The 451,959-nt window shown below is 66.5% G+C and carries 418 protein-coding genes, 8 tRNA genes, 1 pseudogene and 2 riboswitches (1 of these 429 only partly in view); of the genes and pseudogenes, 212 read left to right on the forward strand and 215 right to left on the reverse strand.

Going from position 1 to position 451,959, the window contains the following annotated elements:
• Together IB258_RS08860 and rsmA are read left to right on the forward strand one after the other, a co-directional pair.
• Positions 1–535 (forward strand): peptidylprolyl isomerase (locus IB258_RS08860; protein WP_192352484.1); only part of this gene is annotated, 535 nt, incomplete at its 5' end.
• An 18-nt stretch (positions 536–553) separates the two neighbouring features.
• Positions 554–1,345, forward strand: a complete 792-nt coding sequence (gene rsmA / locus IB258_RS08865) for a 16S rRNA (adenine(1518)-N(6)/adenine(1519)-N(6))-dimethyltransferase RsmA (RefSeq protein WP_119451439.1) — start codon at positions 554–556, stop codon at positions 1,343–1,345.
• 55 nt (positions 1,346–1,400) lie between these two features.
• Here rsmA and IB258_RS08870 read toward each other — a convergent pair whose 3' ends face one another.
• On the reverse strand, positions 1,401–2,543 hold the full coding sequence (locus IB258_RS08870; RefSeq protein WP_192352485.1) for a glycerate kinase: 1,143 nt from the start codon (positions 2,541–2,543) through the stop codon (positions 1,401–1,403).
• 106 nt (positions 2,544–2,649) lie between these two features.
• Here IB258_RS08870 and pyk point away from each other — a divergent pair, with 106 nt between their 5' ends.
• Positions 2,650–4,092: a pyruvate kinase gene (gene pyk, locus IB258_RS08875; RefSeq protein WP_192352486.1), complete on the forward strand. Its 1,443-nt coding sequence runs from the start codon at positions 2,650–2,652 to the stop codon at positions 4,090–4,092.
• Between the two features lie 53 nt (positions 4,093–4,145).
• On the opposite strand, the gene IB258_RS08880 is transcribed toward pyk, so the two are convergent.
• On the reverse strand, positions 4,146–5,375 hold the full coding sequence (locus tag IB258_RS08880) for a nucleoside recognition domain-containing protein (RefSeq protein WP_192352487.1): 1,230 nt from the start codon (positions 5,373–5,375) through the stop codon (positions 4,146–4,148).
• 153 nt (positions 5,376–5,528) lie between these two features.
• On the opposite strand from IB258_RS08880, the gene IB258_RS08885 reads away from it, so the two are divergent.
• Positions 5,529–7,775: an acyl-CoA dehydrogenase gene (locus tag IB258_RS08885; protein ID WP_119451441.1), complete on the forward strand. Its 2,247-nt coding sequence runs from the start codon at positions 5,529–5,531 to the stop codon at positions 7,773–7,775.
• 38 nt (positions 7,776–7,813) lie between these two features.
• Here the strand turns inward: IB258_RS08885 and def are convergent, their stop codons facing one another.
• From def to glyQ, 8 genes are read right to left on the reverse strand one after another with little or no spacing between them, the layout of a single operon-like run.
• On the reverse strand, positions 7,814–8,347 hold the full coding sequence (gene def / locus IB258_RS08890) for a peptide deformylase (RefSeq protein WP_054457527.1): 534 nt from the start codon (positions 8,345–8,347) through the stop codon (positions 7,814–7,816).
• A 33-nt stretch (positions 8,348–8,380) separates the two neighbouring features.
• Positions 8,381–8,776: a lactoylglutathione lyase gene (gloA, locus tag IB258_RS08895; protein ID WP_054457526.1), complete on the reverse strand. Its 396-nt coding sequence runs from the start codon at positions 8,774–8,776 to the stop codon at positions 8,381–8,383.
• A gap of 12 nt (positions 8,777–8,788) precedes the next feature.
• Positions 8,789–9,931: a 2-aminoethylphosphonate--pyruvate transaminase gene (locus IB258_RS08900; RefSeq protein ID WP_192352488.1), complete on the reverse strand. Its 1,143-nt coding sequence runs from the start codon at positions 9,929–9,931 to the stop codon at positions 8,789–8,791.
• Between the two features lie 20 nt (positions 9,932–9,951).
• Positions 9,952–10,947 (reverse strand): M48 family metallopeptidase, encoded by a 996-nt coding sequence (locus IB258_RS08905; RefSeq protein WP_175213809.1) that lies wholly within the window; start codon positions 10,945–10,947, stop codon positions 9,952–9,954.
• Positions 10,934–11,662: a 1-acyl-sn-glycerol-3-phosphate acyltransferase gene (locus tag IB258_RS08910; RefSeq protein ID WP_054457522.1), complete on the reverse strand. Its 729-nt coding sequence runs from the start codon at positions 11,660–11,662 to the stop codon at positions 10,934–10,936. The genes IB258_RS08905 and IB258_RS08910 overlap by 14 nt, the downstream gene beginning before the upstream one ends.
• 4 nt (positions 11,663–11,666) lie before the next feature.
• Positions 11,667–12,206 carry a D-glycero-beta-D-manno-heptose 1,7-bisphosphate 7-phosphatase gene (gmhB, locus tag IB258_RS08915; RefSeq protein WP_054457520.1) on the reverse strand — a complete coding sequence of 180 codons (540 nt, stop codon included), beginning with the start codon at positions 12,204–12,206 and terminating at the stop codon, positions 11,667–11,669.
• The gene (gene glyS, locus IB258_RS08920; protein ID WP_054457518.1) at positions 12,203–14,341 is read right to left on the reverse strand and encodes a glycine--tRNA ligase subunit beta; all 2,139 of its coding nucleotides are present in this window, start codon (positions 14,339–14,341) and stop codon (positions 12,203–12,205) included. Before glyS ends, gmhB begins: the two co-directional genes overlap by 4 nt.
• Positions 14,342–15,253 (reverse strand): glycine--tRNA ligase subunit alpha, encoded by a 912-nt coding sequence (gene glyQ / locus IB258_RS08925; protein ID WP_025136700.1) that lies wholly within the window; start codon positions 15,251–15,253, stop codon positions 14,342–14,344.
• Positions 15,254–15,529: 276 nt separating this feature from the next.
• Between glyQ and IB258_RS08930 the strand changes: the two genes are divergently transcribed.
• Both IB258_RS08930 and IB258_RS08935 read left to right on the forward strand, forming a co-directional pair.
• Complete coding sequence (locus IB258_RS08930) at positions 15,530–16,297, forward strand: crotonase/enoyl-CoA hydratase family protein (RefSeq protein ID WP_054457517.1); 768 nt, start codon at positions 15,530–15,532, stop codon at positions 16,295–16,297.
• Between the two features lie 159 nt (positions 16,298–16,456).
• Entirely contained in the window at positions 16,457–17,980 is a 1,524-nt protein-coding gene (locus IB258_RS08935) for a fumarate hydratase (RefSeq protein ID WP_054457515.1), read from the forward strand.
• 452 nt (positions 17,981–18,432) lie between these two features.
• On the opposite strand, the gene IB258_RS08940 is transcribed toward IB258_RS08935, so the two are convergent.
• From IB258_RS08940 to IB258_RS08950, 3 genes are read right to left on the reverse strand one after another with little or no spacing between them, the layout of a single operon-like run.
• On the reverse strand, positions 18,433–19,668 hold the full coding sequence (locus IB258_RS08940; RefSeq protein ID WP_192352489.1) for a CaiB/BaiF CoA-transferase family protein: 1,236 nt from the start codon (positions 19,666–19,668) through the stop codon (positions 18,433–18,435).
• Entirely contained in the window at positions 19,665–20,525 is an 861-nt protein-coding gene (locus IB258_RS08945; protein WP_192352490.1) for a MaoC family dehydratase, read from the reverse strand. The genes IB258_RS08940 and IB258_RS08945 overlap by 4 nt, the downstream gene beginning before the upstream one ends.
• A gap of 7 nt (positions 20,526–20,532) precedes the next feature.
• Positions 20,533–21,447 (reverse strand): SDR family NAD(P)-dependent oxidoreductase, encoded by a 915-nt coding sequence (locus IB258_RS08950; RefSeq protein ID WP_192352491.1) that lies wholly within the window; start codon positions 21,445–21,447, stop codon positions 20,533–20,535.
• Between the two features lie 149 nt (positions 21,448–21,596).
• Here IB258_RS08950 and IB258_RS08955 point away from each other — a divergent pair, with 149 nt between their 5' ends.
• Positions 21,597–22,496 (forward strand): LysR family transcriptional regulator, encoded by a 900-nt coding sequence (locus IB258_RS08955; protein ID WP_054457503.1) that lies wholly within the window; start codon positions 21,597–21,599, stop codon positions 22,494–22,496.
• Positions 22,497–22,624: 128 nt separating this feature from the next.
• Positions 22,625–23,620 carry a tripartite tricarboxylate transporter substrate binding protein gene (locus IB258_RS08960; protein ID WP_054457501.1) on the forward strand — a complete coding sequence of 332 codons (996 nt, stop codon included), beginning with the start codon at positions 22,625–22,627 and terminating at the stop codon, positions 23,618–23,620.
• On the opposite strand, the gene IB258_RS08965 is transcribed toward IB258_RS08960, so the two are convergent.
• Genes IB258_RS08965 through IB258_RS08985 form a run of 5 tightly spaced genes read right to left on the reverse strand, consistent with a single transcriptional unit; the run spans position 23,617 to position 28,735 of the window.
• The gene (locus tag IB258_RS08965) at positions 23,617–24,579 is read right to left on the reverse strand and encodes a nitronate monooxygenase family protein (protein ID WP_125473202.1); all 963 of its coding nucleotides are present in this window, start codon (positions 24,577–24,579) and stop codon (positions 23,617–23,619) included. The two genes, IB258_RS08960 and IB258_RS08965, sit on opposite strands and share 4 nt — an antisense overlap.
• 19 nt (positions 24,580–24,598) lie before the next feature.
• Complete coding sequence (locus IB258_RS08970; RefSeq protein ID WP_175181103.1) at positions 24,599–25,573, reverse strand: tripartite tricarboxylate transporter substrate binding protein; 975 nt, start codon at positions 25,571–25,573, stop codon at positions 24,599–24,601.
• 56 nt (positions 25,574–25,629) lie between these two features.
• Positions 25,630–27,150 carry a class I adenylate-forming enzyme family protein gene (locus tag IB258_RS08975; protein WP_119451448.1) on the reverse strand — a complete coding sequence of 507 codons (1,521 nt, stop codon included), beginning with the start codon at positions 27,148–27,150 and terminating at the stop codon, positions 25,630–25,632.
• 11 nt (positions 27,151–27,161) lie between these two features.
• Positions 27,162–28,334: a thiolase gene (locus IB258_RS08980; RefSeq protein ID WP_054457495.1), complete on the reverse strand. Its 1,173-nt coding sequence runs from the start codon at positions 28,332–28,334 to the stop codon at positions 27,162–27,164.
• Positions 28,331–28,735, reverse strand: coding sequence for a Zn-ribbon domain-containing OB-fold protein (locus tag IB258_RS08985; RefSeq protein WP_054457618.1), 405 nt, complete (start codon positions 28,733–28,735; stop codon positions 28,331–28,333). Before IB258_RS08985 ends, IB258_RS08980 begins: the two co-directional genes overlap by 4 nt.
• A 196-nt stretch (positions 28,736–28,931) precedes the next feature.
• Between IB258_RS08985 and IB258_RS08990 the strand changes: the two genes are divergently transcribed.
• From IB258_RS08990 to paaG, 3 genes are read left to right on the forward strand one after another with little or no spacing between them, the layout of a single operon-like run.
• Positions 28,932–30,122, forward strand: a complete 1,191-nt coding sequence (locus IB258_RS08990; protein WP_125473198.1) for an acyl-CoA dehydrogenase family protein — start codon at positions 28,932–28,934, stop codon at positions 30,120–30,122.
• Between the two features lie 35 nt (positions 30,123–30,157).
• A complete protein-coding gene (locus IB258_RS08995; protein WP_192352492.1) occupies positions 30,158–31,270 on the forward strand; it encodes an acyl-CoA dehydrogenase family protein in 1,113 nt (370 codons plus the stop codon).
• Entirely contained in the window at positions 31,267–32,088 is an 822-nt protein-coding gene (gene paaG, locus IB258_RS09000; RefSeq protein WP_054457488.1) for a 2-(1,2-epoxy-1,2-dihydrophenyl)acetyl-CoA isomerase PaaG, read from the forward strand. Before IB258_RS08995 ends, paaG begins: the two co-directional genes overlap by 4 nt.
• 16 nt (positions 32,089–32,104) lie before the next feature.
• Here the strand turns inward: paaG and IB258_RS09005 are convergent, their stop codons facing one another.
• The gene (locus IB258_RS09005) at positions 32,105–32,998 is read right to left on the reverse strand and encodes a LysR family transcriptional regulator (protein WP_054457486.1); all 894 of its coding nucleotides are present in this window, start codon (positions 32,996–32,998) and stop codon (positions 32,105–32,107) included.
• Between the two features lie 150 nt (positions 32,999–33,148).
• Between IB258_RS09005 and IB258_RS09010 the strand changes: the two genes are divergently transcribed.
• The 4 genes from IB258_RS09010 to IB258_RS09025 are packed head-to-tail and all read left to right on the forward strand — an operon-like array spanning position 33,149 to position 36,928.
• Complete coding sequence (locus IB258_RS09010; protein ID WP_054457484.1) at positions 33,149–33,979, forward strand: MaoC family dehydratase N-terminal domain-containing protein; 831 nt, start codon at positions 33,149–33,151, stop codon at positions 33,977–33,979.
• Positions 33,976–35,169 (forward strand): CaiB/BaiF CoA-transferase family protein, encoded by a 1,194-nt coding sequence (locus IB258_RS09015; RefSeq protein ID WP_054457482.1) that lies wholly within the window; start codon positions 33,976–33,978, stop codon positions 35,167–35,169. Before IB258_RS09010 ends, IB258_RS09015 begins: the two co-directional genes overlap by 4 nt.
• The gene (locus IB258_RS09020; protein ID WP_192352493.1) at positions 35,166–35,999 is read left to right on the forward strand and encodes a CoA ester lyase; all 834 of its coding nucleotides are present in this window, start codon (positions 35,166–35,168) and stop codon (positions 35,997–35,999) included. The genes IB258_RS09015 and IB258_RS09020 overlap by 4 nt, the downstream gene beginning before the upstream one ends.
• A gap of 32 nt (positions 36,000–36,031) precedes the next feature.
• Positions 36,032–36,928, forward strand: a complete 897-nt coding sequence (locus IB258_RS09025; RefSeq protein ID WP_054457478.1) for a sugar kinase — start codon at positions 36,032–36,034, stop codon at positions 36,926–36,928.
• Between the two features lie 23 nt (positions 36,929–36,951).
• Here the strand turns inward: IB258_RS09025 and IB258_RS09030 are convergent, their stop codons facing one another.
• From IB258_RS09030 to hda, 4 genes are read right to left on the reverse strand one after another with little or no spacing between them, the layout of a single operon-like run.
• Entirely contained in the window at positions 36,952–37,437 is a 486-nt protein-coding gene (locus tag IB258_RS09030; protein WP_054457477.1) for a 2-amino-4-hydroxy-6-hydroxymethyldihydropteridine diphosphokinase, read from the reverse strand.
• Between the two features lie 3 nt (positions 37,438–37,440).
• Positions 37,441–38,805: a polynucleotide adenylyltransferase PcnB gene (gene pcnB, locus IB258_RS09035; RefSeq protein WP_054457475.1), complete on the reverse strand. Its 1,365-nt coding sequence runs from the start codon at positions 38,803–38,805 to the stop codon at positions 37,441–37,443.
• Positions 38,806–39,504, reverse strand: coding sequence for an HAD family phosphatase (locus IB258_RS09040; protein ID WP_013391641.1), 699 nt, complete (start codon positions 39,502–39,504; stop codon positions 38,806–38,808).
• Positions 39,501–40,202 (reverse strand): DnaA regulatory inactivator Hda, encoded by a 702-nt coding sequence (hda, locus tag IB258_RS09045; RefSeq protein WP_054457473.1) that lies wholly within the window; start codon positions 40,200–40,202, stop codon positions 39,501–39,503. The genes IB258_RS09040 and hda overlap by 4 nt, the downstream gene beginning before the upstream one ends.
• A 368-nt stretch (positions 40,203–40,570) precedes the next feature.
• Here hda and purM point away from each other — a divergent pair, with 368 nt between their 5' ends.
• A complete protein-coding gene (gene purM, locus IB258_RS09050) occupies positions 40,571–41,620 on the forward strand; it encodes a phosphoribosylformylglycinamidine cyclo-ligase (RefSeq protein ID WP_054457472.1) in 1,050 nt (349 codons plus the stop codon).
• A 61-nt stretch (positions 41,621–41,681) separates the two neighbouring features.
• Here the strand turns inward: purM and miaA are convergent, their stop codons facing one another.
• Positions 41,682–42,650 carry a tRNA (adenosine(37)-N6)-dimethylallyltransferase MiaA gene (gene miaA / locus IB258_RS09055; RefSeq protein ID WP_192352494.1) on the reverse strand — a complete coding sequence of 323 codons (969 nt, stop codon included), beginning with the start codon at positions 42,648–42,650 and terminating at the stop codon, positions 41,682–41,684.
• Between the two features lie 2 nt (positions 42,651–42,652).
• Complete coding sequence (gene mutL, locus IB258_RS09060; RefSeq protein ID WP_175213818.1) at positions 42,653–44,617, reverse strand: DNA mismatch repair endonuclease MutL; 1,965 nt, start codon at positions 44,615–44,617, stop codon at positions 42,653–42,655.
• Between the two features lie 102 nt (positions 44,618–44,719).
• Between mutL and IB258_RS09065 the strand changes: the two genes are divergently transcribed.
• Positions 44,720–45,358: a VTT domain-containing protein gene (locus IB258_RS09065; protein ID WP_175163801.1), complete on the forward strand. Its 639-nt coding sequence runs from the start codon at positions 44,720–44,722 to the stop codon at positions 45,356–45,358.
• 99 nt (positions 45,359–45,457) lie between these two features.
• Here the strand turns inward: IB258_RS09065 and IB258_RS09070 are convergent, their stop codons facing one another.
• Both IB258_RS09070 and tsaE read right to left on the reverse strand, forming a co-directional pair.
• Positions 45,458–46,843 (reverse strand): N-acetylmuramoyl-L-alanine amidase, encoded by a 1,386-nt coding sequence (locus IB258_RS09070; RefSeq protein ID WP_054457465.1) that lies wholly within the window; start codon positions 46,841–46,843, stop codon positions 45,458–45,460.
• Complete coding sequence (tsaE, locus tag IB258_RS09075) at positions 46,771–47,310, reverse strand: tRNA (adenosine(37)-N6)-threonylcarbamoyltransferase complex ATPase subunit type 1 TsaE (RefSeq protein WP_054457463.1); 540 nt, start codon at positions 47,308–47,310, stop codon at positions 46,771–46,773. The genes IB258_RS09070 and tsaE overlap by 73 nt, the downstream gene beginning before the upstream one ends.
• 163 nt (positions 47,311–47,473) lie before the next feature.
• On the opposite strand from tsaE, the gene fumC reads away from it, so the two are divergent.
• Positions 47,474–48,868 (forward strand): class II fumarate hydratase, encoded by a 1,395-nt coding sequence (gene fumC / locus IB258_RS09080; RefSeq protein ID WP_192352495.1) that lies wholly within the window; start codon positions 47,474–47,476, stop codon positions 48,866–48,868.
• Between the two features lie 69 nt (positions 48,869–48,937).
• Here fumC and IB258_RS09085 read toward each other — a convergent pair whose 3' ends face one another.
• Positions 48,938–49,837, reverse strand: a complete 900-nt coding sequence (locus IB258_RS09085; protein ID WP_054457459.1) for an AEC family transporter — start codon at positions 49,835–49,837, stop codon at positions 48,938–48,940.
• Positions 49,838–50,078: 241 nt separating this feature from the next.
• On the opposite strand from IB258_RS09085, the gene IB258_RS09090 reads away from it, so the two are divergent.
• Positions 50,079–51,071, forward strand: coding sequence for a tripartite tricarboxylate transporter substrate binding protein BugE (locus IB258_RS09090; protein ID WP_054457457.1), 993 nt, complete (start codon positions 50,079–50,081; stop codon positions 51,069–51,071).
• Positions 51,072–51,158: 87 nt separating this feature from the next.
• Here IB258_RS09090 and IB258_RS09095 read toward each other — a convergent pair whose 3' ends face one another.
• Entirely contained in the window at positions 51,159–52,064 is a 906-nt protein-coding gene (locus tag IB258_RS09095) for a LysR family transcriptional regulator (protein ID WP_054457455.1), read from the reverse strand.
• 125 nt (positions 52,065–52,189) lie between these two features.
• Here IB258_RS09095 and ggt point away from each other — a divergent pair, with 125 nt between their 5' ends.
• Positions 52,190–53,947 carry a gamma-glutamyltransferase gene (gene ggt / locus IB258_RS09100; RefSeq protein ID WP_119452125.1) on the forward strand — a complete coding sequence of 586 codons (1,758 nt, stop codon included), beginning with the start codon at positions 52,190–52,192 and terminating at the stop codon, positions 53,945–53,947.
• A gap of 12 nt (positions 53,948–53,959) precedes the next feature.
• On the opposite strand, the gene IB258_RS09105 is transcribed toward ggt, so the two are convergent.
• Genes IB258_RS09105 through IB258_RS09115 form a run of 3 tightly spaced genes read right to left on the reverse strand, consistent with a single transcriptional unit; the run spans position 53,960 to position 57,830 of the window.
• On the reverse strand, positions 53,960–55,087 hold the full coding sequence (locus IB258_RS09105; protein WP_192352496.1) for a CaiB/BaiF CoA-transferase family protein: 1,128 nt from the start codon (positions 55,085–55,087) through the stop codon (positions 53,960–53,962).
• An 11-nt stretch (positions 55,088–55,098) separates the two neighbouring features.
• The gene (locus IB258_RS09110) at positions 55,099–56,082 is read right to left on the reverse strand and encodes a tripartite tricarboxylate transporter substrate binding protein (protein ID WP_192352497.1); all 984 of its coding nucleotides are present in this window, start codon (positions 56,080–56,082) and stop codon (positions 55,099–55,101) included.
• A gap of 47 nt (positions 56,083–56,129) precedes the next feature.
• Positions 56,130–57,830, reverse strand: coding sequence for an acyl-CoA dehydrogenase family protein (locus IB258_RS09115; RefSeq protein ID WP_192352498.1), 1,701 nt, complete (start codon positions 57,828–57,830; stop codon positions 56,130–56,132).
• 125 nt (positions 57,831–57,955) lie between these two features.
• Between IB258_RS09115 and IB258_RS09120 the strand changes: the two genes are divergently transcribed.
• Positions 57,956–58,903, forward strand: coding sequence for a LysR family transcriptional regulator (locus tag IB258_RS09120; protein WP_054457446.1), 948 nt, complete (start codon positions 57,956–57,958; stop codon positions 58,901–58,903).
• 3 nt (positions 58,904–58,906) lie between these two features.
• On the opposite strand, the gene purU is transcribed toward IB258_RS09120, so the two are convergent.
• The 6 genes from purU to IB258_RS09150 form a co-directional block, all read right to left on the reverse strand.
• Entirely contained in the window at positions 58,907–59,761 is an 855-nt protein-coding gene (purU, locus tag IB258_RS09125; RefSeq protein WP_119452128.1) for a formyltetrahydrofolate deformylase, read from the reverse strand.
• Positions 59,762–59,840: 79 nt separating this feature from the next.
• Positions 59,841–60,950 carry an NAD(P)/FAD-dependent oxidoreductase gene (locus tag IB258_RS09130; RefSeq protein ID WP_054457440.1) on the reverse strand — a complete coding sequence of 370 codons (1,110 nt, stop codon included), beginning with the start codon at positions 60,948–60,950 and terminating at the stop codon, positions 59,841–59,843.
• A complete protein-coding gene (locus tag IB258_RS09135; RefSeq protein ID WP_059371570.1) occupies positions 60,947–61,471 on the reverse strand; it encodes a flavin reductase family protein in 525 nt (174 codons plus the stop codon). The genes IB258_RS09130 and IB258_RS09135 overlap by 4 nt, the downstream gene beginning before the upstream one ends.
• A gap of 38 nt (positions 61,472–61,509) precedes the next feature.
• A complete protein-coding gene (gene pdxH / locus IB258_RS09140) occupies positions 61,510–62,139 on the reverse strand; it encodes a pyridoxamine 5'-phosphate oxidase (RefSeq protein ID WP_054457438.1) in 630 nt (209 codons plus the stop codon).
• A gap of 105 nt (positions 62,140–62,244) precedes the next feature.
• On the reverse strand, positions 62,245–62,907 hold the full coding sequence (locus IB258_RS09145) for a gamma-glutamylcyclotransferase (protein ID WP_054457436.1): 663 nt from the start codon (positions 62,905–62,907) through the stop codon (positions 62,245–62,247).
• A gap of 2 nt (positions 62,908–62,909) precedes the next feature.
• Complete coding sequence (locus tag IB258_RS09150; RefSeq protein ID WP_119452129.1) at positions 62,910–64,118, reverse strand: MFS transporter; 1,209 nt, start codon at positions 64,116–64,118, stop codon at positions 62,910–62,912.
• A gap of 411 nt (positions 64,119–64,529) precedes the next feature.
• Here IB258_RS09150 and IB258_RS09155 point away from each other — a divergent pair, with 411 nt between their 5' ends.
• From IB258_RS09155 to IB258_RS09170, 4 genes are all read left to right on the forward strand, one after another.
• Positions 64,530–65,717, forward strand: a complete 1,188-nt coding sequence (locus tag IB258_RS09155) for an efflux RND transporter periplasmic adaptor subunit (protein WP_054457433.1) — start codon at positions 64,530–64,532, stop codon at positions 65,715–65,717.
• Position 65,718: 1 nt separating this feature from the next.
• Complete coding sequence (locus tag IB258_RS09160) at positions 65,719–67,677, forward strand: MacB family efflux pump subunit (protein WP_192352499.1); 1,959 nt, start codon at positions 65,719–65,721, stop codon at positions 67,675–67,677.
• Between the two features lie 5 nt (positions 67,678–67,682).
• On the forward strand, positions 67,683–69,122 hold the full coding sequence (locus IB258_RS09165; RefSeq protein ID WP_175159402.1) for an efflux transporter outer membrane subunit: 1,440 nt from the start codon (positions 67,683–67,685) through the stop codon (positions 69,120–69,122).
• A 798-nt stretch (positions 69,123–69,920) separates the two neighbouring features.
• Positions 69,921–70,751, forward strand: a complete 831-nt coding sequence (locus IB258_RS09170; RefSeq protein WP_054457429.1) for a ThiF family adenylyltransferase — start codon at positions 69,921–69,923, stop codon at positions 70,749–70,751.
• Between the two features lie 8 nt (positions 70,752–70,759).
• On the opposite strand, the gene IB258_RS09175 is transcribed toward IB258_RS09170, so the two are convergent.
• Genes IB258_RS09175 through IB258_RS09185 form a run of 3 tightly spaced genes read right to left on the reverse strand, consistent with a single transcriptional unit; the run spans position 70,760 to position 72,824 of the window.
• The gene (locus IB258_RS09175; RefSeq protein WP_054457428.1) at positions 70,760–71,071 is read right to left on the reverse strand and encodes a non-heme iron oxygenase ferredoxin subunit; all 312 of its coding nucleotides are present in this window, start codon (positions 71,069–71,071) and stop codon (positions 70,760–70,762) included.
• Between the two features lie 17 nt (positions 71,072–71,088).
• Complete coding sequence (locus IB258_RS09180) at positions 71,089–71,562, reverse strand: nuclear transport factor 2 family protein (protein WP_054457426.1); 474 nt, start codon at positions 71,560–71,562, stop codon at positions 71,089–71,091.
• 2 nt (positions 71,563–71,564) lie between these two features.
• Positions 71,565–72,824 (reverse strand): aromatic ring-hydroxylating dioxygenase subunit alpha, encoded by a 1,260-nt coding sequence (locus IB258_RS09185; protein ID WP_054457613.1) that lies wholly within the window; start codon positions 72,822–72,824, stop codon positions 71,565–71,567.
• Between the two features lie 210 nt (positions 72,825–73,034).
• On the opposite strand from IB258_RS09185, the gene IB258_RS09190 reads away from it, so the two are divergent.
• Positions 73,035–73,937, forward strand: a complete 903-nt coding sequence (locus IB258_RS09190) for a LysR family transcriptional regulator (protein WP_054457424.1) — start codon at positions 73,035–73,037, stop codon at positions 73,935–73,937.
• Here IB258_RS09190 and IB258_RS09195 read toward each other — a convergent pair.
• The 3 genes from IB258_RS09195 to uvrA form a co-directional block, all read right to left on the reverse strand.
• Positions 73,934–74,566 carry an aminotransferase class IV family protein gene (locus IB258_RS09195; protein ID WP_054457422.1) on the reverse strand — a complete coding sequence of 211 codons (633 nt, stop codon included), beginning with the start codon at positions 74,564–74,566 and terminating at the stop codon, positions 73,934–73,936. The genes IB258_RS09190 and IB258_RS09195 overlap by 4 nt on opposite strands.
• 96 nt (positions 74,567–74,662) lie before the next feature.
• Positions 74,663–75,799, reverse strand: coding sequence for an aminodeoxychorismate synthase component I (locus tag IB258_RS09200; RefSeq protein WP_192352500.1), 1,137 nt, complete (start codon positions 75,797–75,799; stop codon positions 74,663–74,665).
• 5 nt (positions 75,800–75,804) lie between these two features.
• Positions 75,805–81,567: an excinuclease ABC subunit UvrA gene (gene uvrA / locus IB258_RS09205; RefSeq protein ID WP_192352501.1), complete on the reverse strand. Its 5,763-nt coding sequence runs from the start codon at positions 81,565–81,567 to the stop codon at positions 75,805–75,807.
• Positions 81,568–81,809: 242 nt separating this feature from the next.
• Between uvrA and IB258_RS09210 the strand changes: the two genes are divergently transcribed.
• The 4 genes from IB258_RS09210 to IB258_RS30495 all read left to right on the forward strand — a co-directional run bounded on the left by IB258_RS09210 (position 81,810) and on the right by IB258_RS30495 (position 84,551).
• Complete coding sequence (locus IB258_RS09210; RefSeq protein ID WP_054457416.1) at positions 81,810–82,595, forward strand: IclR family transcriptional regulator; 786 nt, start codon at positions 81,810–81,812, stop codon at positions 82,593–82,595.
• A 22-nt stretch (positions 82,596–82,617) separates the two neighbouring features.
• Positions 82,618–83,268, forward strand: coding sequence for a bifunctional 4-hydroxy-2-oxoglutarate aldolase/2-dehydro-3-deoxy-phosphogluconate aldolase (locus tag IB258_RS09215; protein ID WP_054457415.1), 651 nt, complete (start codon positions 82,618–82,620; stop codon positions 83,266–83,268).
• Positions 83,261–84,193 (forward strand): sugar kinase, encoded by a 933-nt coding sequence (locus IB258_RS09220; protein ID WP_175181117.1) that lies wholly within the window; start codon positions 83,261–83,263, stop codon positions 84,191–84,193. Before IB258_RS09215 ends, IB258_RS09220 begins: the two co-directional genes overlap by 8 nt.
• Positions 84,194–84,422: 229 nt before the next feature.
• Complete coding sequence (locus IB258_RS30495; RefSeq protein ID WP_255423380.1) at positions 84,423–84,551, forward strand: hypothetical protein; 129 nt, start codon at positions 84,423–84,425, stop codon at positions 84,549–84,551.
• A gap of 91 nt (positions 84,552–84,642) precedes the next feature.
• Here IB258_RS30495 and IB258_RS09225 read toward each other — a convergent pair whose 3' ends face one another.
• The gene (locus tag IB258_RS09225) at positions 84,643–85,611 is read right to left on the reverse strand and encodes a LysR family transcriptional regulator (RefSeq protein WP_054457411.1); all 969 of its coding nucleotides are present in this window, start codon (positions 85,609–85,611) and stop codon (positions 84,643–84,645) included.
• A gap of 224 nt (positions 85,612–85,835) precedes the next feature.
• On the opposite strand from IB258_RS09225, the gene IB258_RS09230 reads away from it, so the two are divergent.
• A complete protein-coding gene (locus tag IB258_RS09230; protein WP_054457409.1) occupies positions 85,836–86,771 on the forward strand; it encodes a glycosyltransferase family A protein in 936 nt (311 codons plus the stop codon).
• Positions 86,772–86,815: 44 nt separating this feature from the next.
• On the opposite strand, the gene IB258_RS09235 is transcribed toward IB258_RS09230, so the two are convergent.
• From IB258_RS09235 to IB258_RS09300, 14 genes are all read right to left on the reverse strand, one after another.
• The gene (locus IB258_RS09235) at positions 86,816–87,565 is read right to left on the reverse strand and encodes an ABC transporter ATP-binding protein (RefSeq protein WP_054457408.1); all 750 of its coding nucleotides are present in this window, start codon (positions 87,563–87,565) and stop codon (positions 86,816–86,818) included.
• Positions 87,565–89,358, reverse strand: coding sequence for an ATP-binding cassette domain-containing protein (locus IB258_RS09240; protein ID WP_175159411.1), 1,794 nt, complete (start codon positions 89,356–89,358; stop codon positions 87,565–87,567). The genes IB258_RS09235 and IB258_RS09240 overlap by 1 nt, the downstream gene beginning before the upstream one ends.
• Positions 89,355–90,395, reverse strand: coding sequence for a branched-chain amino acid ABC transporter permease (locus IB258_RS09245; protein WP_119449705.1), 1,041 nt, complete (start codon positions 90,393–90,395; stop codon positions 89,355–89,357). Before IB258_RS09245 ends, IB258_RS09240 begins: the two co-directional genes overlap by 4 nt.
• Before the next feature lie 235 nt (positions 90,396–90,630).
• Complete coding sequence (locus IB258_RS09250; protein ID WP_054457402.1) at positions 90,631–91,782, reverse strand: ABC transporter substrate-binding protein; 1,152 nt, start codon at positions 91,780–91,782, stop codon at positions 90,631–90,633.
• A 190-nt stretch (positions 91,783–91,972) separates the two neighbouring features.
• Entirely contained in the window at positions 91,973–92,701 is a 729-nt protein-coding gene (locus tag IB258_RS09255) for an SDR family NAD(P)-dependent oxidoreductase (protein ID WP_059371593.1), read from the reverse strand.
• Between the two features lie 50 nt (positions 92,702–92,751).
• A complete protein-coding gene (locus IB258_RS09260; RefSeq protein ID WP_054457398.1) occupies positions 92,752–93,537 on the reverse strand; it encodes a cyclase family protein in 786 nt (261 codons plus the stop codon).
• Positions 93,538–93,580: 43 nt separating this feature from the next.
• Positions 93,581–94,822, reverse strand: coding sequence for an SDR family NAD(P)-dependent oxidoreductase (locus IB258_RS09265; protein ID WP_192352502.1), 1,242 nt, complete (start codon positions 94,820–94,822; stop codon positions 93,581–93,583).
• Positions 94,819–95,985, reverse strand: a complete 1,167-nt coding sequence (locus tag IB258_RS09270; protein WP_192352503.1) for a thiolase family protein — start codon at positions 95,983–95,985, stop codon at positions 94,819–94,821. The genes IB258_RS09265 and IB258_RS09270 overlap by 4 nt, the downstream gene beginning before the upstream one ends.
• The gene (locus IB258_RS09275) at positions 95,982–97,616 is read right to left on the reverse strand and encodes an AMP-binding protein (protein ID WP_192352504.1); all 1,635 of its coding nucleotides are present in this window, start codon (positions 97,614–97,616) and stop codon (positions 95,982–95,984) included. Before IB258_RS09275 ends, IB258_RS09270 begins: the two co-directional genes overlap by 4 nt.
• A gap of 9 nt (positions 97,617–97,625) precedes the next feature.
• Complete coding sequence (locus IB258_RS09280; protein WP_054457391.1) at positions 97,626–98,117, reverse strand: aromatic-ring-hydroxylating dioxygenase subunit beta; 492 nt, start codon at positions 98,115–98,117, stop codon at positions 97,626–97,628.
• Positions 98,114–99,433, reverse strand: a complete 1,320-nt coding sequence (locus IB258_RS09285) for an aromatic ring-hydroxylating dioxygenase subunit alpha (protein ID WP_192352505.1) — start codon at positions 99,431–99,433, stop codon at positions 98,114–98,116. Before IB258_RS09285 ends, IB258_RS09280 begins: the two co-directional genes overlap by 4 nt.
• A gap of 23 nt (positions 99,434–99,456) precedes the next feature.
• Positions 99,457–100,434, reverse strand: a complete 978-nt coding sequence (locus IB258_RS09290) for a PDR/VanB family oxidoreductase (protein WP_054457387.1) — start codon at positions 100,432–100,434, stop codon at positions 99,457–99,459.
• Between the two features lie 26 nt (positions 100,435–100,460).
• Complete coding sequence (locus IB258_RS09295) at positions 100,461–102,005, reverse strand: indolepyruvate oxidoreductase subunit beta family protein (protein WP_192352506.1); 1,545 nt, start codon at positions 102,003–102,005, stop codon at positions 100,461–100,463.
• A gap of 13 nt (positions 102,006–102,018) precedes the next feature.
• Positions 102,019–104,241, reverse strand: a complete 2,223-nt coding sequence (locus IB258_RS09300) for an indolepyruvate ferredoxin oxidoreductase subunit alpha (protein ID WP_192352507.1) — start codon at positions 104,239–104,241, stop codon at positions 102,019–102,021.
• Here IB258_RS09300 and IB258_RS09305 point away from each other — a divergent pair.
• The 7 genes from IB258_RS09305 (at position 104,222) to IB258_RS09335 (ending at position 110,844) form a co-directional block, all read left to right on the forward strand.
• Positions 104,222–104,410, forward strand: a complete 189-nt coding sequence (locus tag IB258_RS09305) for a hypothetical protein (RefSeq protein WP_125472485.1) — start codon at positions 104,222–104,224, stop codon at positions 104,408–104,410. The genes IB258_RS09300 and IB258_RS09305 overlap by 20 nt on opposite strands.
• A gap of 201 nt (positions 104,411–104,611) precedes the next feature.
• Positions 104,612–105,109, forward strand: a complete 498-nt coding sequence (locus tag IB258_RS09310) for a MarR family winged helix-turn-helix transcriptional regulator (RefSeq protein ID WP_054457381.1) — start codon at positions 104,612–104,614, stop codon at positions 105,107–105,109.
• A 195-nt stretch (positions 105,110–105,304) separates the two neighbouring features.
• Positions 105,305–106,876, forward strand: a complete 1,572-nt coding sequence (locus IB258_RS09315) for an ABC transporter substrate-binding protein (RefSeq protein ID WP_054457379.1) — start codon at positions 105,305–105,307, stop codon at positions 106,874–106,876.
• 84 nt (positions 106,877–106,960) lie between these two features.
• Positions 106,961–107,950 (forward strand): ABC transporter permease, encoded by a 990-nt coding sequence (locus IB258_RS09320; protein WP_054457377.1) that lies wholly within the window; start codon positions 106,961–106,963, stop codon positions 107,948–107,950.
• Positions 107,950–108,864, forward strand: coding sequence for an ABC transporter permease (locus IB258_RS09325; RefSeq protein ID WP_054457374.1), 915 nt, complete (start codon positions 107,950–107,952; stop codon positions 108,862–108,864). The genes IB258_RS09320 and IB258_RS09325 overlap by 1 nt, the downstream gene beginning before the upstream one ends.
• Positions 108,865–108,871: 7 nt before the next feature.
• On the forward strand, positions 108,872–109,852 hold the full coding sequence (locus tag IB258_RS09330) for an ABC transporter ATP-binding protein (protein WP_054457372.1): 981 nt from the start codon (positions 108,872–108,874) through the stop codon (positions 109,850–109,852).
• Complete coding sequence (locus IB258_RS09335) at positions 109,849–110,844, forward strand: ABC transporter ATP-binding protein (RefSeq protein WP_054457369.1); 996 nt, start codon at positions 109,849–109,851, stop codon at positions 110,842–110,844. The genes IB258_RS09330 and IB258_RS09335 overlap by 4 nt, the downstream gene beginning before the upstream one ends.
• 58 nt (positions 110,845–110,902) lie before the next feature.
• On the opposite strand, the gene IB258_RS09340 is transcribed toward IB258_RS09335, so the two are convergent.
• Both IB258_RS09340 and IB258_RS09345 read right to left on the reverse strand, forming a co-directional pair.
• The gene (locus IB258_RS09340) at positions 110,903–111,436 is read right to left on the reverse strand and encodes a hypothetical protein (RefSeq protein ID WP_192352508.1); all 534 of its coding nucleotides are present in this window, start codon (positions 111,434–111,436) and stop codon (positions 110,903–110,905) included.
• A gap of 137 nt (positions 111,437–111,573) precedes the next feature.
• A complete protein-coding gene (locus tag IB258_RS09345) occupies positions 111,574–112,371 on the reverse strand; it encodes a helix-turn-helix transcriptional regulator (protein ID WP_192352509.1) in 798 nt (265 codons plus the stop codon).
• 100 nt (positions 112,372–112,471) lie between these two features.
• Between IB258_RS09345 and IB258_RS09350 the strand changes: the two genes are divergently transcribed.
• The 4 genes from IB258_RS09350 to IB258_RS09365 all read left to right on the forward strand — a co-directional run bounded on the left by IB258_RS09350 (position 112,472) and on the right by IB258_RS09365 (position 116,246).
• A complete protein-coding gene (locus IB258_RS09350) occupies positions 112,472–113,392 on the forward strand; it encodes a DMT family transporter (protein ID WP_192352510.1) in 921 nt (306 codons plus the stop codon).
• A gap of 106 nt (positions 113,393–113,498) precedes the next feature.
• The gene (gene ettA / locus IB258_RS09355) at positions 113,499–115,172 is read left to right on the forward strand and encodes an energy-dependent translational throttle protein EttA (protein ID WP_054457363.1); all 1,674 of its coding nucleotides are present in this window, start codon (positions 113,499–113,501) and stop codon (positions 115,170–115,172) included.
• A gap of 124 nt (positions 115,173–115,296) precedes the next feature.
• On the forward strand, positions 115,297–115,830 hold the full coding sequence (locus tag IB258_RS09360) for an isochorismatase family protein (RefSeq protein ID WP_119449698.1): 534 nt from the start codon (positions 115,297–115,299) through the stop codon (positions 115,828–115,830).
• Positions 115,831–116,021: 191 nt separating this feature from the next.
• Positions 116,022–116,246, forward strand: a complete 225-nt coding sequence (locus tag IB258_RS09365; RefSeq protein WP_042796532.1) for a glycine zipper 2TM domain-containing protein — start codon at positions 116,022–116,024, stop codon at positions 116,244–116,246.
• Between the two features lie 85 nt (positions 116,247–116,331).
• On the opposite strand, the gene minE is transcribed toward IB258_RS09365, so the two are convergent.
• The 4 genes from minE to IB258_RS09385 all read right to left on the reverse strand — a co-directional run bounded on the left by minE (position 116,332) and on the right by IB258_RS09385 (position 120,343).
• Complete coding sequence (gene minE / locus IB258_RS09370; RefSeq protein WP_006217654.1) at positions 116,332–116,589, reverse strand: cell division topological specificity factor MinE; 258 nt, start codon at positions 116,587–116,589, stop codon at positions 116,332–116,334.
• Positions 116,590–116,592: 3 nt separating this feature from the next.
• Positions 116,593–117,408 carry a septum site-determining protein MinD gene (gene minD / locus IB258_RS09375; protein WP_041652327.1) on the reverse strand — a complete coding sequence of 272 codons (816 nt, stop codon included), beginning with the start codon at positions 117,406–117,408 and terminating at the stop codon, positions 116,593–116,595.
• Positions 117,409–117,549: 141 nt separating this feature from the next.
• Positions 117,550–118,416, reverse strand: coding sequence for a septum site-determining protein MinC (gene minC / locus IB258_RS09380; protein WP_054457360.1), 867 nt, complete (start codon positions 118,414–118,416; stop codon positions 117,550–117,552).
• Positions 118,417–118,576: 160 nt separating this feature from the next.
• Positions 118,577–120,343, reverse strand: a complete 1,767-nt coding sequence (locus tag IB258_RS09385) for a glutamine--tRNA ligase/YqeY domain fusion protein (RefSeq protein WP_175159429.1) — start codon at positions 120,341–120,343, stop codon at positions 118,577–118,579.
• Positions 120,344–120,479: 136 nt separating this feature from the next.
• Here IB258_RS09385 and IB258_RS09390 point away from each other — a divergent pair, with 136 nt between their 5' ends.
• Together IB258_RS09390 and IB258_RS09395 are read left to right on the forward strand one after the other, a co-directional pair.
• The gene (locus IB258_RS09390; protein ID WP_192352511.1) at positions 120,480–121,823 is read left to right on the forward strand and encodes a cytochrome ubiquinol oxidase subunit I; all 1,344 of its coding nucleotides are present in this window, start codon (positions 120,480–120,482) and stop codon (positions 121,821–121,823) included.
• Positions 121,820–122,872 (forward strand): cytochrome d ubiquinol oxidase subunit II, encoded by a 1,053-nt coding sequence (locus IB258_RS09395; RefSeq protein WP_054457351.1) that lies wholly within the window; start codon positions 121,820–121,822, stop codon positions 122,870–122,872. The genes IB258_RS09390 and IB258_RS09395 overlap by 4 nt, the downstream gene beginning before the upstream one ends.
• 30 nt (positions 122,873–122,902) lie before the next feature.
• On the opposite strand, the gene recQ is transcribed toward IB258_RS09395, so the two are convergent.
• Entirely contained in the window at positions 122,903–124,732 is a 1,830-nt protein-coding gene (recQ, locus tag IB258_RS09400; protein WP_054457350.1) for a DNA helicase RecQ, read from the reverse strand.
• Positions 124,733–124,826: 94 nt separating this feature from the next.
• Positions 124,827–126,095, reverse strand: coding sequence for a fimbrial protein (locus IB258_RS09405; RefSeq protein ID WP_370126358.1), 1,269 nt, complete (start codon positions 126,093–126,095; stop codon positions 124,827–124,829).
• A 253-nt stretch (positions 126,096–126,348) separates the two neighbouring features.
• Here IB258_RS09405 and IB258_RS09410 point away from each other — a divergent pair, with 253 nt between their 5' ends.
• From IB258_RS09410 to IB258_RS09430, 5 genes are all read left to right on the forward strand, one after another.
• Positions 126,349–127,050 carry a response regulator gene (locus IB258_RS09410; protein ID WP_054457345.1) on the forward strand — a complete coding sequence of 234 codons (702 nt, stop codon included), beginning with the start codon at positions 126,349–126,351 and terminating at the stop codon, positions 127,048–127,050.
• Complete coding sequence (locus IB258_RS09415) at positions 127,050–128,612, forward strand: ATP-binding protein (protein ID WP_054457343.1); 1,563 nt, start codon at positions 127,050–127,052, stop codon at positions 128,610–128,612. The genes IB258_RS09410 and IB258_RS09415 overlap by 1 nt, the downstream gene beginning before the upstream one ends.
• Before the next feature lie 88 nt (positions 128,613–128,700).
• Positions 128,701–129,774, forward strand: a complete 1,074-nt coding sequence (ruvB, locus tag IB258_RS09420) for a Holliday junction branch migration DNA helicase RuvB (RefSeq protein WP_054457342.1) — start codon at positions 128,701–128,703, stop codon at positions 129,772–129,774.
• A gap of 109 nt (positions 129,775–129,883) precedes the next feature.
• Positions 129,884–130,849, forward strand: coding sequence for a threo-3-hydroxy-L-aspartate ammonia-lyase (locus IB258_RS09425; protein ID WP_054457340.1), 966 nt, complete (start codon positions 129,884–129,886; stop codon positions 130,847–130,849).
• Between the two features lie 102 nt (positions 130,850–130,951).
• The gene (locus IB258_RS09430) at positions 130,952–131,860 is read left to right on the forward strand and encodes a complex I NDUFA9 subunit family protein (protein WP_175181127.1); all 909 of its coding nucleotides are present in this window, start codon (positions 130,952–130,954) and stop codon (positions 131,858–131,860) included.
• A gap of 7 nt (positions 131,861–131,867) precedes the next feature.
• Here the strand turns inward: IB258_RS09430 and ruvA are convergent, their stop codons facing one another.
• The 6 genes from ruvA to IB258_RS09460 all read right to left on the reverse strand — a co-directional run bounded on the left by ruvA (position 131,868) and on the right by IB258_RS09460 (position 137,389).
• Positions 131,868–132,440 carry a Holliday junction branch migration protein RuvA gene (gene ruvA, locus IB258_RS09435; RefSeq protein WP_013391723.1) on the reverse strand — a complete coding sequence of 191 codons (573 nt, stop codon included), beginning with the start codon at positions 132,438–132,440 and terminating at the stop codon, positions 131,868–131,870.
• Positions 132,441–132,565: 125 nt separating this feature from the next.
• Positions 132,566–133,114: a crossover junction endodeoxyribonuclease RuvC gene (ruvC, locus tag IB258_RS09440; protein ID WP_054457336.1), complete on the reverse strand. Its 549-nt coding sequence runs from the start codon at positions 133,112–133,114 to the stop codon at positions 132,566–132,568.
• The gene (gene purH, locus IB258_RS09445) at positions 133,114–134,703 is read right to left on the reverse strand and encodes a bifunctional phosphoribosylaminoimidazolecarboxamide formyltransferase/IMP cyclohydrolase (RefSeq protein ID WP_054457334.1); all 1,590 of its coding nucleotides are present in this window, start codon (positions 134,701–134,703) and stop codon (positions 133,114–133,116) included. Before purH ends, ruvC begins: the two co-directional genes overlap by 1 nt.
• Positions 134,704–134,804: 101 nt before the next feature.
• Positions 134,805–135,044, reverse strand: a complete 240-nt coding sequence (locus IB258_RS09450) for a helix-turn-helix domain-containing protein (RefSeq protein ID WP_006217670.1) — start codon at positions 135,042–135,044, stop codon at positions 134,805–134,807.
• Between the two features lie 36 nt (positions 135,045–135,080).
• Entirely contained in the window at positions 135,081–136,106 is a 1,026-nt protein-coding gene (gene dusB / locus IB258_RS09455; protein WP_054457331.1) for a tRNA dihydrouridine synthase DusB, read from the reverse strand.
• Positions 136,107–136,219: 113 nt separating this feature from the next.
• Entirely contained in the window at positions 136,220–137,389 is a 1,170-nt protein-coding gene (locus tag IB258_RS09460) for a UbiH/UbiF/VisC/COQ6 family ubiquinone biosynthesis hydroxylase (RefSeq protein WP_054457329.1), read from the reverse strand.
• A 79-nt stretch (positions 137,390–137,468) separates the two neighbouring features.
• Between IB258_RS09460 and IB258_RS09465 the strand changes: the two genes are divergently transcribed.
• Entirely contained in the window at positions 137,469–137,933 is a 465-nt protein-coding gene (locus tag IB258_RS09465) for a hypothetical protein (RefSeq protein WP_054457327.1), read from the forward strand.
• 23 nt (positions 137,934–137,956) lie between these two features.
• On the opposite strand, the gene IB258_RS09470 is transcribed toward IB258_RS09465, so the two are convergent.
• Positions 137,957–139,300, reverse strand: coding sequence for an aminopeptidase P N-terminal domain-containing protein (locus IB258_RS09470; RefSeq protein ID WP_119449696.1), 1,344 nt, complete (start codon positions 139,298–139,300; stop codon positions 137,957–137,959).
• Positions 139,301–139,429: 129 nt separating this feature from the next.
• Positions 139,430–139,662, forward strand: a riboswitch (yybP-ykoY riboswitch).
• Positions 139,663–139,669: 7 nt separating this feature from the next.
• On the opposite strand from IB258_RS09470, the gene IB258_RS09475 reads away from it, so the two are divergent.
• From IB258_RS09475 to IB258_RS09500, 6 genes are all read left to right on the forward strand, one after another.
• Complete coding sequence (locus tag IB258_RS09475; RefSeq protein WP_119449695.1) at positions 139,670–140,674, forward strand: sodium:calcium antiporter; 1,005 nt, start codon at positions 139,670–139,672, stop codon at positions 140,672–140,674.
• Between the two features lie 433 nt (positions 140,675–141,107).
• The gene (locus IB258_RS09480) at positions 141,108–141,461 is read left to right on the forward strand and encodes a hypothetical protein (protein ID WP_054449923.1); all 354 of its coding nucleotides are present in this window, start codon (positions 141,108–141,110) and stop codon (positions 141,459–141,461) included.
• 421 nt (positions 141,462–141,882) lie between these two features.
• On the forward strand, positions 141,883–144,681 hold the full coding sequence (mgtA, locus tag IB258_RS09485; protein ID WP_175159432.1) for a magnesium-translocating P-type ATPase: 2,799 nt from the start codon (positions 141,883–141,885) through the stop codon (positions 144,679–144,681).
• 52 nt (positions 144,682–144,733) lie between these two features.
• Entirely contained in the window at positions 144,734–145,837 is a 1,104-nt protein-coding gene (locus IB258_RS09490) for a porin (protein ID WP_054449927.1), read from the forward strand.
• An 87-nt stretch (positions 145,838–145,924) separates the two neighbouring features.
• Positions 145,925–146,800 carry a cytochrome c oxidase assembly protein gene (locus IB258_RS09495; protein ID WP_156337297.1) on the forward strand — a complete coding sequence of 292 codons (876 nt, stop codon included), beginning with the start codon at positions 145,925–145,927 and terminating at the stop codon, positions 146,798–146,800.
• 65 nt (positions 146,801–146,865) lie between these two features.
• Positions 146,866–147,063 carry a hypothetical protein gene (locus IB258_RS09500; RefSeq protein ID WP_054449932.1) on the forward strand — a complete coding sequence of 66 codons (198 nt, stop codon included), beginning with the start codon at positions 146,866–146,868 and terminating at the stop codon, positions 147,061–147,063.
• Positions 147,064–147,091: 28 nt separating this feature from the next.
• Here IB258_RS09500 and galU read toward each other — a convergent pair whose 3' ends face one another.
• Complete coding sequence (galU, locus tag IB258_RS09505; RefSeq protein WP_054449934.1) at positions 147,092–147,943, reverse strand: UTP--glucose-1-phosphate uridylyltransferase GalU; 852 nt, start codon at positions 147,941–147,943, stop codon at positions 147,092–147,094.
• A 57-nt stretch (positions 147,944–148,000) separates the two neighbouring features.
• Here galU and IB258_RS09510 point away from each other — a divergent pair, with 57 nt between their 5' ends.
• Positions 148,001–149,527, forward strand: a complete 1,527-nt coding sequence (locus IB258_RS09510) for a M48 family metalloprotease (protein WP_054449936.1) — start codon at positions 148,001–148,003, stop codon at positions 149,525–149,527.
• Positions 149,528–149,563: 36 nt separating this feature from the next.
• On the opposite strand, the gene IB258_RS09515 is transcribed toward IB258_RS09510, so the two are convergent.
• The 4 genes from IB258_RS09515 to IB258_RS09530 form a co-directional block, all read right to left on the reverse strand.
• The gene (locus IB258_RS09515) at positions 149,564–150,664 is read right to left on the reverse strand and encodes a YheT family hydrolase (RefSeq protein ID WP_054449938.1); all 1,101 of its coding nucleotides are present in this window, start codon (positions 150,662–150,664) and stop codon (positions 149,564–149,566) included.
• Positions 150,665–150,681: 17 nt separating this feature from the next.
• Positions 150,682–151,104 carry a nuclear transport factor 2 family protein gene (locus IB258_RS09520; RefSeq protein ID WP_054449940.1) on the reverse strand — a complete coding sequence of 141 codons (423 nt, stop codon included), beginning with the start codon at positions 151,102–151,104 and terminating at the stop codon, positions 150,682–150,684.
• A 37-nt stretch (positions 151,105–151,141) separates the two neighbouring features.
• Complete coding sequence (locus IB258_RS09525) at positions 151,142–151,363, reverse strand: zinc-finger domain-containing protein (RefSeq protein WP_059371641.1); 222 nt, start codon at positions 151,361–151,363, stop codon at positions 151,142–151,144.
• A gap of 77 nt (positions 151,364–151,440) precedes the next feature.
• A complete protein-coding gene (locus IB258_RS09530; RefSeq protein WP_054449943.1) occupies positions 151,441–152,361 on the reverse strand; it encodes a branched-chain amino acid transaminase in 921 nt (306 codons plus the stop codon).
• Between the two features lie 196 nt (positions 152,362–152,557).
• Here IB258_RS09530 and IB258_RS09535 point away from each other — a divergent pair, with 196 nt between their 5' ends.
• The 3 genes from IB258_RS09535 to IB258_RS09545 all read left to right on the forward strand — a co-directional run bounded on the left by IB258_RS09535 (position 152,558) and on the right by IB258_RS09545 (position 155,438).
• Complete coding sequence (locus IB258_RS09535) at positions 152,558–153,307, forward strand: AzlC family ABC transporter permease (protein WP_175181131.1); 750 nt, start codon at positions 152,558–152,560, stop codon at positions 153,305–153,307.
• Positions 153,304–153,639 (forward strand): AzlD domain-containing protein, encoded by a 336-nt coding sequence (locus IB258_RS09540; RefSeq protein WP_054449947.1) that lies wholly within the window; start codon positions 153,304–153,306, stop codon positions 153,637–153,639. The genes IB258_RS09535 and IB258_RS09540 overlap by 4 nt, the downstream gene beginning before the upstream one ends.
• 323 nt (positions 153,640–153,962) lie before the next feature.
• Positions 153,963–155,438 (forward strand): DEAD/DEAH box helicase, encoded by a 1,476-nt coding sequence (locus IB258_RS09545; RefSeq protein ID WP_156337298.1) that lies wholly within the window; start codon positions 153,963–153,965, stop codon positions 155,436–155,438.
• 81 nt (positions 155,439–155,519) lie between these two features.
• Here the strand turns inward: IB258_RS09545 and IB258_RS09550 are convergent, their stop codons facing one another.
• On the reverse strand, positions 155,520–155,903 hold the full coding sequence (locus IB258_RS09550; RefSeq protein ID WP_054449951.1) for a thioredoxin family protein: 384 nt from the start codon (positions 155,901–155,903) through the stop codon (positions 155,520–155,522).
• Positions 155,904–155,966: 63 nt separating this feature from the next.
• On the opposite strand from IB258_RS09550, the gene IB258_RS09555 reads away from it, so the two are divergent.
• The 3 genes from IB258_RS09555 to IB258_RS09565 all read left to right on the forward strand — a co-directional run bounded on the left by IB258_RS09555 (position 155,967) and on the right by IB258_RS09565 (position 158,658).
• On the forward strand, positions 155,967–156,776 hold the full coding sequence (locus tag IB258_RS09555) for an EI24 domain-containing protein (RefSeq protein ID WP_054449954.1): 810 nt from the start codon (positions 155,967–155,969) through the stop codon (positions 156,774–156,776).
• A gap of 34 nt (positions 156,777–156,810) precedes the next feature.
• A complete protein-coding gene (locus IB258_RS09560; RefSeq protein ID WP_192352512.1) occupies positions 156,811–157,626 on the forward strand; it encodes a molybdopterin-binding protein in 816 nt (271 codons plus the stop codon).
• A 168-nt stretch (positions 157,627–157,794) separates the two neighbouring features.
• Positions 157,795–158,658, forward strand: a complete 864-nt coding sequence (locus IB258_RS09565; RefSeq protein WP_119449688.1) for an IclR family transcriptional regulator — start codon at positions 157,795–157,797, stop codon at positions 158,656–158,658.
• Between the two features lie 81 nt (positions 158,659–158,739).
• Here IB258_RS09565 and IB258_RS09570 read toward each other — a convergent pair whose 3' ends face one another.
• The gene (locus IB258_RS09570) at positions 158,740–159,717 is read right to left on the reverse strand and encodes a tripartite tricarboxylate transporter substrate binding protein BugD (RefSeq protein ID WP_054449960.1); all 978 of its coding nucleotides are present in this window, start codon (positions 159,715–159,717) and stop codon (positions 158,740–158,742) included.
• A 376-nt stretch (positions 159,718–160,093) separates the two neighbouring features.
• Here IB258_RS09570 and phaP point away from each other — a divergent pair, with 376 nt between their 5' ends.
• Positions 160,094–160,672, forward strand: coding sequence for a TIGR01841 family phasin (phaP, locus tag IB258_RS09575; RefSeq protein ID WP_054449962.1), 579 nt, complete (start codon positions 160,094–160,096; stop codon positions 160,670–160,672).
• Positions 160,673–160,821: 149 nt separating this feature from the next.
• Here phaP and IB258_RS09580 read toward each other — a convergent pair whose 3' ends face one another.
• From IB258_RS09580 to IB258_RS09600, 5 genes are all read right to left on the reverse strand, one after another.
• Positions 160,822–161,862 carry a quinone-dependent dihydroorotate dehydrogenase gene (locus IB258_RS09580; protein WP_175181134.1) on the reverse strand — a complete coding sequence of 347 codons (1,041 nt, stop codon included), beginning with the start codon at positions 161,860–161,862 and terminating at the stop codon, positions 160,822–160,824.
• Between the two features lie 67 nt (positions 161,863–161,929).
• On the reverse strand, positions 161,930–162,667 hold the full coding sequence (locus tag IB258_RS09585; protein WP_192352513.1) for an arginyltransferase: 738 nt from the start codon (positions 162,665–162,667) through the stop codon (positions 161,930–161,932).
• 42 nt (positions 162,668–162,709) lie between these two features.
• Positions 162,710–163,483, reverse strand: coding sequence for a leucyl/phenylalanyl-tRNA--protein transferase (gene aat / locus IB258_RS09590; protein ID WP_192352514.1), 774 nt, complete (start codon positions 163,481–163,483; stop codon positions 162,710–162,712).
• The gene (locus IB258_RS09595) at positions 163,480–164,061 is read right to left on the reverse strand and encodes an NUDIX hydrolase (RefSeq protein WP_054449970.1); all 582 of its coding nucleotides are present in this window, start codon (positions 164,059–164,061) and stop codon (positions 163,480–163,482) included. Before IB258_RS09595 ends, aat begins: the two co-directional genes overlap by 4 nt.
• A gap of 10 nt (positions 164,062–164,071) precedes the next feature.
• Entirely contained in the window at positions 164,072–165,004 is a 933-nt protein-coding gene (locus IB258_RS09600) for a LysR family transcriptional regulator (RefSeq protein ID WP_175213841.1), read from the reverse strand.
• A gap of 130 nt (positions 165,005–165,134) precedes the next feature.
• On the opposite strand from IB258_RS09600, the gene IB258_RS09605 reads away from it, so the two are divergent.
• On the forward strand, positions 165,135–165,536 hold the full coding sequence (locus IB258_RS09605; protein WP_125471643.1) for a DoxX family protein: 402 nt from the start codon (positions 165,135–165,137) through the stop codon (positions 165,534–165,536).
• A 97-nt stretch (positions 165,537–165,633) separates the two neighbouring features.
• Entirely contained in the window at positions 165,634–166,098 is a 465-nt protein-coding gene (locus tag IB258_RS09610; RefSeq protein WP_192352515.1) for a nuclear transport factor 2 family protein, read from the forward strand.
• A 9-nt stretch (positions 166,099–166,107) separates the two neighbouring features.
• Here the strand turns inward: IB258_RS09610 and IB258_RS09615 are convergent, their stop codons facing one another.
• The 3 genes from IB258_RS09615 to IB258_RS09625 form a co-directional block, all read right to left on the reverse strand.
• Complete coding sequence (locus IB258_RS09615) at positions 166,108–166,698, reverse strand: DUF2946 family protein (RefSeq protein WP_054449975.1); 591 nt, start codon at positions 166,696–166,698, stop codon at positions 166,108–166,110.
• Between the two features lie 2 nt (positions 166,699–166,700).
• On the reverse strand, positions 166,701–167,024 hold the full coding sequence (locus IB258_RS09620; protein WP_054451291.1) for a hypothetical protein: 324 nt from the start codon (positions 167,022–167,024) through the stop codon (positions 166,701–166,703).
• Positions 167,025–167,137: 113 nt separating this feature from the next.
• Complete coding sequence (locus IB258_RS09625; protein WP_054449977.1) at positions 167,138–168,049, reverse strand: LysR family transcriptional regulator; 912 nt, start codon at positions 168,047–168,049, stop codon at positions 167,138–167,140.
• A gap of 98 nt (positions 168,050–168,147) precedes the next feature.
• Between IB258_RS09625 and IB258_RS09630 the strand changes: the two genes are divergently transcribed.
• Together IB258_RS09630 and IB258_RS09635 are read left to right on the forward strand one after the other, a co-directional pair.
• Complete coding sequence (locus IB258_RS09630) at positions 168,148–169,122, forward strand: D-2-hydroxyacid dehydrogenase family protein (RefSeq protein WP_192352516.1); 975 nt, start codon at positions 168,148–168,150, stop codon at positions 169,120–169,122.
• A complete protein-coding gene (locus IB258_RS09635) occupies positions 169,119–169,577 on the forward strand; it encodes a hypothetical protein (RefSeq protein ID WP_054449981.1) in 459 nt (152 codons plus the stop codon). Before IB258_RS09630 ends, IB258_RS09635 begins: the two co-directional genes overlap by 4 nt.
• A 100-nt stretch (positions 169,578–169,677) precedes the next feature.
• On the opposite strand, the gene IB258_RS09640 is transcribed toward IB258_RS09635, so the two are convergent.
• From IB258_RS09640 to IB258_RS09650, 3 genes are all read right to left on the reverse strand, one after another.
• Positions 169,678–169,751: transfer RNA gene (locus IB258_RS09640), tRNA-Cys, on the reverse strand.
• A 55-nt stretch (positions 169,752–169,806) separates the two neighbouring features.
• Positions 169,807–169,882: transfer RNA gene (locus IB258_RS09645), tRNA-Gly, on the reverse strand.
• A gap of 150 nt (positions 169,883–170,032) precedes the next feature.
• The gene (locus IB258_RS09650) at positions 170,033–170,671 is read right to left on the reverse strand and encodes a ProQ/FINO family protein (protein WP_192352517.1); all 639 of its coding nucleotides are present in this window, start codon (positions 170,669–170,671) and stop codon (positions 170,033–170,035) included.
• A 55-nt stretch (positions 170,672–170,726) separates the two neighbouring features.
• Between IB258_RS09650 and IB258_RS09655 the strand changes: the two genes are divergently transcribed.
• The gene (locus IB258_RS09655; protein ID WP_192329780.1) at positions 170,727–171,110 is read left to right on the forward strand and encodes a hypothetical protein; all 384 of its coding nucleotides are present in this window, start codon (positions 170,727–170,729) and stop codon (positions 171,108–171,110) included.
• Here the strand turns inward: IB258_RS09655 and IB258_RS09660 are convergent.
• On the reverse strand, positions 171,099–171,734 hold the full coding sequence (locus tag IB258_RS09660; protein WP_192352518.1) for a hypothetical protein: 636 nt from the start codon (positions 171,732–171,734) through the stop codon (positions 171,099–171,101). The genes IB258_RS09655 and IB258_RS09660 overlap by 12 nt on opposite strands.
• Before the next feature lie 459 nt (positions 171,735–172,193).
• On the opposite strand from IB258_RS09660, the gene IB258_RS09665 reads away from it, so the two are divergent.
• Positions 172,194–175,127 carry an autotransporter outer membrane beta-barrel domain-containing protein gene (locus tag IB258_RS09665; RefSeq protein WP_192352519.1) on the forward strand — a complete coding sequence of 978 codons (2,934 nt, stop codon included), beginning with the start codon at positions 172,194–172,196 and terminating at the stop codon, positions 175,125–175,127.
• Positions 175,128–175,299: 172 nt separating this feature from the next.
• Here the strand turns inward: IB258_RS09665 and IB258_RS09670 are convergent, their stop codons facing one another.
• Positions 175,300–175,914: a hypothetical protein gene (locus tag IB258_RS09670; protein WP_192352520.1), complete on the reverse strand. Its 615-nt coding sequence runs from the start codon at positions 175,912–175,914 to the stop codon at positions 175,300–175,302.
• Between the two features lie 111 nt (positions 175,915–176,025).
• Positions 176,026–176,101 (reverse strand) — tRNA-Gly (locus tag IB258_RS09675).
• Positions 176,102–176,422: 321 nt separating this feature from the next.
• On the opposite strand from IB258_RS09675, the gene IB258_RS09680 reads away from it, so the two are divergent.
• The 10 genes from IB258_RS09680 to IB258_RS09725 all read left to right on the forward strand — a co-directional run bounded on the left by IB258_RS09680 (position 176,423) and on the right by IB258_RS09725 (position 184,940).
• Positions 176,423–177,157, forward strand: a complete 735-nt coding sequence (locus tag IB258_RS09680; RefSeq protein WP_054449990.1) for a succinate dehydrogenase/fumarate reductase iron-sulfur subunit — start codon at positions 176,423–176,425, stop codon at positions 177,155–177,157.
• 1 nt (position 177,158) lies between these two features.
• Positions 177,159–177,494, forward strand: a complete 336-nt coding sequence (locus IB258_RS09685) for a succinate dehydrogenase (protein ID WP_054449992.1) — start codon at positions 177,159–177,161, stop codon at positions 177,492–177,494.
• Positions 177,491–177,835 carry a succinate dehydrogenase gene (locus tag IB258_RS09690; RefSeq protein WP_054449994.1) on the forward strand — a complete coding sequence of 115 codons (345 nt, stop codon included), beginning with the start codon at positions 177,491–177,493 and terminating at the stop codon, positions 177,833–177,835. Before IB258_RS09685 ends, IB258_RS09690 begins: the two co-directional genes overlap by 4 nt.
• Position 177,836: 1 nt before the next feature.
• Positions 177,837–179,576 carry an L-aspartate oxidase gene (locus IB258_RS09695; protein WP_175213856.1) on the forward strand — a complete coding sequence of 580 codons (1,740 nt, stop codon included), beginning with the start codon at positions 177,837–177,839 and terminating at the stop codon, positions 179,574–179,576.
• A gap of 12 nt (positions 179,577–179,588) precedes the next feature.
• Positions 179,589–180,524, forward strand: a complete 936-nt coding sequence (locus IB258_RS09700; protein ID WP_054449999.1) for a fumarate hydratase — start codon at positions 179,589–179,591, stop codon at positions 180,522–180,524.
• Entirely contained in the window at positions 180,518–181,198 is a 681-nt protein-coding gene (locus tag IB258_RS09705) for a fumarate hydratase C-terminal domain-containing protein (protein WP_054450001.1), read from the forward strand. Before IB258_RS09700 ends, IB258_RS09705 begins: the two co-directional genes overlap by 7 nt.
• A 49-nt stretch (positions 181,199–181,247) precedes the next feature.
• A complete protein-coding gene (locus IB258_RS09710) occupies positions 181,248–182,081 on the forward strand; it encodes an amidohydrolase family protein (protein WP_192352521.1) in 834 nt (277 codons plus the stop codon).
• A gap of 52 nt (positions 182,082–182,133) precedes the next feature.
• Positions 182,134–183,006: a LysR substrate-binding domain-containing protein gene (locus tag IB258_RS09715; RefSeq protein ID WP_054450007.1), complete on the forward strand. Its 873-nt coding sequence runs from the start codon at positions 182,134–182,136 to the stop codon at positions 183,004–183,006.
• A gap of 170 nt (positions 183,007–183,176) precedes the next feature.
• Positions 183,177–184,178 carry a tripartite tricarboxylate transporter substrate binding protein gene (locus IB258_RS09720; RefSeq protein ID WP_119452067.1) on the forward strand — a complete coding sequence of 334 codons (1,002 nt, stop codon included), beginning with the start codon at positions 183,177–183,179 and terminating at the stop codon, positions 184,176–184,178.
• Positions 184,179–184,184: 6 nt separating this feature from the next.
• On the forward strand, positions 184,185–184,940 hold the full coding sequence (locus IB258_RS09725) for a sulfite exporter TauE/SafE family protein (protein WP_306650015.1): 756 nt from the start codon (positions 184,185–184,187) through the stop codon (positions 184,938–184,940).
• Between the two features lie 12 nt (positions 184,941–184,952).
• Here IB258_RS09725 and IB258_RS09730 read toward each other — a convergent pair whose 3' ends face one another.
• Positions 184,953–186,482: a CoA-acylating methylmalonate-semialdehyde dehydrogenase gene (locus IB258_RS09730; protein WP_119452066.1), complete on the reverse strand. Its 1,530-nt coding sequence runs from the start codon at positions 186,480–186,482 to the stop codon at positions 184,953–184,955.
• Positions 186,483–186,601: 119 nt separating this feature from the next.
• On the opposite strand from IB258_RS09730, the gene IB258_RS09735 reads away from it, so the two are divergent.
• Positions 186,602–187,567 carry a LysR family transcriptional regulator gene (locus IB258_RS09735; protein WP_119452072.1) on the forward strand — a complete coding sequence of 322 codons (966 nt, stop codon included), beginning with the start codon at positions 186,602–186,604 and terminating at the stop codon, positions 187,565–187,567.
• Here IB258_RS09735 and IB258_RS09740 read toward each other — a convergent pair.
• The 6 genes from IB258_RS09740 to IB258_RS09765 form a co-directional block, all read right to left on the reverse strand.
• On the reverse strand, positions 187,564–188,565 hold the full coding sequence (locus IB258_RS09740) for a tripartite tricarboxylate transporter substrate binding protein (RefSeq protein ID WP_054450013.1): 1,002 nt from the start codon (positions 188,563–188,565) through the stop codon (positions 187,564–187,566). The genes IB258_RS09735 and IB258_RS09740 overlap by 4 nt on opposite strands.
• Positions 188,566–188,627: 62 nt before the next feature.
• Complete coding sequence (locus IB258_RS09745) at positions 188,628–190,244, reverse strand: thiamine pyrophosphate-binding protein (RefSeq protein ID WP_225590348.1); 1,617 nt, start codon at positions 190,242–190,244, stop codon at positions 188,628–188,630.
• 128 nt (positions 190,245–190,372) lie between these two features.
• The gene (locus tag IB258_RS09750) at positions 190,373–191,830 is read right to left on the reverse strand and encodes a catalase (RefSeq protein ID WP_054450017.1); all 1,458 of its coding nucleotides are present in this window, start codon (positions 191,828–191,830) and stop codon (positions 190,373–190,375) included.
• An 84-nt stretch (positions 191,831–191,914) separates the two neighbouring features.
• Positions 191,915–192,148 carry a hypothetical protein gene (locus IB258_RS09755; protein ID WP_054450019.1) on the reverse strand — a complete coding sequence of 78 codons (234 nt, stop codon included), beginning with the start codon at positions 192,146–192,148 and terminating at the stop codon, positions 191,915–191,917.
• A gap of 78 nt (positions 192,149–192,226) precedes the next feature.
• Positions 192,227–192,300, reverse strand: a tRNA-Cys gene (locus IB258_RS09760).
• Positions 192,301–192,570: 270 nt separating this feature from the next.
• Positions 192,571–192,646, reverse strand: a tRNA-Gly gene (locus IB258_RS09765).
• A 229-nt stretch (positions 192,647–192,875) separates the two neighbouring features.
• Between IB258_RS09765 and murB the strand changes: the two genes are divergently transcribed.
• Entirely contained in the window at positions 192,876–193,922 is a 1,047-nt protein-coding gene (murB, locus tag IB258_RS09770) for a UDP-N-acetylmuramate dehydrogenase (RefSeq protein ID WP_192352523.1), read from the forward strand.
• Between the two features lie 61 nt (positions 193,923–193,983).
• Here the strand turns inward: murB and dapB are convergent, their stop codons facing one another.
• Together dapB and IB258_RS09780 are read right to left on the reverse strand one after the other, a co-directional pair.
• Positions 193,984–194,775 (reverse strand): 4-hydroxy-tetrahydrodipicolinate reductase, encoded by a 792-nt coding sequence (dapB, locus tag IB258_RS09775; protein ID WP_054450025.1) that lies wholly within the window; start codon positions 194,773–194,775, stop codon positions 193,984–193,986.
• A 15-nt stretch (positions 194,776–194,790) separates the two neighbouring features.
• Positions 194,791–195,327, reverse strand: coding sequence for an outer membrane protein assembly factor BamE (locus tag IB258_RS09780; RefSeq protein WP_054450027.1), 537 nt, complete (start codon positions 195,325–195,327; stop codon positions 194,791–194,793).
• A gap of 152 nt (positions 195,328–195,479) precedes the next feature.
• Between IB258_RS09780 and fur the strand changes: the two genes are divergently transcribed.
• Positions 195,480–195,899, forward strand: a complete 420-nt coding sequence (fur, locus tag IB258_RS09785) for a ferric iron uptake transcriptional regulator (RefSeq protein WP_043543731.1) — start codon at positions 195,480–195,482, stop codon at positions 195,897–195,899.
• A 142-nt stretch (positions 195,900–196,041) separates the two neighbouring features.
• Here the strand turns inward: fur and recN are convergent, their stop codons facing one another.
• Together recN and IB258_RS09795 are read right to left on the reverse strand one after the other, a co-directional pair.
• The gene (gene recN / locus IB258_RS09790; protein ID WP_119450762.1) at positions 196,042–197,697 is read right to left on the reverse strand and encodes a DNA repair protein RecN; all 1,656 of its coding nucleotides are present in this window, start codon (positions 197,695–197,697) and stop codon (positions 196,042–196,044) included.
• A gap of 13 nt (positions 197,698–197,710) precedes the next feature.
• Positions 197,711–198,610, reverse strand: a complete 900-nt coding sequence (locus IB258_RS09795) for an NAD kinase (RefSeq protein ID WP_054450031.1) — start codon at positions 198,608–198,610, stop codon at positions 197,711–197,713.
• A 141-nt stretch (positions 198,611–198,751) separates the two neighbouring features.
• Here IB258_RS09795 and hrcA point away from each other — a divergent pair, with 141 nt between their 5' ends.
• From hrcA to dnaJ, 7 genes are all read left to right on the forward strand, one after another.
• A complete protein-coding gene (gene hrcA, locus IB258_RS09800; RefSeq protein ID WP_054450033.1) occupies positions 198,752–199,756 on the forward strand; it encodes a heat-inducible transcriptional repressor HrcA in 1,005 nt (334 codons plus the stop codon).
• A gap of 45 nt (positions 199,757–199,801) precedes the next feature.
• The gene (gene hemH / locus IB258_RS09805; protein ID WP_054451294.1) at positions 199,802–200,917 is read left to right on the forward strand and encodes a ferrochelatase; all 1,116 of its coding nucleotides are present in this window, start codon (positions 199,802–199,804) and stop codon (positions 200,915–200,917) included.
• Positions 200,907–201,140: a hypothetical protein gene (locus IB258_RS09810; RefSeq protein ID WP_013391860.1), complete on the forward strand. Its 234-nt coding sequence runs from the start codon at positions 200,907–200,909 to the stop codon at positions 201,138–201,140. The genes hemH and IB258_RS09810 overlap by 11 nt, the downstream gene beginning before the upstream one ends.
• 230 nt (positions 201,141–201,370) lie before the next feature.
• Positions 201,371–201,928 (forward strand): nucleotide exchange factor GrpE, encoded by a 558-nt coding sequence (grpE, locus tag IB258_RS09815; protein WP_054450035.1) that lies wholly within the window; start codon positions 201,371–201,373, stop codon positions 201,926–201,928.
• Between the two features lie 14 nt (positions 201,929–201,942).
• Complete coding sequence (locus IB258_RS09820; RefSeq protein WP_054450037.1) at positions 201,943–202,347, forward strand: thioredoxin family protein; 405 nt, start codon at positions 201,943–201,945, stop codon at positions 202,345–202,347.
• Positions 202,348–202,427: 80 nt separating this feature from the next.
• On the forward strand, positions 202,428–204,353 hold the full coding sequence (dnaK, locus tag IB258_RS09825; RefSeq protein ID WP_054450039.1) for a molecular chaperone DnaK: 1,926 nt from the start codon (positions 202,428–202,430) through the stop codon (positions 204,351–204,353).
• A 109-nt stretch (positions 204,354–204,462) separates the two neighbouring features.
• Positions 204,463–205,590 (forward strand): molecular chaperone DnaJ, encoded by a 1,128-nt coding sequence (gene dnaJ / locus IB258_RS09830; protein WP_059373782.1) that lies wholly within the window; start codon positions 204,463–204,465, stop codon positions 205,588–205,590.
• 337 nt (positions 205,591–205,927) lie between these two features.
• Here dnaJ and IB258_RS09835 read toward each other — a convergent pair whose 3' ends face one another.
• Together IB258_RS09835 and IB258_RS09840 are read right to left on the reverse strand one after the other, a co-directional pair.
• On the reverse strand, positions 205,928–206,317 hold the full coding sequence (locus tag IB258_RS09835; RefSeq protein WP_119450764.1) for a DUF4148 domain-containing protein: 390 nt from the start codon (positions 206,315–206,317) through the stop codon (positions 205,928–205,930).
• 283 nt (positions 206,318–206,600) lie between these two features.
• Complete coding sequence (locus IB258_RS09840; RefSeq protein WP_192352642.1) at positions 206,601–209,357, reverse strand: pitrilysin family protein; 2,757 nt, start codon at positions 209,355–209,357, stop codon at positions 206,601–206,603.
• A 121-nt stretch (positions 209,358–209,478) separates the two neighbouring features.
• Here IB258_RS09840 and IB258_RS09845 point away from each other — a divergent pair, with 121 nt between their 5' ends.
• The 3 genes from IB258_RS09845 to IB258_RS09855 all read left to right on the forward strand — a co-directional run bounded on the left by IB258_RS09845 (position 209,479) and on the right by IB258_RS09855 (position 211,380).
• Positions 209,479–210,078 carry a GNAT family N-acetyltransferase gene (locus IB258_RS09845; protein ID WP_175181148.1) on the forward strand — a complete coding sequence of 200 codons (600 nt, stop codon included), beginning with the start codon at positions 209,479–209,481 and terminating at the stop codon, positions 210,076–210,078.
• Positions 210,079–210,329: 251 nt separating this feature from the next.
• Positions 210,330–210,707 carry a hypothetical protein gene (locus IB258_RS09850; RefSeq protein ID WP_054450052.1) on the forward strand — a complete coding sequence of 126 codons (378 nt, stop codon included), beginning with the start codon at positions 210,330–210,332 and terminating at the stop codon, positions 210,705–210,707.
• A 115-nt stretch (positions 210,708–210,822) separates the two neighbouring features.
• Positions 210,823–211,380 carry a GNAT family N-acetyltransferase gene (locus IB258_RS09855; protein WP_119450767.1) on the forward strand — a complete coding sequence of 186 codons (558 nt, stop codon included), beginning with the start codon at positions 210,823–210,825 and terminating at the stop codon, positions 211,378–211,380.
• A gap of 9 nt (positions 211,381–211,389) precedes the next feature.
• On the opposite strand, the gene IB258_RS09860 is transcribed toward IB258_RS09855, so the two are convergent.
• Positions 211,390–212,562 (reverse strand): VWA domain-containing protein, encoded by a 1,173-nt coding sequence (locus IB258_RS09860; RefSeq protein ID WP_054450056.1) that lies wholly within the window; start codon positions 212,560–212,562, stop codon positions 211,390–211,392.
• 42 nt (positions 212,563–212,604) lie between these two features.
• Positions 212,605–213,486 carry a MoxR family ATPase gene (locus IB258_RS09865; protein ID WP_042796600.1) on the reverse strand — a complete coding sequence of 294 codons (882 nt, stop codon included), beginning with the start codon at positions 213,484–213,486 and terminating at the stop codon, positions 212,605–212,607.
• 176 nt (positions 213,487–213,662) lie between these two features.
• On the opposite strand from IB258_RS09865, the gene IB258_RS09870 reads away from it, so the two are divergent.
• Positions 213,663–214,016 carry a cytochrome c gene (locus IB258_RS09870; protein ID WP_013391872.1) on the forward strand — a complete coding sequence of 118 codons (354 nt, stop codon included), beginning with the start codon at positions 213,663–213,665 and terminating at the stop codon, positions 214,014–214,016.
• A 12-nt stretch (positions 214,017–214,028) separates the two neighbouring features.
• Complete coding sequence (locus IB258_RS09875) at positions 214,029–214,391, forward strand: cytochrome c (RefSeq protein ID WP_054450058.1); 363 nt, start codon at positions 214,029–214,031, stop codon at positions 214,389–214,391.
• Positions 214,392–214,676: 285 nt separating this feature from the next.
• Here IB258_RS09875 and IB258_RS09880 read toward each other — a convergent pair whose 3' ends face one another.
• A complete protein-coding gene (locus IB258_RS09880; protein WP_054450061.1) occupies positions 214,677–215,102 on the reverse strand; it encodes a DUF1841 family protein in 426 nt (141 codons plus the stop codon).
• A 203-nt stretch (positions 215,103–215,305) separates the two neighbouring features.
• Here IB258_RS09880 and icd point away from each other — a divergent pair, with 203 nt between their 5' ends.
• Positions 215,306–216,562 (forward strand): NADP-dependent isocitrate dehydrogenase, encoded by a 1,257-nt coding sequence (gene icd / locus IB258_RS09885; protein ID WP_054450062.1) that lies wholly within the window; start codon positions 215,306–215,308, stop codon positions 216,560–216,562.
• Positions 216,563–216,773: 211 nt separating this feature from the next.
• The gene (locus IB258_RS09890) at positions 216,774–218,306 is read left to right on the forward strand and encodes a methyl-accepting chemotaxis protein (RefSeq protein ID WP_192352524.1); all 1,533 of its coding nucleotides are present in this window, start codon (positions 216,774–216,776) and stop codon (positions 218,304–218,306) included.
• Here the strand turns inward: IB258_RS09890 and IB258_RS09895 are convergent.
• The 9 genes from IB258_RS09895 to kdpF form a co-directional block, all read right to left on the reverse strand.
• Positions 218,284–219,183 carry a 4-hydroxy-tetrahydrodipicolinate synthase gene (locus IB258_RS09895; protein ID WP_192352525.1) on the reverse strand — a complete coding sequence of 300 codons (900 nt, stop codon included), beginning with the start codon at positions 219,181–219,183 and terminating at the stop codon, positions 218,284–218,286. The genes IB258_RS09890 and IB258_RS09895 overlap by 23 nt on opposite strands.
• 3 nt (positions 219,184–219,186) lie before the next feature.
• On the reverse strand, positions 219,187–219,477 hold the full coding sequence (locus IB258_RS09900) for a hypothetical protein (RefSeq protein ID WP_054450069.1): 291 nt from the start codon (positions 219,475–219,477) through the stop codon (positions 219,187–219,189).
• A gap of 177 nt (positions 219,478–219,654) precedes the next feature.
• Positions 219,655–220,431, reverse strand: coding sequence for a TorF family putative porin (locus IB258_RS09905; protein ID WP_192352526.1), 777 nt, complete (start codon positions 220,429–220,431; stop codon positions 219,655–219,657).
• Positions 220,432–220,548: 117 nt separating this feature from the next.
• Positions 220,549–221,241 (reverse strand): two-component system response regulator KdpE, encoded by a 693-nt coding sequence (gene kdpE, locus IB258_RS09910; protein WP_054450072.1) that lies wholly within the window; start codon positions 221,239–221,241, stop codon positions 220,549–220,551.
• 12 nt (positions 221,242–221,253) lie between these two features.
• On the reverse strand, positions 221,254–224,040 hold the full coding sequence (locus IB258_RS09915) for a sensor histidine kinase KdpD (RefSeq protein ID WP_192352527.1): 2,787 nt from the start codon (positions 224,038–224,040) through the stop codon (positions 221,254–221,256).
• Between the two features lie 51 nt (positions 224,041–224,091).
• Complete coding sequence (gene kdpC, locus IB258_RS09920; RefSeq protein ID WP_119450772.1) at positions 224,092–224,700, reverse strand: potassium-transporting ATPase subunit KdpC; 609 nt, start codon at positions 224,698–224,700, stop codon at positions 224,092–224,094.
• A gap of 25 nt (positions 224,701–224,725) precedes the next feature.
• On the reverse strand, positions 224,726–226,885 hold the full coding sequence (kdpB, locus tag IB258_RS09925; protein WP_175181154.1) for a potassium-transporting ATPase subunit KdpB: 2,160 nt from the start codon (positions 226,883–226,885) through the stop codon (positions 224,726–224,728).
• Positions 226,886–226,893: 8 nt separating this feature from the next.
• Positions 226,894–228,696, reverse strand: a complete 1,803-nt coding sequence (gene kdpA / locus IB258_RS09930; protein WP_175159456.1) for a potassium-transporting ATPase subunit KdpA — start codon at positions 228,694–228,696, stop codon at positions 226,894–226,896.
• On the reverse strand, positions 228,696–228,785 hold the full coding sequence (gene kdpF / locus IB258_RS09935; protein WP_013391886.1) for a K(+)-transporting ATPase subunit F: 90 nt from the start codon (positions 228,783–228,785) through the stop codon (positions 228,696–228,698). Before kdpF ends, kdpA begins: the two co-directional genes overlap by 1 nt.
• Positions 228,786–229,381: 596 nt before the next feature.
• Here kdpF and IB258_RS09940 point away from each other — a divergent pair.
• Entirely contained in the window at positions 229,382–229,660 is a 279-nt protein-coding gene (locus tag IB258_RS09940; protein WP_054450082.1) for a DUF4212 domain-containing protein, read from the forward strand.
• Entirely contained in the window at positions 229,660–231,750 is a 2,091-nt protein-coding gene (locus IB258_RS09945) for a sodium:solute symporter family protein (RefSeq protein ID WP_175159458.1), read from the forward strand. Before IB258_RS09940 ends, IB258_RS09945 begins: the two co-directional genes overlap by 1 nt.
• Here IB258_RS09945 and IB258_RS09950 read toward each other — a convergent pair.
• The 5 genes from IB258_RS09950 to trxB are packed head-to-tail and all read right to left on the reverse strand — an operon-like array spanning position 231,747 to position 235,460.
• Complete coding sequence (locus tag IB258_RS09950; protein ID WP_225590349.1) at positions 231,747–232,838, reverse strand: hypothetical protein; 1,092 nt, start codon at positions 232,836–232,838, stop codon at positions 231,747–231,749. The genes IB258_RS09945 and IB258_RS09950 overlap by 4 nt on opposite strands.
• 37 nt (positions 232,839–232,875) lie before the next feature.
• Positions 232,876–233,523 carry a hypothetical protein gene (locus tag IB258_RS09955; protein WP_054450088.1) on the reverse strand — a complete coding sequence of 216 codons (648 nt, stop codon included), beginning with the start codon at positions 233,521–233,523 and terminating at the stop codon, positions 232,876–232,878.
• A complete protein-coding gene (locus IB258_RS09960) occupies positions 233,520–233,849 on the reverse strand; it encodes a multidrug efflux SMR transporter (RefSeq protein ID WP_054450090.1) in 330 nt (109 codons plus the stop codon). The genes IB258_RS09955 and IB258_RS09960 overlap by 4 nt, the downstream gene beginning before the upstream one ends.
• Positions 233,846–234,514, reverse strand: coding sequence for a Smr/MutS family protein (locus tag IB258_RS09965; RefSeq protein WP_192352529.1), 669 nt, complete (start codon positions 234,512–234,514; stop codon positions 233,846–233,848). Before IB258_RS09965 ends, IB258_RS09960 begins: the two co-directional genes overlap by 4 nt.
• Positions 234,501–235,460 (reverse strand): thioredoxin-disulfide reductase, encoded by a 960-nt coding sequence (gene trxB, locus IB258_RS09970; RefSeq protein WP_054450094.1) that lies wholly within the window; start codon positions 235,458–235,460, stop codon positions 234,501–234,503. Before trxB ends, IB258_RS09965 begins: the two co-directional genes overlap by 14 nt.
• Before the next feature lie 42 nt (positions 235,461–235,502).
• Between trxB and IB258_RS09975 the strand changes: the two genes are divergently transcribed.
• Positions 235,503–237,887: a DNA translocase FtsK gene (locus IB258_RS09975; protein ID WP_119450774.1), complete on the forward strand. Its 2,385-nt coding sequence runs from the start codon at positions 235,503–235,505 to the stop codon at positions 237,885–237,887.
• The gene (gene lolA, locus IB258_RS09980) at positions 237,887–238,510 is read left to right on the forward strand and encodes an outer membrane lipoprotein chaperone LolA (RefSeq protein ID WP_054450098.1); all 624 of its coding nucleotides are present in this window, start codon (positions 237,887–237,889) and stop codon (positions 238,508–238,510) included. Before IB258_RS09975 ends, lolA begins: the two co-directional genes overlap by 1 nt.
• A gap of 43 nt (positions 238,511–238,553) precedes the next feature.
• Here lolA and IB258_RS09985 read toward each other — a convergent pair whose 3' ends face one another.
• The 9 genes from IB258_RS09985 to IB258_RS10025 form a co-directional block, all read right to left on the reverse strand.
• A complete protein-coding gene (locus IB258_RS09985; protein ID WP_118931699.1) occupies positions 238,554–238,967 on the reverse strand; it encodes a RidA family protein in 414 nt (137 codons plus the stop codon).
• A 53-nt stretch (positions 238,968–239,020) separates the two neighbouring features.
• A complete protein-coding gene (locus IB258_RS09990; RefSeq protein ID WP_054450102.1) occupies positions 239,021–240,475 on the reverse strand; it encodes an amidohydrolase family protein in 1,455 nt (484 codons plus the stop codon).
• Between the two features lie 13 nt (positions 240,476–240,488).
• A complete protein-coding gene (locus IB258_RS09995) occupies positions 240,489–241,361 on the reverse strand; it encodes a MurR/RpiR family transcriptional regulator (protein ID WP_054450103.1) in 873 nt (290 codons plus the stop codon).
• 36 nt (positions 241,362–241,397) lie between these two features.
• Entirely contained in the window at positions 241,398–242,399 is a 1,002-nt protein-coding gene (locus IB258_RS10000; protein ID WP_054450105.1) for an ABC transporter ATP-binding protein, read from the reverse strand.
• Positions 242,396–243,403, reverse strand: a complete 1,008-nt coding sequence (locus tag IB258_RS10005) for an ABC transporter ATP-binding protein (protein WP_054450107.1) — start codon at positions 243,401–243,403, stop codon at positions 242,396–242,398. The genes IB258_RS10000 and IB258_RS10005 overlap by 4 nt, the downstream gene beginning before the upstream one ends.
• A 2-nt stretch (positions 243,404–243,405) precedes the next feature.
• Complete coding sequence (locus tag IB258_RS10010; protein WP_192352530.1) at positions 243,406–244,281, reverse strand: ABC transporter permease; 876 nt, start codon at positions 244,279–244,281, stop codon at positions 243,406–243,408.
• 1 nt (position 244,282) lies between these two features.
• Positions 244,283–245,224 (reverse strand): ABC transporter permease, encoded by a 942-nt coding sequence (locus IB258_RS10015; protein WP_054450111.1) that lies wholly within the window; start codon positions 245,222–245,224, stop codon positions 244,283–244,285.
• A 139-nt stretch (positions 245,225–245,363) separates the two neighbouring features.
• Positions 245,364–246,920 carry an ABC transporter substrate-binding protein gene (locus tag IB258_RS10020; protein WP_054450112.1) on the reverse strand — a complete coding sequence of 519 codons (1,557 nt, stop codon included), beginning with the start codon at positions 246,918–246,920 and terminating at the stop codon, positions 245,364–245,366.
• A 118-nt stretch (positions 246,921–247,038) separates the two neighbouring features.
• Positions 247,039–248,310, reverse strand: a complete 1,272-nt coding sequence (locus IB258_RS10025; protein ID WP_192352531.1) for an amino acid deaminase — start codon at positions 248,308–248,310, stop codon at positions 247,039–247,041.
• A 152-nt stretch (positions 248,311–248,462) separates the two neighbouring features.
• Between IB258_RS10025 and IB258_RS10030 the strand changes: the two genes are divergently transcribed.
• From IB258_RS10030 to IB258_RS10045, 4 genes are all read left to right on the forward strand, one after another.
• On the forward strand, positions 248,463–249,254 hold the full coding sequence (locus IB258_RS10030; protein ID WP_192352532.1) for a deaminated glutathione amidase: 792 nt from the start codon (positions 248,463–248,465) through the stop codon (positions 249,252–249,254).
• A 78-nt stretch (positions 249,255–249,332) separates the two neighbouring features.
• Positions 249,333–250,673: a replication-associated recombination protein A gene (locus IB258_RS10035; RefSeq protein ID WP_054450116.1), complete on the forward strand. Its 1,341-nt coding sequence runs from the start codon at positions 249,333–249,335 to the stop codon at positions 250,671–250,673.
• Between the two features lie 42 nt (positions 250,674–250,715).
• A complete protein-coding gene (gene serS, locus IB258_RS10040) occupies positions 250,716–252,074 on the forward strand; it encodes a serine--tRNA ligase (RefSeq protein WP_175181159.1) in 1,359 nt (452 codons plus the stop codon).
• A gap of 232 nt (positions 252,075–252,306) precedes the next feature.
• Positions 252,307–252,555 (forward strand): hypothetical protein, encoded by a 249-nt coding sequence (locus IB258_RS10045; RefSeq protein ID WP_082400638.1) that lies wholly within the window; start codon positions 252,307–252,309, stop codon positions 252,553–252,555.
• Positions 252,556–252,798: 243 nt separating this feature from the next.
• Here IB258_RS10045 and IB258_RS10050 read toward each other — a convergent pair whose 3' ends face one another.
• Together IB258_RS10050 and IB258_RS10055 are read right to left on the reverse strand one after the other, a co-directional pair.
• Entirely contained in the window at positions 252,799–253,128 is a 330-nt protein-coding gene (locus tag IB258_RS10050) for a virulence factor (protein WP_119450778.1), read from the reverse strand.
• 307 nt (positions 253,129–253,435) lie between these two features.
• Positions 253,436–253,948 (reverse strand): hypothetical protein, encoded by a 513-nt coding sequence (locus IB258_RS10055; RefSeq protein WP_175159468.1) that lies wholly within the window; start codon positions 253,946–253,948, stop codon positions 253,436–253,438.
• Positions 253,949–254,139: 191 nt separating this feature from the next.
• Here IB258_RS10055 and IB258_RS10060 point away from each other — a divergent pair, with 191 nt between their 5' ends.
• Positions 254,140–254,337 (forward strand): hypothetical protein, encoded by a 198-nt coding sequence (locus IB258_RS10060; protein ID WP_013391913.1) that lies wholly within the window; start codon positions 254,140–254,142, stop codon positions 254,335–254,337.
• Positions 254,338–254,404: 67 nt separating this feature from the next.
• The gene (locus IB258_RS10065; protein ID WP_175159471.1) at positions 254,405–255,601 is read left to right on the forward strand and encodes an amidohydrolase family protein; all 1,197 of its coding nucleotides are present in this window, start codon (positions 254,405–254,407) and stop codon (positions 255,599–255,601) included.
• A 10-nt stretch (positions 255,602–255,611) separates the two neighbouring features.
• Here IB258_RS10065 and IB258_RS10070 read toward each other — a convergent pair whose 3' ends face one another.
• Positions 255,612–256,490 carry a LysR family transcriptional regulator gene (locus tag IB258_RS10070; RefSeq protein ID WP_175213873.1) on the reverse strand — a complete coding sequence of 293 codons (879 nt, stop codon included), beginning with the start codon at positions 256,488–256,490 and terminating at the stop codon, positions 255,612–255,614.
• Positions 256,491–256,648: 158 nt separating this feature from the next.
• On the opposite strand from IB258_RS10070, the gene IB258_RS10075 reads away from it, so the two are divergent.
• The 3 genes from IB258_RS10075 to IB258_RS10085 all read left to right on the forward strand — a co-directional run bounded on the left by IB258_RS10075 (position 256,649) and on the right by IB258_RS10085 (position 260,586).
• Positions 256,649–257,776 carry a mandelate racemase/muconate lactonizing enzyme family protein gene (locus tag IB258_RS10075; protein WP_192352533.1) on the forward strand — a complete coding sequence of 376 codons (1,128 nt, stop codon included), beginning with the start codon at positions 256,649–256,651 and terminating at the stop codon, positions 257,774–257,776.
• 144 nt (positions 257,777–257,920) lie between these two features.
• Positions 257,921–258,901, forward strand: coding sequence for a tripartite tricarboxylate transporter substrate binding protein (locus tag IB258_RS10080; RefSeq protein WP_054450130.1), 981 nt, complete (start codon positions 257,921–257,923; stop codon positions 258,899–258,901).
• Between the two features lie 98 nt (positions 258,902–258,999).
• On the forward strand, positions 259,000–260,586 hold the full coding sequence (locus tag IB258_RS10085) for an EAL domain-containing protein (protein ID WP_054450132.1): 1,587 nt from the start codon (positions 259,000–259,002) through the stop codon (positions 260,584–260,586).
• Between the two features lie 15 nt (positions 260,587–260,601).
• On the opposite strand, the gene IB258_RS10090 is transcribed toward IB258_RS10085, so the two are convergent.
• The gene (locus IB258_RS10090; RefSeq protein ID WP_054450135.1) at positions 260,602–261,441 is read right to left on the reverse strand and encodes an IclR family transcriptional regulator; all 840 of its coding nucleotides are present in this window, start codon (positions 261,439–261,441) and stop codon (positions 260,602–260,604) included.
• Positions 261,442–261,612: 171 nt separating this feature from the next.
• Between IB258_RS10090 and IB258_RS10095 the strand changes: the two genes are divergently transcribed.
• From IB258_RS10095 to IB258_RS10105, 3 genes are read left to right on the forward strand one after another with little or no spacing between them, the layout of a single operon-like run.
• Complete coding sequence (locus IB258_RS10095; RefSeq protein WP_054450137.1) at positions 261,613–263,265, forward strand: MFS transporter; 1,653 nt, start codon at positions 261,613–261,615, stop codon at positions 263,263–263,265.
• A gap of 14 nt (positions 263,266–263,279) precedes the next feature.
• Positions 263,280–264,230 (forward strand): carbon-nitrogen hydrolase family protein, encoded by a 951-nt coding sequence (locus IB258_RS10100; RefSeq protein ID WP_192352534.1) that lies wholly within the window; start codon positions 263,280–263,282, stop codon positions 264,228–264,230.
• A 3-nt stretch (positions 264,231–264,233) separates the two neighbouring features.
• On the forward strand, positions 264,234–264,851 hold the full coding sequence (locus IB258_RS10105) for a flavin reductase family protein (protein ID WP_119450782.1): 618 nt from the start codon (positions 264,234–264,236) through the stop codon (positions 264,849–264,851).
• Between the two features lie 78 nt (positions 264,852–264,929).
• Here IB258_RS10105 and IB258_RS10110 read toward each other — a convergent pair whose 3' ends face one another.
• Together IB258_RS10110 and IB258_RS10115 are read right to left on the reverse strand one after the other, a co-directional pair.
• Positions 264,930–265,229 (reverse strand): EAL domain-containing protein, encoded by a 300-nt coding sequence (locus tag IB258_RS10110; protein WP_192329814.1) that lies wholly within the window; start codon positions 265,227–265,229, stop codon positions 264,930–264,932.
• 855 nt (positions 265,230–266,084) lie between these two features.
• A tRNA-Ser gene (locus IB258_RS10115) sits at positions 266,085–266,175 on the reverse strand.
• A 286-nt stretch (positions 266,176–266,461) separates the two neighbouring features.
• On the opposite strand from IB258_RS10115, the gene IB258_RS10120 reads away from it, so the two are divergent.
• The 3 genes from IB258_RS10120 (at position 266,462) to yaaA (ending at position 269,350) form a co-directional block, all read left to right on the forward strand.
• On the forward strand, positions 266,462–267,679 hold the full coding sequence (locus tag IB258_RS10120; protein WP_054450164.1) for a cation:proton antiporter: 1,218 nt from the start codon (positions 266,462–266,464) through the stop codon (positions 267,677–267,679).
• A gap of 102 nt (positions 267,680–267,781) precedes the next feature.
• The gene (locus IB258_RS10125; protein WP_119450785.1) at positions 267,782–268,564 is read left to right on the forward strand and encodes a 3-hydroxybutyrate dehydrogenase; all 783 of its coding nucleotides are present in this window, start codon (positions 267,782–267,784) and stop codon (positions 268,562–268,564) included.
• 15 nt (positions 268,565–268,579) lie between these two features.
• Positions 268,580–269,350 carry a peroxide stress protein YaaA gene (gene yaaA / locus IB258_RS10130; protein ID WP_054450168.1) on the forward strand — a complete coding sequence of 257 codons (771 nt, stop codon included), beginning with the start codon at positions 268,580–268,582 and terminating at the stop codon, positions 269,348–269,350.
• Between the two features lie 58 nt (positions 269,351–269,408).
• Here yaaA and IB258_RS10135 read toward each other — a convergent pair whose 3' ends face one another.
• Positions 269,409–271,631, reverse strand: coding sequence for an FUSC family membrane protein (locus tag IB258_RS10135; RefSeq protein WP_054450170.1), 2,223 nt, complete (start codon positions 271,629–271,631; stop codon positions 269,409–269,411).
• 418 nt (positions 271,632–272,049) lie between these two features.
• Here IB258_RS10135 and IB258_RS10140 point away from each other — a divergent pair, with 418 nt between their 5' ends.
• The 4 genes from IB258_RS10140 to pssA all read left to right on the forward strand — a co-directional run bounded on the left by IB258_RS10140 (position 272,050) and on the right by pssA (position 276,367).
• Entirely contained in the window at positions 272,050–273,819 is a 1,770-nt protein-coding gene (locus IB258_RS10140; RefSeq protein WP_255423500.1) for an acetolactate synthase 3 catalytic subunit, read from the forward strand.
• Between the two features lie 11 nt (positions 273,820–273,830).
• The gene (gene ilvN, locus IB258_RS10145; RefSeq protein ID WP_054450173.1) at positions 273,831–274,322 is read left to right on the forward strand and encodes an acetolactate synthase small subunit; all 492 of its coding nucleotides are present in this window, start codon (positions 273,831–273,833) and stop codon (positions 274,320–274,322) included.
• 76 nt (positions 274,323–274,398) lie between these two features.
• Positions 274,399–275,415: a ketol-acid reductoisomerase gene (gene ilvC, locus IB258_RS10150; RefSeq protein WP_013391929.1), complete on the forward strand. Its 1,017-nt coding sequence runs from the start codon at positions 274,399–274,401 to the stop codon at positions 275,413–275,415.
• Between the two features lie 178 nt (positions 275,416–275,593).
• Positions 275,594–276,367 carry a CDP-diacylglycerol--serine O-phosphatidyltransferase gene (gene pssA, locus IB258_RS10155; protein ID WP_054450175.1) on the forward strand — a complete coding sequence of 258 codons (774 nt, stop codon included), beginning with the start codon at positions 275,594–275,596 and terminating at the stop codon, positions 276,365–276,367.
• Positions 276,368–276,433: 66 nt separating this feature from the next.
• On the opposite strand, the gene IB258_RS10160 is transcribed toward pssA, so the two are convergent.
• A complete protein-coding gene (locus IB258_RS10160) occupies positions 276,434–276,952 on the reverse strand; it encodes a hypothetical protein (RefSeq protein WP_054450177.1) in 519 nt (172 codons plus the stop codon).
• A gap of 312 nt (positions 276,953–277,264) precedes the next feature.
• Between IB258_RS10160 and rpsO the strand changes: the two genes are divergently transcribed.
• The 4 genes from rpsO to IB258_RS10180 all read left to right on the forward strand — a co-directional run bounded on the left by rpsO (position 277,265) and on the right by IB258_RS10180 (position 281,968).
• Positions 277,265–277,534 (forward strand): 30S ribosomal protein S15, encoded by a 270-nt coding sequence (rpsO, locus tag IB258_RS10165; RefSeq protein WP_006223612.1) that lies wholly within the window; start codon positions 277,265–277,267, stop codon positions 277,532–277,534.
• 90 nt (positions 277,535–277,624) lie between these two features.
• Positions 277,625–279,787, forward strand: a complete 2,163-nt coding sequence (pnp, locus tag IB258_RS10170; protein ID WP_054450179.1) for a polyribonucleotide nucleotidyltransferase — start codon at positions 277,625–277,627, stop codon at positions 279,785–279,787.
• 287 nt (positions 279,788–280,074) lie between these two features.
• A complete protein-coding gene (locus tag IB258_RS10175) occupies positions 280,075–280,737 on the forward strand; it encodes a hypothetical protein (RefSeq protein WP_370127071.1) in 663 nt (220 codons plus the stop codon).
• A 13-nt stretch (positions 280,738–280,750) separates the two neighbouring features.
• Positions 280,751–281,968 carry a threonine ammonia-lyase gene (locus IB258_RS10180; protein ID WP_054450181.1) on the forward strand — a complete coding sequence of 406 codons (1,218 nt, stop codon included), beginning with the start codon at positions 280,751–280,753 and terminating at the stop codon, positions 281,966–281,968.
• Positions 281,969–281,983: 15 nt separating this feature from the next.
• On the opposite strand, the gene IB258_RS10185 is transcribed toward IB258_RS10180, so the two are convergent.
• The 3 genes from IB258_RS10185 to IB258_RS10195 form a co-directional block, all read right to left on the reverse strand.
• The gene (locus IB258_RS10185) at positions 281,984–282,628 is read right to left on the reverse strand and encodes a PIN domain-containing protein (protein ID WP_175159655.1); all 645 of its coding nucleotides are present in this window, start codon (positions 282,626–282,628) and stop codon (positions 281,984–281,986) included.
• A gap of 96 nt (positions 282,629–282,724) precedes the next feature.
• Positions 282,725–283,414: a glutathione S-transferase family protein gene (locus IB258_RS10190; RefSeq protein WP_054450186.1), complete on the reverse strand. Its 690-nt coding sequence runs from the start codon at positions 283,412–283,414 to the stop codon at positions 282,725–282,727.
• 523 nt (positions 283,415–283,937) lie between these two features.
• Positions 283,938–284,861: a carbon-nitrogen hydrolase family protein gene (locus tag IB258_RS10195; protein ID WP_192352535.1), complete on the reverse strand. Its 924-nt coding sequence runs from the start codon at positions 284,859–284,861 to the stop codon at positions 283,938–283,940.
• Positions 284,862–284,943: 82 nt separating this feature from the next.
• Here IB258_RS10195 and IB258_RS10200 point away from each other — a divergent pair, with 82 nt between their 5' ends.
• The 5 genes from IB258_RS10200 (at position 284,944) to IB258_RS10220 (ending at position 290,237) form a co-directional block, all read left to right on the forward strand.
• Positions 284,944–285,888: a LysR substrate-binding domain-containing protein gene (locus IB258_RS10200; protein ID WP_175159487.1), complete on the forward strand. Its 945-nt coding sequence runs from the start codon at positions 284,944–284,946 to the stop codon at positions 285,886–285,888.
• 71 nt (positions 285,889–285,959) lie between these two features.
• Entirely contained in the window at positions 285,960–286,880 is a 921-nt protein-coding gene (locus IB258_RS10205) for a LysR family transcriptional regulator (protein WP_192352536.1), read from the forward strand.
• Positions 286,881–287,049: 169 nt separating this feature from the next.
• Entirely contained in the window at positions 287,050–288,258 is a 1,209-nt protein-coding gene (locus IB258_RS10210) for a CaiB/BaiF CoA-transferase family protein (protein WP_082400642.1), read from the forward strand.
• A gap of 70 nt (positions 288,259–288,328) precedes the next feature.
• A complete protein-coding gene (locus IB258_RS10215) occupies positions 288,329–289,288 on the forward strand; it encodes a tripartite tricarboxylate transporter substrate binding protein (protein ID WP_119450837.1) in 960 nt (319 codons plus the stop codon).
• Between the two features lie 22 nt (positions 289,289–289,310).
• Complete coding sequence (locus IB258_RS10220; protein WP_192352537.1) at positions 289,311–290,237, forward strand: hydroxymethylglutaryl-CoA lyase; 927 nt, start codon at positions 289,311–289,313, stop codon at positions 290,235–290,237.
• A gap of 14 nt (positions 290,238–290,251) precedes the next feature.
• On the opposite strand, the gene IB258_RS10225 is transcribed toward IB258_RS10220, so the two are convergent.
• Together IB258_RS10225 and IB258_RS10230 are read right to left on the reverse strand one after the other, a co-directional pair.
• Positions 290,252–290,689, reverse strand: coding sequence for a universal stress protein (locus tag IB258_RS10225; RefSeq protein ID WP_192352538.1), 438 nt, complete (start codon positions 290,687–290,689; stop codon positions 290,252–290,254).
• Between the two features lie 93 nt (positions 290,690–290,782).
• Entirely contained in the window at positions 290,783–292,339 is a 1,557-nt protein-coding gene (locus IB258_RS10230; protein WP_125470928.1) for an AMP-binding protein, read from the reverse strand.
• A gap of 226 nt (positions 292,340–292,565) precedes the next feature.
• Between IB258_RS10230 and IB258_RS10235 the strand changes: the two genes are divergently transcribed.
• Positions 292,566–293,579: a tripartite tricarboxylate transporter substrate binding protein gene (locus IB258_RS10235; RefSeq protein WP_158598566.1), complete on the forward strand. Its 1,014-nt coding sequence runs from the start codon at positions 292,566–292,568 to the stop codon at positions 293,577–293,579.
• Positions 293,580–293,582: 3 nt separating this feature from the next.
• Here the strand turns inward: IB258_RS10235 and IB258_RS10240 are convergent, their stop codons facing one another.
• Complete coding sequence (locus tag IB258_RS10240; protein ID WP_119450841.1) at positions 293,583–294,491, reverse strand: LysR family transcriptional regulator; 909 nt, start codon at positions 294,489–294,491, stop codon at positions 293,583–293,585.
• 87 nt (positions 294,492–294,578) lie between these two features.
• On the opposite strand from IB258_RS10240, the gene IB258_RS10245 reads away from it, so the two are divergent.
• The 10 genes from IB258_RS10245 to IB258_RS10290 all read left to right on the forward strand — a co-directional run bounded on the left by IB258_RS10245 (position 294,579) and on the right by IB258_RS10290 (position 303,056).
• Entirely contained in the window at positions 294,579–295,739 is a 1,161-nt protein-coding gene (locus IB258_RS10245; RefSeq protein WP_175181165.1) for an acyl-CoA dehydrogenase family protein, read from the forward strand.
• Entirely contained in the window at positions 295,736–296,875 is a 1,140-nt protein-coding gene (locus IB258_RS10250) for a CaiB/BaiF CoA-transferase family protein (protein WP_192352539.1), read from the forward strand. The genes IB258_RS10245 and IB258_RS10250 overlap by 4 nt, the downstream gene beginning before the upstream one ends.
• A gap of 117 nt (positions 296,876–296,992) precedes the next feature.
• Entirely contained in the window at positions 296,993–297,784 is a 792-nt protein-coding gene (gene cobA / locus IB258_RS10255; RefSeq protein WP_119450844.1) for a uroporphyrinogen-III C-methyltransferase, read from the forward strand.
• Positions 297,763–298,110: a cytochrome c gene (locus tag IB258_RS10260; protein ID WP_119450845.1), complete on the forward strand. Its 348-nt coding sequence runs from the start codon at positions 297,763–297,765 to the stop codon at positions 298,108–298,110. The genes cobA and IB258_RS10260 overlap by 22 nt, the downstream gene beginning before the upstream one ends.
• A 7-nt stretch (positions 298,111–298,117) precedes the next feature.
• A complete protein-coding gene (locus IB258_RS10265) occupies positions 298,118–299,287 on the forward strand; it encodes a cytochrome D1 domain-containing protein (protein ID WP_192329820.1) in 1,170 nt (389 codons plus the stop codon).
• Positions 299,277–300,275, forward strand: coding sequence for an AsnC family transcriptional regulator (locus IB258_RS10270; protein WP_217481787.1), 999 nt, complete (start codon positions 299,277–299,279; stop codon positions 300,273–300,275). The genes IB258_RS10265 and IB258_RS10270 overlap by 11 nt, the downstream gene beginning before the upstream one ends.
• Positions 300,268–300,753, forward strand: coding sequence for an Lrp/AsnC family transcriptional regulator (locus IB258_RS10275; protein ID WP_175181170.1), 486 nt, complete (start codon positions 300,268–300,270; stop codon positions 300,751–300,753). Before IB258_RS10270 ends, IB258_RS10275 begins: the two co-directional genes overlap by 8 nt.
• Before the next feature lies 1 nt (position 300,754).
• Complete coding sequence (locus IB258_RS10280; RefSeq protein WP_054450220.1) at positions 300,755–301,273, forward strand: Lrp/AsnC family transcriptional regulator; 519 nt, start codon at positions 300,755–300,757, stop codon at positions 301,271–301,273.
• A gap of 13 nt (positions 301,274–301,286) precedes the next feature.
• The gene (gene nirJ / locus IB258_RS10285; protein ID WP_192352540.1) at positions 301,287–302,426 is read left to right on the forward strand and encodes a heme d1 biosynthesis radical SAM protein NirJ; all 1,140 of its coding nucleotides are present in this window, start codon (positions 301,287–301,289) and stop codon (positions 302,424–302,426) included.
• Positions 302,427–303,056, forward strand: a complete 630-nt coding sequence (locus tag IB258_RS10290) for a DUF4202 domain-containing protein (RefSeq protein WP_119450850.1) — start codon at positions 302,427–302,429, stop codon at positions 303,054–303,056.
• Between the two features lie 35 nt (positions 303,057–303,091).
• Here IB258_RS10290 and IB258_RS10295 read toward each other — a convergent pair whose 3' ends face one another.
• The 3 genes from IB258_RS10295 to IB258_RS10305 are packed head-to-tail and all read right to left on the reverse strand — an operon-like array spanning position 303,092 to position 306,022.
• Positions 303,092–304,084 (reverse strand): bifunctional precorrin-2 dehydrogenase/sirohydrochlorin ferrochelatase, encoded by a 993-nt coding sequence (locus IB258_RS10295; RefSeq protein ID WP_225590352.1) that lies wholly within the window; start codon positions 304,082–304,084, stop codon positions 303,092–303,094.
• Positions 304,085–304,098: 14 nt separating this feature from the next.
• On the reverse strand, positions 304,099–304,446 hold the full coding sequence (locus IB258_RS10300; RefSeq protein WP_054450228.1) for a cytochrome c: 348 nt from the start codon (positions 304,444–304,446) through the stop codon (positions 304,099–304,101).
• Between the two features lie 16 nt (positions 304,447–304,462).
• Positions 304,463–306,022 (reverse strand): nitrite reductase, encoded by a 1,560-nt coding sequence (locus IB258_RS10305; protein ID WP_192352541.1) that lies wholly within the window; start codon positions 306,020–306,022, stop codon positions 304,463–304,465.
• Positions 306,023–306,255: 233 nt separating this feature from the next.
• Here IB258_RS10305 and IB258_RS10310 point away from each other — a divergent pair, with 233 nt between their 5' ends.
• Together IB258_RS10310 and ccsB are read left to right on the forward strand one after the other, a co-directional pair.
• On the forward strand, positions 306,256–307,782 hold the full coding sequence (locus IB258_RS10310) for a PLP-dependent aminotransferase family protein (protein ID WP_192329824.1): 1,527 nt from the start codon (positions 306,256–306,258) through the stop codon (positions 307,780–307,782).
• Between the two features lie 167 nt (positions 307,783–307,949).
• A complete protein-coding gene (gene ccsB / locus IB258_RS10315; protein ID WP_192352542.1) occupies positions 307,950–309,311 on the forward strand; it encodes a c-type cytochrome biogenesis protein CcsB in 1,362 nt (453 codons plus the stop codon).
• A 47-nt stretch (positions 309,312–309,358) separates the two neighbouring features.
• Here the strand turns inward: ccsB and IB258_RS10320 are convergent.
• A tRNA-Ser gene (locus tag IB258_RS10320) sits at positions 309,359–309,446 on the reverse strand.
• Positions 309,447–309,561: 115 nt separating this feature from the next.
• Between IB258_RS10320 and IB258_RS10325 the strand changes: the two genes are divergently transcribed.
• The 4 genes from IB258_RS10325 (at position 309,562) to IB258_RS10340 (ending at position 313,007) form a co-directional block, all read left to right on the forward strand.
• On the forward strand, positions 309,562–310,539 hold the full coding sequence (locus IB258_RS10325; RefSeq protein ID WP_054450236.1) for an NAD(P)H-quinone oxidoreductase: 978 nt from the start codon (positions 309,562–309,564) through the stop codon (positions 310,537–310,539).
• 140 nt (positions 310,540–310,679) lie between these two features.
• Positions 310,680–311,426, forward strand: coding sequence for a triose-phosphate isomerase (gene tpiA / locus IB258_RS10330; protein ID WP_054450238.1), 747 nt, complete (start codon positions 310,680–310,682; stop codon positions 311,424–311,426).
• A gap of 21 nt (positions 311,427–311,447) precedes the next feature.
• Positions 311,448–311,939: a preprotein translocase subunit SecG gene (secG, locus tag IB258_RS10335; RefSeq protein ID WP_192352543.1), complete on the forward strand. Its 492-nt coding sequence runs from the start codon at positions 311,448–311,450 to the stop codon at positions 311,937–311,939.
• A gap of 165 nt (positions 311,940–312,104) precedes the next feature.
• Positions 312,105–313,007: a MurR/RpiR family transcriptional regulator gene (locus IB258_RS10340; protein WP_225588996.1), complete on the forward strand. Its 903-nt coding sequence runs from the start codon at positions 312,105–312,107 to the stop codon at positions 313,005–313,007.
• On the opposite strand, the gene IB258_RS10345 is transcribed toward IB258_RS10340, so the two are convergent.
• Entirely contained in the window at positions 313,001–313,840 is an 840-nt protein-coding gene (locus IB258_RS10345) for an HAD-IIA family hydrolase (RefSeq protein WP_192352544.1), read from the reverse strand. The genes IB258_RS10340 and IB258_RS10345 overlap by 7 nt on opposite strands.
• A 232-nt stretch (positions 313,841–314,072) precedes the next feature.
• Here IB258_RS10345 and IB258_RS10350 point away from each other — a divergent pair, with 232 nt between their 5' ends.
• From IB258_RS10350 to IB258_RS10410, 13 genes are all read left to right on the forward strand, one after another.
• Positions 314,073–315,008: a phosphate/phosphite/phosphonate ABC transporter substrate-binding protein gene (locus IB258_RS10350; RefSeq protein WP_054450247.1), complete on the forward strand. Its 936-nt coding sequence runs from the start codon at positions 314,073–314,075 to the stop codon at positions 315,006–315,008.
• 17 nt (positions 315,009–315,025) lie between these two features.
• On the forward strand, positions 315,026–315,865 hold the full coding sequence (locus tag IB258_RS10355; RefSeq protein ID WP_054450248.1) for a phosphonate ABC transporter ATP-binding protein: 840 nt from the start codon (positions 315,026–315,028) through the stop codon (positions 315,863–315,865).
• A complete protein-coding gene (phnE, locus tag IB258_RS10360; RefSeq protein WP_175213882.1) occupies positions 315,862–316,881 on the forward strand; it encodes a phosphonate ABC transporter, permease protein PhnE in 1,020 nt (339 codons plus the stop codon). The genes IB258_RS10355 and phnE overlap by 4 nt, the downstream gene beginning before the upstream one ends.
• Before the next feature lie 86 nt (positions 316,882–316,967).
• On the forward strand, positions 316,968–317,138 hold the full coding sequence (locus IB258_RS10365; protein WP_166738396.1) for a hypothetical protein: 171 nt from the start codon (positions 316,968–316,970) through the stop codon (positions 317,136–317,138).
• Positions 317,139–317,175: 37 nt separating this feature from the next.
• Positions 317,176–319,431, forward strand: a complete 2,256-nt coding sequence (locus IB258_RS10370; RefSeq protein ID WP_175159515.1) for a phosphocholine-specific phospholipase C — start codon at positions 317,176–317,178, stop codon at positions 319,429–319,431.
• A gap of 79 nt (positions 319,432–319,510) precedes the next feature.
• On the forward strand, positions 319,511–320,932 hold the full coding sequence (locus IB258_RS10375) for a YadA-like family protein (protein WP_119450857.1): 1,422 nt from the start codon (positions 319,511–319,513) through the stop codon (positions 320,930–320,932).
• 86 nt (positions 320,933–321,018) lie between these two features.
• Positions 321,019–321,960: a LysR substrate-binding domain-containing protein gene (locus IB258_RS10380; protein ID WP_119450858.1), complete on the forward strand. Its 942-nt coding sequence runs from the start codon at positions 321,019–321,021 to the stop codon at positions 321,958–321,960.
• Between the two features lie 81 nt (positions 321,961–322,041).
• Positions 322,042–323,439, forward strand: coding sequence for a VOC family protein (locus tag IB258_RS10385; protein WP_054451301.1), 1,398 nt, complete (start codon positions 322,042–322,044; stop codon positions 323,437–323,439).
• Positions 323,436–324,611, forward strand: coding sequence for an alpha-hydroxy acid oxidase (locus tag IB258_RS10390; RefSeq protein WP_192352545.1), 1,176 nt, complete (start codon positions 323,436–323,438; stop codon positions 324,609–324,611). Before IB258_RS10385 ends, IB258_RS10390 begins: the two co-directional genes overlap by 4 nt.
• Before the next feature lie 99 nt (positions 324,612–324,710).
• A complete protein-coding gene (locus IB258_RS10395; protein WP_192352546.1) occupies positions 324,711–325,700 on the forward strand; it encodes a tripartite tricarboxylate transporter substrate binding protein in 990 nt (329 codons plus the stop codon).
• A gap of 159 nt (positions 325,701–325,859) precedes the next feature.
• Positions 325,860–325,944, forward strand: a tRNA-Leu gene (locus tag IB258_RS10400).
• Between the two features lie 283 nt (positions 325,945–326,227).
• The gene (locus IB258_RS10405; RefSeq protein WP_119450861.1) at positions 326,228–326,497 is read left to right on the forward strand and encodes a hypothetical protein; all 270 of its coding nucleotides are present in this window, start codon (positions 326,228–326,230) and stop codon (positions 326,495–326,497) included.
• Positions 326,498–326,538: 41 nt separating this feature from the next.
• The gene (locus tag IB258_RS10410) at positions 326,539–327,105 is read left to right on the forward strand and encodes a GrpB family protein (RefSeq protein WP_119450880.1); all 567 of its coding nucleotides are present in this window, start codon (positions 326,539–326,541) and stop codon (positions 327,103–327,105) included.
• Positions 327,106–327,136: 31 nt separating this feature from the next.
• On the opposite strand, the gene IB258_RS10415 is transcribed toward IB258_RS10410, so the two are convergent.
• The 13 genes from IB258_RS10415 to IB258_RS10475 form a co-directional block, all read right to left on the reverse strand.
• Positions 327,137–328,345, reverse strand: a complete 1,209-nt coding sequence (locus IB258_RS10415; protein WP_119450862.1) for an NAD(P)/FAD-dependent oxidoreductase — start codon at positions 328,343–328,345, stop codon at positions 327,137–327,139.
• Positions 328,346–328,479: 134 nt separating this feature from the next.
• On the reverse strand, positions 328,480–328,659 hold the full coding sequence (locus IB258_RS10420; protein ID WP_054450268.1) for a hypothetical protein: 180 nt from the start codon (positions 328,657–328,659) through the stop codon (positions 328,480–328,482).
• 256 nt (positions 328,660–328,915) lie between these two features.
• The gene (locus IB258_RS10425) at positions 328,916–329,548 is read right to left on the reverse strand and encodes a helix-turn-helix domain-containing protein (RefSeq protein WP_125472416.1); all 633 of its coding nucleotides are present in this window, start codon (positions 329,546–329,548) and stop codon (positions 328,916–328,918) included.
• Between the two features lie 83 nt (positions 329,549–329,631).
• Entirely contained in the window at positions 329,632–331,086 is a 1,455-nt protein-coding gene (locus IB258_RS10430; protein ID WP_192352547.1) for an amidohydrolase family protein, read from the reverse strand.
• 12 nt (positions 331,087–331,098) lie between these two features.
• A complete protein-coding gene (locus IB258_RS10435) occupies positions 331,099–332,112 on the reverse strand; it encodes an ABC transporter ATP-binding protein (RefSeq protein WP_054450273.1) in 1,014 nt (337 codons plus the stop codon).
• An 8-nt stretch (positions 332,113–332,120) separates the two neighbouring features.
• Positions 332,121–333,128 (reverse strand): ABC transporter ATP-binding protein, encoded by a 1,008-nt coding sequence (locus tag IB258_RS10440; RefSeq protein WP_054450277.1) that lies wholly within the window; start codon positions 333,126–333,128, stop codon positions 332,121–332,123.
• An 8-nt stretch (positions 333,129–333,136) separates the two neighbouring features.
• Positions 333,137–334,012: an ABC transporter permease gene (locus tag IB258_RS10445; RefSeq protein ID WP_175213894.1), complete on the reverse strand. Its 876-nt coding sequence runs from the start codon at positions 334,010–334,012 to the stop codon at positions 333,137–333,139.
• Between the two features lie 13 nt (positions 334,013–334,025).
• Entirely contained in the window at positions 334,026–334,961 is a 936-nt protein-coding gene (locus IB258_RS10450) for an ABC transporter permease (RefSeq protein WP_054450281.1), read from the reverse strand.
• A gap of 52 nt (positions 334,962–335,013) precedes the next feature.
• Positions 335,014–336,585, reverse strand: a complete 1,572-nt coding sequence (locus tag IB258_RS10455) for an ABC transporter substrate-binding protein (protein WP_119448993.1) — start codon at positions 336,583–336,585, stop codon at positions 335,014–335,016.
• A 52-nt stretch (positions 336,586–336,637) separates the two neighbouring features.
• Positions 336,638–338,083 carry a M81 family metallopeptidase gene (locus IB258_RS10460; RefSeq protein ID WP_192352548.1) on the reverse strand — a complete coding sequence of 482 codons (1,446 nt, stop codon included), beginning with the start codon at positions 338,081–338,083 and terminating at the stop codon, positions 336,638–336,640.
• 127 nt (positions 338,084–338,210) lie between these two features.
• Complete coding sequence (locus IB258_RS10465; RefSeq protein WP_054450287.1) at positions 338,211–338,627, reverse strand: RidA family protein; 417 nt, start codon at positions 338,625–338,627, stop codon at positions 338,211–338,213.
• 29 nt (positions 338,628–338,656) lie between these two features.
• Positions 338,657–339,793: an FAD-binding oxidoreductase gene (locus IB258_RS10470; protein WP_054450289.1), complete on the reverse strand. Its 1,137-nt coding sequence runs from the start codon at positions 339,791–339,793 to the stop codon at positions 338,657–338,659.
• A gap of 113 nt (positions 339,794–339,906) precedes the next feature.
• Positions 339,907–340,278, reverse strand: coding sequence for a tRNA-binding protein (locus IB258_RS10475; RefSeq protein ID WP_119448997.1), 372 nt, complete (start codon positions 340,276–340,278; stop codon positions 339,907–339,909).
• Between the two features lie 181 nt (positions 340,279–340,459).
• On the opposite strand from IB258_RS10475, the gene IB258_RS10480 reads away from it, so the two are divergent.
• Positions 340,460–341,059 carry a nitroreductase family protein gene (locus IB258_RS10480; RefSeq protein WP_054450292.1) on the forward strand — a complete coding sequence of 200 codons (600 nt, stop codon included), beginning with the start codon at positions 340,460–340,462 and terminating at the stop codon, positions 341,057–341,059.
• A gap of 98 nt (positions 341,060–341,157) precedes the next feature.
• Here the strand turns inward: IB258_RS10480 and IB258_RS10485 are convergent, their stop codons facing one another.
• Positions 341,158–341,925, reverse strand: a complete 768-nt coding sequence (locus IB258_RS10485; protein ID WP_192352549.1) for an extracellular solute-binding protein — start codon at positions 341,923–341,925, stop codon at positions 341,158–341,160.
• A 132-nt stretch (positions 341,926–342,057) separates the two neighbouring features.
• Here IB258_RS10485 and IB258_RS10490 point away from each other — a divergent pair, with 132 nt between their 5' ends.
• The 6 genes from IB258_RS10490 (at position 342,058) to IB258_RS10515 (ending at position 348,895) form a co-directional block, all read left to right on the forward strand.
• Complete coding sequence (locus IB258_RS10490) at positions 342,058–343,047, forward strand: lysozyme inhibitor LprI family protein (RefSeq protein ID WP_310530668.1); 990 nt, start codon at positions 342,058–342,060, stop codon at positions 343,045–343,047.
• A 430-nt stretch (positions 343,048–343,477) separates the two neighbouring features.
• A complete protein-coding gene (locus tag IB258_RS10495) occupies positions 343,478–344,200 on the forward strand; it encodes an META and DUF4377 domain-containing protein (RefSeq protein ID WP_054450298.1) in 723 nt (240 codons plus the stop codon).
• A 132-nt stretch (positions 344,201–344,332) separates the two neighbouring features.
• Positions 344,333–344,839: a sigma-70 family RNA polymerase sigma factor gene (locus IB258_RS10500; protein WP_054450300.1), complete on the forward strand. Its 507-nt coding sequence runs from the start codon at positions 344,333–344,335 to the stop codon at positions 344,837–344,839.
• Positions 344,836–345,819, forward strand: a complete 984-nt coding sequence (locus IB258_RS10505) for a FecR domain-containing protein (RefSeq protein ID WP_119449001.1) — start codon at positions 344,836–344,838, stop codon at positions 345,817–345,819. The genes IB258_RS10500 and IB258_RS10505 overlap by 4 nt, the downstream gene beginning before the upstream one ends.
• 66 nt (positions 345,820–345,885) lie before the next feature.
• Positions 345,886–348,324 (forward strand): TonB-dependent receptor, encoded by a 2,439-nt coding sequence (locus tag IB258_RS10510; protein WP_192352550.1) that lies wholly within the window; start codon positions 345,886–345,888, stop codon positions 348,322–348,324.
• Between the two features lie 127 nt (positions 348,325–348,451).
• A complete protein-coding gene (locus IB258_RS10515) occupies positions 348,452–348,895 on the forward strand; it encodes a CopD family copper resistance protein (protein WP_054450306.1) in 444 nt (147 codons plus the stop codon).
• Between the two features lie 40 nt (positions 348,896–348,935).
• On the opposite strand, the gene IB258_RS10520 is transcribed toward IB258_RS10515, so the two are convergent.
• Together IB258_RS10520 and IB258_RS10525 are read right to left on the reverse strand one after the other, a co-directional pair.
• On the reverse strand, positions 348,936–349,385 hold the full coding sequence (locus IB258_RS10520) for a DUF6389 family protein (RefSeq protein ID WP_192329847.1): 450 nt from the start codon (positions 349,383–349,385) through the stop codon (positions 348,936–348,938).
• A gap of 94 nt (positions 349,386–349,479) precedes the next feature.
• A complete protein-coding gene (locus IB258_RS10525; RefSeq protein WP_192352551.1) occupies positions 349,480–350,385 on the reverse strand; it encodes a LysR family transcriptional regulator in 906 nt (301 codons plus the stop codon).
• 133 nt (positions 350,386–350,518) lie between these two features.
• Here IB258_RS10525 and IB258_RS10530 point away from each other — a divergent pair, with 133 nt between their 5' ends.
• The 3 genes from IB258_RS10530 (at position 350,519) to mntP (ending at position 353,914) form a co-directional block, all read left to right on the forward strand.
• A complete protein-coding gene (locus IB258_RS10530) occupies positions 350,519–352,102 on the forward strand; it encodes a sulfatase (RefSeq protein ID WP_192352552.1) in 1,584 nt (527 codons plus the stop codon).
• 51 nt (positions 352,103–352,153) lie between these two features.
• The gene (locus tag IB258_RS10535) at positions 352,154–353,122 is read left to right on the forward strand and encodes a tripartite tricarboxylate transporter substrate binding protein (protein WP_054450312.1); all 969 of its coding nucleotides are present in this window, start codon (positions 352,154–352,156) and stop codon (positions 353,120–353,122) included.
• Positions 353,123–353,159: 37 nt separating this feature from the next.
• Positions 353,160–353,334, forward strand: a riboswitch (yybP-ykoY riboswitch).
• Positions 353,335–353,341: 7 nt separating this feature from the next.
• A complete protein-coding gene (mntP, locus tag IB258_RS10540) occupies positions 353,342–353,914 on the forward strand; it encodes a manganese efflux pump MntP (protein WP_192352553.1) in 573 nt (190 codons plus the stop codon).
• A 43-nt stretch (positions 353,915–353,957) separates the two neighbouring features.
• On the opposite strand, the gene IB258_RS10545 is transcribed toward mntP, so the two are convergent.
• Positions 353,958–354,908 (reverse strand): LysR substrate-binding domain-containing protein, encoded by a 951-nt coding sequence (locus IB258_RS10545; protein WP_192352554.1) that lies wholly within the window; start codon positions 354,906–354,908, stop codon positions 353,958–353,960.
• Positions 354,909–354,999: 91 nt separating this feature from the next.
• On the opposite strand from IB258_RS10545, the gene IB258_RS10550 reads away from it, so the two are divergent.
• From IB258_RS10550 to IB258_RS10560, 3 genes are read left to right on the forward strand one after another with little or no spacing between them, the layout of a single operon-like run.
• Positions 355,000–356,313: a D-serine ammonia-lyase gene (locus IB258_RS10550; protein ID WP_192352555.1), complete on the forward strand. Its 1,314-nt coding sequence runs from the start codon at positions 355,000–355,002 to the stop codon at positions 356,311–356,313.
• Positions 356,314–356,353: 40 nt separating this feature from the next.
• Positions 356,354–357,673 (forward strand): MFS transporter, encoded by a 1,320-nt coding sequence (locus IB258_RS10555; RefSeq protein WP_192352556.1) that lies wholly within the window; start codon positions 356,354–356,356, stop codon positions 357,671–357,673.
• 16 nt (positions 357,674–357,689) lie between these two features.
• Positions 357,690–359,213, forward strand: a complete 1,524-nt coding sequence (locus tag IB258_RS10560; protein ID WP_192352557.1) for a M81 family metallopeptidase — start codon at positions 357,690–357,692, stop codon at positions 359,211–359,213.
• Here the strand turns inward: IB258_RS10560 and IB258_RS10565 are convergent.
• The 6 genes from IB258_RS10565 to IB258_RS10590 all read right to left on the reverse strand — a co-directional run bounded on the left by IB258_RS10565 (position 359,189) and on the right by IB258_RS10590 (position 364,600).
• Entirely contained in the window at positions 359,189–359,740 is a 552-nt protein-coding gene (locus IB258_RS10565; RefSeq protein WP_192352558.1) for a dihydrofolate reductase family protein, read from the reverse strand. The two genes, IB258_RS10560 and IB258_RS10565, sit on opposite strands and share 25 nt — an antisense overlap.
• An 86-nt stretch (positions 359,741–359,826) precedes the next feature.
• Entirely contained in the window at positions 359,827–361,056 is a 1,230-nt protein-coding gene (locus tag IB258_RS10570; RefSeq protein WP_192352559.1) for a hypothetical protein, read from the reverse strand.
• Between the two features lie 94 nt (positions 361,057–361,150).
• Positions 361,151–362,023, reverse strand: a complete 873-nt coding sequence (locus IB258_RS10575; RefSeq protein ID WP_125472434.1) for a nucleotidyl transferase AbiEii/AbiGii toxin family protein — start codon at positions 362,021–362,023, stop codon at positions 361,151–361,153.
• Entirely contained in the window at positions 362,011–363,081 is a 1,071-nt protein-coding gene (locus IB258_RS10580) for a type IV toxin-antitoxin system AbiEi family antitoxin (RefSeq protein WP_125472435.1), read from the reverse strand. The genes IB258_RS10575 and IB258_RS10580 overlap by 13 nt, the downstream gene beginning before the upstream one ends.
• Before the next feature lie 110 nt (positions 363,082–363,191).
• Positions 363,192–363,710, reverse strand: a complete 519-nt coding sequence (locus IB258_RS10585; RefSeq protein WP_225590353.1) for a hypothetical protein — start codon at positions 363,708–363,710, stop codon at positions 363,192–363,194.
• A 14-nt stretch (positions 363,711–363,724) separates the two neighbouring features.
• Positions 363,725–364,600 (reverse strand): leucine-rich repeat domain-containing protein, encoded by an 876-nt coding sequence (locus IB258_RS10590; protein WP_192352561.1) that lies wholly within the window; start codon positions 364,598–364,600, stop codon positions 363,725–363,727.
• 139 nt (positions 364,601–364,739) lie between these two features.
• Here IB258_RS10590 and IB258_RS10595 point away from each other — a divergent pair, with 139 nt between their 5' ends.
• From IB258_RS10595 to IB258_RS10610, 4 genes are all read left to right on the forward strand, one after another.
• Positions 364,740–365,321 carry an ABATE domain-containing protein gene (locus tag IB258_RS10595; protein ID WP_054451302.1) on the forward strand — a complete coding sequence of 194 codons (582 nt, stop codon included), beginning with the start codon at positions 364,740–364,742 and terminating at the stop codon, positions 365,319–365,321.
• A gap of 189 nt (positions 365,322–365,510) precedes the next feature.
• Positions 365,511–366,383: an alpha/beta fold hydrolase gene (locus tag IB258_RS10600; protein ID WP_054451303.1), complete on the forward strand. Its 873-nt coding sequence runs from the start codon at positions 365,511–365,513 to the stop codon at positions 366,381–366,383.
• A gap of 129 nt (positions 366,384–366,512) precedes the next feature.
• The gene (locus tag IB258_RS10605; protein ID WP_125472439.1) at positions 366,513–367,454 is read left to right on the forward strand and encodes a sensor domain-containing diguanylate cyclase; all 942 of its coding nucleotides are present in this window, start codon (positions 366,513–366,515) and stop codon (positions 367,452–367,454) included.
• Between the two features lie 78 nt (positions 367,455–367,532).
• Positions 367,533–367,976, forward strand: coding sequence for a DUF695 domain-containing protein (locus tag IB258_RS10610; RefSeq protein WP_119449014.1), 444 nt, complete (start codon positions 367,533–367,535; stop codon positions 367,974–367,976).
• Positions 367,977–368,007: 31 nt separating this feature from the next.
• Here IB258_RS10610 and IB258_RS10615 read toward each other — a convergent pair whose 3' ends face one another.
• Complete coding sequence (locus IB258_RS10615) at positions 368,008–368,868, reverse strand: DMT family transporter (RefSeq protein WP_119449015.1); 861 nt, start codon at positions 368,866–368,868, stop codon at positions 368,008–368,010.
• Positions 368,869–368,986: 118 nt separating this feature from the next.
• Between IB258_RS10615 and IB258_RS10620 the strand changes: the two genes are divergently transcribed.
• A complete protein-coding gene (locus IB258_RS10620) occupies positions 368,987–370,372 on the forward strand; it encodes a PLP-dependent aminotransferase family protein (protein WP_054450345.1) in 1,386 nt (461 codons plus the stop codon).
• A gap of 143 nt (positions 370,373–370,515) precedes the next feature.
• Here IB258_RS10620 and IB258_RS10625 read toward each other — a convergent pair whose 3' ends face one another.
• Positions 370,516–370,839, reverse strand: coding sequence for a hypothetical protein (locus IB258_RS10625; RefSeq protein WP_054450347.1), 324 nt, complete (start codon positions 370,837–370,839; stop codon positions 370,516–370,518).
• Positions 370,840–371,390: 551 nt separating this feature from the next.
• Between IB258_RS10625 and IB258_RS10630 the strand changes: the two genes are divergently transcribed.
• Both IB258_RS10630 and IB258_RS10635 read left to right on the forward strand, forming a co-directional pair.
• Positions 371,391–372,446, forward strand: coding sequence for a hypothetical protein (locus tag IB258_RS10630; RefSeq protein ID WP_192352562.1), 1,056 nt, complete (start codon positions 371,391–371,393; stop codon positions 372,444–372,446).
• A 67-nt stretch (positions 372,447–372,513) separates the two neighbouring features.
• Positions 372,514–372,942, forward strand: coding sequence for a VOC family protein (locus tag IB258_RS10635; RefSeq protein ID WP_054450349.1), 429 nt, complete (start codon positions 372,514–372,516; stop codon positions 372,940–372,942).
• A gap of 38 nt (positions 372,943–372,980) precedes the next feature.
• Here IB258_RS10635 and IB258_RS10640 read toward each other — a convergent pair whose 3' ends face one another.
• From IB258_RS10640 to IB258_RS10680, 9 genes are all read right to left on the reverse strand, one after another.
• A complete protein-coding gene (locus IB258_RS10640) occupies positions 372,981–373,685 on the reverse strand; it encodes an ABC transporter ATP-binding protein (protein ID WP_192352563.1) in 705 nt (234 codons plus the stop codon).
• Positions 373,685–374,401, reverse strand: a complete 717-nt coding sequence (locus IB258_RS10645; protein WP_175181191.1) for an ABC transporter ATP-binding protein — start codon at positions 374,399–374,401, stop codon at positions 373,685–373,687. The genes IB258_RS10640 and IB258_RS10645 overlap by 1 nt, the downstream gene beginning before the upstream one ends.
• Positions 374,398–375,411 carry a branched-chain amino acid ABC transporter permease gene (locus tag IB258_RS10650; protein ID WP_175181192.1) on the reverse strand — a complete coding sequence of 338 codons (1,014 nt, stop codon included), beginning with the start codon at positions 375,409–375,411 and terminating at the stop codon, positions 374,398–374,400. Before IB258_RS10650 ends, IB258_RS10645 begins: the two co-directional genes overlap by 4 nt.
• Complete coding sequence (locus IB258_RS10655; RefSeq protein WP_054450355.1) at positions 375,411–376,292, reverse strand: branched-chain amino acid ABC transporter permease; 882 nt, start codon at positions 376,290–376,292, stop codon at positions 375,411–375,413. The genes IB258_RS10650 and IB258_RS10655 overlap by 1 nt, the downstream gene beginning before the upstream one ends.
• Before the next feature lie 69 nt (positions 376,293–376,361).
• Positions 376,362–377,621, reverse strand: coding sequence for an ABC transporter substrate-binding protein (locus tag IB258_RS10660; RefSeq protein ID WP_119449019.1), 1,260 nt, complete (start codon positions 377,619–377,621; stop codon positions 376,362–376,364).
• A gap of 49 nt (positions 377,622–377,670) precedes the next feature.
• On the reverse strand, positions 377,671–378,900 hold the full coding sequence (locus IB258_RS10665) for a serine hydrolase (RefSeq protein WP_192352564.1): 1,230 nt from the start codon (positions 378,898–378,900) through the stop codon (positions 377,671–377,673).
• A 2-nt stretch (positions 378,901–378,902) separates the two neighbouring features.
• Complete coding sequence (locus IB258_RS10670) at positions 378,903–379,832, reverse strand: phytanoyl-CoA dioxygenase family protein (protein ID WP_054450358.1); 930 nt, start codon at positions 379,830–379,832, stop codon at positions 378,903–378,905.
• 24 nt (positions 379,833–379,856) lie between these two features.
• The gene (locus IB258_RS10675) at positions 379,857–381,404 is read right to left on the reverse strand and encodes a class I adenylate-forming enzyme family protein (protein ID WP_082400654.1); all 1,548 of its coding nucleotides are present in this window, start codon (positions 381,402–381,404) and stop codon (positions 379,857–379,859) included.
• Complete coding sequence (locus IB258_RS10680) at positions 381,401–382,249, reverse strand: phytanoyl-CoA dioxygenase family protein (protein ID WP_054450362.1); 849 nt, start codon at positions 382,247–382,249, stop codon at positions 381,401–381,403. The genes IB258_RS10675 and IB258_RS10680 overlap by 4 nt, the downstream gene beginning before the upstream one ends.
• A gap of 165 nt (positions 382,250–382,414) precedes the next feature.
• On the opposite strand from IB258_RS10680, the gene IB258_RS10685 reads away from it, so the two are divergent.
• Positions 382,415–383,380 carry a helix-turn-helix domain-containing protein gene (locus IB258_RS10685; protein ID WP_175159583.1) on the forward strand — a complete coding sequence of 322 codons (966 nt, stop codon included), beginning with the start codon at positions 382,415–382,417 and terminating at the stop codon, positions 383,378–383,380.
• Positions 383,381–383,386: 6 nt separating this feature from the next.
• Here the strand turns inward: IB258_RS10685 and IB258_RS10690 are convergent, their stop codons facing one another.
• From IB258_RS10690 to IB258_RS10710, 5 genes are all read right to left on the reverse strand, one after another.
• Entirely contained in the window at positions 383,387–383,707 is a 321-nt protein-coding gene (locus IB258_RS10690; protein WP_054450364.1) for a DUF4148 domain-containing protein, read from the reverse strand.
• A 301-nt stretch (positions 383,708–384,008) separates the two neighbouring features.
• On the reverse strand, positions 384,009–385,094 hold the full coding sequence (locus IB258_RS10695) for a LuxR C-terminal-related transcriptional regulator (protein ID WP_054450367.1): 1,086 nt from the start codon (positions 385,092–385,094) through the stop codon (positions 384,009–384,011).
• Between the two features lie 284 nt (positions 385,095–385,378).
• Positions 385,379–386,464 (reverse strand): ABC transporter substrate-binding protein, encoded by a 1,086-nt coding sequence (locus IB258_RS10700; protein ID WP_054450368.1) that lies wholly within the window; start codon positions 386,462–386,464, stop codon positions 385,379–385,381.
• Positions 386,454–387,923, reverse strand: coding sequence for a sensor histidine kinase (locus tag IB258_RS10705; RefSeq protein ID WP_225588994.1), 1,470 nt, complete (start codon positions 387,921–387,923; stop codon positions 386,454–386,456). The genes IB258_RS10700 and IB258_RS10705 overlap by 11 nt, the downstream gene beginning before the upstream one ends.
• Positions 387,880–388,587 (reverse strand): response regulator transcription factor, encoded by a 708-nt coding sequence (locus IB258_RS10710; protein WP_054450369.1) that lies wholly within the window; start codon positions 388,585–388,587, stop codon positions 387,880–387,882. Before IB258_RS10710 ends, IB258_RS10705 begins: the two co-directional genes overlap by 44 nt.
• 156 nt (positions 388,588–388,743) lie before the next feature.
• Between IB258_RS10710 and IB258_RS10715 the strand changes: the two genes are divergently transcribed.
• Complete coding sequence (locus IB258_RS10715; RefSeq protein WP_054450371.1) at positions 388,744–390,084, forward strand: CitMHS family transporter; 1,341 nt, start codon at positions 388,744–388,746, stop codon at positions 390,082–390,084.
• Positions 390,085–390,122: 38 nt separating this feature from the next.
• Positions 390,123–390,863 (forward strand): SDR family oxidoreductase, encoded by a 741-nt coding sequence (locus IB258_RS10720; protein WP_173143583.1) that lies wholly within the window; start codon positions 390,123–390,125, stop codon positions 390,861–390,863.
• Positions 390,864–390,873: 10 nt separating this feature from the next.
• Here the strand turns inward: IB258_RS10720 and IB258_RS10725 are convergent, their stop codons facing one another.
• Together IB258_RS10725 and IB258_RS10730 are read right to left on the reverse strand one after the other, a co-directional pair.
• Entirely contained in the window at positions 390,874–391,839 is a 966-nt protein-coding gene (locus IB258_RS10725) for a tripartite tricarboxylate transporter substrate binding protein (RefSeq protein ID WP_119449026.1), read from the reverse strand.
• Between the two features lie 41 nt (positions 391,840–391,880).
• The gene (locus IB258_RS10730) at positions 391,881–393,212 is read right to left on the reverse strand and encodes an arylsulfatase (RefSeq protein WP_054450376.1); all 1,332 of its coding nucleotides are present in this window, start codon (positions 393,210–393,212) and stop codon (positions 391,881–391,883) included.
• Between the two features lie 96 nt (positions 393,213–393,308).
• Between IB258_RS10730 and IB258_RS10735 the strand changes: the two genes are divergently transcribed.
• Positions 393,309–394,202, forward strand: coding sequence for a LysR family transcriptional regulator (locus IB258_RS10735; RefSeq protein WP_054450378.1), 894 nt, complete (start codon positions 393,309–393,311; stop codon positions 394,200–394,202).
• Here the strand turns inward: IB258_RS10735 and IB258_RS10740 are convergent.
• From IB258_RS10740 to IB258_RS10760, 5 genes are read right to left on the reverse strand one after another with little or no spacing between them, the layout of a single operon-like run.
• A complete protein-coding gene (locus IB258_RS10740; RefSeq protein WP_192352565.1) occupies positions 394,199–394,993 on the reverse strand; it encodes an SDR family NAD(P)-dependent oxidoreductase in 795 nt (264 codons plus the stop codon). The genes IB258_RS10735 and IB258_RS10740 overlap by 4 nt on opposite strands.
• Positions 394,993–395,787, reverse strand: a complete 795-nt coding sequence (locus IB258_RS10745; RefSeq protein WP_054450381.1) for an ABC transporter permease — start codon at positions 395,785–395,787, stop codon at positions 394,993–394,995. The genes IB258_RS10740 and IB258_RS10745 overlap by 1 nt, the downstream gene beginning before the upstream one ends.
• Positions 395,775–396,584: an ABC transporter permease gene (locus tag IB258_RS10750; RefSeq protein ID WP_054450384.1), complete on the reverse strand. Its 810-nt coding sequence runs from the start codon at positions 396,582–396,584 to the stop codon at positions 395,775–395,777. Before IB258_RS10750 ends, IB258_RS10745 begins: the two co-directional genes overlap by 13 nt.
• A complete protein-coding gene (locus IB258_RS10755) occupies positions 396,577–397,500 on the reverse strand; it encodes an NAD(P)-dependent oxidoreductase (RefSeq protein ID WP_054450385.1) in 924 nt (307 codons plus the stop codon). The genes IB258_RS10750 and IB258_RS10755 overlap by 8 nt, the downstream gene beginning before the upstream one ends.
• Before the next feature lie 19 nt (positions 397,501–397,519).
• A complete protein-coding gene (locus tag IB258_RS10760) occupies positions 397,520–398,572 on the reverse strand; it encodes a substrate-binding domain-containing protein (RefSeq protein ID WP_054450386.1) in 1,053 nt (350 codons plus the stop codon).
• Between the two features lie 221 nt (positions 398,573–398,793).
• Between IB258_RS10760 and IB258_RS10765 the strand changes: the two genes are divergently transcribed.
• The 11 genes from IB258_RS10765 (at position 398,794) to IB258_RS10815 (ending at position 410,840) form a co-directional block, all read left to right on the forward strand.
• Positions 398,794–399,846 (forward strand): ABC transporter substrate-binding protein, encoded by a 1,053-nt coding sequence (locus IB258_RS10765; RefSeq protein ID WP_054450387.1) that lies wholly within the window; start codon positions 398,794–398,796, stop codon positions 399,844–399,846.
• A gap of 30 nt (positions 399,847–399,876) precedes the next feature.
• Positions 399,877–401,190 (forward strand): histidinol dehydrogenase, encoded by a 1,314-nt coding sequence (gene hisD, locus IB258_RS10770; RefSeq protein WP_054450388.1) that lies wholly within the window; start codon positions 399,877–399,879, stop codon positions 401,188–401,190.
• 7 nt (positions 401,191–401,197) lie between these two features.
• Positions 401,198–401,971: an SDR family NAD(P)-dependent oxidoreductase gene (locus IB258_RS10775; protein WP_192352566.1), complete on the forward strand. Its 774-nt coding sequence runs from the start codon at positions 401,198–401,200 to the stop codon at positions 401,969–401,971.
• 24 nt (positions 401,972–401,995) lie between these two features.
• A complete protein-coding gene (locus tag IB258_RS10780) occupies positions 401,996–402,985 on the forward strand; it encodes an alcohol dehydrogenase catalytic domain-containing protein (RefSeq protein WP_054450392.1) in 990 nt (329 codons plus the stop codon).
• 79 nt (positions 402,986–403,064) lie between these two features.
• The gene (locus IB258_RS10785; RefSeq protein WP_054450393.1) at positions 403,065–403,877 is read left to right on the forward strand and encodes an ABC transporter permease; all 813 of its coding nucleotides are present in this window, start codon (positions 403,065–403,067) and stop codon (positions 403,875–403,877) included.
• The gene (locus IB258_RS10790; protein WP_054450394.1) at positions 403,865–404,683 is read left to right on the forward strand and encodes an ABC transporter permease; all 819 of its coding nucleotides are present in this window, start codon (positions 403,865–403,867) and stop codon (positions 404,681–404,683) included. The genes IB258_RS10785 and IB258_RS10790 overlap by 13 nt, the downstream gene beginning before the upstream one ends.
• Positions 404,684–404,753: 70 nt before the next feature.
• On the forward strand, positions 404,754–405,836 hold the full coding sequence (locus IB258_RS10795) for an ABC transporter substrate-binding protein (protein WP_192352567.1): 1,083 nt from the start codon (positions 404,754–404,756) through the stop codon (positions 405,834–405,836).
• Positions 405,837–405,872: 36 nt separating this feature from the next.
• Complete coding sequence (locus IB258_RS10800) at positions 405,873–406,691, forward strand: ABC transporter ATP-binding protein (RefSeq protein ID WP_054450398.1); 819 nt, start codon at positions 405,873–405,875, stop codon at positions 406,689–406,691.
• 12 nt (positions 406,692–406,703) lie between these two features.
• Positions 406,704–408,932: a thiamine pyrophosphate-dependent enzyme gene (locus IB258_RS10805; RefSeq protein ID WP_192352568.1), complete on the forward strand. Its 2,229-nt coding sequence runs from the start codon at positions 406,704–406,706 to the stop codon at positions 408,930–408,932.
• A gap of 23 nt (positions 408,933–408,955) precedes the next feature.
• A complete protein-coding gene (locus tag IB258_RS10810) occupies positions 408,956–409,408 on the forward strand; it encodes a VOC family protein (protein WP_088138916.1) in 453 nt (150 codons plus the stop codon).
• A 61-nt stretch (positions 409,409–409,469) separates the two neighbouring features.
• Entirely contained in the window at positions 409,470–410,840 is a 1,371-nt protein-coding gene (locus IB258_RS10815) for an alpha/beta fold hydrolase (protein WP_192352569.1), read from the forward strand.
• Here the strand turns inward: IB258_RS10815 and gcvA are convergent.
• Positions 410,803–411,714: a transcriptional regulator GcvA gene (gene gcvA / locus IB258_RS10820; RefSeq protein WP_192352570.1), complete on the reverse strand. Its 912-nt coding sequence runs from the start codon at positions 411,712–411,714 to the stop codon at positions 410,803–410,805. The two genes, IB258_RS10815 and gcvA, sit on opposite strands and share 38 nt — an antisense overlap.
• A gap of 156 nt (positions 411,715–411,870) precedes the next feature.
• Between gcvA and IB258_RS10825 the strand changes: the two genes are divergently transcribed.
• The 4 genes and pseudogenes from IB258_RS10825 to IB258_RS10835 all read left to right on the forward strand — a co-directional run bounded on the left by IB258_RS10825 (position 411,871) and on the right by IB258_RS10835 (position 416,302).
• The gene (locus tag IB258_RS10825; protein ID WP_192352571.1) at positions 411,871–413,082 is read left to right on the forward strand and encodes a CaiB/BaiF CoA-transferase family protein; all 1,212 of its coding nucleotides are present in this window, start codon (positions 411,871–411,873) and stop codon (positions 413,080–413,082) included.
• Positions 413,079–414,221, forward strand: a pseudogene (locus tag IB258_RS30355) (acyl-CoA dehydrogenase family protein); the annotation flags it as partial. The gene IB258_RS10825 and the pseudogene IB258_RS30355, both read left to right, overlap by 4 nt.
• Positions 414,222–414,281: 60 nt before the next feature.
• A complete protein-coding gene (locus tag IB258_RS30360; protein WP_370528709.1) occupies positions 414,282–415,289 on the forward strand; it encodes an MDR family oxidoreductase in 1,008 nt (335 codons plus the stop codon).
• Positions 415,290–415,333: 44 nt separating this feature from the next.
• Complete coding sequence (locus IB258_RS10835; protein ID WP_054450406.1) at positions 415,334–416,302, forward strand: tripartite tricarboxylate transporter substrate binding protein; 969 nt, start codon at positions 415,334–415,336, stop codon at positions 416,300–416,302.
• A gap of 51 nt (positions 416,303–416,353) precedes the next feature.
• On the opposite strand, the gene norR is transcribed toward IB258_RS10835, so the two are convergent.
• Entirely contained in the window at positions 416,354–417,877 is a 1,524-nt protein-coding gene (gene norR / locus IB258_RS10840) for a nitric oxide reductase transcriptional regulator NorR (RefSeq protein ID WP_054450408.1), read from the reverse strand.
• Positions 417,878–418,029: 152 nt separating this feature from the next.
• Between norR and ytfE the strand changes: the two genes are divergently transcribed.
• Positions 418,030–418,710: an iron-sulfur cluster repair protein YtfE gene (gene ytfE, locus IB258_RS10845; protein WP_054450410.1), complete on the forward strand. Its 681-nt coding sequence runs from the start codon at positions 418,030–418,032 to the stop codon at positions 418,708–418,710.
• Positions 418,711–418,735: 25 nt separating this feature from the next.
• On the opposite strand, the gene IB258_RS10850 is transcribed toward ytfE, so the two are convergent.
• The gene (locus tag IB258_RS10850) at positions 418,736–419,044 is read right to left on the reverse strand and encodes a DUF1272 domain-containing protein (RefSeq protein WP_119449037.1); all 309 of its coding nucleotides are present in this window, start codon (positions 419,042–419,044) and stop codon (positions 418,736–418,738) included.
• 171 nt (positions 419,045–419,215) lie between these two features.
• On the opposite strand from IB258_RS10850, the gene IB258_RS10855 reads away from it, so the two are divergent.
• From IB258_RS10855 to IB258_RS10885, 7 genes are all read left to right on the forward strand, one after another.
• The gene (locus IB258_RS10855) at positions 419,216–420,133 is read left to right on the forward strand and encodes a DUF808 domain-containing protein (RefSeq protein WP_192352573.1); all 918 of its coding nucleotides are present in this window, start codon (positions 419,216–419,218) and stop codon (positions 420,131–420,133) included.
• Positions 420,134–420,338: 205 nt separating this feature from the next.
• Positions 420,339–421,208, forward strand: coding sequence for a hydrolase (locus tag IB258_RS10860; RefSeq protein ID WP_054450417.1), 870 nt, complete (start codon positions 420,339–420,341; stop codon positions 421,206–421,208).
• 61 nt (positions 421,209–421,269) lie between these two features.
• On the forward strand, positions 421,270–422,214 hold the full coding sequence (locus IB258_RS10865; protein WP_054450419.1) for an ABC transporter permease: 945 nt from the start codon (positions 421,270–421,272) through the stop codon (positions 422,212–422,214).
• The gene (locus tag IB258_RS10870; RefSeq protein ID WP_054450421.1) at positions 422,211–423,029 is read left to right on the forward strand and encodes an ABC transporter permease; all 819 of its coding nucleotides are present in this window, start codon (positions 422,211–422,213) and stop codon (positions 423,027–423,029) included. The genes IB258_RS10865 and IB258_RS10870 overlap by 4 nt, the downstream gene beginning before the upstream one ends.
• Positions 423,029–424,684, forward strand: coding sequence for an ABC transporter ATP-binding protein (locus IB258_RS10875; protein WP_119449040.1), 1,656 nt, complete (start codon positions 423,029–423,031; stop codon positions 424,682–424,684). Before IB258_RS10870 ends, IB258_RS10875 begins: the two co-directional genes overlap by 1 nt.
• Positions 424,685–424,775: 91 nt before the next feature.
• Positions 424,776–425,396: a GntR family transcriptional regulator gene (locus IB258_RS10880; RefSeq protein ID WP_054450425.1), complete on the forward strand. Its 621-nt coding sequence runs from the start codon at positions 424,776–424,778 to the stop codon at positions 425,394–425,396.
• A gap of 186 nt (positions 425,397–425,582) precedes the next feature.
• Positions 425,583–427,142: an ABC transporter substrate-binding protein gene (locus IB258_RS10885; protein WP_082400659.1), complete on the forward strand. Its 1,560-nt coding sequence runs from the start codon at positions 425,583–425,585 to the stop codon at positions 427,140–427,142.
• Positions 427,143–427,187: 45 nt separating this feature from the next.
• On the opposite strand, the gene IB258_RS10890 is transcribed toward IB258_RS10885, so the two are convergent.
• The 9 genes from IB258_RS10890 to IB258_RS10930 all read right to left on the reverse strand — a co-directional run bounded on the left by IB258_RS10890 (position 427,188) and on the right by IB258_RS10930 (position 436,330).
• Complete coding sequence (locus IB258_RS10890) at positions 427,188–428,183, reverse strand: tripartite tricarboxylate transporter substrate binding protein (protein WP_119449042.1); 996 nt, start codon at positions 428,181–428,183, stop codon at positions 427,188–427,190.
• A gap of 43 nt (positions 428,184–428,226) precedes the next feature.
• The gene (locus IB258_RS10895; protein ID WP_192352574.1) at positions 428,227–429,153 is read right to left on the reverse strand and encodes an allantoinase PuuE; all 927 of its coding nucleotides are present in this window, start codon (positions 429,151–429,153) and stop codon (positions 428,227–428,229) included.
• Between the two features lie 24 nt (positions 429,154–429,177).
• Entirely contained in the window at positions 429,178–429,675 is a 498-nt protein-coding gene (locus tag IB258_RS10900; protein ID WP_225588993.1) for an ureidoglycolate lyase, read from the reverse strand.
• 1 nt (position 429,676) lies between these two features.
• Positions 429,677–430,315, reverse strand: a complete 639-nt coding sequence (locus tag IB258_RS10905) for a GntR family transcriptional regulator (RefSeq protein WP_054450430.1) — start codon at positions 430,313–430,315, stop codon at positions 429,677–429,679.
• Between the two features lie 491 nt (positions 430,316–430,806).
• Complete coding sequence (locus IB258_RS10910) at positions 430,807–432,372, reverse strand: ABC transporter substrate-binding protein (protein ID WP_192352575.1); 1,566 nt, start codon at positions 432,370–432,372, stop codon at positions 430,807–430,809.
• A gap of 36 nt (positions 432,373–432,408) precedes the next feature.
• On the reverse strand, positions 432,409–433,545 hold the full coding sequence (locus IB258_RS10915) for a C45 family peptidase (protein ID WP_054451307.1): 1,137 nt from the start codon (positions 433,543–433,545) through the stop codon (positions 432,409–432,411).
• 126 nt (positions 433,546–433,671) lie between these two features.
• Entirely contained in the window at positions 433,672–434,436 is a 765-nt protein-coding gene (locus IB258_RS10920) for a polysaccharide deacetylase family protein (RefSeq protein ID WP_125473042.1), read from the reverse strand.
• Positions 434,433–435,317: a polysaccharide deacetylase family protein gene (locus IB258_RS10925; RefSeq protein ID WP_192352576.1), complete on the reverse strand. Its 885-nt coding sequence runs from the start codon at positions 435,315–435,317 to the stop codon at positions 434,433–434,435. Before IB258_RS10925 ends, IB258_RS10920 begins: the two co-directional genes overlap by 4 nt.
• A complete protein-coding gene (locus IB258_RS10930) occupies positions 435,317–436,330 on the reverse strand; it encodes a tripartite tricarboxylate transporter substrate binding protein (RefSeq protein WP_192352577.1) in 1,014 nt (337 codons plus the stop codon). Before IB258_RS10930 ends, IB258_RS10925 begins: the two co-directional genes overlap by 1 nt.
• 259 nt (positions 436,331–436,589) lie before the next feature.
• Between IB258_RS10930 and IB258_RS10935 the strand changes: the two genes are divergently transcribed.
• Entirely contained in the window at positions 436,590–437,360 is a 771-nt protein-coding gene (locus tag IB258_RS10935; RefSeq protein ID WP_082400661.1) for an IclR family transcriptional regulator, read from the forward strand.
• A 67-nt stretch (positions 437,361–437,427) separates the two neighbouring features.
• Here the strand turns inward: IB258_RS10935 and IB258_RS10940 are convergent, their stop codons facing one another.
• From IB258_RS10940 to IB258_RS10950, 3 genes are read right to left on the reverse strand one after another with little or no spacing between them, the layout of a single operon-like run.
• Positions 437,428–438,873, reverse strand: coding sequence for an efflux transporter outer membrane subunit (locus tag IB258_RS10940; RefSeq protein ID WP_192352578.1), 1,446 nt, complete (start codon positions 438,871–438,873; stop codon positions 437,428–437,430).
• A gap of 2 nt (positions 438,874–438,875) precedes the next feature.
• The gene (locus tag IB258_RS10945) at positions 438,876–442,049 is read right to left on the reverse strand and encodes an efflux RND transporter permease subunit (protein ID WP_192352579.1); all 3,174 of its coding nucleotides are present in this window, start codon (positions 442,047–442,049) and stop codon (positions 438,876–438,878) included.
• The gene (locus tag IB258_RS10950) at positions 442,046–443,140 is read right to left on the reverse strand and encodes an efflux RND transporter periplasmic adaptor subunit (RefSeq protein ID WP_082400744.1); all 1,095 of its coding nucleotides are present in this window, start codon (positions 443,138–443,140) and stop codon (positions 442,046–442,048) included. Before IB258_RS10950 ends, IB258_RS10945 begins: the two co-directional genes overlap by 4 nt.
• Positions 443,141–443,372: 232 nt before the next feature.
• Between IB258_RS10950 and IB258_RS10955 the strand changes: the two genes are divergently transcribed.
• Entirely contained in the window at positions 443,373–443,996 is a 624-nt protein-coding gene (locus IB258_RS10955; protein WP_119449046.1) for a TetR/AcrR family transcriptional regulator, read from the forward strand.
• 18 nt (positions 443,997–444,014) lie between these two features.
• Here IB258_RS10955 and IB258_RS10960 read toward each other — a convergent pair whose 3' ends face one another.
• Entirely contained in the window at positions 444,015–444,395 is a 381-nt protein-coding gene (locus IB258_RS10960; RefSeq protein WP_054450441.1) for a VOC family protein, read from the reverse strand.
• Between the two features lie 147 nt (positions 444,396–444,542).
• On the opposite strand from IB258_RS10960, the gene IB258_RS10965 reads away from it, so the two are divergent.
• The 4 genes from IB258_RS10965 to IB258_RS10980 all read left to right on the forward strand — a co-directional run.
• Positions 444,543–446,513 carry a choline BCCT transporter BetT gene (locus IB258_RS10965; protein ID WP_054450443.1) on the forward strand — a complete coding sequence of 657 codons (1,971 nt, stop codon included), beginning with the start codon at positions 444,543–444,545 and terminating at the stop codon, positions 446,511–446,513.
• A 177-nt stretch (positions 446,514–446,690) separates the two neighbouring features.
• Positions 446,691–447,818 carry an efflux RND transporter periplasmic adaptor subunit gene (locus IB258_RS10970; RefSeq protein WP_192352580.1) on the forward strand — a complete coding sequence of 376 codons (1,128 nt, stop codon included), beginning with the start codon at positions 446,691–446,693 and terminating at the stop codon, positions 447,816–447,818.
• A 16-nt stretch (positions 447,819–447,834) separates the two neighbouring features.
• Positions 447,835–450,939, forward strand: a complete 3,105-nt coding sequence (locus tag IB258_RS10975; protein ID WP_125473049.1) for a MexW/MexI family multidrug efflux RND transporter permease subunit — start codon at positions 447,835–447,837, stop codon at positions 450,937–450,939.
• A gap of 15 nt (positions 450,940–450,954) precedes the next feature.
• A protein-coding gene (locus IB258_RS10980) for an efflux transporter outer membrane subunit (RefSeq protein ID WP_192352581.1) crosses the window boundary here: on the forward strand, positions 450,955–451,959 show its 5' portion. 441 nt of this gene lie beyond the right edge of the window; 1,005 of the gene's 1,446 nt are visible here — the first part of the coding sequence; the start codon lies at positions 450,955–450,957; its stop codon lies off the right edge, out of view.

Below are 451,959 nucleotides of genomic sequence, written 5' to 3' on the forward strand. Positions count from 1 at the left end.
GGCCCAGGCGCCGCAGCCCGCCGCCGCGCTCGCGCAGGCGCCTGCGCACCAAGGCCCTGTGGAAGTGATGCAGACTCGCGCGCGCCACATCCTGATCAAGACCTCCACCGTCATGAGCGACGAAATGGCGCGTCAGCGCCTGGAGCAGGTGCGCCAGCGCCTGGTGAGCGGCGGCGCCAAGTTCGAGGACATGGCGCGCCAGTATTCGCAGGACGCGACCGCCCCGCAAGGCGGCGAACTGGGTTGGTTGAACCCGGGCGAAACCGTGCCGCCGTTCGAGGCCGCCATGAACGCCCTGAAGCCGGGTGAAATCAGCCAACCGGTGCAATCGCCCTTCGGCTGGCACCTGATCGAAGTGGAAGAGCGCCGCCAGCACGACGCCACCGACGATATGGCTCGCATGAAGGCCCGTCAGACCTTGTTCGAACGCCGCGCCCAGCCGGCTTTCGAGGATTGGCTGGAGCAGCTGCGCGCCCAGGCGTACATCGACAATCGTCTGGAAAAGCAGCAGAAGATCCAGCAGAACAACCGCTAAACGCATTACAGGCTTTACATGTCCCAGCACCAGGCGCGCAAGCGCTTTGGCCAGAACTTCCTGACCGACGAGAGCGTGGTCGAGTCCATCGTCCGGGCGGTTTCGCCCGCCCGCGACGATACCGTGGTCGAGATCGGCCCGGGCTTGTCCGCGCTTACCCGGCCGTTGCTCGAACGCCTGGATCACCTGACGGCGGTCGAGATCGACCGCGACCTGGCGGCGCGCCTGCGCAAGCAGTTCGACGCCAGCCGCCTGACCGTGGTCGAGGCCGATGCCTTGACGGTGGATTTTTCCCAGTTCGGGCCTGCGCTGCGCGTGGTGGGGAACCTGCCCTACAACATCTCCAGCCCGTTGCTGTTCCATCTGATGACCTGGGCCGATCACGTCCGCGACCAGCATTTCATGCTTCAGCGGGAAGTGATTGACCGCATGGTCGCGCAGCCCGGTTCAGGCGACTTCAGCCGCCTGTCGGTGATGCTGCAGTCGCGCTACCGCATGCACAAGCTGTTCGACGTGCCGCCGGAAGCCTTTGACCCGCCGCCCAAGGTGGTGTCGGCGATTGTGCGCATGGTGCCCTTGCCGGCGGACCGTCTGCGTCCGGTCAGCGAGCGGGCCTTCGAAACCGTGGTGGCGCGGGCATTCTCACAGCGCCGCAAGATGCTGCGCCGGGTGCTGGCGGACTGGGCGCAGCAAGTGCCCTGGGAAGCGCTGGACATCGCGCCTACGGCGCGCGCCGAGGATATATCGGTGGACCGGTACATCCGTCTGGCGGATGCGCTCGTGGCGGCCGGAGTGCTGCAGGCCGAGTGAAGCTGGATCCGCAAAATGAAGAAGCCCGCGCAAGCGGGCTTCTTCATTCGGGTTTCTACAACATGCGCTTCTGCGCGGTCATCCAGAGCTGCATGATGTCGCGGGCGCGGTCGGCCAGCAGTTTTTCGGCGTCCGTGAGCGCCTGCTGCAGCGTGATGGGGCCGGGCGCCAGGCTGAACGCGGCGCTGATGCCGCAGGCGTGCAACGCTTCGTAGCCTTCGCCCAGCGAGCCGGCCAGCGCCACTACGGGCACGCCCGCGCGCTGCGCGATCTTCGCCACGCCGGCCGGAGTCTTGCCGCGCAGGGTCTGCGCGTCCATGCGGCCTTCGCCCGTGAACACCAGGGTCGCGCCTTCGACCGCCTGGGCCAGGCCGCCCAGTTCGGCCACGATCTCCACGCCGGGCCGGAAACTGGCACCCAGGAACGCCTTGGCGGCGAATCCCAGGCCGCCCGCCGCGCCCGCGCCTGGGTGGTCGCGATGGTCGGAGCCCAGGTGCTTGGCGCACACATCGGCGAAATTCGTCAGCATCTGATCCAGGATCAGCACCTGTTCGGGCGTCGCGCCCTTTTGCGGGCCGAACACATGCGAGGCGCCCTGTGGGCCGCACAAAGGGTTGTCCACGTCCGAGGCAATGTCGATGCGGATCTGGGCCAGGCGCGGATCCAGGCCGTGGGTATCGATGCTGGCCAACTTGCCCAGCGCGCCGCCGCCGGGCGGCAGGCTGCGGCCGTCAGCGTCCAGCAGGCGCACGCCCAGCGCAGTCAGCATGCCGGCGCCCGCGTCGTTGGTGGCCGATCCGCCCAGGCCCAGGATGATGCGCTTGGCGCCTGCGTTCAAGGCTGCCAGCATCAGTTCGCCCACGCCGTGGCTGCTGGCGCGCATCGGATCGCGCTTGGCAGGGGCGATGAGTTCCAGGCCCGCCGCCGCGGCCATCTCGATCACCGCCGTGCCGTCCTCGAGCAAGCCCCAGACGGCGTCGACCTTGTAGCCCAACGCATCGTTCACCGTCTGTTGGCGTTCCTTGCCGCCGGTCGCCGCGAGCACGGCTTCGACCGTGCCTTCGCCGCCGTCGGCCATCGGAATGCATACCGTGTGAGCGCCGGGAACAGCGGCCTTCACGCCGCGTGCAATGGCTGCCGCGGCATCGGGGGCGGACACGCTTTCTTTGAAAGAGTCGGGGGCGATGACGATTTTCACGGGTTCAGTCGAGCTCGTTTTTCGGTTGAGGTGATGCCCATGATACCTGCGCGGGCGCGGCCGGCGTACCATAGCGTTTTTGTTGTTTTAGCGAGAGTGGATCGTCATGCCCGTATTGCGCCGCACCAAAATTGTCGCCACCCTGGGACCTTCGACTTCGACGCCTGAACGCATAGAAGCGCTGATCCGCGCGGGTCTGGACGTGGCCCGCCTGAACTTCTCGCACGGCAGCGCGGACGACCATCGCGAGCGCGCCCGCATGGTGCGCGAGATCGCCGCCAAGCAGGGCCGCTTCGTCGCCATCATGGGCGACCTGCAAGGCCCCAAGATCCGCATTGCACGCTTCAAGGACAAGCTGGTCCAACTGCAGATCGGACAGTCGTTCACGCTGTCGCGCGTGCATCCCAAGGAAGAGGGCACGGCCAGCATCGTCGGCATCGATTACCCCGAACTGGTGCAGGACTGCCGCGTCGGCGACGAGCTGCTGCTGGATGACGGTCGCGTGGTGCTGGTGGTGGACAGCGTCGAAGGCGACGAGGTCCACACCACCGTTACCGTGGGCGGCCCGCTGTCGAACAACAAGGGCATCAACCGCCGCGGCGGCGGCCTGTCCGCGCCCAGCCTGACCGACAAGGACCGCGTCGACATCAAGCTGGCCGCCGAGATGGAACTGGACTACGTGGCCGTGTCATTCCCGCGCTATGGCAGCGATATCGACGAGGCGCGCACGCTGCTGGCGGCCGCCGGCAGCCAGGCGTGGATCATCGCCAAGATCGAACGCGCCGAAGCCGTGGCCGACGACGAGGCGCTGGACGCGCTGATCCGCGCCAGCGACGGCGTGATGGTGGCGCGCGGCGACCTGGGCGTGGAGGTTGGGGATGCCGAACTTGTCGGCATCCAGAAGCGCATCATCCAGCACGCCCGCACGCTGAACAAGGTCGTCATCACCGCGACGCAGATGATGGAGTCGATGATCTCCAGCCCCATGCCCACGCGCGCCGAAGTGTCCGACGTGGCCAACGCGGTGCTGGACTACACCGATGCCGTCATGCTGTCGGCGGAAAGCGCATCGGGCCAGTATCCCGTGGAAACCGTGCAGGCCATGGCCCGCGTCTGCCTGGGCGCGGAAAAGCACCCGACCTCGACCAAGTCGCATCACCGCCTGGGCGAGACCTTCACCCGTTGCGACGAGACCATCGCGCTGGCGGCCATGTACGCGGCCAACCATTTCCCCGGCGTCAAGGCCATCATTTCGCTGACCGAAAGCGGTCACACGCCACTGATCATGTCGCGCATCCGCTCGGGCGTGCCTATCTACTGCTACAGCCCGCACAGCATCACGCAAAACCGCGTGGCCATGTTCCGCGGCGTCTACACGATTCCGTTCGCGCCGTCGGACTACGAGCCTGCCGACCTGAGCAACGCCGCCATCGATGAACTGCGCAAGCGCAACCTGGTGCAGACCGGAGATTGGGTGATCCTGACCAAGGGCGACTTCTACCGCGACAGCGGTGGCACCAACGGCATGAAGATCCTGCTGGTGGATTGATACGGCGGGGCAGGAGCGCCGCCCGGGCGCTCCTTGCCGCCGCGCGGCGGGTTTCAGCCGAAGAACCAGTAGCACACGCCGATGGCCGCCAGCACGCCGGCCAGGTCGGCAATCAGGGCGCAGCCCACCGCGTGGCGCGCCCGCAATATGCCCACCGATCCGAAGTACACCGCCAGCACGTAAAAGGTGGTCTCGGTGCTGCCCTGGACCACCGCGGCCAGCAGCGCGGGGAAGCTGTCCACGCCGAAATGCGTCATGGTTTCCAGCATCATGGCGCGCGCCGCGCTGCCCGAGAATGGTTTGACCAGCGCGGTAGGCAGGGCATCCACGAAGCGCGTGTCCCATCCCGCTTGCACCGCCAGCCAGCGGATGCCGTCCAGCAGGAAATCCAGCGCGCCCGATGCGCGCAGCACGCCCACCGCGCAGAGCATCGCGACCAGATAGGGCAGCAGGCTCTTGGCGATGTCGAAGCCTTCCTTGGCGCCTTCGATGAAGGCCTCGTAGACCGGCACCTTCTTCCAGGCGCCCGCCACCAGGAAGGCGATCAGGATGCCGAACAGGACCAGATTGCCCAGCAGCGACGACAGCGAGGCGATGGCCGCCGCCGACATGCTGGCCAGCAGCGCCATGAATCCGCCCATGAGCAGCGCCGCGCCGCCCAGCCACAGCATCACGACCGGATCGATCAGGCGCAGGCGCTGGCAGGCCGCCACGGCCAGGAAACCTGCCAGGGTCGATGCGCTGGTGGCCAGCAGGATGGGCAGGAACACCAACGTCGGGTCCGGCGCGCCCTGCTGCGCGCGGAACATGAACAGCGTCACCGGCAGCAGGGTCAGCGATGACGCATTCAGCACCAGGAACAGTATCTGCGCGTTGCTGGCGGTTTCGGGCGTGGGGTTGAGCGACTGCAGTTCGCGCATGGCGCGCAGGCCGATGGGCGTGGCGGCGTTGTCCAGGCCCAGTCCGTTGGCGGCGAAGTTCAGCGTGATCAGACCGATGGCCGGGTGGTTGCGCGGCACGCCGGGCATCAGGCGCGCGAACAGCGGTCCCAGCACGCGCGCCAGTTTTTCCACCAGGCCGGCGCCCTCGGCGATGCGCAGAAAGCCCAGCCACAGCGTCAGCGTGCCGAACAGCAGCACCATCACTTCCACCGACACGCGCGCCATGTCGAACAGGCTGGCGACCATCATGCGGAAGACATCGGGGTCGCCGATGACCAGCCAGCGGTACAGAGCCGCCGCGGCCGCGGTAAGGAAAAAGCCCAGCCAGAGTTTGTTCAGCATGCGGAGACTGCCCGGATAGCGATGGATTGCGCGCTGCGCGCCGAGGCCCATTGTCGCAGAGTCGGCAGGCCGCAGCTTGGCCCGACGCCGCCAATTCTGGTACTTTGACCTGATACGCCCTGGGGCCTGGGGCCATAACAGTGAGGAAAACTCATGGACTTCAACGCATGGCGCCGGCGCCGCATCTCGGAACCCGCTTACCGCTGGGCGCGCAACGCACTGCCCGCCATGTCGGCGACGGAGCGCGAAGCCATCGAGGCCGGCGACACCTGGTGGGATGCGGATCTGTTCACCGGCAATCCCGACTGGCGCAAGCTGCTGGACGTGCCGGCGGCCACGCTGACCGCGGACGAGCAGCGCTTCATAGACGGCCCGCTGGCGCGGCTTTGCGCCATGCTGGACGAATGGGACATCACCTGGAACCGGCGCGATCTGCCGCCCGAGGTATGGGACTTCCTGAAGGCCGAACGCTTCTTCGGCATGATCATTCCGCGGCGCTACGGCGGCCTGGGCTTTTCGCCCTATGCGCACTCCGAGGTCGTGCGGCGCATTTCGGCCTACTCCATCACCGCGGGCGTCACCGTCATGGTGCCCAATTCGCTGGGCCCCGGCGAATTGCTGATGCAGTTCGGCACGCCGGCGCAGCGCGACTACTGGCTGCCGCGGCTGGCCGACGGCCGCGAGGTGCCATGCTTCGGCCTGACCAGCCCCGAGGCCGGTTCGGACGCCGCGTCCATGGTGGACACGGGCGTGGTCTGCCGCCAGGTGATCGACGGGCGCGAACTGATCGGCATCCGGCTGAACTGGCACAAGCGCTACATCACGTTGGGGCCGGTGGCGACGGTGCTGGGGCTGGCTTTCAAGCTATCGGACCCCGACGGCATCCTGGGCGGCGCCAAGGACATTGGCATATCGGTCGCGCTGGTGCCGACCGAAGCGCCCGGCGTGGAGATCGGGCGCCGCCACCTGCCCGCCATGCAGGTCTTCCAGAACGGCCCCAACCGCGGGCGCGACGTGTTCGTGCCACTGGACGCGCTGATCGGCGGCGCCGAGCGCGCCGGGCATGGCTGGCAGATGCTGATGAGCGCGCTGGCGGCGGGGCGGGGCATTTCCTTGCCGTCGCTGTCGGCCGCGGCCGCCGTGATGTGCGCGCACACCACGGGCATGTATGCCCGCGTGCGCGAACAGTTCGGCATTCCCGTCGGCAAGTTCGAAGGCGTGCAGGAAGGGCTGGCCCGGCTGGCGGGCAATGCCTATCTGGTCGAAGCCGCCAGGCGCTTGACCTGCGCCGCGCTGAACCAGGGCGTCAAGCCGGCAGTGGTCTCGGGCATCATGAAGTACCACGCCACCGAGCGCATGCGCGGCTCGGTCAACGACGCGATGGACATCCATGCCGGCCGCGCCGTCATCGACGGTCCCAGCAATTACCTGGGCGCGCTGTACCGCGCCGTGCCCATCGCCATCACGGTCGAGGGCGCCAACATCCTGACGCGCAACCTGATCATCTTCGGCCAGGGCGCGATCCGCGCCCATCCCTATCTGATGCCGGAAATCCTGGCGTTGGGCAACCCCGACGAAGACCGCGGCATGGAGGTCTTCCACGACGTGTTCTGGCGGCATCTGCGCCACACAGGCATCAACGCGCTGCGGGCCATCGGCCGCGCCTGGACTGGCGGGGTGCTGGCGCCTGCGCCTTCATCCGGTCCCGTGGCCGGCCACTACCGGCGGCTGGGCCGCTATGCCTCGGGCTTCGCGCTGCTGGCCGATGCCACGCTGGCGCAGCTGGGCGGAGGCCTGAAGCGCCGGGAAATGATTTCCGCCCGCCTGGGCGACATCCTGTCCGAACTGTATCTGCAGTCGGCGGTGCTCAAACGCTGGGAAGACGAGGGCCGCAAGCACGACGATCTGCCGCTGGTGCAGTGGTGCCTGGAGCAGGGCTACGCCAGCATCGAGAAAAGCATGGATCAGGTCCTGCGCAATCTGCCGGGCCGCGTGTTGTCGTGGGGACTGCGCGCGGCCATCCTGCCGCTGCGCCTGGCCAAGGGGCCGAGCGACGCCTTGACCCGGGAATGCGCTGAACTGCTGCTCAAGCCTTCGCCCACGCATGTGCGCCTGGCGGCCGACCTGCATCGCGAGGCCGGCGCTGCCGGCGACGATCCGGTAGGCCTTCTGACCCGCGCCTTCGCGCTGGCGGACGCCGTGCAGCCGCTGCGCGACCGCCTGCGCCAGTCCGGCGTGCGCGATTGGCGCGAAGCCCATCAGCGCGGCGCCATTACCGACGCGCAGGCGGCCTCGCTGGAAGAGGCCGAAGCCCTGGTCTCGCGGGTGTTGCAGGTGGACGATTTCGCGCCCGAGGAGTTGTCGCCGCAGGCCGCCAAGGCGGACTCCGGCGAGGCTTAGGGTAGGGACGCAAGCCCCGGCAAGGCGGGAGCGGGGCCTTAGTCGTCCTGATTCGGATCCATGTCCGGGAACAGGATTTCAGTGAACCCGAATTTGCTGAAGTCCTGGATGCGCGACGGGTAGAGCCGGCCGATCAGGTGATCGCATTCGTGCTGCACCACCCGGGCGTGAAAGCCCTCGGCCTCGCGCTCGATGAGCTGGCCGTAGGGATCTCGCCCGCTGTAGCGGATGCGGCGGTAGCGCGGCACCACGCCGCGCAGGCCCGGCACCGACAGGCAGCCTTCCCAGCCGTCTTCCATCTCGTCCGACAGCGGCGTGATGACGGGATTGCACAGGATGGTCTGCGGCACGGCGGGGGCGTCGGGATAGCGCTCGTTGCGGTCAAAGCCGAAGATCACCAGCTGCAGATCCACGCCGATCTGCGGCGCGGCCAGGCCCACCCCTTGCGCGGCGGCCATGGTTTCGAACATGTCGTCGATCAGCGCATGCAACTCGGGCGTGTCGTAGCGCTCCACGGGCGCGGCCACGCGCAGCAGCCGCGGATCGCCCATTTTCAGGATGGTGTGGATCATGGAAGTGTCTTCCTGGCTTTGGCCGCGCGGGGCTCAGTCCTGGCGGCCCTTTTTCTGGATGAACTCGATCTTGTAGCCATCGGGGTCTTCGACAAAGGCGATGACCGTCTTGCCGTGCTTCATCGGGCCGGCTTCGCGCGTGACCTTGCCGCCTTTTTCCTTGACCTTGTCACAGGCTTCGTAGGCGTTGTCCACTTCCAGGGCGATGTGGCCGTAGCCGGTGCCCAGGTCGTACTTGTCCGTGTCCCAGTTGTGGGTCAGTTCGATGACGGCGCCTTCGGATTCGTCCTGGTAGCCGACGAAGGCCAGCGTGAACTTGCCTTCGGGGTAGTCGTTGCGGCGCAGGACGCGCATGCCGAGCACATTGGTGTAGAAGTCGATGGACTTGTCGAGATTGCCGACTCGCAGCATGGTGTGGAGCATACGCATGGGATGGTTTCCTTAAGCGGTGAGGGGGAACGGGAAGAATCCGCCGTTGCCGGCGGCTTCCCGGGTGATGCCGATGTCGCGCAGCGCGCCGCCCATGGCGTCGACTGCCTGCCGCATCTGGTCTGGCCCGAAGGCGCCGATGCAGCCGACCCGGAACGAAGGTTGTTCGGTGTTGTAGAAGTTGCTGAGCACGTAGCCGCGGCGCTTGAGGGCGTCCACGAACAATTGCAGGTTCCAGGTCGGCGCGTCCGGGGCGCGGACGTTGACGACGATGGGCCCCTGCAGCGCGGGCGGCAGGTAAGGCGCGAGGCCCAGCTCCCTGACGCCATCATATAGCGTGTGCATGTTGGCGGTGTAGCGCGCCAGGCGGGCTTCACGGCCTTCTTCGCGGTGCAGCTCCAGCGCCACGGCCAGCGCGGCCAGCGTGGGCGCGGGCGGCGTGAAACGCGGGCCGGCATTGGGCTGCTGGCTTTGCTGGTAGATGTCGGCCAGGTCCAGCGACCAGCTGCCGGCGATGCCGCGCGCCGCTTCCAGGCTGTCGCGCCGCGCCACCACGAAGGCGGCGCCGGGCATGCCTTCCAGGCACTTGTTGGCCGTCAGCACCACTGCCTCCACGGCGGGCAGGGCGTGCAGCTCCAGGGGCAGCGCGCCGAAGGCGGATACGGCGTCGACGATGACGCGGCGGCCCAGCGCATGCGCGATGCGCGCGAGTTCGGGCACGTCGTGGCAGATGCCGCTGCCGGTTTCGCTGTAGACCAGCGCCAGGTGCGTGAGCGTGGGATCCTGTTCCAGCGCCTGCGCGACCGCTTGCGGATCGATCCGCTCTGTGGGGCCTACGGGCAGCGGCACGGCGACGCGGCCGGCATCGCCGGCCAGCTTCTGCAGGCGGGCGGCGTAGGCGCCGGTGGAGGGCGCCAGCAGGCGGCCGGCGGCGGGGATGAAGCTGCGGATGGCGGCTTCCACCGCGAAGTGGCCGCAGCCCGGCAGCGCCAGCGCGGCGTGCTCGTCGGGCGACGCCTGCGCCGCCCGCAGGACGCCATCGCAGACCTGCCGGTAGGTCTGACGGAAATCGTTGTCCCACGGCGCATAGTCTTGCGCCATGGCGGCCTTCACCCGCGCGTCGGTCGTGACCGGGCCCGGAATCAGCAGCAACATTTTCGTGTCTCCAGAATGCCTCAGAACTGAGGCAAGGATGCGGGGTCGTGACGTCGCAGGATGTTCTTGGCGTCTTCGAAATCGGGCAGGATCTGTCCCACTTCGCGCCAGAAGTCCTGACTGTGGTTCATTTCGCGCAAATGGGCAAGCTCGTGGGCGATGACGTAGTCGATGATGGCGGGCGCGAAATGGATCAGGCGCCAGTTCAGCATGATGTTGCCGTCGCTGGTGCAGGAGCCCCAGCGGGTTGCGGCCGACGACAGGCGCCAGCGCCGGATCTTCAGGCCGCTGACTTGCAGGAAGTGGGCCAGGCGCGCGCCGAACCAGGCGCCGGCGCGCTGCTGCAGCCAGGCTTGGGCCGAATCGCGGATGCGGCCCTGGTCCGCCGAGGACGGCAGCGCCAGCCACAGGGTGTCGCCGTCCTGGGGGGCGTCGGCGTCGCCCGACAAACTGGCCTGGCGGCTGTCGCCGCCCACGCCGATCACGATGCGCTTGCCCAGGTAGGGCAGCTCGCCGCCCGGCTGCCAGCGGGTGTGCGCCATGGCCAGTTGCTGCTTGCGGGCATGCCATTCGCGCAGCTTGGTCAGGATCCAGCGGGCCTTCTCGCGCACGGCGTCGTCCACCTGCGTCAGCGTCACCCAGTTCGGGGCGGTGACGCGCAAGCCGTCGTCAGTGATCACGAAGCCTATGCTGCGGCGGCGCGAGCGCAGCAGCACGAAGCCGATGGACTGCTGCTCGGTCGCGACCTCGCGCCAACGCGCGCCGGGCGGCAGCGGGTCGGGGCAGGGCGTGGGGACGAGCGAGGCCGCGTTGGGCGACAGCGTCAGCAGCGGTTCGCCCGCAGGGGCGGCGGCCGGCGGCAGATCGGGGAAGAGGGGCTTGGGCGGGACCGGCTTGGGCGAGGCCGCCTCAGGCGCGGCCGGAGCCTTCGGCGCGGCGTTCAGCGGCGGCGCGCCCGTGGGCGCGTCGTGCTGCTGTTCGTCGAACAGGAGTTCGAGCTGATCAGTGCTGGCCATACCTTTCTGGATTGAGACGCCGCATTTCCCCTTCGATCCAGTCCTGAACCTTTTTGTTCAGTTCCTCGGGGGAGAGTCCCTTGGATTCTATCGCGGGACCGATGGACACGGTAACCATGCCCGGATACTTCACGAAGGCGTTGCGGCGCCAGCATTCGCCGGCATTATGCGCCACGGGGATGACGACCGCGCCGGTGCGCGAGGCCAGCAGCGCGCCGCCCATCTTGAAGCGGCCGGTCTTGCCGGGCGGCACGCGGGTGCCCTCGGGGAACAGCAGGGGCCAGCGGCCTTCGTCCAGGCGCGTCTGGCCTTGCTTGACCACTTGATCGAAGGCATCGCGACCCTTGGCGCGGTCGATCGGGATCATGCGCAGCAGCGCCAAGCCCCAGCCGAAGAACGGCACCATGTGCAGTTCCTTCTTGTAGACGAAGCAGACTTCGCGCGGCATGTGGGCCGGGAAGAACAGCGTTTCCCAGGCCGACTGGTGCTTGGACAGCAGCACCGCCGGGCCGTCGGGCAGGTTTTCCCAGCCCTTGACCTGCCAGCGGATGCCGCAGAAGAAGCGCGCGCCCCAGATGGCCAGGCGCGGCCAGCCCACGGTCAGCTTGTAGCGCCAGTGCAGAGGCAGCGGCGCCCACAGGATGCAGGCGAAGGCATAGGGAATGACCGTGACGGCCAGGAACAGGAAGTACAGCAGCGAACGTAGGCGGGCCATTGGATCAATGGTCCTGCAGCAGCGCGTCGACCACGGCCGACAGGTCGTCGCAGACGCGGGTGTTGTCAGGCAAGCCGCCCTTGGCCAGCGTTTTCTTGCCGTTGCCGGTCAGCACCAGCCAGGGCGAGCAGCCGACCGACGACGAGGCCTGCAGGTCGCGCAGCGAATCGCCCACCGCCGGCACGCCAGCCAGGTCGACGTCGTAGCGGTGTCCGATCTGTTCGAACATGCCGGGCTTGGGCTTGCGGCAGGAGCAATTGTCATCGGGGCCGTGTGGGCACATGAAGACCGCGTCGATACTGCCGCCAGCGGCGGCCAGTTCGCGACGCATCTTGGTATGGATGGCCGTCAGGGTGTCCATGTCGAACAGGCCGCGCGCCAGGCCCGACTGGTTGGTGGCGACCACCACCTTCCAGCCCGCCTGCGTCAGCCGCGCGATGGCCTGCAGGCTGCCGGGCAGGGCGATCCATTCGTCCGGATTCTTGACGAACGAATCGCTGTCCTGATTGATGACGCCGTCGCGGTCTAGGATGATGAGTTTCACTGTGCCAGCCTGGAGATGTCAGCGACCTGGTTCATCAGGCCATGCAACTGGCCCAGCAGGGCCAGCCGGTTGGCGCGCACGGCCGGGTCTTCGGCCATGACCATGACGTCGGCAAAGAAGGCGTCCACGGCTTCGCGGACCTGGGCCAGCGTGCTCAGGCTGCCGGCGAAGTCGCCCGCGGCCAGTTGCGCCTCGGCCTTCGGGCGCAGCGCGGAAACGGCGGCGGCCAGGGCCTTTTCAGCCGGTTCCACGAGCGCGGCGTCGTTCACCGCGCCGATCTCGCCTTCGGCCTTCTTGAGCAGGTTGCCGATGCGCTTGTTGGCGGCGGCCAGGCTGGCGGCCTCGGGCAACTGCGCAAAGGCGGCGGCCGCGCGCACGCGCTCGGCCACCTGGTGCAACGGCGGGGTCAGCGCGATCACGGCTTCGACGGCATTGCGGTCGAAGTCGTTGATGAGCTGGTTGCGGTAGCGTTCGTAGATGAAGGCGCGGACTTCGGCCAGCGTGTCGGCGGGGATCTTGCCGGCGGGGAAGGTCCCTGCGGCCAGTTCCAGCAGGCCGTCCAGCGACAGGGGGCCGGCCTCGCTGATCTTGAGCCAGCCGCCTGCGGCCAGTTGTTCGAAGGCGCTGATCAGGCCCAGCGCGGCGCGGCGCAGGCCGAAGGGGTCGCGTTCGCCGGTGGGCGCCAGGCCGATGGCCCAGATGCCGACCATGGTTTCCACGCGCTCGGCGATGAACAGGGTGGCCGCGGTCAGCGTGTCGGCGGTGACGGGCGCGTCGTAGCGGTTGCGGTACTGCGTGCGCAGGGCCTGCACCACGCTGTCGGGTTCGCCGTCGCCGGCCGCGTAATAGGCGCCCATGACGCCTTGCAGCTCGGGGAATTCGCCCACCATGTTCGAGCCCAGGTCGGCCTTGGCCAGCATGGCCGCGCGGTCGGCGGCGGAGACGTCGCCGCCCAGTTGCTCGGCCACGCCGCGGGCGATGGCGCGCACGCGCTCCACGCGTTCCAGCTGGGTGCCCAGCTTGTTGTGGTAGACGATCGAGCCCAGTTGTTCGACGCGCGCCGCCAGCGGCGTCTTGCGGTCGGTTTCGAAGAAGAACTGCGCATCGGCCAGGCGCGGGCGCACCACGCGCTGGTTCCCTTCAATGATGTTCACCGGATTGTCGGTGTGCATGTTGCTGACGATCAGGAAGCGGTGCGTCAGGCGGCCGGTAGCCGGATCGAACAGCGGGAAGTATTTCTGGTTCAGCCGCATGGTCAGGATCAGGCATTCCTGCGGCACTTGCAGGAACTGCTCTTCGAACTGGCCCACGTAGACGGTTGGGTGTTCGACCAGGGCCGTGACTTCGTCCAGCAGCGCGGCCACTTCGGGATCGTCGCCCAGGGTGGCGTTCAGGCGGCCGGCATGGTCCAGCAACTGGCGCTGGATCTCGTCGCGGCGACCTTCGAACGAGGCCACCACGCGGCCCTTTTCGGCCAGGGTGGCGGCGTAGGCGTCGGCGTCGGCGAAGGACACGGGGCCCGCGCTCATGAAGCGGTGGCCCAGCGTGTCGCGGCCGGCGGCCAGGCCCAGCGCGGACACCGGCACCACGTCGGCGCCGAACAGCGCGACCAGGCCGTGCGCCGGACGCACGAACTTGACGGTGGTGACGCCGTCGGCCAATTGGTAGCGCATGACCTTGGGAATGGGCAGGCCGTTGATGGCGGCGTCGATGCCTTCCTGCAGGCCGGCGGCCAGCTGGGCGCCGGGAGCGGTGCCGCGCGCGACCAGGTAGTCCTGCTTGCCGTCGGATTCACGTTCCAGGGTCGACAGGTCGATGTTCTCAAGGCCCTTGGCGGCCAGCTTCTTCTGCAGCGCGGGCGTGGCCTGGCCGTCTTCGGTCAGGCCGATCTTCACCGGCATCAGCTTTTCGGCATAGGGCTGGTCGGGCGCCTGAGCCAGCACGGCGGACAGGTGCACGGCCAGTCGGCGCGGCGTGGAATACGCGGTGGCGGCGCAGCCGGCGGCCAGCAGGCCGTGGCGCTCCAGCGTGGCGCGCACGCCTTCGGCAAAGGCCTGGCCCAGCTTCTGCAGGGCCTTGGGCGGGAGTTCTTCGGTCAGCAGTTCGACCAGCAGCGGGCGGATGTTCGTCGTCATTTATGCAGCCTCCCCGGCGGCCTTGTCGCGGCCCAGCATGGGAAAGCCCAGTCGTTCGCGGGAATCGTAGTAGGCCTGCGCGACGGCGCGCGACAGGTTGCGGATGCGGCCGATGTAGGCGGCGCGCTCGGTGACGCTGATCGCGCCGCGCGCGTCCAGCATGTTGAACGTGTGCGCGGCCTTCAGCGCGGCCTCGTAGGCGGGCAGCGCCAGCGGCACGTCCATCAGGCGCTTGGCCTCGGCTTCGTAGTCATTGAAGTGCGAGAACAGCATCTCGGCCGACGAATGCTCGAAGTTGTAGGTGGACTGTTCCACTTCGTTCTGGTGGAACACGTCCCGATACAGCACGCGGTTGCCGTTGGCGCCTTCGGTCCAGACCAGGTCGTACACGCTTTGCACGTCCTGCAGGTACATGGCCAGGCGTTCCAGGCCGTACGTGATTTCGCCGGTGGTCGGCGTGCAGTCCAGGCCGCCCACTTGCTGGAAGTAGGTGAACTGGGTGACTTCCATGCCGTTCAGCCAGACTTCCCAGCCCAGGCCCCAGGCGCCGAGGGTGGGGTTCTCCCAGTCGTCCTCTACGAAGCGGATGTCGTGCTGGGTGGGGTCGATGCCCAACGCCTTGAGCGAACCGATGTACAGGTCCAGGATTTCCGGAGGCGCGGGCTTCAACACGACCTGGTACTGATAATAGTGTTGCAGGCGGTTGGGGTTTTCGCCGTAGCGGCCGTCTTTGGGGCGGCGCGAGGGCTGCACGTAGGCGGCGCGCCAGGGCTCCGGGCCGATCGCGCGCAGGAACGTGGCGGTATGCGAGGTGCCGGCGCCGACTTCCATGTCGTAGGGTTGCAGCAGGGCGCAACCCTGCTTGTCCCAGTATTCCTGGAGCGTAAGGATGATTTGCTGAAAGGTGAGCATAGGATTCTTGGAATTCGGCCGCCGGGCAAGGCTTGCCCTGGGCGTGGGAAACCCGACATTTTAACTGGCCTGGGGCGGTCCGGTTCCCGAATGCCGGGCGGACGGTTACATCTGGGCCTTCGGGGCGGTTCGCAGGGGGACAGTGTGCCGCTGGTGGACGCCCCGCGGGCCTGTCGCTGCGCCTGGAAACCAATGATCGTATGATTCCAGGTTGCGTACCAAGTCTTATATAAAACCCGGAACCTGATTCCGAGAATTCCCGGAAGGAGCAGTCCCATGTCAGACCTGATCAAGGTAGAAGTCACCGACGGCATCCAGATCATCACGATCAACCGTCCCGAGGCCAAGAACGCCATCAACCTGGAGACCGCGCAGGCCATGGCCGCGGCGCTGGACCAGTTGGACAGCCGCGACGACATCCGCATCGGCATCCTGACGGGCGGCGGCGGCACGTTCTCGTCGGGCATGGACCTGAAGGCTTTCGCCAAGTCGGGGCAGCGTCCCTACGTGGAAGGCCGCGGCTTCGCGGGCCTGAACGAGCGGCCGCCCAAGAAGCCGCTGATCGCGGCGGTGGAAGGCTATGCGCTGGCCGGCGGCTGCGAAATGGCGCTGGCTTCCGACCTGATCGTGGCCGCCAGCAACGCCAAGTTCGGCCTGCCTGAAGTCAAGCGCGGCCTGGTGGCGGGCGCCGGCGGCATGCTGCGCCTGCCGCGCCGCCTGCCGTACCACATCGCTATGGAAGTGATCCTGACCGGCGAAATGTTGACGGCCGAGCGCGCCCACTCCTTCGGGCTGGTCAACCGCATCACCGAGCCGGGCGCCGCCCTGGCGGGCGCTCTGGAACTGGCCCGCGCCATCGTCGAGAACGGCCCGCTGGCGGTGCAGACCGCCAAGAGCATCGTGGCGCAGTCGGGCGACTGGGACCAGGCCAGCATGTTCGACCAGCAGCGTCCGCTGATTGCGCACATCTTTTCGTCCGCCGACGCCAAGGAAGGCGCGACCGCCTTCGCCGAGAAGCGCAAACCGGTCTGGCAAGGCAAATAGGAAATGCCCCCACGCCGCGCCCCTGCGGGGCTAGCTGCCCCCCGAGGGGGCGCTGTTTGCCTTGGGACGGCCCGGCGGCAAAAATAGTTCTTTCTCCATCGCGGCGGGCTAGTCACGCCGGCCGCGTTTTCACGTTTTTCATCTAGACCCGATATCGCCATGTCAGTCATCATCAAAGAAGAAGACTTCATCCAGTCGATAGCCGATGGCATCCAGTTCATCAGCTACTACCACCCGGTCGACTACATCCGTCACCTGGCCCGCGCCTACGAGCGCGAGGAAAGCCCCGCCGCGCGCGACGCGATGGCCCAGATCCTGACCAACTCGCGCATGTGCGCCGAGGGCAAGCGTCCGCTGTGCCAGGACACGGGCATCGTCAACGTGTTCCTGAAGGTCGGCATGGGCGTGCGTTTCGAGACCAAGCGCACGCTGCAGGAACTCTGTGACGAAGGCGTGCGCCGCGGCTATCTGAACCCGGACAATCCTTTGCGCGCCTCGGTGCTGGACGATCCGCTGTTTGCGCGCAAGAACACGCGCGACAACACGCCCTGTATCCTGCACGTCGAGCTTGTCCCGGGCGACAAGGTCGACGTGCAAGTCGCTTCGAAGGGCGGCGGTTCGGAAAACAAGTCGAAGTTCGCGATGCTGAATCCGAGCGATTCGCTGGTGGACTGGGTGCTGAAGACGGTGCCGACGATGGGCGCGGGCTGGTGCCCGCCGGGCATGCTGGGCATCGGCGTCGGCGGCACGGCCGAGAAGGCCATGCTGATGGCGAAGCAGTCGTTGATGGAAGACATCGACATGTACGAGCTGCTGGCCCGCGGTCCGCAGAACAAGCTGGAAGAGCTGCGTATCGAGCTGTATGAGAAGGTCAACGCGCTGGGTATCGGCGCGCAGGGCCTGGGCGGTTTGACGACGGTGCTGGACGTCAAGATCAGCACGTTCCCGACGCACGCGGCGTCCAAGCCCGTGGCGATGATCCCGAACTGTGCGGCGACGCGCCACGCGCACTTCGAACTGGACGGCTCGGGCCCCGCTCGCCTGGATCCGCCGTCGCTGTCGGAGTGGCCGGAAGTGCACTGGGCGCCGGACTACAACAAGTCCAAGCAGGTGGACCTGAATACGCTGACCAAGGAAGAAGTGGCCAGCTGGAAGCCGGGCCAGACGCTGCTGCTGTCGGGCAAGATGTTGACGGGCCGCGATGCGGCGCACAAGCGTATCCAGGACATGTTGGCCAAGGGCGAGCCGCTGCCGGTGGATTTCAAGAATCGCGTCATTTACTACGTGGGTCCGGTGGATCCGGTGCGCGACGAAGTGGTCGGCCCGGCGGGTCCCACTACCGCTACGCGCATGGATAAGTTCACGGACATGATGCTGGAGCAGACGGGCCTGATCGCGATGATCGGCAAGTCGGAGCGCGGTCCGGTGGCTATCGAATCCATCAAGAAGCACAACTCGGCTTATCTGATGGCGGTGGGCGGCGCGGCTTACCTGGTGTCGAAGGCTATCCGTGGCGCGAAGGTGCTGGGTTTTGCGGACCTGGGCATGGAAGCCATCTACGAGTTCGACGTGAAGGACATGCCGGTGACTGTGGCGGTTGACGCTCAGGGTACCTCTGTCCATACCACGGGGCCCAAGGAATGGCAGGCCAAGATCGGGAAGATTCCTGTCGCTGTGGCTTGATTCCGTAGGCTGTGAGAAAAACGGCTGCCAGGGGACTGGTGGCCGTTTTTTTTGGCTTTAGTGCCTAGTGCTTCGTAGGCCGCCCGTCGGCGCGGGCGTCTGGGTGGCGAGCGCCCACGATTGCGGTCCGGAGCGTTCGCTCCGGACTGCCCCGTTGTCATCCTCGTCCTCGCCTTCGGCGACTCCTACGGATTCCCTCGGGCGCATCGAGGTTGCTCGCCACCCAGACGCCCGCGCCGACGGGCTACGTTTGTCTTGGCCTGGCGCGCTACTGGAGCCGTGGTCGGGGGAGAGGCTTGATTTGCCCGTCATTATTGGCCGCCCGGGCGGCCAATAATGACATACGTGATTTATTTGATTGCTGTGGTGGCCGCTAGCGCGCATGCGGTGAGTGGCGTGTGGGGCTCATCGTCGTCCTGTGACTGGAGTCTTCGCTGTAGGCGCGGCCCTCGTCAGTTCGTCGTCTTTAATCCCTCGCGAAACACGGCGATCTCTTCTTGCGTCTTCCCCAGCACCTCCCGCAGCACTTCCTCCGTATGTTCCCCCAGCAGCGGCGGCGCGCGACGGTATTCCACCGGCGAGGCCGATAGCCGCAACGGGCTGGCTGTCACCGCCGCCATGCCGCCCGCCGGATGCGGCATATCGCGGCGCAGCTGACGCGCCAGCGCTTGTGGATGTGCCTGGGCCTGGGCGATATCGTTGATCGGCCCGCAGGGCACGCCCACGGCCTCGAGCTTGGCGATCCAGTCGTCGCGCTGGCCCTGGCGCATGATCTCGGTCAGCAGGCCGACCAGCAGCTCGCGGTTGGCCAGGCGCATGCGGTTGGTGGCGAAGCGCGGGTCGTCGCCCAGTTCGGGTGCGCCGATGGCGCGGCAGTATGCGCGGTACTGCGATTCATTGCCTGTGGCCACGATCAGGTGGCCGTCGCTGGCGGCGAACACCTGGTAGGGCACGACGTTCTGGTGGGCGTTGCCGGCGCGCTGGGGCGCCACACCGGAGTTGAAGTAGTTCGAGTTCTGGTTGGCCAGCAGGGCGACGTGGCTGTCCAGCAGGGCGATGTCCAGGTGCTGGCCCAGGCCGCTGTTGTGGCGTTCCTGCAGGGCGGCCAGGATGGCCACGGTGGCGTACATGCCGGTGACGATGTCGGTGACCGCCACGCCGGCTTTTTGCGGACCGCCGCCGGGCAGGTCGTCGCGTTCGCCGGTGATGCTCATCAGGCCGCCCATGCCCTGGATCACGAAGTCGTAGCCGGGGCGTTGCGCGTAGGGGCCGTCCTGGCCGAAGCCTGTGACGGAGCAATAGATCAGGCGCGGGTTGATCTGCTTCAGGCTGTCGTAGTCCAGGCCGTACTTGGCGAGGCCGCCCACCTTGAAGTTCTCGACCAGGATGTCGCTGGCGGCCGCCAGTTCGCGGATCAGCGCGGCGCCTGCGGGCGTGGCCATGTCGGCTTCGACGGAACGCTTGTTGCGGTTGGCGCTGAGGTAGTAGGCGGATTCCTCGGTGTCTTGGCCCGCGCCGTCCTTGAGGAACGGCGGGCCCCAGGCGCGGGTGTCGTCGCCGACGCGCGGGCGTTCGATCTTGATGACGTCGGCGCCCAGGTCGGCGAGGTTCTGCGTGCACCAGGGGCCGGCCAGGATGCGCGACAGGTCCAGTACGCGGATGCCGGTCAATGCGGGCGGGCGGGTCATGGCTTCAGCTCCGCGGTGCCGTGGCTCATGACCACCACGCCGCGTTCCAGCGCGCGGGCCTGGAAGCGGAGCTGGCCGTCGGGCAGGCGCCAGATGTCGCACTGCAGGGTTTCGCCGGGATACACCGGCGCCGAGAAGCGCGTGTTCAGGCTGACCAGGCGCGAGGCGTCGTAGCCGCAGCAGCTTTTGACGATGGCGTGCGCGACTACGCCGTAGGAGCACAGTCCGTGCAGGATGGGTTTGGGGTAGCCGGCCGCGCGTGCGACCTCGGGGTCTGCGTGCAGCGGATTGCGGTCGGCGTTCAGTCGGTACAGCAGGGCGCCGCTGGCGGGGATGCGGATTTCGCAGCTCAGGTCAGGGGCGCCGTCGGGCGCTGCGGGCAGGGCGGCGGGGCTGTCGTCTCCCTGTCCGAAGCCGCCGTCGCCGCGGCAGAAGGTGCTTTGGCGCAGGGTGGCCAGGCAGGCGCCGTCTTCGCCGTGCAGGGTGCGTTCGGTGATGATGATGGCGCCCTTGTCGGCGCCCTTGTCGATCACGTGCGTGTTGCGGCTTCTGCCGGTGACCACGCCCGCCGCCGGCAGGGGCGCATGCATGGTCAGCCGTTGTTCTCCGTGGACCACGCGTACCCAGTCGATGCCGGCGCGCGGATCCTGGACCCAGAAGCCCGGATAGCCCAGCACCACGCTCATGGTGGGGAAGGATTGCAAGCCTTTTTCGTACACGTAGCGCAACTGGCCGGCGTCTTCGGGGTCTTGCCCCAGGCCTATGCCCAGGGCGTACAGCATGGTGTCTTTTTCGTCGTAGCGCTGGCGGACTTCGTCGAAGCGCCAGTTCTTCACGGTTGCGTAGTCCAGGGGCATGGCGGCCTCAGATGGGATCCCAGTCGATGACGTCAGGCGAACGCTCCAACGCGTAGAAGTGCTTGCGCATGGCGGGCACGGCGATCTCGGCGATGCGCTCGGGCGTCCAGCCTTCGCCGTGGTGCACGGTGCGCAGCGGGCGCGGCTGGCTCATCAGCATGATCTCGTTGGCGCGCACCGCGAAGATCTGCGCGGTGACCTCGCTGGCCGCGTCGCTGGCCAGATACACGGCCATGGGCGCGACCTTGCCGGCTTCCATTTTCTTCAGCTTTTCGACGCGGGCTTTTTCTTCGTCGGTTTCGGCGGGAATGGAGCTGGTCATGCGGCTCCATGCGAACGGCGCGATGCAGTTGGAGCGCACGTTGTAGCGCGCCATGTCCAGCGCGATGGATTTCGACAGAGCCACGATGCCCAGCTTGGCCGCCGCGTAGTTGGCCTGGCCAAAGTTTCCGATCAGTCCGGACGTGGAGGTCATGTGCACGAACGCGCCGGACTCCTGTTCGCGAAAGTAGGGCGCCGCCGCGCGACTCATGAAGAAGGAGCCGTTCAGGTGCACGCCCAGCACCTGACTCCATTCCTCTTCGCTCATCTTGTGGAAAACCCGGTCGCGCAGATTGCCGGCATTGTTGACCACGGCATTGATGCGGCCGAAGGCGTCGATTGCCGTCTGCACGCAGCGGCTGGCGCTGTCGTACGCGGCCACGCTGTCGGTGTTGGCGACGGCCTGGCCGCCCGCCGCGACGATCTCCTTGACGACCGCTTGCGCGGGGCCATCCGCGCCGCCTTCGCCGGTGAGCGATACGCCGATGTCGTTCACCACCACCTTGGCGCCGGCCTGCGCCATGGCCAGTGCAATGCTGCGGCCGATGCCGCCGCCCGCGCCAGTCACGATCACCACTTTTCCGGAAACTATGCCGCTCATTGAAGCTGACTCCTGTGCTGCGGCGCGCGCGCCGTGTGGAAAACAGTTCCGCATCGAACGCTCTGGTTCGAGGGGATGCACCATGGTAGATTCGACGAGGCATGCGAAGAATTCAAAATTAGATATGCCCCCCTTCTGCGTGGTGGAACATGAGACACGATCTGACGGACCTGCGTTTGTTTCTGAACGTGGGGGAAACACTCAATCTGACCCGGGCTGCGGAACGCACCTTCCTGTCCCTGCCGGCGGCAAGCGCGCGGGTGAAGAACATGGAAGAGGCCTTCAAAGCCCGGCTACTGGTGCGCATGGCCACGGGCGTGGCGCTGACGCCGGCGGGCGAGGTGCTGCTCAAGCACGCGAACGCCGTGTTCCGGCAGCTGGAATGCCTGAACGCGGACCTGCAGCCCTATGCCAGCGGCCTGAAGGGACGCCTGCGCCTGCTGGCCAACACCACGGCCACCAATTCGTTCCTGGCCGACGCCTTGTCCACGTTTCTTGCGGAAAACCCTGACGTGGACGTGGAGCTGGAGGAAAAAATATCTGGCGATATCGTCATCGCCATACGCGCAGGCCAGGGAGACCTGGGGCTGGTGGCGGGCAATATCGACGTGTCGGGCCTGGACGTCACGCCGCTGTTCCGCGATGAACTCACCGTGGTCACGTCGCTGGACCACCCGCTGGCGGCCACGGAGTCCGCGCATTTCGCCGACTTGGTCGATGCCTACCAGTTCGTCGGCATCCATCCCGACAGCGCCATCCAGACCTTCCTGGAAGATATCGCCAGCGGCCTGGGCAAGCGCATCTGCCAGCGCGTGCACGTGGGTAGCTTCGAGGCCGTGTGCCGCATGGTGGAGGCGGGCGCGGGGATCGCGGTGGTGCCGCGCGCCTGCGCGGCGCGCTACAGCCGTCCGGATGCGCTGCACGTGCTCAAGCTGGATGACCCCTGGGCGTTGCGCGACCGTCTGCTGTGCCGCCAGCGCGGCCGCGACCTGCCCAGTTTCGCGGAATGCTTCATCGAACATGTGCAGCGTGCGGCGCGCGGCCTGTAGCGCGTTCCGAAGAGGGGCTTTTGCAAATATGTAGCGGTGGCTCCGCAGGTTCGGCAAATAATAAAAAAGGCGTCAGGCAGCAGTCCTAGAGCTTGGCCGCCCATAAAACCGAGAACCAGGAGACTGCCGTGACCGATCTACTACGTCGCCGCGCCGTTGCGCGGCTGGGCGCCGCGTGCGCCGCCGCCGCGCTGCCCGCGCTGTTCCCCAAGATGGCCCGCGCCGCCGCCTGGCCGGCGCATGCCGTGAACTTCATCGTGCCGTTTCCTGCGGGCGGCCCCGTGGACACGACCGCGCGCTTCACCACGCAGCCGCTGGGACAGCTGTGGTCGGTGCCCACGGTGGTCGACAACAAGTCGGGCGCTGGCGGCATCGTGGGCGCGCAGTTCGCGGCCAAGTCCGAGCCCGACGGCTACAACTATTTTTTTGCCTCCATCCACCATGCGGTGCTGCCCAGCCTGCGCGGCAATCTGAGCTACGACATTACGCGGGACTTCGTGCCGGTCGGCATGGCGGCGGTGTTTCCCATCGTGCTGGTGGTGAACGCGACGCTGCCCGTGAATTCGGTCAGCGAGCTGATCGCCTATGCCAAGGCCAATCCGGGCAAGCTGTCGTTCAGCTCGTCAGGCACGGGCGGCGGCACGCACCTGGCCGGCGAGTTGTTCAACGCCATGGCCGGCGTGCGCATCCAGCACGTGCCCTACCGCGGCAGCGCGCCCGCCATGCAAGACCTGCTGGGCGGACAGGTGCAGGTGATGTTCGCCGACGGTCCATCCGCCGTGCCGCATCTGAAGGGCGGCAAGGTGCGTGCGCTGGGGGTAGGCAATCCCACGCGTTCCAGCATGCTGCCCGACGTGCCTACCATCGCCGAGTCCGGTCTGCCAGGCTACGAGGCATACTCGTGGAGCGGCGTGATGGCGCCCAAAGGCACCCCGCCCGACATCGTGAAACGCGTGAATGCGGATCTCGTGAAGGTTCTGTCTGACCAGGCCACCGCGCAGGGCATGATCGCCGCAGGCGCCGAGCCCAAGCCCGGCACCCCAGAACAGTTTGGCGAGTTCGTCCGCGATGAAATCGCGAAATGGCGCGACGTCATCAAGACCGCCAACATCAAGCTGGACTAAAGCCGGCGCAGGGCTTCGCGCGCGGCGAGATATTCGGATTCCAGCTGATCCACCAGCATCGCGGCAGGCAGGATTTCCTGCGCCGCGCCCACGCCCTGGCCCGCGCTCCACACATCCTTCCAGGCCTTGGGCCGCGAACTCTTGTCCATGTTCGCGGGCGGGGCTACGCCGTTCCTGGCAAGCTCCAGGGGATCCAGGCCGGCTGCCCGGATGCTGGCCGACAGGTAGTTCGCGGGCACGCCCGAGAAGTAGGGCGTGTAGGTCACGTCTGCCGCCTGCGCCTGCAGCACCATTTCGCGATAGGCGTCGCCGGCCAGCGATTCCTGCGTCGCGATGAAGCGTGTACCCATGTAGGCGAAGTCGCAGCCCAGCACCTGCGCGGCCAGAATGTCCTTGCCGTGGCTGATGCAACCGGACAGCGCCAGCGGGCCGTCGTAGAAGGCGCGGATCTCGTTGACCAGCGCGAATGGGCTGATCTGCCCTGCATGGCCGCCTGCGCCCGCCGCCACCAGGATCAGGCCGTCGACCCCGGCGTCCAGCGCGCGCTTGGCGTGCCGCACATTGGTGACGTCATGGAATACCAGCCCGCCATAGCCGTGCGCGGCGGCCACCACGGCTTCGGGGGCATGCAGCGAGGTGATGATGAGCGGCACGCGGCGCTCGGCGCAGATGGCCAGATCGCCCTGCCAACGCGGATTGCTGGGGTGGACGATCAGGTTGACGCCATAGGGCGCGATTTGCGCGTCGGGTGCGGCCTGGCGCTTCGCGGCCAGGCCGTTCTCGATGCGCGTGAGCCAGTCGTGCAGCTGCTCCTGCGGACGGGCGTTGAGCGACGGAAAGGTGCCGATGATCCCCGCCGCGCATTGCGCCACCACCAGGTCCGGTCCGGAGACCAGGAACATGGGGGCGCCGATGACGGGGAGGCGGGTGTGGGCGTGCAGCGCGAGCGGGGGATTCATCTGGATGCTCCGGTGGTACTCAATTGGCCTGGATGTTGGCGCTTTGGATGACGTCGGACCACAAGGCGTATTCACGGTCGATGCGCGATTGCAGCGCCTTGGAGTCGCCGGTGTTGATGGTGTAGCCGCCATCGGTCATGGCCTGGCGGAAGGCCGGATCGCTGGAGACTTCGTTCAGCGCGCGGGTCAGGCGGGCCGCGACGGCGTCGGGCAGTTTCTTCGGCCCCACCAGCGCGTACCAGCCGACCACTTCGTAGTCCTTCATGCCGGCTTCGACCATGGTGGGCACGTCGGGTAGTTCGGGGTTGCGGGTCTTGGACGTGACCGCCAGGGCGCGCGCTTTGCCGCTCTTGACGAAGGGGATGGCGGTGCTGGTGATGTCGAACATGAAGGTGATCTTGCCGCTGATCACATCGACCATGGCGGGCGAGTTGCCGCGGTAGGGCACGTGCAGCATGGGCGCGCCCGCCTGCTTCTTCAGCAGCTCGGCCGACAGGTGGTTGGACGCGCCGATGCCGGCGGAACCGAACGACACGGCATCCGGATGGGCCCGGGCGTAGGTGACCAATTCGCTGACGTTCTTGGCTGGGATCTGCGGGCCGATCAGCAGAACGTTGGCGTAGTCCACCACCAGCCCGATCAACGAGAAGTCCTTGCGCGGATCGAACAGCGTGCTGCGCTGTACCAGCGGCGACATGGTGAGGGTGGGGCTGGCGGCGAAGCCCAGCATGTAGCCGTCGGGCGCGGCCTTGGCGGTGGCGTCGGAGGCGATCATGCCGCTGGCGCCGGCGCGGTTTTCCACCACCACGGACTGGCCCAGCTTGTCGCCCAGGTACTTGGCGAAGACGCGGGCGGTGGTGTCCACGGGGCCGCCGGGGGCATAGCCCACCAGCAGCCGGATGGGGCGTTCGGGATAGGCGTCGGCCCAGGCGTTTGAGGCCGTGGCCAGCGCCGCCGTGGCGGCGGCCGCGGCGAGCAGGGTCTTGATGTTCACGCTGTAGTCTCCTTGTGGGTAAGTGGCGGGTCGTGCAGCGGAACAGCTAGCCGCGGCTACGCCAGCCTTTCTTTCAGCGGCTGCTTGAGGATCTTGCCGCTGACGGTGGTGGGAATGGTGTCGATGGGGATGATGCGGGCGGGCCGCTTGTACGGCGCCAGCTGCGCGCGCAGATGCAGCATCAGCAGGTTGGTGTCCACGGTGGCGCCGGGCAAGGGCTCGACGAAGGCGATGACTTCTTCGTTCTGGTCGGCGGTGGGGCGCCCGACCACGGCCGACAGGCGCACGCCGGGGAACGCGTTGATGACGGATTCGACTTCCAGCGGATAGACATTGAAGCCGGAGCGGATGATCAAGTCCTTGGAGCGTCCTGCGATGTACAGCGCGCCCTGTTCGTCGACGTAGCCGATGTCGCCGGTGTTGAGCCAGCCGCCGGGCAGCAGCGCCTGCGCGGTTTGTTCGGGATTGCGGTAGTAGCCCAGCATGACGCCCGGGCCGCGGATCAGGATGTCGCCGCGCTCTCCGGGTGCGGGCGCGCCGTTGTCGGGGTTGCCGATCCGCATTTCCACGCCTTCGACCGCATGGCCGGCCGAGCAGTCGCTGCGCGGCGCATCGATGCGGGTGACAAACATGGAGCCCGCGTATTCGGTGATGCCGTAGCCGTGGTGCATGGCGACGCCGAAATAGCGCTCGGCGTCGCGCTTTAGCGTGGGATCCAGCGCGGCGCCGCCCGTGTACAGGTAGCGCAGGGCAGGGGCGCGCAGCTCCGCGCGCGGCGGCGCCACGGCCATCATGCGGCTGAACATGGTGGGCACGCCCTGCAGGATGCTGACGCCGGGATGGGCCAGGGCCTTGAAGGCGTCGGCGGCGTCGAAGCGGCTGCGCAGCACCAGGCTGGCGCCGGCGTGCACCGTGGCCATCAGCACGGTGGCGATGCCGAAGATGTGCGACATGGGCAGTGCGGCGTAGCCGATGTCCTGCGGCGTCAGGCGGCGCGAGGCGGCGGACACGCGGGCGAAATGCAGCAGGCCGCGGTGCGGCACGAGGACGCCCTTGGGCGCGCCCGTGGTGCCGGACGTGTAGATCACCGTGGCCACTTCCGCGGCCGTGTCGCCAGTTTCGGCCTGCGTGGGCGCATCCGCTCTTGCGGTCTGCATGCCTGGGCCCCAGACGTCCGGGTCGGCGTCGGCGGCGCCGGCGTGCTCGGCATGGGCTGCGGCGGCGGGCGAGACGCCGCTGGTGTAGAGCAGCAGTTCGGGCTGCGCGTGAACGCGGATGGCGTCGATCTCGCGCGCGGACAGGCGCGCGTTCACGCCCACCGGCCAGGCGCCCGCCACGCTGCAGGCAAACAACGCGGCGACCATGGCCGCGCAGTTTTCACCGGCGATCAGCACGCGGTGCCCGGGACGTACGCCCTGTTCTTCGAGCCATGCGGCCGCGGCCTGCACGCGCCGCCAGAACTGCGCGTAGCTCAGTTTGCCGCCGCCTTCCTCGTACAGAAAGGTGGCGTCGGGCCGCTGGCCGGCTTGCTGCGCCAGCAATTGATGGATGCGGGTAAGAGGGGCTGCCGGGGACATGGTTGCGTCGCTCAAAGCGTGGCCTGGGTGCCCAGGATGGCGGTGGATTGGCTGGACAGGGTGCCGCCGTTGCCGTGCACCAAGGCCAGATGCGCATCGGCGACCTGGCGCGCGCCGCATTCGCGGCGCAGCTGGCGGACGGCCTCGATCATGATGAAGACGCCGTACATGCCGGGATGCACGCAGCACAGCCCGCCGCCGTTGGTGTTGACCGGCAGCGCGCCGCCAGGGGCGATGGCGCCGCCCGCGATGAAGTCCTTGCTTTCGCCCTTGGCGCAGAAGCCCAGGTCTTCCAGGAACAGCAGGGTGTTGATGGTGAAGGCGTCGTACAGTTCCACCACGTCGATGTCCCGGGGCGCAACGCCTGCCATCTCGAAGGCCCGCTTGCCGGACTCGGCCGCGGCGGTCACGGTCAGGTCTTCCATGGACGAGATCTGGCGGTTCCAGACCGCGGTGGCGTTGCCCAGCACGTAGACCGGCGGACGCGGCAGGTCGCGGGCGCGCTCGGCGCGCACCAGCACGTAGGCGCCGGCGCCGTCGGTGACCAGGCAGCAATCGCGCACGCTCAAGGGATCGGACACCATGCGGGCCGAGAGGATCTGGTCCAGCGTGGCGGGTTCGCGCAATTGCGCTTCGGGATTCAGCTGGGCCCATTGGTTGGCGGCCAGCGCCACCTGCGCCAGGTGCTCGCGACGCGTGCCGTATTGATGCATGTGGCGCGCGGCCGCCAGTGCGTAGGAGGACAGGGGACTCAGCGGCTCGTAGGGCGTTTCGTACGGCTGTGGATCGAACTGCTTGCGGACCCGGCCGATCTCGGCGCGGCTCAAGGTGGAAGTGCGCTGCGTGCTGCCATAGCAGACCAGCACCGCGTTGCACTGACCGGATGCCAGCGCGTGCAGCGCGGGCAGCAGGTGCGCGACGAAACTGGAGCCGCCCAGCATGGTGCTGTCGATGAAGCTGGGGCGGATGCCCAGGTGTTCGATGACCGGCATGGCCCACATGGGCGCGGCCACGCTGGCGGTGCAGATGCCGTCGATGTCGCGCATGGTGAGGCCGGCGTCTGCCACCGCGCGCTGCGCGGCCTGCACCAGGATTTCCATTTCGGTGTAGCCCGCGGCTTGGCCCAGGCCCGCGTGGCCCACGCCGGCCACCGCCACGGCGCCGCGCAGATCGTTCAGCGTCATTGCGCCTCCTGGTTGGGTCGGAAGATCAGGAGGCCGCGGCCGTCCTGCTGCGCCACCTGCGCGCGCACCGCCATGCCGATATGCACGGCGTCCGGCGCCACGCCTTCGACGCGGCTCATCAGCCTGACGCCTTCCTGCAGGTCTATCAGCGCCACGTTGTAGTCGCCGCCCGCCTCGGGCTTGCGGCGCACCACGGTGGTGGAATAGACCTCGCCGCGCCCGTCGGGCTCGGTCCAGGCGAGTTTGTCCGCGCCGCAATGCGGGCAGATCATGCGGGGGTAGAACACGGCGCGGTTGCAGCCCGCGCAATGCTGGATGAGGAAGCGGCCTTGGTCCAGCGCCTGGCGGTATTGCGCCTCGACGCCTTGCGGCGCGACGGCCTGCTGATCGGGAACGGTCATGATGCCTACGGGTTCCAGTGGATGACGCTTGCAAGTGTCGGCACTGGCGGCGGGTTCGGCCATTCTTCATTGCTGAAGCTGGCCTTCTGCCGGCCCGTAGTGGGGCGCCCTATGTCCTGCGCGAAGCCCGTCTTCGGAAGAGGCAGATTGTCCGGCGTGCCCCCGCGTGGCTAGATATCGGAAAAGGAGCCCGACCATGAATCTGACCTGGACGCCGCAGGAGCGGCTATTCCGCGAAGAAGTGCGCGCCTTCGCCACGGACAAGCTGCCGCAGGACATACGCGACAAGGTGCTGCGCCACCAGCGGCTGGAGCGCGAGGACTACGTACGCTGGCATAACATCCTGGCCGACCAGGGCTGGGGCGCGCCGAACTGGCCGGTCGAGCATGGCGGCACCGGCTGGAATGCATTGCAGCGGCTGATCTTCGAGGTCGAATGTTTCAAGGCCGGCGCGCCGCGCCTGTTGCCATTCGGCCTGTCCATGATCGGCCCGGTCCTGATGAAGTACGGCAGCGCCGAGCAGCAGGCGCGCCTCTTGCCTCGCATCATCCGCGTGGAGGACTGGTGGTGCCAGGGCTATTCCGAACCGGGGTCGGGGTCCGATCTGGCCTCGCTCTCGACCCGCGCCGTGCGCGACGGCGACGAATACGTCGTCAACGGCCAGAAGACCTGGACCACCCTGGCTCAGTACGCCGATTGGATGTTCTGCCTGGTCCGCACCGACCCCGAGGCCCGCGCGCAGCGCGGCATCTCCATGCTGCTGCTGGACATGCGTACGCCGGGCGTGACCGTGCGCCCCATCCGCACGCTGGATGGGGGGCACGACGTGAACGAGGTCTGGCTGGAGAACGTGCGCGTGCCCGTGGCCAACCTGGTGGGCGTGGAGAACCAGGGCTGGACCTATGCCAAGTACCTGCTGGGCCACGAGCGCACCGGCATCGCAGGCCTGGGCCATTGCCACCGCGAACTGGGCGTGCTCAAGCACATGGCGGTGCAGGCGCAGTCCCGGGGCAAGCCCCTGTTGGCCGACGGCCGGTTCCGCGACCGCATCTCGCGCATCGAGGTGGACATCATGGCGCTGGAAATGCTGCTGCTGCGCGTGGCCTCCAGCAACGACGGCACGCCGGGGCCGGAAGCGTCGGTGCTGAAGATCCGCGGCTCCGAGATCCAGCAGGACCTGGCCATGCTGCAGATGGAGGTGGCGGGGCCGGACGCCTGGCCCTATGACCCCGATTGGCTGCAGGCAGACCATGGATACAGCGGTCCTGGGCCGGAACTGGCGGCTGCGGCGGGCGCCGGCTATGCCGACATGCGCAAGACCTCGATCTACGGCGGCACCACCGAAGTGCAGAAGGGCATCATCGCCCGCCTGGTGCTGGGCCTGTAGGCCCGGCCTCGCGCAACCCGACAGGAAGACGACGCATGGATTTCATCTATACCGAAGAACAACGCATGCTGGCCGACAGCCTGCGGCGACTGGTGGACCAGGAATGGACGCACGCGCGCCGCCGGGCCCGGCAGGCGGCGGGCAAGCTGGATGCCGACGCCTGGGCCGCGCTGGCTGAACTGGGCGTTCTGGGCCTGACCATCCCGCAGGATTTCGGCGGCTTCGGCGAAGTGCCCGCCAGCCTGCTGCCCGTGCACGTGGAACTGGGACGCGGATTGGTGTCTGAGCCGGTCATTCCCAGCGCGGTCATGGGCGCGGCGCTGATCGAAGCCTGCGGCGGCGAAGCGCGCGGCTTGTGGCTGCCGGCCATCGCCTCGGGCGACGCCGTGGTCAGCGTGGCGTACCAGGAGCCCGGCCGCCGCTACGACACCGATCCGCGCGATTGCCGCGCCAGCAAGACTGCCGATGGCTGGCGGCTGGACGGCGCCAAGCATCTGGTCTGGCACGGCGCGGCAGCCACCGCGTGGTTGGTCAGCGCGCGCGGCGACGGGGGCGAGACCCTGTTGCTGGCGGTGCCGGCGGATACGGCAGGCGTGAGGATCACCGATACACCCACGCTGGACGGCGCGCGCTGCGCCCGGCTGGATCTGAACGCGGTCAATCTGGCGCCCGAGGCCTTGCTGGCGCAAGGGACCGCCGCCGACCAGGCGCTGGCGCAGTCCTTGCAATGGGGCACGGCCGCGCTATGCGCGCACGCCGGGGGCGCAATGGAGCGGCTGCTGGAAATCACCGTCGACTACCTGAAGGCGCGCAAGCAGTTCGGCCAACCGCTGGCCTCGTTCCAGGCCTTGCAGCATCGCCTGGCGGAAATGCTGGTGGCCAAGGAACTGGCTTTGTCCATGGCTTATGTGGCAGTGGCGGCGCTGACCGAAACCGACGCAGCGCAGCGCCGCCGCATGATCGCCTCCGCGAAGTTGGAAGCCGCGCGCGCCGGACGCCTGGTGGCGCAACTGGCGGTGCAGCTGCATGGCGGCATGGGCATGACCGACGAGCTGGACGTGGGCGATTACTTCAAACGGCTGACCGTCGTGGACCAGCTGCTGGGCGATACGGCCGAGCAACTGGCGGTGCTGGAGGAACTGGCATGAGCGCAGCGGCGACGACACAGGTCGAAGGCGGCTACACCCAGATCCGCTTCACGCTGGAGCGGGGCGTGGGCGTCATCACACTGAACCGGCCCGACCGGTTGAACAGTTTCACGGAAGTCATGCATGCCGAGCTGGCGCGGGCGCTGGATGCCATGGAGGCGGACAGCGGCCTGCGCGGACTGATCATCACGGGCGCGGGCCGGGGCTTTTGCGCTGGGCAGGACCTGGGCGAGCGCAAGCCGGCTGAGGACGGAGCACGTCGCGACCTGAGCCTGATTCTTGAGCAGTGCTACCGACCGCTGATCACCCGGCTGCGTAACTTGCCGGTGCCGGTGGTGTGCGTGATGAACGGCGTCGCGGCCGGCGCAGGCGCCAGCCTGGCGCTGGCTTGCGACGTGGTGTTCGCAGTGGAGTCGGCGCGCTTCATTCAGGCCTTCAGCAAGATCGGCCTGCTGCCGGATGCCGGCGGCACCTGGTTCCTGCCGCGTTTGGTGGGCTCTGCGCGGGCCATGGGCGCCGCGCTGTTCGGCGAAGCGCTCAGCGCCAGGCAGGCGGAAGCCTGGGGCCTGATCTGGCGTGTGGTGCCAGACGCCGCGCTGGCGGACACGCTGGCCGAAGTCGCCGATACGCTGGCGGCCGGACCTACGCGCGCCTATGCGGCTACCAAGGCGGCGCTGCACGCGTCCAGCGGCAACACGCTGGCGCAGCAGTTCGATCTGGAATGCCGCTTGCAGCGCGAACTGGGCTACACCGACGACTACCTGGAAGGCATGCGGGCGTTCGCGCAGAAGCGCCCGCCGGCGTTCACCGGCGCCTGAGCTTTGCAGACGGCCGTCAGGGCGTCCGCGCCGCCTGGATCTGTTCTATGAGTTCGCGCGCGCAACCCGGCAGAGCGTCGATGTCGCGCACCAGCAGCTTGCGTTCGCGCACCACCCAGGGCTCGTCCAATTCGACCACGCGTAGCTTCATGTCGGCGCCATAGCGCCGCGCGGCGGAGTCGGGGATGACGCCGATGCCCACGCCCGCCTGCACCATCCGGCAGATGGAATCGAAGCTGTAGAGCTGGATGCGCTGGGGCAGGCGCTGGCCCACCTGTTCCAGCTGGTCGCGCAGGAAGGCGACCAGGGTGGAACCTTCGTGCATGGTGATGAAGGGGTAGCGCACCGCCTCGGCCAGCTTGATCTTTTCCTGATCCTGCAGCGGGTGGCCATTGGGCACCACCAGCACCAGCTTGTCGGTGCTGAAGTGGATGGTCTGCAATTCGGGCGCATCCACCGGGCCGGCCACGATGCCCAGGTCGGTGGTGCCGTCCAGCACGCCGCGCACGATGTCGCGGGTCAGGCGTTCCTGCAGGTCCACGGTGACGCCAGGGTGGCCGGACAGGAATTGCGCCAGGATGTCCGGCATGAATTCCGTGACCGCCGTGGTGTTGGCGAAGATGCGGATGTGGCCGGCGTCGCCGTCGGCCTGCTCCTGGAAGTCATGTTTCAGGTGGTCCACCTGGCGCATGATGACGCGCGCGTGCTGCAGCAGCTTCTGGCCCGCGGGCGTGATCTCCACTCCGCGGCTGTCGCGGTACAGGAGGCGGGTATTGAGCTGGTTCTCCAGCGCCTTGATGCGCACGCTGACGGCTGCCAGGGACAGGTGCGCCCGCTTGGCAGCCTGGGTCAGGCTGGGGGATTCGGCGATGTGGATGAACAGGCGTAGGTCGGCGAGGTCGAAGTGCATGGGCCATATATTACGGCGCGAGGCGTCGGGCCGGGAGGCAGGGGTGCGATTCAGGCAGCGCAAACCCCGCCTTGAGCAAAAACGAATTCACAAGCGGGACGGCTTGCGGGCATGCTTCAGTCTGTAAAAACCCCAGCAGAGGATATCGGCATGACATCTACAGATCCGGCCGCCTGGATCGGCAGCGGCGAACGCAGGGCGGACGCCATGGATCCGGGCCACGCCGCGCGCATTGCGGCAACCCTGGGCGGTCCGGCGCCGGTCCAGGGCGATGCCTTGCCGCCGCTGTGGCAATGGGCGTTCTTCATTTCCACGGTGGACATGGGCGGGCTGGGGACGGATGGCCATCCGGCGCGCGGCGGCTTTTTGCCGCCGGCCCAGGACCGCAACCGCATGTGGGCGGGCGGCCGGGTCGAGTTCCGCCGGCCGCTGTTGGTCGGCGTGCCCGCGGAGCGCGAATCCACGGTGATCGATGTCAAGGAAAAGGCAGGGCGCACTGGCGCACTGCTGTTCGTGACCGTGCGCCACGAGTTCCGCCAGGAAGGCGAGGTCGCCATCCACGAGGAGCAGGACATCGTCTATCGGCAGCCGACGCCGCCCAAGCTCACGGGCAGCGAGCCCGCGCCGCAGGCGCAGTGGCGCGATACCGTTGAGCCGTCGCCGGTGCTGCTGTTCCGCTACTCGGCGGTGACCTTCAACGGCCATCGCATCCACTACGACCATCCCTACGTGACGGGCACCGAGGGCTATCCCGGGCTGGTGGTGCACGGCCCGCTCATCGCCACCGAGATGGTTGCCGCCTTCTCCCGCGCCCATCCGCAGGCGCGCCTGACCCATCTGTCGTATCGCGGCCTGCGTCCGCTGATTGCGCCCGCACCCTTCCAGGTGGCCGGCCGCTTGACCGAGCCGGGCGTGGCCCAGCTCTGGGCTGAGCAGGACGGCACGCTGGCCCACCAAGCTGAACTGAGGTTTACAGAATGAGCATAGAGGCCCCCCGTCCCCTGGACGGCATCACCGTCGTCAGCCTGGAGCACGCGATCGCCGCGCCGTTCTGCACCCGCCAGCTCGCGGACATGGGCGCGCGCGTCATCAAGATCGAACGTCCCGGCGGCGGGGACTTCGCCCGCGGCTACGACGAGCGCGTGCGCGGCCTGTCCTCGCATTTCGTCTGGACCAACCGGTCCAAGGAAAGCCTGACGCTGGACCTCAAGCGCGAGGAGGCGGGTGGCGTCATGGAGCGCCTGCTGGAGACGGCCGACGTGCTGGTGCAGAACCTGGCGCCCGGCGCCGCTGCGCGTCTGGGACTGTCTTTTGACGCCCTGCACAAGAAGTATCCGCGCCTGATCGTCTGCGATATCTCGGGCTATGGCGAAGGCGGGCCCTATCAGGACAAGAAGGCCTACGACCTGCTGATCCAGAGCGAAAGCGGTTTCCTGTCCGTGACGGGTACCAGGGACGATCCGGTCAAGGCCGGTTGCTCCATTGCCGACATCGCGGCCGGCATGTACGCCTATTCCGCGATCCTGAACGCATTGCTGCTGCGGCAGAAAACGGGCCTGGGCAGCCGCCTGGACGTCTCCATGCTGGAGAGCATGGTGGAGTGGATGGGGTTTCCCATGTACTACGCCTTCGACGGCGCCACGCCGCCCGTGCGCGCGGGCGCGGCCCACGCCTCCATCTATCCCTACGGGCCGTTCCCCGTGGGCGACGGCGCCACCATCATGCTGGGCCTGCAGAACGAGCGCGAATGGCGCGTGTTCTGCGCCCAGGTGCTGCGCCAGGCGGAACTCGCGGAAGACCCGCGCTTCATCTCCAATTCGCTGCGCACCGCCAACCGCGACGACCTGCGCGCGCTGATCGTGGCCGCCTTCGCCGACCTGTCCATCGAACAGGTGACGCAGCGGCTGGAGGACGCGCAGATCGCCAATGCGCGCGTCAACGACATGGCCGGCGTCTGGGCCCATCCGCAATTGCAGGCCCGAGGCCGCTGGAGCCAGGTGGACAGCCCCGCCGGCGAGCTGCCCGCGCTGCTGCCTCCGGCCAGCAGCAACGCCTTCGCGCCGCGCATGGCCGCGGTGCCCGCGGTGGGCCAAAACACCGATGCGGTGCTAGCATCATTGGGATACGCGCCCGATCAGGTGGCGCAGTTCCATGCATCGGAGGTCGTGTGACGCATCCCGTTGTCCGTAGCGCGCTGTTCGTGCCGGCGTCGCGCCCCGAGCGCATCCCCAAGGCGCTGGCCGCCGGCGCCGACGCCGTCATCGTCGATCTGGAAGACGCGGTGGAGCATCTGGCCAAGGCGGCCGCCCGGGAAGCGCTGTGCGATTTCCTGGGGACGAATCCGCGCGCCCGGCTGTGGGTGCGGATCAACGACGCCTCCACTTCCTGGCACGACGACGATCTCAAGGCCTGCCGCGGCAAGCCCGGGGTGGCCGGCGTGCTGCTGCCCAAGGCCGAGAGCCTGGCGCAGGTGCGCCATGTGGTCCAGGCGGGCCTGCGGGTGATTCCCATCCTGGAAACCGCCCAGGGCATCCTCAACGTTGCGGAAGTCGCCGCCACGCCCGGCGTGGAGCGCCTGGCCTTCGGCAGTCTGGACTACGGCCTGGACCTGGGACTGACGCCCGATACGCCGGGGGCGAAAACCGTGCTGGACCACGCGCGCGTGCAGGTGCTGCTGCACAGCCGCGCAGCCGGACTGGCGCCCGCGCTGGATGGCGTGTTTCCGGGCATCCAGGACCAGGCCGGGCTGGCGCATGCCGCCGGCCGCGCGCAGCAAATGGGCTTTGGCGGCATGCTGTGCATCCACCCCACGCAAGTGCCGGTGATCCACGCGGCCTTCGTGCCCGCGGCGCAGGAACTGGCCTGGGCGCGCCGCGTCATCGCCACGCATCGCGACACTTCGGCCGGCACCTTCATGCTGGACGGCAAGATGGTCGACGCTCCAGTCATCGCACGCGCGCGACTGGTGCTGGCGCAGGCGGGCGAAACCACCGGCATCTAGGCCGGTTCCGATCACTTCTTTCCGGCAGCTCCATGGGCGAAGCGCTCTTCATCGGACACACTTATATCGACGTCACCGTGCTGGCGGACGAATGGCCTACGGGCGATGAAAAAAGCGTGGCGCGCGACTACGCGGTGTCCTTCGGCGGCAACGCGGTGACGGCCGCGTTCGCCTGCGCGCGGCTGGGCACGCCGCCGGACCTGATCTGCTCGCTGGCATCGGACTGGCTGGGCCACATGTACACGGACATGGCGGCGGCGCACGGGGTGTCGCTGCATGCGCGCAAAGTGAGCCGTTCGTCCCTGTCCTTCATCATGCCCAATCACGGCAAGCGCGCCATCGTGCGTGCGCGCGACGTGGACTACCTGAACGACTTTCCGCGGCTGGACATCGGCGGCTACCGTGCCTTGCACCTGGACGGGCATCAGCCCGACGCCGCCCTGCATTACGCGCAGGCGTGTCGGCAGGCGGGCGTGCTGACCTCGCTCGATGGCGGCGGCGTGCGCGAGAACACCGACGAGCTGCTGCGCCACGTCGACGTGGCGGTCTGCGCGGAGCGCATGTGCGAACAATTGGGGCTTGCGCCGTCAGGCCTGCTGGAACTGCTGAAGGCGCGCGGCTGCCGCATCGGCGCGGTCACCATGGGCGAGCGCGGCATGCTCTGGTACGACGAGACGGGAACGGTGGATGTCCTGCCCGCGCTGGACGTGCCGGCCGCCAGCATTGTCGATACCTCGGGGGCCGGGGACGTGTTCCACGGCGCCTACGTCTGGTCCTATCTGAACCGGCCGGAACTGCCGTGGGCGGAGCACTTCACCTTTGCGCGCGCGGCTTCGGCCCACAAGATCCAGCATCTGGGCAATGAAGCGGGCCTGCCGCAGGTCGAGGACGTGGAGCGCGTGCTGATGGCCTACGCGCCGAAGGAATAGCGGGCGGGCTTGGCCGCCGGCGTTCAGTCCGCGATGCGCGTTATCGGCTGGTCGTGGATCGCGGCGATCCAGTCGCCGATGGGCTTGCCTTGCAGCGCCAGGCCGGGAGCCAGGTCGCGCAGGGGCAGCAGCACGAAGGCGCGCAGGTGCATGCGAGGGTGGGGCAGCGTCAGCCGCTCATGGTCCAGCACGGTGTCGCCGTACAGCAGCAGGTCCAGATCCAGCGTGCGCGGCGCATTCTTGTAGGGGCGCTCGCGGCCGTGCCGGTTTTCCAGCGCCTGCAGCGCATCCAGCAGGGCCAGCGGGGTCAGATGCGTGTCCAGCGCCGCCACGGCGTTGACGAAGTCGGGGCCGGTGGCTTCGACCGGCGCGCTGCGGTAGAACGGCGATGCCGCCACCGCGGCGATGCCGCCGGTTTCCTGCAATTCAGCCAGGACACTGCGCAGCGTGGCTGCGCCGTCGCCCAGATTGGCGCCCAGCGCGACGTAGGCGCGCACAGGAGCGGTCATGACTTAACCCGCTGCGGGCGGCGTGCCGCGCGAGGGCGAACGGCGCGGACGGCGGCGCTTGCGCGGGGCGGAGGGGGCGTCGCCGGCATCGCGCGGTTGGCGGGACACCTCCTCGATCATCTCGCTGCGGGTGACGTCGTCGGCGTTGGCCAGGTCCATCCACCATTGCGCCAGCACGCTGTCGAACTCGCCGGCGGCGGCGCGCAGTTGCAGGAAGTCGCAGGCGGCGCGGAAGCGCGGCTGTTCGATCATGCGGTAGATGGTCTTGCCCATGCGGCGCTCGAAACGTGGCTGCATGAACCAGATCTCGCGCATGTCGGACGAGAAGCGGCGCTGGATGGCGAGCTTTTCGGTCTGTTCGTCCAGCACCGAATCGGCGGCTTGCGACAGGGCGGGGATGGTGTGCTCGCCCTGCGCGCGCAGCTGCTTCCAGCGCGCTTCCACCTGTTGCCACAGCAGCGCGGCGAACAGGAAGCTGGGGCTGATGGTCTTGCCCGAGCGCACGCGCGCGTCGGTGCGTTCCAGCGCAAGCTCCACGAAATGCTCGCCGCCGGGTTGCTCCAGCACCACGTCCAGCAGGGGCAAGAGGCCCTTGTGCAGGCCGTCGGCGCGCAGCTGGCGCAGGCAGTCCATGGCATGGCCGCAGGTCAGCAGCTTGAGCATTTCGTCGAACAGGCGCGAGGCCGGTACGTTCTCGATGAGCTCGGCCATGGTGCTGATGGGCTGGCGCGTGGCCGGGTCGATGGTGCCGTTCAGCTTGGCGGCGAAGCGCACGGCGCGCAGCATGCGGACCGGGTCTTCGCGGTAGCGCTTGGTCGGGTCGCCGATGATGCGGACCTGGCGCTTTTTAAGGTCGGCCACGCCGTTGTGGAAGTCAATGACTTCCTCGTTGTGCGGGTCGTAGTAGAGCGCGTTCATGGTGAAGTCGCGGCGCGCCGCGTCTTCTTCGTGCGAACCGAACACGTTGTCGCGCAGGATGCGGCCGTGTTCGTCGGTCTCCTGGTCTTCCGAGGCGGGGGCGCGGAAGGTGGAGGTTTCGATGATTTCCTGGCCGAAGACCACGTGCACCAGCTGGAAGCGGCGGCCGATGATGCGGGCGCGGCGGAACAGCGGACGGATCTGCTCGGGCGTGGCGTTGGTGGCCACGTCGAAGTCCTTGGGCTCCAGGCCCACGATCAGGTCGCGCACGGCGCCGCCGACGATGTAGGCGTCATAGCCGTGCTGGCGCAGCACCTCGCAGACCTTGATCGCGTGGCGCGAGACGTTGCGGCGGTCGATGCCGTGCTTGTCGCGCGCGATGCGCAACGGCCCCCGGGCTGCCGGCGCGAATAGTCGGCCGACGAATTTTTTTATGGTTTCAGTGATCATTTAGGACTTCGAATCTTCCATGTGGTCGAACAAGTCGATCACCTGCCAGCCGCGCTCCTGGGCGATGCCGCGCAGGGTGGGGCTGGGGTTGGCTGCGATCGGACGGGTCACTTTCTCCAGCAGGGGTACATCGTTGACCGAATCGCTATAGAAAAACGATTCCGAAAAATCCGCAAGCCCCAAACCCATGCCGGCCAGCCAGTCGTTGACGCGCACCACCTTGCCTTCCTTGAAACTGGGCGTGCCCAGGATGCGGCCGGTGTAGCGCCCGCGCAGGTATTCCGCGTCGGTGGCCACGAGGTGGGGCACGCCGAAGGCGCGCGCGATGGGAGCGGTGACGAAGCTGTTGGTGGCCGTGACCACCGCGCACAGGTCGCCGGCTTCCAGGTGCGATTGCACCAGGTCGCGCGCGGCGGGCGTCATGGACGGGCGGATCACTTCTTCCATGAAGGCTTCATGCCAGGCCGCCAGGTCGTAAGGCGTGTGCGCGGCCAGCAGGCCGAGCATGAACTCGGCCGCCTGCTCGGCGGTGAGCTCGCCGCGGTTGTAGCGATCCATCAGATCGTCGTTCTGGCGGCGGGCTTCGGCGGGATCCCCGGCGCGGCCCGTGCGTGCCAGATAGTCGGCCCATTGGTAGTCGCTATCCAGCGGCAACAGGGTGTGATCCAGGTCGAACAGGGCGAGACGTCGGGAGGTCATGTGCGTTGTGAATCAGGATCTGCGAGCATGGCCCGCAGCAGAGGTAGGGTGATGGGACGGCCGGTGGCCAGGGAATAGCGGTCCAGCGCGTCGATCAGCTCCGCCAGCTTGCGGATGTCGCGCTCGTGGTGCGTGAGCATCCAATTGATGATTTCGGGCGCCAGGTGCATGCCGCGGGCAGCCGCCTGGGCCGACAGGGCGGCCAGCTTGTCGGCGTCGGACAGCGGGTCAAGGCGGAAAACCAGGTCCCAGCCCAGGCGCGTGCGCAAGTCCTCGCGCAGCGGCATCGACAGCGGAGCGCGGTCGCCCGCCAGCGCCAGCGCGAAGGCGCGGCCGGTGGCGGCGGATTCGCGCCAGCGGTTGTAGAGCGCGAACAGGGCGGCCTGGCGGCTGTCGTTCATGCGGTGCACGTCGTCGACCGCCACGAACTTGGGCATGGGCGACTTGGAATCGGCTTCGGCCAGGCGGCGCAGCATGTTTTCGCCAGTCTCGGCGTCGATATAGACGGCGTCGGGGCGGGCGGTCAGCGCGCGCAGGAGATGGCTGCGGCCGCAGCCCGCGGCGCCCCAGATGTACAGGGCGCGGCCAGGAAGCAGCGCGCGCACTGCCGCCAGCGCTTCCCCGTTGGGGCCGGCGATATAGTTGTTCAGCGATGGCGCTGGCGCGGGAAGAACGTCAAGCAGCAGCTGGCGGTTCATGGGAGCTTACAGGGTGCCGAAACGAGGCGGGTAGTACGGGTCAATACGGCTACAGGTCAGTACAACGGGTCAAAACGTCGCCGGCCGGGCGCGAAACTCCGGGGTTTGCACCACGGAACCGACAAAATCAATACCGGCCAACCCTACACTTTAAACCACCTGGGGCCAGGGTGTCGCGTCGATGGGCCTGGGCTGGCTTGGGTTTGCGCCGATCCGGCCCCTCTTGCCCGCCCTGGCCGGGCGAGCCGGCGCGGTCGCCGTCCGGACCGCTTTGGCGGCGCCGATCCCTGCTAGTCCCCGCAACATCGTAAAATGCAGGGCGTTCCACCAAAATCCCAGCAATTGTTACATACCCCACGGCATTTCTCATGACGAATCAACCTACCGCCCCTATGACCTACCGCGATGCCGGTGTCGACATCGACGCAGGCGACGCCCTGGTCGACCGTATCAAACCGCTTGCGGCGCGCACCATGCGTCCCGGGGTGCTGGCCGGTATCGGCGGCTTTGGCGGCCTGTTTGAAGTGCCGAAGTCGTACAAGGAACCCGTGCTGGTCTCGGGCACCGACGGCGTGGGCACCAAGCTGCGCCTGGCGTTCGACTGGAACCGCCACGACACCGTGGGTATCGACCTGGTCGCCATGAGCGTCAACGACATCCTGGTGCAGGGCGCGGAGCCGCTGTTCTTCCTGGACTATTTCGGCTGCGGCAAGCTTTCGGTGGATACGGCGGCGGCCGTGGTGGGCGGCATCGCCAAGGGCTGCGAGCTGTCGGGCTGCGCGCTGATCGGCGGTGAAACCGCCGAAATGCCGGGCATGTATCCGGACGGCGAGTACGACCTGGCCGGCTTCGCGGTGGGAGCGGTGGAAAAGTCCGCCATCATCACCGGCCAGTCGATCAAGACCGGCGACGTGGTGCTGGGCCTGGCTTCCAGCGGTGCGCACTCCAACGGCTATTCGCTGCTGCGCAAGATCCTGGAACGCGCCAACGCCAAGCCCGACGACGATTTCCACGGCCAGCCGATGGTCGACGTGGTCATGGCGCCGACGCGCATCTACGTGAAGCAGGTGCTGGCCGCCCTGGCCAAGCACGGCACCAGCATCAAGGGCCTGGCCCACATCACGGGCGGCGGCTTGCTGGACAACGTGCCGCGCATCCTGCAGCCCGGCCTGTCGGCCAAGCTGCACCGTGCCAACTGGGAAATGCCCAAGCTGTTCCAGTGGCTGCAAGAGCAGGGCCAGGTCGAAGACACCGAGATGTACCGCGTTTTCAACTGCGGCATCGGCATGGTGCTGGTGGTGGATCCGGCGCAGGCCGAAGCCATCGCCGCCACGCTGCGCGAGCAGGGCGAGACCGTCAGCACGCTGGGCGAGATCGTCGAGCAGAAGGAAGGCATGGCGCAAACCTTCGTGGTGTAAGCCACGCTATCTGCAACGAAGAACCGCGCCACGGCGCGGTTTTTTTGTGTCTGGCGCCTGGCTAGGCGCGTCCCGCCAGCGCGACGGCCATCGCGTCTATGGTTTGCGCCACGGCATCCGCCGCCAGGCAGTCGACGATGACGCGCTCGGGCTGCGCGCGCAGCCAGGTGATCTGGCGCTTGGCCAGCTGGCGCGTGGCGGCGATGCCCTGTTCGCGGGCGGTGGCGAGGTCGGCCTCGCCGTCCAGGTGCGCCCACATCTGCCGGTAGCCCACGCAACGGACCGAGGGCAGGCCGGTATGCAGGTCGCCCCTGGCGCGCAGGGCGCGGACTTCGTCGAGCAGGCCGCGGTCCAGCATGGCGTCGAAGCGTTGCTCGATGCGGGCATGCAGCGCGGCGCGGTCGGAAGGCTCCAGGCTGATGGTGAGGTACTGGTTGCCCGTCGCGTCGCGCGGACGCTGGCTGCGCAGCAGCAGGGCCGACATGGGCTGGCCGGACAGCATGCAGATCTCCAGCGCGCGCTGGATGCGCTGGCTGTCGTTGGGCGCCAGGCGTGCGGCAGTGACGGGATCCAGCTGCGCCAGTTCGGCGTGCAGCGCGGGCCAGCCCTGGACGGCGGCGCGCGCTTCCAGCTCGGCGCGCAGCGCCGGATCCGCCTGCGGCAGATCGTCCAGGCCGTCGCGCAGCGCCTTGTAGTACATCATGGTGCCGCCCGCCAGCAGCGGGATGCGTCCGCGTGCGCGGATCTCGTCTATCAGGCGCAGCGCATCGGCGACGAAGTCGGCTGCGGAGTACGACTGGATGGGGTCGAGGATGTCCAGCAGATGCTGCGGCACCTGCGCCTGTTCCTCGGGCGAGGGCTTGGCCGTGCCGATGTCCATGCCGCGATAGATCGTGGCGGAATCGACGTTGACGATTTCCAGCGGCCAGCGCTCGGCCAGCGCCAGGGTGGAGGCGCTCTTGCCGGCCGCGGTGGGGCCGGCCAGGCAGATGACCAGCGGCGTCGCGTTGGGGGAGGAGGACGGCGACAAGCTTATTGTCCGCGCAGGAAGAGCTTGTCCAGGTCGGACACCGACCACTGGATCCAGGTGGGGCGGCCGTGGTTGCACTGGTCGGCGCGTTCGGTTGCTTCCATCTGGCGCAGCAGGCCGTTCATTTCTTCGATGGTGAGCTTGCGGTTGGCGCGCACGGAACCATGGCAGGCCATGGTGGACAGCAGCTCGTTGCGCTGTTCCGTCAGCAGGCGCGACACGCCCACGGCGCCCAGGTCGCGCAGCACGGCGCGGGCCAGCGTTTCGATGTCGCCGCGGGCCAGGATGGCCGGCACCGAGCGCACGGCGATCGAGGTGGGGCCGGAGGGGCGCATTTCGAAGCCGAGTTCGTTCAGCTGCTCTTCGTATTCCTCGACCAGCGCCACGTCCTTTTCCTGGGCATGGAACACCACGGGCACCAGCAGATCCTGGCGCGGCAGGCTGCGCGCGTCCAGGGCTTGCTTGAGCTGTTCGTAGACCACCCGCTCGTGCGCGGCATGCATATCCACCAGCACGATGCCGCGGCGGGTCTGCGCCAGGATGTAGATGCCATGCAGCTGCGCCAGCGCCATGCCCAGCGGATGTTCTTCGTCCGCGGGCAGAGCCGCGACAGGCGCGGGTGCGGGTTCGCGCAGCGGCGCGGTTTTGGCGGCCGAGTCGTCATCCAGCGGGCGGTAGAGCGATTGCCAGTCCGCGGCCGGAATGCCGGCGGGTTCGGCGTGCAGGCGGAACGGCACCTGGGTGTGCGGGCGCTGCGGCGCGGGCGATGGGCGCAAGCCGTAAGACGATGATGATGCGTTGCCGCCGGCGTAGGCGGGCCGGGGCGCGTCCGTCATGGGCCGGGGGCTGCTGGCGGGCGCGTAAGGCGAGGCTTGCGGCGCGGCGTCGGTCGCCGCGGCGGTGGCGGGCCGGGCCACGGTTTCGAACCCGGCGTCGTCCGCGTCGTCGTTTTGCGCCGCGGGGGCTGCGGCGGACGCGCCGCCCGTCTGCGCCAGGGTCTGGCCGACCGCATGGGACACGAAGCGATGCACCGCGCCGCTGTCGCGGAAACGGACCTCATGCTTGGCCGGGTGCACGTTCACGTCCACGGCGGCCGGGTCGATGTCCAGGAACAGCACGTAGGCGGGCTGGCGGTCGCCATGCAGTACGTCCGCGTAGGCGGCGCGCAGGGCGTGGCTGACGGTGCGGTCGCGCACGTAGCGGCCGTTCACGTAGAGATACTGGCGGTCCGCGCGGGCGCGGGCTGCGGTGGGACGGGTGATCATGCCCGCCAGGCTGACCGTGCCGACCGAGTGCGACAGCAGCAGGCCGTGTTCGGCGAATTCCGCGCCCAGCACGTCGCGGATGCGCTGCGGCGGTTCGGCGGGCAGCCATTGGCGCTGCGCGCGGTCGTGATGGAACAGGCGGAAGGCGATCTGCGGATGCGCCAGCGCGATGCGCTCCATGGCGTCGACGCAATGGCCGAACTCGGTGGCCTCGGAGCGCAGGAATTTGCGGCGGGCCGGCACGGCGTCGAACAACTGGCGCACGTCCACCGTGGTGCCCGGAGGACCCGAGGCGGGGCTGACCTGCATGCTGCCTGCATCGATCTGCCAGGCGTGCTCGCCATCGCGGGTGCGGGAAATGATGGTGACCTGGGCCACGGACGCGATCGAGGCCAGCGCTTCGCCGCGGAACCCCATGGATGCCACAGATTCCAGTTCGTTCAAGGAGCGGATCTTGCTGGTGGCGTGGCGCGCCAGCGCCAGCGGCAGCTCTTCGGGCGGAATGCCGCCGCCGTCGTCGGTCACGGCAATGCGGCGTATGCCGCCGCCTTCCAGGCGCACTTCAATGGCGCGTCCGCCCGCGTCGATGGCGTTTTCGAGGATTTCCTTGAGCACGGATGCCGGCCGCTCGATCACCTCGCCGGCGGCGATCTGACTGATCAGCAGGTCGGGAAGCGCAAGAATGGAGCGGCGTTCGGTCATGTGGCTGGCGTTCAGGTATGGCTATGTGGACGATTTTAGCGTCATGGGCGGGTGGGCTATAGTCGCGGACTGATATCCCATTCCGCTGGCAGGGTTGCTTCAATGCTCGAATTCTTCAATATGGTGCTCCACATCGACAAGACGCTCGGCGTCTGGGTCGCGCAGTATGGCGTGTGGGTGTACCTGGTGCTGTTCCTGATCGTTTTTGCGGAGACGGGGCTGGTCGTGCTGCCCTTTCTGCCGGGGGATTCGCTGCTGTTCATCGCGGGCGCGTTCGGCGCGACCGGGCACATCGATCCGTTCCTGATGGGCGGGCTGCTGATCATCGCCGCCATCACCGGCAATACGGTGAACTACTTCATCGGACGCTATATCGGGCCGCGCGTGTTTTCGATGAACCTGCGCTTTCTGGACCGCGGCGCGTTGATGCGCACGCACGCGTTCTATGAAAAGCACGGCGGCAAGACCATCGTCATGTCGCGCTTCATCCCGGTCGTGCGCACTTTCGCGCCCTTTGTCGCGGGCGTGGCCGACATGCCGCAGTCGCGCTTCCAGCTGTTCAACATCCTGGGCGCGCTGCTGTGGGTGGTGAGCCTGGTGGCCGCGGGCTACTTCTTCGGCAACATCCCGCTGGTGCGCGAACACTTGAATACCATCGTGCTGCTGGGGCTGGCCGCCGCCATCGTGCCGGTGATCGGGGCGGGCCTGTTCAAGCTGATCAAGGCCAAACGCGGCGCGTGAAGCGCCGCAGAGCATGCTGCGGCACACGCGTCAAACCAGTGAAAGGGCGTTGCGCCGTGAAGCGCAACGCCCTTTTTCATGCGGCGGCAGACGTCGCCGTCAGCTCACATCGCCCAGCCGCGCCAGCGGCGGGTTGGCGGTGAAGTAACGCTGGATGCCCGTCATCATGGCCTGCGCCAGCTTGTCCTGATGCGAGGTGCTGCGCAGCAGGGCTTCTTCCTGCGGGTTGCTGATGAAGGCGGTTTCGACCAGCACCGAAGGAATGTCCGGTGCTTTCAGGACCGCGAAGCCGGCCTGTTCGACGCTGTTTTTGTGCAGGCGGTTGATCTTCTTGATTTCGTCCAGGAAGGCGCTGCCCACCTTCAGCGAATCGTTGATCTGCGCGGTGGTGGACAGGTCCAGCAGTACCTTGGCCACCTGGCGGTCGTGGCTGCCAAGGTTGACGCCGCCGATCAGGTCGGCCGCGTTTTCCTTGTCCGCCATCCAGCGCGCCTGGGCGCTGGTGGCGCCGCGCTGCGACAGCGCGAACACCGACGAGCCATTGGCCGAAGGCTTGATCCAGGCGTCCGCGTGGATCGAGATGAACAGGTCCGCGTGCACGCGGCGCGCCTTCTGCACGCGCACGTGCAGGGGCACGAAGTAGTCGTCGTCGCGCGTGAGATAGGCGCGCATGTAGGGCTGGCTGTCGATCAGCGCCTTCAGGCGCCGGGCGATGCGCAGCACCACGTCTTTCTCACGCAGGCCGCTGCTGCCGATGGCGCCCGGGTCCTCGCCGCCGTGGCCGGGATCCAGCGCGATGGTGACCATGCGCTGCTTGCCGCGGCTGGCGGTGGCGGGCGGAGGCTTGGGCGCGGTGGGCAGCGGGGGCGCCGGTTGCTGGCCGCGCACGCGCGGCGGCTCGGGCGGATCGGCGCGGGTCACCGGGTTGCGCTGGATGTCTTCCAGGATGCGCGCCAGCGGGTCGTCCACGTCGGGGCCGGTCTGCTTGTTCAGGATCGCGACCAGCGGATCCTGGGCGATCTTCGGATACAGGTCCAGCACCAGACGGTACTGGTAGTCGGCCACGGGCTTGAGCGTGAACACCTGGGGCGCCACGGGCTGCTTCAGGTCGAACACCAGGCGCACCACGTTGGGGCGGTTTTGCGCCACCCGCAGGCTCTGGATGTAGGGGTCGTCAGGCCGGACCTTGGAAACCAGGTCGTTCAGGGCCGCGCTGATGGTCAGTCCCTCGATGTCCACCACCAGGCGGTGGGGGTTTTCAAGCGTGAACTGCTCAGCCTTGAGCTCGCTGTCGAGCTCCAGCGTGACGCGGGTGTATTCGTCGGCCGGCCAAGTGCGCACAGCCAGGATGGTCGCCGCCTGCGCCAGGCGCGGCAGGACCGGCAGGACGAGCAGGGTGGCGGCGACGCTGATCAGGCGGCGCCGGGTGGCGCCTGCCGAGGGGAGGGCGCCGACTGGGGCGGGGGGACAATCGCGTTCAACCATGTTTGTCCTCGAGCGGTGTACGCGGTCAGGGTGGCGTCGCGTCCGTCGCCTGCATAGGCTAGGGAAATCAGCAGGTCGGGAGGGGGCAAAAGGCCCCCGGCCCGCTCCGGCCATTCGATCAAAACGACTGCGTCGTCACGCAGTAAATCCCGGAATCCTGCGTCCAACCATTCTCGCGTATCACTAAATCTATAAAAATCAAGGTGATAGAAGTATAAGTTAGAAACTTTATAGGATTCAAGCAGCGCGTAGCTGGGACTTTTGATCCGTCCCGTGATGCCGCTTTCCCGCAACAGGGCCCGTGTGAAGGCCGTTTTCCCCGCGCCCAGGTCCCCCTGGAGGTGGATATGTCCCCCAGCCGGACCGGCCTGGCCGCCGGAAACCAGGGGGGCGAGCTGACGTGCCAGCGATTCCGTGGCGGCTTCGTCGGGCAGGTGCAAGGTCAGGCTGCAAAGAGGGGCGGACATGGCGCGGGGCGAGTGGTAAAAACGGTGGAGGGAGCACGGATGTTTGCGCAATTATAGGAATGCGGGTTTCTGCTAACCTATAACTGATTGTCATTCTCAACATTCTCGCGGCTGGCGCGCTGCCGTCAGCCGTAATCGACGTCGCCACGGAGTAGCACGCGCCATGAAGACCCGCATTGAAAAAGACACGTTTGGTCCCATCGAAGTCCCTGAGGATCACCTCTGGGGCGCCCAGACCCAGCGTTCGCTGCATTTTTTCGCGATTTCCACCGAGAAGATGCCGGTCCCCCTGGTCGAAGCGATGGCGCGGCTCAAGCGCGCGGCGGCCAAGGTCAATGCCGATCTGGGCGAACTGGATCCGAAGATCGCCGATGGCATCGTCCGCGCCGCCGATGAAGTGATCGCCGGTAAATGGCCCAACGAGTTCCCGCTGTCGGTCTGGCAGACCGGCTCGGGCACGCAAAGCAACATGAACATGAACGAGGTGCTGGCCAACCGCGCTTCGGAACTGATGGGCGGCGTGCGCGGCGAAGAACGCAAGGTCCACCCCAACGACCACGTCAACCGCGGGCAGTCGTCCAACGATACCTTCCCGACCGCCATGCACGTGGCGGCGGCGGTGCAGGTCGAGCATCATCTGCTGCCCTCGCTGAAGGCGCTGCGCGCCACGCTGGCGGCCAAGAGCGCCGAGTTCTACGACATCGTCAAGATCGGCCGCACCCACCTGCAGGACGCCACGCCGTTGACGCTGGGTCAGGAGCTGTCGGGCTACGTGGCCCAGCTGGACTTGGCCGAGCAGCAGATCCGCGCCACCCTGCCTGGCCTGCACCAGCTGGCCATCGGCGGCACGGCCGTGGGCACGGGCCTGAACGCGCACCCGCAGTTCAGCGCCAAGGTTTCCGCCGAACTGGCGCATGCCACCGGCACTGCCTTCGTGTCGGCGCCCAACAAGTTCCAGGGCCTGGCTTCGCACGAAGCGCTGCTGTTCGCGCACGGCGCGCTGAAGTCGCTGGCAGCCGGCCTGATGAAGATCGCCAACGACGTGCGCTGGCTGTCCAGCGGTCCGCGTTCGGGCCTGGGTGAAATCAGCATTCCCGAGAACGAGCCGGGCAGCTCGATCATGCCGGGCAAGGTCAACCCGACGCAATGCGAAGCCATCACGATGCTGGCGGCGCAGGTGCTGGGCAACGACGTGGCCATCAATATCGGCGGCGCCAGCGGCAACTTCGAACTCAACGTGTTCAAGCCGCTGGTGATTCACAACTTCCTGCAATCGGTGCGCCTGCTGACCGACGGCATGGCCAGCTTCAACGAGCATTGCGCCGCCGGCCTCGAACCCAATCGCGAGCGCATCGCCGAACTGGTCGACCGTTCGCTGATGCTGGTGACGGCATTGAATCCGCATATCGGCTACGACAAGGCCGCGCAGATCGCCAAGAAGGCGCACAAGGAAGGCCTGTCGCTGAAGGAGTCGGCGTTGGCGCTGGGCTACGTGACCGAAGCGCAGTTCGCCGAATGGGTGGTGCCGGCTTCCATGACCAACGCGCACAAGTCCTAGTAAGCGGGCCTGTGCGTGCATGAAAAAAGACCGCCGCGGCGGTCTTTTTTCGTTGTCGGGCCTTGCCGCTCAACCTGCGCCGGTGAGCATCAGCCACAGCGGAATCGTCAACGCCGAAAGCAGCGTGCCCAGCGATATCAGCACGGCCACCATGCGGCCGTCGCCGCCCATGCGCATGGCCAGCACATAGGCCGCGGACGCGGTGGGCAGGGCCGCGAACAATAGCAGCATCTGCGATTCCAGCGGCGGCAGCGCCAGCAGATGCGCGATCAGCAGGGCCGCCGCGGGCAGCGCCAGCAGCTTGACCCCGAGCATCCAGGCGATCAGCGCGCCATGGCCCTTGCCGCCTTCCCATGAAAGGCTGGCGCCCACGCACATGATGCCCAGCGCGAGCGCGGCAGCGCCCAGGCGTCCCAGCGCCGTGTCCAGCGGGCCGGGCAGATGCACGCCGGCCAGATTGCAGGCCAGGCCGGCCAGCGTGGAAATGACCAGCGGGTTGCGTGCCAGTTCGCGCAGCAGGTTGCCGCCGCTGTGGCGCGCCAGGCCGTAGACCGCCGCCATGTTGGCCATCGGCACGGCGAACCCGACGATCAGCGCCATGACCGTCTGGCCCTGGGCGCCGCCCAGGCTGGCCGATAAGGCCAGGCCGAGATAGGTGTTGAAGCGGTAGCCGCATTGCGCGGACGAGGCCAGGCTGAGCGGCGATGGCCGCAGCGCCCAGCGCGCCAGCCAGGTCAGCGCGACGCCGGTCGCGATGACGGCTGCGCAGGCCTGCAGCAGCATGGCGGCGTTGCCGGCGGTGATGGGGGTGCGCAGGATGGACTGGAACAGCAGTGCGGGGAGCAGGACGAAGTAAACCAGGCGCTCGGTGCCGGCGAAGAATTCGCGCGAGAAATTCAGTTTGTGACGCAGCGCCCAACCCAGCGCGACCAGCATGAAATCAGGGAAAACCAGAAGGGCAACGGACATGTGAGAGCAGGTATTTGATGCGCGTCAGAAGGGGATCCCGGCGCTATGCGTCTGTAAGCATTTGCTGCTATTCTCCGTCATTCTGGCGGGCGCATGTGCCACAAGCAACCTATAAAAGCAGTGCTCTCCCTGCGCACAGAACTTGCGCCCTCCCGCCGTTCATTGCTGACCTGTCTACAGGCAGGCGCATCACACAACGGTCCGTACACACACGGGCTCGCATATTGGAGGAAACACACCTATGAATAAAGTCCGCTCCCTGGCCGTGGCCATTGCCCTGGCCTCCGGCGTTGCCGGCACCTTTGGCGCCTCCGCCGCCTTCGCTGCCGACAAGTACCCGAGCAAGCCTATCCGCGTGATCGTTCCGTTCGCGCCTGGCGGCTCGACCGACATCATCGCGCGCCTGGTGACGCAGCGCATGAGCCAGGAACTGGGCCAGCCCATGGTTGTGGAAAACAAGGGCGGCGCCGGTGGCGCCATCGGCGCATCCGAAGCCGCGCGCGCCGATGCCGACGGCTACACGCTGTCGATCGCCACCGTGTCGACGATGGCCGTGAACCCCGCTTGCCGCCCCAATGACCTGCCCTACGATCCGATCAAGGACTTCCAGCCGGTCACCAACTTCGCCAACACCGCCAACGTGGTGGCCGTGAACCCGAAGTTCCCCGCCAAGGACTTCAAGGGCTTCCTGGAAGAGCTGAAGAAGAACCCGGGCAAGTACTCCTACGGCAGCTCGGGCACTTGCGGCGTGCTGCACCTGATGGGCGAATCGTTCAAGATGGCCACCGGCACGGACATCGTGCACGTGCCGTACAAGGGTTCGGGCCCGGCCGTGGCTGACGCCGTCGGCGGCCAGATCGAAATCCTGTTCGACAACCTGCCGTCGTCGATGCCGCAGATCCAGGCGGGCAAGCTGCGCGCCATGGCCATCGCGTGGCCGACCCGCATCGATTCGATCAAGGACGTGCCGACCTTCAAGGACGCCGGCTTCCCGGTGCTGAACCAGCCGGTCTGGTACGGTCTGCTGGCGCCCAAGGGCACGCCGATGGAAGTCGTGAACAAGCTGCGCGACGCTGCCGTGGTGGCCCTGAAGGACCCCAAGGTCATCAAGGCGCTGGACGACCAGGGTTCGGCGCCGTCGGGCAACACGCCGGAAGAATTCGCCAAGGAAATCAAAGAGCAGTATGACTGGGCGAAGGACGTCGTGAAGAAGCAGAACATCAAGCTGGATTGATGCCGCGCGGGGCGGGCGCTGCCTGCCCTGTCTGCACGCAATGACGGGCGCCTTCGGGCGCCCGTCTTTTTTTGTGCGCCGGCCGCTTCAGGCCGCGGCGTCGAGTCCGGCCTGCAGCGCTTCGCAGGCGGCGCGCAAGCGTTCGATGAAGTCGCGGTGCAGCGCTGACAGCGGATCCTGGTTGCGCACCATGATGCTGATCGGCACGCGCAGCGCGGGGTCCAGCCGGCGCAGGTTCATGCCGGGACGCAGCATCGCCTGCGCGGTGATGGCGTCCACGATGGCGTCGCCGCAGCCTGCGTCCACCAGCGCGCAGGCCACGTAGTGCGTTTGCACCTGGATGGCGACTTGCGGATCCAGGCCCTGCGCGTCCAATGCCATCTGCAGCAGGGCGCCGGAGGCGTCGGCCGCGTCCAGCACGATCAGCGTGTCGCCCGCCATGGCCGTCAGCTCCGCCAGCGGCAGCGGTCCCGTGCCTTCCTTGCGGCTCAGGTGCACCAGCTCCGTGTGGCCCAGCCCCATGCGGGTCAGGCCCGGATAGTCGTTGGTGTCGAAGGTGATGGCCAGGTCCAGTTCGCGCGTCAGCAGCCCCTGTACGAGTTCGGTGCTGTGATGCGTGTGGATGTCGAAGGTGATGCCGGGCTGCGCCTCCCGGCTGTCGCGCACCACGCCGGGCAGCAGCCCCAGGCCCAGCGCTGGCGCGCAGCCCAGTCGCAGGTGGCCGTTGGGATGGTCGCGCAGGCTGGCGGCCAGCCTGCGCACGCTGTTGAGGTCCTGGTTCAGGCGCGCGACTTCGGGCGTGAGGATCTCGGCTTCGCGCGTGGCGACGAGCCGGCCCTTGACGCGCTCGAACAGCTTGAAGCCCAGCTGCGCCTCGGCGTGCGCCAGGAGCTTGCTGGCCGCGGGCTGCGAGATATGCAGCGCGGCGGCGGCCTCGGTCAGGGATCCGGTACGGCGGATCGCTTCGAAAATCTCGATGTGGCGCAAACGCATGGCACGGTGGGGACGGTGGGCGGAAACCGCGATTCTAAGCCGGATGCGGCTGGCGTCGCGACAGCCGCGGGCGCCTTGACTATCATGAACCCCTGCCGGAAAGCCGGCGCACACTGGAGCTTCCCATGCGCGCACCCCGCCACGCCGCCGCCCTCATGCTTGCCGCCGCGCTTGCCGCCATGCCCGCGGCCTGGGCCCGCACGCCGCAGGCCGCCGAGGACCTGAACCCCGAGGCCGCCAGCGGCATACAGACGCGCCAACTGGTGCGTGCGCCGCATTTCATGATGGCATCGGCCAATCCGCTGGCGACGCAGGCGGGCGACGAGATGCTGCGCCGGGGCGGCAGCGCGGTGGACGCCGCCATCGCCGCCCAACTGGTCCTGAACCTGGTGGAGCCGCAATCGTCGGGCATCGGCGGCGGCGCCTTCATGGTGGTGTATTCGGCCAAGAGCGGCCGTATCCAGACCTACGACAGCCGCGAGACCGCGCCCGCCGCGGCCCAGCCGCAACGTTTCCTGGATGCGGACGGCAAGCCGGTGCCTTTCGCCCGCGCGGTGAACAGCGGCTTGGCGGTGGGCGTGCCGGGCTTGCTGCGAGGCTTGGAGCTGGCGCACAAGGAGCAGGGCGCGCTGCCCTGGGCCGACTTGTTCCAGCCCGCGATCCGGCTGGCCGAACAAGGCTTTGCCGTGTCGCCGCGCTTGCATAAGCTTTTGGCCGGCAACAAGGAACTGCGCACGCAAGCCGCGGCCGCAGCCTACTTCTACGCGCCGGACGGCGCTCCCTGGCCGGTGGGCCACGTGCTGAAGAACCCGGAATTTGCGCGCACGCTGCGCGCGGTGGCGGAGCAAGGCGCGGACGCGTTCTACCAGGGCGACATCGCCCGGGATATCGTCGCCGCCGTGCGCGGCCACGCCGTACCCGGCGACCTGACCCTGGCCGACCTGGCGGGCTATCGCGCCAAGACGCGCGATCCCGTCTGCGGCGCCTATCGCGGCTACCAGCTGTGCGGCATGGGGCCGCCCAGCAGCGGCCCGATCGCGGTGCTGCAGATGTTGGGCGAACTGGAGCAGTTCCCCCTCGCCCGCTACAAGCCGGGCAGCCTGGAGGCGGTGCATTACTTTTCGGAAGCTGGCCGGCTGGCGTTCGCCGACCGCGATTTCTACGTGGCCGATCCGGACTTCGTGCGGGTGCCGGTGCGCGCCATGCTGGACCCCGCCTATCTGCGCGCGCGCGGCGCGCTGATCCAGCCGGACCGCAGCATGAAGGTGGCGCTGCCCGGCGATCCGGAAGGCAAGCTGCTGTCGCTGGGCAAGGACGACGCGTGGGCGCTGCCCTCGACCAGCCATCTGGTGGCGGTGGACGCCCAGGGCAATGCCTTGAGCATGACGACCACCATCGAAAACGAGTTCGGCAGCAAGATCTTCGTGCGCGGCTTCCTGCTGAACAACGAGATGACGGATTTTTCCTCGTCCTACAAGGATCCCGAGGGCCGCCTCGTCGCCAACCGCATCGAACCGGGCAAGCGCCCGCGCAGCTCGATGGCGCCGATGATCGTGCTGCGCGATGGCAAGCCCTATCTGCTGGTGGGGTCGCCGGGCGGTAGCGCCATCATCAACTATGTGGCCAAGACCATTGTGGGCGTGCTGGACTGGGGCCTGGACATCCAGGCGGCCATCGACCTGCCGAACATGGGCAGCCGCAACAAGGAGACCGAGCTGGAGAAGGGCACCGCGCTGGAGGCGCTGGCGCCAGAGCTTGAGCGCATGGGGCATCCGGTGCGCATCACCGAATTCCCCAGCGGCATCCACGGCATCGTGATCGATGCTGGCGGCCTGCAGGGCGGCGCCGATCCGCGCCGCGAAGGCGTGGCCCAGGGCGGCTGAGGCCGCGCGGGCCTATTCGCCGGCGTCGGCGGGACGCAGCGTCGGCGGCAGCTTGCGCAACGTGGCTGGCGTGCGCGACAGCTTGATCGGCGAACCCACGCCGCGATAGTCGCCTTGCTCCAGCACCATGCCGCGATGGCGGGTATGCGGATGCGCCAAGGCCTGGTCCACGGTCTGTACGGCGGCGGCGGGGACGCCGCCACGCAGCAGACGGTCGGCCAGCGCAGCGGCGTCGTGGCCCGCCAGCAGCGCGGACAGGTCGTCGCGCAAGGATGAGCGGTTGCGCAGGCGGTCGGCGTTGGTGGCGTAGCGCGCATCGTCCGCCAATCCTGGCGCTTCCAAAGCCTGAGCCAGCTGCGCGAACTGGCGGTTGTTGCCGACCGCGAGAAAGATCGGGCCGCTGGCCGTGGGCAGCGTTTCGTAGGGCGCGATGTTCGGGTGCGCGTTGCCGCTGCGCGCGGGCACCTTGCCGCTGTAGAAGTAATTGGGCGCGTGCGGATGCAGCAGCGACAGGGCGCAGTCGTACAGCGTGATGTCCAGGAACTGTCCCAGGCCGCTGCGGGTACGCTCATTGAGCGCCAGCAGGATGGCCACGGCCGCGTTCAGGCCGGTCACCATGTCCACCACCGGCAGTCCGACCCGGGTGGCTTCGCCGTCCGCATCGCCGTTCACGCTCATCAGGCCGCACATGGCCTGGGCGCAGGCGTCGTAGCCGGGCAGGCCGCCCAGCGGACCGTCCGCGCCGAAGCCGCTGACCCGGCAATGGATCAAAGCGGGGAAGTCGCGGCTCAGCGTGTCGTATCCCAGGCCCCATTTCTCCAGCGTGCCGGGCTTGAAGTTCTCCACCAGCACATCGGCGTTGGCCAGCAGATGGCGCAGCAATTCCTGCCCAGCGGGCTGCGACAGGTCCAGCGTCATGCCGTCCTTGTTGCGGTTCACGCCGATGAAGTAGGACGCCGTATCGCCCAGGAAGGGCGGCCCCCAGCCGCGCGTCTCGTCGCCGCCGGGAGGCTCGATCTTCAGCACGTCGGCGCCGTGGTCGGCCAGGATCTGCGTGCAATAGGGGCCGCCCAGCACGCGCGACAGGTCTATCACTTTGCAGCCGGCGAGCGCGCCGGCGTTGGGCAGGGTTGCAGCCATGTGGGGTCCGTTCAGTCGATGGAAACGTGGGCGCTCTTGATGAGGTCGCGCCATTTGGGCACTTCGGCCGAGATGAAGGTCGCCAGGCCCTGCGGCGTCTGGTCCTGGGCTTCGACGATGCCCTGGCTGCGCAGCGTCTGCGCGACCTCGGAATCGGACAGCGCGGTCTTGAAGGCGCGGTTCAGCGTGTCCACTACGTCAGCCGGCGTGCCCTTGGGCGCGACGATGCCGAAGAAGACGCTGACGTCGTAGCCCTTGAGTCCCTGCTCGGAAAGCGTCGGCAGGTCGGGCAGCGCATCCGAGCGCTGGGCGCTGGCCAGGCCGATGGCGCGCAGCTTGCCCGCCTTGATGTAGGGCAGCGCGGTGAGGATGTCGGTGAACGACATCGACACCTGCCCGCCCAGCAGGTCATTGAGGGCCGGTCCCGTGCCTTTGTAGGGGATGTGCATGATCTGGGTGCCGGCCATATTGTTGAAGAGAATGCCGGCCAGGTGCGACGAGGCGCCGTTGCCCGACGAGGCGTAGCTCAGCTTTTCCGGATTCTTCTTGGCGTAGGCGATCAGTTCCTGCGCATTGTTGGCGGGCACTGACGGGTTCACCACCAGGATGTTGGGCAGGTGGCCGATGCGGATGATGGGCGCGAAGCTGGTCTCGGGGTTGTAGCCCTGCTTCTTGTACAGGCTGACGTTGATCGCCAGCGGCCCCGAGGTGCCGAACAGCAGGGTGTAGCCGTCCGGCTTGGCGGTCGCCACGTACTCGGAGCCGATGTTGCCGCCGGCGCCTGCGCGGTTTTCGACGATGACGTTCTGGTTGAGCGGTTGCCGCAGCTTGTCGGCCAGCCTGCGCGCCAGGGCGTCGGTGGGACCGCCCGGCGGGAAGGGCACGATCAGCGTCACGGGCCGGGCCGAGGGATAGGCGTCCGCGGCCAGCGCGGGTGCGGCGGGGGCGATGGCGGCGGCAGCCGCCAGCAGCAAAGGGGCGAAGGTTCGGTTCATGCTTGTCTCCAGTGGTTGCGCGCCGGCTGTGCCGCCGGCGTCGGTTCTTACAGCGCGTATTGCAGGATGGCGCGGCACGCCGTGCTTTCGTCGGCCGGGATGGCATAAGGATCGCGCGGGCCCAGGCGATGCCGCAGCACCTGGTCGGCCAGCAGCGCGCGGCTTTCCAGGCCGGGTTCGGTGGCTTCCCAGCGCAGGGCAGCCATGGAAACCGCGTGGTACAGCAGCGAAGCCGCCTGGCGCGCCAGCTCGGGGCGGTCGGCCTGCGCGGCGTGTTCGGCCAGGGCATAGGTCTGCTCCAGCGCGCGCGCCTGCATGTCGGCCAGTTCGGGCGGGCAGGGGCGGCCTGCGGCCAGCAGGCCGTCGATATGGCTGCGCAGCGCCGGCAGCGAGTTTTCCCGGGTGATGGCGCGCAGCACGTCCAGCGCCACGATGTTGCTGGTGCCTTCCCAGATGGAGCCCAGGTGGGCGTCGCGCACCAGACGCGGTTCGGTCCATTCCTCGATGTAGCCGCAGCCGCCGCGCACTTCCATGGCGTCGCCGGTCACTTTGCGCGCATCGCGGCAGGCGCGGAACTTGATCAGCGGCGTGAGGATGCGCGCCAGCGCCGGATCGGCCGCGCCCTGGTCCGCGTCGGCCAGCGCACGCGCCGTCTGGAACATCACGCTGCGGGCCTGTTCGGCCCAGACCGTCATCTTGACCAACTGGCGCTGCATCAGCGGCATGTCGATCAGGCGCTTGCCGAAGGCGCGCCGGTGCTGCGAGACATAGACCGCCTCGGTCACGGCGCGGCGCATCAGGCCGGCGGCGCGCATGCCGTTGGACAGGCGCGAATTATTGATCATGTCGGCCATGTGCTTGAAGCCGCGGCCGCGCTCGCCCACCAGCCAGGCCACCGCGCCTTCCAGGCGGATCTCGCCGCTGGCCATCGAGCGCGTGCCCAGCTTGTCCTTCAGGCGCAGGATGCGGTAGTGGTTGTGCGTGCCGTCGGCCAGGTCGCGCGGCAGCAGGAACAGCGATACGCCCTTCAGGCCGGCCTGGGCTTCGCTGCGCGCCAGCACCATGGCGTAGCCTGCGTCCGGATTGGAGCAGAACCATTTGTCGCCGTGGATGAGCCAGGTGCCGTCGTCCTGCGCCGTGGCGGTCACTTCGGTGGCGCTGACGTCGGACCCGGCGCCCTGTTCGGTCATGAACATGGCGCCCTGGCGCAGCGCATCGAAATCCTGCGAGGTCACTTCGGGCAGGACTCGCTCGACCAGTTCCGGGTCGCCGAACTTGCGCAGGGTGCGAGCCAGCGAGTCGGTCATGCTGACCGGGCAGCACAGGCCGAACTCCGCCTGCACGAACAGATGGCTGAGCGCGTACTTGGCGGCCGCGGGCATGGGTTCGGGCCAACCCAGGACGCCGCCGCGGTGCGACAGCGCCGCCAGGCCGAATTCGCTGTAGGCCAGGCGCTCCAGTTCGACGTAGGCCGGATGCTTGTCGATGCGGGACTCGTCGGCGCCGGCGCGGCTGCGCACGGACAGCGTGGGCGGGTGCTTGTCGGCGGTGGCGGCCAGTTCGTCCATGACGCCGCCTGCCAGCGCGCCCAGCCGTTCCAGGTGGGGCAGCAGGTGGGCGTGCAGCGCGGGCGGCAGGTAGCGCCGGCTGAGCGCCTCGGCGTAAGGGTCCGCGCTGAACAGGTTTTGTCCGCGCGAATCCGGAACGGGCGTGGCGGCGGTGGGCGCGGTCTTGACGGGGGTATCCATGGCGGCATCCTGCTGAAGACGGGAACGATGCCTGTGATGGTGCTTGCATGGATTAATCTATACAAATACTGTTTGTGTGTAGAACAATCCAAAAAAAGTATGGATTGCAGTCCCAGGGGAGACAAATGGACCTGGATCCGCGCCTGTTGCGCTATTTCATTGCCGTGGCCGAAGAACGCCACTTCAGCCGCGCGGCCACGCGGCTGCACATTTCCCAGCCGCCGCTCAGCTACGCCATCCGCCAACTGGAGGACAACGTCGGCGCGCGCCTGCTGACCCGCACCAGCCGCCACGTCGAGCTGACCGACGCCGGCCAGGTGCTGTACCGGGAAGCCCTGACGTTGCTGCGCCAGGCGGAAGAGGTGCGCACGCTGGTGCAGCGCGTGGACGCGGGCCTGCGCGGCCGGCTGCGCATCGGCTTCGTCGGTTCCATGCTGTACCGCGGCCTGCCGGCGCTGCTCAACGCCATGCGCGCCGAGCTGCCTGACGTGGAACATGTGCTGACCGAATTGAATTCCCATGACCAGATCGAGGCCGTGCGCCGCGGCGAGCAGGATCTGGGCTTCATCCATGCCAATCCGGTGCCGCCAGGCGTGCTGGCGCGCGACTTGATGGCCGAGCCTTTCGTGGTGTGCCTGCCGCAGGCGCATCCCCTGGCCGGCCGGGAATCCCTGCGGTTGGCGGAATTGGCCGCGGACGACTTCGTGTTCTTCGCCCGGGCCGCTTCGCCCAGTTATTACGAGACGGTGCTGTCCATGTGCGTGTCGGCGGGCTTCATGCCCGTGATCCGGCACGAGGTCAGGCACTGGCTGAGCGTGGCGTCGCTGGTGTCGCAGGGGTTGGGCGTGTCCATCGTGCCGGCCTGCCTGTCGCGCAGCGGGCTGGCGGGGACGCGCTTCATTGCCTTCGAGCACGCGGCCCGCTCGGTCAGCCAGATGATCTGGCCCGAGGCTGCGCGTTCGCCGCTGCAGGAAAAGGCGGTGGAAATGGCGGCGCGCCAGTTCCCGCTGGGGGCAGGCGCGCCCGAGGATCCGCCGCCAGGCGAATCCGCCGGACGGCGATCCGCAAGCTGAGGATCAGCGGAAGACGACGGTCTTGTTGCGGTTGAGCAGGATGCGGTGCTCGACGTGGCTGCGCACGGCGCGCGACAGCACCAGGGATTCGATGTCGCTGCCGACCTGGGTCAGGTCCTGGGCGGTCATCGTGTGGTCCACGCGTTCGATGTCCTGGTCGATGATGGGGCCTTCGTCCAGGTCCGAGGTCACGTAGTGGGCGGTGGCGCCGATGATCTTGACGCCGCGCGCATGCGCCTGGTGGTAGGGGCGGGCGCCCTTGAAGCTGGGCAGGAAGCTGTGGTGGATGTTGATGGCGCGGCCGTTCAGCGCGCGGCACATGTCTTCCGACAGGATCTGCATATAGCGGGCCAGCACCACAAGGTCGATGCCTTCCTGATCGACCAGGGCCAGCACCTGCTTTTCCTGTTCCGCCTTGGTGTCGGCGGTGACCGGCAGGTGGTGGAACGGGATGCCGTAGGACGCCGCCAGGCTGGCGTAGTCGTTGTGGTTCGAGACGATGGCGGCAACTTCGGCGTGCAGATGGCCGCTGTGCACGCGGAACAGCAGGTCGTTCAGGCAGTGGCCCTGCTTGCTGACCATGATCAGCAGGCGTTCCTTGCGGCGGGCGTCATGCAGCTTCAGCTCCATGCCGTATTCCGCCGACATCCCGTCCAGCCGCGCCCGCAGGTCGCTGGCGGCTACGCCCGCCGGGACGTCGAAGTGCACCCGCAGGAAGAAGCGCCCGGTCTCTTCGTCGCCGAACTGCTGCGAATCCAGGATGTTGCAGCCCAATTCGAACAACAGGCCGCTGACGCGGTACACGATGCCCGTGCGGTCGGGGCAGGACAGGGTCAGGATGTAGTCGTTGTGCTGCATGGTTCAGGGAGAGGAGAAAAAGGAGAAGAGGTGACAGTATTTGTTGATGCCGCCACGCGCGGCATGCGCGGCGTGGGGATCATCCGTTCAGACGGGCCAGGGTCTCTTCGGCCAGGGCCAGGCTGGAGGTCAGCCCCGGGGATTCTATGCCGAACAGGTTCACCAGGCCGGGCACGCCATGCGCGGCCGGGCCGGCGATGACGAAATCGGCCGCGGGCTCGTGGGGGCCGGAGATCTTGGGGCGGATGCCGGTGTAGCCGGGCGCTAGCGCGTCATCGGGCAGGGCCGGCCAATAGCTGCGCACGGCCTCGTAGAAGACGTCGGCGCGGGCCGGGTCCAGCGTGTAGTCCTCGGTTTCGACCCATTCGGTGTCGGGGCCGAACTTGGCCTGGCCGCCCAGATCCAGCGTCAGATGCACGCCCAGGCCGGCATGCTGCGGCACAGGGTAGATCAGGCGCGAGAACGGCGCGCGGCCGGACAGCGTGAAATAGCTGCCCTTGCACAGGTAATCCTTGGGGATGTTGGACGCGGGCAGACCGTCGATGCGGCGCGCCAGCGCCGGCGCGTGCAGGCCGGCTGAATTGATCAGCACGTTGCAGCTCAGGGTCATGGCGTCGTCGCCGCCGAATTGCAGCTCGAAGCCGCCTTCGGGGCGGACCCGGCCGGACACCAGCGGCGTGTGGAAGACGCACTGGGCGCCGGCGTTTTCGGCGTCGCCCTGGAACGAGAGCATCAGCGCATGGCTGTCGACGATGCCGGTGGACGGCGAGGACAGCGCCGCGGTGCAGCGCAGCGCGGGCTCCAGGCGCATGGCGTCCTCGCCGGAAATGAACTGCAGGTCGTCCACGCCGTTGGCGCGGGCGCGCTGGGCAATGCCCTCCAGCTGCGCGGCCTGTTCCGTCGTGGTGGCGACGATGAGCTTGCCGAGCCGCTTGTAGGGCACGCCGCGCTCGGCGCAATAGGAGTAAAGCAGGTGCTTGCCGCGCACGCAGAGCCGGGCCTTGAGGCTGCCCGCCGGGTAGTAGATGCCGGCGTGTATGACTTCGGAGTTGCGCGAACTGGTGCCGGTACCGATCGCCTCGGTGGCTTCCGCCACCAGCACCTCGCGTCCGGACTGGGCCAGCGCGCGCGCGATCGCCAGGCCCACCACGCCCGCGCCGATGACGACGCAATCCACATCCACGCTCATGGCGTTTTCCTTTCCGAACGGGCGCCAGCCGGGGTCAGGTCGAAACCGCCGGCATGGAAGACCAGCGGCGGCTCGCCGCTATGGCCGCAGCGCTCCACTTCGCCCACCATGATGACATGGTCGCCCTCGACGTAGCGGCTGCGGTTGTGGCATTCGAACCAGGCGGCGCAGTGGCCGTCCAGCATGGGCGTGCCGCCCGGCGCGTGATGCACCGTGAGGCCTGCGTAGCGGTCCGGCGTCTTGCCGGTGGCGAAGCGGCGCGCCAGCGCGATCTGCTCCGCGCCCAATACGTTGACGACGTAGCGCTCGCACTGCTCGAAGGCGGCCAGCGACGACGAACTGCGCGACAGGCTCCACAGCACCAGTGGCGGGTTCAGCGACACGGAGTTGAAGGAGCTGACCGTCAGGCCGATGGGCGCGCCATCGGGGTCGGCGGTCGTCACGACGGTCACGCCCGTGGCGTAACGGCCCAGCGCGGTGCGGAAAAAGGCGGCGTCAAAATCAGGGGAGGAGGCGGTCATGCAATCGTTAATTGGGGGCGGGCGCGCGGCGCCCGGCATCAAGGCGACAGGCGTTCGATCTTCCAGGCCTGGCCGTCGGCGACATAGCGCAGGCGGTCATGCAGGCGCGAGGGCCGGCCTTGCCAGAATTCGAAGGCGGTGGGCTTCAGGCGGTAGCCGCCCCAGTGCGGCGGGCGCGGCGGCTGTTCGCCGAAGCGCTCGCGGAATTCCCGTTCGCGGGCTTCCAGCTCTTCACGGGTGATGGGCTGGCTCTGGCGCGAGGCCCAGGCGCCGATGCGCGAACCGGCGGGGCGGCTGTGGTAGTAGGCGTCCGACTCGTCGCCGGCCACTTTTTCGACCACGCCTTCGATGCGGACCTGGCGCTCCAGTGGCTGCCAGAAGAACAGCAGGCTGGCGCGCGGCTCGGCCTGCAGGTCCAGGCCCTTGCGGGATTCGTAATTGGTGAAGAACGTGAACCCGCGCTCATCGAAGCCCTTGATCAGGACGATGCGCGCGCTGGGCTGGCCGCTGGCGTCCACCGTGGCCAGGGTCATGGCGTTGGGTTCGGGGACCTTGGCGGCCAGGGCCTCGTCGAACCAGCGGGTGAACTGCTCGAACGGGGAGGCGGCGGCCTGGCCTTCGAGCAGCACGTTCTTGTCGTAGCTTTGACGCAGATCAGAGACGGACATGGGGCTAGTAGTTCAGCGTTGATAACAAGGAGTTTATACCGCCTGGGAGGCGGTACCCTCATTGACCCCGCTCAGGGCGCAGGCAAGATTTCCCGAGGCCGGGCCTCAGGCGCCTTCCGGCAGGGTGTGCCCGTCCAGCTCCAGCCGGCGCGCGATGGCGTCCAGGCGGGCGTCATGGATGCCGGCGGCGCGCAGCGCCTGGGCGGTCTGCACCACGTATTCGGTGCAGGGGCCGTAGCGTCCGGCGGCGCGGCGCACGATGGCCAGCAGCTCGGGTTCGGGCAGGGCGCGGATGTAGGCCGGATTGTCCCGGTTCATGATGAAGACCAGCGCCCGCACGGTGCCGGTATCGGTGGCGCAGTTGATCCAGCGGGGCAGATAGGCGCCAGTGGACATCTCGCGCTCCCAGAGCGCGGGGAAATAGGTCGGCACCTGGTCGCCCGCCAGGCGGTAGACCACCCCGCGGCAGGAGCCTCCCCGGTCCAGGCCGAATACCAGACCCGGGCATTCCGGGGTGCCGCGGTTGACCCGCGACCACAGGCACAGCGCCCGGTGGTGGCCGCGCAGCGTTGCCAGCCGGCGCTCCACGAAGTCGAAGTCGGGCCGCCAGATCAGGGAGCCGTAGCCGTAGACCCACACGTCTTCGCCCGATTGCCAGTGGCGCAGCGCCTCGTCCAGTGATTCCTGCCGCTCTTGCGCAGTCCAAAGACGAAAGGGCAGGCTGGCGCCGGAATTGCCGGCGGCGGGAGGAGAGGACTGCATGTTCACGGCTACGCTTTGCGTTCAGATTCGATCGGGGGATTGCGGTTGGCCCAGCCTCCGGCCATCAGGGCCACGGAGTACGCCCAGAAGAGGGGGGCAACGCCAATTACCGCACCGAGCGCGCCGAAGGTCAACGGCAGGGACACCTGCGAGCCGTTGATCAGGGCCATCCGCAGGCCCACGGCCTCGGCGGCGCGGCCCGGCGGCGAATGCTGGTGCAGCAGGGAAAGCATACTCGGCTGACAGCAGCCCAGGGCCAGACCAAGGATGAAAGACAGCACGATCAGGACGTTAACGTCGGTGAACAGCGGGTAAAGCATGAAATCAATGGCGGCTGTCGCCATCGCTACCCGTACCAGCGTCCAGGACCGCACACGGCGCTGGATGAAGGGCAATATCAGGCGGATAACGAAAGTAGCCGCCGCGAAGGACGCAAGAATGACGCCAATGGTGGTAGCCGACAGGCCGATGGCGACGCCGAAAATGGGCACGACGAACAAATGGGTGTCCCACGCGCCGGACAAAATCGTGTTGACCATCAGGATGCGGCGCAATGCCGGCACTTCCAGCAATTCAGTAACGCGCCGCTTTTCAGCCTCTTTTTTACCTGACAGCTGCGAATCCACCGCCTTCAATTGGTGACGCAAGACATAAAGGCCGCCCGCCGAAAGCAACGGACCCAAGGTCAGCAGGCCGAAGGCCAGACGCGTCCCCAGATGGTCGATCGCCAGCCCGGCGATCAGCGGGCCCGAGAATCCGGACCCCGCCAGCGCCAGCGACATAAAGGAGAAATTGCGCAGCCGTTGAGCCGGTTCCGCGTGGCCCAGCAGGTCTTGCGTGGCGACCTGATGCAACATGAAGCCGATGCCGATGCAACAGGAGGCTATCAGCAGGGCGAACTGGGTCTGTGAGATGAAGGGCAGCGCGGTGCCCGAGGCGACCAGGGCCGTGCCGATGACCAGCGGCCGCACAATGCCGACCCGGTCGACCCAGCGGCCGGCGCGCACAGAGAACAGCATGGGCAGCACCGCGAACACCGCGACCAGCGTGCCCACCTTGAAGGTCGACAGCCCCATCTGCAGCGCGGTGAGGGAAACCGTGATCCGTCCCCCAGTGAGCGCCACGTGATTCATCATGGCCAGCAGGCACAAAAGCACCGCCCCGGAAAATTCTGGGGAACTGGGTGACGAAGAGGGGGATCTATGAGAAGTGGACACGGATACGGCGTAACTGCGTTCATTCTGGCCATATCGTCGCCCTATGTCGAGGCGCTGCTGTTTTGCAGCGCCGCAAACGTATTTTGGCGCCAATCGCATGATGGCGGCTATCTAGGGGCGAAGTCGCATGCTTATGGCGCAAGATGGCGGCACGTTCGCCGCATCTGCGTGCGAGGGCTTGCGTGGGTGATGGACAAAGCGTTGTATCGTTCATGCAACGGAACAATCACGCGAACCTTGACGTTCCGTTCCGCTTTACTGTTTTTCACCGTTTCGCCACAGATCGTCGATGGTTCGGACGCACTAGACGTTTAGGATGTGCAGGCAGCGTGGGCAAGCCTCCCCTTGTCCGGTCCGCAATTCGCAATACCGGCGCTGGCTCGATTTCCAGCGCCACATCCGACAGGTTCAATGAAAAAGTCTCGCAGCAAGTTCAAGCGCTACGCCCTGATCGCCGTTTTTCTGCTTTTAGCCGGGTTCGGCGTGCGCGCCGCATTCTTTTCCGCGCCGCCGCCGCCCACTTTCGCGGTGGCCGAGGTCACCCGGGCCGACCTTGAAGACAGCGTGCTGGCCAGCGGTACCATCGACGCCATCGAACGCGTCAGCGTCGGCGCCCAGGCTACCGGCCAGCTCAAATCCCTGAAGGTGGCGCTGGGCGACCGCGTCAAAAAGGGCCAGTTGGTCGCCGAGATCGACGACATGACCCAGCAGAACGAGCTGCGCAACGCCGAGGCCGCCTTGCAGACCCGGCGCGCCGAGCGGGCCGCCAAGGTCGCCACGCTGAAGCAGGCCGAGCTGGCCTTCCGCCGTCAGCGGCAGATGCTGGCGGCCGACGCCAGTTCGCGCGAGGCCTACGAGAGCGCCGAGGCTACGCTGGGCGTGACCCGCGCCGAAATCGCCTCGCTGGATGCGCAGATCGCGCAGGCCGAGATCCAGGTCGACACCGCCCGGGTCAACCTGGGCTATACGCGCATCGTCTCGCCCATCGATGGCATGGTGGTCGCGGTGGTGACCAAGGAAGGACAGACCGTCAACTCGATCCAGAGCGCGCCCACCATCATCAAGGTGGCCCAGGTGGACACCATGACCATCAAGGCGCAGATCTCGGAAGCCGACGTGACCCGCGTGAAGCCCGGCCTGCCGGTGTACTTCACCATCCTGGGCGAACCCGACGAGCGTTACCGCGCCGCCCTGCGCGCCGTGGAGCCGGCGCCGGATTCGGTGCAGAAGGACGACGCGGCGTCTTCGCTTACCGGATCGACCAGCGGCAGCTCCACCACCGCCGCCGTCTACTACAACGGCCTGTTCGACGTGCCCAATCCGGACGAGAAGCTGCGCATCTCCATGACCGCCCAGGTCTTCATCGTGCTGGGGGAGGCCAAGAACACGGTCGTGGTGCCGGCCTCGGCGCTGGGCAAGCGCGGCGAGGACGGCCGCTACGCCGTGCGCGTGGTCCTGAAGGACAACAAGACCGAAACGCGCCAGGTCAGGATCGGCATGAACAACAACGTCCAGGCGCAGGTGCTGGAAGGGCTGGAGGTGGGCGAGCGCGTCGTGTCGGCGGATGCCGCGCCGGCCGCGGCTGCGCCGGGGGCCTGACATGAGCGGGCCTTTGATATCGCTCACGGGCGTGCGCCGCGAGTTTCCCGCGGGCGAACAGACCATCGCGGTGCTGAAGGACGTCAACCTGGCTATCGAGGCCGGCGAGATGGTGGCGATCGTGGGTGCGTCCGGGTCGGGCAAGTCCACGCTCATGAACATCCTGGGTTGCCTGGATCGCCCCACCCGCGGCGAGTACCGGGTCGACGGGCGCAGCACGGGCGAGCTGGACCCGGACGAACTGGCCGAGCTGCGCCGCGAGCACTTCGGCTTCATCTTCCAGCGCTACCACCTGCTGTCCGATCTGACCGCGCAGGGCAACGTCGAGGTGCCGGCCGTCTACGCCGGCAAGCGGCGCGAGGCGCGCCTGGAACGCGCCGATGAACTGCTCAAGCGGCTGGGATTGGGCGACAGGTCCGGGCACCGGCCCGGCCAACTGTCCGGCGGCCAGCAGCAGCGCGTCAGCATCGCGCGGGCGCTGATGAACGGCGGCGACATCATCCTGGCCGACGAGCCGACCGGCGCGCTGGATACGCACACCGGCCAGGAAGTGCTGCGCATCCTGGAAGAACTGAACGCGGCCGGCCACTCCATCATCATCGTCACGCACGATATGAATGTGGCGCGCCACGCCCAGCGCATCATCGAGATCAGCGACGGCGAGATCGTCGCCGACAAGCGCAATCCCGACGCGCCGCGGCGCGAACGCGTCAAGGAAGATGCGCCGGCGCTGGCCGCGCGGCCTGTGTGGCAGGCCTACCTGGACCGTTGCCGCGAGGCTTTGCGCATGGCGTTGCTGGCGATGAATGCGCACCGGCTGCGCACCTCGCTGACGATGCTGGGCATCATCATCGGCATCGCGGCCGTGGTGTCGGTGGTGGCGCTGGGCGAAGGCTCGCGCCGCAAGATCCTGGACGACATCAGCGAGATCGGCACCAACACGGTGGAGATCTTTCCGGGCAAGGACTTCGGCGACGAGAAGGCCGTCAATATCCGCACCCTGGTGCCGGCCGACGCCGACGCCCTGGCGCGCGAATCCTATGTGGACAGCGTCACCCCGGAAGTCTCCACCAGCAACACGCTGCGCTATCGCAACGTGTCGGTGACCGGCGTGATCCAGGGCGTGGGCGAGCAATATTTCCGCGTGCGCGCCATCAAGCTGGCCCAGGGCAAGTTCTTCGACGAGACCAGCGTGCTGCGGCGTGCGCAGGAAGTGGTGATCGATGACGCCACCCGGCGCAAGCTGTTCGGCTCGCATACCGAGCCCATCGGGCAGGTGGTATTCCTGGGGTCGATGCCGGCGCGCGTGATCGGGGTGACGCAAAAGAAGGAAACCGTCTTCGGCAGCAATGATTCGTTGAACGTGTGGGTCCCCTACACCACGGCGCTGTCGCGCGTGCTGGGCCAGCAGCATCTGAAAAGCATCACGGTGCGCGTCAATGACGCCTCGCCGCCCGCCGCGGCGGAGCAGGCCATCGTGCGCGTGCTGACGCGGCGCCACGTGACCAAGGATTTCTTCGTGTTCAACACGGACGCGATCCGCAAGACCATCGAACGCACCACCGCCACCATGACGCTGCTGGTGTCCATGATTGCCCTGATCTCGCTGATGGTCGGCGGCATCGGCGTCATGAACATCATGCTGGTGTCGGTGACCGAGCGCACCCGCGAGATCGGCGTGCGCATGGCGGTGGGGGCGCGGCGCAGCGACATCATGCAGCAGTTCCTGATCGAAGCGGTGCTGGTGTGCCTGATAGGCGGCGCCATCGGCATCGTGCTGTCCCTGGGGCTGGGCGTGCTGGTGTCCAAGGCCACGGGCGGGTCGTTCCAGATGATCTATTCCACGACATCGATGGTGGCGGCGTTCAGCTGCTCGACGCTGATCGGTGTGCTTTTTGGCTATTTGCCGGCGCGCAATGCCGCGCGCCTGGATCCCGTCGAGGCCCTGGCCCGGGAATGAGGAAGATGAAAGCGGTTTCCCTGATCTGCAAACCTGCCGCCCTGGCGCTGCTGCTGGCCCTGGCCGGCTGCGGCAGCCTGCTGCACACCGACTACGAGCCGCCGCTGACGTCCATTCCAGCCGCCTGGACCCATGCGCCCGCAGGCGACTTCCAGGCCGGGCCGCTGGCCGATGGCGGCCAGTGGTGGCGCAATTTCAACGACCCGACGCTCAACGGTCTGGTCGACGCCGCGCTGGCGCGCAACAACAACCTGGCCGCCGCCGCGATCCGCGTGCGCCGGGCGCAGTACCAGGCTGGAATCACCGAGGACAAGCTGCTGCCGCAACTGGGCGGCAACGCCAATGTGACGCGCAACCGCAATCTGTACGGCGATCGCGCGATCTCTCGGACCAACGCGGCGGAGTTGACTGTCAGCTACGAAGTGGACCTGTGGGGCAAGCTGTCCAGCCAGCGCGACGCGGCGCAGTGGGATGCGCTGGCGACCGAGCAGGACCGCCAGAGTGCCGCGCTGTCCCTGGTGGGCACCACGGCCACGCTGTACTGGCAGACCGCCTTCATCAACCAGCGCATCGCCAGCAGCGCCGAGAGCATCGCGTACGCACGCAGGACGCAGGACCTGGTGCGCGCCCAATACGCGGCGGGCGGCGCGTCGGCGCTGGAAATGGCCGAGGCTGAACAGACCGTGGCCAGCCAGGAAGCCGCTCATACGCTGCTGGTGCAGCAACGGGTGGAATACGCCAACGCCCTGACCATCCTGTTCGACGGCCCGCCGGACCGCATGATGGCCGACCCGGCGCGATTGCCGGGCTATCCCTTGCCGCAAGCGCGCGCCGGCGTGCCGGCCGACCTGCTGGGCCGCCGTCCCGACTTGCGCGCCGCCGAGCTGCGCCTGCGCCAGTCCCTGTCCACCGTCGACGCAACCCGCGCCAGCTTCTACCCGCCGTTGACGCTGACCGGCGCCTTGGGAAGTTCGAGTCCCACGTTGTCCGATGTCCTGAAGAACCCGGTGGGCTCGCTGGGGGCGGCGCTGACGCTGCCGTTCCTGCAATGGAACCAGATGCAGCTCAACATCAAGATCTCCAAGGCCGACTACGAAGAGCGGGTGGTGAATTTCCGGCAGGCGCTGTACCAGGCGATGGCGGACGTGGAAAACGCGCTGTCCAATCGCACGCAACTGCGCTTGCAGGCAGAGCAGCTGGACGCGTCTCTGCGCGCGGCGCGCGAGGCCGAGCGTCTGTACGAAGTGCGCTACCGGGCGGGGGCGGTGCCGTTGAAGGACTGGCTGGACGCGCAGGAGAAGCGGCGGGTGGCTGAGGTTTCTCGGGATGAGAATATGTTGAATCGGTTGGTGAATCAGGTGACGGTTTATCAGGCGCTCGGGGGGGATGATGTTGTTGGCGGTGGTGCTGCTGAGTCTGCTGCTGGCGCAGCGGCGGGTTCTTAATCCGTCTGGCGCGTCGGTGCGCTGGGGCGCGCGGGGCAACGATTGCGGTCCGGAGCGTTCGCTCCGGACTTGCCTCGGCGGCCCCCCCCCTTCGTCATCGTCGTCCAGGCCTTCGGCCTTCCCTTCCGATTCCCTCGGGCTTATCGACGCCCCGCGCATCGCAGGCCCCCGACGCGCCAGGCTCCGCTTTTGAAGCTTGACGTCAGCTGGGGCGATTGGTCTTCGTAGGGTTCTCGCCGACGGTGGAGGTGGGCGATGGTCTTGCGGGGCCCGCCCCAGGCCGGCCGCCCGGGCGGCCTTTTGGGGCTTACGCGGCGTCTTGCGATTGGTGATGCCGCTGTGCGCTGATGATGATCTGCGCTTGAGCAGGAATCGTTGCTGGGCGACGGATTGCATATGAGTGCATGCCTGCACCCGCGCGCAGCGCCATCCGTACAACTGACTGCAACCATATGCCAAAGAAGGCCGCCCGCGCGGCCGTCTTTGGCGTCCCCGCAAGATCTTTCTCTCTTCCTCGTCGGGGAGAAGAACGCCAAGCACACCACCCGTCCCAGCGACCGGCAAGATTCAATCAGCAGAGCCTGGCGCGGCGGCGCCTGGGGTGGCGCGGGGCGTCGATAAGCCCGAGGGAATCCGAAGGAACCGCCGGAGGCGGTGACGAGGATGACGCAGGGGAAGTCCGGAGCGAACGCTCCGGACCGCAATCGTTGCCCCGCGCCACCCCGGGCGCCGCCGTGCCAGGCGTCTCAAGAACCAGCACCCGTCCCCCAACACCCGCCTGCAATAAAATACACCCCCATGAACACCCCAGAACCCCAAGCCGACCTCGACCGCCGCTTCGGCAGTCTTTCCCGCCTCTACGGCCCCGAAGCCCCGACCCGCCTGCGCAACGCCCATGTGGCAATAGCAGGCCTGGGCGGCGTGGGTTCCTGGACCGTCGAAGCCCTGGCGCGCTGCGGGGTCGGCGCGTTGACGCTCATCGACCTGGACCACATCGCCGAATCCAACGTCAATCGGCAGATCCACGCTTTGACCGAGACGCTGGGCCAGTCCAAGGTCGATGCCATGGCCGAGCGCGTGCTGGCGATCAATCCGGAATGCCGGCTGACGCGGGTGGATGACTTCGTTTCGCCCGAGAACGTCGCCCAGGTCCTGCCCGGCCCGTATTCGGTCATCATCGACTGCACCGACCAGGCCGCGGCGAAGATCGCGATGATCCTGCATGCGCGCGAAATCGGCGTGCCCATGCTGTTGTGCGGCGGCGCTGGAGGCAAGACCGATCCGCTGGCCCTGCGCGCCGGCGACCTGTCGGCTGCGGTCAACGATGCACTGTTGTCCAAGCTGCGCAACAAGCTGCGCCGCGAACACGGCTTTCCGCGAGCTTCCGATCAGAACGGCAAAGCACTGAAGCGCGTGCCGAAGATGGGCATCCATGCCCTATGGTTCGACCAGCCCGCCATCCTGCCCGACGCCTGGACTCGCCCCACGGAAGGCGAGGACGACATGGGCGCTTCGGGCCAGACCCTGGCGCCGCAAGGCCTGTCCTGCGCCGGCTATGGCTCGGTCGTGACCGTCACGGCCGCCATGGGCATGGCGGCCGCCAACGAGGCGCTGCGCCTCGCGGTCTGACAAAGACGCTACAACGCCACGAACACCACGCCGTCCTCGATCCTGACCGGATAGGCGGCAATGTTCTCGCGCAGCGGCGAACAGAGCGCGCGCCCGTCGCGCACGTCGAAGCGCCCCTGATGCAGCGGACATTCGATCTCATGCCCCTCTAGAAAGCCGTCGCACAGCCGCGCATTGCCGTGCGTACAGAGATTGGCGGTGGCGTAGACCTCGCCGTCCACGCCATACAGCGCGATCTCGCGGCCGCCGGCCTGCACGGCGATGACGTCGTCTTCAGGCACCTCGTCCCGCGCGATGGCCTTGATCCATTGCGTGCTCATTGCTGTCGTGTCCTTTCTCAGATGGGGTAGATAAGCGAATTCGGCACCAGCTCGCTGTCGAAGATGCAGAGCCGCGATTCGAACTTGAGCCCGTCGGGGCCGCGCCGGACCACGTCCAGATAACGGCCCACGTTGAACACCGTGGTCAGTTGGCTGGGCTTGGTGCGGAACACGGCGTAGTTGGCCTCGGACTCGATGCGGTCGCCCTGTACCGACAGCACTCGCGGCGCGCCCACCACGTGGCGCTGGTAGTAGGGATCGTGGAAGATGGTGTCGGTGGCGCCGTAGATGCGGTCCTTCAGCATGCCGCGGCTTTCGAAGGACATGGTTGCCAGCGGATAGCCGCGCTCGTGGTTCTCGCGCGGCAGCACCTTGTACACGCAGTCTTCCAGGAAAAACTCGGGCCACTTTTCCCATTGTTCCGCGTCCAGCGCGGCGGCGTAGTCGTTGTACAGGCAGGTCAGTTGGTAGTAGAGGGGAAAGTCCAGCATCGTCAGGCCTCCATGACCCGACGCCAATACGCGTACATGCCGCGGATCAGCGTTTCCGTGACCATGTGGTCGGTGTTTTCGGCGGTCTTGCCGCCCAGTTCCGCCACGCTGCGGTGCCAGGGCTTCTGTTCGAAGCCGGATTGCGAGAACTCGATGACCTCGCCGTCGTCCGCCGACACGAAGCCCGCCGGGCCGAACAGGTTGGCCTGGCGCAGCCGGCGGCGCGTCATCTCGGGCGTGTCGTCGGCGAAACCGAAGTGCGTCCAGACGAAGTCGAAGGCGTCGTGGCCCACTGGCTGGATGTGGCGCGTGGACAGCGAGTTCACCTGCTGCTGGATGATGACGCTGGGAAATAGCGTCATCAGCACGGCGGTGGGGCCGTTCCACCAGGGCTCCGGCACGATGTCGAGAAAGCGGTCGTCGTTCAGCGACATCTGCTCCTTGAAGCTGGACACGCCGCTGGTCACGCTGCCCTTGCCGCCCTGGCCGCGCGTCGAGATCATGGCGGCGTGGCGCAAGTGCCGGTCCATCTTCAGCTCGGAGCGGTTGTCGGCCCGCCACAGGCCGAAGGTGACGAACCAGGTGTGCAGCAGGCCCGGATGATACGGATCCTTGATGTTTTCCTGCATCAGCTTCCAGTTGCCGGGGATGCGCTGGCGGCTGTAGCCGTGGATCACCAGTTCGCGGCCGTCGAAGACGCGGTCGAAATAATGCAGGATGTCCGGCCCCAGATAATCCTCCAGCGGCTCGACGTCGTGGTCGAACGAGGCGAACACCACGCCGTTGCGGCAGGCCACGGCCAGCTTGGTCAGGCCGTGCTCTTGCGGGTTGAAGTCGGGCGGCATGCCGCCGTTGACCTTGCCGTCCTGCTTGACGCCGCGGCGGAACGGCACGCCGATCAGATTGCCCTGCAGGTCGTAGTTCCACTGGTGGTACGGACAGACGAATTCGCTGCGGTTGCCCGAACGTTCGCGGCAGAACTGCACGCCGCGGTGGGCGCACACGTTTTCCACCACGCGCACCTGGCCGTCGTTGTCGCGCAGCAAGATGACAGAGCGTTCGCCCACCGCAGTGCGCTTGAAGTCGCCCGGGTTCGGGATCTCGGCTTCCAGGCCCACGTAGCTCCAGTGCGCGCGGTAGAAGAACCGCTCCATTTCGCGCTGATGCAGGGCGGCGTCGGTGTAGACGCCGAAGGGGATGCGGTGGGATCCGTCGTCCTGCCAGCGCGGGGCGAATTGGATGGGCTGCTCGGGGGCGTTCATGATCCGCTCCGGCGACAGGGCGCGGCGGCGGACAGCGTACAGGTACGCATGGCGTGTCTCCTTGGTTCGGCGGACCGCGGGCTCGATCCAGCAGAGCCGGCGCGGCATGGGCGCTGGCGTTTTTTGCATCATCGGGCAGAAGGTGAAATAAATAAATAGAATCTTCTTGATGAGATAAATCACCAGAATCAATATTGGTGGAGACAGCCCATGAACCTGCAAGACGTGGACCTGAACCTGCTGGTCGTCTTCAACGAACTGCGCAAGCACGGCCGGGTGTCGGCCGTGGCCGAGAGCCTGGGCATCTCGCAGCCGGGCGTCAGCAATGCGCTGGGCCGGCTGCGCAAGCTGTTGGGCGACGAGCTGTTCCTGCGGACCTCGCGCGGCATGGTGCCCACGCCTTACGCGCAGGATCTGGCGCAGCCCATCGCCGCCGCGCTGGAGGCGCTGCATAGCACCCTGAACGCGCGCGCCGCGTTCGACCCCGCGCATAGCGGTCGTGCCTTCGTGATCGGCGTGAACGACGTGGGCGAGACCTATTTCCTGCCGCGGCTGATGCGCGCGCTGGACCGCGCCGCGCCCGGCGTCACGGTGCGCACCGTGCGCACCACCTCGATCGACGTGAAGGACGAGATGGAGCGCGGCCGCATCGATCTGGCCATGGGCTTCCTGCCCGATTTGAAGAGCGGCTTCTTCCAGCGGCTGCTGTTCCGCCAGCCCTATGTGTGCATCTTCCGCCGCGACCATCCGCTGGCGCGCACCGGGGTCTCGGCGCGGCAGTTCCGCGCGGCCGAGCACGTGGCCATCGCCTCGGAAGGCACCGGCCACGGCGTGGTCGACCAGGTGATAGGGCAGGCCGGCATCCGGCGGCGCCTGCGCCTGACGGTGCCGCACTTCATTGCGGTGGGGCCGGTGCTGGCCGCCACCGACATGATTGCCGTGGTGCCGCAGCGCTTTGCCGACTGCGCCTGCGGTCCGTTCGGCCTGGCAACCGCGCCCTGTCCGGTGAAGATCCCGGAGTCCGTCATCAATGTGTTCTGGCACGCCCGCAACCACCGCGAGCCCGCCAACCAGTGGCTGCGGCAGGTGGTGGTCGACGAGTTTGCGGATTAAGTGTCGCGCAGCGTTACCGGAAACCAGCCGCGCAGCGCATTGGACAGGCGGATTTCCTCGGCGGCATGCAGGTCGGCCAGGGTCAGGACGCGTTCTTCCACCTTGCCCGTTTCGAGCAGTTCGGCGCGCTGCACGCCGGGCAGGCAGCCGCTGTCCACGGGCGGCGTGTACCAGTCGCCATCCAGGCGCAGATAAACGTTGCTGCGGCTGCCTTCGCAGAGTTCGCCGCGCTCATTCAGGTAGAGCAGATCGAAGATGTGCGGATGCGACGGTAGCCATTCGATGGTCTTGGTGTACCAGGGGCGGTAGGTGGTCTTGTAGCGCAGCAGCGGTTCGGATGAACGCAGCGCTTCGGGCGCCAGCATGGCTTCCTGTGCGGGTTGCAGGGGCGGCAGCGGCGCGGTCTGGATGTTGCGGCTGCCGTCGCGCGCCACCAGCAGGCGCAGCCGGTGCGGCCCCGGCGTGGCCAGGCCCAGCGCGGTGATCATGATGTCGGCTTCGACGGCCCGGCCTCCCCAGCCGTAGCCCAGGGCCTTGCAGGACGCTTCCAGACGCTTGAGGTGGCGCCCCAGCAGTGGCACGCGTCGTTCGGCATCGACCAGGATGGTCTCGATCAGTTCGGGTTGCATGGGACTCTCCTGGCGTAAAGGCGCGCTGCGGCCGCGCTCTATCCTACTACCGATGGCGGCCGGCGCGCAGGGGCGCCGGACATCCGGACTGTGGCCTCAGGCCCGCAAGATCCGGGCCTTCCAATGGCATTCCTGCCATTCCTCGGCCGGGTCGGAATCGTGCACGATGCCGCCGCCCACGCTATAGATGCCGTGGCCGGTGTGGTCCAGCACCAGGGTGCGGATGGCGACGTTCAGCGAGAAGTCGCCGTCCGGCGCCAGCCAGCCGATGCTGCCACAATACAGGCCGCGCGGCGCTGTTTCCATCTGGCGGATGCGGCGCATGGCCGCGACCTTGGGGGCGCCGGTAATGGAGCCGCAGGGAAACAGCGCGCACAGCACCTCTTCCAGCGAGGCGTGCGGCGCCAGCGCCGACACTGTGGACGTCATGGTCCAGACGGTGGGATAGCGCTCCAGCGAGAACAGCGCGTCGACCCGCACCGAGCCTGGCTCGGCCAGCCGGCCCAGATCGTTGCGCAGCAGGTCCACGATCATCAGGTTTTCGGCGCGGTTTTTTTTGCTGGCCAGCAGCGCCTGGCCCAGCCGTTCGTCCTCGGCCGGATCGGGGTCGCGCGGGGCCGTGCCCTTCATCGGGCGCGTGGTCAGGCGCGGGCCGTCGCGGCGCACGAACAGTTCGGGCGAAAACGACAGCACCGTGCGTTCGCCGTCCTGGATGAACGCGCCGTGCGCCACTGGGTTGCGGGCGGCGATGCGCCGGTACAGGGTGGCCGCGTCGCCCTGGAATTGCAGGTCCAGCGGCTGGGTGTAGTTCACCTGATACAGCTCGCCGTCGCCGATCAGGCCGCGGATGGCTTCGATCTGGCGCACGTAGTCGACCTCGGTCATGCGCGGCGTGGGCAGGCTGATGGCGGCTGGCGCGCTGTCTGCATCCGGCGCGTCCCAGGGCGCTTCGTCGTGCTTGCTTTCGAATGCAAGCGCCGTCAGGCGTGGCCTGCCGTCGTCGCGCGGCGGCGTCCAGGGGCCGGCGGGCGGCGCCAATGCGGCTTCGGGCAACAGCCATTCGCCCAGTTCGTAGTCCAGCAACAGGGCGATCCAGCGCCCCTGCCGTCGCTGCGCCTCGATGGCGGCCAGGGCCGGGGCGACCTCGGCGGCGCAGCGCGCCTCGATCCGCGAGCACAAGCCCTCGAATCGCAGCGCGCGGCCGGCCAGCCGGTCTTCAAAGCGACATTCCATGCTTCTTACTGCTGTTGATGTGCCAGGAATTCCTTCAGGACCCGCCCGGTATGGGAATGGTCGCTCAGGGTCATGACGTGTTCGGGCGAGCCTTCGCCCACCAGCTTGCCGCCGCCCGTGCCGCCTTCGGGGCCCAGGTCCAGCAGCCAGTCGGCTTCGGCGATCACGTCCAGGTTGTGCTCGATCACCACCACAGTATTGCCGGCTTCCACCAGCCGGTGCAGCACGTGGATCAGCTTTTCCACATCGGCCATCGACAGGCCGACGGTGGGCTCGTCCAGCACGTACAGCGTATGCGGGATGCGCGAGGCGCGGCCGGTCTTGATCAGACCGTCGGTGAGACGGGCCTTGGACAGCTCGGTCACCAGCTTGATGCGCTGCGCTTCGCCGCCTGACAGCGTGGGCGAGGGCTGCCCCAGCGTCAGGTAGCCCAGACCCACGTCCTGCATCAGCTGCAGGGGACGATGGATCTTGGGATGCGCGGCGAAGTAGCCGATGGCGTCGTCCACTTCCATGGCCAGCAGTTCGCCGGCGTTCTTGCCGCGCATCTGCACGCTGAGGGTGTCGTTGTTGAAGCGCGCGCCGTTGCAGGCGTCGCAAGGCACCTTCACGTCCGGCAGGAAGTTCATCTCGATGGTGCGCATGCCCTGGCCTTCGCAGATCGGGCAGCGGCCGTCGCCGGTGTTGAACGAGAAGCGCGCCGCGGTCCAGCCACGCATGCGCGATTCCCGGGTGTCGGCGAACTGCTTGCGCACGTCGTCCCAGAAACCCACATAGGTGGCCGGGCAGGAGCGCGGCGTTTTGCCGATAGGGGTCTGGTCCACTTCCAGCACGCGGTCGATGGCTTCCCAGCCCTTGATGCTGTCGCAGCCGGCCCAGCCCGGCGCCTTGCCTTGCGACACGGCCTGCATCAGGTTGTCCAGCAGCACTTCGCGCGCCAGCGTGGACTTGCCCGAGCCCGACACGCCGGTCACCACGCTCAGGCGGCCGACCGGGATCTTCGCGTCCACGCTGCGCAGGTTGTGCAGGCGCGCACCCTTGATCTCGATCATGGGCGTGTCGGCCTCGACCGGCCGGCGGCCTTGCAGAGGATGCTGCAAGGGCTTGGCCAGGTAGCGGCCAGTGACCGATTCGGGCGCTTCGATCAGGTCCTGCGCGCTGCCCTGGGCCACCACGCGGCCGCCGCGGATGCCCGCGCCCGGACCGATGTCGATGATGTGCGAGGCGCGGCGGATGGTGTCGTCGTCGTGCTCCACCACCACCAGCGTGTTGCCGTTGCCTTCCAGGCGCGCCAGCGCGTCCAGCAGGATGCGGTTGTCGCGCGGATGCAGGCCGATGGTCGGCTCGTCCAGCACGTAGCAGACGCCCTGCAGGTTGGAGCCCAGCTGCGCGGCCAGGCGGATGCGCTGCGCTTCGCCGCCGGACAGCGTCGGCGCGGCCCGGTCCAGCGCCAGGTAGTTCAGGCCCACTTCCTGCATGAAGTTCAGGCGTCCGCGGATTTCCGTCAGAATGTCGCGGGCGATCTCGCCTTCGCGGCCGCGCGCCACCAGTCCGGTGAAGAAGGTATGCGCGTCCGACACCGGCAGCGAGGCGAGTTCGGCGATGGACTTGTCGCGCCAGCGCACGGCGCGGGCCACGCGATTCAGGCGGTCGCCATCGCACTGGGTGCAGACCTTGGCCTCGCCTTCGTACCACGCGTTCCAGGCGGTTTCCTCGCCGGTCTGCTCTTCATCGAAGCCTTGCAGCTGCAGGCCGGTGCCGTAGCAGCCCGTGCACCAGCCATGCTTGGAGTTGTACGAGAACAGGCGCGGATCCGGTTCGGGGAAGCTGGTGCCGCAGGACGGGCAGGCGCGCTTGACCGAGAAGTGCTGCTGCTGGAGGTCGCTGTCCAGCGCCTCGTGCAGCTTGTTCACAGGCCAGACCACGGACATCACGCCCTGGCCGTTTTCCAGCGCGTTCTTGACCGCCGCGCGCAGCTCGGCCTCGTTGGCCGGATCCACGACCACGTCCGCGATCGGCAGTTCGATGGTGTGTTCCTTGTAGCGGTCCAGGCGCGGCCAGGGCGCGACGGGAATGAACTCGCCGTCCACGCGCAGGTGCGAGTGGCCCTTGGATCCGGCCCATTTGGCCAGGTCCGTGTAGTAACCCTTGCGGGCCGTGACCAGCGGCGCCAGCAGGCCGATGTGCACGCCCTTGTGCTCGCGCAGCAGACGCGCCACGATCTGGTCGGTGTTCTGCGGCTCCACCGCCACGTTGCAATCCGGGCAGTATTGCGTGCCCAGCTTGACGTACAAGAGGCGCAGGAAGTGATGGATTTCAGTCATCGTTGCCACGGTGGACTTGCGTCCGCCGCGGCTGGTGCGCTGCTCGATGGCGACCGTGGGCGGGATGCCGAAGATGGCGTCCACGTCCGGTTTGCCGGCCGGCTGCACGATGGCGCGGGCGTAGGCGTTGAGCGATTCCAGGTAGCGGCGCTGCCCTTCGTTGAACAGGATGTCGAAGGCCAGCGTGGACTTGCCCGAACCGGACACGCCGGTGATGACGGTGAACTTGTCGCGCGGGATTTCCACGCTTACGTTCTTCAGGTTGTGTTCGCGCGCATTGCGGATTTCGATCGCCATATTGGCCTGGCGGCGCTCGCGCATCAGGGACTGCAATGGGCGGCCGACGTCCGCGTTGTAGGTTTCGCCGGGCTCGGCGATGCGGGCCGTCAGGCCGGCCTGCTCGACTTCCTGCGCGTCGGCGTCGGTGCTTACCACCACGTCGGCCGGCAGGATGCTGACTTCGTAGTCGCGCAGGGCGGCGCCCGTATGCGATTTGGGGTTGTCCATCAGGTCCTGTGGCGTGCCGGTGCCGATGACCAGGCCGCCGGCGTCGCCGCCTTCGGGGCCCAGGTCGATCAGCCAGTCCGCCGCGCGGATCACGTCCAGGTTGTGCTCGATCACCAGCAGCGTGTGGCCGGCGGCCAGCAACTTGCGGAACGCGCGCATCAGTCGCGCCACATCGTCGAAGTGCAGGCCGGTGGTGGGCTCGTCGAACAGGAACAGGCTGCCCTTCTTGGCGACCTTGGCGGTGGAGATGCCGCTGCGTGCGGCTTCGGCCAAGTGGCCGGCCAGCTTCAGGCGCTGAGCCTCGCCGCCCGACAGGGTGGGCACGGGCTGGCCCAGCCGCACGTATTCCAGGCCCACGTCGGCCAGCGGCGCCAGGCCCGTCTGCACGTCGCGCAGGCCCTTGAAGAAGTCCAGCGCCTCGCTGACCGTCATCTCCAGCACTTCATCGATGGACGCGCTCTTGCCCAGATGCTCGACGCGCACTTCCAGCACTTCCGGGCGGAAACGCTTGCCGTCGCAGTCCGGGCAGCGCAGGTACACGTCCGACAGGAACTGCATTTCCACGTGTTCGAAGCCGGTGCCGCCGCAGGTGGGGCAGCGGCCGTCGCCGCCGTTGAAGCTGAACGTGCCGGACGTGTAGGCGCGCTCGCGCGCCAGCGGTGCCTGGGCGAACAGCTTGCGGATCGCGTCGAACGCGCCCACATAGCTGGCCGGGTTGGAGCGCGCGGTCTTGCCGATAGGGGTCTGGTCCACCATGACCACATCGGCGATCTGTTCGGCGCCCAGCAGGCGCTCGAAGGCGCCCGGCGCTTCCGATGGCTTGCCCTTCTGTTTGAGCAGGGCGGGGTAGAGCACGTCCTGCACCAGCGTGGACTTACCCGAGCCGGACACGCCGGTCACGCAGACCAGGCGGCCCAGCGGCAGCTCGACGGAAACGTCTTTCAGGTTGTGCGCGCTGACGCCTTCCAGCAGCAGGCGCGGCGTGTTCGCCGCCACCGGCATGGGGCGCGGCGCTTCCACGCGCTGGCGGCCGCCCAGGTAGTCGCCCGTCAGCGTGCGCGCCGAGCGCAGCTGGGCCGGCGTGCCGTCGAAGACGATCTGGCCGCCGCGTTCGCCGGGGCCGGGGCCGATGTCGATGATGCGGTCCGCGGCGACCATGACCTGCGGATCGTGCTCCACCACCACCAGCGTGTTGCCGGCGTTGCGTAGCCGGTGCATGACTTCGACGACGCGGTGCATGTCGCGCGGGTGCAGGCCGATGGAGGGTTCGTCCAGCACGAACAGGGTGTTTACCAGCGAGGTGCCCAGCGCCGTGGTCAGGTTGATGCGCTGCACTTCGCCGCCAGAAAGCGTTCGGCTCTGGCGGTCCAGCGTCAGGTAGCCCAGGCCCACGTCGCACAGGAACTTGAGGCGCGCGCGCACCTCGGTCATGAGCAAGTCGGTGGCGGCGTCCAGCGCGCCTGAGAACGACAGCGTGTCGAAGAAGGTCCGCACCCGTTCGATGGGCAGCAGCATCACGTCATGGATGGACAGGCCGCCCAGGTTGTCGAGCTGCTCGCGGCTCCAGTTGGCGCTCACCGGCATGAAGCGCTTGTAGCGGCCGTCTTCCGGCGGCAGCACGGTGTCGGCTTCTTCCTTGGTGCCCAGGCGCCAGAGCAGCGCGTCGGGCTTGAGGCGCGCGCCATTGCAGGTGGGGCAGGGCGTGTAGCTGCGGTACTTGGACAGCAGCACGCGCACGTGCATCTTGTAGGCCTTGGTTTCCAGCCAGTCGAAGAAGCGCTGCACGCCGTACCACTGGTGCTTCCAGGCGTCGTTGCCGCCCTTCCAGTCGGGAGTGCCATAGAGCACCCAGCGCTTGTGCTCTTCGCTCATTTTTTTCCAGGGCACGCCCAGCGGCACGCCGGCCTTGGGCGCGTATTTCTGAAGTTCGTCCTGGCATTCCTTGTACGACGGCGTGGTCCAGGGCTTGATGGCGCCTTCCAGCAGGGTCTTGTTTTCGTCCGGAATGACCAGGCCGAAATCGATGCCGATCACGCGGCCGAAGCCGCGGCAGGCCTCGCATGCGCCCAGGGGCGAGTTGAACGAGAAGCTGCTGGGCAGGGGATCGGTGTATTCGATGTCGCAGTCGGCGCAATGCAGGCGGTCGCTGTACTTCCAGATGTGGGCGTTGCCGCCCTCGGCGTCCATGACGTACACGGCCAGGTGGCCGGCGCCCATGCGCAGCGCCGTGTCCAGCGCTTCCATGATGCGTTCGCGTTCGGTGCCGGCGAAGCGGAAGCGGTCCTGCACCACGTGCAGGATGCGGCGTGATTCAGTGCTGCCTTTTGCGGCCTTGGCCTTCTTGGAGCCCTTGGCCGGGGCGGCTGTGCGCGGCGCGGCGTTTTCCTCGGCGTGCACGCGGGTGTAGCCCTGCTGCTCCAGGAAGCCGCGCACTTCCTCTTCGGTGAAGTTGGCGGGAACGGCAATGGGAAAAGTCACCACCAGCCGCGGATCGCCGGCGGCGGCGGCGCGTTCGGCCAGCGAGTGGTACACGGAATCCGGCGTGTCGCGCCGCACCACCTTGCCGCACCCGCGGCAATACAGTTTGGCGCCGCGCGCGAACAACAGCTTCAGGTGGTCGTTCAGTTCCGTCATCGTGCCGACCGTGCTGCGCGAGCTGCGCACCGGATTGGTCTGGTCGATGGCGATGGCGGGCAGGATGCCTTCGATGCGGTCCACCTGCGGCTTGTCCATGCGGTCCAGGAACTGGCGCGCATAGGGCGAGAAAGTTTCCACATAACGCCGCTGCCCCTCGGCGTACAGGGTGTCAAAGGCCAGCGAACTTTTGCCGGACCCCGACACGCCGGTCACGACGACGAGTTCGCCGGTGGCGATGGTCAGGTCCAGGTTCTTGAGATTGTTCTGGCGGGCGCCAACGATGCGAATTTGGGAGCTCATGGACGGTATCGTAGCCTGAGGGGAGAGGCCTGCCCGAGCGACAACCCATCGCTGGTTCCGAGCGCGGCGATATGGAATAATTGACTATATTGTGAGTCATGAGTCCAATATATGGACAAAACAAGAACTCACTAGCTGTACAAATAAACAGTATCGCAGATTCGTCTGAAATTCGCGCTGTCGGCGTTGCACGTTCTGCAGATTCACTGCTAAAGGCATATGGCCATTAGCTGGAGACAAACTTGCTGGAAACCAAGGTCCCGGGCGCCGCGGCGTTCGCCAAATTCATGACGGTGCTGCAGGCGGTGGCGGATGCGCCCCAGCCGCCCACGGCCGCGTCGTTGGCGCGCAGCTGCGGCTATCCCCGGCCCACCGTCTACCGCATCGTCGCGGCGCTGGCCGAACAAGGCATGGTGGCCGAAACCGGCGGCGCCTACCGCCTGGGGCCGCGCCTGATGTCGCTGGCCAGCCGGGCCTGGTCGCAGTTCGACCTGCGCGCGGCGCTGGCGCCCGACCTGCAGGCCCTGCGCGATGAAACCGGCGAAACCGTGCACCTGGCCGTGCCTGCCGGACACGAGATGACCTATATCGACAAGCTGGAAAGCCCCGGGCCGGTGCGCATGGCCTCGCGCGTCGGGGCCAGCGTGGCGCTGCATTCCAGCGCGGTCGGCAAGGCTTACCTGGCGGCGCTGGATCCAGCCTCGCGGGAACGCCTCTTGCGCGAATTGCCGCTGACTGCCCGCATGCCCGGCACCGTGACCAGCCTGCCCGAACTGCGCGCCGTGCTGGACGCGGCCGCCGCCCGCGGCTACGCCACGGACGACGAGGAAAACGAAGCTGGCATCGTCTGCTACGGCGTAGCCTTGTGCGACGCGGCCGGACGGCCCGTCGCGGGCGTCAGCGTCAGTACCCTGCTGTTCCGGCGGCGCGAAGACCCGCAAGCCGCCTATATCGAACCCTTGCTGCGGCTGCGCGATGCCGCCGCGGCCAAACTCGCCGTCCTGCCGGTATCGCCCGGCGGCGCCTGACCGTCTGCCCCCAAGGAATGCCATGACCGCAACCGCTGCCCCTCTTGCCTCCAAGCTCTCCACCCTCCTGGCCTCCCGGGTCGTCCCCGTGCTGCGCTACACGGACGCCGCCACCGCCGCCTATGCGGCCGAAGTCGCGGTGGCCGCCGGCTGCACCACGCTGGAACTGACCTGGACCATCCCCGGCGTCACCGACCTGCTGCGGGCGCTGCGCGACAAGCACGGCAGCGCGCTGCTGCTGGGCGTGGGCACGGTGCTGGACGAGCACCAGGCGCGCGAGGCCTTGGTCGCGGGCGCGGACTTCCTCGTGTCGCCGGCGCTGGCCACCGACATCGTCGACCTGGCGCATGCGGCCGACGCGCTCTGCCTGCTGGGCGCCTTTACCCCCACCGAAGTGCTGGCGGCGCGCCGCGCGGGCGTGGACGTGGTGAAGATATTCCCCGCAGACACCGGCGGCCCCAAGCACCTGGCCGCGCTCAAGTCGGTGTATCCGGATACCATTTTCTGCCCCACGGGCGGCGTCACCCAGGACAACATGGGCTCGTACTTCGCCGCCGGCGCCGCCATCGTCGGCATCGGCAGCAACCTCTATGACAAGGCGGCCTTCGCTGCCCGCGACACCGCCGCGCTGGTGGCGCAGATCGTTCGCACCCGGGAGGCCGCCCATGGCTGATTTCGATATCGTCGCGTTGGGCGAGCCGCTGGTCGAACTGAACCAGACGCATCAGGACCAGCGCCAGTATCTGCAGGGCTTTGGCGGCGACACCTCCAACGCCGTCATCGCAGCCGCGCGGCAGGGCGCAAGCTGCGCCTATCTGACGCGTGTCGGCAACGACGCCTTTGGCCAGCAGTTCCTGGACTTGTGGCAGACCGAGGGCGTGGATACCTCCGGCGTGCAGGTGGATGAGCAGGCCCACACCGGCTTGTACTTCGTGCAGCACGGCCCCGACGGCCATGCCTTCAGCTACCTGCGCCGCGGCTCGGCCGCCAGCCTGATGACGCCGGCCAGCCTGGACTCGGGCCTGATCGAACGCGCCCGCTACCTGCACGTGTCGGGCATCAGCCTGGCGATCAGCACCAGCGCCTGCGACACCGTGTTCGCCGCCATCGAGCGCGCGCACGCGGCCGGCGTCCAGGTCAGCCTGGATTCGAACTTGCGGCTGCGCCTGTGGCCGGTGGACCGCGCCCGCGCCGTGCTGCGCGAAACCATGCGCACGGCCGACCTGTTCCTGCCCAGCATGGACGATATGCAGCATCTCACTGGCAACGACGATCCGGAACGCACGCTGGACTGGATCCGCGATGCCGGCGCCACCGGCGTGGTGGTGCTGAAGCTGGGCAAGGACGGCTCCATCATTGACGACGGCCAGCGCCGCGTACCCGTGGCCGCCTTGCGCGTGGATGCGGTGGACGCGACCGGCGCGGGCGACTGCTTCGCCGGCAGCCTGTTGGCGCGCCGTTGCCTGGGAGACTCCTGGGAAGACGCCGTGCGTTACGCCAATGCCGCGGCGGCCTTGTCCACGCTGGGCTATGGCGCGGTGGATCCGCTGCCGCGCAAGGAACAGGTGCTGGAGCGGCTGAAGAGCCTTTCCGGCTGATTGCAGGAGGGGCGTGGACGGGTGCGGGCGCCTATTCAGGCTGACTGGGGCGGCGTTCCGTCCCGCATTTTGATTGCGTCAGGCGCGAACGTGGCGGAAACGCCGCATTTTTCCGTCGCTGGCGCCGTCAGGGCATTTCAGGCTAAAATGCCAAGTTACCTGAATTTTCCGCCAGCCCAGTTTCCGGTTGTGCGGGCAACATTTCCGCAAATTCAACAGGAGAATCAACATGGCTGAACGCAAACGCGTGCGTCGCAACACCCTGGAACGTCGTTGCCTGGGCAAGGCTTTCAAGCGCTTGTTCGTCACGTCGCCCAAGGGCGTTTTCAAGATGCTGGAAAAGATCAAGCGCGTCTAAGTGACGCGTCCGGCCGCAGCCCAGGCTCGGCCAGATCAAAAAAACCGCTCGGTGCGCCGAGCGGTTTTTTTTTTGTCCTGCGGGGGCCAGCCTATTTCTTGTCCTGGGGCGGACCGAGCTTGGGCCGGATGAAGTCCATGAAGGCCCGGGTCTTGGCCGGCTGGATGCTGGACGGATACACCACGTAGATCGAGATCGGATCCACCGACCAGCCTGGCAGCACCCGCTTGAGCGAATTGCGCCTGATGATGGGCTCCAGCGCCAGGCAATGCGGCATGCGCGTGATCGCCAGATCCAGGCCCGCCAGGGTGCCCGCGATGCTCATGTTGTTGGCCGCCAGGTGGCCGCTGACCGGCACGCGTTCGCTGACCGCGCCGCGGCGCAGCGTCCAGTGCGAATGCGCCTCGTCGATGGTGGTGCGCAGGCACTGGTGCTGGGTGAGATCCGCCGGCGTCTTGGGCTCGCCGTAGCGTTCCAGGTAGCGGTCGGAGGCATACAGGTAGTTGTTCAGGGAGACCAGCTCCTGCACGACCGCCCCGCTGTGCATGCCCCGGTTGCCATTCAGATCGGCGGCGCTGGCCGACGCCAGCGGGTAATCCGCGTTGCTGCCAAAGCGCAGCACGATGTCGAACGGCGTGCCTTGCGCGTCGGAGGCCGTCATCATGCTCAGGTCGAACTCGCATTCCACTTCCGGATAGCGGTCGGTGAAATCATTGATGGTTTCTGGCAACAGCCAGATCGCCAGGCTGTAGGGCATGGATACCCGGAGGTTGCCGGACGGGCCGCCGGACAGGGATTGCAGCTGCTCGTGCGCCAACCTGGCTTCGTCGATCAGGCCCTGGCAGCGCCGCATATAGGCCGCGCCGGCTTCGGTGAGGTCGAGGCGGCGCGTGTTGCGGTTGATCAACCGCAGGCCGATGGCGCGCTCCAACTCGTTGATGCGGCGCGATAAAGTCGAGGTCGGCATGTTCAGCGCGCGCGCCGCCAGGCTGAAGCTCTTGCGCTTGGCAACCTCCACGAACAAGGCGATGTCATTGAGCTGGACGGTCGAAGCTTCCATAGGCATTCCGATTTTGGCCGCCCGAGTGTACGCCACTACGGAGTGCGTCCCAAGGCAACTACGGCTTCGCGAAGTCCCGCGAATTGCAGTTTTTGTCAGATTTGATTGCAAATTTGAGGCCGACGGGGCCGGTACGCGCGAGCATATCCCCTAAACTTCAGGCGAAAACACCAAAACCAAGACCGCAGCGCTTGCTCGACGCATCGCAAAGGGGCTCAGTGGGCATGACCGACACACCAACTTTATTCACTGTTTTAACGCCCACCTACAATCGGGCGGGCACGCTGCACCGGGTATATGAATCCCTTTCCCGGCAGACTTTCCGGGATTTCGAATGGGTCGTGGTGGACGACGGTTCCACCGACAACACCCACGAATCGATCCTGGACTGGCAGGCGCGCGCCGATTTTCCCATCCGTTATTTCTGGCAGAACAACCGCCACAAGAAAACCGCCTTCAACCGTGGCGTGCGCGAGGCGCGCGGCGAACTCATCGTCGCGCTGGACAGCGACGACGAAATGCCGCCCGATGCCCTGGCCACATTCAAGGAGGCCTGGGACAGCATTCCGCCGGCGCGGCGCGAATCCTACGTGGCCGTGACGGGCCTGTGTGCGCGTCCCGATGGCAGCATCGTCGGCGACCGCTATCCGCAGGACGTGTTCGACAGCACGGCGGTGGATGTCTATTTCCGCTATCGCATCAAAGGCGAGAAATTCGGCTGTATGCGCACCGACATTCTCAGGAAGTACCCCTTCCCCGAGGATGTCGCGGGCTTTGTGCCCGAAAGCCTGGTGTGGTGGGCGATTGCGCGGGCGGGGTATCTCAGCCGCTTCATCAACCGCGTGGTGCGGACTTACCACGACACGCCCGGCGGCCTGAGCCAGGGCGCGGTTTCCGTGGGCAACAATGCCCAAGGCCTGTACCTGCTGGCCTGGGACGTGTTGCAGCATCACCTGGAATTCTTCCGCTACCGGCCGCGCGAATTCATCATGGCCGCGATCCGCTACACGCGCTTTCGGCTGCATCTGAAGCATTCCGGCGTGCCGACGGCGGTGCAAGCCTACAAGCTGACCAATCCCATGGCGAAGTTCATGGTCGCGGCCCTGTGGCCGCTGGGCTATGCCATGTACCGCCGCGACAGACGCCGCGGCGTGGCCTGAAGCCTGCCAAGCTGGCAGGCCCTTGGCAGGCTTCTGCCGGCGTTTCAGGCGGGCGTTGAGGCAGGGGCTCCGTGCCCCAGTCCCAGATACACCTCGACCACGCGCGGGTCTTCCGCCACCTGGGCGGCCGGGCCTTCCAGCGTGACGGCGCCTGTTTCCAGCACATAGGCATAGTCCGCCACCTGCAGCGCGGCGCGGGCGTTCTGTTCGATCAGCAGGATGGACACGCCCATCTCGCGCAAGCGCGTGACGATGCGGAACACTTCGCGCACGATGCGCGGCGCCAGGCCCAGGCTGGGCTCGTCCAGCATCAGCAGCTTGGGCTTGGCCATCAGCGCGCGGCCCACCGCCAGCATCTGGCGTTCGCCGCCGGATAGCGTGCCGGACAGCTGGGCGCGGCGCTCCTTCAAGCGCGGAAACAGTTCATAGACCTCGGCCAACGTCTGGTCCTGGTCGCGCAGGCCGCTGCGGAAGCGGTGGAACGCGCCCAGCATCAGATTGTCTTCCACCGTCATCTCGGCGAACAGCTCGCGCTTCTCAGGCACCAGGTTCATGCCGGCCGCCACCATTTCCTCGATCTCGGCATGCTCCTGGACCTTGCCGCCAAAGACGATCCGGCCGCTGGACGGCAGCACGCCCATGATGGCAGACAGCAAGGTGGTCTTGCCGGCGCCGTTGGGGCCGATCACGGTCACGATCTGGCCTTCGCCTACTTCCAGGCTGACGCCCGAGACGGCCTCGACCTTGTCGTAGGCCACGCGCAGGTCGCGCACTTCCAGCAGTTTCGCGCTCATCATTCCACTCCGCCCAGATAGGCTTCAAGCACCGCGGGGTTGTTCTGGATCTCGGCGGGGAGGCCTTCGGCGATCTTTTCGCCGAAGTCCATGACCACCACGCGGTCCACCAAGCCCATCACGAAGTCCATGTCGTGCTCCACCAGCAGGATGGCCATGCCTTCGGCGCGCAGCTTCTTCAGCAATTCGGCCAGCTCGCATTTTTCCTGGTAGCGCAGGCCGGCGGCGGGCTCGTCCAGCAGCAGGATGCAGGGGTCGGACGCCAGCGCGCGGGCGATTTCCAGGATGCGCTGCTGTCCCAGGGCCAGCGAGCCGGCCTCGTCGTGCAGATGCTTGCCCAGGCCCACGCGCTCGACCTGGCGGGCGGCTTCGGCCAGCAGGCGCGCTTCCTCGGCGCGGTCCAGCCGCCAGGCGGCAGGCAGCACGCCGCGATGGCCGCGCAGATGCGCGCCGATGGCCACGTTCTCCAGCACGCTCATGCGGCCCAGCAGGCGCACGTGCTGGAAGGTGCGCGACAGGCCCAGCCGCGCGATGCGGCGCGCGCCGACGCCGGCCACGGAATGGCCCAGCAGCGTCACCGTGCCGGAAGTCGGCGTGTCCACGCCCGAGATCTGGTTGAACATGGTGCTCTTGCCCGCGCCGTTGGGCCCGATCAGCGCCAGGATTTCGCCGGCGCGGATTTCCAGGTTCATGGCGTTGTTGGCGACCAGGCCGCCGAACTTGCGGGTCACGTCCACGGCCTTGAGCACCACCTCGCCGCGCGGCGGCATGGGCTTGCGCGGCAGCGGCTCGGCGTTCATGTCCAGCTTGCGCTGTTGCTTCTTCACCGGCACGCAGCGCGTCAGCACCGGCCACAGGCCGCTGCGGGCGCGGTGCAGCAGCAGCACCATGCCGAAGCCGAATACGATCACCTCGAAGTTGCCGGTCTGGCCCAGCAGTTTGGGCATCCAGTCCTGCAGCCATTGCTTGAGCACGGTGAAGACGCCCGCGCCGACCAGCGCGCCCCAGACCTGTCCCGCGCCGCCGATGACGGTCATGAACAGGTACTCGATGCCCATCTGCAGGCCGAAGGGGTTGGGGTTCACGAAGCGCTGCATGTGCGCGTACAGCCAGCCCGAGGCGCAGGCCTGCAGCGCGGCGATGATGAAGATCACCATGCGCGAGCGCGCAGTATCCACGCCCATCGATTCGGCCATCACGCGGCCGCCCTTGAGCGCCCGGATGGCGCGGCCCTCGCGCGAATCCAGCAGGTTCTGCGTGGACCATACGGCCACCAGCAGGAAGGCCCAGATCAGGTAGTAGATGTTGTCGCCCTGGTTCAGCGTCCAGCCGAACAGGTTGATGGCGGGAATGTCCGGGATGCCGGTGTGGCCGCCCAGGCCCTCCACCGAGCCGAAGACGAAGTACAGCGACAGGCCCCAGGCGATGGTGCCCAGTGGCAGGAAATGCCCCGACAGCTTCAGCGTGATCGCGCCCAGCAGGTAAGCGATGACCAGCGTGAGCAACAGCCCCGCCAGCAGGGTCAGCCAGGGCGATGCGCCCAGCCATGCCAGCCAGGACGGCAGCGTGTCCGAGCGGGTGGTCAGCAACGCCGTGGTGTAGGCGCCCACGCCCACGAACGCGGCCTGCCCGAAACTCGTCAGTCCGCCGACGCCGGTCAGCAGCACCAGGCCCAGCGCCACCATGGCGTACAGGCCGATGTAGTTCAGCAAGGTGACGTAGAACGGCGGCAGCGCCAGCGGCGCCAGGGCCAGCAGCGCCAGGAATGCGAAGAGGATGTGGCGCGGGTTCATTCGTCTTCTTCCTCGACGTGATGGCTTTTCAGTGAACGCCAGAGCAGCACGGGGATGATCAGCGTGAACACAATGATTTCTTTGTAGGCGCTGGCCCAGAACGAGGAGAAGGCTTCGATCAGGCCGACCAGGATGGCGCCGGCCGCGGCTAGCGGATAGCTCACCAGGCCGCCGATGATGGCGCCCACGAAGCCCTTCAGGCTGACCATGAAGCCGGAGTCGAAGTACATGGTGGTGATGGGCGCAATCAGGATGCCCGACACCGTGCCGATCAGCGCAGCCAGGAAGAACGTGGCCTTGCCGGCGAAGATCGGCGAAATGCCCATCAGCCGCGCGCCCAGCCGGTTGAAGGCGGCTGCGCGCAGGGCCTTGCCGTACATCGAGCGTTCAAAGAACTGGTAGAGCACGACGATGAGCAAGGCCGACACCGCCACCACCCACAGCGCCTGGCTGTTGACGTTCAACGGCCCCAGCGCCAGGCTGGCGTCGCTGAAGGGCGCCGTGCGCGCGCCTTCCGCGCCGAAGGCCAGCAGCCCCAGGCCCACCAGCGCCAGGTGCACGGCAATGGAGACGATCAGCAGCACCAGCGTCGAGGCCGACGCGATGGGCTGGTAGAACAAGCGGTACAGCTGCGGTCCCATCGGCACCAGCAGCAGCAGCGTCAGCAGCGCCTGCGCCGCCATCGGCAGCTGGGCCAGCGGCAGGTTGTAGAACAGCGCGGCCAGCACCAGCGGATAGGCCACCTTGACCGCCATGCGCCAGACGCCGCGGTTGCGCCCGGGGCGCTTGCGCCGCGCGAGCAGATCGGCGCCGACCTCGGCCAGCGCGAAGGCAAACAGCAGCCACACAAGCAGCACCGGCTTGCCGGCCTGCAACGCGGCCATGGTGAGCGCGCCGAACGCGACGAACTCGCCTTGCGGGATGAACAGCACGCGGGTGACGGTAAAGACCAGCAGGATGGACAAGGCCAGCAGCGCATAGATGGCGCCGTTGGTGATGCCGTCCTGCCCGAGTATCAGGGCAATCTGAGCATTCATGCGAAATTCCGGGTAAGACAGACAAGCAAGCCAGGCACATCACCCCCTATCTGCGCGCCTACGGAAGCAAACTCTGCGCACCCTATCGGGATGCCGCGGAGCCGACTCTGCGCATTCGATCGAGATGCCACGAAGCAGGCTCTGTGCATCCCTAGCGGGATGCCGCGGAGCCGGGCTCTGCCGGTCCGCAGGCATGCCCCCCTGGGGGGGAAGCGCGCAGCGCTTCGGGGGGGGACTATTTCACCAATGTCCAGGCGCCGTCCTTGACGGTGATGAGCTCGCGGCCGCGGTCGTCAAAGCCGCTGTGGTCGGCGGCCGTCATGTTGTAGACGCCTTGCGTGCCAACCAGCTCCTTGGTCTGTTCCAGCGCATCGCGCAGCGCGTTGCGGAACTCCTTGGTGCCCGGCTTGCCGGCCTTTTCCGCCAGCGGCACGGCCTTCTCCAGCAGCAGGCCGGCGTCATAGACGTTGGCGCCGAAGGTGGCGGGCTTGGAGCCGTTGAGTTTTTCGTAGGCGGCGATGTAGTCCGAAGCGACCTTCTTGGACGGGTTGCTGTCCGGCATTTCCGGCAGCACCAGCATCAGGCTGGCGGCCAGCACCGTGCCTTCGACCTTCTTGCCGCCCAGCTTCAGGAAGTCGGGCAGGGCCGCGCCGTGGGTCTGGTAGAACTTGCCCTTGTAGCCCTGGTCGAACAGGGTGGTCTGGGGCAGCACGCTGGCGGCGCCGGGGGCGGCCACCAGCACGGCGTCCGGCTTGGCGGCCAGGATCTTCAGCGCCTGGCCCGTGACCGAGCTGTCAAAGCGCAGGTAGCGTTCGTTGGCGGCGATCTTGATGCCCTTTTCGGCGGCCATGCCCGAGAAGACCTTGTACCAGTTCTCGCCGTAGGGATCGTTCAGGCCGATGAAGCCGACAGTCTTGATGCCGGTCTTGGCCATGTGGTCGACCAGCGCGCGCGCAATGATGTCGTCGTTCTGCGTGGTCTTGAAGACCCACTTCTTCTGGTCGTTCATGGGCAGCACGACGGCGGCGGTGCCCACGGGCGCCAGCATCGGCACGCCGGCTTCCGCCGCGAACTGGATCACGCCCATGGCGTTGGGCGAGCCCGACGGGCCGATCAGCGCGTCCACGTTCTGCTCCGAGATCAGCTTCTTGAAGGCCGTCACCGAGTTGGTGGAATCGCTGGCGTCATCCAGCGAGATGTATTCCACGGTCAGGTCGCCGATTTTCTTCGGCAGCAGCGGCACGGTGTTCTTCTGGGGAATCCCCACCAGGGCCGTCGGGCCGGTGGATGAAGTGACGACGCCGACCTTGACTTGGGCCAGGGCGGGCAGGGCGAACAGCGCGGCTACCGCGGCGGCAGCGGCCAGGGGGAGTTTCTTCGACAGCATGGCAAAACCTCCGGATAGGGAGCAGGGTGGGGGTGCGGCTGGAAAACGGAGAAAACGGGTACTTCTGTGCTTGCTTGGTTTGCTTTAATACTTGTTGCTTAAACTTTCTGTGCGCAGGCTCGCACTGTAGACCTGGTCCGCAGTGCTTACCTATCCGTCAAAACCCGAAGCGGGCTCGCGCGACGCGTGTTCAGATGGTGATGGAGCTGACGCTGGCGCCGCCGCAGACGAACAGCGTCTGGCCGGTGACGAAGCTGTTGGCGGGATCCGAGAAGAACATGACGGCGCGCGCCACGTCGTCGGAACGCCCCAGACGCTTGACCGGTATGCCGGCCGCCAGCTGCTTTTCGCGCTCGCTGCCGGGCTCGATCACCTCGTAGAACATGTCGGTCTGGATCGGACCGGGAGCCACCACGTTGACCGTGATGCCATAAGGCGCCAGCTCCAGCGACCAGGTGCGCGCCATGCCCACCATGCCGGCCTTGGTGGCCGAATAGGCAGTGCGGGTCGGCAGGCCCAGTGCGCCGCGCGAGGACATCATCACGATGCGGCCGAACTTGCGCTCCTGCATGCCGGGCAGGGCGGCCTGCACCAGGCTGATGGCCGCGCCCAGGTGGATCTGGGTCAGGCCGTGCAGTTCTTCCTGCGTGACCTGCGGCAGCAGGTTGGGCCAGATGACGCCGGCGTTGTGAATGACGTGGCTGATGGGAAACCTGGCAGCGGCTTCGGCGCCCGCTTGCGCGGTGGCCTCGGCGTCCAGCAGGTCCACCTGCACGTTGTGCAGGCGCGGGTGGCTGAAGTCGGCGGCACGGCGCGCCATGGAAATCACTTCGTAGCCCGCGTCCAGCATGCTGCGGCAGATTTCGGCGCCGATGCCGGCGCTGCCGCCGGTGACGATGGCGACGTTGGTGTGCGTCATGGGTATCCCCCTGTTGTCGTTGTCGTGAGGCCGGCTCTGGGGCGGCCTGCTCAGGCCTTGGGCGCCAGCGCCAGCACGCGCAGCGGGCTGCCCGAGCCGCTGCGGATCTTGAGCGGCGCCGAGAAGATCACCGCGCCGGTGGGCGGCAGCTGGTCCAGGTTGGTCATGCATTGCAGGCCGTAGCGGTTGTTGCCATGCATGTAGTAGTGGCAAGGATAGGGGGGATCCAGGTGCTGCGCCTGGCCCGCGTCGGTGCCGACCGACTCGGTGCCGAAACCGTGCACGTCGCGTTCCTTGATCAGCCAGGGCACCACTTCAGCGTCCGGGCCGGGCGAGTGCGCCCCGTCTTCCTGCTGGTTCAGGTAATCGGCGGGCTTGGCGCGCTTGGACCAGTCGGTGCGCATCAGCACCCAGGAACGCGCGGGAATGCGGCCATGCTGCTCTTCCCATTTCTTCACGAAGTCGATGGTCAGCAGGAAATCGGGGTTGTCGCGCGACTCGGCCGAGCAGTCGATGACGCAGGCGCTGGCGATGAAGGCTTCCACCGGAATGGTGTCGACGGTGTTGTCCGGCTGGTCCTTGCCCGTGACCCAGTGGGCCGGCGCGTCAAAGTGGGTGCCGGTGTGTTCGGAGCACGAGAAGTTGTTCCAGTACCAGGCGGGGCCGCGCTCGTCGTAGCGCGAGATCTCCTCGATGCGGAACGGCCAGGCCTGGCCGAATTCCGGCGGCAGCACGATGGTCGGGAATTCCGGCGTCAGCGTTTCGGTCAGGTCCACCACGCGGATGCGGCCGGACATCAGTTCGGCCATGAATTGGGCAAGAATGTTTTGGCTCATGTGCTGTTCCTCTAGGTTCGTACGTTGTCGGGGCGGCGGGCCGTCAGGCTCCCAGCTCCCGTTCCAGTCCCTTGGGGTTTTCCGCCAGCCGGGCGCGGAATTCCTGCGCGACATCGCCGACGTAGACGTCCTCGATGCCGTCCTTGAGCGCGCGCACGATGGCGGCCGCGATCGCGGCAGGCGCCACGCGCGGGGGCGGCGTGCGCTGCTCCCATTCGTGATCCACCGGCCCGGGGAACACGTTCACCACCCGCACGCCCGCGCCGCGCATCTCGGCGCGCAGACATTGCGCCAGGGACAGCGCAGCCGCCTTGGACGCCGACCACATGCCGCGCGACGGCAGGTTCATGTGGGCGTAGATGGACAGCACGTTGACCCAGGCCGTGGCGCTGTTCACGCCGTCCGCCGCGCGTCCGCACAGGGCCGGGCCGAAGCTCTGCGCCAGGCGCATCAGCCCCAGCACGTTCACGTCCATGGCGTCGCGCGCCGTGTTCACGTCCTTGCGGTTCAGCAGCCCGCCTTCGCGTTCCAGGTCGGCGGTGTTCACCAGGATCTCGACCTTGCCGCCGATGGAGGCGGCGGCGCGCTCGACTGAATCGGTATCGGTCACGTCCAGCACCACCGCCTGCACCCGCGGGTCTGCCGCCAGGGCCGCGTAGGCGGCGTCGCGCTTCCAGGCTTGCGGGTCGCCCAGGAACACGGTCGGGCAGCCGGCGTCCAGCAGGGCGCGCGCCACGGCCTGGCCCACCGCCGACTTGCCGTCGGTGACGAGCGCGCGGCGGAACTTCGGATCGCAAGAGGTTTCGCGCAGGGTCTTGTCGTCTTCCATGTTGGGCGTATTCCTTTCAGGCAGGGCGATCATCACGGCCTGGCCGCTGCGGTCCAGCTTCAGCGCCAGGCGCACGCGGTCGCCGTCGGCGCAGTCCTGGTGCACATGCGCCACCACGGATGGGCCGGCAGTCATGCGCACCGTGCCCACGCGCCAGGGCAGGCGTTCGCGGAAATACAGGTCGTTGCTGTGATGCAGGGTGGTGCTGACCAGCAGCACGCCGCCGGGATCGGCAGGCCGCCAGGGCAGATGCTCGGACAGGCAATGGCCGCAGACTTCGCGGGGCGGATACTGGACCGCGCCGCAATCGGCGCAGGTCTGCAGGTCGAAGCGGCCCTCGGCTGCGGCGGCGGTCAGCCCAAGCGCGCTGCGGCTGCGCCAGCCCGGCGGCAGCGTCGGCTGGCGGGTGCGGGCGATCGGGTTCTTGCGGGGCGGCTTGGCCAAGGGTTCGGTCATGCGTGGCTCCCCAGGATGGCCGCGGCCGTGCACAGCCCGCGGTCGTAATTGATCATGCCGAAGCCGCTCACCATGCCGAGGCGGGCGTCGGCCACCTGCGTGCCGCCGGCCGTGCCGCTCAACTGGCGCAGCGCTTCGACCATGCCCAGATAGCCGCCGGCGGCGCCGGCCTGGCCCACGGACAATTGGCCGCCGTTGGTGTTGAAGGGAAAGCTGCCGTCCACGGTGAAGCTGTTGTTGCGCACGAAGTCGGGGGCCGCGCCCTTCGGGCAGAAGCCCAGGTCTTCGATCTGCATCAGGTTGATGACGGGATAGTCGTCGTAGGCCTGCAGGAAATCCATGTCGCCGGGCTGGACGCCGGCCTGGCCGTAGAGTTCGTCCAGGTCCACGGTCCAGCCGCCGCGGGTCTGGATCGGGTCCTCGATCCAGGCGTTGTGGCGTTCGATGGTGGAGAGGATGCGGGCGTAGGGCAGGTTCAGCGCCCGCGCCCGGTCTTCGCTCATGACCAGGAAGCCGTCGGCGCCGGCGCAGGGCATCACGCAATCGAACAGGTGTATCGGGTCGGTGATGACGCGGGCGTCCAGGTACTGGGCGAGCGTCAACGGCTTCTTCATCAGCGCGTGCGGATAGCGCAGGGCGTTGTCGCGCTGCGCTACGCAAAGCTTGCCGAAGTCCTCGCGGGTGGCGCCGGTCGCGCGCATGTAGTTGGCGGTCAGCAGCGCGAAGCTGGCGTTGGGGCCGCCTGCGCCATAGGGGTAGACCGCGTCCTGCGCGAAGCGCGAGAACTGGCTGACCGTGTTGCGGAACGAGTCCACGTGGTTGGTGTCCCCTGCGATGCAGGCCACGATGCTGGCGTCGCCGGCCTGCACGGCGCGGGCCGCGCGGCGCAAGGCGGCCACGCCGCTGGCGCCGCCCATGGGGATATGGTCCAGCCAGCGCGGGCTCATGCCCAGGTGCTGCACCAGGCCGACGGCGGTGTCGGGCGCCAGGGTGAAGCTGGACACGCAGAGGCCGTCCACCTCGGTCTTGGCGATACCGGCCTGGCGGATCAGCGCGCCCAGCGCCCGTCCCAGCCACCAGTGGGCCGCATGGGTGGAATAGCGTTCATACGGAATCGTGACGGGCAGGGCCGCCACCACGCCGTCATAGCCCAGGCGGTTCATCGCGCGGGCTCCTGGCGCTTCTTCATGTGGCCGGTGTCCACGCAGCGGGCCGTGCCGGGCAGCGTGGGCGCCAGGGCTTTCATTTCGCCGCGCTGGATCTTGTTGGTGGTGGTCAGCGGCAGGCTGTCGACGAAGGCGACGTAGCCGGGGGCCTTGTAATAGGCCAGCTGCTCCAGGCTCCATTGCACGATGCTGCGGGCGGCCTCGGCCATTGCGACGCCCTCGGCCGGGAGGCTTTCGGGCACCACGCAGGCCAGCACTTCGTCGCCGCGCACGGCGTCGGGCACGGCGGCGACCGCCACGGCCTTCACCAGCGGGTGCTGCAGCAGCACGCTTTCGACTTCCACTGCGGAGATGTTCTCGCCGCTGCGGCGGATGACGTTCTTCTTGCGGTCCACGAAGCGCAGCGCGCCGTCGGCGTCGCGGCGCACGATGTCGCCGGTATGGAACCAGCCGTCCTCCCAGGCCTGGGAGGTCGCGTCCTGGTCCTTGAGGTAGCCGGCGAAGAATCCGTAGCGCGGGTCATCGCCGGCGTGGCGCACCAGCAATTCGCCCGGTTCGCCGGCGGCGGCTTCCAAGCCGGAATCAGCGACGATGCGCACCAGCACGTCTTCTTCCTCGCGGCCGAAGCAGCTGCTGCCGATGTGGCGCGGCTCATGGTTGGCGATGATGACGGCGCCCGCGCCAGTTTCGGTCATGGCCCAGGCTTCCAGCAGCGGAAAGCCGAAGCGTTCTTCAAAGGGCTGGTGCAGCTTGCGGTCCACTCCCGCGCCGAAACCGAAGCGGATGGCGGGCTGCTTATCCCGTGCGGACGGTTCGGCCTTCATCAGGATGGCGGGCATGACGCCCAGGTAGTGCAGCACCGTCGCGCCGGAATCGCGCACGCTGTCCCACCAGGTCTTGGGATGGAAGCGGTCCAGCGGAATCAGGCAGCCGCCGGTCAGGAGCATGGCCATGGCCGAGTACGCCATGGCGTTCATGTGGACCAGGGGCAGCGGCGTCAGCATGCGTTCCTGGCCAGGGCGCAGTTCGCACAAGCCGCCGATGCGCGCGTACCAGCCGCCGGCATGCAGGAAATAGCGGTTGGGCAGGATGCAGCCCTTGGGTCGTCCGGTGGTGCCGGAGGTATAGAGCAGGGCGCATTCGGTCAGGATATCGGGCTCGCTGCCCGCCAGCGGTGCCGCAAAGGGCGCGGCGGGCGGCGTGTCGTCCGGTCCCATCACACACAGTTCGCGGCCGGCGCGTTCTGCCGCGGCCAGCAGGTCGGCGTGGCGTTCGGGCAGGGCAACGGCCAAAGCGATCTCGGAATGCCCCGTCAGGTATTCCAGTTCCGCTGCGCGCAGATCGGGGTTGATGGGCACCACCGACACGCCCAGGGCGTTCAGCGCGAACCAGTGCAGGAAGAACGCGGGGCGGTTCTCCAGCAGCAGGCCGGCGCGGTGGCCGTGGCCGTAGCCGGCGCGCGCATAGGCCGCGCGCAGGGCCTCGATGGACTCGGCGGCCTGGGCGTAGCTTAGTTCGCCTGCGGCGATGCCATAGGCCTGGGCCGTTTCCGGCAGGATGCACAGGAAGGGCTGGGCGCCGTAGCGGGCCGCGGTGTCGCGGAATGCCTGATGGACCGTGGTGCTCACAAGCCGCTCCTACATGAACAATTGGATATTGCCGAAGGCCGCGTCGCAGTTGACGAGGTCCACGCGCTTGAGACGGATGCGCAAGACGCCGTCCTGCTCCACCAGGTGGTGGGTGGTCCAGCCTGCATACAGCGTCTGCGCGTCCTGCCGCGTCTCGACGTAATGGAAGGCGGTGCGTACCACGTGGCGGCCTTCGGCGGGGGCGGCATCGGGATGGCCGTGCTCCACCGTGGGCGCCTGCAGCAAGTGGTGGCAGCGGCTCTTGGGTTGCTGCGAAAACGTGCGCTGGCCGGCCAGCCGCTCCACGCGCACGCGCAGCAGCAGCTTGTCTTCGTACATGAGCGAGGCGTGCAGCTTGGGATCGGTCTGGCCATGGGCCAGCGGCATCCAGTAGTAGCCGTCTTCGGTGTACAGGTTCAGCCAGTCCTCGAAGCGCAGCTCGTCCAGCATGCGCGCCTCGGCGTAGACAAAATCGATCAACTCGCGGTCGCTTGCGCTCATACCGACTCCGGTCCGGTCATGTAGCGGCCCCATGCGCGGTACTGGTTGCGCATCTGCCATTCATTGGTGCCATTGGTGGCGACGTTCTTCTGCCCGACCTCGTCGGGCGAGTACAGCCGGCCCACGTTGACCCAGTCCCGCGCCCGCGATTGCAGGCCGTCCTGGGCGCGCTCGTACATTTCCAGGTCGTCGTGCCCGACCACCGAGGTCGGCGCGTTGATGAGGCGGTTGTACATGAGCGTGCGTTCCAGCAGCAGGTCGGGCGCGCCCACCAGGCGGAAGGTCCAGGATTCCACCAGCGTGCGGTCGGCTGCGATGGGCTTGAAGACGCGCAGCGTCTGGATCGGGCCCTTGACCATGATGTTGGGGAAGTACACGGTGTTGTGGCGCACGTCGCCCAGGATCTGCTTGGCGCGTTCCTCGCCGTAGGCCGCGACCATGGAGTCCCAGTAGCCCGGGATGCCCGAGTACGAGGCATGGATGGAGTCCGACACGCCGGTATGGCCGTGGCCGTTCTCCCATACGCGGATGCCCATGTTCTCGAAGAACTCGTAAGGCGAGATGAAGGGGGCGAACAACTCGACGGCCATGGGCTTGGGCGTGCCTTCCGGCGCCTGTTCCCAGACCTTCACGGCGGTGCCTGCGGAGGACTCATGCGCCACCATCGGGTGGCAGGTGTCGGTCTGGTTGTCGACCAGCATCTTCCAGTTGCAGCGGTGCATGTAGCGCAGCACGCCGCCGGCGACTTCCAGCCGGCCCTCGGGCGCGCGGTCGACCATGTTGTCCAGGGTGGACAGCGATTCGCCGAAGAAATCCTCGAATGACTGGCCCTCGGGGTTCAGGCGGCAGAACACGAAGCCGCGATGGTTCTTCACGTCCTTCACGGCAGCCATGCCCTGGCTGGCTTCGCAGTTTTCCAGGCCGGTGTTCTCGTAGCCCTTTTTCAGCGGGATGGACAGCAGGCTGCCGTCGGTCTTGAAGGTCCAGGCGTGATAGGGGCAACGGAAGAACTTGCCGGTGTTGCCGCAGGCTTCACCCGCCACCATGGTGCCCTTGTGCGGGCAGCGGTTGTGCAGCACCCGCACCGAGCGGTCGCTGTGGCGCACCATCACCACGGGCTGGTTGCCCACTGTGGTGGTGATGTAGTCGCCCGGGTTGGGGACCTGGCTGTCGTGGCCGACGTAGACCCAGGTGTTGGCGTACAGGCGTTCCATCTCCAGCTCGAACAGCTCCTGGTCGATGAACAGATCCTTGTGCACCTCGGTGTCGCGCAGCAGGGCGCGGATGGCGTCGGGGTTGTCGCGGTATTTGGCCATGAGGGCGCTTCCTTGCGTCGGGGCTACAGGTCCAGCACCAGGCGCGCCGATTTCGCGCGCGAGATGCAGATCTGGATGATCTTGCCGCTGGCCTTCTCGGTGTCCGAGAGGTAGTAGTCGCGGTGGTCGGGTTCGCCTTCCAGCACGGTGGCCTGGCAGACGCCGCATTCGCCGCGCTTGCAGTCGTACATCGGGTCGCAGCCTTCCTCTTCCATCACGTCGATGATGGTCTTGTCAGCGGGGATGGTCAGCACCCGGCCCGACTGGCGCAGCTCGACCTCGAAGGGCTGGTCGCCGGCCTGCGGTGCAGCGGTGGCGAAAAGTTCGAAATGGATATGGGCGTCGGGCCAGTGGCGTGCGTGCGCGCCCTGGATGACTGCGTCGATCAGGCCCTTGGGGCCGCAGACATACAGGTGCTGGCGCGGCGAGGATGCGTCCAGCAGCGCCTGCAGGTCGAAGCGGCAGGACGGATCGTCGTCCGCGTGCAGGCTCAGGTCGTCGCCGGCCAGGGCCTGCAGTTCGGGCAGGAAGGCCAGCTGGTCCTTGCTGCGGCCGCAGTAATGCAGATGGAAGGCGCGTCCCGCGGCCTTGAGCGCCGCGGCCATGGATGCCACCGGCGTGATGCCGATGCCGCCCGCGATCAGCACGACGGGTTCGTCGCCGGCAGGCGATTCGTGCAGCGGGAAATCATTCTTCGGGCCTTCGACATCGAGCGTGTCGCCCTCGGCCAGCGCATGCATGTGGCGCGATCCGCCCTGGCTGGTTTCCTCCAGGCGCACGCCGAGCCGGTACTCCGCGGGCTGCGCGAACTTGCCGGCTTCCGGCGCCAACTGCACCAGCGAATAGCAGCGCGGCTCGCGCAGGCCCGGCACCGTCACCTTCAGGTGCGCGCCCGGTCCGAAGGCAGGCAGGGGGCCGGCGTCTTCGCGCGCCAGCCGGAACGAGCGGATCAGCGGCGATTCCTGCCGGACTTCCCGGACGATGAGTTTCAGTGTCTGCACGGCGTTTGTCCCTATCTTTGCTTGTCTCAGGCCGCCAGCTTTTCAGCCAGCTGGCGTTCCATGGGGCCGCATTTCTCGTTGGCCAGCGCGGTCTCTCGCAGCGAGCGCAGCGTTTCGGCGGCGTCGGGCCGGCCGGCCAGTTGCTCTGCCGCCGCGATCAGCTGGCGGTACTTGCCGCCGCCGCGCACGTGGGTGTCGCTATAGCCTTTGACCAGGCGGCGGCAATTGACGGTTTCGACGGCCAGCGCGTAGTCGCGCGGGACCAGCCGGGTGATCAGGTCCAGCCATTGCGCGAGGCCGGCGGCCTCGGCCTGATGGCGCAGCGTGCTGCGGCGGAAGCGTCGCATGCCGGCCAGCGTGTACAGCATCAGGAAACCGCCCAGCGTGCCGCTCTGCATGCGACGGCCGTGGCCCAGGCGGCGTTCGACGAAGCCGCCGAACGACTTGGAGTTTTCGAGCCAGCGGCCCAGCCCGGCGGGCAAGGTGCCGCAGATCTCCTCCAGGCGCGGATGCATGAATTCGGTGGTGTAGACCAGCTGGTCCGGGCGCGCGCCCACTTCCTGGCGCACGCGGTCGAAACGCGTGGCGCGGGTCTTCAGGTCGGCGACACGGATCACGTCGTCGTAGGCCATGGCCGTGGCCACGTAGCGCGCGGCGGCACAGGTCAGCGCCCATTGCCGGGCCTCGCCGCCATGGGCGGCGTCCAGGTCGCGGATGTCCTTCATGTGGCGCAGGTATTCGGTGGCGTAGGCCAGGTCCTGGAACTCGATCTGGCGGCGCGTGCCCGCGGCCAGCATGGGCTGGGCACAGGCGGGAAAGTCGCGTTTGATCGTGTCCAGCAGGGCTTGGGCCTTGGCGCTGGCGGCGCGTTCCGGCACGGCGGGCACCGGCCGGGCCAGGTCGATGGGTGCGGGTTGCGCGGGCGCCTGGTCGGCGGATTCGTAGCCCAGCGCGAAGGCGCGCAGGCTGGCTTCCACGCCCAGGCCGGCGCGCCGCACCGTGGCTTCGAAATCGTCGCGCGAGAACGGCAGGGCGCCGCTGCCGGCTACCGCACCGAACAGGCTGGCGCTGATGACGCTGCCGGCGCGGTCGGCCAGGTCTTGCAGGTCGAAGCAGAGGAAGCGCTTGGCCGCGGCGCGGCCCGCTTCCAGCACCTTGTTGGGATCGGCGATACCGTTGCCGGGCGCGGATTTTTCGCTGACCGCGTAGCTGCGGTGCGACGAAGTGAGCAGCACCGTGCGTTCCGGCGTGACCAGTCCACGCTGGATGGCGCGCCCGCCTTCCATCAATTCGGCGGCGACCACCAGGTCCACGTCGCCCGGGGTGGGCATCAGCGCCAGCGCGGGCTGGCGGCCGGCGCGTTGCACTTCGGCTTCGGGCAGCAGTTCCAGGTAATAGATGGTGGCGCCGGTGCGCTGGGCCACGCCCGGCACCGAGGTGGTCTGGGCCCACCAGCCGGCGTGCTCGGCCATGTCGACGATCCAGTCGGCCAGCACGCCGCCGCCTTGGCCGCCCATGGCCAGGATGGCGATCTTGATCGGATTGGCTTGTTGCATAGCGGCCGGGTTCATGGAACGGGAATCCTCAGAGGGCGTGGTGGGCCAGGCGCGCGGCGCGGCGGCGTTGCAGGAAGCCGATGACGGCGGTGCGCATGCGCGCCATGAAGCGGTCGCGGCCGGTCGGGTTGTGGACGATATCGGCGCGGTAGAAGGACGGGCAGAGCACCGCGGCATGGGCGACTTCGCCGCAGTTGCCGCAGCCTACGCAACTGCTTTCCACGTGCGCCACCGGATCTTCCTTCAAGGGGTCGCCGCTGTCCTTGACCGTCAGCGACGGGCAGCCCGACAGGCGGATGCAGGCATGGTCGCCGGTGCAGACGTCAGGGTCCACGCCGAAGCGTTCCTTGACCACGCGCTTGCCTTCCTTGACTGCCTTGTTGAACAGCGGCTTGATGCGGCGCTGCTTGTTCAGCATGCATTCCGATTGCGCGATGATGACCTTGGGGCCTTTGATGTCGGTGGTCAGCGCCTCTTCGATGGTGGCGCGCACCTTGGCCACGTCATAGGTGCGGTCCAGCGTGCGCACCCACTTCACGCCCACGCCGCGCACGGCCTGGTCGATGGGATTGTTGGTGGAGCGGTCCGGGTTTTCGGCGCGCGAGGACAGGATGTCCTGTCCGCCGGTGGCCGAGGCGTAGAAGTTGTCGACGATGACGATGACGCCGTCGTACTTGTTGAAGACCGCGTTGCCGATGCCCGAGGACAGGCCGTTGTGCCAGAAGCCGCCGTCGCCCATGATGGAGATGGGGCGCTTGGCGGCCGGCACGTTGAAGGCCGCCGCGCTGGAGGCGCCCAGGCCGTAGCCCATGGTGGTGGCGCCCAGGTTGAACGGCGGCAGGATCGAGAACAGGTGGCAGCCGATGTCGCAGGAAATATGGTGCTGGCCCAGCGTTTCCTGCGCCAGGGTCAGGGCCGAGAAGATAGGCCTTTCCGGACAGCCCGTACAGAAGCCGGCGGGCCGCGGCGGCACGACCGCCGCCAGGCCTTCGACGTGCTTGTGGAAGGTGATGGGCTGCTCGGCCGGACGCGTCGGCTTGGGCCGTGCCACCTCGGTGATCTGGAGCTGGCGTTCCGCGGCCTGGGCATCGGCCAGGGCGGCGGGATGCGTCTGCAGCGATTCCGGGCGTTGCCGCTTGAGGAATTCGCGCAGGCCGTCGCGCATGACCTGGGTGGTGTATTCGCCCGCCATCGGCAGGACGTCCTTGCCGGACAGCTTGGTGTCGATGCCGGCGCGGCGCAGCACGGCGTGCAGGTTCTGTTCGATGTAGTCCGGCTGGCCTTCTTCCAGCAGCAGCACGGCGCGCTTGCCGCGGCAGAAATCGATGACCTCGTCCTCGATGACGGGGTAGGTCACGTTCATGACGTACAGCGGGATGCGGCTGTTGCCGAAGTTGTCGGCCAGGCCCAGCAGCTGCAAGGCGCGGATCACGCCGTTGTAGAGGCCGCCTTGCAGGATCAGTCCGATATCGTCCTGGTCGCCGTCAAAGTGTTCGTTGAGCTTGTGTTCCTTGATGTAGCGGATGGCGGCGGGCCAGCGCTCCTTGATCTTTTCCTGTTCGTGCAGGAAGGAGGCAGGCGGCAGCACGATGCGGCTGGTGTCGCGCGCCGGGCTTTCCAGCGCCTGCGCCAGCGAGAAGGCGGGGCGCTTGTTTTCCTTGGCGATGAAGCGGCCGTGCACGTGGCAGCCGCGGATGCGCAGTTGCAGCATCACGGGCGTCTTGCTGGCCTCGGACAGCTCGAAGCCGTCTTCCACCGCCTTGACCATGCTTTCCAGGTTGGGGCGCGGATCCAGCAGCCAGATCTGCGACTTCATGGCGAACGCGTGCGAGCGTTCCTGCATGATGGACGAGCCTTCGCCGTAGTCTTCGCCCACGATGACCAGCGAACCGCCGGTGACGCCGCCGGAAGCCAGGTTGGCCAGCGCGTCGGATGCGACGTTGGTGCCTACGGTGGACTTCCAGGTGACGGCGCCGCGGATGGGGTACATGACCGAGGCGGCCAGCGTGGCCGCCGCGGTGGCTTCGGAGGCGCTGGCCTCGAAATGCACACCCAGTTCCTGGAGGATGTCGTTGGCGTCGGCCAGCACGTCCATCAAATGCGAGATCGGCGAACCCTGGTAGCCCGCGACGTAGCCCACGCCGGACTGCAGCAAGGCCTTGGTGACCGCAAGAATGCCTTCTCCGCGGAACTCTTCGCCCGCGCCGATGCGCAACTGCTGGACTTCTTTTTTGAAAGACCTTTCAGCCATTCTGGCACTCCTTCGCGGCCCGGCCTGCGGGTCTCAATGGTTGCTGCTGCGCAGCATCGTCACGTCAGGAAATTCTCGTCTTAAAAATACTTTAGGAGTCAACGTTTTAGCTGTCAACAAAAAAGATGAAATTTCATGGAAAACAAAAAATATCACGCTAAAACAATGACGTATATACTCGTTGTTCTCTAGGTCGCAGTGCTGTTCCGGCGCTGCGATGGTGCAAAAACGGGTTGCGATTCCGGGTATACCCTGTGCTGCGCAACAGCATTGCGGCACATCATGGCGCGCGTTTGCGCCGGCGTGGTGCAATGCGCATTTCGTCGGGCCGGCGTCGGCCCTGGTTTCCGGTGCGTGGGAGCAAAGCAACATGCGGTTGGACAAGCAGCGGGACACGGACGCGGCGGCGCACAAAGGCCGCTTCGTCGATGGCTATCTGGCCTATCTGCTGGCGCAGGCCAGCCAGCGCATTTCGGCGGAATTCCATCTGCAGGTGAAGGCGGCCGGCCTGTCGGTGACCGAGTGGCGGGTACTGGCCAGCCTGGAGGGCAGTCCCGGTGAAACCATAGGCACGCTGGCGGTGCTGGCGATCACCAAGCAGCCCACCTTGAGCAAGGTGGTGCAGCGCATGGAGGCCGAAGGGCTGGTGGCGCGCACGGGCGTGCGGGCGGACCGGCGGCAGACGCGTGTCTGCATCACCACCAAGGGCACGAATCTGATCGCCGCGCTGTGCGAGCAGGCCTTGCAGCACCAGAAGGCCGTGCTGGCCCCGTTCGGCGAGGAAAAGGCCGCGATGCTGATCGACATGCTGGAGGTGCTGATGACCGAGCACGTGCCGCTGGAATTGTCGGCGCCGGACGAGGAATAGGCGGGGGCGGGGGGCGGGGGCGGGCCGCATACCCAACACTGTTTACTTCGATTATTTTGTTACAAGCTTATGTGTCCCCAATTGGTTCTCCCTCTGTGAAAACCGTCTACGGTACGCATAAACCCTCAATTGACGGAGGTCCTGCGGCTAGGCAATATCGCGCCGGTATTCAGACTACAGTCAGGAGTTGAACCTATGCGCCGCACTTTGATTGCTATCGCGATCGCCGCCGCCGTTGCCGTGCCCACGATCGGGCAGGCCAAGACCTTCCGCTGGGCCGCCCAGGGCGACATCCTCACCTTCGATCCGCACTCGCAGAACGAAGGCATGACGATCGCCGCCAACAGCTACGTCTACGAACCGCTGGTGGACTACGACAAGTCCTTCAAGGTCAACCCGCGCCTGGCGACGGAGTGGGAGCAGGTTTCGCCCACGCTGTACCGCTTCAAGCTGCGCCCCGGCGTGAAGTTCCATGACGGCGCCGCCTTCACCGCCGACGACGTGGTGTTCTCGATCCACCGCGCCATGGCGCCCACCTCGAACTACAAGGCCTACACCACCGGCATCAAGGAAGCCCGCAAGATCGACGACCTGACGGTCGAGATCGAGACCTCGGCGCCTAACCCGGTGCTGCTGCGCCAGCTGACCAACGTGTTCATCATGAACAAGGCCTGGTCGGAAAAGAACAACGTCGCCAAGCCGCAGGACTTCGTCAACAAGGAAGAGACCTACGCCGCGCGCAACACCAACGGCACCGGCCCCTACAAGCTGAAGTCGCGCGAAGTGGACGTGCGCACGGTGTTCGAGGAAAACAAGGACTGGTGGAACAAGGGCGGCAAGGTCGGCAACGTGACCGAAGTCGTGTTCACGCCGATCAAGCAGAACGCCACGCGTACCGCGGCGCTGCTGTCGGGTGAAATCGACTTCGTGCTGGATCCGGCGGCCCAGGACCTGGATCGCCTGCGCCAGTCGGCCAAGGTCGTGGAAGGCAACGAATACCGCACCATCTACCTGGGCCTGGACCAGAAGCGTCCGGAACTCCAGTATTCCAACATCAAGGGCAAGAACCCGTTCCAGGACATCCGCGTGCGCGAGGCGCTGTATCGCGCGATCGACGTGGACGCCATCAAGCGCGCCGTGATGCGCGGCCTGTCCGCGCCCACCGGCACGATGATCGCGCCGCAGGTGCACGGCTGGGCCCAGCAGCTGCAGGCGCGCGTGCCCTATGATCCGGAAAAGTCCCGCGCCCTGCTGAAGGAAGCCGGCTACGACGGCACGCTGAACTTCACGCTGGATTGCCCGAACAACCGCTACATCAACGACGAAGCCATCTGTCAGGCGGTGGTCGGCATGTGGGCCAAGGTCGGCGTCAAGGCCACCATGAACGCCATGCCGCGCTCCACCTATTTCCCCAAGGTGCAGTCGTTCGACACCAGCGCCTACCTGTTCGGCTGGGGCGTGCCCACGTTCGACGCCATGTACACGCTGCAGAACCTGATTCGCACCAAGGGCGAGGGCGCGGACGGCATGTACAACCTGGGCAACTACAGCAACAAGGAACTGGACGTCATCATCGACCGGATCAAGACGGAAACCGATCCGGCCAAGCGTGACGCCGACATCATCACCGTGCTGCAAGGGCACGCCAAGGACTTCGGCCACATCCCGCTGCACGACCAGGTCATTCCCTGGGCCATGCGCAAGAACGTCACGGTCATCCACCGTGCCGACAATCGCCTCGTTGCCGATTGGGTCAAGGTTGACTGATCCAGGCTAATCAAACGGCGGGGCCCGTCAGCCTGTTCATGATGAACAGGCCGACGGGCTTTCGCTGTTTCGCCTTTTCCGCCTATGTTTGCTTTCATACTGCGTCGCCTGTTGCAGGCCGTAGCGGTGATGCTCACCGTCGCGCTACTGGCCTTTGTGCTTTTTCAATATGTCGGCGACCCTGTCACCATCATGCTGGGACAGGACGCCACCGATGCCGAACGCATCGAACTGCGTGAGCGCCTGGGGCTGAACGAGCCCGCCATCGTCCAATTCGGCCATTTCGTGGCCAACGCCGTGCAGGGCAATTTCGGCATCTCCCTGCGCCAGAGCGAACCCGTATCTTCCTTGCTGAAATCCCGCCTGCCGGCCACGCTGGAGCTGTCCATGGTGGCGGCCTTGCTGGCGCTGCTGGTGGGCGTGCCGCTGGGCGTGTACACCGCGCTCAAGCGCAACAGCTTGCTGTCCCAGCTGCTGCTGGCCGGGTCGCTGCTGGGCGTGTCGCTGCCCACCTTCCTGATCGGCATCCTGCTGATCCTGGTGTTTTCCGTGCAACTGGGCTGGCTGCCCAGCTACGGGCGGGGCGACACCGTCAGCGTGGGCTGGTGGTCATCGGGGTTGTTCACCGCCACGGGCTGGAAGCATCTCATCCTGCCGTCCATCACCTTGTCGCTGTTCCAGATGACCCTGGTGCTGCGCCTGGTGCGTTCGGAAATGCTGGAGGTGCTGCGTTCGGACTACATCAAGTTTGCCCGCGCCCGCGGCCTGAAGCGTCGCGCCATCCACTTCGGCCACGCGCTGAAGAACACCATGGTGCCGGTCATCACCATCACCGGCCTGCAACTGGGCGGCATCATCGCCTTCGCCATCGTCACGGAAACCGTGTTCCAGTGGCCGGGCATGGGCCTGTTGTTCATCCAGGCGGTGCAATTCGCCGACGTGCCCGTCATGGCGGCCTACCTGTGCCTGATTGCGCTGGTGTTCGTGGTGATCAACCTGATCGTCGATCTTTTGTATTTTGTCGTGGACCCGCGCCTGCGTTCCGGGCTGACCCGCGGCGGGGGGGCTCACTGATGCGCGCCGTACTCAAACGCTGGTGGGACAGCGACATTGCCTGGGCCTGGCGCCGGGCGCCCGTGGCGATCATCGCCACCGTGATGCTGGCGCTCCTGCTGATCGGCTCCTTCGGGGCCGGTTGGGTGGCGCCGCACAACCCGTTCGACCTGACCAAGGTGGAACTGCTGGACGCCTTGCTGCCGCCCGCCTGGGAGGCCAATGGCCTGCCGACCTACCTGCTGGGCACCGACAGCCAGGGCCGCGACCTGTACTCGGCCATCCTGTACGGCACCCGCGTGTCGCTCTTGATCGGCCTGGCCTCGGTGCTGCTGTCGATGCTGATCGGCATCGTGCTGGGGCTGATCTCGGGCTACGCGGGCGGGCGCATCGATGCGTTCATCATGCGCATCGCCGACGTGCAGCTGTCGTTCCCCGCCATCCTGATCGCGCTGCTGATCGACGGTGTGGCGCGGGCGGCGGTGCCGCGCGAGCTGCATGAGCTGATCGCGTTCCCGGTGCTGATCGGCGCGATCGCGCTGGCGGGCTGGCCGCAGTATGCGCGCACGGTGCGCGGCTCCACCCTGGTGGAGAAGAACCGCGAATACGTGCAGGCGGCGCGCGTGATCGGCGTGGCCTCGCCGGTCATCATGTTCCGCCACGTGCTGCCCAATGTGCTGGGTCCGGTGCTGGTGCTGGCCACGGTGCACCTGGCCACGGCCATCATCACGGAGGCCACGCTGTCGTTCCTGGGCGTAGGCGTACCGCCGACCGCGCCGTCGCTCGGCACGCTGATCCGCATCGGCAACGACTTTCTGTTTTCAGGGGAGTGGTGGATCACCATCTTCCCGGGTGCGGCGCTGGTGCTGCTGGTGCTGTCGGTCAACTTGCTTGGCGACTGGCTGCGCGATGCGCTCAACCCGCGTCTGAATTGAGGTTTACATGAGCGCATTACTAGAAGTCCGCAACCTGCGCGTGGAATTCCCCACGCGCCGCGGCACGCTGCGCGCGCTGGACGACGTGTCCTTTTCCATCCAGGCTGGCGAAGTCCTGGGCGTAGTGGGCGAATCCGGCGCAGGCAAGTCCCTGACCGGCGCATCCATCATTGGCCTCTTGGAACCGCCGGGACGTATCGCCGCGGGCGAGATCCTGCTGGCGGGCCGCCGCATCGACAACCTGCCCGACGAGCAGATGCGCCGCGTGCGCGGCCGCGAGATCGGGGCCGTGTTCCAGGACCCGCTGACCTCGTTGAACCCGCTGTACACGGTGGGCCGGCAATTGGCGGAAACCATCGTGACGCACCTGGACCTGAGCTGGTCCCAGGCGCGCGAACGGGCGGTGGAGCTGCTGGCGTCGACCGGCATTCCGGCCGCGCGCGAGCGCATCGACCACTATCCTCACCAGTTCTCCGGCGGCATGCGCCAGCGCGTGGTGATTGCGCTGGCCCTGGCGGCCGAACCCAAGCTGGTGGTGGCGGACGAGCCCACGACCGCGCTGGACGTGTCGATCCAGGCGCAGATCATCGAACTGCTCAAGCGCCTGTGCCGTGAAAACGGCACGGCGGTGATGCTGATCACGCACGACATGGGTGTGATCGCCGAAACCGCCGACCGCGTTGCGGTGATGTACGCGGGCCGCGTGGCCGAGATCGGCCCGGTGGCCGACGTGATCCACAAGCCCCGCCATCCCTACACGAAGGGACTGATGGGATCGATTCCATCGCTGGAAGGACACTCCGAACGGCTGGTGCAGATCGACGGCAGCATGCCGCGCCTGAACGCCATTCCGCCGGGCTGCGCCTTCAATCCGCGCTGCGGCCAGCGCCTGCCGCGTTGCGGCGTCGAGCGCCCGGAGCTGATGGCGGCCGGGACGTCCCGCGCGGCCTGTTGGCTGCACGACAACAACGATAAGGTGGCCGCATGACGACGCCCTTGGTGGAAGTAAAGGACGCCGCGCGCTGGTTCGATGTGTCACCGCCGTGGCTGGAACGTAAGCTCGCGGGCAAGCCGCGCGTGATGCTGCGCGCCGTGGACGGGGTGTCGTTCGAGATCGCGCGCGGCGAAACGCTGGCGCTGGTGGGCGAATCGGGCTGCGGCAAATCGACCGTGGCGCGCATGCTGGTGGGGTTGTATGGCCTGACCCGCGGCGACATCCGTTTCGACGGCCAGCCGTTGTCGCGCATGTCCGAGCCAGGCGGCCGCGCCTTGCGCAAGCGCCTGCAGATGATCTTCCAGGATCCCTATGCCAGCCTGAATCCGCGCTGGCGCGTGGGCCGCATCATCGCCGAACCCATGCTGACCCACACCACGATGACGCCTGACGAGCGCAGCGCGCGCGTGGGCGAACTGCTCAAGCAGGTGGGCCTGGACCCGGCCGACCAGGGCCGCTATCCACACCAGTTTTCCGGCGGCCAGCGCCAGCGCATTTCGATCGCGCGGGCGTTGGCGGTGAATCCGGAATTCCTGGTGTGCGACGAGCCGACCTCGGCGCTGGATGTGTCGGTGCAGGCGCAGGTGCTGAACCTGATGAAGGATCTGCAGCGCAACCTGGGGCTGACCTATCTGTTCATTTCCCACAACCTGGCGGTGGTGCACCATGTGGCCGACCGGGTGGGGGTGATGTACCTGGGCCGCATGGTGGAGGTGGCGCCGCGCGACGAGCTGTTCGCGCGGCCTCGCCATCCGTACACGCGCATGCTGCTGGAGGCCATTCCCGACATCAACGGCGCGGGCAAGCCGCGCACCGCGGTGGCGGGCGAGGTGCCCAATCCGCTGAATCCGCCGTCGGGCTGCACCTTTCATCCGCGCTGTCCGCATGCGAACGAGCGTTGCAAGTCAGAGGCGCCAGTGGCAATGGCCGCGGGAGTGTCGGTGGTGGCCTGCCACGCGGTGCAGGAAGGGCGGATCTCGGTCTGATCCGCGGACGGCGCGGTTGCGCGGCCATGCCGGCCGCAACCCGCCGCCCGGCCGCGCTTCAGTGGCGGTGGTTGTGGTCGTGAGAATGATCGTGGCCGTGGCCATCCGCATCATCCTCATCGTCCTCATCCGCTTCGTCCTCGTCGTCCTCCGCGTCCGGGTCCTCCGGTACGGGTTCTTCCGTCAGGGCAAACGGCAGCACGTCTTCCAGATTGTCGGACCATGCGGACTCTTCGCCGTCGTGGTCCAGCTTGATGAAGCGCTCGCCTTCGTTCAGCGAGATCTCGATGGCCCAGAGGTAGAGACAGTCGTAGGTGTCGTCGTCGGACTGGGGCAGGCCGCCGCGATTGCCCAGCAGGCGGGCGCCGGCGCCGCCCAGCTGCACGTGGGTCTGGTCTTCGTCGGGCTTGGCGTTTTCGTCCATGGGCACGCCATAGGTCACCCATTCGGTGCCATCATCGCCCAGCACCACTTCGGCCAGCACGGGCTTGCCCAGATAGGCGCTCAAGGCGTCGGCGGTCTTGGCCAGCATGTCCAGCTCGGCGGTGCTGAAATGGGTCAAGGAGGCGGGGGGAGTGGCGGAGGCAGACATGAAGGGGTTCCTGGGCGCGATGAAGCCGCGACGGCACGGCAAGATTCGGGCCCGCTGGCAGGCCCTGGCTACAGCCGTATTGTCTCGCGATCGGCCGCGCCTTGCATCAGGCGCTTGGATGACGCGGTTTTCCGGGGTCAGGGCGCGGGTGCGCCGCCCTGGCTGCGCCTGCGCGCGTTGTCGGGCGATTGACCTGTAAGCCGCTGGAACATGGCGATGAAGGCCGACGGCGTGCTGTAACCAAGCTCGCGCGCCACAGATTGGACCGGCCGGCCCGCGTCCAGCATGCCCAGGGCGCTGACCACGCGCAGCCGCAGGCGCCATTCATTGAACGACATGCCCAGGCGCTGCTGGCAGTGGCGCAGCAGCGTGCGTTCGGTGATGCCGGCCGTGGCGGCCCAGTGCGCGGCGCCGCGCTTATCGCCTGGACTGTCCTGCAGCGCCGACAGGATGGGTGCCAGCAACGGGTCGGAGGTGGAGGGCAGGTAGCTGGCGTAAGCCCGAGCCTGGCGGACCTGGTCGATGACGATCTGCGCCATGCGCCGGTCTTCCGGCGTATCCGGATAGCTGATGCCGCGCTGCTCGAAGTCGCCCAGGATCGCGCGCATGACCGGGCTGATCTCGAGCGTGCACGGTTCCGTGGGCAGGCCGGCGCAGGCCGCGGCGGGGATGTCGATGCAGGCGTAGTGCACTTCGCCTTCGTTCTGGCAGCAATGCTCGACATGCGGCGGTATCCAGATGGCGTACTGCGGCGGCGACAGGTAGGTGACGCCGCGTATGCCGATTTCCATGATGCCGGAGATGGCGAAGTTCAGTTCCGCCCAGGGCGAGCTGTGGCGCTTCATGCCGGAACGCGGCGTGAAATGCAGGATGCGGCAAGCCAGCGGGTAGGGCAGGTGGCTGGCCAGCGCGGGCGCGGAATCGATGGCGGACATGTCGGAACTTCGTCTGGTTTTGTCTGTTTTTCATTATATACATCAGGTCGGACAGATCCTACACTGGCCCTGTCTCATCTACGCCTGTGCATTGCCCCTCATGACCCGCGCTTCCTCTCCGCATATTCCCGCCCGTTATCTGCTTTATCCGTTGCTGGCAGCCTTGATCTGGTCGGTCAACATGATCGTCACCAAGATGGCGGCCAGCGCCATCGCGCCGGCCGCCATCGGCTTCTACCGCTGGGCCCTGGCCGGGGTGGTGCTGACGCCGTTCGTGCTGCCGGGCGTCTGGGCGCAGCGCCGCCAGATCCTGCCCCACCTGCCCAAACTGGCGGTGCTGGGCGGCTTGGGCATGGCCCTGTACCAGGGCCTGGCCTATGTGGCGGCCGCCAGCACCACGGCGACCAATATGGGCATCATCACGGCGATGATTCCGCTGATGACCATCGCGGTGGTGGCGCTGCTGCTGCGCGAACTGCCCTCGGTCATGGCCATGCTGGGCGGGCTGCTGTCGCTGGCGGGCCTGGCGCTGCTGATCGGCGAGGGCGATCCCGCCCGCCTGCTTGAAGTGGGCGCCAACCGCGGCGATCTGCTGATGGGCGTGGGCGCGCTGGCCTATGCGCTATACGGCGTGCTGCTGCGCCGCTGGGCATTGCCGGTGGGACCGTGGCAGTCGCTGTATGTGCAGGTCGCTTTCGGCGTGCTGTTCCAGCTGCCCGCTTTCCTGATGGCGCCGCCTTCACCGCTCAACGGCGACAACCTGCCCCTGGTGCTGTATGCGGCGGTATTCCCGTCGTTGTTCGCGCCCTTCCTGTGGATGCAGGGCGTCAAGCACCTGGGCCCCAACCGCGCCAGCATTTTCCTCAACCTCATGCCGGTGGCCACGGTGGCGATCGCGGCCGTGTTCCTGGACGAAAAGCCCCATCTGTTCCACATCGTCGGCGGGGCGATGGCGCTGGCTGGCGTGATGCTGGCGCAAATGCGCGCCGGCGGCCGGGCGACGCGGCCCAAGGCCGCCTGAAGGGCCGGGTACGCCGCAAGGGCCGGCCATTTGGCGGCGGACATACGCGGGTCAGGGTTCCGGCCTACAATCGACGGTTCATCAGCTATATCTCCTATACGAGCCCATGGCCCAATACGTCTACACCATGAACCGCGTCGGCAAGATCGTGCCGCCCAAGCGGCAGATCCTGCGCGACATTTCGCTTTCGTTTTTTCCTGGCGCCAAGATCGGCGTGCTGGGCCTGAACGGCTCGGGCAAGTCGACGCTGCTGAAGATCATGGCCGGCGTCGATAAGGAAATCGAAGGCGAAGCCATCCCCATGCCGGGCCTGAACATCGGCTACCTGCCGCAGGAACCGCAGCTCAACCCCGAGCACACGGTGCGCCAGTCGGTGGAAGAGGGCCTGGGCGCCGTCGTCTCGGCCAAGAAGCGCCTGGACGAGGTCTATGCCGCCTACGCCGAGCCGGATGCGGATTTCGACGCGCTGGCCGCCGAGCAGGCCGAGCTTGAGGCCATCATCGCCGCCGCCGCCTCCAGCGGCGCCGACGACATCGAACACCAGATGGAAATCGCTGCCGACGCGCTGCGCCTGCCGCCCTGGGACGCCATCGTCGGCAAGCTGTCCGGCGGTGAAAAGCGCCGCGTGGCGCTGTGCCGCCTGTTGCTGTCCAAACCCGACATGTTGCTGCTGGACGAACCCACCAACCACCTTGACGCCGAAAGCGTGGAGTGGCTGGAGCAGTTCCTGCACAAGTTCCCCGGCACCGTGGTGGGCGTGACCCACGATCGCTACTTCCTGGACAACGCGGCCGAATGGATCCTGGAACTGGACCGCGGTTATGGCATTCCCTGGAAGGGCAACTACAGCTCGTGGCTGGAGCAGAAGGAAGATCGCCTGAAGCAGGAAGAGGCGTCGGAGTCCGCCCGCCAGAAGACCATCAAGAAGGAACTGGAGTGGGTGCGCCAGAACCCGAAGGGCCGCCAGGCCAAGGCCAAGGCGCGTCTGGCCCGCTTCGAGGAACTGTCGTCCTACGAATACCAGAAGCGCAATGAAACCCAGGAAATCTTCATTCCCGTGGGCGAGCGCCTGGGCAACGAGGTCATCGAATTCAACAACGTCAGCAAGGCCTATGGCGACCGCCTGCTGATCGACAACCTCAGCTTCAAGGTGCCGCCCGGCGCCATCGTCGGCATCATCGGCGCCAACGGCGCCGGTAAGTCCACGCTGTTCCGCATGATCGCGGGCCGCGAGCAGCCGGATTCGGGCGAGGTCAACATCGGCCAGACCGTCAAGCTGGCCTATGTCGACCAGTCGCGCGATGCGCTGGAAGACAAGAAGACCGTGTTCGACGCGGTGGCCGACGGCGCCGACCTGCTCACGGTGGGCAAGTTCGAAATGTCGTCGCGCGCCTATCTGGGCCGCTTCAACTTCAAGGGCGGCGACCAGAACAAGGTCGTGGGCCAGCTGTCCGGCGGTGAACGCGGCCGCCTGCACATGGCCAAGACCCTGATCGCCGGCGGCAACGTGCTGCTGCTGGACGAACCGTCCAACGACCTCGACGTCGAAACGCTGCGCGCGCTGGAAGACGCATTGCTGGAGTTCCCCGGCAGCGTCATGGTCATCAGCCACGATCGCTGGTTCCTGGACCGGATCGCCACGCACATCCTGGCCTTCGAAGGCGACTCGCAAGTCGTGTTCTTCGATGGCAACTACCAGGAATATGAAGCCGACAAGAAGCGCCGCCTGGGCGAAGAGGGCGCCAAGCCCAAGCGCCTGCGCTACAAGGCCCTGAAGTAATCGGCGCCTGAAAACGATCCCGGCCTCGCGCCGGGATTTTTTTTGCCGGAGGTATGCTAAGGGCTGTTCAAGGCTTCGTTCTGCGTGAGCCGGCCTTGAGGACATCTTCCAGGAGCACCGCGCAATGTTGTTGTCCGCTACCGATTCCACCCTGCTGATCGTCGACATGCAGGGGCGCCTGATGCCCGTCATCCATGACAACGAGGCGGTGCTTCACGCCGCGCACAAGCTCGCGCAGGCTGCGCGACTGCTGGACGTGCCGGTGGTGGCTACCGAGCACCACGCCAAGATGCTGGGGACCACCGTGGAACCGCTGCGCGAGCAAGTCCAGAGCGCCTTCCAGAAAATGCACTTCTCTTCGGCGCTGGAGCCGGGCTTCGAGGCCTGGTTGCCGGCCGCGCGCAAGACCATCCTGGTGGCGGGCTGCGAGGCGCACATCTGCGTGCTGCAAACCGTGATCGGCTTGATTGACCTGGGCTACCACGCGGTGCTGGTGGCGGATGCGGCGGGCTCGCGCAAGCCGGCCGATCATCACGCGGCGTTGCGCCGCGCGCGTGCGCATGGCGCTGAAATCGTCACGTCCGAGATGGCGATATTCGAGTGGATGCGCACTTGTGAACACCCGCGCTTCCGCGAGGTGTTACGTCTGGTCAAATAGCGGCCGCGCGCTGCAACAATGTCCCTGGGGCGCGCAAAGATTAACTCGCCCTTTGACACAATTCATGGGCAAACTTCACAGCCAGGGCAAGAATATTTTGCGATCCTGAAGGTTCCAGGCCCTTATGGGCGCCGCGCGCTCGCATCCAGTTTCATGCGCGGCTCCCGGGTACGAGAATAGGAACCACAAATATGAAAATCGCATCTCTCTCCAAAATCTGTGTCGCGCTGGCGATGACCGCCGCCATGGCTGGGTGCTCTTCGTGGGACGGCATGAGCCATCGCCAGAAGAGCGCCGTCGGCGGCGCTGCGCTGGGCGGCGTGGCAGGCGCTGTGATCACCAACGGCGGCATCCTCGGAACGGTGGGCGGAGCGGCGATCGGCGGCGTCATCGGCGATCAGGTCGGCAAGCGCTAAGCGCCCGTCGCCCCAAAGCAAATGCCCGGCATCGCCGGGCATTTTTTTGATTGTGATGCGCGCCAGGGGCGCGCACACAGCCGCATCAGGTCTCGTTCTGCGGCATTTCGATCTTGACCTCCAGGACCTCCAGGGTGTCCTGGCGTTCCAGGTGCACCTTGATGTCCTCGGGGTTGATCTTCACGTATTTCGAAATGACGGCGATAAGCTCCTGCTGCAACTGCGGCAGGTAATCGGGCGAGTCGCCGCGGCCCCGCTCGTGGGCCAGGATGATCTGCAACCGTTCCTTGGCGACGGATGCGGAGGTCTTCTTTTGACCAAGCAGAAACGACAGGAAGGACATTGCTTACTTGCCTCCGAACAGGCGTTTCAGGAAACCGGGCTTTTCATAGTCGGTAAAGCGCAGGGCCTTGTCTTCGCCAAGGTAACGGGCCACGACGTCCTTGTAGGCTTCGGAAACGTCGGTGTCTCTGAGGTGGATGGCCGGCAGGCCCTGGTTCGACGCTTGCAGCACCGCTTCGGATTCGGGGATCACGCCGATCAGCTTGATGCGCAGGATGTCCTCGATGTCGCCCAGCGACAGCATTTCGCCGTCGACCACGCGCTTGGGGCTGTAGCGCGTCAGTAGCAGGTATTCCTTGACCGGTTCATCGCCTTCCACGGCGCGCTTGGACTTGGCGGCGAGGATGCCCAGGATGCGGTCGGAGTCGCGCACCGACGAGACTTCCGGGTTGGTCACGACCAGCGCGTCGTCGGCGAAATAGGCGGCCATCAGCGCGCCCGTTTCGATGCCGGCGGGCGAGTCGCAGACGATGTAGTCAAAGCCCATGCCCTTGAGGTCATTGATGACCTTTTCCACGCCTTCCTGCGTCAGCGCGTCTTTGTCGCGCGTCTGCGAGGCGGGCAGGATGAACAGGTTTTCGAGCTGCTTGTCCTTGATGAGAGCCTGGTTGAGCGTGGCTTCGCCCTGGATCACGTTGACGAAGTCGTACACGACGCGACGTTCGCAGCCCATGATCAGGTCGAGGTTGCGCAGGCCGACATCGAAGTCGATGACAGCGGTCTTGTGGCCCCGCATCGCGAGTCCCGCAGAAAAACTGGCGCTGGTCGTGGTTTTGCCCACGCCGCCTTTGCCGGAAGTCACCACAACAATGCGTGTCATGACGATCAAACCCTTATGTTCGAATAAATCGCGTTATCGTAAAGCAAAAAGCCCTTGTAAGGCTTCTTACAGGATGTGTTGAAATTTGCGCGGGTGTCTGCGCGTGCGCATTGGCCGCCGCTGGCGGCCAGATTCCGGATATCAAGCCTTGAGGGCTTCGATGCGCAGCGTGTCGCCGTCCAGGCGGACCAGCGCGGGCTGGTTCTGCAGCGTGCGGTCCAGCTTGTCCTCGACCACGCGGTACACGCCGGCCACGGCCAGCAGCTCGGCGTCCAGGTGGGTCGTGAAAATGCGCGCGGAGGTATCGCCGCGTGCGCCGGCCATGGCCTTGCCGCGCAACGGGCCGTAGACGTGGATGTTGCCGTCGGCAATGACTTCGGCGCCCTGGCTCACCATGCCGATCACCACCAGGTCCGTGTGGCGCGCGTAGACGCGCTGGCCGGAACGCAGCGGCTTGGTAATGACCAGCGCGGATGACGAGTGCGGCGCGGCGGGCGTGGGACTGGAGGCCGAGGTGGTGTTGCTGGCTGCGCGCGCGGGCAGCGGTTCGCCCGCGGGTTTGTCGGCGGGCGCTTCCGGTTCGGCGGCTGCTTCGGTGGGGGCTGCCGCGGTTTCGATCGCGGCGGCCGGCACCGAAGGCACCGGCGTGGAGACGTCGTTGGGCGGCGCGGTGTCGATCACTGGCGCGGGCCGGGCCGCGGGCGTGGACAGTTCAACCGGAGTGAGGCCCGCCGCGCGCGCGGATTCCAGATTGGCGCCTTCGGCGACCACGCCGATAGGAGGCAGGTTATGGCCGCGCAATGCCGCCACCAGGGCGGTCCAATCGATTTTTTCCTCGACGCGGCTGGCGTCGACGACCACGGGTTCGTTTTCGAAGAAGCTGCCGGCATCGGCCATGCGCTTGGCCAGGGCGGCGTTCAGGCGTTCGGGGTCGGCGCTGTGCAGGACCACCCGGATGGCATAGAGGGTGGCGCTTTTGAAGTCCAGGGCTAGGGATTCAGTGTTCATCTTGATTGTGGCTGGCGGTCTTGGGGCCGGGAAACGGCGGGCTCGACCGGCTGCGGGGTTCGGGGGATGATAACCCGCCCAGGGGCCGCATGCGCAGGGGGCGGACCCAAAGAAAAAGGCGCCTTTCGGCGCCTATTTCCGGCAATGCGCGCGCGGCGCGTCAGCCTTGCGCCCAGGAGTCGCGCAGGGTCACGATGCGGTTGAGCACCGGCGCTTCGGGGCTGGATTCCTTCAGGTCGGCCGTGAAGTAGCCCAGGCGTTCGAACTGCCAGGTGGCGCCCGGCGTGGCGACGGTGCCCGGCTCCAGCCAGGCCGTGACGGTCAGCTTGGAGTTCGGGTTCAGGCAGGCCAGGAAATCCTTGTCGCCGCCGTCCGGACGCGCGTCGGCGAACAGGCGGTCGTACAGGTGGATCTGGGCGGGCACCGCATGGGCCGCGCTGACCCAGGTGATGTTGCCCTTGACCTTGACGCTGTCGGCGCCCGGCGTGCCGCTCTTGGTTTCCGGCAGGTATTCGGCCTGGACCTCGATGACCTCGCCGGCTTCGTTCTTGGTGAAGCCGGTGCAGCGCACCACGTAGCCGTATTTCAGGCGCACGGTATTGCCCGGGAACAGGCGGAAGTACTTCTTGGGCGCTTCTTCGCGGAAGTCGTCGCGTTCGATCCAGAGTTCGCGCGACAGCGGGAACTCGCGCACGCCGGCTTCGGGATCGTGCGGGTTGCGCGGCGCGGTGCAGATCTCGGTCTGGCCTTCCGGGTAGTTGGTGATGACCAGCTTGAGCGGGTCCAGCACGGCCACCGAGCGCGGGGCGACCGGGTCCAGGTCGTCGCGCACTGCCTGCTCCAGCAGGCTGTAGTCGATGCGCGAGTCGGACTTGGACACGGCGGTGCGGTCGCAGAACAGGCGGATCGAGGAGGGCGTGTAGCCGCGCCGGCGCAGGCCGAAGATGGTCGGCATGCGGGGATCGTCCCAGCCGTCCACGTGGCCTTCGCGCACCAGTTGCAGCAGCTTGCGCTTGCTGGTGACGACGTAGCTCACGTTCAGGCGTGCGAATTCGTACTGGTGGGGCAGCGGCTGCGCCAGCTTGCCGAGTTCGGCCAGGCGCGCCAGGATCCAATCGTAGAACGGACGCTGGTCTTCGAATTCCAGCGTGCAGACGCTGTGCGTGATGCCTTCCAGCGCGTCTTCGACCGGGTGCGCCCAGCTGTACATCGGGTAGATGCACCACTGGTCGCCGGTGCGGTGATGGTGGGCGTGGCGCACGCGGTACATGACCGGGTCGCGCAGGTTGATGTTGGGCGAAGCCATGTTGATCTTCGCGCGCAGCACCAGGCTGCCGTCCGGATGCTTGCCGTCGCGCATTTCGCGCAGCAGCGTCAGCGACTCGGCGGCCGGGCGGTTGCGCCAGGGCGAGTCGGTGCCGGGTTCGGTCAGCGTGCCGCGGTTGGCGCGGATCTCTTCGGGGCTTTGCTCGTCGACGTAGGCGTGGCCGGCCTCGACCAAGGCCTCGGCGAACTCGTACATGTAGCCGAAGTAGTCGCTGGCGAAGTACAGGTTGTCATTGCCGTCGGCCTTCCAGTCGAAGCCCAGCCAGTGCACGGCCTCGATGATGGCGTCGACGTATTCCTGGTCTTCCTTTTCCGGATTGGTGTCGTCAAAGCGCAGATGGCAGACGCCGCCGAAATCGCGGGCCAGCCCGAAGTTCACGCAGATGCTCTTGGCGTGGCCGAGGTGCAGGTAGCCGTTGGGCTCCGGCGGGAAGCGCGTGCGGATGCGGGCCGAATCCAGTCCGCCTTTTTGTTGCAAGGCCGCCGGGCCAGGCTTGCCCGCCCAACGCTTGCCTGCGAAGCGCTGGGCTTCGAGGTCGTCTTGAACGATGTTGAGCAGGAAATTTGATGCGGCAGGGGTCGGCGTCGTGGCGGAGGTCATTCTTGAAAGAATAGGAAAAAGCAGCGACAAAGAGTCAATTTTGCCACGTTCCGCAGGCGGGGCCTTTTTGCTGCCGGTGCAACCGGTTTCAAACTGTCCCCACAGTCATGTAACTGGCTCTACACTACGGGCCATCATGGACATATCCACGTTATCCCTGGCCCGCACGCAGTTCGTGGCCAGCCTGAGCTTTCTGGCGTTTTTCCTGGCCTTCTCCCTGGCGCTCGCCTGGGTACTGCTGTTCTTCAAGATCAGGGCGCGCTGGTCCGGCCAGGGCGGCTGGACCGCCGCGTACCGCTTCTGGGTGCGGATATTCGCCCTGGCCTTCGTGCTGACGCTGGCGGCCAGTGTGCCGGTGCTGATCCAGCTGGGCAGCCTGTGGGCCGGCCTGATGGACAAGATCGGCAACGTGGCAGGCCCCTTGCTGGGCTACGCCATTCTCTCGGTCTTCATCCTCAAATCCTGTTTCCTGGGCGTCATGCTGTTCGGCCAACGCCGTGTGTCGGACGGCGCCCACACGCTGGCCGTGCTGATGGTGGCGGTGGGGCAACTGGTGGCGGTGTTCTGGGTGCTCGCGCTGCAATCCTGGATGCAGACGCCGGACGGCGCGCTGCTGGTCGATGGACGCTATCAGGTCTATGACTGGATGGCCGTGGTGCTGAATCCCTCCGTGGGCTGGCGCATGGCGGTGGTGATGGTGGGCGCGGCGCTGGCCGCCGCGTTCCTGATGATGGGCGTGACGGCGCTGCAGGCCCTGCGGCGTCCGCTGGGCGACGGCGAGCGCAACGCGTTCAAGACCGCGCTGGTGGTCGCCGTGGTGGGGGCTTTCATGCAGTTGCCGGTCGCGACCGGCGCCGGGCAGATGATTGCCAAGCTGCAGCCCGCCAAGGCCGCCGCCGCCGCGGGCTATTGGGAAAGCGGCGCGGAGCCGCAACTGGTGCTGTTCGCCTGGCCCGATGCGCGCGCCCATACCAACGTGGCCGACGTGACCCTGCGCAACATGGGTGGGATGTGGCTGCACCGCAACCAGGACGGCACCTACCGCGGCCTGGACAAGTATTCGGGCATGCTGCCGCCGGTGGCGCTGACCTTCTGGTCGTTGCGCGTGGCGGCAGGGCTGGGCTTGCTGATGCTGGCCGTGGCCTGCGTGACCTTCCTGTGGACGTTCCGGCGCAGGCTGGACCCGTCCACGCTGCCGCCGTGGTGGCAGCGGGTGCTGTGCGGCATGATGTTCTCCGGCGCCATCGCCGTCGTGGCCGGGTGGTGGGTATCCATCCTGGGCTTGCAGCCGTTCGCGGTGAATGGCACCGTCACGCAGTCCGAGGTGCTGGGCATCGTGGCGTCCAGCACCGTGCTGTACGGGTTGATCGGCTATGGCGTGCTGTACCTGCTGCTGCTTGCGGCGTTCGTCGGCATGCTGTTCCACGCGGCACGCTATGGCGTCGTGCCCGTGCGCAAACTGGCTGGAGGTACGCCATGATCGCCATGCTGGCCGCCTCCCAGGGCCTCAACCCCGACGATCCCTCTTTCTGGATGCCGCTGGCCTTCATGGCGCTGCTGTTCGTGGTGATTGCCGCGGGCATGGTGCTGGACGGTTTCGACCTGGGCGTGGGCATCCTGCTGCAACTGGCGCCGGAACACGAGCGCGGCCGCATGATGAGCCTGCTGAGCCCGTGGCGCGACGCCAATGAGTTCTGGCTGCTGCTGGGCATGGGCCTGTTCGCGGCGGCGTTCCCGTTCGCCTGGGGCGCGGTGCTGGGCAAGCTCTACGGACCGCTCACCTGCATGGTGCTGGGCGTGGTGCTGCGCAGCGTCTCGTTCGAGTTCCGCATCCGCGCGCGCAACGAAATGAAGCCGCGCTGGATCTTCGGCTTCTGGGCGGGGTCGCTGATCACCGCTTTCGGCCAGGGCATGCTGCTGGGCCGCATCGCCACCGGCTACCAGTCCGATGCCGGCTACGGCTGGTTCTCCATGTTCGTCGGCCTGTGCGCGGTGGCGGCCTATGTGCTGCTGGGCGCGTCCTGGCTGGTCATGCGGGTGGACGGCGATCTGCAGCGCCGCGCCGCCAACTGGGCCCGCCACGCCATCCGCTGGACGGCGGTGGGCATGGTGGCCATCGCGGTCACGCTGGGTCTGGCCAACGCGGGTATCTTCTACAAATGGAGCAACATCGCCCACCTGAGCCTGGCGGCGACGGTCTGGGTGCTGATGCTGGCGGGTTTCGTCGCAGCCGAAATGCTGCTGGCGCGGTTGCCGGGCAAGGCCGACCGTTTCAGCTGGCTGCCGTTCGTGCTGTGCGTGGCGCTGTTCCTGCTGATGCTCAGCGGCCTGGCCTACAGCCTGTTCCCCTACCTGATCCTGGACGACATGACGCTGTGGGACGGCGCGGGCGCGCTGGGTTCGATGCGTCTGGTGCTGGCCGGAGCGGTGGTGGGCATACCGGTGGTGCTGGTGTTCAATATCCTGGCGTACCGCTCGGTGTTCGGCAAGGAACGCGCCCCGGTGCCGCTGCTGCCGCCGCCGAGCTGATCCGGCCGGGAAGTCCGGCCGGATCCGTCGTCACAAGACCGGCTTCGCTACCCGCTGCAGGATTTCTTCGCCGTAGGCTTCCAGCTTGCGGGCGCCCACGCCGCTGATGTGGCTCAGCTCGTCCATGGATTCGGGCTGGGCCAGGGCGATTTCGCGCAGAGTCGCGTCGTGGAAGATGACGTAGGCCGGCACCCCGTGGCTCTTGGCGACTTCGCCGCGCCAGGCGCGCAGGGCCTCGAATACAGGTTGCAGTTCGGCCGGCAAGTCGATGGCTGCCGCCTTGGGCCGGCCGCTGCCGCTCTTGCCCGAGCGCGGTTTCTTTTCGGATTCCCGGCGCAGCATCAATTGGCGTTCGCCCTTGAGCACGGCGCGGCTGCCTTCGGTCAGGGCCAGCGTGCCGTAGCCTTCGTGGTCCACCGTCAGCAGGCCTTGCGCCAGCAATTGGCGCAGCACGCCGCGCCAGGCGGTGTCGCTCAGGTCCGCGCCCACGCCGAATACGCTCAGCGTTTCGTGGCCGTGCTGCTTGGTGCGGTCGGTGACCTTGCCGCGCAGGATGTCGATGATGTGGCCGGCGCCATAGCGCTGGCCGCGCTCCTTCCACAGGCGGTAGACGGCGGACAGCACCTTCTGCGCCGCGACCGTGCCGTCCCAGGCCTGCGGCGGTTCCAGGCAGACGTCGCAATTGCCGCAGGCCGTGATCTGCTGGCCGAAGTAGGCCAGCAGACGCACGCGCCGGCATTCCACCGTTTCGCACAGCCCCAGCATGGCGTCCAGTTGCTGGCCCAGGCGGCGGCGGTAGGACTCTTCGCCCGGCGATTCGTCGATCATGCGGCGCTGCTGCACCACGTCCTGCAGGCCATAGGCCAGCCAGGCCGTGGCAGGCAGGCCGTCGCGGCCGGCACGGCCGGTTTCCTGGTAATAGCCTTCCACGGACTTGGGCAGGTCGATGTGCGCCACGAAGCGCACGTCGGGCTTGTCGATGCCCATGCCGAAGGCGATGGTGGCCACCATGACCACGGCGTCCTCGCGCAGGAAGCGCGCCTGGTTGGCGGCGCGCACCTGCGCGCTGAGGCCGGCGTGATAGGGCATGGCGTCGATGCCCTGGTTGCACAGGAACTCCGCGGTCTCTTCCACGCGGGCGCGCGACAGGCAATAGACCACGCCCGATTCGCCTTCATGATCGGTCTGGATCATTTCCAGCAATTGCTTGCGCACCTCGTTCTTTTCGATGATGCGGTAGCGGATGTTGGGGCGGTCGAAGCTGGAAACGAAGTGGCGCGCATCGTCCAGCGACAGGCGCTGGGCGATTTCGCGGCGGGTGTCGGCGGTGGCGGTCGCGGTGAGCGCGATGCGCGGCACGTCGGGCCAGCGCTCGTGCAGCATCGACAGGCCCAGGTATTCAGGGCGGAAGTCGTGGCCCCACTGGGACACGCAGTGGGCCTCGTCGATGGCGAACAGCGCGATGCGGCCGCGTTCCAGCAATTGCAGGCAGCGGTCGGTCAGCAGGCGTTCGGGCGCCACGTACAGCAGGTCCAGCTCGCCGGCCAGGAAGGCCTGCTCGACGTCGCGGGCCACCCGCCACTCCTGCGTGGAGTTGAGGAAGGCCGCGCGCACGCCCAGTTCGGTCAGGGCGTCGACCTGGTCCTGCATCAGCGCGATCAGGGGCGACACGACGATGCCGGTGCCTTCGCGGACCAGGGACGGAATCTGGTAACAGAGCGACTTGCCGCCGCCCGTGGGCATGAGGACCAGCGCGTCGCCGCCGTCGATCACCTGTTCGACAATGGCTTGCTGGTCGCCGCGGAAGGATTCGTAACCGAAAACGCGCTGCAACACGCCGAGGGCGCGCGCGTCAGACATGGGGGTAGGCCGGGAGCATCATGGCAGGGATTTTAAGCCGCAATTCCGCCGGACCTTTTCCGGCAGGGAGATTTCTGTCCTGACCGCGGTCTGCCTACCAGCTCAGCCAGGTGCCGCGCATGAAGGTATCGACGGGCATGCTGAGGTTGGCGCGCCATTCGTAGTTGCCGGAAATGATGTCGCGGTCCGCGCCCACGGCCAGCTTGACCTTGGGCGCGACGAACATGCTGTGCGACAGGCCCACGCGCTGTTCGGCCAGCTCGGAGCCTTCCCGCAACCCCGAATAGGTGCCGCTGAGCACGCCCCAGCCGGTGATGGGGACGCCGGCGGAAAGCGTGTTGCGGGTGTGCGCCGCCGAAACCCCGCCGCCCGAGTAGCTGGACAGGTCGCCGTAGCCCGCGCCGACCTGCTCGTTGGAATAGCCCAGGTTGACGGCGTCGGCCACGGCCACGTTGTAGTCGAAGCGATAACGCCACGCGCTGGCCGCGTCGAAGGTGCTTTGCGTGGCCCCGGCGCGGAAGGTTCCATAGTCGCCCGCGGCGTAGGTGGTACCCATGCCGCGCGTCGTCAGCGACGGCGCGCTTTGCATCTGGCCCTCCACGGTCAGCGCCGGCGTAAGGCCGTAGCGCACGCTGCCGCTGCCTACCGGGTCGCCGTAGTCCACGGCCCCGGAACTGGCGGCCGGGTCCATGCGGTTCAGGCGGCCCAGCGACGAGGAATAGCCGAAGCTGCCTTCCGGGGCCGTGGCGCCGGATCCGGCCCAGTTCGAGATCTGCAGCCCGCCCACCGGCGCGCCGCTGCCCCAGGCGGGCGCCCTGGCGTCGATGTTGCCGACGGCGACGGAGGGGCCCGAGGTATTGCGGTAGACCCAGTTGCGGTTGCCGCCGTAGCGCAGGCCATCCTGGCTGCTGGCGGAGGCGAACCAGGGCCGGGAAGCGCGCGACACGCCAGAGATCATGACCACGGGTATGCGGGGCAGGTCGCCATCCTGGAGGGTGAGCGAGTAGTCCGGCGCAGGGTCTTCGGGCGTCGCGAGCACGGTGCAATCCTGCGGAACCGGCGCGGGCTGGGCATCGCCGGACAGTCCCAGTCCGGTGCCGGGGATCAGGTCCGTGTCGCCCGTGCTGTGTACGCTGGTGTCCAGCGCCGGCTCCATGGTCTGCATGTCGCAAGGGGACGGATCCAGCGGCACCGCGCGCGACGCCATCGAGGCTGCGGGGCGCACGGGCATGGGTTGAACCGGGGACAGTATGCCGATGCCGCGCGCAGAGGGCGGAGCGGGCATATAGGGGGACGCCGCAAGCGGATCGCCCAGGGCCGGGGCGATCGGGCAGGCAGAGGCCGCGACCAGCGCGGCGCGCAACAAGGGTTTTCGCCAGAGGAATGCAGGGGCGACCATAGGCACAGTGTAGAAAGGGAGCGCTGCCTTGCCTGTAAACGTTTTTTAGCAAAGCGGACAGAAGGCGGGCCGGGTTCCATTTTAGGGCCAGTCCGCATCGGGCGCTGCGCCGTGGCGGGAAAGCGCTGGTAAACGCGCTCAACATCGTGCAACAGGTATATTTCAGTTGATTTCCCGCCTCTTGCGGCTTGTAGCGGCGGGCCGCACTATGGCATCCATGGACAATCCCCACACCAAGCTGCTGGTCGTCGACGACGATCCGGCCCTACGGCAATTGCTGGCCGACTACCTGAACCGGCACGGCTACGACACCCTGCTGGCGCCGGACGCCACCGACCTGTCGTCCCGCATCACCCGCTACGCGCCCGACCTGCTGGTGCTGGACCGCATGCTGCCCGGCGGCGACGGCGCAGACGCCTGCCGCCGCCTGCGCGAGCAGGGCGAGGACATTCCCGTCATCCTGCTGACCGCGCGTGACGAGGCGGTGGACCGCATCATCGGCCTGGAGGCCGGCGCCGACGACTACGTCGGCAAGCCGTTCGATCCGCGCGAGCTGCTGGCCCGCATCGAAGCCGTGCTGCGCCGCAAGCGCGGTCCGTCCGCGCTGACCAAGGACGCGCCGGTCTCGTTCGGTCCCTTCGTGTTCGATCCCTCCACCCGCCAGCTGTCGCGCGAAGGCACGGTGGTCAAGCTGACCGGCGGCGAAATCAATCTGCTGGAGGCGCTGGTGCGCAACGCGGGCAAGCCGCTGTCGCGCGAACGCCTGCTGGCGCTGGCGCGCGACGACGACGCGGGCGAACGCAACGACCGCGCCATCGACATCGCCATCCTGCGCCTGCGCCGGGTCATCGAAGACGATCCCAAGCAGCCGCGCTGGATCCAGACCGTCTGGGGCATTGGCTACCGGTTTTCGCCCTGATGCGCTTTTCTCCTGGCTTCCTGGTGCCGCGTTCGCTGCGGGCAAGGCTCATCCTGCTGATCCTGGGCTCGGTCCTGCTGACGCAGGCGGCCACGCTGGTGACGGTGTCGTACTTCCGGCACAAGTTCATGGAAGACGTGGCCATCGGCTACATCGTCACCACCATCCGCACCTTGCGCGCCGCGGTGTCGCAGGTGCCGGCGGAGGAACGCGCCGACTTCGTGCGCGCCGCCTCGCAGAACCAGTGGCGCCTGTGGTCGCGGGTGCTGCCCGCCGAGGCCAAGCTGCAGCGCTTCAATGGCCGCCGCCCGCCGCCGAAGGCCGCCCCGAAGCCGCCGCCTCCGCCGCCCGCGGACATGCAGATACACGGCCCGCCGGCGCCGCCCCCCCCGGAAGTGCGCGACGAGGAGCACGGCGATGAACGCGCCAGCGCCAGGGAAGGCGAGCGCGCGCGCGATCGCGACCGCGAAGAACACAGCCGCCGCTATCAGCCTGAACCGGATGACATCCGCCGCGACCTGCGGGTGCTGGTGCAGCAGCTCAATGAACGTTTGAACGACGGCACGCGCGTGGCGCTGTCGCGTGGACCCACGCCGGAGATCTTCATTTCGCTGGCGCCCAACCCCGCCAGCGAGGACGCGCCGCGCCTGCGCGAATGGCTGGTCATCCCGCTGGACCGCCTGGATCCGCCGGTTGCGACGCCGTTCATCGCCGCCTGGCTGGGCGGCCTGGGGCTGCTGCTGTTGCTGGCGGTGGGTTTTTCCTGGCACATCACGCGTCCCATCACCCGGCTGGCCGACGCGGCCGACCGGTTGGCGGCAGGGCAGCCGCAACGGGTCGAGCCCTCGGGCCCGCACGAAACGCGGGTATTGGGAGAACGCTTCAACGCCATGCTGGATGCGCTGTCCGAATCCGATTCGGTGCGCCGCACGCTGCTGTCGGGCCTGCCGCATGACCTGAAGGGTCCCTTGTCGCGGATGTGGCTGCGCATCGAGCTGGCCGACGACTCCAAGCTGAAGGAGGGGCTGCGCGCGGACCTGCAGGACATGCAGCACATGGTCGACCAGTTCATCGGCTTCGTGCGCGGCACCGACCCGGCCGCCTACCGCTACGCCTCGATGCTGCTGTCCGACTGGCTGACCGAGCGCGTGGGCGCCTGGCAGGGCGCCGGCACCGATATCAGCCTGCGGGCCGGCGACGACGTCGCGACCCTGGTGGTGCAGGCGGACGCCGTGGCGCTGGGCCGCCTGCTGGACAACCTGATCGGCAATGCGCTGAACCACGGCGCGCCGCCGGTCCAGGTCAGCCTGAGGCATGAGGGACGCCACGCGGTGCTGGACGTGGCCGACCATGGCTCCGGCATCGTGCCGGAACGGCGCCAGGAAGCGTTGCGCCCGTTCAGCCGCCTGGACGACGCGCGCACGCGCACCGGCAGCGTGGGCCTGGGGCTGGCGCTGGCCGAGGCCATCGCACGGGCCCATGGCGGCTCGCTGGAGCTGCTTGAGGCGGAGTCCGGCGGGCTGTGCGTGCGGGTCAAGCTGCCGCTGTCCGAGACGCCCTAGGGGCGCCCGCAAGGGCGCTCGCTTCCCCCCTGGGCGGGTCGCGCTACGGTACGATGCATCCTGCTCAGCATTTTGTCGTTTCCGCACCATGGCCATCCAGTCCGATTCGCTTTCCTCCCGTCCCGACGCCCCCCGTATCGTGGCGCCGCAGCCGGTCTCGCCCAACGAGGAGTCGATCGAACGCGCCCTGCGGCCCAAGGCGCTGGACGAGTACGTCGGCCAGCAGCGCGCCCGGGAACAGCTGGAGATCTTCATCGCCGCAGCCAGGAAGCGCGGCGAGGCCCTGGATCACGTGCTCCTGTTCGGTCCCCCGGGCCTGGGCAAAACCACGCTGGCCCACATCATTGCGCATGAAATGGGGGTGCAGCTGCGCCAGACCTCCGGTCCGGTGCTGGAACGCCCGGGCGACCTGGCGGCGCTCTTGACCAACCTGGAAAAGAACGACGTCCTGTTCATCGACGAAATCCACCGCTTGTCGCCCGTGGTCGAGGAAATCCTCTATCCGGCGCTGGAGGACTTCCAGATCGACATCCTGATCGGCGAAGGCCCGGCCGCGCGCAGCGTGAAGCTGGACCTGCAGCCCTTCACCCTGGTCGGCGCCACCACCCGCGCCGGCATGCTGACCAACCCCCTGCGCGACCGCTTCGGCATCGTGTCGCGGCTGGAGTTCTACAACGCCGCCGATCTCGGCCACATCGTCACGCGCAGCGCCGGCCTCTTGAACGCCGGCATCACGCCGGACGGCGCGGCGGAAGTCGCGCGCCGCGCCCGCGGCACGCCCCGCATCGCCAACCGGCTGTTGCGCCGGGTGCGCGACTATGCCGAGGTCAAGGCGGGCGGCACCATCGATGCGGACGTCGCGGGCCGCGCGCTGGCCATGCTGGAGGTGGACCCGCAAGGCCTGGACCTGATGGACCGCAAGCTGCTCGAGGCCATCATCCACAAGTTCGACGGCGGTCCCGTCGGCGTGGACAGCCTGGCCGCCGCCATCGGCGAAGAGCGCGACACCATCGAGGACGTGATCGAGCCCTATCTGATCCAGCATGGCTACCTGCAGCGCACGCCGCGCGGCCGCACCGCCACGCTGACCACCTGGCGCCACCTGGGGCTGACCCCGCCCGCCGGCGCCACGGCGGGCTCCGGCGATCTTTTCGGGAAGTAGGCTGCGGGCAAACCGGACCGTGCCCGGGCGCCGGAGGGCGCCCGAAGCCGGCCGCGGGTTTATCATCCGGAGGTTTTGATTATTCTCCGCGATCAAAGGACCCAAGCCCATGCAGCCCGAATTGCCCACCTATGACGACGTCGTGCGCGCCAGCGAGCGCCTGGCCGGCAACGCGCACCGCACGCCCGTACTGACCTCGGCTACCGCCGATGCGATCAGCGGCGCGTCGGTCTTCTTCAAGTGCGAGAACTTCCAGCGCATGGGCGCTTTCAAGTTCCGCGGCGGCTACAACGCCATCGCCCGCCTGACCCCGGAACAGCGCGCCGCCGGCGTGGTCACGTTTTCGTCGGGCAACCACGCGCAGGCCATCGCCCTGGCCTCCAAGCTGCAAGGGGTGCAGGCCACCATCATCATGCCGTTGGACGCCCCGGCCGCCAAGCGCGCCGCCACCGAGGGCTATGGCGGCAAGATCGTCACCTATGACCGCTACACCGAGGACCGCGAGGCGATCGCCCGCCGCATCCATGCGGAAACCGGCGCCACCCTGATCCCTCCCTACGATCACGAAGACGTGATCGCCGGCCAGGGCACCGCCGCCAAGGAACTGTTCGAGGAAGTGGGCGAGCTGGACTACCTGTTCGTCTGCCTGGGCGGCGGCGGCCTGCTGTCGGGATCGGCCCTGTCCGCCTACGCGCTGAGCCCGCGCTGCCTGGTCTACGGCGTCGAGCCCGAGGCTGGCAACGACGGCCAGCAGTCCTTGCGCAAAGGCGAAATCGTCCGCATCCCGGCGCCCAAGACCCTGGCCGATGGCGCCGCCACGACGCACCTGGGCAACCTGACCTTCCCGCTCATCCAGAAGCATGTGCGCGACATCGTCACGGTGACGGACGAACAGCTGGTCACCACCATGCGGTTCTTCGCCGAACGCATGAAGATGGTGGTGGAGCCCACCGGCTGCCTGGGCGCGGCCGCCGTCATGCAGAACGTGGTGCCGGTGCGCGGTGCGCGGGTCGGCGTCATCATCAGCGGCGGCAACGTCGACCTTCCGGCCTACGCCAAGCTGCTGGCGGGCTGACCCCCTTCTGGCGGCCCCCTTGCGGGCCGCCGCCGCGCGCTTGCGGTTGTCGCGTGTGCAAGGCAGAATCGGGACTGAATCCTGACGAACAGGGGCTGCGACATGCGTATCCTTGTCATCGGCGGCACCGGTTTCATAGGCCGTCATCTGGTAGCGCGGCTATCCGCGGATCAGCATCAGATCGTCGTGCCCACCCGGCTCCACAGCCGCGGGCGCGACCTGCAGATTCTTCCCACCGTGACCTTGCTCGAAGCCGACGTGCACGACGACGCCACGCTGGACGGCCTGGCGCAGGGCTGCGACGCGGTCATCAACCTGGTGGGCATTCTGCACGGCAACGCCGGCCGGCCTTATGGCTCGGAATTCGCGCGGGCCCACGTGCTGCTGCCGCAGCGCATCGCGCAAGCTTGTCGCCGGCAGGGCGTGCGCAGGCTCATCCACATCAGCGCGCTGGGCGCCGATTCCAACGGCGACAGCATGTACCAGCGCTCCAAGGGCGACGGCGAAGCCGCCATCAAGCAGGAATTCCAGGGCAATCAGGACGGCGGCTGGACCATCTTCCGGCCCTCGGTGGTCTTCGGTCCGGACGACAAGTTCACCAATATGTTCGCCGGGCTGGCGCGGTGGCTGCCGGTGCTGCCGCTGGCCGGCGCGCATGTGCGCATGCAGCCGGTCTACGTGGGCGACGTGGTCGCTGCCATCGTCTCGGCCCTGGGCAATACGCACACCTGCGGCAAGACCTATGAACTGGGCGGACCCCAGGTCTACAGCCTGGGCGAGATCGCGCGCCTGTGCGCCGCCTGGAGCGGCCATCCGCGGCCGGTGGTCAGCATGCCGATGGGCGTGGGCCGCATGCAGGCCCGGCTGTTCGAATGCATGCCGGGCACGCCTTTGATGTCGCGCGACAATCTGGATTCCTTGCGCCGCGACAACATCTGCAGCGGGCCGATCGCGCCCGAACTGCACGTGGTGCCGACGGGCCTGGAAGCCGTGGCGCCGCGCTACCTGTAAGCCGGTTTCAGCGCACCAGTGCTTTCAATGCCTGCTTGATGCCGTCGGACACGCCCACGCCTTCCGGCAGCGTCTTCAGCGCCGACAGCGATTCCTTTTCTGAATAGCCCAGCGCCAGCAGCGCGTTTAGGATGTCCGACTGGTTGTCCGGCGCCGCGTGCGGCGAGGCGCCGATGTCCGCGCCCAGTTTGCCCCGCATTTCCAGCAGCAGGCGTTCGGCGGTCTTCTTGCCGATGCCGGGCACGCGCGTCAGGCGGCCCGATTCCTGCAGCGTAATGGCCTGCGCCAGGTCAGCCACCGACAACCCCGACAGCACCGACAGCGCGGTGCGCGCGCCGATGCCGCTGACCTTGATCAGTTCGCGGAAAGCGCTGCGTTCGCCTGCCGAAGCGAAGCCGTACAGGATGTGGGCGTCTTCGCGCACCGTCAGGTGCGTGTAGAGCGTGACGCGCGCGCCCGTGTCGGGCAGCGAGTACAGCGTGCTCATGGGCACGTCGATGTCATAGCCCAGACCGCCCACGTCCACGCAGATGGTGGGCGGGAGTTTCTCGATCAGGGTTCCGGTGATGCGTCCGATCATGGTGATGGTGGCCTGCCAATGGTGAGGCCGCTGAATGCGCGGCGGATGCGGGGATTCTATACGCGCGGGCGCGCATGCGGCGGGAACGGGTCCCGCTTCGCGGCAAATCGCGGCGTGCCAGGCGTTCAGCCGATCAGGCGGCCGTTGCGGATGCGGGTCTTGCCGCTCATGCGCAGCGAGGCGCCCAGGCGTTCGAGCTTGTCCTGCAGCGGGCCGGCATGGGCATGGCAGATGGCACAGGCCAGCGCGTCGGCCGAGTCGGGCGCGGGCGCGCCGTCCAGCGACAGCAGGTGCTGCACCATCATCTGCACCTGCTCCTTGGCGGCGCGGCCGGTGCCGACCACGGCTTTCTTGATCTGCAGCGCGGTGTACTCGTGCACGGGCAGCGAACTGTCGGCCAGCGCGCACAGCGCGGCGCCGCGCGCCTGGCCCAGCAGCAGGGTGGAAGCGGGGTTGGTGTTCAGGAAGATGATTTCCAGCGCGGCCACGTCGGGTTGCGTGTCGCGAGCCACCTGGCGCAGATTGTCCAGGATGACCTTAAGGCGTTCGGACAGCGCCAGCGCCGGCGGGACCACGATGGTCCCGCTGGCCACATAGCGCAGCCGCGGGCCGTCGGCATCGATCACACCGAAGCCGGTGCGGCGCAGGCCGGGATCGATGCCGAGGACGCGCATCAGTGGCGGAAGTGGCGGGTGCCGGTCAGCACCATGGCGATGCCGTGCTCGTCGGCTGCGGCAATCACTTCGTCGTCGCGCACGCTGCCGCCCGGCTGGATCACGCAGGTTGCGCCCGCGGCCACCACCACGTCCAGGCCGTCGCGGAACGGGAAGAAGGCGTCCGACGCCACGGCCGAGCCCTTCAGGGTCAGACCGGCGTTTTCCGCCTTGATCGAGGCGATGCGGGCCGAGTCGATGCGGCTCATCTGGCCGGCGCCCACGCCCAGGGTCATGCCGCCGCCCACGAACACGATGGCGTTGGACTTGACGTACTTGGCGACCTTCCAGGCGAATGCCAGGTCGTTCATTTCGGCTTCGGTGGGCTGGCGCTTGCTGACCACCTTGAGCGCGTCGCGCGGCACGTTGTAGGCGTCCGGGCTCTGCACCAGCCAGCCGCCGCCCACGCGCTTGATGTCGAAGGCGTTCTGGCCCGTGCCCATCGGCACTTCCAGCACGCGCACGTTCTTCTTGGCGGCCAGGATGGCCAGCGCGGCGCCGTCATAGGCGGGAGCCAGCAGCACTTCCAGGAACTGCGCGCTCACGGCTTCGGCCGTGGCGGCGTCGACCGGGCGGTTGAAGGCGATGATGCCGCCGAAGGCCGAGGTCGGGTCGGTCTTGAAGGCTTGCTGGTAGGCGCCCAGCGTGTCGGCCGCGACGGCCACGCCGCAGGGGTTGGCGTGCTTGACGATGACGCAGGCGGGCGCTTCGAAGCTGCGCGCGCATTCCCAGGCGGCGTCCGCGTCCGCAATGTTGTTGTAGGACAGTTCCTTGCCCTGCAGCTGGCGGTAGTTGCCCAGCAGGCCAGCCGGACGCTGCGCGTCCACGTAGAAGGCGGCGGTCTGGTGCGGGTTCTCGCCATAACGCAGGGCCTGTTCCTGCTTGACCTGCAGGGTCAGGGTGCCGGGCCATTCGTTGCGGGCCGGCACGGCTTCCTGCTTGGGCTCGGCTTCGGCCAGGCTGGTCAGGTAGGCGGCGATGGCGCCGTCGTAGGCGGCGGTGTGGGCGTAGACCTTGGAGGCCAGCGCCAGGCGCAGGCCATAGGAGGTGTTGCCGCCCTTGTCCATTTCGGCCAGCACGCGCGAATAGTCGACGGGGTCGATCACCACCGTCACGCCGCCGGCTTCGGTGCCGTGGTTCTTGGCCGCCGCGCGCAGCATGGCCGGGCCGCCGATGTCGATGTTCTCGACGGCGTCGGCGAAGGTGCAGTCCGGCTTGGCAACGGTTTCGCGGAACGGGTACAGGTTGACCACCAGCATGTCGATGCGGTCGATGCCCGCCGCCTTGATGGTGTCCATGTGCTCGGCGCTGTCGCGGCGCGCCAGCAGGCCGCCGTGGATTTTCGGGTGCAGCGTCTTGACGCGGCCATCGAGAATTTCGGGCGAACCCGTGTGGGCCGCCACTTCGGTGACGGTCAGGCCGGAGTCGGCCAGCAGCTTGGCGGTGCCGCCGGTGGACAGCAGGCGCACGCCGCGCGCAGCCAGGGCGCGGGCAAATTCAACGATGCCGGTCTTGTCGGACACCGAAAGCAGGGCGGTTTCGATTTTCATGGTGAGGGACGGAGTGGGGCGGGAGCGCCTTTCTCGTTCAGGTCGGATGGGAAATCTGGGGGAGCGGGCGGCGCGATGCGCCTGCCGCCCGCGCGCGAAAGCTATACCTGGATATTGTGCGCCAGCAACTTCTTGCGCAGGGTGTTGCGGGTGATGCCCAGCATTTCGGATGCCCGCGACTGGTTGCCGCCCGACCTTTCCAACGCCACTTCAAGCACCGGGCGCTCCACGCAGCGCATCACCATGTCCCACATGTCGTGGGGTTCGGATTCGCCCAAGTCTTCGAAATAGCGCTCCAGGCTGGCGCGCACGCATTCTTCCAGGACATCTTTCTTGCTCATTTGAGTACAGATATTTTTATGTTGGTGTTGAGGCGGTTATGCCGCCAGCAGGGCTTCTGCGACCGGCGCCGGATGGGATCCGCCGTCGCGCGAGATGAGGTCGAACCAGTCCGACACGGCCCGCCACTGGTCGCGGGTGTTGTCGATCAGATTCATGCGGGCGCAGAACGAATCCGCCCCCGGCAGGCCGTCCAGATACCAGCCTATGTGCTTGCGCGCCGTGCGTACGCCGGTGTGCTCGCCGTAAAACCGGTAATGGTCGTCGAGATGTTCGAGCAGCAGCTCGCGCATTTCCCCATAGGAGGGAGGGGCCAGTGTTTCGCCCGTGCGCAGGTAGTGGTCGATTTCGCGGAAAATCCAGGGACGGCCTTGGGCCGCCCGGCCGATCATGACCGCGTCGGCGCCAGTGTAATCCAGGACGTGCCGGGCTTTTTCGGGCGTAGTGATATCTCCGTTGGCGACAACGGGGATTTTCAGCTCGGCCTTGACGGCGCGGATAGTGTCATATTCCGCCTCGCCCGTATAGAGGTCGGCGCGGGTGCGGCCATGCAGGGTCAGGGCGGCGATGCCGGCGTTTTCGGCCATTTTCGCCACCCGCAGGGCATTGCGGCTTTCGCGGTCCCAGCCCGTGCGGGTCTTCAGGGTCACCGGCACGTCCAGCGGCGCGCAGGCGGATACCACCGCGTCCAGGATGCGGGCGATCTGGTCTTCATGGCGCAAGAGCGCCGACCCGGAGGCCACGTTGCAGACCTTCTTGACCGGGCAGCCCATGTTGATGTCGATGATCCGGGCGCCCTTGCTGGCGTTGAACACCGCCGCCTCCGCCATCATGGCAGGGTCGGCGCCGGCGATCTGCACCGAAATGGGGGCGATCTCGCCGTCATGGTTCAGGCGGCGGGAGGTTTTGACGCTATCCCACAGCTTGGGGTTGCTCGCGGCCATTTCCGAGACGGCATAGCCCGCCCCCAGCTTCTTGCAAAGCTGGCGGAAAGGACGGTCCGTCACGCCCGCCATGGGCGCGACCAGCACGTTGTTGGGAAGGGTCCATTGACCTATGCGCATGCTCACATTTTAACCGGCTCGTTCGCGCCCTCTTTGTCACCTGGAGAACAATTCGTAACAAAGGAAGGCGAAAGCAGACAACCGCCCCATTATCGGGGGCGGATAGGAAGAGTTCAGGCGCGGAAACCTTGCAGCAGATGCTGCGCCAGCGGCGCGCGCAGCGGAGAGGCCAGATCCATCCCCAATAAGGCCAGACCACAGGCGTGCTCCACCGGCGCCAGGCCGGTCGAGAAGATGCGGGGCATCAGATCGGTCAGGCCGGCGGTGATGAAGCGGTCCACGTGGCGCGCTCCGGCGAACTCCGCCAGGGCGGAGCCGGGATTGACCTCCGGGTGAGCCAGCCAGCCGGCCAGCGTCTGGGCCAGGCGGGCTGCGTCGCGCAGGCCCAGGTTCAGGCCCTGGCCTGCGACCGGATGCAGGGTTTGCGCGGCATTGCCGATGGCCGCCACGCGGCCGTGCACCTGGGCGCGGCGGGCGCTGAGCGCCAGCGGAAAGACATGCCGGGGCGCCTGGCTGGAAAGCCGTCCCAGGCGGTCGCCGAAGGCGACGGACAGCGCCCGCGAAAACGCGGCATTATCCAGCGCCGCCAGTTCGGCGGCGCGCTCAGGCGCGCTGCACCAGACCACCGAATAGGCGTCCGGGGTCTGCGGATGCGGCAGCAGCGCCAGCGGGCCTTCGGCGGTGAAGCGCTCCCAGGCCCAGCCGCGGCGGGGCAGGGTGGCGTGCGCCGTGGTCAGCACCGCATGCTGGTCGTAGTCGCGGCGCACGTCGACCGCGCCCGCGCCGTCGGATTGCACCGCCACCCGGCACAGCAGCGTCGTGTCGCCTTGTTCGATGCGCACGCCGTCCGCGTCCTGCATGCCGATCCGGGCGGGCGGGCCCGGCAGCACGGTGACGCCGCAGGCGGCCACGCATTCGTCCAGCTTGGCATGCAGGCCGGAATAGGCGACCACGCTGCCCAGCTGCGGCACGCCGAAATCGGTGTTCTGGATCAGCGTCCGGCCCAGCCGGCCGCGTTGCGACACATGGATGTTGCGGATGTCGGCCGAGCGTTCGGGCCAGGCATGCAGCGACTCCAGCAGCACCCGGCTGCCGTGGTTCATGGCCAGCACGCGGGGATCCGTGGCGGGCGCCGCCGCCGACGGCGCGACCGGGGCGGGCGCGCTGGCGGCAAGCAGCGCGATGCGCGCGGGGTCGGGCGCCACGCGCGCCAGCATCAGGGCCAGCACGCGGCCCACCGGGCCCGCGCCTAGAATCGCTATGTCGAAGGCGGATGAAGTCATGCCCGGATTTTAACCGTCCACTACAATCCGCAGCAGCCGGCGCGTCTTGGCGCCGTGGTCCTCTTTCCGGTCGATCGACATGACGCAGCTACAGGCCTCATCCCCGTTGTCCGCAGCATCCGCCCGCCGCCCGCGCGGCAAGGTCGCGGTCGGGCTGCTGGCCTGCCTGTTCGGGGCGGTGGGGGCGCATTGGTGGTATCTGGGGCGCCGCCACGCCTGGCTGGTGACCGCGTACACGCTGATCAGCCTGTTCTGTGCCGTCAGCTTCTACCCTGTCTGGTACGACAACCCCGCCTTCTTCCTGGTGTTCATACCCATGGTCGACGGGTTCATCGAGAGCGCGGTGTTCTCGTTGATGCCGGACGAGAAATTCGACCGCCTCTACAACGACGGATTGGGCCGGCCGACCCAGACCGGCTGGGGGCCGGTGCTGGTTGCGATCCTGGCCTGCCTGGTCGGCGCCATCGTGTCCATGTTCGCCATCGCCATGGTGGTGGTCTACACCTGGATCGCCATGGGCTGGCTCGACGGCTACGTCTTTTAGCGCGGATCTGGCGCGCCGCCAGCCTACTCGCGCATCAGCGCTTCGATCTCGCCGGCCTGCACCGGCACGCCGCGGGTGATGAGTTCACAGCCTTCGTCCGTGACCAGCGCGTCGTCTTCGGTGCGGATGCCGATGTTCCAGTAGGCCTCGGGCACGTCGTCAGCGGGCCGCACGTAGATGCCGGGCTCGATCGTCAGCATCATTCCCGGTTCCAGCTTGCGCCAGGGGCGTTCGGCGCCGTGGGCCGGGCCGGGCTGGCGGTAGTCGCCCACGTCGTGCACGTCCAGGCCCAGCCAGTGGCCGGTGCGGTGCATGTAGAAGCGGCTGTAGTCGCCGGATTCCAGCACCCCGTCCAGCGAGCCTTTCAAGAGTTTCAGGTCCAGCATGCCCTGCGCCAGCACGCGCAGGGCGGCCTGATGGCCGTCGTTGAAGCTGCGGCCGGGCGCCGTGGCCTGGGCGGCGGCATCCTGCGCGGCCACCGTCAGGTCGTACAGCGCGCGCTGCGGACCGCTGTAGCGGCCGTTCACCGGGAACGTCCGGGTGATGTCGCTGGCGTAGCTGTCGACCTCGCAGCCTGCGTCGATCAGCACCAGGTCGCCGTCGCGCAACACGGCTTCGCCGGCCGGGTAGTGCAGCACGCAGGCATTGGCGCCGGCGGCCACGATGCTGTTGTAGGCCACCGATTGCGCGCCGTGGCGGCGGAACTCGTACAGCAGTTCGGCCTCGATCTCGTACTCCCGCATGCCGGCGCGGGCCACGCGCATGGCGCGCACGTGGGCGCCGGCGGAGATCTTGGCCGCGCGCCGCATGGCCGCGATTTCCGTGGCGTCCTTGATCAGCCGCATCTCGGCCAGCAGCGGCCGGATGTCCTGTTGGCGCGAAGGCGGCGCATGGCCGCCGCGGCCGGCCTCGCGCGCCGCGGCCAGCCAGCGGTGCAGGCGCCCGTCGCTGCGCTTGTCGCCCGCCAGTGGAGCGTACAAGGTGGCATGGTCCTGCAGCAGCGCCGGCATCAGTTCGTCCAGCGCATCGAGCGGATGGGCGTCGTCGAAGCCGAAATGCGCCGCGGCCGCCTCGGGGCCGAAGCGCTTGCCCTCCCATATTTCATGTTCGATGTGGCGGGGGCGGCAGAAGAGCACGGCGCGGTCGGTCGCACCGGCGGTCAGCACCAGCCAGGCGCCGGGTTCGGTGAAGCCGGTCAGGTAGAAGAAGTCGCTGTCGTGCCGGTATGGATATTCCGCGTCGCGGTTGCGCGTGGCTTCCGGGGCGGTCGCCAGTATGGCGATGCCGCCGCCCTCCGCGCGCATCTGCGCCATCAGGCGTTGGCGCCGCGCGGCGTAAGGGGCGATGTCGTCGGGAGGCAGGCTCATGGCGGACTGGGGCGCGAACCCCGGCAGGGTGAGGATGCCGTTTACTTTACCTGCCATCCCCTGCTTGCGACAGCCCGCAAGGGGCGCACTGAATTCGCTGGACCGCGCAGGCCAAGCTGCTACAATCGCCGCTCTGTCATTGGGGAGTAGCCATCCTTTGTCCCCACAAAGGAGCTAGCGTCAACAGACTTGGTGGTTCAGCGCTGCGCAGCAGCCGCTAGAACTCCATGGCGCTAGTAGCGGTATCCATGCACGGCGGCACCCGCCGCATGGATCAGCCAGGCGAGACCTTTGGCCGCGTTGCGTTCACCCCAGCCGGGCGAGCCGCGACGTCGCGCCAATTGGTTTCTGCTCGTCCGGCTCGCCCATATGTTTCTCACCCTGTTCCTGTTTTTCCTGTCAGCGGCAGTGATCTACTTCGCCTGCGAGTTCTTCGTGAACGGCGTCGAATGGGTCGGCCATCGCTTCCAGCTTGGCGCCACCGCCACCGGCACCGTGCTGGCCGCGTTCGGTACGGCCTTGCCGGAAAGTGCCGTGACCTTCATGGCTGTCGTGTTTGGCGAAACCCCCGAGCAAAAAGACATAGGCGTCGGCGCCGCCATGGGCGGCCCGCTGGTGCTGGCGACGCTGGCGTATGCGGTGGTTGGCCTGGCTCTGTGGCGCTCGCGCCGCGGGCGGGCCACGCAGGCGGACTGTATCAACGCGGACCAGCGCCGGCTGGCCCGCGACCAGGCCTGGTTCATGGGCATCTTCATCTTCAAGGTGGGCCTGGGCCTGCTGGCCTTTGCCTGGAAGCCCTGGTTGGGCATCCTGTTCCTGGCCACCTACGGCCTTTACGTCAAGCGCGAGCTCAGCAACGACGAGGAGAGCCTGGACAGCGAGGACCTCGAACCGCTGAAGCTGCGCCCGCGCGACGAGGATCCGAGCATGTTCTGGGCAGTCACGCAGACGGTGCTGGCCCTGGTCGTGATCGCCGGGGCATCGCATGTGTTCGTGAACCAGATCGAGTTGCTGGGCGTGGCGATGGGCGCATCGCCTCATGTGGCCGCGCTGTTGCTGGCGCCGGTGGCGACCGAGCTGCCGGAAATCATGAACGCGCTGATCTGGGTGCGCCAGGGCAAGGAACGGCTGGCGCTGGCCAATATTTCGGGCGCCATGATGATTCAGGCGACCATCCCAAGCGCGCTGGGTATCTTCATGACGCCCTGGCTGCTGGACGGTCCCCTGCTCGCGGCAGGCCTGTTCACGATGCTGTCGATCGGCCTGCTGTGGCTCCGTTTCCGCCGCTCGGCCATGAGCGTGCCGGCGTTGTCGGCCGTGGGGGGCCTGTATGCCGTGTTCGCAGCCTATCTGGGCTGGCATTTCTACGTCTGACGGCGTTTGGTGCGCGGGGCTTGGGGCCCCGCGCTTTTTTCCGCATTCAGGCTCGATTTAGCGCCAAAAGCCTTGTCCATAAGTGGAAACCCGCGTAAAATCTTGCCCGTTATCCATCCCAGGAGCAGTCTTCGTGAATACCGATTCCGGCGAAAGTTGTCGATCTTGCATCGACGTCGCTGTTTAACAGGTCCACGCAGAACTCCGTCTGCCGCAGCCTGTTGAACAGGTTGCGGTTGTATCCCAAGCTCCAGGCGGGCAATCGCGCAAGCCAGCGGCTTGCCGGGAAACTCCCCAACATAAACCGCCAGAACCGCCGCTTCAGCCGCAGCGTCAGCGTTCGCGCACGTTTTTCTCGTGCCTGTCCGCCACGCGCAGCGCGCATGCGCGCGTATTCGCGATCACGCTCCCCATTCTTGCAATGGAGGTCGTTATGCGTTTCTTCGACTTGTTCCTACGCCGCGCCGGCGTGGACCGCGCCACCGCCCTGGGCCGCCGCCGCGGCACTTCGCGCCTGACGGTCATCTGTCCGCGCGACGAGCTGGGCGCCTTGCGCAAGCAGATCTGCCTGGACTTCAGCGCCGCCGGCCTGGACGTCTCGCAAGTGCAGATCGACCAGGGCCGGGATCCTGGCATGGCATCCGCCTGCATTACCGTCAATTGCCCCCCGGAGCTGCGGGGCGAACTGATGTCGCAGGCGCGCCGCCTGAGCGCCAATCCCGCCGTGCGCCACGTGCATTTCGGCACCCAGACCACGACGCCGGCCGCGCAGGCCGCGCTGGCCTGAAGCCGTCCTTTCTTCCACAGGAGAGATCATGCCCAGTGCCTTAGACCCCGAGCCTCGATTGCGCCCAGTGCGCGGCGCCGGCATGCCTGTCTGACCTGTCTCCTCGCTGCGAGCCGACAGGCAGGATAGTCATCCTGGCCCGTACGGAGTCCGCAGCCAAGAATCACCGGCCTGGCCCACGTCGCGTGCGCCTCTGCCGCCGGCACCGATTCCTCCGCTAGCTCCCATCCGTTTTCCGCACCCGGCGCATTTCATGCGATCCGGATACCGGCAACATTGCCCCGGCGCCTGCGCACGCCTGTACGCGGCGGTTTGACGGCTTTCTGCGCGAAAGCCGCGGACCGCTGCTGCCCGCGCGCAGCCAGCAGAGGGCAGGGTCGTCCGTGTCTCCAACAACTACACGTACAACCGGAGCACTCCGATGTTCAAGTTTCTCAAGTCCTTCTTTACGTCGGCGGCGGGCCTGCGCCATAGCGCCAGACACTTCCGCCGTTCGCCCATGCCGGAACGCGGCGTCGCGACCGCCGCGGCGTCTTCCGACACCGCGCGCCATGCCAACCGCCAGATGCTGGACCTGTCGCGCATGGGCTTCGGCGCCCTGTTCGCCCTGTTCGGCAGCAGCCGCGGCGGGCTGTCCGAGGCCCAGGCGCAGACCGCGCGCGAACGCTACGGCGCCAACGAGGTCGACCACGAAAAGCCGCTCTCCTGGTACACGCATCTGTGGCTGTCCTATCGCAATCCGTTCAACCTGCTTCTGACCGCGCTGGCGGCGCTGTCCTGGCTCACCGATGTGCGCATGGCCGTGCCTGACGACCAGTCCTGGACGGCGGTATTCATCATCGGCGCCATGGTGCTCATCTCCACCGTGCTGCGGTTTGCGCAGGAACAGCGCTCCAGCCGCGCCGCCGAGGCGCTCAAGGCCATGGTGCAGAACACCGCCACCGTGCTGCGCAGCGACCCGGCGACCCAGGCCGAGGGCGATGCCCGCCGCTATTTCGGCGTGGCGCTGCATGTCAGCGGCTCGCGCCAGATCGAGGTGCCGCTGGCGGAGCTGGTGCCGGGCGACGTGGTGCTGCTGTCGGCGGGCGACATGATTCCCGCCGACTGCCGCATCCTGAATGCCAAGGACCTGTTCATCGCGCAGGCCGCGCTGACGGGCGAATCGCTGCCTGTCGAAAAGTACGCCACGCAGCGCAGCGAGACCGCCAACGCGCTGGAACTTGAGAACATGGCGTTCATGGGTACCAACGTGGTCAGCGGCTCGGGCAGCGCCCTGGTGGTCGCCACGGGCTCGCGCAGCTACTTCGGCCAATTGGCCGGGCGCGTCACGCAGACCAGCCGCGCGCCGACCCAGTTCCAGCAGGGCATCAACCGCGTGAGTTGGGTGCTGATCCGTTTCATGCTGGTCATGGCGCCCATCGTCATGCTGATCAACGGCTTTACCAAGGGCGATTGGATGGAGGCGCTGCTGTTCGCGCTGGCCATCGCCGTGGGCCTGACGCCCGAAATGCTGCCCATGATCGTCACGGCCACCCTGGCCAAGGGCGCCGTGCGCATGTCGCGCCGCAAGGTCGTGGTCAAGCGGCTGGACGCGATCCAGAACCTGGGCGCGATGAACGTGCTGTGCACGGACAAGACCGGCACCCTGACCCAGGACCGCATCGTGCTGGAGCGCCACACCGACGTCTACGGCGCCAGCAGCGACGACGTGCTGGCCTACGCCTATCTCAACAGCTACTACCAGACCGGTTTGAAGAACCTGCTGGATGTGGCGGTGCTGCAGCACGCCGAAGTCGAGCGCAAGCTGGATCTGGCGGCAAAGTACCGCAAGGTCGACGAGATCCCCTTCGACTTTTCCCGGCGCCGCATGTCGGTCGTGGTCAACGAAACCGAGAATGGCCGCGAGCATCACGAATTGATCTGCAAGGGCGCGCTGGAAGAGATGCTGGCGGTCTGCACCCGCCTGCGCGTGGGCCACGAAGAGCATCTGCTGACCGATGCCCGCCGGGCCGACATCCGCCGGGTGACGGCGGACCTGAATCGCGACGGCCTGCGCGTCATCGCGGTGGGCGTCAAGGAAATGCCGCCCACCCAGCAAACCTACGGCGTGGCCGACGAGTCCGATCTGGTGCTGGTCGGATATATGGCCTTCCTGGATCCTCCCAAGGAATCCACCGCCCCCGCGCTCAAGGCGCTCAAGGATTCCGGCATCGAAGTGAAGGTGCTGACCGGCGACGTGGAGCTGGTGACGCAGAAGGTCTGCCGCGAGGTCGATTTCGAGGTGCGCAAGGTCTATCTGGGCGCCGATATCGAGGCAATGGACGAGGCGCAACTGGCCGCCGCCGTACGCGAGGCCAATGTGTTCGCGCGGCTCACGCCGGCCCACAAGGAGCGCATCGTGCGCAGCCTCAGGGCCCAGGGAAACACCGTGGGCTTCATGGGCGACGGCATCAACGACGCGCCAGCCCTGCGGGCGGCCGACGTGGGCATCTCGGTGGATTCGGCGGTCGATATTTCCAAAGAGGCTGCGGACATCATCCTGCTGGAAAAGAGCCTGATGGTGCTGGAGGACGGCGTCATCGAAGGTCGCAAGACCTTCTGCAACATGCTCAAGTACCTGAAGATGACGGCCAGCTCGAACTTCGGCAATGTCTTCTCGGTCCTGGTCGCCAGCGCCTTTCTGCCGTTTCTGCCGATGCTGCCCATCCACCTGCTGGTGCAGAACTTGATGTACGACATTTCCCAGACCGCAATCCCCTTCGACAATGTCGACGAAGAATTGTTGAAGAAGCCGCAACAGTGGGACCCTGACGGCCTGGGTCGCTTCATGGTGTTTTTCGGTCCGATCAGTTCCCTGTTCGACATCGCCACCTATGCGCTCATGTGGTACGTTTTCCAGGCCAATACGCCGGAACACCAGACGCTATTCCAGTCGGGCTGGTTCGTCGAAGGATTGTTGTCGCAGACGCTCATCGTCCATATGATCCGCACACGCAAGATCCCGTTCCTGCAAAGCCGCGCCGCGTGGCCGCTGATGGGCATGACCCTGCTGGTGGTGACGATGGGGTTGCTGCTGCCGTTTTCGCCCTTGGCCGAGTACCTCCAGCTGCAGCCGCTGCCGTTGAGCTACTTCCCCTGGCTGATCGGCATCCTGTTGGCCTATTGCACGCTGACGCAGTTCCTGAAGGGAATCTGGGTCCGCCGCTACGGCTGGCAATAAGTAGATGAGGCCCGCGGCGGGCGCAAGCCCGCCGCGCGATCAGGAGAAACACATGAGAATCGCTACTTTTGCCGCGCTGATGGCAGTGGGCCTGGCCCTTCCCTTGGCGGGTCGCTGCGCCGAGACCGGGCAGGGGCTGACGCTGTACGGGGTGGTGGACGCGGGGCTGGCCGTCACCTCGGTCTCGGGGCAGGGCAGTCACAGCGGGCTGCTCAACGGCGGATTGACCGATACCCTGTGGGGCATGACAGGGGCGGAAGACATGGGCGGGGGCTGGAGCGCCAGGTTCCAGCTGGAAAGCGGCTTCGATCCCTCGTCGGGCAAGCGGGCCGACGACGACCGCTACTTCAATTACGCCGCCTGGGTCGGCCTGGGGCATGACAGCTTCGGCGACCTGCGGTTGGGGCGCCAGCACACCATAGGCCAGGTCTACGGCAATTCCCTGGAAATCGCGTCCTGGAAGGAAATGGGCATGGGCGCCACCTTCAAGGCGTCCGACAACTACCAGCTCAGCAACCTGGTCAATTACTACACGCCGGTATGGCAGGGCTTCCAGGCAGGCATCGGCTATTCCTTCGACGCCGACGACCGCAGCCAGTTCAAAACAGCCAACAACAACCGCGCGCTCAGTCTCGGCCTGAAATATGAGGATGGACCCTTGCTGGCGGTCGCCACCTGGGACCAGCTGCGCCTGGCCGACGCGCCGCCGGGCAGCAACGGACGGCCGCAAGCGGTCCAGCTGGGCGCTTCCTATGACTTCGAGGTGCTGAAGCTGTCCCTGGCATGGTCGCGCCAGCGCAACGGCGATGTCGGGCTGGACGGGGGCGATCCCGACGGACTGGGCATGGGCCTGGGACCGGCTGCCTTCGTGCGCGGCGGCACGGTCGATGCCTGGCTGGTCGGGGCCAGCGTGCCGGTCGGGCCTGGCGCCGTGCTGGTGCAATGGTCGCTGGCCCATCCGGACTGGCATTGGGACAACGGCATGACGGCGCGCAATGCGCAGGTGATGACGCTGGGCTATACCTACAGCCTGTCCCCGCGCACGACGCTCTATGCCTTCGCCGGCTATGCGTCGAACTACACGCTGGACGACCAGTTCGATCCTGCCCATTCCCACACCACGCGGGTGGGCACGGGCATTTCGCACCGTTTCTGAGCGCCGGGGCAGGGCGGGCCGGGGTCAACTACAATCGGCGGGTGCGGCGCATGGCGCCCGTCCTCGTACAGCCCCGACGTTTTCCGGATGGTTTGCATGGATAGTCTCGAATGGCTCATACCCTGGGAGTTCTCTCCCACGCTGGTGGCCTCCTTCCTGGTGGCCATCGTGCTGTTCGTGCGCGGCCAAAAGGTCCATCGCGTGACCGCCGCCCGCAGCATCCTGTTCTGGACCGGCATGGTGCTGCTGTACCTGTCCATGCATACCCGGCTGGACTACTACGCCGAGCGCATGTTCTTCATCCACCGCATCCAGCATCTGGTGTTGCACCATCTGGGGCCGCTGCTGGTGATGGCGGCATTCCCGGGGCAGGTGATGCGCGCGGGCCTGCCCATGCGCTGGCGCATCCGCCTGCGCGACTTCCTGCGCACCGGCGCCGGCCGCGCCACGGTGGCGGTGCTGACCCACAAGATCTTCGTGCCGACGCTGTTTGTTTTCCTGGTGCTGGTCTGGCTGATCCCGTCGGTGCAGTTCTATTCCATGCTGGACTGGCGCCTCTACCGCCTGATGAACTGGTCGGTGGTCATCAGCGGCTTCATGTACTGGAACCTGATCCTGGACCGCAGGCCCGCGCCTCCCGCGGCCATGACGCCGGGCGGCCGGGTCATTTCTCCCGTGCTGACGATGCTGCCGCAAATGGTGGCCGGCGCGGTCATTGCCTTCACTGAAAGCGACATCTATCCGCTGTTCGAACTATGCGGCCGCGCCATCGCCATGTCGGCCCAGACCGATCAGACCATAGGCGGCCTGACCATGTGGATTCCGGCCGCGCTGGTCGAGGTGATCGGCCTGATGGTGGCCCTGGGAACCTTGATGCGCCTGTCGGCCAAGGGGCGCTTGCGCAAGGCGGATCGCGATGCGCTGGCCCGTTCCAAGGCCCGTGCCCGCGCCGCTTCGGCCTGAAAACCGCGGCGGGTGGCATACGCCGTCAGCTTAGAAGCTCTTCGGCGTATTTCATCTGCGCAGCCTTGCTGACGATGACGCTGGAGGGTACATACCGCCAGGAGGTGCTGTACACGTCCGCACCGGGCGCCGTGATCGTCCTGATGGGCGTGGCGGCACAGCGCTTTGGCATCGGCGGGCCGAAGGCCCATGAGCCCTCGGCGCGGAAGATTCTGGAACAAGGCTTCAACGGCCGGCGCGAGGCCGCGGCGCTTAAGCCTTGACGCGGCACGAATAGCCGCAGGCTTGTGGCTATTCCGGCAGCAGGCCGTGGTACTTCTTGCCCAGCGCCACGGTGGCCTGGAACATGCCGGCCTTGCTGCCACAGTCGTAGCGCACGCCTTCATAGCGGTGCGCATACACGGCGCGCTCGCGCATCAGCGAGGCGATGCCGTCGGTCAGCTGGATCTCGTTACCGGCGCCCATCTTGGTCGAGCGCAGGTGGTCGAAGATCGCGGCTTCCAGCACGTAGCGGCCCACCACGGCGAGCGTCGACGGCGCGGCTTCGGGGTCGGGCTTTTCGACGATATGGGTGACGCGTTCCGTGCGGCCGCTGGCGCTGGCCTCCCCCTGGCGGGTGGCCACGATGCCGTACTTGCGGGTATCCGCGCGCGGCACGTCCTGCACGCCGAGCACACTGGCGTTCTGCGCCACGGCCACGTCGATCAGCTGCTTCAGCGCGGGCTGGTCGGAGTCGATCAGGTCATCGGCGAGCAGCACGGCAAAGGGTTCGTCGCCCACGGCCGGCGCGGCCGACAGCACCGCGTGGCCCAGTCCCAGCGGGGCTGACTGGCGGATATAGAGGCAATTCACATGCGCGGGTAGAATGCCTCGCACCATGGCCAAAAGCTCGTGCTTGCCCTTGCTTTCCAGGTCCGATTCGAGTTCCGGCGCGGAGTCGAAGTGGTCTTCGATGGCGCGCTTGTTGCGCCCCGTCACGAAGATGAGATCGGTGATCCCGGCGGCCACGGCTTCTTCCACGGCGTATTGGATCAGCGGCTTGTCGACCACGGGCAGCATTTCCTTGGGCATCGCCTTGGTGGCGGGCAGGAAGCGCGTACCCATGCCGGCGACGGGGAAAACGGCTTTACGGACAGGACGCATTGAGACCTCGTTGGGGCTATCGATGAAACATTTTAAGCGCATCGCTATCATAGGCTTATGAACCGCAGGAAAATGCCATCCATTTGCTCGATTGCGAAACGGGGTGCAATCGTCGGGCTGTCCGTGGCCCTGGCCGTCCCAGCCCTCCCCATCGCCGCCTGGGCGCAGCCCGTAGGCCTGCCCTCGATGGGTGCGGCCTCTGCCGCTGAACTGTCCCCTGCGCTGGAGCGCAGCCTGGGCGAGGCCATCATGGCCCAGGGGCGGCGCGACCCGACCTATGTGGACGATTCCGAACTCAGCCAGTACCTCACCACCATGGGGCGCAAACTGGCTGCCTTCGCGCCCGGCGCGGTCCCCGAGGTCGAGATGTTCGGCGTGCGCGACCCCGAAATCAACGCTTTCGCCATGCCCGGCGGCTTCATCGGCGTCAATACGGGACTAATCGTGGCTTCCGCCAGCGAGTCCGAACTGGCGGCGGTGCTGGCGCACGAAATCGGCCACGTCGTGCAGCGCCACATCGCCCGCGGCATGACCCAGCAGAACCAGAACAGCATGGTGATGCTGGCGAGCCTGGCGGGGGCGCTGCTGGCGGCCCTGGCCGGGGGCGGCGGCAACCTGGCGGTGGGCGTGGCGGCATTCGGCCAGGCCGCGGCCATCAACCGCCAGCTGGGTTTTTCACGCGATGCGGAACGCGAAGCCGACCGGGCCGGGCTGCAGATGCTGACCAAGGCGGGCTACGACGCCGAAGGCATGGCGCAGATGTTCGGGCGCCTGATGAATGCGTCGCGCCTGAATGAAGGCGCGGGCGGCGGCTCATGGGCCAGCACCCACCCGCTGTCCATCGAGCGTATGTCGGACGTGCAGAATCGGGTGCGCAACCAGTCTCCGGTGGCGCGCCACGTGGATAGCGACGATTTCTGGTACATACGCGCCAAGATGCGCGTGGTGCAGGGCCGCGACGCGGTCAGCCTGCGCACCGCCGGCCAGCAATTGCAGGACGAGGCCCAGGCCCTGTCGGGCGTGCGCAAGTCGGCCGCCTACTACGGCCTGGCGCTGCAGGCGTTCCAGCGCAACAACCTGGCCGAGGCCGAGCGCAACTGGAACCTGGCGTCGGCGGACGGTCGAAGCTCGGCCCAGCTGGCCAAGCTCAGTGTGGATATCGCCCTGGCCCGCAAGGAGTACCCCCGGGCGCTGGAGCTCGCCCAGGCTGGCACCAAGCGCTGGCCCGCCCACCGGGCCCTGGGCATCGCCTACGCCCAGGCGCTGCAAAGCGTCGGCCGCCACACGGACGCGCAGGAATACCTGCGGGCCAAGATCAAGCAATGGGGCAGCGACGAGCCCAGCCTCTACCAGATGCTGGCGCAGAGCGAAGACCGCAACGGCAAGCCCGTGGCCGCGCGCCGCGACCAGGCGCGCTTTTACGTCATGACGGGCGCATACGCCGCCGCGGAATCGCAGCTGCAGCAGGCGCGCAACATGTCCACCGACTTCTACGAGCAGTCTCAGATCGACGTGCAGATCAAGGAAGTGAAGGACAAGCTGGCCGAAGAGCGCCAGTTGCTGGAACGCTTCAAGTCGGGCTGAGCGCCCGGCCGAGCCGGGCAGGGCGCAGGACGCGCCCTACAGGCCGGTTTCGAAGAAGCGTCCCAGCCGCTGGGGCAGCCAGTTCAGGTGGGCGGGGAAGCTGCCGGTCGGAAAACCGGCATGGCCGCCATCGGTAGGCTGATGCAGCAGGATGGTGGACGAGCATTCCTCGGGCGTCGGCAGCGACGCGGCCGGCACGAACGGATCGTTGCGGGCATTGAGCACCAGCGTCGGCACGGATATCTTCGGCAGCCAGGGCTTGCTGGACGCCCGCGTCCAGTAATCCAGCGCATTGCGAAAACCGTGCATGGGCGCGGTGTACGTGTCGTCGAATTCGCGCAGATCATGCGCATGGGCGATGCGCATGACGTCCACGGCGCCGGGATAGCGGTGCGCCTTCTCCAGCACCTTGTGCTTGAGCGTCTTCAGGAAATGGGCGGTGTAGACCCTGCGGTTGAATATGCCGGTGGACAGCGTCTTGCCGCAGGCCACCAGGTCCAGCGGCACGGACACGCCCGCGCAGGCCGTCAGCCAGCCGGTATCCTCCTGGTGTTCGCCCAGGTATTTGAGCAGGGCGTTGCCCCCCAGCGATACGCCGACCGCATGCCATCGAGCATGCGGGATGCGCTGGCGCACGGTATTCAGCATGAAGCCGACCTCGGCCGAATCACCCGAGTAGTAGGCGCGGGCCAGGCGGTTGGGCACGCCCGAGCAGCCGCGGAAATGCGCGATCACCACGATCCAGCCGCGCGCGCGGAAGTGATGCGCGATGGACTGCGCATAGCGGCTGTTGCTGCCGCCTTCCAGGCCGTGGAACAGGATCAGGGCTGGGGTATCGGGCGTATGCGGCAGGGACTTCCAGTCCGCATCCGTCATCCACCGGGCCGCGGCGGTCTTGCCATTGGCAACCGGACGCTGGCCGCTGACGGGCGCACCGTCGGCGGACTTGTGTGGGAACAGGCCCGGACCGGTCCAATCGAAATCGACGAAGTCGGTGTCGGGCGTGTCCACCCGTTCGCGTACGAATGCGATGCGGTGATACTGCGCGAACAGGGCGGCATAAACCGTCTGGCTGTCGCCTCCGGGCAACCAGGAGGGGACGGGACAGGGCGTTGTATCAAGACGAGCAGCGGCCAACTAAAAATCCACCCGATTCAGTGCAGCATGTCGGGTACGTCGTGCAAGTCGAGCACCCCGGCTTCGGTGGGCGCCGGCGAGGCATGGTGCATGACCATGCGCCAGCCGGTGGGCCCCTTGTGGTAGATGTTGGTGGCGTAGCAATTGGCGAATTGCGTGCCTTCCCGCGTCTGCACCGCCACCTGTTCCACCAGCACGTGCACCGCGCACATCATGCTGAGCATGACCAGCGGGCGCAATGGGCGCACGTGCAGCGGGCCGTTGGCCAGCACCTGCTGCCAGGAATCGTGCACCGCCGAGTGGCCGACGATGCGCAGGCCCCCCGGATGGATGCAGACGACTTCCTCGTCGTCCGCCCAGACTTGCATCAGGCGTACGACGTCCGCCTGGTCGAGGGCTTCGTAGAACGCGTGCTCTGCTTCTTCGGGCGTGGCGAACATGGCGGCGGAAACGGGTGGACGTTATAGAGCGGGTGACTCAGTGCCCGTGGCCGTGCAATACGGTGCCGGGCTTCAGGCGGTATTCGGCGCCGCAGTAGGCGCAACTGGCGGAGCCGGTGCGGGCCACGTCCAGGAACACGCGCGGATGCATGCTCCAGAGCGGCGCCTTGGGGCCCGGACAGAACACGGGCAGGTCGTCAGCGCCGACCTCGATGACTTCGTGGGGGTGGGGGACGGCGGCCGGAGCAGCAGCGGTCATGGATATTCCTGAAAAAAAACCGGTAATCGGCAGGTTGGGGCAATGATGCGGCCTGGTCATGGACCGGGCCGCGCGGATCAGACTTTACTCAGCCAGTGATGGTACTTCGGGTTGCGGCCATTCACCACGTCAAAAAATGCTTTCTGCAGCCGCTCCGTGATCGGGCCGCGCCGGCCGGAGCCGATCTGGCGGTTGTCCACTTCGCGGATGGGGGTCACTTCGGCGGCCGTGCCGGTGAAGAACGCCTCGTCGGCGATGTAGACGTCATCGCGCGTCAGGCGCTTGGTCACCACGCGCAAGCCCAGGTCGGCGGCCAGCGCATGGATGGTGGAGCGGGTAATGCCGGTCAGGGCGGATGCGATCTCAGGCTCGCAGAGCACGCCGTCCTTGACGATGAAGAGGTTTTCGCCGGAACCCTCGGCCACGAAGCCTTCCGTGTCCAGCAGCAGGGCTTCGTCGTAGCCGTCCTGCAGGGCCTCGGTATTGGCCAGGATCGAATTGGCGTAGGTGGTGGCCACCTTGGCGCGCGGCATCGTGACGTTTACGTGCTGGCGCGCGAATGACGACACCTTGACGCGGATGCCTGCGGACAGCGCCTCTTCGCCCAGATAGGCGCCCCAGGGCCAGGCGGCGATGGCCACGTGCACCCGGGCGCCCTTGGGCGACACGCCCATTTTTTCGGGGCCGTAGAACACCAGGGGGCGCAGGTAGCCGGCTTCCAGCTGGTTTTCGCGCACGACCGTCCGCTGCGCCTCGTTGATCGTGTCGCGATCGAAGGGCATCGGGATCTGGTAGATGTGAGCCGAATTGAAGAGGCGGTTGGTGTGGTCTTCGAGGCGGAAGATGGCGGTGCCGATCTCGGAGCGGTAGGCGCGCACGCCTTCGAATACCGACAGGCCGTAATGCAGGGAGTGCGTCAGGACGTGCGTGGTCGCGTCTCGCCACGGTACGAGCTTGCCGTCATACCAGATGAAGCCGTCGCGGTCTGCCATCGACATGGTCTACTCCCAAGCGCCCAAGAATCCCGAGGCCCGTATTGTATCAAGCAGCGAGGTTACAATACGCCCCTATTCGCGCCCCGGCGCGGCGCCGCCAGGCCCGCGCGTAGTGATCCCGGCGGGCGAACGGGTTGTCGTGCGTTCCTTTTCCTTAGAGTTTCCATGTCGTCCTGTCCGAATCGCCAGGGGCCAGCAGTTGTCCTCTGAATCCGCGCTTCCTGAATCCGAAGACCCCGTCGCGGTCCGCCAGGAGCGTATCGCTGCATTCCGGGCTGGCGTGCACGCCATCGTGCCCGCCCTGATCGCCACCGCAACTTGGGGGCTGGTCACCGGCGTGGCCATGGTCAAGTCGGGCTTGACCGAAACCATGGCGCTGGCCATGACCCTGTTGCTGTACGCGGGCTCGGCCCAACTGACGTCCCTGCCGCTCATCGCCACTGGCGCGCCGCTTTGGCTGATCTTCGCCGCCGGCTGCGTGGTGAACCTGCGCTTTCTCATTTTCGGCGCGGCGCTGCATCCCTATTTCCGCCACCTGTCCTGGCCCAAGCGGCTGGGGCTGGGGTATTTCACGACCGACATGGGCTTCGTGCTGTTCATGCCGCGCTTTGGCGATGCGGCCGTGCGCGGCACCCGCGAGCAGCTCTGGTTCTTCCTGGGCGCCATCGCGCCGGGCTGGTTCGTGTGGCAGACCTCGTCCATCGTCGGCATCTATCTGGGCTCCATGGTGCCCACGGACTGGTCGCTGGACTTTGCCGCGGTGCTGGCGCTGCTGGCCATCACGGTGCCGCTGGCCAGCACCAAGCCCATGCTGATTTCCATGCTGGCAGCCGGCGTGGTCGCCTGGACCGGGCAGGTCCTGCCGCTGCGCCTGGGCCTGGCCGCCGCCGTGGTGGCGGGCGTGGTCGCCGGCATTTGGGCCGAACGCTACTTCAAGGCCCGCGCATGACCCTCTGGCCTGCTGAAATCTACGTCTATTCCGCCATCCTGCTGCTGGCGCTGTGCAGTGTGCTGACGCGCGCCGGCTTCATGCTGTTCGGCGACTACATCCCCCTGCCGGAAGGCGTGCGCCGCGCCTTGCGCTACGCGCCCGCCGCCGCCCTGACCGCCATCATCGTGCCCGACCTGCTGCCCTGGAAGGCCGGCCTGGGGCCGGTGTTCGACTACAAGCTGGTCGCAGGCGTACTCGCCATCCTGGTATTCCTGCGCACCCGCAGCGCGGTGCTGGTCATCATCGTCGGCATGCTGGCGCTCTGGGGCCTGCGCTGGCTGGCCGGCTAAGAGTCATTACCCAAAACGTCCATCCAGTGGACGCGGCTGGTATGCCCGGCGGGCGCTTGCTGACAGCGGGCGGAAGGCGTTTGCAATGCCTTTCAGAAGGCGGCTGGACCGTGTGGTAATGCGGCTGCGCTAAAATCATGTTATCCACAGCAATCCGGGCCTGGTACTGCCCTCATAAGTATCGAATCCAGAATGCGCCGCCTGGCCAGCAAGGCAGGATGCAGATTGCGCGTGTTCAGGTTGTTCCGATGCATATGTAGTGCAGTGCGCGTAGCACTCTCGTTTTGTTCTTTTTCACTGGTCCCGGTATCTGCCTAACCCTGATGACTGAATCCACTCAATCCGTAGCACCTGCCGCGCCCGCGCCGACGTTCACCGATTTCGGGCTGCACCCTCTGCTTCTGCAGTCCATCGCCGAAACCGGCTACACCACGCCCACGCCGATCCAGGCGCAGGCCATCCCCGTCGTGGTGGAAGGGCGCGACGTCATGGGCGCAGCCCAGACCGGCACCGGCAAGACGGCCGCCTTTACGCTGCCCATCCTGCATCGCCTCATGCCGCTGGCCAATACCAGCGCATCGCCCGCGCGCCATCCGGTGCGCGCGCTGATCCTGACGCCCACGCGCGAACTGGCCGACCAGGTCTACGAAAGCGTCAAGCGCTACAGCAAGCAGACGCCCCTGCGTTCGGCGGTGGTGTTCGGCGGCGTGGATATCGGTCCGCAGAAGGAAGCCCTGCGCCGCGGCTGCGAAGTGCTGGTGGCCACGCCCGGCCGCCTGCTCGACCACGTCGAGCAAAAGAACGTGAACCTGAGCCAGGTCGGCATCCTGGTATTGGACGAAGCCGACCGCATGCTGGACATGGGCTTTCTGCCCGACCTGGAGCGCATCATCCGCCTGCTGCCCGCGCAGCGCCAGGGCCTGCTGTTCTCCGCCACGTTCAGCAATGAAATCCGCAAGCTGGGCCGCTCGTACCTGAATCAACCGGTCGAAATCGAAGTCGCGGCGCGCAACGCCACCGCCAACACGATCACCCAGATCGCCTACAAGATGCCCAGCGACGCCAAGCGCGCCGCGGTCGTGCATCTGGTGAAGTCGCGCGGCCTGAACCAGGTCATCGTGTTTTCCAACACCAAGATCGGCACGGCGCGCTTGGCCCGCGACCTGGAACGAGACGGCGTCAAGGCTGAATCCATTCACGGCGACAAGACCCAGGCCGACCGCATGAAGGCGCTGGAAGCCTTCAAGGCCGGCGAACTGGAAGTGCTGGTGGCTACCGACGTGGCCGCGCGCGGCCTCGACGTGGCTGGCGTGCCTTGCGTCATCAACTACGACCTGCCGTACAACGCGGAAGACTACGTGCACCGTATTGGCCGCACGGGCCGCGCGGGCGCATCGGGCGAGGCCATCGCCTTGTTCACGCCCGACGAAGAACGCTTCCTGCTCGACATCGAAAAACTCATCAAGCGCGAAGTGCCGCGCGGCACCCTGGATGTTCCTGCCGACCTGGTCGCGCGCAGCCACCGCCGCAGCGACGAGCGCCGCGGTTCGTCGTCGCGCGAAGGGCGCGAGGGTCGTGAAAGCCGTGACAGCCGCGGCGACCGCGGCCGTTCGTCCGACCGCCGCTCCGGCTATTCGTCCGGCGCGCCGCGCCAGCCCGTGGACGATTTCTTCCTGAAGCCCTACGAGCCCTCGGCGCCGTCCGCGCCCGCCGAAGAACCGGCGCCCAGGAGCAACGGCGCATCCTCGGGGCCGAAGCGCCAGATCGCCGTCCTGCTGGGCGGCAGCCGCAAGCCCTGAAAGGCGCCGGCATGAAAAAACCCGCAAGCCCTTAGGTTTGCGGGTTTTTTTATGGCTGGCGCGCGTGACGCCCGCTGCGGCTCAGGCGGCCAGCATGCGCGGCAGGTCCGGCAGCGCGGTGGCGACCGCAGGGCTGTTTTCATTCAGGCTTTCGAGCAGGCGTTCCAGGTGGCCGATGTGCGGCAGCATGGGGCCGTAGAACACCACCTTCGATCCGATCTGCACCAGCAGCGTGGGGAAGTTCTCCACGTCTTCGTCGCCCAAGAGTTCGGCGTGGTCCTCGATGTCGATCCAGGCGAAGACGTGCCGCGGCATGGCGGCGGCCAGCGCTTGCAGCTTGGGCTTGTATTGCTCGCAGGTGTCGCACCAGGCCGCGCAGAAGCAGGCCACCAGCCAGGCGTCGGGCGATGAGCCCAGCCGCGCGCGCAGCGCGGCCAGGTCGGTATCGGGTACAAGTAGGGACATGTGGGCAGATGAAGGCGTGTTTGACTATCATACCCGGGATGTCTACCCCCTCATTCCTCGTCCATGACTGCTTTGCGCACTGATTCCGCCACGCCCGACAACGGCCGATTTTCCGCTGCCGGGGCCGGCGCCGTCAGCGTGGGCCAGGCGTTCAAGCGCGCCCTGGTGTCCCAATGCCATCCCTCCATGCTGTTCGCGGTGCTGCTGCCGTTCCTGATCGCGCTGGTGGGGGCCCTGTTGCTGCTGTACCTGTTCTGGACGCCGCTGAACGAATGGCTGGCTGCCGAGGCGGCGCGCTGGGACTTCGTCAACCGGGCCGAGGACTGGATGCTGGCGATGGGGCTGTTCTCGCTCAAGGTCTACATGATCCCCGTGATCGCGGTGGCCATCCTGTTGCCGGTATCGGGCATCCTCGGCCTGGCGATTGCCGCCGTGTTCGTGATGCCGCTGGTGCTGAACCACGTCGGCAAGCGTGAGTATGTGAGCGTCACGCGGCAAGGCAAGCATGCGACGGCGGTCAGCGTATGGAACGCGATCTGGGTATCGCTGGCCTTTGCCGCGGGCTGGCTGCTGACGCTGCCGCTGTGGCTGGTGCCGCCCATGGCTATCGCCTTGTCGATCTTCTGGTGGGCGTTCGCGTTTTCGCGCATGATGCGCGTGGACGCCATCGTCGAACACGCCAGCCCCGCCGAGCGCAAGCTGATCCTGGAACGCAACAACGGCGGCTTCTGGACCATAGGCCTGATCTGCTCGCTGTTGAACCTGTTGCCGCCCGCGTGGGTCATCCTGCCGGTGTTCTCGGCCCTGGTCTACGCCCACTACGGTCTGGAAGCGCTCAAGCGCTTGCGCGAGGACCGGGTCATCGACGTCTGAATCGCGTCATTCTTCTCAACTTCTGGAATCGGACATGGCCGCAGAATCCGCCGCCCGCCGCATTGGCCTCATCATCGTAGGGGACGAAATCCTCTCGGGCCGCCGTCAGGACAAGCATTTTTCCAAGGTCGTCGAGCTTCTGGGCGCGCGCGGCATGCAGTTGGGCTGGGCTGAAATCGTGCCCGACGACCGCGACACGCTCATCGCCACCTACAAGCGCAGCTTTGCCACCGGCGATGTGGTGTTTTCCTGTGGCGGCATCGGCGGCACGCCCGATGACCACACGCGCCAGGCCGCCGCGGCCGCGCTCGGCCTGCCGCTGGCGCTGCACCCGGAGGCCGAAGAGGCCATCGCGCTGCGCACGGCCGAGATGGCTGCCAAGGGGCAGGGCACAGCCGACATGAGCGCGCCGGAAAACCAGCAGCGCCTGCAGATGGGCGTGTTTCCGGAAGGCTGCGAGATCGTCCCGAATCCCTACAACCGCATTCCCGGCTTCTTCATCAAGGACCACACCTTCGTGCCGGGCTTTCCCGTCATGGCGTGGCCCATGCTGGAATGGACGCTGGACACGCGCTATCGTGCGCTGCAGCATGTGCGCGCCCACGCGGAGCATTCCTTCCTGGTATTCAGCATGCCCGAATCGCGTATTGCGCCGGCCATGCAGGCCGTGGAAACGCGCTGGCCCGGCGTGCGCGCGTTCAGCCTGCCCAGCGTGGGCGAGGCCGGCGGCACCCCCCATATCGACCTGGGAGTGAAGGGCGAACCGGCCGCGGCAGCCGAAGCGCTGGAGTATTTGCGGGCCGAGGTGCTGCGCCTGGGAGGCAGGCTGGCGCCCCCGCCAGTAGCCTGAAGTCAGGGCCGCACCCGATGTGCGGCCCTTTTTTTGATACAAAAAGCGGTTGCCAAACGCGCCAGTAAATTTCACAATACGGGAAAGAACTGTTTGCTGCAATGCCGCAAGTCCGGTTCCCTAAGGTGGGGCCCTACAGGCGGCGCGGCTGTCCACGCCCCCCTTTCCATGTCCCGTCTCCCCACTACCCGCAACGCCCTGGACGCCGAGACCGAAGGCGCCTCCGCCCATCCCATCGCCATCCAGGTGATCGAACGCGCCATGCGTCTGCTCGATGCCCTGGCCGCGCAGCCGGATCCGGTTACGCTGAAAGAACTGTCCGCGACCACGGGCCTGCATGCGTCCACCGCGCATCGCATCCTTAACGACCTGGTCGTGGGCCGCTATGTCGAACGCGTCGACAACGGCCTGTATCAGCTGGGCATGCGCCTGCTGGAGCTGGGTTCGCTGGTCAAGGGGCGCCTGAACGTGCGCGAGGCGGCCATTTCCGCCATGCGCTCGCTGCACAAGCTGACCGGGCAGACCATCAACCTGTCGGTCCAGCAGGGCGACGAGATCGTCTACATCGACCGCGCCTGGAGCGAGCGTTCCGGCATGCAGGTGGTCCGCGCCATCGGCGGCCGCGCGCCGCTGCACCTGACCTCCACCGGCAAGCTGTTCCTGTCCACCGCCGATGCGCGCCAGGTCCGGGCCTACGCGCTGCGCACCGGCCTGGCCGGCCACACGCGCAACAGCCTGACCGACCTGGACCGCCTGGAGCGCGAACTGGCGCTCGTGAGGCGCCACGGTTATGCGCGCGACAACGAAGAACTGGAACTCGGCGTGCGCTGCATCGCCGCCGGCATTTTCGACGATACCGGCAAGCTGGTCGCCGGCCTGTCCATTTCGGCCCCCGCCGAGCGCCTGCAGGACGACTGGATCAAGGCGCTGGTCGACACCGCCGCCAGCATCTCGGAAGCGCTGGGCTACGAGCCCTCCGTTTCCACCGGCTTCAACGGTCTGGGCATGGCCGCAGAGGCTCTGCGCCCGTAATCCAGGGCCGGCCTGCAAAAAAAGAAAAGCCCCGGACGGGGCTTTTCTTTTTGCATGCGCCGCCAGGGCGCATGGTTTGGGTTACTGCTGTTCGACGCCAGCCTTCTTGAACAGCTCGCCCCACTGCGGGACTTGCTGCTTGACCTTGGCTTCCAGGGCTTGCGGGTTCGCTTCGGACGTCAGCACAGTCGCGCCCAGCTGCTTCATGCGTTCCTGGAATTTGGGATCGGCCAGGCCAGCCTGCAGGCTCTTGACCAGCTTGTCGACGACGGGCTTGGGCGTGCCCTTCGGCACCCACATGCCATGCCAGATGCCCACTTCGAAGCCCTTGTAGCCGGATTCGTCCATGGTCGGCAGGTTCGGCAGCGTGGGGACGCGCTTCAGGCTGGTGACGGCGTAGGCCTTCACCTTGCCGCTGTCGATCTGCTGGGTGGTGTTGGTGGTCTGGTCGCAGAGCAGGTCCACCTGCTTGCCCAGCAGGTCGTTCATGGCGGGCGCCGTACCCTTGTAGGGGATGGTCAGCAGCTGTACGCCCAGCGCCTCGACCAGCATGGTGCCGCACAGATGGCTGGCGGCGCCGATGCCGGCGTTGGCCAGGGACACCTTGTCCTTGTTCTGTTTGACGTACTCGGCCAGTTCCTTGATGTTGTTGGGCGGGAAGTCCGAACGCGCGATGATGGTCATCGGCACGTCGACCACCAGGCCGATGGGCTCGAAGCTCTTGTAGGGGTCGTACCCCGGATTCTTGTACAGCGAGGGCGCCGTCGAGAAGCCGGCGTGCATCAGCAGGACGGAGTAGCCGTCAGGCTGGGCGCGCGCTACCTGGGTCGTGCCGATGGTGCCGCCGGCGCCGCCCTTGTTCTCGACCACGACCGTCTGGCCCAGGCTCGGCCGCATGGCTTCCGCGAGCGAACGCGCGACGTTGTCCGTCGGGCCGCCAGCGGCGAACGGCACCACCATGTTGATGGGGCGATCCGGATATTCGGCTTGGGCGGCGCCGGCTGCGAGCATGGCGCTGGCCGCGAGCAAGGCCGAAAGCGTGCGGGGGATGAGGGTCATGGAGTCTCCAATTGCAGGGTTTGCTGCGATTTGCTGGTGCGCGCTGACTTGTGGGTTTATTTGTCTGTCATCAGCGTGAAAGCAGTTTAGAAAACAATTGATACGACGTCACTTCGGGTATTTCCTGAATCCTGGGAAACCTTTGTGCTGGATCAAACCCGGACAAGGCATGCACCGTCAAAGTGCAATTCTCTGTTGCGTCGCACAAAAACTCCTTGACAAGGATTTTTCTCAGCCTAGAATGTCAATTGTGCAGTGCATCAAACGGGCCGGCGGTAGCTTGTAGTACCAGTTTCCGCGCACGTTTCTATAGTTCGTCGCAGACAACCATTCCTTATTTGCCGGACAGCCTCCGGCTACCCTGAAGGAGCATTCTATGAGCGCTATCCCGCAACAAGTCCTGGACCGTCAAAAGGCCAGCATCAACACCATCGTGGCCGCCCAGTCGGCCGTGTTCGCCGGCTTCGAAAAGCTGGTCGAGCTGAACCTGAAGGTCGTCAAGGCCACCCTGGACGAAGTCGCCCAGAAGTCACAGCAAGCCGCTGAAGTCAAGGATCCGCAGGAAGCCGCCGCTTTCGCCTCGGGCCTGCTGCAGCCGGGCGCCGAAAAGGCCATGGCCTACACCAAGCACGTGTACGACATCGTTGCCGGCGTGCAGACCAGCCTGGTCAAGCTGACCGAGGAACAGATCGCCGAAGGCCAGCAGCAGCTGAGCGAAGCCGTCGACCAGTTCTCCAAGAACGCCCCGACCGGCTCCGAAAGCGCCGTTGCCCTGATCAAGTCCTCGCTGGCCACCGCGACCAGCGCCTACGATTCGATGACCAAGGCCGCCAAGCAGGCCGCCGAAGTCGCCGAGTCGAACCTGAATGCCGCCGCCAACGCGACCTTCAAGGCTGCCTCGGATGCCGCCGACGCCGCCACCAAGGTTGCCAGCCGCAGCCGCCGCAGCGCCTAAGTTTTTGGCGCGCAGTGCTGCGCAAACCGCAGTTATGTAGTACTGTTGAGTGACAGAGCAGAGCTGGAATTAGGGCCACCCACCGGGTGGCCCCTTTTTTTGCCTGCTTTTTTCGCTGTACGGCCGGCGGATGCCGGCCGCGTCTGGGCTCAGCGCGCCACGGCGCGCACGCACTCGCCTACCAGCGCCGGGCCGCGGTAGATCAGGCCGGTATAGAGCTGCACGGCGTCGGCGCCCGCATCCATCTTTTCGCGCGCCTGGCGGCCCGACATCACGCCGCCCACGCCGATGATCGCCAGGCTGCCGCCCAGCTTTTCCTTCAGGCGGCGGATGACGGCCAGAGACAGTTCATGCACCGGGGCGCCCGACAGGCCGCCCGCTTCCTCGGCATGCGGTTGGCCGGTGACGGCGTCGCGCGAGAGGGTGGTGTTGGTGGCGATGACGCCGTCGATGCCGTGGCGCGGCAGCGTTTCCGCGATGGAATCGATCTGTTCGTTTGTCAGGTCCGGAGCGATCTTCACCGCCATGGGCACGCGCCGCTGGTGCTGGTCTTCCAGCGCGCGGCGCTTGTCCGCCAGTTGCGCCAGCAGGGCCGACAGTTCGTCGCCGCCTTGCAGCGCGCGCAGGTTCTTGGTGTTGGGCGATGAAATATTCACCGTCACGTAGTCGGCATGCGGATACACGCCTTCCAGCCCGATCAGGTAGTCATCCGCGGCGCGCTCGATGGGCGTGTCCGCGTTCTTGCCGATGTTCAGCCCCAGAATGCCGCCTTGCTTGCGCCAGGTGCTGCGCTGCACATTGGCCAGGAAGGCTTCCAGGCCCTGGTTGTTGAAGCCCAGCCGGTTGATCAGCGCATTGGCGCGCGGCAGCCGGAACATGCGCGGCTTGGGGTTGCCGGGCTGCGCGCGCGGGGTCACGGTCCCCACCTCGATGAAGCCGAATCCCAGGTTGCCCAGTGCGTCGATATAGGCGCCGTTCTTGTCCAGGCCCGCGGCCAGCCCGATCGGGTTGGCCAGCTGCAAGCCCATCAGCGTGCTTGGCGCCTTCGGCTGCGCGTGCATGAGCTTGCGGGTGGCACCGCATTCATAGGCGCGTTGCAGGCCCGACAAGGTGACTTCGTGGGCGGTTTCCGCGTCCATGGCGAACAGCGCCGGGCGGGCCAGGGGATAGGCGTGGAAGAGGATAGACATGGGGCGGAATTGTAGAGCGAATTTTGCCGGCCCTGCGCCGCCCCTGGCGCTTCAAAGAAGGGGCGGATCAGGCGAGCGGCAACGCGGGCTGGTCGCCCCACACGCCGTCGACCAGGAACTGGGCTGGATGGAAGCTGGATTTGTAGGACATCTTGCGGCTGTCGGCGATCCAGTAGCCCAGGTACAGCCAGGGCAGGTTCAGCGTGCGGCATTGTTCGATCTGCCACAGGATGCTGTAGGTGCCCAGGCTGCCGGCAATGTCGGGATCGTAGAAGGTGTAGACGGACGACAGGCCGTCGTCCAGCACGTCGATAATGGACACCATGACCAGCTCGCCGGTCTCGTCGCGGAACTCGACCAGGCGGGTGTTGACACGGCTGGTGAGCAGGAATTGCGCATACTGCGTGCGGCTGTCCTCGTCCATGCCGCCGCCCGGATGGCGGCCCTGCTGGTAGCGCGTATAGAGCCGGTAGTGCTCGGGCGACCAGGCCAGCTCCGCCACGAATGACTGCAAACCCTGGTGATCGCGCCAGGCGCGGCGCTGGCTGCGATTGGGCGCGAAGCCCGCCGTATCCACGCGCACCGGGATACAGGCGTGGCAGTTGTCGCAATGGGGCCGGTAGGTGAACAGCCCGCTGCGCCGAAAACCTTGCTCCACCAGTTGCGAATACGTCCCTGCGTTGATCAGATGACCGGGCGCGGCAACCTGCGACCGTGCCTGGCGACCCGGCAGATAGCTGCAAGGGTAGGGAGCGGTGGCGTAGAACTGCAGGGTGGAGAAAGGGAGTTCTTTGAGCTGGCTCATCGGAGGTCCCGCAATGCGGCAGCAGGCCCGCAAGGGGAGTGGCTACATATTAACGCCGAACCCCGGGCCCGATGCTGTGTCGGGATGCAAGCGGCCAGCGCTGTCCAGCGTGCCCCGCGCCCACGCGACGGCAGGTAGCGCAGTGGCGGTGCGCACATGCTGCAGGAAAGCGGCGCGCGGGATGGGGCGCGCGCCCAGGCTGGCCAGGTGGCGCGTCTGCTGCTGGCAGTCGATGCGTTGCACGCCTTGCGCGGCCAGATAGCGCACCAGATAGGCCAGCGCGATCTTCGAGGCGTTGGGCGCGCGGGTGAACATGGATTCACCGAAGAACATGCGGCCCAGGCTGATGCCGTAGAGGCCGCCGGCCAGTTCGCCGTCAATCCAGGTTTCGATGCTGTGCACGTAGCCGGCCTCATGCCAGGCGCGATAGGCCTGCTGCATGGCTGCGGTGATCCAGGTGCCGGGCTGGCCGTCACGCGGCGCGGCGCATTGCGCCATCACCTCGGCGAAAGCGGTGTCCACGCGTACCTGCATGCGCGGCGCGGCGCCTTGCTCCTGGCTGGCGATCTGCCGCAACAGCTTGCGCAGCGAATGCGAGGGCGCGAAGTCCTTCACGGCGAGCACCATGCGCGGATCTGGGCTCCACCACAGGATGGGCTCGCCCTCGGAGTACCACGGGAATATGCCGTTGGAATACGCCTCGATCAGCCTGGCCGTGGATAAGTCCGCGCCCGCCGCGAGCAGGCCGTCGGGATCCGCAAGCGCAAACTCCGCGGGCGGAAAAGGGGTGTCGACGGCGAGCCAGGGCAGTTTCAACGGTGCGATTCTAGGGTGTAGTGGTGGGGGGGATACACGCCCAGCTTGCGGTCTTCAAAGTAGTGCCGCAGCGTCGTGGCCACGGTGCGGAACGCCAGGTCGTCCCAGGGGATCTCGGACTCGTCGAAAAAACGGGCCTCCAGGCTTTCGGGGCCGGGGTCCAGCGCGTCCGACAGCGCATCGGCCAGGTAGAACACGTGCACCTGATCGATCTGCGGCAGGTCGATGATGGTGTAGAGCTCGCCCAGCTTGATGCGCGCGCCGGATTCTTCCAGTGTTTCGCGGGCGGCGCCCTGCGCCGTGCTCTCGCCCAGCTCCATGAAGCCGGCGGGCAGGGTCCAGGTGTTGTAGCGCGGCTCGATCGCGCGCCGGCATAGCAGGACGCGGTTCTCCCAGACCGGCACCGTGCCGACCACCAGCCTTGGATTCTGGTAGTGGATCGCACCGCAGTGATCGCAGATGTCGCGTTCGCGGTTGTCGCCTTCGGGAACCCGGCGGCTGATGGGCGAGCCGCATTGGCTGCAGAAATGCGAACGGCGCGGCGCGGGGAAGTATTCGAGGGGCGATTTTGCGGTCATGGGTACGATTCTAACGGCTGCGGCGGGGGCTGGCGCGCCGGCCCGGAACGGCTGGGGAGGAGGCGCCGAAGCGGCCTTCCAGATGCTCCACGAAGGATCGTACCTTGGGCGACAGGAAGCGCCGGTGGGGGTAGACGGCGTACATGGAGATCGGGGTATGGGCGTAATCGGTCAGCAGCGCAATCAGGCGCCCGGCGCGGACGTCGTCGCCCACCAGGAAATCGGGCTGCAGGATGACGCCGTGCCCGGCCAGGGCCGCGGTCCGCAGCACATCGCCGTTATTGGCCCGCAGGGCCGCGTTCACGCGCACCAGATGGGTCACGCCGTCCTTCTCGAAATGCCATTCGTTGCCGGTGCTGGCATAGGCGTAATGCAGGCAGCGGTGCTGCTTCAGTTCCTCGGGCGTCTGCGGCGTGCCATGGCGTTGCAGGTAGTCGGGCGCGGCGCAGACCAGCAACTGCTGCGGCGCCAGCGGCCGCGCGACCAGCGAGGAATCCTGCAGCGGCCCGATGCGCACCGCCACGTCGTAGCCGTCCTCCACCAGGTCCACCACGCGGTCGTTCAGGTCCAGGTCGATGATCACGTCCGGGTAGCGTTGCAGGTACTCGGCTATGGCAGGCCCCAGGTGCAGGATGCCGAACGACACCGGCGCGCTCACCCGCAGCCGGCCGCTGGGCCGTTGGCCCTCGGCCTGCAGCGACAGCTCCAGGTCCGCCACCTCGGCCAGGATGGGCCGCACGCGTTCATAGAAGGCGCGTCCGGCGTCGGTCATGCTCAGTTTGCGCGTGGTGCGGTTCAGAAGGCGCACGCCGTACTTCTGTTCCAGATAGGCGATCTGGCGCGTGACCACGGAACGGGCCTGGCCCATCTTGTCGGCCGCGGCCGCGAATGAGCCCAGTTCCACGACCTTGGCATAGGTCTGCATGGCGGTGTGCGTGTCCAAGATTGTTTCCTATCGGGGAACAATAATTTGCAATTCTGCATGTTTATCTTTGTTTTTGGAATCGCAAGAATAGCGCTCATCAAGAATCTTCCCATCCTGGGCGATTCCCCTACCGCTCTAGGAGAGTGCAATGGTTGATACCCGTACCGCGCCCTATGCCGCGCTGCTGCTGCGCGTGGCGCTCGGCGTCATGTTCCTGGCCCATGGCCTGACCAAGCTGCTGGTGTTCACGCTGCCCGGCACCGCGCAGTTCTTCGCCAAGATCGGCTTCGCCGGCTGGCTGGCATACCCGGTGACGTTTTTCGAGGTCGGCGCCGGCGTGCTGTTGATCCTGGGCGTCGTGCCGCGTTGGGTCGCCGTCATTGCCGTGGTGCAGCTGTTCGTGGCGTCGACGGTGCATTTTCCCAATGGCTGGGGCTTTGGCAATGCGGGCGGAGGCTGGGAATATCCGATCTTCCTGACCGTGGCTGCGGCCGTACTGGCGTTGCTGGGCGACGGCAAGTACGCGCTGGTCAAGAGCGGCCGCGGCTGATCGCTGCGCGCACCAGACTGTCTACTGCCACGGACGTGGCCGACAGGACGGCCGGACCATAGAATGGCCCGGCCGTTTTTCCATTCCGGAGTTCTCCATGTTCTTCTCCAAGCCTTACTTCAAGCGCACCGCTGCCGCAGCCATGCTGGCCCTGGCCCTGTCTCCCGCCGTCCATGCGTCCGCCGAACAGGAAGCCGCCAACAAGGTGGCCGTGCTGGCCTTCTACGAAAAGGGCCTGAACCAGAAGGACGCGGATGCCGCCTTGAAGTACGTCGGCGACCGCTATGTGCAGCACAACCCGAATGCGGCGGACGGCCCCGAAGGCTTCCGCAAGTTCATCGCCTTCCTGCGCGACAAGTTTCCGCAGTCGCGCAGCGAGATCAAGCGAGTCTTCACCGATGGCGACTACGTGATCCTGCATGTGCATGCGGTGCGCCAGCCCGGCGATCGTGGCAGCGCCATCATCGATATTTTCCGCCTGGAGCAGGGCAAGATCGTGGAACATTGGGACGCGGTGCAGCCCATTCCCGAGCAGTCCGCCAATCCCAACGGCATGTTCTGAACGCGCCGTTCAGGCGCGGGGATTCGCTTCGAAGCCCAATTCCCGCGCCACATCCTTTTGCGCTATCAGCGCCAGCGGCGCGGCCGCATAGGTTCCGGGCAGGACGGCCTGGACTGCGCCACCGGGCGCAAGATCCGCCAGCGCATCCAGCAGCGGGGCGCCGTCCGCCGTGGCCATCTTCTCCAACAGCGGCTGCAGATCGCGGTCCAGCACGATGCCGGCGCCCAGGGGCGTCATCGCATACAGCTGTCCCGCGTCGTCCAGCTTCCACGTATCGACCGAATCGACCGCGACGTTCGTGTGCGTGAGCAGTCGGCGGCTGTCGTCGCTCAGCCGCAGCACATAGGGCGCGGCGTCCAGCCGCAGGAACACGCGCTGCGGACCATTCTGGAAGAACCAGCGGCCCGCTTCATCGTGTTCGTAATTGCGGTTGATGAATTCCAGGATCTGGGTATTGGTGATGGATTCGCCCGGGCCGCCTTCGGCTGATTGCCCTTGCGGATGCAGGCGCCAGCGGCCGCGCGCGTCCAGCGACAGCCAGCCGTATACCGCTGGCACGTCGGGCCAGCGGGCTAGCGCGTCCTTCACCGATTGATCCATGTTCAGGGGCGGATGATGATGGGGGGCGGGTTGATGACAATGGCGGGCGCCGGCATCACGGCCACCGGCTGCGGCACCTGCACATAGCCGTGGCGGTAGTCGTCCCGGCATTTGCGCTTTTCCTGGTAGTCGCCATTGCGCTTCCATTTGCGCTCGACCTTACAGGCGCCGTCCCAATACTGCTCTTTATACTCGCGCCCGTGGCGATGGCGGTGCTTGTCCGAATCGGCCTGCGCCGCAAGCGGGGCGAGCGTGAGCAATGCCGCCGTGGACAGCGTCAACAACGCGGAGGAGGGGCGGGCTCGAGAGTTCGGAATGGTACGCATAGGGTCCGTCATCAGTTGCAAACGGCGTCACCATAGCAATCATTTGATTGACGGCGCGTAGGGATGCGTAACCAGATGCTGGCAGAAAGCCGCAATCGTACCTGAGCCGCGGTTTACTGCGGCGCGGCAGGGCGCCGTTGCGAGCGTCTTTCGCGCCTTATGAATCCCAAGAGCGCTTCGGCAGCGGGTGAAAGGCTGCTGCCGCGGCGTTGCATCAGCACGAATGCCCGCGACACAGCGGGGCGCACCAAGGGCACCGCCGCCAGCATCGGATAGGCCCCAGGTTGCAGGGCGAGATCGGGAACGATGGCCACGCCCACTCCCGCCGCCACCATGCCCACCGCGGTCGTGCTTCTCTGGACCTCGAAGCGGGCCTGCAAGGCGATGCCCGCGGGCAGTTGATCATCGAGCAGGGGGCGGTTGCTGCTGCCCGCGCCAGGCAGGATCAGCGCTTCGTTCTCCAGCTCGGACCAGGGAACCGCCTTGCGCCGGGCCAGGCGGTGTTCATTTCCGCAAACCAGCACGAAACGGTCGTGCAGGAGTTCCTCGTATTCGATTTCGGGTACGAGTCTGTCCGCGATCCCTATGCCGAACTCGGCGGCGCGGTCCAGAACGGCCTGCTGCACGGCAGCGGAAGAGTGGTCCAGCACGCTGACCCGGTTGTCCGGAAATGCCGAGGCATAGGCTTGCAGCACGCGTGGCAGAAAGCGGACGCCCACCGTCGGCACGCAGGCCATGGTCACGTTACCCGCGAGCGCCTGCCGTTGTTCCCGGATCTGCTGCAGAGCGCTTTCCAGTTCACCCAGCAGGCGCCGCGCCTGCGGCAGGAAGCTGCGGCCCACGGTGCTCAGAGAGAGCGTGCGGGTGGTGCGATCGACCAGGCGTACGCCCAGGTGGATTTCCAGGTTCCGGATGCGGCGGCTCAGCGCCGCCTGCGAGAGGAACAGCGACTCGGCGGCCTTGCCGAAACTTTCCCGTTCGGCCAATGCCACAAATGCTTGAACGCCCAGGACGTCCAGTTTCATAGGTTTTTTGCATCAATGAACGAAATCATTTCATTTTACGAGGAGCCCCAGGCAGCGTAAAAATTGAGCACTCACTCTCACCCAGCAGGGTACCGCAAATGAAGATCGCTATTCTGGACGACTGGTTCGACACTCTCCGTCGCCTTCCTTGCTATGCCCTCTTGCGAGATCACGAGGTCACTGTCTGGACGGATCACGCCGAAGATACCGATGTGCTCGCGCAGCGCCTCGCCGATACGGAAGCGTTGGTCTTGATCCGCGAGCGCACCACCATACGTCGCGAGTTGATCGAAAAGTTGCCCAAGCTGCGCCTGATTAGCCAGCGCAGCGTCTATCCGCATATCGACGTCGCCGCATGCAGCGACCATGGCGTCCTCGTTTGCTCGGACCTGCACGCCGATACGCCCTCTTATGCCGCGGCGGAGCTGACCTGGGCGCTGGTGCTGGCCGCTATGCGCCAGTTGCCGCAACAGGTGGAATCCATGCGGCACGGCCATTGGCAAAGCGGCGTGGGCCACACCGTCCGGGGCAAGACCATGGGCATCTTCGGCTATGGCCGCATCGGCCGGGTGGTTGCCGGCTACGCGCGGGCGTTCGGCATGCGGGTGCTGGTCTGGGCCCGCCCCGAGTCGCTGCAGCACGCACGCGACGACGGGCACGAAGTCGCGGCCTCCAAGCAGGAGTTCTTCGCGTCCTGTGACGTGCTGTCGCTGCATATGCGCCTGGTCGCCGCCACCAAGGGCATCGTCAACGCGGCGGACCTCGCGGCCATGAAAGAAGGATCGTTGTTCGTGAACACCAGCCGTGCCGGACTTGTCGAACCTGGCGCATTGGAGCGGGCGCTGCGGGCAGGCCGTCCGGGTATGGCGGCGCTGGATGTCTTCGAGCAGGAGCCATTGACCGATACCGCGAATCCGTTACTGCAGATGCCCAATGTCCTGTGCACGCCTCACATCGGATACGTGACCTATGAGGAATGGGATCTGCAATTCAAGGACGTGTTCAACCAGATTCTTGCCTTTGCGGCAGGCCAGCCCGTGAACATGGTGAATCCGCAGGTGGCGTCGTCATGAACCTGTCCTTGGAACGCCTGGCGAAGCAGCTGGATCTGGCTGCCGCGAACCAGGAACGCCTGCGACTGGCTTTCGGCCTCGCCTGTGCGCAGCGGGTCGAGTATCTGCTCGAAGAACAGGAGGTCGTGGATTGCCTGGCGAGCCTGGGCCGTTATCTGGACGGCGCGATCGACCACGAACAGCTGGAGCAGATTTCCAGGCGGGCTGCGCGCCTGGCGAACCAGCACCAGGGATCGAAATCGTTGGACGGCTGCGGCCATGCCGCGGTGTCCGCGACCTATGCGGTTGCCAGCGCCCTGGCCGGCAAGGCGCTGCGCGCAGCCGAATACGCGGCTTACGCGGCGGTTTACGGACAGGGTGGTTACGGCGCCGTGTCTGATCCCGAAGCGTTCGGGGTGGAGTTCGCCTGGCAGACGAAATGTCTGGAGTCCTTGGCTGCCGGTAGGGTTGAATAGTCCGTATCGATGCTGTGGAACGGCGCCTTGTCGTGCGGAGCCCGGCATCTCGGAAAACAAAAAACCCGCAGATTTTCATCTGCGGGTTTCGGAAAATCGCTGGAGGCGCAAGCCGGAATCGAACCGACGTACACGGATTTGCAATCCGCTGCATAACCACTCTGCCATTGCGCCAGCACTTGCAAGAAAAAAGGAAGCGCGGTGTTGGCCGTTGCTTCCTTTTTGTATTTGGAGCGGGAGACGAGTCTCGAACTCGCGACCTCAACCTTGGCAAGGTTGCGCTCTACCAACTGAGCTACTCCCGCGGGGGTACTGCAATTTGGTGTGTTTTCTGACTTGGTTTTCAGAAAGGCCGTGTCCACCAAAGACAGCGATTATACACAGAATTTTGGGCTTGTGTAGCCTGGCGGGGCGGGGAAGTGAAAAATCCCCGCCCGCCGGGCCAAACAGTGTCCTCAGGGCGTATCGCTCGATGCCGGCGTTATGACGGCCGCGGCTTCGGGGGCGGCTTCAGGCGCGGGGGCGTCAGCCGGGGCGTCAGGGGATGCGGCAGCCGGCGCGGCGGCCTTTTTCGCGGGACGAGCCTTGCCGGCCGGCCGGCGCGAAGCCTGGCGGCGCGCGTAGGCGGCTTGTTCCGCCGTGACCGTGCCTGCAGGCTGGCCTTGCAGGTCGACGCGTGTAGCGTCCGCGACCATGCTGCTCCAGTAGCGGCTGCCCTTGCACCAGGTGGCGATGGCTTGTTTGAGCTGTTCTTCCGTCATGCCCAGCTTCTCGAGATGCTGGGCCGCGTCGGCCAGGATGCCTTGCTTGAGCGGCAGCTTGGGCGCGGGATTCTTGGGGAACGCCTGCGGGAAGTGCTTTTGCAGGCGCCAGATGGCCTCGACCGCGGGGTCGACGGGCTCGCGCTTTTGCTGAGGGCGGGCGGCAGCCTTCGCTTGACCCGACTCGCGCTTTTGCTGCGGCCGCGCCGTAGCCTTCGCTTGATCAGGCTCCCGCTTCTTTGTCCGGCCTGCCGCCTTCGGTTGGACCGGCACCGCCTTTTGAGCCTGTGCCCGCAGCTGCTCGCGCAGGTCGGCAAGTTTTTCAAAACCCATTGTTATTTCCAAGACCTCAGATTTGTTCAGGCTGAAGGTTACCGCATGTGCGCGAATGCAGCACAGCCTGGGCGTTACGCGTGTGGCGCCGACGCCATGGCCGCAGACGTCGGCGGATGCCGGTTTGCCGGCGGATCAGCGTTTGGAAGACGGGCAGGCGGGCTGGCCGGGCACCTGTATGTTTCTCTCGGTTTGCGGCGGGCCGGACCAGGCTGAGTCCGATCGGCGCGACGTCGATGATCTTGCGGTTCAGCGCGAGGCTGTCGATGAGCGCTGTCTGATGCCGTATCGCGGGCGAAACCAGCGTTTCCCTGATGTGGCGTACGCCCAGCTGGCGCCTTGGAAGCTGAAGGAGTCGCGGGCCAACCTTGCCGAGATCGAGCCGGTTGCGGAAGGAGAGGGGCCGCCGTGCAAGGCGACCCGGCTGTCATTGTCGTAAAGCGCATAGCTTGCGCCGTCGCTGGCGTGTTCCGCTGTGATGACGGAGGCGATGTCGTCGACTTCGAGTCCTACCCAGGTCTGCTCGTTGCCAGCCCCTTCGAGCGGCGTATACAGAAACAGATAATCGGTGGCGTCCGCTGTGGTGTCCGCCTAGCCGCGTGTCGTCCACCGCCAGGCGCGTCGAGCCGGGGCCTGCCAGCGTTGTGTAGACGATGCGCGCGTTGGCGGCGGCTACGTCCGCCCGGTTGCGGCGGGTAAGAATCAGCGCCCAATCGTAGGAGTCCGCTCCGTTCATCAGCGGGATGACGTTGACCTGTCCGGTCTGGCCGAAGGTCCTGGGCGTGTGCTGGGCTGGCATGCGGTCGGTGTTGCGCACTGACGAGGCGGCCACTGCCCGGAGCAGCGTTTCGCGCTGATCGAAGAATATCTGCGCGCGGTCAGCGGCGGCATTCATGCGGCGGCGGTAGCTGGAGACCTCGTCACTGAACGACCAGTACATCGACAGCATCGTGCCGATGAGTATGCATGCCTGCAGTGCCATGGCGAGCAGATGCAGCAGGATCATCGGCAATCTGGCGGTTGCCGGCGTGTATCCGTCGGGGAGGCTGGGGGCGGCCATCATGCCAGCGATGGTATGGGCCGGGCCGGGCTTCACGGATAAGAAAATTCTGGAAGCGCGATGGCGCCGGAGGCCTCGTTCCCCATATGGCTATGTCAATTTGTTTCCCGATTGCCTCGGAAATCGGGAAATAGTGCGCCAGTTGTGTCGGCGTGGATGGTATCCGACAAGAAAATTTAAATAAATCGGATATTGGTCATTTTATTTATTTTCTACGTGCGGATGGTATCCATATTCAGATTCTGCGATTTTGGATGGTATCCAAGATACTGAATTAATTAATAAAGATGGTATCTATTCATTAATTTTCGATATTGAAAGAAAAGGGGTATAAATTGCCTCCTTTTTTCGCGAAAACTTGTTTCGGCCATTAGGTTTACCCGGTTACTTAATAATACTTTTATAGCGATCCGGTAATGCCTTGGATATCAGATTTATTAATCGACATATGGAGGATTTACGTTGATACACGACACGAAGAAATGGCTGACGGCGACGCTCGCGCTGAGCGCGTCCTACTGCGGTGGCGTTACGGCTGCGGACCTGACGGTTACGTCGGGCAATACGCAGGTGTTCGACGGCTCGGCCAATTTCCCCGGCGGGGTGGATGTCAACGGCGGCACGCTGGTGATCGGCGGCAATGGCGGCGGCTCGGGCGTTACGTTGGGCGGTAACGTCAATGCGAACTCGAACGGCACCGTCGCGGGCTTTGGCTCGATCAATGGCGACCTCAACGTGTCCGGCGCGCGCGTGGCGCCCGGCTATGAAGTCGGCACGCCCACTGGCGTCTCCAACGGCAATCTGGTCGTCAACGGCAACCTGTCGATGAACAATGCCGTGTTCAATTTCGAGACCGGCTACGCGGGGCTGCCGATTACGCAACCCGGCACCGGCGACAACATCACCGTGCGCGGCGATGCCGCCATCAACAACACCACGCTGAACGTCACGGTCAACACCCTGGGCGTCAATGCCGGCTACTACCGGATCCTGTCCTACGGCGGCAATCTGAGCGGCAACGGCCTGACGCTGGGGTCGGTCTCGGGTGATTCCGCCCCTGCCGCGACCATCCAGAACCTGACTGGCGACAAGCAGATCAACCTCATCCTGGGGCCGAGCACGACCAATCTGTGGAACGGCAACGGCGCGGCATCTGCAACCCGCTCGGGCGGCGGCAACGGCACCTGGAGCGCGGCCAGCACCAACTGGAACAGCCCGAGCAATGCCACGGGCGCTCTGCCCGACGGCGGCTATGCGATTTTCACGGGCGCAGCCGGCACGGTGACCGTGGACGGCAGCGCCGGGCCGGTGCGCGTGTCGGGCATCCAGTTCGCCACCGACCGCTATCGCCTGCAAGGCGCTCCCATCACCCTGGTCGGCAGCGGCGGCAACCCGCCCGCGATCGTGGTCGGTGACGGCACCTATGCTTCGGGCCAATTCGTCGACACCATCGACAACCCGCTGCAAGGCACGCAGGGCTTCGTCAAGACCGGCCCGGGATCGGTGATCCTGACCGCGGACAGCAGCGGCCTCACGGGCCCCATCCTGATCGCCGACGGCGCCCTGGAAATCGACGGCAAGCTGAACGGCCCGATGGACATCGGCCGCGAAGTCGTGCTGGCGGGCGTGGGCCAGGTAGGCACCACCAACCTCTATCCCACCGCGGTCATTTCTCCGGGCAATGACGGCACGCCCATGGGCACGCTCACCGTCAACGGCAACCTGACCTTTGGCCAGAACACCATCTACCGCGTGCATGCCGATCCGGCCAGCAGCCTCAGCGACCGCATCCACGTCACCGGCGTCGCCTACCTCGACGGCACCGTGGCGCATGTGGGGCCAGACGGCAACTACGCGCCGCGCACGACCTACAACATCCTGACGGCCGATGGAGGCATCCAGGGCCAGTTCACCGGCGCTTCGAGCGGATACGCGTTCCTGACGCCCACGCTCAGCTACGACCCGAAGAATGCGTACATGACCCTGACGCGCAACGACGTGCCGATCGGCAGCATCGGCGGCTCGGGCAACGAGAGCAACGTGGGTGGCGCGCTGGACCAGGAAGAGCCGCCCGCGACGGGCAACGGTTCGTCCTCGAACGGCAACGGCTCGGCGTCGACGGGCAATGGCTCGTCTTCTGCCGGCAATGGTTCGACGTCGACGGGCAACGGTTCGACGTCGACGGGGAATGGTTCGTCTTCGACCGGCAACGGCTCGACATCGACCGGCAACGGTTCGTCCACAGCCGGCAACGAAACGCCCCCCGCCGGTAGCGGGTCCTCCCTGGTCGACAGCGGCGTCGCCGCGGGCAAGAACACCGGCGCCAGCCAGGTGGCGGCGGCCGTGCTCGCCATGACGCCGAACGAAGCGCGTTCGGCCCTGAAGATGCTGTCGGGCGAAGCCTACGCCAGCACCGCCAGCGTGCTGCTGAGCCAGGGCGACACCGTGCGCACGCTGCCGCTGTCGCATCTGCGCGGCAATCTCGACGCGCCGGTGCTTGCCGGACGGCCCACGGCCCAACTGGGCGCGCCGTCGTCCGACGCCATGCCGCAAAGCGGCGCCTCGCCGGTTTGGGCGCAAGCGTTCGGCAACTGGAGCAAGTTCGGCAGCGACGGCAACGCGTCCAGCGTGAGCCAATCGTCGGGCGGCCTCTTCGTCGGCGGCGATGGCGCGGTCGGCGGCGGCTGGCGCCTGGGCGCTGCGGTCGGCTACATCGGCAGCCACAACTCGATCGACGACGCGTCCTCGCGTACCAATGTGGATAGCTACACGGCCACCTTGTTCGGCGGACGGAACTTCCAGGCCGGCCCTGGTCACGTCCGCTTCATGGCCGGCGCGGCCTACACCTGGCATGACATCGACGCAAAGCGCGACGTGGCAGCCGGCAGCCTGAACCAGCGCCTCGAGTCGTCCTACCACGCCTCGTCGACGCAGGTGTTCACCGAACTCGGCTACAACCTGCCGCTGGGCGATGCCTACACCATCGAACCCTTTGCCGGGCTGGCATGGAACCAACTGCGCACGCGCGGCTTCGAGGAATCGGGCGGCACGGCGGCCCTGCACGGGTCCAGCAATTCCGATGACGTGACCAGCACCACGCTGGGACTGCGCGGCGGCTGGGAGTTCGGCTCTGACCGCACGCCGGGCCGTCTGACCGCGTCGCTGGGCTGGCGCCATGCCATGGGCGATGTCAAGCCCAAGCAACAGCTGGCCTTCGAAGGCGGCAGCACGTTCTCGGTGACGGGCGTGCCGATCGCCCGCGACGCCGCGGTGTTGGGCCTGGGCGCAGAAATGGCGATCACGCGCAACACGACGGCCGGCATTGCGTATGACGCGCAGTTCGGCGGCGGCAACCGCCAGCAATCGGGCGTGCTCAAGCTGGCTGTGCGCTTCTGATTGGACGCCGCACAGGCGCAACAGGCATCGCGATTGCGGCGCCCGTTGTGCCTGTGCGGGTTGGAATCCAGGCCAAATGAAAAGGGGCGAATCGAAAGATTCGCCCCTTTTTCCAGGACTTGCTCAAGAATGCGCGCTGAGCGGGGCCAGGGCGGACGAGACGCAGTTGGTCCTAGCGCTTATCGGCCCCTTGCCATCGCAGATAAGCCGAGCGGGTAACAGCAGACACTGAATCGAGGACTTTCCGGTGATCGACCTGATGCCGCAGCATCAGCCGTGCATCGGCCACGGCGCGGGATTTGCAGAACCAATGGCAACTGTGCTGCAGCAGATACAGCTCTGCCGAGAGGTGGTACGCGCGTTCTCTTGCGTCCCAGTGGCTCTCGTTGTCCACGACATGGCGCAAGCCGGATGCATGGATGTGCAGCAGTTCACGAAAATCCCGTGTCCTTGCAGGAAGAAAGCGCTCGATGTATGGCACGCAGAACGAGAGCGTGCTCACACGGGTAGCCTGCGGACTTTCCTTTTGCATGGCGTCGGCCAGCGACCGTACTTGTGCCGCCACGGCGCGTTCGGTCTGAGCGAAGGTTTCCAGCACCTGTAGCTGGCGTGTTTCGGCGTCTTCGCGGATGGCGCGTGTGTAGCCTTGCGTCAGGGTTTCCATGTGGCGCTCAAGCTGCAAACCGCCCAGATGACGGCCCAGCAGCGAGATGCGGGCGCGCTGGTAGCGCACGCGCAGCACCTGCCATGCAGCGACAAGCACCAGCAGGATCAATGCGGTATCCATTGCCCGTGTTCCTTCATTTTTCAAGCGGCGCAAACCGCAATGAAAAAAGGGCCCGTAGGCCCTTTCTCAAGGATTTTCAGAATTCCGAGAAGGAAGCTGGAAATCAAAATTTGGAGCGGGAGACGAGTCTCGAACTCGCGACCTCAACCTTGGCAAGGTTGCGCTCTACCAACTGAGCTACTCCCGCAATTTCTTGTCTGGAGCCAGCCCCAACTGGGCGGTTCCTGACAAGCGAGGCGGAAGTATACCCAATTTTTCCAAAGATGCACGCTGGCCGCGGAATGCCGCGATGCGGGCCCTCGAAGCGGCGCGCTGACGCTGCTTCGGCGCCCCGGTGGTCGCCATTGATTGAACATGCGGCGGCGCGGCATGCGCCGGATCGCCAGTCCGGCGCTATGAAAACTGGCAAATTATCTTCAAAAAATATCAACCAAATCCATATTGCTTCACTCATACGCGAGATTCAGAATTCTGTTCATGGGCGCAGCCTGTCGCCCGAGGGCGGAAAATGGATACCAAGAACTCCACGAATCAGAGACAACTCACGGTCCGCATTTCCCGGGGAACCGAGGACGGGGCCTACTCCACGTACTCGGTCCCCTGGCGCGAAAACCAGACGGTCCTGGATGTGGTAACCGAAGTCCAGCGCACGCAGGAGCCCAGCCTCTCGTATCGCTACGCCTGTCGCGTCGGCGTGTGCGGGTCCTGTGCCATGACGGTCAATGGCAAGCCGCGCTGGACCTGTCGCACGCATGTGAGCCGCGTCGAGGAAGGCGGCGTGATCGTGATCGAGCCAATGCGCAATATGCCGCGGATCAAGGATCTCGTCGTCGATATGAGCGAGTTCTTCCAGAAGTGGGCGCGCGCCGGGAACACCTTCGTCGGCACAGCCACACGCAACGATCCGCCGGCGTTGGTGTCGCCGCAGAGCAAGAAGCGCAAGCAGGCCGACGCGGCCATCGAATGCATCAATTGCGGCGTGTGCTACGCGGCCTGTGACGTGGTGTCCTGGGACAAGGACTATCTTGGCCCGGCCGCCCTGAACCGCGCATGGACGCTGTACAACGACGAACGACACGCCGACCCCAAGGACGTGCTGCGCAAGGCCACCTCCGGCAGCGGCTGCAATTCCTGCCACTCCCAGGGCAGCTGCATGAAGCACTGTCCGGTAAGCCTCAGCCCCACCGGCAGCATTGCCGGATTGAAGCGCAGCGCCATCTTCAGCCTGCTCAAGGGAGGCTGACATGGAAGCTCGTCTTTTCGCGCTCCAGCGTCTGACGGCGATGGTGATGGCGCCCTTTGTCCTGGTACATGTGGGCCTGGTCATCTATGCCGTGCGCGGCGGCCTGACCGCGGGCGAGATCCTCTCGCGTACCGAGGGCAACTGGTTCTGGATAGTCTTCTACGGCCTGTTCGTCGTGAGCGTCTCGGTCCACGTGCCGATCGGCGTGCGCAACATCCTGATCGAGTGGCTGCAGTTGGGCCGCGGCGCGGCGTCCGCGGTCGGACTGGCGTTCGGCCTGGGACTGCTCATCCTGGGCGTTCGCGCCGTCGCGGCGGTGGGAGGCCTGATGCCATGAGATCCGCGCGCAACCATCAGGCGTACTGGGCTTTCCTGGGGCATCGCATTTCCGGCCTGGCGCTGGCCCTGTTCCTGCCGGCGCATTTCTATGTGCTGGCGATGGCGCTGGACGAAGCGCGGCTGGACGGATTCCTGAAGCTCGCCGACATGCCGGCGATGAAGGTCGGCGAGTGGGGGCTGGTGCTGCTGCTGACCCTGCACATGTTCTTCGGGCTGCGCCTGCTCGCACTGGAGCTGCTGCCTTGGCGTTCGCCGCGGGACGCGCGCGTCGCGTGGATCGGCTGGGGCTTTGCGGTCTCCATGGCGACGGGCCTGGTTTTCATCGCGGGAGTGATCTGAGATGCGGATCGAGAACATCAAGACGGACATCCTTGTGCTGGGCACCGGCGGCGCGGGCCTGTTCGCGGCGCTGCACGCCAAGAAGGCGAATCCGTCGCTGCGCGTGACGGTGACGGTGAAGGGCCTGTTGGGCAAGTGCGGCTGTACCCGCATGGTCCAGGGCGGCTACAACGTCGCGTTGGCCGCCGGCGACTCGGTGGAACGCCATTTCATGGACACCATCGAGGGCGGCAAATGGCTGCCGCGCCAGGACCTGGCGTGGCGGCTGGTCGAAGGCGCCGTCGAGCGCGTGCGCGAACTGGAAAACGAGATCGGCTGCTTCTTCGACCGCAATCCCGACGGCACCCTGCATTCCAAGGCGTTTGCTGGCCAGAGCTTCGACCGCACTGTGCACAAGGCAGACCTGACGGGCATCGAGATCATCAACCGGCTCATGGAGCAGGTGCGGGCGCTGGACGTCGATGAACTGGAAGAGCATCGCGCCATCGAACTGATTCCCGCCGCCGACGGCTCTGGTATTTCCGGCGTGCTGTTCATCGACATGCGGACAGGCCTTTACCGCTACATCCAGGCCAAGGCCGTGCTGCTGGCAACGGGGGCGGGGCCGACCATGTACCGCTACCACACGCCTTCGGGCGACAAGACCTGCGACGGCCTGGCCATGGCGCTGCGCTACGGCTTGAAGCTGCGCGACATGGAGATGGTGCAGTTCCATCCCACCGGCCTGCTGGGCGGGCCGGACACGCGCATGACCGGCACGGTGCTGGAGGAGGGCCTGCGCGGAGCGGGCGGCTACCTGCTCAATGGCGACGGCGAGCGCTTCATGGCCAATTACGACAAGCGCGGCGAACGCGCCACGCGCGACGTGGTCAGCCGCGGCATCTACGCCGAAATGCGCGCAGGACGCACGGGGCCGATGGGCGGGGTCTACATCCAGATGAGCCATCTGGGCCCGGACAAGGTGGCCAAGACTTTTCCCGGCATGGTCAACCGGTGCAAGGACTGCGGCTTCGATCTGGCGGGCGGCAAGGTGGAGGTGGTGCCGACGGCGCACTACCTGATGGGTGGGGTCGAATTCAATGTGGACGGTTCAACCGCGTCGCCGGGCCTGTATGCGGCCGGCGAGGATTGTGGCGGCGTGCACGGCGCCAACCGCCTGGGTGGCAACGGCGTCGCCAATTCCACGGTGTTCGGCGGCATCGCGGGCGATGCGATGGCGGCCTACGTTGCGAAGTCCGGCCAGTGGCGCGACCCCGACCAGGGCGTCATCGCGCGCGGCATCGAACGCGCCGAGTTCCCGTTTTCCCGGCCCGCGGGCCGCATCCACGAGCTGCGCGACGCGCTCTCGCAAACCATGTGGGACGACGTAGGCGTGCTGCGCCGCCAAGAGGCCATGGCGCATGGCCTTGATGCCATTGCCGGCCACCGCGCCGCCTTGCGCGATATCGGCGTGGCGGACGGCGACCGCCGCTACAACCTGACTTGGCACGACTGGCTCAACCTGGAAAGCCTGGTCGACATTTCCAAGGTCATCACGGTCTCGGCGCTGGCGCGAGAGAACAGCCGCGGCGCGCACTACCGCGAAGATTTTCCCGAAGCTGGCGACCTGCACACCAGCTGCTACACGCGCGTGAGCGCGCAGGACGGCGAGGTAGCGCTGGAGATGGTTCCGGTTTCCTTCGACATCGTAAAACCCGGCGAATCGCTCATCGAGGGCGAGGCGGGCATTCCCCAGAGCTGAGGCACTCCAACCATGAGCATTCCTGTCCAGAAAGTTGAAGAGGCGGCGCTGGAGATCATGCGCCGCGCGGCCATCGAGATTCCGGCCGACTACAAGCGCGGCATCCAGGAGCTGCAGAAGAAGGAAACCGGCAAGCTGCCGCGTTTTGTCATCCACGCCATGGTGGACAACTGGGAAGCCGCCGATCAGGACCGGCGCCCAATGTGCGCCGACACCGGCCTGCCGCGCTACTACGTCAAGGTGGGCAACAACGCCTCGGTCGACAGCGGCTTCGTCGCCGTGGAACGCGCGCTGCGCCACGCCACGGCCGAGGCCACGGTCAGCGTGCCGCTGCGGCCCAACCGCGTGCATCCGCTCTGGCGTACCGACCATAACAACAACGTCGGCATCAATGCGCCAGAGGTCGAATGGTCCTTCGAGCCGGACTGCGACTGGATAGACATCACCACCGTGCACAAGGGCGGGTTGTTCGGCACCGACTACCGCATGCTGTTTCCAGGCGACGGCATAGACGGCATCAAACGCTTCGTGCTGGACACGCTGATCGCCTTCGGCAAGCGTGGGCTGGCCTGTCAGCCGGCCATCGTCGGCATCGGGCTGGGCGGCTCCAAGGACACCTGCATGCAGCTGGGCAAGCAGGCGGCCTGTCTGCGCACGGTCGGGGACCGCAATCCGGACCCCAAGGTGGCGGAGCTTGAACTGGAGCTGATGCAGCTGGGCAATTCCATCGGCATGGGCGCCATGGGTTTCGTCGGCTCCGGCATGGTGGTGGACTGCCATATCGAGTGCGGCTACACCCACACCGGGGGCATGCCCATCAGCCTGCACACTTTCTGCCTGTCTTCGCGCCGCGCCACTGCGCGGATCCATGCCAACGGGGAGATCGAGTACCGCACCGATCCCCAATGGTTCACGCCCTACATGCGCCGGGAGACGGTCGAATGGTAAGCAATGACGACGACATCAAGGTCTTTCATCTGGACCTGCCCGCCAGGCGCGAAGACATCGCCAAGCTGGAACTCGGCTCGGCCGTGTACTTGAACGGCGTGGTCTACACGGCCCGCGAAGGCGTATACAAGAAGGTGCTGGATCAGGGCTTGCCGCTGCCCGTGGACTTGCGCGCCATCAGCAACGTCAACTTCCATTGCTCGCCGGCGGCGGCGCCGGACGGTCGCGGCGGCTACAACGTGGGCGCCGTCACCGCCACCGCCTCGTTCCGATTCTCCAAGTGGATACCGCGTTGGCTGAAAGAGACCGGCTGCCGCATCCTGATCGGCAAGGGCGGGATGCCCGCCGACGATTACAAGCAGGTATTGGCGCCGGGCGGCGCGATCTACCTGACGACCGTGGGCTACGGCACGGGCGCACTTCTGGGCCGGGGCATCAAGCGCGTGCGCGAAGTGCATTGGCTGGACGAACTGGGCATAGCCCAAGCCATGTGGCTGTTCGAGGTCGAAAATTTCGGGCCCTTCATCGTCGAGAGCGACCTCGAAGGCAATTCGCTTTTCGCCCAGCACGCCGAGACCATCAATGCAGGCATCGAGAAACTCTACGCCGGGCTGAAGCCGCCCGCGCTGCACCGCTACGGCGAGACGGACGATCGCAAGGACGAAGTGATGTAGGCGTGCAAGCGCGGCCCGGGTAATTCCACCCCCTGACAAAGAGACTGCAATGATCATCGACTTTAGGCTGCGGCCGCCGGTAGGCGGCTTCCTGGATACGCTGATGTACTCGGCGGGAGAACGTCGCGATGGCTTTACGCGGACGGTGGGCTTCGAGCCCTCGGCCGCGGCGCAGCAGCAATCGATGGCGCTGCTGCTGAAAGAGATGGATGCCGCGCGGATAGACCGCGGCGTGGTCGTGGGACGCCTGGCCGGCGTGCTGGGCAGCGTGTCCAACGAGGACGTGCGAGGCATCGTGGCCGAGCATCCGGGCCGATTCATCGGCGCCGCCTCCATCGACCCCACCGACCGGCGCCGCGCGTGCCAGACCATCAGCCAGGCGCTGGAGGACGGCTTCAAGCTGATCAATATCGAGCCGGGCTCCTACCCGGTTCCCATGTACGCCGACGACAGACGCCTGTATCCGATCTACGGCCACTGCGAGGACCTGGGCGTGCCGGTGATCATGATGGTCGGAGGCACGGCGGGGCCGGACTTGAGCTATTCGGATCCGATACGGACCGACCGGGTGCTGGCGGATTTTCCCGCCCTGAACGTGGTGGTCGCCCATGGCGGGTGGCCCTGGGTCACTGAGATCCTGCACCTGGCGTTCCGGCGCCAGAACCTGTGGCTGTCGCCCGATATGTATTTTTCCCGCATGCCAGGCTGGGAGGAATACGTGAAGGCGGCAGACGGTTTTCTCTCGGACAGGATGCTTTACGCCAGCTCGTTCCCGTTCTGCCCGGTGCAAGGGTACAAAGAGTGGTTCGAGACCTTGCCGATCCGGGAAGATAATCTTGGGAAAGTCATGGGAGGGAACGCGCGGCGGCTGCTTGGCATCTGACGCGGCATACTCCTCCTTTCCGCAATGCCGTCAACACCAGGAACCTTCTTGCATGGATATCCGCACGCTCTACACGCTGATCGCGATTGCAGACCACGGCAGTTTCGCCGAGGCCGGCAATACCATCGGCCTGTCGCTGTCGGCGGTGAGCATGCAGGTTCGCGCGCTCGAGGACGAGCTGGGCATCACGATCTTCGACCGCAGCCGGCGTCCGCCCATCCTCACGGACACGGGGTTGGCGCTGGTGCACCGGGCGCGCGACCTGATCGCGCATTGGGAAAGCATGAGCGCCGCCTTGAAGAAGGGTACTTCGTCGGGATTGCTCAGGCTCGGCAGCGTCCATACCTGTGTGTCGGGCGTGCTGCCGCTGGCGCTGCGGCACCTGCAGAAGCAGGGCCACGGCCTGGAGGTCCATGTCACCACGGGACTCACGCACGACCTGGAGCGCGCCATCTATCACCGCCAGCTGGACGTGGCGATCGTGACCGAGCCCGATGCGCCGCGCTCGGGCCTGGATTTCCTGCCGTTCGTCGAGGAACAACTGGTCGTCATCGCCCACCGCTCGGTCAAGGGCGCCAGCGATCAGGAGATCCTGGAGCAGAATCCCTATGTCCGTTTCAATCGTTCGGCGCGCGTGGGGCATCTGGTGCAGGAAGAGATGGTGCGCAGGCGCATCACCGTGCGTTCGACCATGGAGATCGACAACCTGGAAGGCGTGATCGCCATGGTGGCCAATGGCCTGGGCGCATCGGTGGTACCGGCCTGCCGCGGCAGGAACGAGTTTCCGCCGGGCATCCGCGTCATTCCGTTCGGCTCGCCCACGGTCACTCGTCGCCTGGGCATCCTGGCGCCGAAGGAGAACCCACGGGCCCATCTTACGCAGTTGTTGCTCGACGCATTGAAGTCAGTCTGTGCCGGCCAGTAGTTCTTAGTCCGGTAGTTCTGTAGTTCAGCAGCCTAGTAGTCCGCAGAAAAACACCGCAACGTCCCGAAAAATCGAGCCATCGGCCCGAGGGTCAGTTGCTGCCTGGCGAATCGTCAGCCGGCCGAACGCCGACCCGCTACGCCGTCCCGCGAACTGAAGGAGACAAAGCCATGAAGAACCAAACTCAACCCAATATTGCGCGCCGCCGCATCGTCAAGACGCTGGGCTGTGGCCTCGCGCTTACGCCGTTTATCGCCCTTCCGGCGCGAGCCGACTGGCCGGCGGACAAGGTCATACGCATGATCGTCCCGTTTTCGGCGGGCGGGGCCACCGACCTGCTGGGCCGCGCGTTGGCGGCCGAATTGGGCAAGGGCCTGAAGCAGAGCGTAATCGTCGAGAATCGCGCGGGCGCTGGCGGCAGCGTGGGCGCGCAGGCTGTCGCCAGCGCGCCGGCGGACGGCTATACGCTGTTGCTTGCGTCGGGCAGCATGTTCACGGTCAACCAGTTCATCTACAGCAAGCTGCCTTACTCGCTGACGGATTTCAGTCCCATCGGCAAGGTGGCAAACGGACCCATGGTCATCACCGTCAATGCCAACCTGCCGGTCAAGAACACGCGCGAGCTGATCGAGTACGCCCGCGCCAGGCCTGGCAAACTCAGCTTCTCGTCCGCGGGCGTGGGCAGCCAGACGCACATGGCGGGCGAAGCTTTCAGCGATGCGGCCGGGATCGAACTCATGCACGTCCCGTACAAGGGCGAGGGGCCGGCCTACACCGACCTCATGGCGGGCGTGATCGAAGTCGCCGTGGGCAATATCAATGCCATCGTGCCGTTGCTCAAGGGAGGACGCCTGCGGGCGCTGTCGGTGACGGGCAAGGAACGTTCCGCGTTGCTGCCGGACGTGCCGACCACGGCCGAGGATGGAGTGCCGGGGTTCGAGTTCACGGGGTGGTTCGCCCTGCTGGCGCCGGCGGGCACGCCCCAGGCTTCGGTCGACCGGCTGCTGGCCGATGCCAGGACGGCGGTGGCGCAGCCCAACATGCAGCGCTATCTGGCTGACCAGGGGATGTCGGCGACCATCGTGCCTGCCGCCGCGCTCAGGGAGGAGATCGCCAGGGAGTCCGCCAAGTGGAAGGCGCTGGTGGAAAAGAAGAAGATCACCGCAAGCTGAATCCGCATGATGCCGCCCGATACGCTCGCCTTTGCCGCACCCGTCGTCCTTGCCGCCTATGTCGTCTTCGGGATGACGGGATTCGGCGCGGCCATGGTGGCCGTGCCGCTGCTGGTCCAGTTCATGCCCTTGCAGTTCGCGGTTCCGCTGGTGGTGCTGTTCGACCTGGCCTGCACCGCGCTGGTGGGCGGCAGCAACTGGCGGCGCGTTTCCCTGGTCGAACTCAAGCGCCTGTTTCCCTGGCTGCTGCTGGGGATAGGGCTGGGTGTGACGCTGCTGCACAATGCCGGCGCTCGCTGGCCTTTGATCCTGCTGGGCAGCTTCGTGCTGGCGGTGTGCATCAAGGGCCTGCGGGGCGCGCGCGGGGCCAAGCCGTCGGCGCCGCTGAATACTTTCTGGGCCTTGCCGTTCGGCGTGTTCGGCGGCATCTTCAGTGCGCTGTTCGGGACCGGCGGGCCGATCTACACCATCTATCTGTCGCGCCGGCTGGATGCGCTGGACCAGTTCCGCGCCACGATCTCGGTGGTCATCCTGGCCAGCGGCCTCATCCGGGCGGCGGCCTTCGGCGCCGCCGGACTGTATGCGCAGCCGGAAATCCTGTTCGCGGCCGCCGTGCTGCTGCCCGTGGCCCTGATCGGCCTGTACGGCGGATCCCGCCTCAGGGTTCGGGTGTCCCCGGAACTGCTGAAGCGGGCCATCTTCGTTCTGCTCGCGATAGCGGGCGCAGGCGCCATCTATCGCGGATGGGTCTCGCCTGCGTGAGACAGGCTGCCGTTACTTGGCCGTCGGCATGGCGAACTCGGCGCCCTTGCCAATGCTTTCGGGCCAGCGCTGCATGATCGACTTCTGCCGCGTGTAGAAGCGCACGCCTTCTTCGCCATAAGCGTGCATGTCGCCGAACAGGCTGCGCTTCCAGCCGCCGAATCCATGCCAGGCCATGGGCACGGGGATGGGTACGTTGATGCCCACCATGCCAACCTCGATGCGGCGGCCGAACTCGCGCGCGACGTTGCCGTCGCGGGTGAAGCAGGCCACGCCGTTGCCGAATTCGTGGGCATTGATGAGATCCACGGCTTCTTTCAGATCCTTCACGCGTACGCAGCCCAGCACCGGGCCGAAGATCTCTTCCTTGTAGATGCGCATGTCCGGCGTGACGTGGTCGAACAGCGTGCCGCCCATCCAGAAACCGTCGCCGCAGCCTGCGCCTGCCTGAGAACCCTGGAAGCCGCGGCCGTCCACCAGCAGTTGCGCGCCTTCCTGCACGCCCAGATCGATATAGCCGCTGATGCGCTCATGCGCGGCGCGGGTCACGATGGGGCCCATCTCGGCCGCGGGGTTCTCGCCGTCCAGCACCTTCAGCGTCCTGGTGCGCTCGATCAGTCTGGGCAGCAGCCGGTCGGCCACGTCGCCCACCAGCACCGCCACGCTGATCGCCATGCAGCGCTCGCCGGCCGAGCCGTAGCCGGCGCCGATCAGGGCGTCGACCGCCTGGTCGATGTCGGCGTCCGGCATCACGACCATGTGGTTCTTGGCGCCGCCCAGGGCCTGCACGCGCTTGCCATGGCGTGCGCCGGTCTCGTAGATGTAGTTGGCGATGGGCGTGGATCCGACGAAGCTGATGGCTTTCACGTCCGGGTGTTCCAGCAGCGCATCAACCGCCACCTTGTCGCCCTGCACCACGTTGAACACGCCGTCGGGCAGCCCCGCTTCGCGCAGCAGTTCGGCGATGCGCAGCGATGCGCTGGGGTCGGTGGGGCTGGGCTTGAGCACGAAGGTGTTGCCCGCCGCGATCGCCACCGGGAACATCCACATGGGTACCATCACCGGAAAGTTGAACGGCGTGATGCCCGCCACCACGCCCAGCGGTTGGCGCAGCGTCCAGTTGTCGATGCCGGTGGAAACCTGCTCGGTGTGGGCGCCCTTCAGCAACTGGGGAACGCCGCAGGCGAACTCGACGATGTCGATGCCGCGAGTGACTTCGCCTTGCGCATCGCTGAAAACCTTGCCATGCTCGGCGGTGATCAGGTGGGCAAGTTCGTCGCGATGCTTGTTCATCAGTTCAAGAAACCTGAACAGCACGCGGGCGCGGCGGATGGGAGGGGTGTCCGCCCATTGCGGAAATGCCGCCCGGGCGCTGGCCACGGCGCGGTTCACCTCGTCGGGCGTGGCCAGCGCCACCTGCTTGGCGACGGCGCCCGTGGCCGGGTTGTAGACGGGCTGGCGGCTGCCTGTCCCGTCGACGAGGCTGCCGCCGATATAGTGTCCGGCATCGCGGGATTGGGCGCTGGCATTGCTTGCGGTCATGGCTGGCTCCTGGGCTCATGCATGGTGTTCTGGAGCTGGCAATGTCGCGCATTGCCGCCCGGACGTCGAGACCGCAGGGCTGGAATCAGTGTTTGATGTTTCGAACAATGGAGCAAGGCATGACGAAAACCAGGCGTCTGGAAGATCTGTGGTCGCATATCCATTGCCTTGGGGTGCTGGCCGATACCGGCAGCTATACGGCGGCCGCGCGCCGCCTGCAGATCAGCAAGGCGTCGGTGAGCCAGCGCATCGTGGAACTGGAGCAGGCGGCTGGCGTCCCCCTCGTGCGCCGCACCACCCGCAGCGTCGGCCTGACCGAGGCGGGGCAGAGCCTGGTCGACCAGACCGCGGCGGCCTTTCTGCGCATCGAAGAGGGCTTCTCGGCCGTGCGGGACCTGTCCGAGGGGCCGCGCGGCGTGCTGTCCGTGACCGCACCCGTAGCCCTGGGACGTCAGGTCATTGCGCCGCTGATACCCGGATTCCTGAAGAATTTTCCCGACGTGCGGATCCAGCTGGAACTCAGCGACCATCTGGCGTCCCTGGCTACCGAAGGCTTCGACCTGGCTATCCGGCATGTGGCCGGCGTGCCGGACACGCACGTCGCGTCGGTCATCTGCGAGACGCGCTCCGTGCTGGTTGCGGCCCCGGAGTACCTGGCGCAGCACGGCACGCCGAAGACGCCGATGGATCTGGCCGCCCACAATTGCCTGCACTACCTGCGGCGCAGCGGCAGCGCTACCTGGTCGTTCGAGTCGCGTGACGGAGACAAGCGCGTGGCGGTTCCGGTGCGCGGCAGCTTCACCGCGAACAACAGCGAAGTGCTGCGGGAGGTGGCTGCCGGATCCCTGGGGATCGCGCTGGTGCCGGATTTCAGCGCCAACCAGGCCCTGCGCAGCGGAGAGTTGGTCGAGGTCCTGCGCGGGTGGCGCGTGGTGGGCGAATATGCAGAACGGCTGTACGCAGTCAGGCCCTACACGCCGCGCGTGCCGCTGACCGTATCCTCATTCGTCGGTTACCTGCGCGAGGCGATCCCGGCGTCCGCCGGACTTGGCGGACCGCCTGGAGCGGGCAATGAGGCGGGTTAATTGACTTGCAACCCGGCCTTGGCCACAAGGTCGGCATAGATCGCGGCTCCCTGGCTCACGTATTTTTCCGTTTCCGCGGGGGACAGGACGTGGGGGATGCCGCCGAAGTTGGCGTTGCCGGCGATCCACTTCGGATCCTGTGCGATCTGCTTGAGCACGTCGGCCCATTTGGCCACCGCTTCGGGACTCATGCCCGGCGGCCCGAACAGTCCGCTCCAGCCTACGACAGCTTCGAGTTGAGGCAGCCCCAGCTCGCGCGCGGTCGGGATGTCGGGGAACTGCGCCAGGCGTTCGGGCGTGGTCGTCAGCAGGGCGCGCAGCTTGCCGCTGGCAAGTATGCCCGTCATCGAACTCAGGTTATTGCAGGCGAAGTCCGCATCCTTGCTGAGCACCGCCAGCGCGACCTCGTTGCCGCCCTTGTAGGGGACGTTGACCACGGCCTCGGATTTCAGGCCGAGACTGCTGAGCAGCAGCTGCGGCGCAAGATTCTGCACCGTGGCCGGACCGGAATGGCTGTAGTTGAGCTTGCCGGGATGGGCCTTCAAAGCCTGTGCCAGATCGCCGATTGTCTTGTAAGGGCTGTCCGGATGCACCACACAGACCACGGGGTTCAGCTCCAGCAGTCCGATGTACGTGAAGTCCCGGGCGGTATAGGGCGTGGTCTTGGGTTGTAGCGCGGGTAGCAGGACCTGGGAGCCTATCCGGCCGACGAGCAGGGTGTAGCCGTCGGGAGCGGCGTTCTTCACGGCGGCCGAGCCGATCGCGCCGTTCGCCCCGGCCTTGTTGACGACGACCAGCGGCTGGCCAAGCAGGCCTTGCGCGGCGGCGGACAAGTTGCGGGCCGCCATGTCGGCGTCGCCGCCCGCGCTGAACGGCACGATGAGCTGGACGGGTTTGGCGGGATAGGCTTGGGCGGTTGCCAGGCCCGGAAGCGCGGCCAGCATGCAAATCGCGGCGCGAGCGAACGCGCCCGGCCAGAGGCCGGTAGGTCTCATCATGAGAAGTCTCCTGTCGTGCTAAGGGACGAAACCGGACTGCAGCTGGGCTCGATGCTTCGAGGTCAATGACCGGTCGCGGACTGCGTTGATGCGCTGAAAACCGGAGCGGGTTCGCCCGCCAGGGATACGTTGACACATGCGGGCAGCCCGCTGTCCGCCGCCGCGCGCAGCGCGGTGGCGAGGCTGTCGCGGTCCCGGGCGGCGTAGCCGGCTCCGCCAAGCGCCGCGGCGACTTCGTGGTAGCGCGCGGTCGGCGCGAGTTCGCAGCCGATCAGCCTTTGCGGACCGTAGGTGCGCATCTGGATCAAGTGTTCCGCGTTCCAGCGCAGGTCGTTGCCGATCACGGCGACGATCGCGGCGCGCTCGCGCACGGCCGTGTCCAGCTCCATCAGGTGAAAGCCCGCCGTGCCGTCGCCCATGAGCACGGCCACGGTGGCCTCTGGTTGTGCGATCTTGGCGGCGATGGCGTAGCAGATGCCTGCGCCGATCGCGCCCGACATGCCGTTGATGATGCGCACCGGCGCCTGGCAGTATGCCTGCGCCCACTGGCCGAATTCGCCGCCGTCGCAGACCAGGATGGGATTGGGGGCGGACGTGAGAAACGCTTGGACCGCTTCACATAGCGCGCGCGGCCCCAATGCTCCATCGGCGCAAGCCGCGGCGCCCAGAGTGTTCCGGTTGCGCAGCGCTTCGTCCACGCGCGCGCGCCACGAGGCGCGCGCGGCCGGGGCTGGCGCCGCTGGCAATGCCGGCAGCACGGTGTAGGGATCGCCCTGCAGGGCCAGAGCCAGGCGGTCGCCCAGCAGGCGGGCCGCGCGTTCCAGCATCGCGGGGTCGGGGTCTATCGCCACGACCCGGGCCGTCTTGCCCAGCGCGCCCGTGCCGCCGAAGCCCAGCGTGAAGTCCAGGCACTTGCCGGCCAGCACGATGAGGTCCGCCTGCGGAATGATTTCGGCCAGGGAGCCCAGGGAAGGGTCCTTCAGGCCGCGCGGGCTTTCCATGGGGATGAGGTGCACGCCTAGCGTTGCTTCCAGCTTCTCGCGAACCGCGCGCATGTGCGGACGCGCTCCGGTGGGGCCTGCCAGCAACAGGGGGCGCTGTGCCGAGTCAAGCAGCGCGGCGAGCTGTTCCAGGCCGGCTGCGTCCACTGCAGCGGGCTCGCGCTTCGGTGTAGTGGCGGGCAGTTCTGCCAAGCCCGTCTCCGCGGTCATCAGGTCGAAGGGCAGGGCCAGATGAACCGGTCCGCGCCGTGGGGCAAGCGCTTGCGCGACCGCGCGGTCGAGCGCGGGATAAAGCTCCTGCACGGTCCGCGGACGCAGCGATAGCTTGGTCAAGGAACGGGTGATGGAAACCTGGTCCAGTTCCTGGAACGCGCCCATGCCGTCTTCTCCTACCGAGGAGTCGCCGGAGATGAGGAGCACGGGGCTTTCCGCCTGCGACGCCGAGTAAAGCGGCGCCAGGCCATTGGTGATGCCGGGCGCGGCGGTCAGCATCGCGGCGCCAAGCTCGCCGGTGATCTGGGACCAGGCGTCCGCCATGAAGACGGCGGCCGCCTCATGCCGCACATGGATGATGCGGATGCCTGCGTCGATACAGGCATCGTAGAGCGGCATGATCTGATTGCCGGACAGGCTGAAGATGGTCTTGACGCCCAGGCGATGCAGCGTACGGATAATCAACTGGGATCCAAGCACCTGTCTCTCCGCTGGGGCTGCGTCGGCTGTGCGCCGCGCGCCTGTTTTTTACCGGCTATGGGAGAGTTCAGTGTATCGGCTATCCGTGGCGGGTTGGTTGATGTTTTTTGAACCTAGGGGGCGGCCCGCGGACGGTCTTGTTCCGTCTGCGCGACCGCGTCGCGCACGCCTTGCCCATAGGCCGGGTCTGCCCGGGTGCAGTTGGCGATATGGCGTTCGATGACTTCCCTGGAGGCGCCGCGGATCGCGCGCGCGGTGTTCTGGAACAGTCTCTGTTTTTCGTCCGCCGCCATCAACCGGAACAGGTTGCCGGGCTGGGAGTAGTAGTCGGTATCTTCCCTGTGATCCCAGCGGGCCGCAGCGCCGCTGATCTCCAGCGGCGGTTCGGAATAGTCCGGCTGCGCCTGCAGGACGCCATGGCTGTTGGGCGTGTACGCGGGCGTGCTGCCGCCGTTGCCATCCACGCGCATCGCTCCGTCGCGGTGATAACTGTGAAATGGGCAGCGAGGCGCGTTCACCGGGATCTGCGGGTAGTTCACGCCCAGCCGATAGCGCTGCGTGTCGCCATACGAGAACAGGCGGCCCTGCAGCATCTTGTCCGGAGAGAAGCCAATGCCGGGCACGATTGCTGCGGGACTGAACGCGGCTTGTTCGACCTCGGCGAAGAAATTCTCGGGGTTTCGATTGAGCTCCAGGACGCCGACTTCGATCAGCGGATAGTCCTTGTGCGGCCAGACCTTGGTCAGGTCGAAGGGGTTGAGATGATAGGTATGGGCTTCGGCGTCGGGCATGATCTGTACATACAGGGTCCAGCGCGGAAACTCGCCGCGTTCGATCGCTTCGTACAGGTCACGCTGATTGCTTTCGCGGTCCGCCGCGATGACCTGACCGGCCTCGGCGTCCGTCAGGTTCCGGATGCCCTGCTGGGTCTTGAAGGTGAACTTGACCCAGAAGCGCTCGCGGGCGGCGTTGATGAAGCTATAGGTATGGCTGCCGAAGCCATGCATGTGGCGATAGCTCTTCGGAATGCCGCGGTCGCCCATGATGAGCGTCACCTGGTGCAGGGTCTCGGGCAGCAGCGTCCAGTAGTCCCAGTTGTTCTGCGGGCTGCGCATGCCGGTGCGAGGATCGCGTTTGACGGCCCGGTTCAGGTCGGAGAATTTCAGCGGATCGCGCACGAAGAAGACCGGCGTGTTGTTGCCGACCAGGTCCCAGTTGCCCTCCTCGGTATAGAACTTGAGCGCGAATCCGCGGATGTCGCGTTCCGCGTCGGCCGCGCCGCGTTCGCCCGCCACGGTCGAGAAGCGGGCGAACATTTCGGTCTGCTTGCCTACCTGGCTGAAGATCCTGGCCTTGGTGTAGCGCGTGATGTCATGGGTGACGGTGAACGTGCCGAAGGCGCCGGCTCCCTTGGCGTGCATGCGCCGCTCGGGGATCACTTCGCGGTCGAAGTGCGCCATCTTTTCCAGGAACCAGACGTCCTGCAACAGCGCCGGCCCGCGCCGGCCGGCGGTCATCGTGTTGTCGTCGTCGGGCACGGGGGCGCCGAACGCGGTGGTGAGTTTGCTCATGATGGGCTCCTTGCGTGGTTCAACGGGGCAGCGGCCTTCAAGAGCGGGAGCGTCGCAACGGGCTCGGATCCGGCCGCGCCAATCTCAGACGTAGTGCTCGATGGGGGAATGGTCTTCCAGGCGCAGCACACGACCATCGATGACGAGGGACGGCAGGCGGGTGATGCCAAGCGCCCGGGCCTGGGCGGCGGACCCGGGCTGCCGCGCGAGATCGAATGATTCGTAGCGATGCTGAGGCGTCGCGAAGGCCGCGGCCATGCTGCGGTCTATGCCCAGGCAGAGATTGCAGCCGTCGTGGAACAGGGTGACTTGAATCAAGGCGATCTCCTTGGCGTGCCGCCAGGGCGGCTGCGTCCCGGCACCCGTGCCTCATGGGCCGACATGCCAGGCTGGTCTTGGAGGCGCGGGCTGGAATCGAACCAACCTCAGGAGATTTGCAATCTGCCGCATGACCACTCTGCCACCGCGCCGTTTTGTTTGTCCTAGGACGTAATGAATGGTACGGAAGCCGGGCAGGGCGCGGGCTTCCTCGAATCCACGAAAATTGTCCTGGCGTCCAGCATGAATGACGCAGGCCAAGGCCGCGTATGTCATAGGGCGTGTGACAGTGGGGGACGGAGAGGGCGGCGCAATATGGCCGCAGGCAGCGTGGGGAGATGCCCGCGTTGCGAGCAGAAATGAAAAAAGGGCCCGAAGGCCCTTTCTCAAGGATTTCCAGAAAGAATCTGGAAATCAGAATTTGGAGCGGGAGACGAGTCTCGAACTCGCGACCTCAACCTTGGCAAGGTTGCGCTCTACCAACTGAGCTACTCCCGCATGGGTTCTGCACTTGAAACAGCCAGAACCTGTTTTCTTATTCACTCTGATCAACTTGGTTATCGATCAGAAGGCGCGCATTCTACATGATTTTTTTGAGCTTGTCTTGGCCTGGACTTATTTGGGTCTGTTCACTGCAAGCAGTTTGCGAACAAAGCCTGAAATTCAGGGCAAGCACTCAATCAAGTAATATGAGCGAAGACAGAAACTATAGCAATCCGCAGCATCCATGTCAAATTCTCCCGCCAAAGTTCTTCCGTCCCCAGCCTTGTCGCCCGTCAGCCAGGATCTCACCCGGCTGAATACGTTGGGCCTGGCGTCGCGGGCCGGGGCCTTTGTGACCCTGGAAGATGCGGCGCAGTTGCCGGCGTTGTCGCAGCTGGCGCACGAGACGTCTTCCCTGCTGGTGCTGGGGGGAGGCAGCAATCTGGTATTGCCGAGCCAGGTGCAGGGATTGGTGGCTCGCGTCGCGTTCAAGGGCGTGCGCTTGCTGGAAGCTCGTCCGGATGCCTGGCTGATCGAGGCGGCGGGCGGCGAGACCTGGCACGGCTTTGTCGAAACCTGCGTGAACCAGGGCTGGGACGGGCTGGAAAACCTGGCGCTGATCCCGGGTACGGTGGGCGCGGCACCGGTGCAGAACATCGGCGCTTACGGCGTTGAACTGCAGGAGCGTTTCCACAGCCTGACCGCCTGGGACGTGCGCGCAGGGCGCCTGGTCGAAATGAGCGCGGCCGATTGCCGCTTTTCCTACCGCGACAGCGTGTTCAAGCACGACGAGCCCGGACGCTGGGTCATCGTGAGTGTGCGTTTCGCCTTGCCCCGGCCCTGGCGGCCTGTGCTGGGCTACCCTGATTTGCAGCGCCACGCGCGGCTGGCGGCGGGACAGCCGAGCGCCCGCGATATCTTCGACGCGGTGTGCGAGATCCGCCGCGCCAAGCTGCCCGATCCGGCGGTGACGGGCAACGCAGGCAGTTTTTTCAAGAACCCTATCGTGTCGGCGCAAGTGCGGGACAGGCTGCTGGACCGTTTTCCCGGTCTGGTGTCCTACGTCCAGCCCGACGGCGGCTACAAGCTGGCGGCCGGCTGGCTGATAGACCAATGCGGCTGGAAGGGCCGCTCGCTGGGGACCGCGGGCGTGCATGAGCGCCAGGCTCTGGTACTGGTCAATCGCGGCGGGGCCACGGCGGCCGACATCATGGGCTTGGCGCATGCCATCCAGGCCGCGGTGTCCGAGCGCTACGGCGTGCGGCTCGAACCGGAACCCGTGGTGGTGTGAGGCCGTTTGGGCCGGGCAAGAAAAAAGGACCCCGTAGGGTCCTTTTTTGCAGGGTAGGGCTTCAGAGGCCCAGCACCGATTGCATGTCGTACAGGCCGTTGTGCTTGCCTTCCAGGAAGCGGGCGGCGCGCAGGGCGCCTTCCGCGTAGGTGGCGCGGCTGGCCGAGCGGTGCGTGATTTCGATGCGTTCGCCGGTGCCGCAGAAGGACACGGTGTGGTCGCCGACGATATCGCCGCCGCGCAGCACCGAGAAGCCGATGGTGCCCGGCTTGCGCACGCCGGTATCGCCGTGGCGGCTCCAGGTGGCGACGTCCGGCAGGGCCACGTTCCAGGCCGAAGCGATGGTTTCGCCCATTTTCAGCGCGGTGCCCGAAGGCGCGTCGACCTTGTTGCGGTGGTGCGCTTCGAAGACTTCGACGTCGTAGCCGGAGTTCAGGATGCGAGCGGCCATGTCCAGCAGCTTGAGCGTGGCGTTCACGCCCACGCTCATGTTGGGCGCGAAGACGATGCCGATCTTCTGGGCGGCGACTTCGATCGCGGCGCGGCCGTTGTCGTCGAAACCGGTGGTGCCGATGACGGCGTTCACGCCGTGCTTGACGCAGGCCTGCAAGTGTTCAAGCGTGCCTTCGGGGCGGGTAAAGTCGATCAGGCAGTCGGCCTGGGCCAGGGCGTCGAGGTCATCGGTGATGGCCACGCCCGTCTGCTTGCCCAGCGGCGCGCCGGCGTCCTGGCCCAGCGCGGCCGAGCCCTGGCGGTCCAGCGCCACGGCGAGCTGCAGGCCGGAGGCGTTCAGCACGGCTTCGATCAGCATCTGGCCCATACGGCCGCTGGCGCCGGCAATTGCGATACGCATAGATAGTCCTTGGTGTTACTTGAGCGGCTCTGGGGCGTTGCCGGGCTGGCCAGGGTACTGGTTGAGGGGGCTGACCGGGGCGGCGGAGTCGCGCTTGCGCTGGTCTTCCTCTTCCTTCTGGCGGGTTTCTTCTTCGATGAGGCGCTTGTCTGCCTTTTCGTCGGCGACAGCGTTGGGCGTATTGATCTGGTAAGGCTGCAGTTCTGGCTGCTTGTCGCCTTCCCAGCGGGTCAGGCGGTCGTTTTCGAACCAGACGGTGAATTTGCGTTCCTGGGCGTCGCCGTAGCCAGGCTTGTAGTAGTAGGGGTAGTCCCAGCGGTTGGCGTGCAGCACGCTGGTCAGCGTGGGGCTGCCGAGGGCGAAGCGCACCTGCTCGCGCGTCATGCCGGGCTGCAGCAGGGCGACCTGCTCCTGGGTGATCCAGTTTCCTTGCTGGACGCCGGCCTTGTAGGGGAAGCCCCACTTGTCCCCCGAGCATCCAGCCAGGGCGACGGCCAGAGCGGCCACCGCCAGGCCGGTCTTCAGCGAGCGGGAGGGAATTCGTGCAATCATGGACACTACGCGCCCCTATTATTTGGAAGCAGACAAAACCGTTATCATAAAGGTTTCATAAGGATAGTTCCGCGTGGCGGCATGATTTCGGTGAGCCGGCTCGCGGTGAACCTATCCTGCCCATGCCAACGCGGACGGAGAGCGATTACACCATGAGCGACCAAAGCGAACTGAAGAACATGGGTTTGAAGGCGACGTTTCCCCGCCTGAAAATTCTTGATATTTTCCGGAAATCGGATCAACGGCACCTGAGCGCCGAAGACGTCTATCGCGCCCTGATCGGCGAAAACGTCGAAATCGGGCTGGCCACCGTCTATCGCGTCCTGACCCAGTTCGAACAGGCCGGCATCCTTGCCCGCAGCCAGTTCGACAGCGGCAAGGCGGTGTTCGAGCTCAACGACGGCGATCACCACGATCACCTGATCTGCACGAATTGCGGCAAGGTGGTCGAGTTTTCGGACCCCGAAATCGAAAAGCGTCAGCAAAAGATTGCCAAGGACAACTCCTTCGCGCTGGAAAGCCACGCCATGGTGTTGTATGGCATCTGCGGCAGCTGCATGAAGGGCCGCTGATCCGGCCCTGCCTACGGCCCGCGGCTACGCTCGCAGCGGGTCCGTGAGATCCAAATCCCCTTCAATGTGAAGGGGATTTTTTTATGGCGCGAATCGGCCCTGTTTTTGCCGGCGTCCCGCCGTAAAGCGGCGGGCCAGCGCTTCAGTTCTGCCCGAAACCTTCCAGCATTTCGCGGGCGTGTTCGCGGGTGGTCGCCGTGAGCTTGATGCCGCCCAGCATGCGCGCGATTTCCTCCACGCGGGAGGAAGCGTCCAGTTCCTCGATGCTGGAGCGGGTGGCGCCGCGCGATTCCGCCTTGCTGACCAGGAATTGGTTGTTGGCGCAGGCCGCGACCTGGGGCAGGTGGGTCACGCACAGCACCTGATGACGTTCGCCGAGCTCGCGCAGCAGCTTGCCGACGGCCTCGGCCACCGCGCCGCCCACCCCGCTGTCGACTTCATCGAAGATCAGCGTCGGCACGCGCGCAGCGCGACTGGCGATGACCGACAGCGCCAGCGAAATCCGCGACAGTTCGCCGCCCGAAGCCACCTTGGCCAGCGGCCGCGGCGTGGTGCCGGCATGGCCGGCCACCAGGAACTCAACCTGCTCGTTGCCGTGCGCGGACGGCGCCGATTCGGCTAGCGTGGGTTCGAACTTGCCGCCCTGCATGGCCAGCGTCTGCATGGCTTGCGTGACCTGCTTGCCCAGGTCCTTGGCGACCTTGCGGCGCGCCGTCGTCAGCTTGGCGGCCGTGGCGTCGTACTGCGCCTGCGCAGCTTGCGTCTGGGCGCGCAGGGCATCGATGTCGCCCGCGGCTTGCAGCGCCTTGAGCTGCGCATGCAGCGTGTCGCGCAGCTCGCAAAGCGCGTCGGGCTCGACGCGGAATTTGCGAGCGGTTTCGAATACCAGGCCCAGGCGCGCCTCGACCGCTACGAGCCGCTGAGGATCGAGATCGACTCGGCTGACGTAGTTGTTCAGGTCCGATACGGCCTCGCTGATCGCGATGCGGGCCGATTCCAGTTCATCGTAGACGCCCTGCAAGCCGGGATCGTGGCGCAGCATCTGCTGGATGCGGTGGTTGGCCGCGGTGAGCCGGTGGTGCGCGGAATCGCCTTCGCCGTCCAGCCCTTCGAGGATCTGGTTGGCGCCATCCAGCAGGGATTGCGAATGCGACAGGCGGGTGTGCTCGGACTGCAGCGCATCCCATTCGTCGGGACCGAGATTCAGCTGATCGAGTTCGTCGACCTGCCATTGCAGGCGGTCGCGTTCGGTAGCCAGGCTTGCGGCGTCCTTTTCGGCGGATTCCAGCTGGCGCGCCAACGCGCGCCATTGCTTCCAGGCCTGGCCGACCGAGTTGCGCAGTTCGCCATGGCCGCCGTGGGCATCCAGCAGGTCGCGCTGGGCGTCGGCGCGCATCAGGCTCTGGTGCGCATGCTGGCCGTGGATGTCGACCAGGCTGTCGCCCAGTTCGCGCAATTGCGCCACGGTGGCCGGCGTGCCATTGATGTAGGCGCGGCTGCGGCCCTGGGCGTCGATGACGCGGCGCAGGGACAGTTCCGTGTCGGCGTCGATCTCGCGCTCTTGCAGCCAGGCGATCAGGCCCTTGGGGGTATCGAAGACCGCGGTGATGTCGGCGCGCGGCGCGCCCTCGCGCAGCATGCTGGCGTCGCCGCGTTCGCCCAGCGTGAGCGCCAGCGCGTCCACCAGTATGGATTTGCCTGCGCCGGTCTCACCGGAAAAGACGGTAAAGCCGGGGCCGAAATGGATCTCGGTCTGTTCGACGATGACGAAGTCGCGGATATGCAGGGTGCGCAGCATGTCGGGGCGCTTACTACTCTACGTTGTCGGAGGCTTCGGGCATCAGGTTCCAGTGCAGCTTGCGGCGCAGGGTGGAGAAGAAACTGTAGCCTTCGGGATGCACGAAGCGGATGGTATAGGGCGCGCGCTGCACGACGATGCGGTCGCCCGGCTGCAGGTCGGACCAGGTCTGCATATCGAAATGCACGCTGGCGCCGACTTCCACGCGGCCCATGGCCGTGAGCGTCATGTTCAGCACGCCGGAGTCGGGAATGACGATGGGGCGGTTGGACAGGGTTTGCGGCGCCACCGGCACCAGCACCATGGCGTTCATGCCCGGATGCAGGATGGGACCGTTGGCCGACAGCGCATACGCGGTGGAGCCCGTAGGCGTGGCGATGATCAGGCCGTCGGCGCGCTGCGTGTACATGAAGGCGCCGTCCAGCTCCACCCGCACTTCGATCATGCCGCCGCGTCCCGCGCGGTTCAGCACCACGTCGTTCAGGGCCGACGCGGAATACATTTTCTGATCGCCGCGCCACACGCTGCCTTCCAGCAGCATGCGTTCCTCGATCTGGAAGCTGCCTTCGAGCACGCGCGCCAGCGCGCCATGCGCGTCCTGCAACGCGATGTCGGTGATGAAGCCCAGGCGTCCGTGGTTGATGCCGACCAGCGGCATGCCATAGGGAGCAAGGTGGCGGCTGGCGCCCAGCACGGTGCCGTCGCCGCCCATGACGACGGCCAGCGACGCGGTCTTGCCGATTTCCTCGAGCGTGGCGACGGGGTATTCGGTCAGCCCGGTGTTGCGCGCCGTGTCCGCATCGATGAGCACCTGCCGGCCCGCTTGCGTCAGCGCGTGGGCGAGTGCTCTCAGCGGTGTGTCCAGGCCGGTGTCCTGGTATCTGCCGATCAGGGCTACGGTAGGAAAATGCATGGCTGCTTGCGTATCAAAAAAGGCCGGACCAGAAGCCGAAACCTGCCCGGAATGGGCGGTTTAGCCGATTATATGGGGCCGCATATGTGCTTGCGGGACAAAAATCGCCTCAATTGAAAAAGATTCCCTAAAATACTTGTTATGGATGACCGCGCACGCGCACTACTGAAAGCGTTGATCGAACGCTATATCGCCGATGGGCAGCCAGTCGGCTCGCGGACGCTATCGAAAGTATTCGACTTGTCCCCGGCCACGATCCGCAATGTGATGGCGGATCTCGAAGAACTGGGACTGATCCACAGCCCGCACACCTCCGCCGGCCGCGTGCCCACGCCGCGGGGCTACCGCATGTTCGTCGATTCGCTGCTGGCGGTGCAGTCCTACCAGCTCGAACCGCACAACATGGGCGAGATGCTGGCGGCCGCCGAACCCACGCGCGCCGTCAATGCCGCCGCGGCCCTGCTGTCCAACCTGACCCAGTTCGCGGGAGTGGTGCTCACGCCCAAGCGCGCCCAGGTGTTCCGCCAGATCGAATTCATCCGCCTGTCCGATAAGCGCGTGCTGCTCATCATCGTCACGCCCGACGGCGATGTTCAAAATCGCATCCTTTTCGTTCAGCGCGACTATGCCGAAGCGGAACTGCTGGAAGCCGGCAATTTCTTCAACATGCATTTCGCCGGCAAGTCCTTCAATGTCGTGCGGCAAACCCTGTCGACCGAACTGGCGCAATTGCGCGAGGACATCTCGCGCCTGATGCAGGCCGCGGTCGAAGCCAGCGCGGAAGCCGCCGAGGACGGCGATGCCATGGTCATTTCCGGCGAGCGCAAGTTGCTGGACGTGACCGACATCGCCTCCGACATGGACCGCCTGCGCAAGATGTTCTCGCTGTTCGAGAAAAAGACCGACCTGCTGCAGCTCCTGGACGTGTCCACCCGCGCCCAGGGCGTGCAGATCTACATCGGCGGCGATTCGCAGCTGGTGCCGATGGAAGAGGTCTCGGTCATCACCGCGCCTTACGGCGTGGACGGCAAGGTCGTGGGCACGCTGGGCGTGATCGGTCCCACGCGCATGGCCTACGAACGCGTCATTCCCATCGTGGATATCACGGCGCGCTTGCTGTCCAACGCCCTCAGCCACAACCAGTAGGTCCATCCGAAGCTACGTCCTCCTTGCGGAGGAAGGGGAGTGTTTGTGTTTCTTCGCCTGTTCAAGTACCTGTGGCCTGAGCGCTATCTGCCGGAACCCGAGCAGGAGGACCCCTTCAACGAAGACCCCGCGCCTCGCGGGCCGGCCAAGGTCGGCGTGCTGCTGGTGAACCTGGGCACCCCGGACACCCCGGGTAAGCAAGACATACGCAAATACCTGGGCGAGTTCCTGTCCGACCCGCGCGTGATCGAGATCCCGCGCTATCTGTGGAAGCCCATCCTGCATTGCCTGGTGCTGACGATGCGGCCCAAGAAGCTGGAGCCGCGCTACGCCGGCGTCTGGATGAAGGAAGGCTCGCCCCTGATGGTGTACAGCCAGCGACAGGCCGATGGTGTGCGCGCGGCCCTGGCCGAGGCCGGAATCGACGCCGTGGTGGAGCTGGGCATGCGTTACGGCAACCCCTCGATCCCCGACGCCATTTCCCGGCTGCGCCGGCAGGGCTGCGAACGCATACTGACCGTCCCGCTCTATCCGCAGTACGCCGCCAGCACCACCGCCACGGTGGTGGATGCGGTCACCCGCCATGCCGGCCGCCTGCGCGACCAGCCCGAGCTGCGCTTCATCAAGCGTTTCCACGAAGAGCCGGCCTATCTGGACGCGCTGGCCGGTCGCATCGAACGCTATTGGCAAGAGCACGGCAAACCGCAGAAGCTGGTCATGAGCTTTCACGGCCTGCCGCGCTATTCGATCGAACTGGGCGACCCGTACTACCGCGACTGCATGGAAACGGCGCGCCTGCTGGGCCAACGCCTGTCGCTGCCGCGCGAACAGGTCGAGGTGACCTTCCAGAGCCGTTTCGGTACGGCCCGCTGGCTGGAGCCCTATACCGAACCGACCCTGAAGGCGCTGGCCGCCGCCGGGGTTACCGAGGTCGATGTGGTGTGCCCGGGTTTTGTGGCAGACTGTCTGGAAACCCTGGAAGAGATCAGCCTGGAGTGCCGCGACGCCTTTATCGGGGCGGGCGGCAAGCGTTTCCGCTACATCCCGGCGATCAACGACGATCCGGCCTGGATCGCAGGGCTGGCCGACCTGGTGGCACGCCACTTGCAGGGGTGGCCCACGCAAATCACGGACTTGAAGGAGAAGGCGCATGCACCATGATCCCAAGACTGGAAAGATCGTCAAAAAGGGGCAGGTCAGTACCCCGGTGGACGAAGATCAGGTGGAACACGAACTGGACGAGGCGCTTGCCGAGACCTTCCCCGCCAGCGACCCCATCGCGATCAGCCCCGAGCCGGACGAGGACCGCGCCGTGGACCGCGCCCTGAAGGACAGTTTTCCCGCCAGCGACCCGGTGGCGCCCGCACAGCCGCACAAGAAATAGCCTGGCGCAGAGGGCGTCCGCCATTTGCCGGATGGCGTCGAAAAGCGCTGAATCTATGCTTGCAGTCTGAGATTTGACGGCATTTGGCAGAAATTGGGCGGATTTCTGATTACATTCCGCCTGCCTCTGCTGGCTGGCGCCGTCAGGGAATATTTGCTTTCCCGGGCTTGAAATAGGGGTATTGGCCCCCATTCATGTCTGCGAAAGCCATACTTTTTGGAGGATTCCCCATGACGGCACCCAACGAGCCTGTAGATCAGACGCCCGAAGTCGGCCAGAACGCCGATGCGGCCTCCGCCGCCGAGGACGCCGTGCAGGCCGAGCTGAACGAGTTGCGCGCCCAGCTGGACGCCGCCCAGGCTACCGTCAATGAGCAGCAGGACCAGCTTTTGCGCATCCGGGCCGAAGCCGAGAACGTGCGCCGCCGTGCACAGGAAGACGTGTCCAAGGCGCGCAAGTTCGGAATCGAGTCGTTCGCGGAAAGCCTGGTCCCGGTCAAGGACAGCCTGGAAGCAGCGCTGGCCCAGCCTGAGCAAACCGTTGAAACCCTGAGCGAAGGCGTCCAAGTGACCCTCAAGCAGCTGACGGCCGCCTTCGAGCGCAATCTGCTCAAGGAAATCGCGCCGGCACAGGGCGACAAGTTCGACCCGCACCTGCACCAGGCCATTTCGTCCATCCCCGCCGAGCAGCCCGCCAATACCGTGGTCCAGCTGCTGCAAAAGGGCTACGCCATCGCCGACCGGACCTTGCGCCCCGCGCTGGTCGTGGTGTCCGCCGGCCAGGGCTGAGCAGGCGGCGCGCCATGACGGATCCCCGGTTCGACCCCGCCCAGATATTCCAGGTGTTCGGCATGCGGCACGTCGACACCGAGGGATTCGACGCGGCGGTGGTGCAGGCGCCGGGGACGGATCTGCGCTGCGTGTTCCTCTGGGGACAGGATTGCTATAACTGCAATATTTTCAAGCAGACCGCATTGCTGCACCGGGACGCGCTGCTGGAGCTGGGGCTGACCTGGTTCGAAGCCGACGTCTACGCGGACGAAGCGCTGGGAAGGCGCTTCTCGCTGCATGGTGTCCCCACTTTTGTGTTGTACCGCGCTGGCAAGCGGCTGGGCCGCGTCACCGGCTGGCCCGGCCTGCCGCAATTCACCGCGGCCATGCGCCGCCTGCAGGAAACGGCTGTAGAAAATTCCGGCCAGGCGTCTTGAAAAACCCTGCGGGCAGCCCCAGTTATGTGGGGACAAGAAGTTTCTCCCTATTTTCATAGATTCAATCAAGGTAACCGACCATGAGCAAGATTATTGGCATTGACCTGGGCACGACCAACAGCTGCGTGGCTGTCATGGACGGCGGGCAGGTCAAAATCATTGAAAACGCGGAAGGTGCTCGCACCACCCCCTCCATCGTCGCCTACATGGACGATGGCGAAACCCTGGTCGGCGCGCCGGCCAAGCGCCAGGCCGTGACCAACCCGCGCAACACCCTGTATGCGGTGAAGCGCCTGATCGGCCGCAAGTTCGAAGAGAAGGCGGTGCAGAAGGACATCAACCTGATGCCCTATGCCATCGTCAAGGCCGACAACGGCGACGCCTGGGTGGAAGTGCGCGGCAAGAAGATGGCGCCTCCCCAAGTGTCGGCCGACGTGCTGCGCAAGATGAAGAAGACCGCCGAGGACTACCTGGGCGAAGAAGTGACCGAGGCCGTCATCACCGTGCCCGCCTACTTCAACGACAGCCAACGCCAGGCCACCAAGGACGCTGGCCGCATCGCCGGTCTGGAAGTCAAGCGCATCATCAACGAACCCACCGCTGCCGCGCTGGCGTTCGGCCTGGACAAGACCGAAAAGGGCGACCGCAAGATCGCCGTCTATGACCTGGGCGGCGGCACGTTCGACGTGTCCATCATCGAAATCGCCGATGTGGACGGCGAAAAGCAGTTCGAAGTGCTGTCGACCAACGGCGACACCTTCCTGGGCGGCGAAGACTTCGACCAGCGCATCATCGACTACATCATTGCCGAGTTCAAGAAGGAACAAGGCGTTGACCTGTCCAAGGACGTGCTGGCCCTGCAACGCCTGAAGGAAGCGGCCGAAAAGGCCAAGATCGAGCTGTCCTCGGCGCAACAGACCGAAATCAACCTGCCGTACATCACGGCGGATGCCTCGGGCCCGAAGCACTTGAACCTGAAGATCACGCGCGCCAAGCTGGAAGCGCTGGTCGAAGAACTGATCGAACGCACGATCGAGCCCTGCCGCGTGGCCATCAAGGACGCCGGCGTGAAGGTTTCCGACATCGACGACGTGATTCTGGTCGGCGGCATGACCCGCATGCCCAAGGTCCAGGAAAAGGTGAAGGAATTCTTCGGCAAGGATCCGCGCAAGGACGTGAACCCCGATGAAGCCGTCGCCGCTGGCGCCGCCATTCAAGGTTCCGTGCTGTCGGGCGACCGCAAGGACGTGCTGCTGCTGGACGTCACCCCCCTGTCCCTGGGCATCGAAACCCTGGGCGGCGTGATGACCAAGATGATCCAGAAGAACACGACCATTCCGACCCGGTTCTCGCAGACCTTCTCGACCGCTGACGACAACCAGCCGGCCGTGACGATCAAGGTGTTCCAGGGCGAGCGCGAAATCGCTGCGGGCAACAAGGCCCTGGGCGAGTTCAACCTCGAAGGGATCCCGCCGTCGCCCCGCGGCATGCCGCAGATCGAAGTCACCTTCGACATCGACGCCAACGGCATCCTGCACGTGTCCGCCAAGGACAAGGGCACCGGCAAGGAAAACAAGATCACCATCAAGGCCAACTCGGGTCTGTCGGAAGACGAGATCCAGCGCATGGTCAAGGATGCCGAGGCCAATGCCGAGGAAGATCACCGCGTTGCCGAACTGGCCCAGTCGCGCAACCAGGCCGATGCGCTGGTGCATGCCACCCGCAAGTCGCTGACCGAATATGGCGACAAGCTCGAGGCTTCCGAAAAGGAAGGCATCGAAGCCGCCATCAAGGAACTGGAAGACACGCTGAAGGACGGCGACAAGGCCGCGATCGACGCCAAGGTGGAAGCCCTGTCGACGGTTTCGCAGAAGCTGGGCGAAAAGATGTACGCCGACATGCAGGCGCAGCAAGCCGCCGGCCAGCAGCAAGCGGCCGACAACGCGAAGCCGGTGGACGACAATGTCGTCGACGCCGACTTCAAGGAAGTCAAGCGCGACCAATAATGGCCGGGCGCTGACCTGCCTCTGCCGCCCGGTAGCCGGAGAAATCCGCCTACCGGGCGTACTCATTCTGTAGCACTGAAAAGAAGGCTCGTTTTCGAGCCCACGGATCATGGCAAAACGTGACTATTACGAAGTCTTGGGCGTAGCGAAGAACGCCTCGGACGACGACCTCAAGAAGGCCTATCGAAAGCTGGCCATGAAGTACCATCCGGACCGCAATCCGGACAGCAAAGAAGCCGAAGAGAAGTTCAAGGAAGCCAAGGAAGCCTACGAGGTCCTGGGTGACGATCAGAAGCGCGCCGCCTACGACCGCTACGGCCACGCGGGCGTGGACCCCAACTCCGCCGGCATGGGCGGCGGCATGGGCGGCGGTTTCGCCGATGCGTTCGGCGACATCTTCGGCGAAATCTTCGGCGGCGGCGGCGGTGGCCGCCGTGGCGGCGGCCCGCAGGTTTACCGCGGCGCCGACCTGAAGTACGCGCTGGAAATCACGCTGGAGCAGGCCGCGGCCGGTTTCGACACCGAGATCCGCGTGCCCAGCTGGGAAAACTGCGACACCTGCCACGGGTCCGGCGCCAAGGCCGGTACCTCGCCCAAGACCTGCCGCACCTGCGGCGGCTCGGGCGCCGTGCGCATGCAGCAGGGTTTCTTCAGCGTGCAGCAGACCTGCCCGACCTGCCACGGCAACGGCAAGGAAATCACCGATCCCTGCCCCGCCTGCGACGGCGTGGGCCGCATCCGCCGCAACAAGACGCTGCAGGTCAAGATTCCGGCCGGCATCGATGACGGCATGCGCATCCGCTCCAGCGGCAACGGCGAACCGGGCATCAACGGCGGTCCTCCGGGCGATCTGTATGTGGAAATCCACATCAAGCAGCACAAGATCTTCCAGCGCGACGGCGACGACCTGCATTGCGAACTGACCATTCCGTTCACGTCGGCGGCGCTGGGCGGCGAGCTTCAGGTACCGACGCTGGGCGGCAAGGCCGAAATCTCGATCCCCGAAGGCACGCAGTCGGGCAAGACCTTCCGCTTGCGCGGCAAGGGCATCCGCGGCGTGCGCGGCAGCTACCCGGGCGATCTGTACTGCCATGTAGTGGTGGAAACGCCCGTGCGCCTGAGCGACGACCAGAAGAACATCCTGCGCCAGTTCGAGGCTTCGCTGAACGATGGCGGCGACCGCCATTCGCCGCAAAGCAAGTCCTGGACCGACCGGGTGAAGGAATTCTTCAGCTGAATTGGCTGAGGCATGCAAAAAGCCGCGATCATGATCGCGGCTTTTTTTTGCCCGGCGAGGGCGTGGGGGCGGGGGCAGCGCGCATATGAAAAGACCGCGGCTTGCGCCGCGGTCCAGTGCTACTGCTACTGCGAGTACTGCAACTGCTGTATCGACTGCAACTTCAACTTCAACTTCAACTTCAACTTCAACTTCAACTTCAGCTTCTACTGCTACTTTCACAGCTACTGCTACTGCTACTTCTACTTCTACTGCTACTTCGACCGCCGCTGTCGCCGATAAAAACCGGCCTCAAACCATGATGCCGTCCGAGGCCGGCCGGGCCACAGCAAGCAGCTCACCGGGTGATCGGCGGGTACTCGAGTTCGCCGAACGTGTATTGGCCGCTGGCCTTGGCTTGCGCCAGTTCCTGCTGGACTTCAGCGCTGGTCTTGGCGCTGGCGGGGGCGGATACAGCCGCCGGGTATTCCAGTTCACCGAAGGTGTACTGGCCGCTGACCTTGGCTTGTTGCAGCTGGGCTTGCACTTCCTGCGAGCTCAGGCTGGTGGTCTGGGGCAGGGCGGGCGGATAGTCCAGCTCGCCGAAGGTGTACTGGCCGCTGATCTTGGCTTGCTGCAGTTCAGTGGCGACCTGGGCGCTGCTCTTGGCTTGTTCAACGCCGGCGGCTTGGGCGCCAACGCCAACCAGGGCCAGGGATAGCAGCAGGGTGGTGGTTAGGGTTTTCATGGTAGACCTCCAATTCGTCTTGGTTGGGGACCGAATCCGGCGGCCCTCCGTCGTGGTTCGTTGTGTGTTCCCGATGACTGAATTGTGCTCGTTATCCCACCTGGGATAAACCCGTATTCCTTGAAAACATCTTTCCAAATAATCGAGTAATCACGTTCGCTTTTATGATTTCATCCATTTTTGGCATAGTCGGGGGGCGTTCTGGTGAATTTTGGTGAGCTGACCAGCGCCGGAAAGCCAAAAAAAGCCCCGCCGCAGCGGGGCTTGAGCGAGGCGGGCCTGGTCAGGGCGCCGGCTTCTTCTTGAAGTCGCCGGCAACCGCGGTGCTGAAACCGTCCGCGCGCAGATACTTGCGCAAAGCCGCATTGACCGAATCGGCCGTCAGCGCGGAGATCTTCTTGTCCATGTCGGCCGACCAGGCGAAGGTGCGGCCGCGCTGCATGTAATCCAGCCAGGTGCTGGCCAGGACGTCGTCCTGGGCGCGGGCCAGATTGCGGTAGTTCAGCAGGGCCGTGATGCCGTCCGAGATTTCCTTGTCCGTGAAGCCGTCCTTCAGCACGCGCGCCAGTTCTTCGCCGATGGCCTTTTCCAGGCGCTCGCGGTTTTGCGGCGCGTAGATGGCGTACATGGTCCAGCTGGCGGAGGGCTCGAACGACGAGACCGACAACGAGCTGCGCACGTTGTACGAGAGGCCGTCGGTTTCGCGTACGCGGTTCCACAGGCGCGAGGTTTCGGAGGCGCCGAACAGGTAGTTGGCCAGGTACAGCGCGGCGTAGTCCGCGTCCGTGTCCTGCAGCTTCAGCGGCATGCGCGAAATGTAGAACGCATTGGCCTTGTCGGGCGTGTCGATGTCGAACTGCTTGGCGGGAATGTCGCGGTACGGATTGGGCACGCGCGTGTAGCCAGGAGCCTTTTTCCAGCCGGCCAAACCGGTCTTGAGCGCCTTTTCCACGGCTGCGGGCTCGAAATCGCCCACCGCCGAGTACTCGATGTTGCCGGCGCCGTAGAACTTGGAATGGAACTTGACCAGGGCGTCGCGGTTCAGGGCGCGCACGCCGGCCAGCGATTCCTCGAAGGTCGGCACGTAGCGCAGGTCATTGGCGGGCCACGGATTGTCCTGGCGGGCCAGCGCGCGTCCGGCCAGTGCCGACGGTTCGGTCATGGCGTTCTGGATCGAGGTTTCGAGCTGGCGCTGATATTCCTCCAGTTGCTCCTTGGGGAAGTTGGCGTTGCGGACGATGTCCAACGCCAGCGCGGTGAGTTCGGGCAGGTTTTCGCCCTTGGTCGACATGGCGATCTTGAGCGTGGTGCCGCCGCCGCTGAAGCCGAGTTCGGCCTGCAGCTTGTCCAGGCGGTCCTGGATGTCCTGGCGCGACAGCTTGGCCGTGCCGCGGGTCAGCAGGTCGGCCACGGCGCTGGAATTCACGCGTTGGCCGAGCAGGTCTTTTTCGTTGCCGAACTGGATCAGCATCTGCGCCTGCACCCGGTTGCCGCGCGTGGCCTTGGGCAGCAGCGCCAACTGCACGGAGCCGTTGGGCAGATCCAGCTTCTTGCGCTGCGTCAGCTTGTCGATGTTCTCGGGCGTGGGGTCGAAGGCCGATGCGGCCTTGAAGTCCGGATCGCCCTTGTAGTCCTTGAAGACGGCCGTCAGGTCCACCCGTTGTTCTTGCGGCGCGCGCACGGGCTTCTCGGTGGGGATGTAGCGGCCTTCGATGCTGTTGCTTTGGACCAGGTAGGTGGTCGCGGCGCGCTGCACTTCGGTCAGCGTGGCCTTGCGGGCGCGGTCGCGCTGCAGGAAGAACAGGCGCCAGTCGCCGGCGGCGATGGCCTCGGACAGCGCCACGCCGACCTGTTCGGGATCGCTATAGGTCTGTTCCCAGGCAGTCAGCCATTTGCTGCGGGCGCGGTCCAGCTCCTGCTGTGTGAAGGGCTTCTTGTCCAGGGTCTCCAGCGTGCCGGTCAGCGCCTTCATGGCGGCGTCCAGGCTCTTGCCCGGCGTCAACTGGGCGGCGAACATCGCCAGGCCCGGATCCAGGTTTTCCATGGTGAAGCCGAACACGCCCGAGGCCAGCTTGGTCGGGACCAAGGCATGGTAGAGACGGCCGGAGGGCGTGTCGGCCAGGATGGTGGCGGCCAGGTCCAGCGGCACGAAGTCGGCGCTGCCGGCGGCAGGAATGTGGTACATGGCCGCGACCAGCGGCGTGCCGCCCGTGCGGCGCAGGGTTACGGAACGTTCACCATCCTGCACGGGTTCCACCGTGTATTCGGGCGGGAGCTTGCGTTCGGGCTTGGGCAGCTTGCCCAGCGTTTCCTCGATGTCGGCCAGGGTCGCCTGCGGGTCGAACTTGCCCGCCACGATCAGCACGGCGTTATCGGGCTGGTAGTACTCGTGATAGAAGGCGCGCAACTGGCCGATGTCCACGTTCTCGACGTCGGAACGGGCGCCGATGGTGTTCTTGCCGTAGCTGTGCCACTGGAAGGCCGCGGCCTGCATCTTCTGCATCAGGATGCGGAAGGGGCTGTTTTCGCCGCTTTCCATTTCGTTGCGGACTACGGTCATTTCCGAGTCCAGGTCTTCCTTGGCGATCAGGGAATTGACCATGGCGTCGGCCTGCCAGCCCAGGTACCACTTGAGCGTGTCGGGGTTGGCGGCGAAGCTGGCGAAGTAGTTGGTGCGGTCGCTGGAGGTCGAACCATTGGCCTGCAAGCCGCGGCGCGAGAACTCGCCCATGGCGTTGCGGGTGGTCGAGGTGCCCTTGAACAGCATGTGCTCCAGCAGGTGAGCCATGCCTGTCTGGCCGTAGTTCTCGTTGCGCGAGCCCACCAGGTAGGTCATGTTGACGGTGGTGGACGGCTTGGATTCATCGGGAACCAGCAGCACCCTCAGGCCGTTGGCCAGGCGGTATTCGGTGATGCCTTCGATCGAGGCGGCCTCCGAGACGCCCGCCGGCAGGCTGGCGGCGCCGGCCTGAAAGGCCAGGAAGGAGGAAAACAGCAGCACGCTCAGCGGGCGCGGCAGCTTCGACAGGGACAGGCGCATGGCAGACAATTCCTTTGGCATGGCAGAATCCGTTGGAGTGTATACGTTGGCAATGGTTCAGGGGCGCGGCGCGGCGTTGTCCGCGGCGCGCGGCCCGGGACCGCAAGCAAGGAAGTCCGTCATGTCTCTATCCCTGGAAGTCGAAACGCCACGCCTGGTGCTGCGCCAATGGCGCGCCGCCGACCGTGAACCTTTCGCGGCGCTGAACCAGGACCCCCGCGTCGCCGAGTACCTGCTGCCGCTGAATGCACAGGAAAGCGATGCGCTTGCCGACCGGCTGGCAGCCGGCATCGACGAGCACGGCTGGGGCTTCTGGGCCGTGGAGGCGCCAGGCGTGGCGCCCTTCATCGGTTTTGTCGGCATCAAGCCGCTGGCGCCCACCCTGCCGTTCGCGCCAGGCGTGGAGATAGGCTGGCGCCTGGCGCAGCGGCACTGGGGCAAGGGCTACGCCAGCGAAGCCGCCGAGGCGGCCTTGCGCGCGGGGTTCGAGCAGGTAGGACTGGATGAGATCGTGGCCTTCACGGCCACGGGCAACCAGCGTTCGCGCGCGGTGATGGACCGCTTGGGCATGAGGGAGGATCCGGAAGGTTTCGACCATCCCGCCGTTCCACAGGGGCATCCGCTGTGTCGACACGTGCTGTACCGCATTGGGCGTGAGGAGTGGCGATTGCGGCAAATTGGTGACACAGGTGAAGCAGCCGTGCCAGTTGCGGCGGCATAAGGGTCCAGGAGGGGCGTCCGGCTGTGATGTTGCGGCGCAATATGACGAAATGACGGGGCTGATTTGAGCTGTCCCGGCCCGCGGGTGTAAGCTTTTCAAGACGCAGTACCCAGTTGCAGACGGGATGCGCGACAGCCCGCCCACAGGTTTCCCGTCCAACGCCAGACGCCGTTTTCTGCCCGGCGCCGGTGCTTGTCGTTCGCGCCTTCGCCGCCGGCATTGTGCCGGCGCACTTACCGGAGGAACGACCCATGCTGACCGAGATCGTCACGCGTGCCTTGTCCCAATTGACCGGCAGCCCATTGAGCGGCGACGGGATCAAAGGACAGTTTCAGTACGCCTATGCCAGTGATGACGGCCAATTCGTGGCCATATTGACCCATGACATGACCACCTATGTGGTGGACTTGAGCACACAACGATATTTCGCGGAGTGCGGCGGCTCGCCACGGGGCTTCGCCGGGCACGTGCTGGAAATGGAAGGCGCGGCGGCGCGCAGCCATCCCTGGCCCGCCGCCAACGATCTGTTCGACCTGGACATGGATGCGGATGAGCTTGCATGGCGCAACTGCCCTGGCTTGCGTGGCGAGCCGCCCGCCGCCCGATCTGCTGAGAGCCGCGCCGCCTGAGAGTGGCCAGAAGCGGCAAGATCCAATTGAACCGGCGGCTCCGCCGGTTTTTTTTGCCTGTAGCGGCCGAAAGCCGAATCGCCGCAAGGCCTTGCGGGTCGCTACAATTTGCGCCATGACTACGCACGCCGAAACCCGCGCGCCGGATGGCGCAACCCTGGTCGATTGCACGCATGAGCGCCATGCCGACCAGATACTGGCCATATTCAACGACGCCATCGTCAATTCCACCGCGCTGTACGACTACAAGCCGCGGCCGCGCGAGGCGATGCTGGGCTGGTTCCAGACCAAGCAGCAGGGCGGTTTTCCGGTGCTTGGGTACGAGAATGCCGACGGCGAACTGATGGCCTTCGCCAGCTACGGCACCTTCCGCGCCTGGCCGGCCTTCAAGTACTCGGTGGAGCATTCCGTGTACGTGGACGGACGTTTTCGCGGACTGGGCTTGGGCGAGGCGCTGATGCGCGAGCTGATCCAGCGGGCGCGCGCCAATCAGGTGCACGTGCTGGTCGGCGGCATCGACGCGAGCAACCAGGGCAGCATCCGCCTGCACGAGAAGCTGGGCTTCACGCATGCAGGCACCATCCGCGAGGCAGGCTTCAAGTTCGGACGCTGGCTGGATCTGGCGTTCTATCAGCTGACGCTGGATACGCCTGAAAAGCCGGTCGACGGGTGACCGGCAGTCCTACTTCGATAGCACACGCATGGCCTGTTCCAGGCCGGCGACCGTCACCGGGTACATGCGGCCCTGCATGATGTCGCGCATCAGCGCGATGGACTGGCGGTATTGCCAGGACGCGGTGGGCTCGGGATTGAGCCAGACCGATTTGGGCCAGGCGTCCAGCAGGCGGCGCATCCATTCGGCGCCGGGCTCCTTGTTGTAGTGCTCGACGGAGCCGCCCGGCTGCAGGATTTCGTAGGGGCTCATGGTGGCGTCGCCGACGATGATCAGGCGCCAATCCGGGTTGTACTTGCGCAGCACGTCCCAGGTGTCGAAGCGTTCGTTCTGGCGCCGGCGGTTGCTTTGCCACAGGCTTTCGTACGGGCAGTTGTGGAAGTAGTAGACCTCCAGGTTGCGGAATTCGCTGCGCGCCGCCGAGAACAATTCCTCGACGCGTCCGATGTGGTCGTCCATGCTGCCGCCCACGTCCAGCAGCATCAGCACCTTCACGGTGTTGTGGCGTTCGGGGACCATGCGCAGGTCCAGATGGCCGGCATTGCGCGCGGTGCTGGCGATGGTGTCGTCCAGGTCCAGTTCCATTTCGGCGCCTTGCCTTGCGAAGCGCCGCAGGCGGCGCAGCGCCACCTTGAAGTTGCGCGTGCCCAGCTCGACCTGATCGTCGTAGTCCTTGAACTGGCGCATGTCCCAGACCTTGACCGCGCTGCGGTTGCCGGCAGAGTCGCCGCCCACGCGTATGCCTTCGGGGTGGTAGCCGCCATTGCCGAAAGGCGAGGTGCCGCCGGTGCCGATCCATTTGCTGCCGCCGGCGTGGCGTTCCTTCTGCTCTTCCAGGCGCTCCTTGAAGAGCTCCATCAGCTTGTCCCAGCCGTGCTTTTCGATTGCGGCTTTTTCTTCCGGGCTCAGGCTTTTTTCGAACTGCTTGATGAGCCAGTCCAGCGGGATTTCCTTGCCTGGGGGCAGGGCGGCCGCGATGCCCTTGTAGTAGGCGCCGAAAGCCTTGTCGTAGCGGTCGTAGAGCGCCTCGTCCTTGACCAGCGTGGCGCGCGCCAGGAAGTAGAACTCGTCCAGCGTGGGCGCCATGAGATCCTGGCGCAGGGCGTCCACCAGGGTCAGGTATTCCTTGACCGAGACGGGCAGCTTATGCGCCCGGAGGTGATAGAAGAAGTCGATCAGCATTTGCGGGCTGCCGGTAGTTGCTGGCGGATCGTTGCTGGCGGATCAGCGGCGCTGGCCGCCGCGCGTCATGGCCGCCAGGCGTTCCAGCAGGTGCACGTCCTGCTCGTTCTTGAGCAGCGCGCCGGCCATCAGCGGTACGGCCGTGGCCGTGTGCGCGTCGATCTCGGCGGCGGTCGAACCCTCGGCCAGCAACAGGCGCAACCAATCCAGCAGTTCGGAGGTGGACGGCTTTTTCTTCAGGCCCGGCGCGTCGCGCAGCGCGAAGAAGGTGTCCAGCGCCGCGCGCAGCACGTCCTGCTTCAGGTGCGGGTAGTGCACGGCCACGATGTCGCGCATGGTTTCGCGGTCGGGGAAACGGATGTAGTGGAAGAAGCAGCGGCGCAGGAAAGCGTCGGGCAGGTCCTTTTCGTTGTTGGACGTGATGATGACCAGCGGACGGTGCCGCGCGGAGATGGTTTCGCGCGTTTCGTACACGTGGAATTCCATGCGGTCCAGTTCGCGCAGCAGATCGTTGGGGAATTCGATGTCGGCCTTGTCGATCTCGTCGATCAGCAGCACCACCGGCTCAGGCGACTGGAAGGCCTGCCACAGCGTGCCCTGCACGATGTAGTTGCGAATGTCGCGGACCTTTTCGTCGCCCAGCTGCGAGTCGCGCAGGCGCGACACCGCGTCGTATTCATACAGGCCCTGATGGGCCTTGGTGGTCGACTTGATGTGCCACTGCAACAGCGGCCGTCCCAGCGCACGCGCCACTTCCTCGGCCAGCATGGTCTTGCCGGTGCCGGGTTCGCCCTTGATCAGCAGCGGACGCTGCAAGGTGAGGGCGGCATTGACGGCGAGTTTCAGGTCATCGGTGGCGACATAGTTGTCGGTCCCGTCGAAGCGGTCTGGCGAGGCGGAAGTAGCGGACTGGGCTGCGGACATGGTCTGATGGCTTCTGAGATTTGACGGTGATCAATACCATGGTAAAGGTATTAATCCTGAGCAATTATCGTACAATCAGGCGGTTTTGCTTTGGGTTCGACCCGCAACGTGTTTGCCGAGGGCCTTTTCGTGTGAGCAGGCCCTAGTCCTTAGCCATACCAAGAAGAGCCATTCCAATGAAGTTGCGAACCTCTCTGAAGTACACGGTATCCGTGTTGGCCGCGATGGCATCCTGTGCGATCGCCGGCCAGTCTGTTGCTGCAGACGCAGCAGTGGTCGGTAATGTCCAGAACGCCCGCGACAAGGTTTCCATGTGCATCGGTTGCCACGGCATCGAAGGCTACAAGGCAACGTTTCCCGAGCTGTACCACGTGCCGATGATCGCTGGGCAGAACGCCAAGTACATCGAAACCGCCCTCAACGAGTACAAGAAAGGCGCGCGCAGCCATCCCACGATGGACGCCATTGCCGGCAGCCTGTCCGACCAGGACATCGCCGATCTGGCCGCGTACTACTCGAATCTCAAGTAAGGGGGCAAACACATGAATCGCTACATGCTTGCCCTTGCGGGCGCGACCCTGGCCATGACGGGCGTTGCCGCCCAGGCGCAGGACCTGGCGGCCGGCAAGGCCGTCTTCGACAAATTCAACTGCGCTTCCTGCCACGGCGCCGACGCCAAGACGGCCGTGGATCCGGCCTATCCGACGCTGGCTGGCCAGCACGCGGACTACCTGGTTCACGCCCTGAAGGCCTACAAGCGCGGCGCGTCCGGCAGCGCGGCCACGGCCAACGTGCGCAAGAACCCCATCATGGGCGCTTTCGCGACCCAGCTGTCCGACCAGGACATCTCCAACGTGGCGGCATGGCTGTCGGCGCAGCCGAGCGACCTGGGCGTGCGCAGGTAAGCCGTCCGGATCCGTTCCGCAAACAAGAAAGCCCTCGGTCGAGGGCTTTTCTTTTTCCGCCGGGCCGTCCCAAGGAAAAATAGCCCCCTCGGGGGGCAGCAAGCCGAAGGCGCAGCGTGGGGGCTTTTCTTTTTCCGCCGGGCCGTCCCAAGGAAAAAAAGCCCCCTCGGGGGGCAGCAAGCCGAAGGCGCAGCGTGGGGGCTTTTCTTTTTCCGCCGGGCCGTCCCAAGGAAAAAAAGCCCCCTCGGGGGGCAGCAAGCCGAAGGCGCAGCGTGGGGGCGGTGCTCAGCGGCTCGCGCGCTGGCGGATCAGGTCGATATAGGTGTCGCTGTCCAGCGGCGTGCCCAGGCGCTGCGCTTCCCACACCACCTGCCCCAGGCATTCCATGATTTCATGCGCGGCCTGGTGCGCGTCGCCGCGCGACACCAGCTGCTGGTAGGCCTGCCGGATTCCCGGCGGATGGTCGATGGACAGCTGCTCTGCAATGGCCAGATGCATGGACAGGTGCAGAAAGGGATTGGTGCGCCCCTTTTCCACCGAGTATTCGGCCGTCATGGCCTCGGGGTTTTCCAGGTCGCCGTGGTATTCGGGATGTTCGATGATCCAGTCCAGCGCGATGGCCTCGAGCGGCGTCAGCACTTCGGAGGCGCGATGCTTGCGCCAGGTTTCGATGAAGAATTCGCGGACTTGGTCGCGTGAGGGATTGAACATCTGATGGGGCTGAAAAGCGGGCTGGTGATGCATTATTTTACCGCCGCGCGCGGGCCGTCAGGCCCGCTGGCCCCTTTGCGATATAGAATTGGTTGCTATCGGCCATCCAGTGCGCGGTTCCCGTGGGCGATCTTCCCCGCCGGAACGGACGCTTCCCGATGCCGGCGCGTGCAGAAAAACCACTCGGAGCAAATGGAGCATTCATGTCCTACCAACATATCAAGGTTCCCGCTGGCGGCCAGAAGATCACGGTCAACGCTGATTTCTCGCTGAATGTGCCCGATCAGCCCATCGTCCCCTACATCGAGGGCGACGGCACGGGCGCCGACATCACCCCGGTGATGATCAAGGTCGTCGACGCGGCGGTGCAGAAGGCCTATGGCGGCAAGCGCAAGATCCACTGGATGGAAGTCTATGCCGGCGAGAAGGCCACCAAGGTCTACGGCCCCGACGTGTGGCTGCCCGACGAGACCCTGGACGTCGTCAAGGACTACGTGGTGTCGATCAAGGGCCCGCTGACCACGCCGGTGGGCGGCGGCATCCGTTCGCTGAACGTGGCCCTGCGCCAGCAGCTGGACCTGTACGTCTGCCTGCGCCCGGTGGCGTACTTCAAGGGCGTGCCCTCGCCGGTGCGCGAACCCGAAAAGACCAACATGGTGATCTTCCGCGAGAACTCGGAAGACATCTACGCCGGCATCGAATACATGGCCGAAAGCGAGCAGGCCAAGGAGCTGATCCAGTTCCTGCAGACCAAGCTCGGCGTGAAGAAGATCCGTTTCCCGAACACTTCGTCCATCGGCATCAAGCCGGTGTCGCGCGAAGGCACCGAGCGCCTGGTGCGCAAGGCCGCGCAGTACGTCATCGACAATGACCGTACGTCGCTGACCCTGGTGCACAAGGGCAACATCATGAAGTTCACGGAAGGCGGCTTCCGCGATTGGGGCTACGCGCTGCTGCAGAAGGAATTCGGCGCGACGCTGATCGACGGCGGCCCGTGGTGCAAGTTCAAGAATCCGAAGACGGGCCGCGAGGTCATCGTCAAGGACGTGATTGCTGACGCGTTCCTGCAGCAGATCCTGCTGCGCCCGGCCGAATACGACGTGATCGCCACCCTGAACCTGAACGGCGACTACATCTCGGACGCGCTGGCCGCGCAAGTGGGCGGCATCGGCATCGCCCCGGGCGCCAACCTGTCTGATTCGGTGGCCATGTTCGAAGCTACCCACGGCACTGCGCCGAAGTACGCAGGCAAGGACTACGTGAACCCCGGTTCCGAAATTCTGTCGGCCGAAATGATGCTGCGCCACATGGGCTGGACCGAAGCCGCGGACCTGATCATCTCCAGCATGGAAAAATCCATCCTGTCCAAGAAGGTCACGTACGACTTCGCGCGTCTGCTGGAAGGCGCGACCCAGGTGTCGTGCTCGGGCTTTGGCCAGGTGATGATCGAAAACATGTAATCGGCAGTGCGGCTCAAAAGCCGCCTCCATGAAAAAACGCAAGGCAAGCGCGCCTTGCGTTTTTTTTATGGGCCTTGCGTTAAATCAAACGCCCTCTGCAGTCTTGGTGAAAACCCTGGTGCTGTCCCTTATTCTGACGGAATGCATACATAAACCGTCACATTCTGCCTTGATTGGTTTCATTGGGCGGGTGAAGAAGGATGAGAGGACTATGAAGAATTCCAGCTTGCGCAGGGAACTGCTGTGGTTTGTGTTCGCGGTCGGCGCTGTCGTGCTGGCCCTGGGCGCCTGGGAGCGCCGCGCCGAGATGGTGGCCGAGCGCAGGAGCGAGCTGCGCCACGTCCTCGATCTGGCGTCCGGCATCGTGCGCAATGGCAAGCAAAGCGTGCGCGAGGGCATGCCCCTGGACGAGGCCAAGCGCAATGTGGCGCGCCGATTGGCGCAACTGCGTTATGGCGAGGACGGCTATGTGGGCGCCTTCGGCGACGGCTACGACCTGCTGGTGCATCCCGATCCCAAGCTGGTCGGCACCAACGTCCGGGCCGTCAAGGACAGCGCCGGGCAGCCGATCTTCGAAAACCTCTATGCCCAAGGCAAGGAGGGCGGCGGCTATACGCGCTACCAGTTCCCGCGGCCGGGAACGGATCAGGCGCTGCCCAAGATCAGCTATGCCACCTACGACGCGGATTGGGGCTGGCTGTTGTTCACGGGCCTGTACGTGGATGACGTCGATCAGGCGTTCTACGGCACTTTGTGGCGGCAAGGCGGTGTGACGCTGGGCCTTCTGGTGTTGCTATTGGCGGCGGCGCTGCGCTTTTTCCGCACGCATATCCTCGGTCCGCTGGACCAGGCGGTGGTGGTGTGCGAGCGCGTGGCCAATGGCGACTTGTCGGGCAGCGTGCCGCGCAATCAGCGCGGCGAGATCGGCCGCCTGTTCGACGCCCTGGCGCGGATGCAGCAACGCCTGGACGGGGCGGTGCGCAGCATCGTGCATTCCACGGCTTCCATTGCCGCGGCCTCGCGGCAGATCGCGGCGGGCAGCATGGACCTGTCGGACCGCACCGAGAAGCAGGCCGCCGCGCTGGAGCAGACCGCCGCCAGCGTGGAGCAGATCACCGCGACCGCGCAGCAGAGCGCGCAACATGTGCGTGAGGTCAGCGCGCTGGCCGGTCAGGCAGCGCAACTGGCCAGGCAGGGTAGCGATGAAACGCAGCACGCCATCGACGCCATGCGCGAGATTTCGCATAGCTCGCAGCGCATCGACGAGATCATCCGGCTGATAGACGAGATCGCGTTCCAGACCAACATCCTGGCGCTGAACGCCGCGGTGGAAGCGGCGCGGGCCGGAGAACAGGGCCGGGGCTTTGCCGTGGTGGCGGGCGAGGTGCGCGCGCTGGCTCAGCGCTCGGCCACCGCCGCCAAGGAGATCAAGACGCTGATCGAAGCGTCGGCGGATTCGGTGGCTCGTGGCAGCCAGCGCGTCGAGCAGGCCAGCGCGACGATGGGCAACGTGCTGGAGTCCGCCGCCACCAGCGCGCCGCTGATGGGGGAGATTGCCACGGCCTCGGCCGAGCAGAGCGTGGGCATCGAACAGATCAATCAGGCCGTGACGCATCTGGACGGCGTGACGCAGCAGAACGCCGCGCTGGTGGAAGAGTTCGCCGCATCGGCTGGCGCGCTGCGCGATCAGGCGGCCGAGCTGGCGAATGCGGTGTCCGTCTTCAGGCTGTCTGCAGCCGCCTAGGCGAGCCCTGCACCACGTTCATGGCCCGCTGCAGGCGCTGCCCAAGCTCTCGGCTGGCGCTGGTCATGGGCATGCGCAGCTCATCGGTGATCAGGCCCTGCATCGAGAGGGCGCGCTTGATCGGAGCAGGGTTGGGTTCGGTAAACAGCAGGCGGATCAGGCCGCGCAGGGGCTCGAAGAGTTCGCGCGCGGCGTCCGCGTGGCCGTCGCGGGCCAGCTGCATGACCTCGACATAGCGCTCGGGATAGACATGCGCGGCGGCCGGGATGGCGCCGAGGCCGCCGGCCAGGAAGTGGTCCAGCAGGGCCATATCTTCCCCGCATAGCGGCGTCAGCGTGCCGCGCCGGTTCAAGGCCGCCAGTACCGCAGGATTGCATTCCTTGATGGCGCTGAAGTTGGGCAGCGCGGCCAGCGCTTCCATGGTTTCGACCGTCATGGTGACGCCGGTGCGCTTGGGGATGTTGTACAGGATGATGGGCCGCTGCGTGGCCCAGGCAATCTGGCGGTAGTGCCAAAGGATGCCGGCCTGCGAAGGGCCCAGGTAGTAAGGCGGCGGCACCAGGTAGCCGGCCGGCTGGTACTTGTCGAGGCGCCGGATGGCGGTTGCGACGCCGCGCGTGTCCACGCCGCCCGCGCCGAACACCAGCGGCAGCGCGTGCGGATCGCTCGATATGGCTTCTATCATGTCGACCTTTTCCGGCACGCTCAGCAGATTGCCCTCGCCGGTGGAGCCAAACAGCACCAGGCCGGCGATACCTGCGTTGCGGTAATAGCGGGCCAGCGCCTGCGCGGCGTCCAGGTCCACATAGCCGCCGCGCATCGGCGTGACCATGGGCAGCCAGATGCCTTCAAACGCGGTCTTGCGTGGCGTGTCCATGGCTTACTGCCCCGTCATCGCGTATGCGGGAAGCACCGGACCGAACTCGGCGCGGGGCAGGCCCGACATCACCGCGTGCATCAGCGCATCCAGCTGTCCGCGTTCGCACTGCAGTTGCAGCACGCTTTGCGCATGGACGTGATCCACCGACAGCACGTAGACGCCGATGCGTTCGCCCAATGCGCGATGCAGCGCCAGCCGCACGTTCAGTGCGTCCAGCGTGTCTATCCTGATGGTCAGCGCGACTCGTTCGACGCGGGCGTGCGTACGCTGCGCGGGCAGGATGTCGGACATGGGGGCGAGGCAGGCTTGAAGTCGGGGGATCATGGCGGGTAGCGGGACCGGAGGCGCCGCTTGCGGCGTTCCGGGGATCCGGTTGGTTAATGACGGTTCCACTATAGGAAGCGCGCCGTAAATCCTGCCGATAAAAGCGGACGCAGCGCGTAAAAAACGCGTCAACGTCCGGGGCGCTCAGAACGTCTTGGTCAGCGACAGCAAGCCCGTTGCGCGGCCCATGTCGCGGCCGCGCGTATTGGTGTAGACGGCGCGGTCCGCGTTGGTGTCCAGATAGGCCAGCGAGACCGACAGGCCCCGGCCGAAGTCCTTCGTCAGCCCCAGCTTCCAGTCCGTGTAGTTGCCGTTGTCGACGTTGCGCACCAGTTGCCGGCCGACGTGCGCGTTGACGGTCAGGCCCCAGACGCCCGTATCGAAGTTGCCGGACAGGTCGAAGTACTGGCTGTGCTTGCTGTCGGCGAAGCCGAACAGGTTGGTCAGGGAGAGGGAGTACTTGAACATCAGAGGTCCATAGCCGATGCCGGCATACAGCTCGGTGGTGTCGGGACTGGTGTAGCCGGACGGATAGTCGCCAGGGTAGTAGTACTGCAGGACGCCCAGGTCGACGGGCACGTCCTGCGCGAGATTGCCCTTGTAGCCGCCGTAGAAGTCCATTTCCACGGGCGCGGACACGTCGCTGTTGCTGTCGTCGAGCCAGCTGATGCTGGAGTTCCAGTTGCCCAGGTAAAAGCCGCTGGAGTGGGCCAGGTCGAATCCGCCCTGGATGGCCGGCTTGTTATTGCTTTGCATCAGGCCGCGATAGCGGTATTGGCTGGCCAGGGTGACGTTGGCCGTCAATGTGAGGTCGGACGCGGAAGACGCCGCTTCGGCGGGCGCGTCGGCGGCCAGTGCGTTGCCGGCTTGCGAGGCGGCCAGGGTCAGCAGCGCGAGCGCGGCCAAGGTGTGGCGGGGCATGGAATTGCTCCTACTGTTGGATGGGACCGCAACAATAGGAGCAAGCGCGTAAAGGCCGAGACAAGACTTGCAGGCTGCGCGTAAACGCGGCGTCAATGCGCGCCCGGGACGCGCGCCTCAGCCGGCGAAGCGGTAGCCCACGCCGATCTCGGTGAGCAGGTAAACCGGCTGGGCGGGATCCGCTTCCAGCTTCTGGCGCAGATGGCCCATGTAGATGCGCAGGTAGTGGTTGCTTTCCACGTGCGACGGACCCCACACCTCGCGCAGCAGTTCGCGGTGCGTCATGACCTTGCCGCGATGCGCCAGCAGCGCCGCCAGCAGGCGGTATTCCATCGCAGTCAGGTGCACGTGCTGGCCGCTGCGCTCCACCACGCGTTTGGCGAAGTCCACGCGCACGTCGCCGAAGCTGATCTCGGAAGCATTGCCCGCGCCGCCTCTTGCGTGCCGCCGCAGCAGCACGCGCAGGCGCGCCAGCAGTTCACTGACGCCGAACGGCTTGGTGAGGTAGTCATCGGCCCCGGCGTCCAGCGCGGCGACCTTGTCGGCCTCGGCGCTGCGGGCGGACAGCACCAGTACCGGCACCTCGGTCCAGCCGCGCAGTTCTCGGATCAGGATCATGCCGTCTTCGTCGGGCAGGCCCAGGTCCAGCACCACCGCGTCGGGCTGCCGGGTGCCGGCTTCGATCAGGCCGCGCTTGACGGTTTCGGCTTCGTGGACGACGCAGCCCTCGCTTTCCAGGGCCTGGCGCACGAAGCGCCGGATGTTGGCGTCGTCTTCAATGATCAGGACGGTAGGCTGGTAATCGAACATGCGTTGCGGCGTTCAAGGGGTTTCGGATTGGATCGGAGGCGGCGCGCCCAGGGGCAGCGTAAAGACGAACTGGGCGCCGGATTCCTGGCCCGGCGCGTGTTCGACCCAGATTTTCCCATGGTGGGCGGCGATGATGGCCTCGCACACGGCCAGGCCCAGGCCGACGCCCGGGGTGGCGGACTCGCGGTCGCCGCGCGTGAATTTTTCGAAGATGCGGCGCTCATCGCCCGGCGGCACGCCCGGGCCGTTGTCGCTGACCGCCACGCGCAGTTCGCCCTCGTGTACGTCCGCATGCAGACGCAGGGCGCTGCCGGCAGGCGTGTACTTGGCCGCGTTCTCCAGCAGATTGCAGAGCACGCGTTCGATCAGTACGCCGTCGCATTCCACCAGCGGCAGATGCGACAGGCTGTCCACGGTGACGCGGTGCGCGGCCAGCGGTTCGCGCATGGCGGCAAGCGAAGCGCCGACCAGTTCTTCGATGGATTGCCATTCCAGGCGCAGCGGCGTGTCGCGGTTCTGCAGCCGCGCCATGTCCAGCAGATTGACCACCAGCGCGTGCATGCGCTGGGCCTGGTCGCGCATGGCGCGGACGGTGTCGTGGATGTCGGGCGGCAGCGTCGCCTGCTGGCGCATCAGCGTGTCCGTCATGCCGACCAGGCTGGTCAGCGGGGTGCGCAGATCGTGCGACACGGCCGCCAGCAGCGAGTTGCGCAGCTTTTCGGATTCCATGCTGACCAGCGCCTGCTGCGCCACTTCCACGTAGTGCAGGCGTTCCAGCGCGATGGCGATCAGGGTGGCGTAGGCCTCGATCTGGCGGCGCGAGTCTGGATTCAGGAACAGGCTGCGGCGCGGAGCGGCCAGGGCCAGCACGCCGCGGGTGCGCATCGGCGCCTTCAGCGGCAGATACAGCAGTTCGCTGTTGGACAGGGTGGAGGTGCCTGCGCCGGCCGGCTGTCCGTGGTCGTAGACCCATTGGGCCAGCGCGGATTCCAGCGGCGGCATGTCGTCCGCGGCGGGAGACGCCAGCTTCAGGCGGTCGTCCATGCCCAGGATGTATAGCGCGCAGCGCGAACCGAAGGTGGCATGCACGAAGGCGCCCGCCAGGGTGACGATCTGCTCGGGCAGCAGCGCGGACGACAATTCGCGCGCGAATTCGTAGAGGCTGCGCGCATCGGCTTCGCGCTTGACCGAAGCCTGCGCCTGCAAGCGCAGGCCGGCCGTCAACTGGCCGATCAGCAGGCCCACCGACAGCAGCACGCCGAAGGTCAGCAGATACTGCACGTCCGATACGGCGAAGGACGCCAGCGGTTGCACGAAGAAGAAATCGAACAGCCCTACGCTGATGACCGAGGCCAGCGCCGCCGGTCCGCGTCCGTGGCGCAGCGCAACGGCCACCACCGCCAGCAGGAACAGCATGACGATGTTGGTCTGGTGCAGCGCCGGGAAGGCCAGCATGGACAGCGCGGTGGCCGCGGCGCAATAGCACAGCGCCCAGGCGTAGCCCGCCAGCGGCCGCGGATTGCGCTCGTCGGCGGCCTGGCGCGTACGTTGTCCCAGCGTGAGCGGATCGCGCCCCGGCGCGGATGCGGCCGGCAGCGGCGGCGCGCCCAGGCGGATGATGTCGATTTCGGGGCAGCCCGCGGCCAGCATGTCGGCAAAGCTGTGGCGGCGCCACAGCCAGCCCGGCGAGATGGCCGCGGTCAGCAGCGCGGACAGCGACAGGCGCAGGCGCTGCAGGCCGCTGGCGCGGGTGCGGCCGATGATGGCCTTGGTGATGTTGTGGCGGCGCACATAGCGCACCACGGCGTCGACCATGTCGCCGCCGGCCAGGACTTCGCTGCGCGCGCCCAATGCATCCGCCAGGGCCAGGCTGCGCTGGATGCGCTCCTGTTCGGCCTGGGGCGGCGGGGCCGCGCGCGGTGTGTCGATGGTGACCACGTGCAGATCGCATTCCAGCTGCTGGCTCAGGCGGTGTGCGCTGCGGATGACGTACTCGGCGTCCACGTCCGGACCGATACACGCGACCACGGCTTCGCGCGTACGCCACACGGGTTCGATGGCGCGGTCGCGGCGGTAGGCCTGGACGTCGTCGTCGACGTGGTCGGCGGTGCGGCGCAGCGCCAGCTCGCGCAGCGCTATCAGGTTGCCCTTGCGAAAGAAATTGCGGGTGGCGTGGCGGGCCTGTTCCGGCAGATAGACCTTGCCTTCCTTCAGTCGGCGCAGCAGCTCGTCGGCCGACAGGTCCACCAGAATGACTTCGTCGGCCGCATCGAAGGCCTCGTCCGGCACGGTTTCCCAGACGCGCACGCCGGTGATGCTGCCCACGGCTTCGTTCAGGCTGTCCAGGTGCTGCACGTTCAGCGTGGTCCAGACGTCGATGCCCGCCGTCAGGAGTTCCTGGATGTCCTGCCAGCGCTTGGCATGGCGCGAGCCTGGCGCGTTCGAATGCGCCAGCTCGTCCACCAGCACCAGGTCGGGATGGCGGGCCAGTGCGCCGTCCAAATCAAATTCCTTCAGCACGTGGCCGCGGTACGGCACGTCCTTGAGCGGCAGGACAGGCAGGCCTTCCAGCAGCGTGGCGGTTTCGCGCCGGCCGTGGGTCTCGACGATGCCGGCCAGCACGTTGGCGCCCTGGGCGGCCTGCGCGCGCGCCGCCTCCAGCATGGCGTAGGTCTTGCCCACGCCTGCCGACGACCCGAAGTAGACGCGCAGCTTGCCGCGCACCGCCTGGCGCGCGGCGTCGTCCAGGGTCTTCAAGAGCGCGTCGGGGTCGGGACGCTCGCCAGCGATATCAGCCATGAACGCGCAGTAGGTGTGAGGGAACGGCTGGCAATACTATACGCCGCGGCATTAGCGGGCTGGACGCAATTGGTCCAGCGCCAGGTTCAGCGTCAGCACGTTGACCGCGGGGTCGCCCAGCACGCCCAGCCAGGGCTTCTCGGTATGGGCCTGGATCAGCGCGTCGACCTGCGCGCGCGGCAGGTCGCGGGCGCGCGCCACGCGCGCCGCCTGGTAGGCAGCGGCGGCCGGGCTGATGTGCGGATCCAGGCCGCTGCCTGATGCGGTGACCAGGTCCACCGGCACCGGGACCGGGTTGTCCGGATCGGCCGCCTTCAGGGCAGCGATGCGCGCCTGGATGGCATCGGCCAGCGCCGGATTGCGCGGCCCCAGGTTCGAACCGCCGGAGCCGGCGCCGTTGTACGGCATGGGCGCGGTGGCCGACGGGCGGCCCCAGAAGTAGGCAGGCGAACTGAACGACTGGCCGATCAGTTCGGAGCCGACGACGCGGTCGCCTTGCTTGATCAGCGAGCCGGCGGCCTCGTGCGGGAAGACGGCGGCGGCGATGCCCGTGGTCAGGAAGGGATAGGCCAGGCCGGTCACCAGCGACAGCGCGGCGAAGACGACCAGCGCGGGACGCAGGATGCCGCCTTGGCGCGGCAGTGTGGCGGAATTTTTCATGATGGGTTCCTTGCGGTTTCGGGGCTCAGGCCCAGCCCAGGGCGGCCAGGACCATGTCGACCAGCTTGATGCCGGCAAACGGCACCAGCAGACCGCCCAGGCCATAGATGAGCAGATTGCGGCGCAACAGCACGGCCGCGCCCAGCGCGCGATAGCGCACGCCCTTGAGCGCCAACGGGATCAGCACCACGATGATCAGCGCGTTGAAGATCACGGCAGACAGAATGGCCGAGGCCGGTGTGGCCAGGCCCATGATGTTCAGCACGTTCAACTGCGGATAGACGGTGGCGAAGGCGGCCGGAATGATGGCGAAGTACTTGGCCACGTCGTTGGCCACGCTGAAGGTAGTGAGCGCGCCGCGGGTCATCAGCATCTGCTTGCCAATCTCGACGATCTCGATCAGCTTGGTGGGGTTGGAATCCAGGTCCACCATATTGCCGGCCTCCTTGGCGGCCTGGGTGCCCGAATTCATCGCCACCGCCACGTCGGCCTGCGCCAGCGCAGGCGCATCGTTGGTGCCGTCGCCCGTCATCGCTACCAGCCGGCCCTCCGCCTGGTAGGCGCGGATCAGCTTGAGCTTGGCCTCGGGCGTGGCTTCCGCGAGGAAGTCGTCCACGCCCGCCTCGGCGGCGATGGATGCGGCCGTAAGCTTGTTGTCGCCCGTGATCATCACGGTCTTGATGCCCATGCGACGCAGCTCCGCGAACCGCGATTGGATGTCCGGCTTGACGATGTCCTTCAGCTCGACCACGCCCAGCGCCCGATTACCGTCGCTGACCATCAGCGGCGTGCTGCCGCGGCGGGCCACGTCTTCGGCCAGGCGCAGGGCCTGTTCCGGCACGGTAGAGTCCTGCTCGGCCAGCCAGGCCTGCACGGCGTCGACCGCGCCCTTGCGGATCATGCGGCCATTAAGGTTCACGCCGCTCATGCGCGATTGCGCGGTGAAGGGCACGAATTCGGCATGCGCCGTGGGCGCGGCCGGGGCGTGGATGGACTTGTCGGCCAGCGCCACGATGCTGCGGCCTTCCGGCGTTTCATCGGCCAGCGAGGCCAGGCGCGCGGCCTCGGCCAGTTCGCGCGCGGACACGCCGGGGGCAGGTAGAAAGGTCGAGGCCTGGCGGTTGCCGAAGGTGATGGTGCCGGTCTTGTCCAGCAGCAGCACGTCCACGTCGCCAGCGGCTTCCACGGCGCGGCCGGACGTAGCGATGACGTTCGCGCCCATCATGCGGCTCATGCCGGCCACGCCGATGGCCGACAGCAGGCCGCCGATGGTGGTGGGGATCAGGCAGACCAGCAGCGCGACCAGCACCGTGACCGTCACCACAGAACCGCCGCCAGCGGCGTTGACCGCGTAGATCGAGAACGGCATCAGGGTCACGACCACCAGCAGGAACACCACGGTCAGGCCCACCAGCAGGATGGTGAGGGCGAGCTCGTTGGGCGTCTTCTGGCGCTTGGCGCCTTCGACCATGGTGATCATGCGGTCCAGGAAGCTCTCGCCGGGGTCGGCGGCGATGCGCACGAAGATCCAGTCAGACAGCACCCGGGTGCCGCCGGTGACCGACGAGAAGTCGCCGCCGGACTCGCGGATCACGGGCGCGGATTCGCCGGTGATGGCGCTTTCGTCCACTGACGCCACGCCGGCGATGACCTGGCCGTCGCCAGGGATGATGTCGCCCGCTTCGACCAGCACTACGTCGCCCCGGCGCAGCAGGCCCGAAGGCTGGCTGACTGCCTGGTTGCGCCAGGCGCCGGGCGCAGCCAGGCTGGCGTCGGCATCGCGAAAGCCCTTCAGCAGACGGGCGTCGATGGTGGTGCGCAGGCCGCGCAGGGTGGCCGCCTGCTGCTTGCCGCGGCCTTCGGCCAGGGCTTCGGCGAAGTTCGCGAACAGCACGGTGAACCATAGCCACACGGCGATCGCCAGGATGAACCCGGCGGGCGCTTCGGCCCGGCCGCGCAGGGCCATGACCCACAGCACCGTGGTCAGGATGCTGCCGACGTAGACCACGAACATCACGGGGTTCTTCAACTGCGCGGCGGGCGATAGCTTGCGCAGGCTGTCCAGCACCGCCGGACCGATCAGGGCGCGCGACCACATGCCGAACTGGCGTTCACGCGCAACGTCAGTCGCGGCGCGGGCGGCGCCGCCGCCGGCGCCGGTAGTAGAAGTTTCAATCTTGGCCATTTTCATTCCTAGCCTTTAATTTGCAGGTGTTCCGCCACCGGGCCCAAGGCCAGTGCGGGCACGTACGTCAAAGCGCCTACCAGCAGCACCGCGCCGATCAACAGCACCACGAACAGCGGGCCGGTGGTGGGCATGCTGCCGGGACCGGCGGGCAGCCGGCGCTTGGCGGCCAGCGAGCCGGCCATCGCCAGGATGGCGACGATGATGGCGAAGCGGCCGAACCACATGGCGACGCCCAGCAGCACGTTGTAGAAGGGCGTGTTGGCCGACAATCCGGCGAAGGCGCTGCCGTTGTTGTTGGCGGCCGACGTCAGGCCATAGAGGATTTCGGAGAAACCGTGGATGCCCGGATTCAGCACGCCAGCCTGGCCGGCCGGCACCGAGACCGCCAGCGCCGTGCCGACCAGCACCAGCAGCGGGGTAGCCAGGATGACGATGGAGACCATCTTCATGTCATAGGCTTCGATCTTCTTGCCCAGGTATTCCGGGGTGCGGCCTATCATCAGTCCGGCGATGAAGACGCCCAGGATGGCGAAGGCCAGCATGCCGTACAGGCCCGAACCCACGCCGCCGAAGACCACCTCGCCCAATTGCATCAACAGCATCGGCGTCAGGCCGCCCATGGCGTTGAGCGAATCGTGCATGCCGTTGACTGCGCCGCAGGACGCCGCCGTGGTGACGGTGGCGAACAGCGAGGTGGCGGCGATGCCGAAGCGGGTTTCCTTGCCTTCCATGTTGCCGCCCGGCGAGAACGCGCTGAGCGCACTGTCGGCGCCGGCCTGCGCGGCCATCGGATTGGGCTGCTGTTCGAAGTAGGCGGCGGACAGGGCGAACACCGCGAACAACACGGTCATGGCCGCCAGGATCGCGATGCCCTGGCGCCGGCTGCCCACCATCTCGCCAAACGAAAAGCACAGCGCGGCGGGAATCGCCAGGATGGCCAGCATCTCAAGGAAGTTAGCCAGCGGCGTGGGGTTCTCAAACGGATGCGCGGAGTTGGCGTTGAAGAAGCCGCCGCCGTTGGTCCCCAGCAGCTTGATCGATTCTTGCGAAGCGACCGGACCCATGGCCAGGGTCTGGGTCTTGCTGACGGCGGGATCGGTCACGGCCTGTCCCTGGGCGTCCAGCACGGGCTGGCCTTGGGCGTCCACGCGGGGCTGCTCGTAATGCACCGCCTCGATCGTCTGGACTTCCTGATAGGGGCTGAAATTCTGGATCACCCCCTGGCTGACCAGCGCCAGCGCCAGGACCAGGGACAGCGGCAGCAGCACGTACAGCGTGCTACGCACCATGTCGGTCCAGAAGTTGCCCACCGTGGCCGAGCAATGGCGCGACAGGCCGCGGATCAGCGCGAACAGCACGGCGATGCCGGTGGCGGCCGAGACGAAATTCTGCACCGTCAGCGCCAGCATCTGCGTCAGGTAGCTCATCGTCGATTCGCCGCCATAGCCCTGCCAGTTGGTATTGGCCACGAAGCTGATGGCGGTGTTCAGGGCCGAGTCCGGTGACACCGCGCCCATGCCGGCGGGATTGAGCGGCAGCATGCCCTGCAGGCGCTGCAAGGCGTAGACGGCCGCGATGCCGATGATATTGAAGGCCAGCACCGCCACGGCGTAGCGCTTCCAGCCCATTTCGGCCTGCGGGTCTATGCCCGCCAGCCGGTAGATGCCGCGCTCGATTGGACGGCCCCAGGCGGTTAGCCGGGATTGCCCGTTTTCCATGGCGATGCGGATGTAACGCCCGAGCAGGGGCGCGATCGCAAGCAGGACTGCCAGGTACGCGACCAGCAATCCGACGAATTCGGCGGTCATCAGAATTTCTCCGGTTTGAACAGCGCGACCAGCAGGTACACGAACAACAAGGCGGCCGTCAGGCCGCTCAGCCAATAGAGCCAGTTCATGGCTGCTCTCCCGCAGACAAGGTTTCGCAGAACCGCAACAGGGCGAAAGTCAGCCCGGCCATGACGGCAAAGATGGCGATATAGAAGGCATCCACGTTTTTCCTCCCGGGAGCGGCGCTCCCTTCGAACGACGGGCCTGCTCGGCGAATAGGGATGCGCGCCGGGCAGGCGTAGTGACCAATCAGGACATCGGCAGGTTACGGAGCGGGGGGTAAAAACGGGGTATACGTTTGGGAGGGGGGTGTAAATGAAACGTAAAATCCCAATATTCAGTACGGGAATACCGAATTGCACCAAGTTGGTGCATGGAATATGTAAATGAATGCTCCTTCTTAGGGCATTCCCCTAGTGTGACAATCCCGCATCTGGTGCAGAATCTCTTCCCATGCAGGTGAGGAGACAAAGCCCTGCATGGGCAAATACCGGCGGCACCGGTACATAAAAAAAGTAAAGCAGTACCCAAAAAAAGCAAAACGCACAACGGCTGGCACCAGGTAGTGCCGGCCGTTGTCGCATAAAAAGCCGGCATTTCAAGCGCAAAGGCTTTTCAAGCGCCGCGTTTCGCGATAATCAGACAGGGTTCGCTCATCCCAGCTATGTCGGAATCGCGCCTTTCATCCTCGGCACCCGCCACGACTCCCTATTGGCGCCGCAATTTGTGGCTGATCCTGGTGTTGCTCGTCGCCTGGGCCGCGCTGACCTTCATTCCCGCTTTTTTTGCCCGCAGCCTGAACTTCGATTTCATCGGCTGGCCGTTCGCGTTCTGGATGGCGGCCTATGGCGCGCCGCTGGCCTACCTGGTCATCATCGGCATCTACGCCCGGATCATGAATCGCGCCGATGAGCGCTCCGACGACACGGGAGGGCACCGCTGATGCCGTTTTTCAGCGGAGACACGCCCCAGCAATTCAGAGTCCGGCTGCGCCGCATCTACGTGCTGTACACGGCGGGCTTCGCGTTGATGATCCTGTTGATGGCGCTGGCCGAGATCCTGGGCATGCCGCGCAACTGGATCGGCTATGTATTCCTGCTGGTCACGGTCAGCCTGTACGCCGGTATCGGCATCGTCTGCCGGACCTCGGATCAGGTGGAATACTACGTGGCCGGCCGGCGGGTGCCCGCGATCTACAACGGCATGGCCACCGCCGCCGACTGGATGTCGGTGGCTTCCTTCATCGGGGTGGCCGGCACGCTCTACCTGACGGGCTACGGTGGGCTGGCCTACATCATGGGCTGGACCGGCGGCTACGTACTGGTGGCGATGCTGCTGGCGCCTTATCTGCGCCGCTTCGGCCAATACACCATCCCCGACTTCATGGGTGCGCGCTATGGCGGCAACATGCCGCGCCTGGCGGGCGTGGCCTGCGCCATACTCTGTTCCTTCACCTACCTGGTGGCGCAGATCTACGGCGTGGGCATCATCACCACGCGCATGACCGGCATTTCCTTCGAGCTCGGCATCTTCGTGGCGCTGGGCGGCATGCTGGTCTGTTCGTTCCTGGGCGGCATGCGCGCGGTCACCTGGACGCAGGTGGGGCAGTACATCATCCTGGTCATTGCCTATCTGGTGCCGGTGGTCTGGCTGTCCATCAAGCACACCAACATGCCCGTGCCGCAGTTGTCGGCCGGGGTGGTGCTGCAGCAGGTCACTGAAAAAGAAATCTACCTGCAGAACGACCCGTCCGAAATCGAGGTGCGCAGGCTTTGGCAGGAGCGCGCCGACGAAATGGGCCGCCGGATGGCGGCATTGCCAGAATCCTGGACACTGGAAAAGGACAAGCTGCGCAGCCGGCTGGCGCAGTTGACGGCGAATGATGCGCCCATGGTCGAGATCCGCTCGGCCGAACGCGAGCTGGCCGGCTATCCCCCCAGCGTGGAGGAGGCGCGTGTCGCATGGGCGCAGGCCAAGGCCGCCTTCGAGGCGCGGGCGGCGCCCGCCACACCGCATGCGGAACCGTTCCCGTCCAAGGATCCGGAAGAGCAGCGCAATATGCGCGTCAACTTCCTGGCGCTGGTGCTATGCCTGATGCTGGGCACCGCCGGCATGCCGCACATCCTGATGCGTTCATACACCACGCCTTCAGTCATCGAGGCGCGTAAATCGGTGTGCTGGTCGCTACTGTTCATCCTGCTGCTGTATTTCATGGCGCCGGCGCTGGCGCTGCTGGTGAAGTACGAGGTCTATACACAGGTGGTGGGGTCCAGCTTTCTCAGCCTGCCCAACTGGGTGCATGCCTGGAGCGCCGTCGACAGCAATCTGCTGGACGTGACCGACGTCAACCGCGACGGCATCGTGCAGTTGAGCGAAATCAGCATGGGCGCCGACGTGGTGGTGCTGGCCATGCCGGAAATCGGCGGGCTGCCCTACGTCATATCGGCCCTGGTGGCGGCGGGCGGGCTGGCTGCGGCGCTGTCCACCGCCGATGGCCTGTTGCTGACCCTGTCCAACTCCCTGTCGCACGACATGTGGTACCGCATGGTGTCGCCGCGCATGTCGGCGGCGCGCCGCGTGATGGTGTCCAAGATCCTGTTGCTGCTGGTGGCGTTCGGTGCGGCCTGGGTGGCGGCGCGCAAGCCGGCGGACATCCTGTTCATGGTGTCGGCCGCGTTTTCCTTCGCGGCTTCGTCGTTTTTCCCGGCGCTGGTCATGGGCGTGTTCTGGCGCCGGGCCAACAAATGGGGGGCGACGCTGGGCATGGCGGCGGGGCTTGCGGCGACGTTCGCCTATATGACGCACACGCATCCGTGGCTGCGCGAATGGGTGCTGGGCATTTCACGCACCCAGCCCGTGGACCTGTGGTGGGGCATCCAGCCGATCGCGGCGGGCGTGTTCGGCGCGCCGGTGGCATTCCTGACGATCATTGTGGTGTCCCTGCTGACGCCGCCTCCCGACCGGGCCACGCTGGCGCTTGTGGACTACCTGCGGCATCCGGGCGCACCCAAACCGCAGGGCGAACGCGCCTAAGGCGCTGCGCAGGCGTCGGCCTTCCGGTTTTCCGGATCGACGCAGGAAGCCCATGCCGCCGCGGGCATCGTTTGCAGCAGGGTATAGGTCTGGCCGGGCGCCCATAGCCATTGCACGCCGCCAGGCGTCTGGCCGGCGGCCTCCCAGACCCGTTTGCGTTGCGCGCTGGTCATGGGGAACTGTCCATCGTCGCCGCTTTTGCCTTTTGCCAGCACCTGGGCGGGGTCCCGCTTGGCGTCATAGATGCTGACCATGCCTGCGGCGGTCTGCTTGGGTTGCACGATGGTCCAGTCGTAGTTGTACGAATCCAGCGCTGGCGCTTTCCAGGCCGGACCGGGCAACACTAGTACGGCATAGTGGCCCGGACTTTCGCGGTAGGGCAGTCCCAGAACGGCGGGCTCGTCCGCCCACGCCGTCCGCTGGCGCAAGTAGCGCTGCGCCCTGCGGCCCTGAGCGTCATACGTCACGACTTCGAACGCGTCTTCGGATCTGTCTTGATAGGAAATCGTGCGCAACAGCCGGCCCGCCGCGTCATGCACGTAGCGGGCCATGGGCCGGGAGCGCGCCGAGCAATCGTTGGCGCCCAGCTCGGCCAGCCAGCCGTGGGCGTCGTAGCGCAGGCAGTAGCGCGCCGGCCGGTTGCGGCGGCCGTCCCATGCGCGCGAGCGCTCCTCGTAGCCAGTCAGTCGACCGGCGGTGTCATAGTAGAAGCGCGTTTCAGCGTCTGGCGGGGGCAGCTTGGCCCTGCCCGATGCGCGGGTTTCGTGGACAGCGTTGGCACTGTAACGGGCGATGCCGCACAAATGCTGGCGACCGTCGGGGGCGCTTTCCCAGCGCAGCATCGTGACGCCGATGCGGGCGTGCGGCGCGGCGGCGTAGACGGACCAGTCCACCTGTTCGGCCCAGATGGCGGGGGAGGCGCGTCCGTCCGTGTCTATGGCGACGCCAGGCAGCCATGACCGGATGCGCGAGCCGTCCAGCGCCAGCAAGGTATTCGTGTCGTCCAGGGAAATGTCCATCACCCTGGTGTGGCGCTGCGCGGACGCCGCCAGTGGCTCGCAGAGCGCGCTGGCCAGCCCCGGCACCATGGAAAGTGCCGTCAGCGCAAGCAGACGCAGAGAGCAATCAAAGCGCGGCATTGTGCAGGTAGGCGATCAGCCCCCAGAGTTCGCTGCTGACGCCGCCCAGGCGCAAGGCGTTGTCGCGGGTGTCCATCAGCAGGAAGGGGTAGGCGTTGCGTTCCAGCTTGCCCGGAGGAGGTAGTCGGTAAGGCGTGAAGTGCTCGCCCGACAGCAGGTAGGTATTGGTCATGTCGCCGACATCCACATGCAGGTACCAGACGGTCAGCTCCGCGACGTTCAGGGCAGCATCCGCTTCCGGATACAGGCCGCCCTGGCCGGCGGGGATGGCACTGTCCAGCACGGCCATGAGCACGGCGCGCGGGCCAGGCTTCGGAAAGTTTGCGCCTTCACCGCCGCGCTGCGTGAACGCCTGGCGGATGAATCCCGCGCCGCGTGAGCCGGGCACCACCGTGCGGGCGAACATCGCCTCCAACTGGGCTTGCGACAAGGGGCCGGGCGTAGCGGACAACTGGTCCAGGTCCTGCTTGAAAGCGCTCAGCCAGGTGCGGTAGCGCACGAGCTCAGCCGCGCGGTTGAACTCCTGGGCCCAGGCATTGCCGGCCGGCAGCAAGCCCAGACAGCCCAGGCACAGCCAGGCCGCCAGCCAGCGGCGGATCCGGGAACTCGCCGTGGACCCGTCGCGGGGCTTCAATGCGAAACGGATTTCGAGAACACGTTCATCACCACCACGCCGGCGATGATGAGGCCGATGCCGATGAGCGCGGGCGTGTCCAGGTGCTGCTTGAACAGCACCGCGCCCACGATGGATATCAGCACGATACCCACGCCGGACCAGATGGCGTAGGCGATGCCCACCGGTATCTCGCGCAGGGTCAGCGACAGGAAGTAGAACGAGATCAGATAGCCGAACACCGTCACGATGGACGGCGCCAGGCGGGTGAAGCCTTCGGACCCCTTGAGCGCGCTGGTCGCGAAGATCTCGGCGATGATCGCTATGCCCAGATAGAGCCACTTCATTTGCGCGTTCCTTCGGCTTGTCGCAGCAGCACCAGCAGGGCGCCCGCGCCGCCTTCGCGCTCGGGCGCCTCGGAAAACGCCAGCACCTCGTTTTTCTGCACCAGCCAGGTGCGGGCCTTGTCCTTGAGCACCGGTTCCAGCCCCTGTGAGCCATAGCCCTTGCCGTGCACGATGCGCACGCAACGGATGCGGTGCTCCTGGCATTCGTCCAGGAACGACAGCAGGGCGTGGCGGGCCTGTTCCACCCGCAGACCGTGCAGGTCCAGTTCGGCGCCTGCGCGCCATTGGCCGCGGCGCAGGTTGCGCGCGGTGTCGGGCGCGGCGTCGCTGCGTACGAAGGCGGTGCCGCCTTCGGACAGCAGATGCGTGATTTCGCCGCCGTCTGAGACGCCGGCGTCGGCGCGCGTGGGCGTTTCGCCCAGCGCGTTGGCGCGGCGCAGCGCGGGCGCAGGCTGTGCCACGGGCTTGTGCTCCACCCGGGCGGCCTGCTTGATGGGCGTGACCGACTGCATCGTGCGCTTGAACGCCGCCATGTCGTCCACGGGGGCGGTGTCGGCTTTTTTCAGCACCGCCACCCGCTGGGCCAGGGCGGCGCGTTCGCGCTCGGCCTGCAGGTCTTTCTTCAGGCGTTTCAGGTCGGCCAGGCCGACCTTACTGCCCCGCATTCTCCAGCCACCGTTGTGCGTCCAGCGCGGCCATGCAGCCGGTGCCGGCGCTGGTGATGGCCTGGCGGTAGACGTGGTCCTGCACGTCGCCGGCCGCGAACACGCCCGGGACCGAGGTCATCGTGGCCATGCCGGACAGGCCGCTCTTGGTGACGATGTAGCCGTCCTTCATTTCCAGTTGGCCCTGGAAGATTTCGGTGTTGGGCTGGTGGCCGATGGCGATGAAGGCGCCGGTGGCCGCCATGTCTTCGGTGACGCCGGTGTCGACGTGGCGCACGCGCACGCCGGTGACGCCGCTGTCGTCGCCCAGCACTTCTTCCAGGGTATGGAACAGCTTGAGTTCCATGTTGCCGTTCTCGACCTTGCTCATGAGCTTGTCGACCAGGATGGGCTCGGCGCGGAACTTGTCGCGGCGATGGATCAGGGTGACCTTGCGGCAGATGTTCGACAGGTACAGCGCTTCTTCCACGGCGGTATTGCCGCCGCCGACGACGACGACGTCCTGGTTGCGGTAGAAGAAGCCGTCGCAGGTGGCGCAGCCGGACACGCCGCGGCCCATGAAGGCCTCTTCAGACGGCAGGCCGAGGTACTTGGCCGAGGCGCCGGTGGCGATGATGAGGGCGTCGCAGGTGTAGATCTTGCCGGTGTCGCCCGTGAGGGTGAACGGGCGCTTGGACACATCGACCTTGGCAATGTGGTCGAAGATCATTTCGGTGTTGAAACGTTCGGCGTGCTTCTGGAAGCGCTGCATCAGGTCCGGACCCTGCACGCCATCGGCGTCGGCCGGCCAATTGTCGACGTCCGTGGTGGTCATGAGCTGGCCGCCTTGGGCCAGACCTGTAACAAGAACAGGGCTCAGATTGGCGCGTGCCGCATAGACGGCCGCCGTGTAACCGGCGGGGCCGGAACCGAGTATCAAAACTTTAGCGTGCGTAGGCGTGGACATGGGCGGGTATCTTTAGGTTAACGCCCAATTATAATGAGCCGCATGCCGCGTATCTCGACTGCTTCTCCGCGCGCCTCGCGCAATACCCGTAACGGGCCTTCCCCCCTGCAGACGCGCTTGTCCGCCCTGCTGCGCGAAGCCCGCTGGATCCTCTTCGCCGCCCTGGCGGCCTGGCTGACGCTGGTGCTGGCCACCTGGAATGCGGCCGACCCTGGCTGGTCGCATTCCGTCCCCGCCGGCGCCATCCACAACAAGGGCGGGACCCTGGGCGCCTATCTGGCGGACATCCTGCTCTATCTGTTCGGCTTTTCCGCCTGGTGGTGGGTAATTTTGCTGCTGCACCGGGTGCGCGCGGGCTACCGCCGCCTGGCCAGTCATCTTCGCGTTACCAATAGTAAGCAGCCGGAAGTGTTGCCCCGCGTCCACTGGGAGGAGGGCATCGGTTTCTTTCTGCTGCTGGTGGGGTCGCTGGGCATGGAAGCCCTGCGCCTGGCCAGCCGCGGCACGCATCTGCCCGGCGCCTCCGAGAACACCAGCGGCGCCGGCGGCGTGATCGGCCAGACGCTGGCCGACCTGATCGGCCGCAGCATCGGTTTCACTGGCAGCACGCTGGCCTTTCTGGTCATGCTGGCCATCGGCCTGAGCCTGTTCTTCTCGTTTTCCTGGCTGTCCATCGCCGAACGCGTGGGCTCGTGGCTGGAGGGCCTGGTGCGTCGCGTGCGCGACTCCTACGCCGCCCGCGAAGACCGCAAGGTCGGCGAGGTCGCCAAGGCCGTGCGCACCGAACAGGTCGTGGCCAAGCAGGAAAAGCTGGTCCACGAGCAGCCGGTGCGGATCGAACCCGCCATTACCGTGGTGCCCAAGTCCGAACGCGTTGAAAAGGAAAAGCAGCAATCGCTGTTCTTCGCGCCCTCGGGCGGCGCCGAAGGCGATCTGCCCGCGATCAGCCTGCTGGATCCACCCCTGGCCAACCAGGAAACGGTGTCGGCCGAAACCATTGAATTCACTTCGCGCCTGATCGAAAAGAAGCTGGCCGACTTTGGCGTGTCGGTCACCGTGGTGGCGGCGCAGGCCGGCCCGGTCATCACGCGCTACGAAATCGAGCCCGCCACGGGCGTGAAGGGCAGCCAGATCGTCAACCTGGCCAAGGACCTGGCGCGCGCGCTCAGCCTGGTCAGCATCCGGGTGGTGGAAACCATTCCGGGCAAGAACCTGATGGGCCTGGAACTGCCCAACCCGCGCCGCCAGATGGTGCGCCTGTCCGAGATCCTGGGTTCGCAGACCTACCACGCCAGCCATTCCGTCGTGACGATGGCGCTGGGCAAGGACATCGCCGGCAATCCGGTGGTGGCCGACCTGGCCAAGATGCCCCACCTGCTGGTGGCGGGCACGACCGGTTCGGGCAAGTCCGTGGGGATCAACGCCATGATCCTGTCGCTGCTGTACAAGGCGGACGCGTCCCACACCCGGCTGATCCTGATCGATCCGAAGATGCTCGAAATGAGCGTCTACGAAGGCATTCCGCATCTGCTGGCGCCGGTGGTCACCGACATGCGCCAGGCCTCCAACGCGCTGAACTGGTGCGTGGGCGAAATGGAAAAGCGCTACCGCCTGATGAGCAAGATGGGCGTGCGCAACCTGGCGGGCTACAACACCAAGATCCGCGACGCCATCAAGCGTGAGGAACCCATTCCGAATCCGTTCTCGCTGACGCCGGACGCGCCGGAGCCGCTGTCGCCGCTGCCCACCATCGTGGTGGTCATCGACGAACTCGCCGACCTGATGATGGTGGTGGGCAAGAAGATCGAAGAGCTGATCGCCCGCCTGGCACAGAAGGCGCGCGCCGCCGGCATCCACCTCATCCTGGCCACGCAGCGTCCCAGCGTCGACGTCATCACCGGCCTGATCAAGGCCAACATCCCGACGCGCATCGCGTTCCAGGTGTCGTCCAAGATCGACTCGCGCACCATTCTGGATCAGATGGGCGCCGAAACCCTGCTGGGCCAGGGCGACATGCTTTACATGCCGCCGGGCACCGGCCTGCCGGTACGCGTGCACGGCGCGTTCTGCAGCGATGACGAAGTGCACCGCGTGGTGGAAAGCCTCAAGGCGCAGGGCGAACCCAACTACATCGAAGGCCTGCTGGAAGGCGGCCTGGACGGGGATGCGGGCGAAGGCGCCAGCAGCGTCACCGGCATCGGCGGCGACGCCGAATCCGACCCGATGTACGACCAGGCTTGCGAAGTGGTGCTCAAGCACCGCCGCGCGTCCATTTCGCTGGTGCAGCGCCACCTGCGCATTGGTTACAACCGTGCTGCCCGGTTACTGGAGCAGATGGAGCAATCGGGTATGGTGTCGGCGATGCAGTCCAATGGCAACCGCGAGATCCTGGTTCCCGCAGCCGCCGCCGCCCGAGAGGAAGCTTGATGAAGATGTTCCGCCGACTGGCCGCCGTGGCGGCCCTGAGCCTGGCGCCCGCCATGGTGTTTGCCGCCAGCGCGCAGGAGCAGCTGCGCGCTTTCGTGGCCACGGTGACCTCGGCCACCGGCTCGTTCTCGCAGTACACGGTGAACAATCAGGGCCGCACGCAGCCCGCCCAGACCGGCGTGTTCTCGTTCCAGCGTCCCGGCAAGTTCAAGTGGGCGGTGCAGAAGCCCTATGAGCAACTGGTGATCTCGGATGGCCGCCAGGTATTCCAGTTCGATCCGGACCTGGCCCAGGTCACCGAACGCAAGGTCGATGCCGCCATCGGCACCTCGCCCGCCGCCATCCTGTTCGGCTCGGGGTCGCTGGAGCAGTCGTTCGACGTTTCGGCCCTGCCGTCCAAGGATGGGATCGATTGGCTGCGGGCCAAGCCGCGCACCGCCGATGCGGGTTTTTCGCGCGTGGACATCGGCATGAAGGACAACCTGCCGGTGCGCGTGGAGCTGCTGGATTCATTTGGCCAGACCACCCGCGTGGATCTGTCCGGCATTGCCGCCAACCCACAGCTGCCGGCCAAGGAATTCCAGTTTGTCGCGCCCAAGGGTGTTGATGTCGTGAAGATGTGAAAAAAGCCTGGCAACGCCAGGCTTTTTCTTGTGTGGTGTCCGCTTAGGGACGCTTATACGCGATGCAGTCTACCTCGACCTTGGCGTCGACCACCAGCGACGACTGCACGCAGGCCCGCGCCGGCGGGTTCTCGCCGAAGTATTCCTTGAACACCTTGTTGAACGACGCGAAGTCGCGCGCGTCGTCCAGCCACACGCCGCAGCGCACGACGTGTTCGGGACCGTAGCCGGCTTCCTTCAGGATGGCCAGCACCTGCTGGATGGCCTTGTGCGATTGGGTCACGATGCCGCCTTCGACGACTTCGCCGTTGTCCATCGGCACCTGGCCGGACACGTGCAGCCAGCCGTCGGCCGCGACCGCGCGGGCAAAGGGCATGTGCGAGCCACCCTGGCCCGTGCCGCCGGCGACGCCGTAGCGGGTGATGCCGTTGCTGTCGGCGGTGGGAGCATTGCTCATGGTTCTCTCCTTGAAATGAATGGCCGGTTTTGCGCCGGGATTTCGCCCGTTGCTTACTGGAAGTTCTTGCGCAGGTCGCCGCTGCGCGGCAGCCAGCGGCCGGCGCGGTCGCCGGTGGCCTCGCCCTGGCGATAGGACAGGGCGCCATTGACCCACACCGCCTCGATGCCAGCGGCAGTCTGCACCGGCGCGGCGAAGGTGGCGCGGTCGATGACCGTGGCCGGATCGAACAGCACCAGGTCCGCGTGGTAGCCCTCGCGCACCAATCCGCGCTCGGCCAGGCCGAAGCGGGCGGCAGACAGGCCCGTCATCTTGTGCACGGCCTCCGTCAGCGGGAACAGCCCCACGTCGCGGCTGTAGTGGCCGAGCACGCGCGGGAATGCGCCCCAGAGCCGGGGGTGAGGCATGGGATCGTTGGGCAGGCCGTCGGAGCCCACCATGGTGAGCCGGTGCGACAGCACGCGGCGCACGTCGTCTTCATGCATGTTGTGGTACACGGCGCCGGCCGGCTGCAGGCGCGCGGCCGTTTCGAGCAGGCTCAGGCCCCAGTCGGAGGCAATGTCGGCCAGCTTGCGGCGGGCCTGCTCCGGATGCGGCACGGACCAGGTGATGTCGATGTCGAACTCGTCCGTGACCTGCTTCAGGTCCAGGGTCGAGGAGCTGGCGGAGTAGGGGTAGCAGTCGCAGCCCACGTGTTGCAGGCGGCCAGCGGTCTCGAGCGCGGACAGCACTTCTTTCGTGCGGCCCCAGTTGCCGGCGCCGGCGCATTTCAGGTGCGACACCACCACCGGCACGCGGGCATGCTGGCCGATGTCGAAGGCTTCCTGCATGGCCTCCAGGATGGCGGCGAACTCCGAGCGCAGGTGGGTGGTGTAGAGCGCGCCGAATTCATCCAGCGCCTCGGCAAGCAGCTTGACCTCTTCGGTGTCCGCGTCGAACGCGGAGGCATAGGCCAGGCCGGTGCTCAGGCCGATGGCACCATGGGCCAGCGCGTCGCGCAGCTGCTCGCGCATGGCCAGCACTTCCTCGCGAGTGGCGGCGCGGTCGAGCCGGTCCATGTGGTTGCTGCGCAGGGCAGTGTGGCCGACCAGCGCGGCCACGTTCACGGCGGGGCGCGCGGCCTCGATGGCGCGGGTGTAGTCCGCGAAGGTGGGGTAGCTGAAGTCCGCGCGGGCGCCCAGCAGGTTCATCGGGTCCGGCGGTTCGCCGCGCAGGGCCACGGGCGACGCGCTGATGCCGCAATTGCCCACCACCACGGTGGTCACGCCCTGGGACAGCTTGGGCAGCATGTCCGGCGTGCGGATGACGTTGGTGTCGTCATGCGTGTGCACGTCGATGAAACCCGGGGCCAGCGCCAGGCGGGTGCCATCGATGATCTGGCGCGCCGCCGCGCCGGGCAGGTCGCCGATGGCCGCGATGCGTCCGTCGGCCAGCGCCACGCTGGCGCGGTAGGCGGGTTCGCCGGTGCCGTCCAGGACCAGCACATTGCCTATGAGGGTGTCGTACATCTTGTGTTCCAGTTCAATCGCCCAGCGGCAGGCGGTTCGGACCGCCGCGGTGTTCGTCCAGCGCCAGCTTGATGCGGCGCAGGCGCTCCCGGTTTTCTTCCTGGTTGAGCATGGCCAGTTCGGTCGAGAGCAGGTCTATGGCCAGCATCATCGCGTAGCGCGATGCCGAGGGCTTGTAGATGAAGTCGGTTTCGTCGGTGCGGATGGGCAGCACCACGTCGGCCAGTTCAGCCAGGGCGGAGGTGGCGTCGGTGATGGCGACGATGCGCGCCTGGTACTGCTTGACGATGCGGGCCGCGCCCACGATTTCCGGCGTGAGGCCCGAGGCCGACAGGATCAGCACCGCGTCGCGTTCGTCCAGCGTGGCCGCGACCATGCGCAGCAGCACCGCATCGCTGTACACGGCAATGGGATAGCCCAGGCGCACCAGGCGCGACTGCACTTCCTGCGCCAGTACGGCCGACGCGCCGCCCATGCCGAAGACGTAGATCATGCGCGCGCCGTCCACAATGCCGGCGGCCGCCTCGAACAGTTGCTCGGTGAAGTTGGGCAGGTGGGCGCGCAGCGTGCTTTCGATGTCGGCGTAGATGCGGGCGTAGAAGGTGCTTTCCTCGGTTGGCGCGCTGGGGTCCAGGAAGCGGCTGCCCACTGTGCTGGCCTGGGCCAGCTTGAGCTTCAGGTCGCGGGTGTCGTCGCAGCCGACCGTGCGCGCGAAGCGCGAGATGGTGGCGATGCTGACGCCGGCCTTGGCCGCCAGCTGGTCGACGGTGGCGCTGGCGCCCCAGATGATGTCGTCCAGGATGGCGTCGGCGACCTTGCGTTCGGTCACGCTCAGCGAGTCCCGCCGACTGCGTATCTGGAAGACGATGTCGCGGATGATGTTCATGTGGGCTTCCTGGATCTGTTCTGGACTGGGCGGTTATCAGGCGGCCAGCTCGGCGTCGCCGATGCGCGAACACGCCACATAGTGGCCCGGGCCGACATTGGCGGCCTGCGCCTCGGTGGTTGCGCAGCTTTCGATGGCGTAGGGACAGCGGGTGCGGAACACGCAGCCGGAAGGCGGGTTGACCGGGCTGGGGATGTCGCCCTTCAACAGGATACGCGAGCGCGGCGCGCGCGGGTCCGGCACCGGCGCGGCGGACAGCAGCGCGCGGGTATAGGGATGGCGGGGGCGGGCGTAGACCTCACTGGTCGGGCCGCGTTCCATGACACGGCCCAGGTACATCACCACGACCTCGTCGCACAGGTAGTCCACCACCGCCAGGTCGTGGGCCACGAACAGCATGGTCAGGCCCAGGTCGCGCTGCAGGTCCTGCAGCAGGTTCAGCACCTGCGCCTGCACCGACACGTCCAGCGCGGACACCGGCTCGTCGGCCACGATGAAATCGGGCTCGACTGCCAGCGCGCGGGCGATGCCGATGCGCTGGCGCTGGCCGCCGGAGAACTCGTGCGGATAGCGGCGGCTGTGGTCGGCGTTCAGGCCCACGCGTTCCAGCAGCTCGCCGATGCGGGCCATGCGGCGGTTCTGGGCAAGCCGGTGGGTGTCCAGCGCTTCGCCCAGGATCTCGGCCACCGTCATGCGGGGGTTGAGGCTGGCGTAGGGATCCTGGAACACGATCTGCATGCGGCGGCGCCAGGGCAGCATCTGCTTTTCGGACAGCTTGGTGATGTCCTGGCCGTCGAACAGGATGCGGCCGGCGGTGGGCGCGAACAGGCGCAGCAGGGCGCGGCCGGTGGTGGTCTTGCCCGAGCCGGATTCGCCGACCAGGCCGACGATGGTGTTGCGCGGCACGTCGAAGCTGACGCCGTCCACGGCCTTCACGACCGGCGCATGGCGCGCCTGCGAGGTGGGGAAGTGGACCTTGAGGTCCTGGATCCGCACCAGCGGCTCCTCGGCGCGGATGGGAATGGGGCTACTCGTCATATCGGATTCACCTTGATGCAGCGCGCGCGGTGGTCGGTCTGCACCGGCATGAGTTCGGGTACGGCGGCGCGGCAGTCGTCGGCAGCCAGCGGGCAGCGCGGCGCGAAGGTACAGCCGGCCGGCAGCGACAGCACGCTGGGCACGTTGCCCGGGATGGCGCGCAGCCGTTCGCCGGAGGCCAGCAGGGCGGCCGTGGGGATGCAGGACAGCAGACCGCGGGTGTAGGGGTGCGTGGGCTTTTCGAACAGGTCGTAGACGCCGGCGTCCTCGACCACGCGGCCCGCGTACATGACCGCCACGCGATGCGCGATCTCGGCCACCACGCCCAGGTTGTGCGTGATGAACAGGATGCTCATGTTCATCTCGGCCTGCAGCCGGCGCAGCAGGTCCAGGATCTGCGCCTGCACGGTCACGTCCAGCGCGGTGGTCGGCTCGTCCGCGATCAGCACGGCGGGGTTGCACGCCAGGGCCAGCGCGATCATCACGCGCTGGCGCATGCCGCCCGACATCTGGTGCGGGTACTCGTTGATGCGCCGCTCGGCCGCCGGGATTTCGACGCGTTCCAGCATTTCACGGGCGCGCCGCATGGCCGCGTCGCGGGAGCCGCCCTCGTGCTGCAGCACGGCTTCGGCGATCTGGTCGCCCACCGTGTACAGCGGATTCAGGCTGGTCATGGGCTCCTGGAAGATCATGGCGATTTCGGCGCCGCGGATCTTGCGCAGGGTGGCGGGCGAGGCCTGGGCCAGGTCGTGCTGCGCGCCCTGGCGGTCGCGGAACAGGATCTTGCCGGCCTCGATGCGACCCGCCGGCTTGGGCAGCAGGCCCATGATGGACAGGCTGGTCACGGACTTGCCGGAGCCGGACTCGCCGACGATGGCCAGCGTTTCGCCGCGGGCCAGGTCGAAGGTAACGCCGTCCACGGATTTGGCGATGCCGTCGCGGCTGTGGAACCAGGTCTTCAACCCTTCCACGGAAAGCACGACGTCTCGGGTGCTTGCGGTCATGATTACAGCTCCTTGCGCAGGCGCGGATCGAGGACGTCGCGCAGGCCGTCGCCGACCAGTTGCAGCGACAGCACGGACAGGACGATGGCGATGCCGGGGAAGATCATGATCCAGTCGGCCGAGCCCATGTACTGCTGGCCGGCGTTGATCATGGTGCCCCAGGTGGGGATGTCGGGCGACACGCCCACGCCCAGGAACGACAGGCCGGCTTCGGCCAGGATCGCGTAGGCGAAGATGAACGTGCCCTGCACCAGGATGGGCGACACCAGGTTGCGCAGCACGTGCACGGTGACGAGGCGCCAGGTGGGCACGCCCAGCGCGCGGGCGGCTTCGACGAAGGGCAGTTCGCGGATCACCAGGGTCGAGGCGCGCACGATGCGCGCCAGGCGCGGCGTGTAGACGATGCCCAGCGCGATCACCACGTTGACCAGCGACGGCCCCAGCGCGGCCACCAGCGAGATCGCCAGCAGGATGTCGGGAAAGGCCATCATGGCGTCGATCAGGCGCGACACGAACTTGTCCGCCGTGCGGAAGAAGCCCGCGATCAGGCCCAGCGCGATGCCCAGGATGCTGGACACGATCACGACGGAGAAGCCCACCATCAGCGACAGGCGGCCGCCGTGGATGACGCGGCTGAACACGTCGCGGCCGAAGTCGTCGGTGCCGAACCAGTGCGCGGCGCCCGGCGCCTTCAACCGGTTCATGATGGACAGCTTGAACGGATCGTAGGGGCTGATCCAGGGCGCCAGCAGCGCAGCCAGGACCAGCACGACGATCACGATCAGGCTGATCAGCACGGTCTTGCGCGACACCAGCAGGCGCAGGACCTGCCAGCGGTCGGCGCCCGCGCCGGAATTAGCGGTAGTTGCGATAGCCATATCAGTAGCGGACCCGGGGATCGACCAGCAGGTAGAGCAGATCGATGAAGAGATTGATCAGGACGTAGATGGCCGCGATGATCAGCAGCGCGCCCTGGATGACGGGGTAGTCGCGGCGCAGCACGGCCGACACCACCAGGCTGCCCACGCCGGGCAGGCCGAACACGGTTTCGGTCACGACCGCGCCGCTGATCAGCAGCGCCGTGGTCAGGCCCAGCACTGTCAGGATCGGGATCAGCGCATTGCGCACGGCGTGCTTCAGGATCACCTTGCTTTCGGGCAGGCCCTTGGCGCGCGCGGTGCGCACATAGTCGTCGCGCAGCACGTCCAGCATGCTGGCGCGGATGAAGCGGGTGATCAGCGCCGAGTTCACCAGGCCCAGCACCACGGCGGGCAGGATCAGGTGCGACAGGCGGGTCATGAGCGAGGCGTCGGGGCCGCCATAGCCGGCCACGGGCAGCCAGCCCAGCTTGACCGAGAACACCTGCATCAGCAGCAGCCCGAGCCAGAAGCTGGGCACGCTGGAGGTGAACATCGAGAACGACAGTACCGACTGGTCCAGCGTGGTGCCGCGTTTGACCGCGGACAGTATCCCCACCGGCAGCGCGATGGCGCTGGCGATCAGCAGCGACATGAGCGTCAGCAGGATGGTGGGTTCGGCGCGGTCGGCCAAGGCCGACAGCACCGGCTTGTTCATGAAGATGGATTGGCCCAGGTCGCCTTGGGCCAGCTTGCCCAGCCACGAAACGTACTGCACGGCCATCGGCTGGTCCAGCCCGAGCTGGGTGCGCAGGGCGGCGATGTCCTGCTGGCTGGCCTGCGGACCCAGCATCACGGCGGCGGGATCGCCTGGCGTGACGCGGATGATCACGAACACGATGGTCGCGACGATGAACATCACGGCCACCAGCCCGACCAGCCGGTTTAAGAGATAACGCAACACGATGGATGTCCTAAAAAAGCGTCGTATCGTGGGGAGGGGCGGCGCGCTTGTTGGAAGGGCGCGCTCTGCGGGTCATGCATTGATGCGTGGAGCGCGGCAGGAGGTCTTGTGTGCGCCTTTGCCCTGCCGCGCTACGCCATTACTTGGACTTCCAGGCGTTCCAGAAGTAGGGCCACGGCACGGCCTTGGTGCCTTGCAGCGACGGCGAGCGCGCGGCCTGGGCGTTGAAGTCGCCGACCTTGATGAAGGGCACTTCGTCGTACACGGCCTGCTGCACATCGGCCCAGCGCTTGATGCGCTCTTCCTGGTTGCTGGCCTGGTTGAAGGCGTCCAGCGCCTGGTTGCGGCGGGGGGTGTCCCACCAGCCCGGCGCGTCCTTGGACGGGAAGTCGATCAGGGCGGGTTCAGGCAGGAAGGGGCTGTGCGTGATGAAGACGTCCCACAGGGCCGGGTCCTGGCGGCGCTGCGTCAGCGTGGCCCAGTCCACCACCTGCATGTCCACGGTGAAGCCCGCGGCCTTCAGGTATTCGGCGGCGACCAGCGCCATCTTGTAGTGGAACTCGTACTGCTGGCTGGTCAGGATGCGGATCTTGCGGTCCTGCACGTTGGCGCCATCCACCAGCTTCTTGGCGCCGGCGGCGTCGCCCTTGTTGTAGACCTTGCCGCCCAGGGACGTGGCCCAGGGATAGCCCTCGGGATACAGGTCGCCGTTGAGCTTGTAGAAGTTCTTGTCGCCGAAGGCGGCGTACAGCATGTCTTCTTCGTTCAGCGCCAGCTGCACGGCCTGGCGGACCGCCAGGTTCGACATGATGCCTTGCTTGGTATTGAGCACCAGGCGCGGCCAGCCGAAGGGCTTGAGCATGACGGGGTCGGAGCGGCCGTTCTTGAGCTTGGGCAGCGATTCCACCGGCAGCGAGTCGACGTAGTCGAACTGGCCTGCCACCGCGCTTTCGACGCGGGTGTTGGCGTTGCTGACCGGTACGAAGCGGATCTCGTCCAGGTACTGCTTGCGCGCGCCGCCAAAGCCGTCAGGCTCGCCTTCGCGCTGCTTGTAGCCTTCGAAGCGGACCAGCTGGATGTACTGGTCGGGCACGCGCGCCTTCAGTTGGTAGGGGCCGGTACCGACGAATTCGGTCAGGGCCGGAGCGATCTTGCCCTTGGGCATGATGACGGCGGCGCTGTTGTTCATGGCCAGCAGCGCGGTCAGGGGCGCATAGGGCTGCTTGAGCGTGATGCGGATGGTGTTGGCGTCCGGCGCTTCCATGCCGGTGATGATCTTGGCGGCCATCTTGCCGCGCGTGGCGGTCTCGGTCCAGCGCTTGAGCGAGGCCAGCACGTCGGACGAATCCATCTTGGATCCGTCATGGAAGGTGATGCCCTGGCGCAGCGGGATCGTATAGGTCAGCCCGTCGGCCGAGACTTCCGGCAGCTTGTCGGCCAGGAGCGGGGTCAGGTTCCACTTGCCGTCGAAGGTGTACAGCGTTTCGAAGAAGTGCTGGGTCAGGATGCCCACCAGGTCGGCCGTGCTGGTCATCGGATCCAGCGTGGGCGGCTCGCCTATGGTGGCAACCGAAATCGTGCCTCCCTTGATCGGCGTGGCACAGAGGGCGGGGGTCGACAATGCGGTCAAGCCAATTGCGCCGGCCAGCAGCAGGCTATTGAGCCCACCGCCTCGCCGGGAGGTACGGAAGTTCATGATTCTCTCTCCAGAGGGTCAAAAACGGGTTTTGCTTGTAGTAATTAGAGGTTTGCGCCGGAATCCCGCGATTCCTCCTGCCCGCCGGGTACCGGCGCGGTGCGGCGGGCAGGGCCGTTCAGAAGAAGGTTTCGGCCACGTCGGTAACGCGGTATTGCTCGTCCACCAGCAGCACCTGGCGCCACTTGTCGAAGGTCAGGCAGGGGTGGGAAATATCGAAGGCGATCATGTCGCCGACCTGGATGTCGTCGCCTGCGCCGATCTGCATGAAGGCGTGCTGGTCCATCATCGCGCTCAGCTTCCAGTGGCCGGGAGCCTGGCCGGGCGCGGCGTCACGGCCGGGGCGGTACAGCGCGGCGGGCGTGGGCAGGCCGGCGTCGAAGGCGGCGTCGCGCTTGCCCATGGCGACGATGGCGCGGCCCGGTTCGGGCAGAGACTGCACGTAGGCCCAGACCTGCAAGGCCGGCTGCAGGCCGGGTTCCATCTTTTGCGCGACCGGATTGTGGGCGTTGATGCGCTCGGCGGCCGAGCGGTAGATGCCGACGTCGTGCGACAGGTAGCAGCCGGGGCGCAGCACGATTTCCAGCGGCGCGCCGATGTCCAGTTGCGAGAATTCTTCGGCCACCACGTCGAACCAGGCGGAGCCGGCGCCAGAGATCAGGGCGGGGCCGTTCTTGCGCAGGCGGCCGGCGGCGGCGAGGCCGCGCAGGGCGTCGGCGGCGCGGCGCAGGAAGGCGCGGATGGCGTCTTCTTCCTGCAGCACGCCTTCGTAGACTTCGATGCCGGCCAGGGCCAGGCCGGGCCATTTGCCGATTTCGTCGACCAGCGCCCGCAATTGGGCGTCGTCGCGCACGCCGGTGCGGCCACCCTGCGGGCCCAGCTCGATCAGCACCGGCAGGGTCAGGCCCTGTTCGCCGAAGTAGGCGCCCAGCTGGGCCGCGTTGGCCGGGGAGTCCACTATGCAGAAAAAGGTGAAGGCCGGGTCGCGCAGCACGTGCGCGATGATGGCCATGTTGGCGCGGCCCACCAACTGGTTGGCCATCAGGATCCGGCGCACGCCGTGCTGGTAGGCGGCCCGGACCTGCGGGGCGGTTGCCAGCGTGATGCCCCAGGCGCCGCCTGCGATCTGGCGCTGGAACAGCGCCGGGCTCATGGTGGTCTTGCCATGGGGCGCAAGCTTGACCTTGTACGCTTCCATGAAGCGCTGCATCCATTGCAGGTTATGGCGCACGCGGGCTTCGTACAGCACCGCCACGGGCAGGCTGACGTCCTCATTGAGCAGGTTCCAGTTCAGCGCCGCCACGCCGGCGGTGGTACAGGATTCCGGAAAGGCGCCCAGGCCTTTGCCGTTCACGTCCAGGGGGGCTGCGGGGAAGGAGGAGTTCGTCATGGGGCGCCTGCTATGGAAAATATTTACGTCAAACCTGGTTTTTTTCATTATCGTGAAAAGAATTTACAAGCGGGAGTTAGGAGTTTCCCGTAGTCGGCGCTGGCCGGCGGTTGGCGCGACAATAGGAAAAACCTCCGACACAAGGAAGCGTCATGCTGAAAGTTGCTTTGGGCCAGTTCGCCGTCAGCCGCGTCTGGGAAGAAAACGCCCAGGTCTGCATAGACTTGATGGAGCGCGCCCGCGCCGGCGGCGCCGGCCTGCTGGTCTTGCCCGAAGGCATCCTGGCCCGCGACATCACCGATCCGCAGATCGTCCTGAAGGCTGCCCAGCCGCTGGACGGTCCCTTCATGAGCCGCCTGCTGGAAGCCAGCCGCGGCTCGCAGTTGGCGACCATGATGTGCGTGCATGTGCCGACCGGGGAAGGGCGGGTCTGGAACACGCTGGTGACGCTGCAAGACGGCAAGATCCTGTCGCAATACCGCAAGCTGCACCTGTACGACGCCTTCAACATGAAGGAATCCACCAACGTCACGCCCGGCGTCGACATCCCGCCGCTGCTGGACATCGGCGGCCTGCGCGTGGGCCTGATGACCTGCTACGACGTGCGCTTCCCCGAACTGGCGCGGCGCCTGGCGCTGGACGGCGCCGACCTGCTGGTGCTGCCGGCGGCCTGGGTTCGCGGCCCGTTGAAGGAAATGCACTGGGAAGTGCTGGTCACGGCGCGCGCGCTGGAAAATACCTGCTATGTGGCTGCCACCGGCGAATGCGGCGAACGCAACATCGGCTGCAGCATGGTGGTGGATCCGCTTGGTGTGGTGACGGCGCGGGCGGGCGAAGCCCCGGCTCTGGTTTTCGCCGATATCGACCCCGAACGCCTGGCCCATGCCCGCAAGGTATTGCCGGTGCTGGTGAACCGCCGCTTCGCGCCGCCGGGACTGGCCTAGGACCGCTAAGGGAGGCAGGCCCGCGCCATGGTGTAATGCTGGCTTGAATTACTTGCTGTCTCCCCTCATCTTCTGCCAATGAGCAACGATCTCTTCGCGGCCGATCCTGCGCATCGGCCCTATGTGCCCCTGGCCGAGCGGCTGCGCCCGCGGACCCTGTCCGACGTGGTCGGACAGTCGCATCTGCTGGGGCCCGACAAGCCCCTGCGCGTCGCCTTCGACTCGGGCCGGCCGCATTCCATGATCTTCTGGGGGCCGCCAGGCGTGGGCAAGACCACGCTGGCGCGCCTGATGGCGGACGGCTTCGACGCGCAGTTCATCGCCATCTCGGCGGTGCTGGGCGGGGTCAAGGACATCCGCGACGCGGTCACCGTGGCGCAGGTGGCGCAGGGCCAGGGACGACGCACCATCCTCTTCGTCGACGAGGTGCACCGCTTCAACAAGGCGCAGCAGGATGCCTTCCTGCCCTATGTGGAAAGCGGGCTGTTCACCTTCATCGGCGCCACCACCGAAAACCCCTCGTTCGAGGTCAATTCGGCGCTGTTGTCGCGGGCGCGGGTGTACGTGCTGCAATCGCTTACCGCCGAGGAGCTGCAACAGCTGGTCGACCGCGCCGTGCAGGCCCTGAACGACGGGCTGGAAGAGGGCGAGCGCATCCATGTCGAGGCCGACGCGCGCGAACAGCTGGCGGCCTGGGCCGACGGTGACGCGCGCCGCCTGATCAGCGCCGTGGAAGTGGTGGCCGAGTCGGCCCAGGCCGCCGGCCGCGATACGGTGGACGCGGCCTGGCTGGAGATCTCGCTGTCGCAGAACCTGCGCCGCTTCGACAAGGGCGGCGACGCGTTCTACGACCAGATCAGCGCACTGCACAAGTCGGTGCGCGGCTCCAACCCAGACGCCGCGCTGTACTGGTTCTGCCGCATGATCGACGGCGGTGCCGATCCCAAATACCTGTCGCGCCGGCTGGTGCGCATGGCGGTGGAAGACATCGGCCTGGCCGATCCCCGCGCCACCGACCTGGCCGTGAACGGCGCCGATATCTACGAACGCCTGGGCTCGCCAGAAGGCGAACTGGCCCTGGCGCAGGCGGTGGTCTACATGGCCTGCGCGGCCAAGTCGAACGCCGTCTACAACGCCTACAACCAGGCGCGCAAGTTCGCGGCCGAGCACGGCAGCGCGCCGGTGCCGATCCACCTGCGCAATGCGCCCACCAAATTGATGAAGCAGCTGGGCCATGGCAAGGCCTACCGCTACGCGCACGACGAGCCGCACGGCTACGCCGCCGCCGAGCAATATTTCCCCGATGGACTCAATCCCTCCTTCTATCGGCCGACCGATCGCGGCCTGGAGGCTAAAATCCAGCAAAAGCTGGCATTCCTGCGCGAGCTGGACGCACAGGAACGCGCCAAGAAACGGTAACGGGCGTCGCCCGTTGCTTCACGCAACCTCACCGATATCACCATGCTAGACCCGATACTGCTGCGCAAAGACCTGCAAACCGTCGTAGACCGCCTCAAGAGCCGTGGCGTGTCCTTCGACACGGAACGGTTCAATGAGCTGGAATCCCGCCGCAAGGCCGTCCAGACTGAAACCGAGTCCCTGCAAGCCCGCCGCAACGCGCTGGCCAAGCAGATCGGCCAGCTCAAGGCCAAGGGCGAGGACGCCAGCGCCGTCATGGCCGAATCGCAGGCCGTGCCCGTGCGCCTGAAGCAGCTGGAAGAAGAGCTGGCCGCCTTGCAGCAGCCGCTCAATGAACTGCTGATGTCGGTGCCCAACCTGCCGCACGCCAGCGTGCCGCTGGGCGAATCCGCCGACGACAACGTCGAAGTGCGCCGCTGGCTGCCGGGCGCGGCCGGCGCCGACGGCAATCCGCCGGCCCTGGCGTTCGAGGCCCGCGACCACGTCGCCATCGGCGAGCCCCTGGGGCTGGACTTCGACATGGCCGCCAAGCTGTCCGGCGCCCGCTTCTCGTTCATGCGCGGCCCGATTGCGCGCCTGCACCGTGCGCTGTCGCAGTTCATGCTGGACCTGCAGACGGGCACGCACGGCTACACCGAGTGCTACACCCCCTACATCGTCAATGCCTCGACGCTGTACGGCACGGGCCAGCTGCCGAAGTTCAAGGACGATATGTTCGCGGTGTCCAAGGGCGGCGGCGACGACGATCCCAAGGTCGATGACCAGGGCAAGCCGTACGTGCGTGAAGACCAGTACCTGATCTCCACCTCGGAAATCACCTTGACCAGCGTGGCGCGCGACACCATCCAGGCCGCTTCCGACCTGCCGCTCAAGCTCACGGCGCACACGCCGTGCTTCCGCTCGGAAGCCGGCAGCGGCGGCCGCGATACCCGCGGCATGATCCGCCAACACCAGTTCGACAAGGTCGAAATGGTGCAGATCACCCAGCCCGATCAGTCCTACGAGGCGCTGGAAGACATGGTGGGCCATGCCGAGCGCGTGCTGCAACTGCTGGGCCTGCCCTACCGCGTTGTGCTGCTGTGCACGGGCGACATGGGCTTCGGTTCGGCCAAGACCTATGACCTGGAAGTGTGGCTTCCCGCGCAGAACACCTGGCGCGAGATTTCCTCGGTGTCGAACTGCGAAACCTTCCAGGCCCGCCGCATGCAGGCGCGCTTCCGCAATGCCCAGGGCAAGCCGGAATACGTGCACACGCTCAACGGTTCGGGCCTGGCCGTGGGCCGCGCGCTGGTCGCCGTGCTGGAAAACCACCAGCAGGCAGACGGCAGCGTGCTGATTCCGGAGGCGCTGCAGCCTTATATGGGCGGCCTGACGGTGCTGAATCCGGCACCGAAAGCCTGACGTTTTTCAGCTGTCCATCCGTCATTTGGCGGAGTAAAAGACGGAGCCTTCGGGCTCCGTTTTTTTTTATTATCTGTACATATTCCTGTCGCCTCGGGCCTTTAAGCTGCCTGCGCGAGTGTTTGATTATGATGTGAGCAATTGTGTATTCCAATAAAAGGGCCGGATAGTTACGGCACAATATGCCCCGTGTGCTACACGCTTCATTCACTTAAATAACAAGGAGTTGCCCATGACTTCAAGAATGATTGGAGATTTTCGTGTGAGATGCTCCGTAGCTCAGGAAGACGAGCAGGGCTACCGTGTGCAGATATGGACGCGCCGGGTTGGCGGCACCGCGCCGGAAAAGTGCTGGACCGTGCCCGGACAGGCGCCGTTTTCGAGCCTGCACGAAGCCGAGCAGGAAAGCCTGCAACTGTTCCAGGGCATCAACGGCGTGCGTTTCAACGGTGAACCGGAGTTTGCCCATGCGTCCGCATAATGGTTGGTGGCGGTCGTCGAGCGAGCCCCGCCGTTGGATCGATCTCGTTCAGGAAACGCCGCGGTGGAGCGATGCCAAAGCCAGCAAGGCTCCGCAGCAACCGGTGGTGTTGGTCGGCAAACCCGTGCAGGCTCCTGCAGCCTGAGGTGCTTTCCGCGCGGCACCGGACATTGCCCCGCAGAAAAAAAAGGCCACTCGCAAGAGTGGCCTTTGCTTTTTCCGGCGCCTGGCGGCCGTCACGCGTTAATCGCGGTCATGTCCGCGGCCGCGGCCGTGGTGGTGGTCATGTCCGCGTCCGCGGCCATAGTAATAGCCGCGGTCGTAATAGCGGCCGCCGCCGCGGTAATACACCGGCGCCGGGTAGACCACCGGCGGCGCGACATACACCGGCGCGGGGCGGTAATAGACGGGCGGCGGGGGAGGCACATACACGGGCTGCGGCGCGACGTAGACCGGCGCGGGGTATACGATCCCCGGTATGCCGATCGAGATGCCGACGTCCACGCGAGCCAGGGCGACGCTGGAGATCAGCAGACCAGCGGCACCAGCACCAGCGATAAGCCATTTTTTCATCTTGCACCTGCCTGCCGCTTGACGCAGCAAAGTTGAGTATTCGTTGATGCCATTTTCGGGCTTTTCGATCAGGCAGACGTAAGCGGGCCCGCGTCAATCGCGACAATCCGCAACCGTCCCCGCCCATATGGCATGCGGCTTGCTGCTACGCAACAGCGTGAGTCCGCTCTGATGCGGCCGCGATTGAAATGGATTGAAATCGCCTGGAATCAGGTGAAGCCGAGTGGCCAGGTTACAGGCAGTCACCATCCGCCCCTGTTTCCGCGTAACGACGTTGCGCGGGCGCACCAGTTTTTTGGGGCAGGAGCTAGGCGTCCCGCTCCCCATCGGCCTGTTGGCGACGGAATTCGACCACCCAGACCCACGGGTTCGCTGCCCAGGCGTGCGAGCCGTAACGCTCGCACCAGGTCAAGGCGAAGGCGGTCTGCAGCGGCACGCCCGGCAATAGGGCGGAGCTTTGGTACAGGGCTTGCGTGCCTTCGGCGCGGGCATCGGCTTCGGACAGCGTTTGCAGGCGCTGGACGCGCACGCCCACGATAACGGCGGTGGCGAAGGTATTACCGGCTTCGTCGGTCAATTCGATACTGTCGCCGGATTTTCCAAATGGGCACCTGACCCAGCTTGAGGTCTTGCGCAATTCGGATGGATTATCCAGCGACGGGCCCATGGCCACCCATCTGCCGGAATCCGCGGCGTCCGCATACCAGACCGTGGTCAGTTTGGTCGGTTGCGGCTTCAGGATGCGCCGGCTCTGCACTTTACGGCCGTCCAAAACAGCTTGTTTAAGCGGCTCGCTGAATTGAAGAGACTGCCTTTTCATACGCTCGCGGTTCCTCCAACGGTCAAAGCATATGCGCCAATGCGGCGACAGCCTGGTCGACGCATGCCTACTGTGCGGGCGGTTTGGGCCTGGAATCGGGAAGTATGCCGCCTCAAGGCCATCATGTCAGGCATGAGCTGGATTTATGTGTCTTTTTGAATACGGCGCGGGGATGTTTGTATACTCGAAACATGACTACGAACCTGCATGATCTCAAGCCGGGTTACTACTGGTACACCATGGCAAATGACCCGCTCGCCATCATTCATATCCATGAGGATGGCGGCGCCACGCTGATGGGTACGGATTACCGCATCGGCGCCGAAGGCGTGGCCGACATGGTCCGCCAGGGTGAACGTTTCTTCTGGATAGAACCGCCCCAAGCCTGAGCTTGATGGCGCGTGCCGCCTGGTCTGCGCAAGGCCGGCCGCCACGCGCGGCGCCTGGAATCCTGCCATGACCAATCTGTTTTTGAAGAATGTCCGCGCCCCGCAAGGCGGCGCGGTGGACGTGCTGGTGCGCGACGGGCGCATTCAGGGTATCGGGCCGGGCCTCGCCGCCGCGCCCGGCATGCCTGTCGAGGACGGCGCAGGCGCCTTGCTGCTGCCTGGCCTGGTCGAAGGCCATACTCACCTGGACAAGACCACCTGGGATTCGCCCTGGTACGTAAACGAAGTGGGCCCGGCGCTGACCGACCGCATCGAGAACGAACGCGTCTGGCGCGCCCGCAGCGGCCATGACGCGGCCAGCCATTCGCGCGCCCTGGCGCTGGCCTTCCTGCGCGAAGGCACGACCCGCATCCGCACGCACGTGGACATCGATACCGACGCCGGGCTGCGCCATCTGGAGGGTGTGCACGCCACGCGCCAGGAGCTGGCCGGACGCGTCGAGATCCAGACCGTGGCCTTTCCCCAGTCGGGCCTGCTGGTCCGGCCCGGCACGGCCGAGCTGCTGGACCAGGCGCTGGCGCAGGGCGCGGATGTGCTGGGCGGGCTGGATCCCTCGGCCATCGACCGGGATCCGGCGAGGTCGCTCGACGTGCTGTTCGGCCTGGCGGACAAGCATCACAAGCCCGTCGATATCCATCTGCACGAGCCGGGCGAACTGGGCGCCTTTACCCTGGACCTGATCCTGGACCGCGTCCAGGCGCTGGGTATGCAGGGCAAGGTTGTCATCAGCCACGCCTTCTGTCTGGGCGGCGTCGACGCCAAGCGGCTGGACGGCCTGCTGCGGCGGCTGGCCGCGCTGGACGTGGCCTTGCTGACGACCGCGCCGCCGTCGCGGCCCGTGCCGGCCGTGCGCGCCTGTCGCGAGGCGGGGGTGACGATCTTCGGCGGCAACGATGGCATCCGCGATACCTGGACGCCTTACGGCAGTCCCGACATGCTGGCGCGCGCCATGCTGATCGGGCTGCGCAACGACCTGCGGCGCGACGACGAGGTCGAATGGGCGTTCGATTGCGTGACCGCCGCCGCGGCCCGCGCCTGTGGTTTCAGGGACTATGGCCTGGCGCCGGGCGCGCGCGCCGACCTGGTGCTGGTCGACGCCAGCTGTATTGCGCAAGCCGTGGCAACGCGCGCGCCGCGCCGCCTGGTGGTGTCGGGCGGCGTGGTCGTGGCGCGCGACGGCCGCGACGCAAACGCACAGGGCTGATCTTCCGCGCTCAGTCCAGGCCGAGCTGGGTCTCGGCCATTTCCACGAAGGCCTGCATCAGCGCCGAACGCACGCCGGAGCGCAGCCAGACCGCGCCCACGGTGCGCACCGGGCAGGGCGGCGGCAAGGGCCAGCGCCTGACGCGGGCTGACGGTTCACCGGTGGTCGCCCAATCCGGCAGCAGCGCCACGCCCAATCCTTCCGACACCAGTTTGGCAATGGAATCGATTCCATCCAGCTCGAAGCGCACGTGCGGCCGCAGGCTGCGCGCACGCAGGTAGTCGTCGGCCATCTTGCCGCCCACCACGCTGCGGTCATAGCAGATATAGGGTTCGCGAGCGATGACTTCCAGCGGATCGCGCACCTTCATGTCGGCCGGCGTGACCAGCACCAGCGGTTCTTGCCGCAGGTCGCGCCAGGCGCAGGTCTTGGGGATGGCGAATAGCGGATGCACCAGCAGCGCGCCGTCCAGTTCGCCGGACAGCACCTTGCCGTAGAGCAGGGTGGTGGGCGCGGGTTCTATGTAGATTTCAATGTGGGGATGGCGCGCGGTCCAGGCGCGCAGCACGGGCGGCATGATGCCGGTCAGCGCGGTGGGCGTGGCGCCCAGGCGCAAGGGGCCCGCCGGCAGTTCGGTGTCGGACGCGGCCGAACGCAGGTCGCGCACGTCGCGCAGGATGGCGCGGGCGCGCTCCAGGATCCGCATGCCGGCCTGGGTGGGCTTCACGGTGCGGCCGGAGCGCGCGATCAGGGCGCTGCCCATATCCGTTTCCAGCGCGCGCAGGCGCTGCTGCACCGTGGCGGGCGTCAGCCCCTGGTGGCGCGCGGCCTGGGCGATGGAACCCAGCTCCACCACGTGCACATAGGTTTGCAGAAAGCGCGAATCCACGAACCAGCTTCTCCTGAAAAGATGCTTTTTCCATATTCTAAAGATGGATGAAGATAATTGTTGTTTTCTTTTGCCGCGGCAAGAATACGTTCAGAGCGTTGAGGCCCCGCAAGCCGCGCAGGCCCCGCCCGACCATCCCGATTACCAAGGAGCCAGTTGTGCCCATCATTGAATCCATAGACGTGTGCGCCGCCGCGGTGCCCCTGGACAAGGTCACCTCGTTTTCGAACCGCACCGTGTCCACGCGGCACTACGGCCTGGTGAAGGTCCGTTCCTCCGACGGCGTGGAAGGCATCGGCTTCTGCTACGTGGGCAGCGCCGGCGGCGCCATCTTCGAAGCCGCGGTGCAGAACCTGCTGGGCCCCGTGCTGCTGGGCAAGGATTCGCTCGCCGTCGAAGGCCTGTGGCAGGCGATGTACCAGGAAGCCCTGCTGCAAGGCCGGCAAGGCACGGTAATGCGCGCATTGAGCGCCCTGGACATCGCGCTGTGGGACCTGAACGCCAAGACCGTCGGCCTGCCGCTGCACAAGTACCTGGGCGCGGTCGAGCTCGAAACCGTGCCGGCCTATGCCAGCGGCGGCTATTACCTCGACGGCAAGACGCCCCAGCACCTGGGCGAGGAAATGGCGAGCTACGTGGACAAGGGCTTTCGCGCCGTGAAGATGAAGACCGGCCGCCTGTCCCCGGCCGACGAAGAGGCGCGCCTGAAGGCGGCGCGCGAGGCCATCGGCCCCGACGTCGAGCTGATGATGGACTGCAACAACGCCTGGCAGGACGTGACCCAGGCCATGCAGTACATCCGCCGCTTCGAACAGTACGATCCGTACTTCATCGAAGAACCCTTCGGCCCCGACGACATCGACAGCCACGCCAAGCTCGCGCGCCTGACGCGCCTGCCCATCGCCACCGCCGAGATCGGCTATGGCCGCTGGTATCACAAGGAGCTGCTGGACAAGGGCGCAGCCGGCATCCTGCAGACCGACGCCGCCGTCTGCGGCGGCATCACCGAATGGAAGCGCATCGCCGCTACCGCTGCCAGCTACGGCGTCGTGGTTTGCCCGCACTGGTTCCATGACGTGCATGCGCCGCTGGTCGCCGCGACGCCGAATGCACGCTACGTCGAATTTTTCTGGGACGATCAGGTCCTGAACTTCCGCAGGCTGGTCGACCGCCAGTTGACGCACAAGCAGGGGCGCGTGGTGTTGCATCAGGAGCCCGGCCTGGGCTTCGGCTTCGACGAGCGCATGGTCGAGCGCTACGGCAAGTGGAGCCGGGTCGCTGGTTGAGGGCAGGGCGCGCGGCCTGCGGGCCGCGCGCAGCAGCGCAGGAGCATCGCAGCCTGGCCGCGCCAGACGGCCGCTTGCGGTGAGCGGTGACAGAGTTTCGAGAACCAGTCGCCGGCCATCGGACCGGCGCGCGAGGAGACAGCAATGCAACGTAGGCAATTCATGACCGGCGCCGCGGCGCTGGGAGCCGCGCTGGTCCTGCCGGCGGCGGCGCGGGCGCAAGACCTGCCGCAGGGGCCGGTGAAGATCGTGGTGGGCTTTCCCGCCGGCGGCGGCACCGACGTGCTGGCGCGCCTGCTGGGGCAGAAGCTGGGCGTGATGTGGAATATTCCCGTCATCGTCGAAAACCGCGCGGGCGCGGCCGGCATCATTGCCGCCGAACAGGTGGCGCGCCAGCCCAACGACGGCAACACGCTGTTGATGGCGCACGTCAACAGCCACGGCATCGCGCCGGGCCTGCAGCCCAAGCTGGCCTATTCGGTGGACCGCGACTTCACGCCCATCGCGCTGGTCGGAAAGACGCCCACCATCCTGATCGGCGGCGCCTCTCAGCCCGCCAAGACGCTGCCCGAGCTGGTCGCGCTGTGCAAGGCGCAGCCGGGCAAGATCGTGTTCGGTTCGGCCGGCAGCGGTTCGGCGCAGCACCTGGCGCTGGAGATCTTCAAGGCCCGCGCCGGGATTGATGTGCTGCACGTGCCCTACAAGGGTTCGGCTCCCTTGATGAACGACCTGCTGGGCGGCCACGTGCAGTACTGCTTCGAAGGCATGACCACCGCCACGCCGCTGGTGCAGTCCGGCAAGGTGATCGCGTTGGCGCAGACTCTGCTGCAGCGCTCCAAGAGCCACCCCAATGTGCCGACCGTGGCCGAACAGGGCTATCCCGGCTTCGAGGCCAGCATCTGGTTCGGCATGGTCGGTCCGGGCAAGATGCCGGCCGCCATGGTCCAGCGCATGAACCAGGACATCGACCGGGCGCTGGCGATGCCGGATGTGCAGGAAAAGCTGGCGCAGGTGGGCGCGGAGGATGGCGGCGGCAGCGTCCAGCGCTTTGCCGACTTCATGAAGCAGGAGCAGCAGAAGTACGCCCAGACCATCCGCGACGCGAAGATCGTGGCGGAAGGCTGAAACGGCGGCTGCGAGCGGAAATTGATGGAGACACTGCCCCCTCAAAAAGTGTAAAAAGATATAACCTCGCCAGCCGGCGATCCCTGGGGACGGCCTCGATGCCGCGCAAGTTTGTAATCGGCATCGCCATCGCTCTCGCCGCCGCCGCGGCGCTGTTGCCCATCGGCTTCGCGCTGCACATGTCCTGGTCCCGCGCCGTCGCGGGCGAACAGCGCTATCTGGACGACCAGGCCCAGCGCATCCTGAGGGACACGCAGGACTTGCTGGACCAGACCGTGACCACGCTGCGCGATCTGGACGGGCTGGCATTCGAACCCTGTTCACCCCAGCACATCCGCCATATGCGGGCCCTGGCCCTGAGGGACCGGGCCGTGGACGATCTGGCCTACGTGGCGGGCGGCATCGTCCAGTGCACCACCTGGGGCGTGCCCAGCTACGAAGAGCCGCTGGTTCCGGCCCAGGTCGAACTGGCCAATGGTGGACGCCTGTTGCTGGACGCAGTGCCCGTCTTGAGCCCCGGCATCAGGATGGTGGCCGTGCGCCACGGCGATTACAGCGCCTTGTTCGAACCAGGCCGGTTCACCGAAAAGGCGCTCACGGACGGCGCGCAACTTGCCGTGGTCCTGCCGGGCGTGGGCATGCTGGGCACCCGCAACGACCCCGATCTCGTGCTGGTATCGCAGGCGCTGAATGGCGGCAAGCTGGACATCGACGAGGCCTATCTCAGCGCCGTCGCCCGCAATGCGGACCTGGCCGTCGTCCTGCTCGAACCTCAAACCGAAGCGCTGGACATGCTGCCGCGCGAACGCCTGTTCTGGTTGCCCATGGGGACGCTGGTCGCGGCGGCCATGATCGCGCTGGTCGTCTGGCTGTCGCGCCGGCGCCTGTCGATCGCGGGCGAATTGGCCGCCGGCATCAGGCGGCGGGAATTCGTCGTCCACTACCAGCCCATCATCGACCTGCGCACTGGCCGCTGCATCGGCGCGGAGGCGCTGGTGCGTTGGATCAGGCGCGGCGGCAAGACCCTGAGACCTGATCTGTTTATCTCGATCGCCGAGGACAACGGCCTGATGGCCCGCATCACCGAAGAGGTGTTTCGCCTGGTGATCCGGGATATGGAGGATCTGCTGGGCGAGGACCGGGGGGCGCACATCTCGGTCAACCTGAGCGCCAGCGATCTCAAGGATGGCGGGGCGTTGCGGGTGTTGCAGCGCATGCTCGAAGGCACGGTCATCGATCCCCGGCAGATCTGGCTGGAAGCCACCGAACGCGGCTTCATGGACGTGGACAAGGCCTGCAGCGTGATCGAACAGGCCCGGGCGCAAGGCCATGCCGTGGCCATCGACGACTTCGGCACGGGTTACTCCAGCCTGTCCTATCTGCAGCGGCTGCCGCTCGACTCGCTGAAGATCGACAAGTCCTTCGTCGACACCATCGGCACCGATTCCGCGACCCACAAGGTCACGGACCACATCATCGACATGGCCAAGTCGCTGAACCTGCTGACCGTGGCCGAAGGCATCGAACGTCAGGAACAGGAAGACCACCTGAAAGCGCGCGAGGTGGATTTCGGCCAGGGCTGGCTGTACGGCAAGCCCATGCCGGCGCCGGAGTTCATCGCTTACTACAAGAAAAACGTGGCCAGCACGCCGCCGCCCAGCCGGCTGCCCGACGCGCGGAGGTGAGGGCGGCAGAAGCGCCTAGCGCGCCTGCGGCTCCACCCAGCCTGCCGTTGCCGAGATCGAGCGGGCTTTTTCACTGAGCAGCCGCGCCGTGTCGGATTGCAGGTCGTCGTCGATGGCGCCCACCGGGCCCATCAGCGTGATGGCCGCCTTCATCTCGCCCAGCATGTCGAAAATGGGCGCGGACAGCGACGTGAAGTGCGGTAGCAGCGCGTCGCGGCAACGGCTGAGGTGGTGTTCGAGCACTTCCTCGCGGATGGCCTGCACGTCCTTTTGCGTGTAGGACTTGCCGCCATATCCGTCCGAACCGGCCGAGGCCATTTCCTGTTCCAGCAGTTCGCGCGTGCTGGCTTCCGGCAGGTGCGCCAGGAAGTTGCGGCCCAGCGCCGAGGACAGCAGCGGCAGCACGCTGCCCACGCGCAGTTCCAGCAGGGGGCGGCTGCGGGCGCCTTCGACGCGGTAGACGATGGTCGGGCCCTTGTTGCCCCACACGCCCAGGAACACGGTGTGGCCGGTGACCGCGGCCACTTCGGCCATGATGGGCCGGGCGGTGGTGAATACGTCGAACTGTTCCAGGGCCGCCAGGCCCAGCCGCAGGGCATAGGGACCCAGGCCGTAATGGCCCGTATCCGCGTGCTGCTGCACCACGCCCACCTTCTGAAAGCTGACCAGGTAGTAGTGGACGTTGGGTACCGTCAGTTCACAGGCATCCGCGATTTCCTTCAGGGGCAGGGGGCGGCCGGCCTTGCGGATGACGTCCAGGATCCGGAATCCCACTTCGATCGACTGGATGCCCCTGCGCGCGGCGGCAGGCGCCTGTTCCGCGTTCTTTTCCATCTTGCCGGCGGGCCTTGCCATTGCTGCCTCCACTGTTTTTCTGGCGGGAGTGTAGCAGCGGGGCGGACCCTTGCCGCCCGGGCGCGCGGGCGGCTTCGCCGGGTTTCCCCTAGTTTTTCAGGTCCTGGGTTAAGTTTGATAATAGTTAATGAATACAGCATTATCAATCTAAAGCGATTGGGGAAAGCAAGCATGGAAGCGAATGTGGCAATGCCGCGGATCGACGCCGGTCCGACGCTCAGCAGGAAAGAGGAACGCCAGGTGGTGGTGGCCTCGACCCTGGGCACCTTGTTCGAGTGGTACGACTTTTTCATTTACGGGACCCTGGCCGTCTTCATGAGCCAGGTGCTGTTCCCGCAGGACAACCCCACGGTGGCACTGCTGGCCGCGCTGGGCGCGTTGGCGGTGGGCTTCATCATCCGGCCCCTGGGCGCCGTGATGTTCGGCTACCTGGGCGACAAGCTGGGCCGCAAGTACACCTTCCTCATCACCGTGGTGATGATGGGCGGCGCAACCGTCCTGATCGGCTGCCTGCCCACCTATGAATCGGCCGGCCACTTGTCATGGATCCTGCTGCTGACCCTGCGCGTGGTGCAGGGCCTGGCGGTGGGCGGCGAGTACGGCGGCGCGGTCATTTATGTGGCCGAGCACTGCGAGCCCAAGCGCCGAGGCCTGCTGACGGGCTGGATCCAGATCACGTCCTCGGCGGGCCTGATCCTGTCCCTGATCGTGATCCTGTGCACCCAGGCATCCATGAGCGCCGAGGATTTCCGCCAGTGGGGCTGGCGCCTGCCGTTCATCCTGTCGATCGTGATGCTGGCGATTTCGATCTACGTGCGCGCCAAGCTGCACGAGTCGCCCGTGTTCACGCGCATGAAGCAGCAGAACCGCCTGTCCAAGAACCCGGTCAAGGAGACCTTCGGCCAATGGTCCAGCCTGCGGCTGGTGCTGCTGGCGCTGATCGGCGTCACCGCCGGCCAGGGCGCTACCTATTTCACCGGCCAGTTCTACGTCATGATCTTCATGCAGCAGGCCGTGCAACTGGACCAGACCAGCGTCTACACGCTGATCCTGATCGGTTTCATCATCGGCGCGCCGACCTTCGTGCTGTTCGGCTGGCTGTCGGACCGCATCGGCCGCAAGTGGATCATGATGGTCGGCTTGTTCGTCGCGGCGCTGGGCTACCACTCCATGTTCGACGTGCTGCTCAAGGCGGGCAACCCGGCCCTGGCGCAAGCCATGCAGACCACCCCGGTGCGCGTGCATGCCGACACCAGCGGCGGCGCCTGCGACTTCGGACTGCAGGCCGCCATGATAGGCAGCCATGCCGACCACAAGAAGGTCTGCGTGCAGGCCAAGAAATTCCTGGTCGGCAAGGGCATCAACTTCGAATACGCCGCGCCGCTGCCCGGCCAGAGCATCGCCATGAGCGTGGGCGGCACGACCGTCAACGGCTTTGACCGCGCTGCCTACACCAGCGCGCTGACGGCCGCCGGCTATCCGGAGCGCGCCGATCCCGCGCGCGTCGACCGCACGACCATCATTCTGATCCTGGTGCTGATGACGGCCGTTGTCGCCATGGTCTACGGCCCGGTGGCGTCCTATCTGGTCGAACTGTTCCCGGCCCGCATCCGCTATACGGCGCTATCCTTCCCGTACCACATCGGCGCCGGCATCTTCGGCGGCATCGTGCCCTTTACCGCCACCTACCTGGCTCAGGCCAGCGGCAATATCTTTGGCGGCCTGATGTATCCGGTCGTCGTGACCGCGGTGGTCGGCGTCATCGGCAGCCTGTTCCTGCCGAACACCCGCGCCCGCGCCATCGACGAAGACGCTGCACACTGAGAAAGAGGAGAGACATGTCCACGCAACAGAGCTTCAAGGCTGCCGTCATCCAGGCGGCCTCCATTCCCACCGACAGCGTCGCCTGCGCCGAAAAGGCGGCATCGCTCATCCGCCAGGCGGCCGAGCAGGGCGCCCGCGTGCTGGTGTTCCCCGAGGCGTTCCTGGGCGGCTATCCCAAGGGCAACTCCTTCGGCGCGCCCATCGGCATGCGCAAGCCCGAGGGCCGCGACGCCTTCGCCAGCTATCACAACCAGGCCATCCGGCTGGATGGCGAAGAGGTCGCGCTGGTGGCCCAGGCCGCGGCCGACACCGACAGCTTCGTGGTCATGGGCTGCATCGAGGCCGATGGCGGCACGCTGTACTGCACGGTGCTGTACTTCAATGGCCGTGAAGGGCTGGCGGGCAAACACCGCAAGCTCATGCCCACCGCCGGCGAACGCCTGATCTGGGGCTTCGGCGATGGTTCCACCATGCCCGTCTTCGACACGCCCTACGGCAAGATCGGCGCGGTCATCTGCTGGGAAAACTACATGCCCATGCTGCGCATGTACATGTACAGCCAGGGCGTGGCGCTTTATTGCGCGCCGACCGCCGACGACCGCGATTCCTGGATTCCCAGCATGCGCCACATCGCGCTGGAGGGGCGCTGCTATGTGCTCACGGCCTGCCAGCATCTGCGCCGCGATGCCTATCCCGACGATTTCGAATGCGCGCTGGGCGACGCACCCGACACCGTGCTGATGCGCGGCGGCAGCGCCATCATCGATCCGCTGGGCGAAGTGCTGGCAGGGCCGGATTTCTCAGCCGAGACCATCCTGTACGCCGACATCAACCCCAACCAGATCCTGCGCGGCAAGTACGACTTCGACGTCTCGGGCCACTACGCCCGCCCCGACGTGTTCCAGCTGCAGGTCGACACCCGTGAAAAGCGGGCCGCCTCGGCGCTGAATGCCGGGGAGGCTTGAATCATGCATTTTGATTTCAGCGCCTTGCCGACGCAGACGGTCTACAACGTGCTGACCTCGACCGTCACCCCGCGCCCGATCGCGTGGCTTACCACCATTTCGGACAAAGGCGTTGTCAACGCGGCTCCCTTCAGCTTCTTCAATGTCATGGGGCCTCAGCCGCCGACGGTCGCCATCGGCCTGATGCGCCATGCCAGCGGCGAACTGAAGGATTCCGGCGCCAACATCATCGAGAACGGCGAGTTCGTGGTGAACCTGGTGCCGGAGTCGCTGGTTGCGCAGATGAACCAGACCTGCGCCGATTACCCGGCGGACGTGGACGAGATGGCGGCGGCCGGCCTGACCGCGCTGCCGGCTACACACGTGCGTCCCCCGCTGATCAAGGGCAGTCCGGTGTCGCTGGAATGCGTCAGCCAGGCAACCATCGTGACCGGCCCGCGCCAGCTCGTGGTGATCGGCCGGGTGCTGGGCGCGCACGTAGACGATGCCTATGTGCAGGACGCCGAGCGCGGCTACATGGACACGCCGGCCATGGGGCTGATCGCGCGCATGCACGGCGGCGGCTGGTACGCGCGCAGCACGGACCTGTTCCAGTTGGCGCGGCCGACGGCGCCCTTGTGATAGTCAGGCGGGCGGCCCCGCCTTCGCTTGCTGCAATGGATGCGCAGAGCGTAGTGGCCCGCGGGGCGACGGGAGCGCTCACAGGAAGTCGGAAACTTCGCACGGTCTGCCAAACAGAAAGCCTTGAAAGGCTGAGCAGCCAATGTTCCGTAGATAGGCAAATTGCTCGGCCGTTTCCACGCCCTCGGCGACCACATCCACCTCCAGGGCCTGGGCCAGCATGACGATGGCCCCGACTATGCCCTGATCCTTCTTGCTCACGACAACTTCGTCGATAAAGGTCTTGTCGATTTTTATTCGGGAGATCGACAGGTATTTCCGGTTGCTCAACGCATCCTGCAGCGCATGGAATGACTGAATGGCAGCATGGTGATACATGGGCCCTCTCTAGCTGTTGGAGGGATTGCGGGCGTCGAAAGAACTGGGCGTCGGCCTAGGTTAGGAGAATGCCGCAGCCGGGTCTTGCCATTCGATGCCAAGTACGAAGCAGCCGTTCAAGCCGGTCTCGAAAAGGCATGGGAGACGCCGATCTTCCTGTCTTGACAGGTATTGCCTCGCTCTGAATACTCCTGGCGCGCCGATGGGGGGGCTCGAGTCTGCGGCTTGCAATATGGTGCCAAAGTGACATGGGTCCATATCTGGCGATGGGGCGCTGTCGGGCCATTTCGATGCTCGCCCCGGTGGGGCTGCACTTCGGATCCCTCCGTCCGGCCACCGGCTCAAGGCATCTACCCATGAACGGGGTCCAAACCCAACGCATTAGGCAACTGCCAGCCGAGGACCCCGGAGCCATCCGAAGCGCAGCCCCACCGGGGCGAGCATCGGAATGGCGCAGGGCAGCCTCGGCGGCTAAAGGACTCTGGCATCCGCAAGCTCGAAGCCCTACCGCCCCGCACTTCGGTTTTGTGAGGCAGCGTTCTTGAGTCGCCGCCGTCCGGACTGCGGAATTCCGATGCTCGCCCCAGTGGGGCTGCGCTTCGGATCCCTCCGTCCGGCCACCGGCTCGCGGCATCTGCCCATTACGGGATCCAAAACCAACGCATTAGGCGCCTACCAGCCGAGGACCCCCGGGGCCATCCGAAGCGCAGCCCCACCGGGGCGAGCATCGGAATGGCGCAGGGCTTGCCTACACGCAAGCCGGCGCGCGCCGAGCCTGTGCGTTTTTAGTTTTTATGAAGTCCGAAGGAAAAAGAAAAAGGCCAATCCCGAGGGAATGGCCTTTTTTGCAATACTTGGCGGAGAGGGTGGGATTCGAACCCACGGTACGGGGATACCGTACGCCTGATTTCGAGTCAGGTACATTCGACCACTCTGCCACCTCTCCGTGGCTGGGTTTCGTAACGGCGGTGTTCCTGGCTGGCCTGGGTTACCCCAAGGGCCGGGTCTTCCACTAAAGATCCCTGGTCGGAAGGATCTTCGTTGTCGAAGCAGCGAAGCCCGCAATTCTACAGGATTTTTTTTGTTTGTGTAAAGGGGGTGGTTGAAAGTCCCCCACAGCGGGTTTCAACCGGCTTTCAGCGGCGGCGATCTTTGCCCAGAATTCCGACATGCCCGGCGTCCCTGCCCGGCACTCTTCTCTTCTCGGCGCTCATCCCGGAACCGCTAGTCCCATGGATCTCATCCTTATCCTTTTGCTTGCGGCCGTGCTGTGCGTGCCCCTGACCCAGCTGCTGGGCCTGGGCGCGATCCCGGGCTATCTGCTGGCCGGCGTGCTGGTGGGGCCGTCCTGCCTCAGGCTCGTCACCAATGTGGACACCATGATCAATGTGTCCCAGTGGGGCGTGGTGATGATGCTGTTCATCATCGGGCTGGAGCTCTCGCCCAAACGCCTGTGGGCCATGCGCAACGAAGTCTTCGTGCTGGGTTCCTTGCAGATGCTGGCCTGCGGGCTGCTGCTGGCGGTGGTGTTCGGCGCGGCGCTGCGGCATCTGGCCGGCATGGAATGGCAGGCGGCAATCCTTTGCGGGCTGTCGCTGGCCCTGTCGTCCACGGCGGTGGCCTTGCGGCTGCTGGACGAACGCGTGCTGACGCGCACGCCGCTGGGCAGGTCGGCGCTGGGGATACTGCTGTTCCAGGACATGGCGGCGATCCCGATGCTGGTGGCGGCGGGCCTGCTGGGTTCGGATGGCGCCTCGGCGCCTTCCTTCAAGGAGGCGCTGATCGCCGTGGTGGTGGTCGCGGCGGCGTACCGGCTGCGGCTGCTGGGCTGGGCTGCCAAGGCGCAGTTGAATGAATTGTTCACGGCCGCCGCCCTGCTGATGGTGGTGGGCGCTGCTCAACTGTTCGACTACGCCGGCCTGTCCGCGGGCCTGGGCGGGTTCCTGGTGGGCGTGCTGATGGCCGAGTCGCGCTATCGGGATGACCTGGAAAAGGCCATCGACCCGTTCAAGGGGCTGCTGCTGGGCCTGTTCTTCGTAGCCATCGGCATGTCCGTGAATCTGAAGGTGGTGGCCAACCACTGGCCCTTCATTCTTGTAGGCGTATTCGCGCTGCTGCTGGTCAAGGCCTTGATTCTGTACGGCTTTTCGCGCTTTCTGGGCCTGCCGCGCTATCACCGCCTGCTATTCGCGCTGGCGCTGGCGCAGGGCGGGGAGTTCAGCTTCGCCATCTTCAACGAAGCCTGGGACAACAATCTGATGAACCTGGAACAGCGCGACTTGCTGTCCGTCATCGTGGCGATTTCGATGGGCGTGGTGCCGATGCTGATCAAGCTGCTGGAACGCATACCCGAGAACCGGGGCGGCATGGCCGATCTGCCGGCAGCGGAACCGGTCCAGGACGAGGCGCCGAAACCTCCCGCGCCGCGCGATCCTCCTCCCGCTGCTTGACCCTGCGTGCCGTACGGGCATGGCATGATTGCCGTCATGCCGGGCAGCTACACTTGACCCTTGCTTGGCCCGTCCAATGTGCTCGACCACAGGAGAATGCTCATGCTTAAAGGAAAAGTCGCCCTTGTCACCGGTTCCACCAGCGGCATCGGCCTGGGTATCGCCACTGCCTTCGCCCAGCAAGGCGCCGATATCGTCTTGAACGGCTTCGGCGATGCGGCCGAAATCGAAAAGCTCCGCGCCGGCCTGGCCGACAAGCATGGCGTGAGGGTCATCTACGACGGCGCCGACCTGTCCAAGGGCGCGGCCGTGCGCGAGCTGGTCGAGAACGCCGTGCGCCAGTTGGGCCGCATCGACATCCTGGTCAATAACGCCGGCATCCAGCACACCGCGCTGATCGAGGATTTCCCCGCTGAAAAATGGGACGCGATCCTGGCGCTGAACCTGTCGGCAGTGTTCCACGGCACCGCCGCCGCCTTGCCGCACATGAAGAAGCAGGGCTTCGGCCGCATCATCAACATCGCCTCGGCCCATGGCCTGGTGGCTTCGGCGAACAAGTCGGCCTATGTCGCCGCCAAGCACGGCGTGGTCGGCTTCACCAAGGTCACCGCGCTGGAAACGGCCGGCCAGGGCATCACGGCCAACGCTATCTGCCCGGGCTGGGTACGCACTCCGCTGGTCGAAAAGCAGATCACCGCGCTGGCGGAAAAAGATGGCGTGGACCAGGAAACCGCCGCGCGCGAACTGCTGAGCGAAAAGCAGCCGTCGCTGCAATTCGTGACGCCGGAGCAACTGGGGGGCACCGCCGTGTTCCTGGCCTCGGACGCCGCCGCGCAAATCACAGGTACGTCCGTCTCGGTCGATGGCGGCTGGACGGCACGCTAAAAAAGGAATTCCCGAATGCTGTTTTTGCTTTCTCCCGCCAAGAAGCTGGATTACGACTCGCCGCTGCACATCGAGACGCATACCCAGCCGCTGTTCGTGGACCAGGCCGCCGGCCTCATCAAGGTGCTGAAGACCAAGTCGGCCGAGGACATCTCCGAGCTCATGAGCTTGAGCCCGGCGCTGTCCGAACTCAACGTGCAGCGCTATGCCCACTGGAAGCGCAGCTTCACGCAGGCCAACTCGCGCCAGGCGGTGCTGGCCTTCAACGGCGACGTCTACGAAGGGCTGGAGGCCGCGACCCTGTCGGCCAAGCAGCTGGACTGGGCGCAAGAGCACGTGGCCATCCTGAGCGGCCTGTATGGCGTGCTGCGCCCGCTGGACCTGATGCAGCCCTACCGCCTGGAAATGGGCACGCGCCTGGCCACGCCCAAGGGCAAGAACCTGTACGAGTACTGGGGCCCGGCCATCGCTGACTATCTCAACGAACGGCAGGCCGGCCAGAAGGCGCCCGTGATCGTCAACCTGGCGTCCGAGGAATACTTCAAGTCGGTCGACCTGAAGACGCTGAAGGCGCGCGTCGTGCAATGCGTATTCCAGGACTGGAAGAACGGCGCCTGGAAGGTCATCAGCTTCCACGCCAAGCGCGCGCGCGGCCTGATGGCGCGCTACGCGATCCTGCACAAAGTGTCCAAGCCCGAAGGCCTGCAAGGCTTCGACCTGGAAGGCTACAAGTTCGACGCCTCTGCCTCGTCGGAAGACAAGCTGGTGTTCCGCCGCAAGGTCTGATCCGGTCCCGGGCCTTGCGCCCGGGACTCCCCATTCCCGTCAGAGCCATCCACGCCGGTCACGCTGCCGCCGCCACCGGCGGCGCGTGCGTGGGATCGGCCAGCGCGTGCAGTTCCTGGCGGATCATGTGCGCCGCCTTCAGCATCTGCTTGACCGGATAGACCAGCGCCGCCTGTTCGCCTTCCGTGTCGAACTGGGTCGGCAGGCCGGCCGGCGCCTGCGCCCGGTTCTCATCCAACAGGTCCACCATGCCGGTCAGCGCCCGCTGTACCGCTTCGGGCGTAGCCGGCAGGCTGGCCAGAATGGGGATGGCCGCTGTGATCTGCGAAGCCAGGATGTGGTTCTGGATCAGCAGGTTGTTCAGCTCCGGCACGCTTACCTGATGCGACGTGGGCTCGCTCATCATCCGGTAGAAAGCCTCGGCGAAATTGCTGAAGGAGATGTGCACGTTCTTGCGCGCCAGCCGCCAGGCCAGGTCGGCGTCCGTGACCGCCGGAGTCTCGCCGGCGGCGGCGCCCACGGGCGCGCCGTGGGCCTGCATGGCCTCGACGTAGCGCAGGCCGGCGATCAGGTATTCGCGGTTGGCGCGCGTGGCCGCGGCCGCCAGCGGTTTCAGGTAGCGGGCCTCCCACCAGGGCAGGATGTAGCTGCAGATCAGCGCCAGCGCGCAGCCGATCAACGTGTCGATGGCGCGTTCGCCGATCACCGACATGGACACCGTGCCCGGCGACACGAAGTGGAACACCAGCACCACGAACAGCGTGTTGAAGGTGGCGCTGGCCATGTAGTTCAGCTGCACCAGGCTGTTGCCCATGATGCAGGCGCCCAGCAGCGCGGCGAACAGCAGTTCGGGCCGGTCGGTCAGGTTGAACAGCAGCAGGGCCAGGATGCAGCCGATCAGCGTTCCCGTCAGGCGCCAGCTATTGCGCTGGCGGGTCAGCGCGAAACCCGGCTTCATGATGATGACGATGGTCAGCATGATCCAGTAGTTGTGCGCGGAAAACGCTGGCGAAAGCCATTGGCTGGCCAGCGTCATGGCGATGGCCGCGGCCGCGGTGACGCGCAGCGCATAGCGGAAGTGCGGCGAATCCAGGCGCAGGTTGCTGGTCAGGAGCCCCACGCGAAATTCCTGCCGCGAAATGAAGCGCGTCAGCGACTTGTTGATGCGCAGCACGTCGGTGGGCTTGGCGTCGGGCGAAGCCGCGGTGTGGTCGGCCAGGCGGTCGACGATGCGCGCCGAATTGCGCAGCCGGCGCAGCACCTGGACGATCAGCGCCAGCATCTCGGGCTCGCGCTCGCCCAGGCCCTGCTGCTTGAGCTGTTCGATCTCGTATTCGATGGCGCGCAGTTCGGCCTTGGCGCTGCTGCGGTACTGCACCTTGCGCCCGCGCGACACGTCCAGCGCGATGCGGTTGAGCTCCAGCGACATCTTCACCAGCGCATCGCGCATGAACATCAGGCAGTCGCTGCCGGCCAGCGCGCGGCGCAACGCCGCGTAGTCGGTATGCGTGGCCACCAGCGTATCCAGCAGCTGCAGCATATCGACGAACATGTTCCAGATCATCACGCGCTGGCGGTCGCCCAGGCCTTTGCCGCGGGGCAGGGCGCGCAGCACCATGTCGCGCGCCGCCTGGTGCTTTTCCGTCATGACGGATTGGCGCTGGATCAGCTCGCGGTAGGCGTCGTCCAGATCGGCGGTTTCATCGTAGAAGGTGGCGCGCGCCGCCACGTAGTCGGCGGTGGCGAAGAGCGCCACCGACATGGCCTGCTGCTCCTCGCGCAGCCAGAACAGGCGCGAGAACCCCAGGCTGAATGCGACGTAGAACAGCGCCCCGCCCAGCGTGGCCGTGGCGTGCGCCAGCACCTCATGGGGCGCCAGCGGCGAATGCATGGTCAGGGTCATCAGCAACAGGCCGGCAAAGCCGATCAGCCCGCCGCGTTTGCCGAACACCGTGAACATCGAATAGACGAAGCACTGCGCGATGACCGCCAGCCAGATCAGCACGGGGTGCGATGACGCCAGCCCTGTGATGATGACCGTCAGCGTGCCCAGCGCGGCGCCGCCCAGCATCTCGTTGGTGCGGTGGCGCTGCGGCCCGCCCGGCTGGTCGATGATGGCCAGGCATTGCGCCCCGAACGTTGCAACCAGACCCGTGGTGTAGTTGCCGAACAGGCCGCCCAGCACCAGCACGGGCAACAGCATCCCCACCCCCTGACGCACCCCTCCGAAGAAGTAGTGGCTGTAGAGGAAGCGGCGGATGCTGGCAATGCGCAAATCCATGAGGCGGCGGCTCGGTTTCGGATGACGAAACAAGTATAGAGAGACTGCCTAAATTTTTGGGGTCGGATAGTTACCGAACCTTCCAAGCAACGGTCGAAGAAAAGTCGATTTGCTACCTTTGACGCAACGCGGTAAATTGCTCCACTTGCATCGGTCTGCCTATCCGAAACCGGTGCGTTGAGGCGGATTGCCAGGGTCACCTCCCAGCCATCCCGCAGCAGTTACACCTGCCGTTGGCCGCGCCACAAGCGTGTGTTGCCAAGGCTTCCATTTCGACCTCCAGCGTCCCCCAGGGGCGTTTGCACTGCGTTCTGTCGAGCGTGTGCCGGGTCGGCAAGGTGTCCGGGTGGCGTGGCTCCGTGAGCCGCAAAGCGCCGGATCATGTTGTCGGGACCGGTATGGGTTCAGTTGCCGCCGTATCCGGGCGAGCAGCAGTCAGGGTTGCAGGGCCGGTACTGAAAGGAATGACAACATGGAACTGAATGGCGCCGATATCGTCGTGCGCTGCCTGGCCGATGAAGGCGTGGAACACGTTTTCGGCTACCCCGGCGGCGCGGTGCTTTACATCTACGACGCGATTTTCAAGCAAGACAAATTCCAGCATATCCTGGTTCGTCACGAGCAGGCCGCCGTGCACGCCGCCGATGCCTATTCGCGCTCGTCGCAAAAGGTCGGCGTCTGCCTCGTGACCAGCGGACCGGGCGTGACCAATGCCGTCACCGGCATCGCCACCGCCTACATGGATTCCATCCCCATGGTCATCATCAGCGGGCAGGTGCCCACTGCGGCCATTGGCGAGGACGCCTTCCAGGAATGCGACACCGTCGGCATTACGCGTCCCTGCGTCAAGCACAACTTCCTTGTGCGCGACGTCAAGGACCTGGCCGAAACCATGCGCCGCGCGTTCTACATCGCGCGCACCGGCCGTCCCGGCCCGGTGCTGGTGGATATCCCCAAGGACATCACCATCGCGCAGTGCAAGTACACGCCGCCCAAGGGCGAGATCTCGATGCGCTCCTATGCGCCCGTCAACAAGGGCCACCAGGGGCAGATCAAGAAAGCCGTGCAGATGCTGCTGGCCGCCGAGCGGCCCATGATCTACACGGGCGGCGGGGTCATCCTGTCGAACGCCGCGCCCGAGCTGAACAAGCTCGTGTCGCAACTGGGCGCGCCCTGCACCAGCACCCTGATGGGTCTGGGCGGCTACCCGGCCAGCAGCGGCCAGTTCGTCGGCATGCCCGGCATGCACGGCACGTACGAGGCCAATATGGCGATGCAGCACTGCGACGTGCTGCTGGCCATCGGCGCCCGTTTCGACGACCGCGTGATCGGCAACCCCAAGCACTTCGCCCAGAACGCCCGCAAGATCATCCATATCGATATCGATCCCTCGTCGATCTCCAAGCGCGTGCGCGTGGACGTCCCGATCGTCGGTAACGTCAAGGACGTCCTGGCCGACCTCAGCGCGCAGTACGACATCGCCGCGGCCGAGCACAAGCCTGCTCCGATCGCCAAGTGGTGGGAGCAGGTCGAGTCCTGGCGCGGCAAGGAATGCCTGAAGTTCGCCAACTCGGACGAGGTCATCAAGCCGCAGTTCGTGGTGGAAAAGCTCTGGGAAGTGACTGGCGGCGACGCCTTCGTGACTTCCGACGTGGGCCAGCACCAGATGTGGGCCGCGCAGTACTACAAGTTCGACAAGCCGCGCCGCTGGATCAACTCCGGCGGCCTGGGCACCATGGGCGTGGGCCTGCCGTACGCCATGGGCGTGCAGATGGCCAATCCTGGGCACGACGTCGCCGTCATCACGGGCGAAGGGTCGATCCAGATGAACATCCAGGAACTGTCGACCTGCCACCAGTACCGCCTGACGCCGAAGATCATCTGCCTGAACAACCGCTTCCTGGGCATGGTCCGGCAGTGGCAGCAGATCGACTACGGTTCGCGCTATTCCGAGTCCTACATGGATTCGCTGCCCGATTTCGTCAAGGTGGCCGAGGCCTATGGCCACGTGGGTCTGCGCATCGAACGACCGGCGGACGTCGAGCCGGCGCTGCGCGAAGCGTTCAAGAAGCACAAGGATCGCCTGGTTTTCCTGGACTTCATCACCGACCGCACCGAAAACGTGTGGCCGATGGTCAAGGCCGGCCGCGGGCTGACCGAAATGCTGCTCGGCTCTGAAGACCTGTAAGGAGGCCACCCATGAAGCACGTGATTTCCGTCCTCCTCGAGAACGAACCCGGCGCGCTGTCGCGCGTGGTGGGCCTGTTTTCCGCGCGGGGCTACAACATCGAGACCTTGACCGTGGCGCCCACCGAGGACTCCACGCTGTCGCGCATGACCATCGTGACCACCGGTTCCGATGAAATCATCGAGCAGATCACCAAACACCTGAACCGCCTGGTGGATGTGGTCAAGGTGGTCGACCTGACCGAAGGCGCGCACATCGAGCGTGAGCTGATGCTCGTGAAGGTGCGCGCGGTCGGCAAGGAGCGCGAGGAAATGAAGCGCATGGCGGATATCTTCCGCGGCCGCATCATCGACGTGACCGACAAGTCCTACACCATCGAATTGACCGGGGTGCAGGAAAAAGTACAGGCCTTCCTGGAGGCCCTGGACCGCAGTGCAATCCTTGAAACCGTGCGCACCGGCGTGTCCGGCATCGGACGCGGTGAACGGATTTTGAAGATTTGACCGGCCTTCCAGGCCAAGCCGCACCCTACATCTGAATTAAACAAATATCCAAAATACTGGAATCTGGAGCACAACCATGAAAGTTTTCTACGACAAAGACTGCGATCTCTCCCTGGTCAAGGGCAAGACTGTTGCCATCATCGGCTACGGCTCGCAAGGCCACGCGCACGCGCAGAACCTGCATGAATCCGGCGTGAAGGTCGTGGTCGGCCTGCGCAAGGGCGGTGCCTCGTGGAACAAGGCCGCCAACGCCGGCCTGGAAGTCAAGGAAGTCGCCGACGCGGTCAAGTCCGCCGACATCGTCATGATGCTGCTGCCCGACGAGAACATCGCCTCGGTCTACAACAAGGAAGTGCACGCCAACATCAAGCCCGGCGCCGCCCTGGCGTTCGCCCACGGCTTCAACGTGCACTACGGCCAGGTCGTGCCGCGTGAAGACATCGACGTCATCATGATCGCCCCGAAGGCCCCGGGCCACACCGTGCGCAACACCTACAAGCAAGGCGGCGGCGTGCCCCATCTGGTGGCCGTGTACCAGGACAAGTCGGGCGCCGCGCGTGACGTGGCCCTGTCGTACGCCAGCGCCAACGGCGGCGGCCGTGCCGGCATCATCGAAACCAACTTCCGCGAAGAAACCGAAACCGACCTGTTCGGCGAACAGGCCGTGCTGTGCGGCGGTACCGTCGAACTGATCAAGGCCGGTTTCGACACGCTGGTGGAAGCCGGCTACGCGCCCGAAATGGCGTACTTCGAATGCCTGCACGAACTGAAGCTGATCGTCGACCTGATCTATGAAGGCGGCATCGCCAACATGAACTACTCGATCTCGAACAACGCCGAGTTCGGCGAGTACGAAACCGGCCCGAAGATCGTCACCGACGAAACCCGCAAGGCCATGCGCCAGTGCCTGACGGACATCCAGACCGGCGAATACGCCAAGAAGTTCATCCTGGAAAACACCGCCGGCGCTCCGACGCTGACCTCGCGCCGCCGCATCAACGCGGAATCGCAGATCGAGCAAGTGGGCGGCAAGCTGCGCGCCATGATGCCCTGGATCGCCGCCAACAAGCTGGTGGACAAGTCCAAGAACTGATCCATGCCATTGCGCGGGGCCTGCCCCGCGCAATCAGGGTCGAAGCGGCATGCCTGCGAGGGCATGCCGCTTTTTTTTGCAGGCTTCCCCTCGATTGGCCAGGCACGCGGCTTGCTCCGCCCCGCAAGCGGGGCCAGATGGGTTAACCTTTCAATGTTCGTTGTAAGTTATTGAGACCATGCCCAATTTTTCCATGCGCGATTCCGAGAACCGCCACCGCAGCATCTACCTGCTGCCCAACGCGTTCACCACCGCGGCACTGTTCGCGGGGTTCTACGCCGTCGTGCAGGCCATGAACGACCGCTTCGAAGTGGCCGCCATCGCCATTTTCGCGGCCATGGTGCTGGACGGCATGGATGGCCGGGTTGCCCGCCTGACCAACACCCAGTCCGCCTTCGGCGAGCAGTACGACTCGCTGTCCGACATGACCTCCTTCGGCGTTGCGCCCGCGCTGGTCATGTACGAATGGATCCTGAACGACCTGGGCCGCTGGGGCTGGCTGGCCGCGTTCGTCTATGTCGCCGGCGCCGCGCTGCGCCTGGCGCGTTTCAACACCAACATCGCCGTGGTCGACAAGCGCTACTTCCAGGGCTTGCCCAGCCCGGCTGCCGGCGCGCTGGTGGCGGGTTTCGTCTGGCTGGCCGTGGACAACAAGCTGCCCATCCATGACAGCCTGATGGCCTGGGCGGCGTTCACGCTGACCATGTACGCGGGCATTTCCATGGTGTCGAATGCGCCGTTCTTCAGCGGCAAGAGCTTCGCCCTGGGCCGCAGCGTGCCGTTCTGGGGCATCCTGCTGGTGGTGGCCGTGTTCGTGTTCGTGTCCAGCGATCCTCCGGTCGTGTTGTTCGGCCTGTTCGTGCTGTACGGCCTGTCGGGCTGGATCATGTGGGCCTGGCGCTGGAACCGCGCGCGCCGCCTGACGCAGGAACGCCGCAACCAATCGTCCTGATTGGTGAACGCCTTGAAAACAAAACCCGCCTGATGGCGGGTTTTGTTTTTTAGAGAGGCGGGGGAATCAGCGCCACATGAACCTGTCGTCGTCGTACATGGGGTCCGGGCCGGGATGGAAGTGCGTCAGCTTGCTGCCGTCGCGGCTCATGTAGACATACATCAGCGAGTTCCAGACGCCGTTTTCCTTGTAGCGGTAGGACCAGACCACCTCGCGCTTTTCTCCCAGGCCGGCTTCCTCGATCTTGGCGGGCGGGCCGAATTCGCAGCGCACGCGGTCGGGACCCCATACGCCTTCGCTCAGCACCTTGAAGTGTTCGTCCGTCAGCAGCGGCACCACCTGGCCCACGCGTCCGTCGGCGCCGACGTTGGTGCCCCAGGCGTACTGGCCCATGGGCTGCTGGGTCCAGATCACGCGCCGCCCGCCATTGGCTTGCGGGCATTCGAAGTTGGGCCGGCCGAACTGGGCTTGCACGTCGGCGTAGGGCGTGCCGGGAGGAATCTGGGCCATGTTTGCGCAGGCGGCCAGGCCGGCCAACGCGGCGGCAGCCAGTGCCAGGCGCGCGCTTCTGTAATATTTAGACATATCTTCTCCTTACGTGGCATCGCGGCCTGCGGCGGGGCAGGCGGCCCTCATTGGGGTAATTCTAGCGAATCGGCTATAATCATCGAGCTTTATCAAGTGTATTGATCTTGCAACATCCTTTGCGCTGGCCGCAGAGCTGGTCCAGGTGCCAGGCCCCGGTGTCGAAACACCGCGTCCAATACCCGGATTCCAGGCTTCTGTTTGAGTCATCAATGGCAGCAGTGAGAAAGCGAATTCCGCCAGGTTCGCGCAAATTTTTTCCAAACCACGTCAGGGCGCCTCGGCCCTGTCGCATGTCCGAAGAGGTCATAAATGTCTGTAGCTGACATCAAGAAATCCGATATCGTCGCGCAATTCCAACGCGCTCAAGGCGATACCGGCTCCCCCGAAGTTCAGGTGGCTCTGCTCACCGCCCGCATCAACGAACTGACCGGTCACTTCAAAGAACACATGAAGGACCATCACTCGCGCCGCGGTCTGCTCCGTATGGTCAGCCGTCGCCGCAAGCTGCTCGACTATCTCAAGGGCCGCAATCCCGATTCGTACCGCGCACTGATCGAAAAACTCGGTCTGCGCAAGTGATCGACGGGGCTGGCTCCCCATGACGCAACCGTGGTCGGTGCGACGTATGTCGCGACGGCCACGGTTTTTCATTTGTAAGGAATAATCGTCATGTTCAACAAAGTGACAAAATCGTTCCAGTACGGCCAGCACACGGTCGTCCTGGAAACTGGCGAGATCGCTCGCCAGGCCTCCGGCGCCGTTGTGGTGTCGATCGAGGACACCGTCGTCCTGGCCACCGTCGTGGCTTCCAAGAAGGCCAAGCCGGGTCAAACGTTTTTCCCGCTGACCGTTGACTACATCGAGAAGACCTACGCCGCCGGCCGCATCCCGGGTGGCTTCTTCAAGCGCGAAGGCAAGCCCTCCGAGAAGGAAACGCTGACCTCGCGCCTGATCGACCGTCCCCTGCGTCCGCTGTTCCCCGAAGACTTCTACAACGAAGTCCAGGTGGTCATCCACACGCTGTCGGTCAATCCTGAAATCGATCCCGACATTCCCGCCATGATCGGCGCCTCGGCCGCGCTGGCCATCTCGGGCATCCCGTTCAACGGCCCCATCGGCGCCGCGCGCGTGGGTTACATCGATGGCCAGTACGCCATCAACCCGACCGCCTCGCAGCTGAAGTCGTCCAAGCTGGACCTGGTCGTCGCCGGCACCGAAAACGCCGTGCTGATGGTGGAATCCGAAGCCGACCAGCTGTCCGAAGAAATCATGCTGGGCGGCGTGGTCTACGGCCACCAGCAAATGCAGGCCGTCATCAACGCCATTCATGAACTGGTGAAGGACGCCGGCAAGCCCGATTGGGACTGGCAAGCGCCCGCCAAGGACGAAGCCCTGATCGCCGCGGTCACCGCCGCTGCCCAGGAAGGCCTGAACGCCGCCTACCAGATCCGCGAAAAGCAGGCCCGTACGACCAAGCTGCGCGAAGTGTCGGCTGACGTGTCGGCCAAGCTGGCCGCCGCCGCCGCCGAAAAGGGCGAAGCGCTGCCGGACGCCGTCGCTGTCGACAACATCATGTTCTCGCTGGAATCCGCCATCGTGCGCGGCCAGATCCTGAACGGCGAGCCGCGCATCGACGGCCGCGATACCCGCACCGTGCGCCCCATCAGCGTGCGTCTGGGCGTGCTGCCCCGCGCACACGGCAGCGCGCTGTTCACCCGCGGTGAAACCCAGGCGCTGGTCGTGGCCACGCTGGGCACCAAGCAGGACGAGCAGATCATCGACGCGCTCATGGGCGAATACCGCGACCGCTTCATGCTGCACTACAACATGCCTCCGTTCGCCACCGGCGAAACGGGCCGCATCGGTGTGCCCAAGCGCCGCGAAATCGGCCACGGCCGCCTGGCCAAGCGCGCGCTGATCCCGCTGCTGCCGGCTCCGGAAGACTTCCAGTACACCATCCGCATCGTGTCGGAAATCACCGAGTCCAACGGCTCGTCGTCGATGGCTTCGGTCTGCGGCGGCTCGCTGGCCATGATGGACGCCGGCGTGCCGGTCAAGGATCACGTGGCCGGCGTGGCCATGGGCCTGATCCTGGACGGCGGCAAGTTCGCCGTGCTGACGGACATCCTGGGCGACGAAGATCACCTGGGCGACATGGACTTCAAGGTTGCGGGCACCGAGAACGGCGTCACCGCACTGCAGATGGACATCAAGATCCAGGGCATCACCAAGGAAATCATGCAAGTGGCGCTGGCTCAGGCCCGAGAAGGCCGCCTGCACATCCTGGGCAAGATGAAGGAAGCGCTGGACGGTTCGCGCGGCGAGCTGTCGGCTTTCGCTCCGCGCATGCTGACCATCAAGATCAACCCCGAGAAGATCCGCGACGTGATCGGCAAGGGCGGCGCCACCATCCGCGCGCTGACCGAAGAAACCGGCACGCAGATCGACATCTCGGACGACGGCACGATCGTGATCGCCAGCGTCGACGAAGCGCAGGCCAAGGAAGCCCAGCGCCGCATCGTCGAACTGACCGCCGACGTCGAAGTGGGCCAGATCTACGAAGGCGCCGTGCTGCGCCTGCTGGATTTCGGCGCCATCGTGCAAGTGCTGCCGGGCCGTGACGGCCTGCTGCACATCTCGGAAATCGCCAACTACCGCATCGCCAACATCAACGATGTGCTGAAGGTCGGCCAGCAAGTCCGCGTCAAGGTCATCGAGGCCGACGACAAGGGCCGCCTGCGCCTGTCCATCAAGGCGATTGGCGGCATCGAGCAGCAGCAAGCCGCTGCGGCTCCCGAAGCTGCCCCGCAATCGGAACCGCAAGCTGAATAAGCCTGCTTGACCGGTAGCATGAAACGGCGCCTGCGGGCGCCGTTTTTCATGGGCCGGCGCGCACGCTTGGGGCCGGCATGATTCATCTTCTTGCTTCTTCAGACCCCGGACATCTCCCAACTGCGCTTACCTTCCTGTAAAGTCTTGCGCGAGAGCAAGGCCCCCCGACCACGGAGGATGGCCTGCGCGACGTGGCAAAGAAGGGGGAAACGGATGGGCAAGGCATGACGGCGTGGGCCAGATCCGCCAGTGCCGCGGCGCTGCTTGCGGCCGTGCTGAGCGGCTGCATGAGCAGCCCCGCGCCGGGCAAGGGCGGTCCCAAGAGCGAGGACATGTCCGCCGACCAGTTCGGCCAGACCGACTTCAACCGCACCGTCACGCTGGAGGTGCGCGACAACCTGGCCAGCCTGTATGTCCTGCTGGACAAGCTCTACCGCCGCAATCCGCGCGAATGGCGCAAGTCCGGCGCGCCCGACCTGGCCAAGGCGGTGTCGCTGGTCAAGCATTCCATCGAAGTCCGCATCCCGCCCAAGGACCTGGCGGGACTGCGCGACATCCAGATTCTGGCCGTGTCCCTGGACCCCAACTATTCGGGCGACCGGGTCGGCGCTTTCATCTACGGCCTGGCCGACACCATCATCGCCGCCCACAACGGCAAAACCCGCCTGTACGCCACCGACGCGCTGGACGGGCAGCGGGTCTACAATGCCGCACGGAACGTCGAGGCAGCCGCCTGGCTGCTGGCGTCGCGCCGCAATACCCAGGGCGAACCCTTGCTGCTGGCCAACGAAATGTCCCAGAACGCCACCAACCTTAGCTTTGAACGCGAATTCGGCGCCATCATCGGCCGCCTGGATCTGATCGCGAACCTGCTGGGCGAGAACACGCGGCGCATCGGGATCAACTACGCGCAGGGCCTGCTGCTGTTCAATTTCCTGCCGGTGCGCTAACAGGATTTCCATCGTGATCGATATCGCCTCCATTCAGACCGCCCGCGAGAACCTGCGCGGCCAGGTGCTGAAGACCCCGTTTACCCTGTCCCGCACGCTGTCCGACATCTTCGGCGCGGAGATCTGGCTGAAGTTCGAGAACCTGCAGTTCACGGCTTCGTTCAAGGAGCGCGGCGCGCTCAACCGCATGCTGACGCTGTCGGAAGCAGAACGCGCCAAGGGCGTGATCGCCGTGTCCGCCGGCAACCACGCGCAGGGCGTGGCCTACCATGCCCAGCGCATGGGCGTGCCGGCCGTGATCGTGATGCCGCGGTTCACCCCCACCGTCAAGATCGCCAACACGCGCCGCTTCGGCGCCGAGGTGGTGCTGGCCGGCGACACCTTCGACGATGCCAAGGCGCGCGGCTACGAGTTGGCGCAGGAGCGCGGCCTGATCATGATCCACCCGTACGATGACGAGGCGGTCATATCGGGGCAGGGCACGGTGGCGCTGGAGATGCTGGAAGACCAGCCGCAGCTGGACACCCTGGTCGTCGCCATCGGCGGCGGCGGCCTGATCTCCGGCATTGCCACCGCGGCCAAGGCGCTCAAGCCCGGCATCGAGATCATCGGCGTGCAGACCGAGCGCTTTCCGTCCATGTACGCCGCCGTCAAGGGCGTGTCCATGCCGCAGGGCGCCTACACCATCGCCGAAGGCATCGCGGTGAAGTCGCCGGGCGCGCTGACCCAGCCCATCGTCACCCAGCTGGTCGATCGACTGGAGCTGGTCAGCGAAAGCGATATCGAGCACGCCATCGTGGTGCTGCTGGAGATCGAGAAATCGGTGGTCGAAGGCGCGGGCGCCGCCGGCCTGGCCGCGCTGCTGCGCGCGCAGGAAGAGGGCAGCGACCGCTACAAGGGCAAGCGCATCGGCCTGGTGCTGACGGGCGGCAACATCGACCCCCTGATGCTGGGCGAACTGATCGAGCGCGGCATGGTGCGCGCCGGCCGCCTGGCGCGCATCCGCGTGGACCTGCGCGATCTGCCGGGCGCGCTGGCACACGCCACCAAGCTCATCGCCGACGCGCAGGCCAACATCACCGAAGTGCACCACCAGCGTGCGTTCACGTCATTGCCGGTGCGCAATGTCGAGGTGGATTTCGTGCTGCAGACGCGCGGCCACGAGCACATCCAGGAAGTGATCGACATACTGAACGCGGCGGGCTTTGCCGCCAGCAACCACGACCACTGAGCACGCTGGCGCGGTTCAGGCGCCGCCGTTCTGCGCGGCGTCGCGCGCCAGCAGGTTCTTCAGGCCATACAGGCGCTCGCGGTGCAGCGTCGCCGACAGCGGCTCGGGTTCGCGCCCCAACGCCACATAGTCCGCGGGCACCTGTGCCGCCGCCGCACGGATGGCGTCGGGCGCGGCCTGCCACCATTGCGTCAGCATGCGGTCGGGGTTGTAGACGTCCAGCCCCTGGCGCCGCAGTTCGGAACGGTTGAAATCCTTCAGATTCCAGGTCAGCACCTGCACCACCGGCGGCTGTTGCAGGCCGCAGCGCGCGCGCCGCGCCAGGCCGGCCGCGATCACGTGGAAGTCCTTGGGGTCGCTGTAGCGCAGGGATGCCTCGTAGACCTGGGTGTCCGTCTCGCGGGCGCCGGGAAAGCGCGCGTTCATGTCGTCCCACATCTCCATCATCACCTCGGGCGGGATCTCCCAGATGCGCGAGGCGTTGCGGCGCCATTCCTCGCCGATGCGGTCGGTCCAGACCGGCGTGTACACGCCGGCTTCGGCCAGCCTGAGCAGCAGGCGGCGCAGGATGCCTGACATGAGGACGCAGGCGTCGAGGACGATGAAGGGCGGGGAGGAGGAAGCGGCGGTCAAGTGAGGTCTGAAGCCCCGCCGGCGCATGGCGGGCAGGGCTAAAACGTGGAAAACGAGGCGCAAGAATAACGTTTTTGGAAGCCGTCCGGGGCGGGCGGCCGCGCGCGGGAAGGGCGTCAGGCCTTAACCGAGTTCGGCGCGCACGGCATTGCACAGGCTCACCAGGTTGCGCCGCGACACCAGGCACTGTTTGAGCGGCGTGTCGATGGCGTAGAAATAGATATTGGCAAGAAAGCCGTAGAGCCCCGCGTCCACGCTACCCGGATTGGGGCCGAACATGAAGCCGTTGTCGCCCAGCAGGCTGGAGACGGCCTCCAGGTCGGCGATCCCGCGCGCATAGGCGTCTTCGGGGGCGTAGCGGCCTATGCCTTGGTAGTGGTAGCGCTGGAAGTTGTATTGGCGGGCGGCTTCCAGCTGCTCGGGCGTGACGTCCGGGTGGGCGTCCAGCAGCGCGCGGCGGAAGGTCGGCCAATAGCGGTCATCGCGCCAGCGCGAATAGGACATGACCCAGTACAGGTCGTCCAGCGCGCGGCGCACCAGCAAGTCCTGGCGCTGCTGCTCGGGCGTGAGGGAATCGTCGATGGTCAGTTCGTACTGGCGCTTCAGGTAGGCGATGATGGCGTCGCTGTCGCCGATACGCAGATCGCCGTCGGCGATGTAGGGCAGCTGGCCACGCGGGGCGGACTGTACGTCCAGCGTATGCCGGTGGTCGAACGGCAGCCGGCAGAGCTTCAGGAAGGCGTAGATCTTCAGGCCGTAAGGGTTGTTGTCTTCCAGCCCATAGAGTCCGGGGTACGAGTAGAGGGTGATCATGGCGCGCTCCCTGGTTACCGGACTAGATTAGATCGGCGGGGGGAATTTTGCGCGCTTCAGTTTGACGAGGCAGGCGTTCGCCGGTTTGCGACGAAGGATGGACGCCTGGCCTGTGGCGGGGTGGTGCCCGAGACCGGAATCGAACCGGTACGGCCGCGAGGCCGAGGGATTTTCTTACCACTTCGGCTTTCGCCGCCAGCGCGGATGCGCTGTTCGTGGTCTGGAGCACGCCTTCACCATAGCCTTGCGGCCTTAGGTGCCCGCCGTCTGCTCTCTACACCTTCCCCGGCCGTGCGGCCAGGGCTTGGCTCGGCGTTGGCTCGGAACGGGTCCAGGGCATTCGCCGAGTTTGACGGGCTACACCTTTGGAGTTTCCCCCAAAGGGCTCAAATTAGTTCAAGTCCCTTGTGTCTACCAATTTCACCACTCGGGCGTTGCGCGGCCCGGAAGGGCCGGCAGCGGGCGAGACTATACCATCCCGGCGCCAGGTGCCCGGATTGCGGGCTCCCGTCAGCCGGGGCGTTCAGGAGACGAAGCGCACGGCGGGGCGCGGGCGCTCGTCCACGGTCAGGGAAAAGACGTCGGGGCGCGAGTAGTGGCCCACCACGTCGAAGTCGTAGCGGGCGCGCACCAGTTCCGCCGTGTCGACCTGGGCGGTCAGCAGGCCGGCCTTGCCGTGCAGCGGGCCCGCCAGCACGTCGCCCAGCGGGCCGACGATGACCGAGCCGCCGTTGATCAGAGGGCGGTTGGCGTCCCAGCCCGGCACGTCCTGGCCCAGTTCGGCGGGCGAGGGTTGCACCTGGCAGGCGCTGACCACGAAGCAGCGGCCTTCGTGGGCGATGTGGCGCATCGAGCACTGCCAGATGTCGCGTTCGTCCACGGTGGGCGCGCACCAGATTTCCACGCCCTTGGCGTACATGGCGGTGCGCAGCAACGGCATGTGGTTTTCCCAGCAGATGGCGCCGCCGATGCGGCCGGCTTCGGTGTCGACGACCGGCAGGGTCGAGCCGTCGCCTTGGCCCCAGATCAGGCGTTCGGTGCCGGTGGGCATGAGCTTGCGGTGCTTGGCGGCGAGGCCGGTAGCAGGTTCGAAGAACAGGGCGGTGCAATACAGCGTGTTGCCGCCGCGTTCGATCACGCCCACCACCAGGCTGGCCCCGGTGCGCTGCGACAGGGCGGCGAGCGCTTCGGTTTCGGGGCCGGGCACGTCGATGGCGTTGTCGTAATAGCGGGCATAGGCCTCGCGACCTTCGGGCAGGCGGTAGCCCAGTCGGGTGCCGAAGATCTCGCCCTTGGGATAGCCGCCCAGCAGCGCTTCGGGCATGACCACGAGCGAGGCGCCAGAGGCGACGATCTCGCCCTCGTAGGCGAGGATGTCTTCCAGGGTGCGGGCTTTGCCCTCGGGGGAGGAGCCGATCTGCAGGGCGGCGACGGTTTTCGTGGTCATGGCGGGGGTCTCGGAACGTGGCAATGGGCTTCAGTGTCCGGCCGGCCCTAAAATCAATCAATCCTGGTCAGAGATAAATGATATGAACCAGATTGATATCGAGTCAGCCGACCTGAACCTGCTCAAGATCTTCGAGGCCATCTATGACGAGGGCGGAGCGGGACGTGCCGCGCTGCGCCTGGGCGTGACGCAGTCCGCTGTCAGCGCGGCGCTGGGCCGCCTGCGCGCGCTTTACGGAGATCCCCTGTTCACGCGCACCGGCAGAGGGCTGACGCCCAGCCTGCGGGCGCGCGAACTGCGACCCGTCATTGGCGAAGCCCTGGACAAGTGCCGTCAGAGCCTGTCGCTGGCGCGGCCTGGCGCGGCGGGCTTTGCCGGCAGGTCGGTGACGCTGGGGCTATCGGACGATTTCGAGATCGCGCTGGGACGAGACGCGATCCACGCGCTGGCACAGAGCGCGCCGGGGCTGCGCCTCATCTTCCGCCAGACCCACAGCCGGCTGGCGGCCGACATGCTGATGGCGCGCGAAGCGGACCTGGTGATCGCTTCGGGCGGACTGGCCTCGCAGGCCTTGCAGCGCGTGACGGTCGGGCAGGGCGGCTATGCCTGCCTGCTGGATCCCGCCAGCGTGGCGCCAGGCCAGACCACCTTGTCGCTGGAGGAATTCATCCGCCGCCAGCACATTCTGGTGTCGTCCGGCGGCTTCATCGGGGTGGTGGATGAAGTGCTGCACGGGCTGGGACTGACGCGCCGGGTGCAGGCCTCGACCACGCATTTTTCGGCGTTGGCGTTCCTGTTGCGGGGCAGTGATGCCTTGTCGACCTTGCCCGCGCACGCGGCGCGCGGCCTGGCTGCCGCTTCCGGCCTGCGCATGCTGCCCTGCCCGGTCGCGATGCCGGGCTATGCCATCGAAATGGGCTGGCGCGCCGACGCCTTGCGGGATGAGGCAGTGGCCGTGGTCAGGCGCGGTTTGCTGGGCTTGCTGAATGGCTACGCATGGGAGGGCGGTATGGGCGTGCGGGGTTAAAGGCGCAAGGCGCCCCGGACCGGGAAAACCCCGATCCCTGCGCAGGCGCGCAAGGCACGACACTTCCCGGCATGAAGCCCGTCCCGTCTCCCCCGCCGCATCCCCGCGATATCGATCCCGTCTCGCTCCGCCTGTTCCTCGCAGCGCTGGAGGAAGGCAGCCTGGCGCGCGCCGCCGCCCGCGAGAATATCGTTCCTTCCGCCGTCAGCAAACGTATGTCGGAGATGGAGGATGCCTTCGGCGTGCCGCTGCTGGAACGCGGGGTCAGGGGCGTGCAGCCCACGCCGGCAGGCAATGCGCTGGCCACGCACGTGCGCATGGTGCTGCAGAGCATGGACCGCATGCGCCGCGAGATGGCGGGCTTTGCGACCGGCGTGCGCGGCAGTATCCGGCTCGCGGTCAGCGTGGCGGCGCTGTCCGGCGAACTGCCGGCGCAGATCCAGTCCTTTCGCCGCGCCTATCCCCAGATCGATATTTCCCTGGAAGAGGGCACCACCCAGGAGGTGTTCCGCGCGGTGCTCGACGGCCAGGCCGACGTGGCGGTGGGTTCCGATTTTGGTCATGACGGTTTGCAGGTCTTTACCTGTGGCCGCTGCGATCTGGCGGCGGTCGTGCCCGGCCAGCATCTGCTGGCCGACCGCGACACGCTGGACTACGCGCAATTGCTGCCCTTCGAGCAGATCGAACTGAACCGCGACAACGGCATCAGCGCGGTGTTCGAGCAGGCGGCGCAGGATGCGGGCGTGGCGCGGCGGATCAGCGCGCGGGTCAGCTCGCATGAAACCATCTGCATGCTGGTGGCGCGCGGCATGGGCGTGGCCGTGGTGCCCATGTATCTCAAGGCGCGCCACACCAACCTGGACATCCGCTTCATTCCGCTCTCCGGAGCCTGGTCCAGCACTTCCTTGTGCATCGCCGTGTTGGGGCTGGACGCCTTGCCGCCCGCCGCTCGCGTGCTGTTGGCGCATCTCGGCGTGGCGGAGGCCGCCTGAAACGACGGGCCTCAGGGCTTTCCCGGACGTTCCCAAGCGAGAATGCCCCCGTGCTGAAAGAGCGCTACCCGCTGATCCGGCTTGCCGCCGATGATGGGGCATGGGGCGGCGGCATGCATCGATCTTGCCGTTGCCTGTTTTTCAGCGCATCAGGCCCGAGGATATGCAGATGGCAGCAACACCGGCTTCACCCTTCATGGACCACACCGAATTACCGCTGCGCGGCATCAAGGTGCTGGAGCTGTCCCACATGATCATGGGCCCGGCGGCCGGCCTGGCGCTGGCGGACCTGGGAGCCGAGGTCATCAAGGTGGAGCCGATCGAAGGCGACCGCACCCGGCGCCTGAAGGGCTCGGGCAGCGGCTACTTCCCGGTCTTCAATCGCAACAAGCAAAGCCTGGCGATCGACCTGAAGGCGCGCGAGGGGCAGGCCGTGGTGCGCCAGCTGGCCTTGCAGGCGGACATGGTAGTGGAGAATTTTCGCGACGGCAGCCTGGCCCAGTACGGGCTGGACTATGAGTCGCTGTCGGCCGAGAACCCTGGGCTGATCTACGTATCGCTCAAGGGCTTTCTGTCCGGCCCCTACAAGCAGCGCACCGCGCTGGACGAAGTGGTGCAGATGATGGGCGGGCTGGCCTACATCAACGGCGGCGCGGACACGCCCCAGCGCGTGGCGGCCTCTGTCAACGACATCCTGGGCGGCACCTTCGGCGTGGTGGGCGCGCTGGCGGCGCTGCACGACCGCCACGCCACGGGGCGCGGCAGGCATGTGCGCTCCGGCCTGTTCGAGAACAACCTGCTGCTGGTCGCGCAGTTCATCGCGCAATACCAGCTGACGGGCGCGGCGCCCAAGCCCATGGGCGCGGAGCGCCGGCCGCCCTGGGGCGTGTATGACGTGTTCGAGACCGCCGACGGCCGCGTGTTCGTCGCCGTGGTGGGCGATGCGCAATGGCGCAACTTCGCCCAGAAATTCCTGCCGCCCGAGTGGGCCGCCGATCCGCGCCTGGCCACCGCCGTCGACCGCGAGGCGGCGCGGCCCTGGCTGGTGCCGGGCGTGGGCGAGATCCTGAAGACCTGGAAGACCGACGAGCTGTGCGCGGCACTGGAAGCCGCCGGCCTGTCCTATGGCCCGATACGCCAGCCGCACGACCTGCTGGACGATGCGCACCTGAACGCCGGCGGCGCGCTGCTCAAGACCCGGCTGCCGGACGGCGGGGAGATATCCGCGGCGGCGCTGCCCATCGAGTTCGACGGCCTGAAGGCCGGCAAGCGTTCCGATCCGCCGCGGCAGGGCGGCGACACGCAGGCCATCCTGCAGGGCCTGGGCTGGGATGCCGCGCGCATCGAGGTCCTGCGCAGCGCAGGCGTTATTGCATGAACGGGCGATAGCGCCCGATATCGGTCGAGGCGGCGCAGACCGCCAAGACTTCCATCAAAGAGGAGACAAGATGATCCGCAAACTGTTCGCGGTGGCCGCGCTGGCCGCCGCCTGTGCCGCACACGCCCAGGACTATCCCAGCAAGCCCATCCGCATCATCATCCCGTCCACGCCGGGCGGAGGCACCGACTACATCGGCCGCCTGATGAGCACCAAGCTGCATGAACTCAACGGCTGGTCAGTGATTCCCGAGAACAAGCCGGGCGCGGGCACGGCGCTGGGCCTGGCCGAAGCGGCGCGCTCGCCTGCCCAGGGTTACGACCTGGTGATCGGCCAGTCCGACAACGTCACCCTGATTCCGCTGCTGATGAAGGTGTCGTACGACCCAGTCAAGGACCTGGCGCCGGTGGCGCTGGTGGCCACTACGCCCATGGTGTTGCTGGTATCGGACAGCTCGCCCTACAAGACGCTGCCCGAAGTGATCGACGCCGCCAAGAAGGATCCGAACAAGATCTCCTATGGCACCTCGGGCACGGGTGGCGGCGTGCACATCGCCATCGAAATGCTGCAGCACGCGGCCGGCTTCAAGATGCAGCACGTGCCGTACAAGGGCTCGGCCCCGGCGCTGGCGGACCTGATGGGCGGACACCTGCAGTTCGCGGGCTCTTCGATTTCGTCGGCGGCCACGCTGATCAAGTCCGGCAAGGTGCGCGCGCTGGCAGTCACTTCGCCCAAGCGCAATCCGGCGCTGCCGGAGGTGCCCACGGTCGCGGAGCTGGGCTACAAGGATTTCAGCGTGGTGACCTACTACGGCGTGCTGGCCCCGGCCAAGACGCCGTCCGCGGTCGTGTCGCGCCTGAATAGCGACTTCAACAAGCTGCTGGCGCGCAAGGACGTGCAGGAGGCGCTGGCCTCGCAAGGCCTGGAAACCGATCCGGTGTCCACCGAACAGTTTGCCGCGTTGATCAATTCGGACATCGCCAAGGCGCGCCAGACCATCGAAAGCGCGGGCATCGTGGTGCAGCAGTAGGCCGGCCGGGAAAGGACAGCACATGAACCAGGAAATCAGGCTTTGCGAAGTGGGTCCGCGCGACGGGCTGCAAATGGCCAAGGGCATGATGTCCGCGGCCGACAAGCTGCGCTGGATCCGGCAGCTGGCCGACGCCGGCCTGCGCGAGATCGAGGCGGGCAGCTTCGTGTCGCCGCGCTTGGTGCCGCAGATGGCCGATACGGGTACGGTCCTGCCCGACGTCCTGAAGATCGAGGGCTTGACGGTGGTTGCCCTGGTCTGCAACCTCAAGGGCGCCATTGCGGCCTACGAGGCTGGCGCGCACGCGCTGTCGTTTCCTGTCTCCGTTAGCGACACGCATAGCCGCGCCAACGTCGGCAAGGGCACCGACGCACAGGTGGAGGTGCTGGCCTCCATCGTCGATTGGGTGCGGGCGCAGCCGCGGCCCGTGCGCATCGATGCGGCGGTCGCCACCGCCTTCGGATGTTCGATGGAAGGCGTGGTGCCGGTGCGCCGTGTCGCGCAGGTGGCCGCCGCCGCCGCGTTGGCCGGCGCCGACGAGATCGCGCTGGCCGACACCGTGGGCTATGCCCATCCGGCGCTGGTGCGCGATGCGGTGCGCGCCGCGCAGGACGCCGTGGGCGCGCGCCTGGTCAAGCTGCACCTGCATGACACGATGGGGCTGGGCCTGGCCAATGCGCTGGCCGGGCTGGACGAAGGCATCCGCGCTTTCGATTCCTGCCTGGGAGGCCTGGGAGGCTGTCCCTTCGCGCCTGGCGCGTCGGGCAATATCGTCACCGAAGACCTGGTCTTCATGCTGGAAAGCATGGGCTACCGCACGGGCGTGGATCTGTCGCGGTTGCTGCAGGCGCGGCCCTTGCTGGCCCAGGCGCTGCCGCAGGAAAGCCTGCGCAGCGGCGTGGCCGCCGCTGGCATACCGAAGACCTACGGAGCGCGCGCCGCGGTCTAGTCCAAGCGCCGGTCTTAGCGGTAGACGATCACCGGCAGCGTCGAATGCGCCATCACCTTCTGCGTCTGGCTGCCCAGCAGCACGGCCGCCAGTCCGCCGTGGCCGCGCGAGGCCATGGCGATCAGGTCGCAGCCTTGCGTCATGGCGATATCGATGATGGTCTGCGCCGGGTTGTTGCTTTCGCGCATTTCGGTGGTGCAGGGCACGCCCGCGGCGCTGGCTTGCGCGGTCGCTTGCGACAGGTACGACTTGGCGAGTTCCTGGGCCTCGCGCTCATATTCCGTATGCACGCCCTCCAGGTGCACCGTTTCCATGGAGGTCGGGCGGTAGGCGCTGTACACCGTCAGCACCGTGACGCTTGCGCCCAGGGCGCTGGCCAGGCCCAGTCCTTGCGCCAGGCCGGCATAGGAACGCTCGGATCCGTCGATGGGGATGAGTATGTGCTTGTACATGACAACCTCCTGAGGGTGTGGAGGGCGGCGCGAGTCCGCGCGGCCCTAGGAGCGTGAACAGCATCTATCCCCATACTACGCCTAGTGGTGCCCTTAGCCCACCTTTCTCTCCTCATGCGCCCAGTGCGCGTCCCTCAGTTGCTTGCGCGCGAGCTTGCCGTTGGCGTTCTTCGGCAACTCCGCCACCAGTTCGATGCTGCGAGGCTTCTTGAAATCCGCCAGGTGCTTGCGGCAATGCTCGATCAGATCGGCCGGGGTGGTGGTGTCGCCAGGCTTGAGCACGAGCACAGCCTTGACGGACTCGCCCCACACCTTGTCGGGCACGCCGAAAACGCAGGCTTCGTACACGCCCGGATGCTGATACAGCGCCTGTTCGACTTCAGTAGGGTAGATATTGAATCCGCCCGAGATGATCATGTCCTTCTTGCGGTCCACGACATAGAGGAAACCTGCATCGTCCATCCGAGCCAGGTCGCCGGTATGCAGTCGGCCATCGCGCAGGGCTTGCGCGGACAGCTCGGGTTCGCGCCAATAGCCTGCGAAGATGTCGGGGCCGGTGGCGGTGATCTCGCCGACCTCGCCGGGCGCGACCTCACGGCCGTCTTCGTCCAGCAGACGAACCTCGCTTTCGCCGAATGGACGCCCGCAGGAGAGCAGCCGTTCCGGGTGGCCCGACATGGCTGCGGCATGGTCCAGGGCACTCAGCAGCACCAGGCCGCCGGTGGTTTCACCCGCGCCATAGCCCTGGCTGAGCTTGGGTCCCAGGGCTTCCCAGGCTTCGCGGATGCGGGCCGGCGCCATCGGCGCGCCGCCATAGGAAATCTGTCGCAGCGCGCTCAGGTCGTGCTGATGCAGCCGCGGATGCGCGATCAGCATGTTGACCATCGTGGGCACCATGAAGCTGAAGGCGGCGCGATGCCGGGCAGCGGAGGCCAGGAAGCTCTCGGGGTCGAACCGGTCATGCAGCAGGATCGTTCCGCCCTGGAACAGGAAGGGCTGCATGAACATGCCGCTGGCGTGGGTAATGGGGCCGGCGAGTGCCAGCACTTCGCCGGGATTGGCGCGCATGCGGCCCATCACGACCTTGCGCAGCGACGCCAGGCGGTTGCCTACCGTCTGCATGGCGGCCTTGAGCTTGCCCGTCGAGCCCGACGTAAAGTGCAGCACGGCCAGGTCGCCGGGTTGCATCGGCACGTCCGGGTTGCTGTCGGCGGCCGATTCCAGCAGGCGTTCGTATGAGCGCCAGCCTTCGATGTCGCTGGCGCCCATCACCAATCGATGCCGCACGTTCTCCAAGCCGTCCAGCAGGGATTGCGCTGCTTCCACATGGGCTGGGTCCACAATGAAGGCCGCCGCATCGGCATTGTTGACCGAATCCAGCACCTCCTGGTTCGACAGGCGCGCGTTCAGGGCCACTTTCACCAGTCCCGCCTTGTACAGCGCGCATTCGAGTTCGATGATCTCCGGGCAATTCCAGGCCAGAATGGCGACGCGGTCGCCTTTCTTCAGCCCCAGGCCCAGCAAGGCGTTGGCCAGGCGGTTGGAGCGGGTTTCCAGCTGTCCGAAGCTCAGCGTCCTGTCGCCGAAAATGACGGCGGGACGGTCGCGCCAATAGCGCGCATTGCGGGTGGTGTATCGGCCTTGGTTCATGGTGTGTCCGTGTCTGGGGTTGGCTTGCCGCTATCCTGCGGGGCGGCAAGGCGCCCGCGGATAACCAGGACGCGAATCCTCATGCCGCGCCGTTATCGTGCGGGTGCGATTCCCCTGCGTTATGGAAATCGTTGGATGCGGCATGACGTTCAGGCGGCCTGCGGGTTACCTCTATGCGAAAGCGGGGCCAGCATCGGTCCCGCCTTGCACAAGAACAGGAGACAACATGAACCAGCGAAATTTCCGCCTGCGGGACAGGGCGGCCCGTTGCCTGGCGGCCGTCAGCCTGGGGCTTGCCGCGCTCATGGCGGGACCCGCGCAGGCGGCTGGCGCCGGGGCTGCCGGCTACCCCGACAAGCCCATACGCTTCATCGTGCCGTTCTCGGCTGGCGGCCAGTTCGACTACATCGCCCGCCTGGTCGCCGTGCCCCTGGGCAAGGAACTGGGCCAGACCATCATCGTCGAGAACGTGGGCGGGGGCGGCGGCAATCTGGGCGGCGCCAAGGTCGCGAACGCGCCTGCGGACGGCTACACCCTGCTGGAGTACGGCGGCAACTTCGCGATTGCCAAGCATCTTTCGCCCAAACTGTCGTTCGACCCCATCGCGGATCTGGCGCCTGTATCCGGACTCAGCATCGCTCCGCACGTGGTCCTGGTCAGCAGCGCCTTGCCGGTCAAGACATTCCAGGAGCTGCTCGCATACGCCCGCGTCAATCCAGGCAAACTGAGCTACGGCAGCCCGGGGGTGGGCTCATCCATGCATCTGACGTTTGAAACGCTCAAGCAGCATTTCGGCCTGGACGCCATACACGTGCCCTATCGGGGTGGCAGCAACGCGCTCAATGACCTGGCAGGCGGCCAGATCGATATCGGCATCGTCGCGGTCGCGCCCGCCATGCCCTTTATCGCCTCAGGGAAGATCCGCGCGCTGGCCGTCACCAGCGCCAAGCGCGCCGCTTCCCTGCCAGAGGTGCCTTCGGTGGCCGAGCTGGGATATGCCGGCTTCGACAGCGGCAGCTGGGCGGGAATCGCCGTGCCGAAAGGCACGCCGCAGGAAATCATCGACCGGCTGAATGCCGCCGTCGGCCGCGCGATGCAGGATGCCCAGGTGCTGGAGGCCTTGGCGTCGCAATCGTTCACGCCCATACCCGGCACGCCGCAGCAGCTGCGCAAGCTCATCGATGATGAGTCCGCCCGCTATGGGCCGCTCATCGACAAGCTGGGCTTGCAGGCGGATTGAGGGCTAGGCGCCCGCCCGGGCCCGGGCATGCTCCCGCAGGATTTCCAGCAGCCGCTGCGTCAGCGGCGACTGGTAGCTGTTGCGCCGCGTCAGCACGCCGATCTGCCGATGCCATGTCATGTCGTCCAGGGGCAGGATGCTCAGGCCCTGGCCGGCATGCGCGGACAGGGTGATTTCGCTGACCAGCGTCAGCAGGTCCGTGCTGTGCAGGATGCCCAGCAATCCCGATACCGACGCGTTGGATTCGATCGTCACGTTGGGCGGCGCCGACCCGTGTTGCTCGAACTTGGCTTCCAGCCAGCGCCGTGATGCCGCCTGCGGTCCCGGCAGCATCCACTGGCACCCCGCCAGATCGGCAAAGCGGATCTTGCGGCGGCCCAGCAAGGGATGGCCCGGGCGCACGGCAACGAAAAGCTTGTCTGCGAACAAGGGTTCCCGTTCGAACTCCGCCGCGGAGGCGGATTCGAACAGCGAACTGATGGCGAAGTCCAGGTCTCCCTGCCGTAACGCTGGAATCAAGGCATCGTTCAGGCTGACCATGACCTGGACCTTGGCGGCGGGTCGTTGCGCCAGCAGTTCGATGCAGGCCGGATTGAAGAACGATTCCGCGAGCAGCGGCGTGACGCCGACGCGCAGCAAGCCGATGCTTCCGCGGTGCAGGTCACCCGCTTCCTGCATGGCGTCGTCGAGTTCCCGCCTTGCCTGCATCGAGCGCTGGTAGAACGCGCGTCCTGGAATTGTCAGCTCCATGCCCTTGGGCGTGCGGACAAAGAGCTGCAGTTTCAGTTCTTCTTCCAGGCGCCGGATGCCCTTGGTCAGTGCAGGCTGGCTGACGCCTATGCCGTCGGCGGCCCGGCCGACATGGCCCAGCCGCGCGACCGCCAGGAAATAGTCCAGATCTTCCAGCCTCATGATTCCGCCAGGTTATTGAAAACGAAGAAAAGATAATTGCGAGGATGCCGGGCGCTGTCAAGCTGGGGACTACTCAAAGGAGACGACATGGCCCAAGACGACAAACAGGCGCTGACCGGCCTGCGCACCCGGTTGCAGCAGTACCTGCAGGACGAACTCATACCGTTGGAACAGTCGCTCGGCCTGGGGTACGAGGACAAGTTCGGGCGCGACCTGGTGCAGTCCGTGTGGAAACGATGCCGGGCGCTGGGATTCTATGGAGCGCAGCTGCCGCGCGAGCTGGGCGGGCAGGGGCTGTCCTACCGCGACCTGTGCGTGCTCAAGGACGACGTCGCGGCATCCGGCGCCATCCTGTTCCCCCATGTGCTGGGGGATTGGGGCGGTCCTTCGCGCATCGGCAACCTGGTCCAGTATGCGACCCCGTACCAGCACGACCGCTACATCATGCCCGTGGTCAACGCCGAGCGCGGCGCCTGCTTCGCCATGACCGAGCCGCAGTCGGGCTCCGACGCTACCCGCTTGCAGACCGTCGCGGTGGCCGACGGCGACGATTACATCGTGACCGGGGTCAAGCACTACATTACCGCCTCGACGTTCGCCGATTTCGCCATCACCATGTGCGTCACCGATCCTGACCGGGGCGCGGAAGGCATATCCGCGATTTTCATCGATCTGGACAGCCCCGGCGTACGGCTGGTGCACGATTGCGTGCCGATGACAGGCCAGTATGTCGATGCGGACATCGTGCTGGATCAGGTCCGGGTGCCGAAGAAGAACCTGATCGGCAAGGAAGGGCAGGGTTTCAAGATCGCCATGAACCGCGTCAGCGTAAACCGCCTGCTGCATTGCCCGACCATGATAGGCCTGGCGCGCCAGGCTTTCAGGCTGGCTGTGGACTACGCCAAGCACCGTCAGCAGTTTGGCGGCCCCATCAGCCGCTTCCAGGCCATCCAGCACATGCTGGCCGACATGGCGACGGCCCTCTATGCCTGCGAACAGATGGTGCTTGCCACGGCAGAGCGTGCCGACTCGGGCGAGGACGTGCGCGATGCGGCGTCGATGTGCAAGCTGTTCGTGTCCGAGCGTTGCTTCGAAATTGCCGACAAGGCCATGCAGATCCATGGAAACGTGGGAGTGACGAAGAACCATCCGGTGGAGTTCATCTTCCGCCGCCTGCGCCTGTACCGCATCGTCACTGGAACCAGCGAAATCCAGCGCAATACCATCGCAAAGGGGATACTCGCATGAGCGCCGGCGCAGAGCAGGGGGCGGCGGGCTACCTGAGCGGCATGTCTGTGCTCGACCTGGGCCAACTGCACCCTGGGCCGTACACCGCCATGTTGCTGGGACAGTTGGGGGCGACCGTGATCAAGGTGGAAAAGCCGCAGGGCGACACCGCTCGCCAGTTGGGAGCCGAGACCTTCGCCAAGTACAACCGGGGCAAGCAGTCCATCTGCCTCGATCTGAAGCGCGAAGAAGACAAGCGCGTCCTGCTGCAACTGGTGGCAGGCAGCGACGTCGTGGTGGAGGGTTTCAGGCCTGGCGTAATGGCCAATCTGGGACTGGACTACACGCAATTGGCGCGCGTCAATCCGCGGGTGGTGCTGTGTTCGATTTCGGGATTCGGGCAGACAGGGCCCTATGCGCAACGGCCCGGCCATGACGTGAATTACATGGCCCTGGCCGGATACTGGGCCGTGCCGTCGCAGGTGCGCGATGTCATGGCGCGGCCGCGATTGCGTCTGTCGGATTACTGCGCGGCCATGCACGCCGCGCTCGCGATACTGGCTGCCGTGCAGGACGCGCGCGAGTCCGGCGTGGGGCAGCATTTGGACGTGTCGATCCATGACACCATGACGGCATGGATGGCCCCTGCATTGCAGGCGATGAACGGTCCCGCTGGCCCGGAGGTGGCGCATCTGCCGCATGTCATGCCTGACAACGACGTCTTCGAGACGGCGGACGGCCGGCATCTTGCGCTCGGCATTCTGGAGGAATCGTTCTGGCGCAACCTTTGCGTGGCGCTGGCCCCGGTCTGCCCGGATCTGAACGCGCCGGGCTACCAGACGAGGGCGGGGCGGATGCGCGAAAAGCGGGTCTTGAACGATCGACTGCGTGAATTGTTCAAGAGCCGCAGCCTGGCGGATTGGGAACGCCTGTTCGACGGTCACGATATCCCCTGGACGCCAGTACTGCGGCACGATGAAGTGTTCGAGGACCCGCACGTCAGACATCGCGGGGTCGTTGCCGATACGCCGGCAGGACGCGTGGTGGGCTTCCCGGTGAAGTTCTCCAAACCCCTGCCGTCGATGGCGCGGGAGGTCCCCGGCCTGGACCAGCATCGCGCACAGATCCTGGCGCGTTTGCGCGCCCAGGCGTCCTGAACGCCCCTGGCGCACCCATTGCACTTGCGTCGACCGTACCTATTGCAGCCGCCTGTCGCTTCCTACACTTCCTCCTGAAGCCTTATTTTGCGCAGCCTGGCTGCAAGGGAGGGAGTAGTGAGCGGAACGGTTTACCTGGTTGGCGCCGGTCCGGGCGATCCCGAATTGCTGACGGTGCGCGCCTTGCGGCTATTGCAGCAGGCCGATGCCGTGGTCTGCGACAGGCTGGTAGGCGGCGGCATCCTGCCCCTCATCAATCCCGCCGCGCAGTTCCATGACGTAGGCAAGATGGCGGGCGACTGCCGCCACCGGCAGGAAGACATCCATCAGCTGCTGTTGGCGCTGGCGGGGTCTTGCTCCCGCGTCGTGCGCTTGAAGGGCGGCGATCCGTTCATTTTCGGGCGCGGCGGCGAGGAGCTGCTGTTCCTGTCGCGGCACGGCGTGCAGGTTGAGGTCGTGCCGGGCATCAGCGCCGCCAACGGCTGCGCGGCAGCGCTGGGCATACCCCTGACGCATCGGGGCGTGGCGGCCAGCGTGCGTTTCATCACGGGCCATCTGCGGGACGACGCCGGCCTTGAACTGGACTGGAGTTCGCTGGCCGATCCCACCTGTACCCTGGTGTTCTACATGGCGGTGGCCAACGCCGCCGAGATCGTCGCGTCCTTGCAGCGGCATGGGCGCGGCGGCGACACGCCGGCCGCGCTGGTTCATTCCGGCACCACCGAAGCCCAGGACTGGACGGTGGCCCCCTTGCGCCAGATTCCGCAGCTGGTGGCCGGCTTCAAGCCGCCCACGCTGCTGGTGGTCGGCGACGTGGTGCGTCTGGCGCAGCGCGCCTGGTCCGCCGCCGCGGCGGGACAGCTGTTGTTGCGTGACGCGGCCGAGCCATGCGCCCCGGTCGCGGCCTGACATGCCTGGCGCTGTCCTGTTGCACGGGGCTGGGAGCGGCGGTGGGCCGGACGCAGGCGGCGCCGGACCTCGATCCCGCCGATCAGCAGCGACTCATACACCTGGTGCGGCAGGACTGCGGCTCCTGCCATGGATTGCGCCTGAATGGCGGCCTGGGGCCGGCGTTGACGCCGCAAGCGCTTGCTGGCAAGCCGCCGGCCTATCTCGAACAGGCGATTCTGCACGGGCTGCCCGGCACCGCCATGCCCGGGTGGCGCGGCATGCTTGCGCCCGACGAAGCCGCCTGGATCGCCGCGCGGCTGCTCAAGGGCTTTCCAGAGGAATAAAGCGTTCATGAAACTGCGTTTCCTGCTCGTCCTGGCCGCCGTTGTGCTGGCCGGCTGCGCCGCGGCCACCGACCCGCGCGGCACCAACGACCTGGGCATGGTGATAGAGCGTGCCGACGGCGCCGTCTCCATCGTCGAAACCAGCGGACAGACCCGGCTGGCGCGGGTCGAAGGGCTGGGCGACCTTTCCCATGCGCACATCGCCTATTCCCGCGATGGCCGCTACGGCTACGTCTTCGGCCGGGACGGCGGGCTGACCAAGGTGGATCTGCTGCGGAAACGCGTGGACCGTCGCATCATCCAGTCCGGCAATGCGATCGGCGGCGCCATTTCGCAGGACGGGCGGCTGATCGTGGTGCAGAACTACACGCCCGGCGGCATCAAGGTCTTCGACGCTGTGACCTTGCGCCAGATCAGCGAAGTGCCCGCCGAGTATGCGCCGGGCAGGCGCTCCAAGGTCGTCGGCCTGGCGGACCTGCCTGGACAGAAGTTCGCCTACGCGCTGTTCGACGCGGGCGAGATCTGGATCACGGATCTGTCGGACCCCGCCCGGCCGGCCACACAACGCCACAAGGCCGGTCGCCAGCCCTACGACGCGCTGGTCACCCCGGACGGCCGCTATTACATCGCCGGGTTGTTCGGCGAGGATGCGCTGGCCATGATGGACCTCTGGCATCCGGAGGCCGGCGTGCGCAAGATCCTGCAGGGCTATGGGCGTGGCGAGGAAGCGTTGCCGGTCTACAAGATGCCCCACCTGCGAGGCTGGAGCGCGGCGGGCGGACGCCTGTTCCTGCCCGCCATCGGCAGGCACGAGGTGCTGGTGGTGGATACCGCCACCTGGCAGGAGACCGGCCGCATCGCCACGCTGGGCCAGCCGGTGTTCGTCATGGCGCAGCCCGATGGCCGCCGCGTCTGGGTCAACTTTGCGGTGCCGGACAACGGCCAGGTACAGGTCATCGACACCGAAACCCTGGCCGTGGTCCGGACGCTGGCACCTGGCCGCGGCGTGTTGCACATGGAATTCACGCCGCGAGGAGAGGCGGTATGGCTGTCGGCGCGCGACGATGACCGGGTGGTGGTGTATGACACCCGGACGCTGCAACGCGGCGCCACGCTGGACATTCCCAAGCCCAGCGGCATTTTCTTCACCAACAGGAGCGGCCGCATTGGCTTCTGAACTGTCCGATTCCGATCTGCGTCTGCTCGATGGCTGGCAGCGGGACTTTCCGCTGGTCTCGCGGCCCTACGCCTTGCTGGCCGAGCGCGTCGGCCTGGATGAAGACACGGTGCTGGCGCGCTTTCAGCGGTGGCAGCGCGAGGGGCTCGTGAGCCGTGTCGGTCCGGTGCTGCACCAGTCCTGCTTTGCCAGCGCGCTGGTCGGCATGCACGTGCCGTCCGCCCGCCTGGATCAGGTTGCCGCCTACGTCAGCAGCCTGCCACAGGTCAATCACAACTACGAGCGCGAACATGCCTTGAACTTGTGGTTCGTCGCCGCCTGCCGCAAGCCTGGCGCGTTGGCGCGCTTGCTGGCGCGGATCGCACAGGCCTCCGGCTGCGAGCCGCTGGCCTTGCCCATGGAGGCCGAGTACCACATCGACCTGGGTTTCAGTCTGAGCGCGCCACAACAACGCACGACGCCGCAGCGCAGCGGCGGACGAGCCGTGCTGCCACCCGCCGGCAGCGCGCAAGAGGCCTTGCTCCATGCCGTGCAGGATGGGTTGGACCTTTGCGCGCACCCCTATCGCCGGTTGGGACTACTTGCGGGGCTGGATGAGGACGAGACGCTGCGCCTGCTGGAGCGCTGGCAGCGCGCAGGCCTGTTCCGCCGTTTCGGCGTGGTGCTGAGACATCGCCAGCTGGGCTTTCGCGCCAATGCGATGTGCGTCTGGAACGTGGACGACACGCGGGTGGATGCGCTGGGGCAGCGGCTTGGCGCCGAGCCCGGCGTCACGCTTTGCTACCGGCGCACGCGGCGCTTGCCGCAATGGCCCTACAACCTCTTCTGCATGATCCACGGCAAGGAGCGGAAAGCGGTGCAGGCGCTGCGCAATGCCATCGCCGGCCGTCTTGGACTTGATGCCTGGCCGCATGCGGTGCTGTTCTCGACCAGATGTTTCAAGCAGCGCGGTGCGAGGTTCGTGCCGGAAGAGGCGACGCATGGTTAGGTCCAAGGACATTGCCGCGGGCATGCCGCTGGGCTTGGACGCTGCCGACCGCAAGCTGATCAACCGCCTGCAGGGCGGCTTTCCGATCAGCCCGCGTCCGTTCGCGGACGTCGCGCGGGCGCTGGGGCTGGACGAAGACGCCGTGATCGCGCGGGTAGCCCGCTTGCGCGAGTGCGGCGCGCTGAGCCGTTTCGGCCCGTTGTTCCAGATCGAGCGCGCCGGCGGCGCGTACTGCCTGGCGGCGATGGCCGTGCCGCAGGCGCAATGGGAGCGGGTCGTGGCCCTGGTCAACCGCCGGGTCGAAGTGGCGCACAACTACCGCCGCGAGCATGCGTTGAACATGTGGTTCGTGCTGGCGGCGGCTGATCCCGCCGAAGTTGCCGCCTGTTTGCGCGCCATTGAGCAGGAGACGGGCCTGCCCGTGCTGGCGTTTCCGAAGGAGCGCGAGTACTTCCTTGAAATGAAGCTGGAGGTCTGAGATGGACGCAGCCGGCCTGACTCCGTTCGAACTGTCCCTGGTCCGCGCCACGCAGGAGGGGCTGCCGATCCGGCGGGATCCATACCGGGCCGTGGCCGCGCGGCTGGGCGTCACCGAAGCCGAGGTGATGGCGCAGTTGCGCGACATGCTCGCGCGCGGCGTGATACGGCGCATCGGCGTGGTACCCAACCACTACGCGCTCGGATTCGTGGCCAACGCCATGTCGGTCTGGGACGTGGAAGACGGTCAGGCCGACGCTGTGGGAGCCTGGTTGGGCCAGCGCGCGGACGTGAGCCATTGCTACCGGCGTCCCCGGCATCCGCCGCTGTGGCGCTACAACCTCTACGCCATGCTGCACGGGACCGATCGCGCGGCGGTGCTGGCGCGCATCGATGAAGTCGCCGAGGCCTTGCACGCGCGCTTTCCGGACGCCCTGCGTGCGCACGACGCGCTGTTTTCCTCGGCAATCCTGAAAAAGACCGGTCTGCGCCTGAAAGAAGGCCAGGGGCCGGCAGCATAGCGAGGAATTCCGCATGTTCCGCATCTCTGCCTTCGTGTCTGAACTGCTGCGTCCCACGCCGCTTGCGCCGCGCCGTGGGGCGGCCGGGCCCGTGGTGATCTGGAACCTGATCCGGCGCTGCAACCTGCATTGCCGGCATTGCTACTGCGCTTCGGTCGACAAGGACTTCGCCGGCGAATTGGACTACGCCGAGGTCTGCGCAGTCATGGACGATCTGCATGCCTACGGTGTGAGGGCGCTGATCCTGTCTGGCGGCGAACCGCTGTTGCGGCCGGACATTTTCGATATTGCGCGCCGGGCCAAGGCCATGGGCTTCTACGTGGGCCTGTCGTCCAATGGCACTCTGATAGACGGGTGCAACATCGAGTCCATCGCCGGTTGCGGCTTCGACTACGTGGGCATTTCGCTGGACGGCCTGGGCGCGACGCACGACCGCTTCCGGGGCGAGGCGGGCGCCTTCGATGCCTCGCTGGCAGGCATCCGGCTGTGCAGGGACCGCGGCCTTAAGGTCGGCATCCGCTACACCCTGACCCAGGGCAACGCCGACGATCTTCCCGGGCTGCTGGCATTGCTGGACGCCGAGAATGTCGACCGCTTCTACTTTTCACACTTGAACTACGCCGGCCGCGGCGGCCGCAACCGGGGCGAGGACAGCCATCACCGCATGACGCGCGCGGCCATGGAGCGGATCTTCGAAACCTGCCTGGAACAAGCCGCGGCCGGCAGACCGCGTGAGTTCACGTCCGGCAATAACGATGCCGACGGCGTGTTCTTCCTGCACTGGGTGCGTCGCCGGTTCCCGCAGAGCGCGCCGCATATCGAGGCCAGGCTGCGCCTGTGGGGCGGCAACGCCAGCGGCATGAACGTCGCGAACATCGACAATCGCGGCAATGTCCATGCCGACACCATGTGGTGGCACTACACTCTGGGAAATGTGCGCTTGCGGCCCTTTTCGGAGATCTGGTCGGATCCCGCCGAACCCTTGCTCAAGCTGCTGCGGCTGCGGCCGCGGCCCGTCAAGGGACGCTGCGCCAGCTGCGCCCACCTGGATATCTGCAACGGCAACACCCGCATCCGTGCGCAGAAGCAGTCGGGCGACCTCTGGGCCGAGGACCCCGGCTGTTATCTGACCGAAGACGAGACAGGAGTGTGAATGGAATTCCCGCCCAACCCGGTGGATGCAGAAGACGCGCCGCTGCAGCGCGCCTGGCAGCTGTTCGATGAGTACAACCGGCGCGATCCCAATCTGGTCGCCTGGAATGGCGCGATGCAGCCGCGCGAATGGCTGCACGCCCAATTCCTCCACGCCTGGGTGACGAAGCTGGCCCCGCAGGCCGGTTCTGCCTTGCGGCTGGCCGCCCGCTGCCAGCACATCGGCCGCTGGGAGGTCCCGCGCGAGGCCTGTCCGGCCGGCAGGGCTGGCTATCTGCAATGGCGCAATACGCTCAAGGAGCATCACGCGGACGTCGCCGCAAGGCTGTTAGCCAGCGCAGGCCATGACGCGCAAACCATACAGGCGGTGCTGAAGATCGTGCGCAAGCAGGGCATCAAGCGCGATGCCGACGTCCAATGCATGGAGAACGCGCTGTGCCTGGTGTTTTTGGAGCACCAGTACGAGGAATTCTGCGAACGCTATCCGGACAAGGTCGTCGCGGTGTTGCAGAAGACCTGGCACAAGATGGACGAAGCCGGCAGGCAGGCGGCTGCGTCGCTGTCCTTCAGCGAGCGGGGCCAGGCTTATCTGGCGGCTGCGCTGGCGGGTGGCGAGGAAGCGGGGACCTGACTTCCTGATCGCGGCGCTGGTCCGGGGCCGGACGTTCACAGGACGTTGCATGCCACGCCGCAAGCCGATATTCGTCGCGCCAGCAGCTTCGCGTCATGCGCGGTTCCCAGCAGCAGGACGGCGCGCTGGCCCGCATGCACCTGGCGGGCCAGCCAGTCCAGTCCCGCGCCTGCGGCCACCGCCGGATCAGGCTGCAGGCCAGGGCCTTTCAGCTCGATTCTCGCCGCGTCCCGCCGTGCCTTGTCCAATATGGCCGGATTGACCGCCGGCACGTGCGCGACCAGGTCGGCCTGGTTCAGCAGGCGCAAAGCGCGCAGGGTCAACAGATCGGCGGGACCGTCGGCGGCTGCCAATATCGCCGCGCTGCCTGTGCGGGGCAGGGTATCGGCCTGCATCGCGGCTTCGAGGGCCAGAACGGCCTGCCTGCCGTCGCCGGTCGCCAGCAACGAGGGCAGCGGGCCGTCCAGCATCCAGTCGTAGAAGTCGCGACGTTGCTCCAGGTCGCGGAAGCGCGCAACGATGCGGTTGCGATAGCGTGCCGCGAGCCGGGCCAGATCTCCCGTGCTTTCGTCGAGCAAGGCTTCGAGCCGTTCGCGGATGCGCCGCGCCAGCACGGGCGCACAGCCTCCTGAAGAAATCGCCACCACCAGCGGAGAACGGTCCAGGATGGCGGGCACTTGTATCGTCGAAAGAACGGGATCGTCGACCACGTTGCAGGGAATGCGGCGCGTAAGCGCCGCCGCGGCAACCGCCTGGTTCGTGCCGCCCTGATCGGTCGCGGCCACCGCCAGCCAGGCGCCGTCCAGGCAGGCCGGCGAGAAGACGGCCGGCATATGCTGGAACTGGTCCTGGTCCGCGGCTGCGCGCAGCCAGGGCGTCAGGGCCGGCGCCGCCACGGCAACGGCGGCGCCGGCCCTGAGCAGCAGCCTGATCTTGCGTTCGGCCACGGCCCCGCCGCCCACCACGACCACCCGCCGGCCGGCCAGGTTGAAGTACACCGGGAAGAGCATCGCGGATGGCGCGTCCATGGCGGCCTGCTCCCTTACTTGCGGCTGGAGAAGTACTGGGCCAGTTCCTGGATGGCTTCGGGGCTCAAGGGCTCGGCCATCGAACTCATGACCGGGTCATTGCGCTCCCGGGTCTTGAAGGCATTGAGCTGTTTGACCAGGTACTCCATCTTCTGCCCTGCAAGATTGGGGTACAGGCCGACGGCGCTGATGCCGTCCGCGCCATGGCAGGAGGCGCATAGCGGCAGCATGGCGGAGACGCGGGGCGAGAGCGTGTCGGGATTGCCGCCGGCGACCAGGGCGGGCTGCCCGTCGGCGGCCAGCGCGTGCGCGGCGGCCTGGGACAGCAGCAGTGCCGTGAGTATGCGGAATAGCGTTTTCATATGTGGGTTCCTCGGCTCAGAATTTGCGCGTTTCGGACAGGCCGATGGTCAGCCAGCGGGTGCGGGCGCGGGAAAAAATGCCCGAGGGGCTTTCCATCTTGTGTTCCGCCACCAGCTCCAGGGTCTTGCTGTCGTAGATCTTGATGCGGTCGCCCCAGTAGCCCGAGCTGACATAGAGGTAATTGCCGGTGCGGTTGTAGTCGGGGAAGAAGGCATGCCCGCCCACGTCCAGCGTCTTGGCCACTTCCAGCGTGTTCTTGTCGATCAGCTGGATCCAGGCCGCGCGCTTGTCCTTGTCGACGATGTCCACCGCCACGTAGGGCGCGTTCGGATGCGCGGCGGGCGATTCGGTGGCTCCGGCCACCGGGATCTGCTTGACCACGGAAAAGTCCTTGGTGTCCCAGACCGTGACCACGGAGCCCTTTGCGCAGGTGCCGATGTTGGTGCCGAAGGCCAGGAAGCGGCCGTTGACTTCGGTCACCGCGCCCGATCCGACGTGAGGCTGGCAGCCGGCGGGTATGTCGCGCACCACCTTGTCGTCCTTGAAGTCGATCGCGACGATCTTGTTGTCGTCATAGGACGCGACCATGGAGTAGCGCCCGTCGGGCGTGAGGAAGGTGTCATGCAGCATGCGGCCGACCTTGGTCAGCTTGGTCACGGGCATGTCGGGCTTGTCGGGGTCGATGATCCAGATCTGGCCAGCCTGGCGCAGCGTCAGCGCGAACTTATTGTTGATCCGGCTGCCGATGACGGGCCCGCCGGCCGATTTGACGAACTTGCCGTCCGGATCTTCGCCCTCAAGGTCCATGTACTTGACCGGTTCCAGCGTGTCCGCCTTCAGGATGGCGACGCTCTTGGGCACGAACGAACTGATGGCCAGCCACTTGCCGTCGTTGGACAGGGCGATACCGGGGCCGGTCAGGCCGACCTTGGCCTTGCGCACGATCTGCAGCGAGTACAGGTCGATCTTGTAGACCATGCCGTCGTCGCTCTTGAGCCAGGCCCAGCGTTCCGCCACGGGGCTGAAATCCATGATGTGCGGCGCCACCGGCGTGGCGATCTCGCCGACCACCTTGTTGGTCTTGCCGTCCAGGAACACGGTGCGCGCATTGTTGCCCGCGTCGCCACGCCCATAGCGTCCGCGCGCCATGACCACCATCAGGTCGTAGACGGTGTCGATGGCGTAGGTCGGCTTGGCGGGCAGGGTGGCTTCGTCTACCACCACCTGCACGCTGGCGCGGATCTGGTCCAGCCCCCATTTGGGATCGTCCGCCGTCTGCGTCTTGATGAGCCGGGCCAGCGCCCGGATCTCTTCGTCGGACAGGCGGCCCACGAAGGGCGGCATCAGCGTGTCGGGGATGCCGGTCATGATGGTGCCGCGCAGCGCCGCCTCGCTCTGGACCAGGCGGTCGCTGGTCAGGCCCGGCGCGATGTAGCCGCCGCGGTCGGCGCCATGACAGACGGCGCAGTTCTGCTGGAACAGCTGATTCGCCTTGAGGTGCTCCCCGGTCGGCGCACTCCAGGCGGCGCCGGCCGAGACGAACAGCAAGGCCGCGCTCAATAGCTTGGTGTGCATGTCGATCTCTCCCGTAAGGTTTTGCCGAAACTGCGGCACATGCACTGTGTCATCGCGGCGCCGGGCCGATAAGGCACGGCTCACGCCTGCGCAATGGTTACGGTCCAATCTGTTTTTTGACATAGGACAAAGTGATGCCGTGGCCAAAGCACTACCGTGATAGCAAACGGAGCGCGGCCGGCCCGCGCCGCTTCGAAAGGCCGGCGCCATTTTTTGTCCTGTGGTTGTCCGCCATGTTTTCACTCCCGCTCTCTCTATCCCGCCAGGATGCAAAACCCTACAAGCAGCAGATCGCCGACCAGATCGAGGCGTTGATACGCGCCGGACGGCTGCAGGAAGGGGACAGGCTGCCGGCCATCAATCGGATGTCATCGCTGCTGCAGGTATCGAAGAACACCGTGCTGGGCGCGTATGAACTGCTGATCGATTCCAGCCTGATCCAGAGCAAGCCCAGCCGCGGCTATTTCGTGACGTTGAACCGCAGCCTGGTCATCAATCCGCGTTGCCCCGATTTCGTCCAGGACCGTCCGCCGGTCTACGCCGACGCCGTCAGCCAGGCTCTGTCCAGCGGCGTCTGCGGCCAGTCGCCGCCGATGCCCCTGCGCTATGACTTCAAGGTCGGCCGTCCCTCGGTCCACGCCTTTCCGCTGCGCCAGTTCATCACGCTGTCGAACCAGCTGCTGCGGCATGCGGGCTGCGCCATGGCCGAATATGCGCCACCGGCCGGCCTGTGGGGCTTGCGCGTGCAGATTGCCGATTACCTGTCGGCGGCCAAGGCGTTGAAGGTCGAACCGGAACAGGTGCTGATCACGGCCGGCAGCCAGGAGGCTTTGAGTCTGATCGCCTCGCATTTCCTGGACCGCCACGGCAGGGCGGTGTTCGAGTCGCCCTGTTACGCGGGATTCAGGAATCTGGTGCGGCGGCATGGCGCGCAGGAGGCGCCGGTTCCGGTGGACGGGCAGGGACTGCGCACGGATCTGTTGCCGGAAGGGCCGGCCAGGCTGGCCTATGTGACGCCGTCGCACCAGTACCCCCTGGGCCACGCCATGTCGCTGTCTCGGAGACGGCAGTTGCTCGAATGGGCGGGCCGCAGCGGCGCGCTGATCATCGAGGACGACTACGACGGCGACTTTTGCTATGAGTCTGTACTGCCCATGCCGCTGGCCGCGATGAGCCCGCGGCAGGTCGTGTACCTGGGGACGTTCTCCAAGACGCTGGGGCCCGGCCTGAGGCTGGGATACATGGTTTGCCCGCCTGCGCTGGTCGACGATTTCGTCGAACGCAAGGCCTTGCTCAACAACGGCAGTCCATGGCTGACGCAGGCCGTGCTGGCGCGCTACTTCGATGAGAACAGTTTCGCGCGCCACCTGCAGACCTTGCGGCGGCGCTACCAGGCGCAGCGCGACGAACTGCTGCGCGGCATCCGCAAGGTCTGGGGCGGACGCGGCCGGATCAGCGGACAGAATTCAGGGATGCACCTGGCCTTCGAACTGCCGGCGGACAGCCCACCCGCCGACGCGGTCGCCGCGGCCGCGCTGGCGCAGGGCGTGAGGCTGTATCCGCTGGCCCAGGCCGCCGCCTGTGCGGCCGAGGGCGCCGAGCCCCGACATCTGCTGTTCGGCTTTGCCGGTCTGGATACTGGCGAGATCGCCCAGGCCATGGCGCGCGTGCACGCGGCTTGCAAACAATTGCAGGAATCCTGTCCGGACCGGGCGGCGTCTCGCCCGTCTTTGGACGAAGCGCGCTGCGCGGGTGTCTAGCACGCCTGCCGCGTTTCCGGTAGGGACGGTGGCGCAGCGCGGGGACCGGCGGCATCGCTATGCGGCGCTGCCGCGTCGTTCGTAGAATCAATTTGTCCTATGACAATATAAGATTCGTTCGGCCTGTGGGCAACCTGGGGCGGACGGTCACGCATGGAGATGCTGCGATGCCGATTACCGCTACCGGGTCCGTCCCGCTGACTTCCCGCCGGCCCGTGCCGGAGGTTCCGAATGCCGCAGCCCGGACCGGCAGGCGCCTGAACCGGACCGATGCCGCGTTCCTGCTGATCTGCCTTGCCGGCTGCGCCTATGCGTTGGCGGAGTTCGGCCCGTTCCTGAACGGCTACGAGAAAGCGATGCTGATCGGCGCCGTGCCGGCCCTGGCCTGGCTGGGATGGTTGTGGCGCCCCTTGCGGACTCTGGCCCTGTCCAGCGGCGCCAGCGCGCTGCTGGCCGTGTGGCTGTATGCGGGCGGGGCAGGGCTGCTGCAGGGCGACCTGGGGCGCGCCGAAAGCGTCTTCCTGCTCAAGTACCTGCTGTCGTCGCAGTCGTCCATACTCTGGATGAGCTGCCTGTTCGTGCTGGGCACGCTCTGCTATTGGGCGGGACTGGCCCGGCCCGCGATCGCCTGGCTGGGCACTGTCCTGACGTGGGGCGGGGTATGGGCAGGGCTGACCGGCCTGCTGGTGCGCTGGCGCGAAGGGCATCTGCTGGGACCGGATGTCGGACACATTCCAGTCAGCAACCTGTACGAGGTATTTGTTTTTTTCGCGCTGGTCACGGCGCTGTTCTACCTCTACTACGAGGCCCGCTACGCCACGCGGGCGCTGGGCGGCTTCGTCATGCTGGTGGTCGCCTCGATGGTCGTCTTCCTGTCCTGGTATTCGCTCGCGCGCGGCGCCCATCAGATCCAGCCGCTGGTCCCCGCGCTGCAAAGCTGGTGGATGAAGCTGCACGTGCCGGCCAATTTCATTGGCTACGGCACGTTCTCGCTGGCGGGCGCGGTGGGTTTCGCCTACCTGGTCAAGCTGCACGGGCAGAGCGCCGCAGGCAAGCGCCTGATTCCGGTTTTCCTGCTGGGTGCGCTGCTATGCGCCGAGCCGATGATCTTCGGCTCGCGGCGGCTGCCGCCTGTGTGGATGCTGTATTTCGGCGCGGGCGCCATCCTCGTGGGCGCGGTGCTGGCGCTGCGCCGGCCGATTGCCCGCCGGCTGCCGTCCCTGGAGGTGCTGGAGGACATCATGTACCGGGCCATCGCGCTGGGTTTCGCCTTTTTCACCGTGGCCACCGTGCTGGGCGCGTTGTGGGCCGCCGACGCCTGGGGCGCGTACTGGCAATGGGATCCCAAGGAGACCTGGGCGCTGATCGTATGGCTGAACTATGCCGCCTGGCTGCACATGCGGCTGCTAAAGGGATTGCGGGGAGAGGTGGCGGCCTACTGGGCGCTCGCCGGCCTGGTGGTGACGAGCTTCGCCTTCCTGGGGGTGAACATGTTCCTGTCGGGGCTGCATTCGTACGGCAGCCTGTAGGCCCCTGCCGCCTTGCGGGCGGCGATGCGCGCTGGCATCGGGTTTCTTGGCGGAAGCGGTGAGATTCGAACTCACGAACGGTTGCCCGTTGCCGGTTTTCAAGACCGGTGCAATCGACCACTCTGCCACGCTTCCTGGTATTGCGTATATTCCGGCGATCCGGCCATCAGGCAAACAATCTGCCAGTCCGGGAACACGATACGCCGTAAAGGGCGCAATAATAATCCATTTGCTGCAAAGGAGGCACGCGATGCACGCCGTAGAAATCTCTCGCCCTGGTGGCCCCGAGGTCCTGGTCCCCGTGGAGCGCCCCACGCCGGAAACCGGCGCGGGTGAAGTTCTGATCAAAGTCAGCGCCGCAGGCGTCAATCGTCCCGACGTGTTCCAGCGCAAGGGCAACTACGCGCCGCCGCGCGGCGCCTCGGACCTGCCGGGCCTGGAAGTGGCCGGCGAAATCGTCGGCGGCGACCTGGCGGGCAGCGGTTTCGCCATGGGCGACAAGGTCTGCGCCCTGGTGGCGGGCGGCGGCTACGCGGAATACTGCGTGGCGCCCGCGGCGCAATGCCTGCCCATCCCCAAGGGTCTGTCCGACATCGAGGCCGCCGGCCTGCCGGAAACCTATTTCACGGTCTGGAGCAACGTCTTCGACCGCGGCCGCCTGTCCGAAGGCGAGGCGCTGCTGGTGCACGGCGGCGCCAGCGGCATCGGCACCACGGCCATCCAGCTGGCCCGCGCCATGGGCCACAAGGTCTATGCCACCGTCGGCAGCGACGACCGGGCCCGCGCCGTGGAAGCGCTGGGCGCCGAACGCGGCATCAACTACAAGACCCAGGATTTCGTGAAGGAAGTGCTGGACGCCACCGGCGGACGCGGCGTGGACGTGATCCTGGACATGGTGGCCGGCGATTACATCGGCCGCGACATGCAGTGCCTGGCCGACGACGGCCGCATCGTCATCATCGCCCAACTGGGTGGTTCCCACGCCAATGTGGACACGGCCCAGGTCATGCGCCGCCGCCTGACCATCACCGGCTCGACCTTGCGTCCCCGCCCGGTCGCCTTCAAGGGCGCCATTGCCCGTGCGCTGCGCGAACAGGCCTGGCCCTTGCTGGAAAAAGGGGCCATCAAGCCCATCGTGCACGCCACCTTCCCGCTGGCCGAGGCTTCCCGCGCCCATGCCATGATGGAAAGCGGTGAAAACATCGGCAAAATCATCCTGACCATGTAAGAAATGGGGGGCGCTCGGCGTAGCGTCCCGCAACAGGATACAATCACGGGTTTCGCCTGGAATTTTTTCCAGGCAGGCCCGTGGGCGGTTGCTACGCAGCCCTTGGCTCGCCCCAGTCCAACCGATACAGATACCTCGCCATGACTTCAGTCGAAAACCGCGCCCGCCTCGTGCTGGGCAACTGGAAGATGCACGGCAACCTGGCCGAGAACGCCGCGTTGCTGACCGAGCTGCGCGCCGCGGATGCTGCGAGCCACTGCGAAATCGGCATCTGTGTGCCGTTCCCCTATCTCGCGCAGGCGGCGTCGGCCCTGACCGGCAGCAGCGTGTCCTGGGGCGCGCAAGACGTCAGCGCCCATGAAAAGGGCGCCTACACCGGGGAAGTCTCCGGCGCCATGCTGAAGGAATTCGGCTGCCGCTGGGCCCTGGCCGGCCACTCCGAGCGCCGCGTGCTGCACGGCGAGACCGACGAAGCCGTCGCCGCCAAGGCCCAGGCCGCGCTGGCCGCCGGCCTGACGCCGGTGGTGTGCGTGGGCGAGTCCCTGGCCGACCGCGAAGCCGGCAACACGCTGGCCGTGATCGAACGCCAGTTGAAGCCCGTGCTGGCGCTGGGCGCCGAGGCGGTTTCGCGCATGGTCCTGGCCTATGAGCCCGTCTGGGCCATCGGCACCGGCCGCACCGCCAGCCCCGAGCAGGCGCAGGAAGTCCATGGCGCCATCCGCGCCGCCCTGCGCGCGCTGGGCGCCGCGCAGGTGCAAGTGTTGTACGGCGGCAGCGTCAAAGCTGCCAATGCCGCCAGTTTGTTCGCCATGACTGATATCGACGGAGCCCTGGTCGGCGGCGCGTCGCTCGTGGCCGAAGAATTTTTGCGAATCGCCGCTATCTAAGTTTCCGTTCCGGAGTCTGTAATGCCCTTGATGCTCAAAATCCTGCTGGCCGTCCAAGTGATCTCGGCGCTGGCTATCATCGTCCTGGTCCTGCTTCAGCAGGGCAAAGGCGCCGACATGGGGTCCGCCTTCGGCAGCGGCTCGGCCGGCAGCCTGTTCGGCGCCACCGGCGCGGCGAACTTCCTCTCGCGCGCGACCAAGTGGGCCGCCGTGGTCTTCTTCGCGTCCACCGCCGGCCTGGCTTATGTCAGCCACAAGGGCAATAGCGGCCCGGCCGTCGACTCGGGCGTGATGCAGAGCTTCCCGGCCGACCGTTCGGTGCCGCAAGTGCCGGGCGCGGCGCCTGCTCCCGCTGGCTCGTCGGTTCCCGGCGCCGCCTCGGTTCCCGGCGCGGGTTCCGTGCCCGCCGCTCCGGCCAAGCCCGACGCGTCGGTGCCCTCGGCCCCGGCCGGTCCCGCCACCCCGGCCGCTCCGGCCGCAGGCGAAAAGCCCGCCGAAACGCCCGCGAAGTAAGGCACAGCAAACGGAAAGGCCGGCACATGCCGGCCTTTTTCATGGGCGGCGCGCGCCTGCCCGGACATCCTGTCATCGGCGGCCGTTAGCATGCGTCGTCGCCGCGCCGGCAGCGGGTAGGGTATCGTTGCCTGCGCACCCGGTTCCCGTCTCTCGATCTCCGCCATGGCCACATCCAAACGCACTCCCCGAACCCCGACCGCCGCCGATCAGCAGCGGGGCTCGCCGCAGGCCATGCTGGCGCGCATCCAGAGCCTGTTGCCCTCGATGGGGGCGGCCTCGCAGCGCATTGGCGAGTTCGTCATACGCAACCCCGCCGAGGTGGTGCACATGTCGGTCAGTGAAGTGGCCGAGCGCACCCAGTGCAGCGAAGGCAGCGTGGTGGGCTTTTGCAAGCTGCTGGGGGCCACGGGCTTTCAACAGCTGAAGATCGCGCTGGCGCAGCAGATCGTGCAGCCGGTGCAGTACATCCACGAAGACCTGGCCGCCCAGGACACGCCCGAGCAGGTCGTCAGCAAGATCTTCCATAGCAATATCCAGACCCTGCAGGAAACCGAATCGGTGCTGGACGTGGCAGCGCTGTCGGCCGCGGTGGACCTGATACGCGGCGCCCGCCGCGTTGAAATCTACGGCATCGGCAGCTCGGCCGTCATCGCGCACGACGCGCACTACCGCATGCTGCGCATCGGGCTGCATGCCACCGCAGTGACCGATTCCCACGTGCAGGCCATCAGCGCGTCGCTGACCGGGCCGGACGTCGCTGTGCTGACCATTTCGCACTCGGGCAGCACGCACGAGACGGTGTTGGCGACGCGGCTGGCCAAGGAAGCCGGCGCGCGCACGATCTGCATCACCAATTTCGGCAAATCGCCGATCCAGGAGCATGCGGACGTGGTGCTGCACACCATGTCGCGCGAGACCCGTTTCCGCACCGAGGCCATGACCAGCCGGCTGGCCCAGCTCGCCATCATCGACACCCTCATCGCTTGCCTGGCCTTGTCCGACTACGACAAGGCCGTCTCCACGCTGCGCAGCACCTTCGACGTGCTGTCGAACAAGCGCTACTGATCGTCTTCAATGCCCGCCGGCAGCGCATGTCGGCGCGGGCACGCGCTGTCCAGCAGCCTCGCCACGTCCGGCGCATCCGCGCAGGGCGCATTGCCCACCAGCAGGTAGCCGATACCCAGGCGTACCGCACCCAGCCCATCGGTGCGCACGTTGTCGCCGATGACCGTGACGTCCGCAGGCGCCAGGCCCAGCCGGCGCAATCCTTCCTCCAGCAGCATGGCTCCCGGCTTGCCGAGTATGTGCGGCCGCGCGCCGGGCGCGCAGGCCAGCACCGACTGCAATAGCGCGCCCGTCTCCGGGACGATGGCGCCTTGCGGGCCGGGATGGGTGAGGTCGCCGTTGCTGACCATCAACGCCGCGCCCCGCGCCAGCTCGCCTGCCAGGGTCTGCAGCGTCCCGTAGCCGAAGGACAGATCGCGCGCCAGCAGCACGATGTCCGCATCGCGGTCGACCAACGCCAGCCCCAGTCCGGCCGCGAAACCGCGCAATGCGTCCGAGGCGCAGAGCAGCACCGCGGCCCGCGGGTTTTGCCGGGCGATATGGCGCACGGCCTGTTCACCGGCCAGGACCAGCATTCCGGCCTGCACCGGCAGGCCCATCGCCCGTAAACGCGGCGCCAGGTCCGCCGCCGTGTCGGTGGAATTGTTGGACACGATGACGCAGCGCCCTGCCCAGCGGGTCAGCAGCTCGCTGGCGCCCGGTATCACTTCATGCCCCCGGATCAATGTCCCGTCCAGGTCCAGGATCAGGCCGCGTGATCGGGCGGTCCAGGGCGGTTCTGCCGTCGGCGCTTGGGGGAAGGAAGCGAGGGGAGTGCGGGCAATGCGGGTCATGGATCGGCGTGGTGGCGTCGAAGCGCGTGCAGGGTTGAAAGAAGTGGGCGCCCGCTACGGTTCGGGCCTGCCCGGCGGCTGTGATTCTATCTGAACAAAATTCAAAAATTCATTTTTTTGATTTGAGAAATTTTCATTTGCCTGTCATGTGCGGTGACTAATCTGCGTTCCGGAATCAGGGCCGAGCACGCTGCGCCCCGATGGCAACCTCAACAAGACTAGGAACAGAAAAATGAAGATCCGCACCTGCGCGCCCGCCCTGGCGCTGGTTTCCCTGCTGGCCGCCGCGCCTCTCGCACAAGCCCAATCCCTGGCAGACGGCTCGCAGCAACGTCCGCTGCGCGTGTTGCTGATACCCGCCGACGGCGGCACCGAGTCGGGCACCAAGGCCGACTACGCGCCGATCTTCAACGCGATCACGCGCAGCACCGGCCTGCATTTCCAACTGACCGTGGGCCAATCCTACGGCGCCGTGGTCGAAGGCATGTGCAACCAGTTGGCCGAGGTCGCGTTCCTGGGTCCGGTTTCCTACGTGCAGGCGCATGAGCGCCAATGTGCGCAATTGCTGGCCGTGGGCGTGCAGAAGGGCGAATCCGCCTACTACGCCGCGATGTTCGCCAAGGCTGATTCGCCGATCAATACGTTGGCCGATCTGAAGGGCAAGCGCGCCGCGTTCGGCGACGTGAATTCGGCCTCCAGCTTCACCTTCCAGGTGGCATCCATGATCAAGGACGGCATGGACCCGGCCAAGGACCTGGCGGCGCTGCAACTGACCGGCAGCCACGCCAGCAGCCTCGCCGCGCTGGTACAGGGCCAGGTCGACGCGGCCGCGCTGTCGTTCGATTCCTTCGACAAGGCGGTGCGCCAGGGCGCGGTGGACCCGAAGTCCGTGAAGGTGATCTTCAAGAGCGAACCCATCCCGTATCCGCCGTTGGCGATGAACACCAAGCTGCCCGAGACGCTGAAGGCCACGCTCAAGCAAGCCTTTGCCACGGTCCATCAGGCGCCCGGTGTAACGCCTGACATGGTGCGCGGCTATGGCGGCGCCAAGCTGGATCGTTTCGACACCGAGTTCTCCGAGGCGCAGTTCGCCGGCCCGGCCTCGAAGATGGCCCTGCTGACCGACGAGATCAAGGGTGAAATCCTGCAGAAGGCGGCACAGCGGTGATCGGCGGAGCAAGCGAAATGGACATGCTGCGCTATGACGCTGTAGGCATGCGCTATGCCGATGGGACCGCGGCGCTGAACTCGGTATCGCTGCAGGTGCCGCGCGGCCAGTTCTGCGTGATCCTGGGCGCCTCGGGCGCGGGCAAGTCGACTTTGCTGCGCATGGCCAACGGCTTGACCGCGCCGACCCAAGGCGAAGTGTGGGTCGATGGCACGCAGGTGCAGCCCTCGACGCTGGCGGCCGTGCGGCCACGGATCGGCATGGTGCATCAGCACTTCAACCTGGTGTCGCGCGCGACGGTCGCGACCAATGTGCTGTCGGGCGCGCTGCCCGGCTTGCCGGCATGGCGCGCCTATCTGATGCGCTTCCCCGCGGAATTGCGCGAACGGGCCTGCAAGCTGGTGCGCGAAGTCGGCCTGCAGCCCGAGCACCTGCAACGCCGCGTGAGCGAATTGTCCGGCGGCCAGCAGCAGCGCGTGGGCATCGCCCGAGCGTTCATGCTGGCTCCGGCCTTGCTGCTGGCCGACGAGCCGGTGGCCAGCCTGGACCCGCGCATCAGCCGCGACATCCTGGAGTTGTTGCGCAATCAGGCACGCGAACGCGGCGCCACCGTGCTCTGCAGCCTGCATCAGGTCGACCTGGCCCGCGAGTTCGCCGACCGCATCGTGGCCCTGCGCCATGGCGTCATGGTGTTCGACGGACCGGCGGGCGCGTTCGATGAGGCCACTGCCCGTGCGCTGTATCAGGCGCCGCAGGCGGAAAGCGGCATGGCCGCGCTTGCGGGCCGCGGCCATGCTGAACCTCGCATGGCCAGGCCGATCCGGCCGGCGGTGCTGTCGGCGGGAGGCGCGCAATGAACACGCATGCATTGAAGACGCCGGCCGACAACGCGGCCTGGCGCCTGGATCCGCCCTATGGCGCCCGCGCGCTGCTGATCGTGATCGCCGCGCTGATGCTGTTCCTCTACACCGGGCAGCGGGTCGAGATGGGTCGCATGGCGGCGCTCACCCTGGACGGCGCGCTGGCGGCGGTGGGCCTGAAGGAGCAGTCCCAGGTCACCTCGGGCCTGGGCGCCCTGGCCGACAACCTGTTCCCGCTGCAGGTCTCGTACCGCACCGAGACTTCGCGCATAGAGGGCTTCGACCCGGACAGGCTGCCGTGGCTGGCGCATGTGGAAACGGTGCAGGTGACCGAGAGCCGGCTGAATCCGCACACGCTGAAGATGGAAGACGAGGTATCCACGCAGACCTATCTGGTCGAGCCGCTGGGCTATCTATGGCGGGTGGCGGTGAAGATGGTAGAGACCTTCGAGATCGCGATCTGGGCGACCTTGCTGGCCGTGCTGGGCAGTGCGCCGCTGGCCTATTGCAGCGCCCGCAACTACGCGCCCAACCGCCTGCTGTACGTGGCGGCGCGCGCCATCGTCAGCATGTTCCGTGCGATGCCCGAGCTGATCTGCGCGCTGTTCCTGGTGCTGGCCTACGGCTTCGGCCCGATTGCCGGGGTGCTGGCGCTGGCCATCCATTCGATGGGATTCCTGGGCAAGTTCTACGCCGAGGACATCGAAACGGCCGACACCAAGCCGCAAGAGGCGCTGGCCGCGATCGGCGCCAGCAAGCCGCGCGTGCTGGCCTACGCAGTGCTGCCGCAAGTCATGCCCAAGTTCACCGGCTACACCCTGTACATCCTGGACCGCAACGTGCGCATGGCGACCGTCGTGGGCCTGGTGGGCGCGGGCGGCATCGGCCAGGAACTCAAAGGCCGCTACGACATGTACCAGTACGCCCACGTCGGGACCATTCTCGTCGTGATCTTCATCACCGTGTTCTTGCTGGACCAGGTCGCCGCCCGCTTGCGGCGCCGCTTGAGCTGAGCCGGCGCGGCGGCCAGCCAGGCCGCCGCGCCCCGATAGGTTTTCTGCCGGACGGACCCGGCAACGTTCCCTGACCAGGAGTTTTCATGACCCCGTACTTTGCACTGGGCCGCGCCCTTGTTGCGGCCATCGCCTTGAGTTTGACCCTTGCCGCCTGCGGCGGCGATGACGACTCGGATGACGGCGCGACCACGCCGCCCGAGACCGGACAGCCAGAGACGCCGCCGCCCGCGCCGCAACTGCGCTGCGCGCCCTGAACGCCCGATCCGCCCAACCCCACGCAAGAGTAGCCCCATGACCAAGACCTATCCCTCGCATCCCGCCAGCGCGTCCCCGGCCTTGCCGGGCCGCCGGCAGTTTTTCCGCGCCTCGGCCCAGGCGGCCGGCGCCCTGTCGGCAATGGCCTTGCTGCCCGCCTCGATCCAGCGCGCGCTGGCGGTTCCGGCCGCGGTTGAAAGCGGCACCATCAAGGACATCAAGCACATCGTGATCCTGATGCAGGAGAACCGCTCGTTCGACCACTATTTCGGCACCATGCGCGGCGTGCGCGGTTTCGGCGACCGCTTCCCGATTCCGCTGGCCAGCGGTAAATCGGTGTTCTTCCAGCCCGACCCCAAGGGCGGCCAGGACATCCAGCCCTTCCGCCGCGATTCCAGGACCAGCAACGCGCTGATCGGATCGGGCACGCCGCACAATTTCCCGGACCAGCAGGCAGCCTGGAACCAGGGCAAGATGGACCAGTGGATCCAGTACAAGAACCAGGCCACCATGGGCTTCTTCATGCGCGAGGACATTCCGTACCAGTTCGCGCTGGCCGACGCCTTCACGGTCTGCGACGGCTATCACTGTTCCATCCTGACCGGCACCGATCCCAACCGCATCGTGTTCTGGTCAGGCGCCAACGCCAATCCCGAACTGCGCAAGCTGGGCGTGAACAGCACCGACACCGATTCGGAACCCGTCAACTCGCGCTGCTGGCCTAACCCGTCCAACTGGGTGGCGGGCCGCGCGCAGCTGGCCGACGGTTCGGGCCAGGTCGACCCCGCGACCGGCGCCTACAACTACAAGTATGTGAACAGCGCCTTCAAGTGGGACACCTTGCCCGACCTGCTGCAGCGCGCCGGGGTCAGCTGGCACATCTACCAGAACATGAACAACAACTGGACGGGCGCCATGCACGGCTGCCTGGCCTTCAAGAGCTTCCGCACCGCGCAGCCGGGTTCGCCGATCTATGAACATGGCCTGACGGGCGGCCCCGAGAAGAACGACGGCGCCGTCAACTTCCTAGCCCAGCTCAAGCAGGACGTGGCCAATGGCACTTTGCCGCAGGTGTCGTGGGTGTTGCCTACGCAGGCCCTGGCCGAGCACCCTGGCAGCAGCGAAGGCGTGGCCGGTGCCGCCGATTTCATCGCCGACGTGCTGGACGCGCTGACCTCCAATCCGGAAGTCTGGAGCAAGACCGCACTGTTCGTGACCTTCGACGAGAACGACGGCTTCTTCGATCACGCCGCCATGCCCGCAGTGCCGTCCTATGACGCCAATGGCGTGCTGATGGGCAAGTCCACCGTGCCGCTGGAGGGGGAGTATTTCGATGCCTCGGTGGGCAACTACCTGAAGGCCGACGACAAGATCACCGGCAACATCCGGCCGTGGGGTCTAAGCTCACGCGTGCCGATGTACGTCGTGTCGCCGTGGAGCAAGGGCGGCTGGGTCAATTCCCAGGTGTTCGACCATACCTCGGTGGGCCGGTTCCTGGAGCAGCGCTTCGACATCAAGGTCGACGCCATCAGTCCTTGGAGCCGCGCGGTCTGCGGCGACCTGACCACCTGCTTCGACTTCGTCAGTCCCAACGATCCGCGCGTGCCCACGCTGCCCGACACCAGCAACTATCCCGCGGTCAACGCGGCGCAGAAGCTGTTGCCCACCACCGCCGTGACCCAGGCGCCCGCAATCCCGCAGCCGCTGTTCCAGGAGACCGGCACGCGGCTGTCGCGCGCGCTGCCCTATGAACTGCACACCAGCGCCCGGTTGGGGGCGGATGGCGCGGTCGAACTGCTGTTCAGCAACACGGGCGAAGCCGGCGCGGTGTTCCATGTGTACGACAAGCGCAACCTGGACCTGATCCCGCGGCGCTACACCGTCGAAGCCGGCAAGACGCTGTCCGACACCTGGACCGGCGGCGACTATGACCTGTGGGTGTACAGCAGCAACGGCTTCGTGCGGACCTTCTCCGGCAATACGCAGCGTGGCGCGGCCTTGGAAGTGCAGGTCTGCTACGAGCCGGCAGGCAGCGCGCTCTACGTGAAGGTGTCCAACCGCGGCACGGCCAGCCTGCAGGCGAACCTGCAATCCAACGCCTACCGCAAGGACGGCCCCTGGACCCTGGCGGTCGAGCCGGGCAAGGTCGCCGAACACCACTGGTCCATCAAGGAAAGCGGTAACTGGTACGACTTCACCGTCACCGCCGAAGGCTTCGAACGCCGCTTCGCGGGACGCATGGAGAACGGCCGCGCGAGCGTCAGCGATCCGGCCATGGCGCTGCATCTGTGATGGCTCAGGCATGAGCGGGCCGGGCGCGCATCGGGGTGCGCGTCCGGCCGGTCCGCAACAACAATCGATCAACATACAAATGAAGCACACATACGCAATTCTGGCCGCCAACGGCTTGTCGGTGGCGGTTCTGGTGGGCGCGCTGGCCGGGGGATCGGCCGCGCAGGCGCAGACCGCGCCGCCTGTGAAGTGGGACGGCAGCAACCTCGGTTATGGGCCGGGCGCCGCTCAGGGCGTGACGGGCAAGGGCAATCACGCGATCGGCAAGAACGCTGGCGCCAACGTGAAAGGCAGCAACAATATCGGCCTGGGCAATGGCGCGGGCCAGGACGTGAGCACCAACTGGAACCTGGCGATCGGCGAGGGCGCGGGCTCCAAGGTCGGCGGCAAGAACGCCAACCAGGCCATCGGCTATTACGCCGGCACCAATGTGCAGGGCGGCTGGAACCAATCGTTCGGCCGCAGCGCCGGCCAGAACGTCACGGGCGACTACAACGATGCGTTTGGCTTCTGGGCCGGCACGGATACGGTGGGCAACAACAATGCCGCCTATGGCACCAACGCCGGGCGCAATGTCACCGGCAACGGCAATTCGGCCTTCGGCCAGGAAGCGGGCCGCAACGTCGTCGGTGACGGCAACCTGGCGCTGGGCCAGAACGCGGGGCAGAACGTGGAGGGCGAGGGCAATCTGGCGCAGGGCAAGAACGCCGGGCAGAACGTGACCGGCGCCAACAACACGGCTGCCGGCGCCTACGCCGGCTATGGCGTGCAGGGCGACGGCAATACGGCTGGCGGGCTGGCTGCGGGGCGCGACGTCGTCGGCAATAACAACGTGGCGCAGGGCACGGCCGCGGGGTCGGGCGTGCGGGGCAACGACAACGTGTCGATAGGCTCGAACGCCGGACGCGGTTCCGTTGCCGACCGCAGCGTGTCGGTGGGAGCGGATTCGTCCGCGGCCACGCAGAGCGTCGCGGTCGGCGCAGGCGCGGTGGCCAGCGCGGGCAACAGCGTGGCGCTGGGGGCGGGGTCCTCGGCGGCGCGCGGCGCGCAGGAGAACTACGAAGCCTACGGCATGGCGCAGCCCCAAAGCTCCACGGGCGAGGTGAACGTGGGTGGACGCCAGATGACGGGCGTGGCTGCAGGCAGCGAGGACACCGATGCCGTCAACGTGGGCCAGCTGCGCGCCGCAAGCAGCGCAAGCGAGGCGCGCGTGGGCGCCGTCGAGCATTCCCTGCAGAACCTGCGCAGCGATCTGGAGTCCCAGGAGCGCATGCTGAGCGCGGGGGTGGCTGCAGCCATGGCGACGGCTTCCTTGCCGCAGGCCTACTTGCCCGGCCGCAACATGCTGTCCATGGCTGGCGGCACCTGGAACGGCGAATCGGGTTACGCCCTGGGGCTGTCGCGCGTGTCTAGCGGCGGGCGCTGGGTCTACAAGGTGTCGGCCAACGGCACGTCCCGCGGCGACTTCGGCGGCGCCGCGGGGGTCGGATACCAGTGGTGAGGCCGGGCCTGCGATAATGCCGCAAGCGCGGCGGCCGGCGATGGAGCGCGGGCCGCCGCCAGCACAGGCATACCCGGATCGGCCCCATGGAAAAGCGTTTGATGCCATCGATGATGGCGCTGCAATGTTTCGAGGCGGTGGCGCGGCACATGAGCTTCACGCGCGCCGCCGAGGAACTGCACATGACCCAGAGCGCGATCAGCAAACAGATCGCGCAGCTGGAGGCGCTGCTGCGCAACCCGCTGTTCCTGCGGGTGCGGCGGCGCCTGCAACTGACGCCTGCGGGAGCCTTGTACCAGTCCGAGGTCAGGGCCATCCTGAACCAGGTGGACATGTCCTCGCGCTACATCCTGACCTACGGCAGCGAGACTCAGGTGCTGACCATCGGCACCCAGCCCACCTTCGGCGCGCGCTGGCTGATCCCGCGCCTGCAGGGCTTCATGGCCGCCCATCCCGACATCCAGGTCAAGGTGCGCAGCGAAACGCGGCCCTTCGACCTGATGCAGGCCAAGATCGACATCTCCTTCTTCTTCGGCCATGGCACCTTGCCGGGCGCCCAGTGCCGGGAATTGTTCGAGGCCGAGGTCGTGCCGGTGTGCGCGCCCGGCTTTCTTCCGGGTGACAGGGTCGACAGCCTGGAGGCGCTGAGCGCCCAGGCGCTGATCCAGTGCGCTTCGCGCCCGGAAGCCTGGCACGACTACTTCTCGCGCCAGCAGTTCCAGTCCGACCGCAGCTACCACGGTCCCCGCTTCGATACCTTCTACATGTGCGTGCGCGCTGCGGAGGGCGGTTGCGGCGTGGCGTTGACGCCGCGCCTGCTGGCCGAAGAAGAGCTGCAGGCCGGCAAGCTGGTGATTCCCTGGGACTACGTGCAGCCCAGCGACGGCGCGTACTTCGTCGCCTATTCCGAGCACTCGGCCGAAGTGCCCAAGATCAAGCAGTTCGTCGCCTGGGTTGAGGAAGAGGCCGCGCGCAAGCGCGAGCGCGACGCCCAGCGGGCGCGGTCCATGAAAAAACGGACTGATTAAGCCGATTTTTTTCATTTGATCGCACGCGCGGCGCATGATTTCATGCGGGCCATCCTTGTTTACCGATGTGCCGAGCCCGCCATGAGTCAGAATTTCGTCAATCCGGACCAGATCCGCGCCTGGTTCTCCCGCGCCATGTCCGACATGTACAAGTCGGAAGTGCCGCTGTACGACACGCTGCTGGACCTGGTCGCCCAGGTCAACGCCAAGACGCTGGCCGAACAGCCCGAGTTGGCCGCCCAACTGGCCCGCACGGGCGAGATCGAGCGCCTGGACATCGAGCGCCACGGCGCGATCCGCGTCGGCACCGCGCAGGAACTGGCCAACATGCGGCGCGTGTTCGCCGTGATGGGCATGCAGCCGGTGGGCTACTACGATCTGTCGCCGGCCGGCGTACCGGTGCATTCCACCGCCTTTCGCGCCACCCACGAAGCCTCGCTGCAGGCCAGCCCCTTCCGCGTCTTCACCTCGCTGCTGCGGCTGGAACTGATCGCCGACGAGGCCCTGCGCGAGAAGGCCGCGCGCATCCTGGCCGCGCGCCAGATTTTCACCGCGCGTACGCTGGAGCTCGCGGCCCGCTTTGAGGCGCAGGGCGGACTGGTTGAAGCCGAGGCCCGCGAATTCGTGGCCGAAGCCCTGCACACTTTCCGCTGGCACAGCGAGGCCACCGTCAGCCTGGAAGACTACGAGGAACTGCACGGCCAGCACCGCCTGATCGCCGATGTGGTGGCCTTCAAGGGCCCGCACATCAATCACCTGACCCCGCGCACGCTGGACATCGACGAGGCCCAGGCCGAGATGCCGCGCCGCGGCGTGTCCGCCAAGGCCGTGATCGAAGGCCCGCCGCCGCGCAAATGTCCGATCCTGCTGCGCCAGACCAGCTTCAAGGCGCTGGAGGAGGCGGTTCTGTTCGCCGGCGCCGACGGCCAGTCCGCGGCCGGCAGCCACACGGCGCGCTTCGGCGAGATCGAGCAGCGCGGCGTCGCGCTGACCCGGAAGGGCCGCGCGCTATACGACCAATTGCTGGATCTGGCCCGCAGCCGCATCAGCGGCGCGCCCAACGAAGGCAATGCCGCGGCCTACATGCAGAACCTGCAGGACTGTTTCGCCGCCTTCCCGGATGACTATGACGCGCTGCATGCGCAGGGGCTGGCCTATTTCCGCTATTTCCTGACCGGCAAGGACGGCGCGGATGCGCAAGCCAGCCTGCAGGACCTGATCGCCCAGGGCTACATCCGCTTCGAGCCGCTGGTGTACGAGGACTTCCTGCCCGTCAGCGCGGCCGGCATCTTCCAGTCGAACCTGGGCGACAAGGCCCAGGCCGAATACGCGCAGAACGCCAGCCAGGCGGCTTTCGAGCAGGCCCTGGGCGCCCAGGTGCAGGACGAGCTGGCGCTCTACCAGGACACGCAGGACCGTTCGCTGGCCGCCTGCATGCAGGCGCTGCGCGCGCAGGCCGGCTCGCCGGTGGCCGCATGAGCCGTCTGGATCGTTGCCTGTCCGTGCGCGACTTCGAACGCGAGGCGCGGCGCATCATGCCGCGCTGCGTCGAAGGCTACGTCTGCGGCGGCACCGAGGATGGCGCCTCGCTGGCCGAGAGCGTGCGCGCATTGAGCGACGTGGGTTTCCGGCCGCGCGGCCTGCGCGTGGTGGACCAGCGCAGCAGCCAGGTCGAACTCTACGGCCAGCGCTACGCCATGCCGGTGGGCTTCGCGCCTACCGGGTTCTCCGCCATCGTCATGCATGAGTGCGACCTGGCGCTGGCGCAGGTCGCCCAGCAGGCCGAGATACCGTTCATCATCAGCGGCGCTTCCAGCGTGCCGCTGGAACGCTTGCAGGAGGCCACGGGCAAGCGCTGCTGGTACCAGGCCTATCTGCCGGGCAATACCGAGCGCATCGGCAAGCTGATGGCGCGGCTGCGCCAGGCCGAGATCCCGGTGCTGGTGGTGACCATCGACACCTGCGTCGGCGCCAACCGCGAGAACCTGCAGAAGCTCTCGTTCACCGTGCCCTTCAAGCTCAGCCCCAGCGTGATGCTGGACGGCATGCGCCACCCGCGCTGGAGCTTCAACGTCTTCCTGCGCACGCTGCTGGGCAGCGGCATCCCCAGGTTCTCGAACCTGTACGAAGAGATCGGCCCGCCCATCACCCAGGACCCGCCCAACGGCTTTCGCGGCGAACGCGACAAGCTGTCGTGGGAACACATCCGCTGGATCCGCGAGAACTGGCCGGGCAAGCTGGTGCTCAAGGGCGTGATGCATCCCGATGATGCGCGCCTGGCCTGCGCGGCGGGCGCCGACGGCGTGATCGTGTCGAACCACGGCGGACGCCAGCTGGATGGCTGCATCTCGCCCTTGCAGGCGCTGCCCGACGTGGTGGCCGCGGTGCCGCCCGGCTTCCCGGTCATGGTGGATGGCGGTTTTCGCCGCGGCTCCGACGTGCTCAAGGCCGTGGCCCTGGGCGCGCGCATGGTCTTCACCGGCCGGCCCCAATTGTTCGGCGCGGCCGTGGCCGGCAGCGCCGGCATCCGCAAAGTGGCGGACATATTCCGCAGCGAGATCTCGACCAACATGGCGCTGCTCGGCTGCGCGACGCTGGCCGATCTCACGCCGGACCTGATCGCGCCCTTGCGGCCGGCAGGCGCTGCCTGACGCGGGCGGCGGTGCCGCCCCGGGCAGCAGTGCCTGCACAACAACAAAAAAACAGCGCGCATCCCCATGCGCGCCCATCCGTTTTCGACAGGAGGAAACATGAAGAAGATCTATACCAAACTGGCCGGCGTGGCGGCAGTGCTGGCGTGCATCGCCAGCGGACCGGCGCAGGCCCAGGCCGGCGCCTATCCGACCAAGCCGGTGCGGCTGGTCGTGGGCTACGCCCCGGGCGGCACTACCGACATCAGCGCGCGCATGATCGCCGACGTGCTGGGCAAGGAGTTCGGCCAGACCTTCGTGGTGGAGAACAAGCCCGGCGCCAACAGCAACATCGGCGCCGAGTCCGTCGCCCGCTCGGCGCCCGACGGCTACACGCTGTTCGTCGGATCGATTTCCACCGCGATCAACCAGTCGCTCTATTCCAAGATGTCCTATGACGCGCTCAAGGACCTGGACGCCGTCGCCCTGCTGAACGTGGTGCCCAACATCCTGGCTGTCAACGCCAGCGTGCCCGTCAAGTCGGTGCAGGAATACATCGCCTACGCCAAGAAGAACCCCGGCAAGCTCACCTGCGCTTCGCCCGGCAACGGCTCGTCCGCCCACCTGGGCTGCGAACTCTTCAAGATGAAGACCGGCATCGACATCCTGCACGTCCCGTACCGCGGCAGCGGCCCGGCCGTGGCCGACCTGCTGGGCGGACAAGTGGACTCGATCTTCGACAACCTGCCGCCGCTGCTGCCGCACGTGCGTGCGGGCAAGCTGACCGGCCTGGCCGTCACCACCGGCAGCCGCGTGCCGTTTGCCCCGGAAATCCCCACCATCGCCGAATCCGGCGTGGAGGGCTTCGACGTGGCGGCCTGGTTCGGCGTGTACGCGCCGGCCGGCACCCCGCCCGAAATCGTCCAGAAGGTCAACGCCGCCATCAACAAGGCCCTGACCTCCGACGCCGCGCTGGCCGCCAGCTACCAGACCAACGGCTTCCTGATGCCCCCGCCGCCCAACACGCCGCAAGCATTCAAGGCCTTCATGGAAAGCGAAACCCGCAAGTGGGGCGAAGTCGTCAAGGCGACCAACCTGCAGATCAACTGATCGGCGGGGAGAGGGGGCGTCCGCGGCTCCTCTGGATAATCCTTGGGGGGACGGATTGGTGGCATGCCAGCGACAAAGCGGCACGGAACCACCCGTTTCCCAATTTGCGTGATAGAATGTTCGACTTTCCAGGAAAGCACGCTTTTCTGGCTGAAGTTAGCCGACGTGGTGAAATTGGTAGACACGCTATCTTGAGGGGGTAGTGGCGAAAGCTGTGCGAGTTCGAGTCTCGCCGTCGGCACCAAGAATTTGTTCCAGGGGTTGCCCCTGGAAAATGCAAAAGACCCGCATTCCTTTGACCAGGATGCGGGTTTTTTCATTTCGCGGTGTTCCCAGCGCCGCGGCAACTATCGGGAACGCATGGCCAGCCAGCTGCGGCAGTCTACCCGCAATCAAAGGCGCTGCCATATGCCGCGAGCAGAGTCTTGCACCCTCAGACCGGCAATGTTTCGAAGCAATTGCCCGTGAATCCCTGATTCCAAGAGCCTGCTATAAAGTCGGCTACAGCTTTTCTGCAGGACCAGGAAATGTCCATTCAAACGTTGAGCCGCTGTGGTGTGGCGATTTTCGCGGCTGCGCTGATGGCCGGCTGCTCGTCCAGCGGTTCCAAGACTTCGGATCAGGCTGCCGCCAAGTCGTATTCCTCCTCTGCCCGCGCCGGCGGCGAGTGCGCGAGCCGCAGCAAGTGCATCTACAAGGGTGCCTACGAATCAGGGGAACGGAACTACGCCGAAGCGGAAGCCAAGCGCCTGAACATGGCCGAGCTGGAGCGCCTGCGTCGCGCTTTCGGCAATTGAGCCCGGCAGGAAACCGGCGCGCGCCCACGCCGGAAGAAATCATGCGGCACTACGACTCGGATCCGGACGAGGATCCCTGGGTCCGTGGCAAGCCGGCGCCGGAATTGGTCGCGGTCGTACCCTATGACCCTGATTGGCCGGTCCGTTATGGCCAGCTTGCGACGCAGGTGCGCGAGGCCTTGGGACCGGCGGCGCTTGCGGTCGAGCATATGGGATCGACGGCGGTTCCGGGCCTGCCGGCCAAGCCGGTGATAGATATAGACCTGACAGTGGCCGACCCCGTCCAGGAGGACTCTTATGTCCCCGCGCTGGAGGCGGCCGGTTACGCGCTGGTCTTGCGGGAGCCGTCCTGGCACCAGCACCGTCTTTTGCAGCTGGCCGCGCCGCGCGTGAACCTGCACGTGTTCGGCCCGGACTGCCCCGAGAACGTCCGCCACCGGATGTTCCGCGACTGGCTGCGCCAGCACGACGCCGATCGCGATCTGTATGCCCAGGCCAAGCGCGAGGCGGCGGTCGGCGCGATGCAGGTCATGGACTACAACAAGCGCAAGGAAGCCGTCCTGCGCCAGATCTACCAGCGCATGTTCCGCGCCGCCGGCTTCATCTGAGGCGCGCCGGCGCGGACTTTCTCCATCCGCCTCAGTAGTGGCTTTTGAGCGGCACGGCCGGGTCGGCCAGCACGTCGCGGGGCGGGTTCAGCCCCAGCTCCAGCAGCTTGCGCGCCGCCAGGTGGTCCATTGGGGCGTTGATCGATTCGACGCAGACCAGATGGCCGTCGGCAAAGTGCAGGATCGAGAAGCTGCCGGGCTTGGCGCCCGGGCGCAGGACGCGCTCGGTGTCCGGCGGCGCCAGGCCGGCGATCTGCAGGCGCAAGGCGCCCTGGTCGGACCAGAACCAGGGCAGAGCGTGATACGGCGTCTTGGTGCCGAGCAGCACGCCGGCCAGGGTGCGGGCCTGGTCGTTGGCGTTCTGCACCGACTCCAGGCGCAGGGTCTTGCCCCAGCGCGCATACGGAAACGAGGTGCAGTCGCCGATGGCGTAGATGCCGGGCGCCGAGGTTTGCATCAGCCCGTCCACCACGATGCCGTTCAGGCAGTCCAGGCCCGCGGCCTGCGCCAGCGTGATCTCGGGGACGGCGCCGATGCCGGCGACCAGCAGGTCCACCGGATGCTCCACGTCGTTGACGACTACGCTGCGCACGCGGCCGTTCTCGGTCCGGATGTGTTGCAGGTCGGAGGACAGGCGCAGGTCGACGCCGGACTCGTGCAGCACGCGGGCGACGTGGTCCGAGGCTTCGGGCGACACGGAGCGCGCCAGCAGGCGCGGCGCGGATTCGAAGACGGTGACCGGGCGTCCCAGGGCGCCGGCCGTGGCCGCGATTTCCAGGCCGATGAAACCGCCGCCCACGACCGTGACCGAAGGCGCGTCGGCGATCGCGGCGCGCAGGCGCGCGGCATCGTCGGCGTTGCGCAGGTAGATCAGGTTCTGGAGCTCATCAGGGACGTCCGGCAGCCGCCGCGCGCGCGTGCCGGTGGCCAGCACCAGCGCGTCATAGTCCAGCTGTTTGCCCGAAGCCAGCGTCAAGCGGCGCGCGTCGCGGTCTATGCCGACCGCGGGATCGGCCAGCAGCACCTGCACGCCGGCGTCAGCGTAGACCGCCTCGGCGCGCAGCAGCTGGATCGGGGCTTCCGGATCCTTGATGTAGGTCTTGGAGAGCGGCGGGCGGTGGTAGGGCAGCGAGGCCTCTTCGCACACCAGCGTCAGGCTGCCGGGAAAGCCGCCTTCTATCAGGCTGGCGCACAATTGCGCCGCCGCGTGGCCGCCGCCGACGATTACCACCTTCTGCATGCATGACTCCTGTTCTGCCTGGCCCGGTCTCGGGCCGAAGCGGCAATGCTACCGCAGGTGGCAGCTGGAAGAAGTGCATGAAAGTGGGCACTGCGCGTCCGAACGAGATCGGGTCGCAGCGATTGAGGACGGGTTCAGGCGCCCGGCAGCATGTAGCGGGCGGAAACGGCCAGGATGCGCTGCGCGGATTCGCGCAGCCTGCGCGCTTCGCGGTGGGCGTGGAGGGAAACCACGGCGTCGTAGCGGCGCGCGCTGAGCGGGCCGGCCAGCAGCACCGGGCGGCGGGTAAGTATGGGGGATATCAAGCGTTGCATGTGGAGCATTCCTGCGGGCGTCAGGCCCTGTCGATGCCAGGTATCGTAAGGCGGCCAGGGGCGGCGGCCAACGAAATACCTTTTATATGAATATCCGGCGCGCGCCCGGGATCGGGGGCTGGCGGATATCCGGACGCCAGTATCGCCCGCGAGTATGACAGCCATATGCCAGTGCTGCGCGCGGCCGCCCGGCAGGGAACGGGCAGGCCGGCGCACAGGCGTTCCGGGCGGCCGCGCCCTTGGCGCGGCCGCCGCCTCAGGGCGCCTTCAACCGCGACGGCACTTCGCCCACGTCGCTGCACACCGCCAGCACTTCGGCGGGCTTCTTGCTCATGGACAGGTACACGTGGCCGATGCTGCTGTCGAAGTAGGCGGTCTCCAGCTTGCCCAGCACGACGCTGTCGCCATTTTCGAACTGGATGCGGACCTTGCCCGACAGCACCAGCGCGAATTCCTGGCCCGGGTGCCGGATGTAGTCCTCGAACTCCACCACCTTGCGCGAGTCGATGAGCGCCAGCATGGGCGTCATCTTCTTGCCGGGGTATTCGCCCATGAGCAGGCGGTAGTGGTAGTTCTCGGTGACGTAGTCGCGGGCGTCGCTGAGCTTGTTCTTGACGAAGGTGGGGGCGACGGCGGCCTGCGAGGCGTCCGGCAGCATGAACATGCGGGTCATGTCTATGCCGAGCGCGCCGGCCAGCGCGGCGAACTTCTCGTAGCTGAGGGCAATCTGCCCCAGCTCCGCCTTGGACAGCGTCGAGACTGCGATGCCGCTGGCGCGGGACAGCGCCTGCAGGGTCATCTTGCGCGCCTTGCGCTCGGCCCGCAGGCGAGCGCCCATTTCTTCCTTGCCGACGATCTCGGGCGGGGATGTAGTGCCGGGTAGGGCCATGTAGCGATCTGGCAGGTAGGAGGTGGTTGGGGCAGGGCCCGCAAGCCCCGCTGCGTATGCCGGATTGTAAGGGCTGGCCGGGATCAGGCACCCGCCCGGTTGAGGACGCGGCCCGCGTGCTGGCCGGTGAAGGCCTGGCCTTCCCATACGGGCGCGCCGTTGACGTACACCGAGTGGATGCCCGCGGCGCGCTCGGTGGGACGATCGAAGGTGGCCGAGTCGGCCACGGTGGCGGGGTCGAAGACCACCAGGTCGGCGTAGTAGCCGGGCTGCACCTGGCCGCGTTCGGCCAGGCCGAACTTGGCGGCGGTCAGGCCGGTCATCTTCCAGACCGCGGTTTCCAGCGGGAACAGGCCCAGGTCGCGTGAGTAATGGCCCAGCACGCGTGGGAAGGTGCCCCACAGTCGCGGGTGCGGACGCTCGTCGTGGGGCAGGCCGTCGGAGCCGATCATGGTGGGGCCGAACGCCAGGATGCGCTGCACGTCGGGCTCGTCCATCATGAAGTAGATGGCGCCGGCGGGCTGCAGCTCCGGCACCACGTCGTACTTGGATTTGCCGCGCTCGGCGGCGATTTCCTCCAGGTCGCGCCCGCTCAGTTCGGGAAAGGGCTTGCACCAGGTGATGAGCGTGCGGCCAGCCAGCAGCACGCGGTCCTGCTTGAGCATGGTGGAGCCGGCCACGTAGGGATAGGCGTCCAGCGACACGTCCTGGCTGGCCATGGCGGCCTCGATCAGCGCCAGCGTTTCCTTGGAGCGGCCGAAGTTGGGCTTGCCCATGACCTTGTGGTGCGAGATCACCACCGGCACGTCCAGTTCGCGGCCGATGCGGAAGGTCTCTTCCAGCGCCGCCACGATATGTTCGCCTTCGTCGCGCATGTGGGTGGCGTAGACGCCGCCATGCGTGCCCAGCGGGCGGCACACCGCGATGATTTCCTCGGTGCTGGCATGGGCCGCGGGCGGATAGAACGCGCCGGTGGAAATGCCGATGGCGCCGCTGGCGAGCGCGTCGTCGGCCAGCGCCTGCATGGCCTGGATTTCCGCCGCCGTGGCTTCGCGCTTCAGATCGGGCATGACGGCGGCGCGCAGGGTGGAATGGCCTACCATGCAGGCGGCGTTGACCGCGGGCGGCGCGGCGCGCAGGGCCTCCAGGTAGTCGGAGAAGCGCTCGAAGCGGAACGAGCCGCCTTCGTCCAGCAGGTCCAGCGGCGCGGGCGGGTTGGCATGCGCCAACGGTGCCAGGCTGATGCCGCAGTTGCCGGTGATCACGGTGGTGACGCCCTGCGAGATCTTGGGCGTCATGTCGCGGTGCTTGAGCAGATAGTTGTCGTCGTGCGTGTGCGAGTCGATGAAACCCGGCGACACCACTTTGCCGGCCACGTCGATGCGCCGCCGGGCACTGCTGGCGCTCAGGTCGCCGACGGCGGCGATGCGGTCGCCGCGCACGCCGACATCGGCCAGCCGGCCCGGCGAGTTGGTGCCGTCGATGACGGTGCCGCCGGCAAGGATGTAGTCGAACGGGGTGGCGTCGGTCTGGGACATGCGTATCTCCGGCTAAACGGGGGTGGCGAAGTGGCAGGCGACCTGCTGTTCGGGGGCGATCTGGCGCGGCTGCGGCGCTTCCTCGGCGCAACGCGGCTGCGCCATCGGGCAACGGGTGCGGAAGGCGCAGCCCGAGGGCGGCGATAGCGGGCTGGGAATCTCGCCCTTGAGCACTTCCACGGGCTTGCGCTCGCCCTGGCGGGCCGAAGGGACGGCGGCCAGCAGGGCGCGGGTATAGGGATGGGCGGGCCGTTCGAAGATGGCCTCGCGGGTGCCGGTCTCGACGATCTTGCCCAGGTACATCACGGCGACGCGATGGCTGATGTGGCGCACCACGCTCAGGTCGTGCGAAATGAAGACATAGGTCAGCCCCAGGTCGCGCTGCAGGTCCATCAACAGGTTGATGACCTGCGCCTGCACCGACACGTCCAGCGCCGACACCGGTTCATCGCAAACGATCAGGCCCGGGTCCAGCGCCAGCGCGCGGGCGATCACGATGCGCTGGCGCTGGCCGCCGGAGAACTCGTGGGGATAGCGGTCGGCGGCGTCCGGGCGCAGGCTGACGCGGGCCAGCAACTGCGCGACTCGGTCGCGGATGGCCGCGCGGCTGTGGCCGAAGGCGCGCAGCGGCTCGCCGATGATGTCGCGCACCCGCATGCGCGGGTTCATCGACGAGAACGGATCCTGGAAGATGAACTGCATGCGCTGGCGCATGGCGCGCAGCTCGCGGCTGTTCATGGCGGCCAGGTCGCGGCCTTCCAGCAGGATGCGGCCTTCGGTGGGATCGGTCAGGCGGATCAGGCATTTGCCGGTGGTCGATTTGCCGCAGCCGGATTCGCCCACCAGGCTCAGCGTCTGGCCGCGTGGCACCGACAGGGAAACGCCGTCGACCGCGCGCAGCACCTTGGCGCCGCTGCCGCTGTCCACGGGGTAGTGTTTCTTCAGGCCGACGACTTCCAGCATGGGCGGGGCGTCGGCGGCGGGCGCGGACACGGCGCTCGCAAGGGGGATGTCGTGCAGATTCATGGCGGGCCTCAGGCGGTCAGGGCGGCGGGGGCGGGTTCGGCCGCGCGGGCCCAGCACCAGACGCGGTGGCGGCTGCCGGCATCGGCGGCGGGAGGCGCCTGCTCGGAACAGCGCGGTTGCGCCTCCGGGCAGCGCGCCGCGAAGGCGCAGCCGCGCGACTCGGGCGTCATCACCGGCACGATGCCGGGCAATTCGGCCAGCCGCGCCGTATGGTCCTGGCCGTCGGCGAAATCAGGCAACGAGCGGATCAGCGCCTGGGTATAGGGATGCTGCGCACGGTCCAGGATGTCGTCGACGCTGCCTTCCTCGACCTTGCGCCCGGCGTACATCACGATGACGCGCTGGCACATCTGCGCGACCACGCCCAGGTCATGGGTGATCAGCACGATGGAGGTGCCCAGCCGCTGCTGGATTTCCCGCAGCAGGTGCAGGATCTGCGCCTGGATGGTGACGTCCAGCGCGGTGGTGGGCTCGTCGGCGATCAGGACCTTGGGCTGGCACGCCAGCGCCATGGCGATCATGGCGCGTTGGCGCATGCCGCCCGACAGCTGGTAGGGATACTCGCGCACCCGGCGCGCCGGGTCGGAGATCTGCACCAGCTCCAGCAGCGATTCGGCCTGCGCCATGGCCTCGCGCCGCGACAGGCCCTGGTGCAGCATGAGCGATTCGCTGATCTGCCGGCCCACCGTGAACACCGGGTTCAGCGAGGTCATGGGTTCCTGGAAGATCATCGAGATCTGGTTGCCGCGGATCGCGCGCATGGCCTTTTCTGGCAGCGCCAGCAGATCCTGGCCGTCGAACTCGATGCTGCCGCCGGCCACTCGCCCGGGGGCGCGCAACAGGCGCATGATGGACAGGGACGTGACGCTCTTGCCGCAGCCGGATTCGCCGACCAGGCCCAGGGTTTCACCGGGCATCAGGTCGAAGGACAGGCGGTCCACGGCAAGCACTGTGGTTTCATCGCCATCGAAACAGGTGGTGAGGTCGTGCACGCGCAAGACGGGTTGGGTTTGCATGGGCGCTCCTACAGCTTTTTCGCCAGACGGGGATCGAGCATGTCGCGCAGCCCGTCGCCCACCAGATTGACGGCCAGGACGGCCACGCCCAGGAACAAGCCCGGATACAGGATGATGTGGAAAGCCACGGCCACGAAGTTGCGGCCTTCGGCCATGATGTTGCCCCAGCTGGGGATCTGCGGCGGTATGCCCACGCCCAGGAAGCTCAGTACGGCCTCGGTCAGGATGGCGGACGCCGCGATGAAGGTGGCCTGCACCATCAGCGGGGCGAACAGGTTGGGCAGGATGTGGCGCAGCAGAATCGCGGGCACGCGCGTGCCGGACGAAATGGCGGCCTCGATATAGGGCTGCTCGCGTATCGTCAGCACCAGCGCCCGCACCAGCCGCACCACGCGCGGCACCTCGGGGATGACGATGGCGATGATCACGGTGCCCAGGCCGCCCTTCAGCGTGGCCATCAGGGCGATGGCCAGCAGCACGCCCGGAATGGCCATCAGGCCGTCCATGATGCGCATGATGAAGGCGTCGATGCGCCGGAAGTAGCCCGCGGCCATGCCCAGGGCCACGCCGGCGACGGTGGAGACCATCGCCACCACGATGCCGACCACCAGCGAGACGCGGGCGCCCCAGACGGTGCGCGAATAGACGTCGCGGCCCAGCGCGTCGGTGCCGAAGAAGTGTTCGGACGATGGCGGCTTCATGCGCGCCAGCGGATTGATGTCCTGCGGATCGACGGTGGCCAGCCAGGGCGCGGCCAGCGCAATCGCGGCCAGCGCCAGCAGGATGGCGCCGCCGATGTAAAGCATGGGATGGCGGCGCAGCGAGCGCAGCACGCGGCGATGGCGCGGCCGGCGCGCGGGCAGGGACAGGGTAGTGGTCGTCATGCGTAGTCCCCGTTCAATAGCGGATGCGCGGATCGAAGAGCCGGTAGCTCAGGTCGACCAGCAGGTTGATCAGGACATAGATGCCGGAGGCCACCAGCAGCACGCCCTGGATCACGGGATAGTCGTGGCGCAGCACGGCGTCGATGGTCAGGCGGCCCAGGCCGGGAATCGCGAATACGGTTTCCGTGACCACGACGCCGCCGATCAGCAGGGCCACGCCCACGCCGATGGTGGTGACGATGGGATTGGCGGCGTTCTTCAGCGCATGCCAGACGATGGGGCCGGCCGCCAGGCCCTTGGCGCGGGCGGTGCGGATGTAGTCTTCGGACAGGGCTTCCAGCATGGTGGCGCGCGTCATGCGCGTGAGCAGCGCCATGTAGACCAGGCCCAGCGACAGGCAGGGCAGCACCAGATGGCGCAGGTAGGGCACCACGCCGTCGGCCAGGGGCTTGTAGCCCTGCACCGGCAGCCAGCCCAGCTTGATCGAAAAGCCGTAGACCAGGCTGTAGCCGATCAGGAACACCGGCACCGAGAATGCGCAGACCGCGCCTATCATGACCAGCCGGTCGAGCCAGCGGCCCGCGTGCCAGGCCGCCAGCACGCCCAGCGGAATCGCCGCGATCACCGCGAACAGCATGGTGAAAATGGCGATGGACAGCGTCGGCCCCATGCGCTGGCCGATCAGCTGCGAGACCGGCATCTGTGTCGACATCGACGTGCCCAGATCACCAGTGGCGATGTGGCTGACCCAGATGCCGAACTGCTGCAGCAATGGTTTGTCCAGCCCCAGGTTCTGGCGGATCTTCTCCACGTCGTCGGCGGTGGCGTTGTCGCCCGCGATCACCGCCGCGGGATCGCCCGGCGACAGGTGGATCAGCAGGAACACCACGACCGCGACCACGGCCATGACAGGAATGACGGCCGCGATGCGGCGCAGTATGTATTTCACGCTGGTTTTCCCCCGGCTTGTGGCCGGGCGCACATGGCGCCCGGCGCCCGCCTTACGGCTTCTCGATGTTCCACATCACCGGGATGCCGGTCTTCAGCAGCTCGGTGTGCTGCAAGCCGCGGAACGCGGACACGGGCTTGAATTCCCCCCACATGACATACGGCACGCTCTGGTAGGCGCGCGCCTGCATCTGCGCGGCGATGTCCTTGCGCTTGGCCGGGTCCGTTTCGCGGATCCAGCTGGTGCGCAGCGCGTCGAGTTCCTTGTCGCAGGGCCAGCCCGGCAGGCTGTTGCCGCAAGCGGCGGACATCCAGGGATTGGTCACCGGCGTGCTGGCGTCGTAATAGCCGCCCCAGGTCAGGAAGACGTTCCAGCCGCCTTGCGCGGGCGGATCCTTCTTCAGGCGGCGTCCGGCCAGGGAGGCCCAGTCCATGGATTGCAGGTCGACGTTGATGCCGGCCTTCTTCATGTTCTGCGTCAGCACCATGACGGCGGGCGCGCTGAGGTGGTCCGTGGGGTACAGCACCACGACTTTCTCGCCCTTGTAGCCGGCTTCCTGCAGTAGTTGCTTGGCGCGCGCCGGGTCGGTCTTGGCGTACGGCGCCGCGCCCGCGTCGCTGGCCAGCGGCGAGCCGCAGACAAAGAGGCTGGGGCAATAGTCCACGCGGTATTTCTCCGGGTAGCCCATGGCCGACAGCATTTCCTTCTGGTTCACCAGGTGGTAGAGCGCCTGGCGGGCAAGCTGGTTGTCGAAGGGCGGATGCAGCGAATTGAGGATGACCATGCCCTGCGTCGCGACGGACGTGTTCAGGGTGATGTCCTTGTTGGTCTCCAGCACGGGCAGGAAGTCGGGCGTGGTCTGTTCGATCATGTCGACTTCGCCGTTCATCAGGGCGGCGGTGGCCGTGTTGCCGTCGGGAATGTAGACCCACTCGACGCGGTCCACCTTGACGTTCTTGCCGCCCGCCAGGCCGTCGGCAGGTTCCGTGCGCGGCACGTAGGCCGGGTTTTTCACGTACACGACCTTGTTGCCCGGCACCCATTCATCGCGCTTGAAGAGGAAGGGGCCCGAGCCGACCATTTCCGTGACCTGGGTGTTCGGGTCCGTCATGGCCAGGCGCTTGGGCATGATGAAGGGCGGCATGCCGGAAGGCTTGGACAGGGCGTCCAGCACCAGGCCGAAAGGCTCCTTCAGCGTCAGCGTGAAGCTGTTGTCGCCGGTCACCGCGAGTTCGGCGCCCGCGGCCATCATGGCCTGGCCCAGCGTGTCCTTCTTGGCCCAACGCTGGATCGACGCCACGCAGTCCTCGGCCTTGACGGGCGTGCCGTCATTGAACTTCAGGCCTGGGCGCAAGGTGAAGCTCCAGCTCTTGCCGTCCTCGGACACGGTCCAGCTATCCACCATCTGCGGCTTGACCTGGCCCTTGCTGTCCTGCGAGAACAGGGTGTCGAACACCATGTAGCCGTGGTTGCGCGTGATGTAGGCCGTGTTGAACAGCGGGTCCAGCGTCTTGAGGTCCGCGTGCGGCACCAGGCGCAGGGTCTTGGTCTGCGCCAGCGCGCCGGTGGCGGCCCCCATGGCCAGCAGGGCGGCTGCGCCCAGCAAACTGAAACGTCTGATCATTGTTATCCCCTTCGTTATTCCTAAGCCCTGGTCGGGCGGCGATCGTTGAGCCTCAGGCCTTGAACGGCCACTTCGGCAATTTGCGCTTGGTGTAAGGCAGCGCGTTGTAGTCGGTGGTGATGGCGCCCGGCGTTTCCACGTAGATGACGTGGCGGCCGACCTGCGAATACGAGGCGTAGAAATGCTGCGACGATTTCACGATGATGAGCCTCATGGCCTGCAGGTCCACGCCGAACTGCGTGAACAGGTCGGTGCCCATGGCCTGGGTGCGGTTGGTGGTCAGGGCGATGGTCACGCCCTGGCTGCGCACGATGGCCACGTCGCCCAGCAGGGCGGGCGTGCCGGCCAGCCCGGTCATGATGGCGTCGCGCTTGAGCGCCACGATTTCGCAGTCCAGGTCCAGCGGCTGTCCCGATACCGGCGCGACCTTGCCGCCGATGCGCAGCTGGATGCGCGCGCCTTCGCCAGCTTCGAAACAGAGCTGCACCGCCACCGGATCCCAGAAGGGGCCGGTCGCGACGTCGGTGATGCCGCGCGCCAGCACGCGTTCCAGGATGAAGGTGGCGTCGCTGGGGGCGCCGCCGCCCGCGTTGTCGGCGGAATCGGCCAGCACCACCGGAAAGTCGTTCAACGCCAGGGCCTGGTCCAGCGCTTCGTCGGCGCCGGGGTAGGGTGGCGTCAACTGGTCGCGAAAGCCGATGATCTCTTCGCCCAGCGCGCGCGCCAGGGCGTTGGCCTGGGCCTGGTCGCCGTCGGTATAGACCAGCACCTTGGAACCCATGTCGGGGGTGTCGCCCCACGGGAAGCCATGCGCGATCGACACCGACAGCACGCCTTCCTTGCCTTCCATCGCGAGCAGGCGGTCGACGAAGCTGCGCATGGGTTCGCGGCTGGTGTGCATGATGGAGATCATCTCGCAGTCGTACACGGCGCGCGTTGGCTTGATGCGGCCTTCGGCGCGCGCCACGCACAGGTCCACCAGGTCGTAGGCGCGTTCCAGGATGTCGGTGTGCGGATATTCCTTGAAGCACACCAGGAAGTCGGCGCTTTCCACCATGTCCGCCGTCATGTGGCAATGCGGGTCCAGTTCGGCGCCGATCACGGTGTCGGGGCCCACGATCTCGCGCGCGCGGCGCAGCAGGTCGCCTTCGCAGTCGTCGTAGCCGTCGGCCACCATGGCGCCGTGCAGGCCGAACAGGGCGATGTCGACGCGGCCCGCGCGCTTCAGGTCGCCCAGCAGTTCGTCGCGCAGGGTTTCGTAGGCGTGGCGGGTGGTGATGCCGGCCGGCGTTGCGCCGGCGGTCAGGCCTTCGATCAAGGTCCAGTTCTTGCCTTGCGCGCGCTGGCGCGCCGCCCACAGCGGCCCCGAGAACATCTGCATGCGGTCCGGATGCTGGCCTGCGGGGTAGTAGCCGCGCGCCCGATAGGCCGACAGCCCGGTCGGGATGGGAGAGAAGGTGTTCGTCTCGGTCGCCAGGGACCCGGAAAAGATTTTCATGCTGCCGCTCCGCGTAAGGATGTGCACATGGGGGCGCAGGCGTTGCCGCGAGCGCAAGGAAAAGACCGCACCGCCTGGCGCGAGGGCCGGGCAGTGTCAAACCATCGGACAGGCCCGCGGGGCGGGATCAGGCTTCGGACACGGGGCCCGGCGTGTAGCCGCCGTGCGCGACTGCCGCGCCCAGCCAGGCCTGCACCTCGATTTCCACGTCCACGCCCATGGCCAGCTTGGCCTCGACCGTCGAACGCGAAGGGAAGTCGGACGAGAAATGGCTGCGGTAGGCGTCGTTGAACTGCGCAAAGAGCTCCAGGTCCGACAGCCATACCGTCACGCGCACCACGTCCTTGAGGGTGGCGCCCGCCAGGGCCAGCGTTTCCTTGATGCGCTCGATGGCGGCATGGGTCTGGGCGGTGATGTCGCCGCGCACGACCTGGCCGTTGGCGTCCATCGGGATCTGGCCCGACAGGAACAGGAAGCCGCCGGCCTGGGTGGCGCGGGAGAACGGCAGGGGCAGGGGGCTGGGGTAGCGGGCAATGGTGGTCATGGTGGACTCTCGCAGGCAAGGGGGTGGGTTCAGCGCAATCGCGCAGGACGCACGGCTTCGGCATTCACGCCGTGCGCATGCAGATGGGCGGGCAGCGGCTGGCGCGTGAGCAGCGCGGCAGCCAGCTCAGAAGTCGCCGCGGCCGTCTGAATACCATAGCCGCCTTGGGCCGCCAGCCAGAAGAAGGCGGGCGCATCGGCATCCCAGCCGACCACGAAATCGCCGTCGCGCACAAAGGAGCGCAGGCCGGCCCAGGTGTGCTTGGGGCGGCGGATGGTGAGCGAGGTCGCGCTTTCGATGCGGTAGATGCCGGTGGCCACGTCCAGTTCTTCCGGCACCACGTCATGCGCGGCGACCGGATCGGCGTTGGCCGGCGATCCCAGCAATTGGCCGGCATCGGGCTTGAAGTAATAGCTTTCGTCGACGCCGACCACGGCCGGCCAATGGGCAAAGTCCACGTCCTGCGGGCCGGAGAACGTGAAGGCGGTGCGGCGGCACGGCTGCAGGCCGACGGGCGAGGCCCCGCAGAGGGCCGCGGTATGGTCCGCCCAGGCGCCCGCGGCGTTGACCAGCGCTCGCGCACGCAGGCTGCGGCCATCGGCCAGCGTCAGCGTCCAGACGCCGTCCGCATGGGCAGCCGACACGACTTCGGCATTGTTGTGCAGTACTGCGCCCTGGCGCGACATGCCGCGCAGAAAGCCCTGATGCAGCGCGTGCACGTCGATGTCGCGCGCGTCCGGTTCTTCGATGGCGCCGCAGATCTGGTCGGCGCGCAGACAGGGCACGCGCTCGACGGCCGCTTCGGCGTCGATCAGCGCCACATTGGGCGATTGGCTGCGGAAGTCGTCATAGACCTGGCGCAGCAGGTCCCGCTGTTCGGGCGTGGCGATGTACAGCACGCCGCGCGGGCTGAGCAGCGGATGCTCGCTGAAGCCCTGCGGCGGATTTTCGTAGAAGGCGCGGCTGGCGCGCGTGAGCGCCTTGATCTGGTCCGTGCCGTAGGTTTCCATGAACATGGCCGCGGAACGGCCGGTGGAGTGGTAGCCCGGCTGGGCCTCGCGTTCCAACACGGCCACCGAGGCCGTGGCGCTCAGGCGGTAGGCCACGGAAGCGCCGGCGATGCCGGCGCCGATCACGGCGTAATCGAATAGGGGTTCTGCTGTCATTTTGTCGGAAGCGAGAATTCTCTTATTTGATAATTCTCGAATACGATAGTTTTTTGACGGTAGACAAGTAATAGGGGAAAGCCCCGATGGAGGAAACTCCGGGGCTCGGGAGGTCAGGTCAGGCGGGTGCCATTGGGAACCTGATCGTCCGGCACTGCCAGCACGATGCCGCCGGACTCGTCCGCGAAACCCAGCACCAGCACTTCGGATTTCATCGGCCCGATCTGGCGCGGCGGAAAGTTCACCACCGCCATGACGCGCTTGCCCGTCAGCTGTTCCAGCGTGTAGCGATCGGTGATCTGCGCCGAACTTTTGCGGATGCCCACGCCGGCGCCGAAATCTATCGTCAGCTTGTAGGCGGGTTTGCGCGCCTCGGGAAAGGCTTGCGCCGACTGGATGGTACCGATGCGGATGTCGACCTTGAGAAAGTCGTCAAAGCCGATATCGGCGGCGGCGGGGGTGTTCGGGTCTTGGGTGTAATGCACGTTGGGTCCTTGGATTGGGCTGTCCGTCACCTTGCGCAGAGCCGATTTGGTCGATAGGCGGAACAGTTTGTTCCGCGCAATGGGGTGTTTTTTGGCTTCCTGGACGTATTCGGGACAATTGCCGGTCGGTAGAATTCGCCATGCATTTTCCTCTATCTACTCGTCGGAAGGCCACAACGTCATGAGCAACGCTTATCTGGACGCCCTCAAGCAGCGTCGCACGCAGTACTCGCTGGGCCGCAACCTGTCGATCTCCAAGGAGGAACTGACCTCCCTGATCCAGGAAGCGATCAAGCACAGCCCCTCGTCGTTCAATTCGCAAAGTTCGCGCGCCGTGATCCTGTTCGGCGCCGAGAGCGAAAAGCTCTGGAACATCGCGATCGAAGAAGTGCGCAAGGTCGCGCCGGCCGAGAGCTTTGCCCAGACCGAAGCCAAGCTCAAGAGCTTCGCCGCGGGCGTGGGCACCGTGCTGTTCTTTGAAGACCAGGGCGTGGTGCAGGGCTTGCAGGAAAAATTCGCTCTGTACGCGGACAACTTCCCGGTCTGGTCCGAGCAGGCGGGCGGCATGGCCCAGTTGTCGGTCTGGAGCACCCTGGCCAGCGCGGGCGTGGGCGCCAGCCTGCAGCACTACAACCCGCTGATCGACGCCGCCGTCGCCCGCGAATGGAACGTTCCGGCGTATTGGAAGCTGCGCGCGCAGATGCCGTTCGGCTCCAACGAAAACGGCTTCGGCGAAAAGGCGTTCATGGACGATGCCGAGCGCTTCCGCGTGGCCGGCTGAGTTTTCGGGACGCCTTGCGCGTCCCGGTCCGAGCGCATCGGAAAGCCCGCAATTCCCAGGGAATCGCGGGCTTTTTTACGTCCGGCTCCTGGCGGACCTCAATCCGTCTTCCAGCCCCATTTCTTGAAGATCGCCCGGCCTTCGGGCGCAGTCAGGAAGTCGATAAAGGCCTGCGCCTGGGCATTGCCCTTGCCTTTCCTGGTCACGACGGCGCCCGCGTCGCGATAGATGCGGTAGGCCTCTTCCACCTCGACCATGCTGGCGAGCTCGGGGTTGGACACCTGCCAGATGTTCCAGATCAGCCAGGCGTCTATGGTCTTGTCCTCGGTCCATTGGGTGCGCGCCTGTGCGCTGTTGCCGGCCTCCGGCAGCACGAGGTTGGCGCGGAAGGCGCGCACGGTTTCGACGTCGCCAAGACGGCCGGCCACGTCTTCCCACAGTCCCGTCTGGCCCGCGCCGGACACGGCCATGACCTTGATGCCGGGCTTGAGCAGATCCTTGAAGCCCTTGATTGCCTTGGGATTGCCCGGACGCACCAGGATGGCCGAGGGCCTCAGGTACAGCGTGCGGGCCTCGCGCAGCTCGAACACGCCGGGCAGCGCCGAGGCGAAACCACTCATCATGTTTTCGGCGCCGCTGTAGATCACGTCGGCGTCCTGTTTGGCCTTGTCGGCCCAGGCCGGCGTGGGGCCCGCGGTGACGCTGACGTCAATGCCGTGCAGCTTGCCGAACGCAGTGGCCGCTTCCTTCATCGCGGGCGCGGGACCGCCGGGGCCGTACACGTTCAGGCCCGGAGCGGCCCAGGCGCTGCCGGCGGCGGTGCAAGCCAGGGCAATGCCGCAGGCAAACGATCTGATCGACTTCATATCAAGACTTCCATTTCTGCGCTGACCGACGCCGGGCGTCCGGCGCGTTCGGCTGGTTGATCCGTGGCGTGCTGCGTGGTCTCTTGCGCGGCTTGCCACTGAGTAGACGAGCAGGGGAAGGGGAATATTCCAATGGACTGTGCAATCCGCGCTGCGTTGCAGAGCGTTGAACTCTGTTTCCAGTCTGTTAAAAAGTCGCGTGCAAAATTGCAGCCTTGCTGCCGCCTTGCGATGAATGGCTTAACGGTCTGCAAGCATCGAAACGCTGCGCAGCGCATTCTCAAAGAGAAACGTCACATGAAATCTGGAATCCCCGTGGGCCGCCTGCTGTGCGTCGCCGGCCTGTTCGCGCTTGCCGCGCCCGCCTATGCGATCGATTGCGCCAAAGCCGCCAGCGCCGTGGAAAAGCTGATCTGCTCGGACCGCAAGACCGTGGCGGCGGACGCCGAGTTGAACCGGGCTTACGCCGCGATTCTGAAACAGGCTCCCGACGGAGATATCCGCGCCATGCTGGCGCACAACCAGAAGCGCTGGATTGTGGCGCGCGACCGCGCGCTCACGAACCTGATCGAGGACCCGAGTTCGGTTCCCGACGGCAAGACGGCCGCAGGCGTCGCTCGCGATTTGATCCAAAGCCGCACGGCGCAGCTCAAGGAGACGCACAAGGGCGCAACGCTCCCCGACATGATCGGCAGCGCAGTCCGCCAGCAGCAGTTCCAGGCGCAATTCACCGGCGGCGCTTACGCCGGCTACTCGACTTCTTGCGACGTCTTCCCAGGCGAAAATGCCTACTACGGCTGCTTCGCGACGCGGCATTACCAGAATAATGACCGCATTTGCTCGGTCGACGAGTACTGGGCGTCGGGCGGCGTCTACACCAAGCGTTATGTCGCCAACGTCGTGGACGGCAAGCCGCAGTTGGCGGCATCCTGCTCGTTCAGCAGCTCGGACGAGGCATGCTCCGATAAGGCGGGCGAGACAAAATGGAACATGAAGCCGAAAAAGCCAGACTTTTCCTATCCAGCCCAGCCGCTGCCCAAGATCGATGGAGAGATCGTGGGCGATGACGACTATGAGTGGGCCCGAGCCTGCCTGACGGGCGCGGCCTACCCTGCCAATTGACGCTGGCGAGCCGATCGCGAGCGCGCGATCGGCCTTGTATTGCGGTGGTTTGCGCGTATTGCGTGCAGTTCGCGGTGGATTGGCAATACTTGCAGTATTTTGAGGGTTATGTATTTAGTTGTAAGGCAAGCAGAACCTCACGGTGATCCGCTGGCAGGCAAGAGCGCTATACGGTTGCCTAGGGAAAACCCGTAGATTGCGTTGCTCAGAGGGTGTTTTTCAGGCCGGATCTGCGGCAAGATTTTGAAACCGACTGGATGGCTGCGTGTTTAAAACGTCCATCCCGCGAACGTAGAATCCCGTTTTTCATCAGTGCCATCCGGCTGACAGGAAACGAACCATGAAGAAAACCATCCTCCTTGCGTCCGTATGCGCCGCGCTGCTGCAAGCTTGCGCTCCGACTTCCTCTCCCCGTGAAGGATCGTCCTCCATGCCCACTACCGCCACCACGCCCGCCAGCCCTGAAGTTAGCCTGCCCGCCTATTACTGGCGCCTGGCTTCCGCCACCGATGCAGCGGGCAAGCCGATAGCCGCGCTCCAGGCTGGCGTCGAACATCAACTGCGCCTGTCGTTCACGCAGGACGCCTTGAACATCCGCGGCGGCTGCAATGCGCAGTTCGGGGGCTACACCTACAAGAACGGCGTGCTGCAGGTGGCGAACCTCGCGTCGACCATGAAGGCCTGCGACCAGAGCCTGATGCGCCTGGACGCCGAGATCGGCCAGCGCATGAAGGGCGACCTGCGCGCCACGCTCAGCGGACACGCTTCCGAACCCGGACTGGAGCTGGTTGCGCAGGACGGCAGCGTCCTGAAGTTCGTCGGCGAACCTACGCCCGAGACCCTGTACGGCAGCGCCGGCGAAATCATGTTCCTGGAAGTTGCCGCGAAGAAGACGGAGTGCAGCCACCCGCTGATTCCCAACTACCAGTGCCTGATGGTGCGCGAGCGCCGCTACAACGAAGCCGGCGTGCAGCAGCCTACCCAGGACAAGTGGCATCCGCTGTATCAGTCCATCGAAGGCTTCCAGCACCAGGATGGCGTGCGCACCGTGCTGCGCGTGAAGCGCTACGACTGGAAGAACCCGCCCGCGGATGCGCCCAAGCAGGTGTATGTGCTGGACATGGTGGTGGAGCAGGACGCGTCGAAGAAGTAAGACGCCAGCTTCCCTCTGGATTTCCCCATTGCGCCCGGCCCCTGGATTCAGCGGCCGGGCGCAGTCATTTCACCCGGTGCAGGGTACTATGTTGTAAATTGTAGTCATTCTCATTTATAACCGTGCGTCTTCATGGCCGCCTCCGATCCCTCTCCGCGGCACCCCCTGCATACGCTGTACCAGGAACACCAAGGCTGGCTGCAGGGCTGGCTGCGTAAAAAACTGGGATGCGCTTTCGACGCCGCCGACCTGGTGCATGACACCTATCTGCGTGTGCTGGCCCGCCGTGATCCGGGCGACATCCGCGAGCCGCGTTCCTATCTGGCGACCATCGCGCACGGTCTCATGGTGAATCACCTGCGCCGCAGGGATCTCGAACGCGCCTATCTGGAAACGCTGGCGCAGCTGCCCCAGGCGCAGTCGCCGTCACCCGAGGAGCGCGCCCTGGCGCTGGAAGCCCTGTGTGAAATCGACGCCATGCTGGATGGCTTGCCCGTCCCGGTGCGGCGCGCTTTCCTGCTTTGCCAGCTTGAAGGGCAGACGCACGCGGATATTGCCAAGACGCTGGGCGTGTCGGTCGGCTCGGTGCGGCTGTACATCGCGCGCGCCCTGCGCCAGTGCCTGGAGTTCGCGCCATGAGCGCCGGCGAGGCAGGGCGCATCGATCCGCGTGCATTGGACGGCGCGGTGGACTGGTTTTTGCGGCTGACCTCCGGCAGCGCCAGCCAGGCGGACCGGGACGCGTGGCAAGCCTGGCGCCAGGCCGATCCTGAACACGAGCGCGCCTGGCAGCGCACCGAAGCGCTTACGCGCCGTTTTGAGGCGTTGCCCAAGGGCATGCTGCCCGTGTTGGGGCGACCGCGCTCGTCCGCCCGCCGCGCCGCGCTGGGCAAGCTGCTGGTGCTGATCGGCGCCGGAGGCGCCATCGGCTACGCGCAGGTCGATGAAGCCTGGCGCGGCTGGGTGGCGCAATACCGCACTGCTGTCGGCGCCCGGCGCGAGGTGATGCTGGCGGACCATAGCCGCGTGGTGCTCAATGCCGCCACCGCCATGGACGTCCTGTTCGATGCCCAGCAGCGGCTGATCGCGCTGCACGGCGGCGAAATCCTGATCGAAACCGCGCCGGACCCGCAACAGGTTTCCCGGCCGTTCATCGTGCGCACCCGCGAAGGCAGCATCACCGCATTGGGTACGCGCTTCGTGGTCAGGCGCGACGATGGCGTATCGGCGGTACAGGTTCTGGAAGGCGCCGTGCGCGTGGCGCTACCGGGCGCTTCGGCGGATGCGGCGCGCATCGTGCCCGCCGGCATGGGCCTGCGCTTTGGCGGCGGCCATATCGATGACGCCCAAGCGCTGACCGGCGACCCCGCCGCCTGGCAGCGCGGCATGCTGCAGGTCGACGGCATGCCTTTGAATGAATTCCTGCGCGAGCTTCAGCGTTACCGCACGGGCTGGATCGATTGCGCGCCCGAAGTGGCGCATCTGCCGATTTCCGGCGCCTTCCCGCTGGCCGAACCCGACCGGGTGCTGGCCACGGTAGCGGACACCCTGCAACTCGGCCTGCGCCATCGCACCCGCTACTGGGTGTCGCTGGTGCCGCGCGGCGGGACTATTTTGTAACGGCGACTAGCACTTTCTGCGTCTTATCTGGCTACGAGGGTAAGACCAACATCTGGAGTGCATGTCATGCCCCGTCAGCTTCCCCCGTTGCGCGCAAGCGTCTCCTTCCCCGCCTTGCTCGCGGCAGGCGTATTCGCGCTGCCTCTGGCCGGGTTGATAACGCCTGCCCAGGCGCAGACGCAGGCGGGGCAGGTGAGCGTAGCCATCGGGCCCGGGCCGCTCAGCGCGGCGCTGTCGGCCTACGCGGCCCAGGCCGGGGTCCTGCTGTCGTTCGATCCTGCTCTGACGCGCGACCTCCAGTCGCCGGGATTGCGCGGCAGCTATGGCTTCGAGGAAGGGCTGCGCCAGCTGCTGGCCGGCAGCGGGCTGGAACCGGCGCGGCGCGCGGACGGCGGCTACACGCTGCGCAGATTGCCGCAGGGCGAAGTCACGGCCTTGCCCGCCGTGACCGTCACCGGCGCTGGCGACGAAGGTCCCTCCGAAGGGACAGGCTCCTATACCGTGCCGGCAACCAGCGCCGCCACCCGCATGCCGCTGTCGCTGCGCGAAACCCCGCAATCCATCAGCGTCGTCACGCGGCAGCAGATGGACGACCAGAACCTGAACACGCTGGACGAGGTGATGCGCCAGACGCCCGGCATCGCCGTCGACCGGCTGGATGAGCGCGTGCAATTCACCTCGCGCGGTTTTGCGTTGAACACCATGCTCGATGGCGTGCCCACGCTGTCGTTCAAGACGCCGTCGGCCGAGGCGGGCATGATCAACACCGCCATCTACGACCGGGTGGAAGTCGTGCGCGGCGCCGCAGGCCTGCTCAACGGCGTGGGCGAACCCGGCGGTTCGGTGAACCTGGTGCGCAAGCGCCCCACATCGGAGTTTGCCGGACACGTCACCGGCGGCGTCGGCCGCTGGAACAGCTACAACGCCGAAGCCGATCTGGGCGGCCCGCTGAACAGCGCCGGCACGCTGCGCGGCCGCGTGGTTGCCGCCCGCACCGCGGGCGACAGCTTCATCGACTACAAGAAGCGGTCCGACGATGTCTTCTACGGCATCCTCGAGGCCGACATCCTGCCCAGCACCACGGTCAGCCTCGGCTACGAGCACCAAAAGACCGCCATCGACGGCGCGAACTTCGGCCAGGCGCCGCTGTTCTACAGCGACGGCACGCGCACGAACTTTCCCAGGTCCTTCAATCCCGTGACGCCGTGGAGCCAATGGGACATGTATACGGACCGGATATTCGCGACCTTGGACCACCGCTTCGGCAGCGGCTGGTACGTCAAGATGGACGCCAGCCGCCTGAAAAACGAAAGAAAAGCCGCCTGGGGCTACGTCCTCGCGTATCAGCCTGTCGATCCGTCCTGCGCGTCCACCATCGAATTGCGCGACAACCCCGCAAGCTCCACCAACAAGTCCTTCGACGTCTACGCCGAAGGGCCGTTCCAGGCATTCGGCAGGGAGCACCGGGCCGTCCTGGGGCTGAGCTACAACCGCTACACCAGCGAACTCAACCTGAACTCGGCGAATCCCGCCGGCTGGGACCGCCGGCGCGTGAATCTCTACGAGCTGCGCGACGTGCCGCGGCCCGCCATGCCCTACACCTTCTACAACACCTTCCTGGACGCGAAGGAGACCGCCATCTACGGTTCCGCGCGCCTGAAGGTGGCCGAGCCGGTGTCGCTGATCCTGGGCGCGCGGACCACCTGGTACGAAGAAAACTCATCGGCCTACAACGGCCCCGCCAACACCTGGACCCACAACCCCACCGCAAAGGAAAACGGCGTCTTCACGCCTTATGCCGGCGTGGTCGTGGACCTGAGCAAGGATTATTCGGCCTACGCCAGCTACACCCGGATCTTCATTCCCACCACCTCGCGCGACGCCAGCAACGTGGTGCTGCCTCCTCAAACCGGCCAGAACTATGAAATCGGCCTGAAGGGCGAACACCTGGACGGCAAGCTGAACACAAGCTTCGCGATATTCCGCACCCAGGAGGAAAACGTTGCGGTGGAGGATCCGTCCAGCCCGCCGCTGCCGGACGGGAGCACTCCCTACCGCGCCGTCAAAGGCGCGCGCAGCAAGGGTTTCGAGCTGACCGCATCCGGCGAAGTGGCGCCGGGCCTGCAGCTGATGGGCGGCTACACCTACTTTGCCAAGCGCGACGCCGAAGGCGCATTGCTGTTGCCGAGCACGCCGCAGCGGCTGTTCCGCCTGGCCGCCAGCTACAGGCTGCCGGGCGAATGGAGCAAGCTTACGATCGGCGGCAACGTCAGCTACCAGAGCAGCATCTACTACGACGAAGCCGGCGGGCTGGGGCGCGCCAGCCAGGGCGGCGTCACGCTGTTTGGCCTGATGGCGCGCTATGACTTCAACAGGCATGTGTCCGCGTCCGTCAACGTGGAAAACCTGACCGACAAGTATTACTACAGCGGTCTGGGGGGCTACAACGGCTACAACTACGGCACGCCCAGGAACGTCTGGATGAAGGTGAGCTACAAGTTCTGAGGACCGGGCAAGCCAGGCGGCGGGGGCGCGCGGAGGCTTTCGCGCGAGGCGGGTTTGATGTTTGTCATGTCCGCGGCTTCCGGGTTGATGGGACAATCCTCGTTGATGGCCATTCCCGATCGCAGCCATGAACACCTACCCCTTGCTGCTCATCCTGCACCTGCTTGCCGCCTTCCTGTTCGTCGGCACCGTTACGTTCGAGGTGCTGTTCCTGGAACCCGTTCACAAGCGCCTGCCGCCCGACGTGCGCCGCGCGCTGGGCAGCCAGCTGGCGCCACGCGTGCGGGCCGTGCTGCCGTGGTCGGTCGTCGTGCTGTACCTGGCCGGCCTGGGCCTGGCCTGGCAATACCGCAGCGCGCTCGCCAACCCGTTTGCATCGTCCTTCGGCGTCCTGCTGTCGCTGAAGATCGCGCTTGCCTTGAGCGTGCTGGTCCATGTCGCGACCGCCTTGACGCTCGCTCGCCGCAAGCGCCTGACTGGCGCATTGAGCCGGCGCATGCATATCAGCGTGTTCTGCCACATGGTGCTGATCGTGGTGTTGGCCAAGGCGATGTTCCACGTGGCCTGGTGAGCGCGGAGGCCGCGGCGCCGTAGGAGCCCCTGCCGCAGTGCTATGCCGGCAATGCGAGCGGCTCAAGCGTTCCGTAGCCTTCCTCCCCATATACCAGCGCCGGCAGCGGCGAACGGCCCTGGCCGTTCGTTTCCCATAGTTCCGCCACCCATTGCATCGCCGTATCGACGATGACGTCCTGGACGTTGAAACCAGTTTCGTCCGACGCGAACAGAGGAACCTCGGGCTCGATGCCGTCTTCCGTGTGGCGCACGTCGAACAGGTAGCGGTGGCCTTCGATGGCCTTGTTGAGCACGAACAGGTCCGGGCCCTCCAGGCTGGCCACCACGGAGAATGTGCCTTCGCCGTCCTGGTCGGGGAACACCACGAAGTGGATCTCGCGCGCCTTGGGCGGCAGGGCGGCGATCAGCGCTGTCAGTGTGGCGCGCGCCGCGGCGTCGTGGGCGCGCAGGATGCGCAGCAGTTCGGTTTCGTATTCGGATCGGTTCATGGCATTCCGTTCAGGACTGGTTGGCGCATTTTGTCGCCGACCTCTGGAGAGGCGGCAGGGAGTGCCGTGGATTATCTGCCATTTCCTGTCGCCGTCACCGCGCCAGCCGCAGGCACTCCATGAAGTACGCCGCATGTTCCGAGGCCAGCGCGGCGTCTCGCCACACCATGCCTGTAATCCCGCGGCTGCGCATCGCCAGCGGCAATACCTTGATCATGTGCTGCTTGGCGAAATGCTTTGCCAGCCGCTCGGAGATCGGCAGTACCAGATCCGATCCGTCCAATAGCGCAAGGTTGACCAGCACCGACGACGATTCCACCTGATGCCAGGGCGCGGGCTGGCCGGCCAGCGCCAGTTCGTAATCGATGCGTATCCGCATCGGTGTTGAAGCGCCGGGCGCGATCCAGGGGTATTCCTGTACGTCCTCCCATGTCACCTTGCGCTTGTTCGCCAGCGGATGCGCCGTGCCCACGGCCAGGCAGATGGGCTCGCCGTACAACTCTTCGTAGTGCAGGTTGCGCGGCAGCGAGTGCTGTTCCAGGCGTCCCACCAGCACGTCGAACGTGCCTTCCTGCATCAGCGGCAGCAGGTAGTCCAGCGTGTTCTCGGCCAGGCGCAGCAGCACGCGTGGATAGCGTTCGCGAAAGCGCCGGATGCTGGGCGGCAGCAGCACCGGCGCGATATTGGGCGTGACGCCCACTGCCAGCGTGCCGGTGGCGCCGCGGGCCAGCTGCGCCATGGTGTCCTGGGCGCGGCCCAGCTTGCCCAGGATCTCGCGCGCATGCGTGCGCAGTTCCAGTCCATACAGCGTGGGTTCGATGCCGCGCGCGTGGCGCTCGAACAGCGTCAGGCCGATGTCTGCTTCCAGGTCCTTCAGCCACTTCGACAGCGCCGGCTGTGTGATGTTGAGTTCTAACGCGACCTGGCTCAGGTTGCGGGTTTCGCACAGGCGCACCAGGATGGCCAGGTGGCGCAGGCGGATGCGGTGGGTCCAGTCCATGCGGGCATCCTTGAGACATAAATGCAGAGTTATGGCTCGGTAATATTAATTCATTATCAATTTATGTCTCCTCTACACATAATGGCCTGACAACAGAGCCAAGCCGGCGCAAAGCTGGCGGCGAGGAGACACGATGCAGCCGAATTTCCTGCTATTCATCACGGATCAGCAGCGCGCGGACCATCTGGGCAGCTATGGCAACCCCATGCTGCGCACGCCGGAGCTGGACGCGTTGGCGGGGCAGGGGTGGTCGGCGGACCGCTTCTATGTGGCGTCGCCCATCTGCATGCCCAACCGCGCCACCCTGATGACGGGCCGCATGCCCTCGGTGCATGGCGTGCGCCACAACGGAATTCCGCTGTCGCAGCGCGCCACCACGTTCGTCGACCGCTTGCGCGGCGCGGGCTATTCCACCGCATTGATCGGCAAGTCGCACTTGCAGAACATGACCGGCAAGCCCGCCGTCTGGCCGCCGGCGAGCGACGGCGCGCACGGCGAGGCCTGGACCGTCGAGCCCGGCAACTACGATCAGGAATGGGGCCCGCTGTGGCGCACGGATCCTGGGCATGATCTGCAGACGCCGTTCTACGGCTTCGAGCGCGTGGCGCTGGCTGTGGATCACGGCGACCAGGTCTGGGGCCATTACGAGCGCTGGCTGGCCCGCGAACATCCCGAGGCGCGGCGCCTGTGGGGGCCCGAGCATGCCCTGCCCGCGCCCGGCTATGTGCTGACAGAGCATCATCAGGCCTGGCGCACCCGCGTGCCGGAAGAATGCTCCACCACCGCCTACATCGGCGACCAGACCATCGCGCAGTTGCGCGACAACGCGGCTAACGGCAAGCCCTTCTTCATCCAGTGCTCGTTTCCCGATCCGCATCATCCTTTCACGCCTCACGGCAAGTACTGGGACATGTACCGCCCGGAAGACGTGACCTTGCCCGGGTCGTTCCACGCCAGCGCCGCGCCGGGCCACCAGCCGCCGCCTCACGTAGCCTGGATGCACCAGCAGCGCAATCAGGGCAAGGCCGTCAAGCACACGCCCGCCATCTTTGCCTGCACCGAGCGCGAGGCGCGCGAGGCCATCGCGCTGAACTACGGCTCCATCAGCCATATCGACGCCACCATCGGCCGCGTCATGCGGGCGCTGCGCGCGACCGGGCTGGACCACAACACCATCGTCATCTTCACCAGCGATCATGGCGACTACTTCGGCGACCACCAACTGCTGCTCAAGGGGCCGATCCATTATCAGAGCCTGATCCGCACGCCCTTCATCTGGCGCGATCCGCAGGCGGCGCCCGCCGCTGCGCGCAGCCAGGCGCTGTGTTCCACCGCCGACATCCCCGCTACCGTGCTGGCGCGTGCGGGCCTGCCTGCCTACAACGGCATGCAGGGCGCATCGTTGCTGCCGCTCATGTCGGGCGAGACCGAGCGCGTGCGCGACGCGGTGCTGATCGAGGAAGAGGGCCAGCGCACCATGTTCGGCTTTCCCGGCCGCACCCGCATGCGTACCTTGCAGACGCCGCGCCACAGGCTCAGCGTCTATGCCGATGCCGCCTGGGGCGAACTCTACGATCTACAAGAAGACCCCCACGAACTGCGCAACCTGTGGGACGACCCCGCCGCCGGCGCGTTGCGCGCAGAACTGCTGCTGGAACTGTCGCGCAGCATGATCCGGCACGCCGAGACCAGCCCGCATCCCACCGCCATCGCCTGATTCCGCCGCCACGGCGCCTGCCTGCGGGTTGGCGCCATCCAGGAGAAAAGCATGATCAAGTCCTTGTTGCTCTGTACGGCGCTGCTCGTGGCCGCAACCTCGGTCGCGGTGGCGTCCGACTATCCGTCGCGTCCCGTGCGCCTCATCGTCAACTTCCCGCCCGCGGGCCCGCTGGACCTGGAAGCCCGCGCCATCGCGCAGCATGCCGGCAAGATCCTGGGCCAGACCATCGTCGTCGAAAACCGCTCTGGCGCGTCCGGCAACATCGGCGCCCAGTCCGTGGCCCAGGCCGCGCCCGACGGCTACACGCTGCTGATGACGCTGGACACGCTCATGACCGTCAACCCATACATTTTCAAGGGCTTGGACAAGGACGTCACCCAGCGGCTGGAACCGCTGAGCCTGGCCGGCTCCTTCGGCCTGGCGCTGGCGGTGCGCCCCGAACTCGGCATCAATACGCTGGACGAATTCCTGCGCTACGCCAAGGCCAATCGCATCACCTATGCCTCAGCCGGCTACGGCAGTCCCGGCAACCTGGCCTTCGAAAAGCTCCGTCTCGCGGCTGGCATGGAAGTCGCGCATGTGCCATATCGCGGCAACGCGCCTGCCGTGAACGCGCTGCTGGGCGATCAGATACAGGCCGCCTTTCTTGCCACGCCCGGCGTCCTGCCGCATGTACGGGCAGGCAAGCTGAAGGCCTTGGCGGTGTCGGGCAAGGAACGCGACGCCGACCTGCCTGAAGTCCCCACGGCGGCGCAGTCGGGCGTGGCTGGCTTGAAAGACTATGACGTGTCGTTCGCCTTCCTGGTCATGGCGCCCAAGGGCACGCCCAAGGAGGTCGCGCAGGTCTGGGAAGACGCGCTGGCCAAGGTCTACGCCATGCCGGAGTTCCAGCAGAGCATGGCCGTGCTGGGCATGCGCGGGCCGTTCGCAGGCAAGGCGCGGGCACAGGCATGGGTGGACAGGGAGGCCAAGGGCTGGAAAGAGGTGATCGCGAAGGCGGGAATACGCGGGGAATAGCGCTGTAACACGCCGGTCAGCAGGCTCTGCTAGACTGGTTTCACTCTTTGGGGAGTAGCCTCCCTGCGGCCAGTTCCGCAGGGGCTTGCGTCAACATTCTTGGCTTCCTCGGCCATGGCGCAAGCGGCATCCATGCTTGGCGAGACCACGGATTTTTCGCGCGATGCCGGGCGGCGCGGAGGATCCGTGCCGTTTCCGCCCAGCAGGATCCCCACTCCAATGAATCCCATCGCCATCATCGTTCTCGCGTTCGCCATGTCCACGGACGCGTTCGCCGCGGCCATCAGCAAAGGCGCCGCGCTCCACAAGCCCCGATTTCCGGAAGCCCTGCGCACAGGGCTGATCTTCGGCGTGATCGAAGCCATCACGCCGGTGATAGGTTGGGGACTGGGCTCGGTCGCGGCAAAGTATGTGATCGCCTGGGACCATTGGATCGCGTTCGCGATGCTCTGTATTCTGGGTTTGCTGATGATACGCAACGGCCTCAAGGAAGAGGACGAGGACGCCGCGCCCGTCACCCGGCATTCCTTCTGGCTGCTGGCCGCTACGGGCCTGGCCACCAGCATCGACGCCATGGCGGTCGGCGTGGGCCTGGCGTTCGTGGATGTGAACATCGTGGTGGCGGCCATCGCCATCGGCTTGGCCACGACGCTGATGGTGACGATAGGCGTGATGCTCGGACGCGTGCTGGGCAGCGTCGCCGGGAAGCGGGCCGAGATCCTGGGTGGAGTCGCGCTGGTCGGTATAGGCGCGGCAATACTTTATGAGCATCTGAGCGCAGCAGCGGCTTGACGCCGCATGGGAAGGCGGTGCTCGTCGGCTCCGCGGATGATGCTTATCCGCGAGTACCCCCGATCAAGGCCGAACGCGCGCTGTCGAAGTTGCGGCACTCGGATTTCAACCACTCGGAAAAGATCCGGGTGCGCCGCTCTTCAGGCCGGCGCGACAGCAGCACATAGCGCGCCGGCGCGGGCACGTGCTTGCCGAACACGTCTACCAACCGTCCGCTGCGCAGTTCGTCGTAGACCATCGCGCTGCGCCCGATAGCCACGCCCTGGTGATTCAGCGCGGCGCCAATGGCCAGGCTGGCCAGATTGAACTGCGGCCCGTCCAGGTGGCGGATCCACCCCGGCCGATGCGCTTGCATCCAGGTGCGCCACTCGATGAACTCCGCGGCGCCGACCCAAGGAGAGGCGTCGTGCAGGAATTCGACGCCGTCGAGCGATTTGCCGGTGCTAAACGCGGGGTGCGCGGCCAGGTATTCGGGCGTTGCGACCACCAGCAAGTATTCGTCCAGCAGGGCGTCCGCTTGCAGGTGGCTGTAGTGCGCCGGGTCATAGCGGATGGCGAGGTCTATGTCTTCTTCCTCCATCAGCTTGCGGTCCAGCAGTTGGAACTCCGCCTTCAGCCGCACTGATACCTCCGGCTGCAAGCGATGGAATTCCGTCAGGCGCGGCATCAGCCATTGCAGCGCGAACGACGGCAGGCAATTGACCTGCAGCGCGGACGCCGGCAAGCCCAGCCGCTCGATTTCCTGCTGAATGTCGCCAAGCGCACGGCTGACCGTCGTGTACAGCGATTCGCCCTTGGGCGTGAACTTCAGGCCGCGTTGCTGGCGGACAAACAACAGGTAGCCCAGGCGGTCCTCCAACTGCCGGATCTGCTGGCTCACCGCGCTTTGCGTGAGGTTCATGGCCGACGCCGCCCTGGTGAAGCTGAGATGGCGGCCGGCCATGTCAAAACACCGCAGGGCTCCCAGGAGTGTCGAGTCGAAATGGGCAGACATAAGTCACACTAATGGCTGAATTAGAAATGATCGCTATTCTTGCATGCCTTCGGCATCTACGATTTGCGACGAACCATCAACCCGCAAGTCCATGATGACCGCCAATTTCGATCCTCAGCTATTAGAAAATCTTCAATCAAGAACGCCTTTGCTATGGCTCAACCCGGCTAGGGGAGGGCTCTTGCCCGGCTCCGCGCCGTCCCTGGCCCTGATCGATGAGGCCGAAAACCGCCTGGCGCGTTGCGCGCCGCTGCTGGCCGCGCTGTTTCCCGAGCTTGCCGCCGCGGGCGGGCATATCGAGTCCCGGCTGATGCCCGCCAAAGCCTTGCAGCAGGCGTTGGGCGCCGGGGAGGTGTCGGACAGCTGGTATCTCAAGCGCGATGACGAACTGCCAGTCGCCGGGTCCATCAAGGCGCGCGGTGGCTTTCACGAAGTGCTGGCCATTGCCGAGTCGATCGCGTTGGAGCACGGCCTGCTCAAGGATGAGGCGACGGACAGGCGCATCATGGCGACGCCGCAGGCTCGCGCCTTGTTCAGCCAGTATGCCGTGACCGTGGGCAGCACCGGCAACCTGGGCATGAGCATCGGCGTCATGGCCGCCGCGCTGGGATTCGATGCCGTGGTGCATATGTCCGCCGATGCCAAGGAATGGAAGAAGGACCGCTTGCGCAAACGTGGCGTGCGCGTGGTGGAGCATGCCGGCGACTATGCCGAGGCCGTCGCGGCCGGGCGGGCGCAGGCGCTGGCCGCGCCCCGCAGCCATTTCGTCGACGATGAGCAATCCGAGCTGCTGTTCTTCGGCTATGCCGCAGCGGCCCGCGGACTGGCGCGGCAACTGGCTGAAGCAGGGCGCGTGGTCGATGCGGCACACCCTCTGTTCGTGTACATCCCCTGCGGCGTCGGCGGCGCGCCGGGCGGCATCAGCCATGGCCTGAAGGCGCTGTTCGGCCCCAACGTGCATTGCTTCTTCGCCGAACCCGTCGCGTCGCCGTGTTTTCTGGTGCAGCTGGCATCGGGCGCGGATTCCCCCGTGTCGGTCTACGACATCGGCCTGGACAACCGCACCGAGGCCGATGGCCTGGCCGTGGGCCAGGCTTCCGAACTGGTGGCGTCGCTGATGAGGCCCCAGTTAGGCGGCGTCTTCACCGTGTCGGATGACGAGCTCTACCTGAACCTGCTGGCGCTGAAAGACACCCTGGGCGTCGAGGTCGAGCCGTCGGCCGCGGCCGCGGTCTCGGGGCCTGGCTGGCTGGACTCTGCCGCGGGGCAGGTCTATGCGTCGGGCATCGATATGTCCGCAGCCACTCATGTCATCTGGGCCACCGGCGGTTCGCTGGTGCCCCCCGAAGCGCTGCGCGGCTTCCAGGCGCACGCCAGGCAACTCAGCCAGCGCCGCGCGGCATAAGCCGCAGCACCCAAAAAACGACATACCAAGGAGAAAACCCGTGAGCGGAAGTGCAACCCTCCCCGCCGGCCGCGCAGCGCGCCCGGACCAGCAAGCCTTTGAAGACGCGACCTACAGAAAGGTCGCGCTGCGGTTCATTCCCTTTCTGATGCTCTGCTATGTGGTCGCGTACCTGGACCGCATCAACATCGGCATCGCCAAGCTGAACATGCTGGCCGACCTGCAGTTCAGTGAGGCTGCCTATGGCCTGGGCGCAGGATTGTTCTTCATCGGCTACATGTTGTTCGAGGTGCCCAGCAACCTGATCATGCACCGCGTGGGCGCGCGCCTGTGGATCGCGCGGATCATGATCTCCTGGGGCATCCTGTCCGGCATCATGGCCTTCGTCACCGCGCCCTGGCAGTTCTACACGGTGCGCTTTCTGCTGGGCGTGGCCGAGGCCGGGTTCTACCCTGGCGTGATCCTTTACCTGACCTATTGGTTTCCCAACCGCCGCCGCGCCAAGATGACGGCCATTTTCCAGGCCGGTATACCGGTGGCCGGTCTTATCGGCAACCCGCTGTCGGGCTGGATCATGGAACGATTCCATCTGGTCGGCGGACACCCCGGCTGGCAATGGCTGTTCGTGTTGGAAGCGCTGCCCACCATTCCGCTGGCCATCGGCGTGCTGCTGATCCTGACCAACCGCGTACAGGATGCCGCGTGGCTCACGCCGGAACAACGCCAGCTGATCGAGCGGGACATCGCTGCCGACAACGCGGGCCGCGAGCACATGCCGCTGCTGCAGGCGCTGCGCGACGCGCGCATCTGGAAGATCGTCGCCATGACCTTTCCGGCGATGATGGCGCTGTACACGCTGGGCTTTTATCTGCCCACGCTGATCAAGGATGCCGGCGCCGAGGGCGGCTTGCGCATCGGCCTGCTGAGCGCCATTCCGTATCTGGTCGCCATGGTGGCGATGGTCCTGGTCGGGCGCAGTTCGGACCTGCGCCGCGAACGCCGCTGGCACCTGGTCTTCATCCTGGTGCTCGGCGCGGCGGGGCTGGTCGCCAGCGTGTCCGGCGGCACCAACCTGACGCTGGCCGTCATCTCGTTGTCGGTGGCCGCCGCCGGCATCATCAGCTTTTCTCCCATCATGTGGACGCTGCCCACCGCCTTCCTGGGCGGAGCCACCGCGGCTGCGTCGATCGGCATCATCAACAGCCTGGCCAATCTGGGCGGCTTCGTCAGCCCCTACCTGATCGGCTGGATCCGCGACATCTATCACAGCACCGCGCCAGCCATCTACATCATCGCGGGTTCGCTCCTGGTCAGCGCCTTGATTGCGCTGAGCTTCGACCCCAAGAAAGTCAATCGCTGAAGGCAAGGAATACGCCATGGAAAACGTTAAAGATGCCGCGCCGCGACTTGCCGTCGCCGGCCTGATCCATGAAACCAATACTTATGCCGCCGAGGTCGCCGGCCAGACGCCGTTGCGCGCGTTCGAGCAGTACGGCGGGGACGAGATACTGCAAGCCTTCGACAAATCGAATCACCAGGTCGGCGGTTTCATCGAAGGCGCCAGGCAGACGGGCGCCGAACTGAGCTACACCTTCGTCGGTCAGGCCACGCCCTCGGGCACGATCGAGGCCCAGGCCTACGCCGAAATGAAACGCAGAATCCTGGACGGTATCCGCGCCGCTCTGCCTGTCGACGGAGTGTTGCTGGCGCTGCATGGCGCGGGCGTCGCCGATGGCATCGAGGACATCGAAGGCGATCTGTGCCTGGCGGTCCGCCAGCTGGTTGGCGCCGATGTCCCGATTGCCGCTGTCTATGACCTCCATGGCAACATGACCGAGGCCATGCGGCAGGCTTGCGATCTGACCTTGCCTTGCAAGCTGTATCCGCATACTGACTTTCACGACCGAGCGGTCGAGGCGGTGGCGCTGTTGCTCGAGATCATCGGCGGCCGCCTCAAGTCGGCAACCGCCATGCGCCTCTTGCCCATGCTGCCCTACATCGTCACGACGCAGGAAGGCTTCATTCCCGCCGAGGTCAATGCCGTATGCGCCAAGCTGGCCGCGCTGCCGGGTGTCATCGACTGTTCGTGGTTCCACGGCTTTCCCCTTGCGGATATCGCCGCGCCTTGCCCGGCCGTGGTCTGCACCACGGCGGGCGATCAGGCGCTGGCAGAGCGCTGCGCGAATGAAGTCGCGCAATGGATCTGGTCGCACCGCGAAGCGTTCCGGCCGTCACTGCCAAGCCCGGAGCAGGGCGTCGCCATGGCGCTGGCCGCCTCGCACGGTCCCGTCGTCGTCAACGAGTACGCGGACAACCCCGGCGGCGGCACGCCCGGCGACGGCACCTACCTGTTGCGCGCCATCCTGGACGCCAAACCCGTGGCCGGAACCTGCTGTTTCGCTTCCATCAACGATGCGTCCGTCGTCGAGCAGGCCCGCCAGGCCGGCGTCGGCGCGACCATCAGCGTGTCGCTGGGCGCCAAGCAGGGCCGCTTCCAGGGGCAGCCGCTGCGGGTGCATGCCTATGTGAAAGCCATCACCGACGGCCGCTTCGTCAATCGCGCGGGCTCGATGTTCGAAGGCGTGCGCTTCGACCTCGGCGCCATGTGCCGCCTGGTCATCCAGGGCGTGGACGTGATTGTCGCCTCGCGCGCCGAACAGATCTACGACGAGGAGCCATTCTTCCTGCATGGCATCGACGTGACCGCATACAAGCTGATCGCCATCAAGGGCGCCAACCATTTCCGCGCGGGCTACCGCCGCCTTGCGGCGCAGATCATTTCTGTCGATAGCGTGGGCTTGAGCACTGCCGACATCACCTCGTTCCCACGGGAACGGCTCGCAGGCGAATACTGGCCGCTGGCGGACATCGCCGACTACGCGCCGTATTCCAACGCGTAGCGGCTTTGCACGAAGCCGAAGGGATAGGCCACGGTCGCTGCATGCCGCAGGGCGACGTCCGCCGCCAATTCACCGAACAGGCGGCGCCCGCCGCCGATCAACACCGGGATCACCGTGATGGTGATGTCGTTCAGCAAGCCCGCCTGGATAAAGGACTGCACCGTCTTGCCGCCGTCTATGTACAGGCTCTTGCAGCCGTCCGCGCCGGCGTGTTCCAGTAATTCCTCCAGTGAACCGCCATGCAACCGGACCGAAGCGGGCGCGCTTGCAGGCAGGCTGGTCATGCTGCGGCTCAGCACGTAGACCGGCATGTCGCCGTAAGGCCATTCCGGAAACGAGGCGACCTTCTCGAACGTCGCGCGGCCCATCACCAACGCATCCACGGTCTTCATGTACGCGCCATAGCCACAGTCCTCGCCGGCAGGCACGGTCTGGTTGGCGCTGTCCAGCCAGTCCAGGCCGCCGTCCTCGCGGGAGATGTAGCCGTCCAGGCTGGTTGCGATGAATGATGAGCAGTGCAGTGCCATGGCGCGGAATCCTATCGGTTGCGGAAAGGCGAAGATGGTATCGCAATGCCCGCCTGTTGCACTGGCGCACGATTTTGCCGCCCCACTCAGTCGGTGGCCAGATACTCCTTTCCGCCCGGCTTCAGATAAGGCGCCAGCGCTGTGAACGGCACGCTGGCATGCGTGCCCAGGCAGGCGCCCGCCGAGTGCCCGACCCCGGACACGGACAGGCTCAGCGCGCCGGGCGCCTGGACGCCCAGCGCCAGATAGTCGGGCCAGAGGTCCGCGCAGTCTTCCAGATTGGGATGATCATCGGATTGTTGGACCGTTGTTCCCGCCTTGACCGCTTGTTGCACCAGCGCGAGCAGGGCAGGGCTTTTTTCGCCGCCGAAGCTGCGCTTGCCCGGCACATAGGCGTCGAACACGCGATTCCAGTCCAGGTACTCGCCGCGCAGCAGATCGTAGGTATAGGGTTCGAAATGGTTGTACGGATGGGCCCCGCCGCAGTCCAGGCTGCCCGATTCGGTCACCGTCATCAGCGCGCGCGACAGCCAGGTGACGTGCACTTCTTCTTCATCGAACCCGCCCAGCGTGCCCGCGCCGGGATTGTCGCTGGTGTAGGCCGATGCCATGCAACCCAGCGCGCCCAGGCTCTTCTGCCAATGACGCTGTTCCAGCAGAGTGTTCGTGCGCTGCAGGACCTGCGCATCGGGATGCCGGCTCAGCCGGGGATAGCTGAACTTGGTGCGCGGGTCGCGCCACATGCGATAGGCCACGGCGCCGTCGCCGATCTCCTTGCCGACCGGCTGGGCGTATCCGGTCAGTTTCAGCGTCTCGTAGGGCGCGCGCGTGGCGTTGATGCCTGCCTGGACATCGATGTCGCCGAGATTGACTTGACTGGCGCGGGCCAGCTTGCGGTCCTTTTCCAGCTGCCCGGTGTCGTACTGCGCGACCCGCTTCAGGTCGAAGCGTAGCTGCTTGCCGTTGCCGGCGTCAGTCCAGATACCGCGGAAGCCGTTTGCGTCGCGCGTGCCTTGCCAGCTTGCGGCCTGATCCGCCGGCTTGCCTTCCTGGCGGGGCTTCGGTTCGAAGAGCTCCTTGGCCGTGCCTTGCAGCGGAATATCCACGCCGTGCCTGGCGTAGAAATAACGGCCGGTCAAGGTGCCGTCGGCAGCCGCTTCTGTGTCCAGCTCCAGCACGATGTCGCCGGCGCCTTGCAGTGTTCCGGTGTAGACGGTGCGGGGCGCGGCATGGGCCTGGGCTGCGGTCAGCAATAGCATGGAAAGCGTCAGCGCGGTGAGGTATGAATGGCTGGGGGCGGAGAGTGAGCGAAGCATCTGAGAGAGCATCCAAGGCCGCGAGGCGACTGCGTTGATGGAAGAAATTTCGGTTTTCGGGCGATGTGGTGAGCGTTTGCGAGATTTGAACCTGCTATTGAGTCCGCAGTCCCAAAGCCCGCAGCCAAGCGTCCACTTGCCCGAAGGCATCCTGCTGCCATTGATCCGCGGTTCGTTCTCCCAACACATTCGCGTCCTCGACAAACCGACGCACACAAGTTGGTCCGAAGCCATCGACGGTATCGAACTTGGCTGCGATGTAGGTGTAGCCTTTGACGCCGGATTCATGCTGCAGCAGAGGGAGGCAATCGTCCGCCAGCACCTCGGCGCCACCGGCATAGTTGCGGATACAGTAATAGATGTCGTAGGCGTCCTTTTGCTTGTAGCGGCCTTGGATGGCGTGGCCTTTCATTGCGAGTAGCGCCGGGATGGAGCAGACGGCGACTTCAACGCGGTTAGTTCCGCCGTTAGGCATCGATCCAGCGATAGCGACCATTTGGTAGAACCGTAGCGCGAGATCCGTTCCATCGGCGCGCTGTACCGCGAATTCGCTGATCAGCGCAGGCGAGTTCCTCACGATCTCGGCTTGCCTGGGCATGAGAAAGTCAATCACTACATCAATGGCAGGACCGCCGTCGTCCGCCTGGATCTGTCGCACCAGTTGGAATCGCCTGAGTTCCTTGCGCTGTGCATACCCTTGGCTCAACAGCGATTCGACCAGGTGCGCGTACTGACCATCGCCCAGCGCTTCGGCATCCAAACCCAGGTCCACATCCAGGGTGCCGACGTGGGGCATGTCTTCATTGCCCAGCAGCAGCCATGGCACGGCGCCGCCTACGACGGCAAAACGTCCCTTGAAGCTTCCAAGGATCTGTCCGATTTCGATAAGGACGGATTTGACTGCCGCCGTTGTGCGGTCGTCGTACTCGCTCGCTAACTGTGCCTCGCCACGCGTCATTCGTGCCATTGGAGCCTTTCCCGTCGCAGGTGATCGGCGGCCTCCTGTCCGCGTTCGCCTGCCACGCTGAGGTCCAGATAGGTCTGGATTGGGCTGGTGCAGACCACGCCGGGCGCCGGTTGCACAGTGTCACGGAACAGCCCCGGATCGTCCAGTACGGTCACCACCAGGTTTTCTCCCTTGCCGGCGGTTTCGAGCTTGAGTCGTGATCGCAGGAGTTCAAGGCCTGCAGCATCAGCATAGAAATAGTGTGTGCCAGTCCGTACAAACGGCGCCAGCCAGCGGGCTGCAGTGAACGAAGCGCGTGCGATCTGGCTTGTCGCGCCGGGTGACCCATCGTGCAGCGCCGCATCAAACGCCGTTCCGTGCAAAGTGGTATAGAAAGTCAGCCGTTGACCGGCCGGAGATTCGTAGGCTTCACGCCAGGCGTCCACAAGTGCGTCGGGCCTAGACAGGAACATTCCCTCGGGGCCCAGCTTCGCCCATTCGCGATCCAGCAGGCTATTGCGCACATTGCTGACGTGCCCCAGGCTGACGTCCGCGGCTTGCGCCAATTCGGCAACCCGCCAACCGCGGGAGGACTTGCGCAGCATGACTTTGAGTATCTGGACTGATTTCGGTTTGAACAGCGACCGCAGTCCCCGCCGTTCTATCACCGGCTTCTTGGCTACCTGCCGTGAGATAAAGATGGTAGCGAAGGCAAGCCGAGCATTCCCTTCGAAATCGAGGTGCGCCACGCCGAACTCGCGGCACAACTCCTGAACCTGCGGCGACAGATAAGGCGCAATCAATATGGGCGTAACGTGATCGGACTGCCGTCCCACGTATTCACGCAACGAAAGTACGGCCAGGCGCGCGTGCCGCGGTTGTCCGCTGGGCAGTACCGTCGCGACCAGCTTGTGCCGATTGCCGAATGTCGTCAGTTGGGCGGCGAGCTCGATTGCTGAGCTTGGATTCCGAGGGACGAGAGTGACCTCCAGGCTCTCGACGGCGGGTATTTCCTCCAACAGCGATCGGAGGGTACTCGCAGCTTGATCATCGATTTTCACTGGATTGTGCATTTTCATCGTCTGCTAAAAATAGCATTTTCAGTGAAAGTGTCAACGATAGTTTCACTGGAATAGTTATTTTCAGCCCGTGTTGAAATAGGAAAAAACAATGAAATTCGGTCTGCGTTCTACGCTTCGCCCTTTCCTTGAGTCGCAGGGGCTTGTGTTGGCCAGTCGGAGCAGCCCAGCAACGCAGCCGCCTCGCCATCCGCAATCATCTGCTCGAAGAGGTCGCCAAGACCGCTGGCCACCTCGCTGACCGCCTCGAACTCGGGCTCGACGCCATGCACGATCCTTCCCGAAATCCGGTCGATCGCGAGAAACTCGTAATCACCGTCCACGCTCATGAAGATCGGCACATGGCGCGCCCAGAAGGTCTCGACGGCGTGCCGGTCGGCATCGCTGATGGCGGCTTCCAGGCTGATGTCGCAAAAGGCGTCCCACCCGAAGGCGCTGTCGGCGGTTCCGGCATAGTCGGCCGCGCTCAGGAACCAGCGCGTATCGTCCGCGCTGCTCAGTTGCGTGTACAAGGACAGGAACGCTGCGTGTTCCGAGGCGTCAGCCGGTGCAGCCATGGGCGTCGCGCGTAGCACCGTCCAGCCGCGCGCGGCAAGCAAGCCCAGGAAACGTTCGTGCAAGATGCTCATCGGGTCCGCCATGGCTATCGCGTCGCCGCGATGTTCGCGCGCGGCAAGCGCGCCTTCAAGGTCTGTGCCAACTCGCCCAATCCCACATCGCCGCAGCCGACCAGCGTCAGCTCCCGCAATCGGGTCAGCATGTCCAGCACGCCGATATCCGCAATCCGTTTGCAGTACTGAATGTCCAACCGTTCCAGGTTTTCAAGGGCGCTGATCGGACCGATCTTCTCCAGCGCACCAAGGTTCTTCAGGCGCAAAGAGCGCAATCCTGTCAGTTGCTCGATGCCGGACAGCGTCTTCAAACCACGGCCCGCCAGCAAGCCCAGCGCCAACAGCGGCAGTCCCGCAATGCGGTCGAATATCGACGAATCGAACGGCACGTTCCAAAGGTTCAGTTCCTTGAGCGGCAGGCTCAAGGCGCGGTCCAGCAGCATGCCGCGCCGGTCTGGGACCATGGACAAGGAAATCAACGCCGGAAAGTCTTCCGGCTCGAACCGCAACGTGGCGCCCACTGTCAGCGCCTCCAGCCTGGGCAGCGGGCCGGCCTGCCAGGTGTACGTGCCAGGCTCGGGATGGATGGAAAGATGGCGCAGGCTGGCAGGGAGCATGTCTGCGCGCAATCCCGTCAGAACGCTGCCCGCGACCGCGCCGGGGCCGATGGACAGGTGCGCCAGCGCCGGCAGCCGGGCGAGGAGTCCGGGCAGTTCGTGCAGCGGGTCACCCGGCGGCGCCCATAGATGTACGTCTTCGATCGATGCCAGGACCGTCTCTTGCTGTGGGGCGTCGTAGAGCACGACGCGTTCATCCGCGCCTGCGAATTGCGAGCGCTGGCTGCTGTGCATGAAGCGCCAGGTCTGGGCGCGGTCCGGGAGAGGGATCGAAAACGGGATGAAGGACATGTGGCTTTCCGAATCCGTGAAAGGCTAGTTTACGGTGCTCATCGTCCGGGCGGAAAACTGTGCGATGACCGATGGGATGCTCTTCCTCCGTAACTTGATAGTCGCAAACTAAGTGGTTACATTCAAGATGGAGAACATCATGACCACCACTACCCCCACGCCAGAATTCCGCCTGCTTGGCGACCACGCGGCGTTAGATCTGATCAACACCGTCGAGCAATCCGACGATGGCCCTCGCGATCGCCTGCAATCAGACGACGATGTGCGAGCCTGGCTGGAGGCCTTGGGTTTTTCGCCCGCCCAGCGCAAGACCCCGAAGGGTCTGCTCGAATCCGCGAGGACATTGCGCGAGACGGTGCGCGCATTGGTCGCCCAGAGAAAGGCCGGGTTGCCGCTCAAGCTCAGCCCGCTCAACCGGGCGCTCGCCGCCGGAGGCAGCCATCTTGAGGTTTCCGTGGTGGCGGGCGCGCCCAGCCTTGCCCGTCGCTATGAAGCGGCCACGCCCGATCAATGGCTGCTTCCCGCCGCAGAGGCCGCCGCGGACTTGCTCGTGCATGGGGACTTCGAACTGGTGCGCAAATGCGAAAGCCCGCTCTGTTCCCTCTGGTTCTACGACCGTACTCGCTCTCATCGCCGCAGGTGGTGCAGCATGTCGCTTTGCGGTAACCGCCACAAGGTGGCGGCATTTCGACAGAGAGAAGCCCAGGACGCTGCTTCCTGAGCGCTTGCTAGCCCACCCATCCGGCCGCCTGGCCGGATTTTTTTGAATAAGTCTCTCCATGTCATAGCTTTGAACTATTTAGGTAACCATTAAAACTTAATTTGACGGGTTACTAAAAAGGCGTAAGAATGGCCCGCACAGCCTGCAGGAATTCGGCTATTGATCCAGCCCCAGACCACGGAGATCGTCATGTCCAGCCCCCCAGAAAACCAGATCCAAACGCGCCGTTTGCAAGCCGACGGCCTGAACTTCTTCTATCGCGCGGCGGGCAACCCCGATGCGCCCGTGTTGCTGCTTCTGCATGGTTTCCCCAGTTCTTCGCACCAGTTCCGCAATCTGATCCCGATTCTGGCCACGCGTTTTCACGTGATTGCGCCGGATCTGCCCGGCTTCGGCTTCACGGAAGTACCTGGGGAGCGCGGCTACCGGTACACGTTTGACGACTTGGCCGTGTCGCTCGGCGCGTTCGTCGATGCCTTGGGCCTGAAACGCTATGCGATGTACGTTTTCGACTACGGCGCGCCTGTCGGGCTGCGCCTGGCGCTTGCCCACCCCGAGCGGGTGACCGGCCTGGTCTCTCAGAACGGCAACGCTTATCTCGAAGGGCTGGGCGATGCCTGGGCGCCAGTCCGCGCCTATTGGGCGGAGCCGACCGCGGCCAACCGGCAGGTCATCGCGGATGCCGTGCTGAACCTGGAAGGAACGAAGTGGCAGTACGTGCATGGCGTCGCCAATCCGGACGACGTGGCTCCGGAAAGCTACACGCTCGATGCCGCCTTGCTTGAGCGGCCTGGCAACAAGGAAATCCAGCTCGATCTGTTCCTGGACTACGCCAACAATCTGAAGCGGTATCCGGATTTCCAGGCGTTCTTCCGCGCGGCGAAAATCCCGACGCTCGCCATCTGGGGGCGCCACGATCCGTTCTTCATACCGCCCGGCGCCGAGGCGTTCAAGCGGGACAATCCGGAAGCGCAGGTCGAGTTGCTGGATACCGGGCACTTTGCGCTCGAGACGCATGCGGCATATATCGGGCGCCGGATTATCGAGGTGTTGGCGCCGTGAGGGATTCTGAAAGAGGCCGCGAATGCGGCCTTTTTAATACGGCTACCTTTCGGCGTTCATCACGCACACGCCACGGCCGACGGATTCACGCTAAAGTGCCCGTTCATTTGAATCGAGGATGGATAGGGTATGTCAAACGAAAGCCCGCTTCTTGATGACAACGCGGTGTACCGAACCTTGCTCGAGTCCACCAAGGCAATTCCCTGGAAGATCGATTGGGCCACGAAGCAATTCGCCTATATCGGTCCGCAGATCGAGGCGTTGCTGGGCTGGAAGGCCGACAGCTGGGTGAGCGTGGAGGACTGGGCCATGCGCATGCACCCGGAGGATCGGGACTATGTGGTGAATTTCTGCGTCACCCAATCCCAGGCCGGCGTCGATCACGAGGCGGACTACCGCGCGCTGACCAAGGAAAACGGCTACGTATGGATCCGGGACGTGGTGCACGTAGTGCGCAATGACAGCGGCGAGGTCGAAGCGCTGATCGGCTTCATGTTCGACATCACCGAACGCAAGAAGACCGAGGAAAAGCTGCTGGCCTTGCAGAAGGAGCTGGAGGCGCTGTCCTTCAAGGACGGTTTGACGAATATTGCCAACCGGCGTCGCTTCGATAGCGGTTTTGAATTGGAGTGGGAGCGCGCGCGCAGCGAACGAAAGCCGCTGTCCATCCTGTTGTTCGACGTCGATTTTTTCAAGCAATACAACGATCTGTATGGCCACACCCAAGGCGACCAATGTCTGGTGGATATCGCCCAGACCCTGAGTTTGGCGCTGGATGGACCTCGCGATCTCGTTGCGCGCTACGGTGGCGAAGAGTTTGTCGTGCTGCTGCCGGAAGCCGATGCCGGAGTGGCGCGAAAAGTCGCTGAACGCTGCCAGCGCTTGCTCAAGAAAAAGGCTATCGTGCACGCGCTGTCGCCGCACGACAGGCGCGTCACGGTCAGCATTGGAGCCGGAACGGCGGTGCCAGACGGACAGAGCGACCGTGCTGGCTTCATCAAAGCCGTCGACCAGCAGCTATATGCAGCCAAGAAAAACGGGCGGGACCGCATCGAGCATGTGCAGTTGTAGAGCCGACCGTGAACACAAGGTTTTCTCAGTAACAAGCGCTGAACCTTCTGGTCCGGCGTCTATACAGGAATTGATTCAATGAGCAGTATTTTCCCAGGCGATCTGTGGGCAGTGGGTGAAGCACAGGTCGAAGGTTTGACGGTCATCGTTCGCTTTCGCACCGGCTTGCCGTCGGCGACTGATCGTGAGATCAATGAGAACCTGGTCATCATCTCTTGGCCGTACCAGGGCATCGAGTCCGGCATGCCCAATGACGAAGACAAGCAGAGCCACAATAGCTTTGAAGAGGCCATCGAGAAAGGCTTTGAGAATTCCGATATCGGGGTGCAGGTGGCTTGCCTGACTGGAAATCACCACAAGGAATGGCGTTACTACACGCGTGACGTCGAAGCCTTCCTGGATGCATTCAACGCATGCCTGGCGGGGCACCCGGTCTATCCCATACAACTGCGCATGTACAAGGATCCTGATTGGAATGCCTTGTCGGGCTTGCAGCCCCAGGGTTCAGATCAGCTTCATTGAAAGAGGCCAGGCGGCGCTTGCGCGCCGCCTGCTACGCATAGCGCTTGGCGCCCGCCACGCAAACCACCGCCGCCAGCGTCACGACCAGCATCGTCCAGCTGACCTGCTCATGCAGCAGCGCGGCAGCCAATCCCAGCCCCATGAAGGGCTGGAACAACTGCAACTGCCCCACCGCCGCAATTCCGCCCTGCGCCAGCCCGCGGTACCAGAACACGAACCCGATAAGCATGCTGAACAGCGACACGTAGGCGAGGCCTATCCACGCCGGCGTGCCGACGTGCTCGAACGAGGCCGGCATGGTCAACAGCGCGATGGGCAGCATGAGGGGCAGAGACAGCACCAGCGCCCAGCTGATGACCTGCCAGCCGCCCAGCTTGCGGGACAGCTTGGCGCCTTCGGCATAGCCCAGGCCGCAGACGATGATGGAGGCGAGCATGAGCAGGTCGCCGGTGGGCGAGGCCTCCAGGCCGCCCCAGGCGGCATAGCCCGCGACGCAAGCCGCGCCGACGATGGAGAACATCCAGAACGGCGGACGCGGGCGTTCGCCGCCGCGTATCACGGCGAAGATCGCGGTGCTGAGCGGCAGCAGGCCGAGGAAGACGATGGAATGGGCCGAGGTGACGTGCTGCAGGGCCAGCGCCGTCAGCAGGGGGAAGCCGACGACCACGCCCAGTGCGGTCAGCGTTAGCGAGGGGAGGTCGGACAGGGTAGGCCGGCGTTGGCGCAGCAGCATCAGCAGGGCCAGGCCAAGCAGGCCCGCGATGGCGGCACGCGCGCAGGTCAGGAAAATGGGATCCAGGTCCGCCACGGCGACCCGGGTCGCGGGCAAGGAGCCCGCGAAGATTACTACGCCGATAAAACCGTTCACCCAGCCGCTGGTGGCCTTTTGCATCTGTAGCTCCTTGATACCGGGCTCCAGTACAGCACGGCCTGCGCGCGCAGTCCAAGCACAATCCAGTACAATTTCAAGAAACTGTTATGTATTGAAAGCCAGTACGGCGGAGAATCCCATGGCGCGCGGCGGCACTCTCATCAAGCAGGTCATGGGCGAGATCCAGGGGCGGATTGCGGCCCGCACTGCCTTGCCTGGCTCCCGGCTGCCTTCGGTAAGAGTGCAAGCCAAGACGCTGGACGTATCGGTGTCCACAGTGGTGGAAGCCTACGAGCGGCTGGCGGCGGAAGGCGTGCTGGTGTCGCGCCCCGGCTCCGGGTTCTATGTGGCCGGGCAGGTGGCGCCGCTGGCGCTGACCGAGATGGGGCCGAAGCTGGACCGGGAAGTCGACCCGCTGTGGGTATCGCGTCAGTCGCTGGCGGCGGACGCGGATAGCTTGCGGCCGGGCTGCGGCTGGCTGCCGGTCAGCTGGATGTATGAAGACGGGTTGCGGAGCGCCATGCGTGGCATGGCGCGCGCCGAAATCGCGGAACTGACCGAGTATGGAACGCCGTTGGGCCATGCGCCCCTGAGGCAGCTGTTGGCGCGGCGCATGGCGGGCATGGGGATAGAGGCAGGGCCCGAGCAGATCATGCTGACCGATTCGGGGACTCAGTCCATCGACCTGATCCTGCGCTTTCTGCTGGAACCGGGGGACACGGTGCTGGTGGACGATCCCTGCTATTTCAACTTCCATGCGCTGTTGAAGGCGCATCGCGTCAAGGCGGTGGGGGTGCCGTACACGCCGAACGGTCCGGATGTCGCGGCGTTCGAAGCGGCGCTGCGCGAGCATTCCCCGCGGCTCTACATCACGAACTCCGGCATACACAATCCGACGGGGGCGACTTTGTCGCCCTTGGTCGCGCACCGTCTGCTGAAGCTGGTGGACGATTCCGAGCTGGTGATCGTCGAGGACGACATCTTCGCGGATTTCGAGAATACGCCCGCGCCGCGGCTGGCTGCGTTCGACGGGCTGTCGCGGGTCATACATATCGGCAGCTTCTCGAAGACGGTGTCGGCGTCGGTGCGTTGCGGCTACATCGCCGTGCGGTCCGATTGGGTGGAAAGCCTGACCGACCTGAAGGTCGCCACGACCTTTGGCAGCAGCCGGCTGGCGGCCGACATCATCTTCAGGACGCTGACGGGCAGCGGCTACCGCCGCCACATGGAGTCGACCCGGCTGCGCCTGGCGCAGCAGATGGACAAGACCGCCGCAAAGTTGCTGAAGCTGGGCATCAAGCCCTGGCTGACGCCCCGGGCGGGCATGTTTCTGTGGTGCCGCCTGCCCGAGGGCAAGGACGCGGCTACGGTGGCCCGTCTGTGTCTGAAGGAAGGGGTGTTGGTGGCTCCCGGAAATGCGTTCAGCCAGTCGCTGGCTGCGGGAGATTTCCTGCGGTTCAACGTTGCGCAGTCCACGGACGAGCGGATATTCACGGTGCTGTCCAAGGCGTTGAGCGCGGCTTGATGCAAGGGGCACGGTTGGTTGCCTGAAGCACTGGCAGCCGGCATTCACGAAAAATTTCCGTGTCGCCTGATACTTTTTTTCCTCGACGGACAGGCGCAGGCAATCCAGCGGCCCGCCTGGCCGCCGGACTGTCGTATTGATGACTACAGGTAGGCGAGCGTGATGATGTAGCCCTGGGCGTCTTGTTGCCCGGCGTGGCGCGCCCTGAGCGGCACGGTCTGCACGTCGACCTTCACTCGATTGGCGCTTACGCGGTAGCGGTCGGCGGGCTTGCCAGCGGCGCGGGCGCGTTCAGCATCGCATTCCACGCGGACGGTTGCTTTTCGGGATTGAACCTGCGGTGTGCATGACGCAGCCTCGACGATGGCGCCGTGGAAATAGATGGTTCCATCCGCGGCGCGGGCTGCGGGCAGGACGCTGGACGCGCACAGCAGAAGCAGGGAAAGGCGATATTGGAGCTTGGACATGACAGCGACTCCTTGCGACTGGAAACGGAGGGGGGGCTATGTCTGTCTTCACTTCTTTAACGGCATCCGGCAGCGAAAGTTAATCGCAATCCGCCTTCGGGCCGCGTTCGCGCGTGCGAGAGGTGCCTGGCTTGCAACTGCAACGCCGGCGCGTCAGTCCGCACGGCGATATGCCGCCGTGGCGGAAAGTCCGCGGCTGGACTGCTTTTTTGTAAGGAGAGAGTCGGCTCGCTACGCGAACACCGGAAGGACTATGGGCGGCATCGTGGGCTCCTTTGATCGCGCCCTGGAGGACGCGGTGATGGTCAGGGACCTGGAACGGACTGTCGGCCAATATGAAATGCGTGGTTTCATTGTCGCAGGTCGCGGGGAAAAATCAATACCTGGCGTCCGGCGCATGCGATCACTATCTTCCGGATTCTGGCGACGGGATGTTTCGCACCGTATTCGCTCTGCCTTGAATGCTCGCTGCTGACGCGTCCGGCGCCGCTTCAGTAAACTCCGGGGCTGCCGCGCGGCGCTCACCGCCGCTTTCATGCTCGCTGATCTCCATGACTGCTTCCGACACGACATTCGCCGCCGCGCTTCGTACTCCCGTCTCCACCGCCGACGATCTTGATCCGCTGGATCAGTTCTTCCAGCGCCCCGAGGTAGGCGCCTTTTTAGCCCAGGCCCGCAAACCTGGGCAGGCGGACGTCTGCTTGCGGACCTGCGCCGATCTGCTGCCTACGCTGCACCCGGGCCGCGCCGCTGCCGTGGCCTTGATGTGCGGTTCGCTGGTGGAAGACGGCGCCGATCCGGCAATACTCTTTCCCGTCCTGCAGGACTTGCTGCGGCAGTGGCTGAGCACCCTGAGTCCGTATTGTGCGCAGGAGGTCGAGGACGACGATGATGAGGTGGAGGAGGCCGACCGCCGGGCTTGGCAGGATGCCAGGTCGCGGATGGCCGACGTACCCGAGGACAGGCGCTGGGAAGTGGAAGCCTTGCATCAGGCGGCAGACCTGCTGGTGCTGCCGATGATGACCATGGTCTTGCGCGACCGCCGCAATCACGCCGCCCTGGTGTCCGACGCGGAGTTGATGGCGCTGCTGCATCCCATGGCCACCAGCAACGACAGCCTGCCCTTCGAGCATCTGCACTATCTTTGGCTGGCCTCGCAGTTGGGCTACGAGGAGGAGTTGGTAGTGGTGCTGCCGACTTCCATGACGGGCTTCATTGCGCGGGCGCATGCCGTCAACAACAACTTCCACGCCTTCACGCTGTTGCAGATCATCATCGGCGAACACGCGCAGGCCTTGGGCGTGAAGCGCGAGATCGCAGCGCGCGAACCGGACCAGGACAGCGATACCGCGGACTTCCAGTGGTTGCAGGCTGATGCCTACGCCGGCGGCGAGCTGGTCAACGCCATGCGTTACGCCTGGGGCGAGGCGGCGTTGCGGCACAACCTGTCCCGCCACGGCAAGCGAGTGCTCATCGCGTTGGAAACGGCCGAGGGCATGAAGCGCAATTGGTCGGGGTTCAACGGCGCCATGCATGAAGCGCAGCAACCGTCCATGACATTCACGCGCTATCTCACGCGTGACGAGGTGGCTTCGTATCTGGCTTGATCCGGCGCGGACGGGGCCGCATGGCGGGCGGTATATTCGAAAGCTCCCCTCTCAACAGGAGCGCCACATGCAGACCAATGAAATCCATCGGGGCCGGCTGATCGACCACATCCAGCTGGTGGTGCGGGACCTGGCAGCCAGCCAGCGGTTCTATCAGGCAGTCTTCGATGCGCTGAAAGTGCCGATGGGCGGCACGGGCGACGGCTATTTCTGGGCGGACGAGCTATTCGTTTCCACGCCCGACAACAAGGCTGCGGCGGGGCAGTTGACCGGACGCCATCATCTTGCGTTCCAGGCGCAGGACCAGGCCATGGTCGCTGCCTTCTACAAGGCGGCGCTGGCCCATGGCGGCACGGACAATGGCGCGCCGGGCTTTCGGGACTACCATCCAGGGTATTACGGCGCTTTCGTGCTGGATCCGGACGGCAACAACATCGAGGCCGTGTTCCATGGCGAGGCGCAGCGCAGCGCGCCTTCGGTGAAAGTGACGTTCTGAGCGGCGCGCGTTTGGCTCAGACGCGTGCTGCCCCGTAATCACACTCCCAGGTAGGCGCGGCGCAGCCCCTCATCGGCCAGGAGTTCAGCGCCCGGCCCGGACATGACGATTTCACCGTGCTCCAGCACATAGCCGCGCGCGGCCATGCTGAGCGAGCGGTGCACGTCCTGCTCCACCAGCAGGATGGTGATGCCGCGCGCGTTGATGAGCGGCAGCTTGTCGAAGATGTCCTTGACCATGATGGGCGCCAGTCCGATGGACGGTTCGTCCAGCAGCAGGAGCTTGGGCGAGGTCATCAGCGCGCGGCCGATGGCCAGCATCTGCTGCTCGCCGCCGCTGAACGAGCGAGCCAGCTGGCGGCGCCGTTCCCGCAGACGCGGGAACAGGTGATAGACCCAGTCCAGGTTGTCGCGGCTGCGGCGCTTGTCGCGCAGTACGTCGGCGCCGACCAGCAGGTTGTCCTCGACGTCCATGTGGCCGAACAGGCGGCGGCCTTCCATGACCTGGGCCATGCCCAGGCGCGCCACCAGGTGCGCGGGCAGGCCGCTGATGCGCTCGCCCAGGAAGCGGACCTCGCCGGCCAGCGCGGGCAGGGAGCCCATGACGGTGCGGATCAGCGTGCTTTTGCCGGCGCCGTTGGCGCCGACCAGACTGACGATCTCGCCTTCGCCCACGTGCATGTCCACAGCGCGCAGCACCTGCACGTCGCCGTAGCCGGCGTCCAGTTGACGGATCTCCAGCATCACGCGGCCTCCCCGAGATAGGCGCGCACCACCTGCGGATCGCGGGCGACCTGCTGCGGCAGGCCATCGGCGATCTTGCGCCCCTGCTGGATGACGACGATGCGGTCGGATAGTTGCATGATGGCCTTCATGTTGTGTTCGATCACCAGGACGCTGATGCCGTCGCAGCGCAGGGAAAGGATCAGCGCCACCATTTCCTCGGTCTCCACCGGCGTCAGGCCCGCCATCACTTCGTCCAGCAGCAGCAGGCGGGGCTGGGTCGCCAAGGCCTTGGCGACTTCCAGGCGCTTGCGGCCCGACAGCGTGAGAGTGCGCGCGATCTGATGCTCGCGTCCGGCCAGGCCGACGCGCGCCAGCACGGCCTGGGCGACTTCCTCGGCCTGGGCTGGAGCGCGGTGGCGCAGGAAGGCGCCGATCATGGCGTTCTCCAGTACCGTCATGTCGCCGAATGGCTTCACGATCTGGAACGTACGTGCGAGTCCAGCGGCGCAGATGCGCGCCGGATCCTGGCCGTTGATGCGGCTGCCATTGAAGCGGATGTCGCCGCTGCTGGGCGGCACGAAGCCGGATGCCATGGCGAACAGCGTGGTCTTGCCGGCGCCGTTGGGGCCGATCAGGCCGACGATCTCGTCGGCGCCGACGGCGAAGCTGACCTCGTCGGAGGCTCGCACGCCGCCGAAATTGCGGCTGACATTATGGAACTCGAGCAGGTTCATTGTGTGCCCCCCATCGCGGGACCGGCGGTCTTGGCTGGCGTGCCGGCCACGCGCGCAGGCGCCTTGGCGCGTCGGGACAGTATCGCCATCAGTCCTCGCGGCTCCCAGCGGATGATGATCATCAGCAAAAGGCCATACAGCATCATGTCGGCCCCCACCATGCCCCCGGTCAGGGAGCGCGCCAGCTCTTCGCCAGGCAGCAGCAGCAGCGCGCCCAGCACCGGGCCCCAAAGCGTGCCGCGGCCGCCGATGATGCAGACCACGGCGATGACGACGCTGAGATTGGCGCCGAATACCTTATCGGGGCTGATGTAGAGGACGAACTGCGCATAGAAGGTGCCGCCCAGCGCGGTCATGGCCGCGCTCAGCATGGCTGCGGTCAGCTTGTAGCGCCGCACCGGCACGCCCAGCGCCATCGCCGCGTCCTGGTCGTTGCGCACGGCCGTCAGGCAGTAGCCGAAGCGGCTGCGCAATACATGGCGGTTGATCAGCAACGCGGCGATGGTGAAGGCCAGCGCCACGATGTAGTAGTAGGCCTTGCCGGTATGCTGGAAGTACAGCGGAGCGTCGCGCAGCAGCGTGACCTCCATGCCGCGCGGCCCGCCCAGCAGGGTGTCGGCGTTTTCCACCAGCGTCTTGAGCACCATGCAGGAGGCGATCGTGGCCAGCGCGAAGTACGCGCCGCGCAATTGCAGGCAGGACAGCCCCACGATCAACGCCGCGCCCATGGCCACGACGGCGCCGGCCCACATGCCCAGCCAGGGACTGATGCCCAGGTTCACGAACAGCCAGGTCGAGGTATAGGCGCCCAGCCCGAAATAGGCGGCATGGCCCAGCGAGAGCTGGCCGGCGATGCCGCCCAGGATGTTCCATGACAGCGCCAGATAGGCGTACAGCAGCGTCATGGCGCCAACCGACAGCAGGTACTGGTTGCCGCTGGCCAGCGGCAGCAGCGCCAACAGGCCCAGCGCGGCGATGCCGGCGGCCGAAGTCTTTGTGGTCTTGGCCATCATTCGTTCTCCACGCCGAACAGCCCGCTGGGCCGGAAATACATGGTGGCGAGAAACAGCAGGAAGATGAGCGCCTCGGCATAGGTGATGGGGATCAGCTGGCTGCCGACCGATTCCAGCACGCCAACCAGGATGCCGCCCCAGAACGCGCCTGCCACCGAGCCGATGCCGCCCAGCACGACGATGACGAAGGCGCGCAGGCCGAAGATGTCGCCGACGAAGGGGTTGACGGGATAGAGCGGCAGCAGCAGCGCGCCGGCCGCGCCCAGCACCAGCAGGCCGATGGCGAACGACAGCCGGTAGACGCGGGCGCTGTCTATGCCCAGCACGCTGGCGGCTTCGCGGTCCTGTCCGGTGGCGCGGATGGCGCGGCCTGTGCGCGTGTGGCGCAGGAACAGCACCAGGGCCGCCGTGATCAGGCAGGCGAAGAACAGGCCGGCGATCTGCGGATAGGTGAAGATCAGGTCGCCGGGCATCCAGACTTCGTTGGCCCAAGGCGCGTCGATGGTCCGGCTGTCGGGGCCGGCCAGCGCCAGGAAGGCGTTGTCCAGGAAGATCCACAGGCCGGTGGTGAAGATCAGAACGCCGATCGGCTCGCGCGAACTTTCCTTGCGGTAGATGCCGTCGATCAGCCAGCGCTGGCAGGCATAGCCGACGACGAACAGCGCGGCCGCCGTGAGTGGCATGGCGGCCAGCGGATGCAGGCCGAAGTGGCTGGTGAGCGCGAAGCAGACGTACATGGACATCATCAGGAAGGCGCCATGGGCGAAATTGATGATCTTCATGACGCCGAACTGCAGGCTCAGGCCCAGCGCGATCAGGCCGTAGACGGCGCCGCTGGCGATACCGCCCAGCAAGGCCTGGAGTAGGGTAGTGGTCAAGTGGAGGCTCCTAGCGGTAACGGGGCGCCGGCGCCACGCGCAGGGCGTGGCGCGGCGACGCCAGGTCGGTCAGGGCTGAGCGGCAGGCCAGACCATCTTGTAGGATTTGGAGGCCAGGTTCTCCGGCCACACGGTGCGGTACTGGCCGTCGGGCGTGATCTGCTGCATGACGTAGCGCTTTTCGGGGTTCTGGCCCTTGGCGTCGATCACGATGTCATAGCCCACCAGCTTGTTCAGGTCGGTGCCTTGCAGCTTGGTCTGGGCCAGGGCGTCGCGGATGGCTTCGGGATCCGCCTTCCCGGCGCGCTCCAGCGCGTCCTTGATGACCCAGACCGCGGCGTAGGCGCTGACCGACAGTTCGTTGGGATCGACCTTGTAGGCGGCGACGAAGTCGTCCCAGAACTTCTTGGCGAACGGCGTGGTGATGGACGACTCGTAGCCGGCCCAGCCATTGGTGGTGTAGACATTGCCCGCGATGTCCTTGCCGACCAGCGGGATGAAGGTACTGTCGATCTGGCCGGCCGCGCTGCCGACGTAGGTCGAGCCCACCCGCATCTGCGCCAGCAGTTTGTGCAGCTGCACGGCGTCGGCGCCATAGGAGGTCACGGTGACGACGTCGGGCTTCTTGCCCTTGATCTTCAGCACCAGCGGACGCAGGTCAGGCGAGTTGGGCGGGTATCCCTCGTCCAGCACCAGATCGATGCCGGCTGCCTTGAACTTGGCGCGCAACGTGTTGGCCATGTCCTGGCCCCAATCGGTGTTCTCGTAGACCATGGCGACCGTCTTGGCCGGCTTGCCGGTGGTCTTGCCCGCGTAGTCGATGAAGTCCGCCATGCTTTCGGCGTTGCCCGAGGCCGGGATCTGCGTGGGACGGAACACGTACTTGAAGCCGCGTTCGGTGATGTCGGCCTTGGCGGCCAGGTCCACCACCCATGGCACGCGGTTCTTTTCCGCGACGGCGGTGGCGGGGAAGGTCACGCCGCTCTGGAAAGCGCCCAGCAGCACCGGGGTCTTCTCGCGGGTGATCAGGCGTTCGACCTCGGTCATGGCGACCTTGGCATCGCCCCGGGTGTCCACCTCGACCAGCTGCAGTTGCGCGCCGCCCAGCGACTTGATGCCGCCGGCGTCGTTGATGTGCTTGACGGCCAGATGCGTGGCGCGCGACATGTCTTTGCCAATGGAAGCGGTGGCGCTGCCCGACAGAGGAATCAGATAGCCGATCTTGACGGGCTCGGCAGCCAGGGCGGCGCCCTGGACCAGCAACGTGGCGCCGGCCGCGGCGAACAGACGCCGCAGGGCGGCGGGGCGATAGGGGTTGCTCGTGTTCATGAGGATTTGTCTCCAGGTTTTTTTGTGATTCGAGAGTGCGGCGCGGGCTTCAGCCTGGCGGCCCTGCGCCGAGTGCCGCGTGCGTCGCGCATACCAGGCGATGGGCGCGTTCATCGAGCAGCACCGTGCGTCCCATGCGGTTCATGGTGTAGGCAAAGGAAAGCCGGCGCTGCGGCCAGGCGAAAGCCAGCGACCCGCCAGCGCCCGTGTGGCCGTAGGCCTCGTCGCCGAAGCAGGCGCTGTCCAGGCCTTGCGCGCGGTTATCCATCTGGCGCATGAAGCCGCTGGCGTAGCGCGTGGGTACGCGCAGGCAGGCGTCGTCGTCCGTGCGCGCCGACAGGGCCGTGGCCGCGGCCAGCGTGTCCTCGCGCAGCAGGCGCACGCCGTCGCGCTGGCCGCCCAGCGCCAGTGTGCCGTACAGACGCGCCAGGCTGCGCGCATTGCCGATGCCGCCAGCCGCGCATAGCCCGGCTGCGTGGCCGGCGCGGCTGTTGAAGCCGGAAGGGCGCCAGCCGCCGGTGTTCTTGGCGTACAGCGCGGTAGGGCTTTCGGGTTCGTCCTTCAGGGACTGCTCGAAGGGACTGAACGGCGCTTGCGGCGCGGGCGGCGGCACGATGGGTGCGACCCGGGCTTCCTCCGTTTCCGGCAGGCCGATCCAGAAGTCCAGGTCCAGCGGCTGCGCGATATGGCGGCGGAAGAATTCGCCTGGCATGCAGCCGCTCAGCCTGCGCACCAGCTCACCGACCAGCCAGCCGTAGGTCAGGCCGTGGTAGGCCACGCGTTCGCCCGGAGCCCAGAAAGGCGCGGCCCCGGCCAGCCGGCGGGTCATGCCCTCCCAGTCGAAAGCGGCGTCAGCGGGTAGCGGCTCACGCAGCGCGGGCAGGCCAGCGGTATGGTTGAGCAGCATGCGCGGGGTGGTGGTGGCCTTGCCTGCTGCGGCGTATTCGGGCCAGTAGCGGGCGACAGGGGCGTCCAAATCCAGCTCTCCCGCCTCGGCCAGCATGTGGGCGCAGAGCGCCGTGGCCGGCTTGGTATTGGAGAACACGATACAGACCGTGTCGCGCTGCCAGGGCTGGCTGCGGTCCGTGTCGGCCCATCCTGCCCACAGGTCGACCACCGGATAGCCGTCGACTTCGATGGCGACGGACGCGCCGAGCTCGCCACCGTCCTGGAAGTTGCGCGCGAATGCTGCGCGTACTGGTTCGAAGGCGGGATCGCAGTAGCCGTGTATGGCCGGCGCCGCGGCTGCAAGCGCCGGAGACGAGGTTGCGGCGGCCATGGTCAGCGCGTCAATGGCGCGCGCGCGCCGTAGCCCAGCAGGTAGCGCGCGTCGTTGGACAGCGCGGCCGCGACGCCTTCGGGCAGCGTGCTGGTGAAGTCGGCGAAGCCGCGCAACCAGGACACGTTGTAGTTGCAGAGTATGGCGCGGCGCTCGCGGTCGGTATGGTTCGGGCCGGAGCGGTGCCAGGTGTTGGACAGCCAGATGGCGACCGAGCCGGCGGGTGCGGTCAGCGTGACCTCGCCGTCCAGCGGGCCGCTGCCCCACGGTGGCGACTTGCGCAGCTTGTGGCTGCGCGGCATGACCCGCGTGGCGCCGTTGTCGGCGGTGAAATCGTCCAGCATCCAGACGTTCTGCAGCGTCAGCGGAAACTCCGGCAGCGGCTCGGCGATCTGGCCCAGCGGCGCATCCACGTGCCAGGCGCCGCCGCCTGTGCCGGGGCCGATGCTGGTGGCCTGGAAGTCGTGCAGGTTGCAGTCCTGGCCCATCACGCTGCGCACCATGGGCAACACCGCCGGGTGCTCGATCAGCGGAATCATGTCGGGCGCCTTGTTCAGCAGGTTCCAGACGCGTTGCGACTTGTCGTCGTCGAACAGGGTGGGCAAGTGCAGGAAGTTCTTCGACACTTTGTTGATGGGTACCGGCCAGCGCGTGTTTTCGTTGTCGCGGCGATACTGGTGCACGCGCGCCACCATGCGCTGCGCTTCCATGTCGCTCACCGTGTAGTGGCGCTTATAGTAGGCCAGGATGTCGTCATCGTCCTCGTGCCGTTCGTCGTCCAGCGGGAACGGATCGGCGCGTTCCGCGGCCATCAGTCCGGCCACGCATTCGCGCGCCTGTTCCAGCTGTGCGGCGTCCAGCACGTTTTCAATGACGGCGTAGCCTTCTTCGGCGAGCTGGTGTTGCAAAGCCTGCAGATCGAGTTGCTTCATGTTCCTCCCCTTTTATGTGGAATGTCACTGCGAATTCGGGCCGGGCACGGCCACGGGCGCGAGCGCGCTGCGTGCGAGCTTGCCTATGCTGGTGCGCGGCAAGGCTGCCGTCGCGCCGATGCGGCGCGGCACTTTGTAGCCGGCCAGGTGCGCGGCGCAATGCGCCTGCAGGGCGGCCATGTCCAGGCGTTGGCCGGGGGCGGGCGTGACCCAGGCGTGGACCACCTGGCCCAGCCGCTCGTCGGCCACGCCGAAGGCGGCCGCTTCGCCGACTTCGGGGCGCGACAACAGCACCTGTTCCACTTCCAGCGGATAGACCTTGAAGCCGCCCACGTTGATGCAGTCGTGCCGGCGGCCCCGCAGATGGAGATAGCCCTCGTCGTCCAGGATGGCGACGTCGCCGGTGTAGAACCAGCCTTCGCGCAGCGCTTGCGCGGACTCCGGCGCCGCTTGGCGGTAACCTGCCATCACGTGCGGCCCGCGCACGCGTATTTCGCCGGGCTGGCCCGGCGGCATGACGCGGCTGGCGCCATCCAGGTCCACCACCTGCAGTTCGCCGCCTGGCACGGGCAAGCCCACCGAACCGGGTTTGCGTGGACGGTGCATGGGATTGAAGGCCAGGCAGGGACCCGCCTCGCTCATGCCGTAGCCCTCATGGATGGGGCAACCGGCGCGCAACTCGAAACGCGTCAGGGTTTCGCGCGGCAGCGGCGCCGCGCCGGAGAAGCAGGCGCGCAGGCTGCCGAGTTTTTCAGGCTGGAAGGCCGTGCTCAGCAACAGGTCATGGAAGATTGCGGGCGCGCCCGGCAGCAGGGTCACGCCGTGGGCGGCGATGGCCTCGATGGTGCGGGCGGCATCGAAGCGCCGCATCACCACCAGCTCGCCGCGGGCATGCAGGCTCAAGTAGAGCGACATGGAGACGGCCGACACATGGAATAGCGGCATCACGCAGAGCACCACCTCCGAATCGCGCCGCGTCGGCAGCCAGGCTTCGCGCTGCGCGATGTTGTAGGCGATCTGCCGGTGCAGGATGTTGACGCCCTTGGGGCGTCCGGTGGTGCCGCCGGTGTATTGCAGCGTGGCCAGATCTTCATGCCGCGGCAGGTCTTCGGGCAGGGCGCAGGCCTGCGGCAGCATCTCCAGCAGGCCGGCGCCGTTGCCTGTGCGGAGAATGGCGCCGGCATCCAGGCCCGGGCACACGGCGCTCAGATCCAGCTTCACGCTGTCGTCATGCAGCAGCATGCAAGGCTCGGCGTCTTCCAGCATATAGGCCAGCTCGCGCTCGCGATAGCCTGGGTTCAGCGGCACGGCCTGCGCGCGCAGCGCATGCACTGCAAAGGTGGCAACGGCCAGGTCCAGCGAGTTCTGCATCAACAGGGCCACCCGGTCGCCGGGCCGCACGCGTTCGCCCAGGCGGCGTGCCAAAGCTCCAGCCAAGCCGGCGTATTGCGCATAGTTCAGGCGCACGCCTTCGAAGGACAGCGCGGGAAGATCGGGCGCTTCGAGAGCGGCGTCGCGCAGCAGATGGATCACCGAATCCGGGACCCTGGGCAGGGCGGGGGCGTTCATCATGCCTTGCGCTCGGCAGCCTTGCGGGCGGCCTTGGCGTCGCTGGCCTGCCAGACCGTGGGCCGGCCAGCGCCGCCCAGCAGGGTGATGGGGTCGGCATTGTCGATGTGGCCGTACTGCCCCTTGTAGATGCTGTAGCCGCACAATTCCTGCAGGCGGCGCGGGAAGCTTCTCGCCACCTCGGCCGGAATGCCGAGCTGCAGGTTTTCCTGTTGCCGCATCCATCCGGCGCAGTAGTAGCACGACAACGCGTAACGGCGGGCGTTGCTGTTGTTGGCGCCGCCCTTGTGCCACAGCGCGCTGTCGAACAGCATGACACTGCCCGCCTTCATGGTGGCCTGCACGGTGTCTATGTCCTGCGCGCCGTAGGGCGGAGACGAATCGTAGCGATGACTGCCGGGCACGATGTGGGTGGCGCCGTTCTCGGCCGTGAAATCGCTCAAGGCCCAGATGGCATTGACCGCCAGCGGCGGGCGCGGGCGCGGCAGCGCCAGTTGCTGGGTATCTTCGTGCAGGGGCTGGGCGCCTTGGCCCGGCGCCAGCGTCAGTGAGCACAGCGACGACAGCAGCAGCTCGCGGTCCAGCAGGCGTTCGGCCAGGCTCAGCACGTCGGGCTGCAGCGGCACGTCCCAGAAGCGTGGATCGTAGACCAGCAGGTTGTTGATGCGCACCGTCTTGCGGCCTTCGAACGAGGTCTGGGCGTAACCGAGGTTGTGCTCGGCCTCGATCCGGATCAGGGCTTCCTGCAACTGGCTGACCTGCTCGGGCGGGATGATTCCCGGCAGCACCACGAATCCGTCGCGTTCAAAGGCTGCGATCCGCTCGTCGAGCGGTTCGGGCGTGGACATCTTTTGTCTCCTGATTGGGCCTGGATCTGAGTCCGGCGATATAGGTCTGTGCGTATAATCGGCCGGTAGTCTTCGCCCTGCCAGCGCGTAGCGTCCACGGCAGTGGCGCAAAGCGTCCATCCCCTAGAAGATGGCGGCCCCAGTCGGCATGATCCGGTACTCAACATGAGCGCGCAGGCCTACCACCACACCACCGATGTCATAGCGCCGCAGGAGCAGTTCGCGTATTGGCGCGATGCAATCTGCGATGCCTACGTGCCGCTCGAACCCGAGCGTGACGCCGCGCGCAGCTTTCGCGGCCAGATCGACGGCCTGCTGCTGCCGGACCTGCACGGCTCGACCATCACCGCCCAATCCCATGTGGTCAGGCTGTCCGCGGCCGGTCTCTCGGCCCGCAAGCAATCCCCATTCTTCGCCAATTTGCTGTGCGCGGGAGAGGCCCTGGTTTCGCAGGACGGAAGCGCCATGCGGGCGCGGGCTGGCGACGTCTACGTGGTGGATTGCGCTTCGCCCTGGGAAGTCGACTTCCGCACCGATTTCCGCATGTTCTGCATAGAAATCCCGGAAGGCCTCTTGCGGCCGCAACTGGGCCGGCGCGGGCGACTGGCCATGCCGGTGCTGGACGGAAGTTCAGGGGCAGGGCGGGTGCTGGCCAGCTACATGCGCCTGGTCAGCGAACTGCCGGCAAACGAGTTGCAGCAGGTGCAGGCGCTGATGGTCAGGCATTGCAGCGAACTGCTGTCGCGGACGCAGCTCGAAGGGGCGGATGCCGGCGCGCAGATCGCCGAACGGGTGCGCCACGAAGTCCTGGACCGCATTCTGGCGCTGGTGCAGCGGCGTTTGGCCGATCGCGGCCTGACGCCGGCTTCGGCCAGCGAGGAGCTCGGCATCTCCCGCAGCTATCTGTTCAAGATCATGGCCGAGCATGGCCTGAGCTTCAGCGCTTACGTGCGGCAGTGCCGGCTGGAAAGGTGCCGCCTGGCCATCGAGACCCAGCCTGGCCGCTCCATCGCGGACATCGCCGCCAGCTGGGGATTCGAGGAAGTTTCCACGTTCAATCGGGCGTACCGCGCGCACTATGGCCGCTCGCCAGGCAGCGAGCGCGGCGGTGCGCCCTTGCGGGCTCAATAGCGCGCATCACCATTTGCCCTGGCCCTGCGACTGCTGCATCTGCGGGGCGTTGGCAGGCCTGACCGTGTCGACATACTTCCGGTAGGCGGCGACATACTCGGGGCTATTGATGTCAGGGGTGCTGTCGCTGTCCCAGTTTCTTTCAACGCCGGATTGCTTCCAGGCGGCCAGGTCGCGTTCGACTTGATCGCGGCTGAGTTGGACGTCGGAGGGCGGAGCTGCGGTGGTTGGGGCGGCGGACATTTGCGCGGCCACGGGGCCGGAGAGCAGGGCGCAGGCCGCCAGGACGACGGGAATCATGGCGCGGACGGTTAGGGCAGTTTTCATGAAATGCTCCTGATGACGAGAGTGACCGCAGCATTGGAGACCGGTGTCCATGGGGGCTCGCGGCAATGCAGCCCGGTGCAGGGACAGCTGCGCAACCGGATTGGCGCATTGGTTTTTTTCTTGGGCAGGCCGGCCCGGCCCGCGGCGCGCGCGGACACGCACCTGGCGCTGGGTTCCACCGCCAGGTTTACGACTCGGGCCGGACCGGGCGTCCGGGCCTCATGCCTTTGTGCTCATCGTAGGACGGCGCGGGTGGGCGCCACATACTCAATATTGGGTACGTCATACCGGTGGCGCGCGCTCAGAGCAGCGAGGCGAGCCTGACCAGTTCGGACTGGCGATTGCATTCCATCTTGTTGAGCAGGGACGCCACCTGTTTACGCACGGTCAGCACCGAGGCGTGGCGCAGGGTCGCGACTTCCTCCACGCTGTGTCCCATCGCAAGACCGGCCAGCACAGCGGCTTCCGCGTGCGTGATCGAGAACACGGATTCCAGCCTGTCGACGTCCGGTTGGGCAAAGGCGCTTTTTCTGCGCATGCGCACCAGCAGCATGCGGCTGCCGATCAGGCTCAGCGCTTGCGGGGCCGCGCTGATGTCGATCCAGGTCAATTCGCCCCATCCGGCGGCTGCCGCCAGGGACCGCGCCTTGCCGTCGCGCGCGACCGCCTGGCAATACGCGTCGAACAAGGCCTGTATCTTCGCGTCGGGATGGCGCAGCTTGCCGCCGCGCACGTTCCAGCCATGGCCGTCGCTCAGATAGTGCATGGCGAGGGCCGATCTCTTGTCTACCATCGCGTCGTGGCTGACCAGCAGCACGGCTTCGCCGACATCCGAGAGTGCGCTTTCAATGGCTGTCCAACCGATGGCGAGCGCCTTTTCGCGTTGGGCCAACCGGCTTTTCAGCAGGCGGAAGTAATGGGCTACGTCGCCGGACTGAAGCCGTTCGCTGGCCTTGTCGTCCACGGTCGAGCGTTGGAAGGCGATGGCGGCGCGCAGCATGGCGCTGGATTCGATTACCAGGCACAGCACTTGCGCCATCCGGTGCTTGAGCATGAAGTCCGTGTAGAACTCGGAACGCTGCAGCTGCTTGTGGCCGCACATGTTGGCGGTATCCAGCCACGTGCCCACGGGCAGCAGCCGCGAATCCTGTTCGACGATGTCGCAGCTGTAGTAATGGTTGCGGTAGTCCGTGGCGGCGGCTTCGGGAAAGCTGACGGTGGACAGGTCCAGCAGCTTGTGGCGGGCATCGAAGACGATCAAGGTGCCGCTGTCCGCGCCCACCATGTCGCGGGCGGTCAGCAGGATGTCATGCCAGGGCGGATCGGGATCCGCCAGACGGTCCAGGGCTTCGATCGCGCGCCGGACGGCAATCTGGTGTTCGGCCATTTCGTGCCTCCAACTCTGGTTCAGACGCAAACGCTGTCACGTATCACAGATCGTTGTAGAGGTGGCTCCGGCCAGATCGGGGGAGCGCTGCGCGGCGGTGATTTGCCGGCATGGGAGAGGCTGGCCGGCCTGGATTGCCGCGGCGCTGCCACAAGGAAATTATCCTCGCAAAACCCCGGGGCGGATGAAAAAAGTGGGTGCATTGTCCGGACAAAAAGGGTCCGGATTCAGAGGTGGTCTTGGTGTACCGGGTTGTGTATACCAGTGCGGGCGGGGAGATCGCGTCAGTGGTGGGGGCCGCCGGGCGGACGGACCGCCGCGCGCCACAGATCCAGGAAATGCCGCTTCTTGAGTGCATCCAGATACACCAACAGTCCTACGCCCAGCGCCACCGGCCGCACGCCCGCTTCCGGGTTGGCCGATGCGCTCACGGGCCGCATGCCCGATTGCCGCGCGACCATTTCCTGGCCCCGCGGCGACAGCAGATAGTCCAGGAACATCGCGCCCAGATCCGCCCGCGGCGCCTGTCGGGGAATGATGGCGGAGCGCGACAGCATCAACGTGTAGTCCTGCGGATAGACGATGGCCAGCGGCGCGCCCAGGTCGATGCGGTGCCGGGTGTAGGACTCCAGCAGGTTGTAGGCCAGCGTGATCTCGCCGCGTTCGAGCTTGTCCAGCGCGTCTTCGGTGGACGCGTGCACGGCCACGCGGTTGCGGCCCAGTTCGGCCAGCAGCGCGCCAGCCATGCTGTCCAGCCGCGTGTCCTGCGTGGCCGCCAGGTAGCCGATGCCGCTGCCCTCGACGTCGTAAGTGGAGATGGCGCCGGCCAGGGGCTGGTCCGGCGCCTGCAGCAGGGACAGCAGCTCGCGCCGGGTGCGCGGCGCCCTTGCGGACGCGAGCTTGCTGGTGTTGTAGACCATGACGATGGGATCGGTGCCGATGCTGAAGACCTCGTCGCGCCAGTTGGCCCAGGCGGGCAGGGCGCGGGTCTCCGGCGAGATGTGGGGTTGCGCGTAGCCGTCGTTGACCAGTTTGGTCTGCAGGTCCATCGCGCTGCTGATGACGATGTCGGGGCCGGATCTGGTTGCCGGCGCCTGCGTGGCGCGGGAAACCGTCCCGGCATACAGCTCCTGCGTGGACAGCTCGGTGTATTCCAGGCGCAGGCCGGGGTTGAGCCTGCTGAAGTCTTCCAGCACGCCGCGGAACACCTGCACGCTGTTGGAGGCGTGCACGACCAGTACGTTCCTGCTGTCCGCGGGCCCCAGCGTCAGGCCGTCGGCGCTGGTTTCCGCGGCGTTGCCGGCAGCAAAGGGCAGCAGCGCGGTGAGCGCCGCCAGCAGGCGCAGGGGTTTCAGGAGATCAAGCTTCATGGGGGCGGGGCGGCAGCGTGACCACGGCGTCCAGGCCGCCGCCCACGCGGTTGCTCAGGGCCAGCCGGCCCTGATGGATGTCGACCACGCGCTTGATGATGGACAGGCCCAGGCCGGCGCCGGACGCGCGCGGGTTGGGACCGCGCACGAAGCGCTCGAAAGCGGCGTTGGCCAGCGCCGGCGGTATGCCCGGACCCTGGTCGGATACGGATATGCGCCAGCCATCGTCCTCCGGCTCCAGCCGCACGTCGATGTGGCCGTCGTCCGTGGCGCCGTGACGCAGGGCGTTGTCGATAAGGTTCTTGAACGCTTCGCGCAGCATCAGGCTGTCGCCCAGCACGGTGGGCGGATTGCCGGGCGCAGTGGCGGGCAGATGCAGGCGCACGTCGGGCTGGGGATCGGCTTGCGGGACCGTGTCATACACCGCCTGCCGCAGCAGCTCGGCCAGGTCCACCGGCTGGAACTGGCGCACGTTGCTGCGGTGGATGACGCTGGCGTCGCTCAGCAGCTGGTTGACCAGGCGCGAGAGTTTCTCGGCGTTGCGCAGCACGGCCAGCAGGCTGCGGCGCTGTTCGGCGGGATCTTCCTCGTCCAGCGCCACTTCCATCTGCGCGTGCAGCGCGGCCAGCGGCGTGCGCAGCTGATGCGCGGCTTCGGCGATGAAGAGGCGCAGGGTGTCCAGGTTTTCCGACAGGCGCGCCATGAAGCCATCCAGCGAGTGCACCAGCGTGTCGAGTTCCTCCGGCACGGGAGCGGCGATGGGATGCAGGTCCGCCGCGCTGCGGGCGGCCAGTTCGCGCTCGATACGGCGGATGGGCGACAGCGAGCGCAGCAGGCCCCAGTAGGCCAGCGCCAGCGCCGCGGCGGTAAAGCCGATCAGCGCCAGCGTGCCTTGCCACAAGATGCCCGCTGCCAGCGCGTTGCGGGCTTCGCGGGTCTGCGCGACCTGGATGAGGGCGGTCTCGGCATTGCGGGGACCGGCGATCTTGCGTTCCATCCAGGCGATGCGCACCGGCTCGCCCTGGTAGCTGGCGTCGTACAGGCGGGGCGAGTACGCCGGGCCTTCGCTGCCACGGGCGGGCGGCGCTGGCAGGTCCGCATAGCCGGAAATCAGTGCGCCGCCCGCGTCGCCGACACGATAGAACACGCGGTCGCGCGGCGCCTGCTCCAGCAGCGCCAGCGAGGCATAAGGCATGTCCATGCGCCACTCTCCCTGCACCAGCTGCAGGCTGTCGGCGATGGACAGCACCGAGGAACGCAGCAACTGGTCGTAGGTGGTGTCGGCGGTCTGATTGGCGTAGCCGCGCACCAGCAGATACAGCGTGGCCAGGGCGGCGACGAACAGCGCAAGCAGCATGGCCAGCAGGCGGCGCTTGATCGAGATGCGGCCCTGCGCGGCGGCGGGCGTGGCGGGGTCACTCCCGGCCGGGGCCGGGCGCGGCGGGGCGGTCGTGGTCATCGGTGGCGGTCAGGAGGTAGCCGGTGCCGCGCTGCGTTTCGATGCGCAGCGGCGAGCCTTCGAGCTTGCGGCGCAGCCGGGCGATGTAGACCTCGATGGCGTTGGGCGCGGCATCGTCGTCGAAGGCGAACAGCTTGTTGGCGATTTCGGTCTTGCTGACGGCGCGGTTCATGCCGGCCAGCAGGATTTCCAGCAGGCTGTATTCGCGCTTGGGCAGTTCGATGCGCTGGCCGGCCAGCGTGACCTGGCGCGCGGCGCTGTCGATGACCAGCTCGCCAAAGCGCAGCATGCCGGACGCCTGGGGGCTGGGGCGGCGCAGCAGGGCGCGGCAGCGGGCTTCCAGCTCGCGGAAATCGAAGGGCTTGGCCAGGTAGTCGTCGGCGCCGGTATCCAGGGCGTGGACGCGGTCTTCGATGTCGATGCGGGCGGTCAGCGCCAGCACGGGCGTCTTGCTGCCGCGGTCACGCAGGCGGTGCAGGATGTCGAAGCCCGACATGCGGGGCAGGCCGATGTCCAGAATGACGAGGTCGAAGGTTTCGTATTGCAGCACGCCGTCAGCGCTGAGGCCGTCGTTCTGGCAGTCGACTGCATGGCCGAGACGGCGCAGCCGGCGCACGAGTGCGTCGGCCAGGTCCGCGTCGTCTTCGATCACCAGTATGCGCATAGGGGCGATTGTCGCATGGCTGGACTAGCCCCCCCGCGCCGCACCCGCGTTCAAAAACGACAGGTTGCCGACAGCTTTTATTTCTAGTCTTGCGGTCGCGCATCCCCAGCCGGAGGCGCGTTTACGCATAACAACGACTAGTCGGAGATAACCCTCATGCTTCTGACCCTGCTTGGCTTCGGCATGGTGATCACGTTCATGACGCTGATCATGACCAAGCGCCTGTCGCCGCTGGTGGCGCTGATCCTTGTCCCCATTATTTTCGCCCTGCTGGGCGGGTTCGGGTCGGGCATCGACAAGATGATGCTGGACGGCATCCGCAAGATCGCGCCCACCGGCGTGATGCTGATGTTCGCCATCCTGTATTTCGGGGTCATGATCGACGCCGGCCTGTTCGATCCCATCGTGGGCCGCATCCTGCGCGCGGTGAAGGGCGATCCGCTGAAGATCGTGGTGGGTACGACTGTGCTGGCGCTGGTGATTTCGCTGGACGGCGACGGTTCGACCACCTACATGATCGTGGTGGCGTCGATGTTGCCGCTGTATCGCCGCCTGAAGATGAACGCGCTGTCCATGACCTGTCTGGCGATGCTGGCCAGCGGCGTCATGAACCTGACGCCCTGGGGCGGCCCGACGGCGCGCGCCGCAAGCGCCTTGCACGTGGACGCGGGCGACATCTTCGTGCCGCTGGTGCCGGTAATGGGCGTGGCCATTGTCGCCATCCTGATCCTGGCGTTCTGCCTGGGCCTGCGTGAACGCCGCCGCCTGGGCGTGCTGTCGCTGCCGGACGGCGCTTCGCTGCACGCCGGCTATGACGAGGACGGTCCCAAGAACCTGCCCGAGATCGAGGTCGACCAGGACCTGCGCCGCCCCAAGCTGCTGTGGGTGAACGCCGGACTGACGCTGGCCCTGATGGTGAGCCTGGTGATGGGCGTGCTGCCGCTGCCGGTGCTGTTCATGATCGCCTTCGCGATCGCGCTGGTCATCAACTATCCGGACCTGGCCGAGCAGCGCCGCCGCGTCGCGCAGCACGCGGGCAATGTGCTGTCGGTGGTGTCGCTGATCTTCGCGGCCGGGATCTTCACCGGCATCCTGTCGGGCACGGGCATGGTCGAGGCGATGTCGCGCAGCCTGCTGGCGGTGATTCCGGACGCCATGGGCCCGTACCTGGCCGGCATTACCGCCCTGGTGAGCCTGCCCTTCACCTTCTTCATGTCCAACGACGCCTTCTACTTCGGCGTGCTCCCCATCCTGAGCGAAGCGGCCCAGGGCTACGGCATTTCGCCGGTCGAGATGGCGCGCGCCTCGCTGATCGGCCAGCCCGTGCACCTGCTGAGCCCGCTGGTGCCTTCGACCTACCTGCTGGTCGGCCTGGCCGGCGTGGACTTCGGCGACCACCAGCGCTATTCGCTCAAGTGGGCCACGATGGTCTGCCTGGTGATGCTGGCCGCGGCGCTGGCGTTCGGCCTGTTCCCGCTGGTCGGCCAGATCGGCTGAGCGGCGGCGCGATACCGTCTTTTCAAAAGGGGAAGTACATGGCTTTGCGCATTGCTTACGTCACCAGCGGAATGGGCCACACGGGCACCGCGATCTGCCAGGCGCTGCACAACGCGGGACACCGCGTGGTGGCAGGCTGCGGGCCGCGCTCCTCGCGCAAGGACCACTGGCTGAAGGAACAGAAATCCCTGGGCTACGACTTCGTCGCCTCCGAGGGCGACGCCACGGATTGGGCCTCGACCGAGGCGGCCTTCGCCAAGGTGCGGCGCGAGGTCGGCGAGATCGACGTGCTGGTGAACAATGCCGGCGCCATGCTGGACATGCGCTTTCGCCAGATGAGCCAGGCGGACTGGTCGGCGGTGCTGCGCAGCAATCTGGACACGCTGTTCAACACCACCAAGCAGGTGGTCGACAGCATGGCGGATCGCGGCTGGGGCCGCATCATCAACATCGGCTCCGTGGCCGCGGAGAAGGGCCAGATCGGCCAGATCAACTACGCCACCGCCAAGGGCGCCGTGATCGGCTTCACCCGTTCGCTGGCCCAGGAAGTCGCGGCCCGCGGCGTCACCGTCAACCTGGCCTCGCCGGGCTTCATCGCCGACGACACCGTGAAGGCGTTCCCGCCGGCGCTGCTGGACCGCATCATCGAAAGCGTGCCGGTGGGCCGGCTGGGTACTGCCAAGGATCTGGCGGGGTTGTGCGCCTGGCTGGCGTCGGATGAGGCGGCTTTCGTGACGGGAGCCAACTACGCCATCAATGGCGGCGTGTATATGAGTTGAGGGAAGGTCCTCAATTCGCCAGCTTCACCGCCCCGCTGTCGATCAGCTTCTGCCACTTGGCGCTGTCCGCCTGGATGAACGACTGCAGTTCGTCCCGCGAGCCGCCTCCGGCGATCATGCCGGCGTTTTCCAGGGCGGCCTTGAATTCGGGCGTGGCGACGGCGGCGCGCAGCGCGGCGTTGACCTGGTCGAGTTGCGCGGCCGGGATGTCCTTGCTGGCCGCGACCGAGAACCACTGGGTGGCGGCGTAGCCCTTGAAGCCGGACTCTTCCACCGTGGGGACGTCGGGCAGGCTGTCCAGGCGGTAGGGCGTGGTGACGGCGTAGGCCTTCAGCGTGCCGGCCTTGATCTGCGGCATGACCGGTGCCGAACCCAGGATCGCCAGGGGGATCTGGCCGCCGGCCACGTCGGCCACCGCCTGGCCGCCGCCCTTGTAGGGCACATGCACGATGCGGGTGCCGGCATATTGGTTGAGCAGTTCGCCCGCCAGGTTTTGCGATGTGCCGTTGCCCGAGCTGCCGTAGCTCCATGCTTCGGGCCGCTGGCGGGCATCGGCCAGCACGTCCTGCAGGGATGCCCGGGCGTCCTTGGCGGGACCGACAATGACCATGGGGCCTTGGGCCATCAGGATGACGGGCGCCAGTTCGCGGCCGATCTCGGGCTGGGGCGTGGGGTAGATCAGCGGGCCGGGCACGGTCAGCAGATAGCCGTCGCTGGCCTTGCTGCGCGCCACCAGCTGCAGGGCGATCGCGCCCGCCGCGCCGGGGCGGTTTTCCACGATAACGTTCAAGCCGCTGCGCCGCGCCAGTTCCTGCGCGGCGATGCGGGTCAGCACGTCGGCGGTGCCGCCCGGAACGAAGCCGATCACCCAGGTGATCTGCTTGCCGGGCCATTCCAGCTTGGCGTCTGCCGCGCCGGCGGTGGCGGTCAGCGCGGCGCCCAGCAGCAGCGCGCAGCAGCGGATAGCGAATTTCATGATTTCCCCTTTGTGTTTTTTTGCTCAGGCCGCCGCGCGTCTCAGCTCGGATCCGGCTTGCCGGGCGGCGTATTCGGATGCGCGGCGCAGGACTGATTGAAGGACTGCACCATTTTCAGGATGGGCCCCAGCACCCAGGTATTGAAGATGAGGATGTCGCTTTCTTCCTTGGGGTCCTGCTTCAGGTTGAAGAGGTACGGCGACTCCAGTTTTCCCTTGCCTTCGTTGACCTCGGGTTCCCAGTAGAAATGCAGCTTCCAGTCGCGCCATTTGACCGCGCGCAGGTCGTTCTTGATGTAGAACAGGAAGCCCTCGCGCAGCGAGGTCGGGCTGGCGCCGGTGAAGAAGTCGGTCTGGTCTATGCCGTCGATGGGACGGTCCTGCGGCATGGACGCGCCGCCGATGCGCGACAGCGTGGTGTACAGGTCGGTGACGTGCACGATCTCGTTGGAGACCTGGCCGGGTTGGACCTTGCCCGGCCAGCGGATCATGAAGGGCACGCGCAGGCTGCCTTCCATGGCCGTGTGGTAGGTGCCGGTCCAGGGACCGGCGGTGCCGCGGTAGGGCTTGCGGAATTCCGGGCCATTGTCGCTGCAGAAGATGAACACGGTGTCGTCGCGCAGCTTCAGTTCATCCACCGCCTGCACGATCTGGCCGACGCGGTGGTCCATTTCCACCATGGAGTCGGCGAAGTCGCCGGCGCCGGTGCGCCCCGCGAAGTCCGGGTGCGGCAGGGTGGGAAAGTGCAGGTGCACCAGCGGCAGGTACAGGAAGAAGGGGCGGCTGGCCTCTGCATGCTTGCGCATGAAGCCGATGGACCGGTCGACCAGTTCGGCGTCGATGCCGCGGCGGGTCTCCAGATCGTAGACCTTGACGTTTTCCGAAGGCGAGCCGGCCTGGCCCTGCATGATGTGCGGGATGTCGGCGACCGAGGGATCGAAGCCGATGGACGAGGTGAACTGGCTTTCGTCCGTGGTGCGCGGGATGCCATACCACTCGTCGAAGCCGCGATCGGACGGATAGCGGCCGGGGATGTCGCCCAGGTGCCACTTGCCGTAATGCGCCGTGGCGTAGCCCTGGCCGGACAATTGCTGGGCCAGCGTGATTTCGTCGCGCGCCAGGCCTTGTGGCAGGCCGGGAGGGACGGATTGCAGGCAACCGGTGCGGATGGGATGGCGCCCGCTCATCAGCGCGGAGCGCGTGGGCACGCAGTCGCTTTCCACGTTGAAGTTCTGCAGCAGCAGTCCTTCCGAGGCCAGCCGGTCGATGTTGGGGGTGGGCGCGCCGCGCAGCGCGCCGCCGCCGTAGCAGCCCAATTCGCCCCATCCCAGGTTGTCGGCCACGATCAATACGATATTGGGCTTCTTGTCCACGCGCTGCGTCTCCTGTCTGCGGGTTTATCCAGGGATTCTAGGAGCGCAGGCCCGGCTTAATATTCCTGAAGCTGAGTCTATGCATAACCAACGATTATGAATCTGTCCCTGCGCGACATCGAGTACTTCCTGGCCGTGGTGGAACACGGCAACCTGGACCGCGCCGCGGCCGCCTGCGGCGTCAGCCAGCCGGCGCTGTCCAAGTCCCTGCAACGGCTGGAAGCCGATACCGGGCTGGCGTTGCTGGACCGCGGCGGCCGCGGGCTGCGCCTGACCTCGGCGGGCCTGGCGTTCCGCGAGCATGCGCAGCGGCTCTGGGCGGAGTACCGCGACGCCGTGCGCAATGCGATGGAGCTGCGCCTGGGCGAGGCCGGGCTGCTGCGTATCGGCGCGACCGGCGCTACCGTGGACAGCGTGGTGATGCCGGCGCTGCGCCGCCTGCTGCCGCGCCGGCCCGCGCTGCGGGTGCAGCTGACGCAAGGCCAGTCGGACGATCTTAACGAGCAGGTCGCGGGCGGCAGGCTGGACCTTGCGGTGACACCGATCTATGCCGACGTGCCGGGCTCGCTGCATCAGGAATCGATACGCGAGGACGGCCTGTGCGTGGCCGCCAGCCGCAAGCACCCGCTGGCGTCGCGGCGCAAGCTGGCGTTGCGCGACCTGGCAGGCCAACGCTGGATCCTGCCCATGCAGGGGTCGGTGGCGCGCCAGGCGCTGGAGGCCCGCTATGCCGAGGCGGGCCTGGCGCAACCTGCGGCGGCGCTGGAGGTGCAGCATTTTTCCGGGGGCGCGCTGGCGTTGTTGGCGGCCTCGGACCTGCTGGCGCTGATGCCGCATAGTGCGCTGGGTCCAGGCATTGCGGAACTGCCGGTGGCGCTGGGCCGGCCTCTGCGGCGCAGCATGGCGCTGGTTACGCGGCACGGCGCCACCTGGTCGCCGCTGATGCAGGAGTTCCGCGCGGCGGTGCTGGAGGCCACGCCCCGCGCTTAGCCAGCTTGCGGAAAGCCCCCGTAGGGCGCCCATCCAGATCCTGCGATGACGCCGCCGTCGCAGGGGATGGTGGCGCCAGTGATGACCGAGGCCGCCGGCGACAGCAGGAAGAACACCACTTCCGCGATCTCGCGCGGCTGCATCAGGCGGCCCAGCGGCGTGGCGTTCAGGATCGGCGTCATGTCACGTTCCCCCTGCCGTTCCTTGGGTTTCAGGAAGGGCGTGTCGGTCCAGCCGGGCGCGATGGCGTTGACCCGCAAGCCGCGGCGCGCCCAATGCACCGCGAGGGCTTCGGTCAGGTTGACCACGGCGGCCTTGGCCGGGCCATAGGCCAGTACCGGGCCGGGGCGGAACGACAGCACGGACGCCACGTTGACGACCGCCCCGCGTCCGCGTTCGGCCATCGCGCTGCCGAATACGCGGCAGGCGATATAGGTGCCTTTCAGGTGGGAATCCACCACACGGGCCCAGGCCTCCACCGGATAGTCTTCGATGGCGGTTGGAACCTGGGCGATACCGGCGCAGTTCACCAGTCCGTTGACCGCGGGTAGGAGGGCGGCAAGCCGTTCCTGAGTGGCCCGCAGTCCGGCCTCGTCCAGCACGTCGCCCGGGGCGGCCACTGCGCGCGGCCCCAGTTCCCGCGCCAGCGTATGCGCGGCTTCCTGGTTGAGGTCAAGGATGGCCGCGTGGCCGCCCGCTTCGATCACCCGCCTGCATACCGCCGCGCCGATGCCGCTTGCGCCGCCCGTGACAATGACCGACAAGGTTGAGTCTGGCGTTGCGTGGTCCATCAACGTCCCCAGCGCGCCTTCAGGCGCTGTTCAAACATGCGCAGCGCAACGTCGATGCAGATGCCGACGATGCCGATGGCGATCATGCCGGCCATGACGATATTGGTGGCGACGTTGAGCTGCCCCTGGACCATCATGTAGCCGATGCCGTTGCCCACCACGATCAGTTCCGCGCCCACCAGCGATTGCCAGCCGATGCCGGCGCTGACGCGCAGGCCGGCCAGGATGGAAGGCAGCGACGCCGGCAGCAGCACTTCGGCCACGATGCGCGGGCCGCTGGCGCCCAGCGTGCGCGAGGCTTCCAGCAGTCGCGTGTCGACGAACTTGGCGCCGCGGTAGGCGCTGATCAGGCAGGGCGGAAAGGCGCCGGCGAAGATGATCAGAGTGGGTCCGCCGATGCCGGTGCCGAACCACAGGCCGGCGAACGGCACCCAGGCGATGGGCGCCACGAAGCGCAACGCATCGAAGAACGGACTGACCACGTCGTCCAGCCAGCGGTACCAGCCCATCAGCAGGCCTAGCGGTATGCCTACCGCCGCGGCCAGCAGGAAGCCGCAGGCGAAGCGGTAGAGGCTGGCGCCCAGGTGCGTCCAGAGCGTGGCGCCGGAATAGGGTTCGCTGCTGTACTGCGCGATGGTCTGCAGCACGGTCAGCGGGCCGGGCAGGTAGTTGGGCGGGAACACGCCCGCCACGCTCAGCAGATGCCAGGCCAGGAAGAAGCCGGCCAGCCCCAGGCAGGACAAGCCGAAGGTGAAGGCGGGCGGGTCGCCCGAGGCGCGTGTCAGCGTAGCCATGGCAAGGCCCTCTTTTCGATCCATTCCAGTCCGCGTGTCATCACCGCGCCCAACAGGCCCACCCAGACCATTGCGTACAGGATCATGCCGGGCCGGATGTCCAGCGCCGCGGTGTCCAGCACCTTGCCCAGGCCGATGAAGGCGCCGATGAGTTCGGCTGCCACCAGCGTCATCCACGCGGTCTGCAGCGACAGCCGCAGGCCGGTGAAGATCATGGGCATGGAGCCGGGTATCAGGACCTCGCGCAGCATGCGGACGGGATTGCCCGCGCCGTGCACGCGCGCGGCCTCGATCAGCGTGGGGTCGATGTTGCGCACGCCTGCGTAGGTGTTGATGACGGCAGGTGTGAACGAGGACACCCAGATCAGGAAGATCTTCGCCGGATCCCCCAGGCCCAGCCACAGGATGGCCAGCGGGATCCAGGCCAGTGGCGGAATCGGGCGCAGCAGCGAGAACACCGGCCCGACCAGCGCGTCGATGCGCTTGCTGAATCCCATCAGCAGCCCCAGTGGCACGCCGGTGCCGATCGCGACCAGGAATCCCAGGAATACCAGGCGCAGGCTGTGGCCGATGTGCTGGAACAGCGTGCCGCCGGCATAGCCGGAATCGCGCGAGAGCTGCACCGCGGCCTGCCAGGTGGTGAGCGGGGTGGGAAAGCGCGCGCCATTGACCAGGCCCAGCGCCGACACGATCCACCAGGCGGCAAAGGCGATGGCGACGGCCGCCACGCCCACGGTGATTCGGCGGCGCGATGCGCGCGGCCGCCGCGCGGGCAGGGTTGCGATGTGCTCACTCATGGCCGGACCCCGTCGCCTGGCGGTCCAGATGGGCCACGTCCTCGAGCAGCAGCAGCATGGCGGTGCAGTCCTGCTCCTGCCGTCCCCATGATTTGGCCAGCGCGAACATCTCGCGGGCGTAGCCGCCCAGGCCCAGCGGCGCACCCACCGAGGCGGCCAGGTTCATGGCCAGGTTGATGTCCTTGTAGCCCATGCGCATGGGGAAGTCGGGGCTGATGTCGCCCGCCAGCACCTTGCCGGGAAAATTGGTCAGGAGCTGTCCACGCCCCGCAGTGGTGTTGGACAGCACCTTGACGACAGTGGCGCGGTCCAGCCCGAGCTTGGCGGCGAACATCAGCGCTTCGCCCGTCAGCACCATGCCGACCATGGACATGTAGTTGTTGACCAGCTTGAGCCGGATGCCCGAACCGAAAGGGCCCACGTGCACGATCTCGTTGGCCATGGCGGCGAAGATGGGCGCGGCCTGGTCGAAGTCGGCCTGCGCGCCGCCGGCCATGATCAAGGCCTTGCCCTGCGCCGCCTCGCGCGGCGTGCGCCCCACGGGGGCATCCATGCAACGCAGGCCCAGGGCTGCGAGATCGGCGGCGATGCGGTCCGTCTCGACCGCGTCGCCCGTGCTCATTTCAATGACCAGGGCGCCCGGATTCAAGCCCGCCGCCGCGCCATCGGCGCCGAACAAGGCGTCGCGGACGTGGGTCGAGGTGGGCAGCATGGTGATCGCCACGTCGCAGCCGCGGGCGGCGTCCAGTGGCGTGGCGGCCCGCCGGAAGCCGGTGTCGGCCAGGCGCTCCATGGCTGCGGGAACGACGTCGTAGCCTGATACTGCATACCCTTGCGCGGCCAGGTTGCGCAGCATCGCGCTCCCCATGACGCCCAGGCCCAGGAATGCAATGCGGGGTGATTCGATGTGTTCCATGGGGCTTGCTCCGTTGTGGTCAGCGGCCTAGCCGCGCACTGGTGCTGCTGCGCGGCGGCGCGGTGGTGTCGCGGACGATCAATTCCAGTTCGATGCAGACGTTTTCGGGCGGCGTGTCGGCATCGGCGGCCAGCAGGATCTGGGCGGCGCGCTGGCCCAGCTCGAAGGCCGGCACGTTCAGGGTGGTGATGCCGGGCCGGCAATGGGCCGCCATTTCGATATTGTCGAAGCCCGTGATCGAAATCTGCTCGGGCACGCGCAGGTTTTGCCACAGGCATTCCTGCAGCGCCCCATAGGCCAGGATGTCATTGCCGCACATGACCGCGGTGGGCGGCTCGGGCAGGCGCAGCAGGGTGGCCATGGCGCGGCGGGCTTCGGGCACGGTGTAGGGCTTTTCGATGACGTATTGCGGCGGCAGTTCGATGCCGCGGCGCGTCAGGGCGCGCGTGAAGCCGGCGACGCGGTCGGCGGCGCGGTCGTTGTCCTTGGAGATGCCGGCGATCACGCCAAGTCGGCGGTGGCCGATGTCCAGCAGGTAGTCGGCGATGCGCTGCGCAGCCGCGGCGTTGTCCCAGCCCACCATGGGCCAGGAATCGGCGGCGTCGTAATGGCAGGTGGTGACGAAGGGGATGCCCTTGGAGTGCAGCAGTTCGTAGAGTTCCGGGTCGCGGCTACGCCCGACCAGCATCATGGCGTCCACGCCGCGCTCGATCAGCGCGCGCACTTCACCCGCTTCGCGCGCGGGGCTGTAGTTGGTGCTGGCCAGCAGCAGCTGATAGCCGTGTTCGTGGATCGCTTGCTGCATGCCGTCGACCAGTTTGGCGAACAGGGCACTGTCCACCGTGGGGATGATGGCGCCCATGGTCCGGGTCTTGCGGGAAGCGAGCGAACGGGCTGCGCCGTGCGGCACGTAGCCAGCCTCGGCCAGCAGGGCCATGGCGCGCGCGCGCAGGTCGGGCCGCACTTTTTCCGGGTGGTTCAACACCCGCGACAAGGTTGCCGACGAGATGCCGCCGGCGGCGGCGATGGACTTCAGGGTGTCCCCGGATAGGGGAGCCGACTTTCGCTTCATATTTTGAAAGCGCTTTCAGAAATTTGATGGTGTGAATATACAGTTATTGAAACGCTATGGTCTATCTCTAGGGTTTTCTCGGGGTTGAACGAGATTCTTCCGCGCTTATTCTTTGTATGCGCTTTCAAAAAACGAGCCCGAACGCAGATTCGGGCCTGCTATCCGGGGAATGTCGCGGCAGCTCGCGCATGCAGACCGGAATCCACTATCGGAGACTAAGCATGTCGAGAATCCCCCGCATCCTGGGTCTGTGCCTGGCGCCGCTGGGCGCCTTGTTGTTGAGCCCGTCCGTGTCGGCCCAGACGCCGACTCCCATCAAGGTCAGCTACCAGATTGCCTATTGGGCGCTGCCGATCTACATCGCTACGGAAAAGAACTGGTGGGCGGAAGCCGGCCTGAAGCCGGAGTTCGTGGTGTATCCGGCGGGGGCGCAGCAGATTGCCGGCGCCGCATCCAAGTCCTGGGACGTGGGCGGAACGGGGTCGCCGCCCGCGGTGCTGGGCGCGCAGCGCTATGGCATCGTGACCCTCGGCGTCACTAATGACGAATCGACCGCCAACGGCGTGATGGCGCGCAAGGAAAACGCCGCCGCCGTGCGCAGCAACGCGGCCAAGGAAGTGAAGGGCAAACAGATCCTCCTCAGTCCGAACTCGACGGGCGAATACGCCACCATGGCCTGCCTGAAGAAATGGGGTATGCAGCGCAGCGATGTCAGCGTGGTGACGCTGGCCCCGGCGCAGCTAGTGTCTGCCTACACCGGCGGCAACGGCATGCTGGCCGGCACCTGGGCGCCCAATTTCTATACGCTCAACGAACAGATCGGCGCGGAAGTCGTGTGCAGCGGCAAGGACGCGGGCGTGATGATTCCTGGCGCGCTGGTGGCCCGCGGTGAATTCGCCCAGCAGAATCCGGACGCGGTCGCCAAGTTCCTGGCGGTGTACTTGCGGGCCGTCAGCTTCGAGAAGAACAACAAGGCGGAAGCCATGGGCTACCTGCGCAAGCTGTTCCAGGCCAACGGCATCAAGCTCAACGACGGTTACCTGGGACAGGAGCTGGAACGGCCGATCTTCACGCTCGACGAGCAGCTCAAGCTGATGTCGCGCACTGGCGGCAAGTCCACGCTGGACAACGCCTACGAGGCGCTGTCGGGCTACCTGAAGAGCGTGGGCACGCTCACCGAGGTGCCGGACCCCAAGGCCTACATCACGGACGACTACATGAAGCGCGTCGACCAGACCCCGGCGCTCAAGACTTTCGCCAACAAGACCAACTGAGCTTCATCCATTCTTCCGCGAGGCCATACCATGGCAGTAAGCAAGCTCAAGTCCGCGTCCAGGCAGCCCCAGGCCAATGAGGCCGCCGCGCGCGAGGTCGCCGCCGAAATGCTGGCGAACATCAAGTCGGGCGGCGAGGCCGCGGTGCGCGACTACGCCCGGCGGCTGGATAAATGGGAGGGGGACATCCTGGTCGGCGCCACCGAGATGGAACGGCGCACCGCGTCCATTCCCGACGGCATCAAGCGCGACATCGAGTTCGCCGCCGGCCAGGTGCGCAAGTTCGCGCAGGCCCAGATGGCTTCGGTGCGCGAGTTCGAGCTGGAACTCGCGCCGGGCCTGGTCGCGGGCCAGCGCCTGATACCGGTCAACGTGGCGGGCTGCTATGTGCCCACCGGGCGCTACGCGCACATCGCTTCGGCCTACATGAGTATTGCCACCGCCAAGGCGGCCGGCGTGCCCATGGTCATCGCCTGCTCCACGCCGTACCGCGGCGAGGGCATACATCCGCAAGTGCTGTATGCCATGCAGGTGGCGGGCGTGGATGCCGTGATGACGCTGGGGGGCGTGCAGGCGATCGCCGCCATGGCCTATGGCCTGTTCACCGGCAAACCGGCCGATATCATCGTCGGGCCGGGCAACAAGTTCGTGGCGGAAGCCAAGCGCATGCTCTTCGGCAGCGTGGGCATCGACGTGTTCGCCGGACCTTCGGAGGTCTGCATCATCGCCGACGCGTCGGCGGACCCGGCTATCGTCGCCTCGGATCTGGTCGGGCAGGCCGAGCATGGCCACGAGTCACCGGCCTGGCTGATCGCCACCGACCGCAAGCTGGCCGAAGCGGTGCTCAAGCAAGTGCCCGAACTGATCGCGGCCCTGCCGCCCACCGCAAGGGACGCGGCCGGCGCCGCCTGGCGCGACTACGGCGAGGTGGTGCTGTGCGATACGCGCGAAGAGGCGGTCGAGGTCTCGGACCGCTACGCCAGCGAACACCTGGAGGTCCATTGCGAAGACCTGGACTGGTGGTTCCGGCATCTGACCTGCTATGGCTCGCTGTTTCTGGGCGAGGAAACCACGGTGGCGTTCGGCGACAAGGCCAGCGGCACCAACCACATCCTGCCCACCAAGGGCGCGGCGCGCTATTCGGGCGGCCTATCCGTGCACAAGTTCATCAAGACCGTCACCTGGCAGCGCATGACGCGCCAGGCCAGCCGTGACACCGCCCAGGTGACGGCGCGGATCTCGCGCCTGGAAGGCATGGAAGCGCATGCGCGCACGGCTGACGACCGCCTGGCCAAGTACTTCCCCAAAGAGTCCTTCGAACTGGGCGAACCCGTGCGGGAGTAAAGCCATCATGCAGAATGACATGTCCCGCCTGTTCGACCTCGACGGCCGCGTCGCGCTGGTAAGCGGCGGCAGTTCCGGCATAGGCAAGGCCATTGGCCTGGCGCTGGCGCGGGCCGGCGCCAGCGTGTTGCTGGTGGCGCGGCGCGAGCACGAGCTGGCTTGCGCCGCCAGCGAATTCGAAGCGCAAGGCCTGCGTGCGCGCGCGTTGCCCTGCGATCTGGCCGACCGCGATGCGTTGCGCGACTTTGCCGACCGCGCGGCGCAACCTTTCGGCGCGCCCGACATCCTGGTCAATGCCTCGGGCATCAATGTGCGCAAGTCCTTCGAGGACACGGCTGACGATGATTGGGACCGTTCGCTGGCGATCAACCTGACCGCACCGTTCCTGTTGACCCGCGCGCTGGCGCCGGCCATGCGCGAACGCGGCTGGGGCCGCATCATCAACATTACCTCGCTGCAGTGCGTGCGCGCCTTTCCTGACAGCGCGCCCTATGGCGCGTCCAAGGGCGGCCTGATGCAGCTGACCCGAGCCATCGCCGAGTACTGGTCGCGCCACGGAGTCACCTGCAACGCGATCGCGCCGGGCTTCTTCGAGACGCCGCTGACCGCGCCCGTGATGAGCGACCCGGCCCGCGTGCAGGCCCTGGCGGGCAGCACCATGATCGGCCGCAATGGCCGGCTGGAAGACCTGCACGGCGCGGCAGTGTTCCTGGCGAGCGAGGCGTCGGCCTACATAACCGGGCAGACCCTGTTCATAGACGGCGGCTTTTCGGCCCGCTGACCGGCATCTCCATGGAGCCTCGCCATGAAAGCCCTTGTCTACACCGCGCCCGGCCAGCTGACCTTCCGCGATGAACCCGATCCCGCACCAGCGGACGGCGATGCGCTGCTGCGCATCGAGGCCGTGGGCATCTGCGGCTCGGACATGCATGCCTACCATGGGCATGATCCCCGCCGCAATCCGCCGCTGATCCTGGGCCACGAGTTCGTCGGCACGCTGGTGGGCGGCAGCCGCGCCGGCCAGCGGGTCACCGGCAATCCGCTGATCCACTGCGGCCAGTGCGATTTCTGCGTGCAGGGCCGCAACAATCTCTGCCGCAACCGCGGCATGGTGGGCATGACGCGTCCCGGCGCCTTCGCCGAGTTCATGGCCATACCCGAACGCTGCCTGATATCCGTGCCGCAGGACATGCCGGCCGCCGCGGCCGCGCTGACCGAACCCGCGGCCACGGCCTTGCACGGCGTGGCGCTGGCGCAGCGGGCGTTGTTCCGGCCGTTGGCCGAAGCCCGCGCGCTGGTCGTGGGCGGCGGCGCCATAGGCCTCCTGACGGCGCTGCTGCTGCGCAGCCAGGGCTGCCGCGTCAGCTTGGCGGAGACCAATCCCTTGCGGCGCGCTTCGGCGCAGCAGCACGCGGGCTGCACGGCCTTCGATCCGCGCGAGGCGGCACCCGAACCGGGCGCATATGAACTGGTGGTGGACGCGGTAGGCGGCAAGCTCACGCGCGCCGCGGCGCTGGCCGCGGTGCAGCCGGGCGGCGTCATGCTGCACATCGGCCTGCAGGACTGGGCCAGCGAGATCGACATGCGGCGGCTGACGCTGGAGGAGATCACCCTCATCGGCGCCTATACCTACACCAGCGCGGATCTGCGCGCCACGGTGGACGCGCTGCATCGCGGCGTCTTCGGCGACCTGTCCTGGATCGAGGAGCGCGAACTGGGCGCGGGCGCGCGGGCTTTCTCTGACCTCGATGGCGGACGCGCGGCGTCGGCAAAGATCGTGCTGAGGACGCATTGACATGGCCCGCCATCCTCTTTCCCCGCCCGTCGTCGGGGGCGTACCGGCCGCCCTGGCCCTGCTCGATCGGAGTGCCGCCATGACCGTCGCCAGGCCTCCCGCCCCTCCACCCGCGCCGGTGCGTCGACGCCTGTCCCTGCGCTGGCTGGTCAGCGGCGCGTCGGTCGCGGCGCTGCTCCTGGCCTGGTACCTGGCCACCGGCCCTTTGGAATTGTTGAGTCCGGTGCAGCTGCCGTCGCCCAGCGATGCCTGGGACGCACTACTGGAGATCGCAGGGGACGGCTATGCCGACGGCACGCTGTGGCAGCACATCGTGGCCAGCACCGGACTGGTGCTGTACGGGTTTGCAGCGGCGGCGCTGACGGGCGTGCCGCTGGGGATCCTGATGGGGCAGAACCGGCTGGTCGAGGCCTACGTCAATCCGGTGTTCCAGATCGTCCGTCCCATTGCGCCCATCGCCTGGATTCCGCTGACCATCCTGTGGTTCGGGCTGGGCACCAGCGCCAAGGTCTTCGTCATCTGGCTGGCAGCTTTCGCGCCGACCGTGATCAATACCTACACCGGCGTGCGCAACATCGACGACACGCTGCTCCAGGCGGCGCGCGTCAATGGCGCGGCGGGCCGCCTGATGCTGCTGGACGTCATCGTTCCAGGCGCGTTGCCCGCCATCTTCACGGGCCTGAGGACCTCGTTGCAGGCTTGCTGGATGGTGCTGGTGGCGGCCGAGCTGGTCGGCTCCTTCGTCGGCCTGGGCCACGTGCTGATCATCGCCACCCGCGACCTGAACTCGGGAATGATCGTGGTGGCCATGGCCGCCGTGGCCGGCATGGGCATGCTGATGTCGGCCCTGCTGGCGCAGGTCGAACGCAAGGTGATGCCATGGAAAGCCTGAACCGCGCCGGCCCGTCGCGCGCGCACGCCCTCGTGTCGCGCCGCGTGCTCGAACGCTGGCTGATGCCGGCGCTGGGCATCGCCACCTTGTTCGGCGGCTGGGCATTGCTGTCCGGGCTGGGCCTGGTATCGCCGGCCTTCCTGCCTGGACCGCTGACGGTGCTGCGCAGCATGGCCGAGCACACGCGCGAACCCTATGCGGGCTCGGTGCTGCAGATGCATCTGCTGGCCAGCCTGGAGAAATTCCTGATCAGCTTCTCCATCGCGGTCCTGCTTGGTGTCCCGCTGGGCTTGTTCATGGGGCGTTTCAAGGCGCTGGATTGGGCGGTGACGCCGGTGTTCGAAGCCTTCCGCTTCATTCCCCCAATCGCCTGGGTGCCGTTCGCGATCTTCTGGTTCGGCACGGGCTTCCTGTCGCCCACCCTGGTGATATTCGCCGGCGCCTTCGCGCCCTGTGTACTGAACGCCTATCGCGGCGCCAGGCAGATCGATCGCGCCTTGATCGAGGCCGGCCAGATGCTGGGGGCTGGGCGCTGGGCGACGTTGACGGAAATCCTGCTGCCGGCCGCATTGGCGCACATCGTCGCTGGCATCCGGGTCGGCGCGGGGTTCGGCTGGCAGTCCTTGATCGGCGCGGAACTGATCGTGGGTTCGACCGGGCTGGGCTACATGATCGTGCAGGGCGGCAGCAATCTGGAACCCGCCATCGTGATCAGCGGAATGATCACCATCGGCCTGATAGGCGCGGGTATCGACTACGGCATGCGCGCCTTGCAGCGCAGGGTGCAGCGCGACTGGTCGCGCTGACCCGGGGAAAAAAAGGAGGGAGTACAGGCAGGCAGTGCAGGCAGCGTCATTTCATACTGGAGAGAGACAGATGAAACACTACAAAGGCCTCAAGGCCTTGGCAGCGCTCGTGATCGGGTGCTGGCTGGGGGGACCCGGACAGGCGACGGCCCAGGCCGCGCCGGCGGGCGAGGAACTGTTCACCATCCGCATCGGGCAGCAGCCACAGCGGTGGGCGCTGGAGTGGTACATCGCCAGCGAGAAGGGATGGTGGAAGGAGGTGGGCCTGAAGCCTGAGATCTCGACCTTTGCTTCCGGCGCGGTCGAAATCGCGGCGGGCGCGTCCGGTTCATGGGACGTGGGCGGGGCGGGCAATATTCCGTCGCTGCTGGGCGCGTCGAAGTACGGCCTGCAGACCATAGGCATCGCCGACGGCGAGGCCGCCATCATCACGCTGATGGCCACCAAGGACCGGGCGGATGAGTACCTCAAGAACCCGGCGCTGCTCAAGGGCAAGACCATTCCAGTCACCAGCAACTCCACGGGTCAGTGGGGCGCGGCGCAATGCCTGTCACAGAAGTTCGGCCTCAAGCCCGACGATTACCGCTTCGTGAACCTGTCGCCGCCCGACATCAATGCCGCGGTAATGAGCGGCAAGTACGACATTTCCTCGGTATGGGCGCCCAACACCTACATCCTGGAAGAGGCCATAGGCGCAAAGGTGATCTGTACTGGCGCCGAGCTGAAAATGCCTATCCACAGCTACCTGTTCACGACGCCGGCCTTCGCCAAGAAGCATCCCGACAAGGTCGCCCGCTTCCTGGCGGTTTACCTGCGCGCGGTGGCCTGGCAGCGCGCGCATCCCGAGGAGGCCAAGGCGTATCTGAAAGCCTTTTTCGGCAGCGTGGGCGTGAAGTTCCCCGACAAGTACCTGGCGCAGGAATTGCGCGACCGTCCGGCTTTCGACCTGGCGGAGCAGGCCAAGCTGTTCGCGCCGGGCCCCGGCGGGTCCTCGGAGATCGTGGAGTGGTGGAACAGCGTGGGGGAATTCATGGTGTCCGTGGGCGTGGTCAAGAAGATCCCTGATCCCAAGACCATGGTCACGGGCAAGTATCTGCAGATGATCCAGGACGATCCCAAGCTCAGGGCTTTCGTCGCCGATGTCGCCCGGTAAGCCGGCGGCCGCGGCTCTCAACAAAGGAACGCAAGCATGAGTCAGATTACTTTCGAGCGGGTGCAGCGCACTTTCAGCCGGGGCGGGGAAAGCTTCCTGGCCCTGGACGACGTGAGTTTCGAGGTGGGCGAGAGGGAGTTCGTTTCCATCGTCGGACCGTCTGGCTGCGGCAAGACCACGCTGATGCGCATGGCGGCCGGCCTGGAGTTTCCCTCGGCCGGCAGCGTGCGGGTGGGCGGCAAGGAAGTCGAGGAACCGGGACCGGACCGCGCCGTCGTGTTCCAGCAGTTTGCGCTGTTTCCCTGGAAGACCGTGACCGAGAACATCGGCTTCGGCTTGAAGTGCAAGGGCGCCTCGCGCGAGGCGCGGGCGCGGACCGTGGCGCGCTACATCGAACTGATGGGCCTGGCGGGCTACGAGCAGGCCTATCCGCACCAGCTGTCCGGCGGGATGCAGCAGCGCGTGGCCATCGCCCGCAGCTACGCGCTGGATCCCGACGTGCTGCTGATGGACGAGCCCTTCGGCGCGCTGGACGCCCAGACCCGCGTGGTCATGCAGGAAGAACTGGTCAAGTTGTCCCGCCTCAATCCGCGCACCGTGCTGTTCATCACCCACAGCGTGGAAGAAGCGGTGTATCTGTCCGACCGCGTGGTGGTGCTGACCGGCCGCCCGGGACAGATCAAGGAAATCATCAACGTGGCCGACGTGCGCAAGCGCGAGGACTGGGACAGCATGGAGCGGATCGAGGACGTGATGGACATGGAGGCATTCGTGCACCTGCGCACGCACATCTGGAAGCTGCTGCGGGCGCAGGAAACCGAACCGCTGGATGCCGCCCTGGCCGCGGCTCACTGAAGGGAAGCGTAGATGAAGCACATCAATGAAGGCGCGGCGCCTGCCGCGAAACCCTCGCGGCTTGCCGCCCTGCACACCGACACGCCGTGGTGGCGGCTTACCGCCACCGCCGCGGATGCGGGGGCCATCGCGCCGCGCGAGATGGTCCGCATGCTGGAGCAGTTGATACTGATCCGGCGCTTCGAAGAGAAGCTGCTGAAGCTCAGCGTGGCCGGCATCCTGCATGGTCCGGCGCATTCCAGCATCGGCCAGGACGGCGGCGCCGTGGGCGCCATGTCGGCGCTGGAGTCGGCCGACAAGATCAACGGCACCCACCGCATGCACCACCAGTTTCTTGCCAAGGCGCTGAACCACGCCACACCGGCGGACTATTCGCCGTTGGACTCGGAAACGCTGGATTCGCACCGTGAGGTGGTCTACCGGACCTATGCCGAGATCCTGGGCCTGACGCCTGGCTATTGCGGCGGCCGCGGCGGTTCCATGCATCTGCGCTATCCCGAGGCCGGCATCTATGGGTCCAACGCCATCGTGGGCGGCAATCCGTCGCATGCGGTGGGTTACGCCTTTGCCGACAAGCTGCGCGGCCGCGACCATGTGTCGGTGGCCTTCTTCGGCGACGGCGCCATGCAGAGCGGGGCGGCCTACGAGGCCATGAACCTTGCGGCGCTCTACAACACGCCCACCATTTTCTTCGTGGAAAACAACCTGTACGCCGTGTCCACCCACGTGTCGGAACAGACCCGCGAAACCCGCTTGTCGGCGCGCGGCCTGTCCCTGGGCGTGCCGGCGATAGAGTTCGACGGCATGGACGTGGTCGCTGCGCGCCTGGCCATGCAGGAAGCCCGGGCCATCATCCGCCGCGACGGCGGGCCGGTGCTGCTGGAGGCGCAGACCTACCGCTACCTGCACCAGTCGGGCGCGCTGAAGGGCAGCGCCTTCCGCTACCGCGACAAGGACGAGGAAGAAGCCTGGGGCGCGCGCGATCCCATGTCGACGTTTCCCGAGCAGCTGAAGTCGCTGGGTCTGATCGACGATGCCGGCATCGCCCGCCTGGAGCGCCGCGCGGAAGAACTGATAGACGGCGCGCTAGGGCGGCTGCTGGAGCACTACGGCGACGAGGCGGCGCAACGCATCCGGCCCGAACTGTGGCCGGACCCGGCCAGCGTGGACAGCGGCATCCGCGGCAACCTGGGCGAACTCGCGGGTCAGCGCGCCATCGAGCTGGAGGAGCAGACGCCAGCGAGTCTGGCGGACGCCAAGTTCCAGGACGTGATTTCGCGCGCCATGCTGCTGAACATGCAGCGCGACGACGGCATCTTCATCCTGGGGGAGGATGTGCATCGCCTGAAAGGCGGCACGGCTGGCGCTACCAAGGACATCGGCGACCATTTTCCGGAACGCCTCATCGGCACGCCCATCTGCGAGAACGGCTTCACCGGCCTGGCGCTGGGCGCGGCGTTGAACGGCATGCGGCCGGTGGTGGAGATCATGTACCCCGACTTCGCGCTGGTGGCGGCGGATCAGCTGTTCAACCAGATCGCCAAGGTGCGCCACATGTTCGGCGGCAAATTCGCGGTGCCGGTGCTGGTGCGCAGCCGGGTCACGGCGGGCACCGGCTACGGTTCGCAGCATTCCATGGACGCCAGTGGCCTGTTTGCCCAGTATCCAGGGTGGCGCATCCTGGCGCCGTCGCGTCCCTACGATTACATCGGCCTGCTCAATGCCGCGCTGCGCTGCGACGATCCGGTCCTGATGGTGGAATACAACGACCTGTTCAAGACGGTGGGCAAGGTGCCGGCCGAGGACTGGGACTACATCGTGCCCATCGGCCGGGCCCGGGTGGCGCGTGAGGGCACGCGCTGCACCATCCTGACCTATGGCGTCATGGTCGAGGTCTGCTGCCAGGCGGCGGAGCGCACGGGCATCGATGCCCAGGTGATAGACCTGCGCACGCTGGATCCGCTGGGCATCGATTGGGACACCATCGCGGCCGGCGTCATGCGTACGCAGGCGCTGATGATCGTGGAGCAGACTACCCGCGGCACCTCGATCGGCTCGCGGGTCGCGAGCGAGGCGCAGTCGAGGCTGTTCGACTGGCTGGACCACGAGATCGTGCACGTCACGGGCGCCAATTCCTCGCCCGTGGTCTCCAAGGTGCTGGAGCGCGCCGCGCTGGCGGACGCGCAGGCCGTGGAGACGGCCCTGAAATCCATGGACAGCCGCCGCGGCGGCGCCCGCTGAACCGGACGCCATTGGAGAGAAAAATGCTCAAAGACAAACTGCTTGCCACGCATCACACGGCTGTCTGCGTCAATGATTTCGAACGCGCGCGCAATTTCTACACCGGCTTTCTTGGCTTCGAGCTGGAGGGCGAGATGGACCACCGCAGCGAGCCTGCGCTGGGCGAAGTGGTCGGCCTGCCGGGCGCGACCATACGCTGGGCCATGCTGCGCCACGGCGGACACCGGGTGGAACTGTTCAAGTACTACACGCCGGACGGCGACAGGCAGCCGCGCCGCCAATGCGATTTCGGCTACAGCCACATGGCGTTCGAGGTGGAGGACGTGGATGCCGTATACGAGCAGGCCACGCGCGCCGGCTATGAAAGCGTGTCTTCGCCGCGCGTCATGCGGCAAGGGCGCACCAAGGTGTTCTATCTGATGGAGCCTGAAGGCGCCATCACGGAGTTCATCCAGTTCATGAATCCGGCGGCCTGACGCCGAGCTGCGTCACGCTCCGCCGGCCGGGGCGCGCGCATCGATCTTCTGAGGAACAAGCATGACGAGAACGCTGGATATGGTCGTCCCGCCGACGGGCGAGGCCCTGGACGCCGCCCGCCTGGTCGCCTGGATCGTGGCGCCTGGCCAGGCCTTCAAGACGGGGGACGTGCTGGTCGAAATCGAGACCGACAAGTCCATCATCGAGGTGCCCGCGCACGACGACGGGATCATGGTGGAGCATCTGGTCGCGGTGGACGGCATCGTCAACGCGGATACGGTGATCGCACGCGTGCAGATGGAAGGCGAGGCTGCGCCGGCGGCGAGTGCGGCCGGCGTGCCGGCTCAATCCACAGCGGCAACGCCTGCGGCGGCCGTTGCCGCCCCGGCCGCCGCGCGGGCGCCGGCGGCGTCGCCGTCGTTGGTGCGTCCACTCGCGCAGCCTTCAGGAGAGCGCAAGTTCGCCACCCCTGCCGCCCGCCGCGTCGCGGCCGAGCGCGGTATCGCGTTGGACGCGGTTGCGGGGACCGGGCCCAACGGTCGCGTGACGGTGGCGGATGTCGGCCTGGCAAGCGGCCACGGACAGGAGGGCATGCTGGCCCGCGGCGCGCCAGGAGCAAAGCGCGAAGCCTGGGCGGCTACCCGCCATGGCGACATACGGTTCACGGTGTGGGAGGGGAGCCGTCCGGACAGCCAGACGGCGGTGCTGATCCACGGCATGTTCGGCGACCGCGACGCCTGGGCCAGTCTGGCGCATGCGCTCAGCCGCGCCGGACTGCGCGTGCTGGCGATGGATCTTCCTTGCCATGGCGCCACGCGTTCGCAGGCCACGCGCTTCGAGCATATCGTCGATGCGGTGGCCGACACGGTCGCATCCCAGTGCATCGGCTCCGTGAACCTGATCGGCCATTCTTTTGGCGCAGCGGTGGCGGCCCGGGCGGCGTCCCGCCCCGGCATGGCCGTGGACAGCCTGGTGCTGATCGCGCCGGTCGGCCTGGGCACTGAAATCGACCAGAGCTTTCTGACGGGCATGACGCATGCCGGCACCAACGAAGCGGCACAGCGCGAGCTGAAGAAACTCACCGTCTCCGGCATGACGCCGTCGGGAAACTTCATCGACGCCCTGCGCCAGAGCACGCAGGCGCGGCGCGAGCCCCTGATCGAGCTATGCCGGGAAGTAGGCTGGAACGGCGTGCAGCAACTGAGCATCGCGGCCGACTTGGCCAGCCTGCAATGCCGCTGCACGCTGATCCACGGCCGGCGCGACGCCGTCATCCCATGGCGCCACGCGCTGAACGCACCGGCCAGGACCGCGCTGCACCTGCTGCCGGATGCCGGCCACATGCCGCAATGGGAGGCCGGCAAGCTGGTGGCGGATATCGTGTTGGAGGCTTTCACCCGCCAGGCACCAGCGTCTCCATATGCTTGTTGAAGCGTTCGCCTTCCACCATCAGCCAGTCGCAGAAGGTCTTCAGCAAGCGGTCGTGGCGGCGCTCTTCGCGGATGATGAGGAAATAGCCCGGCGACTGCACCGTCAGCGGGCCGAAGGGCGCCAGCAGCCGGCCGTCCTCGATGTCGCTGGCCACCAGCGATGAATAGCCTATGGTCATGCCCAGCCCGTCGAGTGCGGCCTGGAGGGCGAAGTACAGGTGTTCGAGCTCCAGCGATTCGGCCGGCACGACCCGGCTGTGCTGCACGCTGGCCAGCCAGTCGTTCCAGGCGCTACGCCGCGCGCGGCAGTGCAGGAAGGTGTGGCGCGACAGGTCGGTGATGCGTTCCAGCGGCAGCCGCTGCAGGAGGCCGGGCGCGCATACGGGAAAGAAGCTCTCGTTCAGCACTCGGCGCTTGTAGAGGCCGGGGGTGGGCTCGGCCTCGCGCCGGATCACCACGTCCAGATTCGCGGGCAGGCGGCTGAAGGGCTCCAGTCCGGTGGATATCTCCACCTCCACCTCGGGATACTGCTCACGGAACCGGGCCAGCCGGGGAAACAGCCAGCGCATGGTGAAGGTGGGCAGGGCATTGACCCGCAGCACCTCGCGCGAACGCAGGCTGCGCGAGGCCGAGGCGATGGCGTCCAGCGCCGGGCTGATGGTGTCCAGATAGAGCCGGCCCTGATCCGTCAGTTCGATCTTCTTGCCCAGGCGGCGGAACAGCTTCACACCCAACCAGTCTTCCAGCGCCTTGATCTGATGGCTGACGGCGCCATGCGTGACGGATAGCTCGTCCGCGGCCTGGGTGAAGCTCAACTGGCGGCCCGCCGATTCGAAGGCGCGGATGGACGTCAGCGGCGGCAGTCTGGGTTTCATTGTGAAATTACCTCACAACAGTCGCTAGAAATGATGCCTGGCCCCGGCGTCCGCCCCGTGCTGGAATACGCCGCAAGGTTGCATACCGGGAAATCGGGGCGGCGGATGCCGTCCCGGAACACGCTGTGAATTTAACTCACCGGAAAGGGAGCAGGCATGCTGCAGGGCAAGGTCATACTGGATCTGACGTGGGTGCTGGGCGGGCCGTTTGCCGGCCAATTGCTGGCGCAACTGGGTGCCGAGGTCATCAAGGTCGAACCGGTGGGCGGCGATTACGCGCGCTCGGTGCCTCCCGTTTCCGACGTGCAGGATTCGCCGTTCTTCCTGTCGGTGAACCGGGGCAAGCGCAGCGTGGCGCTGGACCTGAAGCATCCTTTGGGCCGCCAGGCGTTCCAGGATCTGGTGCGCGAGGCGGATGCGGTGATCTATGGCTTCGCCTCGGACGTGCCGGCACGGCTGGGACTGGATCACGACACCCTGGCCGCAATCAATCCACGCATCGTGGTCGGCCAGCTGATCGGGCTGGACGACCGAGGTCCCTATGCAGGCGCGCCAGCGTTCGACCTGATGCTGCAGGCCATGTCGGGTTTGATGAGCATCACGGGGGAGGCCGGCGGCAAGCCGGTGCGCGTCGGTTATCAGGTGGCGGATCTGGCGGGCGGGCTGTACCTGGCGCTGGGTGTCGCCGCTGCGCTGGTGCAGGCGCAGGCCAGCGGCGTGGGAGAGCAGGTGCAGGTGTCGCTGTTCGATGCGCAGATGGCCATGCTGACCTGGCAGGCCCAGGGCTATCTGCAGGGCGGTCCCGTGCCGCGCGCCAGCGGGGCGCGTCACGGCATGATCGCGCCCAGCGACATTTACCGCACGTCGGACGGGCGCTGGATCGCCTTGGCGCCCACCGGCGATGCGTTCTGGCAGGCCTTGTGCGCCGCGATCGGGCTGCCGGAACTGGCCACGGACGCCCGCTACGCCACGCCCGCGGCGCGCGTGGCCAACGTGGATGCGCTGACCGAGGCCTTGTCAGGCGCCATCTGCGCGCGCAGCGCGCAAGAATGGCTGGATATCTTCGAGGCGCGGCGCGTGCCCGCCGCGCTGGTGTTGGGCGTGGACGAGGCGCTGGCGCATCCGTTGGCGGCGTCGCGCGGCATGGTGGAAGAGGTGGCCAGGCCGCAAGGCGGCGAGCCCGTGCGCATGCTCGGCAATCCCTTCAAGTTCGCAGGCCAGCCGCGGCTGGACTATCCGCCTGCCCTGGGGCAGGACACCGAGGCGTTGCTGCGCGCCATGGCGGGTTATGACGACGCCAGCCTGGCCGCCTTGCAGGCGGCGGGCGTGATCCGGACTGGCGCCGCGACAGCGGGAGCAATGCAATGACCGCCGCCGCGGACGAGCGCGACGCAGGCTTGCGCGAGGACGAGCGCGCGCTGCTGCGCGGCCTGGCGTCGTTTGCGCAGGAGGCGGTAGCGCCGCTGGCCGTGGCGGGCAGCGGCGCGCAGGATTGGGCCGGCGTCCAGATCCGCGACGCATGCCGGCGCGGATATGGCGGCATCGAGATCCCGGCGCGGGACGGCGGGCTGGGACTGTCCTACCGCATGCGGGCCCGGGCGGCGGAGACGCTGGCGGCGACGGATTTTGCCTTCGCCTTCGCGTTCATCAATCAGCACAACGTGGCCTTGCGCATTGCCGAACATGGCAGCGCCGCGGCGCGCGAGCGTTACCTGCCGGGGCTGCTGGCGGGCGACCTGATCGGGGGCACCGCCATGTCGGAGCCGCGCGCGGGCAGCGATTTCGCCGCCATCGCCACGCGGGCGCGGCGGCAGGATGGAGGCGGGTGGGTGCTGGACGGCGAAAAGGCCTGGGTGGCCAACGCCGCGGGCGGCGAGCTGGCGCTGGTGTTCGCGCAGACCGATCCGGCGCGCGGGCCGGCCGGCATCGCCTGCTTCATCGTCGACCTGCGTGCGTCGCAATGCCTGCGTCTGACGGGCGCGGCGCTGGAAGGCCTGGGGGCGGCCGGCATCGCCGGCATCCGCCTGGAAGGCTATCGGGCCGAGGACAGCGACATGCTGTATGCGCCGGGCCAGGGTTTCCAAATGGCGCTGGCCGGCGTGAACAAGGCGCGCACGCACATCGCGGCGATGGCGGCGGGCCTGCTGGACAGCGCGCTGAGGCTGGCGGTGCGCCACGCGTCCGCGCGCCAGGCTTTCGGCCGCCCCATCATCGAACAGCAGGGTTTGCGCTGGTCGCTGGCGGACGTGTCGATGCGGCTGCAGATCCTGCGCATGTTGACGGACCGCGCCGCGGGCCTGATCGATGCCGGTTCGGACGAGGCGGTCCCGGCCGCGGCCATGGCCAAGAAATACGCCGGCGAGGAATGCCTGGACGGCGTCTCCGCCTGCATCCAGGCCCTGGGCGCAACGGGCTTGCTGCCGGCGCAGGGCATGGGACGGCGGCTGTTGGCGGCCAAGGCATTGTGTTTTGCCGACGGCACCACCGAAATGATGAACGAGCGTATCGCGGCCGGCCTGGCCTTGCGATTCGCAGGGACGGCGCCTGCCACGGTGGCTGGCGCAACGATGCACAGGGAGGAAGGAATGTCGTATCAGGCCTTGAAGCTGACGCGAGGCGAGGACGGCGGCACGCAGGCGCGCCTGACACAGATCGCGCAAGACGAGCTGCCTGAGGGCGAAGTGCTGGTGGAGGTGGCGTACTCGTCGCTGAACTACAAGGACGCCCTGGCGATCACCGGCAAGTCGCCGGTGGTGCGCAGTTTTCCCATGGTGCCTGGCATCGATTTCGCCGGTACCGTGCGCCGCAGCGCCGATCCGCGCTTCAAGCCGGGCGACGCGGTGCTGCTCAATGGCTGGGGCCTGGGCGAGACGCGCTGGGGCGGATTGGCGCAAGCCGCGCGCGTGCCAGCCGACTGGCTGCTGCCCTTGCCGGCGGGCCTGGATGCCCGCCAGGCCATGGCCATCGGCACGGCGGGCTACACGGCCATGTTGTGCGTGATGGCGCTGGAACGCCACAACGCCACGCCCGAAGGCGGGCCGGTGCTGGTGACAGGCGCCAACGGCGGCGTCGGCACCGTCGCCATTGCGCTGCTGGCGGGCAAGGGATACACGGTCACGGCGAGCACCGGACGTCCGCAGGAAGCGGACTACCTGCGGAGCCTGGGCGCCAGCGGCATCCTGGACCGCGCCGCGTTGTCGGCGCCGGGCAAGCCGCTGCAGAAAGAGGCTTGGGCGGCGGCGGTCGATTGCGTCGGCAGTCACACGCTGGCCAACGTGCTGGCCGGCATGCGGTACGGCGCGCCCGTGGCGGCCTGCGGACTTGCCCAGGGCATGGATCTGCCGGCCACGGTGGCGCCTTTCATCCTGCGCGGGGTGACGCTGATCGGCGTGGACAGCGTGTATGCGCCCATGGCGCTGCGCGCGGAGGCTTGGCGCAGGCTGGCCGATGAATTGCCGCGCGGCATGCTGGAGGCCAATACGCAGGAGCTGGGCCTGTCGGAAATCGCGGCCGCCGCCGCGCCGTTGCTGGAGGGCAGGATACGCGGCCGCATCGTCGTCGACGTGAATCGATAAGGGCCGCAGCATAGCGACCCGCATACCACCAAAGGAGACTGGGCATGATGAAGCAACGATGGCGTTCCGTCATCGCTGCGGCGGCGCTTTGCGCCACCGCTGGCGCGGCATGGGGACAGGGGTATCCGGACAGGCCGGTGCGGCTGATCGTGCCGTTTCCGCCTGGCGGTTCGGTGGATTACGTGGCGCGCAACATCGCGCCCGTGTTGTCGCAGAAGCTGGGCCAGACCGTGGTGGTGGACAACAAGGGCGGCGCGTCCGGCACCATCGGCACCGCCGAGCTGGCGCGCGCGCCGGCCGACGGCTACACGCTGATGCTGGCTTTCGACTCGCACGCGGTTAACGGTTCGCTGTACAAGAATCTGTCGTACGACACGATCAAGTCCTTCGACTACATCAGCCTGATCGGCACCATGCCCGCAGTGCTGCTAACTGCCAAGAAGACCGGCATCACCACCCTGCAGCAGTTCCTGGACTATGCGCGCGCGCATCCGGGGCAGGTGAACTACGGTTCTTCAGGCGTGGGCGGCTCCAATCACCTGAACCTGGCCGCCCTGGCGGCGCGCACGGGCATCAAGGTGACGCACGTGCCTTATCGCGGGGGCGGCCCGATGTTCAACGCGGTGCTGGGCGGCGAGGTGGACGTGGTCATCGCCAGCCTGCCGACCATCGTTGGCTTCGTGCAGGGCGGGCGCCTGAACGCGCTGGCCATCGGCACGGCGCAGCCCGCGCCCGCGCTGCCGGACGTGCCGCCCATCGCCACGCTGGTGCCCGGCTTCGAAGCCTATTCCTGGGTTGGCATGCTGGCGCCGGCGGGCCTGCCGCCCGAGGTGCGCAAGCGTGTGCAGCAGGCGCTGCGCGACACGCTGGCGACCCCGCAGGTCAAAGACAGCATGGAGCAGGGCGGCTTCAACATCGTGTCCAGCTCGCCGGAGGAATTTCAACAGCGCGTGCAGGCCGAATCGCAGCGTTGGGGCAAGCTGATACAGGACACCGGCATAAAGATCGAATAGCGGCCTGGCATGGGCAGGGCTGCGGGGGCTGCCGGCGCCCCACGCCGCGCCTCAGCCCTTCAGCCCGATGCGTCGCGCCAGCTTGTGCAGATTGCTGGAGTCCACGCCCAGCGCGCGCGCCGCATGGGCCCAGTTGCCCTGGTGCGTTTCCAGCGCCCGGCGGATGGCCTGGCGCTGGCAGGCGTCCACCGCCTCGCGCAGCGTCTGGCCTGGACCGGCGGGCGCGTCGGCATCCTCCTGCGGCGCGGCCAGCGGCATGTCGCCGTCGGACAGGTCCAGCAGCTTGGCGCCCAGCGTCACGATTTCATTGCGCGTGGCGCCGTGGCTGACGGCCTTGATCGCGGCGCGGCTGATGACGTGCTCAAGTTCGCGCACATTGCCGGGCCAGCGGTAGCGGCGCAGCATGTCCTCGGCCTCGGGCGACAGCCGCAGGCTGCGCAGGCCCAGCCGCGCGCGGTTCAGTTCCAGGTAGCGGCCCGCCAGCAGCAGCACGTCATTGCCGCGGTCGCGCAGCGGCGGAATGGGGATGGGATAGACCGACAGCCGGTGATAGAGGTCGGCGCGGAAATCACCGGCGCGCACCAGGTCGCGCAGGCTGCGGTTGGTGGCAGCCAGGATGCGCACGTCGACGCGGCGCGGCCGGTCGTCGCCCAGGCGCTGGATTTCGCCGTTCTGCAAGGTGCGCAGCAGCTTGGCTTGCACCAGCAGCGGCAGTTCGCCCACTTCGTCCAGGAACAGCGTGCCGCCGTTGGCGGCCTCGAAGCGGCCGGGGCGGTCGGCCACGGCGCCCGAGAAGGCGCCCTTGGCGTGGCCGAACAGTTCGCTCTCGGCCAGCGATTCGGGCAGGGCCGCGCAATTCACGTGCACCAGCGGCTTGTCGCGACGGCGGGAGAGCCGGTGCACGCGATGCGCGAACAGTTCCTTGCCGACGCCAGTCTCGCCTAGAAGCAGGATGGGCAGCTCCGAGTCCGCCACCACCTGGATCTCATGCAGCAGTCGGCCGATGGCTTCGCTTTGTCCCAGGATCTCGTTGTTGTCGGCGACGGCGCTGTCGGCCGGTTCGGCGCCGCGCGCCACGCGCAGCGCGCGGATTTCCGCTTCCAGGCGCGTGGTGCGCAAGGCGGCTTCCAGCAGCACGATGTAGTCGCGCAAGTCCGACTGGGCCTCGGCGTCGAAAGTGCCGACTTCCAGCGCGTCCAGCGTCAGCACACCCCAGGGGCGGCCCTCGATGTGCAGGCTGGTGCCCATGCAGTCGTGCACCGGCAGCGGTTCCCCGGCCATGCCGTTGATCAGGCCGTCATAGGGATCGGGCAAAGTGCTGTCGTGGTGGAAACAGGTGACGCCGCGCCGCGCCAGGATGGCCGCCAGCCGCGGATGCTGCTGCACGGCGAAGCGGCGGCCCAGGGCATCTTGCGTCAGGCCGTCCACCGCGATGGGGCGCAGATGGTCTTCCTCCAGTTGCAGCAGCGCCACCGCGCCGCAACGGAAATGCGTGCGCAGGCTGGACACCAGCCGCTGCAGGCGGACGGCGGGGGGCAGGTCGGCGACCAGATCGGCAAGCAGGAGGTTTTGCATGGGGTGAATTTTACCGTTCGGGGTGGTTTAAACCTCACGTTTGCAGGGTGATATTCACCCTTTAATTTGCAGTTCATTGATAAATAGCAAGTTTTTCCTGGCACGGATTTCGCATTGCTTTCTGTACCCGTCACGAACTATGGAGAGACGCGATGAGCATGGTTGAGCAATCCCTGGGGCAGTTGGCCCGCAGCATCCCTGGCGCCACGCAGGTGTTTCATGAGTACCAGCTGGACTTCTGCTGTGGCGGCAAGAAGAGCCTGGCCGAGGCGGCGGCCCAGCGCTCGCTGGACGCGGCGCAGATCGAGGCGCGCCTGATGGAGCTGGCGCGCAGCCCGTCCCACGAGACGGATTGGGGGCTGGCCTCGCCGGCCGAACTGGTCGATCACATCCTGGCGCGCTACCACGAGGTGCATCGCCAGCAACTGCCCGAGCTGATCCGGCTGGCGCTGAAGGTGGAGCAGGTGCATGCCGACAGCCCGGACTGCCCGACCGGCCTGGCCGATCACCTGCGCGTGATGCAGCAGGAACTGGAAAGCCATATGCAGAAGGAGGAACAGGTGCTGTTCCCGATGCTGGCGCGCGGCCATGGCGCCATGGCCGGCATGCCCATCATGGTCATGCGCGCCGAGCACGACGACCACGGCGTGGCGCTGGAACGGCTGCTGGCGCTGACCCACGACATCACGTTGCCGCGCGCCGCCTGCAACACCTGGCGGGCGCTGTACCTGGGGCTGCGCACCTTCAAGGAAGACCTGATGGCGCACATCCACCTGGAAAACAACATCCTGTTCGAGAACGCGGCCAGTCCGGCGGCGCACGCGCGCAGCTAGTGTCCGCGTCCGGGCGCCGCAACAGCTAGCGGCGTTCCGGCGGAATGCCGTCCAGGCTGCGCCGCAGGGCCTCGTGCGCGGCCAGATCGACCGGGCGGTGCTTGCGCTCGGCGCTGGCTGGGTACTTGCCCAGGAAATTCCCGCCTTTGCGGTCGCTGGCCGGGCGCACGGGCCGGGACGCGAAGCCGCCGCCGCAATTGGGGCAGACATTGCCCAGCAATCCTTCGGCGCAGGCAGCGCAGAAGGTGCATTCAAAGCTGCATATCCGGGCGGCGGTGGAGTCTGGCGGCAGCGCCGCATCGCAGTGTTCGCAGCTGGGTCGCAAGGCAAGCATGTGGCCTCCTGGGGCGAGTGTCGGGTTCTGGCGCCAGGGTAGGCCGGGATGGCCGGCGGCGCCATTGGCATTACGGACAGAAAAGAAGTGAAAACGGCCAGGCTGGTTACGCTTGGCGGGCGGCTGCCGCCTGTACACTCGAAAATCCTTTCGAGGCACAGGGGATTCTTGATGGCTGGAAGCAGCTTCTTTGCACTGTTCGACGATATCGCGACCATCCTGGACGACGTGTCCGTGATGACCAAGGTCGCGGCCAAGAAGACGGCCGGGGTGCTGGGCGACGACCTGGCATTGAACGCCCAGCAGGTCACGGGCGTGCCGGTCAACCGGGAACTGCCGGTCGTCTGGGCGGTGGCCAAGGGCTCCTTCATCAACAAGCTGATCCTGGTGCCGGCGGCGCTGCTGATCAGTGCCTTCGCGGCCTGGGCCGTGACGCCCCTGCTGATGGTGGGCGGGGCCTTTCTCTGCTACGAAGGCGTGGAGAAGCTGGCGCACAAGTTCCTGCCGCACGGCGATTCGGACGAAGGCAATCACGCCGCGCGGGCCGAAGCCCTGCAGGACGACTCGGTCGATATGGTGGCGTTCGAGCGCGACAAGATCAAAGGCGCAATACGCACGGACTTCATCCTGTCGGCGGAAATCATCGTCATCAGCCTGGGGGCGGTGGCGGATGCGGACTTCACCCGTCAGGTGCTGGTGCTGTCGGTCATCGCCATCGCGATGACGGTCGGGGTCTACGGCCTGGTGGCCGGCATCGTCAAGCTCGACGACCTGGGCCTCTACCTCAGCCAGAAGTCGTCCCAGGCCATGGCCTGGCTGGGCCGGCGCATCGTGGGCGCGGCGCCCTATCTGATGAAGACGCTGTCGGTGGTTGGCACCGCCGCCATGTTCATGGTGGGCGGCGCCATCCTGACTCACGGCATCCCGCCGGTGCAGGCCGCGGTCGATCAGGCCGCCGCCGCGGTCGGCGGGGGCGGGGTGGTGCAGGCGCTTACGGCCACCTTGCTCAACGCCTTGTTCGGCATCGTGGCCGGAGCCGTGGTGCTGGGGGCGGTCAGCCTCGCCAAGCGGTTGTTCAAGAAAGGTTGAAGCGGGCAGGCGTTGTCCCGCCCGGCGGGACGCGCCCCGAGCCATCCAGGGGAGCGCCGCGGCGCTCCCTTTTTACGTTCCTAGGGAATCCCCTGCCTTGTTGGGCCGGAATACGTGCGCCTAAAATTGGCGCCAATTTATGTGATCATTATTTTGACCACCGGCACAGACCATCGGCCTCCGTGGCCATGGAAACGAGGAAATCATGCAGTCCAACGCAGCACTTGCCATCCAGCCCGACGCCGCCCGCGCGCGGGCCATGTACGACCTGGGCCACAGCACCGTCTTCGCCGCCCGCTCCGATCCGCGCTTTTCCTATTGCACCTATGTCCCGCCGCACATCGACAGCGCCAGGCATCCGATGCAGCTGGTGGTGATCATGCACGGCACCGGCCGCGCCTTCGTGGAATACCGCGACGCGTTCGCCGAGTTCGCCCGCTGGAACGACTGCATCGTGCTGTGCCCGCTGTTCCCCGTGAGCCCGCTGGGCGACGGCAATCGCGACGGCTTCAAGCAATTGCGCGAAGGCAACATCCGCTACGACGAGATCCTGCTGGACATGGTGGCGGAAGTGGGCGAGAAGTTCGGCTGCGACTTCAAGAAGTTCGGCCTGTTCGGCTATTCGGGCGGCGGCCAGTTCGTGAATCGATTCGCCTACCTGCACCCGGAAAGCCTGTGGGCAGTGTCGATCGGCGCGCCGGGCTCGGTCACGCTGCTGGATCCCAGCCAGGATTGGTGGGTGGGCGTGCGCGATGCCGAGACCCGTTTCGGCAAGCGCATCGACATCGAAGCGCTCAAGCAGGTGGCGGTCCACATGATCGTGGGCAAGGCCGACCTGGAAACCTGGGAAATCACTCACCGCGAAGGCGGAAAGTTCTTCATGCCCGGCGCCAACTCGGCCGGCAATACCCGCCCGGAGCGCCTGGAGTCGCTGCGCCGTTCGTTCGAAGCGCAAGGCGTGAACGCGGTGCTGGACGTGGTGGAAAACGTGCCGCACGACGGCTTGAAGTGCGTGGGCCAGGTGCAGGACTTCCTGGCCTCCGCCCTGCGCAAGCTGCGACATGAAGACAACTGAGACCGGCGGACGCGGCGCTTGCGGGCATCCGCGGGTCCGTGACCAGGAATAGGAGAGGGGCATGCTGCGTTTTGCGCTATCCCGGATCGTCATGGCCATACCGACGCTGCTGATCGTGGCGGTGGCGGTATTCGTGATGATCCGGCTCATCCCGGGCGACCCCGCCCAACTGCTGCTGGGCGACCTGGCGACGCCAGCCGCGCTGGCTGACCTGCGGGAGCGGCTGGGGCTGGACCAGACCTGGCTTACCCAGTTCGGCATCTGGTTCGGCAACATGCTGCACGGGGACCTGGGATCGTCCATCAATACCGGCCAGCCGGTGCTGCCGCTGGTGTGGGACCGCTTCCTGATCAGCGGCCGCGTGGTGGTGGTGGCGGTGCTGTTCGCCGCGCTGGTGGCGGTGCCGGCCGGCATGATCGCCGCCTGGAAGCAGAACAAGGCGCCTGACCTGTTCCTGGTCGGCACGGCCACGCTGCTGGTATCAATTCCGACCTTCTGGCTGGGTTTGCTGCTGCTGATCTTCTTCGGCCTCAAGCTGCAGTGGCTGCCAGTGGTGGGCTACGTGTCCATCGGCGAGGACTGGAAGGCCGGCCTGCTGTACCTGGCCATGCCCATCCTGACGCTGTTCCTGCATGAGATCGGCGTGCTGATGCGCATGGCGCGGGCCAGCACGCTGGAAGTGCTGCGGCTGGACTACATCACCCATGCGCGCGCCAAGGGGCTGTCGGAATCCGCGGTGCTGATGCGCCACGCGTTCCGCAATGCCTTCGGACCCACCTGGACGCTGATCGGCCTGGTGCTGGGCAACCTGCTGGGCGGCATCGCGGTGGTGGAAACGGTATTCACCATCCCCGGCCTGGGGCGTCTGCTGGTGGACTCCATCTTCGCCCGCGACTACCCCGTGATCCAGGGCTGTCTGCTGTTCGTGGGCGTGGTCTACGTGATCGTGAACCTGTTCATCGACCTTTGCTATCCCCTCTTTGACCCGAGAGTGACCGCCGAATGAAAAAGCGAATTGCAGCCAATGCGCTACTGGGCGGCGTCATCGTGGCGCTGATGCTGGTGGCGGCCGTCATGGGCGCCTTCTGGACGCCGCATGACCCGCTCAAGATCAACTTCGTGGCGCGCCTGAAGCCGCCTGGCGGCGAGTTCCTGCTGGGCACGGACGAATTCGGCCGCGACGAGCTGTCGCGCCTGCTGGCGGGGGCTTCCAGCAGCGTCTGGATCAGCCTGTTGACGGTAAGCTTCGCCATCGTCGCGGGCACGATCATCGGCACCCTGACCGGCTTTGTGCGAGGCTGGACCGACCGCATCATCATGGCCTTCAACAATGCCTTGCTGGCCTTTCCCGGCCTGCTGCTGGCGCTGGGCCTGCTGGCCGTGGTGGGCGCCAACAAATACGGCATCATCCTGGCGCTGGGCCTGGCCTACACGCCCTCGGTGACGCGCATCGTGCGCGGCACGGTGCTGTCGCTGCGCGAGAAGGAGTTCATCGAATCCTCGCGCGTGCTGGGCAACTCCGAGCTTTACACCATGTTCCGCCATGTGCTGCCCAATTGCGTGGCGCCGCTGACGGTGCTGGCGACCTCCATGTTCGGCTGGGTGATCCTGGCGGAAAGCGCGCTGTCCTTCCTGGGCCTGGGCGTACCGCCTCCCGCGCCCACCTGGGGCAACATGCTGGCCGCTGCCCGACCGTTCATGGCGCAGGCTTCCTATCTATCCATACTTCCCGGCCTGGCCATCGCGCTCGCGCTGCTGGGAATCAATCTGCTGGGCGACGCGGTGCGTGACCGCCTCGATCCCCGCATGAGGGGCGTGTAATGAGCGCATTGGTATCGGTATCGAATCTGTCGCTGACCGTCGGCCCCGGCGGGCGCGAGATCGTCAGCGGAGTGTCCTTCGAGGTGGCGCCCGGCGAGATGGTCGGCATCGTCGGCGAATCCGGCAGCGGCAAGACGCAGGCCGCGCGCGCCATCATGGGCCTGACGCCGTCGCCGTTGGTGGTGGCTGGCGGCTCCATCAAGTTCGAAGGCGTGGACGTGACGCAGGCGTCGCCGGCTGCGCTGCGCAAGCTGCGCGGCGCGCGCATCGGCATGGTGTTCCAGGAGCCGATGACCTCGCTGAATCCGTCCATGCCAATTGGCCGCCAGCTGGATGAGGGCCTGCGCCTGCATCGCAAGGACCTGTCCGCCGCCGCGCGCCGCGAACGCATCCTGGAAATGCTGCGACGGGTCGGCATCCGCGATCCCAAGGGAGCGATGGAAGCCTGGCCGCACGAGTTCTCCGGCGGCATGCGCCAGCGCATGATGCTGGCATCGGTGATGCTGCTGGAGCCAGCGCTGCTGATCGCCGACGAGCCCACCACCGCGCTGGACGCGGTGGTGCAGCGCGACGTGCTGGAACTGATGGTGGACCTGACCCGCGAACACCATACGGCGGTGCTGATGATCAGCCACGACCTGCCAATGGTCGCGCGCTACACCGAGCGCATGGTGGTGATGCAGCATGGCAAGGTGCTGGAGACCGGCGCCACCGCCAGCATCCTGGAGCGGCCGCAGCATCCCTACACGCGCAAGCTGCTGGACGCCATGCCGCGCCGGCTGCCGGCGCGCCAACTGGGCAAGGAGCCGCCCATTGTCGAGGTCAAGAATCTGGTGGTCGATTACGCCGGCCACCAGCGGCTGTTCTCGCGCACCGGCGCCAAGCGCGCGCTCAACGGCATCGACCTGCATGTCAAGCCGCGCGAAGTGGTGGCGGTGGTGGGCGGCTCGGGTTCAGGCAAGACCACGCTGGGCCGGGCCATTGCCGGACTGCTGGCGCCCACTTCGGGCCAGATCCTGTTCCGTGGCCAACCGGTGAACCGCCGGTCGGCGTCCTGGCGCGACTACCGGCTGAACTGCCAGATGGTGTTCCAGGATCCGTATTCCTCGCTGGACCCGCGCATGACCATCGGCCAACTGGTGGGCGAGGGCCTGCGCATGCTGGACGACATGCCCGCGTCGGAAAAGCGACGCCGGGTGGACGAAGTGCTGGCCGAAGTGGGCCTGGGCTCCGAGTACGCCAAGCGCTATCCGCACGAGATGTCGGGCGGGCAGCGTCAGCGCGTGGCGATCGCCCGCGCCATCGTGCGCCGTCCGGCCTTCGTCATCGCCGATGAGCCGGTGTCCGCGCTGGACGTGACCGTGCGCGCGCAGGTGCTGGACCTGTTTGCCGACCTGCAGGAACGCCACGGGTTTTCCTGCCTGTTCATCAGCCACGACCTGGGCGTGGTGGAGCAGGTGGCCGACCGCGTGGTGGTGATGCGTGACGGCGGCATCGTCGAGCAGGGCTCGCGCGACGCCGTGTTCGACCAGCCGCAAGAGGAATACACCCGCAGCCTGCTGTCGGCGATTCCGGCGCTGGAATCCACCGATACCGGCGGCGTGCGCCTGCGCTGGCGGCTGGACCAACAGGAGCCGTTGCGGGCCAGCGCCTGAGGGCCGGGTATCCCAGGGGGCGACGGCGCCGTACCCCAGGGATACTTACGCATAAAATACGCGCTTCGGATTTGATAGACGGGAGTGGTCCATGCCGAAAGCGGCAACGGCGCAACCCGGCCTGGTTGATCGCATCGCCCACGATATACAGGCGGGCGTTTACGGTCCCGGCGCCTGGCTGAAACAGATCGACCTGCAGGAACGCTACGACGCCAAGCGTCTGGACGTCCGGCGGGCGCTAGACCAATTGGCCGCCAAGCGGCTGATCGCGCACATCCCGAACCGGGGCTATCACGTCTATGCCATGGATCCGGACCAGCATCTGCAGATCCGCGACATCCGCATCCTGCTGGAAACGGGCGCGGCGGCGGACCTGATGCCCAACGTCACCGCGGGCAAAGTCAAGGCACTGCGCACCCTGGCCGAACGCTTCGCCAAGCTGTTGCAGGACGGCACGCTGCTGGAACAGTACGAGGTCAACCTGGCTTTCCACGCGGGCATGTACGACATGTGCCGCAATCGCGAACTGGTCGCGCTGATCCACGAAACGCGCGCCCGCGGCCCGGCGGCGCCAGCCAAGGAATGGGTGACGCGTTCGCGCATCGAGATCTCCGCGCGCGAGCATTTCGACATGGTGGACGCGCTGGAAGCCCGCGACGTCAAGCGTCTGCAAAAAATCATTGCCCAGCACGTGGGGCAGGACATCTCCTGACGCTGCCAGCGTGTCCCGCGCTGCACGCATGCGGCGGCCTTCGGAAAGAAGGCCGCCGTTTTTCATTCCGGCGACGTCTTCAGGGATACCCCCGATAGCGGAGCGGCGCATTCCGCTCATAATGGGCAGCTAATTTTGGCGCCAATATATGCGTGAATTTTGCGCCGCACGCCGGGGAGTTTTTGCATGCACCACGTTTTCGTACCCAGAGCGCTCGCGCTCAGCCTGGCGCTGGCCGCCGCCGGTTCGGCCCAGGCCGCGCTGCTGACCATCGCCCAGCCCGCCGACATCCGCTCGACCAACCCCGGCGTCAACCGCGACAACACCACCGACGGCGTGGTGCTCAACATCGTGGAAGGTCTGGTCGGCTACCGCGAGAACGGCACTGTGGGTCCTCTGCTGGCGAAGTCGGTGGACCTGTCGGAAGACGGCCTGACCTACACCTTCAAGCTGCGCGACGGCGTCAAGTTTCACAACGGCGCCGCGCTGACCTCGGCCGACGTGATCTGGAGCTGGCAGCGCTACATGGATCCCAAGACGGACTGGCGCTGCCGCAGCGACTTCGACGGCCGCAACGGCCTGAAAGTGACGGACGTGTCCGCGCCCGACGCGCAGACCGTGGTGATGAAGGTGGACCGCAAGTCGGCCGTGTTCCTGGATTCGCTGGCCCGCACCGATTGCGGCATGACCGCCATCATCTCCAAGGATTCGGTCGCGGCCGACGGTTCCTGGATCAAGCCGGTGGGCACCGGCCCCTACATGTTCAAGGACTGGAAGCGCGGCGAATACACCTTGCTGACGGCCTACAAGGACTACGTCTCGCCCGCCGGCGACAAACCGGACGGCTACGTGGGGTCCAAGCGTCCGCTGGCCGACGAGGTCAAGTTCCTGGTGGTGCCGGATCCTTCCACTTCGAAGGCAGGCCTGCTGTCGGGCGCGATCGACGCCGCGCAGATCACCAACACCGACGTGGGCGAACTGAAGAACGCCAAGAACCTGACGGTGTTCAGCCCACATGACGCGGTCAAGCACGTGCTGCTGTTCCAGACCGAGGATCCGGTCCTGAAGAATGTGAAGATCCGCCAGGCCATCGCCGCCTCGCTGGATATTCCGCAGGTCGTGGCCGCCGCCTCCGAAGGCCTGGGCCAGCTGAACAATTCCGCCGTCTACGCGGGGTCGGCTTATTACAAGGACGCGGAAAAGCGCGGCTACAAATACGATCCGGCCCGGGCGCAGCAATTGCTGAAGGAAGCCGGCTACAAGGGCGAGCCCGTGGTCATCTACGCCAACAAGCGCGCCCACGTACCGAGCTATCAAGTCGCGGTGATCGCCCAGGCCATGATGCAGGCGGTGGGCATCAACGCCAAGATCGAGGTGCTGGAATGGGCCACGCAGCTGGACCGCTACAACACCGGCAAGTACCAGATCAGCTCGTTCTCGTTCTCTTCGCGCCTGGATCCGTCGCTGAGCTTCGAGCAATTTTCGGGCGACAAGGCCAAGCAGCCGCGCAAGGTTTGGGATGACCCGGCGGCGCAGAAGCTGATCGATGAGAGCTTTCTCGAATCCGATCCGGCCAGGCGCCAGGCGCTGTTCGACCAGCTGCACGCCCTGATGCTGGAACAGACCCCCATGCTGATGCTGTACAACGGCGCGGATGCATGGGCATCCAGCAAGCGCGTGGAAGGATTCTCGGTCTGGGAAGGCAAGCCGCGGGCCTGGGAAACCAAGGTCCGCGACGGCAAGTAAGACGCTTGACGGCGCCGGGCCGCGAGTGCGGCCCGGCCTGAATCGCTAGTCGAGCTTCACGCCCGCCTGCTTGATCACCGCGGCCCAATCGCGCACTTCATTGCCCAGGAACGCACTCAGCTCGGCCTGCGTGGACGGCGCCAGGATCAGGCCCTCGTCGGCAAAACGCTTGCGCAGCTCGGCGTTGGTCAGCACCTTCTCCAGCGCCGGTTGCAGGCGCTGCACCACTTCCGCCGGCACGCCTGCGGGCGCCATCAGGCTGTACCAAGTGGTGGCTTCCAGTCCCTTCACGCCTTGCGATGCGGCGGTCGTGACTTCGGGCAGGGCGGGCGACTTCTCGATACCCGTCACCGCCGCGGCGCCGACCCGGCCGCCCTTGTACTGCGGCAGCATTTCCACCACCTGCGTCACGCCCATGCTCAACTCGCCCGAGGCCACCGCCAGCAGCACGGGCGCGCTGCCCTTGTAGGGCACGTGCACCAGTTTCCCGCCCGTGGCCAGGTTCAGCACTTCACCGGTCAGGTGGGTGATGCTGCCCGCGCCGGAAGAGCCGAAGGTCAGCTTGCCCGGATCCTTGTTCGCCAGGGCGATCAGCTCGGGCAGGTTCTTCGCCTGCAGGCCCGGATTGACCGCGAATACCAGCGGGCTCTTGCCCACCAGCGTGATCGGCGTGAAGTCCTTGACCGGGTCGTAGTTCAGGTTCGGATACAGGCTGGGCGCGATGGCCAGCGTGGACACGTTGCCCAGCAGCAGCGTGTAGCCGTCGGGCTCCGCTCGCGCCACCGCATTGGTGCCGATGGTGCCGCCCGCGCCGGCGCGGTTTTCCACGATGACCTGCTTGCCCAGCGTGTCGTTCAACTGCTGCGACAGAGCACGCGCCAGGGTGTCGGCCGCGCCGCCGGGCGGGAAGGGCACGACGATGCGGATCGGTTTGCTGGGATAGGCCTCGGCTTGCGCCGCCGGGCTCAGGCCCAGCGCCAGCAACCCGGCCAGGGCCGTGGCCAGCAGGCCGCGGCGATTGATTTTCTGGTACTTCGACATGCTGCTCTCCTGATGAGAAAACGTGGGCGATGCAGAAAATGAATCAGCGCGCGGCGCCCTGGGCGGCCGGATGGTGCGCATGCCAGTGGCGCGCGATGTCGGCGCGCCGGCAGACCCAGACGTCGCCGTGCGCCGCCACGTGGTCCAGGAAGCGCGCCAGGCCCGCCGCGCGGCCCGGCTGGCCGACCAGGCGCAGATGCAGCCCCACGGACATCATCTTGGGAGCCGTGGCGCCTTCCTCGTACAGCATGTCGAACGCGTCGCGCAGGTACTCGAACAGGTCCTGCCCCGTGGCCATGCCGCCGCGGATGAACTTGGCGTCGTTGTTGGCCAGGCCGTAGGGCACCAGCAGATGAGGCTTGCCGGCAACTTCGGTCCAGTAGGGCAGCTCGTCGTTGTAGGTGTCGGAGTCGTAGAGAAATCCGCCTTCCTCGGCCAGCAGGGCGCGGGTGTTCAGGCTGGGGCCGTAGCGGCAATACCAGCCCAGCGGCCGCGAGCCCACCGTGCGGGTGATCGATTCCACGGTGCGGCGGATGCGCTCGCGTTCCTCTTCCAGCGTCAGGTTCTGGTGCCGTTCCCAGCGCCAGCCGTGTGCGCACACGTCATAGCCCGCCGCCTTGATGGCCTCGCAGACTTCCGGATTGCGTTCCAGCGCCAGGCCGCAGCCCAGTATCGTGGCCGCCATGCCGCGCGCCTGCAGCAGCCGGTGCACGCGCCAGAAGCCGATCCGGCTGCCATACTCGAACATCGACTCGGCCGCCAGGTCCCGCCCGGCGAAGCCGCCCGCGCCGCCCTCGGTCAGTCCGGTTTCGGATTCAGCGTCGCCGTCCGGCACCGAACGCTCGCCGCCTTCCTCGTAGTTGATGCAGAGATTCAACGCCAGGCGCGCGCCGCCCGGCCAACGGGGATCGGGCGGGTTGGCGCCGTAGCCGACGAAATCGCGGCGCAAGTGGGGATGATCGGTAGTCATAGCGGGCTAGCCATCGGGATAGGGTCAATCGGAAATCGAAACCAGGGCGTGCGGAGCCGGCGCCTGCCAGAACTCGTCGTCATCGCCGCGGCCGGTCTGGCCCATCAGGACCAGGAACTCCGCCGGCCCCCGCAGCACGGTCAGGCCGTGATGCCAGGCGCCCACGCGGTAGCACACGCCCTGGCTGCCGGTTGCGAGAAACGCTTCCAGCCGCGCCATGTCGGGCAGATCGTCGGCCCCGGTAGGCGCCACCACCACCAGATAGGGCGAGTCCGTCAGCGGCACGAAACTCTGCGCCGCATAGCGGTGGCGCTCCATCAGCCGGATCTCCACCGGCCCGGGCGGCGCCGCCTGCACCCGGCTGACCCAGCTGGCGTGCCGCACAACTTCGGGGCTGTGCCGCATGGGCTCGGTCAGATGGTGACGGCGCTCCGCGCCCTGGTGCGCGATCACTTCGCCATAAGGCGCGAAGGCCTCCGGCGTGAGCGGCCGCGGGCGGATCACGAGCGGGGAGACATCCATGTCACGCGCCATGGCTCAGATACCCCAGCGAATTCACGTAGCTGCGCCGCACGTTCTCCAGATGCGCCGCCATCGCCTGACGCGCCCGGGTCGATTCCCCCGACAGCAGCGCTTCCACAATCGCCAGATGTTCTTCCCGAGCCTGCACCTGCCGCTGCGGCAGCCGCTCCACATCGCACATCCGCACCTGCCGCCGCGTCGCCGTGATCATCGTCGCCAGATTCCGGTTGCCGCAATACGCCGCCACCAGATCGTGCAGCGCGTTATCGACCTCCCAATCCGACTTCTCGTCCGGCGTCTTCGCATCCAGCAAAGCCTGCAGCCGCGCCCGCAGCCCTTCCAACGGCTCCGCCGGAATCCGCCCGGTCGCCATCGCCGCGGCTTCGCTCTCCAGCAGGCTGCGGATCTGTAGCAGCTCCAGCAGGTCCGTCACGCCAAACGAGCGCACCACGATGGACCCGTTGGACAGCCGCTCCAGCATCCCTTCACCCAACAACCGGTTCATGGCCGCGCGCAAAGGCGTGCGCGACACCTCCAGCTCATCCGCCAGTCGGCGTTCCTCCAACACTTCCCCCGCCGGAATCCGGCGCGAAACGATCTGGTCCAGCAGGGTTTGATAGGTGCGTTGCGTAGCGTTCATGTGTATTGCAGCGTAAGAAAAAGGCGCGGACGGCAGAGACTCCGAGTTGCCGTCCGGCGCAATGGACGAGAAGGTACCCCACTGGTATCCCAAAGAGATACCAGTAGTATCCCTAATAGGCCTGACCGGATACAGCCAGGCAATCAGAGTGGCGAGAAAAGGGAAGGCAGAGGGAAAGCGGAGGAAAAACGGAAAGGAAGGTGCGGGGGGAGAAAACCGCAAGCAGCGGGCCCCGCAAACCTCGCCACTACCCACGGGTCTGACGGCGCAGCGAACCAAGAAACTCGTAGTCCGGCGGCGCGGGCCTGGTGGCTGCGAGCAACCTCGATGCGCCCGAGGGAATCTGAAGGAGTCGCCGAAGGCGAGGACGAAGATGACGAAGGGGCAGTCCGGAGCGAACGCTCCGGACCGCAATCGTGGGCGCAAGCAGCCACCAGGCCCGCGCCGCCGGGCGACCTACGAAGACCGCCGAAGCACCAGCAAGAACAACCTCAAGGAGCCGAAACCCGCTCCACCTCCCAAGCCCGCGGCTTCTTGACCGCCCAAGGCTGATACCCCCTGATATCCGCCCGATAAGCCCCAATATCCAACCCGTTATACAAAGGAATACTAGGCACATCCGCCAGGAACAGCCTATGCAGCTGATCAAACGAAGCCTGCCGCTTCGCATGATCCGTATCCGACGACGCCGCCTCGATCAGCTTCAGCGCCTGCGGATTGTCCCAGACCTTGCGCGGCTGCTTCGCCTTGTCCCCCGTCACCATCTCGTAGTTCAGCGCCGCATCCAGCCGCGCCGAATAGGGGAACGTCATCATCTGGTAAGTGCCCACGTTATAGCGGTCCAGCTGCGTCGCCCATTCCACCACCGACAACTGCGCCTTGATCCCCACCGCCTGCAGCATCGCCTGGATGATCACCGCCGAGTTGTACGACTGCGGATAGCGCTTGGTCGTCAGGATCGTCAGATCCTGCCCCTTGTAGCCCGCTTCGCCCAGCAGCTTCTGCGCCAGCGCCGGATCGTAGTTCCAGCCCTGCTTCTGCGCCGCGTCATAGTAGGGCGACACCAGCGGCACGATCGAATTGTTGGGTTGAGCCAGGCCTTCCGTCACCGCCGCCGCCAGTTGCTGGTAATCGATCGCGTGCGCCAGCGCCTGCCGCATTTTCGGATTGGCCAGCACCGGATCCTTGGTCTGCATCAGCAATGCCGTCATGCTCATCACCGGCGCATGCGCCACCTTGACGTTCGGCGTGCCTTGCAGCACCGGCACGTCGCTATTGGACACGTCCTCGATGATGTCGATGTTGCCGCGCTGCAGGGCCGCCTTGGCGGTGGAGTCGTCCGGCACGATCAGGAAGCGCACCTCGTCCACCAGCGGCCGTTTCGATCCCGTATAACCGTCGCGCTTGCCGTCCAGGTTCGAATAGCCCGCGAACTTCGTCAGCCGCACGTACTCGCCGCGCTTCCATTCCGCCAATTCGAACGGCCCGGTGCCGATGGGCTTGTCCCAGGAACCGTCCGCCCGCACCGAATCCTTGGACAGGATGCCAGTGCCGCCGCAGTCGGCGCGCGCCAGCGTCGCCAGGAACAGGCTGCTGGGCTTTTCGATGTGGTAGACCACGGTCTGCGCGTCCGGCGCTTCCACGCCCGTCACCTTGACCGTGCCGCGCCCGTCGAACTCGCTGGCGCAACGCCAGCCCGAATTGGCCGCGGTGTAATGCTGCCAGGTCCACAGCACGTCGGCCGACGTCATCGGCTTGCCGTTGTGGAACTTGATGCCTTCGCGCAGCTTGAAGGTATAGGTCTTGCCGTCCGGGCTGATGTCCACCGACTTGGCCAGCAGCGGCCGCACCTCGGCGTCCTCTCCGTAGGCCACCAGGCCCTCGACGATGTGCAGCACCACCGCGTCGCTGTTGCTGTCGCGGTTCACTCCGGGTTCGGTGGAGCGGATATCGGCCGTGAACGAAATGCGCAGCGGCGGGGCGGATTGCGCCCAGGCCGCGCCGGCCATGGAGCCCAGCGCCAGCGCAACCGCGGCGCTCAACAAATGGTTTTTCATCGATACGTTTTCCTGGGGTTGCGCGGGCGCGCCGCTTCAGGCGGCAGCCAGCAGTTCGGGTTCGGCGGTCAGGCTGTAGCGGGTGAAACTGCGGTTCAGCGCCGGCAGCGGCGCCACTTCCATCAGGCCGGCCTCGGGCTCCATGATCACCATCGCCACCGTGGCCGACAGATTGTCGTGGCTGCCGGGGCGCGGCGGACGGCACACGGAATAGGGCGCGCCGAAGTCGTCGAACAGCGCGCGCTTCAAGTCTTCGCGCGTCAGCTTGGATTCCTCGTTCAGCAGGCGGCGCACGCGCCAGTCGCGGTAAGCGCTTTCCGGCGTGCTGGCGCGGCCCGTGTCGCGCAGCTTGCTCAGGGCCACTTCGCTGACCCAGTGGTTGGCGTGGACGATGAGATCGTCGCTGCCCGGGTAGATGGGGAAGGCTTCATCGGTGGTGCATTCGTAGTCGACGCCGAAGCCCGCCGCCATGCCGATCATGATGTTGTTCGAGCAGGACTTGGGCGTGGTCGCCACCGCCTTGATCGCCAGCGCGAAGTGTTCCTGTTCCAGCACCTTGCGGCGGATCAACGAAAGCGGCACGCCCAGCTGGCGGAAGTCGCGGTCGGACTCCAGGTAGTTGGCGGTGATCGAGACGCCGGCGCTGTTCAGGCCGCTGCGCGCCAGTCCGCCCGCTTCGACGAAGGTCAGCATGTCGGGGCCGTTGTCGTTGCGCACGCGCAGCACGATGGCGGTCTCGGCGCATTCCGCGCGCCAGTCCCAGTTCTGGCCATGGATCAGGCGGCCGTTGGCCGAGCGGGTCGGCAGGATCAGCGCGCCGGTGCAGCCGTCGCCCGGCTCCAGCTCGGCGGCCTTCTTCTTCTCGGCGCGGGCCTTGGCGATGACTTCGGTGCGCGCGTTCACCATCACGATGTCTTCGAAAGGCACGTCGGCGCCCGCGGCGATGCCGCGCATTTCTTCCAGGTAGTGCGGCGCGAAGTTCTCGATCTCGCGGGCGAAGCCATTGATCAGCTGGGTGCGCGCCATGGCGTCATAGCCCAGGTCGACCAGGGTCTGGCCGTACATCTTGGCGCTCTTGCGCACGCGGTCGGCGGCTTGCTGGCCATACGAGCGGCCGCGGGCCTCGGGCGCGCCCGAAACCGATACGAAGGGAAATTGGGTGATCTGGGTCATGGACTTGGGCGGCGCGCCGCGCCGCAATCTGGGGGTGGGAATTGGATGGCGAAAAAATGTTAGCTTATTTTGGCGCCAATATTGCTCAGGGTTTACCAGTGCAAGCACGCCATGGGCGTCTTGCGTTCAGCGCGTATGGGGGGAGGCGGCCAGCTCGGAGCAGGTCTTGAAGCTGGCGCCCGCGGCGCGGAAGCGCTCCAGCAATTGCTCGACTTTCACCAATCTGGCCGCGCGGCCGACGCCGTTGTCGGCGCGCGGATGCAGGGTCAGGCAGGCATAACCATCGGTCGCCAGCAGCGCATCGCCTTGCTCCACCCAGTGCGCATAGGCACGGTCCTGCGTCACGCGGCGGCTGAAATGGGTGGCGTCGCACAGGCCTTCGCTCCAGGGCAGCTCCACCATGCCGGGGCCGCCGTCCGCGTCCAGCGCGTAGGGGGCGTCGTCGTCGATGGCGCTGCTGTCGTAGCGATAGCCGAGCTGGTGGAGCAGCGGCACGGTATTGGCGGTAAACGCGCTGGCATAGCGAAAGCCTTGCGGGGCGGAGCCGGTCAGTTCGGCCAGCCGGTCGCGGGCCCGTTCCAGCACTTCGCCTTCGCGCTCGCCCAGCGCGGGCAGGTCTTCGTAGGCATTGCCGTGCGAGGCGGCCTCGTGGCCGTCGCGCAGGCTCTGCTCCAGCAGGCCGCGGCAGCGTTCGGCTTCGAATACCGGCCAGAACAGCGTGGCGCGGATGTCCTGGCGGCGCAGCATGTCCAGCACGCGCGCCAGGCCGCCGCCGTAGGTGTAGCGGCCATGCGCGTCGCGCCCGTGCAGCGAGGTTTCGGGCTGGGTCGCGGCTTCGGGGCCGATGCCCTGCACATTGATGGTGACCAGTACGGTTTTGTCGGCGCTCATGCGCTTCTCCAGGCGTCGGGGCGGGCCAGGCAGTGCCGCGCCAGCGCTTCCAGCGTCATGACGTGCACATCGGGTTGTGCGGCCAGATAGGCCAGGAAGCGGTCCAGCGCCGCGGCGCGGGCCGGCGTGCCGGAGCCGCCGGCGGCCTTGGGGTGTACGGTCAGGTGCACATAGCCTTCGGCTGCGCGCAGCGCCTCGAATTCCTGCACCCAGTTGTCATAGGCTTCCGCGGCGAGGCTGTGGCCCGAGAAGTAGAACGGATAGTCGTCCAGCGAGACCGTGTTGTTCGGCAGCATGATGAAGTCCGTCGTGTCCGCCGGCAGGTAGGGACGGTCCTGGTCCTTTTCGCTGGCGTCGTAGCAGTAACCCAGCCGCCGCAGCGCGGGCAGGGTGCGATGGCTCTTGCGGCCCGAGGGCGAGCACCAGCCCGCGGGCGTTACGCCCAGCTCGCGCTGGATGATGCGGTGGGTCTTTTCCAGCAGCGCGGGCTCGTCATCGCCCAGGTCCCAGGCTTCGTGCAGATAGCCGTGGGCGGCGATCTCGTGGCCCGCGTCCAGGATGTCGTGGAAGGTCGCCGGATAGTGCTCGACGTCATAGCCGCAGGCAAAGAACGTGGCCGGCATGCCGTGGCGCGCCAGGATCTCCAGATGCCGCGCCGCGCCGCGGCGGATGGCATAGCGGCCCGCGGTGTGGGGACCGGCCGGGAACTGCTTGCGGCCGACCTCGACGGCGGGGCCGTCGACGTGGACGGTGACGCAGACCACCGCGCGCACCGGCGCGGCGCCCGCGGCGCGCAGGCCCTGCGCGCGCAGCTCGCGGTCCAGCGCCAGCCAGGGATTGGAGTGGGCGTCCACGGGGACGCCATAGGGTATGCGTTGCATCAGGTGGCCTTGATGTTGGCGCTCTTGATCAGCGTGCGCCACTTTTCGCTTTCGGTGGCGACGAAACGGCTCAGTTCTTGCGGGGTGCTGCCGTGCAGCTCCAGCCCGTTCTGCGTCAATTGCTCCAGGGCGGGCTGCTTGAGCGCGCTTTGCACGGCGCCATTGAGCGTCTGGATGATGGCGGCGGACGTGCCCGCGGGCGCGAACACGCCGTTCCAGCCTATGGCCTGATAGCCGGGAAAGCCCGATTCCGCCACGGTCGGCACGTCGGGCAGCGCCTGCGCGCGCTGCGCCGAGGTCACGGCCAGCGGGCGCGACTTGCCGCTGCGGATGAACTGCTGCTGGTTGATCACCACATCCATCAGGATCGGGAACTGTCCGCCCAGGAAGTCGTTGACCGCGGCTGCCGCGCCCTTGTACGGCACGCCGGGCAGGTCCAGGCCGGCCGTGGCCTTGAGCAGTTCCATGGCCAGGTGCGCAGAGCTGCCGTTCTGCGTGATGCCATAGAAGTACTTGCCCGGATTGGCCTTGATGATGGCGACCAGCTCCTGCAGCGTGCGCGCCGGAAACGACGGATGCACCACCAGCACGTTGTTGTAGTAGCAGACCATGGACACCGGTTCGAAGTCCTTGACCGGGTCATAGCCGATGTTCTCGTACAGGCTCTGGTTCACCGTGTGCGTACCGGTGGAGCCCAGCGCGATGGTGTAGCCGTCCGGCGCCGAACGCGCGACCTGCTGGGTACCGATGTTGCCTGCGGCGCCACCCTTGTTGATGACGACCACGCTTTGTTTGAGCGCTTCGCCGATGCCCTGGGCGAGCGGACGCGCCACCAGGTCGGTGCCGCCGCCAGCGGGGAAGGGCACGATGAACTGGATGGCGCGTTCGGCCGGATAGCCGGCCGCCCAGGCGCGGCCGGGCCGCGCCAGCGCCGCGCTGGCCAAGGTGGCGGCCGAAGCCCCCAGGAAATGCCGGCGGCTGATGCCGCCCTTGGTGCCGCAAGACTGCTTCATGGATTTTCCCCTGATGTTTTCCGCAGGTGCAGTGGCGTGTTGGACGTCAATCTGCCCATTGCTTGAATATCATTATTCGATAAAAAATTATCTAATCCAATTAGTTTTTATCTATAAATGATAAAAAATAGAAAAACGATAGTTTGCGCCTGGAGGGAAATCAGGGTCTGGTAGTCAGCGCCTATGGCCCAGGCGCGCCGCGGGCATCCCTGTGATACGCTGCGCCCGATCCCGCGTTGTTCCCCGTCCCACGACCGCCATGTCCACCCTGAAGCGAGCCCTAGCGATACTTGACCTCTTCAGCCTGGAAACCCCGGTGCTGTCGGCGGAAGAGATCATTTCGCGCCTGTCGTATTCGGCGCCCACGGGCTACCGCTACATCCGCGACCTGACGGACCTGGGCTATCTGCTGCGCGTGACCGGCGAAGGCTACAAGCTGGGGCCGCGCATTATCGAACTGGACCACCTCATCATCGACGGCGATCCGGTGCTGGGCGTGGCGCGTCCGATCATGCGCGAGGTGGTGGATCAGGTGGGCGGCGACGTATTGCTCAGCGTGATCCACGGCCTGCGCATCCTGAACATCCACCACGAGCGCGGACCCGACGAACTGGGTATTCCGCACGGCCGCGGCCGCGCCCATCCGCTGTTCCGCGGCGCCACGGCCAAGACCATCGTGGCTTTCCTGCCGCGCAAGGATCAGCGCCGCCTGTACGAGGCCCATGCGGACGAGATCCGCGACCTGGGCCTGGGGGCGACTCAGGCCGAATTCACCGGCAAGCTGGACCGGATCCGGGTGCAGGGTTTTTATCTGGGAGTGGGCGAGATCTCGCCAGAACGGGCGGGCATCGCGGTGCCGGTGTTCCAGGAAGACCGGCGCGTGTTCGGCGCGCTGACCGTCACCTTTCTTGCGGCTCGGCTCAACACTATCGCGCAGGACAAGACCACGGCCTTGCTGCAGTCGGCCGCCCGCCGCATCGAATCGCTGGCGCTGGCCACGCGCATGAAGGAACAAGCCCCCGCGCCGTGAGCGCGAGGGTTTGCTTGCCGATCCGCCGCGGCCATGGCCGCGTGTCGCCGGATGTGGCCGGATGCGCCTATTGCTGCGAGGCGCGGGCCGGCGACCCCATGGCCTGGAACAGCGCCGCCGTTTCGGTCAGGCGCGCATTGGCGTATTCGATCTCGCGCAGGCGGGCCGCCACGTAGTGCTGCTCGGCGGCGTACTCGGTATATGGCGCCAGCGCGCCCAGCCGCACGCGGCTGGCGGTGTTGCGGTAGGACTGCTCCGCGGCGCGGCGCGACGCTTCGGCGGAGGCCAGCGCCTGCCCGTCGGCGTCCAGCCGCGACAGCGTGTCGGCCACGTCGCGGAAGGCGGTCAGCACGGTCTGCTTGTATTGCAGCAACGCGGCTTCGTAGCGTTCCTTGGCCGCGCTGCGCTCGGCCAGTAGCGCCCCGCCATGGAAGATAGGCTGCGTGAGCGAAGCGCCGATGGCCCAGACGGCGCCGGCGCCCGACATCGCAGCGGACCAATTGAAGCCGCTCTTGCCCATGGACGCGGACAAGGACAGGCTGGGGAACAGCTGCGCGGTGGCCAAGCCCACGTCGGCCGCCGCGGCCTGCACCACCGCATCGGCGAACATGATGTCCGGGCGCGCGGCCAGCAGTTCGGACGGCACCACCACCGGCACTTGTTGCGGCACGGCCAGCATGCTGAAGGCGAGATCGGGCGGAGCCTGGTCCGGATTGCGGCCCAGCAGCACCGCCAGCGCATGGCGCGTCGCATGCCAGCGCGCGCGCAGGCCGGGTAGCGACGCTTCCAGCGTGGCGGCGTCCTGGTCCGCGTCCAGCGCGTCGTTCTGCGAGGCCGAGCCCAGCTCGTAGCGGCGCTGCGTGTCGCGCGCGACCTGCCGCGCCAGCACCACCTGCTTCTCCGTCAACGCCACGCGTTCGGCCAGCGCCGCAGCAGTGATGGCGCCTGTGACGATGTTGCTGGCGAGCGAACGGCGGGCCGACTCCAGCTGAAAGGCCTGCTGCTCGACCTGGGCCGCGAGCGAGGCGTTGGCAAAACGCGCCGCGCCGAACAGGTCCAGGTCGTACTTGGCGTGGACCTGGCCGGTGAAGACGTTGTATTGCGCCGTCGGTTCGGGCAGGTTCGGCATGGTCAGCGCGCGCCGGCGGGAGGCATCGGCGCCCGCGTCGACCGAAGGCAGTAACGATGAATTCACCTGGCCGCGCAGCTGTTCGCGCGCGCCGGCCAGGTTGCGTTCGGCGGCGGCAAGGTCCGGGCTGTTGGCGAGACCTTCGGCCACCAGCGCGTTCAGCGCCTCTGATTCATAGCGCTTCCACCATTCGGGCACGGGCCGCGCGCCTTGCTCGAAGCGCTGCGCAACGCCCTGGGCGGCGGCGCTCGCGGGGGGCGTGGCTTCGACGCCGTACTGCGCCGGTTGCGCGACCGCGGGCGGCTTGCTGCTGGGCGCGAAGGCGCAGGCGCCCAGCGCCAGCATCAAGGGCAGGGCGGCCACGCGCAAGGATAGCTGGGTCATCGTCATGCTCCCCGTTCCACCGTGTCGCCGGCGTTGGCGCCCGGCGGCACGCCTTCGGGTTCGTCGCGCTCGTCGTGGCGGACGCGGAACCACGCGGCATACAGGGCCGGCAGGAAGAACAGCGTCAGCACGGTGGCGATGGTGATGCCGCCCATCAGGGCGGTGGCCATGGGGCCGAAGAAGTTGCTGCGCAACAGCGGAATCAGCGCCAGCACGGCGGCCGCGGCCGTCAGCGTGATCGGGCGGAAACGCCGCACCGTGGCGCCGACGATGGCGTCCACTCGCTTGTGGCCGGCGCCGATGTCCTGTTCGATCTGATCCACCAGGATGACCGAATTGCGCATGATGATGCCGAACATGGCGATCACGCCCAGCATGGCCACGAAGCCGAAGGGCTTGCCGAACAGCAGCAACGCCGCGACCACGCCTATCAGCCCCAGCGGCGCGGTCAGCACCACCATCAGCACGCGGGCGAAGCTTTGCAGCTGCAGCATCAGCAGGGTCAGCACGGCCACCGCCATCAGCGGCATCTGGGCATTGATCGAGGACTGGCCTTTTGCGCTTTCCTCCACCGGGCCGCCCACCTCGATGCGGTAGCCGACGGGCAACCCGGCGCGCAGGGTGTTGAGCTTGGCATCGATGGCGCGGGTGACGTCTATGCCTTGCGCGCCCGCCGCGACGTCCGCCTGCACCGTGATGGTGGGCTGGCGGTCGCGTTCCCAGATGACGCCATACTCCAGGTCATAGCGCACGTGGCCCAGGCTGCCCAGCGGCACCGCGCCGTTGGGCGTGGGCATGGCCAGGGTGGCCAGGCGCGCGGGATCGATCCGCTCCTCTTGCGGCGCGCGCAGGCTCACGGTGATCAGCTTGTCGCGTTCGCGGTATTGCGTGACCGCGTAGCCCGACAGGGTCATGGCCAGGAAGTCCGAGATATCGCTGGAACTGACGCCCAGCTCGCGCGCCTTTTGCTGGTCGATCTCGAAGCGCACCGAACGTTCGGACGGTTCGTCCCAGTCGAACTGCACATTGGTCGAGCGCGGATCGGCGCGGACCTCGGCGGCCACTTGCTCGGCCACGGCGCGCACGTCGGCGATCCTGTCGCCGCTCACGCGGAACTGCACCTGGAAGCCCACGGGCGGGCCGTTCTCCAGGCGCGACAGGCGGCTGCGTATGGCCGGGAACTGCTCGCGCAGCACCGGCTGCAACCATTGCGCGAGCTTCTCGCGGTCCTCCACCGAATGCGTGGTGATGACCAGCTGGGCAAAGTTCGGGGTGGCGAGCTGCTGGTCCAGCGGCAGGTAGAAGCGCGGTGCGCCGGTGCCAACGAAGCTGACCGAGTGATCGATTTCCGGACGGCCCTCCAGCGCCTTTTCCAGCCGCTCGACCTGGCGCAGCGTAGCCGCGAACGAGGCGCCTTCCTGCAGGCGCACGTCCACCAGCAGTTCGCTGCGGTCGGAACTGGGGAAGAACTGTTGTGGCACGAAGCGGAAGCAGGCCATGGACACGACGAAGATCAGCGCCGTGGCGCCCAGCACCAGGTAGCGGCGGTCCACGCACCAGCCCACCCAGCCGCGCAGGCGCTGATAAAAGCGGGTGTTGTAGATGTCGTGTTCGTGGTCGTCGGGCAGATGGGCTTCGCGCTTGCGTTCCGGCAGCATGCGGTAGCCCAGCAAAGGGATCAGCACCACGGCGGCGAACCACGAGGTGATCAGCGCGATGGCGGACACCTGGAAGATGGAACGGGTGTATTCGCCCGTGCTGGACTTGGCCAGCGCGATCGGCAGGAAGCCCGCCACCGTGACCAGCGTGCCGGTCAGCATGGGAAAGGCAGTGCTGGTGTAGGCGAATGCAGCGGCGCGCGCGCGGCTCCAGCCCTGTTCAAGCTTTACCGCCATCATCTCGACCGCGATGATGGCGTCGTCCACCAGCAGGCCCAGCGCCAGCACCAGCGTGCCCAGCGATACCTTGTGCAGGCCGATGCCGAACATGTCCATGAACAGCGCCGTGACCGCCAGCACCACCGGGATCGAGATGACCACCACCATGCCGGTGCGCAGGCCCAGGGATACCAGGCTCACCGCCAGCACGATGGCCACGGCTTCGGCCACGGAGCGCAGGAAGTCGTCGACCGAATGCGATACCGCCTTGGGCATGCTGGAGACTTCCTTCAGCGTCAGCCCGGCGGGCAACTGGGCCTGGAGTTCTTCGAACTTGGCGCTCAAAGCCTTGCCCAGATGGACCACGTCGCGCCCCGGCTGCATGGTGATGCCTATGCCCAGTACGGCGTTGCCGCCCAGCCGCATCTGCTCGATGGCCGGATCCTGGTAGCCGCGGCGGATGGTGGCGATGTCGCCCAGCCGGATCGATTTGCCGTTGACCCGGATCAGCGTGTCGGCCAGGACGCGGCTGTTGGCGTACTGGCCGCTGGGCCGCACGAAGATGCGGTCGTCGGCGGTGGTCAGCGTGCCCGCGCTCGTCACGGCGTTCTGGCTGTTGATGGCCTGGGCGATCTGCTGCGGCGACACGCCCAGCCGCGTGAGCTGGGTGTTGGAGATCTCGACGTAGATGTGCTCAGGCTGATCGCCGAAGTAGTCCACCTTGGCCACGCCCGGCACGCGCAGCAGCACGGTGCGCAGCCGGTCGGCGTAGTCATGCAGCTGCGCGGGCGAAAAGCCGTCGCCCTGCAGCGTGTAGATGTTGGTATAGACGTCGCCGAATTCGTCGTTGAAGAAGGGGCCTTGCAGGCCCGGTGGCAGCGTGGCTGCAATGTCGCCGACCTTCTTGCGCACCTGGTACCACTGTTCGGCCACGGTGCTGGCGGGCGCGGAGTCCTTCATGGTGTAGAAGATCAGCGATTCGCCCGGCCGCGAGTAGCTGCGCATGAAGTCCGTGTTGGGGGCTTCCTGCAGCTTCTTGGCGATGCGGTCGGTGACCTGCTCCTGCACCTGCTGCGCAGTGGCGCCGGGCCATAGCGTCTTGATGACCATGACGCGGAAGGTGAAAGGCGGATCTTCCGATTGCGCCAGCTTCGAGTACGACAGGACGCCGAAGAGTGTGATCAGCGTGATGATGAAGATGACCAGCGGCTGGTGCCGCAGCGCCCATGCCGACAGGTTGAACCGGCCTTCCTCGTGGCGAGGCGCCTGCACGGAAGCGTCATGCTGCGGGCCGCTCATGAGGCGAAATCCTCGGGATGCAGCGGCGGAACGGCGCGGACTTTCTCACCGGCGGCCACCGCGTGCACGCCTTGCCAGACCACGCGTTCGCCCGCCTGCAAGCCCTTGGACAGGGTGACGGTGCGGGCGTCGTAGCGCAGCACCTCGACGCGGCGCAGCTCCAGCGTGTCGGCGTCCGGCTTGACGATCCACACGGCGGGCGCGGGGCCGTCATGGAACAGCGCGGTGGCCGGCACGGTGTAGGTCGTCAGGTTTTCGCCGGAGCGGTTGTCGAAGCTGATATTGGCCGTCATGCCCAGGCGCACGTCCGGGGTCGGGGATTCCAGCGTGAGCTTGGCGCGATAGGTGCGGCTTTGCGGATCCGCGGCCGGCGCGATCTCGCGCAGCACCGCCGAGAACGTCTGGCCGGGCAGGGGGCCGAGCGTGACGCTGGCGCGCTGGCCGATGGCCAGGCCCGCCAGCACGCTTTCCGGCACGTCGCAGATGGCGTCGATGTCGCCGGACCAGGCCAGGCTGTAGACCGGTTCGCCGGCGGCCACGTTCTGTCCGGTGTCCGCCTGCTCCGCGGTGATGACGCCAGCATGGTCGGCCTGCAACGTGGTGTATTTGAGCTGGTCGGCCGCCAACGCTGCCTGCTGTTGAGCTTGGTCGCGTTGCGCCAATGCCGCGGCGTAGGCGTTGCGGGTTTGTTCCAGCTGGGTCGCGGCGATCAGGTTTTCGCGGGCTTGGGCGCGGTCGCGGTCCAGCTGCTGGCGCGCGTAGTCCAGCTGGTGCTGCGCCGCCGACAGCTGCGCGCGGGCGCTGGCCGCGTTCTTGGCGGCGTCGGCCGGATCCAGTTTGGCGACGATCTGTCCGGGGGTGACGGCATCGCCCAGCCGGACCTGGCGCTCGATGATCTTGCCATTGACCCGGAACGACAGCGGGGTGCTGTAGCGCGCCTGCACTTCGCCAGGCAGCGTCCAGGCCGGCAGGCGTTCATCGGCCTGGGCGGGCATGGCGACCACAGGGCGCGGCGCGGGCGGCGGCGCTTCATTGCGGCCGCAGGCAGCGAGCAGCAGAGCGAGTGACGCGGCGGCAGGCAGCGACCACAGGCGCGGCCAATGGCGTGAGCGGTTGGAGGGTGAAAGCGGCGCCGCAGAGGCGGCCGCGGCGGCGCGCGCGGCAAAGCGCGCGGCAGGGCCAGGGCAAGTCACGGAACACCTCGCGGCGCGGAGATTCGGGAATAAGGGCCGGTTTCGACCCGATACGGCCTGGATTCTAATACATGTATGAATTCGAATTCAATATTGAATCTGAAATGCTCCCCAGTGCTAAACTCCCGCCATGTCAAAAGTCCGCCTTACGCGAGAGCAAAGCCGTGACCAGACGCGCCAGCGTCTGCTCGACGCTGCGCAATCGATCTTTCTTGCCAAGGGATTCGTGGCTGCCAGCGTGGAGGACATCGCCGAGCAGGCGGGGTACACGCGCGGGGCCTTTTATTCCAACTTCACCAGCAAGTCCGAACTGTTCCTGCAACTGCTCAGGCGCGATCACGAGAGCGTGATGAGCGACATGCGCGCCATCTTCGAGGACGGCGAATCGCGTCCGCAGATGGAAGCCCGCGTGCTGGAGTACTACTCCACGCATTACCGCGAGAACGACTGTTTCCTGCTGTGGATGGAAGGCAAGTTGCAGGCGGCGCGCGATCCGGATTTCCGGGCTGGCTTCGTGGCTTGCATGCGGGAATTGCGCGAAGCCACCACGGAATACATCCGCCAGTTTTCCGCGCGGGTCGGCACGCCGCTACGCATGCCGCCGGAACAGATGGCACTGGGCCTGCTGGCCCTGTCGGACGGCATGCAGTTCAGCTATGCCTTCGACCCGCAGGCCGTCACGCCGGAAATGACCGAGGCCGTGCTGGCCGGTTTCTTCCGCAGCGTGGTCTTCGGCGAACCGAAGACCGACTAAGGCGGCCGGTTCCCGGCCTCAGGCCAGCAATTCCGAGATTTCGATGAGATTCAGGTCCGGGTCGCGCAGGTAGACCGAGCGGATCTTGCCGGTGGCGCCAGTGCGCGGCACCGGGCCTTCGATGATCCGGGCGCCTTCGCGGTTCAGATGCGCGATCACGTCTTCCAGCGGGCGATCGGCGATGAAGCACAGGTCCAGCGCGCCCGGCACGGGCAGGTGGGCCTTGGGTTCGAACTCATGGCCGCGCACGTGCAGGTTGATCTTCTGGTTGCCGAAGCGCAGCGCCTGGCGGCCTTCGCCAAAGGTTTCCAGGCGCATGCCCAGGATCCGGGTATAGAAGTCCACCGTGGCGTCGGGGTCGGTACAGGTCAGGACCAGATGGTCCAGGTGATCGATCATGGGATATCTCTCCTCTGGCCGGCCCGGCTTGCGGTTTCAGATTGTCAGACGGCCTTAGGCCGTGATAGTAATACTTGCGGCGCGCGGCCGGACTGAGGGGGGACGCGTGCTGGGAATTTCCAACCCTCGGGCGAAAGGAGCGGCAGCATGACTTCAGAAACCCGACCATCCACCATCAATCGCCCAGTGTTCTTTCCGGCGGCCGTGTTCACGCTGCTGCTGGTGGGGTTCGCGATCCTGGCGCCCAAGGTCGCGCAAAGCCTGTTCGAGTCCGTGCAGGGCTGGATATTGGGCAACGCCAGCTGGTTCTATATCCTGGTCGTGGCCATCATCCTGATCGCGGTGGTATTCCTGGCGGTCAGCCGGTATGGCGACATCAAGCTGGGACCCGACCACAGCGAACCCGATTACCGCAACTTCACCTGGTTCGCGATGCTGTTCTCCGCGGGCATGGGGATCGGCCTGATGTTCTTCGGCGTGGCCGAGCCCGTGATGCACTTCATCGCGCCGCCCGTGGGCGAGGGGGGCACCGCCCTTGCGGCCCGTGAAGCCATGAAGATCACCTTCTTCCACTGGGGCCTGCATGCCTGGGCCATCTACGCGGTGGTGGCGCTGATCCTGGCATTCTTCAGCTATCGGCACGGGCTGCCGCTGACCCTGCGTTCGGCGCTGTATCCGCTGATCGGCAACCGCATCCACGGGCCCATCGGGCATGCCGTCGACATCTTCGCCATCATCGGCACGGTGCTGGGCGTGGCGACTTCGCTGGGCCTGGGCGTGGCGCAGATCAACAGCGGCCTGAACCATCTGTTCGGCATTCCGGTGGGCGTCACCACGCAGATCATCCTGGTCATCGTCACCTGCGGCCTGGCGACCTTGTCGGTGGCCAGCGGTCTGGACAAGGGGATCCGCATCCTGTCCGAGACCAATCTGGTGCTGGCGGCGGTGCTGCTGCTGTTCGTGCTGGTGGTCGGCCCGACGGTGTTCCTGTTTCAGACCTTTGTTCAGAACACCGGCGCCTACCTGTCTGACATCGTCAACAAGACCTTCAACCTGTATGCCTACGAACCCACCGACTGGATCGGCGGCTGGACGCTGTTCTACTGGGGCTGGTGGATTGCGTGGTCGCCCTTTGTGGGCCTGTTCATCGCGCGCATCTCGCGCGGCCGCACCATCCGCGAATTCGTCACCGGCGTGCTGCTGGTACCGGCCGGCTTCACGCTGTTCTGGATGACGGTGTTCGGCGATACCGCCATCCACATGATCCTGGTCGACAAGGTGCAGGGCCTGGCGGAAGTGGTGCAGGCCGATTCTTCCTTGGCGCTGTTCGCCTTCCTGGAACAATTGCCCTGGAGCGGGGTGCTGTCCGTCGTCGCGATCGCGATGGTGGCGGTGTTCTTCGTGACCTCGGCCGACTCGGGCGCGCTGGTGGTCGACCTGCTGGCCTCCGGCGGTTCGGACCGCACGCCCGTGTGGCAACGCATCTTCTGGTCGGTGCTGATGGGGGCGGTGGCGATCGCGCTGCTGCTGGCCGATGGCCTCACGGCCCTGCAAACCGCGACCATCGCCAGCGCGCTGCCTTTCTCCATCATTCTGCTGCTGTCGCTGTGGGGCCTGTTCAAGGCGCTCAAGCTGGACGCGACCAAGCGCGGCATCCGCTACCAGTCGCTGACCTTGTCACGCCCCGCGCGCGGCGGACAGTCATGGGAGCGGCGCCTGCGCAACATGGTCATGATGCCGCGCCGCGCCCATGTGCAGCGCTTCATCAGCGACGTGGTGCGGCCCGCCATGGAAGACGTGGCGGACGAACTGCGCAAGCAGGGCTACCAGGTGGAAGTGCGCGAGCACGGCAACGACGAGGGCGTGATCATGGAAGTCTCCCATGGCGAGCACCTGGACTTTTCCTACGCGGTGCAGCCCGAGGCTTTCGTGCGTCCCAGCCTCACGCCCGAGGAAGCGGCCGACGAGGACGAGCGCAAGTACTTCCGCGCCGAGGTCCACCTGCGCGAAGGCGGGCAGGATTACGACATCATGGGCTGGAGCCGCGACGCCGTCATCGGCGACATCCTGGACCAGTACGAACGGCATCGCCACTATCTGCACATGGTGCGGACCTAGCCGCGTCGCGCTCCACGAAACCGCCAGCCTGCTGGCGGTTTTTTTTTGCCCACACGGCCCGCAGGGGCTTGCGCGCCATAGTCCGCCGCTATGCAGGGGATTGGATTAACCCTTTTGACGAAATGCCCGATATCGTGGATTATCCAAGAACATTCTTTGATAAATAGCGAGTCAATCATGAAGGCGAAATCAGGAGCGTGGGCGGCCGGGGTCGTGGCGCTGGCGCTGGCGGGCGGCGGACTGTACTGGAAGTACGGCGGCGCGCAGCAAAAGGGCGGCTGGGCCATGGCGCCGGCCAAGGTCGCGGTGGCCGCCGCGCGGCAGGCGGACTTCCCTGTCACGCTGAGCGGCATCGGCTCGCTGGAGGCGGCGCGCCAGGTGCAGGTGGCGGCCGAAGTGGACGGCCGGGTCGACCGTATCCTGTTCGCCTCGGGCGCGCAGGTCCAGGCCGGCCAGTTGCTGGTGCAATTGAACGACGCGCCCGAGCAGGGCGAACTGGCCCGGCTGCAGGCCCAGGCGCGCAATGCGCGCGCCTTGCTGGACCGCACCCGCCGCCTGCTGCCGCAACAGGCCGCCACGCGCGAACAACTGGACCAGGCGCAGGCCGACTACGACCAGGCCGCGGGCGACATCAAGCGGGTGCAGGCGCTGATCGAGCAAAAGCGCGTCAAGGCGCCGTTTGACGGCGTGCTGGGCGTGCGTCGCGTGAACCTGGGGCAATTCGCCCGCGCCGGCGATCCGCTGGTATCGCTGACCGACGCTTCCGCCATGTACGCCAACATCACCCTGCCCGAGCAGGCCATGGGCGCGTTGCGCGCGGGCCAGCCGGTGGCGGTGACCGTGGACGCCCATGCGGGACGCGTCTTCGAAGGCCAGATCACCACCGTGGAGCCGCAAGTGGACGCAGGGTCGCGCACCGTGCGCGTGCAGGCGACCCTGCCTAACGCCGACGGCGCGCTCGCGGCCGGCATGTATGCCCAGGGCCAGATCGGCCTGCCCGCGCGTCCCGGCGTGATCACCGTGCCGGAAACCGCGGTCAGTTACAGCGCCTATGGCGATTCCGTCTACGTGCTGAACCCGCCCAAGGCGGGCGAGGCGTCCGCCGGCCCGACGGTCCGCCAGGCCTATGTGAAGACGGCCGAGCGCGTGCGCGGCCGCGTGGTCGTGACCGAAGGCTTGCAGGCGGGCGACCAGGTCGTGACCTCAGGCCAGCTGCGCCTGCACAACGGCGCGGCGGTCGAGGTTGGCGCCGAGGACACCGTGGCGTTGGACGCCGCGCAGCAGACCGTGGCGCAAGTCCGGTAAGGGCGCGGAGCAGAACATGAAATTCACCGATCTCTTCGTGCGCCGGCCAGTGCTGGCGCTGGTGGTCAGCACGCTGATCCTGCTGCTGGGCATCAAGGCCCTGAGCGGCCTGCCGGTGCGGCAGTATCCGCTGACCGAAAGCACCACCATCACCATCACCACCCAGTATCCGGGCGCTTCGCCCGACCTCATGCAAGGCTTCGTCACCCAGCCCATCGCGCAGTCCGTGGCCACGGTGGAAGGCATCGACTACCTGTCGTCTTCCTCCACGCAGGGCCGCAGCGTGATCACGGTACGGATGAAGCTGAACGCCGACTCCAACAAGGCCATGACGGAGGTGATGGCCAAGGTCAACGAGGTCAAGTACCGCCTGCCGCAGGACGTCTACGACCCCGTGCTGGTCAAGTCCGCCGGCGAGGCGACCGCCGTGGCCTATGTCGGCTTTTCCAGCAGCACCTTGTCGCTGGCGTCCCTGACGGATTATCTGTCGCGCGTGGTGCAGCCGCAGCTCTCGTCCATCGACGGCGTGGCCAGCGTGGAACTCTACGGCGGGCAAAAACTGGCCATGAGGGTGTGGCTGGACCCGAACCGGATGGCGGCGCGCGGCATTTCCGCGGGCGAACTGGCCGACGCGCTGCGCGACAACAACGTGCAGGCGGCGCCGGGGCAGGCCAAGGGCCTGTACGTGGTGTCCAACATCCAGGTCAACACGGACCTGGTCAACGTCGCGGAATTCCGCGACATGGTGGTCAAGCGCGAGGGCGACGCGATCGTGCGCCTGGGCGACGTGGCCACGGTGGAACTGGGCGCGGCATCCACCGATTCCAGCGGCCTGATGGACGGCGAGCCGGCGGTGTACTTCGGCCTTAACGCCACGCCGGTGGGCAATCCGCTGGTGATCGTCAAACGCCTGAACGAGTTGCTGCCCAACATCAAGCAGAACCTGCCGCCCGGCACCAGCGTACAGGTGCCGTTCGAGCTGGCCCGCTTCATCAGCGCTTCCATCGATGGCGTGGTGCATACGCTGATCGAGGCCATCGCCATCGTGGTGGTGGTGATCTTCCTGTGCCTGGGTTCCTTGCGCGCTGTGCTGATTCCGGTGCTGACCATTCCCCTGTCCATGCTGGGCGGGGCTGCCATCATGGCGCTGTTCGGCTTCAGCGTGAACCTGCTGACCTTGCTGGCCATGGTGCTGGCTATCGGCCTGGTGGTGGACGACGCCATCGTGGTGGTGGAAAACGTGCACCGCCACATCGAAGAGGGCAAGTCGCCGGTGCGCGCGGCTCTCATCGGCGCGCGCGAAGTGGCGGGGCCTGTGATCGCGATGACCATCACGCTGGCCGCGGTCTACGCGCCGATCGGCCTGATGGGCGGGCTTACTGGTTCGCTCTTCAAGGAGTTCGCCTTCACCCTGGCCGGGTCCGTGGTCGTGTCGGGCGTCATTGCGCTGACCTTGTCGCCCGTGATGAGCTCGTTCCTGCTCAACAGCCGGGTCTCCGAGGGCTGGATGGCGCGCCGCGCCGAGCATTTCTTCGGACGCCTGGGCGATGCCTATGGCCGCGTGCTGGACGTCTCGCTGCATCACCGATGGGTGACCGGGCTGATTGCCGTGGCGGTACTGGCGAGCCTGCCGTTCCTCTACAACGCCGCGCAGCGCGAGCTGGCGCCGGTCGAAGACCAGTCCACGGTGCTGACCGCGATCAAGTCGCCGCAGCACGCCAATATCGACTACGTGGAGAAATTCGGCCGCAAGTGGGACGACGTCATGAAGACCCTGCCGGAACAGCAGGGGCGCTGGCTGATCAACGGTTCCGACGGCGTCTCCAACAGCATCGGCGGCGTGGACTTCGTGCCTTGGGAAAAGCGCGAGCGTTCGGCCGATCAGATCCAGGCCGACATGCAGGCCATGGTGAACCAGGTCGAGGGCAGCAATATCTTCGCCTTCCAGCTGCCGTCCCTGCCGGGCTCCACCGGCGGGCTGCCGGTGCAGATGGTCATCATGAGCGCGTCCGACTATCCGGTGGTCTATGAGGCCATGGAGGGATTGAAGAAGGCGGCGCGTGAAAGCGGCCTGTTCATGGTGGTCGACAGCGACCTGGACTACAACAATCCGGTGGTGCAACTGAAGGTGGACCGCGCCAAGGCCAACAGCCTGGGCGTCACCATGAAGGCCATCGGCGACACGCTGGCCGTGCTGGTGGGCGAGAACTACGTGAACCGCTTCGGCATGGACGGCCGTTCCTACGACGTGATTCCGCAGAGCCTGCGCGAACAGCGTATTTCGCCGGAGTCGCTGGCGCGCTACTACGTCAAGAGCGCCAGCGGCGCGCAGGTGCCGCTGTCCAACCTTGTGACCGTGTCCATGGGAGTGGAGCCCAACAAGCTGACGCAGTTCAACCAGCTCAACGCGGCCACCTTCCAGGCCATCCCGATGCCGGGCGTGACCATGGGCGATGCGGTGCAGTTCCTGACCCGGCAAGCCCAGTTCCTGCCTGCGGGCTTCAGCTACGACTGGCAGTCGGATGCGCGCCAGTACAGCCAGGAAGGCTCGGCGCTGATGATCACCTTCATCTTCGCCATCATCGTGATCTACCTGGTGCTGGCGGCGCAATACGAGAGCCTGCGCGACCCCTTCATCATCCTGGTGAGCGTGCCCATGTCGATCTGCGGCGCGCTGATACCGCTGGCGCTGGGCATGGCTACCGTCAACATCTATACCCAGATCGGGCTGGTGACGCTGATCGGCCTGATCAGCAAGCACGGCATCCTGATGGTGGAGTTCGCCAATGAAATGCAGGTCAGCCACGGGCTGGACCGGCGCACCGCGATGGAGCAGGCCGCCCGCATCCGGTTGCGTCCCATCCTGATGACGACCGCCGCCATGGTCATGGGCCTGATCCCGTTGCTGTTCGCCAGCGGCGCGGGCGCGCACAGCCGCTACAGCCTGGGCCTGGTCATCGTGGTGGGCCTGCTGGTGGGCACGCTGTTTACGTTGTTCGTGCTGCCCACCGTCTACACCGTATTCGCCCGGGACCACCGCGCAGCGCACGACACGCCGCGCGCCCGGGAACTGGCGCTGGCCCAGGCCGAGGACGCCGCGGCGCCCGGCGCCTCCGCCTAGCCAAAGGAAACCATCATGAAGCACTCACAACTTTCCATACGCATGCGCCGCGGCGCGGCCGTGCTGCTGGCCGCGCTGGCCACGGCCGGCTGCGCCGTCGGACCCGACTACCAGAAGCCCCAGGCTGCTCCGGTGGCGTTGGCCAGCCCTGAACAGGCCCTGTTCTCCACCGATCAATTGCAGCGCGACTGGTGGAAGCAATTGCAGGACCCCCAGCTGGACCGGCTGATCGATCTGGCGCTGTCGCGCAATCTGGATATCCGCATGGCGCAGGCGCGCCTGGCCGAGTCGCGCGCGGTGCTGGACGAGAAGGAGCTGGACCAGTTGCCGGTGGTCACGCTGGGCGGCGGCTATGAACGCAGCCTGTCGCAGGCCAATGCCGGCGTCGCGGGCCGGCGCAATCTGGCCGAGAGCTACCGGGCGGGCTTTGACGCCACCTGGGAGCTGGACCTGTTCGGCCGGCTGCGCCGGGCGGCCGAGGGCGCGGCTGCGCGCAGCGAGGCGCAGGCCGCGGACCTGGCCCAGACCCGCATCGTCGTGGCCGCCGAAGTGGCGCGCAATTACTTCGAGCTGCGCGGCGCGGAACAGCGCCTGGCCGTGGCGCGCGCCAACCTGGACAGCCAGCGCGACAGCCTGCGCGTGATCCAGGCCATGGTGTCGGCCGGCCGCGGCGACGAAGGCGACCTGGCCAGCGCCCGCGCCGAACTGGAGACCGTGCAGGCCAGCGTGCCGTTGCAGATCGCGGCCCGACGGCTGGCGCAGTACCGGATCGCGGTGTTGGCGGGCCTGCGGCCGGTGGAGCTGGGCGAGCTCGATGCGGGCAAGGCGCTGGCGCCCCTGGATACCCGCCTGCCGATCGGCGACGTGAGCGCCTTGCTGTCGCGCCGCCCGGACGTGCTGGCGGCCGAACGCGGCATGGCTGCGGCCAACGCCGACGTGGGCGTGGCGACTGCGGAGCTCTATCCGCGCATCGACCTGGGCGGGTTCCTGGGTTTCGTCGCCCTGCGCGGCGCGGATTTC

The organism is Achromobacter sp. ACM02, from assembly GCF_014851605.1.
Lineage (GTDB): Bacteria > Pseudomonadota > Gammaproteobacteria > Burkholderiales > Burkholderiaceae_B > Achromobacter > Achromobacter aegrifaciens.

Bases quoted from the DNA above. Each gene is read 5' to 3' on its own strand.
- rsmA (WP_119451439.1), top strand. From the start codon at position 554: ATGTCCCAGCACCAGGCGCGCAAGCGCTTTGGCCAGAACTTCCTGACC.
- pyk (WP_192352486.1), top strand. From the start codon at position 2,650: ATGCCCGTATTGCGCCGCACCAAAATTGTCGCCACCCTGGGACCTTCG.
- IB258_RS08880 (WP_192352487.1), bottom strand. From the start codon at position 5,375: ATGCTGAACAAACTCTGGCTGGGCTTTTTCCTTACCGCGGCCGCGGCG.
- IB258_RS08885 (WP_119451441.1), top strand. From the start codon at position 5,529: ATGGACTTCAACGCATGGCGCCGGCGCCGCATCTCGGAACCCGCTTAC.
- def (WP_054457527.1), bottom strand. From the start codon at position 8,347: ATGATCCACACCATCCTGAAAATGGGCGATCCGCGGCTGCTGCGCGTG.
- gloA (WP_054457526.1), bottom strand. From the start codon at position 8,776: ATGCGTATGCTCCACACCATGCTGCGAGTCGGCAATCTCGACAAGTCC.
- IB258_RS08900 (WP_192352488.1), bottom strand. From the start codon at position 9,931: ATGTTGCTGCTGATTCCGGGCCCGGTCACGACCGACGCGCGGGTGAAG.
- IB258_RS08905 (WP_175213809.1), bottom strand. From the start codon at position 10,947: ATGGCCAGCACTGATCAGCTCGAACTCCTGTTCGACGAACAGCAGCAC.
- IB258_RS08910 (WP_054457522.1), bottom strand. From the start codon at position 11,662: ATGGCCCGCCTACGTTCGCTGCTGTACTTCCTGTTCCTGGCCGTCACG.
- glyS (WP_054457518.1), bottom strand. From the start codon at position 14,341: ATGACGACGAACATCCGCCCGCTGCTGGTCGAACTGCTGACCGAAGAA.
- glyQ (WP_025136700.1), bottom strand. From the start codon at position 15,253: ATGCTCACCTTTCAGCAAATCATCCTTACGCTCCAGGAATACTGGGAC.
- IB258_RS08930 (WP_054457517.1), top strand. From the start codon at position 15,530: ATGTCAGACCTGATCAAGGTAGAAGTCACCGACGGCATCCAGATCATC.
- IB258_RS08935 (WP_054457515.1), top strand. From the start codon at position 16,457: ATGTCAGTCATCATCAAAGAAGAAGACTTCATCCAGTCGATAGCCGAT.
- IB258_RS08940 (WP_192352489.1), bottom strand. From the start codon at position 19,668: ATGACCCGCCCGCCCGCATTGACCGGCATCCGCGTACTGGACCTGTCG.
- IB258_RS08945 (WP_192352490.1), bottom strand. From the start codon at position 20,525: ATGCCCCTGGACTACGCAACCGTGAAGAACTGGCGCTTCGACGAAGTC.
- IB258_RS08950 (WP_192352491.1), bottom strand. From the start codon at position 21,447: ATGAGCGGCATAGTTTCCGGAAAAGTGGTGATCGTGACTGGCGCGGGC.
- IB258_RS08955 (WP_054457503.1), top strand. From the start codon at position 21,597: ATGAGACACGATCTGACGGACCTGCGTTTGTTTCTGAACGTGGGGGAA.
- IB258_RS08965 (WP_125473202.1), bottom strand. From the start codon at position 24,579: ATGAATCCCCCGCTCGCGCTGCACGCCCACACCCGCCTCCCCGTCATC.
- IB258_RS08975 (WP_119451448.1), bottom strand. From the start codon at position 27,150: ATGTCCCCGGCAGCCCCTCTTACCCGCATCCATCAATTGCTGGCGCAG.
- IB258_RS08980 (WP_054457495.1), bottom strand. From the start codon at position 28,334: ATGACGCTGAACGATCTGCGCGGCGCCGTGGCGGTGGCCGGCGTGGGC.
- IB258_RS08985 (WP_054457618.1), bottom strand. From the start codon at position 28,735: ATGACCGTTCCCGATCAGCAGGCCGTCGCGCCGCAAGGCGTCGAGGCG.
- IB258_RS08990 (WP_125473198.1), top strand. From the start codon at position 28,932: ATGAATCTGACCTGGACGCCGCAGGAGCGGCTATTCCGCGAAGAAGTG.
- IB258_RS08995 (WP_192352492.1), top strand. From the start codon at position 30,158: ATGGATTTCATCTATACCGAAGAACAACGCATGCTGGCCGACAGCCTG.
- paaG (WP_054457488.1), top strand. From the start codon at position 31,267: ATGAGCGCAGCGGCGACGACACAGGTCGAAGGCGGCTACACCCAGATC.
- IB258_RS09005 (WP_054457486.1), bottom strand. From the start codon at position 32,998: ATGCACTTCGACCTCGCCGACCTACGCCTGTTCATCCACATCGCCGAA.
- IB258_RS09010 (WP_054457484.1), top strand. From the start codon at position 33,149: ATGACATCTACAGATCCGGCCGCCTGGATCGGCAGCGGCGAACGCAGG.
- IB258_RS09015 (WP_054457482.1), top strand. From the start codon at position 33,976: ATGAGCATAGAGGCCCCCCGTCCCCTGGACGGCATCACCGTCGTCAGC.
- IB258_RS09025 (WP_054457478.1), top strand. From the start codon at position 36,032: ATGGGCGAAGCGCTCTTCATCGGACACACTTATATCGACGTCACCGTG.
- IB258_RS09030 (WP_054457477.1), bottom strand. From the start codon at position 37,437: ATGACCGCTCCTGTGCGCGCCTACGTCGCGCTGGGCGCCAATCTGGGC.
- pcnB (WP_054457475.1), bottom strand. From the start codon at position 38,805: ATGATCACTGAAACCATAAAAAAATTCGTCGGCCGACTATTCGCGCCG.
- IB258_RS09040 (WP_013391641.1), bottom strand. From the start codon at position 39,504: ATGACCTCCCGACGTCTCGCCCTGTTCGACCTGGATCACACCCTGTTG.
- hda (WP_054457473.1), bottom strand. From the start codon at position 40,202: ATGAACCGCCAGCTGCTGCTTGACGTTCTTCCCGCGCCAGCGCCATCG.
- purM (WP_054457472.1), top strand. From the start codon at position 40,571: ATGACGAATCAACCTACCGCCCCTATGACCTACCGCGATGCCGGTGTC.
- mutL (WP_175213818.1), bottom strand. From the start codon at position 44,617: ATGACCGAACGCCGCTCCATTCTTGCGCTTCCCGACCTGCTGATCAGT.
- IB258_RS09065 (WP_175163801.1), top strand. From the start codon at position 44,720: ATGCTCGAATTCTTCAATATGGTGCTCCACATCGACAAGACGCTCGGC.
- IB258_RS09070 (WP_054457465.1), bottom strand. From the start codon at position 46,843: ATGGTTGAACGCGATTGTCCCCCCGCCCCAGTCGGCGCCCTCCCCTCG.
- tsaE (WP_054457463.1), bottom strand. From the start codon at position 47,310: ATGTCCGCCCCTCTTTGCAGCCTGACCTTGCACCTGCCCGACGAAGCC.
- fumC (WP_192352495.1), top strand. From the start codon at position 47,474: ATGAAGACCCGCATTGAAAAAGACACGTTTGGTCCCATCGAAGTCCCT.
- IB258_RS09085 (WP_054457459.1), bottom strand. From the start codon at position 49,837: ATGTCCGTTGCCCTTCTGGTTTTCCCTGATTTCATGCTGGTCGCGCTG.
- IB258_RS09090 (WP_054457457.1), top strand. From the start codon at position 50,079: ATGAATAAAGTCCGCTCCCTGGCCGTGGCCATTGCCCTGGCCTCCGGC.
- IB258_RS09095 (WP_054457455.1), bottom strand. From the start codon at position 52,064: ATGCGTTTGCGCCACATCGAGATTTTCGAAGCGATCCGCCGTACCGGA.
- ggt (WP_119452125.1), top strand. From the start codon at position 52,190: ATGCGCGCACCCCGCCACGCCGCCGCCCTCATGCTTGCCGCCGCGCTT.
- IB258_RS09105 (WP_192352496.1), bottom strand. From the start codon at position 55,087: ATGGCTGCAACCCTGCCCAACGCCGGCGCGCTCGCCGGCTGCAAAGTG.
- IB258_RS09110 (WP_192352497.1), bottom strand. From the start codon at position 56,082: ATGAACCGAACCTTCGCCCCTTTGCTGCTGGCGGCTGCCGCCGCCATC.
- IB258_RS09115 (WP_192352498.1), bottom strand. From the start codon at position 57,830: ATGGATACCCCCGTCAAGACCGCGCCCACCGCCGCCACGCCCGTTCCG.
- IB258_RS09120 (WP_054457446.1), top strand. From the start codon at position 57,956: ATGGACCTGGATCCGCGCCTGTTGCGCTATTTCATTGCCGTGGCCGAA.
- purU (WP_119452128.1), bottom strand. From the start codon at position 59,761: ATGCAGCACAACGACTACATCCTGACCCTGTCCTGCCCCGACCGCACG.
- IB258_RS09130 (WP_054457440.1), bottom strand. From the start codon at position 60,950: ATGAGCGTGGATGTGGATTGCGTCGTCATCGGCGCGGGCGTGGTGGGC.
- IB258_RS09135 (WP_059371570.1), bottom strand. From the start codon at position 61,471: ATGACCGCCTCCTCCCCTGATTTTGACGCCGCCTTTTTCCGCACCGCG.
- pdxH (WP_054457438.1), bottom strand. From the start codon at position 62,139: ATGTCCGTCTCTGATCTGCGTCAAAGCTACGACAAGAACGTGCTGCTC.
- IB258_RS09155 (WP_054457433.1), top strand. From the start codon at position 64,530: ATGAAAAAGTCTCGCAGCAAGTTCAAGCGCTACGCCCTGATCGCCGTT.
- IB258_RS09160 (WP_192352499.1), top strand. From the start codon at position 65,719: ATGAGCGGGCCTTTGATATCGCTCACGGGCGTGCGCCGCGAGTTTCCC.
- IB258_RS09165 (WP_175159402.1), top strand. From the start codon at position 67,683: ATGAAAGCGGTTTCCCTGATCTGCAAACCTGCCGCCCTGGCGCTGCTG.
- IB258_RS09170 (WP_054457429.1), top strand. From the start codon at position 69,921: ATGAACACCCCAGAACCCCAAGCCGACCTCGACCGCCGCTTCGGCAGT.
- IB258_RS09175 (WP_054457428.1), bottom strand. From the start codon at position 71,071: ATGAGCACGCAATGGATCAAGGCCATCGCGCGGGACGAGGTGCCTGAA.
- IB258_RS09180 (WP_054457426.1), bottom strand. From the start codon at position 71,562: ATGCTGGACTTTCCCCTCTACTACCAACTGACCTGCCTGTACAACGAC.
- IB258_RS09185 (WP_054457613.1), bottom strand. From the start codon at position 72,824: ATGAACGCCCCCGAGCAGCCCATCCAATTCGCCCCGCGCTGGCAGGAC.
- IB258_RS09190 (WP_054457424.1), top strand. From the start codon at position 73,035: ATGAACCTGCAAGACGTGGACCTGAACCTGCTGGTCGTCTTCAACGAA.
- IB258_RS09195 (WP_054457422.1), bottom strand. From the start codon at position 74,566: ATGCAACCCGAACTGATCGAGACCATCCTGGTCGATGCCGAACGACGC.
- IB258_RS09200 (WP_192352500.1), bottom strand. From the start codon at position 75,799: ATGGAATGTCGCTTTGAAGACCGGCTGGCCGGCCGCGCGCTGCGATTC.
- uvrA (WP_192352501.1), bottom strand. From the start codon at position 81,567: ATGAGCTCCCAAATTCGCATCGTTGGCGCCCGCCAGAACAATCTCAAG.
- IB258_RS09215 (WP_054457415.1), top strand. From the start codon at position 82,618: ATGACCGCAACCGCTGCCCCTCTTGCCTCCAAGCTCTCCACCCTCCTG.
- IB258_RS09220 (WP_175181117.1), top strand. From the start codon at position 83,261: ATGGCTGATTTCGATATCGTCGCGTTGGGCGAGCCGCTGGTCGAACTG.
- IB258_RS30495 (WP_255423380.1), top strand. From the start codon at position 84,423: ATGGCTGAACGCAAACGCGTGCGTCGCAACACCCTGGAACGTCGTTGC.
- IB258_RS09225 (WP_054457411.1), bottom strand. From the start codon at position 85,611: ATGGAAGCTTCGACCGTCCAGCTCAATGACATCGCCTTGTTCGTGGAG.
- IB258_RS09230 (WP_054457409.1), top strand. From the start codon at position 85,836: ATGACCGACACACCAACTTTATTCACTGTTTTAACGCCCACCTACAAT.
- IB258_RS09235 (WP_054457408.1), bottom strand. From the start codon at position 87,565: ATGAGCGCGAAACTGCTGGAAGTGCGCGACCTGCGCGTGGCCTACGAC.
- IB258_RS09240 (WP_175159411.1), bottom strand. From the start codon at position 89,358: ATGAACCCGCGCCACATCCTCTTCGCATTCCTGGCGCTGCTGGCCCTG.
- IB258_RS09245 (WP_119449705.1), bottom strand. From the start codon at position 90,395: ATGAATGCTCAGATTGCCCTGATACTCGGGCAGGACGGCATCACCAAC.
- IB258_RS09250 (WP_054457402.1), bottom strand. From the start codon at position 91,782: ATGCTGTCGAAGAAACTCCCCCTGGCCGCTGCCGCCGCGGTAGCCGCG.
- IB258_RS09255 (WP_059371593.1), bottom strand. From the start codon at position 92,701: ATGACGCACACCAACGTCGCCATCGTCACCGGCGGCAGCGCCGGCATC.
- IB258_RS09260 (WP_054457398.1), bottom strand. From the start codon at position 93,537: ATGAGCCAAAACATTCTTGCCCAATTCATGGCCGAACTGATGTCCGGC.
- IB258_RS09265 (WP_192352502.1), bottom strand. From the start codon at position 94,822: ATGACCGAACCCTTGGCCAAGCCGCCCCGCAAGAACCCGATCGCCCGC.
- IB258_RS09270 (WP_192352503.1), bottom strand. From the start codon at position 95,985: ATGAACCGCCTGGGCTATGACGGCGTGGTGGCGGCCCTGCCCGTCACG.
- IB258_RS09280 (WP_054457391.1), bottom strand. From the start codon at position 98,117: ATGAGCGCAAGCGACCGCGAGTTGATCGATTTTGTCTACGCCGAGGCG.
- IB258_RS09285 (WP_192352505.1), bottom strand. From the start codon at position 99,433: ATGGCCAAATACCGCGACAACCCCGACGCCATCCGCGCCCTGCTGCGC.
- IB258_RS09295 (WP_192352506.1), bottom strand. From the start codon at position 102,005: ATGAACCCGGCCGCTATGCAACAAGCCAATCCGATCAAGATCGCCATC.
- IB258_RS09300 (WP_192352507.1), bottom strand. From the start codon at position 104,241: ATGGCTGAAAGGTCTTTCAAAAAAGAAGTCCAGCAGTTGCGCATCGGC.
- IB258_RS09310 (WP_054457381.1), top strand. From the start codon at position 104,612: ATGCGGTTGGACAAGCAGCGGGACACGGACGCGGCGGCGCACAAAGGC.
- IB258_RS09315 (WP_054457379.1), top strand. From the start codon at position 105,305: ATGCGCCGCACTTTGATTGCTATCGCGATCGCCGCCGCCGTTGCCGTG.
- IB258_RS09320 (WP_054457377.1), top strand. From the start codon at position 106,961: ATGTTTGCTTTCATACTGCGTCGCCTGTTGCAGGCCGTAGCGGTGATG.
- IB258_RS09325 (WP_054457374.1), top strand. From the start codon at position 107,950: ATGCGCGCCGTACTCAAACGCTGGTGGGACAGCGACATTGCCTGGGCC.
- IB258_RS09330 (WP_054457372.1), top strand. From the start codon at position 108,872: ATGAGCGCATTACTAGAAGTCCGCAACCTGCGCGTGGAATTCCCCACG.
- IB258_RS09335 (WP_054457369.1), top strand. From the start codon at position 109,849: ATGACGACGCCCTTGGTGGAAGTAAAGGACGCCGCGCGCTGGTTCGAT.
- IB258_RS09340 (WP_192352508.1), bottom strand. From the start codon at position 111,436: ATGTCTGCCTCCGCCACTCCCCCCGCCTCCTTGACCCATTTCAGCACC.
- IB258_RS09345 (WP_192352509.1), bottom strand. From the start codon at position 112,371: ATGTCCGCCATCGATTCCGCGCCCGCGCTGGCCAGCCACCTGCCCTAC.
- IB258_RS09350 (WP_192352510.1), top strand. From the start codon at position 112,472: ATGACCCGCGCTTCCTCTCCGCATATTCCCGCCCGTTATCTGCTTTAT.
- ettA (WP_054457363.1), top strand. From the start codon at position 113,499: ATGGCCCAATACGTCTACACCATGAACCGCGTCGGCAAGATCGTGCCG.
- IB258_RS09360 (WP_119449698.1), top strand. From the start codon at position 115,297: ATGTTGTTGTCCGCTACCGATTCCACCCTGCTGATCGTCGACATGCAG.
- IB258_RS09365 (WP_042796532.1), top strand. From the start codon at position 116,022: ATGAAAATCGCATCTCTCTCCAAAATCTGTGTCGCGCTGGCGATGACC.
- minE (WP_006217654.1), bottom strand. From the start codon at position 116,589: ATGTCCTTCCTGTCGTTTCTGCTTGGTCAAAAGAAGACCTCCGCATCC.
- minD (WP_041652327.1), bottom strand. From the start codon at position 117,408: ATGACACGCATTGTTGTGGTGACTTCCGGCAAAGGCGGCGTGGGCAAA.
- minC (WP_054457360.1), bottom strand. From the start codon at position 118,416: ATGAACACTGAATCCCTAGCCCTGGACTTCAAAAGCGCCACCCTCTAT.
- IB258_RS09385 (WP_175159429.1), bottom strand. From the start codon at position 120,343: ATGACCTCCGCCACGACGCCGACCCCTGCCGCATCAAATTTCCTGCTC.
- IB258_RS09390 (WP_192352511.1), top strand. From the start codon at position 120,480: ATGGACATATCCACGTTATCCCTGGCCCGCACGCAGTTCGTGGCCAGC.
- IB258_RS09395 (WP_054457351.1), top strand. From the start codon at position 121,820: ATGATCGCCATGCTGGCCGCCTCCCAGGGCCTCAACCCCGACGATCCC.
- recQ (WP_054457350.1), bottom strand. From the start codon at position 124,732: ATGTCTGACGCGCGCGCCCTCGGCGTGTTGCAGCGCGTTTTCGGTTAC.
- IB258_RS09410 (WP_054457345.1), top strand. From the start codon at position 126,349: ATGGACAATCCCCACACCAAGCTGCTGGTCGTCGACGACGATCCGGCC.
- IB258_RS09415 (WP_054457343.1), top strand. From the start codon at position 127,050: ATGCGCTTTTCTCCTGGCTTCCTGGTGCCGCGTTCGCTGCGGGCAAGG.
- ruvB (WP_054457342.1), top strand. From the start codon at position 128,701: ATGGCCATCCAGTCCGATTCGCTTTCCTCCCGTCCCGACGCCCCCCGT.
- IB258_RS09425 (WP_054457340.1), top strand. From the start codon at position 129,884: ATGCAGCCCGAATTGCCCACCTATGACGACGTCGTGCGCGCCAGCGAG.
- IB258_RS09430 (WP_175181127.1), top strand. From the start codon at position 130,952: ATGCGTATCCTTGTCATCGGCGGCACCGGTTTCATAGGCCGTCATCTG.
- ruvA (WP_013391723.1), bottom strand. From the start codon at position 132,440: ATGATCGGACGCATCACCGGAACCCTGATCGAGAAACTCCCGCCCACC.
- ruvC (WP_054457336.1), bottom strand. From the start codon at position 133,114: ATGCGCGTCCTCGGCATCGATCCCGGCCTGCGCCGCACCGGCTTCGGT.
- purH (WP_054457334.1), bottom strand. From the start codon at position 134,703: ATGAAAATCGAAACCGCCCTGCTTTCGGTGTCCGACAAGACCGGCATC.
- IB258_RS09450 (WP_006217670.1), bottom strand. From the start codon at position 135,044: ATGAGCAAGAAAGATGTCCTGGAAGAATGCGTGCGCGCCAGCCTGGAG.
- dusB (WP_054457331.1), bottom strand. From the start codon at position 136,106: ATGCGCATAGGTCAATGGACCCTTCCCAACAACGTGCTGGTCGCGCCC.
- IB258_RS09460 (WP_054457329.1), bottom strand. From the start codon at position 137,389: ATGACTTCATCCGCCTTCGACATAGCGATTCTAGGCGCGGGCCCGGTG.
- IB258_RS09465 (WP_054457327.1), top strand. From the start codon at position 137,469: ATGACGCAGCTACAGGCCTCATCCCCGTTGTCCGCAGCATCCGCCCGC.
- IB258_RS09470 (WP_119449696.1), bottom strand. From the start codon at position 139,300: ATGAGCCTGCCTCCCGACGACATCGCCCCTTACGCCGCGCGGCGCCAA.
- IB258_RS09475 (WP_119449695.1), top strand. From the start codon at position 139,670: ATGTTTCTCACCCTGTTCCTGTTTTTCCTGTCAGCGGCAGTGATCTAC.
- IB258_RS09480 (WP_054449923.1), top strand. From the start codon at position 141,108: ATGCGTTTCTTCGACTTGTTCCTACGCCGCGCCGGCGTGGACCGCGCC.
- mgtA (WP_175159432.1), top strand. From the start codon at position 141,883: ATGTTCAAGTTTCTCAAGTCCTTCTTTACGTCGGCGGCGGGCCTGCGC.
- IB258_RS09490 (WP_054449927.1), top strand. From the start codon at position 144,734: ATGAGAATCGCTACTTTTGCCGCGCTGATGGCAGTGGGCCTGGCCCTT.
- IB258_RS09495 (WP_156337297.1), top strand. From the start codon at position 145,925: ATGGTTTGCATGGATAGTCTCGAATGGCTCATACCCTGGGAGTTCTCT.
- galU (WP_054449934.1), bottom strand. From the start codon at position 147,943: ATGCGTCCTGTCCGTAAAGCCGTTTTCCCCGTCGCCGGCATGGGTACG.
- IB258_RS09510 (WP_054449936.1), top strand. From the start codon at position 148,001: ATGAACCGCAGGAAAATGCCATCCATTTGCTCGATTGCGAAACGGGGT.
- IB258_RS09520 (WP_054449940.1), bottom strand. From the start codon at position 151,104: ATGTTCGCCACGCCCGAAGAAGCAGAGCACGCGTTCTACGAAGCCCTC.
- IB258_RS09525 (WP_059371641.1), bottom strand. From the start codon at position 151,363: ATGACCGCTGCTGCTCCGGCCGCCGTCCCCCACCCCCACGAAGTCATC.
- IB258_RS09530 (WP_054449943.1), bottom strand. From the start codon at position 152,361: ATGTCGATGGCAGACCGCGACGGCTTCATCTGGTATGACGGCAAGCTC.
- IB258_RS09540 (WP_054449947.1), top strand. From the start codon at position 153,304: ATGACCCTCTGGCCTGCTGAAATCTACGTCTATTCCGCCATCCTGCTG.
- IB258_RS09545 (WP_156337298.1), top strand. From the start codon at position 153,963: ATGACTGAATCCACTCAATCCGTAGCACCTGCCGCGCCCGCGCCGACG.
- IB258_RS09550 (WP_054449951.1), bottom strand. From the start codon at position 155,903: ATGTCCCTACTTGTACCCGATACCGACCTGGCCGCGCTGCGCGCGCGG.
- IB258_RS09555 (WP_054449954.1), top strand. From the start codon at position 155,967: ATGACTGCTTTGCGCACTGATTCCGCCACGCCCGACAACGGCCGATTT.
- IB258_RS09560 (WP_192352512.1), top strand. From the start codon at position 156,811: ATGGCCGCAGAATCCGCCGCCCGCCGCATTGGCCTCATCATCGTAGGG.
- IB258_RS09565 (WP_119449688.1), top strand. From the start codon at position 157,795: ATGTCCCGTCTCCCCACTACCCGCAACGCCCTGGACGCCGAGACCGAA.
- IB258_RS09570 (WP_054449960.1), bottom strand. From the start codon at position 159,717: ATGACCCTCATCCCCCGCACGCTTTCGGCCTTGCTCGCGGCCAGCGCC.
- phaP (WP_054449962.1), top strand. From the start codon at position 160,094: ATGAGCGCTATCCCGCAACAAGTCCTGGACCGTCAAAAGGCCAGCATC.
- IB258_RS09580 (WP_175181134.1), bottom strand. From the start codon at position 161,862: ATGTCTATCCTCTTCCACGCCTATCCCCTGGCCCGCCCGGCGCTGTTC.
- IB258_RS09585 (WP_192352513.1), bottom strand. From the start codon at position 162,667: ATGAGCCAGCTCAAAGAACTCCCTTTCTCCACCCTGCAGTTCTACGCC.
- IB258_RS09595 (WP_054449970.1), bottom strand. From the start codon at position 164,061: ATGACCGCAAAATCGCCCCTCGAATACTTCCCCGCGCCGCGCCGTTCG.
- IB258_RS09605 (WP_125471643.1), top strand. From the start codon at position 165,135: ATGGTTGATACCCGTACCGCGCCCTATGCCGCGCTGCTGCTGCGCGTG.
- IB258_RS09610 (WP_192352515.1), top strand. From the start codon at position 165,634: ATGTTCTTCTCCAAGCCTTACTTCAAGCGCACCGCTGCCGCAGCCATG.
- IB258_RS09615 (WP_054449975.1), bottom strand. From the start codon at position 166,698: ATGGATCAATCGGTGAAGGACGCGCTAGCCCGCTGGCCCGACGTGCCA.
- IB258_RS09620 (WP_054451291.1), bottom strand. From the start codon at position 167,024: ATGCGTACCATTCCGAACTCTCGAGCCCGCCCCTCCTCCGCGTTGTTG.
- IB258_RS09625 (WP_054449977.1), bottom strand. From the start codon at position 168,049: ATGAAACTGGACGTCCTGGGCGTTCAAGCATTTGTGGCATTGGCCGAA.
- IB258_RS09630 (WP_192352516.1), top strand. From the start codon at position 168,148: ATGAAGATCGCTATTCTGGACGACTGGTTCGACACTCTCCGTCGCCTT.
- IB258_RS09635 (WP_054449981.1), top strand. From the start codon at position 169,119: ATGAACCTGTCCTTGGAACGCCTGGCGAAGCAGCTGGATCTGGCTGCC.
- IB258_RS09650 (WP_192352517.1), bottom strand. From the start codon at position 170,671: ATGGGTTTTGAAAAACTTGCCGACCTGCGCGAGCAGCTGCGGGCACAG.
- IB258_RS09655 (WP_192329780.1), top strand. From the start codon at position 170,727: ATGCAGCACAGCCTGGGCGTTACGCGTGTGGCGCCGACGCCATGGCCG.
- IB258_RS09660 (WP_192352518.1), bottom strand. From the start codon at position 171,734: ATGATGGCCGCCCCCAGCCTCCCCGACGGATACACGCCGGCAACCGCC.
- IB258_RS09670 (WP_192352520.1), bottom strand. From the start codon at position 175,914: ATGGATACCGCATTGATCCTGCTGGTGCTTGTCGCTGCATGGCAGGTG.
- IB258_RS09680 (WP_054449990.1), top strand. From the start codon at position 176,423: ATGGATACCAAGAACTCCACGAATCAGAGACAACTCACGGTCCGCATT.
- IB258_RS09685 (WP_054449992.1), top strand. From the start codon at position 177,159: ATGGAAGCTCGTCTTTTCGCGCTCCAGCGTCTGACGGCGATGGTGATG.
- IB258_RS09690 (WP_054449994.1), top strand. From the start codon at position 177,491: ATGAGATCCGCGCGCAACCATCAGGCGTACTGGGCTTTCCTGGGGCAT.
- IB258_RS09695 (WP_175213856.1), top strand. From the start codon at position 177,837: ATGCGGATCGAGAACATCAAGACGGACATCCTTGTGCTGGGCACCGGC.
- IB258_RS09700 (WP_054449999.1), top strand. From the start codon at position 179,589: ATGAGCATTCCTGTCCAGAAAGTTGAAGAGGCGGCGCTGGAGATCATG.
- IB258_RS09705 (WP_054450001.1), top strand. From the start codon at position 180,518: ATGGTAAGCAATGACGACGACATCAAGGTCTTTCATCTGGACCTGCCC.
- IB258_RS09710 (WP_192352521.1), top strand. From the start codon at position 181,248: ATGATCATCGACTTTAGGCTGCGGCCGCCGGTAGGCGGCTTCCTGGAT.
- IB258_RS09715 (WP_054450007.1), top strand. From the start codon at position 182,134: ATGGATATCCGCACGCTCTACACGCTGATCGCGATTGCAGACCACGGC.
- IB258_RS09720 (WP_119452067.1), top strand. From the start codon at position 183,177: ATGAAGAACCAAACTCAACCCAATATTGCGCGCCGCCGCATCGTCAAG.
- IB258_RS09725 (WP_306650015.1), top strand. From the start codon at position 184,185: ATGATGCCGCCCGATACGCTCGCCTTTGCCGCACCCGTCGTCCTTGCC.
- IB258_RS09730 (WP_119452066.1), bottom strand. From the start codon at position 186,482: ATGACCGCAAGCAATGCCAGCGCCCAATCCCGCGATGCCGGACACTAT.
- IB258_RS09735 (WP_119452072.1), top strand. From the start codon at position 186,602: ATGACGAAAACCAGGCGTCTGGAAGATCTGTGGTCGCATATCCATTGC.
- IB258_RS09740 (WP_054450013.1), bottom strand. From the start codon at position 188,565: ATGATGAGACCTACCGGCCTCTGGCCGGGCGCGTTCGCTCGCGCCGCG.
- IB258_RS09750 (WP_054450017.1), bottom strand. From the start codon at position 191,830: ATGAGCAAACTCACCACCGCGTTCGGCGCCCCCGTGCCCGACGACGAC.
- murB (WP_192352523.1), top strand. From the start codon at position 192,876: ATGTCAAATTCTCCCGCCAAAGTTCTTCCGTCCCCAGCCTTGTCGCCC.
- dapB (WP_054450025.1), bottom strand. From the start codon at position 194,775: ATGCGTATCGCAATTGCCGGCGCCAGCGGCCGTATGGGCCAGATGCTG.
- IB258_RS09780 (WP_054450027.1), bottom strand. From the start codon at position 195,327: ATGATTGCACGAATTCCCTCCCGCTCGCTGAAGACCGGCCTGGCGGTG.
- fur (WP_043543731.1), top strand. From the start codon at position 195,480: ATGAGCGACCAAAGCGAACTGAAGAACATGGGTTTGAAGGCGACGTTT.
- recN (WP_119450762.1), bottom strand. From the start codon at position 197,697: ATGCTGCGCACCCTGCATATCCGCGACTTCGTCATCGTCGAACAGACC.
- IB258_RS09795 (WP_054450031.1), bottom strand. From the start codon at position 198,610: ATGCATTTTCCTACCGTAGCCCTGATCGGCAGATACCAGGACACCGGC.
- hrcA (WP_054450033.1), top strand. From the start codon at position 198,752: ATGGATGACCGCGCACGCGCACTACTGAAAGCGTTGATCGAACGCTAT.
- IB258_RS09810 (WP_013391860.1), top strand. From the start codon at position 200,907: ATGCACCATGATCCCAAGACTGGAAAGATCGTCAAAAAGGGGCAGGTC.
- grpE (WP_054450035.1), top strand. From the start codon at position 201,371: ATGACGGCACCCAACGAGCCTGTAGATCAGACGCCCGAAGTCGGCCAG.
- IB258_RS09820 (WP_054450037.1), top strand. From the start codon at position 201,943: ATGACGGATCCCCGGTTCGACCCCGCCCAGATATTCCAGGTGTTCGGC.
- dnaK (WP_054450039.1), top strand. From the start codon at position 202,428: ATGAGCAAGATTATTGGCATTGACCTGGGCACGACCAACAGCTGCGTG.
- dnaJ (WP_059373782.1), top strand. From the start codon at position 204,463: ATGGCAAAACGTGACTATTACGAAGTCTTGGGCGTAGCGAAGAACGCC.
- IB258_RS09835 (WP_119450764.1), bottom strand. From the start codon at position 206,317: ATGAAAACCCTAACCACCACCCTGCTGCTATCCCTGGCCCTGGTTGGC.
- IB258_RS09840 (WP_192352642.1), bottom strand. From the start codon at position 209,357: ATGCGCCTGTCCCTGTCGAAGCTGCCGCGCCCGCTGAGCGTGCTGCTG.
- IB258_RS09845 (WP_175181148.1), top strand. From the start codon at position 209,479: ATGTCTCTATCCCTGGAAGTCGAAACGCCACGCCTGGTGCTGCGCCAA.
- IB258_RS09850 (WP_054450052.1), top strand. From the start codon at position 210,330: ATGCTGACCGAGATCGTCACGCGTGCCTTGTCCCAATTGACCGGCAGC.
- IB258_RS09855 (WP_119450767.1), top strand. From the start codon at position 210,823: ATGACTACGCACGCCGAAACCCGCGCGCCGGATGGCGCAACCCTGGTC.
- IB258_RS09860 (WP_054450056.1), bottom strand. From the start codon at position 212,562: ATGCTGATCGACTTCTTCTATCACCTCCGGGCGCATAAGCTGCCCGTC.
- IB258_RS09865 (WP_042796600.1), bottom strand. From the start codon at position 213,486: ATGTCCGCAGCCCAGTCCGCTACTTCCGCCTCGCCAGACCGCTTCGAC.
- IB258_RS09870 (WP_013391872.1), top strand. From the start codon at position 213,663: ATGAAGTTGCGAACCTCTCTGAAGTACACGGTATCCGTGTTGGCCGCG.
- IB258_RS09875 (WP_054450058.1), top strand. From the start codon at position 214,029: ATGAATCGCTACATGCTTGCCCTTGCGGGCGCGACCCTGGCCATGACG.
- IB258_RS09880 (WP_054450061.1), bottom strand. From the start codon at position 215,102: ATGTTCAATCCCTCACGCGACCAAGTCCGCGAATTCTTCATCGAAACC.
- icd (WP_054450062.1), top strand. From the start codon at position 215,306: ATGTCCTACCAACATATCAAGGTTCCCGCTGGCGGCCAGAAGATCACG.
- IB258_RS09890 (WP_192352524.1), top strand. From the start codon at position 216,774: ATGAAGAATTCCAGCTTGCGCAGGGAACTGCTGTGGTTTGTGTTCGCG.
- IB258_RS09895 (WP_192352525.1), bottom strand. From the start codon at position 219,183: ATGGACACGCCACGCAAGACCGCGTTTGAAGGCATCTGGCTGCCCATG.
- IB258_RS09900 (WP_054450069.1), bottom strand. From the start codon at position 219,477: ATGTCCGACATCCTGCCCGCGCAGCGTACGCACGCCCGCGTCGAACGA.
- IB258_RS09905 (WP_192352526.1), bottom strand. From the start codon at position 220,431: ATGCCCCGCCACACCTTGGCCGCGCTCGCGCTGCTGACCCTGGCCGCC.
- kdpE (WP_054450072.1), bottom strand. From the start codon at position 221,241: ATGTTCGATTACCAGCCTACCGTCCTGATCATTGAAGACGACGCCAAC.
- IB258_RS09915 (WP_192352527.1), bottom strand. From the start codon at position 224,040: ATGGCTGATATCGCTGGCGAGCGTCCCGACCCCGACGCGCTCTTGAAG.
- kdpC (WP_119450772.1), bottom strand. From the start codon at position 224,700: ATGAAAAATTCCGCCACACTGCCGCGCCAAGGCGGCATCCTGCGTCCC.
- kdpB (WP_175181154.1), bottom strand. From the start codon at position 226,885: ATGGCCAAGATTGAAACTTCTACTACCGGCGCCGGCGGCGGCGCCGCC.
- kdpA (WP_175159456.1), bottom strand. From the start codon at position 228,696: ATGACCGCCGAATTCGTCGGATTGCTGGTCGCGTACCTGGCAGTCCTG.
- kdpF (WP_013391886.1), bottom strand. From the start codon at position 228,785: ATGAACTGGCTCTATTGGCTGAGCGGCCTGACGGCCGCCTTGTTGTTC.
- IB258_RS09940 (WP_054450082.1), top strand. From the start codon at position 229,382: ATGTCGGAATCGCGCCTTTCATCCTCGGCACCCGCCACGACTCCCTAT.
- IB258_RS09945 (WP_175159458.1), top strand. From the start codon at position 229,660: ATGCCGTTTTTCAGCGGAGACACGCCCCAGCAATTCAGAGTCCGGCTG.
- IB258_RS09950 (WP_225590349.1), bottom strand. From the start codon at position 232,838: ATGGTGCCGGGGCTGGCCAGCGCGCTCTGCGAGCCACTGGCGGCGTCC.
- IB258_RS09960 (WP_054450090.1), bottom strand. From the start codon at position 233,849: ATGAAGTGGCTCTATCTGGGCATAGCGATCATCGCCGAGATCTTCGCG.
- IB258_RS09965 (WP_192352529.1), bottom strand. From the start codon at position 234,514: ATGCGGGGCAGTAAGGTCGGCCTGGCCGACCTGAAACGCCTGAAGAAA.
- trxB (WP_054450094.1), bottom strand. From the start codon at position 235,460: ATGTCCACGCCTACGCACGCTAAAGTTTTGATACTCGGTTCCGGCCCC.
- IB258_RS09975 (WP_119450774.1), top strand. From the start codon at position 235,503: ATGCCGCGTATCTCGACTGCTTCTCCGCGCGCCTCGCGCAATACCCGT.
- lolA (WP_054450098.1), top strand. From the start codon at position 237,887: ATGAAGATGTTCCGCCGACTGGCCGCCGTGGCGGCCCTGAGCCTGGCG.
- IB258_RS09985 (WP_118931699.1), bottom strand. From the start codon at position 238,967: ATGAGCAATGCTCCCACCGCCGACAGCAACGGCATCACCCGCTACGGC.
- IB258_RS09990 (WP_054450102.1), bottom strand. From the start codon at position 240,475: ATGTACGACACCCTCATAGGCAATGTGCTGGTCCTGGACGGCACCGGC.
- IB258_RS09995 (WP_054450103.1), bottom strand. From the start codon at position 241,361: ATGAACATCATCCGCGACATCGTCTTCCAGATACGCAGTCGGCGGGAC.
- IB258_RS10000 (WP_054450105.1), bottom strand. From the start codon at position 242,399: ATGACGAGTAGCCCCATTCCCATCCGCGCCGAGGAGCCGCTGGTGCGG.
- IB258_RS10005 (WP_054450107.1), bottom strand. From the start codon at position 243,403: ATGACCGCAAGCACCCGAGACGTCGTGCTTTCCGTGGAAGGGTTGAAG.
- IB258_RS10010 (WP_192352530.1), bottom strand. From the start codon at position 244,281: ATGGCTATCGCAACTACCGCTAATTCCGGCGCGGGCGCCGACCGCTGG.
- IB258_RS10020 (WP_054450112.1), bottom strand. From the start codon at position 246,920: ATGAACTTCCGTACCTCCCGGCGAGGCGGTGGGCTCAATAGCCTGCTG.
- IB258_RS10025 (WP_192352531.1), bottom strand. From the start codon at position 248,310: ATGACGAACTCCTCCTTCCCCGCAGCCCCCCTGGACGTGAACGGCAAA.
- IB258_RS10030 (WP_192352532.1), top strand. From the start codon at position 248,463: ATGCTGAAAGTTGCTTTGGGCCAGTTCGCCGTCAGCCGCGTCTGGGAA.
- IB258_RS10035 (WP_054450116.1), top strand. From the start codon at position 249,333: ATGAGCAACGATCTCTTCGCGGCCGATCCTGCGCATCGGCCCTATGTG.
- serS (WP_175181159.1), top strand. From the start codon at position 250,716: ATGCTAGACCCGATACTGCTGCGCAAAGACCTGCAAACCGTCGTAGAC.
- IB258_RS10045 (WP_082400638.1), top strand. From the start codon at position 252,307: ATGACTTCAAGAATGATTGGAGATTTTCGTGTGAGATGCTCCGTAGCT.
- IB258_RS10050 (WP_119450778.1), bottom strand. From the start codon at position 253,128: ATGAAAAAATGGCTTATCGCTGGTGCTGGTGCCGCTGGTCTGCTGATC.
- IB258_RS10055 (WP_175159468.1), bottom strand. From the start codon at position 253,948: ATGAAAAGGCAGTCTCTTCAATTCAGCGAGCCGCTTAAACAAGCTGTT.
- IB258_RS10060 (WP_013391913.1), top strand. From the start codon at position 254,140: ATGACTACGAACCTGCATGATCTCAAGCCGGGTTACTACTGGTACACC.
- IB258_RS10065 (WP_175159471.1), top strand. From the start codon at position 254,405: ATGACCAATCTGTTTTTGAAGAATGTCCGCGCCCCGCAAGGCGGCGCG.
- IB258_RS10080 (WP_054450130.1), top strand. From the start codon at position 257,921: ATGCAACGTAGGCAATTCATGACCGGCGCCGCGGCGCTGGGAGCCGCG.
- IB258_RS10085 (WP_054450132.1), top strand. From the start codon at position 259,000: ATGCCGCGCAAGTTTGTAATCGGCATCGCCATCGCTCTCGCCGCCGCC.
- IB258_RS10090 (WP_054450135.1), bottom strand. From the start codon at position 261,441: ATGGCAAGGCCCGCCGGCAAGATGGAAAAGAACGCGGAACAGGCGCCT.
- IB258_RS10095 (WP_054450137.1), top strand. From the start codon at position 261,613: ATGGAAGCGAATGTGGCAATGCCGCGGATCGACGCCGGTCCGACGCTC.
- IB258_RS10100 (WP_192352534.1), top strand. From the start codon at position 263,280: ATGTCCACGCAACAGAGCTTCAAGGCTGCCGTCATCCAGGCGGCCTCC.
- IB258_RS10105 (WP_119450782.1), top strand. From the start codon at position 264,234: ATGCATTTTGATTTCAGCGCCTTGCCGACGCAGACGGTCTACAACGTG.
- IB258_RS10110 (WP_192329814.1), bottom strand. From the start codon at position 265,229: ATGTATCACCATGCTGCCATTCAGTCATTCCATGCGCTGCAGGATGCG.
- IB258_RS10120 (WP_054450164.1), top strand. From the start codon at position 266,462: ATGGATCTCATCCTTATCCTTTTGCTTGCGGCCGTGCTGTGCGTGCCC.
- IB258_RS10125 (WP_119450785.1), top strand. From the start codon at position 267,782: ATGCTTAAAGGAAAAGTCGCCCTTGTCACCGGTTCCACCAGCGGCATC.
- yaaA (WP_054450168.1), top strand. From the start codon at position 268,580: ATGCTGTTTTTGCTTTCTCCCGCCAAGAAGCTGGATTACGACTCGCCG.
- IB258_RS10135 (WP_054450170.1), bottom strand. From the start codon at position 271,631: ATGGATTTGCGCATTGCCAGCATCCGCCGCTTCCTCTACAGCCACTAC.
- ilvN (WP_054450173.1), top strand. From the start codon at position 273,831: ATGAAGCACGTGATTTCCGTCCTCCTCGAGAACGAACCCGGCGCGCTG.
- ilvC (WP_013391929.1), top strand. From the start codon at position 274,399: ATGAAAGTTTTCTACGACAAAGACTGCGATCTCTCCCTGGTCAAGGGC.
- pssA (WP_054450175.1), top strand. From the start codon at position 275,594: ATGCCCAATTTTTCCATGCGCGATTCCGAGAACCGCCACCGCAGCATC.
- IB258_RS10160 (WP_054450177.1), bottom strand. From the start codon at position 276,952: ATGTCTAAATATTACAGAAGCGCGCGCCTGGCACTGGCTGCCGCCGCG.
- rpsO (WP_006223612.1), top strand. From the start codon at position 277,265: ATGTCTGTAGCTGACATCAAGAAATCCGATATCGTCGCGCAATTCCAA.
- pnp (WP_054450179.1), top strand. From the start codon at position 277,625: ATGTTCAACAAAGTGACAAAATCGTTCCAGTACGGCCAGCACACGGTC.
- IB258_RS10175 (WP_370127071.1), top strand. From the start codon at position 280,075: ATGAGCAGCCCCGCGCCGGGCAAGGGCGGTCCCAAGAGCGAGGACATG.
- IB258_RS10185 (WP_175159655.1), bottom strand. From the start codon at position 282,628: ATGCGCCGGCGGGGCTTCAGACCTCACTTGACCGCCGCTTCCTCCTCC.
- IB258_RS10190 (WP_054450186.1), bottom strand. From the start codon at position 283,414: ATGATCACCCTCTACTCGTACCCCGGACTCTATGGGCTGGAAGACAAC.
- IB258_RS10195 (WP_192352535.1), bottom strand. From the start codon at position 284,861: ATGACCACGAAAACCGTCGCCGCCCTGCAGATCGGCTCCTCCCCCGAG.
- IB258_RS10200 (WP_175159487.1), top strand. From the start codon at position 284,944: ATGAACCAGATTGATATCGAGTCAGCCGACCTGAACCTGCTCAAGATC.
- IB258_RS10205 (WP_192352536.1), top strand. From the start codon at position 285,960: ATGAAGCCCGTCCCGTCTCCCCCGCCGCATCCCCGCGATATCGATCCC.
- IB258_RS10210 (WP_082400642.1), top strand. From the start codon at position 287,050: ATGGCAGCAACACCGGCTTCACCCTTCATGGACCACACCGAATTACCG.
- IB258_RS10215 (WP_119450837.1), top strand. From the start codon at position 288,329: ATGATCCGCAAACTGTTCGCGGTGGCCGCGCTGGCCGCCGCCTGTGCC.
- IB258_RS10220 (WP_192352537.1), top strand. From the start codon at position 289,311: ATGAACCAGGAAATCAGGCTTTGCGAAGTGGGTCCGCGCGACGGGCTG.
- IB258_RS10225 (WP_192352538.1), bottom strand. From the start codon at position 290,689: ATGTACAAGCACATACTCATCCCCATCGACGGATCCGAGCGTTCCTAT.
- IB258_RS10230 (WP_125470928.1), bottom strand. From the start codon at position 292,339: ATGAACCAAGGCCGATACACCACCCGCAATGCGCGCTATTGGCGCGAC.
- IB258_RS10235 (WP_158598566.1), top strand. From the start codon at position 292,566: ATGAACCAGCGAAATTTCCGCCTGCGGGACAGGGCGGCCCGTTGCCTG.
- IB258_RS10240 (WP_119450841.1), bottom strand. From the start codon at position 294,491: ATGAGGCTGGAAGATCTGGACTATTTCCTGGCGGTCGCGCGGCTGGGC.
- IB258_RS10245 (WP_175181165.1), top strand. From the start codon at position 294,579: ATGGCCCAAGACGACAAACAGGCGCTGACCGGCCTGCGCACCCGGTTG.
- IB258_RS10250 (WP_192352539.1), top strand. From the start codon at position 295,736: ATGAGCGCCGGCGCAGAGCAGGGGGCGGCGGGCTACCTGAGCGGCATG.
- IB258_RS10260 (WP_119450845.1), top strand. From the start codon at position 297,763: ATGCGCCCCGGTCGCGGCCTGACATGCCTGGCGCTGTCCTGTTGCACG.
- IB258_RS10265 (WP_192329820.1), top strand. From the start codon at position 298,118: ATGAAACTGCGTTTCCTGCTCGTCCTGGCCGCCGTTGTGCTGGCCGGC.
- IB258_RS10275 (WP_175181170.1), top strand. From the start codon at position 300,268: ATGGTTAGGTCCAAGGACATTGCCGCGGGCATGCCGCTGGGCTTGGAC.
- IB258_RS10280 (WP_054450220.1), top strand. From the start codon at position 300,755: ATGGACGCAGCCGGCCTGACTCCGTTCGAACTGTCCCTGGTCCGCGCC.
- nirJ (WP_192352540.1), top strand. From the start codon at position 301,287: ATGTTCCGCATCTCTGCCTTCGTGTCTGAACTGCTGCGTCCCACGCCG.
- IB258_RS10290 (WP_119450850.1), top strand. From the start codon at position 302,427: ATGGAATTCCCGCCCAACCCGGTGGATGCAGAAGACGCGCCGCTGCAG.
- IB258_RS10295 (WP_225590352.1), bottom strand. From the start codon at position 304,084: ATGGACGCGCCATCCGCGATGCTCTTCCCGGTGTACTTCAACCTGGCC.
- IB258_RS10300 (WP_054450228.1), bottom strand. From the start codon at position 304,446: ATGAAAACGCTATTCCGCATACTCACGGCACTGCTGCTGTCCCAGGCC.
- IB258_RS10305 (WP_192352541.1), bottom strand. From the start codon at position 306,022: ATGCACACCAAGCTATTGAGCGCGGCCTTGCTGTTCGTCTCGGCCGGC.
- IB258_RS10310 (WP_192329824.1), top strand. From the start codon at position 306,256: ATGTTTTCACTCCCGCTCTCTCTATCCCGCCAGGATGCAAAACCCTAC.
- ccsB (WP_192352542.1), top strand. From the start codon at position 307,950: ATGCCGATTACCGCTACCGGGTCCGTCCCGCTGACTTCCCGCCGGCCC.
- IB258_RS10325 (WP_054450236.1), top strand. From the start codon at position 309,562: ATGCACGCCGTAGAAATCTCTCGCCCTGGTGGCCCCGAGGTCCTGGTC.
- tpiA (WP_054450238.1), top strand. From the start codon at position 310,680: ATGACTTCAGTCGAAAACCGCGCCCGCCTCGTGCTGGGCAACTGGAAG.
- secG (WP_192352543.1), top strand. From the start codon at position 311,448: ATGCCCTTGATGCTCAAAATCCTGCTGGCCGTCCAAGTGATCTCGGCG.
- IB258_RS10340 (WP_225588996.1), top strand. From the start codon at position 312,105: ATGGCCACATCCAAACGCACTCCCCGAACCCCGACCGCCGCCGATCAG.
- IB258_RS10345 (WP_192352544.1), bottom strand. From the start codon at position 313,840: ATGACCCGCATTGCCCGCACTCCCCTCGCTTCCTTCCCCCAAGCGCCG.
- IB258_RS10350 (WP_054450247.1), top strand. From the start codon at position 314,073: ATGAAGATCCGCACCTGCGCGCCCGCCCTGGCGCTGGTTTCCCTGCTG.
- IB258_RS10355 (WP_054450248.1), top strand. From the start codon at position 315,026: ATGGACATGCTGCGCTATGACGCTGTAGGCATGCGCTATGCCGATGGG.
- phnE (WP_175213882.1), top strand. From the start codon at position 315,862: ATGAACACGCATGCATTGAAGACGCCGGCCGACAACGCGGCCTGGCGC.
- IB258_RS10365 (WP_166738396.1), top strand. From the start codon at position 316,968: ATGACCCCGTACTTTGCACTGGGCCGCGCCCTTGTTGCGGCCATCGCC.
- IB258_RS10370 (WP_175159515.1), top strand. From the start codon at position 317,176: ATGACCAAGACCTATCCCTCGCATCCCGCCAGCGCGTCCCCGGCCTTG.
- IB258_RS10375 (WP_119450857.1), top strand. From the start codon at position 319,511: ATGAAGCACACATACGCAATTCTGGCCGCCAACGGCTTGTCGGTGGCG.
- IB258_RS10380 (WP_119450858.1), top strand. From the start codon at position 321,019: ATGGAAAAGCGTTTGATGCCATCGATGATGGCGCTGCAATGTTTCGAG.
- IB258_RS10385 (WP_054451301.1), top strand. From the start codon at position 322,042: ATGAGTCAGAATTTCGTCAATCCGGACCAGATCCGCGCCTGGTTCTCC.
- IB258_RS10390 (WP_192352545.1), top strand. From the start codon at position 323,436: ATGAGCCGTCTGGATCGTTGCCTGTCCGTGCGCGACTTCGAACGCGAG.
- IB258_RS10395 (WP_192352546.1), top strand. From the start codon at position 324,711: ATGAAGAAGATCTATACCAAACTGGCCGGCGTGGCGGCAGTGCTGGCG.
- IB258_RS10405 (WP_119450861.1), top strand. From the start codon at position 326,228: ATGTCCATTCAAACGTTGAGCCGCTGTGGTGTGGCGATTTTCGCGGCT.
- IB258_RS10410 (WP_119450880.1), top strand. From the start codon at position 326,539: ATGCGGCACTACGACTCGGATCCGGACGAGGATCCCTGGGTCCGTGGC.
- IB258_RS10415 (WP_119450862.1), bottom strand. From the start codon at position 328,345: ATGCAGAAGGTGGTAATCGTCGGCGGCGGCCACGCGGCGGCGCAATTG.
- IB258_RS10420 (WP_054450268.1), bottom strand. From the start codon at position 328,659: ATGCAACGCTTGATATCCCCCATACTTACCCGCCGCCCGGTGCTGCTG.
- IB258_RS10425 (WP_125472416.1), bottom strand. From the start codon at position 329,548: ATGGCCCTACCCGGCACTACATCCCCGCCCGAGATCGTCGGCAAGGAA.
- IB258_RS10430 (WP_192352547.1), bottom strand. From the start codon at position 331,086: ATGTCCCAGACCGACGCCACCCCGTTCGACTACATCCTTGCCGGCGGC.
- IB258_RS10435 (WP_054450273.1), bottom strand. From the start codon at position 332,112: ATGAATCTGCACGACATCCCCCTTGCGAGCGCCGTGTCCGCGCCCGCC.
- IB258_RS10440 (WP_054450277.1), bottom strand. From the start codon at position 333,128: ATGCAAACCCAACCCGTCTTGCGCGTGCACGACCTCACCACCTGTTTC.
- IB258_RS10445 (WP_175213894.1), bottom strand. From the start codon at position 334,012: ATGACGACCACTACCCTGTCCCTGCCCGCGCGCCGGCCGCGCCATCGC.
- IB258_RS10455 (WP_119448993.1), bottom strand. From the start codon at position 336,585: ATGATCAGACGTTTCAGTTTGCTGGGCGCAGCCGCCCTGCTGGCCATG.
- IB258_RS10460 (WP_192352548.1), bottom strand. From the start codon at position 338,083: ATGAAAATCTTTTCCGGGTCCCTGGCGACCGAGACGAACACCTTCTCT.
- IB258_RS10465 (WP_054450287.1), bottom strand. From the start codon at position 338,627: ATGACCACCATTGCCCGCTACCCCAGCCCCCTGCCCCTGCCGTTCTCC.
- IB258_RS10470 (WP_054450289.1), bottom strand. From the start codon at position 339,793: ATGACAGCAGAACCCCTATTCGATTACGCCGTGATCGGCGCCGGCATC.
- IB258_RS10480 (WP_054450292.1), top strand. From the start codon at position 340,460: ATGAGCAACGCTTATCTGGACGCCCTCAAGCAGCGTCGCACGCAGTAC.
- IB258_RS10485 (WP_192352549.1), bottom strand. From the start codon at position 341,925: ATGAAGTCGATCAGATCGTTTGCCTGCGGCATTGCCCTGGCTTGCACC.
- IB258_RS10490 (WP_310530668.1), top strand. From the start codon at position 342,058: ATGGACTGTGCAATCCGCGCTGCGTTGCAGAGCGTTGAACTCTGTTTC.
- IB258_RS10495 (WP_054450298.1), top strand. From the start codon at position 343,478: ATGCCCACTACCGCCACCACGCCCGCCAGCCCTGAAGTTAGCCTGCCC.
- IB258_RS10500 (WP_054450300.1), top strand. From the start codon at position 344,333: ATGGCCGCCTCCGATCCCTCTCCGCGGCACCCCCTGCATACGCTGTAC.
- IB258_RS10505 (WP_119449001.1), top strand. From the start codon at position 344,836: ATGAGCGCCGGCGAGGCAGGGCGCATCGATCCGCGTGCATTGGACGGC.
- IB258_RS10510 (WP_192352550.1), top strand. From the start codon at position 345,886: ATGCCCCGTCAGCTTCCCCCGTTGCGCGCAAGCGTCTCCTTCCCCGCC.
- IB258_RS10515 (WP_054450306.1), top strand. From the start codon at position 348,452: ATGAACACCTACCCCTTGCTGCTCATCCTGCACCTGCTTGCCGCCTTC.
- IB258_RS10520 (WP_192329847.1), bottom strand. From the start codon at position 349,385: ATGAACCGATCCGAATACGAAACCGAACTGCTGCGCATCCTGCGCGCC.
- IB258_RS10525 (WP_192352551.1), bottom strand. From the start codon at position 350,385: ATGGACTGGACCCACCGCATCCGCCTGCGCCACCTGGCCATCCTGGTG.
- IB258_RS10530 (WP_192352552.1), top strand. From the start codon at position 350,519: ATGCAGCCGAATTTCCTGCTATTCATCACGGATCAGCAGCGCGCGGAC.
- IB258_RS10535 (WP_054450312.1), top strand. From the start codon at position 352,154: ATGATCAAGTCCTTGTTGCTCTGTACGGCGCTGCTCGTGGCCGCAACC.
- mntP (WP_192352553.1), top strand. From the start codon at position 353,342: ATGAATCCCATCGCCATCATCGTTCTCGCGTTCGCCATGTCCACGGAC.
- IB258_RS10545 (WP_192352554.1), bottom strand. From the start codon at position 354,908: ATGTCTGCCCATTTCGACTCGACACTCCTGGGAGCCCTGCGGTGTTTT.
- IB258_RS10550 (WP_192352555.1), top strand. From the start codon at position 355,000: ATGATGACCGCCAATTTCGATCCTCAGCTATTAGAAAATCTTCAATCA.
- IB258_RS10560 (WP_192352557.1), top strand. From the start codon at position 357,690: ATGGAAAACGTTAAAGATGCCGCGCCGCGACTTGCCGTCGCCGGCCTG.
- IB258_RS10565 (WP_192352558.1), bottom strand. From the start codon at position 359,740: ATGGCACTGCACTGCTCATCATTCATCGCAACCAGCCTGGACGGCTAC.
- IB258_RS10570 (WP_192352559.1), bottom strand. From the start codon at position 361,056: ATGCTTCGCTCACTCTCCGCCCCCAGCCATTCATACCTCACCGCGCTG.
- IB258_RS10575 (WP_125472434.1), bottom strand. From the start codon at position 362,023: ATGGCACGAATGACGCGTGGCGAGGCACAGTTAGCGAGCGAGTACGAC.
- IB258_RS10580 (WP_125472435.1), bottom strand. From the start codon at position 363,081: ATGAAAATGCACAATCCAGTGAAAATCGATGATCAAGCTGCGAGTACC.
- IB258_RS10585 (WP_225590353.1), bottom strand. From the start codon at position 363,710: ATGAGCATCTTGCACGAACGTTTCCTGGGCTTGCTTGCCGCGCGCGGC.
- IB258_RS10590 (WP_192352561.1), bottom strand. From the start codon at position 364,600: ATGTCCTTCATCCCGTTTTCGATCCCTCTCCCGGACCGCGCCCAGACC.
- IB258_RS10595 (WP_054451302.1), top strand. From the start codon at position 364,740: ATGACCACCACTACCCCCACGCCAGAATTCCGCCTGCTTGGCGACCAC.
- IB258_RS10600 (WP_054451303.1), top strand. From the start codon at position 365,511: ATGTCCAGCCCCCCAGAAAACCAGATCCAAACGCGCCGTTTGCAAGCC.
- IB258_RS10605 (WP_125472439.1), top strand. From the start codon at position 366,513: ATGTCAAACGAAAGCCCGCTTCTTGATGACAACGCGGTGTACCGAACC.
- IB258_RS10610 (WP_119449014.1), top strand. From the start codon at position 367,533: ATGAGCAGTATTTTCCCAGGCGATCTGTGGGCAGTGGGTGAAGCACAG.
- IB258_RS10615 (WP_119449015.1), bottom strand. From the start codon at position 368,868: ATGCAAAAGGCCACCAGCGGCTGGGTGAACGGTTTTATCGGCGTAGTA.
- IB258_RS10620 (WP_054450345.1), top strand. From the start codon at position 368,987: ATGGCGCGCGGCGGCACTCTCATCAAGCAGGTCATGGGCGAGATCCAG.
- IB258_RS10625 (WP_054450347.1), bottom strand. From the start codon at position 370,839: ATGTCCAAGCTCCAATATCGCCTTTCCCTGCTTCTGCTGTGCGCGTCC.
- IB258_RS10630 (WP_192352562.1), top strand. From the start codon at position 371,391: ATGACTGCTTCCGACACGACATTCGCCGCCGCGCTTCGTACTCCCGTC.
- IB258_RS10635 (WP_054450349.1), top strand. From the start codon at position 372,514: ATGCAGACCAATGAAATCCATCGGGGCCGGCTGATCGACCACATCCAG.
- IB258_RS10640 (WP_192352563.1), bottom strand. From the start codon at position 373,685: ATGCTGGAGATCCGTCAACTGGACGCCGGCTACGGCGACGTGCAGGTG.
- IB258_RS10645 (WP_175181191.1), bottom strand. From the start codon at position 374,401: ATGAACCTGCTCGAGTTCCATAATGTCAGCCGCAATTTCGGCGGCGTG.
- IB258_RS10650 (WP_175181192.1), bottom strand. From the start codon at position 375,411: ATGGCCAAGACCACAAAGACTTCGGCCGCCGGCATCGCCGCGCTGGGC.
- IB258_RS10660 (WP_119449019.1), bottom strand. From the start codon at position 377,621: ATGAACACGAGCAACCCCTATCGCCCCGCCGCCCTGCGGCGTCTGTTC.
- IB258_RS10665 (WP_192352564.1), bottom strand. From the start codon at position 378,900: ATGGCCGCCGCAACCTCGTCTCCGGCGCTTGCAGCCGCGGCGCCGGCC.
- IB258_RS10670 (WP_054450358.1), bottom strand. From the start codon at position 379,832: ATGAAGCAACTCGATCTGCAGGCTTTGCAACACCAGCTCGCCGAAGAA.
- IB258_RS10675 (WP_082400654.1), bottom strand. From the start codon at position 381,404: ATGATGAACGCCCCCGCCCTGCCCAGGGTCCCGGATTCGGTGATCCAT.
- IB258_RS10680 (WP_054450362.1), bottom strand. From the start codon at position 382,249: ATGTCCACGCCCGAACCGCTCGACGAGCGGATCGCAGCCTTTGAACGC.
- IB258_RS10685 (WP_175159583.1), top strand. From the start codon at position 382,415: ATGAGCGCGCAGGCCTACCACCACACCACCGATGTCATAGCGCCGCAG.
- IB258_RS10690 (WP_054450364.1), bottom strand. From the start codon at position 383,707: ATGAAAACTGCCCTAACCGTCCGCGCCATGATTCCCGTCGTCCTGGCG.
- IB258_RS10695 (WP_054450367.1), bottom strand. From the start codon at position 385,094: ATGGCCGAACACCAGATTGCCGTCCGGCGCGCGATCGAAGCCCTGGAC.
- IB258_RS10700 (WP_054450368.1), bottom strand. From the start codon at position 386,464: ATGAAGCTTGATCTCCTGAAACCCCTGCGCCTGCTGGCGGCGCTCACC.
- IB258_RS10705 (WP_225588994.1), bottom strand. From the start codon at position 387,923: ATGACCACGACCGCCCCGCCGCGCCCGGCCCCGGCCGGGAGTGACCCC.
- IB258_RS10710 (WP_054450369.1), bottom strand. From the start codon at position 388,587: ATGCGCATACTGGTGATCGAAGACGACGCGGACCTGGCCGACGCACTC.
- IB258_RS10715 (WP_054450371.1), top strand. From the start codon at position 388,744: ATGCTTCTGACCCTGCTTGGCTTCGGCATGGTGATCACGTTCATGACG.
- IB258_RS10720 (WP_173143583.1), top strand. From the start codon at position 390,123: ATGGCTTTGCGCATTGCTTACGTCACCAGCGGAATGGGCCACACGGGC.
- IB258_RS10725 (WP_119449026.1), bottom strand. From the start codon at position 391,839: ATGAAATTCGCTATCCGCTGCTGCGCGCTGCTGCTGGGCGCCGCGCTG.
- IB258_RS10735 (WP_054450378.1), top strand. From the start codon at position 393,309: ATGAATCTGTCCCTGCGCGACATCGAGTACTTCCTGGCCGTGGTGGAA.
- IB258_RS10740 (WP_192352565.1), bottom strand. From the start codon at position 394,993: ATGGACCACGCAACGCCAGACTCAACCTTGTCGGTCATTGTCACGGGC.
- IB258_RS10745 (WP_054450381.1), bottom strand. From the start codon at position 395,787: ATGGCTACGCTGACACGCGCCTCGGGCGACCCGCCCGCCTTCACCTTC.
- IB258_RS10750 (WP_054450384.1), bottom strand. From the start codon at position 396,584: ATGAGTGAGCACATCGCAACCCTGCCCGCGCGGCGGCCGCGCGCATCG.
- IB258_RS10755 (WP_054450385.1), bottom strand. From the start codon at position 397,500: ATGGAACACATCGAATCACCCCGCATTGCATTCCTGGGCCTGGGCGTC.
- IB258_RS10760 (WP_054450386.1), bottom strand. From the start codon at position 398,572: ATGAAGCGAAAGTCGGCTCCCCTATCCGGGGACACCCTGAAGTCCATC.
- IB258_RS10765 (WP_054450387.1), top strand. From the start codon at position 398,794: ATGTCGAGAATCCCCCGCATCCTGGGTCTGTGCCTGGCGCCGCTGGGC.
- hisD (WP_054450388.1), top strand. From the start codon at position 399,877: ATGGCAGTAAGCAAGCTCAAGTCCGCGTCCAGGCAGCCCCAGGCCAAT.
- IB258_RS10775 (WP_192352566.1), top strand. From the start codon at position 401,198: ATGCAGAATGACATGTCCCGCCTGTTCGACCTCGACGGCCGCGTCGCG.
- IB258_RS10780 (WP_054450392.1), top strand. From the start codon at position 401,996: ATGAAAGCCCTTGTCTACACCGCGCCCGGCCAGCTGACCTTCCGCGAT.
- IB258_RS10785 (WP_054450393.1), top strand. From the start codon at position 403,065: ATGACCGTCGCCAGGCCTCCCGCCCCTCCACCCGCGCCGGTGCGTCGA.
- IB258_RS10790 (WP_054450394.1), top strand. From the start codon at position 403,865: ATGGAAAGCCTGAACCGCGCCGGCCCGTCGCGCGCGCACGCCCTCGTG.
- IB258_RS10795 (WP_192352567.1), top strand. From the start codon at position 404,754: ATGAAACACTACAAAGGCCTCAAGGCCTTGGCAGCGCTCGTGATCGGG.
- IB258_RS10800 (WP_054450398.1), top strand. From the start codon at position 405,873: ATGAGTCAGATTACTTTCGAGCGGGTGCAGCGCACTTTCAGCCGGGGC.
- IB258_RS10805 (WP_192352568.1), top strand. From the start codon at position 406,704: ATGAAGCACATCAATGAAGGCGCGGCGCCTGCCGCGAAACCCTCGCGG.
- IB258_RS10810 (WP_088138916.1), top strand. From the start codon at position 408,956: ATGCTCAAAGACAAACTGCTTGCCACGCATCACACGGCTGTCTGCGTC.
- IB258_RS10815 (WP_192352569.1), top strand. From the start codon at position 409,470: ATGACGAGAACGCTGGATATGGTCGTCCCGCCGACGGGCGAGGCCCTG.
- gcvA (WP_192352570.1), bottom strand. From the start codon at position 411,714: ATGAAACCCAGACTGCCGCCGCTGACGTCCATCCGCGCCTTCGAATCG.
- IB258_RS10825 (WP_192352571.1), top strand. From the start codon at position 411,871: ATGCTGCAGGGCAAGGTCATACTGGATCTGACGTGGGTGCTGGGCGGG.
- IB258_RS30360 (WP_370528709.1), top strand. From the start codon at position 414,282: ATGCACAGGGAGGAAGGAATGTCGTATCAGGCCTTGAAGCTGACGCGA.
- IB258_RS10835 (WP_054450406.1), top strand. From the start codon at position 415,334: ATGATGAAGCAACGATGGCGTTCCGTCATCGCTGCGGCGGCGCTTTGC.
- norR (WP_054450408.1), bottom strand. From the start codon at position 417,877: ATGCAAAACCTCCTGCTTGCCGATCTGGTCGCCGACCTGCCCCCCGCC.
- ytfE (WP_054450410.1), top strand. From the start codon at position 418,030: ATGAGCATGGTTGAGCAATCCCTGGGGCAGTTGGCCCGCAGCATCCCT.
- IB258_RS10850 (WP_119449037.1), bottom strand. From the start codon at position 419,044: ATGCTTGCCTTGCGACCCAGCTGCGAACACTGCGATGCGGCGCTGCCG.
- IB258_RS10855 (WP_192352573.1), top strand. From the start codon at position 419,216: ATGGCTGGAAGCAGCTTCTTTGCACTGTTCGACGATATCGCGACCATC.
- IB258_RS10860 (WP_054450417.1), top strand. From the start codon at position 420,339: ATGCAGTCCAACGCAGCACTTGCCATCCAGCCCGACGCCGCCCGCGCG.
- IB258_RS10865 (WP_054450419.1), top strand. From the start codon at position 421,270: ATGCTGCGTTTTGCGCTATCCCGGATCGTCATGGCCATACCGACGCTG.
- IB258_RS10870 (WP_054450421.1), top strand. From the start codon at position 422,211: ATGAAAAAGCGAATTGCAGCCAATGCGCTACTGGGCGGCGTCATCGTG.
- IB258_RS10875 (WP_119449040.1), top strand. From the start codon at position 423,029: ATGAGCGCATTGGTATCGGTATCGAATCTGTCGCTGACCGTCGGCCCC.
- IB258_RS10880 (WP_054450425.1), top strand. From the start codon at position 424,776: ATGCCGAAAGCGGCAACGGCGCAACCCGGCCTGGTTGATCGCATCGCC.
- IB258_RS10885 (WP_082400659.1), top strand. From the start codon at position 425,583: ATGCACCACGTTTTCGTACCCAGAGCGCTCGCGCTCAGCCTGGCGCTG.
- IB258_RS10890 (WP_119449042.1), bottom strand. From the start codon at position 428,183: ATGTCGAAGTACCAGAAAATCAATCGCCGCGGCCTGCTGGCCACGGCC.
- IB258_RS10895 (WP_192352574.1), bottom strand. From the start codon at position 429,153: ATGACTACCGATCATCCCCACTTGCGCCGCGATTTCGTCGGCTACGGC.
- IB258_RS10900 (WP_225588993.1), bottom strand. From the start codon at position 429,675: ATGGATGTCTCCCCGCTCGTGATCCGCCCGCGGCCGCTCACGCCGGAG.
- IB258_RS10905 (WP_054450430.1), bottom strand. From the start codon at position 430,315: ATGAACGCTACGCAACGCACCTATCAAACCCTGCTGGACCAGATCGTT.
- IB258_RS10910 (WP_192352575.1), bottom strand. From the start codon at position 432,372: ATGAAAAACCATTTGTTGAGCGCCGCGGTTGCGCTGGCGCTGGGCTCC.
- IB258_RS10915 (WP_054451307.1), bottom strand. From the start codon at position 433,545: ATGACCCAGATCACCCAATTTCCCTTCGTATCGGTTTCGGGCGCGCCC.
- IB258_RS10920 (WP_125473042.1), bottom strand. From the start codon at position 434,436: ATGAGCGCCGACAAAACCGTACTGGTCACCATCAATGTGCAGGGCATC.
- IB258_RS10925 (WP_192352576.1), bottom strand. From the start codon at position 435,317: ATGCAACGCATACCCTATGGCGTCCCCGTGGACGCCCACTCCAATCCC.
- IB258_RS10930 (WP_192352577.1), bottom strand. From the start codon at position 436,330: ATGAAGCAGTCTTGCGGCACCAAGGGCGGCATCAGCCGCCGGCATTTC.
- IB258_RS10935 (WP_082400661.1), top strand. From the start codon at position 436,590: ATGTCCACCCTGAAGCGAGCCCTAGCGATACTTGACCTCTTCAGCCTG.
- IB258_RS10940 (WP_192352578.1), bottom strand. From the start codon at position 438,873: ATGACCCAGCTATCCTTGCGCGTGGCCGCCCTGCCCTTGATGCTGGCG.
- IB258_RS10945 (WP_192352579.1), bottom strand. From the start codon at position 442,049: ATGAGCGGCCCGCAGCATGACGCTTCCGTGCAGGCGCCTCGCCACGAG.
- IB258_RS10955 (WP_119449046.1), top strand. From the start codon at position 443,373: ATGTCAAAAGTCCGCCTTACGCGAGAGCAAAGCCGTGACCAGACGCGC.
- IB258_RS10960 (WP_054450441.1), bottom strand. From the start codon at position 444,395: ATGATCGATCACCTGGACCATCTGGTCCTGACCTGTACCGACCCCGAC.
- IB258_RS10965 (WP_054450443.1), top strand. From the start codon at position 444,543: ATGACTTCAGAAACCCGACCATCCACCATCAATCGCCCAGTGTTCTTT.
- IB258_RS10970 (WP_192352580.1), top strand. From the start codon at position 446,691: ATGAAGGCGAAATCAGGAGCGTGGGCGGCCGGGGTCGTGGCGCTGGCG.
- IB258_RS10975 (WP_125473049.1), top strand. From the start codon at position 447,835: ATGAAATTCACCGATCTCTTCGTGCGCCGGCCAGTGCTGGCGCTGGTG.